The following is a 325913-nucleotide window of genomic DNA, read 5'->3' as shown; positions in this document are numbered from 1 at the left end:
GTAAATGTCAATGCAAATGCAAGGATCACCGCAATGACCGCCATAAACCTGTTCCCTTTTTTCATAAATTTCCTCCTTTTTTATGTAACATTACCTTTTAATACACCATATCATATATTATAAATTATATATTATGCTTGTCAATCTCGCACATGCTATTGAGCATTATTCATACCCACATAAAAAGACGTACGGGTATCCTCTTAATTTCCAGGATACTCTGTGGTTATATATACCATACTGCTGTTTCGTGTAACATTAATATAGTAGACTTTTCCTGCTTCACAGTTATATGACATATAGAAATCGTGGTCATTTCCTGTGCTGATATGCTCCTGCTTGTCATCATCATTAATTGTAAGCACTTCTCCATCTGCATCATAAAGATGTCCATATGGATTATTATCCGATCCAGAACTTGAATAGATATAGTATGCTGCCGTCATCTTTGGAACAAATCTATAGTATGTTCCCACTGATGCATTTATAGAGGTTCTATCACCAATCTCCTCATAGTCTGTCTTAATATCTGCTACAACATATGAAGTCTTGCGGTTTATCGTTGCGGTTATAGTTCCGGCTAAAGCAACCCCGCGACCTGTAAGTCTGTAAGTACCAGGCGCCAGATAAACGTATGCACCAGCTCCAACGCTGTTGCCATCCTCGTCATACCATGTGCCGATATTCTCTATATTATATCCGTTATTTTTTGATCTAACGGATATCTTTTTTACATCCGACGAATAATTTCTTCCCGAAATGTTTCCGGTAAACCGCTGTGAATATATGTATGTTGTGTCCGAACCCGAATATATAGCTATATCATATGTCCCAGGAACAATATCTACAGAATACGATCCATCTCTTTTTACATCAGAATAACAGTAATATGTATACTCTGTGGATTTGTCCCTATTCGTAAATATAATATATGCATTTGACAATACTTCTCCTGCCACATCCCTGATATATCCCGATACTGTAATTCCCTGTGCAACATTTATCACACAGTCTACAGTTGTGCTGACTCCGGCATTATCGGAATCCGTTATCCTGACTTTTATATTATAAGTACCAGCCTTATTGATGTAACCCTCCAATTTACCATTACTATAAATATCAAGACCATAAGTATTGCCAACTATATCATAGATATAATTTCCTGAGCCACCAGCTACAGAATTTATATCAGCAGCTACATGCACAGCCGCTCCACTTTCACCACGAGTGCGATAATACCTTGGGCTGTAATAAGCTGATATCACGGAGCTGTTGTATACACACCATGTTACGATAGTTGTCATTGTATTACCATACTCATCAACTGCTGTAATTGTCGTGACTGATGTGCCAGACTTGGTTATTTTCCCTGTGAAAGTAATACAGTTGGAACGCATTCCACCTATTGTATACCTCATTCCAGCCGGAACGTCCTTTACAGAAACCTTGAGGTAGCCACTGCCAGATAAATTAACGTCTGTATTCACATTCGCATTCTGCTCAATTGCTCTGGCTTCATAATATGTCTTATTATACTTTCCGTCAGAATAATATGTCTCCACCTTACCGGTTCCTGTTCCTATAAGTCCACTTACGTACACACATATTCTGTCCGAAGATGAAAGCCTGTTCTCCTTGTTTAACCTGATCGTGTATTTTTTATTGTCTCCTGTAGACACACTTTCAATCGGAATGCTCTTGTTGTATATGCCGCCATTTAATGTGGTCTTTACTTTAACAGCAAAATTTGATGCTGTCAGCTTCTGTGCAGATGACAATGTAACATTTATTGTCTGCCTGTTATCCACCTGCGCCGAAGCAATCTTCACAGCATTTAGAACTGTCAGCTTATATTTTACTGTCTTTTTTGTTCCATCTGTAGTTGTTGCTGTAATCACTGTGGTTCCAGCGCCAACAGCCACAACGAGTCCGGATGAACTTACCATAGCGACCTTATCATTCGAAGACTTCCAGGTACACTTCTTGTTTGTTGCATCTGCCGGTGCAATGACTGGGTTTAACTGTTCTGTTTTTCCCACATACATCTTACCGCTGCCCTTTTTGAACTTTATAGAAGTTACATACGCCTTGACTGATACCTTACAGCTCGCCTTCTTGCCGGAACCATCTGCAGCTACTGCTGTGATGACTGCCGAACCGCCTCCGGCTGCTGTTATCCGTCCTCTGGAATTAACCTTAGCAACCTTTATATTGCTGCTCTTCCATACGACCTTCTTATTGCTTGCCTTGCTTGTTCCAACAGAAGCCTTTACCACAGCACTTTTTCCTTTTACCAGCGTCAGCTTGCTTTTAGTAAGCTTTACACTCGTGACAGGCCGTCCTGCAGTTACCGTAATAACCTTCTTTACCTTAGGATCAGCCTTCAGCGACATTGTAATCTTAGCTGTCCCATTTTTTACATTTCCTGCTTTGATCACTCCCGCAGTTGTCACGGTTGCTATCCTTCTGTTGCTGGTTACGAATTTCAGCTCTTTCGCCGCCACATTTGTCTTAAGAGCAAATGACTTTCCCGCCTTGAGCGTAAGTGTGCCGGCTGGCAGATTGCTCACAGTGATGCTCTTTACAACCGTGTTTTTTGCCGTAGCCGCCGTTGTAGCTGCCAGCGCAGTTCCCGGAACATTCATACCTGAAAATATCAGTGCAAATGCAAGAATGACCGCCACAGCCTTCATGATTTTTCTGTACCCTTTCATAACACTCCTCCTGATTTAATAATAAAATCCGCTATACTTCATAAAATCAGTATAGCGGACTTTATTTTATTAATCTACAATCAAATACTATCAATGAGTTTTTCGCTGTCATCACACATCCTGTATCCCACGCCCAGCTCATTGATGATAAAACTCTTCTTGCCCGGCTTCACTCCGAACTTCTTTCTTATATTCGCCATATTTACCTGAAGTCTCTTGGTGCTTCCCATGTCATTGTAGCCCCATACCTCTTTTACGATGAAACTGTATGTAAGCATCTTGCCCGGATGTCTGGACAGAAGATCGACTATGTTGTACTCAGTCTGAGTCAGCTTGATCTCCTCATCCCCTATGAACACTCGTCTGGCTTCGTAGTCTATGAGCAAATCCCCAGTCTGGAATTTCCCTGTCGGCAGTTCACTGTCATGCGCTTGGTAAAGCACTGTGCGGAGCGCAGATCTGACCCTGGCAACCAGCTCCTCAGAGCCAAACGGCTTGGTCACATAATCATTTGCCCCGAGATTTAACGCCTCCACCTTATCCTTCTCATCAGATCTCGCCGAGAGCACTATGACCGGCGTGAAATCCGTCTTTCTTATCTCCGTGAGAAATGCTATTCCATCCTTATCTGGAAGTCCCAGATCAAGTATCACTATGTCAGGTCTGTGGGACGCATACATCATAAGACCGCTTCCGCAGGATGTGGCTATGATCGTCTGATAGCCATTTGCCTGCATTAAAGTATCCAGCAGATTATTGATATTCTGCTCATCTTCTATTATCAGGACTTTATATTTGTTATTGCTCATCCGTAACCTCCTCTATCTTCAATGTAAATCTGAATACTGCACCGCCTTCCACGGAATTGTATGCGCTTATATCTCCGCCATGTGCTTTTATGATGGTCGCACATACCGACAGACCTATTCCGGCATTCTTTCTCTGCCTGCAGTCCGCGGACACCTCATTGGAGCTGTCTCCTAAAAGACTGCCATCAAACAGGTGTTTCAACCTATCCTCCGGTATTCCATCGCCATCATCCTGGATCTCAAACACAACCCTGTCGCCATCGCATTTCACATTCAATGCCAGATTCTTCATTCCCTCCGCATGCTGTACTGCATTCTCGAGGATATTTATGATAACCTGTTCTATGAGAATGGCATCCATCGGTATGATGACTAGCTCATCGGGCAGATTGACTTCCACCTCCTGATCAGGATATCTCTTTGCAAATTTGATGAGCACAGAATCTATAAGTTCATCCAGTGCTATGGGCGTCTTTATAAGTTTGATATCACCATCCAGTCTGGTGATGGACAACAGATTCTCAACCATACGGTAAAGCCACTGGGAGTCCTGTTGTATTCCCCTGAGCATCTTCTCCCTCTGTTCATCCGTGAACTCCCTTCCGTTCTCTATGAGGGCCGAGCTCGCACCATATATAGTTGTGAGCGGAGTCCTGAAATCGTGGGATACCGCCCTGAGCAGGTTCGCTCTCATTTTCTCCATCTCACTCTCTTTCTTGAGCATTTCCTGATACTTTATCTTGCTTGTAAATCCACAGGTGATAAACGCTATGGCTATCATGATTATCGCCGATGTGATATTTTCAGGTATAAGGAAATCTATCTTGAAATACGGAAATGTAAATGCAAAATTCACTATTATCACACTGACTATAGATGCCAGTATTCCATATACATACCCGTCAGTAAACACCGATATCAAAAATACCGAAAACACCATAACGGCCGGTATCAATATGTCTGTAGTAAATGTTGTCTTTATTATCAGACACAGTCCAACCCCTATGGCTATCACAACCAGCATCAACAGCACATTTTTTATAACATCCTTACATTTACACTCCGTATTATTTATGCTTTTTTGTATATTTATTTTTTTCATATGTATCAATCCCTTTGGATTATTTTAAAGAAAGCGCCACCAGTACACCTCATGTCACAAACGACATAGATCTTACCAGCGGCGCCCGCTTTCACACATTCAAGTGAAGTATATCATGCCTATAGTTAAGATGCAGATAAAGAATATATCATAAGGAATCCACCCTTATGATATATTCTTCAAAGCTTCCTCAAGGGTGTGCCATCCGAGAACAGCACATTTTACCCTTGCCGGCATGTGTGCGATATCCTTGAGCGCAGACGCCTCCTCAAGCTGGTCTATCTCCTCATCTGTCGCCTCACCCTGTATCATCTTAAGAAAGAGCTGTCCAAGCTCCAGAGCCTCTTCCTTAGTCTTTCCTATGATCATTCCAAGCATTATATCTGCCGACGCCTGGGATATAGCACATCCGTCTCCCACGAATGATCCATCCTCGATGACTCCGTTCTCAACCTTCAGTTTAAGCCAGATGTCATCACCGCAGTTGGGATTTACACCCTCCAGCACAACATTTGCTGCAGGAAGATCATATTTGAATTCAGGTCTCATATTGTGCTCTGTAAGGATCTCATTATAAAAATTCCTGTTTTGAATATTATTCTGCATATCCCATTCTCCTTCTCACATTTGCGACACTCTCCACAAATGCATCTACCTCTTCATCTGTATTGTAGAACATAAAACTTGCCCTTGTCGTGTTGTACACGCCAAGGTGTACAAGCAGTGGCTGTGCGCAGTGATGTCCAGCCCTCACATCTATTCCATCCGCAGCCATGATCTCGCTGACATCATGCGGATGTACATTGTCTATGGTGAACGCCACTATTCCGGTGTGGTTCTCCGGCTTATCTGAACCGATGACATGTACGTGAGGAAGCTTTGCAAGTCCCTCCATGGCACGGGTCGTGAGCTCCAGCTCTCTCTTTTCTATATAGTCAAACCCAACCTCTTTGATGTAGCCTATAGCAGCCGCAAGTCCCGCAGCTCCTGCCGCATTGACTGTACCAGCCTCAAACTTGTGAGGCAATTCCGCATATACCGCACCATCTCTTGAAACCGAATCTATCATCTCTCCACCTGACATAAATGGAGGCATCGCGTCAAGCAGTTCCTGTCTTCCGTATAACACTCCTATTCCCATAGGTCCCATCAGCTTGTGGCCTGAAAATGCAAAGAAATCAGCGCCAAGCTCATGCACATCTATAGCCATATGCGGTGTACTCTGTGCGCCATCGACAACGACAACCGCGCCAAAGCTGTGCGCCCTGTCAGCCATCTTTCTGACCGGATTCACACATCCGAGGACATTTGACACATGTCCGACAGCAAGCAGCTTTGTGTGCTCGTTGATTCCCGCATTGATGGTCTCGTCAGTCAGCGTTCCATCCTTCTCGCAGTCGAGATATCTGAGAGTTGCACCTGTGACTCTGGCCGCCATCTGCCATGGAAGCATGTTGCTGTGGTGCTCCATGATCGTAACTGCTATCTCGTCACCAGCCTTAAGGTTATTCAGCGCGTAGCTGTATGCCACAAGGTTAAGGCTCTCTGTGGTATTCCTGGTGAAGATTATCTCCTTCTCAGAGTCAACGTGAATGAAGTCCCTGACTACCTTTCTGGCACTCTCATACTTCTCTGTCGCCTCAAGGCTGAGCGGATAGAATCCTCTGAGTGGATTCGCATTGCTCTTCTCATAGAACTCTCTCTCAGCGTCTATGACCACCTGTGGCTTCTGCGCTGTGGCCGCATTGTCTATATAAGCTGTGTCATTGTTTCTCAACAGAGGAAAATCCTCTCTATAATTCCTGTCTGTCATATTCCATTACCTCCGCAAGCTGCTTCTCCACCAGCTTCTCTGTGTTCTCGTCCTGGATCTTGCGGTAGAGGACCTCCATCTTGCCCTTGGTCATCATGTCCTCGGCTGTCTCCATGTCTATTCCCCTTGACGCGAAGTAGAATAAAGTGTCCTCGTCAAGCTCACCGATGGTCGCTCCATGTGAGCCCTCCACGTTCTCCTCTGCACAGAGGATGAGTGGTATAGTCTTATTCACCACATCATCACCGAGCAGCAGTACATTCTCCGTCTCAGCGCCCTTCGAATCCGATGAACCTGTCTTGAAATCTATCGAACCTCTGAATATCTTCTCCGCAGCATCCTTAAGTGTTCCATCCACCTGTATGTTGCAGTTGGTCTTCTTGCCTATATGGTTAACCACAAGGTTGATATCTATGACCTGCTTCTTCTGGCCAAGGTAACCTATATCCATGTTGGTTGAAGCACGCTTACCAATGAGCTCAGTTCTCACGCCGTTGTACAGATTGCCCTTGCCGATAAATATCTGAAGTACATCGAGCTGTCCGTTCTCAGCGCACTCACTTCCCACATCGTTGAGTATGGTCGTGTTCTCATTCTGCATAAATATCTGTACAAGACGTATGTGTGCATCCTTCTCTATATTAAAGCGTGTACGGAATGCCAGGCTGCCACCCTCCGCATTCTCGCCAAATGTCTCTATGACTGTCATGTCTGAACCTGCATCTGCCTGCACGTAAGCATAACCGCTGCTGCCATTTGCCCCGGTTCCATTTATCAGCACGTGCACTGTCTGCCCTTTATTGGTCTCGTCCGCAACGAGTACACTTCCTGCTGCCTGCTGTGCGAAGAGTACGTCCGCATCTCTTCCTGCACCAGTCTCTATTCCATCGAAATCAGAGGCCTGCTTATCAGCTTCCTTGCCGCCATCTATCTTCACACTGCATCCCGCCATGTCCGGATTCCAGTTAAGTGCTGTGTCGTTCATGCGAAGCCAGTACCATGTCTTTGCCGGGAGCTTGTTGATCTTCATCTCGTTATTGTTCTCCATGTCACCGCACCTCCTTAACCTATGCTGCCCTTCATCTCAAGACGGATGAGGTTGTTCATCTCAAGAGCATACTCAAGCGGCAGCTCCTTCGATACATTGTCTGCAAATCCACTGACGATACATGCTCTCGCGTCTTCTTCACTCATTCCTCTGGACATCAGGTAGAACACAGCCTCGTCACTGATGCTTCCTATCTGTGCCTCATGTCCCACATTTACCTTCTTGGTTCTGATATCCATGGCCGGTATGGTGTCCGAACGTGATATCGAATCAAGCATAAGTGACTGGCAGGAAACTGCTGCCTTGGAGTCCTCAGCCTCCTTTGTCACTACAACTGATGAACGGAATGTGCTTATACCCCCGTCCTTGGAGATAGACTTTGTGTTGATATATGAGCTTGTGTCAGGTGCCGCATGAACTACCTTCGCTCCTGTGTCAAGGTTCTGTCCCTTACCGGCAAATGTAACTCCGGTGAACTCCATCCTGGCGCCCTTGCCCTTGAGCACGCTCATCGGGTAAAGGTATGACACATGTGATCCAAATGAACCCGATACCCACTCGATGGTTCCACCCTCTTCAACTCGAGCTCTCTTGGTGTTCAGGTTGTACATGTTCTTGGACCAGTTCTCTATGGTTGAATATCTGAGCTTTGCGTTCTTGCCGACAAACAACTCCACACAGCCTGCGTGAAGGTTCGCCACATTGTACTTCGGTGCCGAACATCCCTCTATAAAATGGAGGTCTGCTCCCTCATCTACTATGATGAGTGTGTGCTCAAACTGACCCGCGCCCGCTGCATTAAGTCTGAAGTATGACTGAAGTGGGATCTCAACCTTTACTCCAGGTGGCACATATACAAATGAACCGCCTGACCACACAGCTCCGTGAAGTGCTGCAAATTTGTGATCATGAGGGGTGACAAGCTTCATGAAATGCTTCTGCACCATGTCTGCATACTCACCTGTGAGTGCACTCTCCATATCAGTGTACACAACGCCCATGTCCGCAACCTCCTGACGGACATTGTGATATACGAGCTCTGAGTCGTACTGTGCACCAACTCCCGCAAGGGATTTTCTCTCAGCCTGAGGGATTCCAAGTCTCTCAAATGTATCCTTGATATCCTCAGGAACTTCATCCCAGCTGCCCTTCATCTTGGTATTTGGTCTTACGTAAGTAACTATATTGTCAATATCCAGTCCCTCGATGGATGGGCCCCAGTCAGGCACCTGCATATTGTTGTATATCTGTAAAGACTCAAGTCTGAAATTCTGCATCCATGCCGGATCATGTTTCTCCTTTGAAAGCTGCTCAACTATCTCAGGTGTGAGACCAGCTTTAAGCTTATAGGCATCTTTGTCGTCATACTTGAAGTCATATATATTTCTGTCTATGTCCTCTACATATGTCTTTTCCTTCATCTTCTATATCCTTTCATACTCTGCAAATCCAGACTCGTTGATTTTGTCCACAAGTGATGCGTCACCAGTCTCTATGATCTTACCCTCAACCATGACATGTGTATAGTCAACAGTGAGTGACTCAAGGATCTTGGTGCTGTGTGTGATGATAAGCAGACTTCCCTTGCAGTTCTTCTGGTATTCCTCGATACCTGCTGATACTGTACGGACTGCATCAACGTCAAGTCCTGAATCTGTCTCGTCAAGGATTGCCAGCGATGGCTTGAGCATCAGAAGCTGAAGTATCTCTGCCTTCTTCTTCTCACCACCTGAAAATCCCACATTCAGGTCTCTCTCCGCATAAGATGGATCCATCTGAAGGATCTCCATGGTTCTCTCAAGCTCCTTCTTGAAATCCCAGAGACGGATTCTCTTGCCGGTCTTCTGCTCAAGGGCATTTCTTATAAATGAGCTGAGTGTCACACCAGGCACCTCTAGAGGATTCTGGAATGAGAGGAATATTCCTGCCTTTGCACGCTCATTGACAGCCTCTTCTGTGATGTTCTTACCATCAAACCATATCTCGCCCTCTCTGACTGTATATCTAGGATTGCCCATAAGTGCATATCCAAGGGTTGACTTTCCGGTTCCATTAGGTCCCATAAGTACATGTGTCTCACCCTTGCCGATCTCCAGGTTCACACCGTGAAGGATCTGTTTATCCTCAACATCAACATGTAAATTCTTAACTTCCAATAATTTTTTATCTGACATCAGTCTGCCTCCTTTTATACCAAGCCCGGCAATTGCTTTATCACTTCTATATCCGGCGATTCAATTGTCCCGCTTTAATTATCTTTTTGCTTGTATCAAATTACTCTGCTCATTCCACATTTCTGGCTATATCCGCCAGTGTCTTACCCTGGAAATAATCCTGTATCAACTCCGCCAGTCCCTGCCATATCGGCAAAGTGTAACACTGTCCGGATCTGTCACAGGTCATTGCGCTATTCTTCATGCATGCCACCGGAGCAAGTCCACCTTCCGTGAGTTCAAGTATCTCCCACAGTGTATATTCCTCAGGGGCTTTTTTGAGTCTGTAGCCGCCACCATGTCCACTGGCTGCCTCTATCAGATTTGCCTTGGACAGCATGCGCATTATACTCTCCAGATACTTCTGGGACAGTTCCTCTTTCTGAACTATTTCTTTTAACGGAATGAATCTGCCGTCGTGGTTTATGGCAAGGTCTGCCATGACCCTCAGGGCATATTCTCCCTTTGAAGAAATCACCATATCTGTAAATCCTCCTTACATATGAGTGTGATCACATTCCAGCCGCAAATACACGGTCATTCCAGTCATCACCCTCATCCGCCATTTTTTTGGCGTAATAAGTCAATATCTGACTCGCAAAAATAGGATATTCCCATTTACCTACTATGTCAATAGGTTAATACACAAAAAATAATAGAAGGTGCGGCAGCCTTCCATTATTTTCCATTATTTTGTCTATTTCAAGTATTTTATATGATTTATCTACACATCAGTCTACTCACGATATGTTATTATCATCCCGCCTTTTCCCATATAATAGCTGCACAGTCCGCTTGCAGGTACGACGCTCACATCCGTGTCAAGCCATTCAGCCTTGATAAGATGCCCCAGTTTCTCTGCTCCATCCTCATTCATACAGTGGCTTATGACCAGCTCTCCCCCTGCAAATCCCGTCTCACGGAGAGTGTCTATCAACTTGCCATATATCTTCTTCATACCTCTGAATTTGTGTCTGAGTTCAATTCGTCCACCAGGTGATGCTACACCTATTGCGGATATATTGAATCTATGAGCCGCATAACCCACAAGCTTATTTAATCTGCCCGCCTTTATCAGGTTGTCCAGACTCCCCAAGGCAAACATTACCTGCGTCTCCCTCACTGCTTTGTCGGCAGCACTTACTATGGCATCAAATGAATCACATTCATGAATACCTTCATATATTATATTTGTCAGCTGTTCCGGGAGCCCCCCGGCACCACATGTGTTTATCACCGCAATATTCCTGCCGGGATTCTTCTCAAGCGCCATGTGTCTTGCAGCTATGGCACTGTTGTAACTTCCCGATAATGCAGCTGACAACGTAAATGCTATAACATTTTCCGCATCCCCCCACGCCTCAAGCCACGCATGCGGCGAAGGGCAGCTAGTTCTTCCGCCTGACCGGCAATTTGCAATATGTTCAAGCATCTTCTCTATATCTATACCCGGTTCGTCTATATAATCTGTGTTATCAACAGATATTACAAACGGAACCTCAGCATGATCTATATCTATATCTATTCCAGCCAGTCCATCCGGTCCATCCGGCACAAGCAGACTGCAGCCGGAATCCGAAACCAGCTTCCATCCATGATCATTTCTTTTCATCTCAACAACACCTCCATGCGCAATATGCATCACACAAGTATTATTAGATATTTTTTCTGTATTTATACATTTTAGACATTTTTTCTGGGAGCATAGATTTTACAAAAAAAGGTATGATCAAGCTGCACTCAACGCAACCTGATCATACCTTTTATTTAATATATAAATTATCAATTCTTAACCTTAACAACATCCTTCTTCCTGTACTTCTTCACCTCATACAGCTTCTCATCTGCCATAGTCATGGCATTCTGAAGGCCTTTCTTGTTATATTCTACGATCTGACAGTTTCCAAGCGATACACTCACTTTATAAGGCTTATCACAATGCTCATTAAACTTCTCAAATGAACTGTATACTTCCTCAGCAAATGCATCTGCAGCGTCAGAGTCCTTAAGGCCGAGTACAAGACAGCAATACTCGTCGCCGCCTATTCTGCCTACGATTCCATTATCGCCTACAGATTCAATCAGAATATCTCCTATAGTCTTAAGAGAGAAATCACCCTCATCATGTCCATATCTGTCATTGATAATCTTGAGACTGTTCATATCAGCGTAGAATACCGTAGCCGTCCTTTTCTGCTCCTCACATTCCTTGAGCAGCTGTAATGATCTGTCAAAGAAACCTCGTCTATTCATGATTCCTGTAAGGGGATCCTGTTTTGACAGATTGTCAAGCATAATGTTGTTTTTCTGCAGGATCGCCATACTCTCCTCAAGGCGCTTCATGATCTCCTCGTTCGTCTTGAGCAGATTGATCATCTTGACAGCAGCTGAGACCTGGTTTCCAAGAAACTCCCCATTCACCAGAACTCCTTCCGTGAGATCACACAGAAGAACTCCATAGAGTATTTCGTTGGAATACAGCGGCAAGAGTACATATATTCCAGCTCCTTCCACACCGAGGCTCTCAAAATCATAGAGATTTGATGATAACACCTTCTGGTTCACAGTGATCACACTGCTGACCTTCTCTTTAAGATCCTTAGTCTTGAGATATAACTGGTCAGGCAGTTCAAATGGCTCACCGATCAGATGTATTATTGGCTCTTTATATAAGAATATAAATGCATTCTCTATGTCCAGCCAGTCCATGGTGCCAAGGATCTCTCCATAACTCCTGTCATTGCCTCTGTCAAAGCTCAGAACCTTCTGGATAAATGTCTTCATCTTGAACTGAGTCTTATTTCTCTCCTCCCACTGTTCCGAAAGCATATGGTTCATTGAGAGATATCCCTCAATAACATTCTTACTACGTTTTCTTGATCCGCCTTTTTTACAGAATGAATCTCTTCTGATAAATTCAGTCGGAAGTATCTTACTCTCAACCTGATTGCCATCAATGAGCCTGACCATAAGATTTACAGCCTCTGAGCCAAGTTTTCCCGCGTCTGCGCGCACAGTCGAGAGCGTCGGATATATCTGTGTAGCCCACTCAATATCATCGTAACCCATGACTGATATATCTCTTCCCGGCAGAATATCCCTCGCCTTAAGTTCTTCATAAAAACCAGATGCACAGGAATCATTCACGCAGAACACTCCCTGCATATCCGGATTTCTGTCCAGAATATCTCTGAAAACCTCTTTTGATTCCGATGTAAGATTGCCCTCCACATAAAGCTCCGGATCAAACTCTATTCCATGAGCCTCAAGCGCCTCAATGTAGGTTCTCCTTCTCTCCTTTGCATCATAATTGGAGTCCGGACCGCCTATCATACCTATTCTTGTATAACCAAGTTCCTCAATCATGTAATTGAGTCCTTCTCTTATGCCTGCTCCATTGTCATATCTGACACAAATCTGATCCGGCTCATCTGCAGCCACTATCACACACGGCATCTGCAGATATCTTTTCATAAATTCTCTGATACGCTCCTTGGTTGCAAAGCAGCCAATACAACTCGATGCAACAATAACGCCGTCCAGATTCTCCTTTGTAACATAGGAGAACAGTGTCTGGTACTGATATTCATAATATATATCTGACGTTTCTGAGTATTCCCGGTCAAGGAACTTACCCGGAATAACAACTATATTGACATCAAGTGTCTTTGCTCTCTCTATAACCCCATGACAGAGCAGCCTCGTAAAATCATCCGTGATTCCGCCTACCAGAACACCTATCGTCTTTCTCTTCATAACTATCCCCCTTGACATTCTCTTCCAAAGGCGGGATCTTACTTGCTGACTGTGGATGCCACGATCTCCATATTGCCCTCAAATACTGGATTGCTGTATCCGTTTGGCAGGATAAAGTGATCACCCTTCTTTATAGCGTTTCCATCCACTGTTCCACTTCCAGAGGTTACAGACATGATAAGGAATGGCTTGTCGCCCACATTCAGCTCTGCCTTTCCCTCAACATCCAGCTTGTATACTGTGTAATACTTACATCTTATAAGCTCACAGAGTTCATTTGCCTTATCTGCCTTGACACTTATAACGCTGTCCTCAACCGGCTTTGCAGGAACTGTTATAACATCTATGCTCTGCTTTACGTGCAGATCTCTAGGCTTCCCATTGCTCAGTCTGTCATAATCATAAACTCTGTATGTGATGTCACTGTTCTGCTGTGTCTCAAGAAGTGTGATTCCGCCTTTGATCGCGTGTACTGTACCGGGATCTATCTGAATGAAATCACCCTTCTTAACAGGGATTTCTCTGATAAATTCCTTCCATTTCTTACCTTCGATCATATCACATAATTCTTCCTTTGTCCTTGCATTATGACCGATTACAAGTGTTGAATCTTCCTTGCAGTCAAGAATATACCAGCACTCCATCTTACCAAATGAACCATTCTCATGTTCTGCTGCGTATGCATCGTCCGGATGCACCTGAATACTCAGATCATCTTTTGCATCGATTATCTTTATAAGCAGTGGGAATCTGACACCATCTATGCCGCCAAACAACTCTCTGTGGCTGTCCCATAAGTCGGCAAGCGTATGACCTGCAAACTCGCCATTTTTCACTGTACAGTTGCCATTCTCATGTGCCGCAACTCCCCAGCACTCGCCTATATCATCGCCCTCAACATCATATCCGTATTCTTCTCTGAGCTTTGTACCGCCCCAGATATTGTGCGTAAACACGGGATTTAAAAAAAGTATTTCCTTGTTCATTGTCATTTTCCTCCTTTTGACGTACGGCAATTGTGTGCATATCCGTACGGTGTACACATCCGACTTGTCTGGCTCGGAACGCTCCCGCTCGTTTCGCCCTGCAGCGGATACTAAGATGCCGCTAACGCGCCATCTAAGTACCGGCGGGCTCAATTGTCCGAACCATGACAATGTCGAATATGTACACCTGTTACTGATTACACCATTCCCCAATTGCCTGTTCTATATAAGACGGTGAAGAAATCACATTTTTACATTGACCATGACTTCTTCACTCGTCATTTCCATGATAATGTATGTCACTGTTATTTTATTGCATCTGTTGCCTTTTTTCTATACATCAGAGTCCTTTTCCCGGCTTATTAGATCCAAAATCTGGCATATGATTGCCAAAGCTCTCAGAACCAAATTCAGCCCGGCTTACTGCCAGGCTGTCATAGTCTAAAAGTTTTGGCAATCACCTGCCATTACATTTCTTTTTAGAGGGGCCCCGAAGGCGGCGGGCACCGCCTTCGGAAATGAGAAAAAATTAATACAATTGCCGCGTATGAGTAGGGGCTCATTACGCTATATAACTAACTATCTTCTACCGATCTCGGTATCAGAAGTTGTTACCACACTGTGCGACTTGATGTAATCTACGATCTCATCAAGCTTTGTGAATGCAAGGCCAACATAGCTGTCAGCTGCACCGTAGTAAATGGCGATCTTTCCAGACTCGCTGTCGTGAATAGTAGCACATGGGAAGCATACATTAGGAACAAATCCTCGCTCCTCGTACCACTCTTCCGGTGTGAGAAGGAAGTTCTCACAACGATACTTAACGATCGATGGGTTGTCGATATCAAGGATTGCTCCACCGATTGAGTATACATAACCGTTACATGTTCCCGCTACTCCATGGTAGAATAACAGCCATCCCTCAGAAGTCTCGATAGGGGCTGCACCGCCGCCAATCTTGAGTGACTCCCACCACTCGCTGCTCTTGCCCATGACATGTCTGTGCTTACCCCAGTAAACCATGTCTGGGCTCTCACTTACGAATATATCACCAAATGGTGTGTGTCCACTGTCACTTGGGCGTGACAGCATCACGAAATTACCGTTGATCTTTCTTGGGAAGAGAACTGCATTTCTGTTAAATGGAAGGAATGGGTTCTCGATTCTCACAAATGTCTTGAGATCCTTTGACTTTGCTATACCTATCGCTGCGCCATAGAAATCCTGGCACCAGATCGCATAGTATGTATCCTCCACCTTTACAAGTCTTGGGTCATATGCGTATATAGGCATGAACTCTTCACCGTTCTCATCAACAAACTTGATCTTCTCCTCGCTGATATTCCAGTGGATAGCATCCTCGCTCTCTCCGAGGTAGATGTATGGAATTCCATTTACCTGCTCGCCTCTAAATACTCCGACAAATTTTCCCTCAAATGGAACTACCGCGCTGTTGAATATTCTTGCAACACCCTTTGCCGGGTTTCTTCCTATTATAGGATTCTCTGTATATCTCCAAATTGGAGCGTCATGATTGTCATTTGCCGGTCTGTCCTGCCATGGCACGTTTGGCACAGGCTCGCTGAACATTTTTACTTCTGACATAAGTACCTCTTTCTTCCGGCATCTTAGCCGGATTTTTTATTTTATTATCACGTTATATGGTATCTGCACAGGCAAAGGGCATACTAACCAACGTGCTGTTTCATCTGGCAGCCCATATATTATACTTTCTTACTTGTCTGCATTCTTAAGGAACTCAAGGTTCTTCCTGATCAGCTCACATCTCTGTGCTACACACTCAACGCTTCTTCCCGGATCAGAAGGTGTGTTGAATACATAATCGATGAGTCTGTCAACTGTTGTTGTTGCAACATGCATTCTTGTATCGCTTGATGCGTAGTAGATGAACACCTCGTTGTTCTCGTTTACGATGGCGCCATTTGTGAATACAACGTTTGATACATCGCCGACTCTCTCCTCGCCGCGAGGTCCGATAAGCATTCCTGATGGCTCAGCGATAACCTTTGAAGGATCATTGAGGTCTGTTGCAAATGCGTAGAGTACATATCTAAGACCGGCAGCTGTGTTTCTCACACCATGTGCGATGTGGATCCAGCCCTTGTCTGTCTTTATTGGAGGTGCACCTGCACCGTTCTTTGCCTCTGTTATAGTGTGGTACTTACGAAGACTTGTCATCTTCTCCTCGTCTATAACCGCATGCTCTATATCATCACAGAGACCGAATCCTATTCCGCTGCCGCTTCCTGTCTCGATGAAATCATCCATTGGACGTGTATAGAATGCGTACTTGCCATCCACAAATTCAGGGTGAAGTACAACATTTCTCTGCTGTGGGGAACGAAGAGTCTTGAGGTTGTCAAGGCGCTCCCAGTGCTTTAAATCCTTTGTTCTCACGATACCTGCTGCTGCAACTGCTGCTGAGAGGTCATTTACAGTTGTATCCTTGCTCTCTGAACAGAACACACCGTAGATCCATCCATCCTCGTGCTGTGTCAGTCTCATATCATATACATTTGTTTCCTCAGGACATACATCATCCAGAAGGATTGGATAATCCCAGAAACGGAATCCATCGATACCGTTGTCACTCTCAGCTACTCCGAAGAATGACTTTCTGTCATTTCCCTCTATTCTTGCGACAAGATAATACTTGCCGTTCAGGTAGATTGCACCTGAGTTCATGACAGCGTTAACTCCGAGACGCTCAATGAAGTATGGATTTGTCTCAGGGTTTAAGTCATATCTCCATGTGAGAGGTATCATCTCTCTTGTGAGTACAGGGTACTCATATCTGTCATAGATTCCATTATAGAAATCTGTCTTCTTATTCTTTCTCTCAAGAAGCTTGTTCAGTTTGTCAAGCTCTACATAATATTTCTCATTCATCATTTAGGCATTCTCCTTATAATTTGAAAGCAATTGAATGCTATTTATTTGCCGTCAGCGAGTCTGTTCATAATCTCAAGGCACATTCTGCCGTTGTGGTATGGGCACTTCCATGGCTCAACTATAGGACGTCCGACTCTTGGTGATCCATCTGCATTCAGATCCCAGAACCACTCTGATCCCGGTCTCTTGTCGATAAAATATTCCTTTATGTACTCCCAGACTTTCTCGGCAGCCTCGTAATACTTCTTATCACCCGACTTTTGATAAGCATTTATAAATCCTACTATTGATTCTGCCTGAACCCACCATACTCTCACCGTGTATGGCACGCCCTTTTCACATTCTGTCAGAACTGAATGTCCATCGAAAGCAAGCTCATATATCTGCTCTGCAAGAATATCTGTGATCTTTGTGATCTTCTCTGTGTACTCTGCCTCTCCAAGCACCTCGGTCGCCCTATCCAAGAGCCATGATGTCTCAATGTCATGTCCGTATGAGTACAGATCGATCAGAGAGTTATAATCCTTATCAAAGAACACTTCCTGTCTCTTAAGCTCCGGATTGTATACCTTATCAGCAAATACATCGAGCAGCCATTCCAGGCGCTCTTTTACCTTGGAATCCTTGGATACCTTATAAAGTTCTGTGTAAGCCTCAAGTGCATGGAGCAATGTGTTCATTGTTCTCTCTGCGAGAACACCATTCTCAGAAAGCTTATCATTTGACTCTGGCTTGAACTCTCTTGTAAATGCCTCGAGATAGCCACCTTCGTCAGTACATTTCTCTTCTATTGTATGGAAAAGCTGCAGGGCCAGGTCCAAAGCTTCCGAATCACCGGAAGCTTCGTAATAGGCGGATAAGGCATATATACTAAATGCCTGATTGTAGGTGTGTTTTGTCGTATCTTTGGGTGAACCATCGTAATTCATGGACCAATATATTCCGCCATATTCCCTGTCTATACAATATTCTTTCAGAAATTCATATCCATGAGCAGCTTCATCTAGAAGCTTCGGGTCCTTGAGTGCCTTATACGCACTTGCGAAGAACCAGATAATTCTACTGTTAAGAATACAACCCTTCTCAGCCTTTTTATCAAGGTTGAGGTCATAATCCATATACCCATAAAATCCGCCGTACTCATCATCCCTCAGGGCCTCCCAGAATGGGATGATAGCATCTATTAATTCTTTTTGAATTTCATTTCTCATATTCATGAACTCTCTTCTTCTAATAAATTATTAACCCTTTACAGCACCCTGTGTAATACCACTGTAGATCTGTTTCTGACAGCAGATGAATACTATAAGTGCCGGTATGATCGATATGATAACACCTGCACATATCAGGTTGTACTGGCTGCCCATAGGTCCTACGAACTTGTAAAGTGAGATAGCCATTGTCTTGATCTCCGGGCTTATGAGGTAAAGGTTTGCAGCGTAGTACTCGTTGTAGATTACAACGCCTTTCAGTATACAAGCAGTAACGATAGCCGGCTTGAGAAGTGGAAGTATGATCTTCCAGTAGATGGTCCAGTATGATGCACCATCCACGATAGCTGACTCGTCAAGAGATACTGATATGTTCTCCATAAACTGTATAAAGATGTAGATCGAGATAACATCTGTACCACAGCTCATGATGATGTAACCATATAAGTGATCTATGAATCTCAGATCACCCATGATGTTGTAGACTGTAACCTGCATAGCAACTGCAGGGAGCAATGATGCCACAAGGAAAAGTGTTCTGATAAAGCCGTTTCCTGGGAACTTGAATCTATTAAGCACATATGCAAGCTGTGTTCCTATTACAACTGACACGATAAGTACGCATACCATGACTATTACTGAGTTGAGGAATGCACGTCCCATGTTGGCAGTCGTGAATGCCTTTACAAAGTTGCTGAAGTTCAGAAAGCTTTCAGGAAGTTCCATTACTGAAGTAGCCTTATACTCATCTGTTGTCTTGAAGGCTGTTGTAACACATGATATAAGAGGTACAACCGCACACAGTGAGAAGAATATGAGTACAAAGTACTTGAGGAAACCTCTTACATAATATCCAACGGTTCGTTTTTCTTTTATTGGTGCTATGCCTGGCACATCTGTCTTTCCTCTTGCCATGTTACTTGCCCCCCTTCGCAGAAGCAGCCATCTGCTTCACGTATTTCTTGGTATCTCTCTCCTGTTTCTTGCGAAGCTTCTTTGCCTTATAACTCTCATCATCTGAGCTTGAATCCTTGAAGATGTACTCAAAGAACAGCTTCTGAAGCGCAGCACATATAAGTATGATAAGGAGAAGTACAACGGCCATTGCTGAAGCAAGACCGACCTTCTGGCTTGTATGTGCTATCTTGTTCATGATGATGAAGTAAGTACCTGTTCCGTTTGCACCTGTTGTGATAACGAAAGGCTGCTCGAAAGCACTGAGTGATCCTGTTATTGCTAAAATTACATTTAATGTAACGATTGTCTTGATACTTGGCAGTATGATATATCTAAACTGCTGGAATTTATTTGCACCATCAAGCTCTGCCGCCTCATAAAGTTCTGCATCTACCGACATGATAGCTCCAATGAAGAGAACCATCATCTGTCCAAGGTATCTCCAGACCGAGGTTGAAACCAGTGTCCAGTTGTTGACACTCTGGTCTTTGAGCCAGTATGGAAGGTTGTCTAAGCTAAATCCACACAACTGAAGGATTGAGTCAAACACGAATCCTCTTGTGAAGAAGAATTTGAAAATGAAACCTACAGCGATACCACTGATAAGATAAGGGAAGAAAATAAATCCCTTGAAAAGGTTACCACCTTTTACTTTGAAACTCAGAAGAGTTGCAAGGAAAAGTGCAAGCACTAACTGTACAAGTGCTCCTACGATGTAATACAAACTGAGCTTTAATGCACCGAAACAGTCTTTTCTTGTGAACACATCGATATAATTTGCTAATCCTACGAATTCTCTCTTTTCTACAGGCGTCGTATATTTCATCTTGTAGAAACTAAATTTAACCATCTCTCCGAATGGTATATATGTAAATACTAATAGCAAAAGCAATGGGATAATTGCGAAGGCTGCGCATATTATAACCTGCTGCCCCTTCCTGCTTGACGCCCATTTACCAAAGCCGGATTGTTTTTTGTTAGCCATACTCATTCCACCGCCTTTTTTTAATAAACCGGGGCGGGCAATCCCGCCCCGGTCTGTAGCTTATTCTTACTTATTTATATTGAAATCTTTATTACTTCTCAGTAACTTCGATTCCTAATGACTCCTGAGCATCTGACCACTTCTGGTTCCACTCAGCCATGATATCGTCGAATGACATGTCGCCGTTTGCAGCATGCTCGATGATGGCCTGGATCTTGTCGTTACCACCATTGCTTACGTTAAGCTCTGACTCTGAATTGAGCTGATTGAGGTAATCCTCCTCGCCCTCAAGAGCTGGCTCGTCTGCAACGAAGTCAACACCGTCGAATGAGATCTTTGACTCTGAACCAGGAACAATTGCAAGTGAATCCTCGTTGTAAGCATATCCTGACTTCTCTGTCATCCACTTAACAAATACAAGAGCTGCCTGTTTCTCATCATCTGAAGCGTTTACGTTGATACCGAAGCAGTAATCTGCACCTGATGAAGCGTACTGCTTACCATTTACTGAGATAGGGAAAGGAATGTATCCTATATCGTCTGCGTTAGGTCCGCCTGCTTCCATCTGTGGGTATGCCCATGAACCAAGTACCATACATCCGATCTCGCCGTTGTTGATCATTCCCTTACATGACTCCCAATCTGTTGTTGAGTAATCATCCTCTGTAAGTCCCTGTGATACTGCATCGTAAAGGATCTTATATACTGCATAAGCATGTGTATCGTCACCATAGTTCTTGAATGGATCCTTTGTATGGGCTAACTTCTGGTTCTTGTATGTAGCATCTCCTGTTGCTGTGATCGCGATATAATCATCCCAGGCTCCCATTGTCCAGCCTGCTGCATAGTTTGTGTAAAGTGGAATACAATCCGGATTCTTATCCTTGATTGCCTTGAGTGCCGCAATGAACTCCTCTGGTGTCTTAGGTACGTCTGTCACACCTGCATCAGCAAATACCTTCTTGTTGTATACGATACCCTGTGTTGTAGCTGCAAGAGGTACACCATATACCTGACCCTGATAAAGCCATCTGTTTGAGTAATTTACAAGACTGCTCATTGTATCATAATCGCCATATGACATGAAATATGTTGAAAGGTCTGCCATGTCAACTGCCGGAATACACATTACTGTCTCGTAGTTTCCTGACTGAAGATGTGTAAGAGCATCTTCTGCATAGTTTGTATCTGTGATGACATCAACCTTGATGTTTGGATACTCCTTGTTGAAGTCCTCAAGATACTGCTTCCAGTTCTTTCCGCCGTAGTCATCTGAGTCCATATCAGTTCTGTTGTTGTAGAACTTGATCTCCGCTGAAAGATCTGTGAAGTCTGTTCCTAACTGGATGTCTGCATATGACTTGATTCCCTCAGCATCAGCTGTTGTGTCATCTGCTGAATCACTTCCTGCTGCCTCTGTGGCAGCCTTTGTTGCCTCTGTTGTGTCCTTGTTATCGCTGTCTGAGCCTCCACAACCTGCAAGTGATGCTGCCATAAGACCAGCCATTGCGATACATGCAATACGCTTTGATTTCATAGTTTTGTCCTCCTTAAAACCTTCTTTGTTTTTAACTTTATATTAAGTATACATTAATTTACTTTTTAGTCATCACTCAATTTTGTTTTTAATCACAGTATTTTGTACTTTTCGTTAATTTTACCATTATCATTATTTTTTTTCAATATCATATAGACATTTTATCTATATATTTTTATCTTTAATTAGTATTTTATTGTTTTTTAGCTAATTAGCCACTAATTTATATCGCTTTTAGCTTGTGATGATTGTTTAATAATTGTATTATTATGGATAGGAGGTGGTTTGCATGTTAGCTAAAGAATTAATTTCCTGCACTGTACTGTCAGGTTACAATATTCAGAAAGATATTGAGAACGCAAGATTCCACAGTGCGTTCTTTACATATGAAGAATCAATGGCAAGCGATGGCCTGATTCATCTTCTGGCCAACGGCGATATTTCTTTTGCTTATTCATGCAGTTATACCTTCTCTTTCATTCCGTGCTACCATTTCTTCTATATATATGAAGGAACTCTTACAGTAACATCGGGCAGCAGCAAATCATCATATTCCAAGAATACAGCCGCGCTTTTTGAGGCAGGATCAGAAATAACATACGCCACGAACGGCAAGTGTCGTTTCTACGAGGCATTCATCTTCGGAGCTCCGCTTCGCCTGTATCACGAGTTTCTCCCCGAATCCATATATTATAAAAAGGACTCTGCCGGAGCCTCTGTACTCTGGAGCCATCTTTCACTGATAAGCAGACTCCAGGGGGAGTTGTCTGCCACCGATATTTTCAGAATTTCCAAATGGTTCAATGATATCCTGACCGAATTATGTGTATTTATTGAAAACTCATCCAAGAAGATGGATTGTGTGCCTTCTTATCTTTTATCGGTAAAGAATCAGATGGATACAAACTACGCCGAACCGATGTCACTTGATGACCTCGAGGCAACTTACAGGATCAGCAGATACAGGATATGCAGAGAATTTTCATTTCACTTCGGTGAATCACCTATGCGCTATCTCAACAGTCGCAGGATCGATGCTGCCAAAAGGCTCCTTCTCACAACAGATCTGTCCGTCCACGAGGTCGGATCCCAGGTTGGAATCGAGAACACAAACCATTTTATAAATCTGTTCAAAAAAGACACCGGTACAACTCCGCTGTCTTTCAAGCAGGCTGCACCGGTGTCTATTTCCGATTTGCATTACAATTGATATGTAGTTTTATTATCGTTCCATTATCGTTCTATTCTGGCAACGCTATCCTTTACCACGATTCGTCCATCCACGACAAATATGCCATCAGTATATTTTTCGTTGGATATCTTTTTTATAATCTTATGCATGGTTCTCTCTGCCATCTCCTGCATATTGATCTCGTATGTGGTCACGCCTATATCGCAGCTTCCAGGATACATGTAATTATCAAACCCCACAACGGACACATCCTCAGGAACTCTGTAGCCCGCAGCATTGAGTATCTTTATGAGCGTAGCTGCCGCAAGATCGCAGTTGCACACAAACGCTGTAGGCATATTCTTTGGAAGTTTAAAACAGTTCTCCTCGTCAAACTGACCCGTCTTCACATCTCTGTCCGGAATAACCCAGTCTTCTCTGAACGGAATATCATGCTCCAACAAAGACTTTATATAGCCCAAATATCTGTCAGTTATACTGTTCGTTGAACCTATCGTGCCAACATATGCAATATCTCTATGTCCCATATCATACAGATAATTAGTCAGCATATAGCTTCCATAGAAACTGTTTGCTATAACCGTGTCTATCGGTCTCGAATTATCGTAGTAATCCACATACTCTATAGGAACCTTGGCTGTCTTCTCCAGCTTTTCCAGGTATTCCTTACCCATGGAACCTACAACAACTATTCCATCAACCTTGTCATCCTCCAAGAGCATAGGCATCTCAGCGTTCAATACACTATCTCTAGAAACAAACTCCAGCATAGTAAAGCAGCCTCTTGCCACCGCCTTTTTGTTAAGCACCTGATATAACTGCCAATAGAACGACGGATACTTTCCAAGGTATATCTCTTGAATGAGAACACCAATATTATACTTTTTCTTTGCCGTCTTCTTTCTGATCTCAGATGGTGACTGGTATCCCATCTCATCTGCCAACTGTTTGATCTGTGCTCTGAGTTCCTCGCTGACACCCTTCTGATCTGAAAGTGCCTTTGAGACCGTAACGGTACTCACGCCAACAATGGCAGCTATGTCTCCCAATTTTACTGATTTTGCCATAACTAGTCCTTCTCACTTTATTTTTTCACGTGGTTAAATAACTTAATTTTTATTTTATTTTTAAGTTAAACTATTGTCAAGTACAAAGTGATACAGTCTGCTCATATAATCTCCACGCATAGTTTCAATGAGCATTCCGGCATTCATGAGGAGATCTCCCCCATACACATTCTCCGTTCCGTCAAGTCTGTAACCAGCAGTCACGTCAAGCCCTAAAAGTTTTATCTTTCTACTGTGTACGTTAGGTCTTCCAAGCACCTGAACGTAAGTCACCAATGCCTCACTCTTATCCTTTGCAACAACCATCCAGCAATCATACAGTCCATTTTCCCTGTACGATGCAACCCTATAATAATCACCCTCCCTTACAAGATCATTATATTTATGATACATAGACACCTGCTCAGGGATCATCGCACGTTCTTCTTCACTTATTTTTGTGATATCGAGCTCATAGCCAAATGTTCCCGCCAGAGCCACATGTGCCCTGGTCATAAAAGGTGTACTCCTTCCAACTGTGTGATTAGGGCAATCCGACACATGGGCGCCCATGGTCGAAAGCGGATATATCAGTTCCGTTCCCTCCTGTATAGAAAGTCTCTCTATGGCATCCGTGTCATCGGAGCACCATATCTGCGGACTGTAGTAAAGCATGCCAGGGTCAAATCTTGCACCACCGCCCGAGCAGTTCTCAAGCAAAAGATCTGGGAAATCGTTAACAAGGCGCTCTTGCAGCTCATATACTCCGAGCACATACCTGTGAGCCAATTCTCCCTGCCTGTCTCCGGTGAATTCTACGCTGCCGATATCCGTGAGCTGTCTGTTCATATCCCACTTAACATACTCAATATTTGCGGATGATATCACGTTATGCACACATTCATACACGTAGTCTCTAACTTCTTTTCTCGAGAGATCAAGCACGTACTGATTTCGCGATAATGTAGCCGTTCTCTCCGGAACCGCAAATGCCCAGTCAGGATGCTTTCTGTAAAGTTCAGAATCAGGAGAAATCATTTCAGGCTCCATCCATATTCCAAATTTCAGCCCCAGCCTATTCACCTCATCAACAAGATGTTTCAAACCGCCCTTGATCTTGTTTTCATTTACAAACCAGTCTCCAAGACTTGTGGCGTCATCATTTCTATGTCCAAACCAGCCATCATCCATGACCAGCATCTCTATTCCATGTTCTGCCGCACTCTTCGCTATCGCAAGGAGCTTATCGGTATCAAAGTCAAAATATGTAGCCTCCCAGTTGTTGATGAGGACAGGTCTCTTCTGATGAAGATATCTGCTCCTTATCATGTGGCATCTGTAAAAATCATGAAGATTTCTAGTCATCTGTCCAAGTCCATCATGGCTGTATGTAAGCACAACCTCAGGCGCTGTAAACGTCTCTCCAGGCGTGAGCCACCACTCAAATCCCTCTGAATGTATGCCCATGACTGCGCGTATGGAATCAAACTGTGATTTCTCTATCTGTGCGATGAAGTTACCCGAGTACACAAAATGCATTCCATATACATCACCCGTAGTCTGATCTGTACCCTTTGTCATCCATGCCATAAACGGATGGTCCTGGTGGGATGACTCACCACGGAGAGAGCTTACACTCTGCTTGCCATAAGCTATCGGGCGTCTCTCGATCTGTCTCTCCCTGGCCCATGAGCCGTGGAGAGTGAGCATCTCAAAATCCTCATCATCCATATCTATACATGCAGAATATACCTTTGTGAGCCTGATATCCCTATCACCTGCATTTTTCACGCTCACACTTCTGGTTATAACATCCTCATCCTCAAACACAGAATATATCAGGTCAACATCAATGCCACATCCCCCATCCATCATATGGACAACGAGAGTCTGAACCTCCTCTTCTCCCGCAAATGATGCCGGAAGGCCACTAATCCCCGGCTTTCCATTTACAATATCGTAATCCACAAATTTCAGATCAACGGTTCTGCTGCCATTTGCAGTCTTTACCGCAATACAACTCTCCCTGTAGTCTCCTATTCCATTTCCGGAATACTCTGTCGGAAATGTGTCCATAAATGAACATCTCTCCCTGTTATTCTTGGACGGAACAAAAGGAGCCTCACACGTTCTCAAAAACTGATCACATTTCTGCGGACGGATCTTCTGTCCATAATATATATGTCCGACAAACCCCTCTTCATCGGCGATTCCGATACGATAACTCGTGTTTCTCGTATCAAGTTCAAATATTCTGTTTGCCTCATCATATCTTATGCTCATATGTATCTATAGTCTCCTCGTTTTATTTATGGGTATCACTCTCTGCTTATGTATTCAAGAAATTCAAGTGCAAGATCCATATTCTTGGCATTCTCGCCAAATCCCACTGCAGCATCCATTTCATACCAGCCGGTATCCTTCACCCAGGAATTATCACCGATCTTTATTCCGACAGGTATCTTCTCACCCGTTTCAATAACCGTTGCATACACAAACGAATCTTTATACTTTTCTTTCAGTTCATCAGTCAGCACCTTATCAAGATCCTGCATATATCCAAACTCTCCAAAACTCATGACAAGGTCTGTGTCGGCAAAGAACACGTCCACCGCATTCGCCATAAATTTGTTCTGTATAAGCTGTAGACTATCCTGACTCATGGCATCATTCGGATCAGTTGACACGCCGATTCCTGTACTTATACTGACATATTCCTTCTCCGCATCAAGACCATTTTCACTGAGGAATTTCTCATAATACGCCTTGTCATTCGCCGCGGATTCCTGTTGTGTAGTGTTGACCGCAAGGATGTTGAGTGCCGCAGATTCCGCCGTAAAATGTTTTACAACAAGGAATACAACTATGCCCACAACAACAAGTGCAAATAGAGCCTTCGGAGCATAATACTCCAGTATGTATTCCTTTTTCTGCTGTTTGTTCATAAGGCTGAGTTTCTGTTTCTCAGACATATGCTCATCCACATCCAAGACGCTCTCCGGCTCTCGTTTCTCTTTTTCATCGGTTTTCTCATCGATGATATGTCCAGCGATACTTTTTATATTTTTCTTTTCTATTTCTCTCTCTTTTTTTATTTCTTTTTCTATTTCTATTTCTTTTTCTGGCATATAATCTCCTATACTACTCCTGTACGCGTTTGCCACACACTGCCGTTACTTTATATATTATAACATTTTTTAGTTAATTCTTAAACAGTTTTTAGTATTTTTAACTATATTTTACTTTGTGACATATAACAGCGTTCAGTTATCTAGTCCCCTGAAGCTCCTGATTCCCTGCCTTCTTTTTATACAAAAGGGACCTCAGCATCAAGGCCGAGATCCCCCTTGTTCAGCGCATTGGCTGGAAAGTGCATTTACATGTTTAATTTTGTAGTATATGGAAGGAATGTTTTTCTTTTTCGGCAGTAAATTCTGCCATATTTTGTGTTTGTTTATTTAGCAAGCTCCTGCACACATGCTTTCATCTCATCTATCTTTGACATGGCATTTTTTAGGCTGATTTCATTCACGCCAAAGTAGAATTTGATCTTTGGTTCATTTCCAGAAGGCCTAACCGCGAACCACGCATTATTTTCCAGCTCATAGTACAGCACGTTTGATTTTGGAAGACCCATGTGCTCCTCTTCGCCATCAAACGGCTTGCGGATTCCGCTCACATAATCCCTCATGCCGGTAACTTTGATACCTGCAAAGTTCGTAAGTGGATGGTTCCTGAAGTTCTCCATCATCTCCTTAATCTGTGCTGCACCATCTACACCCTTTAGAGTTATCCCAAACGCACCTTCAAAGTAATAGCCATATTTGTGATAAACCTCTTCCATGGCATTACAGATGGTTTCTCCCTGCAGCTTATAAAATGCTGCTATTTCACATAAAATGACAACGGCTGCGCAAGCGTCCTTGTCACGAGTGTAGTCTCCTACTAAACATCCAAAGCTCTCCTCCATTCCGAAGATGAACTTGTATGTGTTGTTCTTCTCAAAGAGAAGGATCTGCTCACCTATGTACTTGAATCCGGTGAGTGTCTCTATATATTTCAGATTGTAATTCTCTGCTATCGCCTTTGTAAGATTGGTGCTGACTACTGTATTACAGATAGCACCATTTTCCGGCAGTTTGCCGACTGCCTTCTGTTCACGGCAGACATACTCTGCGATCAAGGCTCCTGTCATATTGGCATTAAAGCGGACATATGGATATGCAGGATCATCTGCAAATTCCGTGTCTTTCCAAATTCCCGTACTGTCCTTGACGTATATTCCAAGTCTGTCTGCATCAGGATCTGTGGCCATGATAACGTCCGCATCCACCTTCTTTGCCAGGTCTATTCCCATGGCAAATGCTGATGGTTCCTCTGGATTTGGTGACTTGACCGTGCTGAAGTCTCCGTCAGGAACAGTCTGCTCCTCTACAACATATACGTGCTTGAAGCCAAGTCTCTTTAGCACTTCCCTTACAGGTACATTTCCTGTTCCGTGAAGTGGTGTGTATACTATCTTGATATCGTCTGCAACCTTCGGAATGATATCGCCGTGGATGGTCTGTTTTATGAGTGCCTGATAGTAATTCTCATCAACACTCGTAGGAACCATACAGAACAGGCCGTCTGCGATAGCCTTGTCCTTATCCATGGTCTTGACATCCTCGTATCTCTCAACATTCGCCACATGTTTCAGGATATCCTGATCCTGAGGAGATACGATCTGACTGCCGTCCTCCCAGTACACCTTGTAGCCGTTGTACTCAGGTGGATTGTGGCTTGCTGTTACCACGATTCCGGCTATACATCCAAGCTCTCTCACTGCAAATGAAAGCTCCGGTGTAGGGCGGAGTGCATCAAACACATAAGTCTTTATGCCATTTGCATTGAGACACAGAGCTGATGCCTCTGTGAACTCTGCTGACATATTTCGGCAGTCATGTGCTATGACAACACCTCTCCCCGCAGCATCCGCGCCGACCTCAAGTATGTAATCTGCAAGTCCCTGTGTTGCCTTTGTAACTGTATATATATTCATTCTGTTGGTTCCAGCACCCATGATTCCGCGCATTCCGCCGGTTCCAAATTTCAGATTCTTGTAGAATCTGTCCTGGATCTCTTTGTCATCATCTGCGATACTTCTAAGTTCTTCCTTGGTCTTCTCATCAAAGCAGTCTGACTCAAGCCAGAACTTGTATTCGTCCATGTAACCCATCTTTTTACCTCCACTTTGTAATTATTTTTAGTCGCTACCGCGATCTTCGAATCTATTTTCTGCTGACATTTATTTGCCAGCCATTTCGTTTCTTACCAGTCATCCCGTTTTACGAGAACATCGCCTTCACATTTACCGCAAGCTCGTCAAGCTGCTCTGCCGCATCCTCCTGTGAGTTTCCCTTTACCCCGAGATAGAACTTGATCTTCGGCTCTGTACCTGAAGGTCTCACAAGGAACCATGCGCCATCCGCAAGCTGATAATATATCATGTTGGACTTTGGAAGCACCGCCGCCTCGGACTTGCCTGTCGCTGCGTCTGTCTCTGTTCCAAGCTTGTAGTCGTAGATTTTCTCCACGCTGTAAGTTCCGACCTTCTGCACCGGATTATCTCTCAGCGTCTGTATCATAGACTGTATCTTTGCAGCACCCTCGCGTCCATCAAACTTCATGGTCTGAACCTTCTCTTTGTAGTAACCATATTCCTGCCACAATTCAACCATTCTGTCCCACAGAGTCATGCCACGGTTCTTGTAGTATGCCGCAGCCTCACAGAGAAGCATCAGCGTTCCAACCGAGTCCTTGTCCCTTGCATATGTACCAGGCAGACATCCAAATGTATCTTCAAGCCCGAACACATAATTGTGTTCACCAGTCTGCTCATAAGCCCTCATTCTCGATGCTATATTCTTAAATCCGATCAGGTTGTTGCAGTCACAGAAAGTGTCGTATTTCTTACATATCTCCTTGACCATATTGGTGATAACAACCGTAGTTACAATCGCCGGATTCTCAGGCAGTCTTCCGCTCTGGGATCTCTGCATCAGCACGTAATCACAGAGGATCGCACCGAACATATTGCCCGTAAATTCTTTATACTCATTATTCTTGCTGTCATATCCATACATTCCAAGCCTATCCGCATCAGGATCTGTGACAAGAATCAGCTCTCCGCCGACCTTCTTCGCCAGCTCAAGACTCAGGGCATACGCCTCTGCGCCCTCAGGATTTGGGGACTTTACAGTTGGGAAATTACCATCCTGAACAGCCTGCTCCTCAACGACATGTACATCCTTGAAACCAAGTTCGCTGAGAACTCTTGTAACAGGCTTAAGACCTGTTCCGTGAAGCGGAGAATATACGATCTTCAGATCTCCCGCCTTCTGAATCTCCTCCGGATTCATGACAAGCTTGTGAAGCTCTCCTATATATGCGTCATCGATCTCCTGACCGATCACATTCAACAGTCCTGCATCTATTGCAGCGTCCTTGTCCATAGTCTTAACCATGGAGAAATCTTCTATATTGTTGACCTCTGCAATGATCTCCTTATCCTGAGGAGATACGATCTGGGCTCCATCATCCCAGTAAACCTTATATCCGTTGTATTCCTTTGGATTGTGGCTTGCCGTTATATTCACGCCGATATTGCAGTGCAGATGTCTCACTGCAAATGAAAGCTCCGGTGTCGGGCGGAGCGCATCAAACAGATACACCTTCACGCCATTTGCACACAGGCAGAGAGCAGTTTCAAGCGCATACAGCGAAGCATTGTTTCTGTTGTCAAATGCTATAGCTGCCGACGGCTCTGATATTCCGATCTTCGCCAGGTAGTTAGCAATTCCCTGTGTTGCCATGCGAACCGTGTAAATGTTCATGCGGTTCGTTCCCGCTCCCATCACGCCTCGAAGTCCACCTGTTCCAAACTCAAGGTTTGTGTAAAATCTATCTTCAATCTCCGCTTCATTATCCTTTATGTTTACGAGCTCCTGCTTCGTAACATCATCTACCTGATCGCTGCCAAGCCACATCTCGTATCTCTGCTTTGCGTCCATCTTCTACCCCTTTCCTGACCTCACAGGCCACACAGATTTTTCCTTTTTATCTATCCACAATTTATCTTCCGTTCATTTTATTAGGCTGTTTTTAGCTAATTTATTGTTATTTGTATAATATATTAAGCAGTTTTTAAATTCAATATTTAATCTTGCAATTTATATCACTTTGTTGCGCAGATGTATATTGCAGCCGTTTTATTATGGTGGTATTAACTAAAAGAATTATATTTTCTGCAATTGACTTGTAATATAACCGACCTTTTTTATTCCTTTACAGAGGCCATTTGTGATCTGCTCAAGATCAACCTGAGCGTTGTAGCCGGATTTGTGTACAGCAAGATCACGGAGGCACAGAAGGATCAGAAGGAGCTCGTAGTCCAGGTGGCATCCAGGGATCTGAAGAGCCGAATGCCGGAGTATGAACTGATCAGGATCATCGGTATACTGATCGATAATGCGCTTGAATCGACCGCCCCATTTGGCACTGCATATCTGTACCTGGACAGCAGGCAGAACCAGATAGAAATAAGAACAAGAAACAAGGGTTCCGTCAAAACCAACGAATTCCGCCAGAATATGTTCTCACCGGGATATACCACCAAAACCGGAGACAGACATGGCCATGGTTACGGTCTCTACAACCTGAAAAAACTGACCGACAAGTACAATGGTAAAATATATCTCGACACGGTAAATACCGACCAGGGAGACTACATACAGTTCGACGTCATCGTATAAGGACAGCAAAGCGCCGTCCGGTCACCAGACCAGACGGCGCTTTTTTGTATTTGCTATATATTATACTTATGCTACTCTGCCAGCTTGTTGAGCTTCTCAACAAGTGCTGTCTGGAGAGCTTCAAGCTTTGCATCTGCGTCATCAAGGCTTGTTCCCTTGATTCCGTAGTACAGCTTAATCTTTGGCTCTGTTCCTGATGGACGTACACATGCCCATGCGCCATCCTCAAGGTCGTAGTAGAGAACGTTGGACTGTGGAAGTCCTGACTCTGTGACCTCTCCGGTGGCAAGATCTGTGATCGTGTTCTTCTCGTAATCACGAACCTTGAGAACTTTGAGTGTATCGATCTGAGTAAGTGACTCAGCTCTGAGTGAGGACATGATCTTGCGGATCTTCTCTGCTCCTGTAACACCCTTGAGCGTTATTGTGTAGAGGCCTTCCTTGTAATATCCGTACTTCTCATAGAGATCAAGCATGTGATCCCACAGAGTGATTCCCTGGCTCTTGCAGTATGCAGCAGCCTCGCAGAGACACATAACTGCAACCGGAGCATCCTTGTCTCTTGCGTATGTTCCAACGAGACATCCGTAGCTCTCCTCCATACCCATTACGAAATTGTATGAATTATTCTGCTCGAAGAACTTGATCTGCTCACCGATGAACTTGAAGCCTGTTAGAACCTCGATGAGGTTGACATTGTAATCTGCAGCCAGTGGATCAGCCATATTTGTGGTTACAATAGTCTTGACCATGGCCGGATTCTTTGGCATGAGACCGCATTTTGTTCTCTCTCTGAACTGGTATTCAGCGATTATAAGTCCTGACATATTTCCTGTAAATGGCATATACTTGCCTGTCTTTGTATCGAGTGCGTATATTCCAAGACGGTCTGCATCAGGATCTGTAGCGAGAACTATGTCCGCATTCTTCTCCTTTGCCAGCTTGAGGGCAAGCTCAAATGCCTTTGGATCCTCTGGGTTTGGATACTCAAGCGTTGTGAACTCAGGGTCTGGAAGCTCCTGCTCAGGAACAATGTATACGTTTTTGAAACCAAGCTCGGACAGAACTCTCTTTACAGGTACAAGACCGGTTCCGTGGAACGGTGTGTATACGATCTTGATGTTCTCTGACTGCTCCTTGATGATCTCAGGATGAATGATCTGCTTCTTGAGTTCCTCCATATACGCGTCATCTATCTCGGCACCTATGATAGTGAGAAGGCCCTTGTCAAGTGCCTCCTGCTTATCCATGGTCTTTACTGTATGAAAATCTGTTACAGCCTTAACCTCTGCGATGATCTCTCTGTCCTTTGGAGCTGTGATCTGCGCGCCATCCTCCCAGTATACCTTGTAACCGTTGTACTCTGGTGGATTGTGGCTGGCTGTTATAACTATACCTGCTGTACATCCAAGCTTTCTGACTGCATATGAAAGCTCAGGTGTAGGTCTGAGTGACTCAAAGAGATATGACTTGATTCCATTTGCACACAGGCAGAGAGCTGCTTCTGCTGCAAACTCTGGAGAATACTTTCTTGAATCGTATGCTATTGCCACGCCCTTGTCCTGCGCATTCTGCTTCACAATGAAGTTTGCAAGACCCTGTGTAGCCTTGCGGACGGTGTAGAAGTTCATTCTGTTGGTTCCCGCGCCTATCACACCTCTGAGTCCACCAGTTCCAAATACAAGATCACGATAGAATCTGTCCTCGATCTCAGCCTCATCATCAGCTATGGCTGCAAGCTCCTTCCTGGTGTCCTCATCAAAATAATCATCTGTCATCCAAAAATCATATGTGTCTCTGTAACTCATCTTTCTACTTCTCCTTCTTTTTTCTCATTTAGTATGCCCTTTTATGAACGTTCTGCTGTTTGAGCAATCACTGCTCAGCGCTTCCTATTTTCTCAGGAATTCTAGTGGATCTCCCTCAGCCAGAAAATGTGTCATGAGGTATGCTCCTCTGAGCGACACCTGTTCCTCTGACAGGATTCTTCTGACCTCACCTCGGTCTGCGAGTATGACCTGTATGTCCTCTGTGCTCTCCTTGCTGTCGAGATTTGGTGTTCCTGTAGCTGTTCCAAATACAGCACTGCTCATCTCATCCGTAAATCCCGGGCCCATATAGAATGGCCTTCTGTAGAGTTCTTCTCCGCCCTCATATACATCAAGGGTAAGCCCTGTCTCTTCCTTCATCTCCCTGACTGCTGCCTGCGCCGGAGTCTCATCTCCATCCACCAGTCCTGCAGGAAGTTCATATATATATGTATCGAGTGGGTATCTGTACTGCCTTATGAGCACCAGCTTCGGCTCATCTTCCAGCTTAACTCCATATATAACTATTCCTTCCGGTTTTATATCGTGGGTCTTTATCTTGATGTCGTTCTCTTTATTCCTTGAAGCAAAGTAATAATTGAAGTCTTTTCCAGCCGTGTCAACCGCATCTATATGATAGAGGTTGAGGAACGGATTGTCTGTGAGTTTTTGTACACCTTTGTATTTCTCTTTCACTTCATCACATCCCTTCTGTGTATTTTAATGTATGGGGCGGTGACTCTATTCGAGTCACCACAGGATAAGAACACCTGATTCTTACATGCAAGCATGTCGAATCCGCTGTTCTTATCCTGCACGGCTGAATATTTACCTTTATTCAAAATTAGCATAGTTTTTACAATATATCAAATTCTTTTTTAAGTAATTTTATCATTTTTTAGCTATTTTTAATGCTTTTTAGTATATTTGCGTCATTTTGCCATATTTTTCTATGTGATTCCTGGTTTTGATGCAGCTATGTGCCTCCTAATTCTCTTTAGATACCAGTTGATATTCTGCATCTCTCAACCTGCAGTAATAAAATGTCTGTCCAGCCTCCTCTGTGTAAGTTTCAAATACTCCCGTCACTATCACCTGGCTCTGATCCGCCGGGTAATCGCCTGGATATACTGCACCTCCACCAAGTTCAAATTCAAGCCCCTGACTGCAGCATGCCAGAGCGTCGGCTATGAGACAATAATTATAATATTTGTCGGTTATCGGATAATAGGATGCATAATACTTTCCTTCTATCCTTATCGTCTTGCCCTCATATTCCTCAGGTTTTGACATCATCTGATATACCGTCGCATATACAAGATCGCTTCCCATAAGTGTGAGATCCACATCCACACCCTCAGACTTGTATTGCGCTATAACTGAGCTGTCTCCATTCACGACCTGCCCATATGTTGGTTCTGATGTCGCCTCAGTTACAGATGCGGATTCTGTCTCTGTCGTGGTTTGCATCTCTGTTGTGATCGTCGTCTCTGTTGTGGCTCCCGCCGACGACTTGCTTTCCACATCACCATCGCCTGTTTTCTGATTAAGCACCTTATCCACTGCATTCTGTGTGTTCAAACGACTGCCCGCAGTCTGAGATGCTCCACCACAGCCTGTGACAGTCAGCAACATACTCAGCACCAATATTGACATAATCAATCGCTTAAATCTGTGTCTGCATCCATGCATTCTTCTATTTCTATTCATATACATATTCTTATCTCCTCATCACTTTCCCTGCTATACTGTTAAATGCAAATATAACCATATCGCATGCAACGATCGTAGATCCTACCGGTGTTGAAAATAATATGGATACCAGCATGCCGGTCAAAGTTCCCACAACTGACAATACAGCCGAATATAATACCACTGACCTGAAACTATACATAACTCTCATTGCCGAAAGTGCAGGGAATACCAGAAGCGCCGTGATGAGCAGGGAGCCCACCAGATTCATTGCAAGCACTATTATCACAGCGATTATCACCGCCAGCGCCAGATTATATGCCCCTGCATTTTTCCCGATTGCCCTGGTAAAACTCTCGTCAAATGTGACTGCAAATATCCTGTTGTAGAACAAACAGAAAAACGCTATTACACATATTGACATAACTATACACAGCCACACTTCTCCCATTGTCAATGTCAGTATGGATGTTGAACCAAACAACGTTGAGCACACATCGCCAGATACATTTGCTGACGTGGAAAATACATTCATTATCAGATAACCTACGGCTAAAGCACCGACAGACATCATAGCTATCGCGGCATCCCCCTTAAGCTTCGCATTTTGTCCCGACATAAGTATGAGAATTGCAGCAGCCACAGTCACCGGCATCACTATGATCGTGTTGTTTGTCAGTTTCAGAACAGATCCTACCGCCATTGCTCCAAATGCAACATGCGAAAGTCCATCGCCGATAAATGAAAATCTTTTCAAAACCAATGTTGCACCGAAAAGTGACGAACACAATGCTATAAGAATACCAACCACAAGAGCATACTTAACAAATGGATACTGCATATAGTAAATTAACTTATCAACAAGCTGCACTCTGTCCACCACCTTTCTCATATTCTACCGAAATGATGTTCCAATATCTGCTGTTCTTATATTCCTCTCTGCTGCCCCAGAACGAGCCCCCATGATTCATATGAAGCACATGTCTGGCGCAATCTATTGCCCTCAGATCATGTGATATCATGATCACTGCCACACCATTTTCATTTAACTGCTGTATCATCTGATAGAACTGTGCCGTTGCGACAGGATCAAGGCCAGTTACCGGTTCATCAAGCAGAAGAAGGTTCTCAGTTGCACACAGGGCTCTCGCCAGAAGGACGCGCTGCTGCTGTCCTCCCGACAAATGCCTGTAACATTTCCTGCGTATATCCCACATTCCAAGTCGTTCAAGCTGAGATTGCGCAAGCTGCTTTTCCTTTCTGCCATAAAAAGGATGTGCTCCGCACTTAGGCAGCGTTCCCGACAAAGCCACCTCCCATACAGTCGCAGGGAAATCCTTCTGCACAGGTGTCTGCTGCGGCAGATAGCCTATATCACGCGATGTCAGATCATCGCCAAACTTTATCTCTCCTGAAACCGGTTTCAACAGGCCAAGCAGAGTTTTTACCAAGGTACTCTTTCCCGCTCCGTTCTCTCCAACTATACAGAGATAGTCTCCCTTGTCTATACTGAAATTAAGGCCTGACGCAACTGCTCTTCCGTCGTACCCGACTGCCAGGTCTTTACATGTTATATAAGACATTATTTTCTCCTCTTCTATTTCCTTCAATGTCAGCCTTTTACCACATGGCTCTAATTTAATGCTTGAGACAGTACATTCAGGTTATCTTTCATCACGTTCAGATACGTCTCACCATCAGCTACAGCCTTTGCAGTCACAGACTGCATCGAATTCATCGTCAGAATCTCCTGATTTTTCGAATCTGTTGTCTTCTTTATCGACTCTGCTATACTGTGATCTGCACCCTCTATCGTCAGAATAACCGGAAGCTTTAACTCATCCACCTTCTGCGCAAGGAATGTTATCGTCTCAAAACTTGCCTCCGACTCAGTACTGCATCCCACAAATGCAGCATAGTAAGTAAGGCCATAATCATCCGCCATATATCGGAAAGGGAATCTGTCGCCAAACAGAATTGCCTGACGTTTTCCCTTAGAAACTGTTAGTTCGTACCTTCCATCAAGATCATTGAGTTCATCAACGTACTTGCCTGCATTCTCCATGTAATCAGATTTATTATCTGGATCAAGTGCCTGGATATTATCCGCCAACACATTCGTCAACGCCACTGCGTTCTTGAGTGAAAGCCATACATGTTCATCATACTCCGGGCCTTCCTCTCCTTCCTCTTCTTTCTCTGCCTGCATGCCTGGAACTATCTCTTCCTCTTTGACTGCAGTTCCCAAAGCGTCAAGCATATTTACAACCTTCATATCCTTATTAGTCGCTTCTTTCAGGGCACTATCCACCCAGCCATCAGACTCACCGCCAACATACACGAACATATCTGCGTCAGCTATCTTTGCTATATCCTCTGCAGTTGGCTGATAACTGTGAAGATCCATCCCCTGATCGAGCAGCATAGTAAGCTGAAACTTGTCGGAATCACCGCCTATAATATTGCGGATCCAGTCATACTGAGGAAAAGTCGTACATACAATGCTGTACGCCGCAGCATTTGCCGCATTTTCAGGCGCACTGCCTCCTTTCTGATCAGAATCTGCTGCCGTCATTGATGCTCCGCAGCCGCAAAATGCTGAAACAGTAAGTACCGATGCCATAACAAGGCCAAATATTCTATTTTTCATAATGATCAATAAACCTCCGAATTGATTGATATAATTGACAGGCATATTTTGATGCCTATAATTGGGTAAATTTAATAAACTGCCTCTAGATCAAAAAACACCAATAATAAGTATTCGCCCTTATCTTTAGATGTATTTCCAGACGCAATTCTCAGTCAATATCCGTACTTTAAATCAATTCAGCAATTCCACCTTCAGGGAAACGAGCGTATCGGTACAATACTCGTGGGTATACACCAATACAACTCCAAGTGTGAACACACTTAAGAACGCCAGGAACACTGGCGTAGTTGACATTGTCTTTATATTTGAAAGGAACTGTGCAGCCTGCTGCAAATGCATACATATAGGACATTCCTGCCCCGTACAGTCATGCTCCACATTGCGCGCAATATAGCCATAAGAGAAAAGTACTCCCGATACAAAGAACACTATAAGAATCCATGACATTATTCTCTTTTTACTCATTCTGCACACCTCCTTTTCATTGTAGGAATTTGGGGATATATAGTTTTCGTTGTGACCGTAACGATACAATCCCATCTGTAACAATCACGTTTAGTTTAGACTACAGCGACTCCACAACGCCTCTGACAATCTTTGCAAATACCACATATCGACGATCTGTCACAGTCGATCATAAATCCATACCTCTCCTGAACTCCTTTAGCTATGTGATTCATGGTATCGCGGTCAATATGTATGACTCTTCCGCACTTAACACACTGCATATGAAGGTGTTCGTGACAACTATGATCAGCCTTTTCCATTCTATACATACTTGAACCACCATCAGCACTCTGATACTTTATCAATTTGTCCTGGGTAACCATGCGGTCAAGATTGCGATATACAGTTGTTGTATTCGCATCTATGCCATTCTCATCCAAATACACACTTACATCAGCCGCGCAAAACCCTCTGTCCTGCCTCTCTGCAGCAAATGCCTCTATAGCCTGACTTATTCTCGTTTTATACTCCCTCGCCATAATATTCCTCTTTTTTGAATTTGCAAGTCATTTGCATTTTACTGTATCATAAATGGCTTTTAACTTTATGTCAACACTTTTTTATCACTTTTCCAGCACTACTATCTTGTTAGATATATTGCTGACAAATGGTATTTTGCCAATGACTTTATATACCGGTATGAACTCAGCCATTCCTTCTACAAGACTGTGCTGTTCTATGTATCTGTATTTCGGTATGATCTCCGCCAGCTTCTTTCCATTTGGCACGCCCCAGGAGAACCTGGCATGGCTTCCATGGATGGATTTCTCCTTGATATGCTTTGCCATGAACGGAGCCATAGTCTCTACGAGCACCGTAGCATGAGTAAATTTCCTGTCTATTATGTCGAATATTTTCTTCACATCAGCTTCTGTGAGATACATCGTAAGCCCCTCTATGATGACCAGCACAGGTTCACCTGCATACTCTACCAGGTCTGCCCATTTGCCGTCCATGGCGGATTCCGCTATCTGGTACACCGGTCCGTCCTCCTGCAGGAACTTTGCCCTTACAGTCATGGTCTCCGGGAGATCAATGTTGTACCAGCCTTTATATTTACCCTCATTTCTATAGCAACGGGTGTCAAGACCACAGGCGATATTCACAACCACAGCACCCTTGTGCTTCTTCAGGAATTCTGATACAAGCTTATCAAGCACTATGGTTCTCGCTATAACTCCGCTTCCCATCGCCAGATCCTTGTCCGCCAGTGAAAAGTCATAATCCAGACTGTCCACTATCTCTATAGCCTTGCCGTCATATATGACATGATCCGGCTTTCTTGATTCTTTCGCCCTGGCATAGAGTGTCTGGAGCATCGTCTCCGGGACTCCGGTTATGTCCACCTTTGACCTGTCTGCTGTGCTGTTCTGTGTGCTAACCATTTTCTCATTTCCTCCTGCCTTTTAATTGTGCAAACGCATGAGAGGCGCTGCGCGCGGCGTTTGCGTGCTTCACAAGGAATCCTCCCACTTACGTGGGCCCCTCCTTATGAAATATAACATTTGTCATGTTTTGTTATGTTCGTAAAAATAAGAGGTTCATCATCGATGAACCTCTTTCTTTAAACTCTCTATCAACTTTTCTGTACCGCCTGTGGCATGAATGCCGATCTTTTCTGTCAGATACATTTTCTTCTCCACATCTACATCCTCGTCCAGTATCGCCATGGCTCCTTCAAGCCGCATCTTCGCCAGCACGCGAACCAAAGTCTCATCCGGCTCGCATCCAAGCTGTGACCTGTAATATGCCGCAAATGAATGTCTCATGAACTCCTCAACCCTCTGGTGATAATTCTCATAGCAGCTGCCGTCAGCGCCATGCATGATGATCATTACCTCTTCCCTATGTGTCAGAAGGAATTGCATCATGATCTTGTCTGCATCCACGCCCGTGCCGGGGTTCTCAATCTCCCCCTTCATAAGTTTTCCAAGCATAGCTTCATATTGGTTCACAAGCGGTTCAAGTATCGCCTTGAACAATGCCTCCTTACTCTCAAATGAAAAGTAGAAGGCTCCGGTGGTAACTCCCGCACTATTGCATATCATTCTAAGACTTGCCCTCTGGTAACCATTTTTAAGGAATTCCTCTTTACCTGCTTTTTTCAGTTTTTTTATCGTTTCACTGCGCTTGTCGTTTTCCATAACATATGTTATGTTAGCACAAGCTAACTAGTCTGGCAACATATTTTTTATATGTAATGCCTTTCTTTACGCCCTGGCATTTTTCCTACTATCCACTACACACAACATTCTTTCAGTAACTTTAACGTATTCTTTCTTTCAGGTATTTCCTTACCGTCTCAAGCCCTCCAATTGGCACGCAAAACTTCTGGTCATGGTTCTTACATGCCTCATAGGTTTCCTCCAGATCAAACCAGCTCACGCCGTCCAGCTCTTCCTTCTGTATTGTCAGATCTGCTATGTCCACCTGTTTCTGATACACGAACACAAATGCCACCTCGTTGTCCCTGAACATTCTGCCATGAAATTCCTTCTCATACCGGATCCTGAATGTTCCCGCGAAATCAAGATCTGCGGCCTCAGCTTTGATGCCAAGCTCCTCTCCGAGTTCCCTGAGTGCCGACTCCATCGGTTCATCGCCCGCCTGTATATGTCCGGCAGAGGAAGTGTCATACCTTCCGGGAAAAGAATCCTTATCCATCGACCTCTTCTGCAGAAGAACCTTATACCTTCCATTCTCTTGCTTCGCTATCCAGATATGGGCAGTCCTGTGACATATGCCTTTTGCATGTGCCTCGCTCCTCTCCACTGTGTCTCCGGTAGGGTTGCCCTGTTCGTCGCATATATCAAAAAGTTCCATTATAGTGTACCGTCCTTATTCATTCATACATGAACCATTATTGTTTATCAACTCCGATTTGTAAAGCAAACAGCTAACATTTTTCTACTATTCTACACTTTGTATACTTTTATTAATGTTTTATAAAATATCAGTAATTACACTTGATATTGATCACTTTTTAAGATATTCTCAGATCACTATAAGTTACTAAATAAGTCAGCTCTAATTGACACTAACATTATTGAATGTTAGAATTCTTGTATGATATGATTATGGTAACCTTACCATGCGAAATGGGAACTTTAAGAGATGGGTGTTCTACCATATAAAACAAATGAACAATTTTAATATGGATGTTCTACCATACAAAATGGAACAATTTTATGGGAGCCCTACCATGCAAAAAGGTTTTTAAGAGCTGTGCATTTTAGCACAGCTCTTTTATATTCTCAGAAAGGCGATAATGGATATCCTTAATTTTTACTATATTGATTTAAAATACATAAGAAATCTGTCTCGTGCAGATGACAACGTAATGTCAGTCTCCCCTCAGGTAGGTAAGGAGAAACGACCATTTCTTGGAATAATCATTCTTATAGGTGGTCAGAAATATTGCATCCCCCTTACCTCACCCAAAAAGAAATTTGAAAATATGAAAAGCCAGATTGATTTCATCAAAGTATTTGACCACAACAGCAAGCATCCTGAGTATTCTTCTAAAATCATAGGAATTCTCAATCTAAACAATATGATTCCAGTTAACAACTCAGTTATATCTAAGGTCAATCTGAAATTAAACCCTCACGATACCCCAGATAAAACAAAACGAAAGATTCTTATGCAGAAACAATTATCCTGGTGTCGAGATCATTCCGATACTATAATCAACAGAGCCAATAAAGTCTACTCTCTCATAACTGATTTTCCCGACAAAAATCGCAACCTTACAAAAAGATGTGTAGACTTTAATAAACTTGAGCAAATTTTATCTAAATACTCAGATGACTAAAATCCCTACACCACCAGCCTCGCCTTCGCCCTGCCGGTTCTGTCCTTTTCCACCACTATCTGCTTGTCAATCTTCTCCTTGAGTTCAGTCACGTGCGATATTATTCCCACCAGCTTGCGTCCCTCGGTCACGCTGACCAGCGCTTTGTATGCCTGTGGCAGAGTCTTTTCTGTATCAAGGGATCCAAAGCCCTCATCCACAAACATGGTATCTATCTGAATTCCGCCAGCCGAGGCCTGCACCTCATCAGAGAGTCCAAGCGCAAGGGAAAGTGAAGCCATGAATGACTCGCCCCCAGAAAGAGACTTAACGTCTCGTCTGCTGCCGTTGTAATGATCCACAACACAGAGGTCAAGGCCGATCTGGCTTCTCTTGTCACTGCTGTCCGTCACACGCCCCAGCTCATACTGACCATCTGACATCTTCAGAAATCTCAGATTTGCACGCTGGATTATCCTGTCAAAATACGACATCTGTATATATGCCTCAAGGTTTATCTTATTCTTGCCGGATACATTTCCCGAGGCGGTATCATAGAGTGACTTCACACTGACGTATTCCTTTTCTTTTGCCGAAAGTTCATCGGACTTCCTGCCGATATTCGCCATCGCCGTTTCATTTGCGTGGATGCGGCTGTTTCCGTCCTGCATGAGAAGTCTAAACCTTCCAAGCTCATTTCTCACCGCAGCTTTGTCATCCTCAAGCTTAACTAGCTCAAGTTTTTCAGAAGACTCCAGCGTGTCTGTCAAAGCTTTTATCTGTCCTTCCAGAGCTTTGATACGCTGGAGGACTTCATTATATCTCTTCTCGGCAGACTCAAACGATTTCTGCAATTTTTGCGCTCTGGCAAGAATAGCATTCATATGTTTTTCTGCCTCTTTTCTATCGTTAAATCTAAGACCAGCAGCCATTTCAGTCACCTGTTCTCTGTCAGAGGCAAGCTTTGCTGTAAGCGCTGATATATTTTTTTCAATGTCTGCCAGCTTTGTCTGCATACCGGCCAATGTTTCTTCCTCCTGCGGAAGTTTTGTGGCAAGATCATCTCTTCTGCTGACTCTTTTTCGCTCGGACTCCAGCTGTCTGTCAATGTCGACAATCTTCTCATTATAGTATCCAATATTCTTCTCAACCTTTTCCGGCAGACCATCTATATCCTCCGGATCGTCAAATTTCTTTCCAGCCTGCTCAATAATGCTGTTCCTGATCTCTGTGACACTGGCAAGCTTTATCTTTGCATCCGTAGCACTGGCATTTGCCCTGTCGCGAGCTTTGTCAGCATCCTTCTTCGCATCATCTAACTGTGCATCTGTCGGAGCCTCCTTTGGCAGCGATGCAAGGAGTTTGTGCTCCGTCGCGCCGCACACAGGGCACGCCTGTCCCTCCTTCAGATCCTTAGCAAGGATTCCCGCCTGGGCATTCCTGTACAAAGAGCTAAGATGCTCATACATATCCTGCTTTTCGATATAAATCTCATTGTCCAGCAGATACTGTTTCTGCGCTTTGGCAACCGTCTGTTTTCTTCTATGGTATTCCACAAGCAGCCTGCTTATGCCGTTCAGATAGTCCACAGCGTCAGCCATCTTTTCCCTTGATGCCGTAAGAGCCACGATTTTCTCTCCCGCATCCGCAAGCTGGGCCTGATCCATCTTAAGTTTTTCTATAATCCTCTGCTTGCCAGCTACAAGCGTTCTGCCCTTCTCTGCCTGCTCATTTTGCCTTTGCAGGAGCTGTTCCTCGTCTGTGATATTTTTTCTCTTCTCGTCCAGTTTCTCATAATCTGGAAGTTCGTTATTTATAACCGCCGCCTGTCTCTGGAGCTCTTCCGTCTCTGAGAGCGCTTCCTTTGTCCTGTTTAACTCTGCCTCAGCAGTAGTTCTGTCATTCTGTACATTTGCAAGCTCCAAATGCGCCTTTTCAAGCTGTACTCTGGCTTTCTCTGTCTGCTGTGCCTTGCCTATCAGCGTGTCAAGTTCCCCAACCCGGGTCTCAAGTGTACCTATCTGTTTCTCATATAAATCCGTTCGTGCCTTCTCCGTTTCAATAAGCTTTCCGATGAGTGTGATCACCTCATCAATTGGCATCTGGCCGTCCTTCGCCTTCTGCACACTGATTCCCAGCGGATCATCCTCTCCGCAAACTATCCCAGATATATACTGTTCTATACTCTTCTTCATATCGTCCCGTTCACTCTGAAGCTTTCTCGTCTCATCCTGAAGTCGTTTCTGCAGAACAAAATACCTTGATGTGTGAAAAAGTTTGCTGAATATCTTCTGCCTGTCCCCGGACTCCGCCACCAACAGTTCCTTGAACTCACCCTGGGCAAGCATGGATATCTGCGAAAACTGCTCTCTGTCCACACCCAACAATTCCTGAAGATATGAATTTACCTTCGTTCTGTTGGAGATGACCGAGTCATCCGGCAGATACAGTTCTGCAGCTGCATCCTGCAGGGTAGTTCCTTCACCTTTTTTCTTACGTCTCTCATAGGAAGGATTTCTTTTAACTCTGTAAGTCTTCCCCATATGATCAAATGTCAGTTCAACGTAGGTATCTGTGTCCACATCGGCATACGTTGATCTCATCATCCTCGCATCACGGCTCGCTCCGCTCGGCTCATCATACAGCGCATAACAGATGGCATCGAATATCGTGGTCTTTCCCGCACCTGTATCCCCAGTCACAAGATACAAGCCTTCAGCCCCAAGCTGGGCCATGTCAAGCATCTGGACTCCCGCATATGGTCCAAATGCCGACATCGTAAGATTAAGTGGTCTCATAATCGCTCCTCTCTTTAATATGTAACGCCCCTCTCGCCTCTGCGAGCGGGGCAGGTCGTCGGAGCGCATTTGATTTATTCGCTTCGCTCATAAGCGCTCCTCCTTCCATATAGAGTCTATAATATCCTGAACAAAACTCCTCTGTTCATCGCTCATTTGCCGATTGTTCTGTTTCTCATACAACTCTTCAAACAGATCTATGGGCTTTTTCCCTTCAAGCACAGCGCCATCGTCTATCGTCTGTGTCACACGGGTTCGGGTGTTGTCGTATCCAAGCTTCATCACATTTGGATAGACCGTTCTGAGCTTTCCCAAAGCATCCGGCACGTCATCCTCGTCCGTGAGAACCACATACAGATAATCATCCACAGCCGTCCCCTCATAGTTTCGCCTGTCCATCAGCTCGTCAAATGTTCCCTTTACCTCGCGTAGCTCATGCATCGGAACAAGAGGAACTGTCCTTATCTCTATTTTCTTGTTCTCAGGGATGTCAACAACCGTCACAGATTTCGTATGCTTAGCCTCAGAGAGTGAATACTTAAGCGGTGTTCCACAGTATCTGACGGTCTCCCTACCCACCTTCTGCGGCCCATGTATATGCCCCAGCGCCACATAGTCAAATGAGTCAAATACCGACACATCCACATTGTCCAGACCGCCCACATTCTCCTCCGACTCCGAGCGCACTGCCCCGGTCACAAACTGATGGGCAACCAGTATATTCGTCGCTTTCTCATCTACATCCATATGCTCTACCGCCACACGGCAGGCATCCGTGTAATCCTTTATATCATCCGCCTCATCAGGGAACACCGCTCTGACAGTTGCCGGCTTCACAAATGGCAGCATGTATATATTCACCATCTGTCCTTTTCCATCCTCCAGCTTATATGGTCTGACCAGCCCCTCTCCCGTCACGGTCATCTGTGCCGAATCATATACCGGCGATATATGTATACCGCTGAGATCTATAAGACTTGATGCAAATGCCAGTTTTGCCGCCGAATCATGGTTGCCGCTTATGATATATACTTGCAGATTTCTCTTTGCAAGCGAAGTCAGGAAGCTGTCCAGCAGCTTCACCGCCTCCTCGCTCGGCACAGACTTATCATAGACATCCCCGGCTATGATAATGCCATCCGGCTGCTCATCATCGATGATGCCCAGTATTTCTTTTAATATATACTCCTGATCCTCCAACATAGAAAATTCATTTACACGCTTTCCTATGTGAAGATCCGACAAATGGATCAAACGCATGTGCTGTGCTCCTTTCTTATAATCCCGGTTCTTTATTATATGCTTTATATAGTTTATCACAAATGGAGCTCGTAAGGAATCAACCTGTGGGTTAAAAATGCGTCTCAACGGCTCAAAGCCCAAATTGCCCGGTTATCTGCTAAATAACATTTTATAATATAGGTTATTTCATCAGCACAACACCCCTGCGCACGAATCATCTTACATGATCTGCGCAGGGGTGCTGTGTTCTTATATTTACAATTTATATATCTGACCACATAGCAATCTATTTCTTGTCATCTATTATCAGAACGCCCTGTGGCGGGTTCGCATTTATCGCGCCGACAACCGGATGGGGAACATACATCTCCTCAAGGTATGCCACATCTTCCGCTGTGAGCTTTACATCAAATGCACCAACCGCATCGTCCAGATAACCTGTCTTTGTTGCCCCGATTATCGAAGATGTGACACCCTTTGCCCACTGCCATGCTATGGCTATCTGTGACATTTTACAGTTATGTTTTTCTGCCAGTTCATGAACCCTGTTCACTATCTGCATATCATAGTGCTCCATCTTGTCGTATTTGCCCCTTGCCGCACGATCCGTCTTGCTTCTGATGGAATCGCTGTTCCACTCATTTCTCGCCAGATGACCTGCTGCCAGTGGACTGTATGGCATGAGCATGACATTCATCTGCTTGCAGATAGGTATAAGTTCTCTCTCATCCCCCCTGTAGAGCAGATTGTAGTGATCTTCCATGGCTGCAAATGGCGTCCAGCCGTTATCCCTTGCCACCATCTGCATATTATAAAACTGGTATCCGTACATAGCTGACGCTCCCAGCGCCCTTACTTTTCCTGCCTTAACCAGACCATCTAGAGCCTCCATTGTCTCCTCTATAGGTGTATCATAGTCAAATCTATGTATTATGTACAGATCAAGATAGTCGGTTCCAAGTCTCTTCAAAGTACCATCTATCTCTCTGCCTATAGCTTCTTTTGACAGCCTTCCTTCATTAAAATAAACCTTTGAGGCTATGACTACTTTATCTCTTGTAATGTTGTTCTTTATCGCTTTTCCCAGATATTCCTCACTGGTTCCACCAGAATAGCAGTTCGCAGTATCAAAAAAATTAATCCCAAGGTTCAGGGCATGTTTTACCATATCATTTGTCTGATCCTCATCAAGTGTCCAGTCATGCATGACCCCGGCCTTGCCGAAGCTCATACATCCAATACACAGCTTAGATACTTCTATATCTGTGTTTCCAACTTTTGCATATTCCATATCTAATACCTCCTACACATTTCTTCCCATCTCATAGGCCTGATCAAGAGCTGTATGTCCTGCAATCTCACCCATGCCATCCACGCCGCCGGCAAATACAGTTCCCACAAGGCGACATTTCTCAAAACATGCGATCCAGCCCTCAAGTCCATGTATTGCCCTCTCATCAACGCCTGCCTCATCCTCAGCAGCGGTTGACAGGAAATAGATATCCCTAAACCTGTAATCCGATGAGTACAGCGAATTTGCGCGGTCAAGCAATGTCTTCATCTGTCCCGCCATCTCGTAGTAATATATCGGGCTGGCAAATGCTATGACATCTGCACATCTCATCTGCTCCGCCAGCTCTATGGCATCATCCTTGATCACGCATGCTCCCAGTTTCTGACATGCCATACAGCCCACACAGAAAGCAAGCTTCTTACCTTTGAGTGTAACCTGTGTTACCTCGTTGCCAGCAACCTTTGCACCCTCAGCAAATTTGTCTGCAAGTGCATCTGAATTGCTGTTGTTTCTAAGACTTGTTCCTATAACCAGTACCTTTTTACTCATAATATAGTTCCTCCAATCATATGTTTCTGGCTGGAATTTACAAGGCTTCAACTTCAATATAGATTGTAAATTTTGCTACCAGCTATTATTTTTATAATTCTGACTACCGGTTCACACACTTACCAGCAGACAATTAAAGTGTAGCACATGGAGTTCACTTTAAGGCAAGCATTTCTAACTAATTTTCATGTAAAATGTAAAATTTAATTCCCGATTTCCTACAATCATATTAATCATAATTCGTCATATACTATGTAATAAAGTATCTGTTTTCATCGGAGAACCCTTAATGCAAATAAAAACCAAACTCAACCTTTTTCACTTTATCTTCATATCGATCCTCGGTGTCCTGCTCCACTTCACATACGAATGGTCGGGCGACAATCCTGCTGTCGGTCTGTTCTCAGCCGTGAACGAGTCGACCTGGGAGCACCTGAAACTCATATTCTTTCCCATGCTCCTACTTACAATGATTGAATTTCTTTGGTCGCATATACAAGAAAAGCCCCTGCCGGGAAACTATCTTCCAGCAAGGACTATCGGTATCCTATCAGGTATGGCATTCATTGTTGTCGTGTTTTACACACTAAACGGTGTACTGGGCAGGAATTATGAAATTCTGAACATCGCACTTTATTTCGCCGGGGTTATATATGCACTGCGAACCGAGAACAGATCAGGGGCCAGACAAATGTGCATAAACGACTACGTTTCCATGACTATCCTGGCAATTCTCGCGGTTGCATTCTTTGCATTTACCAACTACCCGCCTGAACTGGGGATATTTGCAGATCCTACAGCAAATTAACCACACACATCAGAAGCGCCACCTGCATCACAAGTATAAGCGGTACTCCAACCGAGAAATAATTCTTCCTTATCTTGTGCCTGAACACCACCATTCCAAGCAGAGCACCGATACTCCCGCCGGCAAACGCCATGCCGAGCAGGACAGCTATAGGTATCCTGTATCCACCCTTAATCGCTCTGTATTTGTCAATTCCGAACATGACAAATGTTATAACACTCACTGCCGCAACGAACCAAAGTGTCCATCTGTATTCCACAAACACATCCCAGAATGCAAAGTTCAATTTGCCCGCAGGTCTAAGATTCCACGTCATGAACACCGCAAGCTCTATTACACACACGCACACTGTGAACACTCTCAGCATCATATTCGTCTTGGATGCAGTCCTGTCACACAACGCAAATGCTATTATCATGCCAGGGGCACCACCGGCAATTGCTATGATCCCCAGCAGAACACTGAGCGCCTTATGGCTTGTTCTCCTGCGTCTCGCAGCCGTCACTCCATCAAGGACAGCTCCCAGTATATTTATACATATCAGATATATGATCAACTTATCCATTATATATACCCACCTTGTCTACCGACATTGTATACATAGTTCCACTCTCCTATATACTTCTACTGATCTGCGATGAGCACCTGCGGCTGAACCTTTCTGATGTTCCCCGCTCTGATAAATGCTACCACAGAGAATAACACGCTCATAAATACCAATGGTATAACCAGTGATATCACGCTTGTACTTAAATTAAAACTGTATATTCCAAATGATTCAAATCCTGCCTTGAAGAATGGCTTGCTGACGATAAGTGCAAGAACTATACCAAGCAGCGAACCCACAACTGCCGTCACGATAAAGCGGACCGCAAGCTGGCATCTGAGTCTGAAGGATGTAAATCCAAGTGCCTTATATATTCCGATATCCTTCTGCTCACGCATGAGAACCTTGCCACAGACGATTATGACCGTGACTATCACGAATACAGCCCCCAACATATATGTGAGCAATGTGAGTCCCTGTATTGCAATGTTGACTGTACCCGCCACTCCTTCAAAATCATCCTTTGCTGAATGTATTGAATACGTGATGCCCTGATTATCGCCATATCTCTTATCTATCTCCTGGATTATCGCATCACATTCATCAGTATTGTCAATATCATAACATATTCCTTTGCCGCTCCATTCCTCTTCATCTGAACTGCTTTTGGCAGCTCCACTGACACCAGACTCACTTACGGTCTCTTCGCGGGCAAACATACTATATGCAGCCTTACTAATTGCAAAGTTCTTGCCCATATCATTTGCCGAATCGTATATGCCGGAGATCACCATCTTTCTTGCCACTCCGCCGCGCTTGACTGTGACTGTGTCACCTACGTTCATATGAAATCCATCAGCCACATACTGGGTTATCAGCACTTCATTGTCATATGTGCAGGTTCTTCCCTTTCTTATCGTGTTGATCATATCAGGGTCCTCCACTATATAACAATACATCTGCACATCATCGAACAGAAGGTACTCGCTGGACATTTGATATTTTCTATACGCTGTGTGCTCTGATATAACATTCTCTATATCCTTCTGCGTATCCTCATCGACAAACGAAGCAGTCAGGTCATACTTCGTGACTGAAAACATATCCACCAGCATATTCTGTGAATTAAACCAGCGCATCATATCGTTCATAAGTATCATGAACATGGCAAGTATAGCAGTCACTATGATGGCTGCGGCATACTGTTTCTTCTCAGATATAAACTGTCTGTATGCAAGACTCACACCAAGTTTCTTGCCTGAGACCGGAAGCTTCAGAACGCTTGAGAAATGCACACTGTCCCGTCCACCTCTTATCGCCTTTATAGGTGTGGCCTCGGATATTCTCCTTGTCTTCAACATGATAAATGCTGCTACCAGAAGCAGTATCGCCAATATGACACACAGCACAAGTCCTACATTAATATCAGACGGAACTTCAAGTCCTGAAGAAGATCTTGTGGCACTATTTATAATTTTTAGTATCGGAATGGCCAGTGGTATTCCAGCAAACAGTCCAGCCGCCACAGTGCACATATACCCGGCAAGCAACGCCAGCTTCACCGATGCATTTGTCATTCCGACCGCTTTGAGTATTCCTATGTTAACAAAATCCATCTCTATGCTGCTGCCGATGTTGTGTCCTAGAACTATCATAGCCGCCACCAGAAGCAGCACAACAAATATAAGCAGCACCGCGGAGAATACCTTTGTCATAAGAAGCATGTAATTTCCCGCCTGCTCCTTTGATAAAGTTATCCAGCAATATGACGCGAAATCACTCACATTATTCAGTCCTCTCTCAAACTCCATCTCCGTGAGGTCCAGGCCCGGCTTTTTATCTATTATGATAAGCTTTGACAATTCAAAGGATCTCTTGTCATCTTCCAGTCCGCTTCTATGATCTTCCGCAGCCTTTGCCTTGAGATCCGCAAAATCCTCATCTGAGATCAATATCGTCTTTATTCCCATGACCGAAGATCCCATATATGGATCCTCGAAAAATGACGCAACTTTGAAGGTATAAGAACCGTTATCATTGCCCAGCTCGACTGTATCACCAATCTTGCAGTCATACATACCTATGAAACTGAACGGCACACTTACCTCACCTTTTTCAAGCCGGCGATCTGTCATTTTGTTATCCACATCATACTGATCATATGTGAGCACGCTGTCTGTATCATTCAAAACGAAGCTGCTGTTTCCGCCTTTTCCATTGCAGTCCTTAAGCAGCAGATATACAACATCTGCTGCTTTCACTTCCTGCACCGCATCACATTTGCCAATATTCTTTATTATCTTGTCTGCACTTGTTCCATAGGCATCCAGCCTGTTCTCCCCATAAAGTGCGGCAAGCATACCTCCATAACCAACCTCTTCCATAGCTTCCGAATCATGCCTTATGGAATTCGTGTAGTAAGAAAGCACTGAACAGAATGCCAGAGAAATGATAAGCATAAGCACGAACACACTTATATGCACGCCCTTGTTTCTTCTCATATTTCCTCGAAGCACCATCATGATATATCTCATCCCGGCACCTCCTACCACTGCATGGAACCAAGCCATGCATCTATCTGACTCTCACGGCTCTTGCGATCTTCTTCAATATATTGTGACAGCTTCAGCTCACCTATGATCCTTCCGTCCTCTATGTAGATGATCCTGTTCGCCCTGATAGCAGCCCTCACATCGTGGGTAACCATGAGTATGCTCTGTCCCTCCACGTTGAGCTCGGTGAGAAGGTCCAGCACATCCTGGGTATTTCTGCGGTTTAATGCGCCTGTCGGCTCATCCGCGAAAAGGATACCCGGACTGTTGATGACCGCTCTGGCAATAGCGCCCCTCTGTGCCTCTCCGCCGGACACCTGTGCAGGAAGTCGGTCAGCAGCACTTTCTATATTCATCTTTTTTATGAGTTCATCAGCCCTGTTTTCAGTCTCTTTTGTTCTCGTATTCTTATTCATATAACCCGGCACAAGTATGTTCTCTCTAATGCTGAGGTTACTAACAAGATGTATCTGCTGAAACACAAATCCAAACTCATACACCCTGAGTTCTGCCATGTGCTTCTCATTGTATTCTGTTATATCCTCGCCATCATATATGACCTTTCCCGAAGTCGGTCTGTCCATCCCGGACAGACTATAAAGCAGTGTGGATTTTCCCGAGCCTGACGCTCCCATGATGACTGTAAAATCTCCCTTATAGATATCCAGATCCATGTTGTTGAGCACATGGTTCTGCACGCCCTCACTGGAAAAGCTTTTGCAAAGGTCTCTTGCCTGAAGTATTATATCCGCCATTTTTCTCTCCTTTTTATAGTTGTAGCACGGGGGCATTCAGACATCCTCTACAGATCTTCACCTCGCCACCGTGCTACAACCATATCACCCTATTTATTAACAAGTCCTTAACAAACATTTCTTGCTGCAAAATATAACACTGCCTCCAGGCCATCAGCATGATTTACAAGTTCCACATCTCCGCCCATTCTGTCCATGAGATAATGGACAATAAATAGTCCAAGGCCCGCTCCAGGTTCATCACCGGAGTTTTCCCCTCGATAAAACTTCTCATATATGAACGGCATATCCTTATCCGGAATTCCTGTTCCATGATCCTTTATGGACAGACTGTATACCATATCAGCGCCGCTCACATGGACATTCCTTGGAAGTTTTTCGGGCGATATACATTCCGTAACAATACTTATCTCCGTGTCTCTGGCATACTTAGAGGCATTTGACAGTATATTTTCTATCACCTGAACCACTCTTCCCGAATCTGAATGCTCAAGCACTGCCTCGGTTATATCTCCATTCACCACGATATTCATACCAAGTCCTATATCTGACAGGATCTGTTCCATCAGAGGTTTTATCTCAACCTCATCACTCTTCACCACCAGTCTGTCCAGATCATGCAAGGAATGAATAAACATGTCGTTCGTTATGGACGTAACCTCATCACATTTCTTCATGATGACCGACGCATACCTCTCCCTGCGCTCCTGGGTGGCATCCATATTCATGACCAATGCCTCCGCATATCCTCTTATGGATGCGATCGGAGTCTTTATATCATGTGACAACGTGGCTATAACTGTCTTGTTGTTCTCTATCGCTTCCTGCTCTCTACGCCTTGCATGCACTATCTCCGTTCTCATATGGTCAAATGCCCACGTGAAGCTTCCGAACATATTTACCCGTCTGTACTTAAGTTCAGTATCCATATCCCCTGCTGCCAGATGTGATGCATAATCCTCCAGCTCGTCAAACGGCCTGAGAACACACACATATATGTACAGGAATAATACAATCACAACACACAGGACAACGATATAAATGATCAATATATTTCTAAGTACTGACTTGCCGGTATCTAGCTTTTGTTCCCTGAGTTCATTCATTACAGCGTCAAGCTTTTCGTCAGCATCTGTGGATCCCGAGTCATACAGTTGTTTCACTTCATTCAGTTCCACTATATACTGCCCATATTCATCATCTTTTATCCGCCGTGTCTCGTCCTGCTTCTCCCTGTAGAACAGCCAACCAAAAACTATGGTTATAGCGCACATGAACACGATCAGCATTTTTATTATATTGCTTCTTACTGAATGTCGCTTCATATAAACTCCCTATAGCTGCCAAGTGGACATCCACCTTACAAGCTCATATTATTCTCACTGTCTTTGTCTATTCACTATCTTCTAGCACATATCCCGTTCCCCATACCGTACGGATAAGCTGCGGATGTGAAGGATCTGTCTCAAGCTTTTCCCTGAGCCACCTTACATGCACCGCAACCGTGGATGGCTCCACATCGCTGTACAGCCCCCACACGGCACTCATGATCTGTTCCTTGGTCAATACCCTGCCTCTGTTCTCCGCCATGTATACAAGCAGGTCAAATTCCTTCGGCTTCATATCCACATTACTTTTGTTTCTGCTCACAGTCCGTGCGTGCCTGTTGATCTCTATCTCGTTCCCGTCTGTGTTCAGGGTCAACATCTCAGACTTATTGTCATCAACACCATAAGTTCTCCTGAGTATCGAACGGATACGAGACATAAGCTCTTTCAGTGAATACGGCTTTGCGATATAGTCATCTCCACCCATATCAAGGCCATTCACCTTGTCATCCTCACTCGTCCTTGCACTTGCAAATATGATTGGCACCTGCGAAGTATGCCTGAGTTCTTTACAGAATGAGAAACCTGTACCATCGGGAAGATTGATATCCAGAAGTATGAGATCACATTTGTTATCTGTCAGCACTTCATATGCATCGTCTATGCTGGCTGCGTACAGAAAAGCATAGCCGTTGTCCTCCAGCATATCCTGTATCAGCATAGACAGATCAGCGTCATCATCCACTATAAGTATTGTTCTCTTGTCTGTATGCTTTTCTGTCATCCTATACCCTCCAATGTCTTCACTGTAGACAATTCATATTATATGACTCTAAACTGCCCACATATCGTCTGTAATATCATCCACAAGCAGTGCATACAGCCAACTATTTTTCTTTATTCACCAGCATGTCATATGTAACACCATATTTCTCCGCTATGTCACTGGCATATGATCTGCCAGCGGGTGGCGCTATCTCGATCTTGTAAGATCTTTGTGAGCCCTCGTTGTGTACGATCAGCGAATATACCTTGCCCTCTGTACGCCCTTCATTCATCTCATCCACATCAAAGCCCAGTTTATGCATATGGGTGTTGTATATCGTTCTCGTTCCCTTTGTCAGAATAGCTCTCACGGAATCTCTGGCTATATAATAGCCCTCCTCAAATGACGTAGTTGAAAACGTCTCATTGAGAAGTATGAGACTGCGATCATTTGCACCGTCAAATATCTCCCTGAATCTCTTGCACTCCTCACCAAGTCTTCCAAGATCAAGGGTCTTGTCTTCGTCAGCAGGGAAATGCGTGAATACGCAGTCCACAGGAGCAAATTCAAATTCATCACCCGGGATATATATACCACCCTGAGCCAGTACAAAAAGCTGACCTATCGTCTGGGTTATGGTCGTCTTTCCACCCCTATTTGCTCCTGTCAGAATATACACTCTGTGCTCGCTGTCAAAGTCCAGATCATTGGTCACTATGTGCTCCGACTCCTCCGTATCAAATGCTGCAAGCTTGATATTATATACGCCACGAGCCTTCATATAATATCTGCTCTTGGAATTGGCTTCCTTAGATGTACCTGCGTCCGGCTGATATGCAGAGTTCACAACCCTTGCCTTGGAAAATACCGCACCTCTGCTTTGCAATTTTTCTATATACTCAGCCCATCTTATATAGTATGTAAGCTCCGGGATGAGATCCGTCATGTCAGTTATGGTAATCGACACATACTTATTTAACGTCTCCCTCATTCTCTTTACAATTCTTGTTATAAGCTTAGTGACTACCCTGTCTGTATACCTTGTAATGTCTTTAGATTTGTCAGAATCAGGGATTCCCACCATACCTGCCGCCAGATTATTTGCGCCCCCGGTTACGACTCTTCCCTGCAGCTCCTGCTGAAATTTTGACAGTGCTTCATTTACCGCATCTAACGGCTGGAATTTATAGTCGTTCTTTGCCTCAATGTTATCATTTATTTTGTCTCTGGACATAAGATGTCCGTAGAAATTACTCAGCACGCCGCCCCTTGTAAACTGCTTGCTGTTGACTGATATCAAGCCGACACCATCTGCCTCATATCTGTTATTCAGATTGATTCCTATGGTTATACTCCTAACCTCACCGCTCACCTTCTTAAGTTCTGCTATATCCTTCTTAAGTTCACTAAAACCATTATCTTCATATATGTTCTGAACATACGCCTTAAGGCCTGTAAATCCCTCAGAATGCAGATTTCTATCTTTCAGGCTGGAATATAATGAATCTACGCATTCTATGTAATCGTCTATCTCATCAAGTCTGTGCATAAGATCCCATATACCTGAATTCTCATCATAATCGCGTTTAAAGCTGCCGTAATCCTTGAGAAAGCTTATCTTCCCAAGAATCTCCATCATGTCGTCTCTGAGTTTTTTATTTCCAATTATGTCGTCAAACACACCACCTCTGTACTTTGTAACAGATGGATCTGCATATATCCGTGACATAACTCCCATTATATAATTTTGCTCTGACTCATTTGCAGACAACTGCCTGCATATCATGTCCAATCCCAGATCATGCATGGTCACAGGGCTCAGTGTTTTAAACGAATACTTCCCTTCCGGAACCAAAAGGCTGTATTTTCCTGTTGCTTTTTCTCCCATATCTATACCTTTCAAATCATAATGTCGAAAACCTATCTGACTAACTCACACTATCCGGCTTCTGTCTGCCTTTCATCAGTCTTTCATCATTCTTCCATCTGTCTATGTTCTACTTGCCAATTACCTTCATATACGCCGCGACCATCTCCACTACGCCGTCCACGCCGAGCTTCGCCTCATCAAGGCACAGGTCATAATGTCCTGAATATCCCCAGTTCTCTCCTGAGTAATAGTCATGATAGCTTCTTCGCTTGGCATCAGTCTCCTCCACAATACTCTTTGCCTTTGATTCTGATATGCCATGCTTGTCCATTATCCTCTTTATTCTGCTGTCTTTATCTCCGCACAGGAATATTCTCACTGCATCGTTCCTGTTCTTGAATGCAAAGTCCGAGGCTCTTCCCACTACAACGCCATCCTGTCCGTCAAGCAATCTCTCAAGTACCTCCTCCGGGGTCTTTCTTCTCTTCACGACAAAGTCATCTGACACCGACTGCATCATAGAATCTATAGCCTTCTCTCCAAAGAAAAACGGATATTTGTCATACACACCCTTCTCCTTTGCCAGCCTTATTATCTCTTTCTTTGTGTAACAGGCTATACCATATTTTGAGGCAAGTCTTGCTGCCACCTCATCGCCGTCACATCCACACTCTCTGCCTATTGTAATTATCATTCTGTGCACCTCCGCTCATCATTCTTATATAATAGAAATGTCTCATCTCTATAACTCATCAAACAATACACCACCATTATATTACAATATAGCTGCAGCTGCATCCTATAACTTGCAATATCTACCTCTTTAGAATCCCCGTTCCATACATACGAAATGCTTATCAAAAAGATCACACTCTCCAACCGTTTCAAAACCAATCTTGGCGTATGTCGAAAGCGCCACCACATGTCCCTCTCTGACAAGTATATGAACGCCCTTCATGCCTCTGCTTTTCAGGACATCACAGGCATAGTTCATCATAGTCTTCGCAATTCCCTGTCCCTGCATATCCTTCCTGACGCACAGCCTTGAAAGTTCTCCCGATGGAGCCAGATCTGCTCTCCAGCACGTAAGTGCCTCAACAGCATCGTCGTGATCTATGGATATTGTGGCTACAATCTCTTCTTTGTCATTCTTCATAACAAACAGATCTTCATTCTTCAGGTCAAATGCTATGGTATTCTCGTCAGGATAATTCTCGCTCCACTCACATGGTCCACCTATCATGGCGTGATAGAGCGAGAGCAGTTCTTCTTTGTCTTTTGGTGTTGCATTTATTATCTTCATATGTCATCTATGTCCTTTCCACAATATAACTGTTGACTTTTCCTGTAGCTTGTTTTATTTTTATTTCATTAAGAAATGGGTTTTCTACTGGGTAGGGTTTATACCTGACAAGGCTTGCTCGTTTCTTTTTTTATTTCTAAAACATCGTACAGATACATTTTCCCAGAAGCGGCATGTCTGATCAATAATCTTGCACTAAACACATTGTACCGCTCAACCTCACCACTTTCATCGTAAACCGGTAACGCAAATCTGGCATCATATCTATACCATCCATTTTTAGCATTACGGCTATGTTTTTCTGTGGTGTCCTGATCTCTTTTGTATCATCCTTGTCAATAAGCTCCATATATCTGAGCATATGCCTTCTCACCTGATCATCCGACCTGCGATAACATTCAATGAGATACTTCTCCTCGGCACTGTAATCGACGCTGCTGTTCTCATCCCCATCTTCTCCAAGCAGATCTGCCAATGACATATCAAGCGCCCTGCTGATAACAACCAGCTTGTCCGCCTGCGGATTGATCTTCTTCTTTTTCCAGTCATTTATCGTGCTGGTGGAAATCCCCGTTCTTCTCGAAAGCTCTGACTGGCTCATACTCAGATCATAAAGCTTGAAAATTATGAAGTACATCCGCCTAGCTACTCGATAGCTGTGGCTGTCGCTGATACCAGACTTACTATAATCGGAAAATGGATGGATTCGAGAAGGTATACGAGCTCAACAAAGCCATACATCTCCAAGTATGCCTGAATGACATAGAGATCACAGAAGGAGAGTGGGAAGAAACTAAGAGATAGCCTCCAGAAAAAGCATTGCCTCAATCGCCGGTGTCTTTGAAGCATATTCGGCATTTTCTATGCCATTGGTAAGCAACAGCCGTTCCCAAAGCTTAGGATAATTGGAGAAATCAAATGTATTGTCATCCAATATCACGTATTCATCTATCTCAGGATGCTCCGCCAGATAGCTCTGGATACCCTCACCTCTGCCAACCCAGACATCGGTTGTCTTTCCAGACAGGCTTAGTCCAAATTTGCCCAGCATAGATACAAGATATGAGAAGTCATCCCCGTCTTCTCTCATAAGCTTCCAATCAGAAGTCAGAACGATTGCTGCATCGCCAAACTGTTTTAGCGCCTTTTTCAGCAGCCTCACTCTGGACTCGTCTATCCCGGTTCTTCCACTCGGCGCTCCCACAACTGTCGTCCGGGTATTCAATACACCATCTATGTCCAGAAACAATGCAAAACTCATCACTTACCCCCTAGAACATTTTCTCTATCCACTCTTTTTCCTTAAATCCAGTCAATACAAAATCTTTATCAACGACAAGCGGTCTCTTCACCAACATGCCATTTGTCGCAAGAAGCTGCAACTGCTCATCCTCGCTCATGTCCGGAAGCTTGTCCTTCAGTTTCATCTCCTTATACAGCATGCCACTCGTATTGAAGAATCTCTTGAGCGGAAGTCCGCTCTTCTCATACCATTTCTTCAGTTCCTCATATGTGGGATTGTCATTCACAATGTGGCGCTCCGTGTATTCGATCTTATTCTCGTCCAGCCATTTCTTCGCCTTCTGGCAGGTTGAACACTTTGGGTAACATATAAATTCCATCGTCTTTTCTCCTTTTCTATTTGGCTTATTGCTGCAAGCCTCAATTTCATCATATCAAGTTGAACATCTTCTTCATTTACTCCGAAGACCTCAAAACTATCTGCTTGTGGCATATCGATATCCAAAAGTGTTAAATTTTGAATCATCTACAATGAGTATTTTTTGTTTCTTGTCCTTCTTATTTCTCTTTAGTGATTATTGATCAATAACTTGGGCTTCCTCCCTCCCAAGTTTTATATTTCTTATGGTTTTCTTCAGCAACTTCATATCAACTGGTTTTGAAATATGAGCATTCATTCCAGCAGCGAGAGAGTGCTGCATATCCTCTGAAAATGCATTGGCAGTCATGGCAATAATCGGGATCGTCTTTGCCTGTTCATGTGATTTTCTTTACACAATAACTCCATATAATTACCGGAATCAGACAAAGCCGAAAAAAGAAAGAAGATTAGGAACCGTAATAATTCTATTCAATTTTTCTTCCTGATTCACTTCACTCTGCATGTACGGTCACCTCCCTTTCCTTTTTTTTAGACATAAACCAATAAAATATAACACAAAATGCTAAAGCAAACACAACACCAAAAACATTTTGAATCACTCTAAGACTAACCGCTCCTTGTAGTCCATAAATCTCTGCAGCAATGGCTAAAGCACCAAATGTGTTAAATACTGCCTGCCAGCCATATTTTGCTGAAAATCCTACACCGATTCCACCAAGAATTCCTATATATGCATAGATTGACGAAGGGAGCAGAAAATATAATACTGTAAAACATATAACACCTGCAATATTTCCGACAATCCTTTTACGGACTCTGTAGTGCATATCTTCCATAAACGGCAAAATCACGGACATGGCCGCAATACCAGCCCACATTGCACGTGGCATATTACAAAGTTCTGCAATGCAAATGACAATCGGTACGCATAAAATCTGACATATCTGCCATTTTGTTCTGGAAGAAGTGATATCAAATTCTTGTACCAGATCTTTCAGATTTCTTTTATAAGTTCTGTTTTTATGATTTCGATAAAATACGAAGCAGGTAAGTGCTGCACCTAAAGCCATTCCGACTAATCGCATCTGATAGCTTTTTCCCGTAACATCATAACCATATAACAGCAGATACCCAAGAACCAATGTAGATTGATTAAACATGAATGGATTATGGCATCCGAACAGAATCAACACAGCCAGTGCCGCAATATTTAACAGCATTCCCAATATCGGTGAAAACTGATTTGCTAAATGCGGACATACAGTCATAATTACAAAGAACAAAGCCAAAAGCATCGTAGATTGTCCGGTGCGGATCCCCAGATCCGCATTTCTAAACACCATGAGACATAATAAGACTACTACACCTACAATGCTGTTCTCATTTCCAAATAGGATGCTGAAAATACTAACAAAGAAAAAACAAAATGCCATTGTAACAGCTATCTTCACCAGATATACCCACATATGATATAATTTTTCTTTTAGTGTTTCACTCTTTTTCAACAGGTTTTTAGAACCTGCCTGATTTAACTGCAACTCCTGATAAAATGTCATATGAATTCTCCCATCTTCTAATTTATCTTAAAACTATATAATCTCTTCTTTCTGCTTTGGCAGCTCTATAACAAATCTGCATCCACCATATTCACGGTTTTCTGCTTTGATTGTTCCTCCGGCACTATCTACAATCCGTTTTACAAGTGCAAGACCTAGGCCATTTCCTTCTGCTTTATGAGATCCATCTACCTGATAGAACTTGTCAAATATTCTGGATTTTACATCATCCTCTATTCCTGGTCCTTCATCTTCCAGAATGAACTTAACAGAATCCTGTTCTTGTTTCAGAAACATCATAATTGTCCCCTTTGAAGGGCTGAACTTAATCGCATTATCCAAAAGATTTATCCAGATATGCATAAAAAGTTCTTCATTCCCAGTATATTTAACTTCCTCCAATTCTACCTGAAAACCAATTTCTTTTTCTGTCCATTTTGTTTCCAATGAAAGAAATGCCTGGCGGATCTGTTCATCCAGACGATATTCTGTTTTTTTCATTGGTATATTCTGATTCTCTAACTTGGATAACAGCAAAATATTACCAACCAATCCGGAAAGTCTTTGGGTGTTAAATAAGATTTTTTCTACATATTCCTCTTGATCCGGAGACAGTTCTTCTCCCTGAAGCAGCATTGTATATCCTTCAATGGCATTAATCGGGGTCTTAAACTCATGAGAAACATTAGATACAAAATCCATCTGCAGCACTTCTGTTGCACGAAGTTCTTTTGTCATAACGTTAAAACTTTGATAAGATTCTCCAACTTCTGCTATACGGCTGTTCGTTTCCAAATGCTGTTCAAAATCTCCCTGAGAAACTTCCTTCATTGCTTTACTAAGTCTGGTAATTGGTTCCAGTAACTTTGCATTGATAAAGGAAGTGATCAGCCCTGCAATCAATGTATTGAAAATCAAAAGCCAGCCAAGCACAGGTATGCTGCCCGGCAGATTAAAAAAATGATTCAAAAAAGCAAATAATAAAGCAGATATGACTGTTGAAAATACAAGTGCCAGCCAGATTGCACCAGTCAGACAGGATCGGATCCGCAATCCTTTTTCTTTCTTTTGTTCCATTATTTTTTCACCACCTTGTATCCAATTCCGCGCATTGTTACGATTTCAAAATCAGGATTATCTTTAAAACGCTCTCTGATTCTTCCTATATGTACCTCTATCGTATGTGGGTCTGCCTCCGTCTCGTATCCCCATACTTCATCCATCAACTGTTGTTTTGTAAATGTTCTGCCTGGCGAAGCTGCAAGCTTATATAAAAGCAGGAATTCTTTTTTAGGCAAAACAAGACTTTCCTTATCAGTTGTAACCGTCATTGCATCATAATCAAACTCTGTTGAACCGATCACAATTTTGTGTTCATTCAATATCTGTGCACGGCGAAGCAGTGCTCCGACTCTTAAAACCATTTCATTCACATTTACCGGTTTTACCATATAATCGTCACTTCCCGAAAGAAATCCCTGGCGCATATCATCAAAGGAACCTTTCGCAGTGATCATAAGTACCGGTATCTGATATCCTGCTGAACGGAGTTCCGACACCAGTTCATAACCATCCATAACCGGCATCATAATATCAGAAATGATCAGATCAATATACTCTTTATCCAATATTTCTAATGCCAGTGCTCCATCCGATGCACTTTTGACCTGATATCCATTCTTCTCAAGCACTTTTTGGAATAGCTGGCTTAATTCTTTATCATCTTCTACAATTAATATTTGAAACACGATCTTCTTCCTCCTTTATCAGAACAGATATCTTGCCCATCCAAGCAGATGCTGTACCAAAAGTACGTTTCTCTGACGCTTCTTTGTCAATTCAATTGGCTCTACATGATATGGATCATTATAAGTTCCGCCTTCTAATATCTGGCGGGACACTTTTTCATATTCCATCATGCCCTCTTCCAACTGTTTATTAATATCTTTACTGCGTATTATTTGTCATAATAGAAAAATCTGAAACGTTCTCTGCAATCTCCTCCCATGTATTATACATCATATCATTACAGATAATATATGGCGTGTGGATCTTCACACGATTTTTTGCATTTTTCATCAATTCTCCCAACTGATACCACACTACTGGTTCTTTGGAACCTGTGTGAATAGGATTTGACACTAATGTAATCTTTTCTGTCTCAAAAGTTTCGTCCGTATAACCGGTCTCGCAGATTCTTTCCTTATACAATACAAAGTCAATCTCAATTTAACCTCAACAAAATTTATTTTTCATCCATGCAAAATCTTCTTTGTACAACAGACTGTTAGATATAGCAAAAACGGCCTTTCAAAAACAGTTAACTTCTAAATCAACTGTTTTTTGAAAGGTCGTTTCATCAGATTCTTATAGCAATCCAGCAAATAATCTCATAAATAATTGTCCCAGTCGCAAATATGCACTTCGTCCGACTTCAATAGCATTATTTAAAAACTGTACGGTTGCACCTTCTGCCACACGGGTTTCATAATGTTTGATAAAGTTCTCCACAACAGCACGAAGTCTGTCAGGGTCGCCAATAATAACTTCCATTTGGGCAACTGCTTTCTGACTTTCTTCTACTTGATGTTCATTTGCTCCCTCAAGTTCACACTGAGCATAGTATTCTTCAATCTGTCTTGCGGTCTATTTAGCTTGTTTCTTGACTACTCAGGAAAAATATTTCTACCCTCGCCCCACCTGTATTTTCAGAATTTGAAAGTTTAATACCTCCACCATATTTTTCAGCCACAGTTTTTGCAAAAAATAGTCCCATCCCATAATGGGCTTCGCCATTTCTACTTGTGTCATCCATAAAAAACTGCTCTGTGCCATGCAATAATGCTTCTTTTGTAAATCCTGATCCGCTATCCTCCACAATGAATGTCAGCCGGCCATCCTGCTCCTTTGCGTCAATATAAATGATTCCATTTTCTTTTGTATGCTCCACTGCATTCTGAATCATATTCATTACGGCCCGGAACATTGGATCATAAGCAATCGTTACCTTTTTATCACTTTGTCCCGCCTTCCAATCTATTTTCTGGTGATAGATTTCTACCAGTCCTAGTGCCTGTTCCTTTATATCTGCGAAAAAATCTTCTAACCTCACCGTTGTATAGGTAACATCACTGCAATTCCATGATTTTGTGACATCTATCAACTGTTTTACATAACTTTGTATCTGTGTTGTGCCGTTCAAAACATAAGTGATATTATTCTTCTGTTCTGTGGTCAGTTCAGTCTCTGAAAGTAGTTCTGCATTTCCCCGTACAATCGTAAGAGGTGTTTTAATATCATGCGCCAAAGCAGACATCTGTTGTTTCTTTTCCTGCTCTGTTTTCCACTGCTTTTCTAAAGATTCTCGCAATGCATCTCGCATATCATCGATTGCCGATAAACAGTCATCAAACTCTTTGATACCGGAACAGGATGTCTCATATTCCAGATTTTGATCCTTTATTTGTCCGATTGCGTCTAATACAGGCTGCATCTGCTTTTTGATTCTTTTTCCAAAACGTATGGACGGAATGATGATAATCGCTACCGCTCCAATCACTGACATAATACTCATCACATTCTGTGGTCCTATAAAATGCTCCCTCAAAAAAGCTGAATGATATTGAGGTGTCAGGCGATATTGCAATACAACATATTCATTTTCCCTTACAATTACTTTATAAAAATATTTCCCGGATGCGTTTCCGTACTTTGCAACATTCCATGCTATCTGTTCGTATTGTTCTGACAGATCTCCACCTATTTTCTCTCCATTCTCTGAAAAGATTACATAATCACAAAGTGCGGGAATCATCTCAGCAGTCACTTTATCTGCACGTAGGATCGTATCATATGCTTCATTAATCTTTTGCTCTGCATAATTTGCCGGATAAATACAGCCCACACTAATCAAAAGGTACAGCAGCAGCCAAGCAACAATCACCAAACCTACTAATGATCCAAGCATGACCAGTACATATCTCATAAAAATCCAGCTGAGTGCATTGCTTCTCTTTACTCTTCCCATTTATATCCAATCCCCCAGACTGTTTTTATCGGTGTATAATCATAATCCGCAAATTTTGCTCTTATATTTTTGATATGCGTGATAATGGTACTGTCATTACTCTCACTGTCAAAACCAAAGACCTCTTCTAAAATCTGTTCTTTCGAGAAAACCTGTCCCCTGTTTTTAGCCAGAAATTCACAGATTTCGTACTCTGCTTTCGTAAACGGAAGTTCTTTATCATCCATCAACAGTTTCTTTTGAGACATCTGAATGCAGACTCTCCCTAAAACCATCCGGACAGAATGTTCCCTGTGCTCTCTTCTAAGATGTGCATTGATCCTTGCCCGAAGTTCCATCACTCCAAATGGCTTTGAAATATAATCATCTGCTCCTAAAGAAAGTCCGTTTACCAGACTGTTTTCCTCCGTTTTTGCCGTAAGAAACAAAATCGGACAATCCACAAGTATCCTAATTCTTTTGCATAATTCGAAGCCATCAATTCCAGGCATCATAATGTCCAGTAAAATCAGGTCATAACGTTGTAATTCTTCCATATTAATTTTTAGTGGATTACTTACTTTGGTAACCAGATGTCCATCCTTATTCAAAATGCTTTCTATCATTTCCAGAATTGCCGGTTCATCATCAACTGCCAGTATTTTTGCCATAGTTTCCCTCGATTCTATTCCGATATTCTGTTTCCTTCCCAGTGGTTTACCCACCAAAAATAGTATACCATACTAATCCCTGTAAATATTAAGCAACCTGGTATGAATGACAACCATTCACCTACACTAGTTTCTCCCAATACAGATTGCAGATAAGTATATGGTACTCTACCCGTCCAGCAGACAAATACATATTTCCACACATAATCTCCAAGTCCGGTAAGCATCAATGCACTAATTAGTCCTGATATAATCCCTGCTCCAATGGATACCCCTTTTCCAAACTGAAAAGCCAGAATCAGCTGCCACAGATAAAGTGGAACACTGCTTCCCCACAGCAGCAAAGCTGCAAATATACATCCTTTCATGATTTCGATATCGCTTGATGCGATTCTTCCAAATCCAATTCCGAATATGATTGCTGTCAATAGGATAGAGCACAGACACAAAACCAGTAGCATCAACAGTTTCGATAAAAATGCTGCAGGTTTATCCGGTAAAGACAACAGATTTTGAAAATCACCTGCATTTTGTTCCTGTTCCATCACACTTGCTGTAAAAATTCCAATAAGTACCGGAAGTCCTGCTCCTATTGCCTGATAAAATGCAATCACTTTCATATTTTCATTCCATGGTGAAAAAAAGTAATATATTAAAAATATAACGCTGATTATAATCGGAATCAGTAAGTGTGCCAGAATCACAGATGTTCCTTTCATCTTTCGCAAGTCTGCATTAAGAGATCTTCCAATCATCTTATTTCACCTCTCTTCTCTCAAACCATTTCAAAAACAGAACCGTTACAAAAACAAACCAGATGATTGAGAGACACATTCCCGGAACAATGACTCCCGTATCCAAAAGAGGATTCCCTGCTTCTGCGGCAAGTCCATTTGGTAAAACATGAAGCAACGGGCACATCATTCGCATAGGGATTGCAGAAACAAGTACATACCAGATTCTGGTTTGTGATATTACCACACCGCTGACGGTAATAAACAGGCAGACGAACAGGTTTACAATCATTCCAAATCGTTCACTTAAAAATAAAGCTACCGGAATCTCCCATAACTCAGAAACCGTCAGAAACAATACTGCAATCAACGCTCCTTTCACTGGAACATGTGTCGTTAGAAGAAAGCCTCCAAGCGTTGCTCCTGCAAACACAATCACATTAGAAAACAAAATCATGTACCCAATATAAATAATTTTCCCCAGCAACAATTTTCTTCTGTCTGTGGGAATAGTCATTAAATGATAGTATTTTATCTTTTTCTCCTGCGCCACAGAAAGATAACAAAATAGAGCAATCATCCCCGGCAGCAAAAGTGTATACCACCAGTTCCAAACACTTTCTGCATAAGCATTTGTCATCCCAAGAGTAAATATAAATGCCATGACAAATGTAAGAAGAGGAAAGCCCCAGATAAACTTTTTTCGCATGGTTCTTTTGGCTTTTTGATGTTCTGCTTTTATAATATTAACCATGGATTTCACCTGCTTTCTGGTTTTTTCTTACCACATTCATAAACAAATCTTCAAGATTATCTCCCTGCTTTAATGCTCCTTCGTATCCTAAGATTCCACCTGAAATAATCCCGACTTTATCTGCAAGTAACTGTACCTCTGAGAGAATATGACTGGAGAGAATTACAGTGATTCCCTGTTCCGGAAAAGACCGGATCAGCTCTCGTAATTCCTCGATGCCTATTGGATCTAATCCATTCGTAGGTTCATCCAATATCAAAAGTTCCGGTTCTCCAAGCAATGCCATTGCAATGCCTAGTCTTTGCTTCATCCCCAAAGAAAACTGTCCTGCTTTCTTCTTTCCGGTGTTTGTAAGTGATACAATCTGCAAGACCTCATCAATTCTGTTTTCATCTGTACCAAGCAATAATTGTCTTACCTTCAAATTCTCTCTGGCGGAAAGATTTTCATAAATAGGCGGATTCTCAATTAACGCTCCTATTTTTGATAAATCTTTCCTATCCCAAAGTTTTCCATCAAAGTAAATCTTTCCTGCAGTGGGTTTCATCATACCGGTCAACATTTTCAATGTGGTAGATTTTCCCGCACCATTCGGTCCAAGCAGTCCATAAATCTGTCCCTTTTCGATATTAAGCGAAACATTATTTACCGCTTTCTGTTTTCTAAAATATTTACATAGATTTTGTGTCTGCAACATCATTTCCATCTTTTCTATCCTTCCTTCTATATTTCATTTCTCACTGAAATATAATCTATCAGGGAAAAATAAAGATTTGATGAAGATTGCTAAATAATTCATCCACTCTATTTTTATTCTCGTATGGAATAAACCATCAATTGAATATCATTATCAGAACTCGGCTTTCCACTGAAGTCAGCAAAGCTGTTACAAATACGAAGTCCTAATTTACCGAATATCTCCGTGATTTCATCCAAACTATATAACCTTATAGGATTTCCTTCTTTCATTTCAGGCTTATAAAGTGCTTCTCCATACATATAGTCTACCTGCCCATATATCAGTGTTTTTCTATCCTTCTCCCATTCAAAAGCAGATAATGTAAGTCCCTTTTCTCCTGCATCCCATAACTTGCAAGGGAAATGTGTTTGGGCATAGCTTCCATTCATGATATCCATAAAGTGCTTCTCACATCTCCAAATCACTTTCTTATGAGAACCTATAGAAACCTCTGTCGGTTTTATCTTATTCTTTTTCGACCACTGTTTTACCAGTAATGGCTCTAATGTCGCCAAATCATTAATACCTGCAATCACTCTCGCCCCGGAACATATTGGGCATTTTTCTCCATTAGAACGAGCCTTAACGCTTGTCTGCCATTCGTGACCGCAAGCACCTCTCCACCATACTTTTTTATTTGAACCGAAAGTAATGTCATCAGGTGTAAGCGGTAAGTTCTTCTCCGACCACTCCGAAACAAGCTCCGGGTGTACTTCTGCTAAACTGTCGTTCATAGCCAAACCTCAACCTCCTTGTGCTTAGAGTTTATGAAGTTTTGGCTTTATCTTGTAGTTTGCGAATATCCGTATAAATAGAAAAAACCCTTTGAGAAAAGGATTTCTCCTCTCTCAAAGGGCAAGTTGGCAAACTGGAAGTTATAGTGCAATCTTTTTCCATTTTCTAATCTTGGTTCTAAAGGTTCCGAACGGAGCAACTGTATTAACATGTATGAATTTGTATACTTCCCAGACAGCTGTTTTAGTTGCTTCGTCAGCCCATTTTCTCATATGTGGTTTAAATAATTCTTCCTCACTCAGAGAATCAATCATTACATAAATAGAGTTGATATTCTCATTCAATCTGTCTTTCAATTCTTGCAGTGACAGCTGAGCATATGTATCTGTGAACCATTGATATAATTCGCCAAGCTGATTCCACTTAAAATTATCCGAAGGAGTTTTGACAGGAATACCCTTTCTTTCGTCTGATTCCCATTTAATAACAAGAGTTGTCCAGCCAACCTGATAAGCAAGATTTTCTGCCGGAGTTCGATCGACCTCATCAATTCTCTTATCTTTTAAATGCTCCGGAATATCATTAAATTCTGAAATATACTTTGCAAAGCTTTTATTTATCTCGTTTTTAAGCTCGTCTTTATTCTCATATGTTCTCAATAGTCTATCTCCTCAGCTTCCGATTTTCCAGTTTCAAAAAAAGGATTTTTCAAATTAGTCTTTGCAAATAACCTTTGAACCTTCACCATCAATTACAATTCCCTGATGGTTGTTAATAGGGCATAGATTCAAATTCGAAAATTCAGTCATTATTTTCTCGGTAACTTTCTTAAATGGTGCTGTAAGATAATGTGGAAGAACATAGAAATCAATCAAATCAAGCCCTGCATCATCTTCTTGTGAGTAGTCCTCCGGCTTTTCATCCATTTGCTCGATATATTGGATGCTTGGAGCGCATATAATCGCACCTGCCGATTCACCAATCATCAGTTTTCCCTTTGCCAATTCTTTTTTCAACAGCTCATCCGTTCCCGTTTTACGGAGCTGGTCTATAAGGAAAAAAGAATTTCCGCCGGTAAAATATATCACATCCGCATCTTCAAAAACAGACTGTATCGTTGAATAAGCCTCCGTTGAAATATCAATTTCAGTTACGATTGCTCCCAACTTTTTGAATAATTTTCGAGCCGAGCCGACATAGCCGGTGTAGCCTTCACGCAGCGAAGCTGTTGGAATAAATGCGACTTTTTTATTTTCAATTTCTTCCTTTATCAGACTTCCTACACTTGAAAAGTGCGAACATAAAAACAGTTTCATCAATATTCTCCTTTATATATAAATTCTAATTTTCCAATTTAACAAACTTGAAGTTGTTTATCCAAAATGAAATGGAATAACCATATCAAGTAAAACCGCAAGAACTATACTAATCGTTCCCATTAGCGCAGAACTCCTCAATGTGTCTCTCCTCAAAACAATAAGTCCAATAATAAAGACTATCACTTCCAAAACAGATTTTGCATTAAAATACCAGCATCCATATACAAAGCACATATTGAACAATACTGCCAAAATCAGCGCTGATAGTATAAATGCCAGTTTGCTTTTCCCCTTTGCATACCAACAGACAAAAGCCAATAATGGAGAAACAGCTGTAAATCCAAACCAAATCATCGCATAACTTCTTGGGAAAAATCCTGCAATATAGTTTGAATACAAATAGTAGCTTGCAACCATACCAACAAAGAATACAAAAACATTGATGCTTGCTCTTATTGCAGAATTGCTATAAATAGAAATACACAGTGCAATCAATATCCAGATTGCAAAACGCCCAAGAAAATTACCAATATCTAAGACTCCATTTATTGCCATAAGCACACCTGGAAGTTCAGTTTGACGAAAATCCAGATATTTTGAGAAAGTTCCCAAAGCTATTCCGAGAAACAATATCGCTATGGTATTTATAAGTTTTCTATTATTGGATATTGGATTTTCTGCATTCCTTATATCATTCAAAAAATTTATCATAATTACCCTCACAAATTCTAATTTTCCAATTTAACAAACTTGAATTTATAAATATCATTTTACATTTTTATATGAAATCACAATATGACTTGGTGCAAATAATACTGATGCAATAATCAATAGCACTGACCTACTCATAATCCCACTAAATAAGAACAACATTGAAGGAATAATAGAAAGTGCTAATGCTCTGAAAACGCTGTTTTTCTTAAAACATATAATCCAAATAGCACAATAAAGCATTACCAATATGGTATCTACAATCAGATATAGTGCAAATGCTTCGTCAGACCACCACCCGAACCAAGTTCCCGGAATATTGATTATCATGAATCCGAAACAACCCAATCTCCCTACTTGTTCTGTGACCTCAACATATTTATTGTTCCACTTATTATCAAATCCATCTTTGCACTTAATCGCAAATACAACATTGGGTATCATAATGACTGCAATAAAAATCAGCCCAAAAACATTAAACCATTCCATATTATCTACCATCACAAACTCTGATTTATCTATTAACTCTCTTAACTTTCCCCTATTTTCAAGGCTTCCCGCCATTGAAAATTCTATATATGTATCCTTTTCCCTTGTTTTTGCCCTTATGGGATAATTACAAGGGAAAATTCATTATTCAGTTGTTTAATCGTTGCCTGCCACTTTATCAAGAAGTCTTGCGGAAGTCCGCTTTGCTTCCCTTGTAGCATGGGCGTAGACATTCATGGTGGTACTCACGTCTGAGTGTCCTAACAGTTCCTGCACATCCTTAGGCTGAGCCCCGTTGGATAAGAGGTTTGTCGTGTAGGTATGCCTCAGTGTGTGGAAATGGAAACCTTCAAGCTCCGGTACTTTTCTTCCTGCTGTCCGGCAGGCTGTTTCTATGGTTGCCGGAAGTTCCAGACAACCATCCTCCCTTAAGCATACAAAGAAGATTTCGGTGTAATCTTCCGGCACATTCTCTGTCATTCCCAAATGATAATACTCGTAATGCACCCGATTCTTTTCCATTACTTCTCTGTAAAAATTCCGCTGGTAGAGTTCCCCATACTGAAAACGGTTTTTGTGCTGTTCCTTTTTTGCATTCCTCAAAATATCTGCGAGGGTATCGCCAAAGTCAACAACCCTGATCTTTTTCCACTTTGTCGGACCGATTTCGTGCTTATGGGTAGCACCATTGTAGCGGATGCTCCTGCGTACAGTGAGATACTGTTCTTCAAGGTTGATATCCTGCCATGTCAGACCTGCTACCTCTCCAAGTCTGAGACCTGTAAAGTATGCTATCTGAACCGGAAGAATCGCATCCCCACTTCGTTTTCCAAGCTGTTCAATCAGTTTCCGGTACATTTCAAAGGAAAGCGGTTTAACCTTGTCTCTGTCTGTGGCTGTTTCATCCGCAAACAAATCCGTTTCTTCCTTTTTATGCCTCATCACCACATACTGCATTGGATTGAAGGTAATAAACTGTTTCGGAAATACCGCAAACCGGAATGACTGTTGCAATACTGCTGAAAATGACCTTACATAATCAATGGAATATCCTTTTGATATAAAATCTCCCACAGTGCCTCCAAATGAGAGCAAATCCATAAACTCCTGCAGGTGTACCGAAGTCACCGTTTTCAGTTTCCTTTTGCTGATAGGGTGTTGTTTGATTCTCCCAATTGTCTGAAGATAATTGCCAACCGTTCCATTACTCAATGTGCCTGTCTTTAATTCTTCCTCAGCCCACAGGTCAAGCAACTCTCCGAGTGTGATGTTTTCAGCCTTTGCAACAAACCGCTTGGCTTCATAATCCTCCATTGCCTGCCTCAACAGCTTTTCCGTTTCGCTTTTGTTTTCCGTACCTGCAAATTCCTTCTGCACCAGATTACCGCTTGCATCTTCCACATAGAAGCGGTAGTACCATTTCTTGCCTTTCTTTCTTACAGAACCTTTTGCCATAATCGTTACTCCTTTCGATATCGACAATCGGAACTGATGAAATGCTTTCTGCGTGTAAGTATATCATAACTCCGGTTGTCTAATCTATACCGGTTCGGAGTCTTTCTCTGAAAGAAGATTTGCAAGCCTTACGGCTGCCGTTTCGGGATTCTTGGAATAGAGCCTTACAATGTCGCCCATGTCGTTCAGTGCGTTTACCGTATGGGTGATTTCCCTAAGGAACATAATCTCATTATATTCCTGATTGGATTCAAACCCCATTACTTTTGCAATTGTGGCATCTTCCGTATTCCCTTTAAAATTCTTACAGGCATATTGAAAGGAATCAACGAATAATTCGTATTCCTTCAACATCAGCAGCAGTAAATCTTTGGAAAAATCCGCTTCGTCTGCCTTCATATCATAAGGCAGTTTGGAGAGAATGGAAGTCATGGTATCACGAATCTGTAATTCCCTTTTATCCGTAACATCACTTGTCATTTCTTCCGTCTCGCCCTTCAGCCACTCCACTGATACATGAAGTGCTTCCGACAGACCATCCAGAACAAGCTTCTTGGTGTTGTCAATCGTTCCTGCCTCATACCGCTGTATGGTGGAAGCGGTAACTCCCATCTTTTCTGCTATATAAGGCTGGTTGACACCTAATTCCAGTCTGCGTTGTTTTGCCCTGCTACCGATTAACTTGCGTAATTCTTTATCTTTCATTCTGATACGCCTCCTTTTTCGGTATGGCTAAAGTATAACACAGTAAAAGTAGCATTGCAATATGCAAGTTAATAATTGCTTTTAAAATTTCGTAACGCTTGACAAGAAGATATAAAAGTTATATAGTAGGCATAGTCACAAAATTGCATTATGCAATTCAAGAGGAGGTGTTTTAATGACAGAAGTGAAGATTGCACTGTCCATTGAGGAAGCTGCCGACTATACGGGTATCGGCAGAAATACCCTGCGGAAACTGGTAGAATGGAAAAAGCTTCCGGTATTGAAGGTAGGACGGAAAGTCCTTATCAAAACGGATATGCTTGAAAAGTTCATGACCGCCAATGAAGGCAGGGACTTAAGGGACAAAGGAAATGTCAGAGCTGTCACAAGAAATGTGACAAATTAAATAGGGACAGTCCTAAGACCATCCCTAAGGTATGTATCTGACCGAAGCCATGATATACCTACACGCAAATAGATTATACCATGTGCTTCCTCTAAGATACAACCGGAAATTTAAGAAGTGGGGAAGAAACTTTTTTATACAAGCCCTCGGCGTTTGAGAGCGAAATACACCCCTCGCACAAATCTTACGATTTGTACTCTGTGTATTTCGCCCTGCTGGGAGCTTTCGCCGACAGGCGGATATGTTCGTAGACAGGCTACCTATGTAGCCTACTCACTTTCACATTAGAAAGTTTCCCATCCTCATTTCTTGCAGCTTCGTACTTGGCAGATACGGAAAGGAGGAAGCACATGCCAAGAAATTCATTTATTCAGATGACGAAGCTCCACAATGTCCGGGGAAGAATTTATTATATTTCAAGCCCAAAGAAGCAGGAAAATCTGTATGCGGTATATGAAACCACAGACCGTAATTTTTGGACTGACCTTGCAAAATATAATCAGGCAGAATTTAAAAAAAGCGGTACGGAGGGGAAATGTATTGAGGCAAGGGAATTGATCATAGCCCTGCCGGAATCTTTTACGGAGTATCCTCCAGACAGACTGTTGCAGATATTTACAGACCATTTCAGACAGACTTACGGAACGGACTGTATCGCAGCCCTGCATCACAATAAGCGGAAAACCAACTATCACATCCATCTCATTTTTTCGGAGCGTACACTCTTGGAACAGCCCATAGAAAAGGTTGCCACCCGCAATATGTTCTATGACGAAAAGGGAAATCATGTACGCACCAAGAAAGAGATACTTGATGAAGAAGGAAATATCCGTAAAAGATGTAAGGTGATTCACAAAGGTGAGGTATACGAAAGACAGATTTTCTCCATTAAGGATAAACACTTCAAGGCTGAAAATTTCCTTGATACCGTCAAGCAGGATTATACCAATCTTATCAATCAGTATGTGTGGGATAAAAGCCAGCGGTTAGAAGTTTTTGAGCGTGGCGGTATGTATCTTGCCACCAAAAAGATTGGTAAGAACAATCCGAAAGCCACCGAGATTGAGGCAGACAACAGTAAACGCACCTTGTGGAATCAGACTGTTGACAGAGCGATTGTAACGGGTGTTTCCAAGTCAGAAATCATGCAGATAAAAAAGGAACGGATAACGGACAAGATTGTGGAATCCGTATGGCTTTACGGAAACAGACCGAATCTGTTATCTTCCATTATCGGTACTGCCATTGCAGTATTAGAACTGTTAATCTCCAAAGTATTTCTCAAAACTCTGGAGCTTGCAGATAAAGTAATTTCCAAAGAGCTTGAAGCAAGACCGGAGAACACAGATTTCAAAGAGCAGAAAGCTGTACCAGAAGAAAGCAGAAAGCAGACAGATACACCAAAGCCTGCCATACCGCCAAGACCACAGCCATCACCGGAAGCAGTTTCTTACAAGCACTTATGCGAAATTTATCAAAAGCTGCAAGAACAGAATAAAGCAATTTTTGCACTCGATAAACAGCGAAGTGACCTTGAAATTGAACTGTCCGACAGCAAAGGTATCTTCAAAGCAAAAAGGCGTTCCGAACTTTCAACAGAGATAGCCGGATTGGAGGAACGTATTTCCCGAATGAAAGCCCGATTATCCCATATCGTAAAGGAATACGGGTATCAGAATGCGGAAGCCTTCTACAAAGCATTTCATAAGTCAGAGACAGCTTATGGGGATTATCAGGACAGCCTTAAGAATTGGAAACAACGGTATGGAGAAAAGCCGCAGTCTCTACATGATAGGCTTATATCTAAGAAACAGGACATAAAGGAGCGAGAGTTAACAAGACCATATTCTCCACCAAACCGTGGAAGGAGTAGATAACAAACGAAGGGAGGCAATTGCCTCCCTTCGTTTGTTATCTCTCCGTAAAAGACTGGAATTTCACCCTCTCGCATAAAGATACAAATTATTTTTTTATTTCCTTATCATATATCTTTTTTGAGTATACCACAGTTACAATTGTTGCTAATAATAAATAAATCAACATAAAGATTGTGCCAGTCATCCCACTTGTAAATACGGTTGTAATGATAGTCAATAACCCCGTAATAATAATACATATTGCACCAAAGCGGTTACTCTTTCTCCATGTATTATCATTGTGCATACTCCAAACGGTTCGAACTCCCACTACTGCATTTCGTTTTGCCTTTGTCATAAAATTTCCTAATACAATAAATATAATACCACACAAAATACATGAAACTTTTGCAATGTCAATAACCGCATGTTCACCACCTGCATTTGCCTGTATCCAAGAAGAATAAAGAATAAAATAATGCATAATCCCGAACATGATTGCTTGCGAAATTCCTACAACACATAATACCTTTGCAGAAGATTTTGTTTCCATCTGTTCCTTTTCTGTATTTGCATTTTTTGATTTTTTCTCAAACACATAGATTAGCAAGTGCCAAAACAGTGTAATAAACAAAATAATTACCGGAAAAATAAAGCTTTCTGTTTTACTTCCCCATCTGTCAGTGTTTCCCTCCAAGTCATGATGCATAGGTATAATATCAGGCATAAACTGTAGTACAACACTTGTAACTACAACTGGTATCATTGCTACTATCCACATTATTTTTTTCATACTTTTTTTCCTCCAAACTGGTTAACCCATATAATTAATTCATCGAAAACCGTAGTGTTGATTTCATAATAAACAAAGTTTTTCTCTTTATATTCAGATATCAAGTCTGCGTTTTTAAGTAATTTTAAATGATAAGAAAGAGCAGCCGGTGTAATCTGTAATTTTTCAGCAATCTCTCCGGCATTTAATCGTTCATTTCTCAACATAATAAGAATGTCTCTTCGCTGGCTATCTGCCAATACTTTAAAAATGTTAGTTTCTCCCATATCTTTTACCTATTTAAAACTTTCTTTAAATAGATTTTAGCATGCTATTTGTTTTTGTGCAAGAACTATTTAAAAATAATTTTAAATAGAGGGGATACACTGAAAAATCAATGTGTCCTCTCTATTTACCTTAAGGCAAAATTCAAACATCTAGAAACTTAAGATTCCTGCCTCTTATTATGGAATAACCGTACGTTCTATATATTTTTCTGGAATTTTTAGTACTAGACCTCTATCATGATATTATATTAGCAAAATCACCACGTATCTAAACGATCCTCTGCATCAACCCATACTTGCATTTCTCCATCCAAGTATAATCTTGCATATTCTAATGGATTATCAATAGCCAAAGCATTCAACGAACACTGGGAGCCGGGAGTAGTTCTCAATCCTTCCTCTGCCTTATTGCAATCAATTCTAAGCACTACATTTTCAAACGTGGTTACATCTATGCTATTACATTGCGGATTATATCTTGCATAAATCAATCTCATATCTTATCTGTCCTTTCCTTAATTTTCTAAAAGTTTTGAAAGCATTTCAATCCGTTCTTCCTGCCATTTTCATTTCATGTTATAATTTGTTACTGGATTTTCTTTCCCTTAATTTTGCCCTTGTGAGCATTCGTAACATGAGGGAAAAGGATATAACACAAGGGAAAGCATAAGGGCAAACTCACTCGCTACAAATTTAGCATTTTCAAGGGGTTGCGGACTTCACGAGGATAAGATATAACAGTTAATAAATGTTATGAATTAAGTCAAATCAAAACTTGAATTTGTATTTCTGTTTGTTTTAAAAATGGGCAACTCCGATTGGAATTGCCCACTCATTGCACTAATTATGCGATTTTTTTTTGCTTGCACCGATTTCTGCATCAAATGATGTAAGTTTGATGTAAATCGCTGTTTTTTTAGTTTTTTATCAAATGAAGTACGTCCCGTCTATTCGGTAAAACGGTACATCTTTACATCACGTCGACTGACGTCTCCGTGTGTTTTTCGCCTTATGTCGGTGTTCGCAAGCGCACACCGCCGCAAGGCTCAGTTTTCTCATCTTAATAGAGCTTTGCACCTGCTGGAATGTGGTCATCAACCATCAGAAGATGGAGCTTTTCTTCGCCTTCTTCTTCATGAATAGCACTGAGGAGCATACCGCAAGAGTCAATGCCCATCATAGCTCTCGGTGGAAGATTTGTGATAGCGATAAGCGTCTTTCCAACCAGTTCTTCAGGCTCATAATAAGCGTGAATACCGCTTAAAATGGTTCTGTCTGTGCCTGTTCCGTCATCAAGAGTGAACTGAAGGAGTTTCTTTGACTTCGGTACTGCAACACACTCTTTAACCTTTACAGCTCTGAAATCAGACTTGCTGAATGTATCAAAGTCTACCATTTCCTCAAACAAAGGCTCAATCTTTACTTTAGAAAAATCAATCTTTTCAGACTCAGTTTTTACATTTTTTTCAGGTGCTTCAGAAGCTGTATTATTTACATCATTTTTCTTATTTACACCATCTAAGGACTTCATTGTTGGGAAGAGCAAAACATTCATGCACCAAGCAGCATACAATGCAATTTCTCGATATTTAAGGATGTGTACTATCATTCCACTCTGCATACAACGGCACCAAGATACATTTTATTGTTGTACTTTTGTCGTACTAGAACCCGCTTTGTCGTACCAGAAATCAAATAATACTTTCCAATAAATCATACTTAAAATAATTTGGACAATTATATAAGCATACCCGTGTTATTTAATTTTAACAAACTCTCCTGTTTTCTTGCATCTGACACCTCAGCATAGATATCCAAGGTTGTCTTAATATCCTTATGTCCCATAATGGACTGGATGACTTTTACATTCACATCATTCTCGCAAAGTCGTGAGCAGAATGTATGTCTTGTAATATGGCAGCTAAAACGTGGAAGTATAATCGGTTCACGCTTTTCTCTCTTTGCACTAACTAGTTCCTTTGCATTGCAATCTGCCACATATATTAAGATCTTCCCCATTAAAGTAACAGACAAGAAAGCTCTGGACTATATCACGAATCCAGACAAGACTGATGAAAAACTGCTGGTTTCCAGTTTTGGCTGTTCCCCGGAAACTGCTGATCTCGAATTTTCCATGACTAGAGAAATGGCAAAAAAGAATGGAATGGACAAAGGTGATAACCTGGCATTTCATCTGATCCAGTCATTTAAACCTGGAGAAGTTGATGCCGAAACTGCCCATCGCTTAGGACAGCAATTTGCAGCCGAAGTACTGAAAGGAAAATATGAATACGTGATCAGTACCCATGTTGATAAAAAGCACATTCATAACCATATCATCTTCAACGCTGCAAGCTTTGTTGATCATCACAAGTATGTTTCCAATAAGCGGAGCTACCATAAACTCTGCAGAATCAGTAATCGTATCTGCCTGGAAAATGGACTTGCCACCAGTATGCCAACCGGAGAAAAAGGAAAAAGCTATAAAGAGAACATGGAATATCATCGTGGCACCAGTTGGAAAGCCAAGCTACGTGTTGCAGTTGATAAAGCAATCTGGACTTCCATCAACTATGAGGAATTTCTACAAAAAATGCAGTTAGCTGGATATGAAGTCCGGCAGGGAAAGCATCTTTCTTTCCGTGCACCGGAACAAAAAAATTTCACTTATATGAAATCTCTGGGAAGTTATTATACGGAAGAAAACGTCCGCATCCGCTTAGCTAAAAATCGTAGCAAAGTGAAAACTCCAAAACATCTGTCCAGAGAAGCTCGCCTGTATATCAATATCTCCACGTATGTAACGACTGGCAATCGAGAAGGATTTGAACATTGGGCAAAACTCAATAATCTAAAAGAGGCAGCCCGCACCTTCAACTATCTTTCAGAAAATAACCTACTGAATTATGAGGATTTCAGGCAGCATGTTTCTGATGTTGATGCTTCTGTTAAAGCGGCTGATCAGAGAATAGCACACATCACCAGTGAGCTAAGCACGCAGAAAGTCATTCAGAAACACTGTGATTCTTACCGGCTCTGCCGTAAAGTGATAGAAGATTGCAAATCTGCAAAAAATCCAAAAGAATACCGTTCCAAGCATCTGGCAGAATACCAACTCCACGATTCACTAAAAAAAGAGCTTCAGGATCTCGGTGTTACCAAAATCCCTAGCTCTGAAAAAATCCAGAAGCGGATTGAAAATCTTGAATCTGAACAAGCTGCTACCGTCCGGGAAAAACAGAAATTACAGAAAAAGCAGAAAACACTGGATATCATTCAGCAAAATTTCTCTGTGCTGCTCGATGCTCCTGAAATCAATTCAGACTTACTTCCGGCAAAACGGGAACCTGTTTCTGTCACAAGAGATAAATAAGATTGCACTGACAACTCAATTATTCTCTTCCAAATCTTCCCAAGGTTTCAGACCCATTTCCTCCCAGGTGACACCATACGGTGCACCTCCGGAGGTATAACCGGCAATAACGAAAAATCTGTCATCTTGCAAGATTTCTTCTTTAGCCAGATTATCTCTTGTTTCTTGTTTCCGTCTTGCTCGCCTCTGCTGCTTCTTTTGTTTCGCAACAGCTGCTTTTTCTTCCGGCGTTTTCTTATGTTTTTTTGCCATAAGTGTTTCTATTATAATTCCATTCTGAATGTCTCTCAGGATACGTTCTTCATAACTCTTTTCACGCTTTTCAACAATTTTATAAAATTCTTCATATTCCGTTTTAGGAGCAAGCGATTGAACTGCCGTAAACAAACTTTTGCATATATCATTCATTTCAGTAGCATCCGGCATTCGCTGATTCTCAAGATAAAACTTCAAGTGCATTTTGTATGTTTTATCTGCTATTGCACTCTTCTGTTTTTGTTTTAAGTCTTTATAGCTTCTGTCGTTCCTCTGCATCTACAATTCCTCATCTGCCTTCTTTCTCCCGTGCCATCAAAAGCATTTTTTCAAAAGACTGAGCGAATCTTTCATCATCTTCCTCCGTCCGCTTCTTCGGTCCCTTGACATGACATTTACGGGAACTTCTTCTGGCTTTTTTACTCAGGTGACGTTCCATTAGCATCTGATCAATATTATCATCCGTGTACCATTTACCTGATTGATGAATAGCATAAGCACCTTTTCCCAATGCCATTGCAGCCACACCATAGTCCTGTGATACGACAATATCTCCTTTATGGCAGATACTAATCAGTTTATAATCTACTGCATCTGCTCCTGCACCGACAACAACAACTTTACTATAAGTCGATGACAGAACATGGTTTGTATCACACAACAACATTACCGGAACACTATTATCTTTTGCAATCTTTTCAATGATCGCAACCACTGGGCAGGCATCTGCATCAACAAATATTTGCATCTTTCTATTTCTCCTCTGAACCATTATAAGAATAAGCTCTGCTGTTCGTATTCTGCCTCTCGTTTTAGCTGAACCGGTACCTGATGCAGAATTTGCTCCATTTTCCTGTCATCGAACCAATCTTTCAGCTGTCCTTTTTCCAATATCAGCGGCATACGATCATGTACTTTTATCATAGATTCATTGGCTGCTGTAGTCATAATCACAAATCGTCGTTCATTCTCAAACCAATCACAGAAGCCAGCCATATACAATACTGGTGCATCATATCTGGAAAATGTATTTTTCTCTTTTAACCGATTCCATTCATAGAACCCACTTGCCGGTATCAAAATGCGGTGATAGAGGATTCCATTTCGAAAAGAAGGTTTGTCCATAACAGATTCTGCTCTTGCATTTATAACCAGATTCTTTCCTTGTGACAATGGATATCCCCACTTGCAAACATCCAGTTTCAATCCATGTTCTGATTTTTCAATGATCGGTGCTACATTGGTTGGAAAGATATCTCCTGCAAAATGTTCCTGCCGGATCCGTTGGTCTATATCATGCACTACTTTTTCGATTTCATCTGCCATATCAGAATCAATATAATATCTACCACACATAATACTTCCTTCACTTATAGATTCTATTTCATCAAATATACATCATTTATTTCTAGGCACTTTAAACTCAGTTAATCTATAATTTTGAATCCACCCCATACATTCTTCACCATCTTCATTCTCCCAAATTATCTGTCGCCACTTTTTATATTTATCTATAATTCTAACAACTTTCCCTTCCTCAAGCTTTTCAATTACAATCGAATGGCAGTCATGCTTCAGTCGTACAATAGATTCTCTATTAACGATTCTATATTTAGTCGTATTTAGCTCCTTCGCATCATATCCCATTCCAACGATGTAATAATTATTGACTTGTTGTGTATAATTGTAATTATTTATCGTTGTTGCTGAAGAATTCGTAACTCCCAAAACAACTGATATAATCGTAATAATAAAGTTCAGCCATTCTCGTATTTCTTTAACATCTATCGTTCGTTTTTCTTCTATTGGCAAATTCTGCTTCTCTTTATTTATCGAAAGATTCGTTGCTCTTTCATATTCCGATGCAATAGTTTCTGACACCGTATCAATATCCCATTCTTCGGATTCTGAGAAAACTTGATCGGTAACTCTTCCCAATAAATTTATATGAGGCTTCTGGCATAATGGTGGAAGCCTAACACCATAAATTAACAACACCATATTGAAAAAACACTTGTGTCCTTTAATGTATTAACTGCGAAGAAAAACACAAAAGGAGTATTCACAAGTGGCTTCAGTTAATACATTATGCAAAAGTGTCCTTAATGTCAAGAACACAGTTATAAAAAATTGTAATCTTTACTCTGATAAGAATGGAGTTAAACATATTCGTATCCAAGCAAGACCTAATAAATGGCACGAGAACGACTGCCCATTCTGCCATAAATCATGCCCTGTTTATGATAAACATTCCAGTAGTATAATGCCGAGATATTACGAAGATAACTCGTAGAAAATGCAAAGTCCAGTCGCAAGTTTAGACACGATATTGCTCTTAACAGTCGTATAAAATCAACATTTGCAGGGATTTATCAAATTCCGACATACCGTCTTAGAAAATGAATAATCCCTCGCAATTCATTATGAACTACGAGGGACTGCTTACTGACTGTTAAAGCGGTAGCCGATCTCACGAACACTATCTATGGAAAAGTGAGAGTTTGTATCACAAAGTTTTTTACGAAGATTCCGAATGTGAAAGCCTACGGTATCCTTTTCATTGCCTGCTGATATTTCGCCCCACACCTTATCATAAATCTGCTCGTATGTAAGAACACGACCTTTATTGGCTGCGAGCAAGCAGAGTATATCGTACTCTTTGACGGTCAGTTCAATTTCCTGACCGTTATTGATAACTCTGCGCCGGCTCAAATTGATTTCTAAGCCGGAAAGGGATAATGTCGGCTCATATGAAATCTCTAATTTTTCAAAATCAGGGTGCTGTTTTACAAAAGCCAGCATATCGTCAAAGGCTGTTGAGTCTTGTGATTTGAACTCCATTATTACGATTCGTCCGATATTATCACCCCCCTTGGTTAGTTTTTTTGTCTTGGACAACATAAGATTTATTGCGTGAGATAATACGATTCATCAATCGTTTTCAGAATAAAATTCACATCGTCATAACGAGAGGAATCGGACTGAGAGCCTAAACTGCATATCAAAAACTCTTTTCCGTGCTGCTGATAAAGCACAATCAAGTTATAGTCGTCAGACAGAGAGCCAGTCTTAATTCCGCATACATTTTCGTTGTAATATTCGGATGTCGGATCAAGGAAGGCGTTTGTATTCTGCCATATTTGTGTACTGCCATCAGGCAGTGTTGCCGTATAAGTGTTTTGAGATACAATTTCTCTAAACCACGAGTATTCCAACAACCGATATACTACTTCTTTCAAATCTAAAGTGGTGGTAAGTGCCTCCATATCAAAACCACTCGGATCATATAAAACTGTGTCTAAGTACCCCTGCTGTTGCAAATGCAGGTTTAAGTTCTCCATGAAAATCCTCACACGCTCTTGACAGCTTTCTGCTTGCGGCGAAAGTAATCCTCCACAATAATCAGCAACCACATAAGCTGCGTCATTCCCTGACGGTACTAACATTGCCGCAAATAGATTGTGTAAAAAGTATTCTTTTTCCTTGATTTGAGCAACAGACGAGCCAGGTTTCGTGAGTGAAATAGCACCATAGTCTGCAACAACGATACTATCAAGGTCTGCTAAAGTTGACGCATACTCAATAACAAACAGCTTGGCTAAACTTGCAGGAATTTGTGGCTCGTTCTCGTTTTTTGAAACAAATATTTCATCATCAGAACAATCCACCAAAATCAGCGATTTTGCATTATAAGAGTCAGGAAAATCTTCTTTGTAGAGAAAACCATTTATTTTATTCTTTACCTCTCTGAAATTTTCCGGCTGCATTGCCCACGGCACAAACATTATACCTATGCCGATACAAACTACAAGCAAAAACAAAAATACTCCAAATCGTTTTTTCTTACGGCGTTTTCTCTGCATATATGTGCTCACCTCCCAACACCAAAACTCCTATGTGCCATTTTTAATCGGCATAATTTGCCTGAATACACTCTGTAAATCCAGACGGATCTCCCAACTTAGCTTTATCAATATTATCACGAAGATATTTGCGTGTGGCGTCATCACAGCGATCTGTTCCCATATAAGGCATATCAAAGGCTTTTTCGAGTTCAGCTAAGGCTTTTGCCGCCCTTTCCGAATCCGTATTGTAAGTATCAAGCCATTCCTGCATCCAAGAATATTCCCAAAGGTTAGATGCTCTTGTATCGCCATATCCTATCTGAAAAGACGCTCCCGTATCTTCGCCTTCCAAAGCATCAGGCGGCGTAAAGCCCTCCGGCCAATTCAAATTCTCAATGGTCGTTAGGTATTCTTCTTCAATGGTAGCAAAGTCCGTGAAACCTCTTGTGTTTGTGTCGGAGTCCGAAGAAGTGGAGCAGCCTGCCAGCATAATCACCAGCAAAGAAATCATAACACACAATAACAGTCTGTACGGTCTTTCGGATTTTGAGATTGTTCGTTTCATTTTGTTTCCTCCTTGAATTGAGTTTTATTATCTAAGAGCCAATGCAGGCTCTAATTTTGCTGCTTTCAATGCTGGTAATAATCCGCCCAATAATGCTGTAAGCACAGACACAGCAACTGCAACAACAGCAACGCTGATTGGATAACTCGGTGTTCCCACCGGGGAATCCACAGGGAGCAACGCTCCAATACAATGCACCAAAATCAGCGAAATCAAAATAGCTGCAAAGCAAACGAATATTGATAAAATCAACTGTGAGCCTAAAACCAATGCCACAATATTTGTTCGTGAAGCACCTATCGCTCTGCGGATCAGCAACTCATGTGTGCGCTGTTCCAATGAAGATAGTCCGATATTGATCTGCCCTAATACGGAAACAAACAGCAACAAAAGCGAAGTAACCAAAAGCCCTAATTGCAGTATGGACAATACCGAATCATAGGTATCTCCAATATCACTCCGCCCAGCACTTTCCCAGTAACCGCCAATGGTATCAGTCAAAATGTCGCCAAGGGCAGAATGTATCTGTTCGATTGTCAGTCCTGTTGTGGGATGCCAATACACATTTGCATTTTGTACTTGCCACATTGCTGGTGCGAAATTGAGGATCGCCGCAGAATCCGCATAGATAGTCGGAAAATCCCTGCCATCGTTTACTACTCCGACAATATTGAATGGGGTTAACGAAAGTGTGCTTTTTACATTTCCTGCAGCATAGGGCGAATCATTAAAATAGTTTTTAGCTTCTTTGTTTATGACCACTTCAAGCGATCCGCCCTCACTCGAAGGCTCTAACCATCTACCGGATGTCATTGGAAGATTATAGACTTGACTATATGCCTCCGTGGTGCAAACTAAATCAAAAGCCATCAGGTTTTGGTAAACATCATTCGGCGGTATTGGCGTTAAATCTTTCATTGGTGCAAATCGAATATCTTCTCCCATAGAAAAAGTAACAGCGGCTACATCATCAATGGCTTCAAATCTCTGGAATAATTGTTCCATTTTATTTCTATCGTGAAAATCGGATTCCGTTATCACGAATGAGTAAGTAGGTGACCAGCCATATACCTGTGCGTTTACGGAAATCAAATACTCCCGTCCAAGCGTACCAACTAATACCGATCCAAGCATTGCGATAATGCCTACAAGCATTGAAACACTTGTCAGAATACTTCTAAGTGGAGACAGACGAAGGTCTTTAAGTATCATTTTTAGCACAAGTTATCCTCCCTCCATCCATTTCAAAAATCGTATCACAGGTATCTGCAATATCAGGATCGTGCGTAACCAACAGCAGCATAATTCCATTTTCTTTTACGACGCTGTGCAACAGTTCCATAATCTGCGTTCCCGTCTTTTTATCCAACGCTCCCGTAGGCTCATCACATAAAATGGCTTCCGGAGATACTGCAAGCGCCCTTGCGATTGCAACTCTTTGTTGTTCACCGCCGGACAAATTGATTGGGTAATCATTTTCCTTGCTTTCTAAGCCGACACTTTTTAGCAAGCCTGTAATTATCTCGTGACGCTGTTTGGCGGTAAACGACTTTTTGGCATAGAGTAGGGGTAATTCGATATTTTCCCATACCCGCAAGTGCTTAATCAGAGAGTAGTTCTGAAATACAAATCCGATATTATTGGCTCGCAGTATAGACAGATCACGGTCTTTCAAAGCAGAAATAGATATACCATCATAAAGGTACTCGCCCTCATATTCCCGATTTAACAAGCCAATAATGGATATAAGGCTTGTTTTGCCTGAGCCGGACTTTCCGACAATGGCATAACTGCGCCCTCGTTGCAATTCCATATTAGCGTTGGTTACTGTTGTCAGCATATCGCCATTATTCAATTTGACGCTTGCTTTCAAATCCTTTATTTTGATTAAAGTCTTTTCGGAAATTCCTTTCATTTTATCAAATCCCCCTCGGATCAAGGTTTGGCGGAGTAGCAGAAACTACATCGCCCTCCTCTAAGCCGGACAGTATTTCTATATTGGCTCCGTCTGTCACACCCAATGTCACTTTTGTTTCCACTCTTTCTCCATTCGGAGTAATTACAGTAACCAATCCCGTCCCTTGTCTACCCGCTATTACCGACAGCGGCAATATAAGGACATCATTTCTCGTTGTCGCCGTTATGACTACCGTTGCACTTTGCCCCGATTTCACATCGACTGTTTGACTGATCAAGCATTGCAGAATGCCCTCTTGCGGCACGATTCCCGTAAACGCATTTTCATCTGCGGCAGGCGACACCACGGCAATCATATCGGTTGGTCCTACACCATCATATACTTGAAATTTTGCTTTCAACTCTGCATACTCCGGTAAGGTACTCAAAAAATTATCTGCCTCTACATTGAGGGCAAATCCTGTATAATGCACTATCGCTACGGGATAATTACTCGGTACGCTTTCATTGGATGGGGCAATAGAGGTAATTGTACCATCCACCGGAGATTTCAATTCTTTGCCGTTCACAGTTCCAATAATTTGCCCGGCAGTGATTTTTTCTTCTAATTCTACCGCTGTATTAAATATGCCATTTTCGGGTGAGAAAATAATAAACGGTACTGCCGGAACAATAGTCGTTTGCGTTGAAACGGTTGGAGTAATTGTCCCTCGTACAACTGATACCGTTTTTTCTGCGGATGTTGCGCTATCTGTAAGATTGTTTTCGTCTGTCTGCCCAATTGCAGAGCAGGCAGATAGCGTAAATACAAGAAACAAAATAGAACATAGCAGCATTTGTTTTCTTAGCAACTTCATCATTCCTCCTTATGCTGTATCACAAAAAATACGAGCCTCTATCTTGATACTTTTATTGTACCAAAACAGAAGCCCGTATTTTCTTGATTGCTCGTAAGATATTCCTCTTTTTTTCTATGCAAATTCTTACAATTTTCCTACGCCAACGGCAAAGTAATTGAAAACTTGTTTTGATCCTCTTGGCTCTCTGCAACGATTGTACCATTGTGTAGTTCAACAATCTGCTTTGCAATCGCCAAACCTAATCCAGCTCCTCCACTGCTTGTACTTCTCGCTGCGTCAAGCCGATAAAACTGCTCGAAAATCCTGTTTAACTTTTCTTCCGGCAGAGTATCGCCGTGGTTACAAAAAATAATGCTGACCGTATCTTCCTGACATTGTGCGCTGATCGTGATATCCGTATTTTCAAAACTGTAGATAACCGCATTTCTCAAAAGGTTATCAAAAACACGCTGAATTTTGTCTGCGTCACATCGAAGCATTATATCATCATCAACACAAAGATTACATTGCAAATTCTTTGATTTGAGCATAGGCTTAAATTCATATACAAGTTGCTCCAGCAGGCGAGTTAAATTGATTTTCGTGTATTGTAATGTAATATCGTATATATTGAATCGTGTTATCTCGAAAAACTCGTTAATCAGATCCTCTAACCGTTCTGCCTTACCAAGAGTGATTGATAGGTACTTTTCTCGAAGTTCCTTTGAGATTTGCGACTCATCACGCAGTAAAGTAAGATACCCGATTACAGAAGAAAGCGGTGTTTTCAAATCGTGTGCAAGATACATAATCAGGTCATTTTTTCGCTGCTCATTTTCTTTTGCAAGCCTTGCATTACTTTCAGCCTCTTGTTTTAACTGATTGATGTTAGCGGCGATTTCACTCAACTCCGGGGACATTTCAATGTAACTGACATTCTGATCGAACATTTTTCCTGTCGCAGCCTGTACCTCGTACACATAGGCGACTACTTTTTTCAAAAGTAGGTATGTCATGTATATAATACAGCCACCCCACACGATTACAGCCACTATATAAAGATATACTGTTCTGTAATACAAGTAATAATACAAAACATACTTGCGGAGAATTTCCTCTGCCATAATTCCTAAAAGAAAAGTACCGCCAAAAATAAGCACAGAGCAAATCGCACATTGAATTACATACCCTTTGAACAAGGTAAAGAGCAGATAGTTTTTTTCTTTTTTATTCAATTTCATACCCTACCCCCCAAACAGTTTTAATGAACTTCGGATTTTTTGAAGGTTCATTCAATTTTTCCCGAAGCCGCCCAATGTGCGCCATTACCGTATTGTTACTGTTGCGAAGATACTTTTCTTTCCACACGGCTTCAAATAATTCCTCCGAGGCGACAACTTTACCCTGATGTTCGCACAGATACCACAGAATAGAAAACTCCAACGGAGTCAAGGCTATTTCTTTGCCATACAAGTAGCACTTGTGGCTGACTCTGTTTATCAGTAGACCTCTGATGTCATACTCGTCTTTTTCTTCGGATTGGCTCAAATTAGGACTGTTATAGCTCTGATAACGCCTTAATTGCGTCTTTACTCTTGCCACAACCTCTAAAGGATTAAACGGTTTCGTTATATAATCATCCGCACCAATCGTAAGCCCCATAATCTTGTCGCTATCCTCAATTTTGGCGGTAAGCATAATAATAGGGAAGTAAAACTTTTCCCGAATTTTTTGGCAAAGTCGAAAACCATCAATATCCGGCAGCATAATATCAAGTATCGCTAAATCAATCTGCGACTGTTTGATACATTTCATCGCCTCTAACCCATTATAACATTTATATACTGAATAACCATCGTTACTCAAATACACTTCAAGCAGATCAACGATTTCTTTTTCGTCATCCACAATTAAAATCTTCTTGTTCATTGATCCTACACCTCATTTTCGGGTACGGCTTCCATTATGTCGCCAAAATCACACTCTAAGTATTCGCATATATTCAACAGCACGGGAAGGGTAACATTTTCATTTTTTCCGAGTTTCGCAAATGTACTTTTGCTTGCCCCGACCGCTTCTCGTAATTGACTCTTTTTCATTCCCTTGTCAATCAGAAGTTTCCAAAGTTTGTTGTACCGTACTTTCATTTCCGCACCTCCACCCAAATATAGTTTGTATTATAGCACTTTGAGAGTGAAATCGCAATTATTAAGTCTGTATTTTGAGACTTTTAGTTTTCAAACCGGCACAATATCTTTCTGATATGTAATCCAACCGCCTGCAAAATGCAGGCGGCTTGTGTATTTTAATAGGCAGGTGCGCCGTAGCCAAGAATCTCGTAATAACCGATAGAATACTCATTGACTCGGCAACTGTCGCCGGAGTTGCCCTCGACCGTATAAACCTTGCCGTTTTCGACCTTTTGAACAATACCCGTATGGTCGGATAATCCATCCTGACCACTTTCGTCTGCCCAATCGAAGAAAATAATCATTCCGGGGGCAGGCTCGGCGCTGCCATCCAGCCATTGTCCACGATCCTTAAACCATTGTACTCCGTTGACACAGCCTGCATATTTTGGGATAACTCCAGCGTCGATATAGCCGCACTCGTTGGCACACCAAGATACAAAGCAAGCACACCATTCTACACGGGAGTTAAAACCGTACCACGACCAATACGGCTGACCGCCCACATTGCCAACCAGAGAGAGTGCAACGGTCACGATCTGTCCGTCGCCGCCTGTAATGCCGTAAAGCACCTGTGACCAAAGGTAATTGTTTTCATCTGCAAGCAGTTCAGCGAGGTAGCCTTTCTGTTCTTCGTTAAAACCATATTGCGCCGCCATTTCCTCGGCAGTCTTGTGGCTGACGGTAATATACAGATAGGTTTGTGTGACCGTGCTTTCAGTTTCCACGATATTACCGCGTCCGTCATCGGTTTCGGTAATAACTGTTTCGGTCTTGCTCTCTGTTCGGGAAGATATTTGATTCATCTCCCAAAAGATGTCTTTTAAGAGTTGCTTTTTGCCATCGTCCATTGTGGCAACCTCTTGGGGGTTATCTTGATCCGTATTCGTTTTTACAGAGTAAACGGCAAGCACCTCTTTCCAAACGGCTCTGCTGCCACTCATTTCAAGAACATCATAGGATACCGAGTTCTTTTCCTCTTGCAGCTTGGTATCGTATTCGGTATTGATTTCCTGCACAACGGTCTGCATACTCATTCCAGTGCCGGAATCTTCGTCTGAGAAGAAAATGCCAAATACTGAGCCGAGGATCATACCAATCAGGCAAATCACGATAATAACCAAAACCGCCACCCAGCCGCCTGCGGCGATAGCGGCAATCAAGGCTTTCGTTCCGGCAATAATCGCTTTAATGGCAAGTGCGGTCGCTTTGGCAATCGCCTTTACCGTAACCACGGCGGCTTTTGCCGCAGCCCTTGCCGCTTGTGCTGCTCTCTGTGCAGTTTTAACCGTAATGATTGAATCCACCTAAAAATCCTGGATTGCTATGCCCCCGCTTATGCCCCTTGTCATCATAATGGTTTAGGAAAGGTCAACATATCTCGGCTCTTTGTCCAGCACATAACCATGGGCTGTTTTTACTTCCTTCACATAGTATTTTCCAGCCGGGAGATCTCCCATCTGTGCAATACCATTGGAATCTGTGGTAATGGTTCCCACTTTTTCATCGGTTTTGAAATAATCTTCACTGACACCATCTGCCGCTTTGATATCTTCCGCAGCAAATACATCGAACGTCACATCTGTAAGGCTTCCGGTTACATACTCAAAAAGATGCTCCACGGTACCTTTTACATGATCCAAAAGTGTTACCTTATCCAAAAACTCTCCATTTTTGTTGATGATCAGAAGTCCTGTCGGTACTTCATCTTTCATCTCTACTTTCTGAATCTCTGCGGTATCTTCCAGAGTGAACTTCACATCCGTTGCTTTCAGATATCCATAAGGTGCCATTTCCTCACGAAGAGTGTATTCCTCTCCAACTGTCAGGCGTTTGATCACATGTGGCTGATCTTTTACAGACGTCCACTGATCCACAACATTTCCTTCTTTATCAAGAACGGTGAGTTTTGCCCCATCCAGCTCCACACCTGTTGTTACATCAGATTTCGTGATTTCTACTGTTGTCGGCTGGTTCTTTTTCACAGTTTTCAGTTTTACTGTCTTCACATCCTGTCCCTGGTAAGAAGCATCCAGATTCAGAACTTCATCAGAGGATACAAATCCCGCCGGTGCTTTTAACTCCTTCACATAATACTGTCCAAGTGGCAGATCCAGCGTACATGCTGCAAGTCCATCGTTATCAGAAGTCATTTCCTGTAAGAGTGTGTCTGCTTTCACGATCACTTTTCCATCCGCCTTAATATCCGCTTTGTTAAAGATACCAAAGACAGCTCCAGCTACGGTTGCACCATTTTCTGCATCCTGTTTTTCTACCTGGATTGTAACTTTCTGTCGGTCATCGCCAACAGTCACTTCCTGTTCGATCACAGGTGTATCCTGATTGGCATAGACAAATGCGACTTCTGATCTGTCATGGTTCAGTACGAATCCTTCCGGTGCAGTCTTTTCTACTACATAGTAAGAACCAAGCGGCAGATTCTCTGCAACTGCTTTTCCGTTTTCTCCAGTCTTTACCGTTGTTACCAGTGCATCTTTTGCATAGATCAGCTGTCTGTTTCCGTTTTCATCTTTCTGATAATCCGGTGTATAGATATTTTCAGCTGCATAGACATTAAATTCCGCACCCTTCAGGTATCTTTCTTCATAAACAAAATCCTTTTTGAATCCGGTCAGCATTTCACCTTTTTTATAGATCGTCAGCTTTCCTTTTACCGGATGGTTCTCGTAATCTACCGTAATAATGGCATCTCCGCTCTCAGAATCCATCTGGTATGCTGTGTTTGCATCCACCGCAATCTCTACATAGTTCTTGTTGATTGTGTACCCTTCCGGTGCGTTGACTTCCTCAATGCGGTAATGTCCGATCTTCAGATTCTTCGGCATGATCAGATATCCCTGGCTGTCCGTAAAATAGGACTTATGGGTTGTTGTCACTGGGTAAGTTGTTACCTGTTCCACATACTTCTTGTTGTCCAAGTCGTACACTTTAAATTCTGTTCCTGCAATCAGGACGGATTTCTTTGTTTCATCGTCTTTTTTCACGATTTTCAGTTTTGCCTTAAACTCTTCATCCAGAAGCACTCGCCAGATCTGTGGCTCATTTGGATGATGCTCTGTGATATTCACTTCAAAATCATCGACTGGCTTGTAGTTGTGCGGTGTTGTTGTCTCACGCACGATATAGCTTCCAAATGGTAATGGAATACTGCAGGCATACCCTTTTTCATCTGTGAAAATCTCAGTTGCTCCATTTTCTCCACTCACTACTGGTTTTGCAGAATCAAAATCATAACTTCCATCTGCTTTCTTTGTAAGGGAAGATTTCAGATAAACTGTAAATCCAGCTCCGGATAACAGATCTGCATCGGTCTTTCCATTGTTGGCTGCTTTAATGATCTGGAATGGCTGCTTGATGACCTGCTCACTGGAAGTGCACTCTCTTTTTACTTCTGATGTCATATCTCCTTCATAACTGCACGTAAGATCATGCTCTTCTGTATCTGCCAGGTATCCGGTCGGAGGTGTAATCTCTTTGATATAATATTTGCCAAGATACAAGCCATTTACAGAAGCCTGTCCTTTGTCATCTGTTGTAAGAGAAGCTACCTGTTCTCCTGCTTTATAAATAGTTCCAGTTGCTCCGTCCGGATGCACGATATCTTCACGGGCATACAGACCATAAACTGCACCTTTCAGTGTGGCATCTCCCTGCGGTACTGCTTTTCCTGTTTCTTTATCAACTTTGAATAAATTGATCTTTGCTGTCACACGGTCATTGCTGAAGGTATGGGCAAATGATACGGTTGCTTCTTTATCATTGGTGTAAGAAAACTTGAACGTATGCAGTGTGCGTGATAGAACCATCTGCTCTCGTTACCTCTTTCATATCCATTGGAATATGACTTTTCTTACAGGCTTTCTCCAAAAGTTCCGCTGTTCGCTCATCATTCACATCAATATGCGTGACATCCTTGCCCTCTCTGTTAAATCCCTTTAATGAGCCATGAGTTTCCTTATAATTCGACATTACCTTATCGACAACCTTGCCGAGCAATGTCTCCTTCTGTTCCTCACTCATACCCGGATTCTGCTGTTCAGACCGCTTACACGCATCCGCAATGGCAGTAATCAGATCTACGCTGACAGTCACAATCGCCTTTCCTGTCTGGAACGACTCCTGCGTCAATTCATCGACCATTGTTCTGTCCTCCCGATATTATTTTCTCTGTGCTTCCTGTCGTGTGTGGGTGGTCTTACCCATCGAATACCATTTTTGTTGTACATTTGTTATCCTCCTTCTTTTCAATTTGAGCTTCTGGACAATTTGTCCAAAAGCTGCTTTCCTTTTTTGTCCTCGAAAGGACAAAAAAAGAGCATTTATGCTTTTTACACATAAATGCTCTGACGCTGTTTTATTATAAAATTGTCTTAGCTGTTGTTCCCTACAAACTGAAATTTAATAATTAGTTTTTTTCGCAATCAAAACTCCAACAGGAGCTAAACCGCCATCCACCAAATTCACTTTGACGACTGTAAAGCCATAATTCGTAATAAACTCACAAAAATTTTCCTTGTTCCATTCTTTGTATGCTTTAAATCCTGTAATAGACATCAATCGCTTTCGTAAACCACTTGATTTTTTCTCTGCCCATAAGAAGGTTGGTGCGTACAAAATACCATCTTTTTTTAATACTCTACGAATTTCCTGCATTGCTTTTTCAGGCTCTGGCATAATGTGCAGTGCATTTGAAATTACTACACAATCAAAATTTTCATTCTCATATGAAAGTGCCGTTGCATCGGCTACGCAAAAACTAAGTTTTTCTGTTGTACCTCTCTTTTTCGCTTGCTTAATCATATTTTCCGAAAAATCGGTTGCCGTCCAGCTATTAGTACAATCGGACAATGGGAAAGATAGCTGCCCTGTTCCACAAGCTAATTCTAATACATTCATATCAGATTTGAGATAATCTCTAATATATCCGCAGATTGCATTATAAAACTTCTTATCTGACTCCATCAAAGGTGCATATATTTTTGCAAGTCGTTGCCAATAACCCTTGTTTGCCTTGTCTTTCATATCAAAATCTCCATTTTATTCAATAATACAACTTCAAATTTGCTTATTTTAACCAAATCGGACCGACAATAAATATTCCCCAAAAGAGAACTGTAATAATGACTAAGGCTTCAGATACAGACCAGTAAATGATTTTATATTTTTTTACCGTAAGAGGATATATAAAATATATCAGTACAACTAATAGCTGTAAAATGATAAATAGTATTGTTTCCTCAACCGTTGCAGATATGAAAAAGTCAGCAGCGCCCTTTGCTACACCCTTACCTATAAGCCAGATATTGACTGCCAAAAAAGAAACGATTGAAAGAATTAGCTTTACACCAAATCTATTCATGTTATTCCCCTCCAAATTCCGATTTGTAAAACTGTAGCATTGATTATATCAAAGAATCATACTTGCAGCAATCCCCTTAAAACGAGAGGCAGGTGTGCCCTCCTGCCCCTCAAAAGGAAGGGAAGGTGAAAAATATATAGTCAACTGCTGTTTCCAGCAGCTATGAATCGTTACTTACCATAGAAGTCATGGTTTACTTCTGCTTTATAGTAATTACTACATGTTACAGGAGCATTATACAGTGTCGTGAGCATATAGCTTCGTATGTTGCGTACCTTTGTAGTATTATTCCGCAGGCATTCCAGCACATACTCCATCGTATGAAAATCTATCTTCTCCAATCTGCTCCGAACAACATCATATGGGAAATCATATTTATTGATACGGATTACTGGCTGTTTAACCGCTATGGTCTCAACCATCAGCTCCACCAATTCGTTTATGTCCATCTTCTCTGTAGGATGGCATTGAAGCAATCCGTCATAATCAATATTATCTTTGATAAATGAGCGCACTTCATCCATCCTATCCATCGTATCAGTTTTCACGCCTGTGCCTGATGGAATGATAGGATAGGTAATCTCCTCCGTATTCTCTGTAGTATTCTCTGTATTTGTCTTACAAAACTTTGTATGAGGTGGTACATCGTTTTGTGGTAGGGTGTTACAAAATTTTGCAGGAGGGTCATACGAAATTTTGTAGAGGGTGGTACAAAATTTTGTAGGAGGGTCATACAAAGTTTTGTATGAGGAGGTACAAAATTTTGTAACAGACTTATTTGCTTGGTTTTCAGCCTGTTTTTGTATTTCTTCCCCTGTGTTTTCTACATCTTCGTCATCTCCTGGTATGTTCAGATATGTACATGTGTAAAGTCTATCAACGCATAGATCAATATACATGACATTATTTAAAACCATTCCGCTATTTGTTTCTATGTTACGGAATTCACGACGGATCACACCGATTTCCTCTAGTCTGTCAAACGCTGCCTTCACACTTCTCCGTGATTCTCCAAACTGCTCGGCAAAATCATTGTAAGTTTTCTGTAGCAAATCCTCTCGAAACTTTTTTCTGTAACCAATTGTCATGCCGCTATGCTCGTCCCGTACTTCCACAGGACGATACCAATACACGATTTCCGACAACACACAGATAGCGAGAAGGTATGGCTTGCCATTTTCACGCAAAATTGTTTTATACCAATTTACCGGTGTAACATTGCCACTAATGCTCATCTCTGCCAGCGCATCCACCGACGCATTACCGGTATTTACAATATTAGTCATGCCCTCTCACCTCTTTTCTTCCATTCATCTAAGAGGTTTATTATAACCTCTGTAATCTTTTCTTCCGTATATCCTTCATCAAAGTAGTCATCCAATCTGTCTGCCTTGAACGTTACCTTTCTCGGCTTTGCTAACACCTGTTCCGGAAGCATGATGTTCCTCACTTCTTCCTGTGTAAGCATATTTTCCCGGCAGGATGCCTTTAGTCTTGCCGACTGCTCTATATTAGGGAATATATTCCTGTCGAGTATTATATCGAGTACCCACTGCTGCTGCTCCTCGTTCAGATACGAAAGATCAACACCCTGAATAAAACCAATCTTTTTCCTGTCAACAAAGTCAAGCAGTTCATCCCTGACTATCCGCATCTATAAGTAGTACCTTATTGCCTTCTCTTACCAAACCTATACCTAAGTTCACTGTTGTCGTAGTCTTTGCTACTCCACCTTTTTGATTCACGATTGCTATTACTTTACACATACCGTTGTACCTCCATTCCCTATCGAATCACCATGCCACTTCCTACATAGTGACATTTTTCTTCTACCTGCATAACGTTACTTGGTTTCTTACCAGAATCCTTTTTCTTTCTTGATACTTCTGCATACACACGTTTATATTTATCTGTTCCAACATTATCAAAAAAAGTTGAAACATTATTCACGTCAAATCGCTTATCTCTCTGAAGTAAACGTACAAACCAACGTATGTCATTTTTTGTCCCTTGAAGCCTTATCTTTAACATATTGACACCTCCTTGAATAGAAAATAAAAGGCAGGGATATTCAATATTTTGTAATTAAATATCCCTGCCAAATTGGCTATTTTATTCACTTTTATTCACCAAAGAATATTGTGTCCCTCGTGTCGACTCTATAGCCGACAACGACATGAATTCTGTCCACTATCTGCTTTTTATTCCTTTTCACATCGGTTCTGCCGAAATTGAAAAAGCTGCAAAAGTGCGTAAACTCAAGGATTTCTAGGTATCTTTCCTTTGTATCAACACCACGCTCTCCACATGCGGTGAAAGTTACTTCTTATACTAAATAGCAAAACTGCCTCTTTTTATCAAATAGTAATTATGACATAATAGGGGTAAAATTATCACCCCTTCCAAAATTGATTTACATTCCTTTATTGTTATATCATTCTAATATTTAGTATAGGCAGATAAATATATTTATAAAATTCATTCCCTTCAACCATTTTTTGAATTTCTATTTTAGAAGCAAATTTTACATTCCCAACTTCAAGCTCCTGTAAACATAATTTGCCTAATTCGATATTCATTTCAATTAAAAAAACATCTACAAAATGTTGGTTCTTTTTATACTGATAAATCAGTTTCAAATTATCGATATTTATTTCTATTCCTAATTCTTCCTTTACTTCTCGATAAGCTGCCATTATAGGAGTTTCCATATGTAATACAGTTCCCGATGTAGTTGTCCACCGTTCAGGCAAATTTTTAACATATTTAGAACGCTGCTGAATCAAAAAGCCTTTTTTACAATTATATATCCAAATATGAACTGTATAGTAATATAATCCTTTAGGTATATTCCCCTTATCAAACATACAGGTCTTTACTATTTTCTTTTGCTCATCATATAAATCAATCCTATCCATTTCTCACCTAAAAATCAAGGTGCTGAATCAAATCCAGCACCCATATTCCTGTTATTAATTTCCCTTTAATTTCCACATTAAATAATGAGGAATAGTGGCGCACAGTCCATCAGCAGCATTAGACAAATCACAATTTTTAATTATATCTTCCAAGCTAAACCAATTAATTTCCAAAACCATTTCTTTTTCAAACCTATCTTTAAAGTGTTCCAATATAGAATGACTTTGTTCTTTATTTGCCTTAAAATTAAAAACATATCTTAATTCGCAATTTATCTCTTTTGGTTTCTTTAAATCATCTTTTACTTTTCGTGTATATGAACAAATCATACTTAATTCATTTTTATCAATTTCTAAGCCTATTTCCTCTTTCATCTCTCTACATAATGCATCAACGGGAGAAGTATCATCAACATTCATATGACCCCCAACTGGCAAATCATATCTCTTTTTATTAAAATCTCCCCGTGTCTGTAACAAGAGCCTCCCTTCATGATTTTCTATTACAAGAAAAACCACTTGATGAATCAACCCCAAGCGATGACATAAAAAACGTGGAGCTACACCTAAAATTTCCCCATTTTCCCCAAGTACCTCTAACATTTCTCCATCGGATTTTTTCATCGAATCAATGTTAAAAGAAGCCAATTCCATTAATGTTTCAAGATCAATTACTTTTTTCATTTTAGCCCTCCTTAATACTTGTAATTCAACCACTTTCTATATTCATAAGTTAATTGTTTTGAACTAATAAAACTAAGAATTCTATCTATTAATTCTTGCTTCTTAATATTTTGAGCAGAATCTAAACATTCTACCAAACATTTTGTATTTTTAGAAATTTCATCATAACGCCCAATACTATAAGCCATCTCTAATCCATCCTGATAATATTTAATTGCATCATTAAGCATCATATTTTTTCTATATGCATTTCCTAATAATGCGTACAATTTAACCTCTCTATTCCTATCAGATACCTTCTGATATGCTTGCAAAGCCTCTGTAAATTTAACAATACTATTAGCATAATCCATCTTTGCATAGTAAAGTTTTCCCTCTGAAACTAACAATCCATTCAGCATTTCTTCCTTTTCATTTATATTTTCTATCATATTTGCATACTGCATCGCTTCGGCCAGTTTTTTTTCTGTTTCAGAAATGTCTCCCTTTTGCCTAGCAATAGATGCCAAATGCCTATGCCCTTTTGCCATCACATAATATGCACAAACCTCTTTTGCCAGACGTATTCCATCTTCAATATAACGTTTAGCATTACTCACATCTCCTAAACAATAAGTTGTCCAACCTAAATCATCAATTAGCACCTTAGACCTAAGTTCAAAATCTTTTATTTCAAAAGCAGCCTTTTCAACCATATTGCCTAGTTTAATACGTAAATCTAATTGTCCCGATATCCATAAGTACCTACTTAAAACCGAAGATATGTTACATACTTCAATCCATCTTTGATGTTTGAAAGAGTCTTCAATTTGCAAATAAATATTAAAATCATGTGAATCATTTAAATCTTTATAATGTGGATTATTTTCTAATTCATCAAAATTTATTACTTTTTCAAGATAAAGTTTTAATGCTACACTTGCACTCTTCGCTGCAAGAGCTTGAAAATCATCACTTTTTTTCACATCTCCCATATCAGAAATACCTCTAAATATAATCCATGGGAAATCCTCTTTTTCTGTCCGACAAGCTTTTACAAACCCCACTGCTTCCATCTCTGCACCACGACATTTTTCGTCTACATTTTCTGTTATAGGAACAAAAAATTCACTATCTCTTATCAAAGTATCTTCTGATGCAATTGAACCATCAATTAATCTCAACTCTCTGCTATATACACTTTCATCTATACCATTTGCTTTCGCAACCAACTCTGCTCTCTTAATATCTGATAATATATATTTATTACATTCAAGAAAAAAATCTTCTAATGTAATTTTATATCTTTTCAGCATTTGTTCTATTACTCTTGTTCTATTATAGTTTTCTGTTCTTGGTATATATCTTCCTGCTTTATATACCTTTTTTGTTCTATCTATTATTTTTGAAGGCGTAACTACATCACCAATTTTTACTTTTCCTTCTATTCCCGCACTAATACCAACCATACACATTAGTTTAGGATGCCAATTTTGCAAAAAATGTGTTGTACAAATAGAAGCTTCAACATTTCCCGCATCTCCATTAATAAAAGATACAACTAAAGAAATCTCTCTTCCACATTGTTCAGAAAAAATTTTTGACTTATAATATAAAAAAGGACTATTTATCTTAACCAAATTTTGTTCTGATATATTCATTATCTCAAATAACGACTCGATTTCCGTTGGTATAATTGTTATAATTCCAACGTCTATGTTTTTATCAATCATATACTTCCTCCTAATTTTATCTTTCCAATACACTGGCTTTTTCGTAACAAAACATCTTCATAATATGTAAAATCAACTATACCAATACATATTTTTGAAATATTAATTTCGTTTATAATACCTCTTATATCCTCTATATTCCTTTTTACATTTTCAAATTTCTCTGCCTTAATATTACCAAGAGCTATCCAGGGATTCTCTATTATGGTATAATTCAGATTCTTGTCCATGTAAAACTTTTTAACTGCACATAACTCCATCCAATTTGTTTCTGAAAAAAAACATCTTATAACACCATCTGAATCGATTCTGCTATATGTATATCTTAACTCAATTTGAGGTTGCACCATTAACTCTTTTACCATCTGTCTGTAGAAATTTTCATCTGAATTTACTTCAAAAGGAAATCTAACAGATTCACAACGTATAAGTGTCATATGCCACCTCGGATACCAAATAAAACAATCTGGAAAAATATTATCGATTTTTTTTGTACATTCGTATATTTCCTGATTTAATATATTATCCTCCATTGTATCATAAATAGCAGAAATACCAAATCTCTGTTGGATAATTTTGCTATTACGCCGTTCAACATCTTCTAATCTAATCATCTACTATTCAACACATCCTCTATTCCAAGTTTATCAATTTGAACAAAAAAGTCTTCTTCATAATTATTTCGAAGCACAATATAACTTTTCCCATCTTTATCAAATTCACTGATTGCTTTCTTAATCTCTGTACTAATTGATTCTGATTCTACAATAAGATTTACACTATCCTCATCTTTACTATAAACTAAAGATTCATTTAAATCACTTATAAGAAAGATCACAAAATAATTCTTCATTAAATTTTTCAAATGTTTCAGTCCACTAAATCGAAACATAAAGATAGGTATTTTTTTATTACAAACAATTTCTTCATAATCAGTTTTCTTATATCCATATAATGGTTTTGAACCAAATCTTGCGAAAAAAAACTCACTGTTTTCTTTTGCTTTCATAAACTCATCAACTGAAAAATATCGAAAATCATCTCTATCTTCCTCTCTTTTTGACCTTGTTGTACAATTTTTTATAATTTCAAATACCTCTGGATATTTCTCACATAAATACCTAGCTAATGTTGTTTTTCCTGAACCCGACTGTCCTACAATTAGTAACTTTCTTCCGAGAGGAGAACTTACATTATTTTCATCATAAATCCAATAAATATTATCTCTCATATATTTTTCTCCTTTCTTTCCAGACTCATTCTTTTTATAAAATCACACTCTTATCATTACAAAAAGTCCGGCTAAATACCATAATCTGCATTTAACCGGACATAATACTCTAATATTCCCTATATATAATATTAGCAAATTATAGAATTTGATAATATTATATCATGATAGTGCTTTTTTTCAATGTGAACACACATTCTTATAATCTGTTTTAAGTAATATTCTCCTCATTTTTACATTCAATCTCTGTCCCGTCCAGAAACACCACCAGCAACGTCCCATCCTCAAAAACTTTGATGTGGTCCAGTATTTTCAGCATGAAGTCCGTATCCATCTGCGCCAAAGGTTCTGCTCCATCGGTGTATTCTATGAACTTCTCTGCCCGATAACCTTCTAATAGGTTCTCGCTCTGCAGCTGTTCTGTCCACTGCTCCATGAAATCCTCTCGGTTCTCCACCAATGCGTTCCAAGCCATCAGATAAGCCTTTATCAGCGTTTCTTCCTCTACGTGGCGGTTGGCACATCCCATAACTCCTTTGACCTTGTAGCGTTCACTGCACTGCCATACCTTACGGTCAACGCCCGTGCTGCTCCTCCATCCTTTCCGTGCAAATACCTTATTGCAGTCTCCACAAATAATCTTGGATGCAAATGGATTGCTTTCCGGTCGGTGGGAATAGGAGTTTGTCCCGTGCTCTTCCAGGTACTTTTTCCTGCGTTTTATTTCAAGCTGCACACATTCCCATATCCGCTTTGAAATGATGGCATCGTGGTCATCCTCCACATAAAACATCTGGATTTCCCCTTTATTCTGTGTCCGCTTCTTGGTAAGGAAGTCCACCGTATAGCTTTTCTGCAGCAAGGCATCACCCTTGTATTTTTCATTCTCCAACATACTCATTAAGGTTGTGGACTGCCACTTCGTACCGCCATCCCAATTTTTCACGCCTTCCCGTTCAAAAATCCTTTTAATGTAATCCGTTGTTTTTCCATCCAGAAATTCCTGATACAGCCGCACTACAATCGGCTTCTGCAGCCCGTTGATTACCAACTTACCCGTTTCATCCGCATCATAGCCAAGGAAACGCTTGGTACTCATTTTGTGCTTCCCTGTCTCAAACCTTCTGCGGATTCCCCATGTGCAGTTCTCTGAAATGGATTGGCTCTCGTCCTGTGCCAGTGAGGAAAGAATGGTAAGCAGCACTTCCCCCTTTGCATCGAGAGTATTGATATTTTCCTTTTCAAAAATAATCCCTATCCCCAAATCTTTCAACTCTCGCACATAGTTCAAGCAATCCAGCGTATTTCTTGCAAATCTGGAAATGGACTTGGTAATAATCATGTCAATTTTCCCTGCCCTGCAATCAGCAATCATATGGTTGAAGCTTTGTTTTTGAAACAGCCTCATTTTTGAATCTTTATAGTTCCTTTTACAACTTCCTCAATATACTTTGAAGAAATTTCATAATCAATGGAATCCGGAATTTCTTTAAAAACTAGCACTGAAGGAAATGCCATTACAGTATTATGCTTGAGATAATTGATATGGAATATCAAAATATCTACATCATCTCTTTGATAATACTCATAACAAAAAATTCTATTTAACTCTTCTGAATATTCGTCTTTGTTTCTATTATAATGTTCTTGCACCGATGGTCTGTTAAATGGATTTTCAGTAAACTTATAATCCATTCTTGGTTTTTCTGATGGATATCCTGTATATTCAACAATAACATCATTGCATTTAATTTTATATGCATATCCTAAAAATCTCATTTCCAATATATCTTCAATGATATTAATTTCTGGAATGGCTATATCTTTTGTTTTGCAAATATGATTTTTCTTAATAATTATTTTTACGTCAATATCTTCATCAAATGTATTTCCAACATTAGCCACAGTTAAATCCACTAACCCTTGTTGATCTACTTTCCCAAAAAAAGTCATATATTCATTATAATCAACAATAGCCCAATATAAATCTTCTATGGTTTCGTAACGTTTTTTCTCTTCCTCACTACCTTCTAAAGTTGTACCACCACCTCCATAAAAAGGAACAATCAAAGATACCCTTTTTTTGAGATTTCCAACATTCCAAAAAAATTCTTCAATTTCTATACCATTCTCATTAGCAAATTCACAAATAATAGTTTTCCATTCATCAGCAATATCAGCATCCATTATTTTCCCTGACATTAAATCTGACTTTCCTAACAACTTATTTAAATCAGGTGAATTGATTAATAACGAGTTCTCTTTTTTTTCAATAGCTTCAGAAGGTTTTTCTTCTCTAGCTTCCAAATATCCTTGCTGCAACAAGGTAATTTTTGAAATAATACTTTTCTTTTTATCCTTTACCAGTTTGCATTCAGAAAATCCAGAATACTCCACAATTGCATCTTTATCTTCCTGCTGAGATGCCGCCTTAATTTTAAGAACTGGGCTTGCTTTTTTTTCAAATGAGTTTTTCCCACCTACCGCTAGTGGTAAAAAATGCATCCCTAAATGATTCGTAAATAACTGTCGTAATTCCTGTTCATCTCTTACTATAAAATAGATTCCTCTATCTTTGTACTTCTCTTTGAATGCTTGCACTTTCTTATATTGTTCCATATCTACACTAGATGGATTTACAGGTGCATCCAAAAAATACATGAATACTTGTTTATTTGAAGATAGCATTTCTTCAATTTCTTCTTCTGTTCCTGAACCATATCTATCTGTCGGTGTACCAAATTTTGTCCAAAATATAGCAACTGCTGCATCACACTCCCGAACAAATTGTTTATTCAGTAGTTCCTGTGGTTTGTCCCCAGATTGCGGATAACTATCTGTTGACCAGTGCTTTGTAACAATTTCCATATTATTAATATTTCCATATACTCTATTAAAATTACCCACACATTCTCTAATAATATCCGTAAACTGATTCACATCACCCGGACATGAAATTAACAAATCATATGCAGTAATTCCTACTCTCGGCATAAAACTTATTCCTCCTCTGTTACTTTTGTCTCTTTTGCGAAAAAGTATCCTTTCTCCAAAATATATATCTCCCATTTTCCCAAGCCTATCCCCTGGGGTAAACATCTGATTATATCATCACTCTATGGAAACAGAAATACACATCCATTTTTCTTCCAAAATCGCAGAAACCTTTGATTTATTGGGATTTTCTTGACAGAAGGCAGACCGTCTCCACATGCCCGCTATGGCAAAACTGATCCACGACCGCCACCTTCTTCGCCTCATACCCCTTCTCCTGAAGTATTTTCACATCCCTAGCCAGGGTTGCCGGGTCACAGCTCACGTAGACGATACGTTCCGGCGCCATGTGGACCAGAGTGTCCAGAAGCACCTGATCGCAGCCCTTTCGCGGTGGGTCTACGACCACGACGTCCGCGTGGGAGCCGTCGCCGCCCTTCTTGTATATGTCGGGAACGACTTCCTCTGCCTTACCGACAAAGAACTCGGCATTTGTGATCCCGTTGATCTCGGCGTTGTGTCTTGCATCATCTATAGCCTGTGGAACGATCTCCACTCCGTATACCTTCTTTGCCTTCTGTGCGAGGAACAAGGATATGGTTCCTATTCCGCAGTACATGTCCCACACGGTCTCGTCACCGGACAGGTCCGCATACTCCAAAGCCTTGTTGTACAGGACATTTGTCTGGACAGGATTTACCTGATAGAAGGACAATGGGGATATCTGATATTTGATGTCACCGATATAGTCCGTGATGTATGACTGTCCCCAGAGGGTTATGCACTTATCACCGAGTATACGGTTCGTATTCTCCATGTTGACATTCAGGCAAATGGATGTCATGCCGTCTATCTTAACCAGTTCATCTATCAAAATCTCACTGTGCGGAAGCTTGTTGCCATTTGTCACCAGACACACCATGATCTCCTTGGTGGTAAATCCAACTCTGATAAGGATATGTCTGACCAGACCTCTTCCAGTCTCCTCGTCGTAGGTCGATATGTGATTGTCCTCAATGAAGCTTCTGACAATAGCAACTATTTTGTCATTCACTGGCGCACCGATGGCACAGCTCTCTGTGTCTATGATGTCGTGGCTTCTTCCAGCGTAGAATCCGATGACAACATTGCCGTTCTTGTCTCTGCCGACAGGGAATTGGGCCTTATTCCTGTAGTGGAATGGATTGTTCATGCCGTAGGCTGGCTTTTCCATGATGGCTTCCACGTTCTCCATCTTGCCGATCCTCTGCAGACAGTTCTTCACCTTGTTCCACTTGTATTCGAGCTGCTGCTCATAGGAAACCTGCTGCATGGTGCATCCGCCGCATCGTTTCGCCTTGTCGCACACCGGCTCCACGCGGTATGGCGATGGTGTGATGAGCTTCATCAATCTTCCGTAGGCTATGTTCTTCTTCACCTTGACGATCTTCACCTCCGCCAGATCGCCCACCACGGCATCCTTGACAAATACAGTCATGCCCTGAACGTGTCCAATGCCCTCTCCGTCATTGCCCATGTCCTCGATGAGCACCTGATAATCCTCATTTTTGACAAGTGTGACTTCACCAGTATTTGACGCATCCGTTCCGGATGTTCTAACAACTGAACTTGCACTATTCACTGCCTCCATGGTATTTTTTCTCTGCATACCATTTACTCGTCTATTGTTCTTAGGTCTCCTATTGTTCCTAATATCTGACATATACTATCTCTCTTCCTATTGCCGTTATTAATTATCCGACGTCTTTCGGATGTTGGACTGGAGAGCTCTGTTGAAGCCCAGCCAGCCATTGTTGTCCTTTGCCGCATCCAGCTCCTGGATAAATGTCTGGATCTTGGCGTCTGTGTTGTCCGCCATGGACAGTGCCAGAGCCTCGATGAGTGCCGGCTTCTTTGGTGAGCCGTACTCAAGCTCCCCGTGGTGAGCCAGTATGCAGTGCTCCAGCTCATTTGCCGCCTTTGCAGGGAAATTGTCTATGGTATTGATCTTATCGCGGATCATCATCGTTCCCATGACTATGTGTCCCAGAAGCTGACCTGCGTCTGTGTAGTCGTTCTCAGGGAACTTGGAGATCTCGTAGACCTTGCCAATGTCGTGGAGAAGTGCCGCTGTGATCAGCAGATCCCTGTTGAGCACCGGATAATATGTGGTGTAGTAGTCACACATCTTGGCAACTGCCAGTGAGTGCTCAAGTAAGCCTCCTATGTATCCGTGATGTATCGACTTTGCAGCCGAGTGATTCTTGAATTCCTTGACAAATGCAGGATCCTCGGCGAAGAATTTCTTCAGAAGCACCTTGTAATAATCCTTGTCGAGTGATTCCACGAGAGCCATAAGATCCTTGTACATCTGCTCTATATCTTTCTTGGTACACGGCATATAATCAGCCTCTGAGTATTCTCCCTCATCTGCAATACGAATCTTCTTGATATTGAGCTGAAGCTCATTGTTAAATGATGTGACCTGACCATCCACCTTGATAAAGTTCTTTGACTCAAAGTGTCCTATCGCATTGCTCAGCTCCCAGACCTTTCCGGCTATACTTCCTGTCTTATCCACAAGCTCCAGGTTGTAATATGTCTTTCCTGATTTTGTAGTTCCTGTCTGCTTGTTCTTGCAGAGATAGACATTCGATATCATGTCGCCTTCGTTGAAATCTGTTATAAATACCATTTTTCTTTTCCTCTTTCTATGTTTAATTATTATTGTATGCTTTAATTTTAATCATATATAAGAATACAATAGGCGGTTATGAAAATCCAGTATTTACTGAACATTTCCACAACCGCCTATATTACTATATTCCCCCACATCACATCTTATCATACTCATGAAGCTTATCTGAAGCAGCCTTCCCATTCTTCCGTGATTCTTCCCTGTCAAGCTTTCTCACTCCAAACAGCCCCTTGATGACAAATGCTATTCCCACGCAAAGTGTTCCAAGGATCAGTGTGAGCTCAAGTCCTGACATATATCTCAGTGAAACATTCAGTGAGATTATGATGCATACAAAGAATGCTATACAAAGTCCTGTGAACACAAGTCCTGTTCCCATGTTCGGCTTAACCAGAAGTGCGATAAATGCGATGACCAGCAGGACAATAAAGATTCCTCCAATATTCACACCACCACCTATACGAAACAGTGAACTTAAAAGTCCCCAGTCGGACACGACGACATTCTTCAGGAACATCACACTGCCCGCGATCATCAATACGATTCCCAATAAAAACTGCAATAACTCTTTCATAACCTGTCTTCTCCTCTTCTTTTTGTAATACGCAACTCTCTTTGTCTTAAGTCATATATCGCTTTATTTTTCCCCCCAGATCAAACTGTATTTTATAATATCAGCTTTGTGTTCCTCCCGCAACCACAGCCGCTGAATTAATCAGGGAAAATGTGCCTATTTCTACACCTGCAATATGTTGACGCTCTATAATTATAAGGGGTATAATCAATTATGTATGTTTATAATTAGAGTCTTTATATATATTTAATTATGCTTTTCATGCACTTATCGAGTTAAACACTGATCCTATTCATCATATGATCACAAGATTCATGCCCGTGCATATGAATTTTACAAATCTGCATTTGTATGAACATATTTATATAAACGAATTTACATAAGCACTATAAAATAAAAAGTTAAATAATAAGGAACACAGAAAATGAATCTAAGAACATTAAGAGTTATAGAATACAACAAAATAGTTGAGATGCTGACAACATTTGCCTCATCACCCATGGCGAAGAGGAAGTGTCAGCGCATAAAGCCCCGCAAGGATCTCGCCATGATCGAGACGCTCCAGCAGGAGACAAGGGATGCTCTTCGTCGTCTGAACACCCAGGGCAATCTGTCATTTGCAGGACTTAAAGATATCGGGGCATCTCTAAAGAGACTTGAGGTTGAGGGAATCCTCACAACCGCAGAACTGCTTGATGTGGCAAGCATGCTGGACCTGGCTGCCACAGCCAAGAGATACGGTGAGAACGAGGGCACAAGCATGACAGATACGAGAAGACGCAGCAAGGAGCAGATTGAGGAGGAGAAAATCTCCAACAAGATGCTTGGTCTGAGCATGAACCCGGATGGCACCACATGTCCTGACAGCCTGCGCACGAGATTTCTGGAGCTCATGCCACTGGAGCATCTGTCCAGAGAGATCCACAGATGCATTATTTCCGAGAATGAATTTGCCGATGACGCTTCATCAGGACTCAAGGCCGTGCGAAGGAACAAACGACTGACAAATGAAAAGCTGCACAACCAGCTTGCAAAGCTTGTCAGCGATACCAGCAAGCAGACCATGTTCCAGGATAACCTGGTAACCATGAGAAACGGCAGATACTGTATCCCGGTCAAGGCCGAGTACAAGAACCATTTTCCTGGTATGATACACGACCAGTCGTCGACCGGAGCAACAGTGTTCATCGAGCCTATGGCCATCGTGAACCTGAACAACGAGCTGAAGGAGCTGGACAATCAGGAGCTTGCCGAGATTGAGAAGATACTTGAATCTCTGTCAGCGCAGACCGCAGCGGAGATCGAATACATAAAATACGACTTCGACACTCTGGCTGAACTGGATTTCATCTTTGCAAGAGCTTCATTTGCAAGAAGCTACAAGGGAACCGAACCGGTATTCAACACCAATGGGATCGTCGATATAAAGCAGGGAAGACATCCGCTGCTGGAGAAGCACACCGTCGTACCTGTGGACATCAAACTGGGTGAGGACTACAACCTCCTCATCGTGACCGGTCCTAACACCGGTGGTAAGACGGTATCACTTAAGACTCTGGGACTCTTCTCACTCATGGGACAGTCCGGACTTCATATTCCGGCACTTGACGGTTCAAGACTGAATGTATTTGACGACGTATTTGCCGATATCGGAGATGAGCAGAGTATAGAGCAGAATCTGTCCACATTCTCATCCCACATGAGCAACATCGTGTACATACTGGATCATGTCACCCCCGGCAGTCTGGTTCTCTTCGACGAGCTGGGCGGCGGTACGGACCCTATAGAGGGTGCAGCACTTGCCATCGCCATCCTGTCACATCTGAACGACATGGGTGTCAGATGTATGGCAACCACACACTACAGTGAGCTCAAGACATTTGCCATGAGCACACCGGGTGTCGAAAATGCAAGCTGCGAATTTGACGTGGCAACACTCCAGCCGACATATAAACTGATGATTGGTATTCCTGGAAAGTCAAATGCTTTCGCCATAGCGAAGAAGCTTGGAATCGACGATAGCATCATCGAGAGCGCCAAGGCCAATATCGACAGCGATACAGTTGACTTTGAGACCCTGATTGCGGATCTTGAGAGAAGCAAGAGGGAGATTGAACAGGACAAAGCCGACATTGCAAGACTCAAGGAGGATGCAAAGCAGCTTCAGGAACGTGCACAGATGAAGGATACAGAGCTCTCAGACAAGAAAGCCGAGATTCTGGCAAAGGCGCGCCAGGAGGCATCCGAGATCATAGAGGAGGCGAAGGCTGAGGCCGATGCCGCTATAAGGAAATACAACAAATGGACCACTAACCCGTCAAAGGCCGATGCCAAGGCGATGGAGGCCGAGAGACAGAAACTCCGCGCGAAGATCAACGACCTCGGCAGGATGAACGAGGAGAAGCGCAAGACTGTAAAGTCAGACCACAAGGCATCCGACTTCAAGGTTGGCGATACCGTACATGTTATCAGCATGGATTCCGAGGGAACCATCATGGCACTGGCTGACTCCAAGGGTAAGCTGAAGGTCCAGATGGGTATAATCAGCGCGGCTCTTCCACCTACTGATCTTCTGCTGGTTGAGCATGAAAAGAAGAAACCGCAGAAGGCCACAGTCACAGGTGGCAAGAGCATGAACAGGATGATGAATATCAAGCCTGAGATAAATGTACTCGGTATGACGGTCGACGAAGCCACATCACTTGTGGATAGATTCCTTGATGATGCCCTTATGGCACATCTGCACAGAGTCACCATCATCCACGGAAAGGGCACCGGTGCCCTCCGAAAAGGAATACATCAATTTCTGAAATCACAGCCACATGTCAAGTCCTTCCGTCTCGGAGAATTCGGAGAGGGTGATGCGGGAGTCACCATAGTGGAACTTTAAAATAATGCTTCAACAATGAAATCGGTGTACGCCTTCGGATTTTTTACAAACTATATTATTATAAATTTACTGGGAGGGTTATATATATGAGCAAAAATAATATTCTCATCGTTGACGACGACGAGAACATCGCAGAGCTTATATCACTCTACCTCAACAAAGAGTGTTATGAGACCGAGATAGCCGCAAGCGGAACGGAAGCTCTGCAGTTATTTGAAGAATATTCGCCTGATCTGGTTCTCCTGGATGTCATGCTTCCGGGAATGGACGGCTACCAGGTGTGTACAGAGATAAGAAAGACATCGAACACGCCTATCATCATGCTCTCTGCCAAGGGTGAGGTATTTGACAAGGTGCTGGGGCTTAAGATCGGTGCAGATGATTATATCGTCAAGCCATTTGACTCAAATGAGCTTGTGGCAAGGGTCGGCGCCCTTCTCAGAAGGTCAGCCATGACTGAGAGTGCACAGAAGCAGCCACAGAGCGCAGCTTACGATGTCACAAGTGCGGACCATGTAGGTACATTTGTGGAGTATGACGGGCTGGTCGTAAATATCTCCAACTACACTGTAACCTTTGAGGGACACAATCTCGAGATGCCGCCAAAGGAGCTGGAGATCCTCTACTTCCTCGCCAGCAGGCCTAATCAGGTATTCACCAGGGAGCAGCTTCTGGACAAGCTGTGGGGATACGAGTATGTAGGCGACACGAGGACCGTGGATGTACATATCAAAAGACTTCGTGAGAAGCTGAACAACAATCATAACTGGAGCATTGCCACTGTATGGGGCATAGGCTACAAGTTTGAATGGAGATCATAATGAAGAAAACAGCATTTGACAAGATCGTGGTCGGATTCGTAGTGCTGGTTGTGATCATATTTGCACTGCTCATGGTGTACAGTATATCAACAGCACAGAATTCTGTTCTCTCAGAGCGCAAATCCACCATGAAAAACGAGATCACAATGCTTGCCGACGGCGCCATGACTGATTACAGCAACGGAACCATTGACAGCAAGGAATTATACAAGGAGCTTCAACATGCGGCGGATACCCTGGACATGGGAATCTGGCTCACCGATGAACGCAGCAACATTATTTTCAGGTCGGGAAGCTCTTCAGGAAGCAGTGAATCCGGTGGATCTTCCAAGGATTCAGATTCACACAGCAGCACAAATGACAACCTCAAGAATTATGTGGAACCGGATGAATTGTTTGCATCATTCTGCTTCGAGAATACATTTGGCGGCTATTTCTCGGAGGACACTCTGGTGATCGGCCAGCCTCTCTACTCGTGGAACAATTACATGGGAACTATCATCCTGACATCACCTATGACATTCAAACAGGACATAAAGAGCAGGATGCTTTCAACGACATTTGTGCCATTCCTGATTCTCATGCTGATCGCCATGATCGCGCTTATGCTCATGTCAAACAGCCTGCTCAAGCCTATACGTGAGATCATCAAGACGTCCAAGTCATACGCCCAGGGTAACTTCAATGCCAGGGTAAATGTGACCGCGAAGAACGAATTCGGCGAACTTGCGAGATACATGGAGGAGATGGCAGATGAGCTGAGCCGTTCAAATGAGTACAGGAAGTCATTTATATCAAATATATCCCATGACTTCAGATCGCCACTCACATCCATCAAGGGTTACATAGAGGCCATGCTGGACGGCACTATTCCACTGGAAAAGCATGAGAAGTACCTCGGCATAGTGTTAAATGAGGCACAGAGACTGACCAAGTTGACACAGGGACTTCTGGAGCTGAACAACTTTGACTCATTTGACCTGCAGCTTGACAAGTCCAACTTCGATATCAGGGATATCATCACGCCAACCATCAATACATTTGAAAAGAGATGTAATGACAGGGGAATTTTCCTGGACAGCGTCTTTCTCACGGACAACACCGTGGTATATGCCGACAGGACCAAGATACAGCAGGTTATATACAATCTGGTTGACAACGCCATAAAGTTCACACCTGAGGGACGTCAGATCAGAGTTCAGGTGACCGAGAAGGACAACAAGATATTTACAAGTGTCAAGGATGAGGGTGTGGGAATTCCAAAGGATGCCCAGAAGAAGGTATTTGAGAGATTCTACAAGACGGATCCGAGCCGCGGCAAGGACAAGACCGGAACCGGACTGGGACTGGCCATAACCAAGGAGATCATCAAGGCTCACGGCGAGCAGATCACCCTCACATCCGAGGAGGGCGAGGGAAGCGAATTTATCTTCTCTCTTCCTAAGGAGAAGGATATGCAGGTGCCTATCAAGCCTGTTCACATTGAAGCACACAGCGAAGAACACTCCGAAGCAAACGTGTCATCATCCGGCGTGAAGAGCAATGGCAAATTCAGGATCAAGGATTCATAACATATCGCAGAATATTAAAGCCCGGGTATTACCCCAGAGAATGTCTCTGTTGTAATACCCGGCTCTATTTATTTCACTTTACATTTCCTACCATCTATCCACACATTTTTCACCTGTGAAACATCTATCGGCTTAGTGAAGTTCAACTCCATTCTCTGTATGCTGTCGCCATCACCGGTCTTGCCGATTCCATATACTACATCTTTCAATTCTTTATTGTCTGTCATCTCAAGTATTATATTCTCCAGCGAGTCATCATCGACCGCCGCATTTTCAGCAATGTCAATGGTTATGCCCTTTGTATTTATTGTACATTTTTCAATGCCATCTATGCCGGATACATCCACACTATGTCCCTGCATATCATCCTGAACCTTAAACTGTAAGGTCCAAGGGCCATCCACCTCGTCTGCTACATAGGTGACCGCGCCATCACTTGATTTATTTTTGTTGAACAGGGTAATGCTGTTACATCTCATGGTGATGACATCCCCCACCTTGTATGCATTTTTCTTTTTTAACTTGTATACAATATCAGACATTGTCTGCTTGTTCGTGAGCGAGATTCCATCGCCAGGAGCCGTGCTGCCCGCATATTCACTGACGATGTTCGCACCGCCTTCTATTATCTGCATCTGAGCATCAAAGCTCTCATATTTTTCTGTGTCAAAGTCATCGTATGTGATCACCATCGCAATGTTGACCTGATCGCCATCCACTGCTACCTTCTTCAGATCAAAGCTTACTTTTGCATCGGACTCGGTTATCACCTTTACACTGCCCTTATACTCGTTATTTATGTAGCTCTCGTCCACATATTTTGATGGAATAACACTTCCAGTCTCCCTGCTCAGGCTGTCAAAAAACCATGCCAGCGAGCCGTTCTCTGCCGCATATGTCAGTCCGCCTCCCGACAGGATCAGAACAGCCGCCACTGCCGCTGCCGCCGTCTTCCATCCATGATTTCTTCCGGTTTTCCTCGCCTTCACCTTGTGCCTGAGCCTCTTCACACAGGCATCCTTCTCTTCATCCGACATATCCATGGTCTCAATGTCCACATTTACATCGTTCATAACGTCATATACATTTCTGTCTTTTCCGTTTTTCATGATCATTCACCGCCTTTACACTTGTTTCAATCGACTTCTTGCTCTGGACATTCTGCTGTAGATAGATGATGAAGATACCCCATAATCTTCCGCTATCTCATCTACACACTGGTCATCCCAGTAGTACCTCAGAATGATGTCCCTGTCTTCATCCGACAGACCACTCAGCAGCTTTTCCATGCTGTCCGATATCTCCTCATTGAGTATCTCCAGCAGGTTGTCATTTGCAAGCTTGTTCTCATAGTCTGCTATGTCTTCCTCCGAACATCTTCTGCTGTATCTTCTCAGATAATCTATGGATCTGAATCTTGCAATTGCCGTTATCCAGCTTCTGAACGAGCCTTTGCTCTCGTCAAATCTGTCTATATTGTTCCATACATCCAGAAACACATCGTCCATGCACTCTTCAATTTCCTCCGGCATGCCCGAAAGATTCTTGTACACAGCGGCTTTCACCTGCCCGCCATATTCCTGAACCACAAACTCCAGAGCTTTCTCATTATGCCGTTTCAGCTTCGATATATAATTGTTCCTAGTTACTATATCATTCACCTCCCCGTGTGTTTCTAATATATATTCCGATCAAAATCTGTGTTTTCTTGCAGTAAAAGCGATTTTTTTATAAAAAAGCTGCCAGTTTTTTGAATTATACTGACAGCCATCTCTTTAATTATTATATTTGTTATTCATTTCCTTTACAGCCTCACCGATCTGGGCTCTGAGCTCTGTGGGATAAATGACCTCCACCGAGGTTCCATACTGCATCGCCCAGTGCGCCATCGCCTGACGGCTGCACACAAGCCGCACGTAAGTTACATCATCCTCAGTCTCCCTGAAGCCTTCGTACTGTCTGGCTATATTTTCATCGACCACATCAAAGTTTCTTCCAAACCAATCCACCACATCCGATATGGCAGTCTTTCTGACACGCATCACTATGGTCACCGGCTCATCGGCAAACATATAGATATGCTCAGCCATATGCTTTGGAAGGTTGAGTCCATGCTCCATTCCCTTTACCTCTGTGCGGTTCTTCACAGGCCTGTCAACTATCTGGACCTGTGTCATCTTATCCACTCTGTAATTCGACAGATTGTCATATTTGTCGTAATTGCAGATGAGGTAATACTTTCCGTCATTCGCCACCATCTGATACGGATTGACTACGTACGGCTCCTCCCGCCTCGGATGAAGCTTCTTGTCCTCACCATAATTATTGTACACAAATGATATCTGCTTCTTCTCAGATATGGCATCATCTATCATTCCCACGTTGAACAGTGTCTGCTTGTTGCTGGTGTGCTCGAGACCCGGAAGACTGCTCACATGCGTCATCTTGTTTGTAAAATATATATTTGACAGACCTGCTATCTTGTCTATAAGCTGGCTCGCCTGACCAGCCGGTATGGTCTTGGAGAACAGGATACTATCTATCATCATTCGAAGCTCTGCATCGTCAAACTCGTGATTATAATACCAGTTTGATGTAAGTGTCTCCTTTGTGCCGTCCTTCTTCTCTCTCTCCGTCTCGGTATACTCAATGTCATAGCCATAATCCACCAGACAATTGAGATTTGCCTTTACGGATTTTCTGTCCACGGTGATATCATAGTCCTCTTTGAGCTTCGCTATGATATCCTTCTGATCCATGGTGTGGTCACAGTCCGTATATTTCTTCAGTATGTCCAGAATGCATATGTTCAGCATCTTTTTTCCACTTGTAGGATACGCCATGTATATTCCCCCTCTATCACTACATGTCCCAACTAAGACGATGTAGATTTCCTGCTTCCTCTAGACCTGGGAAATCATTCTGTCTGAGTGCTTCATACAGCACTATTGCCACAGAGTTGCCCAGATTCAGTGAACGAATGTCTGGGAACATCGGAATCCTGATAGATGTATCCTTATAATCAACCAGGATCTCCTCAGGTATACCCGCGCTCTCCTTGCCGAACATGATGTATGCGTCATCCTCAAACTTCACATCTGTATACTTCTTCCTGGCTTTGGTTGTCGCCATGTATATCTTTGCTCCGGGATTCTTTGCAAGGAAATCCTCGAAATTCACATATGTTGTCACATCCAGCTTGTCCCAGTAATCAAGCCCGGCACGCTTCAGCTGTTTCTCATTTATCTGGAAGCCCAGCGGCTCTATGAGATGCAGTCTTGCGCCTGCTGCCACACATGTTCTTCCTATGTTGCCTGTATTGGCCGGGATCTCCGGCTCATGTAATACTATATTTAGCATACTACTCCTCCTATAAAAACCTTGGCGGTGTAAGAAATCTCCTCTCGTCGTCGTGCACTACAACCCTATCGCTTTTTTCCGTAAGATGGCCTATGACTGAAGCCTCATATCCTGCCTCATAGAGCTTATCAGCCAGCAATTTTCCATCCGGAACTACGAAGAGTGCAGAACCACAACCATCTATCATATACGGATTATCCCCGGTGTGCTCACATATCTCTATTGTCTCCTGAAGTATCGGTATATTGTCATGACATACCTCAAGCCCGCACTTCAGCGCATCTCCCATCTCCCAGAGAGCTGCAAATACGCCGCCCCTCGATATGTCGTGTGAATATATACAGCCATGGTCAAATGCTATGTCAACCTGGCCGCCAAGCAGTATAAGCTGCTCGAGCTGCTCCACAGGTCTCAGATAGCTCTCCGAATATCTCTCAAAAAGTTCCTTCTGATTGTCATAATAGATCTTCAGGGTTCCACCAACACCAGTCTGTCCACACATAACAATGTCCATACCGGCCAGTCGTTTTGATCCACACAGGTCTAAATCATCATATCCTGCATATTCCTGACCTGCATGCCTTCCCATCATAGTCACACTTATAACCGGCTCAGATACAGCATTATTCACCTCGGTATGCCCCGTAATAATATCTACTCTATATTCCACACATATGCCCGCAAGCTTTCTGAGCAGTTTCTTCATGCGTCGTTCATCGTCATCAGGCATAACTATGGTATCTACTGCCGCCCATGGCATATATCCGCCAATCCTTATACTGTTGTAAAGTCTCGCTATATCAAGTCTGAGTCCCATATACCCGCTGTCACAGCACACACCAGCCGCAACATTCACGCTTTTAGCTGCGCCGGTGTCTCCGCTACCCCCATCACGCAACAAGAGCCGGGCATAGTCATCTCCTATTCCGGCTCTCGTCACATCGTCGTGGACAGTACGTGGCAGACTCTTAAGTATCGATCGCACCGTCTGGTGCTCTCCAAACTTTCCTCTCATATCTACTCTCCAATTCGACCTGTTTTCCTATTAGAATGCTGAAACTAAAAGTGTAACAACCATAGCGATACACAGAACCACAACAATTATTCTGGATACCAGTGTCTTACCTTTCTTGCTGCTAAGATCTATCATCTTTCCACACTCCTTATCAAAGTATCTTGCTCTACAAAATTAACTTAATAATAACAAAATATAAACCGTAGTTCAACAGCAATTATTTTTACAATCCCTGCCCCTTAAGGTAGTTGATAAACTGCTGTGCAGTACGTCCGCTTATGCCGCCATGTGCAAGCTCCCACTTGTTTGCCTCTGCGCAGAGCTCCTTCTCGTCCATGGTGATGTGCTCCTTCTCAGCAAGTCCCTTGACGATCTCAAAGTATTCCTTCTGTGAAGGTGCGCTGTAGCTGATCGTGACTCCGAATCTGTTGACCAGTGACAGCTTCTCCTGAATGGTATCACTTCTGTGAATACCATTGTTATTCTCCATATCATTCCTGTCGTTCCATGTCTCCTTGATGAGATGACGGCGGTTGGATGTGGCATATATGAGCACATTGTCAGGTCTGATCTCAAGTCCACCCTCGATGACAGCCTTGAGGTACTTGTACTCTATCTCAAATTCCTCAAATGAAAGATCATCCATGTATATGATAAATCTGTAATTTCTGTTCTTGATAAGCGATATGACCTGCGACAGATCCTGGAACTGATGCTTGTATATCTCTATCATACGAAGTCCTCTGTCATAGTACTCGTTGATGATCGCCTTGATCGTGGTTGACTTTCCTGTTCCACTGTCACCAAAGAGAAGTGCATTGTTCGCCTTGCGGCCCTCCACAAATGCCTCAGTGTTGTCCACGATCTTCTTCTTCTGGATCTCATATCCGATGAGATCATCCAGCATGACATCCTCTGTGTTATTTATAGGTACAAACTCCAGATCTCCATGCTCACGGGTGATCCTGAACGCTTTGTTGAGACCGAACATACCAACACCATATGCCTTGTAGAATGATGTAACTATATCAAATATCTGGTCCTCGTTCTCTGCCTCCTCTATGGCATTGCTGACAGCCTGAACCTTCTCACTGACATTCTTATTGTACATTCTCTCCTTCTTGCCTATGGACCTATAGTTGTTGATAGTTGAGAAACAGTCTATTCCAAGTGCGCTCTCTATCTCTGAGAAATCGAAGTCGAACAGCTTCTTGAATATCCTGAAATCATTCTTGGCGAAATAATTAACTGTTCCGTCATTTGCTCCCACCTTCTCACTTGTTATACTGAATGAGTTCTCATTGGTGATGAGTATAAATGCCAGATAGTTGTGCCACAGATTCTTATCGAATCCATAACTGGTAGCAAGATCCAGAAGTCTCTTGATCTGATCGTATATGCGGGCACACAGCTCCGCATTCTCACACCTCTTGAGATCAAAATCCTCAAATATTCCAGACAGCTTCATAAGTATGCTGTTCTCTCCAAGATCTCTGTATAAAACCAATTTCGCTATGTCTCTGTACATGTGTATATCCTTCTTTCTGAACGGCTATATGTATCACCACACAGATGATGCCATATATGAGCCGTTATTTCTTTCTCTTCTTGTAGTTTTTATTTCTGTTACTGTTTCTGCCTGTATTGTTTCTTTCAATGTTATTTCTTTCTGAGCTATTTCTTCCCGTATTGTTTCTGCTTGTGTTATTTTTTCCAGAATTGCCGCTTCCGGCTGTACTGCCCGGTGCATTTGACTCATTCGTCCCGGTCTGCCCGGCGTCCACATTGCTGACATCAGACGCACATTCCTCATCCAGCCTTCCATTCCATCGCCCCTCGGGGATGTTGCATGCCAGATTATATTTCCTCCACGATATGCCCTTGTCTCTGAGTCTCTTAACCACATATTCTTCAGACATCGCATACAGGACGGAGAAAAGCGGTACAAATATGAGCATACCCAGAATGCCCAACATATCACCTCCAAGCATGACCGCCACAAGTACCCATATAGATGGAAGTCCCACCGAACCACCAACAACATGAGGATATATGAAGTTACCCTCTATCTGCTGTAGCACGACAAATATGATCAGAAACACTATGGCACGCTTCGGATCCTCTACCAGGATCATAATCGTTCCGGCAAAACATCCGACAAATGCTCCAACGACCGGGATCAGTGCAAATACTGCTATGATGATGCTGACCGTAAGCGCATACGGAATACGGAATATGGTCATCGTAATGAAAAACATAAGTCCAAGTATGCACGCCTCAAGGCACTGACCTGAGATGAACTTGGAGAAGGTCTTATCCGCAAGAACACAAGTCTGAATGAATCGGTCCGCCTTTTCTTCCCTGAACACCGCATACAATACACCCTTTACCTGCTTCTCCAGAGTCTCCTTCTGAGCCAGTATGTAGCACGCAAAGAACAGTCCCACCAGAACATCGACCACGGCGCCTACCACACTGCTGGCAATGGAGAACGTGGAAGACAATACACTGCTGCCGCCGTTCTTCACAATACCAACCACATTTGATATAAGTGCATCCCAATTAATATTGATACTCTTTATCTTATCCACTATCTCCGGCTGGTCCTTCATCAGCTTGATTGCCTTCCTCTGTATATCATCCATGGCCGATGGCAGCTTCTCTGCAAACATAGTTATAGTCTTGGACATCTCAGGTATGATCATAGTTATTGCAAACGTGAGAACAGCTATTATGCACAGAAACGACAGTATGAGGCACACTGGTCTCCTGAACCTGTACAGTCTGCTGTCTTTATTCTTAAACAATACCTTTTCAAGTCCCTTCATAGGTACATTCACCACAAATGCTATGGCAAATCCTATGACAAATGGCATGAGTATATTGATGAGCCAGCTGAACATACTGGACACCTTATCAAAATTAAACAGTACATATGCAAACAGCACCACACCGCACAATATAATCACGGTCCTCACTGTATCCCTCTTATTCCAGTTCATGAAGTCCTCCTAATAATCCACATTATTATTCTATGTAGTCATCAATTACATATCTATTCATCCAGATGTATATCTCCAAATGCCTCGGACAGGGAATATGTCAGATTCTTCTTGGGCTTGTACACATCGATGACCGGGGCCATGATCCTGAAAAAATTCTCCTCATTCTTTGAGAGCTTGAACACCTCAGCGGTATTCCTGGCATCCCACAGGGCATCATGCTCTGCCCCCTGAAAGTTTTCTCCCAGATAAAACACAGCGTCCGACAGTGATATCCTTCTTGACGTTCCTATGAGCTTGGCATATTCCTTCTGGAAATCCTTCCACCTTGATATGATACTTTCCAGCCCGGGGTGCGTGTATTCCTTCAGCCTGGCCTCCTTGCGGAGCTGTCTCAGGTCATTCTCACTCCATGCGTATATCACATCGGCATCAGCACACCACTCTATAAAGCTCCCCATGGCAAAAGCATATGAAGGAGCATTCTCCACCATATCATCTGTTATTCCTGTGAGCTTTATTATACGCGAAGCCATGGTTCCATATGCCGGCTTCACATAACTCTTAAACGAATCTATCTCATTATAATCTTCATCCAGTTTAACTGCACCGATCTCTATGATCTCGCTCTTACATATTTTCTTTTCCTTCTTATACTCTGAATCTATCATATTCATTTCAAAGTCCACAAATACGTATATCATACACTGTATTTCCCCTTACATTGCCGATTTAATCATTGTAACACTGTGACCGGAAAACTGTAAACAAGCATATTAGGTATTTGCCAGCATTTCCGCAAATATTTGAGTATATTTTTGTCCTATTATGAGTTAAAATTTCTGTGACGACATAATATGCACTTATACGGCAGCATACGACACGAAAGGAATATACATATGAAAAATATAATCTTTGATATTGGCATGGTCCTCGTAGACTTCCACTGGAAAAGCACCATGGAGAAGCTTGGCATACCAGCGGACGTGATAGATACTCTTGATCACAACATGATAAACCACCCTATGTGGAATCATTTTGACCTGGACGATATGCCTGAGCCAGAGCTCATCAAACGTTTCAAGGAACTCAGCCCGGAATGCAGCAGCTACATAGACCTGTTCATGAACAATCTCGATGAAGTGGTGGATATGTTCCCGGGAGCCGACATGTGGCTCAAGGATCTCAAGTCCAGAGGTTACAACATCTACCTCCTGTCCAACTACCCAAGAAGACTGTTTGCACTCCACACGCCTAGATTCCACTTCCTGCCTTACACGGACGGAAGAGTGGTCTCCTATGAATACCACGTGACCAAGCCAGACGCCGCCATCTATGAGCATCTCTGCAACAAATATAACCTTGTCCCTGAGGAATCCATTTTTCTTGATGACAGGCAGGCGAATCTCGATGCCGCCGCAAAGCTTGGTTTCCACACTCTTCTGGTCACAGATCCTATAGGAGTGAGGGGCGCACTTGACGACATACTCACACGCGAATAAGGAGATGCCCGATGAAAACAGATACAACTCAAAGCAGACACAGTGGTCTGCTGTGGCGTTCCATATTCTTTCCGCTGGCCTTTATTTATATGGAGCTCCTGTTTCACATTGCAATTTATGGATCTGCAGGCAGCAGCATACTACATCCCCTGACATTTGCGCTGGCATGCGGACTTACCCTGTCAGCACTGACCTCCTTCTGGCACAGATATGCAAATGCAGCCATAGCCTACCTGCTGTGGAGTATATTTACGATCTACTATATTGCACAATTTGTATACTATAAGATATTCAGAACATTTTTGAGTCTGGTGTCCATCGGCGGTGCCCAGGATGCTATGAACTTCAGGACTGTGCTTTTTTCAGCATTGCGATCCAACTGGTATATCATAGTGCTGTTCCTGCTGCCACTTATATGTCTTATCATCATGAACAGGTTCTGGTTTTCATTTGGCAGATGCCGCATCGGGCAGAAGCCTGGTGTGCTCAGGGCAGTACTGGTGCAGCTGGGTATCTCCGCAGCTGCATGGGTACTTGCCATCTGTATTCTGGCAGTGCACGGGACTGCGGCCTACACTCCATATGCACTGTTCCACGGACGCTATGTACTTGAACTGTCCATGAACAAGCTTGGAGTCATGGTCACCACGGGAAGAGACTGTGTGACCATGGTGACTCAGAGCAGCCAGAGCAAGACATTTGAGCTTGCAGATATTGGAGATAATCAGTCAGATGCACAGACTGCCGCATCAGATATCAATGCCGCATCTGCGGACGAGACAGATTTTTCATCAGCTTCTCAGACCGGCGGCTCAGATCAGGCGGCAGGATCAACCCAGGCCGACGAGCCTGTATATGTTCCGCAGGTCGATGAAAGCATAGATTTCCAAAGTCTGTACAATCAGACAGATGACGAGGAGCTTAAAAGCCTGACGGCATATTTCTCGGGGGTACAGCCAACTTACACGGACGAATACACCGGCATGTTCGAGGGGTACAATGTGGTATTTGTCACCGCTGAAAGTCTCAGTACATATGGAATATCCAGGGAGGCCACACCGACACTGTACAAGATTTATCACGAAGGCTTTGAATTTACTAACTTCTACAACCCACTGTGGTATCACAGCACCATAGACGGCGAATATACCAACTGCCTCAGCCAGTATCCGGCATCCTCCAAATGGAGCTTTGAGGCATCCGCGGACACCTATCAGCCATACGCCCTCGGCAATATGTTGAACGCACAGGGCTACAAGAGCTACGGCTACCACGACTTTGATGCCACATACTACGACAGAACAAGAACCCATCCGAATATGGGCTACACCACCTTCAAGGCCATCGGCGCAGGATTGGATATTCCTGACCACGTTATGTATTCCGATCTCGAATGTATGGAGGCTGTGTATGGGGATTTCATTCAGGATGACAAATTTAACATGTATTTTATGAGTTTCTCCGGCCATCTGCCTTACAATTACGACAATCAGTATATATGCATGATTAACAGGGAGGGAGCCGAGAATGTCCTCTCCGGAAAAGGGTACTCAGATGAGGCCATAGCCTATGTTGCAGCCCAGATGGAGCTTGACAAGGCTCTGGAATTCCTGATGGATAAGCTGGAAGAGACTGGCAAGCTGGACAACACTCTGTTCATCGTGGCACCTGACCACTATCCTTACGGACTCAGCGACGGCACCTACAACGAGCTTGCGGGCAAGGACATAGAGAATGATGACTTTGAGCTTCACCACAACCAGTTTGGTATATGGAGCTCATCCATGGAGAAGCCAGTAGTTGTCGACAAGCTCTGCTCCAGTGTGGACATACTTCCAACTGTGTTAAACCTTCTCGGAGCCGACTTTGACTCAAGACTCCTGGCAGGACGCAACATTTTGTCCGATTCCGATGAGCTTGTGATCTTCGCGGATCAAAGCTTTATGACCGACAAGGTCAGGTACGATGCCAGCACGGGGGAGACCTCTTACTTCGTCCCTGAGTCACAGATCCCTGATGGATACGTGGATCAGATGATCGAGGAGGTTGAAAACCGGCTGTATATATCGGACGAGATGATAAACACGGACTATTTTTCATTTGTATATAGCAGATAAAAGGCCGAGACAATCCCCGCCAGCACATCGGCGGCGGCCTGGACAAAAGCCACTCCATCTACGCCATACATGCGCGGCAGTATGAATACCAATGGTATAAAACATACTCCCTGCCGCAGGGCGGATATGAGGGTGGCTTTTCCATATGCTCCAAGAGCCTGATAGTACATTCCGGTCACCAGACACACAGCTGCAAACGGCATGGATATGGCATGCGCCCGGAGAGACAGCGCCGCAAGCTGCATAGCTTGAGTGCCACCTTCATGCAAGAATACACCGGCCACCTCGGATGCCCACACCCAAGTCGCAGCACCCATGGCACACATGAATATAACCGCAGTTATCATAGTAAATCTCAGAGATGCCCTGACCCTGGATGAAAGTCCTGCACCATAGGCAAACCCGCACACCGGGGCAAATCCCTGCCCATAGCCCACCAACACCGCAAATATGACTGCAAATATCTTATTTGCAACTGTGATGCCCGCCATGGCTCCATCTCCGTACTGCCTACAGCTTCTGCTTATCATGACCGCCGCAAGGCACATGAGCCCCTGTCTCAGGAAGGATGGCAGCCCTGTTCTCACTATACGCACCCCATATCTGAAGCTCCACAAGTCTGATATATGCAGCCTTACCACGCTGCACCTTGACCTGACACATATATACATTATGGCAAGACTTATCCCCTGTCCGGCAAGGGTCGCTATGCCTGCACCGGCTATTCCAAGTCCAAGCACTCTCACCAATATATAGTCAAATAACGCATTTGACAGTCCTCCTGCCAGAATACCCAGCAGGGCAAGATACGGCTGCCCCTCAGCCCGCAGGGCATTGTTCAGAACATAGGCACCGCACATGACCGGAGCCGCGAGCATGATATATATTCCATACTGCCCAGCAGGAGCAAGACTTGTGTCCGTGGCCCCCAGAAGTCTTACCACATCCTCCCTGAACACGGCAAATATAACCGCCATGACCGCGCCCGACAGTATTCCTCCCGCCAGTGCCGTGGCAAGCGTCTGCTCCGCCTCACGCTTCTTCTGCTTACCGAGGAGTCTCGCTATCTCACTTCCAGCTCCCATGCCCCAGGTGTAACCCACAGCCTGTATCAATGCCATGACAGAGAACATGATCCCCACTGCGGCCACACTGCTTTCTCCAAGATCTGAGACAAAATAAGTGTCCACAATATTGTAGGAGGTTGCCACCAGCATGGTGAATATTGTAGATACCGAAAGTGACAGTATGAGAGAAGGCACAGGAGTCTCAGCCATTTTGCTGTGATTCTCCTGTGCCTTCTTCTGTGTATCCACACTCTCAGGAATGTCCATTCCCGAAAGTATCAATATGTCATATATTCCATTATCGGGTCTGCTGTGTAACCGCCGTCTGTTGCTGCGCCTGTCCATGTGTGTAGTCCCTGCTTTCTTCCTTACTCTCACGCAGGAATTTCTTAACCTGCTGCAATTTCTCCTTTGCATCGTACACACCCAGCTCATACATGGCCTCGATCATCTCCGGCTTCTTCTCAAGCCTTGATATCTCTATAGTCTCACTCGGTCTGATTATCAACGTATCACCCTCCTTTTCAAGCTCCTCCAGCTTGTCCAGGGTCTTGTTGTAATACATGTGTCTCATGTGACATCTTTTAACGAACTCAGGGTACTCCCTGTACCTTCCGGCCTCCAGCCTGAGCATCTTGTCCGGGCCCTTGCGGTATCCCTCCGGTCTTGTCAGAACTACTATATTTCTCCTGTAGCCCATCCTTCTGAATGCAAATATCGGTATGCTGTCGGATACACCTCCATCCAGCAGCTTCATTCCATCGACCTCTACAATATTGGACACCAGTGGGAGGGATGCCGAAGCCCTCACCTTATTCACATCCTCAGGCTTTCTCATGTCCGTACACTCCAGATACTCCGCCTCTCCTGTATCCAGATTAGAACATCCCACATAGAGCTTCGTAGGATTTGCAAGGAATGCATCGTAGTCAAGTGGATCCAGTTTCTCCGGGATATCGTGGTAGCAGAACTGCTCACTGCAGATATCTCCTGTAGTTATGAGGGAGTACAGGCTCATGTAGTGCTTGTTGTTCCTGTACTTCATATTGTAACGCATGTTGCGCCCTCTCTGTCTCGCCACATAGGAGAGTCCATGTATGGCTCCCGCCGACACCCCTATGACACCGTCGACCTCTATATCATTGTCCATGAACACATCCAGGACTCCGGCGGTATATATGCCTCTCTGGCCGCCGCCCTCAAGTACCAAACCTGTCTTTGCCATATCGATCACCTTTCATCCAAATATTTATATATCCGTCTTTGTCTGAAAAATCCTCAGACTCCTGTCAAGAATCCCATTCATATGAGCTATAGCAGTTCCATAATTCGTCATCGGGATACTCTGCTGCTCCGCCCTTCCCTGACGACTCTTCATCTCGCGTTCATTCAGCATACAGCCTCCGCAGTGTATCACCAGATCATATCCTGTCAGATCCTCCGGGAATTCCGTTCCGCTGACAAATGTAAATTCAGGCTCAAGTCCCGTGTATCTGCGTATCCATCTCGGCAGTTTCACAGTTCCTATATCATCACACTGTCTGTGATGGGTGCAGCCCTCGGCTATGAGTATCCTTGGAGGTCTGCTGTCCGCATCTGTACGCTGGCCTTCATCCCTCAGCCTGTCCAGGACATATGCGCCATTTACCGCCGCATCAAGCTGCCCTTTAAACCTTGCCATAAGTATGGAGAATGACGTCAGATATATGTCATCCGGCACTATCTTCATAACCTTTGCAAATGCCTGGGAGTCAGTGACCACCAGAGATACCTTCCCCTCCAGCCGTCTCAGAGTATCCTCAAGCTCCGTGTCCCTGCACACCACAGCCGTAGCTCCGGTCTCAAGAACATCCCTTATGACCTGCTGCTGCGGAAGTATCAGCCTGCCCTTCGGAGCTGCAGAATCTATCGGTATGACCAGCACCACCATATCACCCGGCTGTATCAGATCTCCTACCAGCCGGCTGGTCATGGTGTCTGTCACCGTGAGCTTTCCTATCAATTCCTTCAGCTCCTCTATTCCCTGTCTGCGCTCTGCGCTGACCCATATGGAATTCTCCGCTGAATTCTGAACCAGTGTATCATCCTTAACTAGATCACTCTTATTGTACGCAATTATATAATTTATATTCTTCTCTTTGAAAAGCTCTGTGAGCTCCCTGTCCGCCGCCGAAAGGCCAACCGAACCATCAGCCACCAGCACAGCGACATCTATCTTCGCAAGCACCTGTCTGGTCTTCGACACCCTGAGTTCACCCAGCTCGCCGGTATCGTCTATTCCCGGTGTATCTATGATGACCACCGGTCCAAGCGGAAGCAGCTCCATGGACTTGTACACCGGATCCGTGGTGGTTCCCGCCACATCCGACACAACAGCAAGGCTCTGCCCCGTCACTGCATTTACCAGACTGGACTTGCCTGCGTTCCTGCATCCAAAGAAACCTATATGCACTCTGTTTGCCGACGGTGTATCGTTTAAACTCATTTTGCTCCTCCACAATGTGTTAGAATCTAAAATCTCTGTCTCCGTGCTTTATCCTGTCAAGTCTCTCGACCACTATCTGTCTGACTTTCTCATTCGGAATATTCTTCAGCTCATCCTGTATGAGTCTCCGGCCTATCTCCGCGGTCTCCGGCGAAGCATAATCCACCAGATATTCCTCCAGCGTCATGAGTGCGTTCGGATGACAGCAGTTCTGTATCTGTCCGCTCTTGCACAGGCTCATGAACCTGTCGCCGGTTCTGCCCTCTCTGTAACATGCCGTACAGAACGATGGTATATAGCCCTTGGTCATCAGCCAGTTCACAACCTGATCCAGAGTTCTCGTGTCACTGACATCGAACTGCTCCGACTTCTCATCCTCTGGCTCCGGCTCATAGTAACCACCCACACTGGTCTTGGAACCACCACTTATCTGCGACACTCCAAGCCTTATGATCTCGTCCCTGACCTTTGGATTCTCCCTTGTGGAGATTATCATTCCTGTATAAGGAACGGCGATTCTGATACATGCTGCGATCTTGCAGAATACATCGTCGCTTATTCCGTTGTCAAATGCCTCAGGATCTATGTCGTCAGCCTTCTTGACTCTTGGCACACTGATGGTGTGCGGACCAACTCCATGAACAGCCTCAAGGTGCTCCGCATGCATCAGCAGCCCCGCAAATTCGTACCTATACTTGTCCAGACCAAAGAGCACTCCCAGACCCACATCGTCTATACCACCTTCCATAGCACGGTCCATAGCCTCTGTGTGATATGCATAGTCATGCTTCGGTCCATATGGATGAAGCTTCTCATACGCTTCCTTATCGTAGGTCTCCTGGAAGAGGATGTACGTTCCAATTCCTGCCTCGTGCAGCTTCCTGTAGTTCTCCACTGTGGTCGCCGCTATATTTACATTTACACGCCTTATTGCACCGTTCTTGTGCTTGATGCTGTATATCGTGTCTATACACTCCAGGATGTACTCGATAGGATTCATCTGAGGATCCTCACCGGCCTCAATGGCCAGTCTCTTGTGACCCATATCCTGCAGTGCTATGACCTCCCGTCTCACCTCTTCCTGGGTGAGCTTCTTTCTGGCTATATGCTTATTCTTGATGTGATACGGACAATACACACACCCATTTACACAGTAGTTGGACAGATACAGCGGCGCGAACATAACTATTCTGTTGCCGTAGAAGTCCTTCTTGATCTGCTCCGCCAGATCATATATCTCATTTATCTTGTCCGGCATCTCACACGCAAGAAGCACGGATGCCTCCCTGTGGGTAAGCCCCTTCCTGAGCTTTGCCTTCTCTATGATACTGTCGATAAGCTCCACATTGTCCTTGTTCTGATCCGCATAGTCCAGCGTCTCACGGATCTCGCCATCATCTATGAAGTCCTCTGCCTTCATGGATCTCACATCATACATTTTTTGTCAGCCTTCTTTCTTGTATACTGTATGCCCTTCCAATCTTATACACACAATATTATTCAGTGGTCTCCGCCTCTGTTGTCTCCTCACTGTCAGCATCCCCGGAATCGACCGGCGTACTCATGCTGTCTATTTCATCCGGCATACGGACATAGTCCACATACCAGCCATCGTCGCACTTCAACATACATTCCTGAACGTGTACCGTGACCTCGCCGCCATCCTTGCCTGTCACTATCCAGTCGGCTTCCACACTTCTGTACTGGGACACGCCCTTAACTCCGTTGTCCGCAAATTGCTGCTGCACATCCTCTATATTGCTCACCGCCTGTATATCGGTGACCTTGCACTCGATCGTATCTATATCCCCGACCTGCTCATCTGTATACGCTCTGAACTTGTTTATATATATGTCCTGTATGTCACTCACCGACAAAACCTTTGACGAATCCTCAAACTTCTTCACGTATCCCGGGGCTATCATGTCAGCCATCTCTCCGCCATCGCCAAATGCGTATATGCGGGCGGTCTCCTTTGCCAGCTTGTCCGCCTGATATGAAAATCTGTAATAGATCACATAAAATACCGCAAATACTACCACGATCGCCACTGCCAGAACTATTATAAGCTTCTTGAGGAATCCGCTTTTTTCATTACTGTTTCTCTCTTTACTCTGTCCCATATCTCTACTTCCCAATCCTTGTTTTTGTGGTTAAATACCCTTTTATATTGTATTCACCTGATTTGATATAGTCAACACCTAGCTTCCGTAACCCCCGAACGGGCAGATCATCAACATGACCTGCCCGTTCAGAATAATTATCCATATATCGTTACCAACAATTCATTGTCTCCATCGTATCAAGCTTCCTCTGGATCTTGTCAACGACCATATCCCTGATCTCTGTGGTCGTCTTATCCGCTATAACCTCATATGGGATCGGCTCCAGAAATGCAAGCTGTGTCGTCACACGCCTCAGTGACCATCCTTCAAATGGCTTGAAGGAATCATACAGCACGACTGGAACGATAGGACACTTCGCCTTCTTGGCGATCTTGAAGCTTCCCGGCATGAACTCCTTGAGCTCATTGTGACTGTGATCGTATCCTCCCTCCGGGAATAAAATATATCTCCTTCCCGCCTTGATCTCCGTGGATACATCGTTTATAACCTGTACCTGCTGCTTTATGTCTTCCTTGTCAAGTCTCTGTGCCTTCACAAGATCCGTAAGCTGATCTGCTATGAACAGCTTCGACCTCTTGGCATCCATGACATACGTAATCGGTTTGTCATGGGAAACTATAACTCCCAGTACATCATACTTACCCTGATGATTGGCATACATGATATATCCACCCTCCTTAGGAAGGTTCTCCATACCCGTGGCAACCGTCTTGATAAAAGCACGACGTCTCACATGATTGCACATAACCTGTGCCATCTGATAACATATATCCTCACCATATTTTTCCGGGTGTCTAGCATAATACGACATCTTTGGCACATAGTACATGATCAGAAACAAGCACGAAACTATTACCCAAATAAATCTTAACATAAATACCTCTAACCAAATACCTTTAACTCAAAAATGTGTGCATATACATGCACACGTCCTCTTTTTCATAAACTCTTATATACATAGTTCACTGTATATACAGTGAACCATATACTATCTAGTAATTTTCTCAGTAAAGGCAAAAGTTGTCAAGTAACATTTTACCTATTGTGTCTGCACATAAAAAGGCAACGCCACATCGGTTTCATCGTCCCGCTGCTGGCACTGCCTTTTATAATAGACTCGAAGTCCCGCGCTGACGCGCTCTGTCTTCGTCCCGCTGCATCTTTCGACTGACGGGATTCTTCTAGACTCGAAGTCCCGCGCTAACGCGCTCTGTCTTCGTCCCGCTGCACTTTCGACTGACGGGATTCTTCTAGACTCGAAGTCCCGCGCTGACGCGCTCTATGTTCGGCTTACGCCGAACGACTTCTCGTTAAAACCGCTTGAAACCCCCAAATGCCTGCAAGCAGGCGCTTGGGGTTTCTGCGCTAGGTTTTATATCTTCTCTGTCACTCTGAGTCTTGTGAGTGCACGGGCAAGTGATGCCTCGCTCTGCTTGTATTCCTTCAGACTCTCTTTCTGTCTGAGTCTCTCTTCCGCTCTGATCTTTGCCTCCTTGGCTCTGACCCTGTCGATATCCTCCGGCTTCTCTGCGGAATCCACGATAAGGACAACTCGGTTATTTACTATCTGAACAAAGCCCTCACCGACAACACCGACTACCTGCTCACCCTTGCTGGTGGTAATCCTGATCTCGCCTATGCTGGTGGCTATGACCATGTTCTCGTGATGTGCAAGAACCGCTTTCTCTCCATCTTCAAGTGGAAGAATGATCTTCTCTACTCGGCCTTCGAAGAATATCTTATTGCTGGAAATAACTCTCAGATAAAATGTATTCATCTACGCACTTCCTTTACTGACCTTTCTCGGCCTTTTCCTTTACTTCCTCTATAGTACCTACATTGAAGAATGCCCACTCAGGATACTCGTCCATCTCACCGTCAACGATCATCTTGAAGCCCTTGATCGTATCCTTGAGACTTACATACTTTCCAGGAATACCTGTGAAGTTCTCAGCAACATGGAATGGCTGTGACAGGAATCTCTGAACCTTTCTGGCTCTGGTAACTGTAAGCTTATCCTCATCTGACAGCTCCTCCATACCGAGGATTGCGATGATATCCTGCAGCTCCTTGTACTTCTGAAGTATCTCCTGTACACGTCTTGCAACATTATAATGCTCCTCGCCGACTATATCAGCCTCAAGAATTCGTGAGCTTGACTCCAGCGGATCTACTGCCGGATAGATACCCTGCTCAACGATCTTTCTTGAAAGAACTGTATTTGCATCCAGATGCGCAAATGTTGTGGCTGGGGCAGGATCTGTAAGGTCATCGGCTGGCACATATACGGCCTGGACTGACGTGACTGATCCTTCCTTGGTAGATGCGATTCGCTCCTGAAGCTCACCCATCTCATTTGCAAGTGTTGGCTGATAACCAACGGCTGATGGCATACGTCCGAGAAGTGATGAAACCTCTGAACCTGCCTGTGTAAATCTGAATATATTGTCGATGAACAGAAGCACATCCTGATGATTTACATCACGGAAATACTCTGCCATTGTAAGTCCTGTCTCTGCAACTCTCATTCTGGCTCCAGGTGGCTCATTCATCTGTCCGAACACCAGGGCGGTCTTGTCGATAACGCCTGACTCGCTCATCTCTGTCCACAGATCATTTCCCTCTCTTGAACGCTCTCCAACACCGGTGAATATTGAGTATCCACCATGTACGGATGCGATATTCTGGATAAGCTCCTGGATAAGGACTGTCTTACCAACTCCGGCACCGCCGAACAGACCGATCTTACCACCCTTTGAGTAAGGTGCAAGAAGATCTATGACCTTGATACCTGTCTCAAGTATCTCGATGACAGGACTCTGATTCTCAAATGTTGGCGGCTCTCTGTGGATTACCCAGTGCTCTGTGTCTGAGAGATCCTCCTTGCCATCTATTGTCTCACCAAGCACGTTGAACAGACGTCCAAGTGTCTGATTTCCTACTGGAACTTTGATTCCTGATCCGGTCGCAACGACTTCCATATCTCTTGAAAGTCCCTCGCTGGCGGACAGCATGATACATCTTACTGTATTATTTCCTACGTGCTGTGCTACTTCCATAACACATTTTTTTCCATGATTATCTACTTCAAGAGCATCCTTGATGTATGGCAGATCGTTGTCTGGAAATTCTACGTCTACGACAGGTCCCATGACCTGTACTATCTTACCATTTTTCAAAACATCAGACCTCCTTTACAATTATTTATTGAGCTTATTAGCTCCTGTCTCTCTGAGCTCTGGCGCCGCCCGCGATCTCTGTGATCTCCTGCGTTATGGCTGCCTGCCTTGCTCTGTTGTATTTGATATTGAGATCATCTAGCATCTCCTTGGCACTCTTTGTGGCTGAGTCCATCGCCATCATTCGGCTGTTCTGCTCACTGCAGAAGGACTCTACCAAAGCACCGTATATATATCCCATGACGCAGTTTGGCACGATTCGGTCAAGCACCGCCTTAGGTGAAGGCTCCATGGTGATCTCCTCGTGGAACACATCCGCAGGAACGCCTGCGAAGTCAGTTCTCTTCATAGGGAGAAGCTGTATCATCTGTGGCTCCACGACCACACTGCTCTTCATGTTGGTATATATGATGTATACTTCATCTATATCGCCGTTCTCATAGTTTTCAAGCATCTTGTCCGCTATGACTCTGGCTCTGTGAAGACTAGGATTCTGCGCTGTATACTGGAAATGTATATCTATAGGCACTCCCTTCTTGGCGAAGTAGTGTCTTCCAACCTGGCCGACTACATACAGCTCACTGTTCGGGTGGGCTGCAAGCTCCTGCTCAGCTATTTTGATTACATTGTGGTTGTAAGCTCCTGCCATACCTTTATCGGCGGTGATCACAAGATATCCACGTCTTCTGTCCTCTTCCTTGATTCCCTCTCTACTGTCGAAGTACAAGTGCTCCATCTCAGGAACATGTCTGAGCATTCTGGCAAGGGCAACCTGAAGTGTGTAGAAATACGGCTCCGTATTCTCAAGATCTGTCCTGGCCTTTTTCAGCTTGGAAGATGAGATCATATACATTGCATTGGTGATCTTCTGAGTATCCTTGATACTCTTTATTCTATTCTGGATTTCTTTGGTATTTGCCAATCAAATCACCTCTCAACGAATCTTCTTATTTCTCCTGAGATCTATCTCTCGATAAACTCCTTAGCGGCTGCGACTATCTTGTCCTTCAGCTCATCGGTAAGCACCTGCTTCTCCTCGATCTCATCCACGATATCCTTATGGGCACTGTGGAAGTATTCAAGCATCTCAAGTTTCTTCTTCTTGACCTCTGAAACCTCAACTGGAAGGAATACCTTATTGGTAGCTGCTACCAGGATGATAACCTCCTCGGCCATTGACAGCGGATTACACAGAGGCTGCTTTAAAAGCTCCATAAGTCCCTTGCCATACTGAAGCTGTTCCTTGGTGTTCTCATCAAGATCTGAACTGAACTGTGTGAACACCTCCATCTCTCTGTACTGTGCCAGGTCGATACGGATACTTCCTGCGGCCTTCTTCATCGCCTTTGTCTGCGCTGCACCACCAACTCGTGATACCGACAGACCGACGTTGACAGCAGGTCTCATACCTGAGAAGAACAGATCGCTCTCGAGGAATATCTGTCCATCTGTGATAGATATAACATTTGTAGGTATATAAGCAGATACATCGCCTGCCTGTGTCTCGATAATAGGAAGGGCTGTGATGGAGCCTCCGCCCAGCTCATCCTTAAGCTTACTTGATCTCTCAAGAAGTCTTGAATGGAGATAGAATACATCTCCAGGATATGCCTCACGTCCTGGTGAACGTCCGAGAAGCAGTGACAATGTTCTGTAAGCAACAGCGTGCTTTGACAGATCATCGTACACGATCAGCACATCCTTGCCCTTATGCATGAAATACTCAGCGATCGCTGTACCTGAATAAGGCGCAATATACTGAAGTGGTGCTGAATCACTTGCTGTAGATGCAACGACTATCGTGTAGTCCATGGCATCATATTTGTTCAGGTTATTTACAACCTTGGCTATTGTTGAAGCCTTCTGGCCTATAGCCACATATACACAGATGACATCCTTGCCCTTCTGATTCAGAATGGTATCTATCGCTATGGATGTCTTACCTGTCTGTCTGTCTCCTATGATCAGCTCTCTCTGTCCTCTTCCGATTGGGAACATGGCATCTATCGAGAGGATTCCTGTCTGAAGCGGCTGGTTGACCGACTTACGATCAACTATGCTTGGAGCCGGATTCTCTATTGGACGATAATCCGTTGACTCTATGCTGCCCTTTCCATCTATAGGTGCTCCAAGGGCATCAACTATACGTCCGATAAATGCATCGCCTACAGGGATGCCTGCACGCTTTCCCGTTCTGCTGACCTTTGTTCCTTCTTTGATTCCTGTATCACGACCGAACAGAATACATCCTATCTCTGTTCTTCTGATATCCTGAACCATACCTTTGACACCATTCTCAAAAACAACGATCTCGCCGTACATGGCATTGTCTATACCGTATACGGTTACGATTCCATCACCTACATAGATGACCTTACCGACTTCTTTGTCCCTGGAGTCAAAATCATAATTCTCTATCTCTTCTTTGAGTATAGAAATAATATCCTCTGAACTAATTGAACTCAATTTATCACCTCATAACCAGTTTCTGTCTAAGGGATTTGTACCTGCCCAGAATGCTTCTGTCGTACTCGCGGTCTCCCGTTCTTATGACAAATCCACCTATCAATTCTTTTTTCTCCACCATAGAAAGCTGTACCGCCTTGCTTCCATACTCTTTCATAAGGAAGTTCTCGATACCTGCCTTCTGCTTATCAGTTGGCGGTGTGACATAATAGAGAGTTGCCGAAAGGATATCCTGCTGCTCTCTGGCATACTTCTCATACTCGTCAAATATGTCATGTATCATGTCAAATCCATCGTTGTCACACAGGGTCTTCATGAAATTTACCAGATCCTTATTGCCAAATCTGTCAAATACCCTGTCAACGACCTTGCGCTTGTCCGCGTGGCTGACCACCGGATCTGCCAGTGCATATACCAGCTCCGGACTACCATCCACAAGCGCCTTTATCTCCTCCACCATGTCCTGACTGATTCCAAGCTGATAGAGGACAATTCCGTAATTAATTGCCTTCTGTGTCACCTGAATCACCTACTTCATTCAAAAACTCGTCATACATGGCAGCTCCTGCTGATTCCGCATCACCTTCACCGCCCACGATCTTGCCGGCTGCTGCCATGGCAAGCTCTGCGATCTGTGACTGCATATCAGAAAGTGCCTTGTTCTGCTTGATCTCTATGGTCTTCTCCGCATCCTTTATCATCTTGACTGACTTTGCATCAGCCTGATCTATGATACGGCTGTACTCATTCTGGGCCTCCACACGGGATTTCTCACGGAGATCCCTGCACTCAGCATCAACCCCTGCAAGGGTATCCTCATACTGAGACTTGAGTTTCATTGCTTCAGCCTTCTGATTGTTGGCATCCGATATGGTGCCAGCGATCATATCTTCTCTCTTCTTGATGACATCGTTGAGCGGTCCTATCAAGAACTTCTTCAAAAGAAGAAACAGAACTATTAAGTTGATAATGGTGAATGCTATTGTAGAAAATTCTATATCAATCATATAGCCACTCCTATCTTTCTGTTTCTATTATCCGCATCTCTTCTGCAATTCCAGATTTCTATTAGATATTTCTATTAAAATATCCATCTGACCAAAAATCTGATTACTTAAGAAGAATGATTGCAAGAAGTCCGATTACGAAACCGTAGATAGCTGTTGCCTCTGCAAGGGCACAACCGATGATAAGAAGCTTTGTGATCTTTCCGTCTGCCTCCGGCTGTCTAGCTACAGCCTCAACTGCCTTTGATGTTGCAAGACCAATTCCAAGTCCTGCGCCAAGTCCTACTAATGCTGCTATACCTGCTCCAATTGCTAATAATCCGTTCATATCATTTTCTCCTTCTTATTTTCATTTTTAAAATCAGATAATCTTTACTCCATCGCTTCCTGCATGTAAAGCGTAGTCAGGAAAGTAAATACAAATGCCTGTAAAAATCCATCAAAGAAATCAAAGTACAGGCTGAGTGGGATAGGGACAATGAGTGGAACTACTGCCTCTATCAGCTTCATGATGACGAATGCTCCGAGAACATTACCAAAAAGTCGCATACACAGCGACAGCGGCTTGATGACAAGCTCAAGTACATTAAGCGGTGCAACTATTGCTACCGGCTCTGCAAAACTCTTGACCCAGCCTTTTGTCCCCTTTCCTCGTATTCCTGCCACCTGTACGAGTATGATACTCATGATGGCCAGTGAGGCTGTCACATTCAGATCCTTTGTCGGTGGTTTAAAGCCAAATACACCCATGATGTTGGCCATGCCGATGTACAGAATAACCGTTATCAGATACGGAACATACTTCATGCCCGCCTCTCCGATAACACCTTTGAACAGGTTGTTAAAAGTAGTTATTATGGTCTCCAACACAAGCTGTTTCTTACCCGGATTCTCAACTTTTAGATTCCTTACAAGGATAATCGACAACAGCACAAGCACTGCCATAATGATCCATGTTACCACCACAGATTCTGTTACCGGTATTCCACCAAATATTGGTATTGTAAATACTGTTTTGCATTGGAGTTCATTGGATAACTCTTCTGCCAGATCCGTAAGACATCACTTCCTTTCACACTGTTTTCTATCAGGTGTTTGCGAAAATTCAAATATCCTAGTGTCTGAGCTGCTTTAGCATACCCATCAGGGAGCGCTCCCGCTTAACTCAGCCTGCTGCGGTACTAAGATGCCGCTAACGCGCCATCTAAGGACCGGCGGCTTCGTATATCCCTGAGTGGGTAAAGCTAAACAGCTCAGGCACATTCTCAATTACTTATTTCGCAACCACCTATATGTCAAAACACTATTTCTTCTCTCATTTATTATTTGTTTATTATAGAAATAGCATTCCTGGCATCTGCCTCAGACAGCCCCACAAGTACGTTCTCTGTGTTGATCCAGTGAGAATCGAGTTCATGAGCCTCCCAGTCCATATCCATATCATCCAGTATGACATATCCCTCTACGGAATTCGCAGTCACATAATCCTTGACTGCACAGGCTCTGGTATAATCTCCATACTTGCTTCTGAGCTCATCCCCTGAAGAAGTTGCCCCATATACTTCCATTCCAGCATCCGCAAGTCTGTCTATCAGTTCCCTTACGTGTGCCTTACTGATATCCTTATCAATCACCTGTTTTCTCCAGTCACTTGTCATGACCAGCTTCGCTCCTGTGGCATCCACAACCATCTTGAGGTTAGCCACATTCTTAGGATTGATAAACTCCCCATGCTTCTCACACAGGAATTTCTCCGAATTCAGTACGCCGTCTACATCAAAAAATACTACATTCATACGGTCATACTCCCCTATCTTTTTTCTAAAAAGCTACTCTCGCTCCTTGCTTGCGTATTTTATCACCATTCAAAACAAATTTAAAGTCATATATTTGCCCTTATAGTCAAATTTTAATCATTTTTTATTTTTGTATTATTTTTCGTAACAAAAACAGTTTTTTGTCACAGTTTTCCCAAGAAACCCGCATAAAATCTAACATATCGCCAGTTTATACTTTTTTTATAATTTTAACATTTCGTTTATAATTAGCTTTTCTTCCAAATCATCAAAGTAAAATTCGCCACGCCCATCACCCTTCCGCCAGAAACAGGCTGGGTATTCTTCCGCGGCTGTATATCATCTGCTATATATGTGGTATCGGTAGCGAATACGACTGAGCTTCGGTGCTTCTTGCCGAGTTGGAAACCGTATCGCCCTTATCGCGGCCGGAAACGAGTGCATATAGAAGCTAAGCCGAAGCGAAGGAAGTAGAGCGTGATACCACATATATAGCAGATGATATACCCGCCCCGCGGAAGAATACTCAGCCGTCCGTCCTTCGCCCCCCCACGAAAAAAGGCTATCTCGTGTTCGACGCCCTAACGCTCGACACGTGATAGCCTTGTTCCCTCTGCCGTAATCCGTCACCCCCATTGTGACAGACTATTGTAGAAAATGACCCCCTTGTCATCTCTCGATGTAACAGATAAATTCATTATATCATATTTAATTTCATATTAAAGAGCAGTTCATACACTTTTCTGCGCACACACAAATCGCAAAAGTGTATATTCTTACACTTTTCAACTGGACAAGCCTGTTTCTTCTATTATATAATGTTACTGAGGTGAATTACATGCAGCAACAATACGATATAGGGAAAAGACTCAGGGAAGTCATGGCTGAACGCGGGGTTACGATCAGTCAGTTAGCTGAGATGACAGATGTCTCTGAGGATACGATAAAAGCCATCAGGAGCGGCAAGACCAAGAGCCCGGGAATACAGCTTATGATATCCATCGCAGACGCACTTGGATGTACCATGGATGGATTTCTCCACAGGCGCAGCCTTACGGACGAGGAATTGTATCTCCTGCAAAAATACAGAACACTCAACATCCACGGCAAGCGGATGGTCATGCTAATGGCGGACTCTGAAGATCACATGCAGAAGAAGCTTCCTTCAGCGGATGCGTACTGCGCCAAAACGCGCAGGATTCCGTGTATTTCCTCAACTCACACGCTTGCTTCCAATTCAGACTACTCAACACACGCGACAGAATTTATAGAGATACCCGCCGATTATTTTCCAAAGGCAGATTATTGTCTGAGGCTCACGACCAATATGCTCCATCCTATCTATATTAAGGATGATATTATAGCCGTGGAACAAAACTTTCCTCATTTCGGAGATATTGCGTTATTCCTGAACGAGAATGGAGTCGAGATGATCAGAAAATATACAGAAAAAGATGGCTCACCATACCTTGAAGCTGTCAGCAGATGTGATAGATCCCTGTATCTCACAAGTGATATCATTTGTCTGGGAACGATCCTCGGAATCGTCCGTCTGGAAGACACAAGAAAACCGCCTATTACATAAAGGCGGTTTTTCTTATATATAAATATTATGATGTCGATTACTCTGCTCCACCGGTGATAAGCCATGGTGACGGCTGGGTAACGAACATGTTGTCCTTGTTGGTTTTGGATACAGATATCTGAATAGCCTCCATATTCTTTATTCCGAGCTTGTCAAATATGAGCTTTGCCTGTGCAAGTATTCCAAGATCAAGTGTGTATATGACAAACTGCATATTCGGATTGATCTTGAGCAGTCTCTCCATATCTGACTCCAGATAATGATTTGCAACTATGAATGCCAGTCTCGGAACAGGTATGGCTGCCAGAGTCTCCTCGCTCATATCTGGGATTATCTGTACATTATGTACTCCGAACTTGTCAACATTCTCCTCCATGGATCTTCTCGAACCCTCGTCCGGCTCAACGGCTATAATGTTGCCCTCGCTTGCCACGATCGCAGCCTCAATGACTATACTCTCGGCCTGGAGTGCCAGGATGGTGTCATGCGTATCCACATCCAGCAGACTCATGATGACTGCTCTTATCTCCTTGCCGACATAGTGTACTGTTCCAGCCGAGAAGAAATCATTTGCAATTCCGTATCTGACGGATTCCCTTGTCTTCTCGTTCATGATGAATATAACTGTAGGCCCTGTTATCTTCCTGTTCAGCACCTTCTCCAGCTTGTCATGGTGAACCTCGCCGCCGGGCTCCACACCCTCTGCATACCACATGTCATACTCGCCAAAGCCCTTCTCCCAAAGCGTGTACAACAGATCCTCATGACTCTGATCTGCAAATATAAGAACTCTCTTGTGTGTGTCTATAGTCGGAACAACGTTCTTCTGCTTTCCGCATATATTCAGCATCTTTATCTTCTCAGGACTGACCTTCATTATGTCTGCAAAATAGCCAAGCCAACTGAGCATATCCTTGTTCTCGTACATAACCATAACCCTCCTTTAGTTGTCCGTCCAATCTTTTATATAGCATATTTATTATACTATTTTATCGATCTTCTGTACACCCAAAGAGAGGCAAACAGACACTTTTTTGACTGTCATCAACTTACCACGTTCAGCTTGTGATCTCTATACATATTGTATACGGACTCCGGAAGCTTATCGTCGGTTATGATGGTGAATTCCGGCTGGAGATCACTGAGCTTGAAATCTCCCTTTGTCTCGAATTTCGTGCTGTCCGCCAGCAGAAATACCTCGCTAGCATGGCCTATCAGCATGCACTGATTCTCATAGGTCTCCCTTATAAAATCATGTGCGCCATCCTCGACCGAAAGTGCCGAAGGTACTACAAATGCCTTTGAAAAATACAGTTTCTGCATCGCCTCATGTGTCAGGAAGCCATAAAACAACTTCTCCTTCGGGAGATATTCACCGCCCAGCAGGGTTATCCTGTAATTTTCACATTCCGATAATATGGAGAACACCTCCGAGGAATAGGTTATGACGGATAGTGAGTCAAAATTGCGCGCCTTCAGTGCCATGGCGAACAATGACGCCGTGCTGCCTGAATCTATCGCTATGGTGTCTCCATCCTTCACATACTCAAGCGCTTTCCTGGCTATCTGCTCCTTGAGTTCCATATTGGATGTGCCCCTGACATCCATATTCTCAAACCGGTATCTCTTCTTCACAGAAACCGCACCGCCGTGTACCCTCGTGAGCATGTTGTTATTTTCAAGATCCTCAAGATCACGTCTCACCGTCTCGGTCGACACGCCCAGCAGCTCAACCAGTCTGGCAACAGTAACCGAATGATTAAGATTTACCTGATCCAATATTATCTGTTTACGCTGATCTGCTAACATCTGTCCCCTCCCTTACTTCCTTATAAACTGAGCCCTATGTTTTCTGACCTGCAACATGATTGTATCAAAATAAGCGGTGCCGTGTAAACCTTTATTCCGACATATCCAGTCCATACAGCCTGCAGAGAACCGCAGTATATCCCTCTATACAGTCGAGGATCCTGTCGATCTCCACATGCTCCTTTGCCTGATGCGCCTGACTCATCATCGCACCCGAATATCCTATAGTCGGTATGTTGTATTTGCCGCATATAACGCTTCCGTCGGTTCCAAACTGCCAATATATCTTTTCAACATCCTGACCAAGCTCCTTAAGCGTCCTGTATGTCAGCTCGACATACTCATTATCCTTGCCGGTCACCCACGCCGGATGCTGCTTTGCCGCCTCCGCCTCATAACCGGTGTAACACGTCCTCTTATTCATTCTCGGATGAACGACAGCTCTGAGCTCAGGATCATTTTTCTTCTGCTCATCCAGGAATTTCTGAACCCTGCTCACCGTATCCTCTATGGTCATAGGTGGCACATATCTCTGATCCACTGTGATCTCACAATAGTCCGGCACACAGGAATACTTCTGTCCCGGTGTTACCACCACATCAGTGATGACCATGGACGTCTTACCCATCTCATGTACGAGCGGTTCCCTGCCAAAGTTATGCATGATCGCATCCATTATAGGGAGAGCTTTCTCAACAGCATTTATGCCCTCCTGCGGAGCAGACGAGTGCGCCACCTTACCGTACACCTCTATGACAAGCTCGATCTTGCCTCGCTGTCCGATGGCAAGATTGCCGTCTGACGGCTCCCCCAGATAGCACAGGTCAACATCAAGGCCGTGCTCCGGAAGAGTGTGCTCCATAAGATAAATCGTTCCGATACTCTCCGCCGGCTCCTCATGGACGACTGCAGCAAATATAAGATTGCCCGATATCTTCGCCCCGGCATCCACCAGCTTTTTGATCTCCATAAATGCAAAGAATTCCGAAGTCAGGCCAGCAAGCATATCGCTTATGCCTCTGCCGTATAACTTTCCATCCTCCACCTTCGGCTCAAATGGCGAATACGGACTCCATGCATCTATGCTTCCCTCAGGCACAACATCCATATGTCCAGTCAGAAGCACGTTTGGACCGTCACCCTCTCCGCGGATGACTCCGACCACGTTGCCGCACTCATCGCGGAAATGCTCAATACCAAGCTCCTCCATGGCCTGCATAAACACCTCCGAGGTGGCTCTCTCCTCCCCGGAATATGCCTGTGCGCGTATATTCTTACTGACAAATTCTACCCATGAATCTTCCATATTCTTATAATAATCTTTCATGATATACATCTCCCTTTCCTGAACCGGTTTCATAATACGATCTGCTGATCATCAACTGATACGGGTACTCTTCTCCCTCGCAACGTCGAGCCAGTAATCCAGCCTTGAATCGAGCCAGAAATGCTGCAGTCTCGCCATCTTCTGTCCATACCAGTTCATGTAATCAAACTCCACGTTGGAGCTGGCCGCCTGATACAGTGCCCAATACGCCCACTTGATATCGCAGGCTATCTTGTTCAGCTTCATTCTGGCAAATGCTCTCTCATCAACCTTGCCTCCGCCGTATATCTTCATCATCTCCACGTCCATATCCTCGGTGAAATAGTTCACAGCAGATATCAGACCCAGATCCACATAAGGATCATTCATGGACGCATACTCATAATCTATGATCTTCAGATCATTTGTCTCCTCGTTGTACATCAGGTTGTTTGTCCAGAAATCATTGTGGCACGGACACAGCTCCTCACTGCCCGCCAGTGCCTTCTCAATAGCAGAGAGCAGATACTCCATCTTGTCATTAAACGGTGATATATAGCCGCCCTTCTTCGCCCTTGCGTTCATATCCCACGCCTGTTCAAATATGCTCTGCTTCAGGTTCAGCGGCTTTGTCTCGAGATGGTGGAAGTCCCTGATCCTCTCGAATATCGACTGGAATATATCTTTGTCATACACATCGCCAAATGTCACCTGGCGGTAGCCGTCAAGCCACTGGAATATCTCAACACCTGTATCCTCGAAATAATAATAGACTCTTGGGCCTGCCTTGCTCTCGTCCGCGATCACATTTGCCTCGTGGCATACTTCACGGTTTATGTAATCCGTGCCGGCTCCCGGTATCTTGAGGAAGAAATGCTCTCCCTCCACATCCACTTTGAAATTCGGATTCGTTATTCCTCCTGAAACGGGCTTGCAACTGATCTCCTTGCCCTTCCAGTCATCGACCCTTGCGATCGCCTCATCAATTGTTGTCTTGCGCATAAAAAAGCCTCCTCTCCTACTTGCTCTCATCAATCAATGCTTCTCTTCCAACCTCTCCGGTTCTAACCTTCACAACATTTTTCACATCGTATACGAATATCTTGCCATCGCCATAGTTGCCGGAGTACAGCACCTTCTCCGCAGTTTCCACAACCCTGGACACAGGTACAGTGCTGACTATGACCTCGACCTTCACTTTAGGAAGCAGGTTCAGATCCGCATCCGAGCTGCGGTAATATTTGTCATTATTTCCCTTCTGTATACCATATCCGGTCACATCCGTGATCGTAACTCCAGTTACATTTATGTCATTCATGGCGTGAAGCAGTGCGTCAAGCTTGTTCTTTCTCGCTATGATGACCACCTTGGATATGTTAAGATTCTCCGCATTTTCTGTGCTGTCAAATGCCTTGCCATCGATCTTAGGCACATTCATCATAGGCGCGCTTATTCCGTCTGAGGACAGCACCTCTGTGTAAGTATTTGAAAATCCGTGCTCACTGATATCCAGTCCATCCATCTCATCCTCAGCCGATACACGAAGGCCGATGGTCTTCTGAACGATCTTGAACAGTAGTGCCGAAGCTGCAAATACATACAGGAACACAACTATTCCGCCAAGGATCTGGATTCCGCACTGATAGCCACCACCGCCGAGCAGCAGTCCCTTTGTCTTTGTGGCGGTTCCATCAGAGAATAATCCAACCGCTACAGTTCCCCACAGGCCACCGAATCCGTGTGCCGCGATGGCTCCCACAGGATCATCTATCTTTACCACGTTCTCTATGAAATGCATTCCCCCAACTACTATCGCTCCGGACACGATTCCGACCAACACCGCAAGTGGTGTACTTATAACGTCGGCTCCCGCAGTGATAGAAACCAGGCCTGCCAGAGCGCCGTTGAGTGTCATGGCGATATCCGGCTTCTTCTTCCACGCCCAGCTTATACACATCGCTGTGACTGCTCCAGCCGCAGCGGATAGATTGGTGTTACAGAACACCTTGCCAACTAGCGACACCGTATCTCCTGTCAGTGGCAGAACCGAGCTTCCGTTGAAGCCGAACCAGCCAAACCACAGGATAAATATTCCAAGCACTGACAGCGGCATGCTGTGTCCCGGTATCTTCTTCGACTTTCCGCTTCTTGAATACTTTCCGATACGCGGGCCGAGCATCCACGCTCCTGCAAATGCAGCGGCACCGCCCACCATATGTACAACTGTGGATCCGGCAAGATCATGGAATCCGAGCTGTGCCAGCCAGCCGTCTCCCCATATCCAGTGTCCCGATATAGGATAGATCACCAGACTTATCATCAGACTGTAGATACAATATGCTGCAAATTTAGTTCTCGCCGCCATGGCACCCGACACGATGGTCGCCGCCGTCGCAGCGAATACTGTCTGAAATATCAGGAATGCCCAGAATGGGATCCCGTCAGGAAGCATGCCGCCTCCATATACCGATTCCATTGCCACGCCCTTGATCTTACCCAGTACAGCTCCGTCGCCGCCATACATAATTCCGAATCCTATCAACCAGAACGTCACCGAACCGATACAATAGTCAACCAGATTCTTCATGGCAATATTTCCTGCATTTTTTACCCTCGTCATGCCGGTCTCAAGCATCGCAAAGCCCGCCTGCATGAAGAAAATGAGTACCGTTCCTACCATAATCCATATCGTACTGACTGCACTATATTCCATCACGATTCCTCCTTAATCTCTGTTATATCTGTCCTGCCTTGTGACAGCGAACCGTATGTCCCGGTGATACCTCTGTCTCCTCCGGGCGCTCCTTCATACAACGTTCATCCGCATATATACAGCGTGTACAGAACGGACATCCCGGCATCGGCTTTGCCGGATCAGGTATATCACCTGGCTTAAGGTCTATGTCAAAGCCCGCATCCTCAAGTCCCTTGCTTATACTCGGAGCCGCCTTGAGCAGAACCTTTGTATATGGGTGCTGCGCATTCTTGTATATCTCGCTGCTCGGTGCACTCTCGACTATCTCTCCGAAATACATGATCTTTATCTGATCCGCGATCTGTCTCACCACAGCCAGATCGTGGGCGATCAGCAGCATGGACAACTTATATTTGTCCTGCAGATCCATCAGCATATTTATGACCTGTGCCTGCAATGACACGTCCAGTGCCGATATAGGCTCATCGGCAAATATGATCTTCGGTGTGACGACCAGACACCGCGCTATGATTATCCTCTGTCTCTGTCCACCGGATAACTGATGCGGATATCTGTCAAGGAACATCGGTGCCATTCCAACCTGTGAAAGTGTGTCCAGAATGATCTTCTCCCTCTCCTCCTTGTCCTTCACTCCATTCAGGATCAATGGCTCCTCAAGTGATTCACGGATACTCATTCTCGGATGCAGCGATCCCAGAGTGTCCTGAAAGATCATCTGTATCTTTGCCTTCATATCGCTCTTTTCCTGGGGCGTCATATCGTCCACGGATTTTCCTTCAAATACGATACTTCCGTCCGTCTTGTCCTCAATTCCCAACAGGACTCTCGTCAGCACCGTCTTGCCACAGCCCGACTCTCCGACGATCGCAAGTGTCTTGCCCTTTTCCAGCTCCAGCGAGACATGGTCGACTATGTTCTTCTGTCCGACAACCTTGTTGAACATTCCCTTTTTCACCGGATAGTGCTTCTGCAGATTATCGCAAGATAATACTATATCCTTCATATGATCACCCCAATTCTGTATCTTCGTTAATGTCATAATCCAGTGGGAAATGGCAGGCACACATATGTCCCTCTCCAACCGGTTTCAGTGCCGGCACCTCTTTATGACATATATCTTTCGCATATTCACAACGGGAAGCAAATGGACATCCCTCCGGGACATTTGACATATCCGGCGGGAATCCCGGAATGGATTTCAGTCTCTTCGTCTTACGAGCCTCGAGAAGCGGCACAGAACGGATAAGTCCAACCGTATAAGGATGCTTTGGATTTCTGAGCAGTTCCTTCTTGGATGCCGACTCCACGCATCTTCCCGCATACATGACAAATATGTCGTCTGAGAACTGGGACACCACGCCAAAGTCGTGGGTGATTATCATGATGGAGATGCCGGTCTGCTTCTGCACCTCACTGAGGGCTTCGATGATCTCCGCCTGAATGGTGATTCCAAGACTTGTTGTAGGCTCGTCCGCTATGAGCAGATCCGGGTACAATATCATTGACATCGCTATGAATATCCTCTGTCTGAAACCCGCTGAGAACTCACACGGGTATTTCTTTATGACCTCCTCGCCGTTGGTTATTCCGACAAGCTTGAGAACTCTCATTATCTCCTGTTTTGCCTTTTCTGAGCCCGATGGGGTATGTGCGTTATAGGCCTCGGCAAGCTGTGCTCCAATTGTCATGTAGGGATTGAACGATGTAGTAGGATCCTGGAATATCATGGAGATCTCATTTCCACGGATGCTCTTCATCTCCTTCTCCGGGAGCTTCAGTATATCCTGACCTTTGAACCTGATCTCGCCGCCTGCTATGTAACCCGGAGATTCCACGATCCTCAGTATCGATCTCGCCGTCACGCTCTTGCCGGAACCACTCTCTCCTATTATTCCAAGCACCTTGCCCTTCCGCAGTGAGAAGTTGACTCCCTCAACTGCTTTCACGACTTTGTGCGGACCGGTCTTGAAATAGGTCTTTAAATCCTTTACCTCAAGGATCACATCTGTATCTTTTTCTGTATTATTATCCATACTGTTATCCTCCTATTTGCGAAGCTTTGGATCGAAATGAACCTGAAGATTGTCACCGATAAAATTCAGTCCGAGAACCATGATGATAAGAACGATGCCGGGAATCATGATATACCATGCATCAGATGCAATATAGCCACGGGCATCGGACATTATGTTTCCAAGGGATATCTTTGGCGGATTTATACCGAGTGACATGTAGCTGAGCAAGCTCTCGTTGATGATCATTCCGGCGATATCAAGCGGTATGAGAGGAAGCATGGCAGGGATCAGATTCTTGCCGATATACTTCGTGGATATCCTCCATGAGCTCGCCCCCATGAGCTTTGCCGCTGCGATATAATCTGTGCTCTTCTGGGGTATTACATTTGACCGCACCGTTCTCGCATAGGCCGGCCACAGTGCCAGACTCAGCACTATGGTTACCGACACCTCATTCGGTGCGAACAGTGTGAGTGCGATCATGGCAAGTACGATAAATGGGAATCCCATCTGTACATCGGTGATTCTCATCAGCACTGAATCCAGAGGTCCCGGACTTGTGAGACCGGATATGATTCCGACTATCAGTCCTATGATGGCGGCCAGCAGAACGCTGCAGAAACCAATTATGACTGAGGTACGGATCCCATACAAAAGTCTCGAGAACAGATCACGTCCTATGGCATCAGTTCCCAGCCAGTGTGCCGGATCCTGAAACGGTTTCAATAGTCTGATGGATGGATTTGCTTTGCCCGGGTCCGACGGCGCGATGAGCGGCGCAAAGATTCCGGCAAGGAGATAGATTCCTACAATAATGATTCCAAGTGTAAATAATTTGTTTTTACCAATCCACTGAAGGACTGATCTAAATTTACTTTTTTTCTTCATAATTACAGTCCTCCCTGTGCTTTTCTCATTCGTGGATCAAGACGGATACTTCCAAGATCAATGGCAATATTCAAAACAATAAAGAATACAGAAAACAGAATGATAATCCCCTGAACCAGGTTGTAATCTCTTCGAAGGATCGCATTTAACACCGTGTATCCGATTCCCGGGAAGTTAAATACATACTCAACGACAACGATACTTCCTACCAGGAAGCCAAGCTGTGTTCCGAGGGATATCAGTACAGGGATAAGTGAATTCCTGAGTGCGTATTTGAAATATATCGCCACTGTCGATATTCCTCTCGCATATGCAACCTTGACAAATTCCTGATTGTAGCTGTCTATCAGTGAGGAACGCACAACCTTGGTAAGCACCGCCGTGAGCGGGAGTGCCAGTGCAACTGTCGGGAGCACGCAGGATGCAGGTCCTGAATAATCCATTGACGGCAACAGTCCAAGTCTGACTGAGAAAATAATGATCAACACGGAGGATACCCAGTAGTTGGGCATTGACTGGAACAGTACCGCAATACTCGAGATGAGACGATCTTCCCATTTATTTCCATTTAGTCCTGCGATGGTTCCCAGGATCAAAGATAATATGATCGATATGACCACTGAAGATATCAGCAGTATCAATGATAACGGTGTTGCCTGCTCCATAACATTCAGAACTGTATCGCTCTTGAAATAGGACTCACCAAGATCTCCATGGAACAGATTCACCATGTACATTTTAAACTGCTCCGGGATGGACTTTTCCAGTCCCATACTGTCTCTGATCGCCTGCTGCTGTTCTACTGTTGCTGTCGGAGCCATGACCTTCGCCGGATCTCCCGGTATCATTCGAAGTATTACAAAGCTGATAAATATAACGCAAAAGGTAACAAAAATGCCCTGTGCAAGTCTTTTTAAAACGGTTCCCAGCACTTTGATTTCCTCCCTTCTTAAAAAGGGCCACATGCTGTATCCTTACACATGCAGCCCCTTTTTGTGAATCTAATATATTGCTATGCGCTTACTCTTTTGTGACATTTGTGAAGATATAATCTGCACCACTTGTGTACTCAAGACCTTTGACATTTGATCTTACTCCGAAGATAGTCATGGACTTGATGATAGGGATATCAGGCATCTCCTCTGCCAGGGCCGGAAGGTACTCGTCCTGAAGGATCTGCTTTCTCTTATCTGGGTCTGTCTCAGTTGCGAATCTGTCCATGATGTCCTGAAGCTCTGCCGTAGGCTCATAGTGGCTGATTCGACCTGCTGCATACCATGAATTCAGCTTCAGCTCAGGCTCGATACCTGATGGCTGCCATCCACAGTCGATCATGTAGCAAGGAGTTCCTTCATATAACACATCGCCCCATGATGAAGTATCAAGTGGAACGACCTTACAGTTGATACCGACAGCCTGTAAACAAGCTGCAATGTACTCGTAATATTCCTTTGTCTTAGGGTAAAAACCAACGGATGTGTAGATGTTGAGCTCTGGAAGACCCTCGCCATTCTCATAGCCGGCTTCCTTCAGGCACTCTGCAGCCTTCTCAGGATCGTACTCGCCGACACCACCTACAGCCTTGTAGCCCCATATAGTTGAGGAGATAAAGCTGTCTGCCTTCTCTGCATATCCGCCAAATATATCATTTACGATTCCGTCATAATCGATCGCGTAGGCTATCGCCTTTCTGACGAGCTTCTCATTCATAGGCGGCATCTTGAACTTTGGAATAAGGTGCTTACACTCTGTGGTGAGGAACTTGTCAACCACGATATTGCTGTCTGACTCAAGCACAGACACCGCATCGGAATCAACACGCTCGATGACATCGGCCTCACCTGACTGCAGTGCTGACAGACGTGTTGTGGCATCCGCAACGTACTTGTACTCGATCTTCTTTATCTTAGGAAGAGTTCCCCAGTAATCATCGAACAACTCATATATAGCTGTATCGTTCTCAAAGCTTACCATCTTGTATGGGCCGGTTCCGTTGTATCTCTTATCCAGAGTGTTCTCAGGATCTGCAAGATCGTCAGCGGACATTATCGGAGTTGAACAAAGCATGTTGACCAGAGAGCCAAGAGGTTTTCCCGATGCCGGAGTTATGGTAAATGTATAATCGTCGATGACCTTACACTTTAACTCATCTGCCCACCATGAACCGGATACGTTCTGTGAGCTTGAATATGCCTCACATGATGCTGCGGCATCCTCTGCGGTAAAGTCTGAACCGTCGTGGAACTTTACGCCCTCACGAAGCTTGACCGTCAAGACTGTCTGACTGTCGTCATATGACCACTCAGTAGCAAGATTAGGCTGTGGCTCCTGTGTCTTCTCATCCATGACCAGTAGATGTTCCAGAGCTATGGCCTCTGCGTGAAGCATCATCGTGGAAGTGTGCTTCAGTGGGCTGAGTGATGCCTGCCAGTTCTCTGCTCCCAGGATCACCAGTGTGTCCTTGTCCGTCTTGGACTCAGAGCTTGTTGTCACTGCCTGTGTGCTCCCATCTGTACTTCCTCCAGAGCTTCCACACGCAGTCACTGAAAGTGCCAGTGCGGCTGCCAAAAGTATTGAGCAAATTTTCTTTTTCATAATTCTTCCTCCTTTTCGTGTTTTATCTATGACTCAAGCTGATGCAGACATTTATCGAGGGTTGATGCTATCCAGTCGATATCACACTCCTGGAATGCCATAGGCGGACGAAGCTTTAAGACATTTCCATAAGGGCCTGCAACAGAAGTCAGTACATTGTTGTCTCGCAGAAGTTCGATGGCATCCAGTGCCTTCTGCTGATCCGGAGTCTTCTTGCCGTCATTCTTCGCAAGCTCAAATCCAATGAACAGGCCTGCGCCTCTGACGTCTCCCACAGAATCAGGATGTCTGTCCTTTACCTCCTGCAATGCTTTCAGAAGCTTTGCACCGACCACCTTGCAATGCTCCTGCAGCTTTTCTTCTTTTATGACATTAAGCACAGCCTGTGCGGCTGCGATAGCCACCGGATTTCCTCCAAATGTATTGAAATATGGAAGTTTGTCGCTGAATGCGGCGAGCACCTCATGCTTGGCGGCAAGTCCTGAGATCGGAATTCCGTTACCCATAGGCTTTCCTGTTGTCACCATGTCAGGTATGATTCCATGTCTGGCAAATCCCCAGAACGCATCTCCCGTTCTTGCAAATCCCGGCTGTACCTCATCGGCGATGAATACACCGCCATTCTTATGTACCACATCGATGGCCGCCTTCAGGAAACCGACCGGATTCGGATGTACTCCATCTGATGAAAATATAGAATCTGCAAGGAAGCATGAGAACTTATATCCTGCTGCCTCCAGCTCATCGATCTTCTTCTGCATCTCTCCTGAGTACCATGCGGTGAACTCCTCAGGTGTACCGCCATGTCTGTAATAGTCAGGTGTCTCAATGAGTCTTACATTCGGAAGCAGTGGCTGCTCACTTCCAAGAGCCGGTGAACATCCCGATGTCAGAGCACTTGTTCCGTGGTACGCCTCCCTTGAAACTATGATTCCGGTACCGCCCGTGTATTCCTGTGCCACTCTAAGTGCCAGGTCATTTGCCTCAGAACCGGTACACATGAACATTATCTTGTCTATCTCGTCCGGCATCATCTTCAGCAGATCCTCACTGTAATCAATGATCCTCTCATGCAGATAACGTGTGTGGGTATTTAAAAGCTTCATCTGCTCTGTAACTGCCTCGACCACAGCAGGATGGCAATGACCGATTCCTGCCACATTGTTGTACATGTCCAGATATTTATTTCCCTCTGCATCCCAGAGGTACTGTCCCTGTCCTCTCACAAGGTTGACCGGCTTTCTATAGAAAAGTCTGTATGCACCACCCATCCATTTCTCACGGCGGTTTATCATATCCCTTGTCGTGTTACTGAGCAGTGAACTGTAGTCATCACTGTAGCTGTTAGTGTCCATAATGCTTGATTTAGTAGCCATATTCCACCTCCAAAAGATTTCCCTGTTAAAACAAAAGGGGCACAGAGATGAAACTTTACAGTTCTATCTCCGTGCCCCTTTGCACTCTAAAATCAGATACGCGCTTCTGTTTTGCTTTGTATCATAGCCACGCCCTGTGGGATTGTCAACACATTTTGTGGGTTTTTCTGGTTTTCATTTGTTTTTCATGTTTTTTTGTGTTGTTTTGTGGTTTTATTAGTTTATGTCCCCCAAATATTTATTTTATTAACCCGGGGCAGCGCACAAAAAAACATCACTCCGGTGTCCGAAGTGATGTTTTCCTGTTATATATGATCAGCAATAATCTCTGTCAGCATTATGCCTCGAACTTCTTCACAAGTATACTTGCGTTGTGTCCGCCAAATCCCAGTGAGTTGCTGAGCGCATATTTAATATCCTTATGAACGCCCTCGCCCATGGTGTAGTTGAGATCCATCTCGCCCTCTGTCTCGCGGAGACCTACTGTAGGATGGATGTATGAATCCTCTATAGACTTCACGCACGTTATAAACTCAACTGCTCCGGCAGCTCCAAACAGATGTCCTATCATGGACTTTGTGGAATTGATGTTCACGTTGTATGCGTCATCGCCCATAGCGTACTTGATGGCTCTTGTCTCAAAGAGGTCATTGTGATGGGTACTTGTTCCATGTGCGTTGATATAGTCAACGTCAGCAGGTGTGATTCCGGCCTCCTCCATGGCAAGCTTCATGGCACGTCCTGCACCACTTCCATCCTCCTTAGGGGATGTGATGTGATATGCATCACAGGTTGAACCATATCCGACTACCTCAGCCAGGATCTGGGCACCTCTCGCCTGAGCATGCTCAAGTGACTCAAGTACGACAACTCCTGCGCCCTCAGCTATTACGAATCCACATCTTTCCTTGTCAAATGGTATGGACGCTCTCATTGGATCCTCTGCACTTGAAAGTGCTGTCATTGAGATAAATCCTGATACATTTGTCTCACAGATAGGTGACTCTGCACCACCTGCAACCATGACATCGGCCTCTCCTGCCTGTATATATCTGTAAGCCTCTCCTATGGAGTTTGTTCCTGTGGCACAGGCTGTAACTATGTCAGTACATTTGCCCTCAAGGCCAAACTGTATTGCAACATTACCCGCAGCCATGTTGGATATCATCATAGGAACCATCATTACACTGACTCTGTTCGCTTTGCCCTCTACAACCTTCTTGTGCTCCTTCTCTATGGTTGCCACACCGCCAAGTCCGTTTCCTATACATGTTCCGATCCTTGTTCTGTCTTCCTTCTCAAGGTCAAGACCTGCATCCTTGATCGCCTCGCCTGTAGCTGCTATGGCATACTGACAAAATGGCTCCATACGTCTTGCCGCCTTTGGATCCATATACTGCTTTGGATCAAAGTTCTTCACCTCAGCAGCAAGCTTGCACTTGTAATCGCTGACATCAAACTTTGTGATCTCTCCGATACCAACTGTATTCTTCTTTATATTATCCCAGAATTCTTCTACACTGTTTCCTATAGGTGTCACAGCACCCATGCCTGTTACAACTACTCTTTTCATCTCATACCTCGTATTTTTCATTCTATCTGCTGACAGTGCATTTTTGCACCCCAGATAAAAATAATTTTACCACAATGTAATATATATAACAAGGTTAAATAGTTTTGATTACTACATAGTTTGCTATTTGAGCAGTCCGCGGCTCTCCTTCAGGGTGAGTATCCTTCGGACGCTCTCGTCTATCCTGTCCTCTGACAGCTCGCCGTCCGCCACTGCCTGTTCTATGGAATTCACCGCCGACGCCATATCCTTCGGCTGCAGTATCATATCCATTCCGGCTTTTACCGACATCACTACCGCATCATCCACACTGTAGTTATCCGCTATGGATTCCATCTCAAATGAATCGGTTATGGCAACTCCTTCAAACTTCAGTTCATCCCTGAGAATACCGGTCGCTATCTTGTATGAGAGAGTGGCTGGAACCTCGTCTATATCCGGGACGATCAGATGTCCGACCATGACAAATTCTGCCCCCGCCTCTATACCCGACCTGAACGGCTGCATCTCATCCGCCATAATCTCTTCCTTTGTTCTATGCACATAGGCACTGCTATAATGTGAGTCCTCCGCCGTGTCTCCATGCCCCGGGAAATGCTTCAGGGTGCACATGACTCCTCCGTCGTTGAAGCCCTTCACTGCATTTCCAACGAGCTCTGCCGCCTGAGCGTAGTCATCACTGTATGCGCGCTCGCCGATAACCGTATTGTCTGGGTTCGACCACACGTCCGCCACCGGCGCAAAGTCGAGATTGAAGCCAAGCGCCGACATATCATTTGCTATGGTGTATGCGTTCTCATATGCCGTTTCGTCTCCGTCGTCCTTGTAATAGTACATGGAGCCTATATATGTGGTTCCGACAGTATCCATCAGGCGGTTTACCACGCCGCCCTCCTCGTCGGTCGCCACAAATAATCCTATACTGCTGTACTTCTGGGAGTTGTCGATCATCTCCTTCACCTGATCCTGACTCTCAAGGTTCTTCGCAAAGTACACGATACCGCCAACAGGATAATTCTCCAGAGCCTGTCTGGTCGCATCCCCTGCCACTGTCACGCCGTCCTCTCCCGTGAGCTCCTCCGGAGTCACAAACATCATCTGACAGACCTTTTCATGAAGCGTCATCCCAGCAAGTGTATCATCCACCAGACTCGGCTTCTCCTCCTCGGTCACCTCCGTCGTTTCCTGGCTATCCGCGGTCTGCTCTTCTGTCGTAGTTCCGCTCTCCGTGACATCAGCAGCTACGCCTGTATTTCCATTGTCATTTTCTACGTGGTCCCCGGCTTTCCCCGCGCTGCCTCTCAGCATGAAGATTCCCCATATTCCGGCTGCCAGACACACCATTACGATCAATAACACAATTGCTTTTTTCATTGGTTTTCTCCGTGATTCAATTACAACTGGAACACAACCACCAGAAGCATCTTGAACTGCTCCTTGCCGTATACGGCATGTGGATGCTTTGCAGGCATTACTATTGACTCGCCCTCGTGGAGTTCATACTTGACACCGTCTATTGTCACCTCGCCCACACCGTCAAGGCATGTCACAAATGCATCTCCGTCAGACTCGTGTGTGCTGATCTCCTCATCCTTGTCAAATGCAAATAAGGTTATACTCATGCATACATTCTGGGCAAGTGTCTTACTTACGACCTGTCCCTCCTGATATGCCACCTGATCCTTGAGCTTAAGTACCTCTGACTGTGCGATATTCTTCATGATTCCCATGTTCGTTACCTCCTGATATATTCTGATATATTGTTCGCTTATAGTATTATTCCACTTTTTAGTATTCTAGTATGTTGAAAAATCAACGTACTAGAATTGTTGTAATGATTTATTATGACATTTGTACGAATCAAAACAACCTGGCATGCACACATTACTATCAGAGTACATCTGATCAATAACAAATGCCCAAAATATGACAAAAAAAGCCATTTTTCTATTATAAGTATAGTTTTATCTTTTGTAAACCCAATACCATTCAGCTATTATTAATTAGTGAGGGTCACTACGTTTTTTTGGATTTAAAGGAGCTCTGATTATTATGATAGGTGAACAATTAAGAACACTGCGCACCGCGAACAAGATGACACAGAAAGAGCTTGCAGGGGAGTTATCAGTGGCATTCCAGACTATAAGCAATTGGGAGAACAATTCCATCGACCCGTCTGTGAGCATGATTCTCCGCATCGCTGAATATTTCAACTGCTCCACTGATTATCTTCTCAAAGGGGATGATTCAAGTGCCAAGTATATTGATACAACCCAGTTGACAGAACATCAGCACGCACAGCTTCTTGGGCTTGCAAAGGAATTCTCCAAACTGAACAAGAAATAAAACATAACTTTATAATGTTCATATTACAGATACAGGGTATCACAACATTGTTGCGATACCCTGTTTTCTATTTGTATTATTCCAGATCGTGATCTGTATATCCTACAGGCTCATGCCACCGTCAACCTTGATGACCTGACCTGTTATGTATGATGCCTTATCTGAAGCAAGGAATGCTGCTGTCTCAGCGATGTCTGATACTTCACCAAGTCTCTTGACTGTGATATGGTCAAGCATAGCCTCCTTTGCCTTGTCTGAGAGTGCATCTGTCATGTCTGTCTTGATGAATCCGGGAGCGATGGCGTTCGCTGTGATTCCACGGCTTCCGAGCTCCTTGGCTATAGACTTGGTGATACCTATAACACCAGCCTTGGATGCTGCGTAGTTCACCTGTCCTGCATTTCCCTCTATACCTACTACGGATGACATGTTGATGATACGTCCGTACTTCTGCTTCATCATGGTTCTGTACACATGCTTGATACAGTTGAATGTACCCTTGAGGTTGATATTGATAACATCGTCGAAATCAGCCTCCTTCATTCCAAGTACAAGATTGTCTCTTGTGATTCCCGCATTGTTCACGAGAATATCTATTCTTCCATATGTAGCAACTGCGAACTTCATGAGTGCCTCAGCCTCAGCGAAATCTGCAACATTTGCCTTGAATGCAACTGCCTCTCCGCCTGCTGCCTTGACCTCCTCAACCAGGCTGTTTGCGCGCTCCTCTGAGCCGTTGAAGTTTACTACTACCTTTGCGCCGTATCCGGCAAATGTCCTTGCTATCTCACGTCCGATACCTCTTCCGGCACCTGTTACCACTGCTACCTTGTCCTTAAGCATTCAGTTCCTCCAATTTCGCTAAATCGTCTACAGTTGCAATATTTATACTCTTTACCTCTCTGTTGATCTTCTTCATGAAGCCTGTGAGAGTCTTGCCCGGGCCGACCTCGATAAATGTGTCAACACCGTCAGCTATCATGTTCTCTATTGTCTGCTGCCATCTTACTGATGAGTACACCTGTCTCTTCAGAAGCTCTTTTACCTTGGCTGCGTCTGTGATCTCCTCTGCGTCTGCATTGCAGTAGTAAGGGGCAAATCCCTCTGCAACATCCACGCCCTGAAGGAAGTCATAAAGCTTCTCTCCTGCTGGAACAAGCATCTGTGAGTGGAAAGGACCACTTACGTTAAGTGGGATAACTCTCTTGGCTCCAGCCTCTGCAAGTGCTGCTGATGCTGCCTTAACAGCCTCTGCCTCACCTGATATAACGATCTGTCCAGGACAGTTGTAGTTTGCTATCTGTACCTTGCCAGGTGTGTTCTCACATATCTCGGCAATCTTGTCAGCGTCCATTGCTATGACTGCTGCCATTCCGCCCATTCCGAGAGGTACTTCGTTCTGCATGAGGATACCTCTTCTTCTAACTGTCTTGATGCCGTCAGCGAGAGTCATGGCTCCTGCTGCAACAAGTGCGCTGTACTCACCGAGTGAGAGTCCTGCAAAAACATCAGCCTTGAGACCTGCGTTCTTCAGGTGCTCATATATGGCAACCTCTGCAGCAACCATGGCCGGCTGTGTGTACTCTGTCTTGTTGATGTCATCGTTCTCCTCGAAACAGATCTTCTTAAGCTCTATATCCAGAACGTCATCTGCCTCGTCAAATACCTTCTTGCTGTCCTCAAAACTGTCATAAAAATCCTTTGCCATGCCCACATACTGTGCGCCCTGACCTGGGAATATAACTGCTGTCTTACCCATTTCTTTTTTCCTTTCTTTTAACCTTTATTTTCTATATTTATATCTATCCTGCCACTATGCAGGCTTTTGAAATCACAAGTCATTTGCTATTATATGCCATGCCTCGCAAAATCGCAAGGTCAAGATGCCGCATGTGCGTTTAATGACGCAATCATCTACCGAGCAAGCTCGGAGATGATTGTGTCGCACGGCTCACGAATACTATGTGCGTTAATACCCCAGGTTGCTCCGCACTTCGTGCTCCCGCAACCTGACGCAGTACATTCACACTCCGGCCTGCCGGCCTTCGATGTTTCATGTACCGCTTAACCGCCAAATGACACCGACATCTACCGAGCAAGCTCGGAGATGCCGGTGTCGCTTGGCGGTGTATTAACGCACAAAAAAAGCACATGCCATCAAGCCCCACGGCTCAAAGCATCTGCTGTAAATAAACTCTCATATAATATATATAACCTTGGATGGTCAGTCAGGACTCATGTCCTGGCTGGCTACCAAAGTTATGTCATGTCCGATACATGACAACTTTGAATAACAAATGTATTCAAAACAGTCCAATCTGTTCAGTTAGCAATATTACTCCTCAACACCCTTGCTCTTAAGGTAGTTAAGTACGTCCTCAAATGTAGCTACGTCATCGAGCTCCTCAGCAGGGATCTCAACATCGAACTCATCCTCAAGCTTCATAACGATCTCGTAAAGATCAAGTGAATCAACACCAAGATCATCCTTGAAGTTTGTGTCAAGCTTCATCTCGTCCTGTGAAACTCCTAACTGCTCCTCGAATATTGCCTTAACCTTATCAAACATGTTCTAATCCTCCTAAACTATAGTAAATGTTACCATTATCCTCACGGACGCTTATACTATAACCTAAGGCTACAGTAAAGTCAACACGAAGATTTTCATTGTTTTTTCGCTTATTTTTCAGCGTCAGACTTGATCGCACCTGTCTCATATATGAACTTAACTGTGCTCTTTGTTCCGTCAATTGTACCTGTGAAAGTTGTGTAGGTTGTGTCATCTGAGAAGAGTGCCTCTATATAATCTATGTCTGCCTGATAGTTTCCTGCAAACAGCTTTGTGATCTTCTTGATACCCTCTTCGTTGAACTGCTTCATTCCATCGCTGAGAGTCTTTGAACCTGTTACAAGCTCCTTTGCTCCGTCATCCAGAGTCTTGCTTCCGCTGTCAAGCTGTGATGCTCCATCACTGAGGGTCTTTGCTCCTGCTGCGATCTGGCCTGCACTTGAATCAAGAGTTCCTGCCGCTGTCTTTAACTGGCTGCTTCCATTTGCCAGTGTTAAGCTTCCCTGATACAGTGTGTTCATATTTGTTGATATTGTAGCTGCTCCATCGCTGAGAGTCTTTGTACCCTTCTTGAGTGCTGCTGCACCACTTGAGAGATCTCCGGTTCCCTTTGCGATTGCCTTGACACCTGCATATGCGGAATCGATTCCTGTTGAAATGCTTGAAGCACCGTCACTGATGGTCTTGAGTCCTGTTGACAACTCGCCCATCTTGGTATCCAGTGTCTCAGCACCCTGCTGTAATGCTGTTATCTGTGCTGTTGTCTCCTCTGAAGTCAAAGTAGCTGTGAGGGTCGTTCCTATCTGATCGATCGCATTGAGAGCACCCTTTGCCTTTGCAAGGCCTGTGTACTGTGCAAAATATGCATCGTATGTTCCATCGCCCTTTGCCGCATCCAGAGTAGTCTTACCTAATGCAAGTGCTCCTTCAAGCTGTGACATAGCCGCATCTATTCCGGCCTCGCTTGTTATGGAACCGCCGAGCTGGCTGTATACATTTGACTGAGCCTGGCTTACGATCTGTGATGGCATTCCTGTCAGCATGGTGATCAATGTGTTCACACCATTATTGAGCTCTGTAGCGCCCTTTGCAAGTGCCTGTGAACCTGCATATGCATTGCTTGCTCCTGATGCCAGTGAGCTTGCGCCCTTGGAAAGTCCAGGATTGCTGTCCGTTCCCTCAAAGCCTGCCTGAAGTTCCTTTGCACCACTGTTCAGCTTGTCAGCTCCGCTCTTGAGTGTGCCAACGCTTGTATCGACTGTCTTTGCTCCTGTTGCCAGTGTCTTTGCACCATCGTTGAGAGCTGATGAACCATCCTTTATAGACTTGATTCCATCGTCCAGAGTTCCCATGGCTGTTGATATCTGTGAAGTACCTGCTGCAAGCTGGCTTGTGTAAGTCTCAAGTGAAGCTGCACCGTCTGCCAGTGTGTCAGCGCCCTTCTTCAGTGAGTAAGTACCATCCTTCAGAGTCTCCAGACCATTTGTGATCTTTCCTGAACCCTCCTCGAGCTGATCTGCAGAATCACCGAGCTGACCTACGCTGTCTGTGAGTGAGCTCACATCTGCCTTGTCCTCAACCTCGTCTATGGCATCCTCTGCGCTTGATCCAAGAAGGTCACTTGCTGCAACCGTCATGGTCATTGAGAGCTCGAAGTCTGTGACATCCGCTGTAACCTCAACATAATCAGGTACATCTATGTTATCAAGTGCTGTCTCTATCTTGCTGTCATTTATACCATCCTGTAAGCACTGCTTGAATCCAGGAACTGCATATCCGACTACGATCTGGTTGCTTCCCTCTGAGATGACCTTACCATTCTCAACCTGAACGTTTGAGAACTTATCTACAGGAAGGATCATTCCTGAGAGCATTACAAATGGTGAGATGACCTCTGTATTCTTGCTGTCCACTGTGACTGTCTTCTTGGTGTTGTTGGTATAATCAAATCTGATGGTGACCTTACCGCTCTTGCCTGCAAGCTCTGAAGGCTCTATCTCCTCGCCGTCCAGCTTGTATGTTACCTTTACGTCAACAGGAAGCTCCTCATTTGACTTGCCCTGATAGTAGATATCTGATCCATTTGCAGCCCATGTTATAGTGCCATCGCCGTTGTCCTTGTATTCCTCATAGCCCTTCACGTTCTGGATGTCTGTGAGGTTTGTCTTGTCGTTGAGTCCCTCTGCACCGTCTGAGTTCTTCAGCCATGTGCTGACTGTAACGTCATTTGCATTTCCATTTGCATCGGCAAGGACATATACTGTCTCTTCCTTGTCTGCGTCAGATGCGCCATCCTTGGATATCTCAGATGTAAGTGCATCCTGAAGTGTGTCTGACTCGCTCTCGGTTGTAGCCTCGGCCTTGTCTGAGGATGAGCTGTCATTTGTATCTCCGCATCCTGTTGCCAGTGATGCCATCATAACTGCTGATAATGCAACGCATATATATTTCTTCCATTTGATCATATTATTACCTCTTTTCATAGATTACAAAAGTTCCGTAGTTACATCTGTTTATAACTGCTATACCTGAGTGGCTACAGTGTCCTCATCGCTAACCTTAGCTGATGGTCCATCCATCAGGTTCTTCCTGTATCTGAACATGATGACCTTATCGAAGAGCATCAGTGCTGATGGAAGCATCAGGATAACTGCACACATACTTATGAGTGCTCCACGAGCCATAAGTGTACACAGCGCGCTGATCATATCTATATCTGAGTAAAGACCTACGCCAAATGTTGCAGCGAAGAATGAAAGTGCGCTGACAACTATGGACTGTACTGACTCCTGGCATGCTGTTGCCACGGCGTCAAACTTTCTGTATCCGTTCAGTCTGTTTCTCTTGTACTTCGTTGTCATCAGTATGGCGTAATCAACCGTCGCGCCGAGCTGGATAGTACCGATAACTATTGAAGCTATGAACGGTATCTCTGTTCCGGTGAAGCAAGGGATACCCATGTTGATGAATATCGCAAACTCTATGACTGCCACAAGTACGATTGGCAGTGATATTGAACCGAATACACAGAGGATGATGATGAATATCGCTCCGATGGATACTGTACTTACAGATGCGAAATCCTTATCTGTTATAGTGATAAGATCCTTTGTACAAGGAGCCTCACCAACCAGCATGTTCTTCTCGTTGTATGAATCGATGGTATTATCGATCTCTGTACACTGATTGTTAACCTCATCTGAAGCAACCTCGTACTCTGATCCGACGAGTATCAGCTGCCAGTCATCGCTCTTGAGCGCCTCTGTGACATCTGAAGGTATGAAGTCGGTTGGAATACCTGCTCCAATGATGCTGTCAAGTCCGAGACAGAACTTAACTCCATCGATGTTCTCGATATCTGACATCATGTTTCTTGTGTCCTTATCACTCTGATCATTTGTGACAAGTATCATATGTGTTGAATTCATGTTGAATGCCTCAGCCAGCTCTGTGTTGGCCTGAACACTCTCCAGGCTGTCTGGAAGTGATGAATCCAGCTTGTAATAAACCTTTGTATGATTGTATCCGTATATTGCAGGGATCAGGATGATCACGAACAATACAAGGAATACTTTGTAGTGCTTAGCTATGAATTTTCCTACTCCCTTGAACTCTGGAAGTATTATTCTGTGTGTTGTCTTCTCTATCGCCTTGTCAAATACAAGGATGAGTGATGGAAGTATCGTTACACATGCGATAACTCCGAGTACGACACCCTTTGCCATGACGATACCAAGGTCAAGTCCGAGGGTAAAGCTCATGAAGCACAGTGCAACGAATCCGGCAACTGTTGTTATGGAACTTCCCACAACTGATGATATTGTCTCTGCGATGGCGTGTGCCATAGCCTCTTTCTTATCCGTGTATTCCTTCTGCTGTGCCTTGTAGCTGTGCCACAGGAATATGGAGTAATCCATTGTAACTCCGAGCTGAAGTACCGCAGCCAGCGCCTTTGTTATGTATGATACCTGACCCATGAAGATATTTGATCCAAGGTTGTACACGATTGCCATTCCTATACTTGTAAGGAAGAGTACCGGGATCATGATAGAGTCCATTGTGATCGCCAGGATGATACTACTCAGGATAACCGCTATAAGTACGTATATCGGGGTCTCCTTCTCTGACAGCTTCTTGGTATCGACGACAACCGCTGACATACCGGACAGGAAGCACTGCTTGTTTGATATACTTCTTATCTCCTCGATGGCATCCATTGTGCCGTCCGCCGATGTGGTATCATCAAATATGATGGCCATCATTGTGGCATTCTTTTCGTCATTGTTAAATGCATCATAAAGGCTTTCAGGAAGCATATCCTTTGGGACTGACAGGTCTGCAAAGCTGTCATACCATATAACCTTTGATACATGGTCTACTTTTTCAATCTTTGATTTCAGTGCGGATACATCTTTGTCTTCCATCCCCTCTACCACATACAGTGAGAAGGCTCCTGTACCGAACTGGTCAACCAGTATATCCTGACCTTCCATGGTCTCGATATCCTTCGGAAGATATGACAGAATATCGTAGTTTACCCTGGTCTTGATATAACCGTATGCCGCTGGTATGAGAAGAACTAAGCTGAGAATCAGTATTACGACCCTCGCACTTACTATCTTTTCTCCTAGTTTTAACATAGCCATAACATCTCCTTTTTCTATTCTGTGGTGGATTATACAACCTGATATTTCTTAAATAAACTACCCAAAATACGAAAACGTTTACATTTTGTTACAAATATGCTAATCTGTAACAAACGTTTGAACACATATTCAAAATTGATTATAAACAAATTATAAACTGAGGGAGGTTTGGGAAAGTGCCTAATCCAAGCGAGGAAAAGACTGAAGATAAAATCATCAAAAGCTTCAAAAAGCTTGTAAACGAATATTCCTTTGATAAGATCACTGTCACGATGATCGCTGAAGACGTCGGAATATCAAGACCGATATTCTACAGATATTTTAAAGACAAATATGAGCTGATGGATTACATGCTCTACAATGAGGTGACCAAGGAACTGGAAGTACTGCTTGAGCACAACATGATCCTTGAGGCCATAAAATATCTCTTCACACACATTATTAATGAAGCGAAGCTTTACAGAAAGCTTTTTGAGACAACCGGGCAGAACAGCTTTGAGCAGGTCATGATCGAACAGTTCACCAGTTTCTTCAAGGAACACCTGAAGATATTTGACACGGATCAGATTCCTGACAATCCTATGCTGTCTCCTCTTATTATATGTAAGTATCTGGTAATGGGTCTCACCGTTGCCATCAAGGGATACCTGAACAGCCCGGAGATCACGAGTATCAACGTGGATCAGGCTGTGGAGGCTTATTACTTCCTGGTGTCACACTCAATATTCGAACTTACCAAGGAGAATTTCCGGCCGAAGCTGTTCCAGGCGGTGGATCGAAATTACATTACGCTGCCTCCCAAGAATTAACTGCCGGACGCCCATGGGTGCTGAGACGGACGCCCATAGGTGCTGACGAGGGATTGTGCCCATCCGGGAAAGCGCAAAAAGCCTACACGGTGGTGTAGGCTTTTTATTATGCTTTCCCGGAGGTAATCTACTTTTTCGTTAACACCTATGGGCTGGTTTTTTATAGCATTAAATTACACTATATGTCATTTAATATTTTCATAATTATACAATTCCTCCTTATTCCTTCTTTTCCGTTTACTTCTATGTTTTCGCTACATGATGCATTCTGATTTTACTTCCGGCAGTTATTGGAAGCATGTGGAATTACAAAACTTGAAAATACAGGTTGCCAGTTACATATACATACGTCCTTATACCTCTTATCATTTAGCCTCTGACTGTAATCTGGCTTGATATATCTCGTTATTTCGGATGATCTCGTCAGCGGTGCACGGCATGTAGTTGTTGATCATGCAGCCTACATTGTAAGCACGTCCCTGGCCGGTCATGAATCTGTACACTTCAGGACTGCTCTTGTGGATATGTCCATAGAAATGGTATGCCCCGCTTTTCTTCTTATTCCACTCAGCTATCGGAAAGTGACACATAACTATCAGCTTACCTCTGTCGCTCACATAGTCCATCTTCTGTATATCGTCGAAGTAGGACTGCAGCTTCTCACTTCCCATTATTACCTGATCGTGATTGCCAAGGATGAGGCGCTTGTGTCCTTTAAGTCTTGCAAGGATCGGCTCCGGATCTTTCAATTTAAAGCAGAAATCCCCGAGAATATACACTGTATCATTCTTTCCTACCCTGCTGTTCCAGTTATGTATCATTCCATCAGCCATATCATCCACATCTGTAAATGGTCTCTCATCAAATTTTATAGCATTTGCATGTCCAAAATGAAGATCTGACGTATAAAATATCATACAATATCACCTCTCATTCCTACTCAGCGTACCATGTAAATATATGCAGCAGCCTGGATAATTTTCTATGTCTGGCTGCTGCCATGATATAACATAACCCGTCAAACATTCACCGTGTTATCTCTTATGATCACCTATATCAGGCTATCGCCTTCCGCCTGCTTCATGTCATTATAAAACCATCTTCTAAGCGTGCATATATCCCTCGGAACATTTGCGGGATCCTCTGTATCGTGAAGCTTTCTCACCCACGCATAGTACTCATTTGCAAGAGGGGTGGTGAGTGCCGATGTCTTCTTGATATATCCGTTTCTGATAGCCTCATGGGATATTGTCCTCATAAACTTCCAGAAATTGTAGTATGCAAGCTTGAGCTTTGTCATATATCCGTCGCTGTCCTCGATGACAAACCCCTCTATGACTCTGCCGTTATACTCGTAATCATCCTCAAGGATATCATAATACCAGTCATAGAACTCCTGCCAGGTTGCAAGCTCGCAAGCCTTCTTCTTTGGTGTCAGGCCGAACCGGTGGGCTGTATCACACATCGCATCGTAATCGTACTTTGCATAGTTTATCTGGTTGTAAACTATATCAAGCAGATACAGATTGCTCTCCGGGTACTCTATGATGTGAGGATCATGCTTCATATCAACACACTCAAATACAAATGTCACATTATTGTCCTTCGCAAACCGCTTCATATTCTCTATATTCTCCGGTGTCACCTTCTCATATATCATATCCTTCAGCCAGCCGGCGAATGGTCCCTCTATGGTGGATTTGCTCGCTATCAACAGATCGTCGTTGTACTCATCGTAGCTCACGAGTCCCAGGAAACCGTTCTCCTTGACATAGGCAGTCACCGGAAACTGCAGCTTATTCTGCAGCATATCAAACTTTGTCTCAGGGCGCTCATTGATATTAAAGAACTTGTCATACGCCCTCGCTGCGACTCTTCCCTTGAATGTGTCAATGTACAAGCCCCTTGCTCTTGTGGTCTGCTCATCCCACACCCTGTCATTGAATGCCTTGCTCGTGAAGTTGAATGACGAAATATTGCCAAATGTCTTCTCCTGTATGTACCTGTTCCCCCGCAAGGAGATGATCACATCTGCAACAGAGCTTGTGGTAACGGTCTGTTCCTCCTGTATCTCAGGTGCCTTGAACACATCATTGTGGATCTCCACCTCATGGATTCCATCAGCATCCACCCGAACGCATCTGAGTTCCCCGCCATACTCGACTCTGCCCTCAAGGTTGAACACTCTGTCATTCACCCGCACCGGGAGCAGCTTGGTGTTCCTGTGTCCATGGATCTGATAGTAATTCGCCGGCATCTTCCCGTAGAATGTCTCTGCGATCTTCTCGAAATCATTGTAAGCTCCGACTCCATGTATCATCTGATCAGTTGCCACAAATGTGAGATTGTCGGGAATCACACTGAGTCCCGCATGGGTCACCAGATATACATTATCACCGTAGCTATAGTAAGCACACTGTCCAAACCTTCTGTAAAGCTTCCGCACCTCCTTCTTGTCGATTCCGGAAGCATCGAGGATTGGTCTTGTCACAAGCTCAAACTCCTTCGACCTGCCGGTGCAGTCATTTGCCCACAGCCACAGCCATCTCTCGTGATTGCCCTCAAGCATGAGAACATTCTTCCTGTCCATGATAGATATCAGGAAATTTACAACCTCCGCATTCTCCACGCCTCTGTCGATATAATCACCTGTAAATATATAGAACTCATCATCCTTTATACCGCCATTGTCATCCAGATACTTCATCAGCGCTGTATAGCATCCGTGAACGTCCCCGATGTGATGGATCCTCTTATACTGGGAGAAATCCCTCTTCTTCATCCAGATGCTGTCAAGCTCGTCCGGCTTTATGACCGTGATTCCCGAAGGGATCTTTTGTGTGGCAAAGCGGGAGTACATCTTGTCAATAACGTCATCTGATACCCTCTTGAACTCCTCCCTCCCGGCATTTCTTCTCTTCACCTCTTCTATAGGTATATCTGTAAAATCTACACAATACATTCTGTATCTGTACGTCTCACACATATTCTTATATCTGTTCATCTCCGAAGTCTTGGAATTCGTGGCATCTATCACCGTAAATTCGCCCTTCTGCATGCGGATCTCAAGGAGGCTGAACAATGTCTTCCACACCGTACCATCATTGTTCTGACTGATTCCTCTCGTACCATCCACCTGCAGCACCGGACTCTGACAAAGCAGTCTGATGTCGTCCGCTGAAAGTGTGTATGGTTTTAATCCATTCTGCTCGATCCATGTAGATTTGCCACAACCGGCAGATCCCCTAAGCAAAAGCAATACTCTCATATTCTATCTGCCTCCTTCTTTACAATACTATTTTGTCCAATATACCCTATCTCCCTATATTTTTCACCCAACCTGTAGTTTAATCTATCTGTTTTCTGAATTGTGTTTCTTGGATCGTTACAAAGTCATGGACAAACATAGAATTCGGCTCGCCGCAGATTTAGACGATAACACGGGCAAGCAATTCCATTTTCAATCCATTTTCTGTGCAAGCATTACTCTTGCAAATAAAAAAGCTCCCCGGCAAATGATTCTTTCAATAAAATCATTCGTCCAAAGGAACTTTTTTATATTTTTATGTCATATATCTTTGTCTTGTATATCTTTGTCTTCCGGCCATCAGGCACGAACAAGCACCATCGCACTCATCTTTGGAGCCTTGATCGTGAGTACGTTGTGCTCCACCATGAAATCCTGTGGCTCCAGTGTATAGCCCTCTTCATTTGTCAGCATGACTCTTCTGAGGATCGAATGGTTGTACACTCCGATCTGACGGATATGAAGCTTTAGATCCACGTCCTCATAGTTGGTGTTCATGATGACGACCACCTGCTTGTTGTCTGTAAATCTTCCATAGCAGAGTATCTTGTGTCCGCCGTGGAGATATAATACAGAACCTGACTTAAGTGCCTCGTAGGACTTGTGTATTCTTATCATATCCTTGTGGAACTGTATAAGCTCCTTGTCCTCGTGGCCCCACGGGTAAGTTCTTCTGTTGTCTGGATCTGTCCATCCGCACACACCGGCCTCATCGCCATAGTATATGGTAGGAGCGCCCGGCCATGTCATCTGGAATACGACAGCCTGTCTGAATATACCCTTGTCCACGCCCTGATCGGCGGCATCCGCTCCCATGGTGTGAAGTCGTCCGACCTTTCTGTTGGTTCTCGTGAGGAATCTGGAATGGTCGTGGTTTGACAGCTCATTCATGGACACGTCTATCGATGGTCTCAGGAATCTGGACATGTGATAGTTCATCGCGCCCTTGAACGCGTCATAATTACCCAGAAGGTCACCGCGGAACTCGTCGCTGTGCTTCTCAACACCGCAGAGGAACCATGTGATAGGCTCCATGAACGCATCGTAGTTCATGACAGTATCCCACTGATCTCCCTTCAGCCAGCTCTTAGGATCACCATAGTGCTCCGCCAGAATGATGGCATTGGGGTTGGCCTCCTTTACATTTCTCCTGAACTCACGCCAGAACTGGTGATTGTACTCAGGGGAATGTCCCAGATCCGCCGCCACGTCAAGTCGCCATCCATCTGCATTATACGGAGGTGACACCCATTTCCTTGCTATCTTCATAATGTACTCAACCAGCTTCGGCGAGTCCTCATAGTTGAGCTTTGGAAGAGTGTCATGTCCCCACCAGCCATCATATGTTGTATTGTACGGCCATGCATTGTCATTGTAAAACTTGAAGAAAGTGTTGTAAGGGCTATCCTTCGATACAAACGCACCCTTCTCGTAGCCCTCCTGATTCTCGTATATACACTCCCTGTCCATCCATTTGTTGAATGAACCACAGTGGTTGAACACGCCATCCAGGATGACCTTCATGCCACGCTTGTGTATCTCCTCAACCAGCTCGGCAAAGAGCTGATTGCTAGCCTCAAGATTCTTTTTATTTGTAACTCTGTTGATATATCTCGACGACTGCTTGTTCTCAAGGCATCCGCCCGGAAGGCAGTCACCCTCATCGTCAACGATCCCTCCAAAATGAGGATCGACATAATCATAATCCTGTATATCATACTTATGGTTGGATGGTGATACGAATATAGGGTTCAGATATATTACATCCACTCCCAGATCCTGCAGATAATCAAGCTTATCCTTGACACCCTGGAGATCTCCGCCATAGAAACGTCCCACATCCATGGTGCTCGGCCTCTGATTCCAGTCCTTTACCTGAACTGAACCGGTACCTATATATGCGTACTCATTATCCAGCACATCATTGGAAGTATCCCCGTTGCAGAACCTGTCCACAAATATCTGATAAAATACCGCACCCTTTGCCCACTCCGGTACCTTGAATCCCGGACATATCTCAAAGTCGTACTCTCTGTCGTTCTGCTTCGTAGGTCCCAGCTTGTCATAAAAGCATGTGACCCTTCCCGAATGTATCTCAAAATGATATCTTATGAATGGCAGACCTCTAGGTATCGTTGCCGTATAAAAGTCAAATATTCTGTTGGAACTCTCCTTTGTCATCTGTATCTTTTCTTCATTATATATAAGGAACACTTCATCCACATTATCGGCTGTAGTCCTGAATCTGACATTCACATCCTGATCCACATCCGGCTCCTGTGGGCTGACATAATATTTGCTTCCGTCCGCAAACAGTCCGCCTTTATTTAGTATGGGCTTTACATTATATACATAATCATGTATCTTCTGCCCATTGGTCTTCTTTTCCACCATACAATAAAATCTCCCTTGCACATACTCTTTTTTATATTAATACTTTTCGGGAGATTAGGCAACAAGATAAAACATATATTAGCTGCAAATATACAGCAGGAATCGCCTCATATCAGACCATCCTGCCCAATTTCTGTTTTAACCAAAAGTAAAAGAGACAGTCACCGAACGACTGTCTCTTTTGGAGAAGGTATTTTGTTACTTTTATGGGGTGTAGCCAAAACTATATAATGTATTGGGGGTTACAAGTATTATTATATACAAATTCCGTCAAAAGTCTGCCCAAACATTTTTTTATTTGGCAAATGTCATTGTGCAATATCACAATACATTTCCTGAATATTACCTGATTTTTACTTTTTATTGTTCACATTAGACAAAACACCGGGCATTTTCTAAAAACCGCGTCTCTTCAGGTCACTCACAAGCTCCACATAAAATTCCCTCACATCAAATGCATCTATATTTTCCCTGTTCAGGTCTATCACGTCTCCGTGGGAGATTCCGCGCTTGCCCTGAGGCTTCAGATATATGAAGTTGGAGCCCCATTTGAAGGATTCATATCCGACAAGTCCATCATTCTCACCATCAAAATGCTTTACAAATGCGTTGGTGGTGTTGAGCGGGAAGCGTCCGCCGGAAGGCTTCTTCATACATGAACCCGTGCTCTGTATGTATACCCCCTGCGGATCAGGGAGCTCTCTGTTCAGGTTTTCACACGCTGATGCCGTGAGATCCGTCACCGCAGCTATGAAGTCCGGGTTTGTGTCACCCAGCTTCTTGAGTGCAGAATTGTAGGCATTTGCCACGGTCTGCTGCTGTTTCTCCGGTATCTTGCCCAGAAGATAATCCGCAAATTCGCATCCCCTGTGCGGAGTGTTAATCGTTGTGAGTGATGCTACATAAGGGGCCATGCCGAGCTTCGATATGGCATATCTGCTGTCAAGGCCTCCCTTGGAATGGGCTATGATATTCACCTTTCCGCATCCTGTTTCCTTCAATATCTGCTGTATCCTGTCAGCTATCTCCCGTCCGGAGTCTGCCACAGATGCGGCGGACTGATGGTTTCCGTAGAATATGGTAGCTCCATTTGCCTCAAGCGCCGCAGGGATCCTGCCCCAGTAATTCAGATACCTGAAATCCCTGAAGAACACTCCGTGCACCATGAGTATAGGATATCTGGTGGCGCAGACCCGGTCCGCCTGTCTCGCCTTATCCCGTATCAGCTTCTCGTTCTCCAAGGCCGCCTCACCGGATGCCAGACTTATCAGCTTGCCAAGGACTATCAGATGTACCACCGGAATCCAACCGCACAGTATACCGATCACTCTCCATTTGATACCGAGCTGCCTGGATGACACATATATTCTTATTATTCCAACCCAGAATGTGACCGCCAGTACAGCCACCGCCGTGAGTATGTACAGAACCCAGTTCTTCCACGTCCATGCCCTGGCATCTATCACATGCACCAACATTAGTATCAGCACAGCCACAGACATGACCGTTGCCGCCAGGAAAGAATACAGATTCTCGCATCCCCTCTGACACCTTCTGATACCCTTAGACTGTATATTCTTCAGACCGAGAAGCGGCATCGCGGTCAGCAGTACATATACTGCTATGAACACCACAACTATAAGCGGCATGAGTGGTATATTCCACTCCGGACATCTTGTCAGCAGATATACATTTGCCAGCAGGAACGGTATCACCGCATTTATCCCTCTCTTTATTATCTTCATCCTTTGTTCTCCCTTCCGTCATATATCCAACATAAGCCAAATGCCCGCAAGAAAACTGCGGGCATCTGTATTGTCTTTATATATTACTGTTTGTCTGTCTGAGTCTCAGCTTTCTGCTCTGCAACAGCATTATCTGCTACATTTACATTCTCTGCTGTACTCTGCTCTGCACCGTTGCTCTGAACATCTGCATCTGCATCCTTAGCATCGTCTCTATCGAACAGTGCTTCAAACTCAGCTCCTGTTATTCTCTCCTTCTCAAGAAGAAGCTTTGCAGACTTGTGAAGAACATCCACATTCTGCTCCAGAATCTCATAAGCCTCCCTGTAACACTCGTCAACGATCCGCTTAACCTCCTCATCTATGACGGCGGCTATCTTTTCGCTGTATGGCTTGGTATGTCCAAGATTTTTCCCGAGGAATACCTCCTCCTGATCATCGCTCTCATAGTTGATAAATCCAAGATTTTCGGACATTCCATACTTCGTAACCATGGATCTTGCATAACCGCTGGCCATCTTGATATCCTGTGAAGCGCCCGTGGTAAAATTGCCAAATATGATCTTCTCTGCAATTCTTCCGCCCATGCTAACTTTTATCTCGTTGAGCAAATGCGCTTTAGTAAGATATTCCTGATCACCCTGTGGAAGCGGCATGGTATATCCTCCGGCTCCGGTACCTGTAGGTATGATAGACACAATATGCACCGGGCCAACATATGGAAGGAGATGGAACAGTATCGCATGTCCCGACTCGTGATATGCCGTGATTTTACGATCTTCCTCGGAGACCACATGGCTTCTCTTCTCACCACCGACTCCAACCTTGATATATGATTTGTCGACATCTTCCTTATTGATATATTCCCTGCCGGCCTTCGCAGCAGAGATCGCAGCCTCATTCATCAGGTTCTCAAGATCAGCTCCCGAAAATCCGGCTGTTGTTCTGGAGATCTCGTTGAGATCAACATCTTCTGCCAGAGGCTTGTTCGCAACATGAAGCTTGAGGATTTCCTCTCTGCCCTTGATATCAGGAGGATTGACAGATATCTTTCTGTCAAAACGTCCCGGACGGAGGATCGCTTTATCCAGTATGTCCACACGGTTGGTAGCTGCAAGAACTATGATTCCCTCATTCGCTCCGAATCCATCCATCTCTACAAGGAGCTGGTTCAGAGTCTGCTCACGCTCGTCATGTCCACCGCCAAGTCCTGTACCTCTCTGTCTGGCAACGGCATCGATCTCATCTATAAATACGATACATGGTGCATTCTTCTTTGCCTGTGCAAAAAGATCTCTCACTCTCGCTGCACCGACACCGACGAACATCTCCACGAAGTCTGATCCTGAAATACTGAAGAACGGAACCCCCGCCTCTCCTGCTATGGCCTTTGCCATGAGTGTCTTACCTGTTCCAGGAGGGCCGACAAGAAGAACTCCCTTCGGTATACGTGCACCGACCTTGATGAATCTGCCTGGGTTCTTGAGGAAGCACACTATCTCTTCGAGATCCTCTTTCTCCTCACTGAGACCGGCAACATCGTCAAATGTTATTTTCTTCTTATTATTTTTCTTATCTTCCTTCTCTTTCTCATCAGGCTCTGTCATTTTCGCCCTGCTCTTGCCAAAGTTCATCATCTGGCCTCCACCGCCCTGTGATGATCTCACGAACAGCAGCATGACAAAGAACATGACGATCATGACAAGGGCATACGGAATTATCACACTCCATATGCTCGTCTTCTCCACATCGTTCAGGCTGCATCTGGCAACGACCTTCTTATCGTCATCCGAGCTTACGGTCGCATTATACTTGTCCACACTTGCCTGATAGTCGTTATAAATCTTCACGACATCATTGACATCTGTGGAATAAAATGCAAGAGTCTTTCCGTTGGTGAACTGCACCTGAACTATCGCCGTAGGAATCTCTGCATTTGGCTGTATCGACAATGCCAATATCTTGCCATCATCCAAATCCTCTGTCAGATCTGTGTAACTGTAAGTGGTGGTCACTTCAATCTTGTCGCTCTGCATCCATCTGTTTATGAGGATGAAAGCAACTATCAGGATCAACAGATAGATTATCATTCCATTCCTGAATTTTCTCTTATCCATATTTTCCATGTATATGCTCCTTAATCAATATATTACTGCTCTATGACACCTATATATGGAAGGTTTCTGTACTTCTGGGCACAGTCAAGGCCGTATCCCACAACAAATCTGTCAGGGATCTCAAAACCTGTCATATACAGCTCAACCGGGATAACTCTTCTGTCCGGCTTGTCAAGCAGGGTCACAACCTCAAGGCTTGCAGGCTTTCTCTCGCCGAGAAGCTTCACAAGGTATGAAAGGGTTCTTCCCGAATCAAGAATGTCCTCCACGATGATTACATCCTTTCCCTCTATAGACTCATCAAGGTCCTTGTTCAGCTTGACAATACCTGATGACTTTGTTCCATCGCCATAGCTGCTCACAGACATGAAGTCCATGGTGACCGGACTCTTCATTCTCTTCGCAAGCTCACACATGAAGAACACGCTTCCCTTAAGGATTCCGATCAAATGTATCGTCTTTCCCTCATATGCCTTATCTATGGCTGCTGCCATCTCGCTTATTCTGTTTTCCACCTCACTGCTGCTGAGCATAACACCAATCTGTTCTTTCAACTCTGTTTCCTCCTGTTAAAATTCAACTCAATTATCTTTTGTGTATCTTCTGTCACTTTATAATTCTCGCCAATCCTAAGTCCCACGGCCCACACGACCTCCTGCCCGGATGTCACAAGTGGAATATGACGCCGCTTGTCCACCGGTATCTTACAGTCAGTATACAGACGGTTGAGCTTCTTTCTCGAGCCCGCAGAATTAACGACTATATAATCCCCGTTTTCAAATGTCCGCAACTGCAGACACTGTTTTATTTTACCATAATCAAGAAACTTCGTACACTCTTTTTTTGCAAGATCAAGGGCTTCAGGTCTATCGTAGATCCTGACCGTAAGCCTTCCCTCACACAGCTCATACTCACCATCACAGGTGATGTCTATGTCCACGCAGCCCGGCAGCCCGCCATCCTGACAGCTCTGGTCACCGGAGCGGTTCTCACCGCCGGCAAATACCAGTCTGCCGTACTCCAGCCACACCCTCGCACCGGCAGGAAGATTGATCCCCGCCCCGGTGTCAGCCGAGTACAGCTTCGTAACCTCCGACACATGGCTCATGCCGATATCCTTCAGGCCTCCGCACACCATTCCGATGAGCTTTCTTATGACAAGCTCCTGCACGAGCCTGTCCTGCTCCTTGAGAGCCGCCATGTCCAGCTCATATCTCCGGTCAGTGCTGTCTCCGGTCCAGCCACAGCCTTCACTTCTGACATCAATTCCCTGTCCCGTCAGGAAATCATCAACCAGTCCGGCAGCAAGCCGCTCGTAATCAGCCGCCATCATGGCCATCTGGCAAATGTGCTCCGTGGCCTGTCCATTTATCTCATTCATAAGAGGAAGTATCCTGTGTCTTATCTTGTTCCTGGTGTAATCATCCTCATTGTTGGTGGCATCCGTACAGTATCTGATCCCCTGCCGGTCAAGATATTCCTCTATGTGGCTCCTGTCGCTCCCAAGAAGCGGTCTCACTATGTGATCCCTCACCGGGGCTATACCCTTTATGCCGCCCATTCCGGTTCCCCTCGCCATGTTGAACAGAACCGTCTCAGCCACATCGTTGCGGTTGTGGGCGACTGCGATCACACAGCCCTCATCCGCATATCTGGCACGCATCCTGTCAAATGCATCATATCTTGCATGGCGTCCGGCCTCCTCCACGGTCTGTCCGGCCTGCTCCGCAAGCTTCCTGACATCGATCCTGTAAGAGTCGCATGTGACACCATATTCACCACACAAAGTCTCAACGTAGCTCTGGTCACCATCCGCAGCCTCACCGCGTATCATGTGATTTATGTGTACAACGTGTATATCTATTCCCAGCTCCGCCCTGTGCCTTGCCAGCACCGTGAGCAGGCTCACCGAATCCGCGCCGCCGGACACACCGCACACGCAGTGACTTATACCATCAAACATGTGGTATTTTCTTATATACTCAAGAACATTTTTTTCAAATACATCCATACATTTATCCTTCTGTAAATATCATAATTTCATATTATAGCATAGAGTTACTCAGGCTGCGCTACTTTTCTCAGATCCTGATATCACCGCCGCCATGACCGTCACGTCATCCCGAAGCGACACATCCCCCTGTCCTATCATGGCGCCCAGTATATCATCGACCATCCGTCTGCTGTCACCCACTCTTATTCCCTTGAGCACATCCTGCATGTGATCGGACACATCCATATCCGAGAGCCCATCGCTTACCATGACCACGGCATCCCCCGCCGCAAGTTTCTCATCCGCCATGTCGCACTCGGCATCGTCCAGCACGCCCACGGGAAGAGTAGTGCTCGTTATCTGGCGGACCTCATTTCCATCATCGCCCGGGCGTATCACATAGGTCACCGACGCCCCCTGCTTGAAGCTCCTCATGGTGCCGTCGTACATGTCTATGACCACCATATCAAATGTCGTGAATATTCTGCCCTTATTTCTTCTGGACATACATCGATTGGCAAATGCAATGCTGTACTCCGGGTTAAATCCCGCCTCCAGCAGCTCCTCCATTGTGTCCAGCATCATGCAGCTCTCGCAGGAGGCCAGGCTTCCGCTTCCCATGCCGTCAGACAGCATCATCACCAGCCTGCCATCCTCATACTCCTTCACCGAGAAATTATCCCCCGACACCGGAGAGCCATATTTCTTTATCCTTCTGACATGGTAACGCCCCTTGTAACGCGCCGCCTCCTCGTACACGGCAGATCTATACTCATCGAAGAAAAGGCTCGGCGAATCCATGCCCGCCCTTATATTCTTCCTGAAGTACCCACTCAGTACATCAGCCACCTGTCTTGACAGCACCATGCCCTGACCTGACGTTTTTCCCGCCACATAGTATCGGCTCCTGTTGCCACTGTCCATGGATGCCGTGACCCTGACCTCGTCCATCCCCAGCGATCTTATCTGCCCCAGCAGCTTTTCATCGGATATCTCCCTCGCCTCACCTATCAGATCTATCTGTCTCCTGAAGCCATCCACGAGCTCGCCGATCTGTCCCAAGCTTATCGCCGGCTCATCGCTCCCGGCAAATGTATAATCGAGCCGTCTAAACACATTTGCCATATCTTCTATCTTGCAGGCCGTGAGTCTGTTAATCTCCGCAGCGGCCGCCTGAAGACACGCCGGATCTGTCTCCTCGTCCATGGCGCCCAGCAGAGCACCAGGTATACACGCGAACAATACGACCGGAACGGCGATATTTATATAGTAAAATGCGATCTCCCGCCCAGAGCCGTTCCACAGCACTGTCCCATCCGCCACGGAGGCAAGAACGCATCCCAGAACATAGAACAGACTTGCAGACACCTTTCTTCTCCCAGTGAGTGCCCGGCCTATGAGCATGACCAGCGTCACAAGGAGCATCCACATGAGCCACCTGCTGTCATTCAGCTTGACCGACACGATGCTTCCCGCCACCGCCGCCATTCCGCATCCGTACACCGCTCCAGTTCTATACACCGCGTACAATATCAGAACTAGAGCCAGCATAAATGCCGGATTCACACCGTAGATATCCTCACCCGGAACAACCCACAGAACGACCGCCGCCAGCGCCATGAGGCTCACTATGCCCTGACTTACATTCCAGCTCTCATCCCTCTCCACATCCGAGGCATCCCCGCAGATATATGTATATAGAAGTCCAATCCCCGGTTTCAGTATCACACTGGCACACATGAATATCGCAGCCTCCACCACTCCATAAGCGGCAGCCATAAGCATGTTATCCGCATATACCACTATGTTTCCCATAAGCACGGCAGCCGACATGACGACGATCACCCTGACATACGATCTGGAATTTCTGGAGTACACGATCTTCATAAGACACATCGCAAGTCCCAGCAGCACCAGATATTTCTCCGTCACCATCACACCGGAATACACAGGCCCCGGTATCATATACTCATCTGCGTGCAACAGCCCTGCTATGCCCATAGATCCGGCTGCGACTCCCGCCGCACACCCGATGCAGGTTATCATGTATCTCCCACACACCGCACAGGCCGCCACATACACAGCCAGAACCACCGGGGCTATCCCCCAGACCATGCATAAGCCGCTGACCATACACAGAATAGCCACCGCCATCACTCCGACGAACCCATTTACCTTTTCTCTCATCAACACTTTCCCGCCTTCCTGTTCATAGTGACAAGAAGTATATCCGTCAAATGCGCAAAAAAATAGCGAATGCTGAAATCAGCATCCGCTATGTTCTGACTTTATTCCTCCGGCTTTACCACGATTTCGTCAGGATATATGAGACCGAGCTGTGATCTGGCCACATCCTCAACATACTCATCTGTCTGCATATATTTCTCACGCTCTTCAAGCTTCTTATAATCTTCCTTCGCACTGTCAAGCTGTTCCTGAAGCTCCGCCGCCTGAACCTGCAGGCTCTCCTTCTGTGCTTTCAGGCTCTGTGCTTTGTACAGTACAACCACTGCCAGCAATATCAGACAGCTCACAACCAGAACCATTCCAAGCTTCGTTGTGATCTTGTTATTCTTTTTTGACTTTGATCTGCCGACCGTCTTACTCATTAGAAACTCCCCATTCATTACTTTATTACTTGTCTTTTCTTGTAATAATATACAAAAAGTTCGTAGCCAAACGAACATATTGACATAATTTTACTATTTAAGACTAATTATGTCAACGCACTTTTCGCCGTCACATTTTCACATTTTTTGAATCTTGTTTTTTCTTACACAATATATGGTTTGCAATTTTCGAAGCAGCCCAATTTATAGTAAAAAATACAAGTAAAAAACTTGAAAAAAATCCTAAAAAAATATATAGTCTCAGATCTCCGTCACAGCATATGTAACTGACCGCCATAACTACTACACTTAATATCAACCAAAGTGTAATATCGCATATCCACGCCACCGCACGGCTGTTCCTAAAGAGCTTTGAGATGAACCAGAACAGCGATCCCAGTACACCTGAGCACGCTCCGGCTGCAACACTTATCCCATATCCCCAGAGCTGCCCTGCCGCCATATCGCTCATCACTTGAACAACCCCTTTATAGAAAAAGCACCTTCCTTGTCACCCGAATATATCATGGAGTTGATATTTCCTGTGAGATCCAGTATTCCCTTGTCAAGGTCCAGATTTGTCGCCTGCATATTCTTGCCTATTATCTTGAGTTTCCCCTGCTCGGTCACCAGCAGAACCAGATCAGGATCTATGGATGTGACCTTGCTGATCCCTGTCATGGACAGACTGTTCCTGTTGTCCATGACCACCTTGTGGGTTTTTGCCTTATTAACTTCCCCCATGTTCAGAAACCTTCTCAAGCTATTTAATAAACTATATGAGCCCACAAAAAAAATATGCCGGAATACACTATGTATATTCCGGCATATTTTTACACATACTCAAACATATCCTTGGCATCTTCCTTTTTAGTGGAATCTGCAATCATTGTAACTCTGACCTTCACCGTCTTGTTGCCAAATGCTATCTCGATAACATCTCCAACCTTGACATCGGTTCCGGCCTTAGCCACTTTGTCGTTGACCATGACTCTTCCGGCATCGCATGCCTCGTTCGCCACGGTTCTTCTCTTGATGATCCTGGATACCTTAAGATATTTATCAAGTCTCATATCAAACCCTTAAAGATTAGTTGATTGAATCCTTTAATGCCTTTCCAGCCTTGAACTTAGGTGCCTTTGAAGCAGCGATAGTCATTGTCTCGCCAGTTCTTGGGTTTCTACCCTCTCTAGCTGGTCTCTCTGATACCTCGAATGTACCAAATCCAACTAACTGAATCTTCTCACCTTTCTTTAACTCATCTGCTACAACGTCTGTGAAAGCCTTTAATGCTGCCTCAGCGTCCTTCTTTGATAATTCTGTCTTCTCAGCGATTGCTGCAACTAATTCTGTCTTATTCATTAGATAATTCCTCCTTTAAAAAAATAAATGCTCTCTTTCATCCGCCTGCTACCCGCAAAAGCAGAAAACCCTGAGCTCAACATGTATAGTTATACCTAAAATGGTTATATTTGTCAAGGAAAATAAGGGATTTCGAGGCCGAAACCCCTTGATTTTACTCACTTTTTGCCAAATTCTTGCATTACCGGCTACCCTTCCATCTGTTTGCCCAAAAATGCCGCCGCGATCACCGCTGCTTTTTGCTCTATCTCTCCTATTCTGTGTCCGCTGTCACGCACTATCACGATGACAGAGCCCACTGCATCGCCCTCTGATATAATGGTCTGCACCACCTGTCCATCGTAATCCAGGTCGTCTGTGGTTATGTGTATGAACTTCGCATCGCCTTTGCGGGCAACTATCGCTTTCCTGTCGTTTATCACGCTCTCAAGCTCACTGTGAAGCTCCTTGCCCATCAGCTCCCTCTTAGGCATCCCCGCCACCGCTATGACAGAATCACGATCCGTGATAGCCACGGGAAGCCCAAGGCTCTGGGATATGGCCTCCACATACTGCTGTGCAAATGCAGTCAGATCAGCCATGGGCGAATACTTCTTGAGAACGATCTCGCCCTCCTTGCCGGTAAATATCTCCAGTGGATCCCCCTCTCTTATCCTGAGGACCTTTCTTATCTCCTTCGGGACGACTATCCTTCCGAGATCGTCTATTCTTCTCACTATTCCTGTCGCCTTCATAAACAGTATCAACCCTCCATTGCATGTTAAATAATTGCTTTGGAGTTATTATGTGGAAAATCATCAAAATTATTCTTCCATGATCCCGGCCAGCGTCATCTTTAGATCCGCTGCGCTTATCGGCTTTGCTATGTGTCCGTTCATGCCCGCTTCAAATGCTTTCTTACGGTCTTCGTTGAACGCATTCGCGGTCATGGCGATTATAGGTATATCTGCAAGCCGTTTGTCGTCAAGCTTTCGTATGAGCATGGTTGCCTTGTAGCCGTCCATGTTCGGCATCTGTATATCCATGAGAATGAGATCGTAGTATTCAGGCTCCGCTTTCTCCAGCATGTCTATACACTGGATTCCGTCTGCAGCGTGGTCGACCTCCATGCCTGCGCCGGCAAGTATGGTCATGGCTATCTCCGCATTCAGGTCGTTATCCTCCGCCAGGAGTATTCTTCTGCCCTCAAACGAATAATCCTCGTTGCGCTTCTCTACCGAACCAGCATTCTCAACATTCTGGGATATACGGTGCTCAAGTGTAACAGTAAATGTCGTACCCTTTCCCGGTTCACTATGCACGTCTATATCTCCCCCCATAAGATCAACTATCTTCTTAACTATAGCCATGCCAAGTCCTGTTCCAAACTGTCCACTCTCCGTGGATGTCTGTTCCCTGCTGAAATCCTCAAATATATGCTCCAGGAAATCCTCCGACATTCCAATTCCCGTGTCACTGACCACTGTGCATATCTTCACATAACCATCCCTGTCGCATGGAAGCTCATCAATCTTCACCTCAACGCTGTCTCCTGGAAGAGAATACTTATATGCGTTGTTGATAATGTTCATGAGTATCTCTTTTAACTTCACTACATCACATAGAATATTGTTGTGCTTCACATTCACATTCCATGTAAAGTCTATGTTCTTCTCCTTCATCTGACTTTCAAACAGCCAGTACACCGAATCAAGACTCTTGAGTGATATACTGCTCTCGTCCAGTTCTGTCTTGCCGCTCTCGATCCTCGCCATCTCAAGCACATTGTTGATGAGCGACAGCAGATAATCACTTGACGATCTGATCTTGGCTATATAATCGCGCGCCTTGTCCTGGTCGGACAGGTTGTCATCCAGAAGGTCTGTGAAGCCTATTATCGCATTCATTGGGGTTCTTATATCATGAGACATGGAGTTGAGGAACACCGTCTTGGCGTTGTTAGCCTTATTCGCCATATCCAGGGCATTCTCCAGCTCGTGGTTGGCCTTCTCGATAACCTCAAGCTTCTCAACCTTTCTGATATCCTCCATGCAGAGCTCTATATACACGAACATCGCCGAAAGCGTCAGTCCAATCAGAACATAAGAACCGCCCGCAACAATCTGCAACACTGAACATATAAGCGCAGGTATGAGTGCTATAGTTATGATGACCGCAGATCTCTTCTCTCTTCTGGTAATGGAATATACTATCGCACTGACGAGTGTCACAAATACATAGGTATATGGGAGTGCCACCTGAAGTGCGAACAATGCCCCTCTGCGATACATGCCCGTATCATCCACGTAGAAAAGCCAACCTGTCCACCATGAGACCGCACACAGCACAATCATCAGAACAAGCGGAATACTGCGCAATGCCCGTATTATCTTTTTTTCCACAAATAATGAATTCTGTATACTCTCGAAAAAATAAAACCATTCATATGTCACAAATGTCTCTGCGATCATGAATCCGCAATTCAACACAAAAACCACCGTGGCCGGCATACGCACCAGTCCTGCGTCAACCATTCTTACAGGTATATTTATTATCTGGAAAGCAATTACTCCGAATACAAAATGAGAAAACGATCTTATGATCTTATTATTTCTTTGATTAAGACATCTCACACCTATATAGAGCATGATTATCAGTATGGTGTATTCACACATCATCGTCTGCAAGTGCTGTGTCATATTTATCCCCCCCTTAGCGCGATACGCTGAATTCTCTGTTATGACTGCTCCATACCTCGTAGAGCATTTCCTCAAACTTTCCTATGTTCACCGGCTTGGACAGATATCCCTTCATCCTTGCCCTTGGTAGCATTGAACTCATCAACCAAATTGTCAAATATTGCCTGCTAGGTTCCATTGTAGTAATGCCATATCTTCAGTGATACCGGATGATCTGGATCAAGATTCACATTCTTCGCTGTATCGCCGTCTGAGTCACCACAACCAGCAAGCATACTCACGACCATAACGGCCGCCATCATTCTGGCAATAGTCCTCTTCTTCATCTTATAAGTCCCCTCTCTTTTCTCACACTACAATGATCTATTCAACACTCTTAAGAGCATTTACAGTTATCTTATACTGCTCACTGACCTTCTCATACAAAGCCTCATATCCATCAAGCTCTCTCCCCCTGAGCTTCTCTGTCAGATCCGAGCTCACTGTATACAGATTCTTAAGTCCAAGGTTCAGACATATCCCCTTCAGTGTATGTGCTGCCCTGAATGCCTTCTCAGCATTCTTCTCCGTAATAGCCTCTGTCAGTTCATTGTAGCTTCCATCATCTATAAACTTAAGTGCGAATCTCTGTATAAGGCTCTCACTGCCAAGTCTGCCAAGTACATCCTCAAAATCTGCTCCTATTGTATCATAACACTCTCTGATGTTCATATCTGGTTCTCCTTCTTCATCTCATATCTGCACACAAGCTCTTCAAATTCCTGTCTGGACTCCTTGAAGCACTCTATAAGTCTCGGTGAAAATGTTCCACACTCTCCATCAAGTATCATCTGATATGCCTTGCCCTTCTCTATAGCCTTCTTGTATACCCTGTCACTCACAAGAGCGTCATACACATCCGCTATGGACACAAGCTGTGCCGATATCGGTATATCCTCACCGGCCAGTCCGTCAGGATAGCCCTTTCCATCATATCTCTCATGATGGTGGCGGCATATCTCATAGCTGATCTTCTCGTATTCCTCACTCCACGTGCCTGCAATCTGTGTAAGTATCTCACAGCCCTTTGTCGTGTGGGTCTTCATATATTCAAACTCTTCATCTGTAAGCCTGCCCGGCTTCAGGAGCACACTGTCCTTGATGGCTATCTTGCCTATGTCATGAAGTGGACTGGCTGCAACTATTACAGCTATCTTCTCCGGTGTAAGGCCGTACTCCGGATATTTCTCCGCAGCCTTCTCTGCAAGTATATTGGTAAATTCCTTTACCCTCTTGATGTGCTCACCGCTCTCAAGATTTCTGTATTCAACAACCGTGCCTAAAACGTCCACTATCTTCTCATTGGTCTCACGTATCTGCTCTGCCTGAGCCTGAAACAGTTTGTTCTTCTCCTCCAGCTCTCTTGTCTGCAGTCTGACTTTATCCTCCAGATGATTCTTATACATGAACAGATCCACGGTATTCTTGACCCTGCGTCTGACTGTCACACTGTCAAATGGCTTTCTGACGAAATCCGTAACCCCCATTTCAAGGCACTTTACCTCAACATCCCTGGCTGATTCCGCACTTATGACTATTACCGGTATCCTGTCAAGCAGCTCGTGTTCTCTCATGTAATCAAGCACCGCATATCCATCGACAATCGGCATGATCAGATCAAGGAGCATCGCTGTTATCCCTTCACTCTCTGACTTCAGTATGTCTATGGTCTGCATACCATCAGCAGCCTGAATCACTTCATACTTATCACCAAGTGCAACTGCAAGTATCTCTCTATTCAGCTCAATGTCATCGACTATCAATACTTTTTCTCTCATTTAATTAACTCCTCAACATAGTATTTTTAATGTCCCAGAAAAAATATGTTAAAGCTTTACAATCACCCACAATAATTTTATAATTCCTAAACAATATTGTCTATGGAATTAATTGCCATTAATATAGATTTTTTCTCCCAAAATAGGTAAAATTGTCTTAAAAACAGAGCTTTATATATTAATATATCAAAAACCTACACACATAAAGGGGGGGTATTTTATGGATAATTTTGTTATACTACAGCAGATGGTTGCCATTGACAGAGCTCAGAACCGTTTTGAACTCCGGGCATCCATACAGACTCTGCTCCGTATCATCGGAAGTTACACTTCGTCAGAACGAGTTTATATTTTTGACTGGGATGAGGCTGACAACATATTCCGCAACTCATATGAGTGGTGCGGTGACAATGTGCAGCCATGGATTGACAATCTTCAGTCCGTGGATGCCGCCGACATGCCTTACTGGCTGGAAGCATTTGAGCGCGGCGACAGTATGATCATAGATAACGTGGAGGATGTGAAGGATCTCATGCCTTCCGAGTATCAGCTTCTGGTCATGCAGAATATCCACTCTGAGATAGCATTTCCTATCTTCTATAAGGACCAGCTCAAAGGCTTTATCGGTGTGGACAATCCCCACATAGAAAGTTCGGAATCCTTTATAAGTCTGCTTGGGGTTGTGGGCGGTCATCTCGGAAATGTAAGGGAGACTCTCAGAATGACCGAGCTTCTTGAGCAGCGCAATAATTCACTCGAAAAGAGCCTGTCGGATCTGAACCGTGAAAGGATGTTCATGTCTGTCCTGTGCACAGACTACATATCCGTCTACTGCGTTGATCTTCAGAATGATTCCCTCGAGCCTTTAAAGCTTGACCCGGTGGCAAATGCTGCCCACATACACGACATCAAAGCCGGGAAAGCATTCTGCTACTCAGAGCTGATCAGACAGTATTATGAAAAATATGTCATCAAAGAATCTGCCCCGGACTTCAAAGAAATCCTCAGCGCAGAGCATATACAGAATCATCTTGCCGCTCACCCTAAGCTCTCTTACAGATACCGGGTGACTCCGAACGCAGCGGGTCAGGAAAACTTTGAGGCAGAGATATTCCCTTTTTCAGCGGCCTCAGCTTCAAGGGTGCTGATTGGCTTCAAGCAGATAGACGAGCTTGTGAGCTTTGAACAAAATTCGAGGAGACAGCTGCAGGAGGCACTTGACGAGGCTAACCTGAACAACGAGATCATATCCGCCATAAGCAAGATCTACTTCTCAATATACAGGATAGATCTTACACAGGACATGTACGAGGAGGTGTCCAGTGATAACAAGGTACACAAACTTACAGGCCGCATGGGAAGAGCTTCCTCCAAGATGAAGGAGCTGTGTCACCGCTTCGTCGTTCCCGAATATCAGGACAAGATACTTGATTTCTTCGATCTGTCGACCATCGCAGAGCGTCTCCACACAGACGAGACCATAGCCATGGATTATCTCGCCAACGACGGCAACTGGCACTCGGCAAGATTTATTGTAAAAAAGCGAGATGCTCTCGGCAACGTGACCAGCATACTGTATGCAACAAGGCTTATCAGCGAACAAAAGAGACGTGAACAGAACTGGATGCTCCTGGCAGAGGAAGCCAACAAGGCCAATGAGGCAAAGTCCGAGTTCCTGTCCAAGATGGCTCACGATATAAGAACACCTCTGAATGCCGTAATGGGATTTGCCGACATAGCAAAGCGATCACTAGGCGATCCAAGCAAGATAGACGACTGTCTGGGCAAGCTCAGGACGTCCGGGGCTTATATAGAACAGCTCGTCAGCAACATCCTTGACATAACGAATCTGGAAAACGGCAGACAGCAGCTCAAGCCTTGTGAGACATCTGTATCCGAGCTGTGTCATACTCTGAACATGGTTTTCGATCAGGCTCTCATGAACGACGGACTCAATATAACCTTCAACTGTCACGATATATATCACGACTACATCCTGGCCGATGGACTCAAGCTGAAACAGATCTACTCTAACCTGCTGTCTAACTCCATCAAGTTCACACCTGGTCATGGCGACGTTGGATTTGAATTATATGAGGAAAATATACCAGGCTCCGATAAGATACGTCTCGTCGCCAGAATAAGCGACACGGGAATTGGAATAAAGCCTGAATATCAGGCGAGCATGTTCAACAAATTCTCCCGCGAGACAGACACCAGGATCAGCAAAGTGCGCGGAAGCGGTCTGGGGCTCGCCATAGTAAAGGAGCTTGTGGATCTAATGCAGGGTACCATCACAGTACAGAGCAATCCGGGTGGTGGAACTATCATCGAGGTAAGCATCGACGTCCCTTATATCATAAAGGATGATCTGTGGTCTGGACAATCCGGTGATAGCAGCGACGCAGAATCCCTGTGTGTAGGAATGCACCTTCTGGTGGCAGAGGATAACGAACTCAACTATGAGGTCGTGTCTGAACTTCTGGGTGTGAATGGTATTTCCTGTGAGCGCGCTGAGGACGGCTCCGTGTGCGTTGACATGTTCTCCACATCTGCTGCCGGAACCTACGACGGTATCCTTATGGATCTTCAGATGCCTGTGATGGATGGAATCTCGGCGTCCTACGCCATAAGAAAGCTCGAGCATCCGAATGCACAGAACATTCCTATCATCGCCATCACCGCCAACACATTTGCTAAAGATCTCGAAAGATGCCGTCTGGCAGGCATGAACGAACACCTGTCAAAGCCGCTGAACATAAGGCAGCTTATAAGCATCCTCTCAAAATTCAAGAAATAAAAAAGTCAAGAAATAAAAAAGTCCCTGTATGATATTTCAATCATACAGGGGATTTGCCGTTATTACTTATTCATGATCGCATCTATAGACTTAATGCATGCACTCCTGAGGCCTGACTCCTCGAGGGATGCAACACCGCATATGGTTGTTCCCGCAGGGGAACATACATTGTCCTTCAACACGCCGGGATGCTCCCCTGTCTCTAGCTGAAGTTTTGCTGAACCAAGTATCATCTGTGATATGAGTCTGTACGCAGTCTGTCTAGGCACACCATACTTAACCGCTGCATCCGCATATCCCTCTATGAACAGATCCACAAATGCAGGACCACAGCCGGTTACTGCGCCTCCTATTCCCATGAGATTCGATGGAAGCTCCTCCACAATTCCCACAGCCGCGAACAGCTCTTTGATTTGTGTCCTTTCTTCCTCCTCAAGGGAATTCTGTGCTTCAAAGAGCATAACTCCCTCATATACCATTGCCGGAGTATTCGGCATCACAAACTGCACTCTCACCGAACTGTCAAAATACTCACTGTACTTCTTAAAATCCCAGCCAGCTGCCACCGACACAAGAGCCTTGCCGTGAAGTCTCTCTCCTATCTCAACGAGAACGTCATTGATCTGATAAGGCTTGCATGCCATGATGACCGTATCCACGGCATCCACCAGCTCTGCAAGTGTCTTACACGGGGTAAATCCATACTTCTCTGAGTTCTTCACCAGCTTGTCATAGTGTGGTGCATATGCATATACACTCTCAGCCGCTATCTTCCCTGAATTCACAAATCCTGCACAGAGTGCCTGTGCCATATTACCCATGCCTATGAAACCTAACCTCTCCATGATACATTCTCCTTCTTTCAAGCCTTTATATATTTTGTCTTTTATATCTGTCTTACTCAGCCATCCGGCGAAGCTTCTTTGCACGCTTCTCCTGATAGAGAAGTCTGTCGACAGTTGCAAGCGCCTGGAACACGTCCACATCCTTGTCATTATCTATGGTGCAGAACATGAACAATCCTCTGGTACCTTCAGAAGCAGTCTCCATATATCTGTTGACCATCTCCGGGCATCTGTCTGCAAATCCTCCGATTATGCCCTAGTGCAGCAGACTGCTTATAGTAGCCGCCACATCTTTATCTCCTATGAGAGATATGTTATTTATACAGATAAAATCATTGACCTTTTTGCTCTTCACAAAGTCAAGGATGTTTACCTGTGAATATCTGTAATCTATGATATATATTTTGGAGTAGTGATCCACAAGAAATGGAATAAATGCATTTCCGTAGGACTCCTTCATTACTACACACGATGAACCGTCTGTCACCTTTGGGTTCTCTATCACTGCCATCGGCGTGTCACCGCCCACAAATGTAGAATACATGGTTCCCTTATCCCATCCATTCACATCCATTATGACATTCCACTTCTGCTCCGAGCCATCCTCGTTCCAGTAGGTCATGTCATTTGTTCCTATCGGTTCGTAGGCGTATATCGTATCAGGATTATTCTTCATGTCAGAGTTCTGCAGGGTGCTGTAGAAGCTTCCGAGGAATCCCTTGAAGGTATCCGTCTTCCTCTTGTCACGTGGAATGGCCGTTATGCCCTTAGTCTTGCAGAAATCCTCATACGCATAGTACGCGCCATCCGCGGTCCAGTGGTGATCTGTCCTGAAGAATATATATTCATCCTTATGCGCCTTTAACGTGTCAAATATATCGACCGTCTTCACGCCATTCATCATGCCATAGTAATACTCTATCGCCTGTTTCTGATCGGAACCGCCAAGCTTATCCAGCTCGTCATCCGATAGCAGGACACCTGAATTGTTCGGCACAAGAATATCGTACACATTTGTCTGGCCCGAGAGCTGTGCCGCTGCATTGTTGATAGCATCTATATATTCTGTTGCGGAGTCCTGAACGAAATAGTACAGGCTGTACGCAGAACCATCCTTCACATACAGGTTGTCCTGAAGCTGCTTCTGGAACGCATTGTCCATAGCCTTTGAATCTGGTGGATCGACCATCTGGACCGAACCGCTCTCAGTTGTCGCATCCTGCTTGTTCTTCGATGTCAGACTCGCAGGAAGTCCTATCTCAGGATCCTCTGTCGTAACCTCCGTGGTACTCTCAGTTGTCGCCTTGCCTGCATCATCAGGAGTGGCGGTCACCGCACTCTTGTCCACCTCAGGTATCTCATCGCCCTTGGCATTTCCTCCAACCACCTGCGTTCCGAGCTGTATTCCGTACAGCTTCTTAAGGCTCTGGTCAGCCGACACAAGCTTATCCCTCATAGGGTATGTGTCAGAATACCACAGTGACACGTCCTCGAAGTATGATCCGTCGAGGAATGACGTTATGGTGAATGACGGAAACTTTGCAAGTGTCCTCTTCTCCATCGTGGATTTCTTAGGTCTGACAAAAAACAGCAGACCGATAAATGCTCCTATCGCCATGACTGCGGCAAATATAAGAACACCCAGAGTTCTGAATTTCTTTAATTGTTGTCTCTGACTTCTGGTATATCTTCTCTTCATAAAAATCACCCATTAAAACTGGAAATACAGGAAAGGATTATAGCTTGCACCCACAAGCGCCAGCACTGAGATCACGAGCATAAGTACCGGTGTTATCATCTCAGTTACATTGAACACGTTGAATACAAGTGGGTTGACCTTTCCAACTTCTATAGCCCATTTTCTGAGTCTCTTGCCCAGATCCGTACACGCAATACATGCAAATATCAGGAAGAATATGTTCTTCACAAATATTGTTCCAAGTGCCATATTTGCAAATCCCGATGTTCCTATTCCAAACATTCCCGCAAGCACTGTTCCAAGCTCACGAAGGCTCTCAAATCTGAATATGGTCCATCCGAACAGGATAACGAGCAGCGTATATATTCGGGATGCCACAGGGCCGAGTCTTCCGCCCAGATAAAACTTCTCCAGAAGGAGGAAGCCCAGATAATAAATTCCCCAGAATATATAATTCCAGCTTGCTCCGTGCCACATTCCCGTGAGAAACCACACGATAGCCATGTTGCGGATGTACTTCGCTGTGCTGCATCTGTTGCCGCCAAGCGGTATATATACGTAATCCCTGAAGAATGAGCTGAGTGATATGTGCCATCTCCTCCAGAAATTATTTACCGATGTAGCCATATATGGGTAGTTAAAGTTCTCATCATAGTGAAAACCTACCATCCTTCCCATTCCGATGGCCATGTCTGAGTATGCTGAGAAATCAAGGTATATCTGAAGCATATACGCTATCATTCCAAGCCACATTTCAAGTGTCGTCTGAGCCTTGAGGCTCGCCACTCCCGCCGGGAGCAGGGTGTCGGCTATGCTGGCACAGGAATTGGCCAGTATCGCCTTCTTTGCCAGTCCGACTGAAAATCTTCTCAGTCCCATGTATATGTCGTTCGCTGTTATCTTCCTGTTGTCTATCTGATCAGCAACGGTCTCATATCTGACGATAGGTCCCGCTATACACTGATGGAACAGACTTGAATACAGAAGGAGCTTCCAGTATTCTCTCTGTGGTCTGACTTCGTTTCTGTACACATCCACCACATATGATATGAGCTGGAATGTATAGAAAGAGATTCCTATTGGGAGAGCTATTCCAGGCACGGTCTTCGGCACGCCGAACACTGCCTTTATGTTGCCGAGGAAAAATCCCAGATACTTGAATATCGCAAGACAGCCAAGCATTATCACAAGGTCACACACAAGATAAAACTTCTCAGATCTCTTGGTATATCCGGCACGTGCCTCATCTATGCGAATGGCAAACAGCCAGCTCACCAGAGTCTCTCCCGCCAGGAGCAGAAGATATCTCGGGCCTCCCCAGGCATAGAACACCAGTGAAAATATCAGCAATACATTATTGCGTTTCTCAGGGCTCACCGCAAAATATGCTATCAGGTTTGCAGTGAGAAAAACAAACAAAAATATTAAACTCGAAAAAACCATAAATATTCTCCCATCATGTCAATCGGCTGTATTATACTTCACAACAGTCAACAACACAATATTAATAATGATTAACTGTACGCTTCGGAATAGGCGCCTACAGATCGGTCATCTGCACTTCCCTGTTCTTTGATATTCCGTTCACCATGAAGCTCACTCTGCCGTTACCGATCACGATATTTTTCTCCTCTGCACCTATATCAGTTCCCACACTGTTGATCACCTGTGTGTTGATATCCGAGTTGGAAAATTCCAGTCTGGCGGTGTGGGTGCTGTTACCCATGGCGTAGGCATCCTTGCCCTGTGCCACCACCTTGACGTAAGCGTACTGTATGCTGACGTCCGTATCGCCCTCACGGCAGCCTATACCATAACATTCATTTGCCCTGATGTTCATGGTAATATTGATATTCTTCATGGCAACCCTGCAGGACTTTCCATTCATGGTTCCTATGACTGCTGTCGATATGGATGCCCCGGATATCTTGCCGGATATATTGTCAATAGCTATATCCGCGCTTCCGTTATATGAGCCTATGGATACACTTCTGGCGATTCCATTGTATATCTCCATGTCGCAGTTCTCTATGTGAAGAGTGCAGTCGCTGTCCATACAGCCTATCATCACACCCTCCTGACCTCTCTGATCTATCTCGTATCGTCCGTGTCCAATATATATATTACCGCCAAGGCCGGATCCTATTCCAATGCCCCTCATTCCGGTGGCCGTTATGGACAGCGTTCCATCCTGATTGAAATACAGATCTCCGTGTCTCGACGCAAAATCGTTTCCTATTCCAAAGTATCTGCCACCCGCAAGTGTGATCCTCAGATCTCCATCTCCGGCAAGCTCGAGCTTTGACGACTCGGCTACCTGTATACCGCCTGTGCGCAGCTCATTGTCCCCGGTGAGGACTATCCTGACATCGCAGTTGTCTTCTATCTTTATACAAGGTATGCCCTTCTCTCCCCCAAGGCTTATGCTGTCCACCCTGAGCTCGCCTCTGAAGCCGTCTCCTATGGTTATCAGCATGTTGGACTTGAAGCCCGGTGTACCTGTCATGTTGACGTACCTGTACTGGTCATCTATCTTCTTGAAATCAAGCGCCGTATATTTGTTAAATGCAAGCTGAACCATCGATATCTCGTCTTCATCGGTTATGACATAGGTCTTCTTGCCATACTTTGTGATCTCGTTCTGATTGTACTGGACTATCTCGTTTATGATCCTCTTATCTATCTCGGCAATCGCCTCCGGTGAAGGCTTCGCCGTGTAGTAACCCTGAATGAGATCTGCGCCAAGTCTGATGACCTCCTTGAGCTCAACATCCAGCTCAACGCCCTCCGCCAGAGTGACGATATCATTGTCATGCGCAAATTCTATAATATCCTTAACAAAATGCTGCTTCTGCGGATCCTCATGTATATTTGTCATGAGCATCCTGTCTATCTTCACGTAACGCGGCATATATCTGAGAAGATTGTTGACATTTGAATAACCTGAGCCATAGTCATCTATGGCGGTCTCTATGTTCATCCTGCCGTACTTGTCCTTTATCTGATCCAGTAGCTGGTCGCTCATCTCAGCCTCCTCGGTGAATTCCACGACCACCTGTCCACCAAATTCCCTGAGTTTGCTCTCTATGACAGCGGTGTCCTCCTCCGACAGCCTGCAGCCCGGTATACTGTTAAAGAATATCTTTCTGCCCTCAAGTTCCTCTCGCTTGTCCTCAACGAGTCTCAACACATTGATAAATGTGGCTCTCTCCACATCGCTCAGACGTCCAAGTCTCTCAGCACTCTGTATTATGTCGAGAGGAGACATGTACTGCTCTCCTGCCGATCTCATGAGCACCTCATAGGCATAGATCTGACCTGTGCGGGCATTAACTATAGGCTGGAAATGATATGTGAGCAGATTCCTGTCAAGAATCTCCGTGGCAAGCTTGTCCTTCTCTATATCCTCCTGTGACAGCTCTGCATTTCTCGTGCTCTCAATGTACGCCTTCATCTTGGCATTGTTCTTGTTGCTTATGAGTGCGTTCACATAGTTGTCCAGAGCCTCCGCATTCGCAACCATCTGTCTGTCCACCGCATAGCATATCTCCATGACAAAATTGTCGCCATTTGTCCTGTTAAACTCCCTGGTACGGCTCTCCACACTCTTAACTATGGCGTCTGCGTGATCCTCCGCATCTCCCATCACCTGATATGCCACGATGAACTCATCGTTACACATTCTCATACATACGTCTGATTTCTCAAGGGATGCCGAGATCATTCTGGCAAGTGCCTGTATGGCCTCGTCCCCGACCTTTCTGCCGAGACTTGCATTTATCTGTCCCAGTCCCTTTATATCTATAGCCAGCAGCTCAATGCTCCTGCCATGTGCAACGGCATCGTTACACATATCCCTGCACCTCGCCATAAATCCGTTATAATTGTACACTCCGGTCAGATCATCACGGATCTGCGATGCATTGACCTTGTCCAGAAGCTTCTGAAGACTCGCCTGTCTGTAGAACGCCTCCATGCCCTGCATGATCTGCTTGATCCATGTGCTATATGAAATATCGTACGCCCTGCACTCGCTTCCATAGCTCACAACCGCATATCCAAAACATCTGTCGTCGAAATTGAGTGGAGTGAATATGTAAGCCTCAGGTCTGTCCCTGTCTGCATCCAGCTCAGGTATCAGTCTGGACACGTCAAAACAGTCATCGAAATCTATCGCACCGTCTCCATCACCGCAGCTTCTGATGACCCTGTATATATTCTTCGTGTATCCGACTCTCAGTGCATTTGACCCCATCATGACCTCAGGAAACTTCCAATATTCATTCAGGCAGAGACTGAAACTGCTCATGTTGCCATCCGTGTGGGCATACTGGAATATGGTATTGTAGAATTCCCTGTAATCTCTCTGGGATAACAGATCCTCCATCATATGGTTATAGTATGAACCATAGCTTCCCGGCTGAGTGTTCATATTCCATGCCGTCACGTCTCTCTTTCCCGGCTTCTCCGTACAATGCTCACATCCACAGCTTTTTCCCCAGTGTATAGACGCACTGCTCCTATAGTTCTCCAGAGATCTTCCGTTTATCTCTGCGTCTATCCATTTTGCGGCGTACTCGCCGTCAACCTTTGCAGGTATATCAACCGATGTCAGCGGTATGACTCTGTCATCGTTCGTCTCCGCAGCGTCATATCCCGTTATCGCTATATCCTCAGGGACCCTCACGCCTCTCTGTTCCAGCTCAGCCGCCAGCCCCAGTGCCATGTGATCACTGGCACACACCACAGCCTGTGGAAGTCTGTCTCTGTTCTCTGTTATCTCCATTGCGGTCTGGCGTCCTGAGTCAAACCAGTTATTGCCATAGTAGACCGACGATTCATCCACATCGATACCATGACTCTTCATGCTGTCAAAGAATCCCTGCTTCTTCAGCTCGGAATTGGCAGTATTCTCCCAGCCATCAAGCAGCACTATATCACGGTATCCGTGCACTTCTATGAGATGATCCGTAAGCCCGCATATATTCTTTCTGTGATCAATATTTATGGATTTATATCCTTCTATCTCGTCGCCGACTATCAGTACCGGGCCATCAAACTCATGCTCCACACGCCACCGGAGTCCCTCCTCTGTTCCCGGCGTCCTGATCCTGTCAGTACATATGACCACCGCATCATATTTGTCAAATTCTATCAGGTTGAATATGTTGGCGTCCCCCACTTCTCTGCTAGCTGTATCCTGATACTTCAGATACATTGAGAACACGCACACATCATAATCAAGCTGAAATGCCTTCTCAAAAAACCCCGAGAGGAATCTACCCTGGGTGTACTCATCAGCCTGGGCTGTCAGTACCGCAATCCTCTTCCTTGTCATAACATATACACCCTTTACCCTTTTAATTTTTACCCCCTGGGCACCGTATCCACCAAATAACATGCCCATAATTAATATAATTCTATCACGTTCTGTCGAAAGTGTATATCTTTTTTATTTTGCCGTATCACCCATGCTTCCGGCACGCAAAAAGGACGCATATACGGAAAATCTGTATTCCGGTATGCGTCCCTTTGTATGGCTTTATAATATGCTCTATCTCACGATTAGAACTCTGCCTCAACACACTCAAGTGCTGCTGCGATTACCTTGTCCATATCATAATACTTGTACTGTCCAAGTCTTCCGCCAAATATTACATCCTTGCGTGTCTCTGCAAGCTCCTTGTACTTCTCGTAAAGCGCATTGTTCTTGTCGTTGTTTACAGGGTAGTATGGCTCTACGCCCGGCTTCCACTCTGCTGAATACTCACGGCTGATAACTGTCTTTGGCTGCTTTCCAAACTCAAAGTGCTTGTGCTCGATTATTCTTGTGTATGGAACATCTCTGTGTGTGTAGTTCACAACAGCATTTCCCTGGTAGTTCTCCTCATCGAGTACCTCTGTCTCGAATCTTACTGAACGGTACTCAAGTGGTCCGTACTGGAATCCGAAGAACTCATCGATCATACCTGTGTATACAGTCTTGTCTGCGATGTCAGGATTCTCCTTGATAAAATCGAAGTAATCTGTGTCAGTCTTGACCTCAGCGCCCTCAAGCATCTTCTCAATGATCTGTGTGTATCCGCCCATTGGGATTCCCTGGAAACGGTCATTGAAGTAGTTGTTGTCGTATATGAATCTCAGAGGCAGTCTCTTGATAATGAATGCAGGAAGCTCTGTACATGGTCTTCCCCACTGCTTCTCTGTGTATCCCTTGACAAGCTTCTCATACACATCTGTACCGGCAAGCTTGAGTGCCTGCTCCTCAAGGTTCTTTGGCTCTCCAATGTTCAGATCTGCGATCTGCTTCTCGATGATTGCCTTTGCCTCTGAAGGCTTCTTGATTCCCCACATCTTGCTGAATGTGTTCATGTTGAATGGAAGGTTGTACAGCTCATCCTTGTATGAAGCTACAGGTGAGTTAATGTAGTTGTTGAACTCTGCAAACTGGTTTACATACTCCCAGATCTTCTTGTCAGATGTGTGGAATATATGTGCGCCATACTTGTGAACGTTTATACCCTCCACCTGCTCTGTGTAAATGTTGCCGGCAATATGTGGACGCTTGTCTATAACCAGACAGCTCTTGCCTCTCTTGCCTGCCTCGTATGCAAATACTGCGCCGAATAATCCGGCTCCTACTATGAGGTAATCATACTTTGCCATGTTACTTAATCCTCCTTATCTTCCGCCAATCTCTTATCTATAATTGGATATGCTCTATAACCCTCAAACTCCTTAGGTCTGAACAATACTTCCTTAAGCCATGCAAGGGATCTCTCCCTCTCTGACATAAGTATCTTATTGACATTGTCGTAATCCACAGGCTTCAACAGCTCATCATTTCCAAGAATGTCTGCCGCATCCTGAACGTAATGATCTCTCACCTGGAATACATCCACGAGGGATTCAAATCTTGTCATTCCTCTTGCACTGTTTGCAAGTCCGATAAAGTTTGTCTCAAATACAAGTGAGAAGCTTATTCCGTGGCATGAATCAGTGAGAACGAAATCTGCATTTCTGAAATAGTTCAGCCAGTCCTCGACTGTTATGTCGTCGACGATCTTGTCGTCCATATCCATGATCTGACGGTTCTTCACCGGGTCCTTTGGACGTCCGTCCAGAAGAACAACTACCTCAAGGCCGAGCTTCTCTGAAACCTCAACCACTGCGGCTCTCTTCTCCGGAGTTGGATCAAGTATATATGCAAGCATATATTTGCCATCGTGCTTCTTCTTTGCCTTGTCTGCCAGTGAATCGAATATCTTCCTGTCTGCAACAAATACAGGATCAAGAACTCTCACCGCATCTATTCCATACACATCCTTACAGATCTCAACTCCACTGGTCTCTCTGATGGATATTCCGTCAAACTGTCTCATGTATTCAGATATCGTCTCTCTGTCCTGTGCATTACAGAAGTCCCTGTCATGTCCAAATGATGCAGAGAATGCGATCTTCTTCTTATCCGGCTCAACAAAATCGAAATAGAATGAGAAGCCGAAGCCTCTGCTTATACCTCTGTTCCACACCTGATCTGATCCCATGATGAATGTATCGACCTTGGAATTGAGCTCTCTCATATCCTTCAGTGTGTATCTCTTGCTCTCATGGTAATGTGCCTTTGCAAATCTTCTCGCATGGGTGTCAGGCTTGCCGGCTCCGGTCTTGGCTGCAGGCATGTCTATCATGAGCACTGACAGACCAAATGATCTGATGATCTCGTGAAGTGCGTAATAGGTAGCAACACTTCCGTAGTTTGCACCGAACCACACGCCATATATACCTACATCGTACTTGTCCTTTATGGCATAATCGTATGCCTTCTCCATGGATGAGCCATTCTTTATCTGCTCAAAATATCTCTGTCTGGCAGGATGATTCTTGAAGCAGTGGTCAAAAGGCTGTCCTGTCTTAAGCACATCATCACGCGGAATCTCCTTGTTCAGGAGCAGCTTGTCCGCTATGGCTGCATATATCTTCTCACCCTGTGGACTGTTGACTGACACAATGGATGTTCCCTTGCCGTCAGTGTAATCTCTGTTGTACTTCTGGATTCCCCAGAAATCTGCAAGTGTTATATCACCTGTTCTCGGAAGCTTCGCATATGCGCAGTGTCCACAGAACTTTCTCGTCGATATACAAGGAAGGAATGCTCTGTAATATGGATCCTGTGTCCTTGTTCTGTGATAAACTGTTCCGTCAGTGTACTTTACAGTCATCTCTGTAGACCAGCCGAAGTAGTCCTTGTCTCTGAATCCAACATCAGCAACCTTGCCCTGATCCTTGCCGTGATATTTGTTCAGATAATCATCGAACAGCTTTGGCGATGGGCCGCCGTGGCACATCAGATCTATTGTGTAGAGATTTGATATATCCACATTCTTGAGTGTTGCGTAAAGTCCTGCGACCTGACATCCGCATCCGCAGAATACTACCACTCTGCCTTCCTTGAGTATCTTCTTAACGTCCGCATACACCTTCGATGCATCAGCCTGAACATACTTGGATTTTCTGAGCTTGTCCAGATCATCCGGGCTCTCTATGATAAAGTGTTCAACCTTGAAATCGTCTGTGTATCCTGCTCCACATACAGCTCCACCCTGCTCAAATGCATACTCAGCCAGCAGTGTGAATATTCCACCTGACGAACTCTTTGCCCTTATCTCATCGTCTGCATATGCCGCATAGCATGCAGGCTCGACAGTGTTCTTATACTCAAGATTTATAGATGGACAGATCTTTCTGCACAAACCGCAGTTTGTACATTTGCTGCGATCCACTACAGGAGCAAGAAATCCCTCTGAATCATACTTCATGCTTATAGCATTTACCGGACATACACTGTAGCACGCGCCGCAGCCACAGCAGTAATCAGGATGTATGCATCCGACTGTCTTGTCGCTGTCGCGTCTCACCGCTTTCTTTCTCCACTCTACTCGCTCTTCTTCTCTCTGTCTGGCACTCTCCTGCTTCTCAAACACTTTGATCTCAGGCTCTGCTTTTTCCTTCGTGGTGAATACCTTATTCATCCTGATCTCAGCAGGCTCGACCTTTACAACAGGCTTTTTGCCGTCTCTGAGAGCGTAATCACCGCTCATCGCCCTCTGCGCCGCATTTACTCGCTGGGACGCCTTGAGCTTATCCTTTGGCTTCGAACCGTTCTTCTCTGAGGTGTAATCTCCCCCCAGTGCTCTTCCCGCAGCCGCCAAACGGTTTTTTATACCTTTAATAGTAGCCATACCCTAAAGATACTCCTTCCATATCACTTTATATATGCAGATATTCCTTCCAGAACTTAGTTGTCTTCATCTCGTCAAATGCATTTCTGTAAGCCTGCTCAACTTCCACATGTGTCTTCTTGTATTTAGCCAATACTTTTCTATATCTCTTTATAAGCGCAAAACAACGCTTTCTGTTGATCGTTCTTCTGACTCCTGTTCCACCGTTCTTGTTCACGGCAACGAGAGTCTTCTTCATGTAATTCTTTCCCGGAACAAAGAACCAGTCGTACGCGATGATATACGGTGTTCTTCTGAGCATGAAGTTTGGAAGAAGATGTCCGTTTATCGTGAGCACATACATTGCCTTGCGGAACAGATTAAGACTCTCATACTTGTATGGATCTGTAGGAAGATCCCCTGCATAGCCAAGCTCTGCCAGCGGCACAAGCTTCTCGTTCTTAGCATTGTGCTCCTTGAGGCTCTGCTCTCCGTCAAGATGCATGATATACTCTGGTCCCTTGAGGTAATCCTCAATGGAATCTATGAGCAGCTCAGCATTGTTGTATGCAAATCTGGTTATATCCTTCCAGAACATTTCCTTTACTCTCGCAAGGAAATCCACATCCTGGCATATTCCGCTTGCCGCCTGGATAACAAAACTGTTTCTGTGAACCTGATAAAGCTCCATGGCGGCGTTGAATTTGCCTGCAAATCCCACATGCCATATACAGATACCATTAAGTGCTATAAATCCCGGCTTATTTCTCAGTGAGAACTCTACATCGTCACCTCTGACAAATACCGGAAGTGGTAAGCCTCTGTCCTCGATGTGCTCCACAGGTATACAGCAGTACCACCAGCCTGCATATGCATCATCGACATTGAAACTGTAGTTCTCATTTGCAACTATGTTCTTGAGAAGCCTCATATCCATAGCTGACTTGACCGGACCGTATGATCCGTCTGCCTTGTGGACAAATCCCACGTCCTCATACTGCTTCTGGCGTATGTCGTAATCGAACATGGCTCCACTCAGGAAGCACTTCTTGTACTCGTCTTTGAGGAGTCTGAGCAGATAATATGTTCTGAACAAACTCTCTGGCATGACCATAACGTCATCATCCATGAGGAGTACATGTGTAGGCTTCTTTGGAAGCTCCAGTGCCTCTATCATTCCACGGGTGAAACCGCCGGCTCCACCTACGTTGTTATTCATATAAACCTTGAGATCCTCACTGTCGAGCTCTGATGGATCGAGTTCTCTGTCATTGTCAATAACATGTACGAACATGTGTCCCTTGAGGTCGCTTCCATCATAGAGTACATTTGACTTGATGAGGTCTATATTACGCTTGATATATTCCTGCTTCTTGAATGTTGTTGTGACAAGAGAGATATTTACATCCCTTATTCTGTCCTCCTCGATGTCAGCAGAATAGTATCCGCTGTATATCTCTGTATCTTCCAGGGTATCCATATAGAAACCTACAAGAGCCTTATCTGTCTCCGGTATGTTCACAACCACCTCTGAAACCTCATCACTCTCAACTACCTGTGATACAAGTGGATTGTAGGTAACCGCAACGGATGCTGAATATATTGCATATACGGATATTGTAGCCTTTCCCTTCATTGTGAGGTGAAGCTTGAAGTTCTTTACCCCTGTATACTCCGACCAGCGTTTTACCTGAATGCAGTTGTAATAGCTCATGAAATTAACCTTTGTGAGCTTCTCTACAACATGGCATTTCTTCTCTGAGTCGTATATAAATGGTGATTCCTCTCCCTTTCCAATGGCGCTGAATTCAGGATACTCTATCAAGTTCACATCCAGATTCATCTGCAGCATCACATTCTGCAACTTCACATTCTGTAACATTATCCAATCCTCCTGTGTTGTATATCAAACATCTTGCCTGATTTCTTGTTATTTCTTGTCCTTGCTCTGGACCTTTGCCGGTGCAGGTGCATCCATCTCGGCCTTGAATGCATCGCATACCGTATCGGCATCTCCCACCATAACTACATTTCCATGATCCAGCCACATAGCCTTGTTACACTGCTTCTTGACAGCAGCTATGTTGTGGGATACATACAGCAGGGTCGTTCCATCCTCCAGCATGGCAGTCATCTTGGCCGCACACTTCTTCTTGAATCGCATATCACCTACAGCAAGTATCTCATCCGCAATGAGAATATCCGGCTCAACCGCCGTCGCTATGGAGAATGCAAGTCTGGTCTTCATACCTGAAGAAAAGTTCTTGACCGGAGAGTCAAGGAAATCCTGCAACTCTGAAAACTCAACTATATCGTCAAACTTTGACTCTATAAATGCCTTTGAATATCCCAGCAGAGTTCCGTTGAGAAATATATTCTCACGGGCCGTGAGCTGTGGATCGATTCCGGCTCCAAGCTCTATGAGGGCTGCCACAGTTCCCGATACCTTAACAGTACCGCTGGCAGGCTTCAATATTCTGCTGACTACCTTGAGCAGGGTGGATTTTCCGGCACCATTGGTTCCAACGAAACCCCACGCCTCGCCCTTCTTTATATCAAGATTGATGTCCTTTAACGCTATGAACTCCTGGAACATCAACTGTTTTGTCACAAGTCTTATAAAATACTCTTTCAGATTGTCCACCTTCAGATTGTTCTTGTTGAATCTTATGGTCACATCCTTGAGCTCTATAATGGTCTCACCCTTTGCCACAGTTGTTGTACGCTGTGCATTTGAGGTGAAAATCTTCTTATCATCAAGTTCGTTCTTTTTCTCTTCTACGTTAGCCAACTGCCACACCTCCTAAATATACAGAATGAACTTGTCCTGATTCTTCTTGAAACACAGCACTCCCAGTCCAAAGAAAAAGAATGCATAGAGGAATCCGAGACCGATAGTAGTGAGATCAGGCATCACTCCCTGATGCGCTATGCATCTAAACTGCTTGATATATACATACAGTGGGTTGAAGTAATTCACAAGTAACTTCAACCAGTCTGGCAGCATATCTATAGGATAGAATATCGCTGAACAGTACATCCACGCTGTGGTGACCGCATTCCATATATATCTTGTATCTCTGAAGAATACATGGAGCTGTGCAAGAAAAAAGCCCAATCCGCAGGCAAATATATAGGCCTGAAGGAATATGAACGGGAACAACAGCATCGTCCAGTAAAATGGTGAACGTGTGAATATGATAACGATAAGAAACGCTCCCAGTGAAAACAGGCAGTCAACAAGTGAGCTTGTGATCTTTGCCAGCGGGAACATAAACTTTGACACATACGTTTTCTTAAGCAGTGACGAATTATCTGTTATACTTCCAAGTGCCTTACCACATGCACCTATTACAAATTCGTACAGTATACGTCCTGCAAAAAGGTACACAGGGAAGTGTGGTATCGATCTGTTGAACATCTTGGAGAATACGATAACCATTACGATCATGATGAGCAATGGGTTCAGGATACTCCACACATATCCAAGAAAACTTCTTCTATACTTTAACTTTATATCTCTTGAAACAAGCTGATTTAAAAGATCTTTATAATTAAAAACTTCTAAAAAGCTTCCGCTTTTTACTTTCATTTTTCGTTAATCCTCCATAGTAAATCTATTCAAAACTCTTATTGTGCCTTACCTTGTTGTAAAGCTTTGAATTAAGCATTTTGTTGTAGCCTTCCAGACCCACATGCGCAGCATTCAGAAGCTTAAGTATCTTATAATGCTTCAATGTCATATCAACGACGTGTCTGTCTCTCTTGACTATATAACTCATAAGCTGATCTACCCGTGCAACACCTCTCTTTCTGTCGGAATCGCATAACATGGAAGTTACCATGAAGCTCAGCAGAAGAAGATGTATCTTCTTGTCGCAGTATTCAAGGGCCCACTGCTCCGAGATGTCCTCTCTGTTCTTGAGCATCTTTACTATGACCATCTTGGTGTGGTCGATTCTCTTGAGCTGATTCTGCGCGGATACGCTCTGGGACACATCCCCGATCCTGTACTCGTACACGAACATATCGAGTGGCAGTATGGATTTTGCCAAGCAGCATGGATATGTCGCATATTCGTGATCCTCGTAGAATACTTTTTCTGCAAGTCTGACTCCATTCTCACGGTAAAACTGTGTTCTATATGTTATTCCATGGAATGTGAGGCTTCTGTCAAATTTTTTCCAGTCTGACATGACCTCTTCCATAGTATATTCTCTGTCGAATTCATCAGGGAAACATCTCCAGTTCTTTATCTCCCCTGTTGTTATATTGATGGTGTGGTGACATGTCAGAACAACATCCGCACTGGCATTCTCGAGCTTTCCTATAAACTCAGGAATACTCTCTGTGAGAAACCAGTCGTCGGCGTCAAGCACCTTCATGTATCTGCCCCTGGCCTTCTCAGCTCCGGCATTTATCGCTGAGCCATGTCCTCCGTTCTCCTTATTAATAAGTGAATAGCTGTCAGGATACTTCTCAATGTACTCCTCACATATACTCTCACTGCCGTCTGTCGAGCCATCGTTTACCACTATCACGTCTATTTTGTCCATAAGCTCCGGAACAACAAGTGATCCAAGACATTTGTCAAGATATGGCTTGCTGTTGTAGGACGGAATTATCACACTTAATATTTTTTCACTCATTTCTTCTTCCCTAACCTGTTCTCATGTATTCCCTTCATAATAAGTCTGAAGGCCTTAAACCATGATATATCACTGTCAAACTGATGTCTCTTCCTTATACTGTAATACGCTGCGTACAATACCGCCGGTACATAACCCATGATGTATCTTGTCGTATTACCTCTGTTTATGAAAAATTCTTCGTTATACCCCTTAAACCATGTTGACTTTGTCTGCGCAACATCCGCTATGACAAATGGTACGTAATATATTGCAAGTCCGTTCTTCCTGCAATCCGTGAGGAATCTGAATTCCTCTTCAGCTCCGTTGCCCGAGCCCGCCCCCATGCGCTCATCAAAATATACATTATTATTGACTATGCTCTCTCTCTTGAATGATATCTGCCAGGATGCCACATGCATGAGATCCAGATATCCAAGCTTCTTAGGCATGTCGCCCCAATGGGCAGGTCTGTTGCCTATGTTGAATATGATGACATCCGCCTCTGGCAGATCTCTGTACGCAGTCAGTATCCCTTCTTCGTAATTCCTGCTGAACACCTCATCGTCATCACACAGCAGACACACATCCGCCTCGGAATGCTTTATAGCATAGTTCCTGCTCTTGGTAAGACCCTTGTCATTCACCGAAAAAATTCTTGTCTTATGTCCGTTCCTGTCATATTCATTGTACCCATCATATCCACACTGGTTGACTATGATCGTGTCGGACTCTATATGGGATTTCGTTATGATATCCTCATCCTGAAGGTTCATACACGAAAGCAGTATTTCTAGTCTCATATGTCAAACACCCATTTCTATCTGATAAAGCCCTAAAAAAGGGCATAATTAACAAAGACCGCAGAAAGCGTAGTTTACTTACTTATACAACGTCTCTTTTAAAAAGTCAATACACAGAAAAGAGCACCGGCAAATCTACATCTGATTATATATAGTATTTGTCGGTGCTCTGCCGCTTTATGTTATTTATATTTTGGAATTAGTCATTATATCCATTTGGATTCATCGACTGCCACTTCCATGAGTCAGCACACATCTCGTCGATTCCGTACTGAGCCTCCCAGCCAAGCTCCTTCTTGGCAAGTGAAGCGTCTGAGTAGCATGTTGCAATATCTCCAGGACGTCTCTCCTTGATCACATATGGAACGTCATGTCCACAGGCCTTGCTGAACGCCTTGATAACATCAAGGACACTGTAACCATTTCCTGTTCCAAGGTTGTATACCTTAACTCCAGGATTCTCCTTGATCTTGTTGATAGCCTTTACATGTCCAACTGCAAGGTCTACTACATGGATGTAATCTCTCACACCTGTTCCATCCGGTGTGTCGTAATCATTGCCAAATACTCCAACGCTCTGAAGCTTTCCAATTGCAACCTGTGCAACATATGGAAGAAGGTTGTTAGGAATACCCTTTGGATCCTCTCCGATAAGTCCGCTCTTATGAGCTCCGATTGGGTTGAAGTAACGGAGAAGAATTACATTCCACTCTGGATCTGCTGTGTGGAGGTCTGTGAGGATCTGCTCGATCATCCACTTTGTCCAGCCATATGGGTTCGTAGGTGTTCCCTTTGGGCACTCCTCCGTGATAGGGATAAATGCAGGATTGCCGTATACTGTAGCTGATGATGAGAAGATGATGTTCTTGCATCCGTTCTTTCTCATAACCTCGCACAGATTAAGAGTTCCTGTGATGTTGTTCTGATAGTACTCAAGTGGCTTTACAACTGATTCACCAACTGCCTTGAGTCCTGCAAAATGTATTACACAGTCAGGCTTCTCATCTGCAAATATCTTGTCCATAGCTTCCTTGTCAAGGATATCTGCCTTGTAGAATGTGAGATCCTTTCCCGTTATCTCCTTGATTCTGTCGACTGCCTTCTCGCTGGCATTGTAAAGGTTGTCGAGAATGACTACCTCATAGCCTGCATTAAGCAATTCAACACATGTATGACTTCCTATATAACCTGCTCCGCCTGTTACTAAAATCTTCATAATGTTTTCCTCCTTTATGATACTGTGACTCATAACCATCTGCCGGACACCTGTGCTTTTGGGGGCACTGTTCATGTCTTGCGCAAATGTCGATCACCAGTTTATAAACATTTTTATTTTGCAATGACGTTTTCTCCAACACTATACCACTACATCCTGTTATGCACAATGAAATGTGGCATTAATAAATATTAGTTATGGAATACGTCTGTCACAGATACACATATATTATTGCATTTTTAGTGCACACTATATTACTGTGCATTCACATAATCTACGAACTTGAGGAATGCAGCCTTTCCAGCCTCATCTCTCTTGTAAACGCCTGCACACTCAAGGATCTTTGCGAATACATCGCCGATCTCATCCTGAAGGATCTTGTGTACGTTGTCTGCATTTATGTCATACTTTCCAATGAAAGTCTGTACCCAGTCGTAATGCTTTGCTATATTCTCGTGGGCCTTGATGTCTCCACCTGCCACAAGAACCTCTGCAAGCTCTTCCATCTCGCCCTTGAGTCTTGCAGGAAGCACCGCAAGTCCCATAACCTCGATGAGTCCGATGTTCTCCTTCTTGATGTTGTGGTACTGCTCCCATGGATGATAGAGACCAAGTGGATGCTCCTCTGTGGTGATGTTGTTACGAAGAACTAAGTCCATCTCGTACTTGCCATCTCTCATTCTTGCGATCGGAGTGATCGTGTTGTGAGGCTCTCCGTCTGTCTCCGCGAATATGTACGCATCCTCATCTGTGTAGCCTCTCCATGCGCCGAGAATCTTGTCGGCAAGCTCTATGATCTTGTCTGGATCCTCTCCGTCAAGTCTGATGACTGACATAGGCCACTTCACGATTCCTGCCTCAACATCCTCATATCCTGCAAATGTAATCTTTGTCTCAACAGGTGCCTTTGTCATGGCAAATGTATAACGTCCGCCCTGGAAGTGATCGTGTGTGAGGATTGAACCACCTACTATAGGAAGGTCTGCATTTGATCCCAGGAAGTAATGAGGGAACTGACCCACAAATGAGAAGAGCTTCTGGAATGTCGCCTTCTCTATCTTCATTGGGATGTGCTGTCCGTTAAACACGATACAGTGCTCATTGTAATATACATAAGGAGAATACTGGAAGCCCCACTTGCTGCCATTTACCTCTATAGGGATGATCCTGTGATTCTCCCTTGCAGGATGGTTGATCCTTCCGGCATATCCCTCGTTCTCCATGCAAAGCTGACACTTTGGATATGATGACTGTGACATGGTCTTGGCAAGGGCGATCATCTTCGGATCCTTCTCGGGCTTTGAAAGGTTGATGGTGATGTCAATATCACCATACTCTGTAGGCTTTACCCACTTGATATCCCTTGCAACTCTGTATGTTCTGATGTAATCTGTAGCTCTGCTGAGCTTGTAGTAGAAGTCTGTCGCCTCCTCTGGGGACTTTGCGTACTTCTCTCTGAATGTCTTTATGATCTGGCTTGGCTTTGGAACCAACGCATTCATGATCTTGGTGTCGAACAGATCTCTGAGGACAACCGAATCCTCTGCGATAAGTCCATTCTCAACTGCGTAATCCAGAATCTCCTTGAGACACTCCTCAAGTTTTTCCGGTGTATCTATAGCTGGCACCTCACCCGGCTCCTCGTAGCTGTCCTTCTTTAGCATCTCAAGGATGGTGTTGGTTGTATATATTCTGTCCTCTTCCTCTATCAGCTCATTTGCAATTCCGTACTCAACAAGCTGCTTGATATTTGTATCTATCATGATTGTAACCCTTCTTTCTACATATCCTTATATTTTTCTCGCACAGATATTTGCGAAACCCATAAACCTGTATTATGTTTGAGGTAATTTAACATTACCAAATCAGGGGAATACGAGGCCGCCGGTCCTTAGGTAATAGTCAATGCTAAGAAATCTGCATTGACTATTACCCGCAACAGCTGGCAAGCCAGCTGTTACATACGCTGCAGACAGAAATAAGCGAAAACGACCCCTGATTGGTATGTTAAATTGCCTCAAACACTATACACTGTCATGTTTCGCAAATATCTATTCAACTACCTTGATTCCGCCGTAAGGTCTCACCTTGAGGACGTGGCATGCGCCCTCTCCGAAGATCGACTCGATGTTCTTCTTGTACTCAGCAACAACCGCATTCTTGACAAATGCCTGGATGGTTCCGGCAAATCCGCCGCCGTGTACTCTGCACACACCATCCTCGCCGATGAACTTCTCTGAGAAGCCAAGTGCTATTGATACGTTCTGTGTGAGCGGATCCTTTGCGCTGTATATATTCTGAAGAAGCTTAAAGGATGAATCTCCACTTCTCTTTATCACGTCGAGGAAGTGGTCAAACTCCTGATTCTCAAGCGCTGCAACGCCCTCTGCAACTCTATCCTGCTCTGTGTAGAAGTGAAGCGCACGAAGGACTGCTCTGTCGCTCACCTTGCCGCTTGCTCTCATCTCACCAACCTTGCTGATGAAGTCCTCCTCTGAAACTCTGCTGAGTAATTCCTCACCGAAGTAATTTGCAACCTGCTTCATCTCTGCAGGGATTGCTGCGTAGTCGTCTGTGAGGTCTGCATGTGAACCCTTTGTGTCAACGATACACAGGCTGTACTGATGAGCCTCAAAGTCAACCGGAACCTGCTTGATAACAGGATTTGCCTTGTCAAAGAAGTCGATATATATAAGTCCTCCGACTGCACATGCCATCTGATCCATCAGTCCGCATGGCTTGCCGAAATATACATTCTCTGCATACTGTCCGATCTTTGCCACATCTACAGATGATACCTTCATCTCATTGTAGAGGCCTGAAAGGATAGTTCCTATAAGGCTCTCAAATGCTGCTGATGATGACATTCCTGCTCCCATGAGCACATCGCTTGTGACAAATGCTGTGAAACCGCCTACCTTGAATCCGTAGTCTCTGATTCCTGCAACAACACCCTTGATAAGCGCTGTTGTTGTTCCCTCAAGTGCAGGATCCTGCTCGATATCATTTACATTGATAACTTCCTTAGGCATATCGTCTGACACAAGCTCGATCACGCCGTCCTCTCTAGGTGCCACAATTGCTATGGCATCAAGGTTGATCGATGTAGCAAGTACATGTCCGTTCTGATGGTCTGTATGGTTTCCACACACCTCGCTTCTTCCGGGAGCGCTGTAGATAGCAACCTCCTGATCTCCGAATAACTCTGTAAATTTATCAAGAGCTTTTACATATCTTTCCCTGTTGTATGGGATCATATCCTTGTCGAGATAGATCTGTGCAAGCTTCTCGTCAAACTCTCCACCTGCGATAATTTCCTTTAATTCTGCGATTTTCTTCATTGTCTGTAACTCCACCTTTCTCCATCTTTTTATATTTTTTCTTAATGTCCGTTATTTTGTTGTCCATATTGCGCACATTTTCTGCGCTACGCCGTTGCGCTTCTTGCTTTGTGAATATAATTCTATAACAATATACAGATTTTGAACATGGCATAGCGTTGCAAATATATGTCCATTTGTTAGATTGTTTTTTCTCGTAAATGTGGTATACTCGGATATAAAATAACTACGGAGTATACAAAATGGAAAATAAGATTGTTATGGAATTTCCCCAGGAAAATGACACAGATCTCTACCTGAATGTGTTCGGTCACTCAATAACCGAGCCGCTCCACAAGGCAGGGCCTGCGGTCAAGACCTTCTACCTCATACATTTCGTGCTGGAGGGAGAGGGCGACTTTTATGTGAAAGGGGCACATTATCATTTGAAAAAAGGGCAGGGGTTCCTCATTGAACCGGACACCCCAGCGACATATATATCAGACGAGCACCATCCGTGGCGTTACGTATGGTTCGGATTCTCTGGCAGATGTGCTCAGGACACGCTGAGCAGTATTGGCTTGACACAGAACCAACCTATTTTCACCTGCGAGGATGGCGATAAACTGAAAAAGTACGTGTTTGATATGCTTGCCCACAACACCTCGGATCACGCAGACCACTACAGACTTATGGGTATGCTCTATCTCGCACTTTCAGTAATTGCAAATGCACAGAAGGACAAGTTGGAGGCTCCATCGGGAAATGCATATGTGAACCACGCAATTTCATATATCCAGAACCACTACAGTATGCCGATGAAGGTGGAGGAGCTGTCCGACTACGTTGGAATCAACAGAAGCTATTTCTCCGACCTGTTCAAGCAGTACACCGGGATGAGTCCTGTGAAATACCTGCAGAATTTCCGCATAACAAAAGCCCAGCATATGCTTACCATATCTGAGCTTTCTATAGAAAGTATTGCATTTTCATGCGGCTACCAGTCCGCTGAGGCTTTCCACAAGATCTTCCGCAAGACCACCGGCATGTCGCCCAATGCCTACCGCCAGGAAAAGCGCCAGAGAACGCTCTCCAGTCAGGAGACCATGAACAACAACAGGCCGGATTATATTGATACAGATGATGATTTTTAAAATTATCTCCAGTGGCAAAGGCACCAGACATTATTACAAATTCCTACTTTCTTTTCCACCTAATTATCATCATAATAATAGATGCACATACGCACAATCCCCCTACAGCAAATGCCCCAACAGCTATTTCCTGCCACATTTGTGCATTATACAATTCTACCCCCGTAACTATTATGCAAATACCTAATAATGCCATTGCCGTAATCACCAAAGGCATCTTTTTAGTCGCTATACCAACTATTGATACAAGGACTGCCACAACTCCGATGGCAGCCACAACAATTGCCATATTCATATTTTCTTCTCCTCTACTTCTTTTTTGACGGAACCTTTATCGATGTTTGACACGCGACATAGCTCGCACCAGTATTTTTCATTGCTATGTATCTTGTTGTGGTACTCCAGCCATCGTGGACCACCAAAAATGTATACACCTTTCCCGTTCTCATATTCTTAACATCAACTACATTCACTGACATTTTAGAATTAAAGCTACTGGAATATCTATGCAAAAGCCTCCACCCTCAAACTGCAATAAAATGGAATCCTATTTTGTTCTCTAAAATAAGGTCTCATCCTCAAAGGCCTAAAATCATATATCCTTTTTCACCAGAAACATGAACACCATCCCAACTTTGAATACTTACCATTTCCATACCTTGACTATAGTTCAAGAGATTACATATGTAATCTCTCTTTCTACCATTAACACTATGTTCTGATTTAGGTTAAACTCAATCTTTGTCATTTGCTTCACGATATTATAATCTTTACTAATTTATCTTATAAAGTTCGTCTGGTTGCCTCTCTCCGTGTCAGGGAGTGCAACACCTGCTGCCTTGCCGGCTTCAAAGCATTTGAGCATCCATGCAAGGTTCTTAGCAAGATTCCTCATGGTCTGCATACCCTCCGCATCCAGCTCAGCCTCTCCAGGCACGCGTCCGTGTACAAGATTCCAGTATGTAGAGCCAGCCACCGGCATCTGTGATATTCCAAAGTATTTATTCATCACATCGAATGATGCTGATGTTCCGCCCCGTCTTGCAACTGCCACAGATGCACCCGGCTTGAATGCAAATGCACGGCCGCTGCTGTAGAATACTCTGTCAAGGAATGACTGCACACGTCCGCTTGGATGAGCATAGTATACAGGTGTTCCAAATACCAGTCCGTCTGCTTCCTTTGCCTTGGCAACGAACTCATTTACCTTATCGTCATCAAACACACAGCCCTTTTTCCGTACACTGTCCACAGCCTATGCAGTCTCTCAGTGGAGCTGCTCCGATCTGGAATATCTCATAGTCTATTCCCTCTTTCTTGAGCTGCTCGCCTACCTCGTAAAGTGCACGGTATGTATTGCCCTGCGGCTTCGCGCTTCCATTCAACATTAAAACCTTCATATTCAGTTCCTCCAATCAACAATCATTTTATATCTCATTTAATATGTAACTGCCCGCCACACACACATGGCAGTTTCTTCTATATTATATATACACTTAATGATAAATTTTTTCCAGCTATTTATCACCGCCTGATCGACTTCCTGTACTCCATCGGTGACATCCCCTTTTCTTTCTTGAACACCCTGCTGAAGTAGAGAGGGTTGTCGTATCCAACAATCTTGGCGATCTCTGTCATGTTATAATCAGAGCTCTCGAGAAGCATCTGGGCATTGGCTACTCGCTTCGCCATGATGTACTGTGTGGGCGTGGTGCCGATGCGCTGCCTGAAATTCCGTATAAACCAGCTAACGCTCATGTTATGCTCATTTGCATAATCCTCAACAACTATCTCCTCGTTGTAATGCTCTCCGAAATATCCCGCTGCGCGGTCCATCTCCTCCGCCATGGCTGACACATTTTTGGAATCATCCTGTCCCTGCTGCCTGTGAACTGAGATAAGTATCTGTCTGAATATATATTCCAGCATCTCCTCGTAGTCATCCCGGCAGAGCTGCAGTTCCTGTATCATCTGTTTGAACAGGGTTCTATACTCCGCATGGTCTCCACCATAAAATATATTCACATCATCATCTATCCCATATCGTCTGAATATCTGCTTCACCTCTCCCCCGGTGAAATGCACCCAGAATACTTCCGTGTGTTCGTCCCCGTAATACACATACCTCTGCATCTGTCTTGGTCTGTAGATAACCATATTTCCGGGGCAGGCAATCATATCCTTTCCGTCTATCTCAAAATGTGCTTTACCCGCCGCCACGTATATTAGCTGATAATCTTTTCGCCCTTTTGGTCTGTAGGTTGTAAACTCCTTCTGCGTATACAGCTTGTAAGTTCCGCAGCTTGTGACTATGAGCGGTCTGCTCTTGTCCACTATGTCGAGCAGTGAGTTGTGAAGATATGCTGAGTTTGTATACATGTGTGGCTCCTTTCTATATGGCAAATTACACTATTATTTCACTATTTTTACACTATTTTGAAGCGTGTGCAGGCACATCCTGTATGCTTTATACTTTTTCTTTTGTCTGTTCAGAGACTTCACCCTGCAAGCGGACTTGCAGGGTGCGGCGTATCCGCCTTATAAAACCAGAATGTGCATGTTTTGTCTCATTATATGTATGGACTTTTCATGTGCCGTTATCTTATAATATATCTAACAAACGACGAATATACAACGTTTTATATATTAAATTAACCACAGGAGGTATTGTTATGATCATTCCGCGTCACTACGAAAATCTGCATATTCTGCATGAGAACACCATGCCGGATAGGAATTACTATATTCCTGCTGGGAAGGCATACAGCACATCCCTTGATGCAAGGGATCACTCGGACAGAGTACAGTTTCTGAATGGAACCTGGAAGTTCCGCTACTATGACAGCATTTATAAGCTTCAGGACGAATTCTACAGTGAGGGCTATGATGTGTCTGGCTTTGATGATATCCCGGTTCCATCGGTATGGCAGATGCACGGATATGACTATCACCAGTACACAAATGTCAGGTATCCATTTGCATTTGACCCACCTTATGTGCCAAAGGACAACCCTTGCGGTGCATATGTGACAGACTTTATCTACGATCAGAACGAGGACGCACCTCTCGCGCACTTGAACTTTGAGGGTGTAGATTCCTGTTTCTATGTATGGCTCAACGGCAGGTATGTTGGCTACAGCCAGGTGTCCCACTCAACCAGTGAATTTGACATAACTGAATTCATAAGAAACGGCTCCAACAGGCTCTGCGTGCTGGTTCTCAAATGGTGCGACGGAAGCTATCTTGAGGATCAGGATAAGTTCCGCATGAGCGGCATTTTCAGGGATGTATATATCCTGAAACGTTCTGAGGGTGCTGTATACGACTATTTCATAAAAACCAGCTGTGACGATATAAAGGCTCCAACTAAGGCAGATGTAACCATAGACTTCACAGCATTTACAGAATATTCCTGCGTTGAAGACCATTTTTCATCAAAACCGGAAACAAGGGTTGATAAATGCGTTGATTCAAATGTTGATATTGAAGTTACTATTCTGGACGCCGATGGCAGCATATGTTCATCAGGCTATGTAAAATGTGAAGTTTCCGCTCAGGGCGATGCCAATACCAATGCAGCCGAGATTAAAACCACAGTCAGCTCCAGCAGTATTACTTTATCGATTGACTCTCCTGTTCTCTGGAATGCAGAAAGACCATTCCTCTACACTGTCATCATCAGATGTGCCGGAGAGGTCATCACTGACAGAATAGGAATCAGGGAGATAACCATAGAGAACAAGGTCGTATACATCAACGGCATGCCGATCAAGTTCCACGGAGTGAACAGACACGACTCTGACCCTGTAACCGGATTTACCATCAGCAGAGAACAGATCATCAAGGATATGTCGCTGATGAAGCAGCACAACGTCAACGCCATAAGGACAAGCCACTATCCAAATGCTCCTTATTTCTATGAGCTCTGTGACGAATATGGATTCTATGTGATAGATGAGGCTGATATTGAAGCCCACGGGCCAAGCGAGCTTTACTATGCAGATAACAGCTGGGACAACAAGGCAGCAAGGTGGAATGAGCCGATCGCCAACAATCCTGAGTTCTGCGAATCCATTCTTGACCGCATCAAACGCTGCGTCATCAGAGACAAGAACCGTGCCAGCGTAGTCATCTGGTCCATGGGAAATGAGAGTGCATACGGAGTGACATTCGAGGAAGCTCTGGCATGGGTAAAAGCGTATGACAGTTCACGTCTAACCCACTATGAGAGTGCACAGTATACAGACGGCAAGCGCAAATACGACTACAGCAATCTGGATCTCTACAGCCGCATGTACCCATCCATATCTGAAATGGCTGATTATATAGAAAACGGCGGTGACAAGCCATACATTCTCTGCGAATATTGTCATGCCATGGGCAACGGCCCTGGAGATCTGGAAGACTACTTCCAGTTCTTCGACAGCCACGAGACCACCTGTGGCGGTTTTGTGTGGGAGTGGTGCGACCACGCCATATACAGGGGCAAGGCGGCAAACGGCAAGGATATATACGCCTATGGTGGAGACAGCGGTGAGACTATCCACGACGGCAACTTCTGTATGGACGGTCTGGTCTATCCTGACCGCAGACCACACACAGGACTTCTTGAATTCAAGAACATCAACCGCCCGGTAAGGATCACTGGATATGATGAGACAAATGGAGTTTTGACTCTGCACAACTACATGGATTTCACTGACATCAGGGACAACCTCACAATGAGCTACGAGGTTATGCGAGATGGTCAGGTTGCCGCATCCGGGGATATCGACACGCCTTCCATAACTCCTCACAGTGTCGGAACTATCAGCCTGAGACCTGTTACAAATATACAGAAGTCATTGTCAGACTTATATGCATCAAGTCATTCTGACATTTCTGACAGCTCGGATGTTACCGATCGTTCAAGTGTTGTTGAATGTTCAGATGTCGCCGATTGCACAAAAGATATTATTACACACAGAATGTTTCTCCGTGTGATATATAAGGCAGCTTGTGACAGTGCATTTGTCAAGGAAGGTGATGTGTTGGGATTTGACGAGATAGAACTTGCCACACAAAAACAGGACGCAGACAAGGTCCTGGATAAAGCATCGTCTTTGGACAAGGCGCAGAATTTGGCGGAACAATATCTGACTACTCAGGATACAGCTTCTGCCCATCTTCATGTATCGGAAAGCGACACAGAATTTGTTGTCAGCGGAAGTAATTTTGAATATATATTTGACAGGAACACAGGAAACTTTACAGGCTTAGCAATTGACGGTCAGGAACTTCTCGCTGCTCCATGCGATAAGACAATCTGGCGCGCACCTACGGACAATGACAGAAATATAAAGAACGAGTGGTTAAGAGCGCACTATGATATGGTATCTGAGCGGACCTATGATACAAGCTGTATTGTGAAAGACGGATGTGCTGTGATTACATGTACATCCAGCCTCTCTGCACCGACGGTACAGCCGGTTCTGAGGATAAACGCTGAATGGATAATAACACCTGAAGGAACTATAAAATCAAAAATGCATGTAAAGAAAAATGCTGAATTCCCTATGCTCCCAAGATTTGGCGTGAGGATGATTTTGAGAGAAGATATGCGAAATGTAAATTATATCGGTATGGGTCCATATGAAAGCTACGCAGACAAGCACCATGCAAGCTGGCATGGCTCATTTTCTGCATCCATTGACGAGATGCACGAGGACTATATCATGCCACAGGAAAATGGAAGCCACTTTGACTGTAGCCTTGTTCAGGTCAGTGCCACTGGAGCAAGCGACGAGTCTGACAGGAATAGCTCCGACAAAAATAACTTTGTCAACGGTTCATCATATCAGAGCATTTGCAATGCGCAGACAGCCGAAACGATCGCAGCTACAACAGCCCACAGCATAACCGTGACATCCGCTGTGCCATTTTCAATGAACGCCTCGCCTTACACCGCAGAGGAACTGACCAATGCAGCCCACAACTACGAGCTGCCGGAGAGCGGCAAATCCGTCCTGTGCATAGACTATCGCCAGAACGGAATCGGCTCCAACAGCTGCGGCCCCGAGCTTGATGAGAAATACAGATTTGACGAGGATGAGTGGGAATTTGGATTTACCATGCAAGTGAAATAGATACAAAATTATCGCTAAATTAAGTTTATCTCATGAAAAAGGACAAAGTCTCCAAACTTTGTCCTTTTTTCCGCTTGTATAAGTATTTAGATACAAATCTACCAAGCAGCGATATTCCTCTTCATCTGGCGCATCTTCTCCGGATCCTTGCCCGGTTTTTGAACGCCACCTACCACATCGTACTCTATGCCAGATGACACATCGACTACGTCGGGATGTACCTGCTCTATCGCCCGCCGCACATTGTCCGGCGTGAGACCTCCGGCAAGCACAAACAGCCTTCCATCACGCTCTATTTCATTCAAACTATTCCAGTCAAATGTCTTGCCACTTCCAGGTTCACCGGCATCGAACACATAACCTGCAATATTCGAAAGGCTTTGATAATGTAGATACATATCCATATCCTTTACATTGAATGCCTTCCACACAGGCAAATGTGCACTCTCTATAAGCTCATCGCTGACCTGTCCATGAATCTGGATGAAATCAAAGCCCAGCTCTGCTATCTCTGTTATCTGCTCCTCATCCGGGGATACCACCACCGCAACCTTCTTCACATCTTCCCTCAGTTCTTCAAGTAATCTGCGCGCAGTATCCACACTGACATTTCTCTTTGATTTCGGGAAATACATCACCATTCCTATATAATCAGGTCTCACCTCATTCACCGCGGCCACATCTGTGGGGGTCGTGATTCCGCACATCTTTATCTTCATGCTGTCTCTCCTATTTTTTTGTACAATCAGCTCGCTAATAGGCGAAAACTGATGCTACATATCCTTATCGAACGTCAACCCTGATAGGTCAAGTTTATATATCGTGTCAGCCATCTTTTCGTTTTCCAGAAACGCAATCATATATATCGGCAAATATACTTTTTTGCCGCTGACCTCTACATTTCCCTCCGAAAAAACATATGCATATTCTATTCCGTAATTTTCATCAGCCAAGACATTACACAACGCAGAGTGCCGTTTGTAATCCTTACCCGATTTTATCTCCAGTGGAACTACTTTTCCATTCAGTTCTATTACAAAGTCAAGCTCCCCCTGCTTTTTGCTGTTAAAATAATATTCTTTATGACCTTTGCTGAGTAGTTCCTGGGAAACCACATTTTCAAATAGCGCACCATTGTTTATAGACTTTTCTTTATTCAGTATCGCCATTTTTACCTGATCCGAATACCTACTTGTCAGTAGCCCTACATCGGAGAAGAATAGTTTAAACAGATTCCTATTCTCGCTGATCACAAGTGGAAGTTTCGGCTCACTTATATTATAGACCGGTATCGCAACCCCAACATCCTTAAGCCACATGAAATCATTTGCAACCCTATCATAACTGAGGCCTTTACCTATACTATTGATCTGGAATCGTTTATTTTTCTGATCAAGCTGTCCCGGCATAGCATCATATATCTCCTGCAGTTTCAGCTTATATCTTGTCTCATACTTTGTAAAATCACTCTTATATAATCTAACTATCTTTTCATGTACCTCCGCTACCTTCGCAAGATCATTTGTCTCCACATAGGTATTGACCGCCTCCGGCATTCCGCCCACGATAAGATACAGATTAAATACATCAAGCATTTTTTCATGTACAAACGAGTCAACAGGCAGCCTCTGCGTAAAGCATTCCTTCAGTGTGTCGATCACATTCTGATTCACACCAACAGAAACCATAAATTCGTGCAGATCCATCGGATACATATCACATACACGCAGATATCCAACCGGTGCAGATCTGAGATCATTCAGCTCTACGCCCAAAAGCGAACCGCTCATGATATACCTGTAGCTCCCATCTTCCACCAGAAACTTCACTCTTGTCACTATATCTTTAAACTCCTGCACCTCATCCAGAAATATGATCGTACGGCCTTTCTCAAGAGGCTGTTTAGTCACCAGGCTAAGTCTCATAAGCAGATCCTTTGCATCTCTGGCACCGTCAAACAATGTGACAAGCTCCGGCTGGTCAATAAAATTCAATTCCACATATGGCACTCCACTTTCCCTGAGGCATTCTTTTATAAGATATGTCTTACCGATCTGTCTCGCTCCCGTTATGAGCAAAGCGTCTCTGCCGCTCTGAATCCATGAATCTATATATTTTTTTGCCGATCTTTCCAGCATAAAATCACCCCACACACTGCATTTGCAACTTTTCTATCCCTATCATATCAATTTTTTGAAACTTTTCCAACCTTTTCGCGGTGATTTATGCAACTTTTCCAACTTTTTTTCGGCGGTTTTTGCAACTTTGCGAGCTTTAGTAACAATTTTCTTTTATTTTACGGCGGGTCCTCCTTATGAAAATATCTGTCCGGGCAGTGTTTTTTTCTCTTTATATGGAAACTGCCTGTCGAATTCTTCTGCAGCCTTTTCGTCCACGAAATATCCTTCTGGCGGAGCATACTCACCTGTGACTCTATCAAGATATCCGGGAATCAGCTCCTTGCAAAGGAAAAACGATGCATCCTCCCCCTCATCAAGTCCATGATAGCGAATGCCAAACTCGCTTGCCGGTCTGAATCCGCTTTCTCCAGCCGTATAACCAGATCATCATTATGACTGACTTGCGTAATATTTATGTGAATTTGTCAAGCATTTTATATATTATTTTCTTACCTGTCTGGCAGCCTCAACCATATTTCTGAGGCTGGCGTCAGTCTCAGGCACACCTCTGGTCTTAAGACCGCAGTCCGGATTGATCCAGAGCTTATCCCTGCCTATCTTCGTGAGCATGACATTTACCGCCTTCACGATCTCTGCCACCGACGGAACTCTTGGAGAGTGAATATCATATACGCCAGGTCCCACCTCTGTCTCGAAGTTGTTCTCCCTGAGAGAATCCAGGATCTGCAGATCGGATCTTGACGCCTCAAATGTGATCACATCCGCGTCCATATCATCTATGGCAGGTATGATATCCGTAAATTCACTGTAGCACATATGTGTGTGTATCTGTGTCTCAGCCTTCACACCGCTGTGTGTCAGACGGAATGCAGGTATCGCAAAATCAAGGTACTCCGTATACCAATCAGATTTTCTGAGTGGAAGCTTTTCTCTGAGTGCAGCCTCATCTATCTGTATCATCTTTATTCCATGCGCCTCCAGATCCAGCACCTCATCTCTGATCGCAAGCGCTATCTGCGATATAGATTCCTTGATTGATATATCCTCCCTTGGGAATGACCAGTTGAGTATCGTCACCGGACCGGTCAACATTCCCTTCATGATCTTGTCTGTGAGCGACTGCGCATATACAGACCAATCAACCGTGATCGGCTTTTTGCGGTATACGTCACCCCATATCACAGGCGGCTTTACGCATCTCGTTCCATATGACTGTACCCATGCTTTCTCAGTGAACAGGAATCCGCCAAGTGCCTCACCGAAATATTCAACCATGTCATTTCGTTCATACTCGCCATGCACTAGCACATCCAGTCCGATGTCCTCCTGCCACTTTACACATTCCTTTATCTTTCCCTTTACAAAGTCCACATATTCCTGCTCAGATATCTCTCCCTTTCTGAGCTGTGCTCTCTGTGACTTCACATCCTTAGTCTGTGGGAATGAACCTATAGTGGTTGTCGGAAGCTCAGGAAGCCCAAATTCCTTCTTCTGAAGTGCCTGCCTCTCGCTTCTCTTCGGAAGTCTTGCATAATCTGCCTCAGTCACTGCCGCAAGCCTCTGTCCCACCGCGTCGCTGTTGCAGTCTCTTGTTCCCGCAAATAACTCCTGATTCTTGCGGTATGCCTCAAGCTCTGTATAGTTATAACTCTCGGCAAGTGCCGCAAGCTCCGAGAGTTCAATAAGTTTCTCCTCTGCAAATGCAAAGAACCTCAGATAGTCCTGTGACAGCTTCGTCTCTTGCTTAAGTGTGTATGGCACATGAAGCAGTGAGCATGATGTAGACAGAACCACATCTATCTTCTTATCGCGGAGCTGCCCTACTACCTTGAGAGTCTTGTCGTAATGATTTCTCCATATATTTTTGCTATTTACCAGGCCGGCAAAAAGTACCTTATCCCCAGGGAAGCCGTATCTGTCTATAAGCTGACCGGTCTGTTTGCCCTCTATAAAATCAAGACCTATTCCGGCAAATGGCATATTTATGATATCTTCATACACATCCCTCACATCACCGAAGTATGTCTGGAGAAGTATCTTACAGTCTGCACGATCTGCAAATACCCTGTCATACACCCTGTGGAAAAGTGCCTTATCATCGTCATCCATATCTCTCACCAATGATGGTTCATCAAATTGCAGCCACTCCACATTCTCTTCATCGCACTCGGCGATGAGCTGTCTGTAAGCCTCTGCCACATCATCAGCAAAGTCTTCTGCATTCTTTGATCCCACATATCTGCAGAGCTTAAGCATTGTGTATGGTCCTATAACCATAGGCTTTGTCTTAATCCCCAGCTCCTTGGCCTCCTCGTATTCACCTGTAAGTTTCTCGCAGTCAAGGCTTATCACCGTGTCATCCTCTATCTCCGGAACTATGTAATGATAGTTTGTGTTAAACCACTTCTTCATCGCAAGAGCCTTCACATCCCCGGATTCTCCCTGATACCCCCTTGCCATGGCAAAGTACGTGTCAAGCTTTGAGACATTTAGCTCTCTGTATCTCTTTGGCACAATTCCGAGAAGAACTGCTGTATCAAGCACTATATCGTAAAATGAAAAGTCGTTGCATGGAATAAAGCCTATCCCTGCTGCCACCTGTGTCATCCAGTGTCTGTGTCTGAGATCCGCTGCAATTCCTGTAAGCTCCTGCGCCGTTATCTCATGTCTGAAATATTTTTCAGATGCAAATTTTAACTCTCTTAATGTTCCCACCCTTGGAAATCCTATAACCGATGTCTTCATCATATCCTCCTGCTCACTCACTGGCATATCTCATAGACCAGTGTTATTTTCTTGTTTGTTGTTGACATTATATGAAGCTCTGGTTCGCTTGTATAATACATAAAAATATAGCGTGGATATAGTTTTATGCTATATCCACGCTATTTCTACGTCTTTTTTTCTATGTCAGCTATGTGGTTTTAACCCTTCTCATATGTTCCGCCGCCTTCTCCCTCACATCTCCGCAGGCAGGCTCTCCGTCATCCCTCATCTCGTTGAAGCGTCCCCTGTGCTGGAGCTTTCTCTGAGGAATTTTTACTGAATCTTCCGGCTCGTCACTGCCAGCCGTGAGGTAATTTGCCAACGCACCGAGATAGGTGTTTCCAAGTCTGCTGAGGATCGCCTTCCTGTGGACGATATACCCTATCCTCATATCGCTCTCATCCGCAAGTGGCACCGATATAATGTCCTTGCCGTTCAGCTTTTCATCTATGACACCGCTGCACACAGTATATCCATTCAAGCCTATCAGCAGATTGAACAGTGTCGCTCTATCCCTGACTCTTATATTCTTCTTTCGTTCCGTCGTAGAGAATATTTCCTCCGAGAAGTAAAAAGAGTTGTGCTCTCCCTGCTCAAATGACAGATATGGATACGCCTCCAGCTCTTCATTTGTTATGATATCGTTCTTCGCCAGTGGATGCTTTCTGCTTATGAACACGTGAGGCTTTGCCACAAACAGCTCATGAAATTCCAGGTCATTTGCCCGGAGGATCTTGTTCAGCACCTTCTCATTAAAGTCATTCATGAACAATATTCCGATCTCGCTTCTCATTCTGGCGACATCATCTATGATCTCATAGGTCTGTGTCTCCCTTATGCTGAAATCATATTCGTCCTGTCCATACCTCTTTATCAGGTCAACAAATGCATTTACCGCAAATGAATAATGCTGGGTGGACACGCAGAAGCTCTTCTTGCCGCCATCGTCCCCCTTGTATTTGTCCTCAAGGACCTTCGCCTGCTCAAGCACCTGTCTCGCATAGCCGAGGAAGACCTCGCCCTCTATGGACGGACTTATTCCCTTATTTGACCTGTTGAATATATTTATCCCCATCTCTTTTTCCAGCTCATGGATGGCATTTGTCAAGCTTGGCTGGGATATATACAGCCGGTTCGCTGCCTCGGTGATCGTGCCCGTATCCGCAACCATCACCACATATCTAAGCTGCTGAAGTGTCATATTCTCACCTGCTTTCTACTATTATTTTCTTGAACTTCTTTGCTGCCTCATTCAGCGGGTGCAGGCAGTCATACACAAGACATACATTCCTGTCCGGAAGCTTTTCCTCAAGTGAAAGCTTTACAACCTCTTTGTTCTTTACTGCCTCCCTCGCCATCAGTTCCGGTATAAATGCAAGTCCAAGCTCACACTTAACAAGTGGCAGTATCTGATCCGTGGTGGCCGCCTCCGTGTCCGGCGCAAGCTCCACGCCATGCTCCCTGAATATTCTGTCGTAGAATCTGAATGTCATAGTCTCCCTGCCTAGACAGATCATAGGATAGTTCCTCATCTCCGCAATGGACAGTTTTTGCTTTTTAAGTGAAGAAAATGTCGTTCCGCCGATAAGTATCTCACGATATGACTGCAGCACGATCTTCTTGAGAGGAGCCTCCACATCAGCCGGAGTTGTAACTACTGCAAAGTCTATACTTCCATTCTTCACTTCCTCCACAGCCTGAGGTGTAGAATGGTTGTATATCTTGAGATTTATACCCGGATACGCCATGTGAAATGCCCGCAGTCTGTCCAGCAGATATATATTTAACGCCGTCTCACTGACACCTATCGTTATACTTCCGTGAGTGAGATTCTCACCATCTGCCAGCTCATCCTCCGCCGTCAGAAGCTGTGACATTGCAGCCTCCACATATGAATAGAGCTGTTCCCCGTCTCTTGTGAGCTGTACACCCCTGTTTGTCCTGACAAATAGTATCCTTCCAAGCTGCTGCTCCAGGCAGTTCATCGCCCTGGTCACATTTGGCTGACTGTTTCCAAGAACCTTTGCGGCTTTGGTAAAGTTATGATATCTCGCAACATAATAAAATATCTTATAATACTCGAAATTAATGTTCATAATCTATTGTTAGCCACAGACTATATTACATGTCTGCTATACTCCCTTTCTTAAAATTATTTTCCATGTAGCAGCCCCAGCATATCATTTTGTTATTACTGCCATATCAATTATGATTTTCACTTATTGCTACTCCGATAGTATAATCTAACCAGATTTAAATGACAAGACAGCATTTATCATATGAAAGGATGCGCATATCTATGGAAGAAAATACCATTTTCCCAAGGGAAGAAAAATCGGAAATATTATTTGAAAAAATCCTCAGGGATCCCTGGGCATGCGAAAAGCTCATGGACACATTCTGTAATTACCTGTTCTGCAATGATGACTTCGACTGCAATCTTTCACCGGAAGAATTTACAAAATCACTGCTCTCAGCTTATCTGGACAGAGATATGTCGGCATTCCTCATGTCCATCTGCAACAATACCATGTTCGATCTGCTAAGGAATTCCTACCTCATCCCATATCGCTTCAACGCCGATGGCAAGACCAATCCTGTCATCATGACCGGTGAGCATGGCGAACTTCTGCCTGAATTCAGAAACTCTGTAAGAGAAAAGGATTATCAGCACTTTCACGATATATACACACATATGACACACAACGAGAATATGTATCTTGCAAAGGCGTACAGATACAGCCATGAATACACTTCTGACAACATGGAAGTCGGGCAGAAGATCCTTGAAGAGTGCACCGGAGTCCTGCTCATCAGGGAGCTGCCGGACACGGTAAAGCTCAAGGAGACCGAAGCTGAGGCATACTGTGCTGTGTGGGATATCATGGTTGAACTGGAAAAGAATCTTCCCATGGCATTTGTATTCTACGGTCAGGATACTTTGGACAAACAAGGCATGCGATATGACGAGCTTGGAATATTCCTGCCGGATTCACTGCTCATGAAGAATCTGGAAAGACACGTTGCGAAAGCCGAGGCGATCATATATGCGGAAAAGTAAGAATGCAAAAAACGTAAATGCGGAATCATACATAGACATTATGGAAAAAAATCACATGGAGATTCCATGGCATGACTACGCCAGTGCCGACAGCAATGTACTCATATGCAAGGCAGGTCTGATTGAAAAGGCTTCTGTCATAGGCAGAGTCGGTCTTATCATGCTCTCATGCGGAACAGGTGCATGGCGTGTCCGTACTTCCATGAACAGGCTTTCCAAAGAACTGGGTGTCACATGTACCGTCGATGTCGGACTCATGTCCATAGAATTCAACTGTTTTGACGGTCACGACTGTGTATCACAGTCCCTGTGCATCGCCAATACAGGCGTAAACACCTCAAAGCTATATAGAATGGAGCAGTTTGTTGACAATTTTCCAAATGAAGAGGCGCATTTGACCGGCGAGGAAATCCATCAGAGACTTGATGAGATAGAAAAAATACATACCTTGTATTCTCCTCTCCGCCTCGGACTTGCCTCTGCTCTCGCCTGCTGTGCCTTCACATTTCTCCTAGGCGGCGGGCCTGTAGAAATGATGCTGGCATTTATCGCAGCCGGAATCGGAAACCTCATAAGGACAAAGCTTATCAAACACCATTTTACTTTATATATGAACATAGCTGTATCCGTGTCAGCCGCTTGTCTTGTGTACGCACTGCTGCTAAAGGCCGCCGAGCTGGCATTTCATATACCCGCCTTCCACGAAGCCGGATATATCTGCTCAATGCTGTTCATCATACCGGGATTTCCATTCATTACCAGCGGTATAGACCTTGCAAAGCTGGATCTGAGATCCGGACTTGAGAGACTTACATACTCGATCATCATTGTGCTTGTGGCAACGATGTTCGCATGGATCATGGCGCTTCTGCTGAAGCTTCACCCACAGGATTTTATAGCACTCGACATAACACCAGGACTTCATCTGGTATTCAGATTGATTGCCAGCTTCTGTGGTGTGTTCGGATTCTCCATCATGTTCAGCAGCTCCATACACATGGCCGCCACAGCCGCTGCCATCGGTGCCATAGCCAACACTCTACGTCTAGAACTGGTAGATCTTGCCGGCATCCCTGCAGCTGCCGCCGCATTTGCCGGAGCCCTCACGGCCGGACTGCTCGCTTCATTCATCAAAAGCACCAACGGTTATCCGCGAATCTCACTGACAGTCCCATCCATAGTCATCATGGTTCCAGGGCTTTATCTTTATCGTGCAATATACAACTTTGGAATCATGTCACTTTCCGATGCCGTGTCCTGGTTTGCGGCTGCCATCATGATCATCATAGCCCTGCCACTTGGACTTATATTTGCAAGGATCCTGACGGACAAAACCTTCAGGTACTGCACCTGATCCCCGAATGGGGTCAGGTACCTCCGTCCCCCAGATGAGATCAGCGCCTGAATGTCAAATCTACAACCAAGGAGTATATGAACCATGAAGTTTTATCCACATAGACAAATGTCAGAATCTTTCATCACCGCGGCCTTCCTGTCAATATCAGGAGGTCTGCAGGATGCATATACCTATATATTCAGAGGAAAGGTATTTGCAAATGCACAGACAGGCAACATAGTTCTTCTCGGTCAGAATCTTGTAGACCGAAACTGGAGAATGTGTGTACACTATGCCGTTCCTCTATTATTTTTTGCGCTTGGAATTGCTGCTGCCGAGTGTATAAAACAGAAATTTCAGAATATGCAGCAGTTTCATTGGAGACAGATCGTTGTATTGTGTGAGATTTTTCTGCTTCTTATCGTGGGATTTCTTCCCATAAGGCTCAATCTTATCGCAAATGCCATGGTTTCATTTTCATGTGCCATGCAGGTTCAGGCATTTAGGAAGGTCAACGGCTATGCATTTGCCAGTACCATGTGCATTGGAAATATCCGAAGTGGCACCGATGCCCTGTGTGCATACTTCAGAACAAAGGACAGGAACACACTGTTCAAATCTCTGTGCTACTGGGCAATCATCCTGCTGTTCGGAATCGGTGCCGCTGTGGGCGGTCACTTCATCCGTATATTTGATATGAGGACCATCTGGTTCTCCTGCTGTCTGCTGTTCGTGAGCTTTCTGTTCATGTTCATCAAGGAAGAGAGAGAGTAAAAATGAGCTTACGCGGGTCCTCAAGGAGCAGACGCATGAAAGGCGCTTCGCGCGGCGTCTGCGTACATCATAAGGAATCTCCCGCTTACGCGGGTCCTCCTTATGATATATAGTCTCCTCTATCGACAACAATCTGGAATCCGAACGCCTCTGCGCGCCTGTCAAGGCAACCGCGGCACTGGGCGGATTCCTCCCCCGTGCATATCTTGTTGTCATAAAGCTCGTATTTCTTTCGGACAGACACAGGAGACAGATTCGGCATGACCACATTCGCACCGTGCATAAACCCACGCTCCCTGCCATCCGCCGCTATCGTTCCGAGAGATGTGGTGGATGGTATGAGTGCCTTCGGGAACATCAGTCTCAGCATGCTTATCATCACCAGCGTCTGCTTGACAGTTCCCTGCTCCATCTTCGCAAATGGCGTCTCCTTGTGAGGAACATACGGCCCGATCCCTATCATCTGTGGCTGCAGCTTCGCAAGGAAATGCAGATCCTCGGCCAGATTCACCGGCGTCTGATACGGCGATCCCACCATAAATCCACTTCCCACCTGATACCCAAGACTTTTAAGATCGTACAGACATCTGACTCTGTTGTCATAGCTCATCGAATCCGGGTGTAATCTTTCATAATGCACCCTGTCCGCGGTCTCATGTCTCAGAAGATATCTGTCCGCCCCGGCCATCCGCCACAGTCTGTAAGTCTCATATGGATGCTCGCCAAATGACAGCGTGACAGCACAGTCCGGATATCTCTCCTTGATGCACCTCACTATGTCAGCTATAGCCTCATCTGAAAATCCTCCGTCCTCGCCTCCCTGAAGCACAAATGTGCGAAATCCCAGCACATATCCCTCATCGGCACAAGCCAGAATCTGATCCATTGTCAGACGATATCTGTCCACTTGGCTGTTGCTCTTCCTGATGCCGCAGTAATAGCAATCGTTCTTGCAAATGTTCGTAAACTCGATAAGTCCTCTTATATATATCCTGTTGCCAAAACTCTGATGAGCCAGATCGTAAGCCTTCCTTCTGAGATACTCAAAGTCACTAATGCCGTTCTGAAGGTCACTGGAATCACCTGACATCTTCACATTCTGGGGGGATTCTTCCAGACTTTGCCCATCCATCATCTTCATTTTTACATTTGACGCAGCCGTAACATCCTCTATCCGTGACAGCACTTCTATAGCTTCAGCCAGCTCATTGACTCCCGGTAGTTCACCTCTGCCCTGTCCATATTCAAATGTCTTATCTATGATATCTCTAACTTTTCCCATATAAACTCTATACCCTGTTTTTACATTTATAACTCTGTATGATCAAGTGATTTCCGATACAAGGTAAACAAAGTTACATCCAGATACTCCATTCCATCCCTTTCTACTCCGTCATACACAGCAGACTCCTAATGTGCGCAAGTCTGGCATCAAACTGATCATAGAAATCCTTCTCCGCATCATACATTCCCACATACATAACCTGCAGCACCAGCATGGTCTGATTTCTCGCTGTCTCATCCTCACCAGTGCGCATATACTCGATCAGGTTTCTCTGCATGTCCTTCTGGAACTTGTGCCAGTCATTTATATATTTCGTGTACCGCGGCAAGTCCTCTGTATCTATCCATTTCGACACCTTGACCTTAGCCCTGCCCGCGCGCTCACACTCATGTATCTGCAGGATGTATCTGAATCCGTCATCGGTGTAATATCTGCCAAGTGGAAAGAGTCTGCAAAAGCCAGGTCTCGCGCTGTGTATGCTGCATCTGCCCTCATCGTTTAAGAACGGACATTTGTCTGCCGTCATCCTTATATTTGGAAGTACCAGACCATCCACCACATTGACCTCAAGCTCCTTTTCAAGCAGCTGCGTAAAGTTCTTGCCGGTCTCCTTACAAAGTCTCATCACGTCCAGTGGATCAAGGATGATGGAACTCCCCATCCCTGTGCAGCAGGCATGGCACCCCTTGCACTCATCGCAGTACGCCTTCACCATATCATTCGCATCGTATAATCTTCCATCTGAGATATCTTCCAGTTTCTCATTTCTTATCATAGCAGTAATCCTCAATCATTTTATTATTTGTCTACAGAACACCATACTTGATCCGCACCCTGTCAAGCTTCTCAAGAAATGGTCTTGCCAGCAGCCACAGGAATATCACCGTTGCAGTTCCATGCACCACGTCAAATGGGAATCCCGTCACATATGACGCTATGATCATGCTCCTGTTCACAGCCGGCTGCCAGATTATCACCGACGCCGGATTCATTATTCCGCCGTATATCAATATACAGATAAGTGCTCCGAATATGCACAGTCCAAGCTTTGTCGTGTTCTTTGTCCGCACTCCGCTTTTGGAGAAGAAGAGTCCCGCCAGGAACCCCACCAGTCCCATGGCAAACATCTGCCATGGAGTCCACGGACCCTGCCCCATCAGGAAATTAGACACGAACATGGACATTGCGCCGACCACAAATCCTCCTTCGCAGCCAAATGCCACTCCGGATATGATCACTATGGCCATGGTCGGGCTGAAGTTCGGGAGCATGAAGAATGCCGCCCTGCCCGTGACGGCCAGAGCACACATAACCGCCAATGTGACTATATCCCTTACCTTGGGCTTTCTTCCCTCAAATGATACGAAGAACGGGATCATTGCCTCTATTATAATCAACAGAGATACAAAATAATATTTTTTGTCTCCAAGTCTCTCGCATCCAAACCATATCGTAAGTGGAATCACAACGAGCATAGCCACTATACTTAATATCGTTCTCCTGACGGATCTGTGACCGGAAGCTTCCATGACGATATCCTCGTTCTTCTTTCTGGTGACAGGTCTTATAGCAAGGAGCAGCCCCGCTATGGCACATATCATCACTCCATACATAGCCAGATATTTCCATCCCTTTGACGTGATGGTCATCCCTCTCTGCACAAGATCTGCCAGATTGGACTGGGCCATGGTCTGCCAGAAGCAGAATATGATGATCACCGACGTGACAGATATCGTGAGTATCTGCCACCATTTCAGGGGATCAGCTTCGCGCTCCTTCGTCAAGGTTATGTCCTTTATTATAGCATCATCGTCGATCCTGTTTCCGTCTCCACATACCGTCCTCGACTCCCTGACTCCATATGCCTTCAATATATCAGAAACAGTAACCGCACCGCAAAGTATCCCCTGGGAGATTCTTGCCGCCGCAGTGGTGAAGAAATTGTTGCCCGCCAGATATTCCTGTACACAGTTCACTGTGGCAAGCTCGCCATCGAACAGCAGCGCTATGCGGTCTCCCGCCACAGCGCAGAATTCCACATCATGGCTCACCACCACTATGGTCTTGCCATGTTGCTGCAGATCTCTGAGCATACTCTTGAGTTCTGCCTTAAACCCATTATCAAGCCCCTTTGTCGGCTCATCCATGAGCAGAATATCAGGATCATACAGAAGTACCTTTGCAAGTGCCAGCCTCTGCTTCTCTCCTCCTGACAGATCGTAAGGATGTCTGTCCATCAAATGCTCCAGCTTACAGAACCTCACTATGTCCACCAACTTTTTTCTGTCACTTGCGTCCACCAGTTCTTCCCGTACAGAACGTCTTGTGAAAAGAAGCTCCGGGTTCTGTGGGAGCATGCCCACACTTTTACCCTGTTTTATCTTTATTCTTCCACGGTACGGCTTATTTACCCCCGCTATCAGGGAGAGCAACGTCGACTTGCCGCATCCGTTGCTTCCATTTATCATAAGTATCTCATTATCGTATATGTCAAGATCCAGACCGCGAAGTACTTCCTGCGAACCCTTGTCGTATCTGAAGTGAACCTCATCTATCATGACTGCCCAGGACTTGTCCTGACGATTCGCAATTTTTGTTGTAGTTTCTCCAGCACCATGATCAGTTTTCTGACCATCTGCCTCCCTGGCATCCCCTTCATCCACCAGCACATACCCAGGCGCAACCTCATGCCCCGATTCCCTGTACTTACTGTCAAACTGTGACAACCAGTTTCGCCCCTCCGCTACGGTCACCGGAGATTCATCCGAGCCATCAAGCCCCAGATACACCTGGACAGCCGCCGGCATAGAGAGATACAATCCATTTCTGTTTATACCTTTTTCCTTTAACCTCTGTCCTTCATTTTTCAGGGTGGCAGCTACCTCTTTGACAGTTCCTTGACACAGCACTGTGCCTTCATCCATGACCACCGCTCTGCTGCACACCGGAAGCACCTCCTCCAGCCTATGCTCAGTCATGATGATGGTCGTGCCAAGCTCCCTGTTGATTCTCACAAGACATGCTATGAATTCATTCGCAGCTATCGGATCGAGCTGGCTGGTCGGTTCATCCAGTATCAGCACCTCCGGAGACAGAGCCATGACCGACGCAAGATTCACCATCTGCTTCTGTCCGCCAGACAGCTCTGCGACACGCCTGTGGAATATCCCGGACAACCCGAAGAATGAACACATCTCCGCAACGCGTCGTCTGATATATCCATTATCGTATCCCAGACTCTCCAATCCAAATGCCAGCTCATGCCACACTTTATCAGTGACAAGCTGTGCATCGACATCCTGCTGTACAAATCCGATCTGCCTTGCTGATGTCCGGTCATCCATCTCCTCCAGGCTTCTTCCTTTGAACTCTATCTTCCCGGACGATCTTCCGTGAGGAGCGATACTTGTCTTCAACTGCCTAAGAAGTGTGGTCTTTCCACATCCGGAACTTCCCAATATGACCACGAATTCCCCCTGTCCCACTGATAGTGTCACATTTTTCAATGCATCAAGCAAATATCTCTCGCCCGAATCATCATTGCTATCGGGATATGCAAATGTCAGTTCTTTTATATCTAATATATTCACCGCTTCTCCTTTGTCACATTTTGCGAATCTTAACATTTTCTTTTGCCTGCATATATATTGGAACACATATAAGACATACATACACTACATACATACTTACAGTAAGTGTACCACTTATACTTCCTCTTATGGACGGATAATACCAGAACGCAAATCCTCCGCACACACTGCCGGCCAGCACATACAATCCACACACAAGTATAAATGCAAGCGCTTTAGTATCACTTTTTCTAAATCTATACAGTGAATATGCAGATCTTCCGGAAAGTCCATATCCCCTTGATCTCATACTATCTGCAGTGACAAGCGCCCGTTCAAGAGCCCAGGTTACAACGGCAGAAAACACATGGCAGCCCGTTCTAATTCTCACAAAATACGAACCTTTTGGTTTGTATCCAGATGCCCTCTGAGCTCTGTACACCTTTCCAAACTGTCCTGCTATGTCCGGAATAAACCTCAGTGTCATGGAAAGTATCAGAGACAACACTGGCGCCGCCTTGCCGAACAGATACACCATCTTGTCCGATGATATAACGCAGTTAAAGCACGAAAACCAGCATATCACTGTCACCAGCATAAACGCAGCCATGATTCCATACATTATAGACTCCAATGTCAACGGATTTCCAGACGGAAAATATGTGAGTATCGTCACTCCCTGATGGCTGAACGCCGGGTTGATGAGCGCCGTCAGCAATATAAGTGGGATCATATATTTTATATTAGTCCTGAAGCCATCATATCCCCTAAGCAATACCGAATACACAAATGCCCCTATAAAAGACATGCCCAGGCAAACCGGATGGGTAAATGCCAGGGCATATCCTATAGTGAATATAAAGTATACCAGATTGACTATAGGGTGATATGTGGAAAATGAATCCTGTCTTTTCACAATTATATTTTTATCTCCTATCAATCACTATGTCCAGTACCCATGTCTCAGCGAATCTGTCAATGCATCTCGGATCCAACATCTGCTCCCAGGTCACATGTATAGAGCCATTTTATCACATCTCCCTGCTTGAGTTCATAGCTTGAACAGCCATAATTTGGGAACCAGCCATTTACCGAGTACATCCAGCCTGAACCATCACCACAGTCAAATTCATACAGATTGTGAATTCCTTCTATATAATAACTTCCATACATAGGCGTCCATGAATATTCAAGCTGTATACCATAATCCCTGCACACCGACTTAAGCACTTCGAATACTGTGTCCCCCTCCTCAAATGTGGCAGTCACAGTTCCCAGAATGACACCATCATCAGGTACATAGTCCTTTTTCTCCGGTCTTAGCAGTTCCAGATTGTCAAATATTGTAGAACATCCTATTGATATAGTGCAACTGTAGGTTTTCTTCGGCGCTTCAGTTGTATTCTCTGTAGTTGCCTTTGTCGTGGCAGAAGAATCAGCAGTTGTCTTATCCGGTTTCCGCTTTTCCGTAGTCGTCGTGGTCCCCGGCTTCTTCTCAGTTGTTTTTTGAGACTCCGTGGTGGTATTCTTCTTTGTAGTAGCCTCCGTCTTCTTCTCCGTGGTAGTCTCAGAATTTCGCTCCGTCACATTCTCCGATGTGCTCTCAGCGGAAGTCTGATATTCTGTTTCCGATGTATCAGAATCCGAATGAGTTCCTGAGGAGGTATCGGTTACAGAACTGTCTGATTTCTTTTTCTTGTCATTCCCTGCATCAGTATTTTCCTCTGTCGCACTCTTCGTTGTCTCCGTCAGTTCCGCACCGCCTACAGCTTCAGTTGTGAGTCCCTCTTCGGTCTTTTCCAGCTTGAAACCTCTGGTCCCCGGCGCATTTCCTCCGTACCAGAAAGCCCACACCAGGATCAGCAGAACAATCACAGCTCCACCTATGTGTTTCTTATATTTCTTTACAAATTCTTTGATCTTATCCATACACCTACTTCTTTCGGATCACAACGTTTACAGTCTTGCTCCATGCTCCGTAATAATAAGTCTTTCCAACCTTCTTGAATCCCTGAACTCTGACATAATACCGCTTTCCCGCCTTGAGTCCGCTCAACGTCACATTTGTCTTCTTGTTTACCGATGCCCTGTACACCTTGACATTCTTTTTAAATGTCTTATCCGTGGAATACATCACCCTGTACCCCGAAGCACTCGCATTTTTTTTATAAGTCACAGTGCACTTTTTCTTCACCGTTGACTTTATCTTTGTTATCTTTTCCTGATTGACCCTGTATATTGTCTGGGTCGTATACGTAGCCTCCCCGCCACTTCCAACAGGCTTAACTGCATAGATATATTTCTTGCCATTTGCGACCTTCCGGTCAGTGTAGCTCAGAGATTTTGTGGTGGCCACAGTCGTCCAATTCTTTGCATTTCCAACCTTTCTGAGCACCACATATCTGTCAGCCCGTGCCGCTTTCTTCCACTTTACTGTTATGCCTGCTGCTCCATTACCCGCCGACACACTCGTCTTAGCCGGCGCAGCCATCTTTATGACAAATGTCTTGCTGGCTGAGCCCTTGAATATTCCCTTGCCGGTCACCACTACCTTTGCCGAATTGCCAATATTGACATTGTTCTGATATGAAATGGTGTAATCCACGCCATCCTTAAGCACTCTGTCACCAATCTTCACCGTCACGCCCGGCTTCTTGGCCTTGCCGTCGTACACATACGTGCTGGTGCTGAGTTTCACATCCGCTGTCGCCACGGATCGGATATATAATGACTTTGCATCAGACATATCATACAGTGTGTTCTTTCCTTTTTTGAATCTGTCATAGGCAGCCAGAGCATATCCAGCCTGCTGCGAAGCCATTCCATTTACAACCAGTTCACCATTCTGTTTTACATCATGGGCAAACCCGCCGGCACTCGCAACATAGAATCCCATCAAAGCATCCAGCACAGAATGTCCATTTTTGACAAATGCCTCATCTGTTCCGGCATCCCTGCCTATATCAAGTAATCCACATATCACCTGCGCACAGCTCTCAGAATTCACAGTTCCCCATGAAGCAAATCCACCATCAGCCTTCTGCAGCCCCGACATTACATCAAGCGCCCTGTCAACCGCCGTCTTAACCTCTGTGTTAGACTTGTAATACGGCGCAAGTGCCTGAATTGTCATACCTGTCATATCCGGGTCAGCATTACTACCAGAAAATGCCCAACCACCGCTAGAAAGCTCTCGTCCAAGGATATATTCAACAAGCCCTTCCCTTGTCGTCTGAACACCGTCACTTCCATCTGGAAGCTTCGGAATATCATAACCTACCGTGTCAAATGCAATCAACGCAAACACCGGGCCATTGATTCCCTGTGTTGTTACATAATTCATATCGGCCAATGGCTCAAGCAGATTGTATCCACCAACATCTGTGGCATCAGCGCCAATCGCAGTGAGTGCAAGTATAGTTCTTGAATTGTCCGTACTCTTATTCTTGTGAAGCTTTGCCGAGCCTTTTGCCTTAACATACTCCACAACATTATCATAGTATTCCCCATACCATGCCTCATCCTCATAAGCATATCTGGCAAGAGTCATCACGTTCCACTCAGCTCCAAACTGAGGGTCATCCGCAGTCTTCCTCAGATATACAAGAGTATCGCCAAGGGCCTGTGTGTAATCAACTGCAGCCACATCTGCAGTTTCCTCTGTCGCAGTTCCTGTCACCGGATCCGTCTCGTCATTCGTCGCTGTAGATACTGCTGGATTCGTCATATCGTCTGGCACTGTGTATATCGTAGAATCTGTTACACCATCCGACTCTGCATATATCGTAGAATCCGTTACATCATCCGCCGCATACACGTTCACAGCATTTCCTGTTGTTCCCGTGAACATAACCATTGCCATCGTGCACATCGCCATACACACAGCAAAAATTCTTCTCTTCATAATCGTGTCTCCTTTCACATTATTCCGAGTGGATATATAGCAAGCGATCTGACTTGCCACAATTACCCCAATCTTATCAACGCCCATGTTCTATGTCAACCTGAAGCAAGCAAGTCAAAGAGCACAAAATTTTATCTTTTTCGCAAAAAAATTCCTGAAATAACACAAATTTCCGGGAATTGTATCTTTTAGCCATTTTAAAACTCATTTAGATACAATTTTCTCCCAAACAAGCCAAAATCCCCCAAAAAGAACACAATTTTAAATTTTTTCAAAATGCAATCCTCAAAGCCGGCCACAACGTAAGACCCGCTTGGTAATATATATATCCGACAATCGTTAGCGCAGACGTCTGTGCTTCGATGGTGCTTGCTGGTGCCCAGATCCGCCGACGCCCTTTTGGCGGTCGGAGCACCATGCAGATAGCACCCAATCGAAGTGCAGTAAGTCAAGCGTGATTGCGGATGTATATATTACCAAGCGGGTCGTCTGTCACAAAAGCTTCTTAAAATCCTCCAGACAAACCGGTCTGGAGAAATGATATCCCTGATAGTAAGTGGAACCATACCTATGAAGGTAATCGAACAGTGCCTTGTCCTCGACACCTTCAATGCAGCTCTTGTATCCGAGTTGATGTGCACAGGACACAACCGCCTGTACAAGGACCTGATTAGGCTTGCTCTCCTGTATTCCCCTGACAAATGACATATCGACCTTAAGCTCATCTATCGGTAATTCCGTGAGCAGATTTAGGGTAGCATTTCCCGTTCCAAAATCATCAATAGCGATCTTTATTCCAAGTTTCCTGAAATATTCCAGCTCATTTTTCAGAAATGCTATATCCATATTCTTACATCTCTCTGTGAGCTCTATGCACAAATACTCAGGAGGGAACTTCGTCTTTTTTAATATATCCACAACAGCCTGCCTGAATCCATGATTCTCAAGCTGAGTCGCTGATATATTGACATTCACCACAAAATCAGGTCTGATCTTGCGGACCTCCATACCATCCGTGAGTGCCTGCTCTATTATCCAGTTGCCAAGTTCAAAGAAACACGGCTCCATCTCAAGCCACGGTATAAATATTCCCGGTGGAACCACTCCAAATTCCTTGTGTTTCCATCTGAGAAGAGCCTCCATACCTACTATGTGTCCTGTCTCGGAATTTGCTATAGGCTGATAGCACATGAAAAAGCCTTCCATGTTGTTTGCCACACATTTGTGTATTGTGCTATACAGCTGCAGTCTCATTCTATCATTGTCCTTGATCTCCTCATTGAAGAATACAAGTTCACCATGATGATCCTCCTTGGATCTCTCCAAGGCATATTCCACACTGCTCTTTATCACATCCTCATCGGCTGCTCCTACATGGTCATATATCAGACCACCTCCATACAATTTAAGCGGGATCGCCGTGCCGTTCAGGCCTACATTGTCAAGTGCAAGATTCTGTACATGTCTGTATACCTCTTTTAGCTCCTGTTTAGTATACATATTTGAGCAGATTGCAAATTTCGCTCCATCGAGTCTGAATACGAGTCCCTTTCCACCGACAACATTTTTGAGCTTTGTGGCAAAATCCTTTAGAACAGAATTGCCATATGCATATCCGTACATCATATTGATGCTGTTGAACATGGATATTCCTATTGCCAGAATGCTCATCGTCTGCTTATTTCTCAAATGTATAGATATATACTTGGTATACTCATGCTGATTGTGCAGGTTCGTCACCGGATCAACCCCGTCTATGACTCCGTGGTTTATCACTGTTCCTACAAAGAACTCCGGATCACCATTTTCCTTCTTGGTGATGAAGCCTCTGCAGGTACAGACCACATATTCACCCTTTTTGTTTCTCATTCTATATTCTACATCATGAAACTTTTTACGCCCCGCAAATACCTCTGTAATATCCTGTTCAAATATTGCTCTGTCATCCGGATGTATAAGCTTCTCCCACACTTTCTGTGTATCATATATGTATTGCCCCGGAAGTCCAAAGTAATCCACAGCACTTGCAGACCATTTTGTCACATTCGTATCGAGATCATTCATAAATATATAATTTCGGAGTGTTGTAGCTGCAAGGGCGTCAAATATCCTGTCTGTCTTCCCAAGATTCCTGTAATGCGGAACTCCATCCTCTGTAGTTCCTACAGCTATATTCGCCTCGTTCTCCACACTCTCGCGCCTCTTGACCTCAGGATGCTTCGAATAGAATCTCTTCTTATCCTCATACATCAGTCTTTCGGCTTCGTTCATTATCTTGTCTATGGAATCTGCCTCAGCCTTCCAGACTGCGCCGAACGCAACCGGAGCCTCCTCCTGCTCATCAATTACCTCTTTATATCTGGCGATCATTGAGTTAAACGACTGCTCAGCAATATCCATAATGATGACAACAAATTCATCGCCACTTATCCTGTAACATGCATTTTCGCCAAAATGCTGTGCCAACATCTGCGATACCCTCTGAAGATATAAATCTCCTTCTTTATGTCCATAATGATCATTCACATACTTCAATTTGTTCACATCGTTGAATACGAATCCGACCGACCGCTTATCATTTCGGTCTGCATACGCGTCGCACAGAATGTTAAATGCATTTCTATTGCCGAGACGAGTGAGTGTATCCTTGTAACTGTAAAATTCCAACAGCTCCTGCTTCTCTATACTCTCAGAATACTCCTCATGTATATCCCTCGTATAAATATAGAATACCTTATTGTCATCTCTATAGTCAGCAGTAGGTATGACCTCTGTCATCACCCATCTGTACACCATATCCATCTTGCGCTTATATCTAATGGTAAATCTGTCATGTCCATTCGCAAAATATTTTATGAGAAACTCAGGAGACAGGCACTTTCTTACCCTGTCCACGTCGTCAGGGAATATCTCACCGTCCATAGTCATGTCTTTCATGTACTCTCCAAGGCAGTCATGCTTAACCTCATCTCTGCTTCTTATATATCCGCCCCTCAATGTCTCGCAAATATTGTGAGTCACATCAATCCTGAATATACGCCTGTATACCCTTGTCAGTGTCCTGAGACTATCCTCCAGTACCAGAGTGTCAAGGCTGACTGGCCTCATGCCGAACACAATCCATTGTCCGTCCTCTCTCGGCTCCTTCTCAGCTTCTATATCCATGGAAACCCACTCATAGTCCTCGCCAAGCCTCAATCTGAACCTGAAATTACGCACGATGGATCTGGCTCCGGCTTCTATGAGTGCTTTGACATGCTTCATATCACACATATATGCAAATTCTCTGACCTCATCAGGATGACAGCAGTCCAGTCCCCTGTTATCCTTAAAATAGGAGGATACGTCAGTGATGCTTTTGTAATTATCTGCATTTTTATCCACGCTGATAACACTCACATACTCCCCAGTATCAATGTTGACCAGCGCCAGCTTCACATAATTATCATATAATATATTTTGTATCTGTTCTTTGTAGTATTTTTTGTCAAGTGATATCTCTCTCAAAAGATCCCTCCTTGCAGCATCATCCGGCCTGCCATATATTTCCACGCAACCGTTTTCATTATAGCATTTACGCCACAATATAAAAAGGATGTTTTAACTAATTACATGGCTAAATAGATAAAAATAGCCGGTAAAAAAGTTACATAAACAATTTTACCAGCTATTAATAACCTTCAATTAATATTAAATTATTTATACACCAGACAATACCTCTGTTTATTTAGTCTGACGTTTCTTGTAATCCTCAAGCAGCTCCTTAAACAGCTTATCGTGCTCAGGATATGCCTTTCTGATAAACACAAGCTTGTTGTTGCCATCCAACAGGCAATGTGAGCTTGTACAAAGTGTCCTGAGCTCGCCTGTCTTCTTGTCCACGATCTCATATGAAAAGCCTACACGGACACCTGTATACTCCGAAAGGCTGACATGTATCAGCACGTCATCGCCAAAGTGGCACATGCTCTTATACTCAGCCGTTACACCAAGCACAGGAATTATATATCCGTCATCCTCTACAGACTTGTAATCCCAGCCTATCTGTGTCATCCAGTCCAGCCTTGCCTCCTCAATCCATCTGATGTAATTGGAGTGGTGTACTATCTGCATCCTGTCCGTCTCATAATAATAAACCGATCTATCATATGGCTTGATCTTACTCATATCTATATCTATCATTTATTTCACCTGATTTCTGACTTACTTCCAGTCATTTTCCTTGATCTCAACACGTCTTACCTTGCCGCTGATGGTCTTTGGCATCTCATCAACGAACTCGATAACTCTAGGTCTCTTGTAGCTTGCGATGTTCTCCTTGAAGTATCTCTTGAGCTCCTTCTTGAGGTTCTCATCGCCAACTGTACCCTCTGTGAGAACGATAGTGGCCTTTATTGCCTGACCTCTTGTGCTGTCAGGTACTGATGTAACTGCACACTCAAGGACATAAGGTATTCTCATGATCTCATTCTCTATCTCGAAAGGTCCTACTCTGTAGCCTGCAACCTTGATGATATCATCCACACGTCCAACGAACCAGAAATATCCATCCTCATCCTGGTAAGCCGTATCACCTGTGTGATAGAAGCCGTCATGCATAACCTCGGCTGTTCTCTGTGGATCCCTGTAGTACTCCATGAACAGTCCGTCCGGCGCACCGTCTGCGATGTTGATGACGATCTCACCTGTCTCACCAGGTGCAGCAAATGTTCCATCTGCCTTCATGATCCTCACGTCATACATTGGGCTTGCCTTACCCATTGATCCCGGTCTTGGAGTAGTGTTCTCAAGGTTACCAATGGTAAGAGTCGTCTCTGTCTGACCAAATCCTTCATATATAGTGAATCCTGTCTTCTCCTTGAATACGTCAAATACCTCAGGGTTAAGTGCCTCACCCGCCGTTGTACAATATCTGAGTGATGAGAGATTGTACTTACTCATATCCATACGGATAAGGATCCTGTACAGTGTTGGAGGTGCACAGAATGTTGAGATATTGTACTTCTCTATAAGCTTGAATATAGTGTCCGCACTGAATGTATCAAAGTCAAATACGAATACACAAGCCTCGCACAGCCACTGTCCGTAGAGCTTGCCCCAGAGAGCCTTGCCCCAGCCCGTATCTGAAACTGTGAGATGAACCTCACCAGGCTTATTGCAGTGCCAGTATTTTGCTGTGATGTAATGTCCAAGTGGATACAGATGATTGTGTGCAACCATCTTTGGATGCTCTGTTGTTCCCGATGTGAACATGACGAACAGTATATCATCCTTTCCTCCTACGGCATCCTCGCCTGTAGGTCTTGGAAACTCGGTGCTGCACTCCATGATTCCCTCATCGAAGAAGTTCCAACCTTCAACCGAATGATTCACAACGATCTTTGTCAGCTTGTCATCAGCAAATGTATCTATGGACGCCGTGATTCCATCATCTGATGTGCACACAACCGCTGATACGCCTGCTGCCTCGATTCTATACTGATAATCTGTCGCCTTTAATATATTTGTCGCCGGTATAGCTATGGCACCGATCTTGTGGAGAGCCATCATGGTGAACCAATACTGATAATGTCTCTTTAACACGAGCATTACCTTGTCACCCTTCCTGACGCCCAGGCTCTTGAAGTAATTGGCTGCCCTGTTGGAATAATCCTTGATATCCTGGAATGTAAATTTCTTCTCGATCGTTCTATCCTTTGATACATAGATGAGTGCTGTCTGATCAGGCTCCTTCTCTGCCAGAGCATCCATTACGTCGTATGCGAAGTTGAAATTCTCGCTGTTGGTGAACTCAATCTTGCTGAGGACTCCGTTCTCATCGAGGGCTGACCTCACAAACTTTCCTGCTATTCCCTGCTCTGGTCTCATTTCTGTTGACATTCTTATTTCCTCCATAAACTATAAGTTCTGATAATATATATGGTAAAACGGCTTTTCCGCCTTTTAACACCGGCGATACATGCCGTTTTTTATCACATTATGTATTAACTTAGTATAAAAAGTCTTCTAAGTTCGTATTTCTATCTAGCAATCAAAATAAACGTTACTTTAATGTGCGTTTTCAATTAGCTTCACACGTAGTTTCGATTACTACATCCATATATTATCATATCTCTTTGTCATGTCAACAGAAAAATAAAAGTTTTAATTTATTTTCACATATCGGTACTACATTTTGACTGTACAGTTTTGGTCTGTCATCCACAAAAATAAGGCGGGCAGCGATGGATCTCCCCGGATAAATCCAGTTTCATCTCCATCGCTGCTCGCCTTATTTTTCTTATTAATTCTCTTATTATTTCATTATATATACCGCAGTATCTACTGATTTTGTCCCCGATTGGAATCCTGTGTCTGCTCCTGACTATTCCACTGAAGTCTCTTCTTTCGCATCTGTGACTTGTAGACAAGTATCGCCGTAAGCACCGATACGAACACAAATATCAGCACGCATATCACAAATATCAATCCTGTTGCCATGCCTTTGTCCTCCATGCACTAATCTCTCACCATATCGATCTTGTCTGCGCCCTGCTTCTCAAGATTTTCTGTGATGTTGATATCCGTAGAATTATCAAGAGCTGTCTTTCTGTCACGCATCGCCATGTTCGGATCCCTGTGTCTTGAAGGGCCACCCACACAGCCGCCCTCGCACGCCATACCTTCCATGAAGTCATCCTGGAATCTGTTGAACTTCATGAGGGTCAGTGCCTTCTTGCACTCCTCAATGCCATCACACTTGCACACCTTGACCTCATCCTCACAGCCAAGCTCCTTCATGCTCTCAAGGACTGCCGCTGTGACTCCGCCTGCATTTGCAAATTTCTTGCCGAACAGTGTGGACTGGTCGTTATCTTCAGCCTCAGGCTCAAGCTTGACATCCTTGGCCCTCAGCATGGCTCTGATCTCTCCGTATGTCAGCGCATAGTCCGCAGATTCCTTCTCTCCGGCTGCACTCTCGGCTTTCTTGCCGATACAAGGGCCGATGAATACTGTGACGGCATCCTCATAATTCTCCTTGATATATCTCGACACTGCACACATAGGTGATACGGTCTCAGATACCCTGTCTGCCAGCTCAGGGAAATGCTTCTCCACAAGAAGCTTGAATGCAGGACAGCAGGAGGTTGTCTTCTTCCTGCCCTCTGCCTTGGCCTCCATCCATTCCTTCGCCTCTGCCATGGCTGTCATGTCGGCACCAAGTCCCACATCCACCGCATCGTAGAAGCCTATCTTCTTCATGGCTGTTCTCCAGCTCGCCATGGTGATATCCGCACCGAACTGTCCGTATGTGGCAGGTGCGAACATGGCAAATACCTTCTTACCGGCTCTCATGTCATTTATTATATCTACTATATAAGACTTTGATCCGATCGCACCAAATGGGCACTTGTGGATACATGAACCACAGTCTATACATTTGTCCTTGTCTATGACCGCAATACCTGTTCCATTCTCAGCCACAGATATGGCACCAACCGGGCAGCTCTTGATACATGGACGCATCAGATCTGCAATGGCATTGTACGGACATGCCTTGGCACACTGTCCACACTCCTTACACTTTGATGGGTCGATGTAGGACTTGTCACGTCCCATGCTGATGGCACCGAAACGGCACGCCTGCTGACACGCCCTTCCCATACACTTCTGACAGTTATCGGTTACTACGTAACGTGAAATAGGACATCCTTCACAGGCAGAGTTGATGATCTGGACTACATTCCCATCATCCTCTGTTCCAGGGGCTTTGCCCTCGGCAAGTCTGATCCTCTGTCTGATGACCTCCCTCTCTCTGTATATACAACATCTGAAAAATGGCTGTGGACCGGGAACCATCTTATATGGAAGATTGTCCCTCTCATCATCCAGCCTGCCTTCATACGCAAGCTTTGCCACCTCATAAAGCACCTCGTGCTTTACCTTTAATAATGTAGCGTCATTTGTAATCATGTGTTAACCTCTACTTATATATATTGTGGATCTTCTGTCATAGCAATCACTACGCATATGATCCAGTTGCTGATCGTATCACTCTTCCCATTCAGATCCAGTTATAATCTCCACCCGTTATAGCCAGGCTGAACAATGCATCCATCTTCTCTACCTCTTCTACGCCCTCTACGATACGCATGAGTTTTGCAGTTTTCTCCTCAGCATCTATCGCACTACCTCCATTTATAACATAATTTTCGTTCAATAACAATCTATGCAATTGACCAAAACCATTTATTTTCATTTGAGGGCAGTTATGCTATAATAAAAAACACTTTTAAATATAGTAATCAATCTTTTATATAAGGAAGGCGAAATACAAATGTACAAGATCAATTTTTCAAAGCCAATCAACGTCCATTTCATGGGAATAGGCGGAATAAGTATGAGCGGTCTCGCAGAGATACTTCTGAAGGCCGGATTCAAGGTTACCGGATCAGATATGAAAGCATCTGAGATCACCGATCAGCTTGCCGACATGGGAGCGCTTATCAACATCGGTCAGTGTGCATCTAACATAACAGACAACATAGATCTGGTCGTATACACAGCAGCCATACATCCTGACAATGAAGAGTTCAAGGCCGCAGTGGAGAAGAACATTCCTATGCTCACCAGAGCCCAGCTTCTCGGCCAGATCATGGAGAATTACAAATATTCCATAGCCGTCAGTGGAACCCACGGCAAGACAACAACGACTTCCATGCTGTCCTACATCCTCATAGATGCGGACACCGATCCTACCATATCAGTCGGAGGAATCCTCGACAGCATCGGCGGCAATATCCGTGTAGGCAAATCTGAATACTTTGTAACAGAAGCATGTGAGTACACCAACAGCTATCACGCATTTAAGCCTTTTATCAGTATCATACTGAACGTGGATGCCGACCACCTTGATTTCTTCAAGGATATAGATGAGATCGCTGAGTCATTCCATGTATTTGCCACCAAGACTCCAAAGGAGGGCCTGGTCATCGTGAACGGCGATATGAAGTATTATGATACCGTTGTCAGAGACCTCGAGTGCCGCGTGGTAACATTTGGAAAGGGCGCACAGAACAAATATTCAGCACACAATATACGATTCGATGACTTCGGCCATCCAACCTATACACTGGTTGTGGACGGCAAAGAGATCACTGACATAACACTCAAGGTATTCGGTGAGCACAACGTATACAACTCACTGTCAGCCATAGCGGCATCCCTTGAACTTGGAATCTCCATAGATGTCATCAAACAGGGACTGTCAGAGTGTGTCGGTGCCGAGAGACGTTTTGAGTACAAGGGAACCATCCTCGACAACGTGAGAGTCATGGATGACTACGCTCACCATCCAACTGAGATAGCAGCCACACTGAAGGCAGCAAAGAACACAAGCTACAACGAACTGTGGTGCGTATTCCAGCCACACACCTACTCAAGAACCTACGCTCTGTTCGATGAGTTTGTAGACGCACTCAAGGTATGTGACCACGTCATCGTGGCAGATATTTATGCAGCCCGAGAGAAGGATACCGGACTTGTCTCAGCAAAGCAACTCGCCGAGAAGATCGCCGAGACGGGTACTGATGCGTTCTATCTTCCATCTTTCGACGATATAGAAAATTATCTCTTAAAAAATTGCAAAAAAAATGATTTGTTGATAACTATGGGCGCCGGAAACGTCTATTCTATCGGAAATGACCTGATAAAAAATTAGTTATCCACATTATCCACACAGCTCTGTGGGAAAGTTTTCCCCACAGAGCTTATATTTTTTTGTTGACATAATTTTTACAGAAATATTACAAAGCCCTGTTAAACTATGACTTTTGTATTTTTATGTCTCTTTTTCGTCCACATTATCCACATTATCCACATCCCCACCATTTTTCCCAACCGACTGTATGTTCTGTTTGCATTCCAAAAAGTTCATGTTATAATGCATTTGCGCTAAGGGAAATGCGCTATTTCAGGAGTATGATCAAGGAGTTTTTTGACATGAGCTACATTACTATTACAACAGAAAAAAACGAAACATATTCCTCTATATCAAACTTTTTTATAGACTATTACATGACCTCCGCCAGCGGAGAGTTTGTTAAGGTATATCTGTATCTGGTCAGACTTATGTCTTCCAGTAAACCCGTGTCTGTCGCCAACATAGCAGATCATTTTAATCTCACAGAGAAGGATATTTGCAGAGCCATAAAATACTGGATAAGCCAGGATGTTATGAAGCTCAACTACAACAAGAAGAAGGAGCTTACAGGAATAACTCTTCTCCCTCTTCACGACAAGGGCAGCTCCTCCGACAGCGGAGTTGACGACCTCTCTATTCTCGGCATGGATTATTCCACCGGGGATGACGATAACAACAGCGAGATCACGGCGACGATCACAGATGAAGACAAGGCCGAGGTGCCGGAGCGCACTCTGCCTGACAAGATAACAGTTACACCAGAATTTCTTAGGAAGAAACAGGAGGACGAGGTTCTCTCTGATATTATGTTTGAGACAGAGGCATATTTTGGCAGACCGCTTTCCATGCCTGAATCAGAAAGTCTCATATACATATACGACCAGCTTGGCTTCTCCCAGGAGCTCATCGAATATCTGATCGAATACTGTCTGACCATGGGCAAGGCAAGCTTCAGATATGCGGAGACCGTAGCCATAGCATGGTATGAAAAAGGAATCGACACGGTTGACAAGGCCAAGGCAGACAGCTCCGCCTACAACCCATTTTACAGAAAGGTCTTCTCTGCACTCGGAATACGCAGAAGCAATCCTACCAGCATAGAGACCGCATACATTGACGCGTGGACAGGTGAGATGAATTTCTCAGAGGATCTTATCCTTCTGGCATGTGAGAAGGCCATAATCTCCAAGCCACAGTCCGCCAACTTCGCATATGTCAATGGAATTCTTGAAAACTGGCATAAGAATGGTGTACAATCCATTAGGGATGTCGAACTGCTCGATCAGGAGTTCCTCAAGAAGAAATCAGCGGCCACAGCGCAGCCTGCAGCCACCAGGAATCCGAATGGATTTGCGAACTTCAAGCAGACAGACATGTCCAACCAGTTGGACAAGCTGGAACAGATGCTTGCAGATGAACTCAATCTTGACAAGAGGTAATATATACATATTATGGGCAATATAAATTATGATGATATTTTGTCCCGGCTGAGCAGGATCAGACAGGACAATCTTCGCAGACAGGACAACAGAAAAGCTGAGGTATATGCCAGGATCCCTCGTATAAAGGAGATCGACGATGCCATCGCCCACAGTGCCGTCCAGGCATCAAGGGCAAGGATACTGCATCAGGAAGTGGATGAAGAAGCACTCTCCATGAAGAACCACGCTCTCCGCGATGAGAAGCATCAGCTCATGGCACAGACCGGATACCCTGACGATTATCTGGCACCGATATACAACTGCCCCGCATGCAGAGACAGCGGATATGTAGATGGTAAGCCATGTTCATGTCTGAAACACATGGTCATCAGCCAGTTGTACCAGCAGTCCACCATAGAGAAGGTGCTGGAGACGGAGAATTTTGCCAGCTTCAATCCTGATTTCTACAGAGATGAACACATTGCTGGCTACAATTACACTCCTTACCAGAATGCACAGAGTATATTGTCTGCATCAAGACAGTTCACAGAGAATTTTCAGGACAGCAGACCGGGCATTCTTATATATGGAGAGACCGGAACAGGCAAGACCTTCCTGACAAATTGTATCGCTAAGGAACTTTTAGACAAAGGTTATACAGTTTTATACTTGTCGGCGATAAATTTATTTGATAATATCTTACAGGACATTATAATAAAGGGGGGTCATGAACCGCATCAGAAGATGCTGTATGACTACATATATAACTGCGATTTTCTTATAATTGACGATCTGGGCACAGAGTACACCAACTCATTTGTCCTGTCTCAGTTATTTGAGATTATAAATACGAGAACTATCAAGAGACAGTCTACTCTCATTTCTACCAATCTTGATCTGCAGGAATTCAAGAACAGGTATACAGAGCGTATCATGTCACGAATAGTTGATAGCTATCTCATCTTCAATCTCTACGGAGATAACATCCGCTATGTAAAAAGAATGAAAAGCATAGCCAGGAACAAAAGGTAGACAACGAAAGCAGATTAGGAGGATTTTTATTATGCCAGACGATAGCAAGTTGGAAACAATACCTGTAGGAAGCTTAGGAATCATTGCTCATAAGAGCATTGTACCTCTCGGAGAGAAGGTCGATTCTTATATCGTAAAATGGAGAAAGAACCGTCAGAACGAGAACAAGTCAAGCATCGTATTCCACGGTTACGAGAAGGACTCTTACCTTATCAAGGCAGACTGCCCTAGATTTGGTTCAGGTGAGGCAAAGGGTATTGTCAACGAGTCAGTCCGCGGTAAAGACATATATATCATGCTTGATGTAGGAAACTATAGCTGCACATACACCATGGGTGGCCAGACTCAGAGAATGTCTCCTGACGATCACTATGCTGATCTGAAGAGAATCATCTCTGCCATGACAGACAAGCCTAGAAAGATCACTGTCATCATGCCTTTCCTGTATGAGAGCCGTCAGCACAAGAGATCAGGACGCGAGTCCCTCGACTGTGCAGTTATGCTCCAGGAGCTTCAGCAGTATGGTGTAGACAACATCGTTACATTTGACGCTCATGACCCACGTGTTGTAAATGCTATTCCAAAGAGCGGTTTCGAGAACGTAAAGCCTACTTACCAGTTTGTAAAGGCACTCCTCAGATCAACTCCTGATCTTGAAATAAACAACGATCACATGATGGTCATATCACCTGACGAGGGTGCTATGCACAGAGCGATCTACTTCGCTAACCTTCTCGGTGTAGATGTAGGTATGTTCTACAAGAGAAGAGATTACTCAAGAGTTGTGGACGGACGTAATCCTATCGTTGCCCATGAGTTCCTCGGTGATTCAGTTGAAGGCAAGGATGTTATCATTATCGACGACATGATCGCATCAGGCGAGAGTATGATAGATGTTGCCAAGCAGCTCAAGGCAAGAAAGGCTAAGAGAGTATTTGCACTTGCTACATTTGGTCTCTTCACCAAGGGTCTTGAGGTATTTGACAAGTGTCACGAGGAAGGTCTCATTGAGAAGGTCATCACAACCAACCTCACTTATCAGCTTCCTGAGCTTGCAGACCGCGACTGGTATGTATCAGCCGACATGAGCAAGTACATTGCACTCATTATCGATCACCTCAACCACGATGCATCTCTCAGCGATCTTCTTGATCCATCAGAGAGAATCAGTGCGAGAATTGCTGAGTACAAGGAGAAGCACACTATCTCAGATAACTACGAGAATTACTAATATACAATTATAGACTTACAAAAAAGACCTGCGGAAGCTCACCTGATACATACCATGTATCGCAAGCTTCCGCAGGTCTTTTAATTATTTATTATTAGAAACTTTCTACAATGTCACCACATTGCATGCTATATGAATATCCTCAAGTCTGTTAACCAGATCCTTATCGGATGTAAGCAATATCGTCTGCTCCGTGTTCACCATACTCATCGCCTTGAGCACTCCCGTGAGCTGACTCTCATCGGTCACATCTATCACATCGTCCAACACAAGTGGCATTTTCTCGTTGTTAAGTATCTCTGCAACAGCCAGCCGCACAGCCAGATACACCTGACGAACGACCTCATGTCCCAGGAATTCCGCCCTGAAGAAATGGTCATCCTTTTTCACTGCAACATGCATCTCATCATCGAGCTTTGCCTCCTGATACTGTCCACCGGAGAGTGCGCTAAGAATATCCGATACTCTGCCGTCTATACCGGCAAACAGTCCTGAGAACTCCTCCGATATGTCCATTATGGTATTGATAGCCTTATCTATGGCCTTCTTCTCAGTCTCAAGAACATCATAGTCCGCAAATATGGCGTCTCTCTTCTCCTTGAGTTCATAATAGGCATCCCTCTTCTCTATGGCATCATGCTCCTGGAACTTGAACATATCAAGCTTCCTGTCATGCTCCTCCTGAAAAGCTCTGTCTATCTCAACTCGAACCGTCCTTGACTCAGTTGCTCTTCCCATCTCGTATATGGTTCTCCTGAACTCTTCCTCTGACGGAAGCTTATCACTGTCGAATGCACCTTTCCTGAACAATCCATCTATGATGGTTATAGCAACAAACGCAATCGTACATATCGTGAATAGCTGCTGTATGGACTTCTGAAAACCAACAAGGTGAACCACCAGCATGACCACTGCAACAACCAGTATTCCTGTTGCCATTATGACAAATATATTGTCCGTCAGCTTCTTGTCCTTCTTCTCCTGCTTCTTTTTCTCCTTCAGCTCGTCCTCATCATCTATAGCTTCAACCTCAAGGAATATTCTGCTTCGCTCCCTGTCCTCATCCTCGTCAGGGATCTCAGCATCCTTTTCATTCACAAGCTGCCTTGCCTCCCTCTTCAAACGTGCGATCTCCATATTATAAGCATCAAGCTCCTCACGTCTGGCAGTTCGGATGTCTTCAAGCTCCTTATCAACTTCACCCAGCTCATCCATCTGGGCTTCCAGATCTTCTATCTGAACCAGATACTTCTGATTGTCATATTTCTTCTTTTCATTCTCAAGATACGCCACTGCGTCTGCTCTGTTTATTCCGCTGCAGCCCGTCTCCTTCATATTCTGAAGATACTTCTCGAGTCTGTCACACAAAGCTTTGTCATCTCCGCCCATCTCCTCCGGCGGATCAACACACATTGCATCCACAAATGTGCTCTTGTCCATATCAAACAGGACACCTCTGTAGGAATTCTTAGACACAAGTCTCTCATCCTTCCCGCTCTCTATATCAGTGAGCGTTGCACCGTCCGTGGACATGTTGAAATTTCTCTCCATAAGATGACTCTTTCCAGCATTTGTCACTTGTGCCTTTCCGGCATATCCATTTCCACCGGATGGCTTTCTTAATGCAAAATTGTCTCCCCGGGATCCAAGGCCCTTGGTTTTATTCATACCATACAGTATACCGGACACAAAATCCCTGATCGTACTCTTGCCGGCTCCGGGCTCTCCATAGAGCACATTCAAGCCTTTGTCCAGCTTTATTTCTTTGTTATTGAATTTTCCAAATTCTTTCAAAAAAAGTTTATTTATATACATTACTTTTCTCCAGTTGCTATGATCGCCTCAAGACCATATTCAAGTGCCTTTTTGCTGACCTCGTCATCCTCACCGGACAACTCAGCGATAAATCTTCCAAGTACATTGTGCTCATTGTCCCTCTTGAGACCATCAGCATTGTACTCGAACATCGTATTATCCACAACCTCATATATCTTGTAATCCTGAGACACATCATCAAACTGAGGTCTCACTCCGCGCCCCTTCTGGCCCTTCAGGATAACCCGATATATGTTCTGCGTTCCCATCTTATCGATCTGTTTCAGAACAGCATGCTCGATCTGTCTGTCAGTATATTCCGGCTTTATCTCAAGTCCAAGGTTGATGTAATTCCTGCAGGCAACAGGCTCCCACTTTATCCTTGTCTCTCCGTTTATTATCTGTCCATAAATAAAGCCATGCTTTCCTGTGTCAGAAGGTGACAAAGGCTCCGGCGATCCCGGATATGCCATACGGTTCTTCACCATGTGCTTCGGCTTTCTCAGGTGTCCGAGTGCCACATAGTCAAATCCTGTGTCAGCCAGCTTTCGGAAATTAAATGGACTGTGGCTGGCATCTCCTCCATGCATGAGAAGTATATTGACAGCGCCTTCCGTCTGGGCATCTATCCCCTCTGAAAAATCCTCCGTGTATTCCGTCTGTCCATAGCTGAAACCGGTCACACAGGTATTTATATCTTCAAAATACGCATTGCTGAACTCCCCAGCCGGAAGAAGCACTGTGTTCGATGTGAACTCATAATTCTCCGATGGAGATCCACTTTCAATGTAATCACTACTGCCCGCAATGATCACCGTTCTTGTATTTGTAAGTTTTGCAAGTCTGGCATCAAGCTTTGCAAGATCCGCAGCCTTCGGCGCACTGTGATACAGATTTCCGGCAATGAGAAGCAGATCCACCTTTCTCTCCTCCGCAATTTCCAGTATCCTGTCAAATGTGTTTTCTATCTCTTTCGCGCGGATGTCACTCCAAGGCTTTCCCTTGTCAGGAATCATCCCCAAATGCACATCCGAAACATGAATAAATCTCATATCCTAACCTCTAATCTATAGTTAAACTGCCATTTTCTAATAGCCCACACTTAGTCCACTATTATACAATCATCAAAAGTTTAACCCAAATCAGAGAAAAATACAACATAAGCTATGTTAAAACTTTGTGACATGCAGATACTTCTCCCTCGTTGCAAGCCCTCCTCTTATATGTCTCTCCGCCTTGTTGGCATCCAACACCACCCTGGCCTGGGCCGCCAGCATGGGTCTTATACGGACCAGCCGTTCCGTTATATCCTTGTGCACCGTTGATTTGCTTATACCCATCTTGTCCGCTGTCTGTCTCACAGTCGCCCTTGTGTCTATGATATAATTTGCCGCTTCGATTGCCCGCTCTTCTATGTAATCCTTCAAAGAAAAAGCCCCCGCATATTCTGTTTTTACAGTCTATGCGGGGGATCTGAATGCTATGAAAGAACAGCCAGAGTTTTGTTTATTTTATACTATTTGGATATTGGGAATCTCACAACAAATCTTGATCCTATATCCGCTCTGGATATTACCTGTATGGTACCTCCATGGGCATCCACGATCCATTTAGCGATGGACAGGCCAAGGCCCGAGCCCCCAGTCTCATTATTCCGGGCCTCGTCCGAGCGGTAGAATCTGTCAAATATGTGGGCCAGATCACCTGGATTCATTCCGGTTCCCTCGTCCTCTATCATATAACTGACATAACCGGGCTCCTCTTTTACACCGAGTATTATGGCCGTGCCGGGTTCAGAATACTTCGCCGCGTTCTGGACAAATATCCTGACGGACTGCTTGATCATCGCCACATCGCCGAGCACACACGCCTCATTCTCAGTGCCCCGGAACTCATATCTGTGGCTCTCGTCTATCATCATGGACTCCTCCCACACTTCACTTACCATGCGGTTGAGATCGGTTTTCTCCATGTTCAGGTGCTGCCTTCCACTGTCGCCCCTTGCAAGGAATAACAGCTGTTCCACAAGCTCCTTCATGTGCTGGGATTCATTTTTGAGTGCCTCTATGGACTCTCCCAGAACCTGTTCATCCTCCTTCCCCCAACGGTCGAGCATGTTCACATATCCCTGGATCACCGCGATAGGCGTCCTGAGCTCGTGGGAAGCATCCGACACAAATCTCATCTGACGTTTCTCATTCTCCTTCATATTCCTGAGCAGATTGTTGAGCGCGATCTCTATACTCTGAAGATCCTTGTCTCCGGTATGTATAACCTGCTCGTCGTCATCCGCGGACAGATGGGATATGGCTTTCTCCAGATCGTCTATCTTGTTGTGATCCATAGGCTCCTTGCTGAGTTTTTCCGCCGTCACCGCCAGATCATTCAGCGGTTTCAATCTTCTTCTGACATCCGCTGTCCTGAACAACGCAACAAACAATACTATAGTCTCCATCCCCAGCAATATAACGCCCGGAATCTCTATGATATCCCAAAGGATCTTAACGTCATATCTGTACTTCTTCTCATCTGACCCTTCTATTATATATTCATACGCTCCGCCATCTTCATTTTTCTCAACGTAATATCTCATTCCACCCACGCCCTGTGGCAGCTGTTTCCTGCCCCACACAGCAAATACACTTACAATAAGAAAGGCAATGACGATATCTATAAGTATCACATTGCCCAGTTCTTTGAGCCAGAAGCTCATGTTGATCCTTCTGGCTATCGATGACATTCTTTTGTTTTCGTTAGTTTTCTTTCCCATGTATTTTCTCTCTATCTATGCGTATCCGTGTCATGCGTTGCTGGCTTGTCACATATCTGTCTGCTCTGCTACGATATCCGGCTTGTCACATATCTATCTGCTCTATCCTGGCATCCAAAATGGTCATTCTTTGATAACATATCCGACACCTCTGACGGTGGTGATCAGCTTAACTCCAAATCTGTCATCTATCTTTGTTCTCAGATACCTCACATACACATCTATGATATTGGTCTCTCCCAGGTAATCATATCCGCACACCGCATTCAGCAGCTTTTCCCTGTCCATAACGATGTCCTTGTTTTCCATGAGCGTCCTGAGCAGCTCAAATTCCCTGTTTGTCAGCTCAACTATCTCGCCGCACACTGTAACCTCATGCCTGTCGGTGTCCATGCACACTCCACGGATCTCTATCCTGTGTGTGTGAACCTCCGCAACTCCGCGTCTCTTCAACGCAACCCTTATCCTGGCAAGCAGCTCCTCTATGGCAAATGGCTTGGTGAGATAATCGTCTGCACCGGCATCAAGACCAGATACCTTGTCCATGACCGCATCTCTCGCGGTCAGCATGATGACCGGCACATCACTCTCCTTGCGGATTCTTCGAAGCACCTCCAGACCGTTGAGTCCCGGAAGCATCACATCCAGCACCACGAGGTCGAAGCCACCGGACAGAGCTTTGTCCAACCCTGTTCTTCCATCAAATACCTTCTCCGCCTCGTATCCCTCATGTAGCAGCTCCAGCTCCACAAATCTTGCAATTTTCTCTTCATCCTCCACAATGAGAATCTTCTGTGCCATATCTTTTTCCTTTCTTTTATGACGGACGCTTGTTATTGACGTCGGACTTAAGGTTGTCTACTGAGTCGGCTACTTTGTCACATGCGCTATTAAGGTTTACGTTGATGTCACCAATTCCTTCAAAATGGTACCTGCACTCACAGAAGAGACCTACAACAAGAAGTGGAAGCACTACCCAGAATGCAAGTATGAGTGCGATCACAAGCACCAGAACCGGAACGTTTATCATGGTCTGGCCTCTGCGTTCTACTATGAATGTGCTATCCACACTCTTCTTTAACACCTTGCCGCACCATTTGAAAAATTTGTCCATCATCTGTCCAAACGTCACTTTATTGCAGTCATTTGTATATGTCTGCTGTGCCTGCTCGAACTCTGTTGATGTCTGCTGCTCTGCGCCTGTGGTAAAGCTCTCCACCTCAGGGGCTTTCACCTTGTCCAGCTTCTCAAGATAAATGATCGCATCCAGCAGATCATAATCGCATGCCTCAAGCGCATTCTTTGCATCCTCGTAACTTACGCCTGTTTTTTCTCTTAACTTTTCTACCTTTTCCAGTTTATCCATAATCTTTGCACCCTTTCTCATTATCTTAGTTTCATCGTCTTCCGATGATCTGTCATCTTTCTTATCGTTTGCTGCTGATATCATCAACTGATGTTATTACTATACCAACCGATGATTAATCTAAAATATGAGAAAGATTAAAATCAGGTTAATTTTATAATGAATAGAAGGATATGTCAAAGTTTGTTCCCCTTTTTATCTCGCTGCTATTTTTTACTATAAGTTAACTTATATTTATTTTATATTGTATTAAATTAGCTTTAAGTGTATAATTTGTTCAAAAGGAGGTTGATTACTATGTCCGATATAGAATTTGAAAGAAGAATGAATGACCAATTTGCAAAGAATCTTTTCTTTTTTCTTAATAAATATCAATATACTCAAGCTGCCTTTGCTAAGCAGATGAATGTCAGCACTGCAACTGTGTCAAATTGGTGTAACGGACTAAAGTCTCCCCGAATGGACAAAATTGACCACATGTGCGCTATTTTCAATTGCTCTAGGTCTGATCTTCTGGAAGAAAAAGATATCATAAGAAGCCAAAAGAAATCAGAGGCATATGCAATTCCTGTATTTGATTATATATCATGTGACAAAACATTTTGTTCAACCGAAAAGATTATTGATACAGAAGAAATACCCGAAAGTCTTGCTAAAACTGGCGAATTCTACGCTCTTAGAATAAAGGGGGATAGCATGGAACCCAAGATCAGCAGCGGCGACGTTGTAATTGTCCGTCAACAGGATGATGCAGACACAGGGGACACTGTTATTGCTACAATAGCTGGTGAAGACGCCGTGTGCAAACGCCTGAGAAAATATAAAGAAGGACTGGAACTGATTTCCACCAACCCCAGCTATGCACCGCTCTATTTTGACGATGAAACCATAAAAAATAAACCTGTCAAGATCATTGGTAAGGTAGTGGAGTTAAGGGCAAAATTTTAATGGATTGGAGTGATTATTATGCTTTTTTATGTATATGATGAGAATACTTCCTCGACTGCTCCTATTGAGGTATCAGATATACCCGAGTTAAGCGAACAGGAACTTGAATTTATATATGATGATAAAATCAGAAAAGTATGGCACTCACAGGAGGAGGAATGGTATTTTTCCATAATTGATGTAATTGACGTTTTGACCGATAGTTCCGATCCAAAACAATATGTAAAAAAGTTACGATCCCGCGACCCAGAATTATCAGCTAACTGGGGTACAATTTGTACCCCTATTCAAATGATAGCCGCTGATGGTAAAATGCGTAAAATCCAAGCAACAAACACACATGGGTTATTGAGAATTATCCAGTCCATTCCGTCAAAAAAGGCTGAGCCATTCAAGCAATGGCTGGCAATGGTGGGCAAACAACGTCTGGACGAGGAAGTTGATCCTCAGATTGCTATAGATCGTGCTATAGAATCATACCGCAACAAAGGATATTCTGAAGATTGGATAGCCCAGCGTATGCGTGGGATAGAGATTCGTAAAGATATGACCAATGAGTGGAGGCGTGCCGGAATTACCGATTCCAGACAGTATGCTTCTCTTACAAACATACTTACTGCCGCATGGTCAGGAAAGACAGTGAAAGAATATAAAAAGTTTAAGGGACTGAAAAAAGAAAATCTCAGAGACAATATGACTAACACAGAGCTTGTCCTGAATGCTCTTGCAGAGATATCAACAACAGAGATATCAAAGGCAACTAATCCTCAAGGTATAACCGAGGCCACAGATGCTACCATCCAAGGTGGCAATATTGCCAGAAATGCACGTGAATCCCTTGAAAAGCAGATAGGGCGCAGCATACTATCCCCATTAAACTCCAACACTCCCAAGCTGCTTGATGACAGCAAGGAAAAGTAATATAAACCGAATATGTCACAACTATAAAATGCGTATGAATCCTCAGACAACAGTCTCGGTTATTCATACGCATTTTTATCTTTTCCATATCACACCGTTCCCGCAGCAATCTTCGCCGTGGACTTCTTCACACAGTAAAGACATGTCGGCAATATATAGATGGTCGCTGTGACCCACGCTGTCTGGTCAGCAAAACAGATGGCCGTGAATCCAAATGTTCCGACAAATCCCAGGCTCACTATGATCCTGGCCGCCATCTCTGTAACACCTGAGAATATAGCCCGACCGGAATATCCAAGTCCCTGTGTCACCATACGCGCCACGTTCAGTATACCGAGACTCCAGTAGAAGAATCCCATACATCTGAGGTATTTCGCAGAGGCATCAAGTACGTCGACTGCGCTCTTCTTTACAAATATCATTGAGAGCGGCCTGCCAAAGAATATCATGATAAGTCCTGCTATCAATCCATATCCCACTGCGACTGCTATCGCCTGCCACAAGCCCTGTTTTATACGTTTTGCCTGTCCGGCGCCAAGGTTCTGGCTGCAGAACACAGATGCCGCCGTTGCAAATGCATCAAATGGACACATAGTGAACTGCTTTATCCTCATACCGGCTGTGAAGCCTGACACATACAAACTTCCCAGCTTGTTATTTGCAGACTGCATGACCATACTTCCTATGGCAGTTATGGAAAACTGCAGGCCTGTCGGAATTCCCATGACGAGAAGTTCCTTCACTGCAGATCCCTCTATCTCCCTGTCCTCCGCCTCAAGATGCATGATCTGAACCTTCTTGAAGATATATACAAGACACACTATTCCACTCACCGCCTGTGCCGTGATGGTTGCTATAGCCGCACCGGCGCAGTCCCATTTGAGGACAACTATGCAGAACAGGTCAAGGAATATGTTGAGTATTGCCGAGAACGCCAGAAACATGAACGGCGTTCTGCTGTCTCCCAGAGACCTGAGCACACTTGACAGATAGTTGTACATGAGTGTGAACGGAATTCCCAGGAATATAACTATAAGATAAGCATATGCCTTGTCATATATATCCTGAGGAACCGAAAGCAGATGAAGTATCTGATTACAGCACACCGAACATACAATCGTGACTATCAACGCTATGATGCCCGTCAGCACCGCGCCGTTAAATATATACTTTCTCATCTTGTGCAGATTATTTGCACCAAAATACTTTGCAACAGGAACACCAAATCCTGCGCAACAGCCCATACAGAATCCCAGAACCAGAAACTGTATACTGCTGCTTGCTCCAACTCCCGCCAGAGCCTTATCTCCCAGTATCTGCCCCACAATAGCCGCATCTATTATGTTGTACGTCTGCTGGAGCAGATTGCCGAGCAAGAGCGGGGTGGCAAACTGCAGCATCAGACTGAGGGGCTTACCGGAAACCATGGACTTAGCCATGTCTTACACCTTCCTTACATTATTGATAGGACAATGAGTTGCCAATTTTTTCTTTGAACACAGAGTTGCTATACATATCATTCGCTGGGTTGCTTCCGCTTATTTCGCCCTGCAGCGGTACTAAGGTGCCGCCTCACATCGCCACCTAAGAACCGGCGGGCTCAAATTCCCTGCTCACGATATGTATAGCAACTCTGTGTAACAACTTTATTGTGACAACTCACCTGTTAGATGAATAATAACTACGTATGTAAGTCGGTTTCAGACTTACTTTATGTTTATTATCCTTATCTCTTATAACAGTTTTCCAGCCAAAGCTTCGAGCGCTGCCACATCCGACTGCTTGAACGCGGACCTTATTGTCACATGCTCATCCACGATCTCTATATCCTTCATCGCTGCCATCTGCTCTTTCATGAGTTTCGCCGCCATTGGTGCCCATGAACCATTTTCAATGAAAGCGACCTTTCTCTTCTGGTATGCCTTCATCTTCAAGTGGTTGATGAAATCCGCCATGACAGGCATCACACCGCCATCATATGTTGGGGCTGCAAGCACAAGTCTGTCGTATCTGAATGCATCCTCTATACACTCTGCGATATCATCCCTTGAGAGGTCTGATATCGCAACCTTTGGCGCCCCCTTTGCCTCAAGTATCTCCGCCAGCTTCTTTGCCGCCTTCTCTGTGTTGCCGTGGAGACTGCAGTATGCGATGAAGATTCCCTCATCCTCAGGTGTGTAGGTTGACCACAGCTGATATTTGCCTATGTAATATTCAAGATTCTCTGTGAGTATAGGTCCGTGAAGTGCGCATATCTTCTGTATGTCAAGTCCTGCTGCCTTCTTGAGAAGTGCCTGTGCAGGCATTCCATACTTTCCAACTATATTGAAGTAATATCTTCTCGCCTCGCATGCCCAGTCCTCATCTGTATCCAATGTTCCAAACTTGCCAAATGCATCCGCTGAGAAGAGTATCTTCTCGCTCTGCTCATATGTGACCATGACCTCAGGCCAGTGAACCATAGGAGCCATAAAAAACTGAAGTGTATGGCTTCCAAGTGAGAGTGTCTGTCCCTCTGCAACGGTCACGCTTCTGTCTGCCACAGGAACCTCAAAGAAGTTTGGAAGCATTGCGAAAAGCTTTGCATTTGATACAATCTTGATATCCGGGTATTTTGCAAGCACATCACCAAGATTCGCCGAGTGATCAGGCTCCAGATGTGAGATTATGAGATAGTCAGGCTGCCTGTCTCCAAGCACCTCTGCCACATTTGCAAACCACTGGTCTGCGCACTTTGCATCCACCATATCCATGATGGCTATCTTCTCGTCCATGATGACATAAGAATTGTACGCTATTCCGTTTGGAACTATATACTGGTTCTCAAAAAGGTCTATGTCCTTGTCATCCACACCTACGTAAAATACTGTGTCAGTTACATTCTTAAGCATTGTATATCCTCCTTTTGATCCTAAGTATCTAATATAAATAATCCACGTTGTGTCCACATGATAAAATAATCGTTGCGACAGCTGCACTTGTGCAGACTATCATAATGACAGTTAATTATAACATACTAAATGAAAATAGAGAATCAGCACATAAGACCTGATTCTCCATTTTTTGATATTTTTTTATCATTGTCTGCTTACCCTTCTCTGCATCTTCTCCTGATACATACTGTGATCCGCTTCCCTCACATACTCTTCAAGGGTTTTATCACCATCCGGGTCTGTTATAACATAGCCTATACTAAACTCCAATTCAAACGGAAGCTTCTCCTGCGCCGCTATCTCCCTGGCCTTCTCAAGTATCGCCGCCTTTCTTTCCTCAGGAGTCTCATCCTCATCGTATATAGATATGGATACGAACTCATCTCCGCCGTATCTAACCGGAATACTGCTTATTCCACCGCCTCCGGCCACAGCTCTGGCTGCATTTCTTATAGCCTTATCGCCAAACTCATGACCGTATGTATCGTTTATATATTTAAGCCTGTCCATATCGGCAAACATTATGAGAAGTGCCCTGCCCTGGTCCGCAGCCTTGTCAAATGCCTTTGCGGCGATCTGTCTCATGCCTTCCCTGTTGTATATCTGGGTAAGCGGATCCTTTATGGATATTGCCGTAAGCTCCTGATTGATCTGCTCTAGCCTCCATTTATTGAACAGGTTTATCATGGCTACATTCACTTCGCTCATTACAGTTGACCAAAGCTGCTTATCCATGAGGTAATATCCATTTTCGACACAGCAGAACCCAACTGCCTTTTCTCCGAAATGAAATGGCGCAAATAAAAATATATTGCCGCCGGCCTCATCATCCAAAAGTGGAAACATACTGTGGTATGTATCGCTATCGCCATCCGCTATGCCCTGCCTGTACACAATCTGCATTCTATGAGGATAGCCCTTCACAGCAAATACATCCTCATCGTACGCCGCCGATAGTGTCGGGCCAGCTCCCCCCATCTCCACAAGGGATCTGTCGACAACCATAACGCATTTCTTACACTCTGCCTGTGAATATGCCGTCTGTACACATGGATAAAGGCCACTGTAATCACCACATTTGCTGAGCAAATGCGTGAAGTCAAGTGTGCTCTCATCTATCTCCTCGCGTTCCACAACTCCCATTATATAATTCTTCAGGTACTGTCTGCCGTTCAGCATAGCATCCGTGCCACAGCCACAACTCTCCGTAAATATACAATTATAATCTATATAAGAGCTGGTATCCGGATTGTTTCCCGCCCAGATATTCAGCATGATCTCTGCAGCCGCAGCTCCGATCTTCTCACGGATCCTGCTCACCGTTGTTATGCGCGGCGTATAGTACGCTGCTTTATCAAAGTTGTCAAATCCCGTAACCTTAAAATCATTTGGCACTGAAAGTCCAAGTGCTTCAGCTCTGTTGCACACACCCACCGCCAGGTTGTCATTTGAACAGATTATTACATCCGGAAGAATCTTCTTCACTATCTCCCGTTCTTCCAGCCTTCTCTCATCCATCTCCTCATTATTCGAAGCCTCGGCATCCGGAGCAGAATCCGCAAAACTGCCACTGGTTATCTCACCGTACACCTCCGCAGGTCCACCGTAATCCGGTCCGTCCTTCTCATGTTTTATACACGTATGTCCATGTGCTCTGAGCAGCTCCTCGAATCCCGTCACGCCGTCATTAAAACCAAAATCTCCAAACAGGACATCCTCATCCTCAACCTTGAGTCCATACACATCCATACAATCGCAGAATGCACGGCATCTCTCCTGAGCCTCATAGTTGTCCTTTGGTCCGGCAAGATACCATACCTTCTTCGCACCATGTTTCTCTATCATATGCCGGGTCATGTCATACATAGCATCGTAATTGTCTATTCCCACAAAATGCAGACCGTCAAAAGCAGTCTCGAGGCTTATAGCCGGAACTCCGCTCTTCCTTATCCTGTCCAGCAGTTCCGCCGTGACTTCCGGATATTTGATATTGTTGACAGATATTATGATCCCATCAAAGTCTGTCAGCTCCGGAAGATTATATATATTGTATTCTCCATAGCTGTAACCGTCGTCCCTGTTCCAATTGCCATTGCTGTTGAATATGTACAAATTCACATCAGCCCTGGCTTCCTTTATCTTCTGCATAAATCCCAGCGGCCAGGCGTAGGTGAAATACCTCTTCCAGCCATCCATGAACAATGCTACTTTTTTCATACCTTACCTCCTGATCAATCAGAACAACCCGTCCTGTCCCCCATCTGTAAATTTGCCAAATATATTAAAAAGGCGCATCTGCATATATTATACACAGACCCGCCCAGCCAAAACATATCCAAATGTATCAAAAATATGTACTTTACTATCAGAAACCACGGGGACGGAGGGGACAGACACCTACGTCCCCATAATTTACTTAAGTGGATAGTCGTCATGCGCCGGCTTGTAATCACGTATAGTCTTAAGTGCCGGCAGAGCATGTCCGTCATAATCAAAAAGTGCCTGATTTGCCCATTCATTTCCGCATGGTCCAGACTCCTCTATATATGAAAGAGCACCTTCTGTAGCCCAGCCGCTTCCAGGTACCGGTATCCAGCCAGCCTCCCAGTAGTAAAATCCATCGCCACCAGGAACATCATCTATCAGCTTCATTATGTCGTTCATGAAATCCGCCTGTCCCGCAGGTGTCATAGGGTAGTCAAGCTTCTCCACCAGTGAAGGCTTTGTGGCATAGCCCTTTCTATCGTCAGGTCCCAGTTTCTCATATTCTGCGTAGTCCTCCATAGTAAATCCCATGGAAACCTCCGCGATAACTATCTTTTTGCCGTATCTTTCCGCCATATCCCGCATATTTGCCTCCAGCTCCTTCATGGTTCCATGCCAGAACGGATAATACGACATTCCAATTATATCAAAATCTTCTCCTCTTTCCATGTAGTGGTCAAACCAGTCCACATACATAGGATTGTTGCCGCCATTGTCGAGATGTATCATGACCGGAATATCAGAGTCAACCGATCTGACCGCCCTTATTCCGGCGCTCACAAACTTTGCGATATTGTCATACTCCGGTTTCTGCCCCAGAGGCCACATCAGTCCGTTTGTAAGCTCGTTTCCAACCTGAACAAGCTGAGGGAAAACGCCCGCATCCTTCATCTCTAAAAGGGTATCCCTTGTGTAGTCGTACACAGCCTGCTCAAGCTGATCCGCATCCATGCCTCTCCACGCCTTCGGCACCCTCTGCTTGCCCGGGTCAGCCCAGAAATCACTATAGTGATAATCAAGCAGAATGCTCATTCCATGATCCATAGCGCGCTTTGCGAGTTTTTTGTATACCTCAAGGTCATTTGTGCCCGCGCCATAAGGTACGCCGTCCTCCGTGTACGGATCATTCCACAGACGAAGTCTCACAGAATTCACACCATAGTTCTTCAGTATGTCAAATATATCTCCCTGCACACCATTGTCATAATATTTCGCACCCAGCTCTTCAACCTCGGCAACAGTGGAGAGATCCACGCCCTTTATATAATCTGCCATATTTTTTGTCTCCTTCACCTGCATTTATTTTACTGCCTATTATAACAAAGAACAGCCGCCGAAGAAAAATGTTCTGCATACTTCAACGTCTTTTACAACATGCTCCTGATGTATCAGTTCATCTTCATCTGTCGGCGGCCGTCTATCCAGATGACACCTGTCACCTAGTCGTCAAATGTAATCCTGTCATACATTCTTCCGTATTTTATTCTGATGAGTTCGTTCTTTGCCAGAACGTCCTCCTCTGGTCCAACATACTGACAACGGATACAGTAGTATTCCTTCTTGTCCTTATCATAGAACATATCTATATCCAGATCTCTCATAAAACACATTGGACATCTGTAATTTAATTTGCCTTTTCCAGACTGAGCCATGTTGAAAATACCTCCTTATCCTTAAGTGTCTTTGTAAACCCGAGAGTGAACATTGGCGAGAACGCATATCCCTCTTTGAAATATCCTGTTGCATCGCTGCCAGATGCTCCCATGGCAGCCTTTGTCTCGATCGCAGGTATAACTGCTGACACCTCATCGGCGCCTGCGAGATCCTCTTCTCTGCACTTGTACTCATATGTGAGTGACTTGCTCTCTGAAGCATTCTTTGCTGTGAGAGTGATTCCTGTCATGTCCTCTGGGTACTCTGTTGTACCGTAGCATGCCACCATGTACTCATTGATCTCAACCTCTGCATCAGGGTTGCTCATCTCGAGGATAGTTCTTTCATGTCTTATCTTGGATGAACCCTCCTCAAAATATATCTTTGTCTGAAGTTTAACTGTCAGATCGTAGAACTCGATGTCAACCGGGTCAAGTGTAAGGATTCTTGTGCTTCCCTCCTGCGAGAATGTTGCCTTTGTTCTGCACAGACAGAGGTCGACCTCCTCACCCTTGTAGCTGATCTTGGCACTTCTCACAGTACCCTCTCCAGCATAGTGTGTGAAATATCCTGCTCTGTACTTCTCCTGGATCAGGAATGGATATGAAGCATCCTGAACATGTGGAGTTCCGATACCTACAGGCCAGTTGAGCTTTGCAGCGTATGGTCTGAGGTCAACGATCGCACCGCCCTGATCCATGTTGATCTGGGCTCTCATGTATGGATCGCAGTACCAGAATATCTGCTTGTCTGATCCGTACAGTATATCCTTCCAAAGAGCACACTCAGGCTCCTCGTATGTCTTGTTCTCTCTGTAGAAGTCAGCAAATTCAGCCATTGTCATGTCGATACATTTGCCTTCCTTCTTCAGGTCGCCATAATACTTCATTCCATCCTCGTAGCTCTTCTTGAGCAGCTCGTATGGAGCCTCCCAGCGTCCCATCTTGTTCAGCCAGCCTGGTCCAACGAACATCATGTTGTATGAATATCCATTGTTGAACTTAGCCAGATGACGATACTGGTCGATCAGATTGTACAGATATGGGTACTCCCATGTCTTGCTGTCATAGATCATTCCACGGAGAACGTTCTGTGGATGTGTACCAAAGTTAGAACCATTTCCATCATAGCATGCCAGCAGATCTCTTGAAAGATGCGGGATGGCAACGATTCCGCTGTCCTCAGCCTCATTTGCTGCAGGTGCATGTGTGTTCTGCTTTGAAGGTATCCACGGATTCCATGGGCCGCCATCAAACAGTGTGTACCATGAGTTGTTACATGTGTGGTAAGCCTTAGGGCCCTCCTCCCAGCATGTTGCAACTGCACACTTGACTGATGGATACTTCTCCTTGATGTAGTTTGTAAGCTCAGCATCCATATAGTATGAACCTGTAGACACTGGATAAAAGCCAAATATATCATGGAACTTTCCAAATACGTCATCGACGATATTCTTCTTGTCCTCCATTGAGAACATCCAGATACAGAAGTCCTTGGTCTTGTACTTCTCTCTGAACTCTGTGCAGGGAAGTCCGAGAAGTGAGAGCGCTATCTCATCTCCATACTTCTCATGATGCTCCTTGGCGAGTGATACAGCCTCCTCGTTAAAAAGGCTGGCATATGTCATCTGAATAGTAGTCTTGAGTCCGTTCTTGTGAGCTGTCTCCTGCTGGAACTTGAATATGTCCAGTGACTCTGTGAGGAGAGCTTTTCTTCCGATATCCTCTGCCTGACCATGGCCTGTAACCTTCTCGGCATACTCAGGAACCATCTCAGGACGATGGATAATGTTTACAATAAATGTATTCTCCATATCTTAAATCTCCTATTTCGTATATGTTGTAACCTTTTGATCTAAAGATAATCGTCCCCAAATAAGCGACAATATCCTCATTTTTCATCCTGTCTGCCCTATTTTAGGGCTAATTATAGCAGGCATCCGCACCACCATCCATATGTGGTCCATCCGGCAACGCAGACACCTGCCCAAAATAAATTTTCTCATTTCTCTCAGACCGTCCGCCTTAACCCTTTACAGAACCGCCTGTCACGCCCTCTACATAGTACTTCTGCATGATGACGAACAGTATTGAGATAGGGATAGCTACCACGATACCGCCGGCGCAGAATACTGAAAAGTATTTGTTGACGAGTGATTTTTCAAGCATATTGTAAAGACCTATAGCTACTGTCCAGTCCTTCGAAACTCCTGAGTTGAGCATAAGCTTTGCGAATACAAAATCGCCCCAAGGTATAAGGAAAGAACTGATTACCTGATACACAACTATTGGCTTACACAGAGGAAGAATTACCTTCGTAAATATCTTTGCCTCCGAAGCGCCCTCAAGTCTGGCAGCCTCCTTAAGTGACATTGGTATTGTGTCCATGAATCCCTTCATGATGAGGAATCCAAGTCCCGATCCCGCTGAGTAAACTATGATCATACCGAAATGGCTGTTTGTAAGTCCCAGCATCTTCAGGATAAAGTAAATTGCTATCATGAGAAGTGGGCCAGGAAACATATTGAGTATCAGCGACGCACTCATGATCTGTTTTCTGCCGTTGAATCTCAGGCAGCTCATCGCATAGCTGACCATAATTACAAATATAGTAGAGATGATACATGTAAATACTGCAATAATAAGTGTATTCTTGAACCATGACACATACTGCACAACCGAGTCAGGTCTTGTAAGCAGCTGAACAAAATTGTCCATAGACCAGCTCGTTGGGAAGAAATGCGCTGTATTGATTCCCTTATATCCGCTGAATGAAGTGACAATCAGCCAGATGATCGGAACCAGCCAGATAACTGCGAGGACAAGTAATACGATATGTTTAACGATTGAACCTATTGTTTTCTTCATTACTGGTACTCCTCCTCTTTATCTCCTGCAATCATTCTTGAGAATGATATAAGTGTAAATGCTGCACATATGATAAATACTATGATACCGATAACAGATGCCATCTTGTAGTCGTAGTATTCATTTGTAAGTCTGAACAGCCATGTAACAAGAAGGTCAACTTCCTTCGCATGCGAATTGGCGAGAGCCTGATTCTGTGTGACGAATACATCCTGTGTGAGCAGGTAGATTACGTTGAAGTTGTTGATGTTCTTTACAAAGTCTGTTATAAGTGCCGGGCCCTGGATGAACAGGATATATGGCATTGTGATCTTCCAGAACACCTGGAAATTTGTTGCTCCATCGATCTTTGCACTCTCGATCTGATCTGTAGGTATGTTCATCAGAACGCCTGTTGCGATCAGCATCTGGTATGGAACACCGACCCAGATATTGATGAGAATGATCATTACCTTTGCCCAGTGAGGATCAGTCAGGAACGGTATATATGTAAGATGCTCACCGACAAGTCCTGCATGCTTAAGCAGGTCTGTGATACCGATATTTGAGCAGATAGTGTTCACAATACCGGAATCAGCGAAGAAGTTTCTAACCAAAAGCAGTGTTACGAACTGTGGAACTGCTATTGATATGATGAAAAGTGTTCTCCACATCTTTGGCAGCTTGGTTGTCTTGGAATTGATCGCCTTGGCAAGAAGGATACCGCCTATGAATGTGGTAAATGTCGCCATGACCGCCCATACAAGTGTCCAGCCAAGAACCTTTCTGAATGAATATCCAAATGTTACTGTCATGCTGTTTGAGAACAGGCTTGCAAAGTTCTTGAAGCCCACCCATGTAAACAGTGAGTTTGGTGGAAGGTGCTGCTGATCATAATTGGTAAATGCCACTGCAATAAGTATCAGTATTGGCAGAATATTCATTATGACTACACCAATTGTCGGAAGTGTGAGAAGTGTTATGTGGAACTTCTCGTTGAAGAGTGACTTCATATCTTCCTTGAATGTATTTATATGTTCTCCATTTTCCTTCATCTGCTGAAGCTTGTACACTGTCTTGATATTGTGAATGTAGAAAAGCACGAATATAAGAATGATGAACAACGCAACCACCGAATTGAGAAGGATCTGGAAAGAATTGTCGTAATTATTAGTAGTTGTCTGCATGGTGAGTGGATCAAATACCTGCTCAAACTTTACAGTTCCAAGAGTTCCAAATTTGGCAAGGTTTGGTGCCGCATAGCCTACGCACATCAACACAAACGCAGCCTCAACGATGAGCATGATCAAACCATTGACGATCTGCTTTCTTGCGAAGTAACCTGCACCCATGATAACCGCTGAGAGCTTAACCCATATATCACCTTTTGCAAAAGCAACACCAAAATTCTTGAAATATCTTCCTATGGCTTTAAAGAATCCTGATATTTTCTTCATGAAAAAGCTCCTCTCTTTTTAAAATGCCCCATATGCCACGAATGACATATGAGGCATTCTCATTATAACTTATAAATATTATTCAAAGTACTTCTTATTTAAAATTACTCCTGTGATACAGGTGCCTCAATTCCTTCTACAGCGTTGTCGAGAAGCTTCTGAAGATCTGTTCCGTCCGGATTACCCTGAGCAAGGATTGAACCAAGTGTCTCTGCTGGTGTCCAGTAGTTACCGCCTACACGCTGTGGTGTTGCATATGCTGCCTGAGCTGCAAGAGCTGATATAGCTGGATTAGCCTTAACTTCCTCTGACTCTGAAGCGTTGATGTTTGAAGGACCAAGACCTCTCTGCTTAAATCTTGTAACCTGTGTATCCTCTGATGTAAGATACTCAGCAAGAAGCATTGACCAGCCTACGTTCTTTGAATGTGGGTTTACACCGATAAGCTTGCAGCCTGAGAATGATGCCATCTGAACCTGCTTGCCTGCAACTGTGTATGTAGGGAGCTTAGCTGCTGCATAGTTCTCGCCCCATGCTGCCTCAGCGTCTGCTGCTCTCCATGTTCCGTTAACTGCTGCACAGATCGTACCCTCAGCGATTGCTGTTGCCTGTGTAGGATCATCCATATCTACAAATACGCCTGTCTTAAAGAGATCAAGAATTGCCTGAGCTACGTCTGTACCGCCTGCCTGATTCCAAGTACATGTATTTGTAAGTCCGTCATCGTTAAGTGTAAGGTCAAGACCTGCGCCCTGGAAGAATGAGTATACATACCATGCATCTGATACGTTCATAGCGATCTTCTTGTTTGCCTTCTTTGCTGCCTCGATCATGGCATCCATCGACTGAACATCATCCTCTGTGAATACTGATGAATCATAGAACATGAAGTATCCGTTGTCTGCTGTCATTGGATATGCATATAATGTTCCATCAACAGAAGCTGCCTCTATAGAAGCTGCCACATTCTCGTTTGCAACATCAAAAGTGTATGTAGCCTGTACCGGCTGAAGTGCACCAGCCTTAACCAGCTCATTGATCTGATCATCAGCAAATGCGAATACATCAGGAGCAGCCTCAACGTCTACCAGGATATCATCCTTTGCCTTTGACTCAGACTCGGCTCCGAGTGTGATGTTGAAGTCAACATCTGAATACTTTTTCTTGAATTCTTCAATAACCTGTGTTGTGAGATCCTGATCTTCCTCAGAAGCCCATACCGAAAGATCTACAGTTCCTGTTGTTGCATCAATTAAGTTCTGAATTGCATCATCTGATGCTGCAGCCTGTGTTGTGCTGTCGCCAGCAGCTGCTGTTGTTCCTTCGTCCTTTGAATCTGCGTTGCCACATCCCGCAAGGCATCCTGCCATCATCGCAGCAACAAGTGTTAATGATAAAACTTTCTTTCTCATTCTTATGTCCTCCTCTTTAAATAAATAATAAGAAAATTAGTTGCTCTTTTTGTTTCCCGTGCGCAATCGGTTGTTCTTTATGGTTATATATTATCAGTTCTGTTTATTGTTGTCAACTACTAATTCATATAACTTTCAAAATAAAAAAATATACATTTTGCACAAGTCACTTTGTTTGGAAACGTTTCCATGTTCGTTATATTTTGCGCACCCGTTTGCGTTGCACACTATATATGGTAATATTTGTTAATCATCTGCAATCCCATATGTAAGATTTTCATGTTTCATTTCCTTTTCCAGCCATTATTACACTCATTTAGGCCGTTTTTTCATTACTTTTCTCTTTGTTACACCATAGAATATTGCTATAACAGCAATATTCTATGGTGTATTTTCATGCCCGTCGCGCATCATTTTTTGCGCATGTTGCGCATATTCTGGCTCTTTTCACATAAAAACAGGGCGTCAGCCAAACACTGACGCCCCTCTGGGAAGGATATATAACTATGAATTACTTCGTTGACTCTTTTAATCTGAGTTCATAACCCAGATGTGTCTTCTTCTTAACTTCGTTGCCCTCTATAAAATCCACCAGCAGTTTACATGCTACCATTCCAAGCTCACGCGGATCAAACTGGAGCGATGTGATCGCAGGCTGGTAATTGTTCAGAAGTGAGCTGTTGTAGAATGACGCAACTCTCACATCAGTTGGCACCTTTATGCCCTTCTTATCCAATATATTAAGTACATTCTGGCATATTCCATCATCCATACACAGTATGCATTCTGCTTTCTGCTTCATTATCTCTTCAATGGCATGTTCACATAATACTGAATTATCTATATCAAAGTATACCAGGCTGTTATCTACCGGTACCTCCATATCCTCCATCGCATCAAGATATCCTCTATACCTGTTGAGGGTTACCACATGATTCTTATTGCCACCCATGAGGGCTACCTTAGTCATTCCTTTGGCAAGCAGTATAGATGTAAGCTCACGGCATGCACTTCTGTGATCATGATCAACCTGGACAACATTGTCATCATCCATACTTCCAACCACAACAAATGGTATCTTTTTTTCCTTGAGATATTCTGCCGGGGCATCATTCACAAGAGTTCTTCCAAGTACAACCCCATCCACCTTATGATTCTCAACAATTCTCTCCAGCTGGCTCATATCATCCGGTGACACTGTACACACAAGCACATCATAATCCACTGGCGCAGCCATCTCCAGCAATCCCATCAGGCACTTCTGAAAGAATGGCAGATCCACCACGCTGTAGTCGCTCGGCATGACCCACCCTATATTATAGGATTTTGACTGTGCCAGCCCCTTCGCTATAACGCTTGGCTTATAATTATGCTCCTCTATATACTCGAGAACTCTCCGCCTTGTCTCGGCACCGATCCTTCCCTTTCCGGAAATCGCTCTCGATACTGTAGTCTTAGATATATTTAACGCCTCAGCCACATCAGAAATGGTCATCTTCTGGCCTGACTCTTTTGTCTCCATATTCAAGTCTCCTTTTGTTCAGCACGTATCACCGCATTTGCGCAACGCTCCATGCGCAATCGGTTGCCCTTGATATTATCATAGCTTTTTTTGTGCACAAGTCAAGAATTTTTTGATTTTTACCATGTCAAGTTGGCTATTTTGTCAAAAAGAACAAAGATATTTTTTTTATTTGTGCAATTATATCTTACTTTGATGCCCACAGATCCCTGAGAGCCTGCTGCAAATAAGAGAAATCCACAGATGGCACATCCGGATTCAGTCTGCCCTCTTTCCTGCACACATCATATAATCTTATTCCAAGAGATGCCACATCCCGTCTGTCCTCCGCAAACAGACTTGCATACAGCATGTCAAATTCAACCAGAGCTTTAAGGTCACCTGACCAACCCGATGCAAGCCAGGCTATATCAGCCGTCTTGTCATCTCCAAGTGCTTTAACGCTCTCAACCAGTTGACTATATTTGCTGTTGACAGTTCCATTCTTCATACCCTGCCAGTGAAAAAGTGCAGTCTCAGACACACCGAGAGCACTAGCTATAGCCGGAATGTGCCGCACTGTCGGAAACCTCTCCTCATTCTCCCACTTGTAATATAGCCCTTCTGTTATCTTATGATTCTCCGGCAGGAGCTTATTTATCTCCGCAACCATATACTTTACCGTATACTTCGAAGATCTGCTGTTTTTGCGGATATCCCGCATATTGAAGCCTATCGTATCTACCATTTCTGTAGAATCCGACACCCCCTTTTTTGTTCTCCTTCTATTCATCTCTCTCCTCCATTGTATACATTTATACAGATTGTACAATTTTGTATCCATAAATATCCTACCACTTATCGCGTTAAAGTGCTACATTTTTATCCATACAAAAACAAAGGAGATCATTATGACAGACTTAAACAATGCCGAAACACAAACCGATGCCCCCTGTTCCGCCATCAATTATTGTAACCTCAACGGATACGAACTCACCGCAGAAGAGAAGATAATCTTTCTTAGTTCCTATGTATCCCGCATTGACAACGAGACAGTGTATCAGCCCGCAACCAGGGAATTTGTCCAGAATTTCAATGTAGATGCAGCCATCAGCATAATAAACAATTATGCCACAGCAGACTCATTTTTCAGAAGAATGACAGGTTCATTTCCGTATATCAAAAACTCGCAGCGTTTTTCATCCCCGGATATATATTTTCTTCTATTGGAGTTAAAACTGTACATCAACGAGAGACGGCGCGTAATAGCAAAAAATAATTCAGCGGACACGCTCTCTATCATTGAACAATACAAAAACCGTTACTCGTTCAACCAGTCAGCCACCCAGAAAATGGAAGCCCTGCACAGCATAAAAGGTTTCGCACATCCATCTTTCTTTGTGCCGGAAACCGTACTGTACATAAACGAAAACTCTATCCTGTACGTACACTCAGCTTTGCGCTATATCGATATGCTTCTCGAATACATGCAGCGGAATGACAATTCTATAGATTATGAAATTTATTCTTTTTTTCAAAACTTCAAATCCATGTTATTCAACAACGAGCACGACACAACGCCAACATATATAATCGACCAGTCAAGAGATTATATCTATAGCATTCTCGGAAATAGCAAAAGAAAATCTAAGATGACTGACATATGCAAATACGCAGCCTTCGTGGAAAGTCTCACAGAACTCGGTAACGCCATAAGTGCATCCAATATGAAACTCTAAATCCCCCCCCTGTTTTTCAGAACATAAAAACAGCCCGTCGTTTATGCGACAGGCTGTTAAGAAGGGGGGAGTGGAGGATTCCTATGTTTTGGGGTTTGGGGTTATGGGGTTACATTACATCGTATAAAGGGATTTCTACGAATTTCGTGCTAAGGGAACCCTCCGTCTATCAAAATATAAGTGATTGTCTTTTTTATAACCAGAAGGCTTGTTGATCACAACTCATCTCCTTGTTATGCCCATATACTATCAAAACACTTTGAAATTGTAAATACGCAAAAATTTATAAAACGAAGGCTTTTTTTTGTGGTAATTTATCAACAGTTGCGCATTTCAATAGTTTTTAGAAGATTTTTGAATGCAAAATGATTGTTTTATTCACGTTTGAACGGTTTATTGTTCATTATGATCACTTTTCGCAACAATAAATTTCAGATTATCGTGCAAAGCTGTCAAATTCGTTTGACTGTTGGCGAAGATCGGAGTGTTGTAATATAATAGTAAGAAGTCAATGATCTCGGAGGACATGCTATGAATGAAAACGATATTCTAAAGGGGCGGTTAAAGGATCTGGCAAATGCCGCCTTCCGCCAGAACAGATATACATATACTAATTTTCTGAGTGCTGCAGACATGGAAGTATTTTACAGCAATCTTGAACAGTTGTCATTTGCAGGATATACCATCTTTGGAGGCAGGGAATCCTGCGACCGCGTTATGATCGCCTTTGGAAATGAAGCCGACTGCGGCTACGCACCGGCTTTTCCCATCTGCACCATGAAGGTTTCCGCTGTTTCGGACAAATTCTCAGACGATCTGAACCACAGGGATTTCCTTGGGGCACTTATGAATCTTGGCATTGAGAGGGAGATGGTGGGCGATATACTGGTCACCGAATCCACTCATTCTGGCAAGCACAACAATGCCTATATATTCTGTGTGGACACTGTTGCCGATTATATCGCAGAAAATCTGACAAAGATAAGGCACACAAATGTAAAATGTACTTTTTGCAGCACCCAGGATACTGATGAGATACAGATAAAAAAGGAACCTCTGCACATAATCGCGGCATCTGCAAGAGCGGACGCAGTGACCGCCACAATAACAGGCCTTTCAAGAAGCAGCACATCCCTGTTGTTCAGGGAAAAGAAATTTTCACTAAACAACAGGTTGTACGAAAACAGCAGCTACCAGTTAAAACCGGGCGACGTATTTTCAATACGTGGATATGGCAAATATGAATTTGTCGAGACAGGCAGCGCAACCCGGAAGGGCAGACTGAACATAGAATTACTCAGATATATTTGATCTTCTAACAACTAGCAATTGATCAGTTCACTGTAGTATCTTTTCACATCAGCGCGTCTTGTTGCGCTGATGTGTATACTTTTACCATTTGTCAGTATCATTTCATGAGCCGTGCATCTGCTCACATGATCCGGATTTACAAGATAGGATTCATGTGGTCTGATAAATCCCCCGTAGTCCACCTTCATGCGCTTTTCCATCTCGCCAATACTTCCATAAAAAACATATTTTTGTTCCGTTGTGACCAGATTTATGCGACGCAGTTCGCTTTCAAAATACATTATGCTCCGGGTATCTACACTGTATCTCACCCTTCCGGATACAAATGTGAATCTTCTCTCATCCCGGCTCCCCTCAACCGCCATCGTCATCACCTTTTTGAAATTTGCCGCATTAACAGGTTCATACAGAATATAACACGGTTGGATATCATACAATCTCCGGTTTATTCCTGCTGCTATCATCACGAGACTACCTACCCTGCGGTCTTTTTTCAAGACATCGGCCACATCCCAGGAACGATACACCACCACTACATCGTAAATTCCTTCAAGATCCATGTCGACCATGATCGCATGCACATTGTCATAATATCTCACAGCGCACACACATCCCGCATCTCTCTGCCATATACCCATGTACTCCTGCAACAACGGGCTCATTACTTTCTCCTCACTGTACACAGCAATCTTCAGCATATCTCCCTCCAAAGCTGCAGAAGCTTCCGCTCCTGTTCATCCCGGATAACGATTTCCTCCCTCGGAGTCACATCCTCCTCCATCACATCGATATCCCATATGAAATAATCACATGTGCGGTTAAGCACCCTCGACAGCAGCACCAGCCGCTTCAGGCTCGGCAGACTTCCGCCATTTTCAAGACGGCTTATATATTTGCCATCTGCATAGATAAGATACCCCAGCTCCTTCTGTGTGAGGTTCATAGACTTGCGGGCATCCTTTATTCTCTGCCCAATAATAACACTGTTCAATTTTTTCTCCTCCCTATCCGTCCCCGCGGACAACAATATTACTTTACAATAAAATCGCAAAATAAAAAACCGCATCCCATGCGGACTTTCCACATAAGATGCGATTTTTAGTACACTTATTTACTAAATATTTCGAAAAACTTTATTTTTATTCTTATTTTGTAATTCCAAGCTTTATTGCCTCGTCAGCTACAGCCTTGGCAACCACCTTAGCAACTCTCTCGTCAAATGCTCCAGGAATGATGTAATCCTCCTTGAGCTCATCATCTGTTACAATGGATGCGATAGCCTTGGCTGCTGCCATCTTCATCTCTTCAGTTATGCCTGTTGCCTTGGCGTCCAGGGCACCTCTGAATATTCCCGGGAATACTAGAACGTTATTGATCTGGTTTGGATAATCCGAACGGCCCGTCGCCATTACTCTTACTCCGCCCTTTGCCGCTTCCTCAGGCATGATCTCAGGTGTAGGGTTTGCCATGGCAAATACTATAGGATCTGCTGCCATAGATGCAACCATCTCTGCTGTCACGATATTTGGAGCTGAAACTCCGACAAATACATCCTTACCCTTCATTATCTCGGCAAGAGAACCTGTCTGTCTGTCCTTGTTTGTAATCTCTGCCATCTCTGCCTGTGCCGGATTCATCCAGTCCTGTCCAGGACACAGAGCACCCTGCCTGTCCACGAGAACCACATTGCCTATACCGAGCTGAAGCAGAAGCTTACATATTGATATACCTGCAGAACCTGCTCCGTTGATAACCACATTTGCCTCGTCAAACGGCTTGCCGACAAGCTTTAACGCATTGATGAGTCCTGCTGACACAACGATAGCTGTACCATGCTGATCGTCATGGAATACAGGAATGTCAAGTTCTTCCTTAAGTCTTTTCTCTATCTCGAAGCATCTTGGAGCTGATATATCCTCCAGATTGATTCCGCCAAATACAGGTGCAATGCGCTTTACTGTCTCAACGATCTCATCCACATCCTTTGTGTCAAGGCAGATAGGGAATGCGTCAACTCCGCCGAACTCCTTGAAGAGTATGGACTTTCCTTCCATTACAGGTATAGCTGCCTCAGGTCCTATATCTCCCAGACCGAGAACCGCTGTTCCGTCTGATACCACGGCAACCATGTTGCCCTTGCATGTATATTTGTATACGTCAGCCTTATTGTCACGGATCTTTCTGCAAGGCTCTGCAACGCCCGGTGTGTAAGCCGTGCTCAGATCGTCTCTGTTCTTCACTGCCACCTTGGACACTACCTCTACCTTACCCTTGTGCTCCTCATGCATCTTAAGACTTAAACTATTGTAATCCATGTCTGTTCCTTTCTGCGCATCCGCGCATCCTGTATTTTATCTACTGTATATATAACAGCGCCTCTCCTATATAGCGCTGCTCCGGAATCCCTGTTTTCCCCGGCAACACCGCTTATTCCATAATAACCTTGACTCACATTTTAGTCAACGATATGTGCCAGCATATGTACTCTGTTGAATGGGAACGAGAAGTAATATCCATCTGCAAAATCCGAAGTGTACTCAAGTATATCTCTGGCAATCTGTATGCCGCACTCCTCGCCTTCCTGCCTTGTGGCATTTTCACTGTATCTCTCTATGATCTCGTCCGGGATCTCTATGCCTGACATCTCATTTTTCATGAACAAGGCATTTCGCCTGCTGACAAGCGGCATGATTCCCACAAGTATTGTCGCGCCGGTCTCAGCCTTCATGTCTCTGAGGATCTGTGCCTGCTCTCTGGAGAACACCGGCTGTGTCAGAAAGAATTCAGCCCCGGCTTCCATCTTTCTCTTTATTCTGTCTATCTCAAACTTTGTGTTAAGTCTGTTCTGGTTGATCGCTCCGCCGTAGGTGATCTTATCCCCGCTGAACACCTCTTCGTTCATAGACTGCAGCAGCTTCATCATTCCGACTGAATCAAAGTTGAACACGCTCCTGGTCGTCTGTCTGAACATGACCGGAACCGGATCACCTGTTATGACAAGGAAATCCTTTATACCATTAAGCTGTGAACCGAGCACGCTTCCCCTTATGGCTATGGCATTCTTATCACGGCAGCACAGATGCGGCATGACCCTGAGTCCTGTCTCCTTATGCACTTTCTCCGCCATGAGTATGGAATCCGCTCTGGTTCTTCCCGATGGCGAATCAGGGAATGTCACCACATCCACATGTGACTGCTTAAGTATATGGGCTGCATCAAGCAGCTTCTGATCGTTGACATCCACCGGAGGTGCCAGCTCCACAGCAATCAGCTTGTGCTTGTGTCCGTCGGCATTTTTTGTGGCTGCCCCGCCACGCTCCAGACGTCCTTTGAGAAAATTGTCCTTTACAGCACTGTCAGCCTGTACCTTTTCCACATGAACCTTGGCAGCCTTTGCAATATCTCCGGTTTTCACCCATTCCATGATCTGATGTATGTATTCAGGATTTGTTCCGCAGCATCCTCCTATGATATCTGCACCAAGCGCCGCTATGTCCTGGATCTTATCTATGAATCCCTCTTTGTTGTCATTGAACACCAGTCTGCTCTGTGTAAACTTCGGGTATCCCGCATTCGGCATGACTGATACAGGCTTTCCGCAGTCTATATCCAGCTTTTTCAGAAGCTGAAGCATATGGTACGGACCAACTCCGCAGTTGAATCCAACACAGTCCACATCCTGATTTCCTGCCACCTGGGAGAGCAATGCTCTTGCCGAAAATCCACAGTTGCTGTACCCAAACTGGTTCACGCAGAACGACACCATGACCGGCGTGTTCTTTCTTGCCTTCAGGTGCTTCACCACAGGCTCGAGCACATTGAACTCAGGAAATGTCTCAAACCAGATGATATCCACTCCCATGTCCTGCATCGCCTCACCCAGCAGCTTGTACTGTGACACCCTTTCATTCAACGTGAGACCGGCATCCGCAGGTATCGGACCTATATCTCCAGCAACGGACACCTTTTTTCGATATGTTCCAGATTCATCGGCTTCTGTCACAACTGCATCACTCGTCCTGACACAATCTGCTGCTTCCACATCTTCTTCCGCAGCCTGCTTCGCAAGCTTCACCGCTGCACGCACATTTGAAATGACATAATCCATGTCAGCATCAAGACTCGCTGTATTTGCCGCAAATGTGTTGGTCCTTATAAGTCCGGCTCCCGCCTTCACGTACTCTTTATGAATCTCAAGCACCCGCTCAGGGTGACGTATGTTTGCAAGCTCCGGAGCCACAGTTCCCTGCTCTCCGTACATACCCACATAACAGGTTCCAAATGCTCCGTCTGCAACAAGTAATTTATCCTTTAAGCTTTCAAGTATATTCATCTAACATCTCCATCCTAATATTATTTTTCACCTGCGTCTATATCCGTACGATTATACAGTACTTTTTGAGCAGATGTATCTATTTCTGCGCTGAGTGCGCATTTATCTTTAGCACTTTACCATATTAAACTGTACTATATAGAATAATATAGGAATTGCGATTAGTCAAATTTACGCTAAAAAATTGCCAGGTTCAAAAAATCTATTTGAACCTGACAATTTTATAATATCTGATCACTGGAGCAGCGTGTACTGCTCCAGATTCCACACGTCTGTCACAAGACCATCATAAAATTCAGGCTCATGACATACCAGAAGTATAGAACCCTTGTACTCCGAGAGAGCACGCTTAAGTTCATCCTTAGCATCAACGTCAAGATGGTTTGTCGGCTCGTCAAGCAGAAGCACATTTGTATCAGTGTTGATTAACTTGCAAAGTCTCACCTTCGCCTGCTCGCCGCCCGAGAGGACCTTCACCTTGCTCTCGATATGCTTGGTGGTAAGTCCGCATTTGGCAAGAGCCGCACGTACCTCATACTGGGTATATCCCGGGAATTCCTCCCAGATTTCCTGCAGGCATGTATTCTCACTCGGCTTGACCTCCTGCTCAAAGTATCCAATGTGCAGATAGTCGCCAAGCTGTGCCTTGCCGGATATAGCCGGGATAAGTCCAAGCACACTCTTCAGGAATGTCGTCTTTCCTATACCATTCGTTCCTGTGATGGCTATCTTGTCACCGCGCTCCATGCGGAGATTCATCGGTTTGGAAAGCGGCTTGTCCTTGCTGTAACCTATCACCAGATCATCGGTCTCGAATATGACCTTACCAGAGGTTCTCGCTTCCTTGAAGTTGAACTCAGGCTTCGGTTTCTCACGCTCAAGCTGAATGACATCCATCTTGTCAAGTTTCTTCTGTCTGGACATAGCCATATTTCTTGTGGCAACCCGGGCTTTATTTCTCGCCACAAAATCCTTCAGCTCAGATATCTCCTGCTGCTGCTTTCTGTACGCAGCCTCAAGCTGGGATTTCTTCACCGCATACACCTCCTGGAACTTGTCATAATCGCCAACATATCTGTTGAGCTGACAATTCTCCATATGGTATATGATATTTACAACTGAATTCAGGAACGGAATGTCATGGGATATAAGAATAAACGCATTCTCGTATTCCTGAAGGTATCTCTTGAGCCACTCTATATGGTGTTCATCAAGATAATTCGTAGGCTCGTCGAGCAGAAGTATCTCCGGCTTTTCAAGCAGAAGCTTCGCCAGCAGAACCTTGGTTCTCTGTCCGCCCGACAGCTCAGTTACATCCTTGTCCAGTCCAAGCTGCAACAGGTCAAATGCTCTGGCAACCTCCTCAACCTTCGAATCTATTATATAGAAGTCATGGCTGTCCAGAAGATCCTGAAGAAGTCCCATCTCCTCAAGAAGATTGTTCATCTCATCCTCGTCAGTGACCTCCGCCAGCTTGTCACATATCTCATTTATCCTCTTCTCCATATCGAAAAGTCTGGAGAACGCATCCCTCAGCACTCCGCCTATGGTCATGCCCGGCTCAAGGACCGTGTGCTGATCCAGATATCCGACTTTCACATTCTTCGCCCAGGTCACTGTACCCTCATCCGGCATGAGACTGCCCGTCACTATATTCATGAAGGTTGATTTACCTTCACCATTTGCGCCGACAAGCCCTATGTGCTCGCCTGCCAGAAGTCTGAATGACACATTTTCAAATATTGCCCTGTCACCAAATCCATGGCTGAGGTTGCTTACATCTAATATCATAATCTCTCCTTGTCTTGTCTGACGGACGACACTTCATCCGCACGGGCGAGTTTGTATCCGGGTATATGCCAAATCACGTTTGCCTTCCCGAACTTCGTCCCGCTTCCATCGTGCATGCGGCTGTGCGGGCGATAAGGGCGTTTGCCCGCTCCGCCTTAGCGCAGAAGCGAAACGAAGCTCAGGCGGCTTCACTACCGATTTGGCATATACCCGGATACAACTCACTCCTATGCGGATGAAGTGCCTGTCTTTGTAATAATTTCCTTTAATTTCTGCTGTTTACTTATATCACAAAATATACACTATGAACAGTCAATTATTTTTATTAATGTCACGTACACCTTTAATGTACTCTTTCATAATTAGCCTGAACAACTATAATTGATCCATCAAAATGATCCCCGTGTTTCGAAGATCAACTGACTTTATACATCCGTAAAGCACAGCCACTCCTAGTCCACCGGCTTTAAATATATTACAGACAGAGCCGGAAGATCAAAGCCGAAGTCACCACATACGCCCTTGATACTCTTTACGGTGTCTTTAGTGTTTCCACCGTATTTATTCCAGTCCGTGTTCATGAGGACTTTCATGGAATTGCCCTCGCCGTATCTGAAGTGATAATCCCTGTATGTATTTCCTGATAGGTTCATGACTACTACTATCTTATTTTCCTCAATAACTCTCTGGAATATATATACAACATCCTGCTCTTTGCCACAGAGTATCCAGTCAAACCCGTGAGGATCATCATCCCACCCTGACAGCGCAGGCTCTTTCAGATAGAGCTTATTCAAATCTTTTATAAATCTGTTAAATGAATCGTGGTTCGGGTATTTCAGTATATCCCAGTCCTGCTCACGCTTCTCGTCCCACTCTCTTAGCTGGGCTATCTCGTTACCCATGAAGTTAAGCTTCTTGCCCGGATGCGCATACATGTAGGCGTAGAGCGCCTTTGCATTTGGGAATTTCTCTTCATATGATCCCGCCATCTTCTGGGCTATGGTTGCCTTGCCATGCACAACCTCGTCATGCGAGAGTGGCAGCATGTATCTCTCATTATAAAAATACATCATGGAGAATGTCAGCTTGTGATACTGGTCGCCTCTGCAAAACGGCAGAGTCCTGAAGAAATTCAATGTGTCATTCATCCAACCCATATCCCATTTGTAGTCAAATCCCAGTCCGCCGTATCCGACTTCCTTGGTGGTTCCCTTGTAGTCCGTGGAATCCTCGGCGCAGAGAATACATGACGGGTGTCTGTCCTTAAGTCCCTGGTTAAGCCCCTTTATAAACTCAACCGCCCTGTCATTTACACCTCTAGACTCGTCGCCCATCCAGTAGATTATCCTGCTGATGGCATCCATCCTGAGACCATCAAAATGATACTCGGTGAGCCAGTAATTCGCCGCACTCTTGAGAAATGTCTGAACTTCTCCCTTGGAATGGATGAAATTCTTACTACCCCACTCGCTGTAGCCCACATCATCGGTCGGATGCTCATACAGATTGGTTCCGTCATACTTTGCAAGTCCATATCCATCCAGTGCAAAATGCACAGGCACATAGTCCATGATGGCACCTATGCCGTTCTTGTGAAGCGTGTCGATGAGGAACTTCAAGTCATCCGCCGTTCCGTATCTAGCCGTCGGACTGAAGAATCCGGTATTCTGGTAGCCCCATGACTCATCACATGGATGCTCCGAAAGCGGCATAAACTCCACATAATTGTAGCCCTGCTCTTTCAGATATTCCACAAGCATCGGTGCTATCTCTCTGTATGTATACCAGCCCTCAGCAACTCGGTCAGTCTCAATGACTTCTTCCGGTGTCAGCTGTTTTCCATTCTCATCATACACCGGCTTGCAGTGCCATGAGCCCATGTGCATCTCATACACATTGAGCGGACCACCCTTGCACTCATTCCGTGTCCTCATCCATCTTGCATCGCCAAATGTATACTCATCCATATCTCTTATTATAGATGCAAATGCCGGTCTCAGCTCCATGCCGAATCCATACGGATCACAGTGATCCACACAATATCCATCTCTCTGGTATATCTTATATTTATACATCTGTCCAGCCTTTGCCCCCGGCACAAAACACTTGAAAAAGCTGCCGTCGTAGCACCTCTTCATGGCAGTCTCTCCCCAGAAATTGAACTCACCTGTGACCGTCACCGACTCCGCATTCGGCGCATATGTCACAAAATCCACGCCTGTCACGGTCTTCCTCCTGCTCTTGCCCACATTCTCCTTCACAACGTGTGCGCCGAGCTCATTATAAGCATCAAAGCACCTTCCTGAATAAAACTCATACAAATCCATAACTTTTCCTCCATACAAGGTTAATATTCAAGTCTCATCACCCAAGCCCTCGCAGTCATTTCTTGACTGTAGTAAATTACCTTCAGTATACCGTTGCACATCCGCTATATGAATATTCGTTTTTTGATAAAAGTAAAATAATTTACTCCAGACAATTATTGACAATTAGATTTAATATGTATATACGTTTTTTTGACTATATCTTTCTTTTGTTGTATTCTATATTATAATGCATAGAGCATCATCAGGGCGCTTACAGCCATTTATAATCATTACCCGCGTACAGCTTTTGTATGATCAGAAAGGAGCTTTTATGGACAGAAGGATTCAGCGTACACGCAACAGCTTATTCAGCGCATTTATCGAACTGCGTGCCACCAAACCTGTGGAGAAGATCACAGTGAAGGAACTCACAGAAAAGGCCAATATCAGCAAGCAGACTTTCTATCTGCATTTTCAGGATATATATGATCTGTCGGAATACCTCGAAAATGATGCTCTTCTGTCCCTCATCGGTGACATTCCAAATCCAGAATATATGCTTACCAATCCTGCAGAAGCAAGCAGGCAGTTATGCAACGCATTTATCAACCAGGGACATTTGTTCTCCATACTCTTTCCTGATGACAATAGAAGCTACGGAGTCCTGACCAACAAGCTCGACGCCCTCATCAAGGAAAAGATATATGACGTCCGTCCCGAGTTCAGAGATGACCTTGCCAAGAATGTTGAGGTGTCAATGTTCGTACAAGGCTGTGCTTATACTTTCCTGAAATACAAAGATCAGGATGCCGCTATGGTCATAGATACCCTTGCTGGAATCATAGACAGGGCAACCAGAGCGTAAATAAATGGCATGTGAGCTTTTCAGACGACAAGCTCGCATGCCACATATTCATAATTCACTTTCTCTCTCCTGTTTATCTTAAGCTGATATCCTTTATCTATACCACCAGAATGACCTGTATCAGCATTTTCATCGGAATGTACCTCCAGCACAGCATATACAGTTTCGCCTCTGCCAGCAAGCGTCTCATATGGATACTCTGCAAGCAGCCTTCCTTTTCGCACCTTCTCGCCATCACCACATGTAAGTCTTATATCTACATAGCTCTGTGTCCTCTGCCATCCGGTGTCGATCTCTGATATCAGATATATCCTGACTACGTATCCTTCCTCAGATGTACACTCTATCTGACCTTCTCCGGCTTTACTATATCCAGCCTTGCAGTCAAACGGCGCTCTGATCTCTCCCCGTGTGGCTCGAATCGCACACAAGCCGACACTCCCGTCTCCCAGGTTCTGTAGGCAATGTATATCAGATACGCGCACAACATCACCTTCAACAGGCACATACACCTTCTTAAGCACTCTTTCATAATCGATCTCAGCCTCCTGTTCAATATTATCTTTCCTGTGTCCATCTATATATCTTCCAAGTTCTCGGCATATCCTTTCCACCTGATCCTCATAGAATACCTGCACCTGCCTGCCCTTTGCCAGTATTCCCAGAGCTCCTGTGGCTTTCAGTCTTCTCCTGTCCACCAGCGCCCCGTTGTTCACCGTAACTCTAAGTCTTGTATCACTGCTCCTCAGACTGTAAATATTTGCTGTTCCTCCCAAAGCTCCAGCAATGGCAATGGCTACAGCATCACCATCGATGTAGTTGTCCTCCGATGAATACTCCCTGTCCCCCCGCTCATCCTGACTATCTTCCAGACTGCCTGAAGCATTTCCCCTGACGTATTTTCTTATCCATACGGTCAGACATACCGCAGCCGCCAAACAGACAATCACCAGCACCATTGCCACCATAAACTCATTTTCAATATTATTGATCCCAGCCAAAGCAAAAAGGACATCCACATCCGCATTCAAATTTCTCATAAGAATTCCTCCTGCAAATATAATGTCCTTCTCTTAATTTTAATATTCATTTATAACTTCCGCAAACCTGTTCACATCCGCCTCCGGCAGCCTGTATATCTTCTCTATCTTGTTCTTAGTCATCTCCAGAATCTGCCTGTCAAACTGTGCACCTTTTATGTACTCAATCGTCTTGTCCGGAAACACTAAATAGCTCTCCGCCAGGCCAAAGGCTACGCCGTCCTTTGCATAGTAGCCGCCATCCTGCATATGTTCAAATGCATAAAGGCATTTGTCGATATACTTGTCATTCACAAAGTAGCACTTCAGCATGATAGCCACAAACCTGAGTCTGAAGTCATCGGACATATCCTGCCAGGTTCCTACCGTGATGCCTCCCTGTCCCTCTGGAATCTCTGCCTCCTCCTTCTTTCTCCACGCAGGATTCAGTTCGGAATCTCCCATATACTTCATGATGAATTCCCACACTATCTCCGGGTACATGGATGCCGCCACAAATGTACTGCAGAACGAGTCACACACCCACCAGTTGTCTATCTTGGGAACAAATTCATCGGCATATGCAAGTATCTCCTCCAGCTTGCCCTGTGCGAATCCAAGGACAAGCCCCTGAATGACCACATCCTCCAGCGTATCATCCGGCGCATGCTTCAGATACTCCTTCCAGTTTATGTCGGCTATCTGTCTGGCTATCTCCTTCAGGTCATCCAGCCTCACACCTATTATATTGCCACAGCCCGGAAGGTTCATGGCCAGATATTTGCCAAATTCCGGATCCATGTGCTCATACAGTTCAGACCTAACCAGTCTGTTCACATCCTCAAAAGAACTGCTCTCCATCTTCCTGATCTATCCTTTCTTCTTACAGCTAAATTTCTGTTCAATAGCTAATCTTATTCTTTTTATACTGTATTTACAGGCTTTCCATTGAGAAACGCCTCTATATTGCCACCCGCTATATTGAGAAGTCTCTCCCTGACCTCCTTCGGTGCCCAGGCAATATGTGGTGTTATGATCACATTCTTTGCCGTGAGAAGCGGATTGTCCGCCGCCATAGGCTCCTGTGCTATGACATCCACCGCGGCTCCAGCTATACGTTCCTCGTTCAGGGCATCTGCCAGATCCTTCTCCACTATGCAACCGCCTCTGGCAGTGTTTATGATGAATGTAGTCTTCTTCATCCGGCCTATCGCACTCCTGTCTATCATTCCCTCCGTCTCAGGGAACAAAGGACAGTGTATGCTTATCACATCCGACTGTGCGAACAGTTCATCCCTCTCAGCCCAGCTTATCCAATCGCCATCCGGCAGGGCTTTCCTCGTCCGGCTGTTCACCAGCACCCTCATGCCAAATGCATGTGCGATCTCAGCCACCTTCATACCTATACTGCCATAGCCTATGATACCCATAGTCTTGCCCGCAAGCTCCATGGTCGGCATCGCACTGTAGGAGAAATCCTTACTTCTCACCCAGCCACCGTCCTTCACTGACGCATCATGCGCCCCGACCCTGTTTGCCAGTTCCAGAAGCAGTGCAAATGTAAACTGCGCCACAGCATCCGTACTGTATGCCGGAACATTTGTAACCACTATGCCGTGCTCATGTGCCACCTCCACATCGACCACATTGTAGCCGGTGGCAAGCACACCTATATATCTGAGGTTCGGACAGGCCTCGATCACAGCCCTGTCTATCACCGTCTTGTTCGTTGTTATGATCTCCGCATCGCCTATCCTTGAGACCACCTCTGACCTGTCGGTTCTGTCATACACCGTCAGCTCGCCATACTTGCCAATACTGTCCCAGCTAATATCGCCGGAATTCGCCGCACATCCATCCAGAACAACTATCTTCATGTCCATCACCCTGCCTTATCGTATATTGTTGTTCTATATTTTACATCAACTGTCTGATTTTTCAAAAAAATTTATAATATTTTATTCAACTATACCATATTTTACACCATATACTTCACGGTAATTTTAACATTTAACACAAAAATGCACAAATATTTCTGTACGGATTGAATAATTTTATTGAAAAATACTGTCAAACACATTAAAATATAAGTAACGTGCATTGGTAACATATCAAAACGAATGGGAGGTTTGAAATGGACAAAGACACATTAACAAAAAAAGTATTGGAGGTTTTTTCTGATATTCTTCCAGACATAGATGCGGGCAAGCTGGACATGACTGCAGAACTCACCACCGAATATGGCGTGAATTCCGTTTCCATCATTCAGTTCATCGTCGGACTTGAGCAGGCTTTTAACATTGAATTTGATGATTCTGAGCTTGCACTTGGCCTCTACTATGACATGAACGATGTAGTCAAGGCTGTAGCAGCCAAGGTCAGCTAACATCACGTAATCTTAATATGAAATGGAGGTAATAAGCACATGAGCAAAAAGATTTTGCCAATAAGCTATCCAATGATAACATCCTGGCAGTGGCATGCCACACTTTTCTCGATCATAGGGGATGACGAGAAAGCCAAGAATTGGATATTCAGCAATTATATACAGTTAAGATGTTACAACATCGAAGAGATCTTCACAGGAGATGAGATGCTTCTTGCAGATATGATGCCGGGAAGCAGTTCACTTAAGGAATGCCCTTATCTTCTCTTCTCTCTCATGACAAAGGAGCAGGTAGAGAGCTACTGCGGAGATATTCTCACTTTCATCAAGAAGACCATCAATCTGGGCGGATATGTATACGGAGTATTTGACGAGGCTAAGATCCTCTGTGATTCCGGTGCCGACTACAAATTCCCACATGAGCTCTTCATCTACGGATATGACGACGAGGAGCAGCAGTTCTATGTTGGAGATTTCACATTTGGCGAGCATTATTCCTACTCAAAAGTATCATACTCAGATGTGAGAAACGGCTACGACACCATCACAGCCCAGGAGGATCATATTTTCAAGGACGACTACAAGGGACGCCGTGGAATATACGTGATCCAGAAGAATCTGGCTGATACATACTACGAACTCGACACACAGTATATCAAGGATACCCTCATCGAGTACCTTGAGTCAAAGGATACCAAGAATCACTTCCGTATGATGAGGAATCGTTTTAAGGACACAGTATTTGGGGTTGATGTCTACGATGCGGTTCTGAAGCAGATCGGCAAGCAGCTTTCAGCAGAGGACCCAGACTTTGATATACGTGCTCTTCACATCCTGTATGACCACAAGGTTCTCATGATGGAGAGACTCAAGTACATGATGGATCACAGATATATTGAATTCAACGGTGATATCCTGAATGATTATATGGAGGTTGAGAATACCATGCTCACCGCCAGAAACCTTCTCATCAAGACCTCCATCACAGGCAAGGTTGACTGTATGGACAGATTTGAGAAGTACCTTATGGGTGCAAAAGAAAAAGAGATCGCAGTTCTGGGCAAAGTTGTTGAGCTTCTGTAATCTCATATCATTCTTTTCATGTTTTCCCTTTGCGGGGCAGTCCTATGGCTGCTCCGCATTTTTTTGCGATTTTACATTATTTTATAAATAATTTCTTCCAAATTATCATTTACTTCTATATACTGTTTAATAAATGATTTTTACGGCAGTTCAGGAATACCTGGCATTGTCACATTGGAGGTTTTTATGAATGTATGTGTATACGGCGCGTCAAGCAACGACATTGACAGATCTTATATAGAAGAAACAGAATATTTAGGAAGGGAAATCGCCAAAAGAGGCCACACTCTTGTGTACGGCGCTGGAGCAAATGGGCTCATGGGCGCAGTGGCAAGGGGTGTATACGAAGAAAATGGCACCATAATAGGCGTCACTCCTTCATTCTTTAATGTTGATGGAATACTGTTTGAGAATGTCTCCGAGCTGATAACCACTGAGACCATGAGAGAGCGCAAACAGATCATGGAAGATAAGGCAGACGCTTTCATCATAACGCCCGGCGGAATTGGCACTCTCGAGGAATTCTTTGAGATCCTCACGCTCAAGCAGCTCGGACGTCACGGCAAAGCAATCGTAATTTTCAATCAGAACGGATTCTACGATCATCTTCTGTCCATGCTCAAAGAGACGTCGGACAAAGGCTTTATGACGCCTGCGACCAACGAGATATATACCGTCATGGATAATTCAGATGAGATCCTTGACTATCTTGAAAGCTACAAGACAGACATAGGTCGTGTATTCAAGTTCTGATAAGCTTCTTCACAGCTTCAATAGCCACACGTATGGCTTTATCGGTGTCGTGTACCTCAGGATTCGGGAGACCGGCTGCAGCCCTCTCCTGATTCGCCACCACAAGGAAGCACGCACCGACCCTAACCCGCAGGAACGCTCCAACTATGAACAATGCAGCAGATTCCATCTCAGAGGCCTTGCAGCCCATCTTCTTCCACGCTTCCCATTTGTTCATAAGCTCATATCCAACCGGCATGATTCCCGGCGAGTGCTGTCCATAAAATGAGTCCTTGCTCTGAACCACACCTGTGTGTGCCGTCACTCCAAGTGCTCCTGCTGACTCTCTGAGCGCATTCACCACATCTATATCCGCAACCGCAGGGTACTCTATAGGCGCATACTCTCTTGACGTGCCCTCCATCCTGACAGCTCCCGTGGCGATCACCACGTCTCCGCCTACGATCTCAGTCTGCATACCGCCACAGGTTCCAACCCTGATAAAAGTGTGGGCACCGGCGTGCACCAGCTCCTGCATGGCTATGGCCGCCGACGGGCCGCCTATACCTGTGGACGTGACACTGACCTTCTCTCCATCCAGATAGCCTGTATACGTGACAAATTCCCTGCTGTCCGCCACCAGCTCCGCATCTTCGAGATATGCTGCTATCGCCTTACATCTCTTCGGATCCCCCGGCATGATAACATACCGGCCTATCATATCCTCATTTACCTTTATATGGTATTCCAACCCCTGATCCGCTTCGTATATCATAATCATCCCTCCTGACACTTGTCTCACAGCATAGGAAAAGCAGGCTTGCAGAAAATCTGCAGCCTGCTTTTCTAAGCTTTCTTATGTATCCTATAGAATTAGCACTTAAACTCATCAAGCTTTTCCTGAAGCTCTGGTGCAACTTCTCCATGAAATTTCACTGTAAGTGGCTTTTCAAGATTTAAACTGAACACACCTAAGATTGACTTTCCATCTACGACGTACTGAGCTGATGAAACGTCAACATCATTTGGAAACTGATTCAGGTATGCAACAAACTTCTTGATGTCATCCATAGTGTTAACTTTAGCTTTCATCTCTGTAATCTGCATTGGCTGCGCCCCCTAATATCTCTTAATATTTATAAGGACATTCTAACACTCCATCAACGAATGTGTCAATGCATACAGACCACGAATTAGCTATGGAAATTATTGTAATAAATACTCCTTATGCAGCCAGCATAAATGGCTGTAATGTATTTATAAACGACTCTGTCGCTCCGTTATAGAACCTTACTGTGAGTTCCTGATCAAGTCCAAGACTGAAAACTCCCAGTATTGATTTGCCATCTACAAGATAATTCCTGTTGGTTGAATATACATCAACGTCTCCATCATATTTTCTCATTGTCTCTACAAACTGTCTTACCTGCTCTACCGAATTGAGCTTAACCTTGATATTTGTTGATTCCATGATAATTACCTCCATTCCTGTCCGTAATCAATGTTCAATTTATACTACTTTTTGGAATAATTTGCAAATTACAAAATTGTAATTTTGTAAACCAATTTGTGCAAATGGCTTGTTTTTATTAACCTAAAACGCCTTTTAAGGTTACTTTTTAGTCATGTTGTATAAATTCAGGAATGTTTTTTTACAAATATACTGTCGGGTGGAGATCATGGTCTTATATATTTTCGTCTATTTTTAATTATTCTCAAATGGTATTTCTATTATGATATGCTTCTTGACTCGTCAATTCTCCCCAATTACAATAATACTTACATGCAAAGCCATTTTCACGGCTCATTTTGACGAAAGGGCGGGCACAAAGCCCCATAAGAACATATATGAACCTACTTACAATAAAAGGATTTTCAAAAGCATACACTGACAAGATTCTGTTCGATGACGCAGACTTCTCAGTAAATTCAGGAGAAAAGATCGGTGTCATAGGCGTAAACGGCACGGGTAAATCAACGCTCCTAAAGATCATAGCCGGCATAGACGAATGTGATTCAGGACAGTTGTCAAAGGGAAACAACGTGGTCATAAAGTATCTTCCACAGACCCCCGACTTCGCAGAGAAGGTCAGCATATACGACTATGTCATCACTGCAAATGTCGACGAGGAGAACAAATGGAGCATAGAGGGTGATGCCAAGGCATTTCTTCACCGTCTCGGATTTGACGACACCAGCCTCATGGTGAGCACACTTTCAGGAGGTCAGCGAAAAAAGGTCGCTCTGGCTGCGGCACTGCTGTCAAGATGTGACATTCTTGTTCTGGACGAGCCCACCAACCACCTCGACAACGATATGACAGAATATCTGGAGGATTACCTTAACAACTACAAGGGCGCTCTGGTCATGGTCACCCACGACAGATACTTTCTTGACAAGGTGTGCAACCGCATAGTAGAGATCGACAAAGGCAAAACCTACAGCTACAATACCAACTACGAAGGCTATCTCATGCTGAAGGCAGAGCGTGAGAACATCGCACTTGCCACTCAGAACAAACATCAGAATATCCTGCGCAAGGAGATCGCATGGATGCAGAGAGGTGCTAGAGCCAGAAGCACAAAGCAGAAAGCCCATATCCAGAGATATGAGAAGCTTGCAAGCGAGGAGCTTATAAAGGAAACTCAGTCGGTTACCATGAGCTCAATCGCGAGCCGGCTGGGAAACAAAACAATAGAGCTCTCCCATATAGCCAAGACCTGGCCGGGCAGACCAAGTCCGGTCATAACGGACTTCTCATACAACTTCCTGAGGACTGACAGGATAGGTGTTGTTGGCCCAAACGGCTGTGGCAAGACAACGCTCATGAAGCTCATAACCGGTGTCACCAAGCCGGACAGCGGAACCATAGAGATCGGAGACACCGTAAGGATAGGATATTTCTCTCAGGAAAATGAAGCCTTGGATCCCAACATGAAGGTACTCGACTACGTCAAAGAAACCGCAGAGTATATCCAGACCACCGAAGGTCTCATGTCAGCATCCACCATGTGTGAGAGATTTTTATTTGACGGCACTTTGCAGCACCAGCGCATAGAGAAGCTCTCAGGAGGCGAGAAGCGAAGACTGTATTTGTTGAAGGTTCTCGTATCATCGCCAAATGTACTGATCCTTGACGAGCCGACCAACGATCTGGACATTTCCACACTGTGTATACTTGAGGACTATCTTGATTCCTTCCAGGGCATATTGATAGTCGTATCACACGACAGATATTTCCTGGACAGAGTCATAAGAAAGCTTCTGGTGTTTGACGGCTGCGGCGGGATCTCACAGTTTGAGGGCGGTTATACCGATTATTATCTGACCCACGGTTCATTTGCCAACAGCGCATCGGCAGGGACAAATACCCAGACAAAGCCGGAGCGTGTCAGCACAGCGGACAAGGAACCTGCCCAGAAAAAGAAAACGCAGAATCCATCAGTGAAGAAAAAGTTCTCCTTCAATGAGCAGAGGGAATATGACACCATAGAGGACACCATCGCCCGGAAAGAAGCTGAGATAGAGCAGACGGAGACCGATATCAACAACTCTGTGTCAGATTTCGTGAAGCTTAACGAACTCACGCAGAAAAAGGAACAGCTTGAATCAGAGCTGGATCAGCTTCTGGAGAGGTATGTGTATCTCACGGAGCTGGCGGAGTCATTTGAAAAGAACTGATCACATTGATCATTTGCCAGAAAAACGGGAGACGCGCTGCTGCACATCTCCCGTTTTTCTTCAATCGTCACATCTGATGTCTCACTATCCTGTATTCATCATCCAACTGAAAATACGGACAATTGTCGTAGCCTCTTGCCACAAATCTGGCAAAGTCATCCTCATCCATATTCACCAGGCACTCATAAAAATCATCTTCGTCATCGTACACATAGTGTGCACACATATCGCAACTGGAAGCCATGTGTTTCCTCCTTCCATCCGTTAACCATCAGGTTTTTACTATTATACACATATGCGAAGCAAAATCCAACCGCTTTAACCCATTTTCTCTGGCAATAATAACCATAATGTGTTATTATTGAAGGAAGTATATAAAGGGGCTTTGCATAAGCAAAAGAAGGAGTGTGTTCCAGTTATGAAGAAAAAATTTCTTGTACTGCTGCTTACGCTTACCATGATATTATCATTTTCTCCATATGTCGCAAAGGCGGCGGATACAGATGATACGGACAGCAGTAACAAAACCGATACCATAGATGGCAGAACTTATTTCTATGACCAGTTTGACAACAGTGCGTACAGAACCGTCTACAAGCAGATCAACGATGCAGCTCAGAAATTCAACGAGTCGACATCCAATGCTTCTTATCAGGATGGCGGATATTACACAGCATTTACATTGTCGGTCAGCAACAAAGACTGGGAAGTTATCGGCAACGATGGAATGGATCAGATCGTCAACGCTGTGCTCGCCGATCATCCTGAGTATTTCTGGATGTCCGACAGCTATCAGTGCAAGCAGGAATCCTCGGGAGAACTCAGATATACAGCTCTCACCATCGAGTGCTATTCACTGTATGCCAACGGAGATACACGTTCCATATACAAGAACAACTTTGACCTGACCGTCAAGAATTATGCAGCTTCTCTGGATGAGAGCGCAAAGGATTACGAGAAGGTATATCTTATACATAATTCGATCATCAACAAAGTTTATTATACTTCAGATGCAACATCCAAGAGCAAGGACAACATATACGCATACACCGCAGACGGCGTGTTCAACTCCAAGTATCAGTCGGCAGTCACCTACGGATATGCAAAGGCTTTCAAGGCCATTATGGATTACGTCGGTGTGCCATGTCTGTACATTGAGGGACAGAATTCAGATCTTCTGGACGACTCGATGGACACACAGAAGCAGCTCAAAGAAGAGAGTTACATCAACAACTGTGCATGGAATGCCGTTTATCTCGGCGGAGAGTGGTATCTCATCAATCTCGGTCTGGACGATCCTATAACCACAACAGGTAAGGAGGCATTGTCATATACATACTTCAATGTAACCGACGAACAGGCAAGCAACCTTACAGCCATCACATCAAGACTTCCGGGTATACCAAAGTGTACCGGAACAAAGTACTGCCTCTCAAAGGTTCAGGCAGATCTTGAAGCGGATGGACTGTGGGAGAAGTCAAGCTACAACATAATCGACAAGATACTGGACAAATACGGTTTATCCGTAGTCCTCATAAGCATAGGTCTTATCCTGCTTCTGGTGGTAATGCTCATCAAGAACATACACAAGAGCAGATCGAAGAAGAAAAAGGAAAAGGTTAAAAAGACCAAGACAACAGTGGTTGACAACTCAGAGCTGGATGCAGAGCTGAGAAAGCCGCCTATCTCATAAAATACTAAAATCAAAAAGCTCAATGCTTTCGGATTTCATCCCCGTCAGCATTGAGCTTTTTTCTGTCATTTTTCAAGATATTTTATTTCGTTCACACCCTACTCATCAAAGTTACTCTTGAGTACATTTACGGTGATCTGTCTGGACGCCTTGTTGCCTGCCCAGTCCTCCGCTGTGAGAGTCACTGTTACGGTTCTCTCCTTGCTTGTGTCCACATCCTGAGAAGCTTTAAGCGAATCCTGCACATCCGGATCCTCATCTGTGACATTGTAATAATCACTCCAGTTTATATCCGTTCCCATAGAAACGTCTATCTCGTCCGGGCCGTCTATGTATGGATTTACTTCGTCAACAACATTTATCACAGCCTTTTTTGTCTTGCTTAACTTTCCACGTCTGACCTTATATTTGATGGTGTACTTACCAAGCTTATCCGGTGCAAATTCTGAGTTGTCATATTCCAGCCTGGCATCATTGCTGTCCGGCTCAATATAGTTTGTTATATCAAATATATCACCCATATTATAATCCGTCTGGATCTGCTTGACCCTGAGCATGCTGGATCTCATGATCATCGTAATCACAAGTGCAAGCACTATTCCAACCACCAGAGCCGCCACGGCCATCATTTTCGCATTCAGCTCATATCGCTTCTTTTTATTTCTGCTCTGCGCGGATTTTTTACCGGAACCTGTTGACGATCTGCTATTCGCCGGTCTCCTGGTCTTGCTTCCTGAAGACATGGACTTCACCGACTTTTCAAGTGGACGTCCCGTACTTGTGCGCCTTTTGTCCTGCGCAGTTGCACTTTTCGGACGACTCGCTGATGATAAGTGGCTGCCCGATGCCGGACGATTTCCCGACACAGGACGGCTGCCTGATGCTGACCGACTGCCTGACGCTACTCCCTTGCCCGGCTGTGTCTTTTTCACACTGCTCGTTGTTGCACGGCTCACAGTTCCCTTATGAGCTCCTGCGCTCCCTTTATTCTGCCCCATATCCTGTCTGTCTGCCAATTTATATTACCTCCTAAAACATTTGTCTTAACTTTATTCTCAGTACATTATACATAATATTTTACACCCATACAATCATTTCGGATTGCAATAGTTGTAAATAAGTGAGATAATTCAATGAAGACTTACCTGAAAGGAGTATTATATATGTCAATCAATAATCTTAGTTCATTTACGAAGGAGCGTCTTGGTCTCTGTATTGAAAACGATACCATAGATAACAACCTCTACGAGGAATACGGCGTAAAGCGTGGACTTCGTGATCTGAATGGAATAGGAATAAATGCCGGCATCACCAACATTTCACTAAGCCGGGCGTATACAATGGAGGACGGAAAGCATACTCCTGCTGACGGTGAATTATATTACAGAGGTTACGAGATCCGCCAGTTGATAGACGGATTTACAAAGGAAGGACGATTCGGTTTCGAGGAGTGTACATATCTGTTACTGTTTGGAAAGCTTCCGGACGAGAATGAGCTTGCCAAGTTCAAACAGGTCCTCAACCTTGCATACGACCTTCCACACAACTTTATACAAGATGTCATAATGAAGAACCCTACCAAGGATATCATTTCAAATATGACCAAGAGTATCCTTGCCCTCGGATCATACGATAAGTCTGAGACGGATATATCTCTGGACAACGTTCTTCAGCAGTGTCTTATGATAATAAGTGTATTCCCAAGACTCGCTGTATATTCTTTCCAGGGATACAGACATTATGAGCTTGGCAAGAGCTGTTATATACACAAGCCGGATCCTGAGCTTTCATTTGCAGAGAATATCCTGAGCATGCTCCGTTCAGACAGAAAGTACACACAGCTTGAGGCAAAGGTTCTCGATCTTGCCCTTGTTCTCCACATGGAACACGGAGGCGGAAGCAACTCTACGTTTACAACACGTGTTGTCACATCATCCGGCTCAGATACATACGCCACAGTCGCAGCAGCACTCTGCTCACTCAAGGGACCGCTCAACGGCGGTGGAGACCTCAAGGTCATGGAGATGATGAAGAACATACACTGCAATGTCGAGGATGTTACGGACGAGGAGCAGATCCGTGAGTACATCAGGAAGATCGTGCGCGGCGAAGCATTTGACAAATCGGGCGTGGTATACGGAATGGGCCAGCCTGTATACTCTCTGTCAGACCCAAGAGCTGTCATTATCAAGGAGTATGTAGAAAAGCTCGCCGAGGAGAAGCACGAGAAGGACGAATTCAAATTATACGAGCTCATAGAGCGCATCGCACCTGAAGTCATTGCCGAGGAGCGCAAGATCTACAAGGGTGTGTGCATCAACATAGATTACTATTGCGGATTGTTATACAAGATGCTCAAGATCCCTTACGCCCTCTACACACCACTATTTGCCATTGGCCGAGTGGTTGGATGGAGTGCGCATCGTATGGAGGAGCTGATCAACAGCTACAAGATAATGCGTCCGGCTTATCCAAGTCTTGTAGAGCCTAAGGACTACGTACCTATCAAAGACAGGTAATATGCCATGAACAATTCTGATAAATTCGAATATTCTGTCGTCAGGAGCAGGCGCAAATCTATCTGTATCGAGATAGACAGAGACCTCAACATAAAGGTTCGTGCGCCCCTCAGAATGACCGACAGTCAGATCCAAAGCTTTGTGGATTCCAGACAAAACTGGATCCGCAGCCATCTGGAAATCATGCAGAAAAGAATTTCCAATATGTCAGACGAAAAAAATCCAAGCACTGCCCTGACAGATGCCGATATAAAGGCACTGTCAGAACAGGCTCGGATATATATTCCTTCACGTGTAGAACATTTTGCTCAGATAATAGGCGTGACCTACGGAAGGATCACCATCCGGCATCAGAAGACTCGCTGGGGAAGCTGCAACTCCTCCGGTAACCTGAATTTCAACTGTGCACTGATGAACACCACTCCCGAAATCATAGACTACGTGGTAGTCCACGAGCTGTGTCACAGAAAGCAGATGAACCACTCCGCACTTTTCTGGGCCGAGGTAGAAAAAGTACTCCCAAACTACAAGGAGCTCCGTTCCGCCCTCAAAAATTACAGGTGTTAAAGCCTCTACCACTCCATAACCACAGCGCCGTATGTGAGCCCTGCGCCGAATGCCGACATGGCGATCTTGTCGCCGCGCTTCAGGCCGTGCTCCCTCACGAGCTGGTCGAGAAGTACAGGTACACTCGCCGCAGACATATTTCCTGTGTAGTCGAGAGTCGTAGGGAACTTCTCAAGCGGTGCCTTAAGTCTCTTGGCAACAGATTCAATAATTCTTACATTTGCCTGGTGGAGTACGAAGTAATCCACATCGTCAACGGTCATTCCAGCCTTGTCAAGAGCCTCCTGGAGGCACTTAGGACACTGTCTCACCGCAAACTTGTACACCTCCTGTCCATCCATATACAGATAGTCATGATTGATCTCATCTTTTACAAATATATTGTTGGTCTTTCTGCTCTCGCAGTTTAGCACCATACCCTTCTTGCCGATTGAACCCTGGACAATGCTTATGATTCCCTTGTCAGACTCCTCTATATAAGCGGCACCTGCGCCATCTCCAAACAATACGCATGTACCTCTGTCATTCCAGTCAAGTATCTTTGACAGCGTCTCAGAACCTATTACAAGAGCATTCTTCACAAACCCTGTCTCTATATACATCTTTGCAACATTGAGGGCAAATACAAAGCCCGAGCATGCCGCATTCACATCAAACGCAATCGCCTTATCCGCACCTATAGCCGCCTGAACCTGACACGCCCCGCTTGGTGTGTAATAATCCGGAGTGACTGTGGCAAGCACTATAAGCTCCACATTCTCTGCGGACTTCCCTGCCATCTCAAGTGCCCTCTCAGCAGCCTCAACAGCCATGCTCGTCGTTGTCTCCTTAACAGCTATTCTTCTGTTCTTTATACCTGTTCTTGAAGATATCCACTCATCAGATGTATCAACATACTTTGCAAGCTCATCATTTGATACCTCTTTCTCCGCAAGGTAGCTTCCTGTTCCTAATATTCTGATTGCCATTATATATTTTCTCCCTTTTATCCGTTATTCTCTTTATTCTTCCTTGTCTCCAAGCAGCTCAGTCACATACTCGCCCCATTTTGTGAGTTTCTTATATCCCTTAGTAAACATGGATGGCTCCACCGTATCGTCATATCCAACTGCGATCCATCCTATATCATGCTTTTCCAGATATCTGGTAAATTTTATTCCAAATACATTTCTGGTGCCCTTCAGCTTCTCATTCTTGACCTCGACATCATCGTCTGCATATCCCCACTCTGTCACTATAAGAGGATAACTTGTCACATAGCCCGACAGGAACTTCTGCCAGAACACCTTGTCCGGGTAAACATGAACAGAGAACGCAGTATTGTCATTCTTCACGCCGAGCTCATCAAGCCATCCGAGATCATAACAGTAATCCGGACTTCCAACGATTATAAGCTGCTTTGCGCCGGCATCCCTTATAACTCCTATAAGGCTCTCCGCGCATCTCTTCCACTCTGAATCACTCATGCCAACCGGCTCATTGTATATCTCAAATATAACATTTGGAGTGTTCTTGAAATAATCCGCAATGTTCTTCCAGAATTCAGCAGAATAATCCAGCGGATTCTCGTCGAGATCCGGCATCTCATCCCCGGAACCATCTATCGGGTTACCTGTATAATCCCAATCGAGAATAACATAGTTATCGTTCTCTCCGGCCCAGGTAACTATGCGGTCAAGATATCTCCACATATAGTAATCGTCATTCTTGTACTCCACAGGGCTTATTGGCACCCTTATGGCATTACCACCCTTGGCAAATACATCCTTGTAGAAATCCTCATTAAACTTCTTCTCCTCATACAGACTGCGCGACTCTGGAACCATCACACCCTTGAGAACAACCTGTTCTCCGCCTGCATTCAGGATCCGAGTCCCCTTCGCTGTAAGCATGGTAGGATATTTGTCTGTATCACCGATAAATTCTGCACGTGTTCCCACAGGTGTCAGCAGATCCTGCTCCTTGCCCCGCAGGTACATCACGTACCATATGATTGCTGCCGCAATGATGGCGGCCACGATAACTATCAAAGTAACCTTTATCTGTTTCTTCATAAACGCTCCTCCAATTCAAGCTGTATCTTCAGCCATATACATAAAGTTTACCAAAAAAACACCATCACTTCAACATATGCATGAATAAAAGGCATCCCCCGTGAGATAAATTTCTCACTTGAGAAATGCCTTTCATCTATAGTATATCTGTGATCTACAGATTTCTGAATCTGTCGTATCTGTCCTGTGCGATCTCCTCAGGAGTCTTGTCTGAATACTTCTTGAGGAATTCCTTAATGTTCATCTTAAGGTACTTGCCTATATATGGAACTGACTGCTCATCTGCTCCGCCGTACTCAGGTACGACCTGCTCGATAACGTTCAGTCTCTTGAGATCCTGCGCTGTAATCTGCATAACTTCTGCAGCCTCCTCAGCTCTGTTGCTGTCCTTCCAGAGGATAGACGCATATCCCTCAGGTGAAAGGATTGAGTATGTCGCATTCTCAAGCATCCATACCTCATTGCCGACTGCAAGGGCAAGTGCTCCACCGCTTCCGCCTTCTCCGATAAGGATACAGAGTACAGGAACCTTGAGTGATGACATCTCATAGAGATTTCTAGCTATGGCTTCACCCATTCCTCGCTCCTCAGCCTCAAGTCCACAGAACGCACCCGGTGTATTTACAAATGTAATGATAGGTCTGCCGAACTTCTCAGCCTGCTTCATCAGACGAAGAGCCTTTCTGTAGCCATCAGGAAGAGGCATACCAAAGTTTCTCTCCATGCACTCTGCCATGGAAGCTCCCTTGACCTGTGATATAACTGTTACAGGCTGTCCATCTATATGACCGATACCACCCACAATGGCTCTGTCATCATTCATGGTTCTGTCTCCGTGGATCTCACGGAAATCATCGCATATATACTTCACATAGTCGAAACCTGAAGGTCTGCTCATCTGACGAGCACCTCTGAGCTTCTCCCACGGAGTCTTAGGCTCGTCATCCTTGAGTCTCTCCTTGAGGATCTCGCTTATGTCAAATTTCTCATCTTCAACAGCACTGTCAAAGTTAGCATAGCCCTGTCTCTGCTTATGTGTGACGATGAGATCATACATTGTGTCCTTCATCTTGTCTCTTGTGATTATGCCATCTATGATACCATGCTCAACAAGGAACTCTGATCTCTGGAAGCCCTCTGGAAGCTCCTGACCAATAGTCTGCTTGATAACTCGTGGTCCTGCAAATCCTACGAGCGCACCTGGCTCTCCAAGGATAATATCTCCAAGCATTGCAAAGCTGGCTGTAACACCACCTGTTGTAGGATCTGTAAGAATAGATACATACAGAAGTCCTGCATCAGAATGTTTCTTGAATGCAGCGGATGTCTTGGCCATCTGCATCAGAGAAATGATTCCCTCCTGCATACGTGCACCGCCTGAACAGCAGAACATGAATACCGGAAGCTTCTCCTCTGTAGCCTTCTCGACAGCTCTGGCAATCTTCTCACCCACAACATATCCCATGCTGCTCATGAGGAATCTTGCATCACATACACCAACTACAGCAGGCTCACCATTGATGGTTGCCTTTCCTATAGTAACAGCCTCCTTGAGGTTTGTCTTGGCCTGTGCAGCCGCAACCTTGTCCTCATAGCCCTCTGTTCCAAGAGGATTTGAGCTTGGCATATCCTCAAACCATGGCTCAAATGACTTTGGATCTGTGACCATTCTTATTCTGTTCTTGGTCTTAACTCTGAAGTAAGAACCGCACTCATAACAAATGTACTTTGCGTTCTTCACTCTTTCCTTCTCAACTTCTCTTCCGCACTTAGGGCACTTTACAAGCTCCACCTTTGGTGCTTCCTGAATTCCCTCAGCAGCCTTTGCCTCCTCTGCAGCCTTTGCTGCAATTATCTCGGCATCCTTTGCCTTTTTTTTGATAAATAACATGATATTTACTGCTCCTTATACTTCTGTAAGACGATACATGCATTGTGTCCGCCAAATCCAAGTGAGTTGCTGATCGCAACATCAACGTCCATCTCGCATGGCTCCTTACAATAATCCAGATCAAGCTCCTCCTCGCTCTCCACAAGGCCTCTTGTTCTGTGGATATAACCTTCCTCTATACTCTTGACACAGGCAATACACTCGATGGCTCCTGCTGCACCGAGAAGATGTCCTGTCATAGACTTTGTTGAATTGATCTTGATGTCCTTTGCGTGATCGCCAAATGCCTTCTTGATAGCACGTGTCTCAACAAGATCGTTCAGATGTGTGCTTGTACCATGAGCATTGATGTACTGAACCGCATCAAGTGGAAGTCCTGCATCCTTAACCGCATTGGTCATGGCAACTGCTGGTCCCTCACCTGACTCCTCAGGTGCTGTGATGTGGTGTGCATCACTTGAACATCCGTAACCTGAAAGCTCTGCGTAGATCTTTGCACCTCTTGCCTTTGCGTGCTCAAGCTCCTCAAGAATAACAATACCTGCACCCTCACCGAGAACGAATCCGCTTCTGTCCTTATCAAATGGAATAGAACATCTGTCTGGATCTGTTGATGATGTAAGTGCTGTAAGTGAATCAAATGTTGATATACCGATAGGTGAAACTGCTGCCTCACATCCGCCGGCTACCATGACATCAGCGTCTCCGTACTGGATAGTTCTGAATGCCTCACCGATACTGTTTGTTCCTGAAGCACATGCTGTTACAACATCTATACTCTTGCCCTTGAGACCAAACTGGATCGCAACGTTACCTGCTGCGATGTTGCTGATCATCATAGGAACTACGAATGGACTTACACGAAGTGGTCCCTTTGTAAGTATGGTTCCATATGCGTTCTCAAGCTCCTGAAGTGAACCAACACCTGAACCAATACATGTACCAACTCTGTAAGCATCTTCCTTTGTCATATCAAGTCCTGAATCTGCCATAGCCTCCTGGGTTGCCTTCACAGCAAACTGTGTGAATCTAGCCATACGTCTTGCAGACTTTGGATCAATGTAGTCCTTTGCTACAAAGTTCTTAACCTCGCCGACAAGCTTGCACTTGTATGCTGAAGCGTCAAACTGTGTAATAGGTCCGAAACCATGCTTTCCTTCCTTAAGTGAATCCCAATACTCGTCAACTGTATTGCCGACTGGAGTTATGGCTCCTATACCTGTTATTACTACTCTCTTCTTCATACTTATCTCCTTGCATTACTTATTCTGCTTTTTATACATATTTAACTACTCAATTATACTCCAACTGTCAAATGTTTGGAAGTAATTGTGTCCATGTTTTTCTATAAAATTTCGATAAACATTCGCATTTATACATATCTCTTATAGTTTTTTCTTTATCTTTCTGAATATAAACTTCTTGCTTATATAATAATTGAGGAATATCACCAGCACTGATGTGAACGTCTTTATGCCCATCGCCCACAGGTGAAGCCTGTCAACCAATATATAGATCAGTCCCTCCTCTACCACCAGTGTGAACACCCTGCTCACGTAGAATGACACCAGTTCTTTTATGAACTCCCATGCAGTCTCTGCGGCAGTGTGGAACACCGATTTTCTATTTGTTATGAATGACACAAAATTGTACAGTATCCATGCCAGGAAGTTGGCCCTGACAGGTTCTATCCCGCATTTGTACATAAATATCCAGGCGGAGCCAAGATTTACCGCTCCCACGACAATTCCCCACAGTATATATATGTATATCTCCCTGGGTATCTTCTTCAGCACTTTATCTACAAACATGTAACTCCCTTATAACATCCGCCTCTTCCGGAAACTCCCGCTCTATCCGCTCGCAGAGACGCCCGTTAAACTCAACCCTTTTCCCATAGTTAAACTTCAGAATATTCTTATATCCCCACAAATGTGTGAACACATCCTGTCTCTCTATATCCGCCGCCTCAGGAAAAAATGAAGCAATGATCTTTCCCTTTCTCGCAGCACACATCGCAAGCAGTCTCTGCTCCGCAAATACCATGTGGCACAGATTTTCCTCAGTCTCCCTACAATTCTCCATAAACTGTATGGAGCTGTCCACATAATAGTTCTTAAATTGCTCCTTAGCCATATATAGCATACAGGTATTTACCGGCGGAACATCCCAGCTCCACAGGGGATCAAAGCTGTACGAACTGTCCATATTGAAGAAGTCCCTGCCGGGATATACATCCGGATATATTCCTTCTCTGTGTATTGCACAAATATCCGTCCCCGCTATGTATTCCCCTATATTCTTCCACACTATAAGGTCCAGATCCACCATGACCGCCGGCATATGCGCCGCCTTAAGCGCATACAGCTTGCCCGCAGCCCAGAACACTCCCGGGGATATGCTGTCAGGAACCTGTATCTCTTTTATGCCGCCATTCCATATATACGACAATCCCTGTCTCTCAACATAATCAATGGCCCTTGCATCACCGTAAAGTGTGATAGGGCCATTCATTTTTCTCCACATAAGAGCAGACAGGATCATGGTCAAAAGCTCATAATCCTGCATGCTGTAAGTGTCATCTTTACTTTTCTCAAAATAAGGAGCAGTCCACAATGTATGGAATCCCTCTATATCCTTCATATATCCTCCAAGATCCGGTCATGTACTAGATCAGATCCAGTCCATATCCAAACTTAGCATTGCCACCAATCCGGCTGGCCGGTCTTCTGCTTCTGTTGATAAGCTGCCACTCCTTAGGGAACTCAACCATCAGCTCCTGGCTTGTTCTGATTGAATCCATACTGTCCTGTGGCCGCTGTGTGTCACTTTCAAGCACCATCGGCATATTTTTTATCCGCTGACTTCCAAACACTCTGTACTGGCTTCCCGCCAGGTATCTGAAGCCTCCCTGACTTCCAAACAGCAGTCTCATCTGACTGCCATTCCACCGGAACCGCTGACTTCCTATCATTCTATACTGGCTTCCCGCCAGGTATCTGAAGCCTCCCTGACTTCCAAACAGCAGTCTCATCTGACTGCCATTCCACCGGAACCTCTGACTTCCTGTCATTCCACTCTGACTTCCCATCAAAAGCTTCTGGCTTCCAGTATCCACAGTCTGTTTCGCAGCTTCGCATCCAAGCTCTTCGTATCTGTCCTCAAAAGGGATCATAACTCCACCGCCGAATTCCACACTGAAAGGCCTGCCGTCCATCATGACATATGTCCTGTAAGGATACAGTCTGCCATTCTGCGCTATCAACTTCATATATACCGGGAGTCCCTTGTCGAGCCTGTGGAATCTGTACGCCTGCGGTGTGGTTGCTTTGACGAAATATCCTCCCGCCGGCAGTGAATATCCAAGCACTGCATCAAGCTCACCATCCCATTCAATATATACTCCGAATTCTCCAGTCTGGGCATCATAATTCCTGAGGTCAAAATATGCCTTTCCCGTGACAAAAGGAAGCATCCTGGCTATTCTATTGTCAAATAGTGCCACACTCTCGCCGGCACCTCTATTTAAAGACGAATATATGAAACCCACACACAATCTCCATTCCCAAACTAGCCAAAATTCTATATCCGACTATTTGCCTTATACTATGTATGGTACTCTATTTCTCCATATAATTCAATTTAATTTGAGGGATTTAACAGTCTTATTTTCCACTAATTTCCTAATTAAAATTACTTGCCAAATGTAAGGACATAATATCTCTTATATCCCTGTTTATCATTTTTGAGAGCCACAAATACTGCAACGCCCATGGTCTTGTATGTAGTATTCAGCATATTGCTGTCATGTGCGGTCGACTTGGACCATGCTCTGAACACGAGATCTCCACCACTGAAACCACATGCAAGATTCTCTCCGTACAACTCGTACATGGAGTTGAGACACAGTGTTCCATTTGGTCTGTAATGGCTGTACTTGTTGCTTATCTCCTTTGCTCTTGTGGTAGCGGTCTCTGTCAGAGATGTTGACACCTTAAGGCTTGAAAGTCCATTTTCTGCACGATGCTGGTTGACCATCTTACTCAGTCTGTTTGCCGCGCCTATATCATAATATCCATATACTCTTGTCTTTCTGCCCTTACCAAGATCGATAGTGTAATATCTCTTGACCGAGAGATCGTACTCTCTCTTATATACAACGCCTCTTCTGTTGACATATGCTATGTAGCCATCGGCTGTCTTATACTTTCCAGCCTTTACAACTCGCTTTGCAGCGCTGTTGAAATAGTAATTGGCATTTCCGATCTTCATTATGAGCTTCTTTGCAGGCTTCCACTTTCTGCCTGTAAACTTGTATGCCTTCTGGGTGCTGTTGTTATAGCTGATTGTGGCTACGCCATTAGAACCGAAATAATATCTGCTGCTGTAGACGGTCTTCCACATATTCTTCTTCTGCACCCATGTGTTCTTCGAGTAGTCAAAGTTGTATACCTTCTTTGTCCTCTTCTGATCTGTATATCTTGAGGTAACATATCCGCCGTCACATACGTAGTAAGCGGTACTTCCATTTACCTTCTTCCATCCTGATGATGTACGTCTATTTCCATTTGCATCATAGAAATAGTATCTGTTTCCGTTGAGCTTGTCGATCACATTTGAGACTCTCTTGTATGACTTGCTGCTTGATATGTATCTGTACAATATATTCGATGCCTGATCATACAGAATGGTACATGTGCCTGATCCATCAAAATACATCAGCTTTCTGCCTGTATTCTTCCACAGGTTCTTGTTCATATCCCAGCTCTTCTTTGAATCGTTAAATGAATACTTTCTGAAAATGCCTGATGCCTTGTAGATCCTCTCCTTTACATAGTGGGATCCACCGCCTGTTACAAATACCATATTGTCATAATTTATATGATACCAACCGCCCTTTGTGACCTTGTCACCATTTGAATTGAAATAATATGTTCTGCCATCGTTGAGAATAAGCATCTGGTTCTTCACCTGGACAAGCTTGCCGCTGCTCAGTGACTTTGCCTTCTTGCTGCTATTATCGTATATCTTTTCACACAGTCCGGAATTGTTCAGATAATAGAGAACGTTATCCACTGTCTGCCACTCGTTCTTGCAGATCGTCCAGTCCTTTGAATCAGCGCTGAATCTGTATATCTTGATGGTATCGCCAGAACGTGTAAACTTCATAGCTGCCACGCCATTTTCATCTATAAGATATCTGGTGCCATCATCGGCATCTATCCAGCCTGCAGTTTTCTGCACTTCACCATTAACATAATATCTGAAGTAACCATCCTCATCCTGTATCACTCCACTCTGAACTGCATCTGATGCTGTGGCCAGAACTGCCGTGCCGTCAGCTCCCATCTCATCTGCCTGTGTCACCACATTTGTAGAAAAAATCACAATAGCCAATACAGCAATCGCCATAAGACTGCCTATAGCTTTTGCCGCCATCAGGCTCTTTTCTCTCTTTGCAATATTAGTCTTCATTGTAGACATCTTTACTGTCCTCCTTTTTATTAAACATCAGTTTCCGCAGGGAATCTGACGTTTGTGTGCATTCTGCTACGTTCGTAGTATACACGTGTTACATAATTTTTACAAGTATAACTTTTTTACAAGTTTTTTGTTACAAATGTGTTAAGTTTGCCCCATCTTGGATTATTTGTCTACATATGGTAAAATAAATCCGCAAAATTCAAAAACAGACAACGAAAAATGTCTGCCAACGGCAGTACAGAGAAAGGATACATATATTATGGGTGCTATTGTTACATTAAAAAAGGGAGAGGGACGACTTCTGAAGTCCGGCGGAGCATGGATATTTGACAATGAGGTCGACACCATAGTCGGCAGCTTTGAGAACGGCGACATCGTCATAGTAAAGGACTTCGATGGTTATCCACTCGGCAAAGGATTCATAAATACCAACTCCAAGATCTTCATCCGCATGCTCACAAGACATGTGGACACCGAGATCGACGAGGCATTCTTCGCAAAGAGACTTCAGGATGCATGGGATTACCGCAAGAAAACCGTCGACACCAGTAGCTGCCGTGTCGTATTTGGCGAGGCTGATTTTCTGCCGGGAATCGTCATTGACAAGTTTGAAAACGTGCTTGTTGTCGAATCACTGGCACTCGGCATCGACAAAGTTAAAAATTTGTTAATAAATATTTTAAAAAATATACTTAAAAATGATGGTATAATAATCGAGGGTGTTTATGAACGAAGCGATGCAAAAGTCAGAAAACACGAGGGGATGGATACCTATAAAGGGTTTATTGGTGACGAATTTAACACAAAGGTTCATATAAATGAAAATGGCGTTCGATATATTGTTGATGTGAAAGACGGTCAGAAGACCGGATTCTTTCTGGATCAGAAGTATAATCGTCTTGCTATTCAGAGAATATGTAAAGATGCAAAGGTTCTTGATTGCTTTACACACACAGGCTCCTTTGCTCTAAACGCAGGCATAGCCGGTGCTTCCAGCGTTTTGGGAGTAGACGCTTCAGAACTTGCTATTGCCCAGGCCAGAGAGAATGCAGCGCTCAACGGATTGGAGAGCACTGTCTCTTTTGAGTGCAGAGATGTATTTGATCTTCTTCCTGAACTGGAATCAAAAGGCGAACAGTTTGACGTTGTCATACTTGACCCGCCGGCATTCACAAAATCAAGAAATTCAATAAAGAACGCAGTCAAAGGCTATCGCGAGATTAATCTGCGTGCTATGAAACTCGTAAGGGATGGTGGATTCCTTGCGACTTGTTCATGTTCACATTTTATGGATTTCGAGTTATTTACCAAGACCATAAAACAGGCCGCCATGAATTCACATGTAAGACTTCGCCAGGTAGAGTTCCGCACACAGGCTCCTGATCACCCAATATTATGGGCTGCAGATGAATCTTATTATCTGAAGTTCTACATATTCCAAGTAATAAAGGAGAGATGACACAATGCAACTAATTCAGAGAAATAAGGATTCAGCATATTTGCAATACGACAAGTATGTAAATTATGACAATCCTATCGTTGCTGCAAAGGCAAAGGAACTTGCTGCAGATTGCAAGAGCAGTGATGAGATCATACAGGCATGTTACTATTTTGTCCGGGATAGGATTTCTCACACATATGACAGCAACTTTTCAGTAATAACTATCAGCGCTTCCGATGTACTGGAAGCCAGCACGGGCATCAGCTATTCAAAGGCCAATTTGCTGGCAGCACTGCTTCGTGCCAACAACTTATATACAGGATTCTGCTATATCCGTATCAAGCACAAGGGCGGACTTATGGCTATGCATGCACTTAATGCGGTATATCACCCGGATCTCAAGAAGTGGATACGTCTTGATGCCCGTGGCAATAAATACGGCGGTTTCAACGCCGATTACACACATAATGAGACTCAGATGGGACATGTGATTGATTCAGCAGCCGGAGAGTATGAGTTCAACGACCTCATCGCCGTACCGCTTCCATCAACCATGAGGGTTCTCGAACAGAGTACCAACTTCTACAAGATGTACTTTAACGATATGCCAGATTATGACGCTTAAAAAATATTACCAGCGGATGACCGCTGGTAATATTTTTCTATACTATATGAATAAGAGGGGAACCGATCCATGTCAAAGACAAAATCCAAAACCATATTAAGAATATCCTTTAACTCACCTGTGGTACTTACATTTGCACTCATTTGTCTGGGAGCTTACCTCCTGAACATCCTCACAGGCGGCAAAAGTAACTTTCTTCTATTTGAAGTATACAGAGCCCCTCTCACCGATCCTTTAACCTACATCCGCATGTTTGCCCATGTGTTTGGTCACGCAAGCTGGAGTCACCTTATCAACAACATGACGCTGCTGCTTGTGATCGGCCCACTACTTGAGGAAAAATACGGCTCAAAGGATCTGCTCATCGTAACCATCACCACCGCACTGGTGACAGGAATCGTGCATTTTATATTCTTCCCTGGTACAGCATTGCTCGGCGCCAGCGGAGTGGTATTCGCATACATTCTTCTGTCTTCTTTTGCATGTATAAAGGACGGCTCCATACCGCTCACCTTCATACTTGTTGCAGTGCTTTATATCGGCGGACAGGTGGCTGACGGAGTGTTTGTGAAGGACAATGTGTCGAATCTCACCCACATTATCGGGGGGATCATCGGAGCGTTCTTCGGGTATATCTCAAATGTCAGGAGATGATCTGACGAACGGACGGATGACATACTCTCCAGGGACAGAAATTGGGTCTCTATATATGTAATCACGCTCGACTTACCTCACTTTGCTTTGCTTATATCTGCACGCGGCTCCCGCTCGCTATAAGGGCGTTGCGAGCTCCGCCTTAGCAATAAGCAGCAAAGTTCAGGCGTCTTCGCTATCGATTACATATATAGAGACCCAATTTTTATATCCCTGGAGAGTATGTCATCCTGATCTTGTTGGATATATACTTTTCAGATCATTCTCCTGACATATTTCGCTGAAAAATATATTTTATACACCACACTATATTATAGATATCGACTCTTACCTGTTTTTCTTTTATTCAGTTCCCCAGAGTGTCATCCCACAAAAATAATCATAGATATTTAATAAAAAATATATATCAACACAGACATCTATAAACTATAAGCTACCTTTCTATCTACAGATTCAGGATTTCCTCTGGGCTTTCTACTATGTTGTCTGCGCCGACTGCTTCGAATTCTTCTCTGCTGCCGTAGCCGTAGAGGACTCCTATGGTCTGGAGGCCACAGGCTTTGCCACCTTCTATGTCGTAGCGTCTGTCGCCTATCATCACAACCTGGTTTGATTTTATCATATCTTCTGTCAGTCCGTGATCTTTCTTGAGGCTTTCAAGGACCTGGGATATGATGTGCTTCTTGTCTGATCCTGTTCCGTCGGGATTACTTCCAACTACAACGTCAAAATATTTTCCCACACCGAACTTCTCAAGGATACGGAGTGTCGGCTCTGTCGGCTTGCTGGTTGCAACTGAGAGTATGCAGCCCTTCTCCTTAAGGGCACGCAGAGTGTCTGCCACTCCGTCGTACACCTCAGCCTCGAAGAGACCTACCACGTTGTATCTCTCTCTGTACTTCGCAACCATCTCTTTCGCTTTTGCGTCGTCCATGCCGAATTCCCTCACGAAAGAATCATAAAGTGATGGTCCTATAAAGCTTCTGAATACACTGTATTCAGGATATGGAATTCCAGCCCAGTCAAGAGCGTATTTTATACAGTTGAATATTCCTTTCTCAGACTTGGTGATGGTTCCATCAAGATCAAATAATAAATATTTGTACATATACCGTCTTCCTCCTTGCGAAAATAATGGGTCAGGCACGCCAAAAAAGCGCTTACCGAAATGCCCCGCAAATTCTATGAATCTGTGGGGCATTTGTAGTATTTATATATTGAAACTACCCATGAATATTACATGATATCAACATCTGCTGAGTAATCCACACCGTCGATCTTGAAACCGAACATGTTGTAGAAATCCTCCCAGTATCCATCGATGTCTGCTATATCCTTGACATTGTCATTGTTGACTGTATCCCAGTGCTCAGCAACAACTTCCTGAACATCATCTCTCATCTCCCAGTCGTCCATACGGATGAATCCGTTGTCGTCCACCTGGCTGTCATCCAGGATCTTATCCATGAACAGTCTCTGCATCTGCTCTATGCATCCCTCGTGGAGTCCCTTCTCTTTCATAACTTTGTAGAGAAGTGTGATATACAGAGGTACGATAGGGATAGCTGCACTTGACTGTGTGACAAGAGCCTTGTTGATGGCTATCTTCGCCTTTATGTTAGGGAACTTTTCATTTATAATGTCTGCTGACTTGTACAGATCCTTCTTTGCCTGTCCGATCGATCCCTCAGCGTAGATAGGGAATGTGATCTTTGGTCCTATGTATGAGTACGCAACTGTGATCACGTTATCTGCCAGAACTCCGGCATCTGAGAGTGCCTGCATCCAGTCGATCCAGTCCTCACCGCCCATCACCTTGATGGTGGCATTGATCTCGTCATCATTTGCCGCTGTTATATGTGCATCTGTGATGGTGTTGTCCTTGAGTACAAGTGTCTTGTTGGTGTACTCCTCACCAACCGTCTTGAGTACAGATGTGTACTTTGTTCCATCTGGAGTTGTTCTTCTAGGGGCAGCCAGGCTGTATACAATCATGTCTATCTTGCCCATGTCTGCCTTGATGGTCTCGATGACCTGCTCCTTGATCTCGACTGAGAACGCGTCGCCATTGATGGACTTTGCATAGAGTCCGGCCTTGTGAGCCTCCTCCTCAAATGCTCTGTTGTTGTAGAAGCCAGCGGTTGCTGTACGGCGTCCATTTGACTCCTTCTCAAACATAACGCCGAGGGTATCTGCGCCATAGCCAAATGCAACTGCGATACGTGATGCAAGTCCGTATCCTGTTGACGCTCCGATCACCAGAACCTTCTTAGGTGCGTTATCGCTCTTAACTGCTCCCTTTGACTTGACATACTCGATCTGATTCTTTACATTCTGTGCGCATCCCACCGGGTGAGCTGTTGTACAAATAAAATCTTTAACTCTTGGTTCAACTACCATTTTAAATTCTCCTTATAAAACATAATATATTTAGTGCTCTTTGTTGGCAAACTTCGTGTATTCCTGCAGCCATACCAGATCCACAGATCCGGTGGCACCTTTTCTCTGTTTAGCTATGATTATCTCCGAGATACCCTTCTTGTCGGTATCAGGATTGTAATAATCATCTCTGTATATGAACATAACCACATCGGCATCCTGCTCTATAGATCCCGACTCTCGGAGATCCGCAAGCACAGGCTTGTGATCCGGTCTCTTATCAACCTCTCGGTTAAGCTGTGACAGTGCTATGATAGGCACATCCAGCTCCCTGGCAAGCATCTTCAACGATCTCGACATATCAGATACGAACTGCTGTCGCGACTCAACTCGTCCCGTCGTGCTCATAAGCTGCAGGTAGTCGATGATGATGAGTCCAAGATTGTTCTTGCTCTTGAGCTGTCTGCATTTTGATCTCAGCTCGGATATGGTGAGTGCTGAACTATCCTCTATGTACAGCGGTGCGGCAGCTATACTCTCCGCACTGGCAAGCACCTGATCCCAGTCATCCTCAGCCAACTGTCCCGTCTGTACCTTCTGGGAATCAACCAGGGAATCCATGGCTATCATACGCGTTACAAGCTGCTCCTTGCTCATCTCCAGGTTGAATATCGCTGTTGCAATTCCCTTGCGCACGGCAACATGGTGAGCTATATTCAGGACAAATGCCGTCTTACCCATGGCAGGTCTAGCAGCCACCAGTATAAACTCCGATCCATGGAGACCGGTGAGCATATTGTCCAGATCTATGAATCCCGTAGGGATACCTGTTACTCTTGTGTTCTTTCTGGAAGCCTCCTCTATCTGCTCGATAACGTTCATGACGATCCTGTCGATCCCCACAAATTTGCTGGAGCCGTTCCTCTCCTTTATCAGATTGAACACACCGCTCTCGGCCTGTTCAAGAAGCTGTTCAACTCCCTCAGAATCAAGATAACAGTCCTTCTCCACTTCCTCGCACAGCTTTATCATCTTCCTGAGTATGGATTTGTCCGCCACGATCTCTGCGTAATGCTTGGCATTCACCGATGTCGGAACCGTCTCCAATATCTCCGCTATGGATTTGGTGCTTATGACCTCATCAGGTACATTGTTCTCCTCAAGCTTGTTCTTCAGGGTTACCAGATCGACCGCCTTACCCTCCTTGAACAGCTCTACCATATTCTCGAACAATATTCCGTACTGACCGTAGTAGAAATCCTCCTTGGTCAGCATATCGGACGCCTCCACTATGGCGTCTCTGTCCATGAGCATGGAACCTATAACAGACTTCTCGGCATCCAGATTGTAGGGAAGCTTTTTTCTTGCAAATGCATCTTCCATGTTTTATCTATACTCCTTATGCTTCCTCGACCTTTACAGCAAGCTCTGCCTGAACCTCAGGGTGAAGCTTGACCTTCACTGAAAAGCTTCCTAACGCCTTGATGGAGTCCTTCATAACGATCTTCTTCTTGTCTATATCCTTGCCGAGCTGGCTCTTGATGGCATCTGAGATCTCCTTTGTGGATACTGAGCCAAATGTTCTTCCGCCCTCTCCAACCTTGATCTTAACAGTTACTGAAGCCTTCTCAAGCTCTGCCGCAAGTGCCTTGGCATCAGCAAGATTCTCTGCTGCCACCTTCTCCTCATGAGCCTTGCGGAGCTTGAAATCATTCATATTCTTTGGAGTTGCCTCCATGCCGAGCTTCTTAGGAATGATGAAATTTCTTGCGTAGCCCTCATTTACCTCTACCATTGCGCCTTTCTTTCCAAGGCTTTTAACATCCTGTAATAATATGACCTTCATATCCTAAATATCTCCTTCCTTATACATCTCATTCAGGAGCTCAACAAGCTCCTTCTTTATATCCTCTGCTTTCGCATTTTCAAACTGAGCTGCCGCGATATTTGCATGACCGCCGCCACCCATTCTCTCCATGATTATCTGGACATTGACATCGTCAATAGCTCTTGCACTTATCTTGACATCCGCACCCATCTGCGCTATTACAAATGAAGCTCTGACACCTGCGATGTTCAGCATCTCATTTGCAATCTTGGCGGTGAGTACCACCGGCGACTCAGGGCCATCCCCAGGTGTAATGATTGATATGGCAAATGCATCAAGCACCATCTCTGCGTGGCTGACACCCTCCGCCTTCTGTCTGTAGGTCTCTATGTCAGTTCTGAACATCTTCCTTACTCGCATGACATCCGCACCGCTTCTCTTCAGGAACGCGGCTGCCTCAAAGGTTCTGACACCGGTCTTGCTCAGGAAGTTGTCGGTGTCAATGAGTATTCCGGCATACATGGCGTCCGCCTCTGTAGGTCTGAGCTTTATCTTCTCATCCATGTACTGGAGCATCTCTGCGATCATCTCACATGCAGATGACGCAAATGGCTCTATATACGACAGTGTTGCATTTGCAATGACATCCTTTGTCTGCCTGTGGTGATCGAACACCACTATGCTCTTCGCATATGCCAGCAGTTCCTCACACTCCGTGAGCGTAGGATTATTCACATCCGTCACAACTACGACCGTGTCGTCATCGACCAGACTGAGCGCCTGATCGTTGTTGATTATCATATCTGCCGGGTAGGAATTGCTCGAAGTGAAATTGCCGTATATCGGACTTATGGCCGATGACACCTCATTTACAACTATATGCGCCGTCTTGCCCAGCGCAGTCACCATCTTGTATATTCCTATACCTGAACCAAAAGCATCCATGTCCGGATTCTTGTGGGCCATGATTATAACCTTCTCCTTGGTCTCAAGAAGCTCCTTGAACGCAAGAGTCTTAACCCTCGCCTTAACTCTCGTGGACTTCTCCGTTCCCTGACTCTTACCGCCAAAGTAGGTGATCCTGTCGGCGGACTTGATAACCGCCTGATCGCCGCCTCGGCCCAGAGCAAGCTCCATGGCGGAACGCGCTGCCTCAAAGTTTTCTATAAAGCTCTTATAATCAGTACCAAGACTTATACTGAGTGTAAGTGGAAGATCATTTCCGATATTTATAGCCTTGACCTCATCGAGCAGGGCAAATTTGTTCTCCTTGAGCTGATCCAGATACTTCTGTGGCATCACGAACATGTACTTGTCCTTCTCAAGGCTCTTGACTATGGCGTCGACATTTGCCATGTATTTGTTAATCTTTCTGTCGACCAGGGCAACAAGAAGAGAGTGTCGTACCTCCTCAAGCGACTCAAATATCTCATCGTAGTTATCAATATATATGAGACCCGCAACCAGCTTCTGGTCATGGTTCTCCTGAGCGAGCTGATTCACCACTGTCACATCAAACATGTAGAACGCAAGGAAGGTGTCCGTCTTGCCGTGGTGTCTTGAACCACCGTGCGAAGCCTTCGTCTCTTTCTTCTGCTCATCAGCCCCATCTCCGTCTGTGCCGGCCTCACCCGGCTGGGCATCCGTCTCTTCCATAGCAGGCTCAACCTTATTCACCTGTACACGTCTGATCTCATAACGGTATTCTCTTCCGTTAAATGCTATCTCTCCCTCGGTAACCTCCTCCTGATAAGGAAGACTCTCCTCGGTAACCTCCTCAAATACCTGAACTATATTCAGCTTCATGAGCTTTCTCTTACTGGTCTCCGTTATACCTGAGAACTCGTCGTTCACCCACACAACTTTTCCATCCTCGTCAAGCAATGCGTACGGAACCGGAAACTCCTTTATGAGCTCCTTCTGCATCTTGCCGTGCTCCATGGCAAATTCCACATATCTGTCGCGGGACAAAGCATTCATCCTCAGGAAAACAACAATGCTCACCGCTCCGTATACTGCCGTAAAAATGGTGGCTATAACGCCGGCTCCTATTCCGACAAAATACATGAACACTGTCATCAGACAGAACATTCCTATCAGATACAATGGAACCTGTCTATATCGGTTGTACAGCCCCTCTACATCTCTCTTTTCATTCATATGTCACTGCCCTTCTTATCCTTCCATTCACAATGCAAATGATCAGGCTCAATTCTGAGCCTATACACTTCATAAGTATAACATTGTGCGATTCTGATTACAAGAAATATAGAATTGCAAAAAAATGCAGGTGTGGCAAAACACACCTGCATCTCTTATATATTAATCTGTAAAGATCTATTAACCGTTGATTCTTGCAAGAAGCTCCTTGCCAAGCTCCTCGTTGCCCGGCTTGCCGAGAAGAGCGAACATGTTCTTCTTGTAGCTCTCAACACCTGGCTGATTGAATGGATTTACACCAAGTGTGTATCCACTCACACCACATGCAAACTCAAATGTGTAGAATAGCTCACCGAGAGTGAACTCATCAATCTTGTCGATGTTGATCTGGATGATAGGAATTCCACCATCTGCGTGTGCAAGGATAGTTCCGTTCATGGCACTCTTGTTGGCGAAATCAACTGTCTTGCCTGCAAGATAGTTAAGTCCATCAAGATCTGAGTCCTCAGCCTCCATAACGATCTCACATGTTGGATTAACAACATTGATAACTGTCTCGAAATGGTTCTGTGAACCCTGCTGGATGAACTGTCCAAGTGAATGAAGGTCTGTTGTAAAGTCCGTAGCTGTTGGGAAAAGTCCCTTGCCATCCTTACCCTCGCTCTCGCCGTAGAGCTGCTTCCACCACTCTGATACATAGTGGAGTGCCGGCTCAAAGTTAGCAAGGATCTCGATTGACTTACCCTTGTTGTACAGTACATTTCTTACTGCTGCGTACTTCATAGCATCTGAATCGTCGAAGTCCTGTGCAAGACAATCCTTTCTTGCTGAAGCTGCGCCTTCCATAAGCTTATCTATATCAGCACCGCTTACTGCTATTGGCAGAAGACCAACTGCTGTGAGAACTGAGAAACGTCCTCCTACATCATCAGGAACTACAAATGTCTCATAGCCTTCCTCTGTTGCAAGTGTCTTGAGAGCGCCCTTTGCCTTGTCCGTTGTGGCGTAGATTCTCTTTGCTGCGCCCTCCTTGCCATACTTCTCAACAAGCTTCTTCTTGAAGATTCTTGAAGCGATACCAGGCTCTGTTGTTGTACCCGACTTGGAGATGATGTTGATAGAGAAATCTCTGTCACCGATCACCTGAAGCAGATGAGCCATGTATGTGCTGCTGATATTTGATCCTGCATAGTAGATCTCAGGAGTCTTACGGATTGACTTGTCAACTGAATTATAAAAGCTGTGTCTTAAAGCTTCGATGGCTGCTCTTGCACCCAGGTAAGAACCACCGATACCGATTACTACAAGCACGTCTGAATCTGCCTGGATCTTAGCTGCTGCCTTCTTGATTCTCGCAAACTCTTCCTTGTCATAGTCTACTGGAAGGTCGATCCATCCAAGGAAATCATTTCCCTCACCGGTCTTGTTTACAAGTGTTGCCTTTGCAGCTACTACCTGATCCTTGATTGCTGCGATATCAGCGTCTGTAGCCATGGCTTTTGCATTCTTAAAATCGAAACTTACTGTCTGTGCCATTTGTTTTCTCTCCTTACTTGTATTAAATTTTTCACATTGAATCAATTTTAGCAAATAGGTATACCATAATCAACTATTAATCTCAAAAAACTCCCCCAAAGCCACAACCGGTTTGGAGGAGTTTTCAATTATAACCATGTCTAAAGCACTACTTAACCGTCACTTTGATCTTTGCACAAACACCATTTTCAGACATTACATAAACCGTACATGTGCCCTTACGCACTGCCTTTATAACTCCTGCAGATGAAACGGTTGCCACCTTTGCATTGGATGTTATGAACCTTTCCTTCTTCGTAAGATGGTTTAACGCCTTCTTCTTTGGATTCTCAAGCTTAACCTTCTTGGTGATCTTAAATGTTTTACCTTTTGCAAGGTTAACCTTGGTCTTGTTCACAGTAACTTTCAGGACATTTGTCTTTGATGCTTGAGGCATTGCAACATGGACTGTATTTGTCCTGCCGAGATATACCTTCTTGCCACCCGACATCTTGTATGCGACTGTAAAATACTTGTATTCTCTCTTATTATTGAGGTTCTTATCGGCATATTTCTGGGACTTCGGTACATTAGCAAGCTTATTGAAGTTGTTCTTTCCATTACAATATGACCAGTATACATCATATCCTGTTGCACCTTTGACCTTATCCCATGTCAGATCTATTCTTGTTCCTGTTCCCTTTCCTTTCATAAGGAAGAACGGAAGTGTCTTCTTATAGAGTTCTGTTCCACTAGGTTCAACATTTGGAGATTTCTTTATAACAAGACGGCCAATGGCAAATGTTATATTGTAGTTTGGATTTGCACCCTTCTTCTGGCTTGCTGTGATCGTGTATGTTCCGGACTTCTCACCAGCAGCTCTCTTGAGAACAATTCCTGTAAGCTTATCCTTGCCAACAAGTCCCTCCGCTGTAAATGTAAACTTCGGATCCGCCTTGCCTTCATACTTAGATGCGTCATTTGCAGTTACTCTGATGGCTTTTGGATTTACCGTGATCGCAACCTTTGCAGCTGCTGCCTTATAGTTCTGATTTGCCGCAACGGATACTGTCACAACCGCCTTGCCTGCACCAACTATAGTTACCTTGCCTGTGCCATCCACCTTGACAACCTTTGTATTGCTGCTTGTAAATGTTTTCTTGTCATTTCTACTGCACTTCACATTGAGGGCAAACTTTGCACCTCCATATGTCTTTGCTGCCACCTTGCCTACTTTGAGAGTTGTTGCTGCTGGAATTATCTCTCTCTTTGCAACTGTGAACTGAACCGGTTGTGTTACATACTCATTGTAATTGGTTGTAGCACAAACCTTGGCATACATATAATATGTGCCCGGATCTGCTGATCTGGAGTTCTCCCACAATGTACCATCTGTGTTGCTGTTCTCTGTTGTGTAGTAATACTCTATAACAGGATCCTCTTGTGCTCCTGTAACCTCTGGAGCCTCTACACTGTCGCCAAATGTGTAATCGATTACATCAAATTCAACATTCTGATCAAGTCTCTTTATTTCAAATTCTGCATAAGCCGTAACATCAGCTATCTTCACAACAAACTTATAAGTACCTGCATTTACCGGCGCATTCTCATTTTCCGGATAATCGGTATCACCTGTTCCCTCATAATATGTAACAGCAGCCTCTCCGGTCTTCTCTGTTATCCAGTTATTAACAACTGCACCTGCATATTCTGTGCCGTCATACGCTCTGCTTTCTGCTGTCACAGTACAGCTGACCGCCTCGTTTCTGCCCTGATATGCGCAGTGTGCCGGATTCTCAGTTTCATTGCAATATGCAATTATCTTGTTACTGTGGCCTTCTTTTATCTCATACGTCCAGTCATGATAATGAACCATATCCCATGACTTGTTCTGAAGCATGTAATTGGCTGCATTACCCGTAGTTGCAAGCCCAAATCTGTATGTAGTTACAACCGTCTCTATTCCAGGTGTAACGTCCCACAGTACTACAGTATAATCCTCGTCATATACAAGTTCATCTCCATCCAGCAATCCTGAGAACTGGATTCCCTGTATATATGCATTTTCATCAACAATTACCTTATCCGCTGTGATCGTTTTCTTTTCGATAGTCACAGTCACATCGCCAAATACCGGTGAACACTCATCTGCTGTAACAAGGTAATACACCTTATATGTTCCGGCATTTTTAAGTTCTGGAACCGTCTGTGTGTACGGCTCATCTGCTGCCAATGAATAACTGATAGAAGCTCCATCCATGCCATCTGCAATTGTAACAGATGGGCTATGTATCAATCCATCATAAGTGCAGGTTGTATCTTCCGCAGTTACTCCGGCGATCAGGTCACGTGAGACTGCCTTGGCATCTGACCACAATGAAGCTGGTCTTGTCGTATTAGCCACGTATCTTGTGCGAACATATACCCTCTGATTCTCTTCAAGTCCTGAGATAACATAATTATCTGACACATTCAGATCATCGAGAACTGTCCAGGCCGCTCCATCCATCGAATACTGATACTGCTGTCCGCCAAGTGGGCTTACTGTCACAGAATCACCAGTCACGCTTACTATCTCAATGCCTTCGCCGTCTGCAGCACTTTCCATATCAGCTGGTGTTGGATTCTGTATGTCTGCAAGAGTCTTCGGTGCAGATGGCGCCTCCGGTCTTGCTGCAACAGTTATATCAGCAGGTGTATCCTGACTGTCCTTCTTGCTGATACTTATATTTTTACCAAACAAACTATATGATACGTCGTTATCATCTGTTCCCTCAAGGGCTATATCACCATACATATCACTCACAATTTCATATGACTCGCCATCAACAGTGATGATATATGAAGTATCGCCATCAAGATCTGTCAGATTTTCTGTTATATAATCAACCTGTCCTGTAACTGCTCCTACATCAGCCACCGCTCCAACGCTGAATTTGAAACCTATATGTCCGCCATCTTCAACATTTGTCCATGACATTGTCAATCCCGAATCTATTCCTTCAACCAGGGATGCAGCATTCTGACCATTTATTTCAGCAGTTTCCTTTATGTAGCTTGATGAACCTGTATTGTACTCAAATATTCTTCTGGAATCATAGCCCCCGATCCAGTAATTACTTGCCTGTGTTATAGGGGCAAGAACAAATGATGGAGTATCATCTGCCGCATCCGCCGCTTTAGCAACTCCCATCATCGCTATCTGCTGTAATTCACCATTCTTGACAGTGGCAGCAAGCACCGCTTCATCTGCACTGTCAGAGCTTGTAATTTCATTTCCAATATTCGCGTCAGCTCCTATAGCGAATGAGTGCTGTCCCTCACCAAGTTCAGCATCAAAAATCAGATCGTGAGTATTCATAGGATCAAACGACAATCTTAGAGCTGCAAGCGAAGCCACAGATACTTGTGATGTAGCCGTTTCTGCTGAAGGCTCTGAATCGCTTCTGCTGTACAATCTCCATACTTTGTCGTAGCTTGTTCCAAGCATATAGTTCTTTCCGTCCTTGGTATACAAGCCAACAATATCAAACCCATTGCCATTGGCCATATAGGCCATAACTCCATTGCTTATATACCAGCAAGTATTTGGCTTTGTCCACGTATTTCCATTGTCACTGGTAGGGATAACTGCCTTTACCGCTCTGCTGGCTGTACCATCCACCACGCACCTGTACCAGTATCCATGAGTCGGGGTGAACGTATATGTACTTCCATTTGCACCTTCAATATCTGTAAATGGTCCACGCTTACTGGTTGCGCTCTGCCACTGATATGTTGCAGCTTCCCCTGTCACGTCCATAACGAGAGTGATTGAACTATTCGTCATATTCTTGCCATATGGATATCCATTGTTCATGAATACAACTTCTTCCTCCGAAGGATCTGTATTGCCTCCGCCTGAAAAGCCACCGATCTGAAATGTTATTTCATTGCCGCTGGCGTCCACGATCTTGCCAGCATTCAGATCAATACTTCCTATGTAAATATCAGGGAATACATAACCATTATAATATGTCCACGTATACAGATAATACACACCCGTGGTACCCATATCTATTCCCTCTCCGGAAATGGTATCCGTTCTGTCATATGTACCTGAACTCCTTGAGAACGAGTTCTCTGTTATCCAGCCTTTAAATCCGCAGCCTTCAGGTGACTCGGCACTCGCCCATCCACTGTACCTATGGCTGCTCAGATAATCACCAAAGTTTGTGAGATCTCCAGTCGTGAACTTCTCAGACTGAATGCCAAGCTTGCAACTCGCGCTGGCATAACCGCTGGTTGTCCACCCCCACTTGAGACCTCTCATATGTCCATCTGTGCTTATATCCACGTCTGTTACCTTGATATTCTCCATAGCCGCTGCGTAGGCAGTATTCTTACCACCTATCGAAATCAAACACGTTATGACCATGAAAGCTGTCATGAGCCATGCCATAACTTTTCTGCATAGAATTCTTTCTTTCATACACTTCCCTCTCTTTCTCAATAAAACCTCTTTTTCGTGTGTCCGTTAATGTTTTCTCTCTGCAACCATTACCTCCTGTTAATTCTTGACTCTTTTCCTTTAACAATTTATGATAATTATAATTCGTACATCAATGTTCAAGTCAACAATATTTTTGCGGTATTTATGCAATATTCACAATTTTTTTTGTCTATTTTTAAGAGAAGGGGAATCATATGAATCACGCAAATAAAAATCTATATCAAATTGGCGAAGTCACCAAAATGCTTGGAGTGACAAGAAGAATGCTGTTAAACTACGAAGACCTGGGGCTTCTGACACCCGCATACAAAAATGAGAGCAGCGGTTTCCGCTACTACTCTGCCGATAACATCGTACATATACGAATTATAAAAGTTCTTCAGGGACTAGGATTATCGCTATCCGAGATTAACAAGTACTTCAATAATACCGAAAAGCTTGAGGATGTCATTGAACGTATGACTGCGCTCCGTTCCCAGCTGGATCTGTGCATAGCCCAGCTTCAGCTGCGTCAGTCCCAGACATCAGAACCGGAGATCCATTTTACCACTCTTCCCTCATTCACTGCATTTTGTCAGGAGTTCAAAGACTCTGATCTGGCCAGAAAAACTGAAGATCTGCGCAAGACCTTTATCGAGGCAACAAAAAAATATCAACTGGACACCACAGGCAAAATGTGTACAGAGGTTTTTATCGAGTCAGCATCAGCCGGAAGATATGTCATACCTGTCGCAGCAGATCCTGACACCAATGACGAACACATAAAAAAACTTCCACAGACTGCAGCTATCTGTATATACCATCGTGGTCCATACGAAAATTTTGACACTGTCCAGAAGAAACTATTGGACTATGCAAAAGAAAACAATCTTGCTACCTGTGGTTATTTTCGCAATTCGTTTATGGAGGGTCCTCCAACCCACGGAGCAAATAAAGATGCTTATATCACACAGATCGCACTGCCAATACGCAAAAGCTCTCCGTTCGGATCGGCATGATCCGCGCAGAGAGCTTCTGTTTCTGATACTACTATTCAATTTTCATCTCATTCAAAGACCTGAACTCATATCCCTCCTTCTCCAGGTTTGTGAGAACCGTATCAAGTGCCTGCGCATTTGACGACGACACATTGTGTATGAGCGGAATGGCTCCCGGATGATGATATTTCGCAAAATGATCAATGACATAATCCGCTCCTGGCTGATTGTTCACATCATAATCAAGGTAAGCCATACTCCAGAATATGGTCTTGTACCCCATATCCTTGGCCAGCTGCAGAACCTGTTCACTGTACTCACCGCAAGGCGGCCTGAAATACATATCCATATCATAACCCGTTTCACTCTTCATAAAATCCGAACACTCTCTGAGTTCATTTTTCTGCTCCTCCACAGTCTTCTCCGGCATACACGGATGATGAACCGTGTGGTTTCCCACCTGATGACCATCCTCCTTCATCCTCTTCACTATATCCGGATTGTCCCTTATATAAGTCATCGTCACGAAGAAGCAGCCCTTTGCATTGTGCTTTTTGAGCACATCCAGCATCTGCTCTGTATATCCGTTCTCGTACCCACAGTCAAATGTCAGATACATCACCTTTTCATTCTTCTCAGCACACACTCTGTCCACGTAGAACGCATCGTACTGCTCCAGCGGAAAGCTGTTGTCACAGCCACTCATTCCATGATTTTTGTCCCGCACTATGTACCATGAATATTTCTTTGTCGATATCTGGCTGTAATCCCTGAGTCTGGTCATATCCTCATCCTGACTCTCCCCGTCTGTGTCCGTGTTACTCTCCGCATCTTCCGTCTTGTCTCCCGATTTTTCTTTTCCTTCCGCATCACCTTCCCCATTCTTCGCACCGTCCGCCTGACACTCTGCGTCCCCCGGAGTCGCCACCATCTTGGACAGATCCTCCTTGTCATATATGGAGCATCCGCTGAGCACGGCTCCAATCACGCAGGCAGCATACAGTCCTGCTATCAAGTACAGCTTTCTCACCATCTACCATCCTGAATTTATTGGCTCATACAGGCTGTTTTCACCCGCATTTCATCTGCAGCCCACCTGCACATGTCCACTCGCCGGTTATCCATCCGCCAGCATCTTCTTCATGATCCCATCCAGAAGAACATCATAATCCGCCGCCCCATTCCGGGATTGTTTTTTCTTAACCTTCTTTTTCTCTATCCCCTCATCAGCTGAGCTGCACGCAACCTGAAGTTCCGGAGCCTCCGCCTTCTTTTCCTCCTTTCGGAGTCTGTTCGACAGGCTGTTGCTGAGATAATTTTTCACGCTGTCCCTGAGAGCCCGCATGTGCCATGCACAGTTCCACTGATTGTGTGCCGCCATGAGAAGCATATATGTTGCCAGACCGCACACGCACATTTTCAGTGCCTCCGGTCCATCGCCTACTACATAATATTGATATACCGCCGCAAATATGCCTGTCCCCGCAACGACGAGTCCCATATTTTTTACAAATCCATTCCACACATTTATCGGTATAAAACCTATCTTCAGCCTGTCTATGTACTTGTCCACAAATGCGGCAGTGTCATGTATGTTCACATCCAGCGATGTTATATCCTCATACCGCCTGCGCATCTCCATCAATGGTTTTTTCCGCGTCGTTCCCATGCGCTCAGCCGCCTTTGCCAGTCTTGCAAGATAACTGCTCATCACAGCCCGTCCTGTCAGCCCTATACACCCACACACTATCATCACATACATACACACATTCTGATTCAACAAAATTTCAAACATAGTTTTCCCTCTCTTTTCAATTATTCGATCATATCCTGTCAGGGCTTAACCCCACATCCGTTTGGCCGGTCCGGATGGTAGTATTATATGAGCGACATTCCGGGGTATACAATTATTTTCGCTCGACAAATGTTTGTCTTTTGCATGCTCTTTTGATATACTTCAAGATGAAAAAAGCAGGATACATACATCTTAGAATGTATCAGCGAATATTAAAATGATTGGTTAAGTACAATAGAAAAGAGGTATTGTTATGGTTTATAAGACTAAAGGAACCTGCTCTGTCGAGATCAACTTTGACGTCATCGATGGCAGGCTGCATGATGTAAAGTTCACCGGAGGATGCAATGGTAACCTCAAGGGTATCGGAGCTCTCGTAGAAGGCATGAAGCCAGAGGACGTCATCGCCAGACTCGAGGGTACAACCTGCGGTTTCAAGCCGACTTCATGCCCGGATCAACTGGCTCAGGCACTCAAGCAGTATCTGGCTTCAGCACAGTAACAGGAGGATTAACAATCATTATGAAGAGAATTATATTGACAGGCGGCGGTACAGCAGGTCATGTCACACCAAACATGGCACTTATGCCGGAGCTGAAGAAGCACGGATATGACATCCAGTACATCGGTTCATATGACGGCATGGAGAAAAAGCTTATAGAAGATATGGGCATCCCTTATCACGGCATAGCTTCAGGAAAGCTCAGAAGATACTTCTCAATGAAGAACTTCTCAGATCCGTTCAAGGTACTTAAAGGAATATCTGAAGCAAAGAAGCTCATGAAAGAGCTCAAGCCTGATGTAGTATTCTCAAAGGGAGGATTTGTCACAGTCCCTGTGGTATTTGCCGCACACTCAGCAGGTATCCCTGTGGTGATACACGAATCAGATATGACTCCCGGCCTTGCAAATAAGCTCGCCCTTCCAAAGGCGACAAAGGTATGCTGTAACTTTCCTGAGACAAAGGATCTCTTCCCTGAGGGCAAGGCAGTCGTAACCGGAACCCCTATCAGAGAGGAACTTTTCCGCGGCGATTCCGCATTTGCATATAACTACTGTGGTTTCACTGACAACAAGCCTGTTCTCCTTATCGTGGGTGGAAGTTCAGGAAGCGTCATAATCAACAACGCAATAAGAGACAATATCGACCGTCTTCTGGAGACCTTCAACGTCATCCACCTGTGCGGCAAGGACAATCTGGATGAATCCCTCAAGGATAAGAAGGGCTATGTCCAGTACGAATATGTAAAGAAGGAACTTGCAAGCATGCTTGCACTGTGCGATATCATCATCTCACGTGCAGGAGCCAATGCCATCTGTGAGCTTCTCGCACTCAGAAAACCGAACATCCTCATTCCTCTGTCAAAGGCTGCATCAAGAGGTGATCAGATTCTCAACGCCCAGTCATTTGAGAAGAGCGGATACAGCTATGTGATCCAGGAGGAAGAGCTTAACACAGAGTCTCTGTTCGCCGGAATAAATGAAGTGTACAACAACAAAGAGAAATATATCCAGGCTATGGAGTCCAGCAACCTGACCGACTCAACGGGAATCATCATCAACATGATAGAGGATCTCGTAAACGGCCACGACTGATCTGCATAAGATCTGCAAAAGCAATTATAAAAAGGCAAAATAAAACTCCACACCGTCTAAATCATAGTTGATATGTACCCTCTTTACTGGACAACCAGTAAGGAGGGTATTTTTATGCGT

Annotated in this window: 284 protein-coding genes and 8 pseudogenes; 43 read left to right on the top strand and 249 right to left on the bottom strand. The window is 44.3% G+C overall.

The features are described 5' to 3' along the window. Positions 1-203 precede the first annotated feature (203 nt). The 18 genes from DW025_RS11080 to DW025_RS10995 all read right to left on the bottom strand — a co-directional run bounded on the left by DW025_RS11080 (position 204) and on the right by DW025_RS10995 (position 22044). Positions 204-2714 (bottom strand): Ig-like domain-containing protein, encoded by a 2511-nt coding sequence (locus DW025_RS11080; protein ID WP_119999924.1) that lies wholly within the window; start codon positions 2712-2714, stop codon positions 204-206. An 80-nt stretch (positions 2715-2794) separates the two neighbouring features. After that, positions 2795-3523 carry a response regulator transcription factor gene (locus tag DW025_RS11075; RefSeq protein ID WP_117550346.1) on the bottom strand — a complete coding sequence of 243 codons (729 nt, stop codon included), beginning with the start codon at positions 3521-3523 and terminating at the stop codon, positions 2795-2797. Further along, positions 3513-4625 carry a sensor histidine kinase gene (locus DW025_RS11070; protein WP_330410615.1) on the bottom strand — a complete coding sequence of 371 codons (1113 nt, stop codon included), beginning with the start codon at positions 4623-4625 and terminating at the stop codon, positions 3513-3515. Before DW025_RS11070 ends, DW025_RS11075 begins: the two co-directional genes overlap by 11 nt. Positions 4626-4790: 165 nt before the next feature. Beyond that, entirely contained in the window at positions 4791-5231 is a 441-nt protein-coding gene (sufU, locus tag DW025_RS11065) for a Fe-S cluster assembly sulfur transfer protein SufU (RefSeq protein ID WP_117550344.1), read from the bottom strand. Further along, positions 5221-6438 (bottom strand): aminotransferase class V-fold PLP-dependent enzyme, encoded by a 1218-nt coding sequence (locus DW025_RS11060; RefSeq protein ID WP_119999922.1) that lies wholly within the window; start codon positions 6436-6438, stop codon positions 5221-5223. The genes sufU and DW025_RS11060 overlap by 11 nt, the downstream gene beginning before the upstream one ends. After that, the gene (locus DW025_RS11055; protein WP_119999920.1) at positions 6419-7486 is read right to left on the bottom strand and encodes a SufB/SufD family protein; all 1068 of its coding nucleotides are present in this window, start codon (positions 7484-7486) and stop codon (positions 6419-6421) included. Before DW025_RS11055 ends, DW025_RS11060 begins: the two co-directional genes overlap by 20 nt. A gap of 14 nt (positions 7487-7500) precedes the next feature. Beyond that, positions 7501-8907, bottom strand: coding sequence for a Fe-S cluster assembly protein SufB (gene sufB, locus DW025_RS11050; protein WP_055224519.1), 1407 nt, complete (start codon positions 8905-8907; stop codon positions 7501-7503). A gap of 3 nt (positions 8908-8910) precedes the next feature. After that, on the bottom strand, positions 8911-9660 hold the full coding sequence (gene sufC / locus DW025_RS11045; protein ID WP_004851768.1) for a Fe-S cluster assembly ATPase SufC: 750 nt from the start codon (positions 9658-9660) through the stop codon (positions 8911-8913). 109 nt (positions 9661-9769) lie between these two features. After that, on the bottom strand, positions 9770-10180 hold the full coding sequence (locus DW025_RS11040) for an RrF2 family transcriptional regulator (protein WP_015534709.1): 411 nt from the start codon (positions 10178-10180) through the stop codon (positions 9770-9772). A gap of 255 nt (positions 10181-10435) precedes the next feature. Continuing rightward, complete coding sequence (locus DW025_RS11035; RefSeq protein WP_243104976.1) at positions 10436-11311, bottom strand: DegV family protein; 876 nt, start codon at positions 11309-11311, stop codon at positions 10436-10438. 170 nt (positions 11312-11481) lie between these two features. Continuing rightward, the gene (locus DW025_RS11030) at positions 11482-13455 is read right to left on the bottom strand and encodes a GGDEF domain-containing protein (RefSeq protein ID WP_243104975.1); all 1974 of its coding nucleotides are present in this window, start codon (positions 13453-13455) and stop codon (positions 11482-11484) included. A gap of 38 nt (positions 13456-13493) precedes the next feature. Then, positions 13494-14441 (bottom strand): type I phosphomannose isomerase catalytic subunit, encoded by a 948-nt coding sequence (locus DW025_RS11025; protein WP_243104974.1) that lies wholly within the window; start codon positions 14439-14441, stop codon positions 13494-13496. A 579-nt stretch (positions 14442-15020) separates the two neighbouring features. Continuing rightward, a complete protein-coding gene (locus DW025_RS11020; protein ID WP_055224512.1) occupies positions 15021-16046 on the bottom strand; it encodes a glycoside hydrolase family 130 protein in 1026 nt (341 codons plus the stop codon). Between the two features lie 129 nt (positions 16047-16175). After that, complete coding sequence (locus DW025_RS11015; RefSeq protein WP_118758497.1) at positions 16176-17354, bottom strand: glycoside hydrolase family 130 protein; 1179 nt, start codon at positions 17352-17354, stop codon at positions 16176-16178. 41 nt (positions 17355-17395) lie between these two features. Next, a complete protein-coding gene (locus DW025_RS11010; protein WP_119999912.1) occupies positions 17396-18571 on the bottom strand; it encodes an AGE family epimerase/isomerase in 1176 nt (391 codons plus the stop codon). A gap of 24 nt (positions 18572-18595) precedes the next feature. Next, the gene (locus DW025_RS11005; protein ID WP_022216162.1) at positions 18596-19480 is read right to left on the bottom strand and encodes a carbohydrate ABC transporter permease; all 885 of its coding nucleotides are present in this window, start codon (positions 19478-19480) and stop codon (positions 18596-18598) included. Position 19481: 1 nt separating this feature from the next. Further along, positions 19482-20513 carry a carbohydrate ABC transporter permease gene (locus tag DW025_RS11000; RefSeq protein ID WP_055145382.1) on the bottom strand — a complete coding sequence of 344 codons (1032 nt, stop codon included), beginning with the start codon at positions 20511-20513 and terminating at the stop codon, positions 19482-19484. A gap of 85 nt (positions 20514-20598) precedes the next feature. Beyond that, positions 20599-22044: an ABC transporter substrate-binding protein gene (locus tag DW025_RS10995; RefSeq protein ID WP_022216160.1), complete on the bottom strand. Its 1446-nt coding sequence runs from the start codon at positions 22042-22044 to the stop codon at positions 20599-20601. A gap of 289 nt (positions 22045-22333) precedes the next feature. Here DW025_RS10995 and DW025_RS10990 point away from each other — a divergent pair, with 289 nt between their 5' ends. Continuing rightward, on the top strand, positions 22334-23254 hold the full coding sequence (locus DW025_RS10990) for a helix-turn-helix transcriptional regulator (RefSeq protein ID WP_119999910.1): 921 nt from the start codon (positions 22334-22336) through the stop codon (positions 23252-23254). Between the two features lie 23 nt (positions 23255-23277). Here DW025_RS10990 and DW025_RS10985 read toward each other — a convergent pair whose 3' ends face one another. From DW025_RS10985 to DW025_RS10965, 5 genes are all read right to left on the bottom strand, one after another. Then, positions 23278-24303 (bottom strand): LacI family DNA-binding transcriptional regulator, encoded by a 1026-nt coding sequence (locus DW025_RS10985; RefSeq protein WP_117550321.1) that lies wholly within the window; start codon positions 24301-24303, stop codon positions 23278-23280. A 60-nt stretch (positions 24304-24363) separates the two neighbouring features. After that, positions 24364-26565, bottom strand: coding sequence for an alpha-galactosidase (locus DW025_RS10980; RefSeq protein ID WP_117550319.1), 2202 nt, complete (start codon positions 26563-26565; stop codon positions 24364-24366). A 35-nt stretch (positions 26566-26600) separates the two neighbouring features. Beyond that, on the bottom strand, positions 26601-27410 hold the full coding sequence (locus DW025_RS10975) for a hypothetical protein (RefSeq protein ID WP_119999908.1): 810 nt from the start codon (positions 27408-27410) through the stop codon (positions 26601-26603). A 326-nt stretch (positions 27411-27736) separates the two neighbouring features. Further along, positions 27737-29500 (bottom strand): phospho-sugar mutase, encoded by a 1764-nt coding sequence (locus DW025_RS10970; protein ID WP_119999906.1) that lies wholly within the window; start codon positions 29498-29500, stop codon positions 27737-27739. Between the two features lie 109 nt (positions 29501-29609). Beyond that, positions 29610-31334: a phospho-sugar mutase gene (locus DW025_RS10965; RefSeq protein ID WP_118649995.1), complete on the bottom strand. Its 1725-nt coding sequence runs from the start codon at positions 31332-31334 to the stop codon at positions 29610-29612. A gap of 240 nt (positions 31335-31574) precedes the next feature. On the opposite strand from DW025_RS10965, the gene DW025_RS10960 reads away from it, so the two are divergent. Further along, positions 31575-32075 carry a sensor histidine kinase gene (locus tag DW025_RS10960; protein ID WP_243002957.1) on the top strand — a complete coding sequence of 167 codons (501 nt, stop codon included), beginning with the start codon at positions 31575-31577 and terminating at the stop codon, positions 32073-32075. A gap of 71 nt (positions 32076-32146) precedes the next feature. Here DW025_RS10960 and DW025_RS10955 read toward each other — a convergent pair whose 3' ends face one another. From DW025_RS10955 to DW025_RS10905, 11 genes are all read right to left on the bottom strand, one after another. Continuing rightward, on the bottom strand, positions 32147-33883 hold the full coding sequence (locus DW025_RS10955; RefSeq protein ID WP_117550309.1) for a phospho-sugar mutase: 1737 nt from the start codon (positions 33881-33883) through the stop codon (positions 32147-32149). 84 nt (positions 33884-33967) lie between these two features. Further along, on the bottom strand, positions 33968-34579 hold the full coding sequence (locus DW025_RS10950) for an NUDIX hydrolase (RefSeq protein ID WP_118758550.1): 612 nt from the start codon (positions 34577-34579) through the stop codon (positions 33968-33970). A 291-nt stretch (positions 34580-34870) separates the two neighbouring features. Next, on the bottom strand, positions 34871-35593 hold the full coding sequence (locus DW025_RS10945) for a hypothetical protein (protein ID WP_243104973.1): 723 nt from the start codon (positions 35591-35593) through the stop codon (positions 34871-34873). A 10-nt stretch (positions 35594-35603) separates the two neighbouring features. Then, a complete protein-coding gene (locus DW025_RS10940; RefSeq protein WP_055280263.1) occupies positions 35604-36467 on the bottom strand; it encodes a metal ABC transporter permease in 864 nt (287 codons plus the stop codon). Then, positions 36433-37158, bottom strand: a complete 726-nt coding sequence (locus DW025_RS10935; RefSeq protein ID WP_119999904.1) for a metal ABC transporter ATP-binding protein — start codon at positions 37156-37158, stop codon at positions 36433-36435. Before DW025_RS10935 ends, DW025_RS10940 begins: the two co-directional genes overlap by 35 nt. A 50-nt stretch (positions 37159-37208) precedes the next feature. Then, positions 37209-38225, bottom strand: coding sequence for a metal ABC transporter substrate-binding protein (locus tag DW025_RS10930; RefSeq protein ID WP_119999902.1), 1017 nt, complete (start codon positions 38223-38225; stop codon positions 37209-37211). Between the two features lie 174 nt (positions 38226-38399). Continuing rightward, positions 38400-38693, bottom strand: coding sequence for a hypothetical protein (locus DW025_RS10925; protein WP_015534692.1), 294 nt, complete (start codon positions 38691-38693; stop codon positions 38400-38402). A gap of 95 nt (positions 38694-38788) precedes the next feature. Further along, the gene (locus tag DW025_RS10920) at positions 38789-39214 is read right to left on the bottom strand and encodes a Fur family transcriptional regulator (RefSeq protein ID WP_015534691.1); all 426 of its coding nucleotides are present in this window, start codon (positions 39212-39214) and stop codon (positions 38789-38791) included. Between the two features lie 84 nt (positions 39215-39298). Further along, positions 39299-40120, bottom strand: a complete 822-nt coding sequence (locus tag DW025_RS10915) for a class I SAM-dependent methyltransferase (protein WP_117875457.1) — start codon at positions 40118-40120, stop codon at positions 39299-39301. A gap of 159 nt (positions 40121-40279) precedes the next feature. After that, entirely contained in the window at positions 40280-40879 is a 600-nt protein-coding gene (locus DW025_RS10910; protein ID WP_119999900.1) for a TetR/AcrR family transcriptional regulator, read from the bottom strand. A 121-nt stretch (positions 40880-41000) separates the two neighbouring features. Next, the gene (locus tag DW025_RS10905) at positions 41001-41558 is read right to left on the bottom strand and encodes an NUDIX hydrolase (protein ID WP_119999899.1); all 558 of its coding nucleotides are present in this window, start codon (positions 41556-41558) and stop codon (positions 41001-41003) included. 445 nt (positions 41559-42003) lie between these two features. On the opposite strand from DW025_RS10905, the gene DW025_RS10900 reads away from it, so the two are divergent. Continuing rightward, on the top strand, positions 42004-42549 hold the full coding sequence (locus DW025_RS10900; RefSeq protein ID WP_119999897.1) for a type III toxin-antitoxin system ToxN/AbiQ family toxin: 546 nt from the start codon (positions 42004-42006) through the stop codon (positions 42547-42549). A gap of 5 nt (positions 42550-42554) precedes the next feature. On the opposite strand, the gene DW025_RS10895 is transcribed toward DW025_RS10900, so the two are convergent. The 4 genes from DW025_RS10895 to DW025_RS10880 all read right to left on the bottom strand — a co-directional run bounded on the left by DW025_RS10895 (position 42555) and on the right by DW025_RS10880 (position 48411). After that, positions 42555-45326 carry an AAA family ATPase gene (locus DW025_RS10895; protein WP_119999895.1) on the bottom strand — a complete coding sequence of 924 codons (2772 nt, stop codon included), beginning with the start codon at positions 45324-45326 and terminating at the stop codon, positions 42555-42557. A gap of 87 nt (positions 45327-45413) precedes the next feature. After that, positions 45414-46586 carry an exonuclease SbcCD subunit D gene (locus DW025_RS10890; protein ID WP_119999893.1) on the bottom strand — a complete coding sequence of 391 codons (1173 nt, stop codon included), beginning with the start codon at positions 46584-46586 and terminating at the stop codon, positions 45414-45416. A gap of 268 nt (positions 46587-46854) precedes the next feature. After that, entirely contained in the window at positions 46855-47859 is a 1005-nt protein-coding gene (locus tag DW025_RS10885) for an aldo/keto reductase (RefSeq protein ID WP_119999891.1), read from the bottom strand. A gap of 12 nt (positions 47860-47871) precedes the next feature. Further along, positions 47872-48411 (bottom strand): flavodoxin family protein, encoded by a 540-nt coding sequence (locus DW025_RS10880; RefSeq protein ID WP_119999889.1) that lies wholly within the window; start codon positions 48409-48411, stop codon positions 47872-47874. Between the two features lie 289 nt (positions 48412-48700). Here DW025_RS10880 and DW025_RS10875 point away from each other — a divergent pair, with 289 nt between their 5' ends. Then, complete coding sequence (locus tag DW025_RS10875) at positions 48701-49219, top strand: DUF6512 family protein (RefSeq protein WP_119999887.1); 519 nt, start codon at positions 48701-48703, stop codon at positions 49217-49219. Here DW025_RS10875 and DW025_RS10870 read toward each other — a convergent pair. The 30 genes and pseudogenes from DW025_RS10870 to DW025_RS10725 form a co-directional block, all read right to left on the bottom strand. Further along, complete coding sequence (locus tag DW025_RS10870) at positions 49206-49784, bottom strand: DUF1294 domain-containing protein (protein ID WP_119999886.1); 579 nt, start codon at positions 49782-49784, stop codon at positions 49206-49208. The two genes, DW025_RS10875 and DW025_RS10870, sit on opposite strands and share 14 nt — an antisense overlap. Positions 49785-49843: 59 nt before the next feature. Then, positions 49844-52300: an ABC transporter permease gene (locus DW025_RS10865; RefSeq protein ID WP_243104972.1), complete on the bottom strand. Its 2457-nt coding sequence runs from the start codon at positions 52298-52300 to the stop codon at positions 49844-49846. Between the two features lie 11 nt (positions 52301-52311). Beyond that, positions 52312-53073 carry an ABC transporter ATP-binding protein gene (locus DW025_RS10860; RefSeq protein WP_119999882.1) on the bottom strand — a complete coding sequence of 254 codons (762 nt, stop codon included), beginning with the start codon at positions 53071-53073 and terminating at the stop codon, positions 52312-52314. Positions 53074-53180: 107 nt separating this feature from the next. Continuing rightward, on the bottom strand, positions 53181-54398 hold the full coding sequence (locus DW025_RS10855; protein ID WP_119999880.1) for a sensor histidine kinase: 1218 nt from the start codon (positions 54396-54398) through the stop codon (positions 53181-53183). Positions 54399-54465: 67 nt separating this feature from the next. Then, entirely contained in the window at positions 54466-55185 is a 720-nt protein-coding gene (locus DW025_RS10850; RefSeq protein ID WP_119999878.1) for a response regulator transcription factor, read from the bottom strand. 103 nt (positions 55186-55288) lie between these two features. Further along, positions 55289-57055 (bottom strand): MutS-related protein, encoded by a 1767-nt coding sequence (locus tag DW025_RS10845; RefSeq protein WP_119999876.1) that lies wholly within the window; start codon positions 57053-57055, stop codon positions 55289-55291. 109 nt (positions 57056-57164) lie between these two features. Beyond that, complete coding sequence (locus DW025_RS10840) at positions 57165-57731, bottom strand: cytidylate kinase-like family protein (RefSeq protein WP_117550274.1); 567 nt, start codon at positions 57729-57731, stop codon at positions 57165-57167. Between the two features lie 129 nt (positions 57732-57860). Then, entirely contained in the window at positions 57861-58340 is a 480-nt protein-coding gene (locus DW025_RS10835; RefSeq protein WP_004851846.1) for a GNAT family N-acetyltransferase, read from the bottom strand. A gap of 181 nt (positions 58341-58521) precedes the next feature. After that, on the bottom strand, positions 58522-58977 hold the full coding sequence (locus DW025_RS10830; RefSeq protein ID WP_242992659.1) for a helix-turn-helix domain-containing protein: 456 nt from the start codon (positions 58975-58977) through the stop codon (positions 58522-58524). A 156-nt stretch (positions 58978-59133) separates the two neighbouring features. Further along, positions 59134-59601, bottom strand: coding sequence for an HAD domain-containing protein (locus DW025_RS10825; RefSeq protein WP_117550272.1), 468 nt, complete (start codon positions 59599-59601; stop codon positions 59134-59136). Between the two features lie 10 nt (positions 59602-59611). Then, positions 59612-59962: an arsenate reductase family protein gene (locus tag DW025_RS10820; RefSeq protein ID WP_117550270.1), complete on the bottom strand. Its 351-nt coding sequence runs from the start codon at positions 59960-59962 to the stop codon at positions 59612-59614. Between the two features lie 195 nt (positions 59963-60157). Continuing rightward, positions 60158-60352, bottom strand: a pseudogene (locus DW025_RS15485) (response regulator); the annotation flags it as partial. Then, positions 60348-60466, bottom strand: a pseudogene (locus DW025_RS10810) (CDP-alcohol phosphatidyltransferase family protein); the annotation flags it as partial. The pseudogenes DW025_RS15485 and DW025_RS10810, both read right to left, overlap by 5 nt. Beyond that, complete coding sequence (locus DW025_RS10805) at positions 60456-61520, bottom strand: FUSC family protein (RefSeq protein ID WP_119999874.1); 1065 nt, start codon at positions 61518-61520, stop codon at positions 60456-60458. The pseudogene DW025_RS10810 and the gene DW025_RS10805, both read right to left, overlap by 11 nt. A 33-nt stretch (positions 61521-61553) precedes the next feature. Beyond that, positions 61554-62597 (bottom strand): HAMP domain-containing sensor histidine kinase, encoded by a 1044-nt coding sequence (locus tag DW025_RS10800; protein ID WP_119999872.1) that lies wholly within the window; start codon positions 62595-62597, stop codon positions 61554-61556. Beyond that, positions 62597-63268, bottom strand: coding sequence for a response regulator transcription factor (locus DW025_RS10795; RefSeq protein WP_004851516.1), 672 nt, complete (start codon positions 63266-63268; stop codon positions 62597-62599). The genes DW025_RS10800 and DW025_RS10795 overlap by 1 nt, the downstream gene beginning before the upstream one ends. Before the next feature lie 18 nt (positions 63269-63286). After that, positions 63287-63725: pseudogene (locus DW025_RS10790) on the bottom strand (phospholipase D family protein); the annotation flags it as partial. Positions 63726-63887: 162 nt separating this feature from the next. Next, positions 63888-64073, bottom strand: coding sequence for a hypothetical protein (locus tag DW025_RS15205; protein ID WP_242992658.1), 186 nt, complete (start codon positions 64071-64073; stop codon positions 63888-63890). Positions 64074-64170: 97 nt separating this feature from the next. Further along, positions 64171-65547, bottom strand: a complete 1377-nt coding sequence (locus DW025_RS10780; RefSeq protein WP_119999870.1) for a sensor histidine kinase — start codon at positions 65545-65547, stop codon at positions 64171-64173. After that, positions 65535-66197, bottom strand: coding sequence for a response regulator transcription factor (locus DW025_RS10775; protein ID WP_119999868.1), 663 nt, complete (start codon positions 66195-66197; stop codon positions 65535-65537). The genes DW025_RS10780 and DW025_RS10775 overlap by 13 nt, the downstream gene beginning before the upstream one ends. 14 nt (positions 66198-66211) lie before the next feature. Beyond that, on the bottom strand, positions 66212-66952 hold the full coding sequence (locus DW025_RS10770) for a lantibiotic immunity ABC transporter MutG family permease subunit (RefSeq protein WP_119999866.1): 741 nt from the start codon (positions 66950-66952) through the stop codon (positions 66212-66214). Between the two features lies 1 nt (position 66953). Beyond that, positions 66954-67685 (bottom strand): lantibiotic immunity ABC transporter MutE/EpiE family permease subunit, encoded by a 732-nt coding sequence (locus tag DW025_RS10765; protein WP_006858445.1) that lies wholly within the window; start codon positions 67683-67685, stop codon positions 66954-66956. Next, positions 67678-68391 (bottom strand): lantibiotic protection ABC transporter ATP-binding protein, encoded by a 714-nt coding sequence (locus tag DW025_RS10760; protein WP_055176472.1) that lies wholly within the window; start codon positions 68389-68391, stop codon positions 67678-67680. The genes DW025_RS10765 and DW025_RS10760 overlap by 8 nt, the downstream gene beginning before the upstream one ends. 104 nt (positions 68392-68495) lie before the next feature. Next, positions 68496-69158, bottom strand: coding sequence for a zinc-ribbon domain-containing protein (locus tag DW025_RS15200; RefSeq protein WP_119999935.1), 663 nt, complete (start codon positions 69156-69158; stop codon positions 68496-68498). Positions 69159-69299: 141 nt separating this feature from the next. After that, entirely contained in the window at positions 69300-69818 is a 519-nt protein-coding gene (locus DW025_RS10750; RefSeq protein WP_055264514.1) for a ClbS/DfsB family four-helix bundle protein, read from the bottom strand. Between the two features lie 54 nt (positions 69819-69872). Then, positions 69873-70475, bottom strand: a complete 603-nt coding sequence (locus DW025_RS10745) for a Type 1 glutamine amidotransferase-like domain-containing protein (RefSeq protein ID WP_119999864.1) — start codon at positions 70473-70475, stop codon at positions 69873-69875. A 57-nt stretch (positions 70476-70532) separates the two neighbouring features. Further along, positions 70533-71189, bottom strand: coding sequence for a hypothetical protein (locus DW025_RS10740; protein ID WP_004851532.1), 657 nt, complete (start codon positions 71187-71189; stop codon positions 70533-70535). A 54-nt stretch (positions 71190-71243) separates the two neighbouring features. Then, positions 71244-71753 carry a hypothetical protein gene (locus DW025_RS10735; protein ID WP_243104971.1) on the bottom strand — a complete coding sequence of 170 codons (510 nt, stop codon included), beginning with the start codon at positions 71751-71753 and terminating at the stop codon, positions 71244-71246. Between the two features lie 81 nt (positions 71754-71834). Further along, positions 71835-73133 carry a tyrosine-type recombinase/integrase gene (locus DW025_RS10730; protein ID WP_012744117.1) on the bottom strand — a complete coding sequence of 433 codons (1299 nt, stop codon included), beginning with the start codon at positions 73131-73133 and terminating at the stop codon, positions 71835-71837. An 84-nt stretch (positions 73134-73217) separates the two neighbouring features. Next, complete coding sequence (locus DW025_RS10725; protein WP_005604344.1) at positions 73218-73838, bottom strand: helix-turn-helix domain-containing protein; 621 nt, start codon at positions 73836-73838, stop codon at positions 73218-73220. 175 nt (positions 73839-74013) lie between these two features. Between DW025_RS10725 and DW025_RS10720 the strand changes: the two genes are divergently transcribed. Both DW025_RS10720 and DW025_RS10715 read left to right on the top strand, forming a co-directional pair. After that, the gene (locus DW025_RS10720; RefSeq protein WP_005604346.1) at positions 74014-74244 is read left to right on the top strand and encodes a helix-turn-helix domain-containing protein; all 231 of its coding nucleotides are present in this window, start codon (positions 74014-74016) and stop codon (positions 74242-74244) included. 350 nt (positions 74245-74594) lie between these two features. Further along, complete coding sequence (locus DW025_RS10715; protein WP_119999862.1) at positions 74595-76121, top strand: MobA/MobL family protein; 1527 nt, start codon at positions 74595-74597, stop codon at positions 76119-76121. An 85-nt stretch (positions 76122-76206) separates the two neighbouring features. On the opposite strand, the gene DW025_RS10710 is transcribed toward DW025_RS10715, so the two are convergent. The 5 genes and pseudogenes from DW025_RS10710 to DW025_RS10680 all read right to left on the bottom strand — a co-directional run. Further along, positions 76207-76893: an SdpI family protein gene (locus tag DW025_RS10710; RefSeq protein ID WP_105309369.1), complete on the bottom strand. Its 687-nt coding sequence runs from the start codon at positions 76891-76893 to the stop codon at positions 76207-76209. Further along, positions 76890-77159 (bottom strand): autorepressor SdpR family transcription factor, encoded by a 270-nt coding sequence (locus DW025_RS10705; protein WP_005604351.1) that lies wholly within the window; start codon positions 77157-77159, stop codon positions 76890-76892. Before DW025_RS10705 ends, DW025_RS10710 begins: the two co-directional genes overlap by 4 nt. Positions 77160-77416: 257 nt before the next feature. Next, positions 77417-77656: a DUF6061 family protein gene (locus DW025_RS10700; RefSeq protein ID WP_005604353.1), complete on the bottom strand. Its 240-nt coding sequence runs from the start codon at positions 77654-77656 to the stop codon at positions 77417-77419. Positions 77657-78219: 563 nt separating this feature from the next. Continuing rightward, positions 78220-78711 (bottom strand): annotated as a pseudogene (locus DW025_RS10685) (lysine--tRNA ligase); the annotation flags it as partial. Positions 78712-78896: 185 nt separating this feature from the next. Continuing rightward, a pseudogene (locus DW025_RS10680) lies at positions 78897-79145 on the bottom strand (tyrosine-type recombinase/integrase); the annotation flags it as partial. Between DW025_RS10680 and DW025_RS10675 the strand changes: the two are divergent. Next, positions 79144-80532, top strand: coding sequence for a relaxase/mobilization nuclease domain-containing protein (locus DW025_RS10675; protein WP_119999930.1), 1389 nt, complete (start codon positions 79144-79146; stop codon positions 80530-80532). The pseudogene DW025_RS10680 and the gene DW025_RS10675 overlap by 2 nt on opposite strands. A 15-nt stretch (positions 80533-80547) precedes the next feature. On the opposite strand, the gene DW025_RS15195 is transcribed toward DW025_RS10675, so the two are convergent. The 32 genes and pseudogenes from DW025_RS15195 to DW025_RS10510 all read right to left on the bottom strand — a co-directional run bounded on the left by DW025_RS15195 (position 80548) and on the right by DW025_RS10510 (position 108312). Next, positions 80548-81066 (bottom strand): hypothetical protein, encoded by a 519-nt coding sequence (locus DW025_RS15195; protein WP_012744275.1) that lies wholly within the window; start codon positions 81064-81066, stop codon positions 80548-80550. Between the two features lie 10 nt (positions 81067-81076). After that, on the bottom strand, positions 81077-81535 hold the full coding sequence (locus DW025_RS10665; RefSeq protein WP_015514506.1) for a YaiI/YqxD family protein: 459 nt from the start codon (positions 81533-81535) through the stop codon (positions 81077-81079). Between the two features lie 23 nt (positions 81536-81558). Beyond that, positions 81559-82143, bottom strand: a complete 585-nt coding sequence (locus DW025_RS10660; RefSeq protein ID WP_012744277.1) for an SOS response-associated peptidase — start codon at positions 82141-82143, stop codon at positions 81559-81561. Positions 82144-82185: 42 nt separating this feature from the next. Continuing rightward, positions 82186-82788 carry a hypothetical protein gene (locus DW025_RS10655; protein WP_015514507.1) on the bottom strand — a complete coding sequence of 201 codons (603 nt, stop codon included), beginning with the start codon at positions 82786-82788 and terminating at the stop codon, positions 82186-82188. A gap of 441 nt (positions 82789-83229) precedes the next feature. Then, positions 83230-83628 (bottom strand): winged helix-turn-helix domain-containing protein, encoded by a 399-nt coding sequence (locus DW025_RS10650; RefSeq protein ID WP_243104968.1) that lies wholly within the window; start codon positions 83626-83628, stop codon positions 83230-83232. 65 nt (positions 83629-83693) lie between these two features. Beyond that, positions 83694-84650, bottom strand: a complete 957-nt coding sequence (locus DW025_RS10645) for a D-alanyl-D-alanine carboxypeptidase family protein (RefSeq protein ID WP_012744280.1) — start codon at positions 84648-84650, stop codon at positions 83694-83696. A 43-nt stretch (positions 84651-84693) separates the two neighbouring features. Next, positions 84694-85197 carry a hypothetical protein gene (locus tag DW025_RS10640; RefSeq protein WP_119999858.1) on the bottom strand — a complete coding sequence of 168 codons (504 nt, stop codon included), beginning with the start codon at positions 85195-85197 and terminating at the stop codon, positions 84694-84696. Positions 85198-85224: 27 nt separating this feature from the next. Next, the gene (locus DW025_RS10635) at positions 85225-86409 is read right to left on the bottom strand and encodes an ABC transporter permease (protein ID WP_117456454.1); all 1185 of its coding nucleotides are present in this window, start codon (positions 86407-86409) and stop codon (positions 85225-85227) included. Beyond that, the gene (locus DW025_RS10630) at positions 86399-87112 is read right to left on the bottom strand and encodes an ABC transporter ATP-binding protein (protein WP_004853372.1); all 714 of its coding nucleotides are present in this window, start codon (positions 87110-87112) and stop codon (positions 86399-86401) included. The genes DW025_RS10635 and DW025_RS10630 overlap by 11 nt, the downstream gene beginning before the upstream one ends. Positions 87113-87116: 4 nt before the next feature. Further along, entirely contained in the window at positions 87117-87974 is an 858-nt protein-coding gene (locus tag DW025_RS10625) for a hypothetical protein (protein ID WP_117449615.1), read from the bottom strand. Between the two features lie 134 nt (positions 87975-88108). Beyond that, the gene (locus DW025_RS10620) at positions 88109-89194 is read right to left on the bottom strand and encodes a sensor histidine kinase (protein WP_119999856.1); all 1086 of its coding nucleotides are present in this window, start codon (positions 89192-89194) and stop codon (positions 88109-88111) included. Then, positions 89181-89882 carry a VanR-ABDEGLN family response regulator transcription factor gene (vanR, locus tag DW025_RS10615; RefSeq protein ID WP_004853366.1) on the bottom strand — a complete coding sequence of 234 codons (702 nt, stop codon included), beginning with the start codon at positions 89880-89882 and terminating at the stop codon, positions 89181-89183. Before vanR ends, DW025_RS10620 begins: the two co-directional genes overlap by 14 nt. A gap of 5 nt (positions 89883-89887) precedes the next feature. Then, positions 89888-90100 carry a helix-turn-helix domain-containing protein gene (locus tag DW025_RS10610; protein WP_008703822.1) on the bottom strand — a complete coding sequence of 71 codons (213 nt, stop codon included), beginning with the start codon at positions 90098-90100 and terminating at the stop codon, positions 89888-89890. A gap of 158 nt (positions 90101-90258) precedes the next feature. Further along, on the bottom strand, positions 90259-91449 hold the full coding sequence (locus DW025_RS10605; protein WP_119999854.1) for a CHAP domain-containing protein: 1191 nt from the start codon (positions 91447-91449) through the stop codon (positions 90259-90261). A gap of 57 nt (positions 91450-91506) precedes the next feature. Then, positions 91507-93951, bottom strand: a pseudogene (locus tag DW025_RS10600) (SpaA isopeptide-forming pilin-related protein); the annotation flags it as partial. After that, entirely contained in the window at positions 93920-94303 is a 384-nt protein-coding gene (locus DW025_RS10595; RefSeq protein ID WP_243104967.1) for a hypothetical protein, read from the bottom strand. The gene DW025_RS10595 and the pseudogene DW025_RS10600, both read right to left, overlap by 32 nt. Positions 94304-94561: 258 nt before the next feature. Further along, positions 94562-95185, bottom strand: a complete 624-nt coding sequence (locus tag DW025_RS10585) for a class I SAM-dependent methyltransferase (protein ID WP_117551380.1) — start codon at positions 95183-95185, stop codon at positions 94562-94564. 43 nt (positions 95186-95228) lie between these two features. Then, a complete protein-coding gene (locus tag DW025_RS10580) occupies positions 95229-95522 on the bottom strand; it encodes a hypothetical protein (RefSeq protein WP_004853536.1) in 294 nt (97 codons plus the stop codon). A gap of 170 nt (positions 95523-95692) precedes the next feature. Further along, positions 95693-96808, bottom strand: coding sequence for a DUF6017 domain-containing protein (locus DW025_RS10575; protein WP_117551426.1), 1116 nt, complete (start codon positions 96806-96808; stop codon positions 95693-95695). Continuing rightward, positions 96805-97176 carry a hypothetical protein gene (locus tag DW025_RS10570; protein ID WP_243003516.1) on the bottom strand — a complete coding sequence of 124 codons (372 nt, stop codon included), beginning with the start codon at positions 97174-97176 and terminating at the stop codon, positions 96805-96807. The genes DW025_RS10575 and DW025_RS10570 overlap by 4 nt, the downstream gene beginning before the upstream one ends. Continuing rightward, positions 97160-97288 (bottom strand): annotated as a pseudogene (locus DW025_RS10565) (ParA family protein); the annotation flags it as partial. The pseudogene DW025_RS10565 and the gene DW025_RS10570, both read right to left, overlap by 17 nt. A gap of 19 nt (positions 97289-97307) precedes the next feature. Beyond that, positions 97308-97553 (bottom strand): hypothetical protein, encoded by a 246-nt coding sequence (locus DW025_RS10560; RefSeq protein ID WP_008402103.1) that lies wholly within the window; start codon positions 97551-97553, stop codon positions 97308-97310. Positions 97554-97951: 398 nt separating this feature from the next. Continuing rightward, on the bottom strand, positions 97952-98440 hold the full coding sequence (locus DW025_RS10555; RefSeq protein ID WP_119999852.1) for an NUDIX domain-containing protein: 489 nt from the start codon (positions 98438-98440) through the stop codon (positions 97952-97954). Positions 98441-98494: 54 nt separating this feature from the next. Next, entirely contained in the window at positions 98495-99124 is a 630-nt protein-coding gene (locus DW025_RS10550) for an NUDIX domain-containing protein (protein WP_119999850.1), read from the bottom strand. A gap of 11 nt (positions 99125-99135) precedes the next feature. Next, positions 99136-100836: a phosphorylase family protein gene (locus DW025_RS10545; RefSeq protein ID WP_119999848.1), complete on the bottom strand. Its 1701-nt coding sequence runs from the start codon at positions 100834-100836 to the stop codon at positions 99136-99138. Next, positions 100833-101450, bottom strand: coding sequence for a hypothetical protein (locus DW025_RS10540; RefSeq protein WP_119999846.1), 618 nt, complete (start codon positions 101448-101450; stop codon positions 100833-100835). Before DW025_RS10540 ends, DW025_RS10545 begins: the two co-directional genes overlap by 4 nt. After that, a complete protein-coding gene (locus DW025_RS10535) occupies positions 101447-102067 on the bottom strand; it encodes an ATP-binding cassette domain-containing protein (protein ID WP_119999844.1) in 621 nt (206 codons plus the stop codon). Before DW025_RS10535 ends, DW025_RS10540 begins: the two co-directional genes overlap by 4 nt. A gap of 211 nt (positions 102068-102278) precedes the next feature. Next, positions 102279-103475, bottom strand: coding sequence for a recombinase family protein (locus DW025_RS10530; protein ID WP_119999843.1), 1197 nt, complete (start codon positions 103473-103475; stop codon positions 102279-102281). Beyond that, positions 103472-105061: a hypothetical protein gene (locus DW025_RS15190; RefSeq protein WP_243104965.1), complete on the bottom strand. Its 1590-nt coding sequence runs from the start codon at positions 105059-105061 to the stop codon at positions 103472-103474. Before DW025_RS15190 ends, DW025_RS10530 begins: the two co-directional genes overlap by 4 nt. Before the next feature lie 178 nt (positions 105062-105239). Next, positions 105240-106763, bottom strand: coding sequence for a 23S rRNA (uracil(1939)-C(5))-methyltransferase RlmD (gene rlmD, locus DW025_RS10520; RefSeq protein ID WP_119999841.1), 1524 nt, complete (start codon positions 106761-106763; stop codon positions 105240-105242). 27 nt (positions 106764-106790) lie between these two features. Beyond that, a complete protein-coding gene (locus tag DW025_RS10515) occupies positions 106791-107735 on the bottom strand; it encodes a 3'-5' exoribonuclease YhaM family protein (RefSeq protein WP_022216953.1) in 945 nt (314 codons plus the stop codon). A 139-nt stretch (positions 107736-107874) separates the two neighbouring features. Continuing rightward, the gene (locus tag DW025_RS10510; RefSeq protein WP_118758358.1) at positions 107875-108312 is read right to left on the bottom strand and encodes a hypothetical protein; all 438 of its coding nucleotides are present in this window, start codon (positions 108310-108312) and stop codon (positions 107875-107877) included. 424 nt (positions 108313-108736) lie between these two features. Between DW025_RS10510 and DW025_RS10505 the strand changes: the two genes are divergently transcribed. From DW025_RS10505 to DW025_RS10495, 3 genes are all read left to right on the top strand, one after another. Next, complete coding sequence (locus DW025_RS10505; protein WP_119999839.1) at positions 108737-111202, top strand: endonuclease MutS2; 2466 nt, start codon at positions 108737-108739, stop codon at positions 111200-111202. An 86-nt stretch (positions 111203-111288) separates the two neighbouring features. Then, the gene (locus tag DW025_RS10500; protein WP_015534659.1) at positions 111289-112023 is read left to right on the top strand and encodes a response regulator transcription factor; all 735 of its coding nucleotides are present in this window, start codon (positions 111289-111291) and stop codon (positions 112021-112023) included. Beyond that, positions 112023-113594, top strand: a complete 1572-nt coding sequence (locus DW025_RS10495; RefSeq protein WP_243104964.1) for a sensor histidine kinase — start codon at positions 112023-112025, stop codon at positions 113592-113594. The genes DW025_RS10500 and DW025_RS10495 overlap by 1 nt, the downstream gene beginning before the upstream one ends. A 68-nt stretch (positions 113595-113662) precedes the next feature. Here the strand turns inward: DW025_RS10495 and DW025_RS10490 are convergent, their stop codons facing one another. The 8 genes from DW025_RS10490 to DW025_RS10455 form a co-directional block, all read right to left on the bottom strand. Next, the gene (locus DW025_RS10490; protein ID WP_118649628.1) at positions 113663-114703 is read right to left on the bottom strand and encodes a hypothetical protein; all 1041 of its coding nucleotides are present in this window, start codon (positions 114701-114703) and stop codon (positions 113663-113665) included. 15 nt (positions 114704-114718) lie between these two features. Continuing rightward, on the bottom strand, positions 114719-115255 hold the full coding sequence (locus DW025_RS10485) for a sigma-70 family RNA polymerase sigma factor (RefSeq protein WP_055224066.1): 537 nt from the start codon (positions 115253-115255) through the stop codon (positions 114719-114721). Positions 115256-115369: 114 nt separating this feature from the next. Then, a complete protein-coding gene (locus DW025_RS10480) occupies positions 115370-116437 on the bottom strand; it encodes a WYL domain-containing protein (protein ID WP_119999835.1) in 1068 nt (355 codons plus the stop codon). 19 nt (positions 116438-116456) lie between these two features. Beyond that, positions 116457-116954: a tRNA (uridine(34)/cytosine(34)/5-carboxymethylaminomethyluridine(34)-2'-O)-methyltransferase TrmL gene (trmL, locus tag DW025_RS10475; RefSeq protein ID WP_022216959.1), complete on the bottom strand. Its 498-nt coding sequence runs from the start codon at positions 116952-116954 to the stop codon at positions 116457-116459. Between the two features lie 10 nt (positions 116955-116964). Further along, on the bottom strand, positions 116965-117969 hold the full coding sequence (locus DW025_RS10470) for an AIR synthase family protein (RefSeq protein ID WP_119999833.1): 1005 nt from the start codon (positions 117967-117969) through the stop codon (positions 116965-116967). 223 nt (positions 117970-118192) lie between these two features. Next, on the bottom strand, positions 118193-119497 hold the full coding sequence (locus DW025_RS10465) for an ATP-binding protein (protein WP_119999831.1): 1305 nt from the start codon (positions 119495-119497) through the stop codon (positions 118193-118195). A 64-nt stretch (positions 119498-119561) separates the two neighbouring features. Further along, a complete protein-coding gene (locus tag DW025_RS10460) occupies positions 119562-120971 on the bottom strand; it encodes an AI-2E family transporter (RefSeq protein WP_022216961.1) in 1410 nt (469 codons plus the stop codon). 53 nt (positions 120972-121024) lie between these two features. Next, positions 121025-121675, bottom strand: coding sequence for a 3'-5' exonuclease (locus DW025_RS10455; RefSeq protein WP_119999829.1), 651 nt, complete (start codon positions 121673-121675; stop codon positions 121025-121027). Between the two features lie 195 nt (positions 121676-121870). Here DW025_RS10455 and DW025_RS10450 point away from each other — a divergent pair, with 195 nt between their 5' ends. Next, positions 121871-122473, top strand: a complete 603-nt coding sequence (locus DW025_RS10450) for an HAD family hydrolase (RefSeq protein WP_117550224.1) — start codon at positions 121871-121873, stop codon at positions 122471-122473. An 11-nt stretch (positions 122474-122484) separates the two neighbouring features. Next, positions 122485-124590 (top strand): LTA synthase family protein, encoded by a 2106-nt coding sequence (locus DW025_RS10445; protein WP_119999828.1) that lies wholly within the window; start codon positions 122485-122487, stop codon positions 124588-124590. On the opposite strand, the gene DW025_RS10440 is transcribed toward DW025_RS10445, so the two are convergent. The 15 genes from DW025_RS10440 to DW025_RS10370 all read right to left on the bottom strand — a co-directional run bounded on the left by DW025_RS10440 (position 124563) and on the right by DW025_RS10370 (position 138716). Then, positions 124563-126002 (bottom strand): MATE family efflux transporter, encoded by a 1440-nt coding sequence (locus tag DW025_RS10440; RefSeq protein WP_119999826.1) that lies wholly within the window; start codon positions 126000-126002, stop codon positions 124563-124565. The two genes, DW025_RS10445 and DW025_RS10440, sit on opposite strands and share 28 nt — an antisense overlap. Then, positions 125956-126882 (bottom strand): patatin-like phospholipase family protein, encoded by a 927-nt coding sequence (locus DW025_RS10435; RefSeq protein WP_118016932.1) that lies wholly within the window; start codon positions 126880-126882, stop codon positions 125956-125958. The genes DW025_RS10440 and DW025_RS10435 overlap by 47 nt, the downstream gene beginning before the upstream one ends. A gap of 24 nt (positions 126883-126906) precedes the next feature. Beyond that, positions 126907-128142 (bottom strand): [FeFe] hydrogenase H-cluster maturation GTPase HydF, encoded by a 1236-nt coding sequence (gene hydF / locus DW025_RS10430; protein ID WP_119999824.1) that lies wholly within the window; start codon positions 128140-128142, stop codon positions 126907-126909. 19 nt (positions 128143-128161) lie between these two features. After that, the gene (hydG, locus tag DW025_RS10425; protein ID WP_119999822.1) at positions 128162-129580 is read right to left on the bottom strand and encodes a [FeFe] hydrogenase H-cluster radical SAM maturase HydG; all 1419 of its coding nucleotides are present in this window, start codon (positions 129578-129580) and stop codon (positions 128162-128164) included. A 58-nt stretch (positions 129581-129638) separates the two neighbouring features. Continuing rightward, on the bottom strand, positions 129639-130265 hold the full coding sequence (locus DW025_RS10420) for a hypothetical protein (protein ID WP_022216967.1): 627 nt from the start codon (positions 130263-130265) through the stop codon (positions 129639-129641). A 151-nt stretch (positions 130266-130416) separates the two neighbouring features. Beyond that, positions 130417-131142 carry a lysophospholipid acyltransferase family protein gene (locus DW025_RS10415; RefSeq protein ID WP_022216968.1) on the bottom strand — a complete coding sequence of 242 codons (726 nt, stop codon included), beginning with the start codon at positions 131140-131142 and terminating at the stop codon, positions 130417-130419. A gap of 498 nt (positions 131143-131640) precedes the next feature. Next, on the bottom strand, positions 131641-132045 hold the full coding sequence (gene atpC / locus DW025_RS10410; protein ID WP_117550214.1) for an ATP synthase F1 subunit epsilon: 405 nt from the start codon (positions 132043-132045) through the stop codon (positions 131641-131643). A gap of 13 nt (positions 132046-132058) precedes the next feature. Beyond that, on the bottom strand, positions 132059-133447 hold the full coding sequence (atpD, locus tag DW025_RS10405) for a F0F1 ATP synthase subunit beta (protein WP_022216970.1): 1389 nt from the start codon (positions 133445-133447) through the stop codon (positions 132059-132061). A gap of 37 nt (positions 133448-133484) precedes the next feature. Then, positions 133485-134369: an ATP synthase F1 subunit gamma gene (gene atpG / locus DW025_RS10400; protein WP_022216971.1), complete on the bottom strand. Its 885-nt coding sequence runs from the start codon at positions 134367-134369 to the stop codon at positions 133485-133487. Between the two features lie 41 nt (positions 134370-134410). Beyond that, positions 134411-135913 carry a F0F1 ATP synthase subunit alpha gene (gene atpA, locus DW025_RS10395; protein ID WP_022216972.1) on the bottom strand — a complete coding sequence of 501 codons (1503 nt, stop codon included), beginning with the start codon at positions 135911-135913 and terminating at the stop codon, positions 134411-134413. A gap of 4 nt (positions 135914-135917) precedes the next feature. Next, complete coding sequence (atpH, locus tag DW025_RS10390; RefSeq protein ID WP_055145112.1) at positions 135918-136433, bottom strand: ATP synthase F1 subunit delta; 516 nt, start codon at positions 136431-136433, stop codon at positions 135918-135920. Beyond that, positions 136414-136920, bottom strand: a complete 507-nt coding sequence (gene atpF / locus DW025_RS10385; protein WP_022216974.1) for a F0F1 ATP synthase subunit B — start codon at positions 136918-136920, stop codon at positions 136414-136416. The genes atpH and atpF overlap by 20 nt, the downstream gene beginning before the upstream one ends. 103 nt (positions 136921-137023) lie before the next feature. Beyond that, entirely contained in the window at positions 137024-137248 is a 225-nt protein-coding gene (gene atpE / locus DW025_RS10380) for an ATP synthase F0 subunit C (protein WP_004852001.1), read from the bottom strand. Between the two features lie 44 nt (positions 137249-137292). Next, positions 137293-137970 carry a F0F1 ATP synthase subunit A gene (locus DW025_RS10375; RefSeq protein ID WP_071849465.1) on the bottom strand — a complete coding sequence of 226 codons (678 nt, stop codon included), beginning with the start codon at positions 137968-137970 and terminating at the stop codon, positions 137293-137295. Between the two features lie 272 nt (positions 137971-138242). Continuing rightward, complete coding sequence (locus tag DW025_RS10370) at positions 138243-138716, bottom strand: HAD domain-containing protein (protein WP_118016934.1); 474 nt, start codon at positions 138714-138716, stop codon at positions 138243-138245. Positions 138717-139554: 838 nt separating this feature from the next. On the opposite strand from DW025_RS10370, the gene DW025_RS10365 reads away from it, so the two are divergent. Beyond that, positions 139555-140301 carry a helix-turn-helix domain-containing protein gene (locus DW025_RS10365; RefSeq protein WP_117550203.1) on the top strand — a complete coding sequence of 249 codons (747 nt, stop codon included), beginning with the start codon at positions 139555-139557 and terminating at the stop codon, positions 140299-140301. A gap of 37 nt (positions 140302-140338) precedes the next feature. Here DW025_RS10365 and DW025_RS10360 read toward each other — a convergent pair whose 3' ends face one another. The 14 genes from DW025_RS10360 to DW025_RS10295 all read right to left on the bottom strand — a co-directional run bounded on the left by DW025_RS10360 (position 140339) and on the right by DW025_RS10295 (position 156309). Continuing rightward, a complete protein-coding gene (locus DW025_RS10360; RefSeq protein ID WP_117550201.1) occupies positions 140339-141229 on the bottom strand; it encodes a Precorrin-6B methylase 2 in 891 nt (296 codons plus the stop codon). Between the two features lie 116 nt (positions 141230-141345). Next, positions 141346-142110 (bottom strand): DeoR/GlpR family DNA-binding transcription regulator, encoded by a 765-nt coding sequence (locus DW025_RS10355; RefSeq protein ID WP_117550200.1) that lies wholly within the window; start codon positions 142108-142110, stop codon positions 141346-141348. A 91-nt stretch (positions 142111-142201) separates the two neighbouring features. Beyond that, positions 142202-143437, bottom strand: coding sequence for a M20 family metallopeptidase (locus DW025_RS10350; RefSeq protein WP_165854782.1), 1236 nt, complete (start codon positions 143435-143437; stop codon positions 142202-142204). 51 nt (positions 143438-143488) lie between these two features. After that, on the bottom strand, positions 143489-144418 hold the full coding sequence (locus DW025_RS10345) for a choline kinase family protein (protein WP_055224028.1): 930 nt from the start codon (positions 144416-144418) through the stop codon (positions 143489-143491). Positions 144419-144434: 16 nt separating this feature from the next. Next, positions 144435-146129, bottom strand: coding sequence for an ammonium transporter (locus DW025_RS10340; RefSeq protein WP_118016938.1), 1695 nt, complete (start codon positions 146127-146129; stop codon positions 144435-144437). 22 nt (positions 146130-146151) lie between these two features. Beyond that, a complete protein-coding gene (locus DW025_RS10335) occupies positions 146152-147135 on the bottom strand; it encodes an ABC transporter ATP-binding protein (RefSeq protein ID WP_165854781.1) in 984 nt (327 codons plus the stop codon). Positions 147136-147139: 4 nt separating this feature from the next. Beyond that, positions 147140-148165: an ABC transporter ATP-binding protein gene (locus tag DW025_RS10330; protein ID WP_119999816.1), complete on the bottom strand. Its 1026-nt coding sequence runs from the start codon at positions 148163-148165 to the stop codon at positions 147140-147142. Between the two features lie 12 nt (positions 148166-148177). Further along, on the bottom strand, positions 148178-149035 hold the full coding sequence (locus tag DW025_RS10325; RefSeq protein WP_117550193.1) for an ABC transporter permease: 858 nt from the start codon (positions 149033-149035) through the stop codon (positions 148178-148180). Positions 149036-149037: 2 nt separating this feature from the next. Then, positions 149038-149967, bottom strand: a complete 930-nt coding sequence (locus DW025_RS10320) for an ABC transporter permease (RefSeq protein WP_055145097.1) — start codon at positions 149965-149967, stop codon at positions 149038-149040. Positions 149968-150055: 88 nt separating this feature from the next. Next, positions 150056-151630: an ABC transporter substrate-binding protein gene (locus DW025_RS10315; RefSeq protein WP_119999814.1), complete on the bottom strand. Its 1575-nt coding sequence runs from the start codon at positions 151628-151630 to the stop codon at positions 150056-150058. Between the two features lie 26 nt (positions 151631-151656). Next, positions 151657-153006 carry an aspartate aminotransferase family protein gene (locus tag DW025_RS10310; protein ID WP_015534628.1) on the bottom strand — a complete coding sequence of 450 codons (1350 nt, stop codon included), beginning with the start codon at positions 153004-153006 and terminating at the stop codon, positions 151657-151659. A 337-nt stretch (positions 153007-153343) separates the two neighbouring features. Beyond that, positions 153344-154579: a beta-ketoacyl-ACP synthase II gene (gene fabF, locus DW025_RS10305; RefSeq protein WP_119999928.1), complete on the bottom strand. Its 1236-nt coding sequence runs from the start codon at positions 154577-154579 to the stop codon at positions 153344-153346. 123 nt (positions 154580-154702) lie between these two features. Continuing rightward, positions 154703-155953, bottom strand: a complete 1251-nt coding sequence (locus DW025_RS10300) for a glycoside hydrolase family 3 protein (protein WP_119999812.1) — start codon at positions 155951-155953, stop codon at positions 154703-154705. A gap of 20 nt (positions 155954-155973) precedes the next feature. Continuing rightward, the gene (locus DW025_RS10295; protein WP_022216987.1) at positions 155974-156309 is read right to left on the bottom strand and encodes a cupin domain-containing protein; all 336 of its coding nucleotides are present in this window, start codon (positions 156307-156309) and stop codon (positions 155974-155976) included. 322 nt (positions 156310-156631) lie between these two features. On the opposite strand from DW025_RS10295, the gene DW025_RS10290 reads away from it, so the two are divergent. Beyond that, entirely contained in the window at positions 156632-156925 is a 294-nt protein-coding gene (locus DW025_RS10290; RefSeq protein ID WP_015534624.1) for a helix-turn-helix domain-containing protein, read from the top strand. Between the two features lie 102 nt (positions 156926-157027). Here the strand turns inward: DW025_RS10290 and fabG are convergent, their stop codons facing one another. The 5 genes from fabG to DW025_RS10265 all read right to left on the bottom strand — a co-directional run bounded on the left by fabG (position 157028) and on the right by DW025_RS10265 (position 164134). Continuing rightward, the gene (gene fabG, locus DW025_RS10285) at positions 157028-157768 is read right to left on the bottom strand and encodes a 3-oxoacyl-[acyl-carrier-protein] reductase (protein ID WP_119999810.1); all 741 of its coding nucleotides are present in this window, start codon (positions 157766-157768) and stop codon (positions 157028-157030) included. Then, entirely contained in the window at positions 157761-158684 is a 924-nt protein-coding gene (fabD, locus tag DW025_RS10280) for an ACP S-malonyltransferase (protein WP_015534623.1), read from the bottom strand. Before fabD ends, fabG begins: the two co-directional genes overlap by 8 nt. A 576-nt stretch (positions 158685-159260) precedes the next feature. Further along, complete coding sequence (gene acpP, locus DW025_RS10275) at positions 159261-159494, bottom strand: acyl carrier protein (RefSeq protein ID WP_022216990.1); 234 nt, start codon at positions 159492-159494, stop codon at positions 159261-159263. Positions 159495-159604: 110 nt separating this feature from the next. Then, positions 159605-161959 carry a hypothetical protein gene (locus DW025_RS10270; RefSeq protein ID WP_119999808.1) on the bottom strand — a complete coding sequence of 785 codons (2355 nt, stop codon included), beginning with the start codon at positions 161957-161959 and terminating at the stop codon, positions 159605-159607. A gap of 57 nt (positions 161960-162016) precedes the next feature. Beyond that, a complete protein-coding gene (locus DW025_RS10265; RefSeq protein ID WP_119999926.1) occupies positions 162017-164134 on the bottom strand; it encodes an efflux RND transporter permease subunit in 2118 nt (705 codons plus the stop codon). Between the two features lie 182 nt (positions 164135-164316). On the opposite strand from DW025_RS10265, the gene DW025_RS10260 reads away from it, so the two are divergent. Next, complete coding sequence (locus DW025_RS10260) at positions 164317-164949, top strand: TetR/AcrR family transcriptional regulator (RefSeq protein WP_117874422.1); 633 nt, start codon at positions 164317-164319, stop codon at positions 164947-164949. 365 nt (positions 164950-165314) lie between these two features. Here DW025_RS10260 and DW025_RS10255 read toward each other — a convergent pair whose 3' ends face one another. The 19 genes from DW025_RS10255 to DW025_RS10175 form a co-directional block, all read right to left on the bottom strand. Continuing rightward, positions 165315-165866 (bottom strand): metallophosphoesterase family protein, encoded by a 552-nt coding sequence (locus tag DW025_RS10255; RefSeq protein WP_022216994.1) that lies wholly within the window; start codon positions 165864-165866, stop codon positions 165315-165317. A 134-nt stretch (positions 165867-166000) separates the two neighbouring features. After that, positions 166001-168217 carry an RNA ligase gene (locus DW025_RS10250; protein ID WP_118649609.1) on the bottom strand — a complete coding sequence of 739 codons (2217 nt, stop codon included), beginning with the start codon at positions 168215-168217 and terminating at the stop codon, positions 166001-166003. 339 nt (positions 168218-168556) lie between these two features. Then, positions 168557-170650, bottom strand: coding sequence for a glycoside hydrolase family 13 protein (locus tag DW025_RS10245; RefSeq protein ID WP_119999806.1), 2094 nt, complete (start codon positions 170648-170650; stop codon positions 168557-168559). Between the two features lie 395 nt (positions 170651-171045). After that, a complete protein-coding gene (locus DW025_RS10240; protein WP_119999805.1) occupies positions 171046-172395 on the bottom strand; it encodes an esterase/lipase family protein in 1350 nt (449 codons plus the stop codon). An 83-nt stretch (positions 172396-172478) separates the two neighbouring features. Next, positions 172479-174521, bottom strand: a complete 2043-nt coding sequence (ftsH, locus tag DW025_RS10235; protein ID WP_119999803.1) for an ATP-dependent zinc metalloprotease FtsH — start codon at positions 174519-174521, stop codon at positions 172479-172481. Between the two features lie 23 nt (positions 174522-174544). Further along, positions 174545-175066: a hypoxanthine phosphoribosyltransferase gene (gene hpt / locus DW025_RS10230; RefSeq protein WP_022216999.1), complete on the bottom strand. Its 522-nt coding sequence runs from the start codon at positions 175064-175066 to the stop codon at positions 174545-174547. Next, on the bottom strand, positions 175063-176523 hold the full coding sequence (gene tilS, locus DW025_RS10225) for a tRNA lysidine(34) synthetase TilS (RefSeq protein ID WP_119999801.1): 1461 nt from the start codon (positions 176521-176523) through the stop codon (positions 175063-175065). Before tilS ends, hpt begins: the two co-directional genes overlap by 4 nt. A 51-nt stretch (positions 176524-176574) precedes the next feature. Then, the gene (locus tag DW025_RS10220; RefSeq protein WP_243104963.1) at positions 176575-178692 is read right to left on the bottom strand and encodes a SpoIIE family protein phosphatase; all 2118 of its coding nucleotides are present in this window, start codon (positions 178690-178692) and stop codon (positions 176575-176577) included. A 101-nt stretch (positions 178693-178793) separates the two neighbouring features. After that, positions 178794-179114, bottom strand: coding sequence for an FtsB family cell division protein (locus tag DW025_RS10215; RefSeq protein ID WP_055145071.1), 321 nt, complete (start codon positions 179112-179114; stop codon positions 178794-178796). 130 nt (positions 179115-179244) lie between these two features. Beyond that, entirely contained in the window at positions 179245-179577 is a 333-nt protein-coding gene (yabQ, locus tag DW025_RS15480) for a spore cortex biosynthesis protein YabQ (protein ID WP_242859117.1), read from the bottom strand. An 8-nt stretch (positions 179578-179585) separates the two neighbouring features. After that, the gene (locus DW025_RS10205) at positions 179586-179858 is read right to left on the bottom strand and encodes a YabP/YqfC family sporulation protein (protein ID WP_055272159.1); all 273 of its coding nucleotides are present in this window, start codon (positions 179856-179858) and stop codon (positions 179586-179588) included. 89 nt (positions 179859-179947) lie between these two features. Continuing rightward, on the bottom strand, positions 179948-180187 hold the full coding sequence (locus tag DW025_RS10200; RefSeq protein WP_117550167.1) for an RNA-binding S4 domain-containing protein: 240 nt from the start codon (positions 180185-180187) through the stop codon (positions 179948-179950). A gap of 16 nt (positions 180188-180203) precedes the next feature. After that, positions 180204-180476 (bottom strand): HU family DNA-binding protein, encoded by a 273-nt coding sequence (locus DW025_RS10195; RefSeq protein ID WP_015534609.1) that lies wholly within the window; start codon positions 180474-180476, stop codon positions 180204-180206. A 188-nt stretch (positions 180477-180664) separates the two neighbouring features. Further along, entirely contained in the window at positions 180665-181210 is a 546-nt protein-coding gene (gene spoVT, locus DW025_RS10190; protein WP_117550165.1) for a stage V sporulation protein T, read from the bottom strand. A 69-nt stretch (positions 181211-181279) separates the two neighbouring features. Beyond that, positions 181280-183154: a hybrid sensor histidine kinase/response regulator gene (locus DW025_RS10185; protein WP_119999797.1), complete on the bottom strand. Its 1875-nt coding sequence runs from the start codon at positions 183152-183154 to the stop codon at positions 181280-181282. 13 nt (positions 183155-183167) lie between these two features. Then, positions 183168-183311, bottom strand: a complete 144-nt coding sequence (locus DW025_RS14890) for a hypothetical protein (RefSeq protein WP_165854780.1) — start codon at positions 183309-183311, stop codon at positions 183168-183170. A 10-nt stretch (positions 183312-183321) separates the two neighbouring features. Next, on the bottom strand, positions 183322-183480 hold the full coding sequence (locus DW025_RS14885; protein ID WP_165854779.1) for a hypothetical protein: 159 nt from the start codon (positions 183478-183480) through the stop codon (positions 183322-183324). 37 nt (positions 183481-183517) lie between these two features. After that, positions 183518-183865, bottom strand: a complete 348-nt coding sequence (locus DW025_RS10180) for an Hpt domain-containing protein (RefSeq protein ID WP_117550159.1) — start codon at positions 183863-183865, stop codon at positions 183518-183520. Next, positions 183862-184971, bottom strand: coding sequence for an HD domain-containing phosphohydrolase (locus DW025_RS10175; protein ID WP_117550157.1), 1110 nt, complete (start codon positions 184969-184971; stop codon positions 183862-183864). The genes DW025_RS10180 and DW025_RS10175 overlap by 4 nt, the downstream gene beginning before the upstream one ends. Positions 184972-185191: 220 nt before the next feature. Between DW025_RS10175 and DW025_RS10170 the strand changes: the two genes are divergently transcribed. After that, the gene (locus tag DW025_RS10170) at positions 185192-187771 is read left to right on the top strand and encodes a hybrid sensor histidine kinase/response regulator (RefSeq protein WP_119999796.1); all 2580 of its coding nucleotides are present in this window, start codon (positions 185192-185194) and stop codon (positions 187769-187771) included. A gap of 62 nt (positions 187772-187833) precedes the next feature. Here DW025_RS10170 and proC read toward each other — a convergent pair whose 3' ends face one another. The 15 genes from proC to DW025_RS10100 all read right to left on the bottom strand — a co-directional run bounded on the left by proC (position 187834) and on the right by DW025_RS10100 (position 209524). Further along, entirely contained in the window at positions 187834-188616 is a 783-nt protein-coding gene (gene proC, locus DW025_RS10165; RefSeq protein WP_055272153.1) for a pyrroline-5-carboxylate reductase, read from the bottom strand. A gap of 52 nt (positions 188617-188668) precedes the next feature. After that, a complete protein-coding gene (locus tag DW025_RS14880) occupies positions 188669-188836 on the bottom strand; it encodes a hypothetical protein (RefSeq protein WP_158547596.1) in 168 nt (55 codons plus the stop codon). A gap of 36 nt (positions 188837-188872) precedes the next feature. After that, on the bottom strand, positions 188873-190315 hold the full coding sequence (locus DW025_RS10160; RefSeq protein ID WP_117550151.1) for a DHHW family protein: 1443 nt from the start codon (positions 190313-190315) through the stop codon (positions 188873-188875). A 12-nt stretch (positions 190316-190327) separates the two neighbouring features. Beyond that, entirely contained in the window at positions 190328-191758 is a 1431-nt protein-coding gene (locus tag DW025_RS10155) for an MBOAT family O-acyltransferase (RefSeq protein WP_117550149.1), read from the bottom strand. Between the two features lie 97 nt (positions 191759-191855). Then, the gene (locus DW025_RS10150) at positions 191856-195653 is read right to left on the bottom strand and encodes an EAL domain-containing protein (RefSeq protein ID WP_243104962.1); all 3798 of its coding nucleotides are present in this window, start codon (positions 195651-195653) and stop codon (positions 191856-191858) included. A 227-nt stretch (positions 195654-195880) separates the two neighbouring features. After that, complete coding sequence (gene glf, locus DW025_RS10145; RefSeq protein WP_015534596.1) at positions 195881-196981, bottom strand: UDP-galactopyranose mutase; 1101 nt, start codon at positions 196979-196981, stop codon at positions 195881-195883. A 5-nt stretch (positions 196982-196986) separates the two neighbouring features. After that, a complete protein-coding gene (locus tag DW025_RS10140; protein ID WP_119999792.1) occupies positions 196987-199557 on the bottom strand; it encodes a polysaccharide pyruvyl transferase family protein in 2571 nt (856 codons plus the stop codon). A 28-nt stretch (positions 199558-199585) separates the two neighbouring features. Further along, complete coding sequence (locus tag DW025_RS10135) at positions 199586-201418, bottom strand: glycosyltransferase family 2 protein (RefSeq protein ID WP_119999790.1); 1833 nt, start codon at positions 201416-201418, stop codon at positions 199586-199588. Between the two features lie 48 nt (positions 201419-201466). After that, a complete protein-coding gene (locus DW025_RS10130; protein ID WP_330410609.1) occupies positions 201467-202327 on the bottom strand; it encodes an ABC transporter ATP-binding protein in 861 nt (286 codons plus the stop codon). A 12-nt stretch (positions 202328-202339) separates the two neighbouring features. Continuing rightward, the gene (locus DW025_RS10125) at positions 202340-203128 is read right to left on the bottom strand and encodes an ABC transporter permease (RefSeq protein ID WP_015534593.1); all 789 of its coding nucleotides are present in this window, start codon (positions 203126-203128) and stop codon (positions 202340-202342) included. Between the two features lie 25 nt (positions 203129-203153). Next, positions 203154-204185 carry a glycosyltransferase family 2 protein gene (locus DW025_RS10120; protein ID WP_117550143.1) on the bottom strand — a complete coding sequence of 344 codons (1032 nt, stop codon included), beginning with the start codon at positions 204183-204185 and terminating at the stop codon, positions 203154-203156. Then, positions 204182-204967, bottom strand: a complete 786-nt coding sequence (locus DW025_RS10115; protein WP_242859110.1) for a glycosyltransferase family A protein — start codon at positions 204965-204967, stop codon at positions 204182-204184. Before DW025_RS10115 ends, DW025_RS10120 begins: the two co-directional genes overlap by 4 nt. Positions 204968-205166: 199 nt before the next feature. Then, complete coding sequence (galE, locus tag DW025_RS10110; RefSeq protein ID WP_022217011.1) at positions 205167-206183, bottom strand: UDP-glucose 4-epimerase GalE; 1017 nt, start codon at positions 206181-206183, stop codon at positions 205167-205169. 254 nt (positions 206184-206437) lie between these two features. Further along, positions 206438-207946 (bottom strand): UDP-glucose--hexose-1-phosphate uridylyltransferase, encoded by a 1509-nt coding sequence (gene galT / locus DW025_RS10105; protein ID WP_119999789.1) that lies wholly within the window; start codon positions 207944-207946, stop codon positions 206438-206440. A 288-nt stretch (positions 207947-208234) separates the two neighbouring features. Continuing rightward, positions 208235-209524 (bottom strand): galactokinase, encoded by a 1290-nt coding sequence (locus tag DW025_RS10100; protein ID WP_119999788.1) that lies wholly within the window; start codon positions 209522-209524, stop codon positions 208235-208237. Positions 209525-209766: 242 nt separating this feature from the next. On the opposite strand from DW025_RS10100, the gene DW025_RS10095 reads away from it, so the two are divergent. Further along, positions 209767-210657, top strand: coding sequence for an AraC family transcriptional regulator (locus DW025_RS10095; RefSeq protein WP_117550135.1), 891 nt, complete (start codon positions 209767-209769; stop codon positions 210655-210657). Positions 210658-210700: 43 nt separating this feature from the next. Here DW025_RS10095 and DW025_RS10090 read toward each other — a convergent pair whose 3' ends face one another. The 3 genes and pseudogenes from DW025_RS10090 to DW025_RS10080 form a co-directional block, all read right to left on the bottom strand. Further along, positions 210701-210952, bottom strand: coding sequence for a hypothetical protein (locus DW025_RS10090; protein WP_055222234.1), 252 nt, complete (start codon positions 210950-210952; stop codon positions 210701-210703). A 483-nt stretch (positions 210953-211435) separates the two neighbouring features. Then, positions 211436-212057: pseudogene (locus tag DW025_RS10085) on the bottom strand (flavodoxin family protein). A 124-nt stretch (positions 212058-212181) separates the two neighbouring features. Beyond that, positions 212182-213036, bottom strand: a complete 855-nt coding sequence (locus tag DW025_RS10080; RefSeq protein ID WP_117550132.1) for an AraC family transcriptional regulator — start codon at positions 213034-213036, stop codon at positions 212182-212184. Between the two features lie 293 nt (positions 213037-213329). Between DW025_RS10080 and DW025_RS10075 the strand changes: the two genes are divergently transcribed. Next, a complete protein-coding gene (locus tag DW025_RS10075) occupies positions 213330-216782 on the top strand; it encodes a glycoside hydrolase family 2 TIM barrel-domain containing protein (protein WP_119999787.1) in 3453 nt (1150 codons plus the stop codon). A gap of 98 nt (positions 216783-216880) precedes the next feature. Here DW025_RS10075 and DW025_RS10070 read toward each other — a convergent pair whose 3' ends face one another. From DW025_RS10070 to DW025_RS10045, 5 genes are all read right to left on the bottom strand, one after another. After that, a complete protein-coding gene (locus tag DW025_RS10070) occupies positions 216881-217501 on the bottom strand; it encodes a phosphoribosylanthranilate isomerase (RefSeq protein ID WP_119999785.1) in 621 nt (206 codons plus the stop codon). A gap of 54 nt (positions 217502-217555) precedes the next feature. Beyond that, positions 217556-218920, bottom strand: coding sequence for an ATP-binding protein (locus DW025_RS10065; protein WP_119999783.1), 1365 nt, complete (start codon positions 218918-218920; stop codon positions 217556-217558). A gap of 483 nt (positions 218921-219403) precedes the next feature. Continuing rightward, complete coding sequence (metE, locus tag DW025_RS10055; RefSeq protein ID WP_119999780.1) at positions 219404-221668, bottom strand: 5-methyltetrahydropteroyltriglutamate--homocysteine S-methyltransferase; 2265 nt, start codon at positions 221666-221668, stop codon at positions 219404-219406. A 169-nt stretch (positions 221669-221837) separates the two neighbouring features. After that, positions 221838-222890: a LysR family transcriptional regulator gene (locus tag DW025_RS10050; protein ID WP_119999778.1), complete on the bottom strand. Its 1053-nt coding sequence runs from the start codon at positions 222888-222890 to the stop codon at positions 221838-221840. 4 nt (positions 222891-222894) lie between these two features. Next, a complete protein-coding gene (locus tag DW025_RS10045) occupies positions 222895-223785 on the bottom strand; it encodes a LysR family transcriptional regulator (protein ID WP_119999776.1) in 891 nt (296 codons plus the stop codon). 203 nt (positions 223786-223988) lie between these two features. Here DW025_RS10045 and DW025_RS10040 point away from each other — a divergent pair, with 203 nt between their 5' ends. From DW025_RS10040 to DW025_RS10030, 3 genes are all read left to right on the top strand, one after another. Continuing rightward, entirely contained in the window at positions 223989-224750 is a 762-nt protein-coding gene (locus tag DW025_RS10040) for a DUF4866 domain-containing protein (RefSeq protein WP_118758384.1), read from the top strand. Continuing rightward, positions 224737-226104 (top strand): threonine/serine ThrE exporter family protein, encoded by a 1368-nt coding sequence (locus tag DW025_RS10035; RefSeq protein ID WP_119999774.1) that lies wholly within the window; start codon positions 224737-224739, stop codon positions 226102-226104. The genes DW025_RS10040 and DW025_RS10035 overlap by 14 nt, the downstream gene beginning before the upstream one ends. 84 nt (positions 226105-226188) lie before the next feature. After that, positions 226189-226860, top strand: a complete 672-nt coding sequence (locus DW025_RS10030) for a YoaK family protein (RefSeq protein WP_117550117.1) — start codon at positions 226189-226191, stop codon at positions 226858-226860. Positions 226861-226960: 100 nt separating this feature from the next. On the opposite strand, the gene hydE is transcribed toward DW025_RS10030, so the two are convergent. The 12 genes from hydE to DW025_RS14860 form a co-directional block, all read right to left on the bottom strand. Further along, positions 226961-228142, bottom strand: a complete 1182-nt coding sequence (hydE, locus tag DW025_RS10025; RefSeq protein ID WP_119999772.1) for a [FeFe] hydrogenase H-cluster radical SAM maturase HydE — start codon at positions 228140-228142, stop codon at positions 226961-226963. Between the two features lie 103 nt (positions 228143-228245). Continuing rightward, the gene (locus DW025_RS10020; protein ID WP_119999770.1) at positions 228246-228920 is read right to left on the bottom strand and encodes a YkgJ family cysteine cluster protein; all 675 of its coding nucleotides are present in this window, start codon (positions 228918-228920) and stop codon (positions 228246-228248) included. Positions 228921-228951: 31 nt separating this feature from the next. Further along, positions 228952-231735, bottom strand: a complete 2784-nt coding sequence (locus DW025_RS15185; protein WP_119999768.1) for an ATP-binding cassette domain-containing protein — start codon at positions 231733-231735, stop codon at positions 228952-228954. Positions 231736-231748: 13 nt separating this feature from the next. Then, positions 231749-232630 (bottom strand): energy-coupling factor transporter transmembrane component T, encoded by an 882-nt coding sequence (locus DW025_RS10010; RefSeq protein ID WP_242849667.1) that lies wholly within the window; start codon positions 232628-232630, stop codon positions 231749-231751. A 59-nt stretch (positions 232631-232689) separates the two neighbouring features. Beyond that, positions 232690-233643 (bottom strand): DUF4430 domain-containing protein, encoded by a 954-nt coding sequence (locus tag DW025_RS10005; RefSeq protein WP_118758389.1) that lies wholly within the window; start codon positions 233641-233643, stop codon positions 232690-232692. 4 nt (positions 233644-233647) lie between these two features. Next, on the bottom strand, positions 233648-235618 hold the full coding sequence (locus DW025_RS10000) for a fibronectin type III domain-containing protein (protein ID WP_118758390.1): 1971 nt from the start codon (positions 235616-235618) through the stop codon (positions 233648-233650). Between the two features lie 492 nt (positions 235619-236110). Continuing rightward, positions 236111-239125, bottom strand: coding sequence for a bifunctional diguanylate cyclase/phosphodiesterase (locus tag DW025_RS09995; protein ID WP_119999766.1), 3015 nt, complete (start codon positions 239123-239125; stop codon positions 236111-236113). A gap of 216 nt (positions 239126-239341) precedes the next feature. Then, positions 239342-239800, bottom strand: coding sequence for an acyl-CoA thioesterase (locus tag DW025_RS09990; RefSeq protein WP_119999764.1), 459 nt, complete (start codon positions 239798-239800; stop codon positions 239342-239344). A gap of 21 nt (positions 239801-239821) precedes the next feature. Further along, positions 239822-241498 (bottom strand): AMP-binding protein, encoded by a 1677-nt coding sequence (locus tag DW025_RS09985; RefSeq protein ID WP_119999762.1) that lies wholly within the window; start codon positions 241496-241498, stop codon positions 239822-239824. 441 nt (positions 241499-241939) lie between these two features. Then, positions 241940-242098 carry a hypothetical protein gene (locus DW025_RS14865; RefSeq protein ID WP_165854778.1) on the bottom strand — a complete coding sequence of 53 codons (159 nt, stop codon included), beginning with the start codon at positions 242096-242098 and terminating at the stop codon, positions 241940-241942. Between the two features lie 18 nt (positions 242099-242116). Continuing rightward, positions 242117-243571, bottom strand: a complete 1455-nt coding sequence (locus DW025_RS09980; RefSeq protein ID WP_119999761.1) for a 4Fe-4S dicluster domain-containing protein — start codon at positions 243569-243571, stop codon at positions 242117-242119. A gap of 91 nt (positions 243572-243662) precedes the next feature. After that, positions 243663-243818, bottom strand: a complete 156-nt coding sequence (locus DW025_RS14860) for a hypothetical protein (RefSeq protein WP_158547595.1) — start codon at positions 243816-243818, stop codon at positions 243663-243665. A 117-nt stretch (positions 243819-243935) separates the two neighbouring features. On the opposite strand from DW025_RS14860, the gene murC reads away from it, so the two are divergent. The 4 genes from murC (at position 243936) to DW025_RS09960 (ending at position 248984) form a co-directional block, all read left to right on the top strand. Further along, positions 243936-245318: a UDP-N-acetylmuramate--L-alanine ligase gene (gene murC, locus DW025_RS09975; RefSeq protein ID WP_015534568.1), complete on the top strand. Its 1383-nt coding sequence runs from the start codon at positions 243936-243938 to the stop codon at positions 245316-245318. Between the two features lie 281 nt (positions 245319-245599). After that, the gene (locus DW025_RS09970) at positions 245600-246739 is read left to right on the top strand and encodes a DnaD domain protein (protein ID WP_118649665.1); all 1140 of its coding nucleotides are present in this window, start codon (positions 245600-245602) and stop codon (positions 246737-246739) included. 12 nt (positions 246740-246751) lie between these two features. Beyond that, entirely contained in the window at positions 246752-247753 is a 1002-nt protein-coding gene (locus tag DW025_RS09965) for an ATP-binding protein (RefSeq protein ID WP_015534566.1), read from the top strand. A 31-nt stretch (positions 247754-247784) separates the two neighbouring features. After that, the gene (locus DW025_RS09960) at positions 247785-248984 is read left to right on the top strand and encodes a ribose-phosphate pyrophosphokinase (protein ID WP_117550099.1); all 1200 of its coding nucleotides are present in this window, start codon (positions 247785-247787) and stop codon (positions 248982-248984) included. Positions 248985-249089: 105 nt separating this feature from the next. On the opposite strand, the gene DW025_RS09955 is transcribed toward DW025_RS09960, so the two are convergent. From DW025_RS09955 to DW025_RS09930, 6 genes are all read right to left on the bottom strand, one after another. Then, positions 249090-250799 (bottom strand): ATP-binding protein, encoded by a 1710-nt coding sequence (locus DW025_RS09955; RefSeq protein WP_119999759.1) that lies wholly within the window; start codon positions 250797-250799, stop codon positions 249090-249092. Beyond that, positions 250799-251851 (bottom strand): metallophosphoesterase family protein, encoded by a 1053-nt coding sequence (locus DW025_RS09950; protein WP_119999757.1) that lies wholly within the window; start codon positions 251849-251851, stop codon positions 250799-250801. Before DW025_RS09950 ends, DW025_RS09955 begins: the two co-directional genes overlap by 1 nt. 117 nt (positions 251852-251968) lie before the next feature. After that, entirely contained in the window at positions 251969-252226 is a 258-nt protein-coding gene (gene spoIIID / locus DW025_RS09945; protein WP_055222251.1) for a sporulation transcriptional regulator SpoIIID, read from the bottom strand. 89 nt (positions 252227-252315) lie between these two features. Continuing rightward, positions 252316-253569 carry a sensor histidine kinase gene (locus tag DW025_RS09940; RefSeq protein ID WP_119999755.1) on the bottom strand — a complete coding sequence of 418 codons (1254 nt, stop codon included), beginning with the start codon at positions 253567-253569 and terminating at the stop codon, positions 252316-252318. A 123-nt stretch (positions 253570-253692) separates the two neighbouring features. Next, the gene (locus tag DW025_RS09935; protein WP_055222256.1) at positions 253693-254370 is read right to left on the bottom strand and encodes a response regulator transcription factor; all 678 of its coding nucleotides are present in this window, start codon (positions 254368-254370) and stop codon (positions 253693-253695) included. Between the two features lie 16 nt (positions 254371-254386). Next, the gene (locus DW025_RS09930; RefSeq protein ID WP_118758395.1) at positions 254387-255019 is read right to left on the bottom strand and encodes a DUF4342 domain-containing protein; all 633 of its coding nucleotides are present in this window, start codon (positions 255017-255019) and stop codon (positions 254387-254389) included. Positions 255020-255232: 213 nt separating this feature from the next. Here DW025_RS09930 and DW025_RS09925 point away from each other — a divergent pair, with 213 nt between their 5' ends. Together DW025_RS09925 and DW025_RS09920 are read left to right on the top strand one after the other, a co-directional pair. After that, positions 255233-255883, top strand: a complete 651-nt coding sequence (locus DW025_RS09925; protein ID WP_187115862.1) for a LexA family protein — start codon at positions 255233-255235, stop codon at positions 255881-255883. 18 nt (positions 255884-255901) lie between these two features. After that, complete coding sequence (locus DW025_RS09920; RefSeq protein ID WP_119999754.1) at positions 255902-256804, top strand: BRO family protein; 903 nt, start codon at positions 255902-255904, stop codon at positions 256802-256804. Positions 256805-256893: 89 nt separating this feature from the next. On the opposite strand, the gene DW025_RS09915 is transcribed toward DW025_RS09920, so the two are convergent. The 11 genes from DW025_RS09915 to DW025_RS09865 form a co-directional block, all read right to left on the bottom strand. Then, complete coding sequence (locus tag DW025_RS09915; RefSeq protein WP_119999752.1) at positions 256894-258243, bottom strand: MATE family efflux transporter; 1350 nt, start codon at positions 258241-258243, stop codon at positions 256894-256896. A 294-nt stretch (positions 258244-258537) separates the two neighbouring features. Then, positions 258538-259695 (bottom strand): FprA family A-type flavoprotein, encoded by a 1158-nt coding sequence (locus tag DW025_RS09910; RefSeq protein WP_118016977.1) that lies wholly within the window; start codon positions 259693-259695, stop codon positions 258538-258540. A gap of 186 nt (positions 259696-259881) precedes the next feature. Further along, positions 259882-261954, bottom strand: coding sequence for a diguanylate cyclase (locus DW025_RS09905; protein ID WP_119999750.1), 2073 nt, complete (start codon positions 261952-261954; stop codon positions 259882-259884). 195 nt (positions 261955-262149) lie between these two features. Further along, complete coding sequence (locus tag DW025_RS09900; RefSeq protein WP_119999748.1) at positions 262150-263277, bottom strand: glycoside hydrolase family 53 protein; 1128 nt, start codon at positions 263275-263277, stop codon at positions 262150-262152. A gap of 164 nt (positions 263278-263441) precedes the next feature. After that, a complete protein-coding gene (locus DW025_RS09895) occupies positions 263442-263654 on the bottom strand; it encodes a hypothetical protein (RefSeq protein WP_015534553.1) in 213 nt (70 codons plus the stop codon). Then, entirely contained in the window at positions 263627-265468 is a 1842-nt protein-coding gene (locus tag DW025_RS09890) for a hypothetical protein (RefSeq protein WP_117550081.1), read from the bottom strand. Before DW025_RS09890 ends, DW025_RS09895 begins: the two co-directional genes overlap by 28 nt. A gap of 211 nt (positions 265469-265679) precedes the next feature. After that, positions 265680-266522, bottom strand: coding sequence for a sugar ABC transporter permease (locus DW025_RS09885; protein ID WP_117550079.1), 843 nt, complete (start codon positions 266520-266522; stop codon positions 265680-265682). Beyond that, positions 266522-267958 (bottom strand): carbohydrate ABC transporter permease, encoded by a 1437-nt coding sequence (locus DW025_RS09880; protein ID WP_117550077.1) that lies wholly within the window; start codon positions 267956-267958, stop codon positions 266522-266524. Before DW025_RS09880 ends, DW025_RS09885 begins: the two co-directional genes overlap by 1 nt. Positions 267959-268062: 104 nt before the next feature. Then, positions 268063-269370 carry an extracellular solute-binding protein gene (locus DW025_RS09875; protein WP_117550075.1) on the bottom strand — a complete coding sequence of 436 codons (1308 nt, stop codon included), beginning with the start codon at positions 269368-269370 and terminating at the stop codon, positions 268063-268065. 511 nt (positions 269371-269881) lie between these two features. Continuing rightward, the gene (locus tag DW025_RS09870) at positions 269882-270892 is read right to left on the bottom strand and encodes a LacI family DNA-binding transcriptional regulator (protein ID WP_022217055.1); all 1011 of its coding nucleotides are present in this window, start codon (positions 270890-270892) and stop codon (positions 269882-269884) included. 187 nt (positions 270893-271079) lie between these two features. Beyond that, positions 271080-271664: a helix-turn-helix transcriptional regulator gene (locus tag DW025_RS09865; RefSeq protein WP_119999746.1), complete on the bottom strand. Its 585-nt coding sequence runs from the start codon at positions 271662-271664 to the stop codon at positions 271080-271082. A 118-nt stretch (positions 271665-271782) separates the two neighbouring features. Between DW025_RS09865 and DW025_RS09860 the strand changes: the two genes are divergently transcribed. Beyond that, positions 271783-272610, top strand: coding sequence for a hypothetical protein (locus DW025_RS09860; protein ID WP_015534547.1), 828 nt, complete (start codon positions 271783-271785; stop codon positions 272608-272610). Positions 272611-273141: 531 nt separating this feature from the next. Beyond that, entirely contained in the window at positions 273142-273921 is a 780-nt protein-coding gene (locus DW025_RS09855; protein ID WP_022215970.1) for a YlmH/Sll1252 family protein, read from the top strand. Between the two features lie 11 nt (positions 273922-273932). Here DW025_RS09855 and DW025_RS09850 read toward each other — a convergent pair whose 3' ends face one another. The 6 genes from DW025_RS09850 to glgB all read right to left on the bottom strand — a co-directional run bounded on the left by DW025_RS09850 (position 273933) and on the right by glgB (position 282375). Next, positions 273933-274619, bottom strand: coding sequence for a LytTR family transcriptional regulator DNA-binding domain-containing protein (locus DW025_RS09850; protein WP_119999744.1), 687 nt, complete (start codon positions 274617-274619; stop codon positions 273933-273935). Next, positions 274613-274912, bottom strand: coding sequence for a helix-turn-helix domain-containing protein (locus tag DW025_RS09845; protein WP_022215971.1), 300 nt, complete (start codon positions 274910-274912; stop codon positions 274613-274615). The genes DW025_RS09850 and DW025_RS09845 overlap by 7 nt, the downstream gene beginning before the upstream one ends. A gap of 154 nt (positions 274913-275066) precedes the next feature. Then, entirely contained in the window at positions 275067-276236 is a 1170-nt protein-coding gene (locus DW025_RS09840) for an NAD(P)-dependent malic enzyme (RefSeq protein WP_022215972.1), read from the bottom strand. 140 nt (positions 276237-276376) lie between these two features. After that, entirely contained in the window at positions 276377-278254 is a 1878-nt protein-coding gene (locus tag DW025_RS09835; RefSeq protein WP_119999742.1) for a bifunctional homocysteine S-methyltransferase/methylenetetrahydrofolate reductase, read from the bottom strand. Between the two features lie 234 nt (positions 278255-278488). Continuing rightward, entirely contained in the window at positions 278489-280048 is a 1560-nt protein-coding gene (locus tag DW025_RS09830) for an ABC-F family ATP-binding cassette domain-containing protein (protein ID WP_119999740.1), read from the bottom strand. A gap of 449 nt (positions 280049-280497) precedes the next feature. Beyond that, positions 280498-282375, bottom strand: coding sequence for a 1,4-alpha-glucan branching protein GlgB (gene glgB, locus DW025_RS09825; protein ID WP_119999738.1), 1878 nt, complete (start codon positions 282373-282375; stop codon positions 280498-280500). A gap of 313 nt (positions 282376-282688) precedes the next feature. Here glgB and DW025_RS09820 point away from each other — a divergent pair, with 313 nt between their 5' ends. Then, positions 282689-283222, top strand: coding sequence for a TetR/AcrR family transcriptional regulator (locus tag DW025_RS09820; protein ID WP_022215975.1), 534 nt, complete (start codon positions 282689-282691; stop codon positions 283220-283222). A 20-nt stretch (positions 283223-283242) separates the two neighbouring features. Here DW025_RS09820 and DW025_RS09815 read toward each other — a convergent pair whose 3' ends face one another. The 3 genes from DW025_RS09815 to DW025_RS09805 all read right to left on the bottom strand — a co-directional run bounded on the left by DW025_RS09815 (position 283243) and on the right by DW025_RS09805 (position 286118). Continuing rightward, positions 283243-284262: a PTS transporter subunit EIIB gene (locus tag DW025_RS09815; protein ID WP_119999736.1), complete on the bottom strand. Its 1020-nt coding sequence runs from the start codon at positions 284260-284262 to the stop codon at positions 283243-283245. A 39-nt stretch (positions 284263-284301) separates the two neighbouring features. Then, a complete protein-coding gene (locus DW025_RS09810) occupies positions 284302-285102 on the bottom strand; it encodes a DNA alkylation repair protein (protein ID WP_119999734.1) in 801 nt (266 codons plus the stop codon). Between the two features lie 62 nt (positions 285103-285164). Further along, entirely contained in the window at positions 285165-286118 is a 954-nt protein-coding gene (locus DW025_RS09805) for a D-2-hydroxyacid dehydrogenase (RefSeq protein ID WP_119999732.1), read from the bottom strand. Positions 286119-286375: 257 nt separating this feature from the next. On the opposite strand from DW025_RS09805, the gene DW025_RS09800 reads away from it, so the two are divergent. From DW025_RS09800 to DW025_RS09790, 3 genes are all read left to right on the top strand, one after another. After that, entirely contained in the window at positions 286376-286627 is a 252-nt protein-coding gene (locus tag DW025_RS09800) for an acyl carrier protein (RefSeq protein ID WP_015534536.1), read from the top strand. 39 nt (positions 286628-286666) lie between these two features. Further along, positions 286667-287710, top strand: a complete 1044-nt coding sequence (locus DW025_RS09795; RefSeq protein ID WP_117550065.1) for a hypothetical protein — start codon at positions 286667-286669, stop codon at positions 287708-287710. Positions 287711-287896: 186 nt separating this feature from the next. Then, the gene (locus DW025_RS09790) at positions 287897-288463 is read left to right on the top strand and encodes a TIGR00730 family Rossman fold protein (protein WP_118016987.1); all 567 of its coding nucleotides are present in this window, start codon (positions 287897-287899) and stop codon (positions 288461-288463) included. Here the strand turns inward: DW025_RS09790 and udp are convergent. From udp to DW025_RS09775, 3 genes are all read right to left on the bottom strand, one after another. Then, a complete protein-coding gene (gene udp, locus DW025_RS09785) occupies positions 288453-289220 on the bottom strand; it encodes a uridine phosphorylase (RefSeq protein ID WP_416387267.1) in 768 nt (255 codons plus the stop codon). The two genes, DW025_RS09790 and udp, sit on opposite strands and share 11 nt — an antisense overlap. 95 nt (positions 289221-289315) lie before the next feature. After that, entirely contained in the window at positions 289316-289549 is a 234-nt protein-coding gene (locus DW025_RS09780; RefSeq protein WP_117550059.1) for an HPr family phosphocarrier protein, read from the bottom strand. A 118-nt stretch (positions 289550-289667) separates the two neighbouring features. Next, positions 289668-289913, bottom strand: coding sequence for an HPr family phosphocarrier protein (locus DW025_RS09775; protein ID WP_243104961.1), 246 nt, complete (start codon positions 289911-289913; stop codon positions 289668-289670). 377 nt (positions 289914-290290) lie between these two features. On the opposite strand from DW025_RS09775, the gene DW025_RS09770 reads away from it, so the two are divergent. Continuing rightward, on the top strand, positions 290291-292123 hold the full coding sequence (locus DW025_RS09770; protein ID WP_119999729.1) for an ABC-F family ATP-binding cassette domain-containing protein: 1833 nt from the start codon (positions 290291-290293) through the stop codon (positions 292121-292123). 67 nt (positions 292124-292190) lie between these two features. On the opposite strand, the gene DW025_RS14855 is transcribed toward DW025_RS09770, so the two are convergent. After that, positions 292191-292367: a DUF6472 family protein gene (locus tag DW025_RS14855; protein WP_165852774.1), complete on the bottom strand. Its 177-nt coding sequence runs from the start codon at positions 292365-292367 to the stop codon at positions 292191-292193. A gap of 174 nt (positions 292368-292541) precedes the next feature. Here DW025_RS14855 and DW025_RS09765 point away from each other — a divergent pair, with 174 nt between their 5' ends. Beyond that, on the top strand, positions 292542-293816 hold the full coding sequence (locus tag DW025_RS09765) for a transglutaminase domain-containing protein (RefSeq protein WP_119999727.1): 1275 nt from the start codon (positions 292542-292544) through the stop codon (positions 293814-293816). 98 nt (positions 293817-293914) lie between these two features. Here DW025_RS09765 and DW025_RS09760 read toward each other — a convergent pair whose 3' ends face one another. Continuing rightward, entirely contained in the window at positions 293915-294832 is a 918-nt protein-coding gene (locus tag DW025_RS09760) for a hypothetical protein (RefSeq protein ID WP_119999725.1), read from the bottom strand. Between the two features lie 147 nt (positions 294833-294979). On the opposite strand from DW025_RS09760, the gene DW025_RS09755 reads away from it, so the two are divergent. Both DW025_RS09755 and DW025_RS09750 read left to right on the top strand, forming a co-directional pair. Beyond that, positions 294980-296335: a citrate synthase gene (locus DW025_RS09755; RefSeq protein WP_015534527.1), complete on the top strand. Its 1356-nt coding sequence runs from the start codon at positions 294980-294982 to the stop codon at positions 296333-296335. Positions 296336-296341: 6 nt separating this feature from the next. After that, complete coding sequence (locus DW025_RS09750; RefSeq protein WP_118016993.1) at positions 296342-296902, top strand: M48 family metallopeptidase; 561 nt, start codon at positions 296342-296344, stop codon at positions 296900-296902. Positions 296903-296907: 5 nt separating this feature from the next. On the opposite strand, the gene DW025_RS09745 is transcribed toward DW025_RS09750, so the two are convergent. The 8 genes from DW025_RS09745 to DW025_RS09710 all read right to left on the bottom strand — a co-directional run bounded on the left by DW025_RS09745 (position 296908) and on the right by DW025_RS09710 (position 306331). Next, positions 296908-297870, bottom strand: coding sequence for a beta-ketoacyl-ACP synthase III (locus DW025_RS09745; RefSeq protein ID WP_118649563.1), 963 nt, complete (start codon positions 297868-297870; stop codon positions 296908-296910). Between the two features lie 33 nt (positions 297871-297903). Then, positions 297904-298956, bottom strand: coding sequence for a glycoside hydrolase family 5 protein (locus DW025_RS09740; RefSeq protein WP_119999724.1), 1053 nt, complete (start codon positions 298954-298956; stop codon positions 297904-297906). Between the two features lie 154 nt (positions 298957-299110). After that, positions 299111-300847: an acetyl-CoA carboxylase carboxyl transferase subunit gene (locus DW025_RS09735; RefSeq protein WP_015534523.1), complete on the bottom strand. Its 1737-nt coding sequence runs from the start codon at positions 300845-300847 to the stop codon at positions 299111-299113. Between the two features lie 5 nt (positions 300848-300852). Then, complete coding sequence (gene fabF, locus DW025_RS09730; protein WP_117550046.1) at positions 300853-302091, bottom strand: beta-ketoacyl-ACP synthase II; 1239 nt, start codon at positions 302089-302091, stop codon at positions 300853-300855. Positions 302092-302232: 141 nt separating this feature from the next. Then, positions 302233-302658: a GtrA family protein gene (locus tag DW025_RS09725; RefSeq protein ID WP_119999723.1), complete on the bottom strand. Its 426-nt coding sequence runs from the start codon at positions 302656-302658 to the stop codon at positions 302233-302235. Further along, on the bottom strand, positions 302645-303490 hold the full coding sequence (locus DW025_RS09720; RefSeq protein WP_119999721.1) for a DUF6734 family protein: 846 nt from the start codon (positions 303488-303490) through the stop codon (positions 302645-302647). Before DW025_RS09720 ends, DW025_RS09725 begins: the two co-directional genes overlap by 14 nt. 25 nt (positions 303491-303515) lie before the next feature. Continuing rightward, positions 303516-304397 carry a hypothetical protein gene (locus DW025_RS09715; protein WP_119999719.1) on the bottom strand — a complete coding sequence of 294 codons (882 nt, stop codon included), beginning with the start codon at positions 304395-304397 and terminating at the stop codon, positions 303516-303518. A gap of 143 nt (positions 304398-304540) precedes the next feature. Next, a complete protein-coding gene (locus DW025_RS09710) occupies positions 304541-306331 on the bottom strand; it encodes a CAP domain-containing protein (protein ID WP_119999717.1) in 1791 nt (596 codons plus the stop codon). A gap of 259 nt (positions 306332-306590) precedes the next feature. Here DW025_RS09710 and DW025_RS09705 point away from each other — a divergent pair, with 259 nt between their 5' ends. From DW025_RS09705 to DW025_RS09695, 3 genes are all read left to right on the top strand, one after another. Next, positions 306591-307790: a class I SAM-dependent rRNA methyltransferase gene (locus DW025_RS09705; RefSeq protein ID WP_117550036.1), complete on the top strand. Its 1200-nt coding sequence runs from the start codon at positions 306591-306593 to the stop codon at positions 307788-307790. A 4-nt stretch (positions 307791-307794) separates the two neighbouring features. Then, positions 307795-308397 carry a transglutaminase-like domain-containing protein gene (locus tag DW025_RS09700; protein WP_015534517.1) on the top strand — a complete coding sequence of 201 codons (603 nt, stop codon included), beginning with the start codon at positions 307795-307797 and terminating at the stop codon, positions 308395-308397. Between the two features lie 69 nt (positions 308398-308466). Beyond that, the gene (locus tag DW025_RS09695) at positions 308467-309051 is read left to right on the top strand and encodes a rhomboid family intramembrane serine protease (RefSeq protein ID WP_015534516.1); all 585 of its coding nucleotides are present in this window, start codon (positions 308467-308469) and stop codon (positions 309049-309051) included. Positions 309052-309496: 445 nt separating this feature from the next. Here DW025_RS09695 and DW025_RS09690 read toward each other — a convergent pair whose 3' ends face one another. The 7 genes from DW025_RS09690 to DW025_RS09660 all read right to left on the bottom strand — a co-directional run bounded on the left by DW025_RS09690 (position 309497) and on the right by DW025_RS09660 (position 321404). After that, positions 309497-310159 carry an HAD hydrolase-like protein gene (locus tag DW025_RS09690; protein WP_117874377.1) on the bottom strand — a complete coding sequence of 221 codons (663 nt, stop codon included), beginning with the start codon at positions 310157-310159 and terminating at the stop codon, positions 309497-309499. A 128-nt stretch (positions 310160-310287) separates the two neighbouring features. Further along, positions 310288-311451, bottom strand: a complete 1164-nt coding sequence (fabV, locus tag DW025_RS09685; RefSeq protein WP_117874376.1) for an enoyl-ACP reductase FabV — start codon at positions 311449-311451, stop codon at positions 310288-310290. A 30-nt stretch (positions 311452-311481) separates the two neighbouring features. Then, complete coding sequence (dnaB, locus tag DW025_RS09680; RefSeq protein WP_015534513.1) at positions 311482-312813, bottom strand: replicative DNA helicase; 1332 nt, start codon at positions 312811-312813, stop codon at positions 311482-311484. A gap of 16 nt (positions 312814-312829) precedes the next feature. Continuing rightward, complete coding sequence (gene rplI, locus DW025_RS09675; RefSeq protein WP_015534512.1) at positions 312830-313276, bottom strand: 50S ribosomal protein L9; 447 nt, start codon at positions 313274-313276, stop codon at positions 312830-312832. A gap of 3 nt (positions 313277-313279) precedes the next feature. Then, the gene (locus DW025_RS09670) at positions 313280-315418 is read right to left on the bottom strand and encodes a DHH family phosphoesterase (RefSeq protein WP_119999715.1); all 2139 of its coding nucleotides are present in this window, start codon (positions 315416-315418) and stop codon (positions 313280-313282) included. 180 nt (positions 315419-315598) lie between these two features. Then, entirely contained in the window at positions 315599-316954 is a 1356-nt protein-coding gene (locus DW025_RS09665) for a glucose-6-phosphate isomerase (RefSeq protein WP_004852292.1), read from the bottom strand. Between the two features lie 148 nt (positions 316955-317102). Next, the gene (locus tag DW025_RS09660; protein WP_119999713.1) at positions 317103-321404 is read right to left on the bottom strand and encodes an MBG domain-containing protein; all 4302 of its coding nucleotides are present in this window, start codon (positions 321402-321404) and stop codon (positions 317103-317105) included. Positions 321405-321619: 215 nt separating this feature from the next. On the opposite strand from DW025_RS09660, the gene DW025_RS09655 reads away from it, so the two are divergent. Next, on the top strand, positions 321620-322423 hold the full coding sequence (locus tag DW025_RS09655; protein WP_117550028.1) for a MerR family transcriptional regulator: 804 nt from the start codon (positions 321620-321622) through the stop codon (positions 322421-322423). 31 nt (positions 322424-322454) lie between these two features. On the opposite strand, the gene DW025_RS09650 is transcribed toward DW025_RS09655, so the two are convergent. Together DW025_RS09650 and DW025_RS09645 are read right to left on the bottom strand one after the other, a co-directional pair. Next, positions 322455-323435, bottom strand: a complete 981-nt coding sequence (locus DW025_RS09650) for a polysaccharide deacetylase family protein (RefSeq protein ID WP_243104960.1) — start codon at positions 323433-323435, stop codon at positions 322455-322457. Positions 323436-323519: 84 nt separating this feature from the next. Further along, complete coding sequence (locus DW025_RS09645) at positions 323520-324197, bottom strand: hypothetical protein (RefSeq protein WP_119999711.1); 678 nt, start codon at positions 324195-324197, stop codon at positions 323520-323522. 253 nt (positions 324198-324450) lie between these two features. On the opposite strand from DW025_RS09645, the gene DW025_RS09640 reads away from it, so the two are divergent. Next, a complete protein-coding gene (locus DW025_RS09640; RefSeq protein WP_015534506.1) occupies positions 324451-324699 on the top strand; it encodes a TIGR03905 family TSCPD domain-containing protein in 249 nt (82 codons plus the stop codon). A 20-nt stretch (positions 324700-324719) separates the two neighbouring features. After that, entirely contained in the window at positions 324720-325793 is a 1074-nt protein-coding gene (locus DW025_RS09635; protein WP_118017004.1) for an undecaprenyldiphospho-muramoylpentapeptide beta-N-acetylglucosaminyltransferase, read from the top strand. Positions 325794-325913 lie beyond the last annotated feature (120 nt).

It is taken from the genome of Coprococcus sp. AF38-1 (assembly GCF_003603945.1).
Lineage (GTDB): Bacteria > Bacillota > Clostridia > Lachnospirales > Lachnospiraceae > Coprococcus > Coprococcus aceti.
Note: the sequence above shows the minus strand (reverse complement) of the source record. Positions and strands in the feature narration are given on the sequence as shown.

Coding starts and splice junctions, on each gene's coding strand:
- DW025_RS10825 (WP_117550272.1), bottom strand. CDS start 59,601: ATGAGTTTTGCATTGTTTCTGGACATAGATGGTGTATTGAATACCCGG.
- DW025_RS09635 (WP_118017004.1), top strand. CDS start 324,720: ATGAAGAGAATTATATTGACAGGCGGCGGTACAGCAGGTCATGTCACA.
- DW025_RS10535 (WP_119999844.1), bottom strand. CDS start 102,067: ATGAGAGATAATATTTATTGGATTTATGATGAAAATAATGTAAGTTCT.
- DW025_RS09840 (WP_022215972.1), bottom strand. CDS start 276,236: ATGGATTACAATAGTTTAAGTCTTAAGATGCATGAGGAGCACAAGGGT.
- DW025_RS10365 (WP_117550203.1), top strand. CDS start 139,555: ATGCAGCAACAATACGATATAGGGAAAAGACTCAGGGAAGTCATGGCT.
- DW025_RS10905 (WP_119999899.1), bottom strand. CDS start 41,558: ATGGAACTTTTTGATATATGCGACGAACAGGGCAACCCTACCGGAGAC.
- DW025_RS10885 (WP_119999891.1), bottom strand. CDS start 47,859: ATGGAATATGCAAAAGTTGGAAACACAGATATAGAAGTATCTAAGCTG.
- DW025_RS09915 (WP_119999752.1), bottom strand. CDS start 258,243: ATGGCTAAGTCCATGGTTTCCGGTAAGCCCCTCAGTCTGATGCTGCAG.
- ftsH (WP_119999803.1), bottom strand. CDS start 174,521: ATGGAAAATATGGATAAGAGAAAATTCAGGAATGGAATGATAATCTAT.
- DW025_RS10120 (WP_117550143.1), bottom strand. CDS start 204,185: ATGAGTGAAAAAATATTAAGTGTGATAATTCCGTCCTACAACAGCAAG.
- DW025_RS10835 (WP_004851846.1), bottom strand. CDS start 58,340: ATGAAGATAATAAATGCAACACCAAAAGACAAAGAAGAACTGCTCTCG.
- DW025_RS10660 (WP_012744277.1), bottom strand. CDS start 82,143: ATGTGTGGTAGATATTATATTGATTCTGATATGGCAGATGAAATCGAA.
- DW025_RS09755 (WP_015534527.1), top strand. CDS start 294,980: ATGTCAATCAATAATCTTAGTTCATTTACGAAGGAGCGTCTTGGTCTC.
- DW025_RS09880 (WP_117550077.1), bottom strand. CDS start 267,958: ATGAAGAAAATATCAGGATTCTTTAAAGCCATAGGAAGATATTTCAAG.
- DW025_RS09940 (WP_119999755.1), bottom strand. CDS start 253,569: ATGGGAAAGAAAACTAACGAAAACAAAAGAATGTCATCGATAGCCAGA.
- DW025_RS10580 (WP_004853536.1), bottom strand. CDS start 95,522: ATGAATAGATTTGGTGTAAAGCTAATTCTTTCAATCGTTTCTTTTTTG.
- DW025_RS11020 (WP_055224512.1), bottom strand. CDS start 16,046: ATGTCAGAAGTAAAAATGTTCAGCGAGCCTGTGCCAAACGTGCCATGG.
- sufC (WP_004851768.1), bottom strand. CDS start 9,660: ATGTCAGATAAAAAATTATTGGAAGTTAAGAATTTACATGTTGATGTT.
- DW025_RS10740 (WP_004851532.1), bottom strand. CDS start 71,189: ATGATAAATTTTTTGAATGATATAAGGAATGCAGAAAATCCAATATCC.
- DW025_RS09745 (WP_118649563.1), bottom strand. CDS start 297,870: ATGGCAATCAGAATATTAGGAACAGGAAGCTACCTTGCGGAGAAAGAG.
- DW025_RS10220 (WP_243104963.1), bottom strand. CDS start 178,692: ATGAGAGAAAAGGTAAATGGGTTCGTCGGAGTGATGGCGGTGGCTATT.
- DW025_RS10460 (WP_022216961.1), bottom strand. CDS start 120,971: ATGAACTGGAATAAGAGGGATACAGTGAGGACCGTGATTATATTGTGC.
- fabD (WP_015534623.1), bottom strand. CDS start 158,684: ATGGGTAAGACAGCAGTTATATTCCCAGGTCAGGGCGCACAGTATGTG.
- DW025_RS09690 (WP_117874377.1), bottom strand. CDS start 310,159: ATGTACAAATATTTATTATTTGATCTTGATGGAACCATCACCAAGTCT.
- DW025_RS10270 (WP_119999808.1), bottom strand. CDS start 161,959: ATGATCAAATGGAAGAAATATATATGCGTTGCATTATCAGCAGTTATG.
- DW025_RS09660 (WP_119999713.1), bottom strand. CDS start 321,404: ATGAAAGAAAGAATTCTATGCAGAAAAGTTATGGCATGGCTCATGACA.
- DW025_RS10440 (WP_119999826.1), bottom strand. CDS start 126,002: ATGGACAGGCGCAGCAACAGACGGCGGTTACACAGCAGACCCGATAAT.
- DW025_RS09930 (WP_118758395.1), bottom strand. CDS start 255,019: ATGATATCAGCAGCAAACGATAAGAAAGATGACAGATCATCGGAAGAC.
- DW025_RS09910 (WP_118016977.1), bottom strand. CDS start 259,695: ATGCTTAAGAATGTAACTGACACAGTATTTTACGTAGGTGTGGATGAC.
- DW025_RS10505 (WP_119999839.1), top strand. CDS start 108,737: ATGAATCTAAGAACATTAAGAGTTATAGAATACAACAAAATAGTTGAG.
- DW025_RS10975 (WP_119999908.1), bottom strand. CDS start 27,410: ATGCCAGAAAAAGAAATAGAAATAGAAAAAGAAATAAAAAAAGAGAGA.
- DW025_RS09750 (WP_118016993.1), top strand. CDS start 296,342: ATGAACAATTCTGATAAATTCGAATATTCTGTCGTCAGGAGCAGGCGC.
- DW025_RS15205 (WP_242992658.1), bottom strand. CDS start 64,073: ATGGAAGTTATTATTGGCGACCCTGACAGACTTCGTGCTGTTGTGGAG.
- DW025_RS09960 (WP_117550099.1), top strand. CDS start 247,785: ATGCCAGACGATAGCAAGTTGGAAACAATACCTGTAGGAAGCTTAGGA.
- DW025_RS10550 (WP_119999850.1), bottom strand. CDS start 99,124: ATGAAAAAAGTAATTGATCTTGAAACATTAATGGAATTGGCTTCTTTT.
- DW025_RS10155 (WP_117550149.1), bottom strand. CDS start 191,758: ATGGTTTTTTCGAGTTTAATATTTTTGTTTGTTTTTCTCACTGCAAAC.
- DW025_RS09810 (WP_119999734.1), bottom strand. CDS start 285,102: ATGGAGAGCAGTTCTTTTGAGGATGTGAACAGACTGGTTAGGTCTGAA.
- DW025_RS10090 (WP_055222234.1), bottom strand. CDS start 210,952: ATGAATATGGCAATTGTTGTGGCTGCCATCGGAGTTGTGGCAGTCCTT.
- DW025_RS11000 (WP_055145382.1), bottom strand. CDS start 20,513: ATGAGTATGGCTAACAAAAAACAATCCGGCTTTGGTAAATGGGCGTCA.
- DW025_RS10540 (WP_119999846.1), bottom strand. CDS start 101,450: ATGATTAGATTAGAAGATGTTGAACGGCGTAATAGCAAAATTATCCAA.
- DW025_RS10335 (WP_165854781.1), bottom strand. CDS start 147,135: ATGAAGGATATAGTATTATCTTGCGATAATCTGCAGAAGCACTATCCG.
- DW025_RS10050 (WP_119999778.1), bottom strand. CDS start 222,890: ATGACACTTCAGCAGCTTAGATATGTGGTGATGGTTGCGGATACGGGC.
- murC (WP_015534568.1), top strand. CDS start 243,936: ATGTACAAGATCAATTTTTCAAAGCCAATCAACGTCCATTTCATGGGA.
- DW025_RS09725 (WP_119999723.1), bottom strand. CDS start 302,658: ATGTTTGTAGATAAAGTGCTGAAGAAGATACCCAGGGAGATATACATA.
- DW025_RS10850 (WP_119999878.1), bottom strand. CDS start 55,185: ATGACAGAAAAGCATACAGACAAGAGAACAATACTTATAGTGGATGAT.
- DW025_RS10760 (WP_055176472.1), bottom strand. CDS start 68,391: ATGGAAATGATGTTGCAGACACAAAATCTATGTAAATATTTTAGAAAA.
- DW025_RS10745 (WP_119999864.1), bottom strand. CDS start 70,475: ATGAAACTGTTTTTATGTTCGCACTTTTCAAGTGTAGGAAGTCTGATA.
- DW025_RS09815 (WP_119999736.1), bottom strand. CDS start 284,262: ATGAGAAATTTGAATGCGGATGTGGATGTCCTTTTTGCTTTGGCTGGG.
- DW025_RS11005 (WP_022216162.1), bottom strand. CDS start 19,480: ATGGCAAGAGGAAAGACAGATGTGCCAGGCATAGCACCAATAAAAGAA.
- DW025_RS10355 (WP_117550200.1), bottom strand. CDS start 142,110: ATGTTAGCAGATCAGCGTAAACAGATAATATTGGATCAGGTAAATCTT.
- DW025_RS09890 (WP_117550081.1), bottom strand. CDS start 265,468: ATGGAGAATACATTTATTGTAAACATTATCCATCGTCCTGAGATGGTT.
- DW025_RS09740 (WP_119999724.1), bottom strand. CDS start 298,956: ATGAAGAAACAGATAAAGGTTACTTTGATAGTTATCGTGGCCGCCATC.
- DW025_RS10070 (WP_119999785.1), bottom strand. CDS start 217,501: ATGAAGATAAAGATGTGCGGAATCACGACCCCCACAGATGTGGCCGCG.
- proC (WP_055272153.1), bottom strand. CDS start 188,616: ATGGAGAGGTTAGGTTTCATAGGCATGGGTAATATGGCACAGGCACTC.
- atpF (WP_022216974.1), bottom strand. CDS start 136,920: ATGATTGATATAGAATTTTCTACAATAGCATTCACCATTATCAACTTA.
- DW025_RS09950 (WP_119999757.1), bottom strand. CDS start 251,851: ATGAGATTTATTCATGTTTCGGATGTGCATTTGGGGATGATTCCTGAC.
- spoVT (WP_117550165.1), bottom strand. CDS start 181,210: ATGAAGGCGACAGGAATAGTGAGAAGAATAGACGATCTCGGAAGGATA.
- DW025_RS09875 (WP_117550075.1), bottom strand. CDS start 269,370: ATGAGAAAGAAAGTTTTATCATTAACACTTGTTGCTGCGATGATGGCA.
- DW025_RS10495 (WP_243104964.1), top strand. CDS start 112,023: ATGAAGAAAACAGCATTTGACAAGATCGTGGTCGGATTCGTAGTGCTG.
- DW025_RS10830 (WP_242992659.1), bottom strand. CDS start 58,977: ATGTACTTCATAATTTTCAAGCTTTATGATCTGAGTATGAGCCAGTCA.
- DW025_RS10500 (WP_015534659.1), top strand. CDS start 111,289: ATGAGCAAAAATAATATTCTCATCGTTGACGACGACGAGAACATCGCA.
- DW025_RS10310 (WP_015534628.1), bottom strand. CDS start 153,006: ATGGCTACTAAATCAAGCATTATGGACACTAACAGCTACAGTGATGAC.
- hydG (WP_119999822.1), bottom strand. CDS start 129,580: ATGTATGATGTGAGATCCATGAAGGCAGAGGACTTCATAGATGATGGC.
- DW025_RS10575 (WP_117551426.1), bottom strand. CDS start 96,808: ATGACTAATATTGTAAATACCGGTAATGCGTCGGTGGATGCGCTGGCA.
- DW025_RS10185 (WP_119999797.1), bottom strand. CDS start 183,154: ATGACACAGCACTTGCAGACGATGATGTGTGAATACACCATACTGATA.
- DW025_RS10135 (WP_119999790.1), bottom strand. CDS start 201,418: ATGTTACAGAATGTGAAGTTGCAGAATGTGATGCTGCAGATGAATCTG.
- DW025_RS09905 (WP_119999750.1), bottom strand. CDS start 261,954: ATGAAAAAAGTAGCATTGTTCATGGATGGCTGGAAGAGGTATTTCACC.
- DW025_RS10805 (WP_119999874.1), bottom strand. CDS start 61,520: ATGACATTTTATCAGGAGTTGCAGTTAAATCAGGCAGGTTCTAAAAAC.
- DW025_RS10890 (WP_119999893.1), bottom strand. CDS start 46,586: ATGCGTTTGATCCATTTGTCGGATCTTCACATAGGAAAGCGTGTAAAT.
- DW025_RS10985 (WP_117550321.1), bottom strand. CDS start 24,303: ATGGCAAAATCAGTAAAATTGGGAGACATAGCTGCCATTGTTGGCGTG.
- vanR (WP_004853366.1), bottom strand. CDS start 89,882: ATGAACAAGAAGATTTTAATTGTGGATGACGAAAAAGAAATCGTTGAT.
- DW025_RS11040 (WP_015534709.1), bottom strand. CDS start 10,180: ATGGTGATTTCTTCAAAGGGAGAATATGCCCTGAGGGTCATGGCAGAC.
- metE (WP_119999780.1), bottom strand. CDS start 221,668: ATGAAGACATCGGTTATAGGATTTCCAAGGGTGGGAACATTAAGAGAG.
- DW025_RS11075 (WP_117550346.1), bottom strand. CDS start 3,523: ATGAGCAATAACAAATATAAAGTCCTGATAATAGAAGATGAGCAGAAT.
- DW025_RS10100 (WP_119999788.1), bottom strand. CDS start 209,524: ATGAAGAAAATCGCAGAATTAAAGGAAATTATCGCAGGTGGAGAGTTT.
- DW025_RS11025 (WP_243104974.1), bottom strand. CDS start 14,441: ATGAACAAGGAAATACTTTTTTTAAATCCCGTGTTTACGCACAATATC.
- DW025_RS09990 (WP_119999764.1), bottom strand. CDS start 239,800: ATGATAGATATAGATATGAGTAAGATCAAGCCATATGATAGATCGGTT.
- DW025_RS09655 (WP_117550028.1), top strand. CDS start 321,620: ATGAATCACGCAAATAAAAATCTATATCAAATTGGCGAAGTCACCAAA.
- DW025_RS09665 (WP_004852292.1), bottom strand. CDS start 316,954: ATGGCACAGACAGTAAGTTTCGATTTTAAGAATGCAAAAGCCATGGCT.
- DW025_RS10715 (WP_119999862.1), top strand. CDS start 74,595: ATGCCAAGAAATTCATTTATTCAGATGACGAAGCTCCACAATGTCCGG.
- hydE (WP_119999772.1), bottom strand. CDS start 228,142: ATGGGAAAAGTTAGAGATATCATAGATAAGACATTTGAATATGGACAG.
- DW025_RS10360 (WP_117550201.1), bottom strand. CDS start 141,229: ATGTACGAGAACAAGGATATGCTCAGTTGGCTTGGCTATTTTGCAGAC.
- DW025_RS10515 (WP_022216953.1), bottom strand. CDS start 107,735: ATGGTATTTATAACAGATTTCAACGAAGGCGACATGATATCGAATGTC.
- yabQ (WP_242859117.1), bottom strand. CDS start 179,577: ATGGCGGCAGGGCAGCTCTGGGGATATGGGATAAGTGTTGCAGCCGGA.
- DW025_RS10490 (WP_118649628.1), bottom strand. CDS start 114,703: ATGAAAAACGGAAAAGACAGAAATGTATATGACGTTATGAACGATGTA.
- galE (WP_022217011.1), bottom strand. CDS start 206,183: ATGAAGATTTTAGTAACAGGCGGAGCAGGTTATATAGGAAGTCATACA.
- DW025_RS09640 (WP_015534506.1), top strand. CDS start 324,451: ATGGTTTATAAGACTAAAGGAACCTGCTCTGTCGAGATCAACTTTGAC.
- DW025_RS10775 (WP_119999868.1), bottom strand. CDS start 66,197: ATGGCAAAAATACTGGCAGTTGATGATGAACCGGCAATTCTGGAAATG.
- DW025_RS10040 (WP_118758384.1), top strand. CDS start 223,989: ATGGAAGAAAATACCATTTTCCCAAGGGAAGAAAAATCGGAAATATTA.
- DW025_RS10940 (WP_055280263.1), bottom strand. CDS start 36,467: ATGAGAAAGGTGGTGGACAGAGTGCAGCTTGTTGATAAGTTAATTTAC.
- DW025_RS10895 (WP_119999895.1), bottom strand. CDS start 45,326: ATGAGACCACTTAATCTTACGATGTCGGCATTTGGACCATATGCGGGA.
- fabF (WP_119999928.1), bottom strand. CDS start 154,579: ATGAAAAGAGTAGTTGTAACAGGCATGGGTGCTGTGACACCTATAGGA.
- DW025_RS10255 (WP_022216994.1), bottom strand. CDS start 165,866: ATGATATTTTATACGTCAGATCTTCATTTTGGACATGCAAATGCTATA.
- DW025_RS10610 (WP_008703822.1), bottom strand. CDS start 90,100: ATGAAAGTACGGTACAACAAACTTTGGAAACTTCTGATTGACAAGGGA.
- DW025_RS11015 (WP_118758497.1), bottom strand. CDS start 17,354: ATGATGAATGAGAAATATTATGTAGAGCTTGACAAACTGAACAAGCTT.
- DW025_RS10700 (WP_005604353.1), bottom strand. CDS start 77,656: ATGAGATTGATTTATGCAAGATATAATCCGCAATGTAATAGCATAGAT.
- DW025_RS09885 (WP_117550079.1), bottom strand. CDS start 266,522: ATGAAGAAAACAATAGGTTCAATCGTTAAACATATCGTATTACTTGTC.
- DW025_RS09965 (WP_015534566.1), top strand. CDS start 246,752: ATGGGCAATATAAATTATGATGATATTTTGTCCCGGCTGAGCAGGATC.
- DW025_RS10780 (WP_119999870.1), bottom strand. CDS start 65,547: ATGGGAAGAGTAAAGAGAAGCAATGCACTCAGCTGGATTTTTATGAGA.
- DW025_RS10930 (WP_119999902.1), bottom strand. CDS start 38,225: ATGAAAAATAGAATATTTGGCCTTGTTATGGCATCGGTACTTACTGTT.
- DW025_RS10020 (WP_119999770.1), bottom strand. CDS start 228,920: ATGATAAGAAATGAGAAACTGGAAGATATCTCAGATGGAAGATTATAC.
- DW025_RS10295 (WP_022216987.1), bottom strand. CDS start 156,309: ATGGGAATCATGAAGAATATCGCACAGTCAGAGGTACTTAAGCTCAAG.
- DW025_RS15200 (WP_119999935.1), bottom strand. CDS start 69,158: ATGAACGACAGTTTAGCAGAAGTACACCCGGAGCTTGTTTCGGAGTGG.
- DW025_RS10175 (WP_117550157.1), bottom strand. CDS start 184,971: ATGAGAGAAAAAGTATTGATAGTCGATGACATTGAGCTGAATAGAGAG.
- DW025_RS09855 (WP_022215970.1), top strand. CDS start 273,142: ATGAATGAAAACGATATTCTAAAGGGGCGGTTAAAGGATCTGGCAAAT.
- DW025_RS11010 (WP_119999912.1), bottom strand. CDS start 18,571: ATGAATATGAGAAATGAAATTCAAAAAGAATTAATAGATGCTATCATC.
- DW025_RS14880 (WP_158547596.1), bottom strand. CDS start 188,836: ATGGTCAACAGATATATGGAGACTGCTTCTGAAGGTACCAGAGGATTG.
- DW025_RS11035 (WP_243104976.1), bottom strand. CDS start 11,311: ATGAAAAGAAATGATCATGGATGGAAGCTGGTTTCGGATTCCGGCTGC.
- glgB (WP_119999738.1), bottom strand. CDS start 282,375: ATGGATTTGTATGAGTTTTATTCAGGAAGGTGCTTTGATGCTTATAAT.
- DW025_RS09790 (WP_118016987.1), top strand. CDS start 287,897: ATGAATGTATGTGTATACGGCGCGTCAAGCAACGACATTGACAGATCT.
- DW025_RS10860 (WP_119999882.1), bottom strand. CDS start 53,073: ATGGCGGATATAATACTTCAGGCAAGAGACCTTTGCAAAAGCTTTTCC.
- DW025_RS10620 (WP_119999856.1), bottom strand. CDS start 89,194: ATGAAATTGAATAAAAAAGAAAAAAACTATCTGCTCTTTACCTTGTTC.
- DW025_RS10445 (WP_119999828.1), top strand. CDS start 122,485: ATGAAAACAGATACAACTCAAAGCAGACACAGTGGTCTGCTGTGGCGT.
- DW025_RS10200 (WP_117550167.1), bottom strand. CDS start 180,187: ATGAGACTTGATAAATATCTTAAGGTATCCAGGATCATCAAGAGAAGA.
- DW025_RS10300 (WP_119999812.1), bottom strand. CDS start 155,953: ATGAAAAAAGCAATTGTGTTATTGATCGTAATGGTGTGTCTGGCAGCC.
- DW025_RS15190 (WP_243104965.1), bottom strand. CDS start 105,061: ATGCCGAGAGTAGGAATTACTGCATATGATTTGTTAATTTCATGTCCG.
- DW025_RS09695 (WP_015534516.1), top strand. CDS start 308,467: ATGTCAAAGACAAAATCCAAAACCATATTAAGAATATCCTTTAACTCA.
- DW025_RS09970 (WP_118649665.1), top strand. CDS start 245,600: ATGAGCTACATTACTATTACAACAGAAAAAAACGAAACATATTCCTCT.
- DW025_RS10900 (WP_119999897.1), top strand. CDS start 42,004: ATGGATATCCTTAATTTTTACTATATTGATTTAAAATACATAAGAAAT.
- DW025_RS10725 (WP_005604344.1), bottom strand. CDS start 73,838: ATGAAAGATAAAGAATTACGCAAGTTAATCGGTAGCAGGGCAAAACAA.
- DW025_RS10140 (WP_119999792.1), bottom strand. CDS start 199,557: ATGGCTACTATTAAAGGTATAAAAAACCGTTTGGCGGCTGCGGGAAGA.
- DW025_RS10840 (WP_117550274.1), bottom strand. CDS start 57,731: ATGATAATTACAATAGGCAGAGAGTGTGGATGTGACGGCGATGAGGTG.
- DW025_RS10965 (WP_118649995.1), bottom strand. CDS start 31,334: ATGGACGCAAAGCAGAGATACGAGATGTGGCTTGGCAGCGATCAGGTA.
- DW025_RS10925 (WP_015534692.1), bottom strand. CDS start 38,693: ATGAGTAAAAAGAGAATAATGTCATGGATTCTTATAGTGTTCTTTGTA.
- glf (WP_015534596.1), bottom strand. CDS start 196,981: ATGGCAAAGTATGATTACCTCATAGTAGGAGCCGGATTATTCGGCGCA.
- DW025_RS09935 (WP_055222256.1), bottom strand. CDS start 254,370: ATGGCACAGAAGATTCTCATTGTGGAGGATGAAGAGAAAATTGCAAGA.
- DW025_RS10870 (WP_119999886.1), bottom strand. CDS start 49,784: ATGGATAAGTTGATCATATATCTGATATGTATAAATATACTGGGAGCT.
- rlmD (WP_119999841.1), bottom strand. CDS start 106,763: ATGTCAGATATTAGGAACAATAGGAGACCTAAGAACAATAGACGAGTA.
- DW025_RS15195 (WP_012744275.1), bottom strand. CDS start 81,066: ATGCAGAGGAACGACAGAAGCTATAAAGACTTAAAACAAAAACAGAAG.
- DW025_RS10875 (WP_119999887.1), top strand. CDS start 48,701: ATGCAAATAAAAACCAAACTCAACCTTTTTCACTTTATCTTCATATCG.
- DW025_RS10125 (WP_015534593.1), bottom strand. CDS start 203,128: ATGAAAGTAAAAAGCGGAAGCTTTTTAGAAGTTTTTAATTATAAAGAT.
- rplI (WP_015534512.1), bottom strand. CDS start 313,276: ATGAAGGTCATATTATTACAGGATGTTAAAAGCCTTGGAAAGAAAGGC.
- atpC (WP_117550214.1), bottom strand. CDS start 132,045: ATGAATACATTTTATCTGAGAGTTATTTCCAGCAATAAGATATTCTTC.
- DW025_RS10920 (WP_015534691.1), bottom strand. CDS start 39,214: ATGGCGAGGGAGTATAAAACGAGAATAAGTCAGGCTATAGAGGCATTT.
- sufU (WP_117550344.1), bottom strand. CDS start 5,231: ATGCAGAATAATATTCAAAACAGGAATTTTTATAATGAGATCCTTACA.
- DW025_RS10035 (WP_119999774.1), top strand. CDS start 224,737: ATGCGGAAAAGTAAGAATGCAAAAAACGTAAATGCGGAATCATACATA.
- DW025_RS10030 (WP_117550117.1), top strand. CDS start 226,189: ATGAAGTTTTATCCACATAGACAAATGTCAGAATCTTTCATCACCGCG.
- DW025_RS10180 (WP_117550159.1), bottom strand. CDS start 183,865: ATGAACATCAGAGAGTGTTATGATACAATAGGAGCAGATTTTGAGGAT.
- DW025_RS10570 (WP_243003516.1), bottom strand. CDS start 97,176: ATGCGGATAGTCAGGGATGAACTGCTTGACTTTGTTGACAGGAAAAAG.
- DW025_RS10350 (WP_165854782.1), bottom strand. CDS start 143,437: ATGAAAGATTATTATAAGAATATGGAAGATTCATGGGTAGAATTTGTC.
- DW025_RS09775 (WP_243104961.1), bottom strand. CDS start 289,913: ATGGAATCAACAAATATCAAGGTTAAGCTCAATTCGGTAGAGCAGGTA.
- DW025_RS10080 (WP_117550132.1), bottom strand. CDS start 213,036: ATGTATACAAACTCAGCATATCTTCACAACTCACTGCTCGACATAGTG.
- sufB (WP_055224519.1), bottom strand. CDS start 8,907: ATGAAGGAAAAGACATATGTAGAGGACATAGACAGAAATATATATGAC.
- DW025_RS10970 (WP_119999906.1), bottom strand. CDS start 29,500: ATGGGTTACATGGACGAATACAAGTTCTGGCTTGAGTCAGACTGCTTT.
- DW025_RS10215 (WP_055145071.1), bottom strand. CDS start 179,114: ATGAGTAAGACGGTCGGCAGATCAAAGTCAAAAAAGAATAACAAGATC.
- DW025_RS10845 (WP_119999876.1), bottom strand. CDS start 57,055: ATGGGAGAAAAAGCAACAGGAAAATACAGCCTTTTGGTTCCGGAAGGG.
- DW025_RS10855 (WP_119999880.1), bottom strand. CDS start 54,398: ATGAAGCGACATTCAGTAAGAAGCAATATAATAAAAATGCTGATCGTG.
- DW025_RS10370 (WP_118016934.1), bottom strand. CDS start 138,716: ATGAATGTAGTATTTTTTGATGTAGACGGCGTACTGAATTCGGAGAAA.
- DW025_RS10585 (WP_117551380.1), bottom strand. CDS start 95,185: ATGAAAGACAAGGCAAACAAGGGTTATTGGCAACGACTTGCAAAAATA.
- DW025_RS10800 (WP_119999872.1), bottom strand. CDS start 62,597: ATGGAACAAAAGAAAGAAAAAGGATTGCGGATCCGATCCTGTCTGACT.
- DW025_RS10560 (WP_008402103.1), bottom strand. CDS start 97,553: ATGTTAAAGATAAGGCTTCAAGGGACAAAAAATGACATACGTTGGTTT.
- DW025_RS09870 (WP_022217055.1), bottom strand. CDS start 270,892: ATGGAGACAAAAGAGTCAGGCCAGAAGATGACCATTTCTGATGTGGCT.
- DW025_RS10530 (WP_119999843.1), bottom strand. CDS start 103,475: ATGAGGCTGTTTCAAAAACAAAGCTTCAACCATATGATTGCTGATTGC.
- DW025_RS09805 (WP_119999732.1), bottom strand. CDS start 286,118: ATGAAGATAGTTGTTCTGGATGGATGTGCGGCGAATTCCGGCGATATT.
- DW025_RS10765 (WP_006858445.1), bottom strand. CDS start 67,685: ATGGTTAATATTATAAAAGCAGAACATCAAAAAGCCAAAAGAACCATG.
- DW025_RS09860 (WP_015534547.1), top strand. CDS start 271,783: ATGACAGACTTAAACAATGCCGAAACACAAACCGATGCCCCCTGTTCC.
- galT (WP_119999789.1), bottom strand. CDS start 207,946: ATGATAGATACAAATATCAAGCAGCTTGTTGAGTACGGAATTGCAAAT.
- DW025_RS10095 (WP_117550135.1), top strand. CDS start 209,767: ATGGAAAATAAGATTGTTATGGAATTTCCCCAGGAAAATGACACAGAT.
- DW025_RS10880 (WP_119999889.1), bottom strand. CDS start 48,411: ATGAGTAAAAAGGTACTGGTTATAGGAACAAGTCTTAGAAACAACAGC.
- trmL (WP_022216959.1), bottom strand. CDS start 116,954: ATGCTAAATATAGTATTACATGAGCCGGAGATCCCGGCCAATACAGGC.
- DW025_RS10625 (WP_117449615.1), bottom strand. CDS start 87,974: ATGATGAAGTTGCTAAGAAAACAAATGCTGCTATGTTCTATTTTGTTT.
- DW025_RS10645 (WP_012744280.1), bottom strand. CDS start 84,650: ATGCAGAGAAAACGCCGTAAGAAAAAACGATTTGGAGTATTTTTGTTT.
- DW025_RS10160 (WP_117550151.1), bottom strand. CDS start 190,315: ATGAAGAGAAGATATACCAGAAGTCAGAGACAACAATTAAAGAAATTC.
- DW025_RS14885 (WP_165854779.1), bottom strand. CDS start 183,480: ATGAAGAAGAGGACTATTGCCAGAATGATGGCGGCCGTTATGGTCGTG.
- DW025_RS10945 (WP_243104973.1), bottom strand. CDS start 35,593: ATGAATAGAAATAGAAGAATGCATGGATGCAGACACAGATTTAAGCGA.
- DW025_RS10205 (WP_055272159.1), bottom strand. CDS start 179,858: ATGGGGGAAGTTAATAAGGCAAAAACCCACAAGGTGGTCATGGACAAC.
- DW025_RS10915 (WP_117875457.1), bottom strand. CDS start 40,120: ATGGTTAGCACACAGAACAGCACAGCAGACAGGTCAAAGGTGGACATA.
- DW025_RS11060 (WP_119999922.1), bottom strand. CDS start 6,438: ATGACAGACAGGAATTATAGAGAGGATTTTCCTCTGTTGAGAAACAAT.
- DW025_RS10630 (WP_004853372.1), bottom strand. CDS start 87,112: ATGAAAGGAATTTCCGAAAAGACTTTAATCAAAATAAAGGATTTGAAA.
- DW025_RS10720 (WP_005604346.1), top strand. CDS start 74,014: ATGACAGAAGTGAAGATTGCACTGTCCATTGAGGAAGCTGCCGACTAT.
- DW025_RS10820 (WP_117550270.1), bottom strand. CDS start 59,962: ATGGAATTTATATGTTACCCAAAGTGTTCAACCTGCCAGAAGGCGAAG.
- DW025_RS10730 (WP_012744117.1), bottom strand. CDS start 73,133: ATGGCAAAAGGTTCTGTAAGAAAGAAAGGCAAGAAATGGTACTACCGC.
- DW025_RS10150 (WP_243104962.1), bottom strand. CDS start 195,653: ATGACAAGGAAGAGGATTGCGGTACTGACAGCCCAGGCTGATGAGTAC.
- DW025_RS10340 (WP_118016938.1), bottom strand. CDS start 146,129: ATGGAATATAGTGCAGTCAGTACGATATGGATTATGGTAGGAACGGTA.
- DW025_RS10170 (WP_119999796.1), top strand. CDS start 185,192: ATGGATAATTTTGTTATACTACAGCAGATGGTTGCCATTGACAGAGCT.
- DW025_RS10650 (WP_243104968.1), bottom strand. CDS start 83,628: ATGGAGTTCAAATCACAAGACTCAACAGCCTTTGACGATATGCTGGCT.
- DW025_RS10640 (WP_119999858.1), bottom strand. CDS start 85,197: ATGAAACGAACAATCTCAAAATCCGAAAGACCGTACAGACTGTTATTG.
- DW025_RS10330 (WP_119999816.1), bottom strand. CDS start 148,165: ATGGATAATAATACAGAAAAAGATACAGATGTGATCCTTGAGGTAAAG.
- DW025_RS10655 (WP_015514507.1), bottom strand. CDS start 82,788: ATGGTGTTGTTAATTTATGGTGTTAGGCTTCCACCATTATGCCAGAAG.
- DW025_RS09900 (WP_119999748.1), bottom strand. CDS start 263,277: ATGGCAGATTATATAAAGGGCGTGGATCTCTCCACTGTTGCCGAGGTT.
- DW025_RS09895 (WP_015534553.1), bottom strand. CDS start 263,654: ATGGCTCAGTCTGGAAAAGGCAAATTAAATTACAGATGTCCAATGTGT.
- DW025_RS09820 (WP_022215975.1), top strand. CDS start 282,689: ATGGACAGAAGGATTCAGCGTACACGCAACAGCTTATTCAGCGCATTT.
- DW025_RS09780 (WP_117550059.1), bottom strand. CDS start 289,549: ATGCAGATTACAGAGATGAAAGCTAAAGTTAACACTATGGATGACATC.
- DW025_RS10240 (WP_119999805.1), bottom strand. CDS start 172,395: ATGAAGATAATAAAGAGAGGGATAAATGCGGTGATACCGTTCCTGCTG.
- DW025_RS09980 (WP_119999761.1), bottom strand. CDS start 243,571: ATGATTACAAATGACGCTACATTATTAAAGGTAAAGCACGAGGTGCTT.
- DW025_RS10245 (WP_119999806.1), bottom strand. CDS start 170,650: ATGGTGGAAAAGAAGACCAATGGGCAGAAGATACATGATTATGTATAT.
- DW025_RS10705 (WP_005604351.1), bottom strand. CDS start 77,159: ATGGGAGAAACTAACATTTTTAAAGTATTGGCAGATAGCCAGCGAAGA.
- DW025_RS09700 (WP_015534517.1), top strand. CDS start 307,795: ATGCAACTAATTCAGAGAAATAAGGATTCAGCATATTTGCAATACGAC.
- DW025_RS10595 (WP_243104967.1), bottom strand. CDS start 94,303: ATGGTCGATGAATTGACGCAGGAGTCGTTCCAGACAGGAAAGGCGATT.
- DW025_RS10995 (WP_022216160.1), bottom strand. CDS start 22,044: ATGAAATCAAAGCGTATTGCATGTATCGCAATGGCTGGTCTTATGGCA.
- DW025_RS10115 (WP_242859110.1), bottom strand. CDS start 204,967: ATGAGACTAGAAATACTGCTTTCGTGTATGAACCTTCAGGATGAGGAT.
- DW025_RS09955 (WP_119999759.1), bottom strand. CDS start 250,799: ATGTATATAAATAAACTTTTTTTGAAAGAATTTGGAAAATTCAATAAC.
- DW025_RS09800 (WP_015534536.1), top strand. CDS start 286,376: ATGGACAAAGACACATTAACAAAAAAAGTATTGGAGGTTTTTTCTGAT.
- tilS (WP_119999801.1), bottom strand. CDS start 176,523: ATGGATGTATTTGAAAAAAATGTTCTTGAGTATATAAGAAAATACCAC.
- DW025_RS11055 (WP_119999920.1), bottom strand. CDS start 7,486: ATGGAGAACAATAACGAGATGAAGATCAACAAGCTCCCGGCAAAGACA.
- DW025_RS10735 (WP_243104971.1), bottom strand. CDS start 71,753: ATGGCGGGAAGCCTTGAAAATAGGGGAAAGTTAAGAGAGTTAATAGAT.
- DW025_RS10480 (WP_119999835.1), bottom strand. CDS start 116,437: ATGGCGTATCCTACAAGTGGAAAAAAGATGCTGAACATATGCATTCTG.
- DW025_RS09770 (WP_119999729.1), top strand. CDS start 290,291: ATGAACCTACTTACAATAAAAGGATTTTCAAAAGCATACACTGACAAG.
- DW025_RS10265 (WP_119999926.1), bottom strand. CDS start 164,134: ATGTTAAAACTAGGAGAAAAGATAGTAAGTGCGAGGGTCGTAATACTG.
- atpE (WP_004852001.1), bottom strand. CDS start 137,248: ATGAACGGATTATTAGCAATTGGAGCAGGTATAGCAGCATTAGTAGGA.
- DW025_RS10935 (WP_119999904.1), bottom strand. CDS start 37,158: ATGTCTTATATAACATGTAAAGACCTGGCAGTCGGGTACGACGGAAGA.
- DW025_RS11080 (WP_119999924.1), bottom strand. CDS start 2,714: ATGAAAGGGTACAGAAAAATCATGAAGGCTGTGGCGGTCATTCTTGCA.
- DW025_RS11030 (WP_243104975.1), bottom strand. CDS start 13,455: ATGAAGAGAAAGACGATAGGTGTTCTGGTAGGCGGAATCACGGATGAT.
- DW025_RS10980 (WP_117550319.1), bottom strand. CDS start 26,565: ATGAGCATAAGATATGATGAGGCAAACAGAATATTTGAACTTGATACG.
- DW025_RS09670 (WP_119999715.1), bottom strand. CDS start 315,418: ATGAATGAAAAGAGAGATGTAGAGGGGCTGTACAACCGATATAGACAG.
- DW025_RS10710 (WP_105309369.1), bottom strand. CDS start 76,893: ATGAAAAAAATAATGTGGATAGTAGCAATGATACCAGTTGTAGTTACA.
- DW025_RS10545 (WP_119999848.1), bottom strand. CDS start 100,836: ATGATTGATAAAAACATAGACGTTGGAATTATAACAATTATACCAACG.
- DW025_RS14865 (WP_165854778.1), bottom strand. CDS start 242,098: ATGGCAACAGGATTGATATTTGTGATATGCGTGCTGATATTTGTGTTC.
- DW025_RS10250 (WP_118649609.1), bottom strand. CDS start 168,217: ATGAGAGTATTGCTTTTGCTTAGGGGATCTGCCGGTTGTGGCAAATCT.
- DW025_RS14855 (WP_165852774.1), bottom strand. CDS start 292,367: ATGGCTTCCAGTTGCGATATGTGTGCACACTATGTGTACGATGACGAA.
- DW025_RS10455 (WP_119999829.1), bottom strand. CDS start 121,675: ATGATATACGTATTTGTGGACTTTGAAATGAATATGATAGATTCAGAG.
- DW025_RS10435 (WP_118016932.1), bottom strand. CDS start 126,882: ATGGCAAAGACAGGTTTGGTACTTGAGGGCGGCGGCCAGAGAGGCATA.
- DW025_RS09705 (WP_117550036.1), top strand. CDS start 306,591: ATGGGTGCTATTGTTACATTAAAAAAGGGAGAGGGACGACTTCTGAAG.
- DW025_RS09795 (WP_117550065.1), top strand. CDS start 286,667: ATGAGCAAAAAGATTTTGCCAATAAGCTATCCAATGATAACATCCTGG.
- DW025_RS09865 (WP_119999746.1), bottom strand. CDS start 271,664: ATGAATAGAAGGAGAACAAAAAAGGGGGTGTCGGATTCTACAGAAATG.
- DW025_RS09920 (WP_119999754.1), top strand. CDS start 255,902: ATGCTTTTTTATGTATATGATGAGAATACTTCCTCGACTGCTCCTATT.
- DW025_RS10045 (WP_119999776.1), bottom strand. CDS start 223,785: ATGAACATTAATTTCGAGTATTATAAGATATTTTATTATGTTGCGAGA.
- DW025_RS10910 (WP_119999900.1), bottom strand. CDS start 40,879: ATGGAAAACGACAAGCGCAGTGAAACGATAAAAAAACTGAAAAAAGCA.
- DW025_RS10770 (WP_119999866.1), bottom strand. CDS start 66,952: ATGATTGGAAGATCTCTTAATGCAGACTTGCGAAAGATGAAAGGAACA.
- hydF (WP_119999824.1), bottom strand. CDS start 128,142: ATGAGTTTAAACGATACACCGTCGGCAAACAGAGTGCATATAGGTTTC.
- DW025_RS09710 (WP_119999717.1), bottom strand. CDS start 306,331: ATGTCTACAATGAAGACTAATATTGCAAAGAGAGAAAAGAGCCTGATG.
- DW025_RS09765 (WP_119999727.1), top strand. CDS start 292,542: ATGAAGAAAAAATTTCTTGTACTGCTGCTTACGCTTACCATGATATTA.
- DW025_RS10470 (WP_119999833.1), bottom strand. CDS start 117,969: ATGAGAGGAAAGTTTGGAGAGCACCAGACGGTGCGATCGATACTTAAG.
- DW025_RS10415 (WP_022216968.1), bottom strand. CDS start 131,142: ATGTTAAGATTTATTTGGGTAATAGTTTCGTGCTTGTTTCTGATCATG.
- DW025_RS10075 (WP_119999787.1), top strand. CDS start 213,330: ATGATCATTCCGCGTCACTACGAAAATCTGCATATTCTGCATGAGAAC.
- DW025_RS10000 (WP_118758390.1), bottom strand. CDS start 235,618: ATGAAGAGAAGAATTTTTGCTGTGTGTATGGCGATGTGCACGATGGCA.
- DW025_RS10420 (WP_022216967.1), bottom strand. CDS start 130,265: ATGGGACAGAGTAAAGAGAGAAACAGTAATGAAAAAAGCGGATTCCTC.
- DW025_RS10555 (WP_119999852.1), bottom strand. CDS start 98,440: ATGGATAGGATTGATTTATATGATGAGCAAAAGAAAATAGTAAAGACC.
- DW025_RS10315 (WP_119999814.1), bottom strand. CDS start 151,630: ATGAAAAAGAAAATTTGCTCAATACTTTTGGCAGCCGCACTGGCACTT.
- DW025_RS09850 (WP_119999744.1), bottom strand. CDS start 274,619: ATGCTGAAGATTGCTGTGTACAGTGAGGAGAAAGTAATGAGCCCGTTG.
- DW025_RS10635 (WP_117456454.1), bottom strand. CDS start 86,409: ATGATACTTAAAGACCTTCGTCTGTCTCCACTTAGAAGTATTCTGACA.
- DW025_RS10325 (WP_117550193.1), bottom strand. CDS start 149,035: ATGAAGAAAAAAAGTAAATTTAGATCAGTCCTTCAGTGGATTGGTAAA.
- DW025_RS09985 (WP_119999762.1), bottom strand. CDS start 241,498: ATGTCAACAGAAATGAGACCAGAGCAGGGAATAGCAGGAAAGTTTGTG.
- DW025_RS09650 (WP_243104960.1), bottom strand. CDS start 323,435: ATGGTGAGAAAGCTGTACTTGATAGCAGGACTGTATGCTGCCTGCGTG.
- DW025_RS09835 (WP_119999742.1), bottom strand. CDS start 278,254: ATGAATATACTTGAAAGCTTAAAGGATAAATTACTTGTTGCAGACGGA.
- DW025_RS10450 (WP_117550224.1), top strand. CDS start 121,871: ATGAAAAATATAATCTTTGATATTGGCATGGTCCTCGTAGACTTCCAC.
- acpP (WP_022216990.1), bottom strand. CDS start 159,494: ATGTTTGATAAGGTTAAGGCAATATTCGAGGAGCAGTTAGGAGTTTCA.
- DW025_RS10195 (WP_015534609.1), bottom strand. CDS start 180,476: ATGAATAAGACAGAATTAGTTGCAGCAATCGCTGAGAAGACAGAATTA.
- DW025_RS11070 (WP_330410615.1), bottom strand. CDS start 4,625: ATGAAAAAAATAAATATACAAAAAAGCATAAATAATACGGAGTGTAAA.
- DW025_RS10345 (WP_055224028.1), bottom strand. CDS start 144,418: ATGCGCAAGACAACAATTGATGAGGCGATCGCAAGGGTCGATGACTGG.
- DW025_RS09925 (WP_187115862.1), top strand. CDS start 255,233: ATGTCCGATATAGAATTTGAAAGAAGAATGAATGACCAATTTGCAAAG.
- DW025_RS10865 (WP_243104972.1), bottom strand. CDS start 52,300: ATGAGATATATCATGATGGTGCTTCGAGGAAATATGAGAAGAAACAAG.
- DW025_RS09645 (WP_119999711.1), bottom strand. CDS start 324,197: ATGTTTGAAATTTTGTTGAATCAGAATGTGTGTATGTATGTGATGATA.
- DW025_RS10955 (WP_117550309.1), bottom strand. CDS start 33,883: ATGAGTTACAGAGACACATATGATTTTTGGATGACAGATGATTATTTT.
- DW025_RS10665 (WP_015514506.1), bottom strand. CDS start 81,535: ATGCAAATATTTGTTGATGCAGATGCCTGCCCAGTGGTTGCGATCATT.
- fabG (WP_119999810.1), bottom strand. CDS start 157,768: ATGCTTAAGGACAAGGTAGCAGTGGTAACAGGTGCCGGAAGAGGTATC.
- DW025_RS09735 (WP_015534523.1), bottom strand. CDS start 300,847: ATGTTATTTATCAAAAAAAAGGCAAAGGATGCCGAGATAATTGCAGCA.
- DW025_RS10990 (WP_119999910.1), top strand. CDS start 22,334: ATGTTAGCTAAAGAATTAATTTCCTGCACTGTACTGTCAGGTTACAAT.
- DW025_RS09720 (WP_119999721.1), bottom strand. CDS start 303,490: ATGAAGGATATAGAGGGATTCCATACATTGTGGACTGCTCCTTATTTT.
- fabF (WP_117550046.1), bottom strand. CDS start 302,091: ATGAAGAAGAGAGTAGTAATAACAGGTATAGGAGCCATAACTCCAGTC.
- dnaB (WP_015534513.1), bottom strand. CDS start 312,813: ATGGAAGATGCATTTGCAAGAAAAAAGCTTCCCTACAATCTGGATGCC.
- DW025_RS10005 (WP_118758389.1), bottom strand. CDS start 233,643: ATGGATAAGATCAAAGAATTTGTAAAGAAATATAAGAAACACATAGGT.
- DW025_RS10510 (WP_118758358.1), bottom strand. CDS start 108,312: ATGAAAGAGTTATTGCAGTTTTTATTGGGAATCGTATTGATGATCGCG.
- fabV (WP_117874376.1), bottom strand. CDS start 311,451: ATGGTAGTTGAACCAAGAGTTAAAGATTTTATTTGTACAACAGCTCAC.
- DW025_RS10465 (WP_119999831.1), bottom strand. CDS start 119,497: ATGTACAGAGACATAGCGAAATTGGTTTTATACAGAGATCTTGGAGAG.
- DW025_RS10065 (WP_119999783.1), bottom strand. CDS start 218,920: ATGCTGGAAAGATCGGCAAAAAAATATATAGATTCATGGATTCAGAGC.
- DW025_RS10290 (WP_015534624.1), top strand. CDS start 156,632: ATGATAGGTGAACAATTAAGAACACTGCGCACCGCGAACAAGATGACA.